Source organism: Anoxybacillus ayderensis, assembly GCF_000833605.1.
In the GTDB taxonomy this organism is placed as follows: domain Bacteria; phylum Bacillota; class Bacilli; order Bacillales; family Anoxybacillaceae; genus Anoxybacillus; species Anoxybacillus ayderensis.
On the sequence record NZ_JXTG01000001.1, the window covers coordinates 57,672 to 448,584 of the forward strand.

Consider the following 390,913-nt stretch of genomic DNA (forward strand, 5'->3'; position numbering starts at 1 on the left):
GCATCGAGTTCGAGCGGCTTGACACGATGAAAGTCGAACAAGTGATGCAGCGCAACATGCCGCGCCTACATATAAACGATTCATTTTTAAAGGCGTTGAAGTTGCTTATTGATCACCCATTTTTATGCGTAGAAAATGATGACGGTTATTTTGTAGGCATTGTGACGCGGCGTGAAATATTAAAGCGATTTAATCGCTCGATGTACGAAAAGCGACAATAGGCTTGTCACCGTTTATTTCATTTGTTAAAGTAAAAAAATAAAACGATAAGGAGGAAGTTGCGATGATGATGGACGCAAATGAAATTATTTCCTTTATTCAAAACAGCAAAAAGAAAACACCTGTGAAAGTATACATAAAAGGAGACGTCGCTGACATTGATTTTGGCCCGAGCGCGAAAACATTTATTACAGGTCAGACAGGCGTCGTATTTGGCGAATGGGCAGACATTGAAGCAGCGCTTGAAGCGAACAAACATAAAATCGAAGACTACGTCGTGGAAAACGACCGTCGCAATTCTGCGATTCCACTTCTTGATTTAAAACATATTAAAGCGCGCATCGAGCCGGGAGCGATTATCCGCGATCAAGTGCAAATTGGCGACAATGCCGTCATTATGATGGGGGCGGTCATTAATATCGGCGCCGTTGTTGGTGAAGGAACGATGATCGATATGAACGCTGTGCTTGGCGGACGTGCGACAGTCGGAAAAAACTGCCACGTTGGTGCGGGAGCAGTACTTGCTGGTGTCATTGAGCCACCGTCAGCTAAACCGGTCATTGTAGAAGATGATGTGATGATCGGAGCAAACGCGGTCATTTTAGAAGGAGTAACGGTCGGAAAAGGTGCGGTCGTTGCCGCAGGTGCGATCGTGACAGAAGATGTGCCTCCATATACCGTTGTTGCAGGCGTACCCGCGCGCGTCATTAAACAAATTGACGAAAAAACAAAAGCAAAAGTTGAAATTAAACAAGAACTTCGCCAACTATAAAGCGTGGAATGGATCCACGCTTTTTTCAAAAGGAGGATCGAAATGTTTATAAACATCCGCCGCGATTTGCATCAAATTCCTGAGCTCGGCTTTCAAGAGTGGAAAACACAACGATACATATTAGATTATTTAGCTCGTCTCCCACAAGAACGGTTGCAAATGAAAACGTGGCGCACAGGCATTTTCGTGCGAGTTCTCGGCATGGCACCGAAGAAAACGATCGGCTATCGCGCCGATATGGACGGGCTGCCGATTGACGAGCAGACGGACGTCCCGTTTCGTTCAACGCATGAAGGACGCATGCATGCATGTGGGCACGATATGCATATGGCGATTGCCCTCGGTGTGCTCACTCATGTTGTTCATCATCCCATTCGTGATGACATGCTGTTTATTTTTCAACCAGCCGAAGAAGGACCGGGCGGGGCGCTTCCGATGCTTGAAAGCGATGAAATGAAACAATGGATGCCCGATATGGTGATCGCTTTGCACATTGCTCCTGAATATCCGGTCGGAACGATTGCGACAAAAGAAGGGTTATTGTTTGCGAATACGTCCGAGCTTTTTATTGATTTAATCGGCAAAGGAGGACATGCGGCGTTTCCGCATGAAACGAAAGATATGGTCGTTGCCGCCAGCGCCCTCATTATGCAGCTGCAAACGATCGTCTCGCGCAACGTCAATCCGCTAGATAGCGCGGTCATTACGATTGGCAAACTGACGAGCGGCACCGTACAAAACGTTATCGCCGAGCGGGCAAGACTAGAAGGGACGATTCGCACGTTATCTCCGGAAGCGATGGAAAAAGTAAAAGGGCGCATTGAAGCGATCGTGCGCGGCATCGAAGTCGCTTACGACTGCGAAGCGCATATTGATTACGGTTCGATGTATTACCAAGTGTATAACGATGAAGCGTTAACGAATGAATTTATGCAATTTGTGGAACAAAAAACAGATGTTCATCTCGTTCGTTGTCAAGAAGCGATGACGGGCGAAGATTTCGGCTACATGCTCGCGCGCATTCCCGGCTTTATGTTTTGGCTCGGCGTGCAATCTCCGTTCGGTTTGCATCATGCCAAATTAAATCCGAACGAAGAAGCGATCGGTGTCGCTATTGAACTTTTGACTCGCTATATCGCTTGGAAAGGAAATCATAAAGTAGAGGAAGAAGAATGATGAAATTACGAGAACCTATGCCATCATTAGACGGAGCAACAGTCGTACTAAACGAAAATGTCACTCGCGAACAGCTCATCGGCAAACCGACGCTCATTCATTTTTGGGCGGTGAGCTGCCATCTTTGTAAAGACGGAATGAAACAAGTGAACGTCTTTCGCGATCGTTATAAAGAGGAGTTACACGTCATTTCGATTCATATGCCGCGACGCGACGGTGATGAAAACGTTGAAGTCGTCAAACAGCTTGCGGAACAATATGGGATTACACATCCGCTTCTCATTGACAACGATCACCGGTTAAAAGAGGCGTTTGATAACCGGTGCGTACCGACGTATTACGTATTTGATGCCAACGGTATATTTCGCCATTACCAAGCAGGAAGCGGTGGAATGAATATGTTAGAAAAACGAATCATCCGCGTCATTGATGAATATCGAACAAGAGGGGATATGTCGTGAAGAAAAAAGAATTTGCTGTCATCGGTCTCGGGCGTTTTGGAGGTAGCGTATGTCGCACGTTAAGCGAGCAAGGAATGGAAGTGCTTGCGATTGATGTAGACGAAGAGAAAGTGAACGAATATGCATCGATTGCCTCACAAGCCGTCGTTGCCGATTCAACGGACGAAAACGTTTTGAAAAGTTTAGGCATTCGCAACTTTGACCACGTTATCGTTGCCATCGGTGACAACATTCAAGCGAGCATTTTAACAACGCTTATTTTAAAAGAGCTCGGCGTCGAAAAAATTACGGTAAAAGCGACGAACGATTATCATGAAAAAGTGTTGAAAAAAATTGGTGCCGACCATATCGTCCATCCTGAGCGAGATATGGGCGAAAGAATTGCGAACAATATGATTTCAAACAACGTGCTTGACTATTTAGAACTGTCCGATCGCCATAGCATCGTCGAAATTGTCGCAAACGAACGGCTCCATGGTCATTCGCTTCTTGAGTTAGACATTCGTGCCAAATACGGCATTAACATCGTTGCAATCAAACGAAACAACGACATTATCGTTTCACCGCTTGCCTCAGAAGTCATTTACGCAGGTGATATTTTAATCGTCATCGGTGCCGATCAAGACATTGACCGTTTTGAAAGCGAAGTCGTTGGAGAATAAAAAGAAGGTGTCCAAACGGGCACCTTCTTTTCAACAATCTGAAAGACAGAATATATTTCCGTCTTTTTCATTAGGTATGGTTATTTATGATATTTGTCCTTTCAAGAATTCTTTTTTCTTCTAGATATTTCAATTGGATTTCAAACACTTTTTCTCTTGGTACGTAATGAATGATTCCTTGTTTCAAAAGTGCATCCACTTTTTTTACTTTTTTCATTATTTCTCCTCGGAGCTTTGTGTTTTTAATTTCAAAAGGAACATCATTTAAAGTATATGGTTGGCCAATGAATTGTTTATGAATCACATACATATTTTGTATCAATAAATAACTATCATAACGATTTATTTTAATGGGGTGTATAAAATCTGGTCTTTTCATCGATAATGCTTTAATCTTTCCGTTTTTATCATCATCTTTTGTGATTGGAATACAAAAAAGCCCATCAGGGAATTCTTCTTTTTCAATGACTAAAATTAACGCAGGTCTTCTCTCTTTTATAGGTACTTTGTATTGTGTCCAATCGGTGATTGAAAAAAATTCTTCCTTGATGAAATAAATTTTAAAATGTTCAGACATATCATAATACCCCAATCCAAAAAAAGAAGCGGATACCCCGCTTCTTTTTCTGACAAGTTTTCGAGTCCGCCACTTATTAGTCGCCTGCGGATGAGCGACAAGTTTTCGAGTCCGCCACTTATTAGTCGCCTGCGGATGAGCGACAAGTTTTCAAATCATTTGTCCGATCTTTTGCCACCGCAATTTCTAATGGTGGCGAAAAGACAATCGTAGGTAACTAAAACACCCTACATTTATATTTTCATTATATTCAACGGAATTTATTCTGTCAATGAACATACTTGTTAAATTCCTTATTATACTAAACGAAGAACTTGTCTTTTTTCTCCTACAAACATTTCACTCATCCCAATAAAATATTTGAAAGTAAAGGAGAAAATGAAAGAAGGTGTCCAACCGGGCACCTTCTTTCCTATACTTCCATAATAATTGGTAAAATCATTGGCTTGCGTTTCGTTTTTTCGTATAAAAACGGTGCGAGCGTATCGGTAATTTCTGTTTTAATGTCCGACCATTGATTTGTTCCTTGTTCAAGCAGCTGTTGTAAATGTTTGGCGATCAGTTGTTGCGCATCGCTAATTAAGTTGCCAGATTCACGCATATAGACGAATCCGCGCGAAATAATGTCTGGTCCGGAAGCGATTTTCATTTCTTTCATATTGATGCTTACAACGACGATCACTAATCCTTCTTCTGACAAAATGCGACGGTCGCGCAAGACGATGTTGCCGATATCGCCAATGCCGCTTCCGTCGATATATACGGAACCGGACGGAATTTTGCCAACGATGCTTGCCCCTTCTTCACTAATGCCGAGCACATCACCATTGTCCATAATAAAGCAGTTTTCTTCTGGCACACCGCAATCAACCGCAAGTTTCACATGCATTTTTTGCATGCGATATTCGCCATGAATCGGCATAAAATATTTTGGCTTCATTAAGCGAATCATTAATTTTTGTTCTTCTTGTCCGCCGTGACCAGACGTATGAATGTCGCTAAGCGGTCCGTGAATGACTTCCGCTCCTGCGCGCGCAAGCATATTAATAATGCGATTGACGCTTACGGTATTGCCCGGAATTGGCGAAGACGAAAAGACGACTGTATCGCCCGGCATAATTTGAATTTGACGATGCGACCCGTTAGCGATGCGCGACAACGCTGCCATCGGCTCGCCTTGACTTCCGGTACAAAGAATCGTGACGCGATGGGCAGGGAGGCGATTAATTTGCGCCGCATCGACAAACGTATCTTTCGGACATTTAATGTAGCCGAGCTGTTGGCCAATTTCAATAGCCGCTTCCATGCTTCGTCCGAATACGGCGATTTTTCGATTGTTTAATACAGCGGCTTCCGTCACTTGTTGTAAGCGGTGAATGTTCGAAGCGAATGTCGCAAAAATAATGCGTCCTTGCACTTTTCGGAAAATGTCGTGAATGCTTTCGCCGACGCGCCGTTCCGACATTGTAAAATGCGGGATTTCGCTATTTGTGCTATCAGACAATAAACAAAGGACGCCTTCTTTTCCGATTTCGGCCATTTTCGTTAAGTTCGCTGGCTCGCCAACAGGCGTAAAGTCGAATTTAAAGTCGCCCGTATGCACGATTTGTCCGACCGGCGTTTTGACGACGATGCCGTAGCTATCTGGAATGCTGTGCGTTGTACGGAAAAATGTCACCGCTGTTTTTCCGAACGAAATGACGTCGTCTTCTTTTATTTCAATGAGCTTCGTTTGACGCAACAATCCGTGCTCTTCTAGTTTATTGCGAATGAGTCCAAGCGCCAATTTGCCGCCGTAAATCGGAACGTTCACTTGGCGAAGCAAATACGGAATGCCGCCAATATGGTCTTCATGTCCGTGCGTAATAAATAACCCTTTAATGTTTTCCGCATTTTTCACTAAATAGCTGTAATCAGGGATGACGTAATCAATGCCGAGCAATTCGTCTTCCGGAAATTTAATGCCGGCATCAATGATGATGATTTCATCTTCATATTGCACCCCATATGTATTTTTCCCAATTTCGCCTAGACCGCCGAGAGCGAAAACACCGACTTGCTTATTTTTTAACATGTTCATTGTTTAATCTCCAATACGTGAAAATGAGCGTTTTGTTGTTCGTACGCTAAATGCGCTCCCTCAAGCGGTTGAATGTATTCAATATTGATATGACGGTCTTGTAATTTTCGGCGCACATCTCGCTCGCTATCCGCTTCAATGTATAGCGTCTTCGTTTTTTCTCTTACAGGTACTTCATCGATCGTATCTTGGTAAAACACTTTAAAAATCAACGTTCATCTCTCCTTTTTGTCATTTGTTTAAAAATAAAGCGATATTTAGCTCCGGACGCTTTCCGCTTTTCTTATTATATATAAAAAGTGTGGAATGGGAAACAAAATTGAAAAGAAGCCCTTCAATAGAAGGGCTCGTACAACTACGCAATCGATTTTCTGCGCAAAAGTTCTTTCCATTGTTTGAGCAGCTTGCGTTTCAACTTTTTCAACATGACGCATCACTCCTCACTTTTATTGTATCCGATTTTGCAGGAAAGTAAATGTCTTCTCTATGATTTATTATAAGAAGATCATCGACAAATTTTGCATAGGAAAATATGCCATTGTTTAACCGATTCGTTGACAATGTGACGCAATTCCGTTACGGTAGGTTTGTGAACTTTTACACGAGGAGCGAGAAACATGGAGAGAAAGATCGTTTTTTTCGATATTGATGGGACGTTGTTAGATCATGAGAAACAGTTGCCGGCATCGACATATGAAGCGATACACGAATTAAAAAAGCAAGGGGTATATGTGGCGATTGCGACGGGGAGAGCGCCATTTATGTTTGAATCGCTTCGAGAAAAGCTCGGTATCGAATCGTTTGTTAGCTTTAACGGACAATATGTCGTTTTTGAAAGAGAAGTGATTTACAATCAACCGCTTGATCGCGAACGGCTTCACGCATTAAAACAAATGGCGCACGACAATGAACATCCGCTTATTTTCATGGACGCTGACACGATGCGTGCGAGTGTAGCCGATCATCCGTACATTCACGAAAGCATGGGAAGTTTAAAATTTGCCCATCCACCACACGATGAAACGTATTACGAACGAAACGACATTTATCAAGCGCTTTTGTTTTGTAAGCCGGAAGAAGAACAGCCGTATGTCACAGCGTTTCCGACGTTTCATTTTGTGCGCTGGCATGCGGTATCTACAGATATTTTACCGTATGGCGGCTCTAAAGCAGAAGGAATTAAAAAAATGATCGCGCAGCTCGGCATTGCGCGCGAAAACGTATATGCGTTCGGCGACGGGTTAAACGATACGGAAATGTTGCGCTTTGTCGGCACAGGGGTAGCGATGGGGAACGGACATGAAGAAGCGAAAAAAGTAGCCGACTTCGTTACAAAACCGGTCGATGAAGATGGCATTTTATTCGGTTTACGTCAGCTAGGGCTGTTGAAATAAAAGGTGTCCGCGATGGACACCTTTTTTTTGCGCTTTTCTTAACGTTCAATCGGAATGGCTCCAGCTGGCACGTCGTACGGATGTTGTTTATTTATATGATCATAAAACATAATGCCGTTTAAATGGTCAATTTCATGTTGAAACACGATGGCAGGCAATCCTTTTAAACGTAGCTTCATGGTTTCGCCTTCAAGCGTCGTCCCGGTGACGGTAATGCGCATATAGCGAGGAACGTAGCCGGGGATCGGCTCGTCGACGGATAAACATCCTTCTCCGCTCGTTAAATAACACATTTCAACGGAATGGCTTACAATTTTCGGATTAAATAACGCATAGCTATGTAACGTTCCTTTTTCGTCCGTCACATGCACCGCAATCATGCGCTTTGAAACGTTAATTTGCGGCGCAGCTAATCCGATGCCCGGACGAAGTCCATACGTTTTCGCCAGCTCTGGATCTTGGCTCATTTTTACATATTCCAACAAGCTCGCTAAAATGCGGCGATCTTCTTCGGATGGGGGAAGCGGCACTTCTTCAGCTATTTTTCGTAACGTCGGATGACCGTCTTTAATAATATCTTTCATCGTAATCACGTTGTTTCACTCCCTACTCGCATTGTAAACCATTTTTATTATGAAGGATGGAATGAAAAAGTGCAATTGCGTGAGAAACATACATATCCACGTTGTAAAACAGAAATAATACAGATCGACAGAAAATAGTATAACAGATTCATAACACAGTTAAAATTTTCTAATTTTCATTTTTATATAGAACGTGGCAAGCAAACTGATTGACGAGCGTTGTCGAACGGTGTAAACTGAAAGATGTAAAAAAACAGTTGTATTAATCACACTTTCTTTTTTCATTAATACAGCTTTCAATACACAACGTGTGGTAAAAACAAACCGTTTTTGGGCAAATTAAAAGGTGCATCATTTTACGTTTTGAAAAGAAAGGATGAGGTGAACAAAATGGGTAAAAAACCCCTATTTGATGTGAAAAAGCAACTTGAAAAAGTCGCTGAGCAGTTCCCGACATTTCAAATTTTAAATGAAAAAGGCGAAGTCGTAAACGAAGCGGCGATGCCAAATTTAACAGATGAGCAATTGAAAGAATTAATGCGCCGCATGGTATACACGCGCGTGCTTGACCAACGTTGCATTTCATTAAACCGTCAAGGACGTCTCGGCTTCTATGCGCCAACAGCAGGACAAGAAGCGAGCCAATTAGCGAGCCATTTTGCGTTAGAAAAAGAAGATTTCATTTTACCGGGCTATCGTGACGTTCCACAAATGATTTGGCACGGTTTACCGCTTTACCAAGCATTTTTATTTTCACGCGGTCATTTCCATGGCAACCAAATTCCTGAAGGTGTCAACGTGTTGCCGCCACAAATTATTATCGGTGCCCAAATTATTCAAACAGCCGGCGTTGCGCTCGGTATGAAAAAACGTGGCAAAAAAGCGGTCGCAGTTACATATACAGGTGACGGCGGTGCATCGCAAGGGGACTTCTACGAAGGATTGAACTTTGCCGGGGCATTTAACGCGCCAGCGATCTTTATCGTTCAAAACAACCGTTTCGCGATTTCAACGCCAGTCGAAAAACAATCTGCCGCAAAAACAATCGCTCAAAAAGCGGTCGCTGCAGGTATTCCAGGCATTCAAGTTGACGGAATGGATCCGCTTGCGGTATATGTCGCGGTGCGTGACGCTCGCGAGCGCGCGATTAACGGCGAAGGTCCAACGTTAATTGAAACGCTTTGCTTCCGTTACGGTCCACATACGATGGCGGGAGACGACCCAACGCGCTATCGTTCAAAAGAGCTTGAAAACGAATGGGAGAAAAAAGATCCGCTCGTTCGCTTCCGCAAGTTTTTAGAAAATAAAGGATTATGGAGCGAAGAAGAAGAAAATCGCGTCATTGAACAAGCGAAAGAAGACATTAAAGAAGCGATTAAGAAAGCGGACGAAACACCAAAACAAAAAGTGACAGACTTAATGTCGATCATGTACGAAGAAATGCCAGCGTTCTTAAAAGAGCAATACGAAATTTATAAAGAAAAGGAGTCGAAGTAACCAATGGCGCAAATGACAATGATTCAAGCAATCACGGATGCGTTGCGCGTAGAAATGCGCAAAGACCCGAACGTTCTCGTGTTCGGTGAAGACGTCGGTGTAAACGGCGGGGTATTCCGCGCGACAGAAGGATTGCAAGCAGAGTTTGGCGAAGATCGCGTATTCGACACACCGCTTGCAGAATCAGGAATTGGCGGTTTAGCGATCGGTTTAGCATTACAAGGATTCCGTCCTGTGCCTGAAATTCAGTTTTTCGGATTCGTATACGAAGTGATGGACTCAATTTCTGGTCAAATGGCGCGCATGCGCTATCGTACTGGCGGGCGTTTCCATGCGCCAATTACTGTTCGTTCGCCATTCGGTGGTGGCGTACATACGCCAGAATTGCACGCAGATAGCTTAGAAGGGCTTGTCGCTCAACAACCGGGATTAAAAGTCGTCATCCCATCAACGCCATACGATGCGAAAGGATTATTAATTTCAGCGATTCGCGACAACGACCCTGTCATTTTCTTAGAGCATATGAAATTGTACCGCTCGTTCCGTCAAGAAGTGCCAGAAGGCGAATATACAATTCCGATCGGCAAGGCGGACATTAAACGTGAAGGAACAGACGTATCGGTCATCACATACGGTGCGATGGTACATGAATCGTTAAAAGCAGCATCGGAGCTTGAAAAAGAAGGCATCTCTGTTGAAGTCGTAGACTTGCGCACGGTTCAACCGTTAGATATTGAAACAATTATCGCATCGGTTGAAAAAACAGGCCGCGCAGTCGTTGTACAAGAAGCGCAAAAACAAGCAGGTATTGCGGCAAACGTTGTTGCAGAAATTAACGAACGTGCGATTCTTAGCCTTGAAGCGCCAGTATTGCGCGTAGCGGCACCTGATACAGTATATCCGTTCTCACAAGCAGAGCCAGTATGGTTACCGAACTTTAAAGATGTGATCGAAACAGTGAAAAAAGTCATGACGTTTTAATGGAGGGGAATGTCCCCTCCACATTTAAGAAATAGGAGGTTGAGATACATGGCATTTGAATTTAAATTACCGGACATCGGTGAAGGAATTCACGAAGGTGAAATTGTCAAATGGTTTGTAAAACCGGGCGATGAAGTAAACGAAGACGACGTACTTTGCGAAGTACAAAACGATAAAGCAGTTGTCGAAATTCCATCTCCAGTAAAAGGAAAAGTATTAGAAGTTTTAGTGAGCGAAGGAACAGTCGCAACCGTTGGTCAAACGTTAATTAAATTTGATGCGCCAGGATACGAAAACTTAAAGTTCAAAGGCGATCATGGCGATGAGCCAAAAGTAGAAGAAAAGAAAGAAGAAGTAAAACAAGAGCAAGCCGCGCCAGCACAGCCGAAAAAACGCGTCATCGCCATGCCATCTGTGCGCAAATATGCGCGTGAAAAAGGTGTCGACATTCGCCTCGTTCAAGGAACAGGAAAAAACGGTCGCGTGTTAAAACAAGATATTGATGCGTACTTAGCAGGCGGCACAGCGCCACAAACAGAAGCGAAAGCGCAAGCGGTAGAAGAAAAAGTTGAGCCAGCACAACAACAACAAAAAGCAGCACCAACAGCTCAACCAGTTGTATTAGAAGGCGAGTTCCCAGAAACACGCGAAAAAATGAGCGGCATTCGTCGCGCGATTGCAAAAGCGATGGTGAACTCGAAACATACAGCGCCGCACGTCACATTAATGGACGAAGTCGATGTGACAAAACTTGTTGCGCATCGTAAGAAATTTAAAGATGTGGCAGCGCAAAAAGGCATTAAGTTAACGTTCTTACCATATGTCGTTAAAGCGTTAACGTCTGCGCTTCGCGAATATCCAGCGCTTAACACATCCATTGACGATGCGACAGAAGAAATCGTTCATAAACATTACTACAACATCGGAATTGCGGCGGACACAGATAAAGGCTTGCTCGTTCCTGTTGTTAAACATGCGGACCGCAAATCAATTTTTGCGATCGCAAAAGAAATTAACGAACTCGCAACAAAAGCGCGTGAAGGTAAATTAATGCCAAACGAAATGAAAGGTGCCACATGCACAATTACAAACATCGGTTCCGCAGGCGGTCAATGGTTCACACCGGTCATTAACCATCCAGAAGTAGCGATTTTAGGCATCGGCCGCATTTCAGAAAAACCGATCGTGCGCGATGGTGAAATTGTCATCGCTCCAGTATTAGCGTTGTCGTTAAGCTTTGACCACCGTATGATCGACGGTGCAACAGCGCAAAACGCGTTAAATCACATGAAACGTTTATTAAACGATCCTGAATTATTATTAATGGAGGCGTAATGCGATGGTAGTAGGCGATTTCGCAATTGAAACAGAAACTCTCGTCGTCGGTGCAGGTCCTGGCGGTTACGTTGCAGCCATTCGTGCAGCGCAACTCGGTCAAAAAGTAACGATCGTTGAAAAAGGAAACCTCGGTGGAGTGTGCTTAAACGTCGGATGTATTCCATCCAAAGCGCTCATCTCTGCTGGTCACCGTTACGAAATTGCGACACATTCACAAGATATGGGTATTTTCGCAGAAAACGTAAAAGTTGACTTTGCGAAAGTGCAAGAGTGGAAAGCTGGTGTCGTGAAAAAATTAACGGGCGGTGTCGAAGGGTTATTGAAAGGAAATAAAGTTGAAATCGTGCGCGGAGAAGCGTATTTCGTGGACGAAAATACCGTTCGCGTCATGACAGAAAATAGCGCGCAAACGTACAAATTTAAAAACGCTATTATCGCAACAGGTTCTCGCCCAATCGAGTTGCCGACGTTTAAATTTTCGAAGCGCGTGCTTGATTCAACAGGTGCATTAAACTTATCTGACATTCCAAAATCGATGGTCGTCATCGGCGGCGGTTACATCGGTACAGAATTAGGAACAGCATACGCAAACTTTGGAACGAAAATTACGATTTTAGAAGGTGCGGATGAAATTTTATCTGGCTTTGAAAAGCAAATGAGCGCAGTCGTTCGTCGCCGCTTAAAGAAAAAAGGAGTAGACGTCTTTACAAACGCGCTTGCGAAAGGTGTCGAAGAGCGTGAAGACGGCGTAACGGTAACATTTGAAGTAAACGGCGAAACGAAAACGATTGACGCAGAATACGTGCTTGTCACAGTCGGTCGCCGTCCGAATACAGAAGAGATGGGACTTGAACAAATCGGCGTGAAAATGACAGAGCGCGGCTTAATTGAAATTGACAAACAATGCCGCACAAGCGTACCGAACATTTATGCGATCGGTGACGTCGTTGCAGGCCCACCGCTTGCGCATAAAGCATCATACGAAGGAAAAATTGCAGCTGAAGCGATCGCTGGTCATCCATCTGAAATTGACTACTTAGCCATTCCAGCTGTCGTCTTCTCTGACCCTGAATGCGCATCTGTCGGTTACTTTGAAAAACAAGCGATCGAAGAAGGAATTGACGTCATTACAGCGAAATTCCCGTTCGGCGCAAACGGCCGTGCCCTTGCGTTAAACGAAACAGACGGCTTCTTAAAGCTCGTCTTAACGAAAGACGATGGCGTCATTATCGGGGCGCAAATTGTCGGCCCGAACGCATCAGATATGATCGCCGAGCTCGGTTTAGCAATTGAAGCAGGCATGACAGCAGAAGACATTGCGATGACGATTCACGCGCATCCAACGCTTGGAGAAATTACAATGGAAGCAGCAGAAGTGGCGCTCGGCAGCCCAATTCATATTATTAACAAATAAAGAGGATGGCTTCGCCGTCCTCTTTTTCATGATTTTTTCAAGACGATCATATGATGTTCATAAGGGGTGTGTGAACATGTATATCGTCTTTTTACTTCAAATGATCATATGGAGTTTGTTTTCATTTATCGAATGGAGATCGGCGCACGATCATTTTATTTTCAAGGCGTTATTATTTGGCATATTCATATATATTGCTTTTTTGCTTGCGCTTCGGTTGCATTTAACGAAAAAGCGCGCATGTTGGACAACCTTATTGACGATTGCCGTCTATTTCGTTTGCCGCGAGCTTTTTTGGGTTTATCTTTTATAATAATACATGATGCGCCCGTTAAATAAATGCAGTTTTCCTGCCATTTGTTTGGCGAAAAATTTGCATAGTTCGTTCGCTTTTCCTTTATCGCCGTGCGTCGCTTGTTTTGGCAAGACGAACTGCACAGCACGGTCGTGCACGCAACATTCAATCATATGATAGCGATCATCTTTTCCGACTAACAAAATGCGGTCTTCTTTTGTGACGATATCATATGGAAAAGCGGATTGGGCATAGTCCCATGCGAGCTGTTCACCTGTTTTTTGCGCGATGTTTCGATATTGTTCAAGCAGTTGTTTGCATTGTTCTAACGTTACCGTCTCCCATGTTGATGCAGGGACAAGTTCAATGGTAGCTGTATGAGCCATTTTTTTCACCTCAAACGTTTTGAAATCACTTTCATTTTATCATGGATATATATGAAAAAACAAATAATTGCGAAAATATGAATAGTACGATATAATAAAGTTTAATACACAAGAAGGAGGGAACGATATGCACGTATTCGAAAAATTGTATGATGAGCATGAAAAAGTAAAAGTGAGGTTTGTCGGCTTTACGACAAAAGACGTCCGATACGACTTTGGCATCGTGTATACAAATATGTTTTTTGGTAAACCACTTGTCATCTGTATGCAAACAGGCCGCTCTGCTCTCCTCGACCCGAAAGACATCGAAGACCACGACTATTTACAACGAACGTTCCGCATTGACACGAAAGAACAAGCTGAAGATTTAGCGGAATTTTTCTCAGACATTTTACCATCGACACCTTATGCTGAACAATATGAGTAAGAGGCGTGAAATACGTCTCTTTTTTTGTTTAAATATGTCATACTAATTCCTATTGACAAAACAAATGTGACATATTATTATGAAATCAGTAAAACGTTTTCAAACATTCCAAAGGAAAAGGGGTTATCGGGGATGGGTACAATTGTATGCCAAACATGCAATGCGACAATCGATCATTTTGAGGACGAAAAAGTAACGGTATTGTACGGTCAATGTAGCGGTTGCGATTGTGAAGACGAGGAATAACATATAGAACGGAACAAACTTTGGGGGATGAGGAGATAATATAGAGAAGGGATCGGCATAGCCGGTCTCTTTTTGTTGACGAAAAAAGCGGAACTCGATGCGAGCCCCGCTTTTCTTATTTCTGATGCTCTTTAATAACGCGTAACGTTTGTAACGTGTCGTCTTCCGGACCTTGAACAGGCAAGCCGACTTCTATATTTTTGCGAATGTAGTTTAAATTTTCTTCCGTAATAATTTCACCCGGAATGAAAATGGGAATGCCAGGTGGATATACCATGACAAACTCAGCGATAATGCGCCCTGAAGATTCGTCAAACGGCACGACTTCCGTTTCCGAATAAAACGCATCGCGCGGCGTAAGCGCAAGGACAGGAATGTCTGGTAAAAGCACTTTCGGTTTTTTTCCGACTTCGGCTTGATGGCGAAATTCGTTTGATAAACGACGAAGCGCTTCGACTAATACGCCCGTCTCCCGTTCTGTATCGCCCGGTGTAATAATACATAAAATGTTGTATAAGTCGGACAACTCCACTTCAATGTTGTAATGTTCACGAAGCCATTTTTCCACTTCATAGCCCGTCAATCCGAGCTCTTTAACTGAAATGATAAGCTTCGTTGGGTCGTAGTCAAACGTCGCTTTTGTGCCGATAATTTCTTTTCCGACACAATATAAATAGTCGATGTCGTTAATTTGCTTGCGCGTTTCATTCGCGAGGCGAATCGCTTGTTCTGCTAGCTCATGTCCTTCTGTCGCAAGCCGTTTGCGCGCCACATCAAGCGAAGCAAGCAACAAGTAAGACGTCGATGTCGTCGTTAACATGCTTAAAATGGCCTGCACTCGTTTTGGCGACACAAGCCCTTCTTTCACGTTTAAAATCGAACTTTGCGTCATCGAACCGCCAAGTTTATGCACGCTCGTCGCCGACATATCTGCTCCTGCTTGCATCGCTGAAAGCGGCAAATCTTCATGAAAGTGAATGTGTACGCCATGCGCCTCATCGACAAGGACAGGGACGTTGTATGCGTGCGCAATGTCAACGATGCGTTTTAAATCGCCCGCAATGCCGAAATACGTCGGGTTAATGACGAGCACCCCTTTAGCGTCTGGATGTTGCTTTAACGCCGCTTCTACTGCTTCTGGTGTAATGCCGTGTGAAATACCAAGCTCTTTATCAATTTCAGGATGAACGAAAATCGGTGTCGCTCCCGAAAAGACAATCGCCGCCATGACCGATTTATGCACGTTTCGTGGGACGATAATTTTATCGCCAGGGCCTGCGACAGACATGACCATCGTCATAATGGCGCCGCTCGTTCCTTGCACGGAGAAAAACGTATAGTCCGCCCCGAACGCTTCCGCTGCTAACTGTTGGGCGCGTTTAATCATTCCTTTTGGCTGATGTAAATCATCAAGCGGACCGATATTAATTAAATCCATCGCTAACGCATTTTCTCCAATAAAGGAGCGAAACTGCTCGTCCATTCCTGCTCCTTTTTTATGACCAGGAATATGAAATTGAATCGGATTTTTCTTTATATGCTCTAACAGTCCGGTAAATAACGGTGTTTCATACTGTGACAATTTCGCTGTACACCTCTTTAACTTGGATTTACATAAAACAAAGTGAATTATAGCACTTCTTTATACGTTTGGAAAGATGATTTTTTTGCTTAAAAATCAAAACGATTGCATATTTCTTCATTTATTGTTTGTGAAGGACTTTTCTTTATGAGCGAAGAATGATAAAAAGTAAAGGGGGAATGATGTGTGAACTGGAACACGAGAGTAACCGAGCTGTTAGGCATTCGTTATCCGATCATTCAAGGTGGATTGGCGTATTTGGCGTATGCGGATTTAGCGGCGGCGGTATCGAATGCTGGGGGGCTAGGGCAAATTACGGCAATGTCGCTTGAGACGCCAGATGAGTTGCGAGAAGAAATTAAAAAAGTGCGCGAAAAAACGGACAAGCCGTTTGGAGTCAATTTTGCGATCGGACAACATGGACGCCCGTTTGCGCACATGCTCGATGTGGCAATTGAAGAAAACGTGCCGGTCATTTCGATGACGGGCGGAAATCCTGCGCCCATTTTTGAACAGTTAAAAGGAGTATCCGTGAAAAAGCTTGTGCTCGTGGCGGCAGTACGTCAAGCGGTGAAAGCGGAAGAGCTTGGGGCGGATGCGGTCATGGTTGTCGGTCAAGAAGGGGGCGGGCATCTCGGCAAACACGATATTGGGACGTTCGTATTAGTGCCGCGCGTCGTCGATTCCGTATCGATTCCTGTCATCGCTTCAGGGGGGATCGGAGATGGGCGCGGCTTGATGGCTGCGCTTGCGCTTGGAGCAGAAGGTATTGAAATGGGCACGCGCTTTATTGCGACAAAAGAATGCATTCATGCCCATCCCGTGTATAAACAAATGCTTGTGGAACGCACAGAAAGCGACACCGTCGTCATTAAACGTACGCTCGGTGCGCCTGCCCGCGCCTTGTTAAACGAATGGACGGAAAAAATTTTACAGTTTGAACAAGAAGGAAAAGGATACGAACAGTTAAAAGAGTACATTAGCGGAAAGGCGAACAAACGATTCATTTACGACGGTCGTACGGAAGAAGGATTTGCATGGGCGGGACAAGTGATCGGACTCATTCGTGACGTGCCGACAGTGAGTGAACTTTTTGCGCGCATGATTCAAGAGGCGGAACAAATTCGCGCACGTTGGGCAAACTAAAACAGACAGCGAAAAAGAAAGGTGAACATCATGAAATATGCATACCCGATTGATTACAGTTGGTCAACAGAAGAAATCATTGACGTCATTAAGTTTTACGAAGGCGTTGAACAAGCATACGAACGAGGCATTGAGCGAGAGCAGCTGATGAACTTATATCGTCGCTTTAAAGAAATTGTCCCAAGCAAAGCGGAAGAGCGAAAACTATGCGATGAATTTGAAAAAGTAAGCGGCTATTCACCGTACCAAACGATGAAAAAAGGAAAAGAGTTGTCCGCCGGAGATATTGTGAAAATGTAAAGTTGCATATCCCCTTTCCGTTACATAGTATGTAAAAAAGGAATTTTCAGAAAAAAGAATGTTTCAAACGGAAGGGGTGCACAATATGAAAAAAACAGCTGATGCATTTAAGAAAATGGACGGAGAACGACGAATAAAAGTATTAAAGCTTGAAGTCGATTACGAACTAGCCACCCTTTATGAAGCGATGTTAGAAAATAACGAAGCGAAAAAAAACGAATGCAAACGAAAATTAGAAAGACTACGCCAAGAACTTATTCGTCTGTCGAACTGAAAGGCGGCAAGCGCCGCCTTTTCTACATAAGTATATGCAGGAGGTCTTGTATGTGGAACGAAATTGATCAACATATGCAGCATTGGATTCGCGAAGCAGGGGAGCGCATACGCGATGCGTTTCAAACGAAACTAAAAATCGAAACGAAATCAAGCCCGTCCGACTTAGTGACAAACGTCGATCGGGAAATTGAGCAATTTTTTATTGAACGCATTCGCCAAACGTATCCGACGCATCGCATTTTAGGAGAAGAAGGATTTGGCGATACGCTTGAAGCGTTAGACGGCATCGTTTGGATCATTGACCCGATTGACGGAACGATGAATTTCGTTCATCAACAGCGTCATTTTGCGATTTCTGTCGGGGTGTTTCAAGACGGCGTCGGCATGCTTGGCTACATTTACGACGTCGCTTTTGATGAGCTATATTATGCCCAAAAAGGAAAAGGGGCGTTTGTAAACGGCACGCCGCTTCCCCCACTTGAAAAAACGTCGCTTGATTGTGCGATCATTTCACTAAACGCGACGTGGGTGACGGAAAATCGTCGCATCGACCCGAACGTTCTTGCCCCGCTTGTGAAAAAAGCGCGCGGCACTCGTTCATACGGCTCGGCTGCGTTAGAAATGGCATATATCGCTTCAGGCAAACTCGATGCGTATATCACGCTTCGTTTGTCGCCGTGGGATATTGCCGGCGGGATGGTTATCGTGCAAGAAGTAGGTGGGATGGTGACAAACTTGTACGGTGAGCCGCTCAATATGATTGAGAAAAGCTCCGTATTTGTCTCGAAGCCGGGGTTACATGAAGAAGTGCTTGCGATCATTCAGCGCTAACGAATCGTTAGCGCATTTTTTTCTTTCTTTTCAATGAAAATCCGACGCCCATGACGGCAAATAAAGCAACGACGGACGCGACGATCGCTGGAACATGTCGGTAAGCAATCGCAATGCCGATGCTAATCATCGCCGCCGTGGCAAGTAGTGCAATCATAAAAAAAAGCGGTTGAAATTTGTTCATTTTCTTCCTCCTCATCCTCTTTCCTTTTAGGTTACAACAAAACATTCCGCTTTTCTACTATGTTTATGCTATAATAGACGCGCAATGTTGAAAAATAGGAGTTGACATAAGTGAGAAACGATATTCGTAACATCGCGATTATTGCGCACGTTGACCACGGAAAAACGACGTTAGTCGACCAATTGCTTCGCCAATCTGGAACGTTTCGGGCGAACGAACAAGTGGAAGAACGCGCGCTTGATCGCAACGATTTAGAACGTGAACGAGGCATTACCATTTTAGCAAAAAATACAGCCATTCAATACAACGGCACGCGCATTAACATTTTAGATACGCCGGGCCACGCTGATTTTGGCGGGGAAGTGGAGCGCATTATGCGGCTTGTCGATGGCGTATTGCTCGTCGTCGATGCATATGAAGGATGCATGCCACAAACGCGCTTCGTCTTGAAAAAGGCGCTCGAGCAAAACTTAACGCCAATTGTCGTCGTCAATAAAATCGACCGTGAGTTTGCCCGTCCGCACGAAGTGGTCGATGAAGTGATCGATTTATTTATTGAGCTTGGCGCAACAGAAGATCAGCTTGAGTTTCCGGTCGTGTATGCTTCAGCGATTAACGGGACGGCAAGTTTAGATGCCGATAAACAAGATGATGATATGACAGCGCTATTTGAAACGATTATTGAACATATTCCTGCCCCGCCCGACAATAGCGATGAACCGCTGCAATTTCAAGTGGCGCTTCTCGATTATAACGACTACGTCGGTCGCATTGGGATTGGACGCATTTTCCGCGGGCGTATGCAAGTTGGACAACAAGTGGCGCTCATGAAGCTTGACGGCTCGGTGAAAACGTTTCGCGTGACAAAGCTGTTTGGCTTCCTCGGCTTAAAACGCATTGAAATTGAAGAAGCAAAAGCAGGCGATTTAGTTGCCGTTTCCGGTATGGAAGATATTAACGTTGGAGAAACGGTATGTCCGCTTGATGTGCAGGAACCGTTGCCGCCGCTTCGCATTGACGAACCGACGTTGCAAATGACGTTTCTCGTCAACAATAGCCCGTTTGCAGGACGGGAAGGAAAACATGTGACAGCGCGAAAAATTGAAGAGCGTCTTCGCTTACAGTTAGAAACAGACGTGTCGCTTCGCGTTGAGCCAACGGATTCGCCAGATGCATGGATCGTGTCAGGACGCGGAGAGCTTCATTTATCGATTTTAATTGAAAATATGCGCCGTGAAGGATTTGAGCTACAAGTATCCAAACCGGAAGTCATTATGAAAGAAATCGACGGCGTCATGTGCGAGCCTGTCGAGCGCGTGCAAATCGACATTCCTGAAGAATATACAGGAGCGATTATGGAGTCGCTTGGGGCGCGCAAAGGAGAAATGGTCGATATGATCAACAACGGAAACGGACAAGTCCGTCTTATTTTCCTCGTTCCTGCGCGCGGGTTAATTGGCTATCGGACAGAATTTATGTCGCTGACGCGCGGATACGGCATTTTAAACCATTCGTTCGACAGCTATCAACCAGCCATCCAAGGGCAAATTGGCGGCAGACATCAAGGTGTACTCATTTCGATGGAGACAGGAAAAGCGACTGCTTATGGCATTATGCAAGTCGAAGACCGCGGCGTCATTTTTATTGAACCGGGAACGGAAGTATATGAAGGGATGATCGTTGGCGAACATAGCCGCGACAACGATTTAGTCGTCAACGTATGCAAAATGAAACATGTGACAAATGTCCGCTCGTCAACGAAAGAACAAACGGTGACGATGAAAAAACCGCGCCTCATGACGTTAGAAGAAGCGCTCGAATATTTAAATGACGACGAATATTGCGAAGTGACGCCACAATCTATTCGCTTACGGAAAAAAATATTGGACAAAAACGAACGGGAAAAAATTGCGAAAAAGAAAAAACTTGCTGAGCAAAAGAAATAGGGGGAGTCGTCATGGATGTGATCGGTCGCCTGTCGTTTTTCGCTTCGCTATACAACGTGCATGAACAGCCGACGAAAGGGATGTGGCTGTTGTATGCGACGATTGTCGTCTTATCGATCATTGTGTATCGTCTTGGCTTTGCGCGCAAACTGCCGATGTTAAAAAACGTTATCATTTACTCGTTGCTTGTGCTCGGTTGTACTATTTTAACATTTTTCGCCGTCTTTTTACCTGTCGCAGAAGGATTGCTTGTTGCAGCGATCGTATTAATCATTTATAAATGGCGGCTTCGTCGTGAAGGAGAGAATACGGCATGAAACTACAAGATGCGGTGTACAATTGGTTGACGATTACGGTCGTTGCCCATGCGCGCCCAGATGATGCAGCAGCGCAAGAAACAGAACGATTTTTTGCCGATTTGTTGCGTGAAGATCATGCGGTTGAGCAAATCGCATATACAAAAGAAGACGACGTCTATACAGTTGCATTTACCGTAAACAACGAATCGCGCACGTTTCGCTTTCCAGCCGAGCTCGTCGAAACGATGCTCGATCAAATCAATCGCGAACCTGAAAAATATGTCAATTACGAATAAGCGCCCATGTTTTTTGCAGGGCGCTTTTTCATATGTTAACATTCTAACGTATGAAGGAAAAAAGATTTTTGTTGACGAATAAAGATGTCGAAAAAAGTATGCGAGGTGAATGTATGTCCATTGACCACGATCGTCTGTTTAAACAGTTGATTCAAACGTTTTTTGAGGAATTTATTGCTCTCTTTTTCCCGACAATGCACGAGCATATCGATTTTCGCCACGTCTCGTTTTTATCGGAGGAGCTGTTTACCGATGTGACGGCAGGGGAGAAGTACCGCGTCGATTTGCTTGTCGAAACGAAGCTGAAAGGGGAAGACGGGTTAGTGATTGTGCATATCGAAAATCAAAGCTATGTGCAACCATCATTTCCTGAACGAATGTTTATTTATTTTAGCCGCTTGTTAGAAAAGTACCGCAAACCCATCGTACCCATTGCTGTATTTAGCTACGATACGATCCGCAACGAACGATCTGCATTTACGCTCCAATTTCCGTTTGGCCACGTGCTTGACTTTCGCTTTTTCACTTTGGAACTTCGCAAACAAAACTGGCGAAATTACATTCGTCAAGACAATCCAATCGCTGCTGCACTGCTAAGCAAAATGGGATATACTGAAAGTGAACGGGTAGAACTGAAAAAACAATTTTTACGCATGCTTGTCCGAATGGAATTAGACGAAGCGAAACAACGATTACTGTTTGGCTTTTTTGAAACATATGTAAAACTATCAGACGAAGAAGAACAACAGTTGCGAAGAGAGGTGAGTGAGATGGAGACGAAAGAAAAAGAACAAGTGTTGGAACTCATTATTTCGTATGAACAAAGGGCGTTGGAGAGAGGGAGAGAGGAAGGAATGAAACAAGGGATGAAGCATATTGTACAAACGATGGCGCGAAAAGGGATGAGTATACAAAACATTGCGAGCATGACAGATCTTACGGAAGAAGAAGTGAAACAATTGCTGGAAAACAAATAAGTTGTTTGTTATGTCCCCTCCAATCGTGCAAGAGGGAGGGGACGATTACCATTCCGTTTCATGTTTGCTCGTGCGGAAAAAGCGAAACTTGCCGGTCGCTAGCCGCTCTTTCGTTTTTTGCGCAATGCGTTCATGGCACGTTTCACACATATATGTATGAATCGGGCGGTTGCGCAACCGTTTCGCAAGCAACGTTTCATCGTTTAACGTATCTATTTTTTCACAAAGAATGCATCGTACTCTCATCGTCTAACCTCGCATGTTTTTTTAAAAATTAGTATATCATATTGTTTGAAACTGTGTGAAAAAAAGGTATGATAAAAACAAGGAGGGATACATATGCCAAATGCGGTAGAACCGACATTAATTGAGCCGTTATTCCAAGCGCTACAAAAAGAACGATTTGTCGTCGTATGCACGATCGATCATGAAACAAGTGCACCAAATACAAGTGCGATTTCATGGGTGTACGCCCCGACGCCTGACCGATTGTATTTTGCCGTCGATCAACGTTCACGCATCGTCGCCAACGTGCAAGCTAATCCAGCGATTTCGATCGTCTTGATCGCCAACGAATCGACGTATTCCATTAGCGGAAAAGCGCATGTGAAAGTAGAAAAGCTAGAAAATGTTCCGCTAAAATTGGCTGCCATTCAAGTTGACATTGAAGAAGTGCGCGATGTCATGTTTTACGGTGCAAAAATTTCAGTCGAACCGAAATACGAAAAAACGTACGATGCGCAAGCTGCTGCCAAGCTCGATCAACAAGTGATGAGCGCATTAAAACAAGCATAAGCCGAGCGATACGCTCGGCTTATTTCATATGGTCGTTTGATTGCTTTTGTTGTTCGTTTTCTAACTGATTTTGCTCGTTTCGATTCAGCTGATCATCGTTTTGTCTTGTAGAGCGTGGATTTTTCGTTTGAATAAAATCGCTCGGAATTTCAGGCATAACCCGTCCGACAATGGCGGCGAGTTCATCCATAAATCCTTGAATCGGCTTTCCGTTTTCCACTTGTTTTTGAATCGCTTTCAGCCGCGCATTTAAATCCGCATCCGCAATGACAATTGCATTCGCCCCGTACGGATCTTTTTGCAAACTTTCTACAACGGAATATTTCACAGTCCCGACGCGCGACGGGTCAAGCTTGGCGTTCACATCGATGCCTACTAACGCATATTTCCCGACAACTAATACGGTCGCGTCGTTGACATTTGGGACGCTGCTAGCCAGATGCGCAAGATGGCGAGCAATTTGCTGACCGGATTTGTTCACGATTCGCTCATTTGTCGTATTTTTCACATGAACGAGCGAATCGCGATTATTCGGTTGCGCTTGTTGTCCGCAGGCGCTCATGAAAAGCAATATGAATACGATTATATATTTCAATTGTTCCACCCCTTTTCGTCTTTAACTTTATTTTGCAAAACTTCTTCTATCTTTATGCGTCCGTTCATATATATAAACAACAATCCCGTCCAACGACGGTCGTCAAGGGGGAAAAAGCGTGGGCAAAAAAATATACGTATTAGATACAAACGTGCTTTTACAAGATCCGTATTCTATTTTTTCCTTTCAAGATAACGAAGTCGTCATTCCGGCTGTCGTATTAGAAGAAGTCGACTCAAAAAAACGGTATATGGACGAAGTAGGAAGAAATGCGCGCCAAGTGTCTAAAATTATCGATAACTTAAGACAAAGCGGAAAACTGCATGAAAAAATTCCGCTCGAAAACGGCGGCGTGTTGCGCATTGAATTAAACCACCGCTCGTTTCAACAACTGCAAGAAATTTTCGTTGAAAAAACGAACGACAACCGCATTTTAGCTGTGGCGAAAAATTTATTGCTTGAAGAACAAACGAAAGAAGACGGTCGCCCCGTCATTTTAGTTAGCAAAGATGCGCTCGTGCGCGTGAAGGCAGATGCGATTGGGCTAGAGGCAGAAGATTTTTTAAGCGATCGCGTCGTTGAAATTGATCATATTTACACCGGCTTTTTAGATTTGTACATAAGTCCAGAGCATTTAGGGCGCTTTTATGAAAAAGGTGAATTAGTGCTTTCGGAAATTACGAACCATCCGTTTTATCCGAATCAATTTATCGTCATGAAAGATGCGCTTGGCGGCTCTTCATCGGCGCTTGGCATCGTCGATCATACAGGAAAAAAAGTGCGCAAACTCGTCTTTCATTACGATCATATTTGGGGCATTCGTCCGCGCAACGTTCAGCAAACGATGGCGTTTGAATTGTTGCTGCGCACAGATATCCCGCTTGTGACGCTCATCGGAAAAGCAGGGACAGGAAAGACGTTGCTTGCGTTAGCGGCAGGGTTAATGCAGACGGAAGATTTGCGGCTATATAAAAAATTGCTCGTCGCCCGTCCGATTGTGCCGGTCGGAAAAGATATCGGCTATTTGCCGGGCGAGAAGCAAGAAAAATTGCGGCCGTGGATGCAACCAATTTTTGATAATTTACACTTTTTATTTGATACGAAAAAGCCGGGTGAGCTCGATGCGATTTTATCAGGCATGAGTTCGATTGAAGTGGAGGCGCTCACGTACATACGTGGTCGAAGCATTCCAGAGCAGTTTATTATTATTGACGAGGCGCAAAACTTAACGAAACATGAAGTGAAAACGATTTTAACGCGCGTCGGGGAACGAAGCAAAATTGTGTTAATGGGTGACCCAGCCCAAATCGATCACCCATATTTAGACGAATATAATAACGGGCTCACATACGTCGTTGAAAAATTTAAAGAACAAAAAGTCGCTGGGCATGTCCGATTAATTAAAGGAGAGCGATCATCGCTTGCGCAACTTGCCGCCGACCTTTTATAAAGAAAAGAGGCGAAAAGCCTCTTTTCACTCGACGATAAATGCCCGCACGTGCGTGATCGGATTGTCGCGATTTGAGCCGTCTCCGAAATAAATATGGACAGGCCCGTCTTCTTTTAGCGGTTTGCCGTCTTTTGCAAAACATAATAACAGCTCATAAGCTTCGGCAAGCGAAATGGTCGTATCGCCGTTTTCTGTGACGATGATGAAACGCTTGGCATCGTCGTTCGGTTCCGCGTTGCACAAAAACGGGGCAAACGGCATACCGAACGTACCAGATAATATTTTTTCTTTTTCAAACTGTTTTTCTGTTTGCAATGTTGGAGGAGACACCGCTCCTTCTTGAATTTCGCGATCCCAATACGCTGAAATTTTTTGAATGTCGTCTATGTCTTCTCGTTGTTCTGTTTGCACATGACGTGTAAAATAAGTATGTACATCTACTTTGCGATCGTCAAAAATCCATACGCTCGGATCGAGTGTAATCGTAAATTTAACGTTCCCTTTGATGACGATGACCATGTTCATTCCCCCTATCTGCCTTTCATTATATGATGAAAGCGCTTGTTTGTAAAATTGTTCGTCAAGACACGATGCTTGCATTTTTTTCGTATTCACGATAAGATGAAGAAACAGGAACGTACGGAACGGAGGGGTCAACGTGACGCCTGAAGTGGCGATAAATTTTCGAGAAAGAGCCTATTCGTTGTTGCAAGCGGATGCGGAAAAAATTGTGAAGCTGATCCAAGTGCAAATGGATCATTTAACGATGCCGCAATGCCCGCTATATGAAGAAGTGTTAGATACGCAAATGTTCGGTTTATCCCGTGAAATTGATTTTGCCGTCCGTTTAGGGCTTGTCGATGAAAAAGACGGCAAGGCGATTTTAGACCGACTAGAACGCGAACTTTCGGCATTGCATGAAGCGTGCACGAAAAAGAAGAAAAAATGACAAAAACTCAAACGAATTTCGTTTGGGTTTTTTCTGTTTTATAGTAAAATGCAAATAAGAAAGTGAAAAGGATGATGGAGCCGATGCGCTTGAAGACGTTCGTCAAATATCATGATTATCCATTAATCATCGCTGTCCTTTTATTATCGTTGTTCGGGCTTGTGATGGTATATAGCGCGAGCATGATTACAGCCGTTACTCGTTTTCATACGACGAGCGATTATTTTTTCCAAAAACAAAAATGGGCATGGATGATCGGTACAGTTGTTTTTGCATTTACGGCATTTGTTCCGTATAAACATTATGCGCGCAAAAAGTTTTTACAATTCGTTTTTTTCGCCATGCCTATGCCGCTCATTTACGTCCTTTTGTTTGGACATACCGTAAACAATGCGACAAGCTGGATTAAAGTCGGTCCGATTAACATTCAGCCAGCGGAGTTTGCGAAAATCGGCTTAATCGTATATTTAAGCGGAGTATTAGCAAACAAGCAAAAAAAATTACAAACATCGCCGCAAGACGTGCTGTTCCCAATCTACTATATGTTGTTTATTTGCTTATTAATTTTTCTTCAACCAGACGTCGGGACGATGTTAATTATCGGATTGATTTGTGCGGTCATCATCCTTTCTTCTGCCGCAAGCAAACGGTTATTGATGAAACAGTTGTTTCTGTTTGCTTTGATTTTCGGAGTTGTCGCGGCGATTTCCGGTCCGTTTATATACGATCGAGTATTTACGAAAGAGCGTTTATCGCGCATTGACGGTTTTTTGCATCCGTTTGAGCATGCGAAAGATGAAGGATACCAGCTCATTAACTCGTACATTGCGATCGGAAACGGGGGATTAAAAGGGCTCGGACTTGGACAAAGCATTCAAAAATACGGTTATTTGCCAGAAGCGCATACCGACTTTATTATGGCGGTCATCGCTGAAGAGCTCGGGCTATTTGGCGTTTCGTTCGTTCTCCTTTTGTTGTCGTTTATCGTCTTGCGCGGCTTTTTGATCGCAAGAAGGTGCCAAGATGCGTTCGGCAGTTTATTAGCGATCGGCATTTCAACGATGATCGGCATTCAATCGTTCGTCAATCTCGGTGGAATATCAGGACTCATCCCGCTAACAGGGGTCACATTGCCGTTTGTCAGCTACGGTGGTTCATCGCTCGTTTTACTTATGATGTGTGCCGGAGTGCTGACAAACATCGCAGCGGTAACAAATTACGAACAAAAACATAAAACAGAAAAACAAAGTAATATTCAAAAAAATCATATTTCTTTTTCGTAGGACTATTTACAAATACAGAAAATTCGTTATAGTTTTTATATGAAGGATAGGGGGAGGATGCATATGAGGCGTATTCAAAAAGTACTTGTCGCAAACCGTGGAGAAATTGCGATTCGCGTGTTCCGCGCCTGCAACGAACTAGGGATTCGCACCGTTGCCATTTATTCGCGCGAAGATGCAGGATCGTATCATCGCTACAAAGCGGATGAAGCATATTTAGTTGGAGAAGGAAAAAAACCGATTGAAGCATATTTAGACATTGAAGGCATTATCGAGATTGCGAAAATGCATGATGTCGATGCGATTCATCCGGGCTACGGCTTTTTATCGGAAAACATCGAATTTGCGAAACGATGTGAAGAAGAAGGCATTATTTTCATCGGACCGAAACAAGCGCATTTAGATATGTTTGGCGATAAAGTGAAAGCGCGCCACCAAGCGAAACGAGCGGGCATTCCGGTCATTCCGGGAAGCGACGGGCCTGTGCAAAGCTTGGAGGACGTCGTGCGCTTCGGCGAGACATACGGTTATCCGATGATCATTAAAGCGGCATTAGGCGGCGGGGGACGCGGAATGCGCATCGTTCGCTCGCAAGCGGAAGTGAAAGAAGCGTATGAGCGCGCGAAATCGGAAGCGAAAGCGGCATTTGGCAGCGATGAAGTATATGTCGAAAAATTAATCGAAAAACCAAAACATATTGAAGTGCAAATTTTAGGTGACGAATACGGCAACATCGTCCATTTATATGACCGAGATTGCTCGGTGCAGCGCCGCCATCAAAAAGTTGTCGAAGTGGCGCCAAGCGTATCGCTTTCAAAAGCGCTCCGCGAAGACATTTGCCAAGCGGCAGTGAAATTGATGAAAAACGTGCAATACGTGAACGCAGGAACGGTTGAGTTTCTCGTTTCTGGCGATGCGTTTTACTTCATCGAAGTGAACCCGCGCATTCAAGTCGAACATACGATTACAGAAATGATTACTGGCATTGATATCGTCCAATCGCAAATTTTAATTGCGGAAGGACATGCGCTACATAGCGAAAAAGTCGGCATTCCGAAACAAGAAGACATTCGCGTTCACGGATATGCGATTCAATCGCGCGTGACGACAGAAGATCCGCTAAACAACTTTATGCCAGATACAGGGAAAATTATGGCGTATCGTTCAGGCGGTGGCTTCGGCGTTCGTTTAGATGCAGGCAATAGCTTTCAAGGCGCCGTCATTACGCCGTACTACGATTCGTTGTTAGTAAAAGTGACGACGTGGGCGTTAACGTTTGAACAAGCGGCAGCGAAAATGTTGCGCAACTTGCGCGAGTTTCGTATTCGCGGCATTAAAACGAACATTCCGTTTTTAGAAAACGTCGTGCAACATCCGAAGTTTTTAACAGGCGAATACGATACGTCGTTTATTGATACGACGCCAGAGCTATTTGTGTTTCCGAAACGGAAAGACCGCGGGACGAAAATGTTATCGTATATCGGAACGGTTACTGTGAACGGTTTTCCGGGCATCGGGAAAAAGAAAAAGCCGGTATTTGACCCGCCGCGCATTCCGAAAGTGAATCATATTGAACCGATGCCAAAAGGGACGAAACAAATTTTAGATGAACGGGGGGCAGACGGACTCGTTCAATGGATAAAACAACAAAACCGCGTGTTGTTGACAGATACGACGTTTCGTGACGCCCATCAATCGCTTTTAGCGACACGCGTGCGCACAAACGACTTATTGCGCATTGCTGAGCCGACCGCGCGTTTATGGCCGCAACTATTTTCGATGGAAATGTGGGGCGGAGCGACGTTTGACGTAGCCTATCGCTTCTTAAAAGAAGATCCGTGGGATCGTTTAATTCAATTGCGAAAAAAAATTCCGAACGTTTTGTTTCAAATGTTGCTTCGTGCGTCGAATGCGGTCGGATATAAAAACTATCCAGATAACGTCATTCGGGAGTTTGTTGCGCAATCGGCGGAAGCAGGCATTGACGTATTCCGCATTTTCGATAGTTTAAACTGGGTAAAAGGAATGACGGTCGCCATTGATGCGGTACGTCAAACAGGAAAAGTGGCGGAAGCAACGATTTGTTATACGGGCGATATTTTCGACCCAACGCGCACAAAATACAATCTCAATTACTATAAACAGTTAGCAAAAGAGCTCGAGCAAACCGGTGCACACATTTTAGCGATTAAAGATATGGCGGGACTATTAAAGCCACAAGCGGCTTATACGTTTATTTCCGCTTTAAAAGAAGTCGTCGACATTCCGATTCATTTGCATACGCACGATACGAGCGGAAACGGCATTTATACGTACGCCAAAGCGATTGAAGCAGGAGTCGATATTGTTGACGTAGCGGTAAGCTCGATGGCCGGTTTAACGTCGCAACCGAGCGCAAACACGCTTTATTATGCGCTTGAAGGAACGGAACGTGCACCGGAAGTCGATATCGCATCGCTTGAAAAATTGTCGCGTTATTGGGAAGATGTGCGCAAATATTACGCCGACTTTGAAAGCGGCATGAACGCCCCGCATACGGAAATATATATGCACGAAATGCCGGGCGGACAATATAGCAATCTTCAACAACAAGCGAAAGCGGTCGGCTTAGGAGATCGTTGGGATGAAGTAAAAGAAATGTATCGTCGCGTCAACGATTTATTTGGCGACATCGTCAAAGTGACGCCATCATCGAAAGTCGTTGGCGATATGGCGCTATATATGGTGCAAAACAACTTAACCGAACAAGACATTTACGAGCGCGGTGAAACGCTTGATTTCCCAGATTCCGTCGTTGAACTGTTTGAAGGCTACCTCGGTCAGCCGCATGGCGGATTCCCAGAAACGTTGCAGCGCATCATTTTAAAAGGGCGTGAACCAATTACCGTTCGTCCGGGCGAACTGTTAGAGCCAGTCGACTTTGAGAAGTTGCGCGAAGAGTTATATCATATCGTCCAGCGTGAAGTGACCGACTATGATGTGTTAGCTTATGCGCTATATCCGAAAGTGTTTGTCGAATATGCTCGTACGGTCGAACAGTTCGGTGATTTATCTGTACTTGATACACCAACGTTTTTATACGGCATGCGTCTCGGTGAAGAAATTGAAATTGAAATCGAAAAAGGAAAAACGTTAATCGTCAAGCTCGTCTCGATCGGTCAGCCACAAGCGGACGGAACGAGAGTCGTATACTTTGAACTAAACGGTCAACCGCGTGAAATCGTCGTGAAAGACGAAAGCATTAAAACAACTGTCGTGGCGCGTGTGAAAGCGGATCGCAACAATCCGAACCATATTGCTGCGACGATGCCAGGGACAGTTGTCAAAGTGCTCGTTGAAAAAGGGGAAAAAGTGAAAAAAGGTGACCATTTAATGATTACCGAAGCGATGAAAATGGAAACGACCGTGCAAGCACCGTTTTCTGGTATTGTGAAAGACATTTACGTCAAAGGCGGCGACGCTATCCAAACGGGCGATTTATTGCTTGAATTAGCCGAAAAATAAAAAGAACGAGGGATTTCCTCGTTCTTTTTATTTTAATACGGCAGATGGAACGGCTTGATGCCCGACCTCTTTTTCTTTTTTGCTACGTGTCGCCAACAACACGAAGTAACTTAATACACCAAATAAACATGAAATAAAAAACGCGTGAGCTAAAGCGACGTATAAGTTTAATCCCGTAAAGACGACGAGCGCCCCCGTTGCGACTTGGCAGCTGACGAGAATGAGCGCAATGAGCCAGCCCCAATACATAATCGGCTGATGTTTATATCGTTTCATTGCATATATCGTTGCCCATAAAATCCAAAGAAACAATAATCCCGCTGCAAAACGGTGTCCCATTTGCACCCATTCATGTAGTTGTGTCGGGAATAAGCGTGTTTGTGCGCAAAACGGCCAACTTGGGCACGCTAAACTCGCTTGTTTATGGCGAACGAGCGCTCCAGTATAGACGACGATATAGCAATACACAATAATGCCGTAAATATGAAATGTCATCGTACGATCGAGCACAACGGATGCGGCATCAAATTTTTTATCTACTTCAAAAATAAACAACGTTAATAAAAAGACAGCCGCAAACGAAATGAGCGAGATACCAAAATGAAGCGCAAGCACGACGTCCGATTGCCCCCATACGACCGCAGCCGCCCCAATGAGCCCTTGCAAAACGAGAAACACGAACGAAACAATGGATAAAAATTTCGTTTCACGAATATGTCCGATCGCTTTCCATGACCAAATCGATAAAATGAGCACCATCAATCCGACGACGCCTGAGACGACGCGATGGCTTAATTCAATGAGCAACTCAGTTGTAATGTGAGATGGAATAAGTTGCCCGTGGCAGAGTGGCCACGAACGACCGCAGCCCATTCCTGATCCTGTTTTTGTCACAAGCGCCCCACCAATTAAAACGAAAAGCATGCCGATTGTCGTCGCTACCGCAAACCATTTTAAAAGCCGTTGCAATGTATTCACTTCCTTAACGCAAAATTTTATCTAGCAAATGCCTAGTAAAAACTGTATAATAAATGTGAAATACGTGTGAAGAAATGCTACTCTCATATTAGCGGAAAATGTCGAAAAGCGCAAAGTTTTATTATTTTACAATATAGCAAACGTTGTAAATATGGTTGAATATTTGTATAGAGTTTGCTAGAAATATAAGTGCAGTTATTTTTCAACTTTTTCATTGTCACAACATTGTTTTGACACAAATTCGACACAATTAAGACAAAAAAAGTTCACAATTTGACGGAGAAATGTGCTTTAATATACAGAGACGACATATCGTTATCGTGTATAGATTGGAAACGCCTTCAAAGGCATAAGAGAGGAGTGGCGGCAGATGGCGGATGTAGTCGAAGAGGTAAAAACGACAAAAATCCAATCAGGTGTACTAAAAGATGTATTAGCTGTCGTGAAAATCGGCATTGTCAATTCAAATTTAATTACGACGTTTACGGGACTTTGGTTAGCCCTTCATTTTACAGGAAAAGGATTTTTAAGTAATTTGCATACGGTTTTTTTCGCGCTTATCGGATCTGCGCTCGTCATTGCAGGTTCTTGCGCGTTAAATAATTTTATTGATCGCGATATTGATCATCTTATGGAGCGGACGAAAAGTCGCCCAACGGTGAGCGGAAGCGTAGAGCCGAAGCGCGTGCTTTGGTTCGGTGTACTTCTTGTCGCCATCGGTACGTTCAGTTTGCTTATGACAACGGTCACCGCCGCTATCATCGGACTTATCGGCATGGTGACGTACGTCTTTTTATATACGATGTGGTCTAAGCGGAGCAACACGCTCAATACGGTGATCGGCAGCATTTCTGGTGCCGTTCCACCGGTCATCGGTTGGACAGCGGTCGATGACGGATTTCATATCGTTCCAGTCATTTTGTTTTTGCTTATGTTTTTATGGCAACCGCCGCACTTTTTAGCGCTGGCGATGAAGCGATGTGAGGAGTATCGCGCAGCAGGCATTCCGATGCTTCCTGTCGTTCACGGATTTGCGATGACAAAACGGCAAATCGTCATTTGGATTGTGGCGCTTTTACCACTTCCGTTTTACTTATTTTCATTAGGCGTGCCGTTTTTAGTGATCGCGACGTTGTTGAACGTCGGTTGGTTAGCGCTCGGACTGGCGGGCTTTAAAATGAAAGACGATATGAAATGGGCGAAATGGATGTTCATTTATTCGCTCAACTATTTAACGATTTTATTTGTGACGATGGTAATTGTCACGATTGACTAATGAAGCGCCTGCAACGGCGCTTCGGAAAATAAAAAGGTTTACAATTCTTTCTTTTTGTAAAGAAAGAATGTATATATTTCACTTTATTTCATAATCGAAAGAGGGGTTTGATTAGGCTATGAAGAAGTGGCTACGAAATTGGCGCTTGGTTTCTCTTGTATCCGCCATGGCGCTTTTGCTAGCTGGTTGCGGTAAGCCGTTTTTATCGACGCTTCAACCAGCAGGAGAAGTAGCTGACATGCAGTACAAGCTTATGCTGCTCAGCACGGCCATTATGGTCATCGTCATTGCGGTTGTAACGATCATCTTCCTTTACGTTGTGACTCGCTTCCGTCGTCGTAAAGGGGAAGAAAACAAAATTCCAAAACAAGTCGAAGGAAGCCATACGCTTGAAATTATTTGGACAGTTATTCCGATTATTTTACTAATCATCTTAGCTGTTCCGACGGTTTTATACACGTTTAAATTGGCGGATGTAAAACCGATGAACAAAAAAGAACGCGACGTTGTTGTCGTCAACGTGCGCGCGAATTTGTACTGGTGGGAGTTTGAGTACCCAGATTACGGCATTATTACAAGCCAAGATTTAGTCGTTCCAACAAATGAACGCGTGTATTTTAACTTAAAAGCATCTGACGTAAAACACTCTTTCTGGATTCCTGCTGTTGGAGGAAAAATGGATACAAATACAGATAACACAAACCAATTTTTCCTCACATTTGATGACAAACGTGCCGAAGAAGCAGGACGTCTATTTTACGGAAAATGTGCGGAGCTTTGCGGTCCGTCACACGCATTAATGGACTTTAAAGTGAAGGCGCTTCCTCGTGCTGAATTTGATCAATGGGTAGAAAAAATGAAAAATGCAAAACCGGTTGCGGCAACAGACCCTGTTGTGAAGCGAGGAGAAGAAATTTTTAACAAAAGCTGTATTGGCTGTCACGCGGTCACACCGGTTGATGGTCGTCCAGAGCAAGCTCGCCTTGCGCCAAACTTAGCAGATTTTGCTGATCGCTCACGCATTGCCGGCATTTTAGAACATAACGAAGAAAACTTAAAAGCTTGGCTCAAAGATCCAGAGAAAATTAAGCCAGGCAACAAAATGACAGGTACTTATCCAGCATTATCTGATGAAGAACTTGAAGCATTAACAAAATACTTAATGACATTATCTGTTGAGTAAGGGGATTATCGATAAAGGGAGGTTAAACTGTGAGTACGTTAGCTCGGAAAAAAGGTGTCGGCGCAGTCATTTGGGACTACTTAACGACAGTAGACCATAAGAAGATTGCGATTTTGTATTTGATCGCCGGCGGATTTTTCTTCTTGCTTGGCGGTTTAGAAGCGATGATTATTCGCATTCAGCTCGCCGTGCCAAACAACGACTTCATTAGCGCTGGCTTTTACAATGAAGTGTTGACGATGCACGGAACGACGATGATTTTCCTTGCGGCGATGCCGCTCGTGTTTGCGATGATGAACGCCGTTGTACCGATTCAAATCGGTGCGCGCGACGTAGCGTTCCCGTTTTTAAACGCGCTTGGATTTTGGTTATTTTTCTTCGGTGGTGTATTTTTAAACTTATCGTGGTTTTTAGGTGGAGCACCTGATGCGGGTTGGACATCTTATGCATCATTATCACTTGCATCACCAACGCACGGCATTGACTTTTACGTGTTAGGTTTACAAATTTCTGGTTTCGGAACGTTAATTGGTGGAATTAACTTCCTCGTGACGATCATTAATATGCGCGCACCAGGAATGACATATATGCGCATGCCGATGTTTACATGGGCAACGTTTGTCACATCTGCGCTCATTTTATTCGCGTTCCCGCCATTAACAGTCGGTTTAATTTTCATGATGATGGATCGTTTGTTTGGTGGAAACTTTTTTGACCCAGCGCTTGGTGGAAATACGATCATTTGGGAGCACTTGTTCTGGATTTTCGGTCACCCAGAAGTATATATTCTCGTCTTACCAGCGTTCGGTATTTTCTCAGAAATTTTCGCGACATTCTCGCGTAAACGTTTATTCGGTTATTCATCGATGGTATTTGCGACGGTGTTAATCGGATTTTTAGGATTCATGGTATGGGCGCACCATATGTTTACGGTTGGTATGGGACCAATTGCAAACGCCATCTTTGCGGTTGCGACAATGGCGATTGCCGTTCCAACAGGAATTAAAATTTTCAACTGGTTATTTACGATGTGGGGCGGAAGCATTCGCTTCACGACGCCAATGATATATGCGGTAGCGTTCATTCCATCGTTCGTTATCGGTGGGGTTACAGGGGTAATGAACGCAACAGCTGCGGCAGACTATCAATATCACGATAGCTATTTCGTCGTTGCGCACTTCCACTACGTTATCGTCGGTGGGGTTGTATTCGCGCTACTTGCAGGGGCACATTATTGGTGGCCAAAAATGTTCGGTAAAATGTTAGATGAGAAATTAGGAAAAGTAACATTCTGGTTGTTCTTTATCGGTTTCCATTTAACGTTCTTTATTCAACATTTCCTTGGCTTAATGGGTATGCCGCGCCGCGTATTCACGTTCTTGCCTGGCCAAGGATTTGAAACAGGAAACATGATTAGTACAGTCGGTGCGTTTTTCATGGCAGCAGGTACAGTCGTATTATTAGCAAACGTTGTTATTACAACAGTAAAAGGAAAGCGCGTTGGCAACGACCCTTGGGAAGATGGACGCACATTGGAATGGGCAGTATCTTCGCCAGCGCCGGAGTACAACTTTGCGCAAACGCCACTTGTACGTGGTTTAGACGCGTATTGGATTGAAAAAATGGAAGGCAAAAAAGGATTAACACCAGCGGAGCCGCTTGGTGACATCCATATGCCGAATCCATCCATTTTACCGTTTGTTATTTCACTTGGCTTATTTGTAGCCGCATTCGGTTTCTTGTTCCATCAAGATTATGCATGGGGAACACCAGTTGGCGTAGTCGGTTTACTCATTACGCTCGGTGCGATGTTCTTCCGTTCAATTATTGATGACCACGGCTTCCATATTCATAAAGAAGAAGTGATGGAAGCGGAGAAGAAGGGGGCTGGGGCATAATGCATGTGGAAGAAAAATTAACGGCAGAGACGTTTCCGGCAGAGCCTGAAAAAGCGACCCTTGAAGGGAAAAATAAATTTTTAGGTTTCTGGTTTTTCCTCGGCGGAGAGACGGTGTTGTTCGCCTCTCTCTTCGCCACATATTTGGCGTTAAAAGATTCCGTTGCGGGCGGTCCGTCTGCGAAAGAATTATTCCAAATGCCAATCGTCTTTTTAGCGACGATGCTGTTACTAACGAGCAGCTTAACGAGCGTATATGCGATGCATCATATGCGCAACTTTGACTTCAAAAAAATGCAGCTTTGGCTTGGTATTACCGTTTTTCTTGGCGCAGCTTTCTTAGCGCTTGAAATTTACGAGTTTACAGAGTACGTACATGAAGGATTTAAATTTTCAACAAGCGCGTTTTCTTCAGCGTTTTACACGCTAGTTGGTACGCACGGTGGCCACGTGGCGTTCGGTTTACTTTGGATTTTAACGTTAATGATTCGCAACGCAAAACGTGGGTTAAACTTATATAACGCACCGAAGTTTTACGTCGCTAGCTTATATTGGCACTTTATCGACGTCGTGTGGGTGTTCATTTTCACGGTCGTATACTTAATGGGAATGGTGGGGTGATTGTATGGCAAATCATACACATGTACAAAACCCAAAAGTAGATGTACAATATCGCCGGAAAAAAAATGCAGAAGAAATGAAACATCAAATTGTTTCATTTACGTTAATGATTTTCTTAACGCTCATCGCCTTTTTTGCGGTTGGATATGAAGGATTTTCTGCTTGGTTTTCCGTACCGTTCATTTTATTGTTAGCGGTTGTGCAAGTTATTTTCCAACTGTATTACTTTATGCATATGAGCCATAAAGGACACGAATTGCCAGCACTTTTCCTCTATGGCGGTGCACTTGTTGCGTTCGTTACGATTTGGGCGTTTTTAACGATCGTTTGGATTTAAGAAGCTAGCGTTGGCTAGCTTCTTTTCTTTTCACGTTTGTTACGTTTGTAGTATAATAAAGTCGGAAAAAAAGCGAGGTGAATATGATGCCGTTAAGTATATTTGGTTTTGAAGCGATGTGGAGTCCGTACTTTTTCATTTTTTTAGTCGCTGTGACGATCGCTTATTTTTGGCTTGTTAACCGTGCAAAAGAACAAACGACGACAAAACAAAAAACGTTGTTTGTCACCGCGATCGTTTTACTTTACATTTGTAAAGGATCTCCAGTCGACTTGTTAGGGCATTTAATGTTTAGCGTCCATATGACGCAAATGGCTGTCCTTTATTTAATGGTGCCGCCGCTCCTTATTAAAGGCATTCCGTCATGGATGTTTGAAGCGCCTTTTCGCGTTCGCATCATCCGTTCGATGTTTACGTTTTTCACAAAACCGTTAATTGCGTTATTTTTGTTTAATGGTATTTTTTCGTTATACCACGTGCCTTTGATTTTTGATGTCGTGAAAACAAACATGTGGTTGCATGCGTTCATGACGATTGCTATTTTTATTGCAGCGATGATGATGTGGTGGCCGCTCGTCAATGAAGTGCGTGGTTTTCCGACACTATCTGGTTTAAAAAAAATGGGCTACATTTTTGCCGATGGGGTATTGCTGACACCCGCATGTGCGCTCATTATTTTCGCGGATACCCCACTATATGCGACGTATTACGATCCAGCTGCTTGGATAAACGCTTTAGCGCTTTGCGTCCCACAAACGACATTAGCGTCGCTTGAATTAAGCGGACCAGAAATGTTTAGCTCGATGTCGCTATTGCATGATCAGCAGCTTGGTGGCGTATTAATGAAAATCATTCAAGAAATTGTATATGGAGTCATGTTGTTTTTCATTTTTATTGAATGGTATCGAAAAGAACGAAATGAAGAACATGTCGCAGTTCAAACAACGAAATAAAGAGAGGGAGAAACGATGGTACCGATTTTACCTACAATTAGTACAAGCTTTATCGTCATTAGCGCCATTCTCGTTGCGGTTGGCTGGTATTTCATTCGTCAAAGGGAAATTGAGAAGCATGAAAAGACGATGTGGCTTGCGGCTGCTTTTGCGCTCGCGTTTTTCATCATTTACGTGTCGCGTACGATTTTTATCGGCAATACAAGCTTCGGTGGTCCAGACGATATAAAAATATATTATACGATCTTTTTGTTTTTCCACATTTTTTTAGCGACGGCTGGCGCCGTTTTCGGCATTGTCACGTTGCTTTCTGCTGTGAAAAAAAATTGGTTGCGCCATAAAAAAATTGGTCCGATCACGAGTATCGTATGGTTTTTTACCGCAACAACAGGAGTCGCTGTTTATTTATTGTTATATGTATTTTACCGTGGCGGGGAAACGACATCGGTTATTAAAGCGATTTTAGGATTTTAAAAAGAGGGTGAACATTCACCCTCTTTACAGTTTAAAGTTAAATTTAATAATTCCTGCCTCTTTCGCTGATTTGATCGCAATGAGTAAGAGCGGGAATAAAATGAGACCGAGTCCGCCCATCACTTTCACGCCTAAGTACATCGAAATGAGCGTCGCGAGCGGAGATAAACCGATATGCGCGCCCATCACTTTCGGCTCAATCGTTCGACGTAAAATTAACAAAATGACGCCGAGAATCGATAGTTTTGTCGCTAATACTGTATCGCCTGTGACGAAGTGGAAAATGGCCCAAGGCGCCATAATAACAATCGATCCGATAATCGGGATAAAGTCGATTACCCAAATAATAAATGCGGTAAATAACGCCACTTTCGGTGTAATGAGCAACAGTCCGACGAGGGATACCGCAAAAATAATTAAACTAACGAGAAATTGCGCTTTCCAAAAGCCAAACACGACATACGATAGACGCGACATCATAAAATGTACTTTTTCTTTCGTTTCCTCTGTTAAATGCGAAAAAATCGCTTCGCGTATTTTCGGTAAATCGTGCATAAATAAAAATAAAGTAATTAAATAAACGAGAAAGTTAATTAAAAACTTTGGAACGTTTGCGATAAGCGCGCTTACTTTATTAAAGCTTAATGAAGCGGTTAGTTGTGTTTTTAATTTTGTTAAAAACAAATCGACTTGGTGGCTTAATTCCGCGACAACAAACGGCGGCAATTTTTCTGTCTGCTTGTACCAGCGAGCGACAAGTTCATTCCAGCCTGCGATCATTTCATTCAAATATAGCGGCGAGTTTCTAAAAAAGTGAAACGCTTCCGTCACAATTTTTGTAATAATAAAGTAACCGCTTAAACACATAAATAGCGTAAATAAACTGAACACAAGAAGGGTAGCGGACTGTCGCTTAAACCCGAGCCGTTGCTGTGCTACTTTCACTGCTGGCTCTAAAAAAATGGCAGTAATTAATGCGAATAAAATCGGAACGGCAATAGGGGCGACCCAATATGTCAATAAGACGATTGCAAGTAAAATAACAATCATGTATATGGACCGCTTTGGAATTTTCTCAAACAACGAAACGACACCTGCTTTCATTTCATAAATCGTATGGAGGATGTATATGCATAAACCCATTATAACGATTGTTGCGATGAGTGTACAACCGTTTGATGATGTCATATTAGAAGATGTGAAAGTATACGAGCAACAAAAGCGACTGACGATTCATGTGACAGTTTCGTTCAAAATGAAACAAAATATGCTCGCTTTCTGTGAACATATTCAAAAACAAGTCATTGACGACATATACGAAATGACAGGAAAAGAAGTTTTTGCTGTGCATCTGTACGTTCGTCGGCTCGTTGACGGAAAAAACGCATGAGCGTGCTCATGCGTTTATGCTAGCAAGGCCTTCTTTTACTTTCGCTAAAATTGCTTCACATTGGCTCACTAATGACGAAGGGAAGCTTTCGCCCTCTCCATATTCTACACCATGTGGATAATAATGTTTGCCAAGTAGCGGCTTCATTAACTTAATGACTGCATGGCGACCGCCAACATCCCCTTCAATCGCATAGCCTTGCACACGTAAATAAAACACATCGCTTTTAATCTCGAATTTGCGGTCATATGTGACACGGTCGTAATCCCATTGACCTGCACGCACGAAGCCGAGGCTTTCCATGAGTTCGTCTAAACGTGTTAATGGCGCTGTTTGATTTTCAATACCTGTATTTTCAAAGCGCATCGTTCATATCCCCCTTATGTAAAATAAAACATTCCTCCATTAATAATAGTACGAAAGCGCATAACTTTCAATGACGAGCTTCATAATTGTTCCGATTTTGGTGAAACTAATGTGCGAAAGGAGAGATGCATATGCCAAAAGTAAAAGAGATGATGACGACAGAAGTCGAATGTTGCACGCCGCTCGACAATATGTACGAAGCAGCGGTCAAAATGCGCGATTATAACGTCGGTGCCATTCCAATTACAGATGGAAATCGGCTCATTGGTATTGTGACGGACCGCGATTTAGTCGTGCGCGGCATTGCCGAGAAAAAGCCCGGTTCAACAGCTGTCACAGAAGTGATGAGTGAACAGCTTGTGACGATTTCACCGGACGCTTCTGTCACCGAGGCGGCTCGTTTAATGGCGAAACATCAAATTCGCCGCTTACCTGTTGTCGAAGGGGATACGCTTGTCGGAATGATGTCGCTTGGTGATTTAGCGATCCATGAAGCAAGCGACGAACAAGCCGGCGAAGCATTAACAGAAATATCACAATACCATTAATAAGAAAAGCGCAAAGCGCCCCCATTTCGCCTAAAGGCAGCCCGCGTCCTGCGGGCAACGGCGAAATGTCGCCATCCTTGGCTCCACGAAGAGCGCATAAGCCCCACCGAGGAGAGCTCGAACCAAGCGATCGATTGGTTCTGCGTGGGTAACATCACTGAAGTATCTCAGTGTGTTGCCGCCGAAAGAAGGGGCGGAGCGACTCGAGCCGATGGCGCTTGGAGCTAGACAGCTGTCTGAATCCGAAACTTTACACTTCCTTAAATTATGCAAAAAAGAGGCTATGTTTTCGCATAGCCTTATTTTTTAGTGTTGCGACATAGGCAAGCTGTATATAATGGAAGTATATACAACAACTGAGGGAGAATGATGCATGCGTTGGATAGTGGCTCTTATATTTATTTTTATGATCATTTTTTATTTTTCACCAACAAACGAACAAGCCCCATTAAACGATACGTCGATCATGAGTGAACAAGCGAGCGAAAAAATCGTTTCAGAAGGGCTCGGTACATGGATTGGAAAAACAGAAGAAGAAGTAAAACAAACGTTCGGACAACCTGCTCGTATCGATCCGTCCGCTTACGGCTACGTCTGGTGGGTGTATAACGACCCGAAAACGTATATGCAAGTCGGTATACTTGATGGACGAGTCGTCACCATTTATGCGTGCGGACCTGAAGTAAACGTCGCTCCATTTCAATTAAATCGCTCCATTAACGACTTATTGCAAACGATGCCGCTCCACGATACAATTCATGTGCAACTTGACGATGGGGTATATCGCTTCCAACTCACTGAAGAAGATTTAATGATTCAACCGCTTCTTTCGTTTGGCGATGCATATGTACAGTTATATATTGACCGTTTTACCGGCCATTTATCAAGCGTTCGCTGGATCGATGGGGAGACGTTAGTGAAGCTTCACCCGTACGAATTGGAATATCGTGGACCGCTGCCGGAAGTAGCACTTGATGAAATGATGGAAAAACAAGTGGAACAAGCGAATGCGAAACAAATTTTTGATATAACGAACGTAATGCGTGCACGTCATGGTGTCCCCCCATTGACATGGGATGAGCGCGTGGCGCAAGTGGCATATGAACATAGTAAAGATATGGCAGAAAACAATTTTTTTGCGCACGAATCCCCAACAACCGGCGATTTACAAAAACGGCTTACAAAAGCAAACATTCCATTTGAAGTCGCAGGAGAAAACATTGCGGCAGAATATATTGATGCACCTGCTGTTGTCGAAGCGTGGTTAAATAGTCGAAGCCATCGCCAAACGTTGTTAAATGAAGAATTGACGCATTTAGGAGTAGGCGTGTATAAGCGGCATTATACACAAAACTTTATTCGTCCTTTTTTCCAACCAAAATAGGCGCACCTATTGGTCATTCGGTCGTAATATATGGTAGGCAAACAAACTAGAAAGGAGCGACCGATATGTCCATTGAACAATTTAAACAGTTTGTGAAAAAACATCCGAAACTCATTGAAGAGGTGCGCCAAGGAAAAAAAACGTGGAAAGAGCTATATAACGATTGGTACGTATTTGGAGAGGACGATGATATGTGGGATGAGTATCGGTTCACAGCGGAGAAAGATGAACAAGGAGCTCTCGTCCAAAAGTTAGCGAGCTATTTAAAACATCTTGACGTGAATGAGCTTCAAACGTACATTACAAACGTTCAACAAGCGATCGCGTCCATTCAAGAAGTCGTCCGTCAAATGCAACATACAAAAAAAGACCCGTTTTCGTTTCGAAAAGATTAAGGAGATCACGAATGAGAAAAGATGTGTACGAATATATTGCCGCAAAGCCGAAGCTTCATCAATTTTTGCGTGAACAGCCGTCATGGTATCGACGGCTAGCGAGACGACCGATGGATATAAAAGAAATGGAAAAAGAGGCACGCCAATATTATAAACAAACGTTGCCACATAAAGTCGAACAAGTCGTCCAAACGATTGAAATGGCAAAAATGATGATGGCGATGATGAAACTGATGAAGGACACTCATAATTAAACGAGAAACGCAAACACTATCACTACGAAAGGATGGTGAACGTGTTGCGCTTCTTTTTTTTATGTATCGCGCTATTGTTTTCCACGTATATGAACGATCATGATACCGTTTTTGCTGAACAAAAGCAAACGTTATTTGTCAAACATCATGTCAAAGGGAATAACGTATTTGTTGAATGTATCGTTGATCAATTTACGTTTACAAAAGGAACGCATCCGAAAAAAAGCGGACAAGGACGCATTCACATTTATGTGAATGGCAAAAGGGTGAGCGAAACGACAACGGCCGCGTTCGTTATTCGCGGTTTGCCTGTCGGGAAACATACGATTCGACTAGAACTTGTGCATAACGATGCAAGTAAGTACCACGTTTCGCACGAATTTACGGTAACGATTCCATAAGTCTGGGGCGACCAGACTTATTTGTTTTGTGGAGAAAATCGTGTTATGATACGGTTGTGGAGGTGTTGCTCGTGCTTGTAGCAACGATCGAACGATTGCAGTTGTTAGATGTTGCTGAACAACTTGGCAAAATGATTGTCGAATCAGACGTGGCGGAGGAATATCGTCGCTGTTTTTATCATATGCAACAAGATGAGAAAGCGCAGCAGCTCATTCATCGTTTCGTTCAATTAAAAGAACGATACGAAGACGTGCAGCGCTTTGGGAAATATCATCCAGACTACAAAGAAGTAACAAAACAAGTGCGCGAGGCAAAGCGTGAATTAGATGTATACGGTCCGATTGCCGCGTTTAAACGGGCGGAGAAAGAGATGCAGTCGCTTTTAGATGAAATTAGCACGATGATCGGTCGGGCGGTATCTGAAAACATTAAAGTGCCGACCGGAAATCCGTATTTTGACTCTTTATCTTGCGGTGGAGGATGCGGATCTGGCGGAGCGTGCGGCTGTCGGACGAAATGATAAAAGGGGGGATGGGCGCATGTTTCCAATGCGTCAAGGCATTATCGTTTGGCTTTATTCGTTAAAACATAGCAAACAATTACGAAAATACGGAAACGTTCATTACGTATCGAAACGATTAAAATATGCTGTTTTATATTGCAATATGGAAGAAGCGGAAGGCGTGATGAAAAAACTCGCTTCTTTACCGTTTGTGAAACGAGTGGAGCCGTCTTACCGCCCGTATGTCAAAGTCGAATTCGAATCGAAAGCAGATAAAGAAAAAGAATATGAATACGGAATATAAAAGGATGTCCACGCGTGACATCCTTTCGCTTTTCTTATTGTAGAGGCGGAATGAACCGATTCATGCGCATAATGCCGATTAAATGTTGATAGTACAATTGTAAGTCAGCAAAAAAAGTTGATGGCTTTACATCTAAATGAATAATTTCTTGATTCAATTCTTTCGCTAAATCGAGGAACAATTCATATCGTTTTGTCACTTTGACAGACGGATGTGGAATGCCTTCGCGGCAAATGTATAACGGTTGAAAATCACCTGGATCGGTCGGATGAAGCACAACGACGAACGATGTGAGCGCTTTCCCGTCTTTCATCGTATGAAAGGCGAACAAACCAGATAAGCGGTGACGGTTTGATTTCGCGATTTCGATGAGCTCATAAATATCAGAATATCCTTCTCCTAGTTCAATAAAACGTTGAATCATCTGTTCATTCCCTCACTTTATATGTATTCCATCATTACTTTATCACGTTCAACTTTTTTCGACAATTAGTGAAAACGGTGTATGACAACGGAATGAAATTTTGCTATTGTTATAATATAAACTGCTAATGAAGGAGCCATTGTATGTGGAGAATAGCTTTCATTTCAACGCTCCTTTTCCTTGGAGTTAGCGCAGGAGCTTTATATTATCAATGGGACGAATATCATACGGAAGCGACAAAACAATCGGTGCTCCAGCATGACATTGAAGCAAAATTTACCGGAAAAACGATTGAAGTCGTTCATCATATACGCGGGGCTGTCACGAACACATACGAAGTAACTGTGCCAAAAGAAGTGAAAAATGTTTCGTGTGTAAAACAAAAACAATGCGTGAAACAAAAAAACGGAAAGACGATCATCCATGTGCCAAATACACATACGATTTCCCTCACTTATCGTGTGACGGTTGCGCAAAAAGAGCCGCTTTTCATAAAAGAATGGCTCATTCGTTTTCATACGACACAACCGCAACAAATGAATATATCGCTCACCGATGTCGTTCATCCGAAAGGGATATGGGCGGCGGACGGAAAGCTCGTTGGCTACGTATATAAACCGTCTTTTTCGTTTTTTATGTGGGAGAAAAAAGGGGGACAAACCGTTCCCCTCTATTTTCAAACGAAGCCGTTGCGCACATCGTTTGATGAAAATGTTAGCATCTACACAACAAAGCCATTAAACGATGCCGAGCGATCATTTTGGAGGCAAAACGGTGTGCAGACGCTCGTCGTCACCCCATTTCGTCTTCAGTACATGACGCCGACGTTCGTCATTATATCGGAGACGTCTTCTTTTTCCGACGTGCAGCGCGCTTACGTTCGCGTGCAGCTAGAGCAACGGTTTCCAAATAGCGCTGTCCCCGAATGGATATGGGATTTGCTCGTTTCGTATATGACGAAAACAGAACCGGTCACAAAACAGGCAAAACGTGCGTCGCAACAATTGAAACAAACGTTAACGAAAGAAGAACAACAAACGTTTTGGACGCTCGTTCAAACGAGCGATGGTCAATCGTTAACGATGAAAAAGTTAGATGAATGGCTAGGAAAGGCGTATGGGGGGAATACGACGTTTTTCCAAAATGAGGAGCCGTACATGACATTTACGGAACGAAAAATGCTCGTCGTCAATGAAGTAAAATTGCCGACAGCTCATGTGTTATTAAAAGATGGTCAACAGCTGTTTCCGTTCGTTCCGATTATGCGCACGCTTGGCTATACTGTTCAACGTTCGGGAGAAGCCGTATTTATTGAAAAAGATGGAGCACGTTGGCGCTTTTTTATCAACGGCACGAAGACGGTCGTTCAACAGTGGAACGGAACGTTATACATGGAGCGAACTGAATTTCCAAAATGGTTTTCCGTCTACATTAGTGAAACGAGCGAAGAAATACGTGTGATTGGTCAATAAGGCAAAAAAAAATGCCCTGTGGCATATGCCGCAGGGACCCTTCCATTCTTTTTCGGACGAGCCGAAAAAGAGAAGGAAAAAAGGGAGAGGAGAAACCGGAGGAAGAACTTATGGGGAACGTAAGTCTTCTCCGTGGTTGGCAACAACATCATCAACGATGTTGTTACTATGAGTATAACCATTGTTTTGCATTGTATACGTAATTATCATATTTTTTCCTTCTATCGTTCATCTTTTGGACGGTTATGTTATGATCATAAAAGCGAGGTGAAAGATGATGCGAGTCATATCAGGGAAATGTAAAGGCAAACCGCTCCAAGCTGTGCCGGGGATGACGACGCGCCCGACGACAGATAAAGTAAAAGAAGCAATCTTTAATATGATCGGTCCGTATTTTTCAGGAGGGCTTGGGCTCGATTTATTCGGTGGAAGCGGTGGACTCGGTATTGAAGCGCTCAGTCGCGGTTTAGATCGCGTCATTTTCGTTGACCATGACGCGAAAGCCGTTCAAACGATAAAAAAGAACGTCACCGCTTGTCGCCTAACAGATCAAGCGGAAATTTATCGCAACGATGCTGAACGAGCATTAAAAGCAATCATAAAACGGGGCTTGACGTTTCATCTCATTTTTCTTGATCCACCTTATAAAAATAAGCAGCTTGAAGCGCTCATTGCGATCATCGATAGTCATCAACTGTTACAGAAAGATGGCTTTGTCGTCGCTGAGCACGGAGCGGAAGGACAACTCGCCAAACAAATTGGACGCTTAACGCAAGTAAAACATGAAACGTATGGCATCACCGCTGTATCGATTTACGCCTATGTCGATGAGGAAGGAGAATAAATATGGCAAGCATCGCAGTATGCCCAGGGAGTTTTGATCCTGTCACATACGGGCATTTAGATATTATTCGCCGCGGGGCAAAAGTGTTTGACAAAGTATATGTTGTCGTATTAAACAATTCATCGAAAAAACCGTTATTTTCCGCAGAAGAGCGGGTGCAACTGCTCAAGGAAGTGACGAAAGATTTACATAACGTCGTAGTCGACTCTTATCAAGGACTGCTTGTCGACTATGCGAAAAGTAAACAGGCGAGCGCGATTTTGCGCGGGTTGCGTGCCGTCTCCGATTTTGAATACGAAATGCAAATCACATCGATGAACCGCATCTTAAACGAACAAATCGAAACGTTTTTTATGATGACGAACAACCAATACTCTTTTTTAAGTTCAAGCATCGTAAAAGAAGTGGCGAAATATAACGGCAACATTTCCGAGCTCGTACCAAAAGTTGTGGAAGAAGCGCTTCGGAAAAAGTTTTCTGATGCAAAAAACCACCTTTAAGCAGGTGGTTTTTCACGTCGAAAAGCGATGGCGACATATAACAAACATGCTGTTGCGGTAATCATAAAGCCGTATTGCTCGATCCAATGTATGTATAATACAGGCCAATCGATCGTCGCTTTCGGAAGCCATACCGGTAACGTTTCTGCCGATTCAAGCGGCTGAACGTATAGCGGCTTCCAAAGCATTGAAGCGAAAAAAGCAGCAAATAACCCGTGAAATATGCGGGCGATGAAAAACGGTTGAAAGCGAATATTTGCTTCCGCTAAAATGCTCGCTACTTGTGCTTGTACCGAAAAACCGCCAAAAGCGAGAATAAAGCTTGTAATAATCACTTTTTCCAACAATGTCGCATTTGTTGCTTCGCTCGCCATTTGGCTGCCGAGCGTAATTTCAAACACCCCTGCGATGAATGGAACACTTAATTCGCGCGGCAAATGAAAAATGGCTAGCACGTATTGCACAACATGGGCAAGCATGTCGGTCATATTTGTCACATAAAGCAATCGATTGAAAACAGAAAATAAAATAATAAACCCGCCGATCATAAAAAGCGTTTGAATGGAAGAGCGGACGGCATCTCCGAGCAGTTTTCCGATCGCTTGGTTATTTTTTAAGCGCGTTTCATGCATCGCGCGGAACGCTTGACGGAAAATGCCCTTTTTTTGTTTTTGGACAACATATTCTTCGTCTTTTCCGTGAAAGCGCATGATCAATCCGACGCAAATGTTGCCAAGATAATGAGATAAAGCAAGAACGATACCGATGTTCGGATTATGAAAAAAACCGACCGAAATCGCACCAAAAATAAAGAGCGGATTAGACGAGTTTGTAAACGAAACGAGCCGTTCTGCTTCAATGGCGGAAAGTTGTTGTTGCTGTCTTAAGCGCGCGGTCAGCTTTGCGCCAGCAGGGTAGCCGGAAGCCATCCCCATCGCCCAAACGAACCCGCCGATGCCCGGCACTTTAAAAAGCGGACGCATGAATGGTTCAAGCAATACACCGAGAAAATGAACGACACCAAATCCAATTAAAATTTCTGATACAATAAAAAAAGGGAGAAGGGAAGGGAAGACGACATCCCACCACATATGCAATCCGCGCACTGCTGCTTCAAACGACTGTTGTGGATAGCGGAGCAATGCAATACATAAACAAATAATTATAGACGATAGCATCAACGTTTTCCATTTTTCTTTCATCGTTCGTTGGCCTCCTCATTCGCCGATCGTGCTCGTTTTAATATACGAGTATATGTGGACATTTTAGACCATAGTATTGAACAGGGAAGGGGGAACATGAATGAAAATCGGGTTAGCCTTAGGCTCCGGCGGGGCGCGCGGCTTTGCGCATGCGGGGGTCATTAAAGTGTTAGAAGAAGAAAATATCCCGATTCATATGATCGCAGGAAGCAGCATGGGCGCCCTCGTTGGAGCGTTATATGCATCGGGGATGTCAACGGAACGATTATATCGGTTAGCGACGGCTTTTCGACGCAACGATTATATTGATTGGACAGTGCCGAAAATGGGGTTAATTTCAGGGGCACATATTAAGCAGTTCATCGCTGTCGTGACAAAACAAATGCGAATCGAACATACTCGTATTCCGTTAGCGATTGTCGCAACGGATTTACAAAAAGGGGAAAAAGTTGTGTTTCGCGAAGGAAAAATAGCAGATGCGGTGCGGGCAAGCATTTCGATTCCCGGCATTTTTGTACCGGAGCGATGGAACGGACGGTTGCTCGTCGATGGCGGAGTGATCGACCGCGTGCCAGCCACCGTCGTTCGTGAAATGGGTGCTGACGTTGTCATCGCTGTCGATGTCGCTTCCGTCAAAAAGAACGATACGATTTCATCAATTTTCGATGTCATTTTACAAAGTTTAGACATTATTCAAGCTGAACTTGCTTCTCACCGCATCGCCCAAGCGGATATCGTCATTCGTCCGCAACTAGAACGTTATAGTTCGTATGCATTTACCCATGCAAAAGAAATGATTCAAATCGGTGAAGAAGCGGCGCGGCAACAGCTTCCAGCTATCCGTCAACTGCTTGCAGAGAAGGGGTTTGAGCAATGAAGAAAAAACGCTATATTGCAACGACAATCATGATCGCACTACTATTCGTTTTTGCTACGTTTTTCCACTTGCCGTATTACGTCACGATGCCTGGAACGGCTGAACCGTTGCGTCCGCTCGTTGAAGTCGAAGGCGGCTATAAAGAAAAAGGAAAATTTATGTTAACGACCGTTCGAATGGGGCAGGCAAACGTTTTTTCATTTGCGTTTGCGCACATCAGTAAATATAACGAACTATATCGGATGGATGAAGTGCGTCAAGAAGGGGAAAACGACGAAGAATATGCGCATCGGCAATTAAAAATGATGGAAAATTCAAAAGAAACGGCGATTGCTGTTGCATATAAAAAAGCAAATCGATCGTTTTCGTATCGAAATAAAGGAGTATACGTGCTTTACGTCGTTGACGGCATGCCCGCGGCAAACGTCTTGAAAAGCGGCGATCAATTAGTGGCCATTGACGGACAACGAATTGAAGAAGCCGATGCGTTTATTCAATACGTAAGCGGAAAGAAAAAAGGGGATCGCGTTCGTGTCACATATAAGCGAGCGGGGAAAGAAAAAACGGCGACATTGACGCTCGCACCGTTTCCGAAAGAAAAAAATCGCGTCGGTCTCGGTGTTTCGGTCATGACTGATCGCGATATTGTGACCGATCCACCTGTTCGCATTGAATCGGATGAAATTGGTGGACCGTCAGCTGGTTTGATGTTTGCGCTCGAAGTGTACAACCAACTCATTCCTGAAGATTTGACAAAAGGTTATCGCATTGCTGGGACAGGAACGATTAACATCGACGGAGAAGTCGGACCGATCGGCGGCATTTCTCAAAAAGTGATCGCAGCCCATAAAGCAGGCGCGGACATTTTTTTCGCTCCGAACGAACGCGGAGCGAAACATTCAAATTATAAAGAAGCGGTGAAAACGGCAAAAGACATCGGAACGAAGATGAAAATTGTCCCTGTCGATACGTTCGATGATGCTGTTCAATTTTTACAAAAGTTATCGTAACGGAGGTGTGGCGTATTCACGTTGCAACGCTTCCGTTCGAAGCGGCTCAGGCAATATACACATATATGCTTGCGCCGCTTTTTTTTCGATATGATATACAGCATCATTTTGTATATGTTTTACGTTTGTGACGATCGGCAATGTTGTTTGTTTTTTCACTTTTCGTACATACGCTCTCCCTATTTCATTCATCGCTAGTAGTCGAATGTACGTCGCACGCTTATTTTTATGCGCTTTTGCCATTTCTTTTTTCGTGACGTTCGTCAATATGTGCGTACATATGCGTTGCAACCGCGTCCACGTATATCGTTTCGTTTTGATCGCCGAAAGAAAACCGTGAAACGATGTCGCATGTGCAATCGCCTTTTGCAACCGATGTTCAATTCCTTCTTCGACTTCAGCGATGTAACGAATGTCATCTGGCTCCATCGTCAATAAACGATATTTGAGAAGCGGAAAATATGTTTCCCAATCGTGCCATGTCGTATATGTATGACGGTACGCTTGTAACGTGTCGTATGTCGTTTTAGGAACGTAGCGTGCGACATCGTCATGACCGGATTGTAAAAAACGGCGAATGCTTGTGGCGCTCGCAATGCTTTCATTTACAGGTAGCGTCTCATCGTGATAATGGGCTACCGTTCGTTGAATCGTCTCCGGTGTCATTTTGCTTTGTTGTTCGATAATTGCTTTGACGTAATGAAATCCTAAAATGTTGTTTGGTTGCGACATATCAAGTATATCGTGACCGATATCATTCAGCGCTAAAGCGCATGCTTTCGCATAGCTCATCCCTTGTTTCATATAATGTTTCACTTTTTCGTCATGTTGCTCTTTTTCATTTGTCAGCAATTGAGCGGTTTTGATAAACGCATCGATGTTTCCGTGTTCGCTCCCGAAACATACTTGTTCGCAAAAAAGCGCATCGAGAATCGAAATGGCACCATGAGCGAACGATTCGGCCGTTTGTACCGCAAACGGATAAGGAAGTTCGACGACGAGATCGACACCGCCTGCAAGCGCCATGCGAGCCCGTTCCCATTTTGGCACGATGGCTGGTTCTCCTCGTTGTGTAAACGAGCTGCTCATGACGGCGATGACGCAATCCGCCTTCGTTTTTTTTCGCGTTTGTTGCACATGATATAAATGCCCGTTATGAAACGGATTGTATTCTACCACGATGCCGACCGCTTTCATTTGTCGTCCACCTTTCTTTTTTGTTTAAAACGTGATACAGTGAGTATAAATCGATTATAATGGAAGTAGTGTAAAGAAAAAATATTGACAAAACGGGTGTTCAAACGTATAATTTTCTTTGTTGTCTTGAGGTGATTATCATTGAGATGGTCTATTCATCAACTTCATCAGTTGCAGCATAAAGGGCTGACGATTGACGAAATGGCCGATGTGTCCGAGTTAAAACAAGTGGACGCTTCCATTCGCGACATTTCTCCTGTTCATATTTCTGGACGGGCAGATATAAGCGCGAAAAAATTTACGTTCCACTTAACGATCGAGGGAACGATGAAGCTTCCTTGTTCCCGTACGCTCGTGGACGTATCGTATCCATTCGCGATCGAAAGCACAGAAACGTTTTTTCTAAACGACTATGACGCAACGGATGAAGAGTCGCACATTGTTCAAGGAGAAGCGATCGACTTAATGCCGATCATTAAAGAACTTATTCTTCTTGAAATTCCGATGCAAGTGTTTAGCGAGCAGCCGGATCATCCCGATGCCGTTCCGCAATCAGGAAAAGATTGGGCGGTCATTTCGGAAGAAGAACATGAAAATAAAATCGATCCGCGCCTTGCGAAGCTAGCGAAGTTTTTCGAAAACAAACACGAATCTTAAGGGAAGATCCGGAACTACACCGGCCTCCATATTCGCCTAAATCTCTTTAAGGAGGTGGAAATGATGGCAGTACCTTTTAGAAGAACATCGAAAATGAAAAAGAGACTACGTCGTACGCACTTCAAATTGCGCGTACCTGGTATGGTAGAATGCCCAAACTGCGGTGAAATGAAACTTGCTCATCGCGTATGTAAAGTTTGTGGAACATACAAAGGAAAAGACGTTGTAAACAAATAAGAGAAGCGTAAGGGTCGTTCCCTTGCGCTTTTCTTTTTTAAAAGGAAAAAAGCATAAAAAAGCGAATAAACATGATGTACATACAATAAAGGGGAGAGGGAAGATGATTGAAAAACAACATGGGATCGTTTGGTTTACGATTTGTCGTCCGACAAGACGAAATGCGATTGATTATGCGGTCATGGATGAACTTGAACAGGCGCTTCAGCTCGTCGAATGCGATGATGAAGCGAAAGTGCTCGTCATTACTGGCGAAGGGGAAGAAGCGTTTTGCGCTGGTGGGGACTTACAAGTATTTCATCAGCTGACGACAAAAGAGGAAGCGCATGCGATGCTATGGAAAATGGGAAACATTTTATATCGATTATTGACGTTACCGAAGCCAACGGTTGCGCTTATAAACGGTAAAGCGATCGGCGGAGGTTGTGAATTGGCGACAGCGTGTGATTTTCGCTTCGCCCGTGCCGGTGCCCGCCTTGGATTTGTCCAAGCGAATTTAGCCATTACAACAGGCTGGGGCGGCGCAGCAATGTTATTTGAAAAAATGGCGTACGACAAAGCGCTCGATTTATTGTTACATGCGCAAACGATCACAGCCGAGGAGGCAGAACGCATCGGTTTCGTTCACCGCATTTTTGCTGACTCGTTGCGCGAACGATGCGAAAAACAATTACGTTGTTATACGAATAAACCGACTGCGGTATTGCGCGCCTATAAAGAAGCAGCGGTCGGACGTTGGAAAACAGAGGAGTTTCGCCAACGCTTTTTCGCTGAAATTGAACGATGTGCGTATTTATGGGAAAGCGAAGAGCACGATCGAGCGGTGCAATCATTTTTAGCAAAACGAAACAAATAATCTTCTATCTTCTCTATTAGCTGCATACGCATATAGTAAATGCAGCGAGGAGGGATAGAAATGATGCGTCAAGATGCGTGGACAGAAGAAGAAGATATGTTGCTTGCAGAAACGGTGTTAGCTTTTGTGAGAGAAGGTGGCACACAATTACGAGCGTTTGAAGAAGTAGGGAAAAAACTATCGCGAACGGCAGCGGCTTGCGGATTTCGTTGGAACGCATACGTGCGCAAGCGATATGAAGAGGAACTAGAGCTTGCCAAACAGCAGCGGAAAAAGAAAAAAGAGCCGCAAACGCCCGAGCGCGATATGACGTTACAAGATGTCATTTCTTTTTTACAAACGTTGCAACAGCGTGGAGAAGGGCAACAAGAAATTGAACGATTGCGAGAGCAAGTATGGACGCTTCAAAAAGAAAAAGAAGCGCTTGAAAAACAACTGCAAGCGGTGCAACAAGAATATCAAGCCGTCATGCACATTTTAGAGCGCGCCCGCCAATTGTCTGTGTAGTAGCTGATAGACGACAGCTACTTTTTTTTATACAATAAAACATAGTAAGAAAAGAGGAGGACGTGCGGTGCGCATTGGAATTGTAGGGGGCGGAGCAGTTGGGTTGTTGACCGCAGCTTATTTTTGTGGCGACCATGACGTCACGATTTATACACGTCGAAATGAGCAAGCAGAAAAGCTATGCACCCATGGGCTGACGGTTATATGCGGAAACGAACGGACGACGCATCGCGTACATGCCGAACCGTTTGTTCGTGAAATCGAAGAAGAGATGTTGTTTATCGCAGTGAAACAATACGATTTAGCAAACATATTGCAAACGCGCATACATATGCTCCAAGCAAACGCGATCATGTTTTTACAAAACGGCATGGGACATGTGTCGTATTTGCCGCATGTGCCGCATCATCATATTGCGCTCGCTGTCGTCGAACATGGTGCCTTAAAAATCGATGATACGACCGTTTCTCATACCGGTGTCGGTCAAACGAAATGGAGCGTATGGCGTGGGGAAAAAGAAGCGTTTTCGTTTTTATCATCGACAAACAATCGCTTTCCGTTTCAATATGTCGACGATTGGGAAGCGATGTTGCTTGAAAAATTAATGGTAAACGTAGCGATTAATCCGCTCACCGCTTTATTGCGCGTCCCAAACGGCATGTTAGTGACACATGAGCCGTATCGACAAGCGATGAAGCAGTTGTTTCAAGAAGTGGCGTCCGTTTTTCAACTCGAACAACGAGAACGTATATGGAAACATATTGAAACGGTCTGTCGTCAAACAGCTGCCAATCGTTCATCGATGTTGCGTGACATCGAGTCAGGGCGAAAGACGGAATTAGATGCGATTTTACGTTATGTAATCGAGCGGGCGAACGAGCGAGGCGTCCCAGCGCCAATTAGTACATTTTTATATGCGCTTGTGAAAGGGAAACAATTAGAGGGGGAGAAGGAGAGATGAAAGATATACTCGCCTCTTTCATTGCGATCATGATTGTCATGCCGTTTTTTTCGTTTTTTTTTATATTTACGCTCGCAAAAACCGTGTTTAAGCGGAAAGGAAAGCGTGCGTTTCATCTCGCGGTGAACGGCTCGACCATTTTTTTTATTTTCGCTGTTCACGTCTTATTGCAAGCGATTTTTCAACGATCGTATATCGTTGAACTGCTTATTTTTTTTATCGTTACATTTATGATTGGGATCGTTTTATATTGGAAAAAAACTGGCGATGTATCGTTACAACGAACGTTTAAATTGTATTGGAAAATGCAATTTTTATTATTTACAACCGCTTATATTGGATTGTTCATATATGGGATTATTCATCGTGTCATGATCGCATTTTCATCATGAATGGGAAAGGAAGTTTACAATGGAAGTCATCGAGCTGTCGTTACCAGCAACAAACCGTTTAGCAACGGAATATATCGAGGGGAAGTTTCCAGTCAGCGAAGCGTTTCACTCTTATTCGTTTGAACAACGTTTGCGTGAATTGCAAAAACGAACGTATGCTCGTGAAGCGCTTGCGGATCATTTATTAACGTATCATCAAAAGTTTCAAGCAAGTCGTGAAACGATCGCAAACATTGAAAAACTACGTCAGCGAGAAAGTGTCGTTGTCATCGGCGGACAACAAGCAGGGCTTTTAACCGGACCGTTATATACGATATATAAAATCATTTCGATTATCGTATTAGCAAAGCAACAAGAGAAACAGCTTGGCGTTCCTGTCGTGCCAATATTTTGGGTGGCTTCTGAAGACCATGATATTTCAGAAATAAATTATGTACATATCGCTGAACATGGAAAAGTAAAAAAATATGTATATCCGCCATTAGCGAAAGAAAAGCGAATGGCTGCTCATATTGATATCGATGCGGATGCGTTGAAGCATTGGATTGACGATGTGTTAAAAACGTATGGCGAGACGGACGTGACAAACGAGTTGCGCGCATACATACATGAATGTATCACGCGATCCGATACGGTGACGGACTTTTTTGTGGCAATCATTTTAACGTTGTTTGCGAAAGAAGGCATCGTCGTCGTTGATGCCGCTCATCCGCAGCTTCGGGCGATCGAGCGCGAATGGTTTATGACGCTTGCTTATGAACATAAAGCGATTACAAACGCCCTTCAAACCCAACAACGACACCTTGCACAACTAGGCTATGCACGAGCCATTGATGTCTCGCCATTGTGCGCTCATTTGTTTTACGATGACGGTCAACGTCGGTTATTATATTACGACGATGACAAGCAACATTTTTACACGAAAGATGGGGCATATCGTTTTACGCCAGATGAATTAAGACAACGAATTGAAAGCGAACCGCAATCATTTAGCAACAACGTCGTCACACGACCGCTTATGCAAGAGTGGCTATTTCCGACGCTTGCTTTTATTGCTGGTCCGGGCGAAATCGCTTATTGGGCAGAGTTAAAACGCGTGTTTGAGCATTTTCATTGGCATATGCCGCCCATTGTACCGCGCCTTTCTTTCACGCTTGTTGAGCGCCATATTGCTACCGATTTAGCGGATGTGCGCATGACGGTAGAAGAGGCGTTAACAAAAGGGACGAAGGAGGCGCTAGACACATGGGTGCGCACAAATCAACCTGCCCCATTCGATGAAACGTTTGATGAAGCGAAAAAACAAATGGCGCACATTCATAAACAACTGCGTCAACTCGGCATGCAAATTGATCCTCACCTTGAGGGAGTGATGTTGAAAAATGCCGAACGGATCGAGACACAAATCGATTATCTTCAACAATTGATTACACGACGCATGTTGCAAAAACATAATGTGCACGTGCGCAAATATGAGCGCATTGAACTGTCGCTTCGCCCGAACAATATGCCACAAGAACGCGTCTGGAACATCACTTACTATATGAATCGCTATGGATTAGACTTTGTTTCCCGCCTTCTTCATGTCGATTATCGTTGGAACGGGATGCATAAAATTGTATATCTTTAACTATTTTCGTCGATAAAAAAATCCTGTCGCGCACAGGATTTTTTTTATGTACAATAGAATAGTTCGGAAGTAAGTAGTGAATTTAGTGAAATGATGGTACAATACAATTGTACTCATTTTCTTATAAAGCAAGTGAAATCGAGGTAGGTGACATCTTTGTTTCATCACGTAACGGTATTATTAAAAGAAACGGTTGACGGATTAAATATTAAAAAAGATGGTACATATGTAGATTGTACGCTCGGTGGAGCTGGACATAGCGAATATTTATTATCGCAATTATCGCCAGAAGGAAGATTGTTCGCCTTCGATCAAGACGATGTGGCGATTCGTCATGCACAACAGAAACTGGAACGATATAGCGGTCAGTTTACGATTATTAAAAGTAACTTTCGCTATATGAAACAACAGCTAGCCCTTTACGGTGTGCATGAAGTAGACGGCATTTTGTTTGATCTTGGCGTATCATCTCCGCAGTTAGATATGCCTGAGCGGGGGTTTAGTTATCAACATGAAGCGCCGCTCGATATGCGCATGGATCGCGAACAAACGTTAACGGCGTATGACGTCGTGAACACATGGCCGTATGAACAGCTTGTAAAAATTTTCTTTCAATATGGCGAAGAAAAATTTTCAAAAGCGATCGCCCGTAAAATTGAGCAAACGCGCAAGCAAAAGTCGATTGAAACGACAACGGAGCTCGCAGAAGTCATTAAAGAAGCCATTCCGGCACCGGCGCGCCGAACAGGAGGACATCCGGCCAAACGGGTGTTTCAAGCGATTCGCATTGCGGTCAACGATGAGTTGCGCGCGTTTGAAGAAGCGATTGAACAAGCGATTGACTTATTAAAACCGGGCGGACGAATTAGCGTCATTACGTTCCATTCGCTTGAAGACCGCATTTGTAAGCTCGCGTTTAAACAAGCAAGTGAAACGCCGCACTTGCCGCCGGGATTGCCGATCATTCCTGATGAATACAAGCCGAAATTAAAAATCATTACAAAAAAACCGATCGTTCCGTCAGAAGAAGAATTGCAACATAATCATCGCGCACGATCTGCGAAGTTACGCATCGCTGAAAAACTGTAAAAAGGAGGAGAAAAAAGGATGGCTGCTGTTCGTATACAACAAAAAGTACAACAACGCGAACAACACGTCCAACGCGAGCCGAAGAAGAAGAAAAAGGCACAGCGGGGCATACGTTGGACGTTCGGGGAAAAAATGGTGTTTGTTTCGTTTCTCGCATTTGCGCTATATAGTAGCGTCACGATTATCTCTAACCAGTTCACGATTTATCATGTCAATAAAGAAGTGCAACAGTTGCAAGCGGACATTCAAGAGCAACAAAAACAAAACCGCGATTTATACGCACAAGTGCAAGAGTTAAGCACGTATGAGCGCATTTTAGCGAAAGCGAAAGAACTTGGTTTGACATTAAACGAAAACAACGTAAAAGTTGTGCAGGACTGATGCCAAATGAGAAAGCATAAACATACACATAGAGGAGCAGCTATATGTTTCATTTTTTTTAGCTTGCTCTTTTTTACATTGTTTGGGCGTTTCGTTTATTTACAAGCAACAGGGGAAGCGGATGGAAGAGCGTTAGCTGTTGAGGCGCAAAAGCGTTATTTAAAAAAACAAGTGCTTGAAGCGAAGCGAGGGACGATTTTTGATCGGCACGGTGAAGTCATCGCAGAAGACATTCCTTCTTACACGGTCGCTGCCATTCTCGATCCGAACATGCCGCAACACGTGACTGATCCGGAAGAAACAGCTCGTAAACTCGCACCGCTATTAAAGATGGATGTAGCGGATGTAGAGCGTATTTTGAAAAAAAAGGCGCATCAAGTCGAGTTCGGTCCGAACGGTCGCGGCATTAGCCAAACGCTTAAGCAAAAAATTGAGGCGTTACAGCTTCCAGGCATTACGTTTGTACGCGATTCAAAACGATTTTATCCGAACGGTACGTTCGCATCATACGTCGTCGGTTATGCCCAAAAAGATGAGGAAAAGGAAGAAGTTGTCGGAAAAATGGGCATTGAAAAACAGTTCAATGAACAGTTAAAAGAAAAAGATGGCGAGGTCTATTATAAAGGTGACCAACAAGGGTTTAAGCTGCCTCATTCGGATGAAACCATCGTTCCACCGCAAAACGGAAAAGACGTATATTTGACGATTGATAAAAAAATCCAAACGTTTTTAGAAGATGCGATGAATGCGGTGGAAAAACAATATGCTCCGAAAAAAATAATCGCCATCGTGGCAGATGCGAAAACAGGGGCGATTTTAGCGATGAGCACTCGCCCGAGCTTTAATCCGAACAAACGAAATATTGAAAACTACTTGAACGATGCGATTGCATATCCGTACGAACCGGGATCGACAATGAAAATTTTTACGCTTGCCGCTGCCGTGAATGAAGGGGTGTTTCACGCAAACGAGACGTATCAATCCGGCTCTTATCAAGTTGGAAACCATCGCATTCGCGACCATAATAAAGTCGGTTGGGGGAAAATTACGTTTCTTGAAGGGGTGCAACGTTCGTCAAACGTGGCATTCGCAAAAATCGTGCGCGAAAAACTAGGGGAAGATCGCTTTTTACAATATTTGCATCGCTTCCATTTTAACGAGCCGACAGGTATTGAATTGCCGGGCGAAAAGGCGGGAAACATTTTATATCGTTATCCGATCGAAAAAGTGACGACAGGTTTCGGGCAAGGAACATCCGTTACACCAATTCAACAAATTCAGGCGGCTACGGCGATCGCAAACGGCGGAAAAATGATGAAACCGTACGTTGTCGATCGCATCGTTGATCCAGACAGCGGGAAAACGGTCGTAAAACATGAACCGACCGTTGTCGATACACCGATTTCAAAAGAAACAGCAGAAAAAGTGTTAGACATTTTAGAAACGGTCGTTACATCTGAAAAAGGAACAGGGCGTCCGTACCAAATTGAAGGTTATCGCGTCGCAGGGAAAACAGGAACGGCGCAAATTCCAAATCCGAAAGGCGGATATTTAACAGGGCACCAAAACTATATTTTCTCGTTTTTAGGTATGGCACCGCGCGAAAATCCGCGCTTAATTATGTATGTCGCTGTGCAACAACCAAACATTTCATATACGGAAACGGGGGCGGCGCCCGTATCGATGATTTTTAATCCCGTCATGAAAAATAGTTTACAATATTTAAACATTCAACCGACTGTTGAGAAAAAGCGGGAGAAAAAAGACAAAAGCATCCCTCTTCCTTCGTATGTCGGTCAATCGGTTGAACAGGCGGCACAGTCGTTGAAAAAACAAGGGTTCAATGTCACGATCGTCGGCAAAGGAAAAGAAGTGCGTGCGCAGTTTCCGAAAGAAGGGGAACACGTCGTTGCACCCGATCGCATTTTGTTGCAAACGGACGGACAAGCGATCATGCCAGATGTGACCGGCTGGTCGTTGCGCGATGTTATGAAGCTAGCTGATTTGTTGCAGTTAAAACCGAGCTTTATCGGAAGTGGATATGTGTTCAGGCAAAATATCTCTCCGGGAGCGGTTGTAAAACAACACGACTATATTATTGTCGAGCTTGCAAAACCGTCACATATCGATGAAAAACAACAAGCAGACACCGAACAACAAGTAGACGGTCCAGTCGATTAGTTCTATATAGAGCGGTACAAGCATATAGTGGAACGAGCTGAAACATATAAGGAGGTTCTACTATATGCGCGCAGTGACCGTTCGCAAACGATTAACGGCCGTTTTGTTGATCGGATTTCTCATTTTTGCGATTATTAATATACGTCTCGGTTATGTGCAATTCGTTTTAGGAGATATGTTAACGGAGCGAGCGAAAGATTTATGGAGCCGAAATATTCCGTTTGAGCCAGAGCGCGGAGAAATCGTCGATCGCAACGGGGTGCCTTTAGCGACAAACGTGAGCGCCCCTTCTGTGCTCGTCGTTCCAAGACAAATTGAAAACCCATCCGAAGTCGCGAATGAACTGGCACGCATATTAAATATGCCCGTCGAAAAAGCATATAAACATGTGACGAAAAAAACGTCTATTGAACGCATTCATCCAGAAGGGCGAAAAATTTCAAATGAGCAAGCAAAACAAATTCGCGATTTAGGGATGAAAGGGGTATATATCGCGGAAGACTCGAAACGTTACTATCCGTTTGGAAGCTATTTATCGCACGTGCTCGGATTTGCAGGTATTGACAACCAAGGATTAATGGGTTTAGAACTTTATTACGATAAACAGTTAAGCGGCAAACCGGGGTCGGTTCAATTTTATTCCGATGCGAAAGGAAAGCGCATGCCGGGAATGGCAGATGCATACACACCGCCTGTGGACGGTCTTGACTTAAAATTGACGATTGACACGCGCGTCCAAACGATTTTAGAACGGGAACTAACGATCGCCGAAGCGACATATCGCCCAGATGGCATTATTGCGATTGCGATGAACCCGAACAACGGAGAAATTTTAGGGATGGCAAGCCGTCCGACGTTTGACCCTGCCGATTTTCAACACGTTCCTCCTGAAATTTTTAACCGTAACTTGCCGATTTGGAGCACGTATGAACCGGGATCGACGTTTAAAATTATTACGCTTGCGGCGGCATTAGAAGAAAAAAAAGTCGATTTATTGAAAGAACATTTTTACGATCCGGGATATGTGAAAGTAGCTGGGGCGACGCTCCATTGTTGGAAGCGTGGCGGTCATGGCGACCAAACGTTTCTTGAAGTTGTGCAAAACTCGTGCAACCCCGGATTCGTTGAACTCGGTGAACGGCTTGGCAAAGAAAAACTATTTCAATATATTCGCGCGTTCGGTTTTGGTGAAAAAACAGGCATCGATTTGCAAGGAGAAGGAAAAGGTATTTTATTTCCGCTCCATCGCGTCGGACCGGTCGAACAAGCGACGACTGCTTTCGGTCAAGGGGTAGCTGTTACACCGATTCAACAAGTCGCAGCGGTCGCAGCGGCGGTAAACGGTGGCATTTTATATCAACCGTACATCGCAAAAGAATGGCTCGATCCGGTCACAGGGGAAGTCGTACGCCGACAAACGCCGAAAGCAAAACGGAGAGTTATTTCCGAGGAAACGTCCAAGCAAATTCGCTATGCGCTTGAAAGCGTTGTGGCGCAAGGAACAGGTAAGGGAGCGTTTGTTGATGGTTACCGCGTTGGCGGTAAAACAGGTACGGCACAAAAAGCGAAAGACGGTCAATATTTAAAAGATAACCATATCGTTTCCTTTATCGGATTTGCTCCGGCGGACGATCCGCAAATTGTTGTATATGTCGCTGTCGATAATCCGAAAGGAACGGTGCAATTTGGGGGCGTCGTCGCTGCTCCGATTGTTGGAAATATTATGGAAGATAGTTTGCGTGCGCTTGGTGTAAAACCGCGTAAACAACAAATTGAAAAAGAAACGACGTGGCTCGATGTGCGCTATGTAGAAGTACCGAATTTAATCGGTTTAACAAAAAAAGATTTGCAACAACAGCTTTTTCACTTAAAATTAGATGGTAGTGGCGAAGGTGATACGGTCATTGAACAGGCGCCGAAGCCTGGAGTCAAAGTGAAAGAAGGAGCGACGATCCGGGTTTATTTTGGAACGAAACGGTAAAGCCTAGAGGAAGTATCCTCATGGCTTCTTTTTCTGTTTATATAAGAAAAAAAAGAAAGGAACGATCGGCATGAAGTTACAAACGTTGCTTCAACATTTACATAACTTTACCCCACGTGTAACAGAAAATCCAACGATTACATCGATTGAAATGGACTCAAGAGAAGTGAAACAAGGCTCGTTGTTTGTATGTATCAAAGGATTTACTGTAGACGGGCACGATTTTGCTGAACAAGCCGTAGCGCGCGGAGCGGTAGCGATCATTGCGGAACGACCGCTCACATTGCCTGTGCCGGTCATTTATGTGAACGATAGCCGCCGAGCATTAGCGGTGTTAGCGGATGCGTTTTACGGTCAGCCGACGCATCAGCTTCATTTAATCGGCGTGACGGGAACGAACGGAAAAACGTCGACGACGCATTTCATTGAACGCATATGCCGTCATGCCGGAAAAAAAACCGGTCTCATTGGCACGATTAACATGAAAATAGGCGATGAAACGTATGATGTAAACAATACAACACCTGAATCGCTCGTCTTGCAAAAAATGTTTCGTAAAATGGTCGATGCCGATGTGGACGTCGCTGCGATGGAAGTCTCTTCACATGCGCTACATATGGGAAGGGTGCATGGTTGCGATTTTGATGTCGCTGTGTTTACGAATTTAACGCAAGATCATTTAGATTACCATCAAACGATGGACCATTATCGTTGGTCGAAAGGGTTATTGTTTGCACAACTCGGCAACCGTTTTGACCATCAACGTCCAAAATTTGCGATATTGAATGCAGACGATGCGGCTTCCGAAGAATACAAAAAAAGTACAGCGGCTCACGTTGTTACGTACGGCATTCATCAAAAAAGCGACATCATGGCGAAAAATATTGAAATGACAACGAGCGGCACGACGTTTCAACTCGTCACACCGACCGAAACGGTACAAATAAAAACGAAACTGATCGGCATGTTTAACGTGTATAACACGTTAGCCGCTGTCGGTGCTTGTCTTGTCTCAAACATTCCGCTCGCGACGATTGTTGAAGCGATCGCTCATATGGAAGGCGTTCCGGGCCGCTTTGAAGTCGTTGATGCCGGTCAGCCGTTTACAGTTATCGTTGATTACGCCCATACACCAGATAGTTTAGAAAATGTGTTGCAAACGATTCGGCAGTTTGCGAAAAAGCGCGTATTTGTCGTCGTCGGTTGCGGTGGAGATCGCGATCGGACGAAGCGGCCATTGATGGCACAAATCGCTGTCCAATATAGCGATGTGCCGATTTTTACATCCGATAATCCGCGCTCAGAAGACCCGATGGCCATTTTAAATGATATGAAGCAAGGGGTAACAGAAGACGTCGTATGTATCGTCGATCGAAAAGAGGCGATTACATATGCGATTGAGCAAGCTGAAGAAGGCGATGTCGTTTTAATCGCAGGAAAAGGGCATGAAACGTATCAAATTATTGGCAAAGATGTGTTATATTTCGATGATCGTGTCGTCGCACGCGAAGCTATTCAACGAAGAAAAGATAAATAGGAGATGAGGAAGGGGCAACGATCATGAACGAGAAAGTCATTTTGTTTACGGCAGGGCTTGCTTTTATTATTACGGTTGTATTATCGCCCATTTTCATTCCATTTTTAAGGCGATTAAAATTTGGGCAAAGCATTCGTGAAGAAGGACCAAAATCACATCAAAAAAAATCAGGGACGCCAACGATGGGCGGATTAATGATTTTACTATCGCTTTCGATCACGACATTTGTCATGAGCGATCTATTTTTTGAACGGACAGCACAAACGTACTTATTGTTGTTTGTGACGATTAGCTACGGATTGCTCGGCTTTGTTGACGATTTCATTAAAGTCGTTATGAAGCGCAACCTTGGCTTAACGAGCAAACAAAAACTAGCAGGGCAATTACTCATTGCGCTCATCTTTTACTTTTTCTTTCAACACTATAGCATTTCAACGGTCGTTTCGATCCCAGGGACGAACGCTTCCATTGATTTAGGCGCTGCGTATATTTTGCTCATTATTTTTATGCTCGTTGGCGGCTCGAATGCCGTCAATTTAACAGACGGCTTAGACGGCTTGCTTGCGGGAACAGCAGCCATCGCGTTTGGTGCATATGCTGTATTGGCGTGGAATCAAGGGCAGTACGATATCGCCATTTTTAGCGTTGCTGTCGTCGGTGCAGTGCTTGGATTTCTCGTATTTAACGCGCACCCTGCAAAAGTGTTTATGGGGGATACCGGCTCACTTGCGCTTGGTGGGGCGATCGTCACCGTTGCGATTTTAACGAAGCTTGAAATATTATTAGTTATTATCGGCGGCGTATTTGTTATCGAAACGTTATCTGTTATCATTCAAGTCATTTCGTTTAAAACGACAGGCAAACGCGTATTTCGCATGAGCCCGCTTCATCATCATTACGAATTAATCGGCTGGTCTGAATGGCGCGTTGTTGTGACGTTTTGGACGGTAGGCTTACTATTTGCCATCTTAGGAATTTATATTGAGGTGTGGGTATGATGTATAACGGAAAAAAAGTGTTTGTATTAGGTTTAGCGAAAAGCGGATGGGCAGCGGCGAAACGGCTTCGTGAGCTCGGCGCCGATGTCGTCGTCAATGATCGAAATGAACCGAGTGAACAACAAAGACGGGAGCTAGAAGCGCTTGGCATTCGTCTCGTATGCGGCGGGCATCCGCTTGAATTGCTTGATGAGCCGTTTGATTTCGTTGTAAAAAATCCAGGCATTCCGTACACGAACGAGCTTGTACAAAAAGCGCTTGACAAACATATCCCGGTCATTACCGAAGTGGAAATTGCTTATGAAACGTCAGAAGCACCGATTATCGGCATTACAGGTTCAAACGGAAAAACGACGACGACAACGCTCATTTTTCACATATTGCAAGAAGCGAAACGGCGTCCGTTAATCGCCGGAAATATCGGAACGGTCGCGTGCGAAGTCGCAAAACAAGCGACAAAAGATGATGTTATCGTCATGGAATTATCTTCGTTTCAACTGCTTGGGACGATTCGCTTTCGCCCGCACATCGCGGTGTTGTTAAACATTTTTGATGCGCATTTAGACTACCATGGGACGAAAGAAGCGTATGCGGAAGCGAAAGGAAACATTTTTAAAAACCAAACAGAAACCGACTACGCCGTCGTCAATGCCGACGATCCGATTGTGATGCAATTGGCGGAGAAAAGCCGTGCGCAAAAAGTGCCGTTTTCCGCTAAAACGCCATTATCATACGGGGCGACAGTAAAAGAAGGAGCCATTTATTTTCACGACGAGCGAATTATCGATATTCAAGATGTGGTGTTACGAGGGGCGCATAACATCGAAAATATATTAGCAGCTGTTGCGGCAACAAAACTAGCAGGTGCAGACAACGATTCGATTTGCCGCGTATTAAAGACGTTTACAGGTGTACCACATCGATTGCAATTCGTTGCTGAAATCAACGGCCGAAAATTTTATAACGATTCGAAAGCGACAAACATATTAGCGACACAAAAAGCGTTAAGCGCTTTTCATGAGCCGGTCATTTTACTTGCGGGCGGCTTAGATCGCGGCAATGAATTTGATGAGCTATTGCCGTATTTAAACCATGTAAAAGCGGTCATTACGTTCGGACAGACAGCACCGAAAATTGAACGTGTTGCGCGCGAAGCAGGAATACAACAAGTGAAACGTGTCGATAATGTGGAACAAGCAGCTTTTGCCGCATATGAATGGTCGTCACCGGGCGATGTGATTTTACTCTCCCCAGCTTGTGCAAGTTGGGATCAATATAAAACTTTCGAACAGCGTGGGGACATGTTTGTACATGCGGTGCATAAGCTTAAATAAGACGAATTTTAAGTAAATTGAGGTGTTCCGCATTGCATGGAAAAAAGTCTGCACCTGATTTTTTGTTAATGATCATCACGTTTTCGCTGTTGGCGATCGGGCTCATTATGGTGTATAGCGCAAGCGCCATTTGGGCGGACTACAAGTTTCATGATTCGTTTTTCTTTGCCAAGCGCCAGCTGTTGTTTGCAGGGGTTGGCATTGTAGCGATGTTTTTTTTCATGAACATCGACTATTGGACGTGGCGCACGTGGGCGAAAGTGTTGCTTATCGTCTGTTTCATTCTTCTCGTCCTCGTCTTAATTCCAGGCATCGGCATGGTGCGCAACGGTTCGCGAAGCTGGATTGGCGTTGGCGCGTTTTCCATTCAGCCATCTGAATTTATGAAAATGGCGATGATCGCATTTTTAGCGAAATATTTATCTGAAAATCAAAAAAAAATCGCGTCGTTTAAACAAGGGTTACTCCCATCATTGACGCTCGTCTTTCTCGCGTTTGGCATGATTATGTTGCAGCCCGATTTAGGAACAGGAACGGTGATGGTCGGCACGTGCGTCGTCATGATTTTTGTCGCCGGCGCGCGCATGAGTCATTTTGTCGTTCTCGGTTTGCTCGGATTGGCAGGGTTTGCTGGGCTCGTGTTATCTGCTCCGTATCGCATGAAGCGCATTACGTCGTTTTTAAACCCGTGGGAAGATCCGTTAGGAAGCGGTTTTCAAATCATTCAATCGCTTTATGCGATCGGACCGGGCGGGCTATTTGGGCTCGGATTAGGGCAAAGCCGACAAAAGTTTTTTTACTTACCTGAGCCGCAAACGGACTTTATTTTTGCCATTTTAGCGGAAGAACTCGGATTTATCGGCGGTTCGCTCGTTTTGCTTTTGTTTAGTTTATTGCTTTGGCGCGGCATTCGCATCGCTTTAGGAGCACCGGACTTGTACGGCAGTTTTTTAGCTGTCGGCATTATTGCGATGGTTGCCATTCAAGTAATGATTAATATCGGAGTAGTGACCGGATTAATGCCGGTGACAGGCATTACGTTGCCGTTTTTAAGCTATGGTGGATCGTCTTTGACGCTTATGCTCATGGCGATTGGCGTCTTGTTAAACATTAGCCGTTACGCGCGATATTAAAGGCTGACTTCATGGAAGTCAGCTTCTTCTGTTACTTTCGATGAGGGGGAAAAACAATGAAAATTGTAGTTAGTGGTGGCGGAACAGGCGGACATATTTATCCTGCTCTTTCATTCATTCATGAAGTGAAAAAACAACACCCAAACGTTGATGTATTATATATCGGGACGAAAAAAGGATTAGAAAGTACGATCGTTCCAAGAGAAAACATTCCTTTTTATCCGATTGACATTAGCGGATTCAAGCGTAGTTTATCTTTTGAAAACGTCAAAACAATCGCTCGCTTTATTAAAAGTGTGCGCACGTGTAAAAAACTGTTAAAACAATATAAGCCAGACGTTGTGCTCGGAACGGGCGGATACGTGTGCGGACCTGTCGTGTATGCGGCAGCTAAACTAGGTATCCCAACGATCATCCATGAACAAAATAGCATTCCGGGATTGACGAACAAATTTTTAAGCCGTTATGTTCATAAAGTGGCTATTTGCTTTGAAGAAACAAAACAATATTTTCCATATGAAAAAGTCGTGTTAACTGGAAACCCGCGCGCTTCAGAAGTCGTAGGAAAAGATGGGCGAGAGGCGAAACGATCGCTCGGGTTAGATGAGAAAAAAAAGACGGTGCTCATTGTTGGCGGAAGCCGTGGGGCGCGCCCGATAAACGAGGCGTTTTTACAAGTGCTACAACAAGTCGAACAAAAACCGTACCAATTTTTATATGTTACAGGTGACGTTCATTATGATAAAGTAATAAAGGCGGTGAACGATGTCGGCAATCCTTCAAACGTCATCATTCGTCCGTTTATTCATAATATGCCAGAAGTATTGGCCGGAGTCGATGTCATCGTCGCGCGTGCGGGCGCAACGACGCTAGCAGAAATTACAGCGCTCGGCATCCCGAGCATTTTAATCCCAAGCCCATATGTGACGAATAATCATCAAGAAAAAAATGCTCGAGCGCTTGAAAAGAAAGGGGCAGCGATCGTCCGTTTAGAAGGCGAATTGACGGGCGTGCGCTTGCTTGAAGATATCGATCGCATATTGCTAGACGAACAAACGTTGACAAAAATGAAAGAAGCGGCATTTCAATTAGGCATTCGCGATGCGGCACAACGTTTATATCGCGTCATGGTGGAGATGATTTCATAAGTTGCATACGATATAGGAAAGAGGTAGAGGAGGTAGGCCATTGGAAAAGCTACGTGAAGAGCTGCTTGAAGCAAACGTTGGAACGGTGAAAGAGAACGAACGAATGGCAAATCATACAACGATGAAAATCGGCGGACCAGCTGACTTGTTTGTTGAGCCGAAAAATATAGATCGTTTAAAAAAGACGATGGAAATCGTGAAAAAATATAACGTCCGTTGGCGTGCGATCGGCCGCGGTTCGAACTTGCTCGTGCTAGACGAAGGCATTGAAGGCGTCGTCATTAAACTTGGCGAAGGATTAGACGACTTACAAATAAACGGGACAGAAGTGACGGTTGGCGGTGGCTATTCGCTTATTAAACTGGCGACAGTCATTAGTAAACAAGGATTGTCTGGACTTGAGTTTGCTGGCGGTATTCCGGGCTCGGTTGGCGGAGCGGTATATATGAATGCGGGCGCCCACGGTTCCGATATGTCGCGCATCGTCAAAAAAGCACAAATTTTATTTGAAGACGGGACGATCGAATGGTTGACGAATGAAGAAATGGAATTTTCGTATCGCACATCCGTTTTACAAACAAAGCGTAAAGGCATTTGTGTCGCAGCAACACTTGAAATGAAAAAAGGAAACCGCGACGAAATTGTCGCAGCGATGCAAAAAAATAAAGATTACCGCCGCGAAACACAACCGTGGAACTATCCGTGCGCCGGAAGCATTTTCCGCAATCCGCTCCCTCACTACGCCGGACAGTTAATTGAAAAAGCAGGATTAAAAGGCTATACGATCGGTGGAGCGAAAATTTCAGAACAACATGCGAATTTTATTGTAAATGCAGGCGGAGCGACGGCAAAAGATGTGCTCGAGCTCATCGATTACGTGAAAAAAACCATTTACGATTTATACGGTGTTTCGTTGCAAACAGAAGTTGAAATTGTTGGGCGGAAGTAATACATTTTCCCCATCCTAATTTTTTCTATATTATGCTATAATAAGTTTTGAAACAATGAACTAACGGTTGCTGACGTGCACCGTTAGTTTTCTTGTTATTTTGATTTGGTCCATCGACCGAGGTGGAGTGAATGGAAAAAGGAAAAGTTGTTGTTCTTGAAGAACGTGTACCGAAGTTGAAAGAGCAGCGAAGACAGCGCGCGAATCGCTTACTCATTGTATATATCGCTCTATTTTTTATGCTTTTGTTAGCTGTCATTTATGCCCAGTCGCCGCTTAGCAATGTCGCGGTCATCCACGTGGAAGGGAATCGGCATATCGCTTCTCAAGATGTCATTCAATTAAGCGGTGTGACGAAAAAAACAAGCTTTTGGAAAGTAAAAAAAGACGAAGTCGAACAGCGCATTCAACAACATCCAGAAGTGAAAGAAGTAAGCGTGAAAAAACGAATTCCGAATCGCATTGACATCGTGATCGTCGAACGAAAGCGCATCGCTTACATTTTGGACAAGCATTCGTTCCTGCCGATTTTAGAGAATGGAAAAGTGTTAACGGATGTCAAACGGGCGATTCCGAGCGATGCCCCCATCTTAATTGGATGGAAAGAAGGGGAGGCTATTCAAGACATGGCTGCCCAATTGGCACATACGCCAAGTTCGATTTTAAACCTCATTTCAGAAATTCATTACACCCCAAGCCCATCTGACCGAAGACATATTACCGTCTATATGAATGATGGCATAGAAGTGAGTGCGACGATTGATCGTTTTGCGGAAAAAATCGTTCACTATCCTTCGATTGTCAGCCAGTTGCAACCGGGGATAAAAGGTGTTCTTCATCTAGAGATGAGCACATATTTCAAGCCGTACGAAGCGGATGAAGGGAATGAAAAAGATGAAAATGAACGGTAACCACGTCGTTTTATCGTTCGTTTGCTTAGTTTTAGGCTTTATGTTAGTCCTCTCCTACCAAATGGCAAAAAAAGAAACAGCTAACCGTCAACTAGAACGCCAATGGAATAAAGAGTACGAATACCGCGAGCAGTTAATTGAGCAACAAGAACAAAATCGCAAACTGCAAGCGGAACTATTTAACAAACAACAACGCGTGCGTGAAATTGAAAAAGAGCTAGCAAACGAAGAACAATTGTATTTTAACCTCGTCGAAGATGCAGAACGATTGCGTATGTATCTCGGAAAAGTAAAGGTAAAAGGAAAAGGAGTGGAAGTGACGTTATCCGACGCGTCGTACATCCCTTCTGAAGCGAATGCGACAAACTATATTGTTCATGAGCAACACGTATTTCAAGTTGTAAACGAGCTATGGATTGCAGGGGCATCGGCGGTGGCGATTAACGGGCAGCGACTATCGCATCGTTCGTACATCGTTTGTAACGGTCCGGTCATTGAAATTGATGGGACACAGCATCCCGCTCCGTTTGTCATTCAAGCGATCGGCGATCCGAACGTGCTCATTCCAGCGTTAACGATTGCCGGTGGCGTCAAAGATCAATTGACGAGCGATCATATTGTTGTGGATATTGTAGAAAAGTCAGAAGTGACGATGGAACCGATGATGCAAAAATAAAAGGAGGGGCGCCGTTGACGCGAAAAACGATATGGCATTTTACGTTTGTTTCGCTTATTATCGGCTTTATGTTAGCGGTCCAATTTCAGACGAGCCAAGAGCCTGATGTGCGCGATACACGTGACATATGGGAAATACGACGAGATTTACAAAAAGAACAAGAGTTACATAAACAGCTGTTAAATGAAATTCGAAAATATGAAGAGACGTTAGAAAAATACGAACAGCAACGTTCAGAAAATAAAGGGGCTATTTTGCGCCAAACGGTAGAGGAGTTGAAAAAAGAAGCGGGACTGACAGAAGTTGTCGGTGAAGGGGTCGTGCTTTATATTGAGCAAATGTATGACGAATCATACGTCGGTCCGGTTAGCGATACGATATCCGCAGATTTACTGCGCCGGCTAATTAACGAATTAAATATGTACGGAGCTGAACATATATCGATTGCCGATCAACGCCTTGTTAACACAACGGTCATTCGCGACATTAACGGTGTGACGAAAGTTGATTCGTATCCGCTTCGTTCCTTTCCAATTGAAATAAAAGTGATTACCCCTGATGCTGAAAAAATGTACAACCGACTAAAAGCATCAACCATTGCCGATGACTTTGCGCTTGAAAATTTGCTCCTTACCGTTTCAGAGCCACAACAACGGGTCGTCATCTCTCCATACGATGGTGCGGTGCGTGTGAAACAAATGGAAGCGGTCGAAGAGGCTAGGAGGTGAAAAGGATGTGGCTTCCATTGCTCGGTTTACTGCTCGGCATACTGCTCGGATTGTTGACGGATTGGCGCATTCCGAGCGAATATTCGAGCTACTTATCTATCGCTGTGCTGGCGGCGTTCGATACGCTCATTGGCGGTATTCGTGCCCATTTACAAAATATTTACGATGAGCACGTATTTGTATCTGGATTTTTTTTTAATATTATTTTAGCAACAAGTTTAGCTTTTCTCGGTGTTCATCTTGGTGTAGACTTGTATTTAGCAGCTGTATTTGCGTTCGGTGTGCGCCTGTTTCAAAACATCGCTGTCATCCGCCGAATTTTGCTGACGAAATGGTTAGAAAACCGCCAAAAAAATCGCTTATAAAAAAGGGAATGCTGTTCGAATGTGGAATATAGTGTTGATATACATAGCAACGTTCATTTTGTAAAGGAGGTGCCACCAGAATGAACAGCAACGATTTTTATGTTAGTCTTGACATCGGTACATCTAGTGTAAAAGTGATCATTGGCGAAATGATCAATGATCAGTTAAACATTATCGGTGTCGGCAATGTGAAATCGCAAGGGCTGAAAAAAGGCTCTATTATTGATATAGATGAAACAGTACAATCAATTAAACGAGCGGTTGAACAAGCAGAACGGATGGTCGGCGTAACGATTAAAGGCGCGATTGTCGGAGTGAACGGCAATCATATTCAACTTCAGCCGTGCAACGGGATTGTTGCTGTATCAAGCGAAAATAAAGAAATTACAAATGAAGATGTGACGCGCGTCATTGAAGCGGCACAAGTCGTTTCCATTCCCCCAGAGCGCGAAATTATCGATGTCATTCCGAAACAGTTTATCGTCGATGGGCTTGACGGAATTAACGATCCGCGCGGCATGCTAGGCGTTCGCTTAGAAATGGAAGGCACGATGATTACCGCATCAAAAACGGCTTTACATAACGTGCTTCGTTGTGTAGAACGAGCGGGATTACAAGTGCTTGACGTATGTCTTCAACCGCTGGCGGCAGCGTCGATTGCGTTATCGAAAGATGAGAAAAATTTAGGTGTTGCGCTCGTTGATATCGGTGGCGGTTCGACGACAGTTGCCGTATTTGAACAAGGATTTTTACAGGCGACGACCGTGCTTCCGATCGGTGGCGAACATATTACAAAAGACTTATCGATCGGCATGCGCACGTCGACAGAAGATGCAGAACGCATTAAACTAAAACATGGACATGCGTTTTACGATCTCGCTTCTGATGAAGAAGTATTCAGCGTTCCGATTATCGGCACCGATCAACATCAACAATTTACTCAATTAGAAATTGCCGATATGATTGAGGCACGGGTAGAAGAAATTTTACAAATGGTACAAGCAGAAATTCGGAGACGCGGATTTCGCGACTTGCCTGGCGGATATGTGCTGACTGGTGGCACAGCAAATATGCCGGGCGTATTAGAACTTGCGGAAGCGATATTTAACCATACCGTTCGCGTGGCGATGCCAGATTATATTGGCGTGCGCGATCCGCAATATACAAACGGTGTCGGTTTAATTCAATTCTCTTATAAAAATGCGAAGTTGCAAGGAAGAGACGTCCCTGTTCTTTCTTCCGGAGCGGCAAACGATTTCCAAGCGGAAAAAAAGGTGCATAAAGCGCCAGCGAAACCGAAACAAAAAGAAGAACATTTAGGACAGAAAGTAAAGAAATTTTTCGGATACTTTTTTGAATGACAATTTGAATGGCTAGGAGGATTATGTCATGTTGGAGTTTGACACGACTGTTGATCAGTTAGCGACAATTAAAGTAATCGGTGTCGGCGGCGGCGGAAACAACGCTGTCAACCGCATGATTGAACATGGAGTACAAGGTGTTGAATTTATTGCGGTCAATACAGATGCCCAAGCGTTAAACTTATCCAAAGCGCCAATTAAACTGCAAATTGGAGCGAAATTGACGCGCGGATTAGGTGCGGGGGCAAATCCAGAAGTAGGAAAAAAAGCGGCGGAAGAAAGTAAAGAACAAATTGAAGAAGCGCTTAAAGGGGCCGATATGGTATTCGTTACAGCCGGCATGGGCGGAGGAACAGGAACAGGGGCGGCTCCAGTCATCGCTCAAATTGCGCGCGATTTAGGTGCGCTCACAGTCGGCGTCGTTACGCGGCCGTTTACGTTCGAAGGAAGAAAACGTGCGATGCAGGCGGCAAGCGGTATAGCAGCGATGAAAGAAGCGGTCGATACGCTCATCGTCATTCCGAACGATCGTTTATTAGAAATTGTTGATAAAAATACGCCGATGTTAGAAGCGTTCCGTGAAGCAGACAACGTGCTTCGTCAAGGCGTACAAGGCATCTCCGACTTAATTGCTGTGCCGGGATTAATTAACTTAGACTTCGCTGATGTGAAAACAATTATGTCAAATAAAGGTTCCGCTCTGATGGGAATCGGTGTCGCAACAGGGGAAAATCGCGCGGCAGAAGCTGCGAAAAAGGCGATTTCAAGCCCGCTATTAGAAACGTCGATCGACGGTGCGCAAGGGGTGTTAATGAACATTACGGGCGGCACGAATTTAAGCTTGTACGAAGTGCAAGAAGCAGCCGACATCGTCGCATCCGCTGCCGACCAAGATGTCAATATGATTTTCGGTTCTGTCATTAACGAAAACTTAAAAGACGAAATTATCGTTACTGTCATTGCGACAGGATTTAACGAAGAAGTTAACCAAGCAAAAGCAACGCGACAAGCCGTTGTCAAACCAACGGTTGGCGTCAAGCGCGAGAAAAAAGAAGAGCCAGTCGTCGACTATCCGCCAACGCGCGGTCAACAAGTAGAAGATCCGCTCGACATCCCGGCCTTTTTGCGCAACCGCAATCGTCGCCGTTAAAAAAACGCTCACGACTCGTGGGCGTTTTTTTTATTCATCATTTGACAAAATCTCTAAAGAAATGACGTCATCGTTTGACACACTTTTCTATTGGAAGTGCTATATACTAGTTTCAAGATGTTTCAAGATAAGGAGGGGATGCCGCTGATTTATGCCGATGTCGTATGGTTATTAAATTTTTGTTTCGATGCGATGTTGCTATGGCTTGCAGCGATCATGCTGAAGCGTCGCGTGCGCTTATGGCGACTTATGCTTTCTGCGTTGTTCGGTTCGCTGCTCGTCTTGCTCGTATTCACTCCTTTTGCTTATATGACATCTCATTTCGTAACGAAACTCGTCATCTCTTTTGTCATCGTTTGGATTTGTTTCGGTTTCCATCGCTTTCGTTTTTTTATCGAAAATGTGCTCGCTTTTTACTTTGCAACGTTTATGCTTGGCGGAGGGATGGTCGCCTTTCACTTTTTGCTAGAAAGTGAAATGACGCCTTATTCATCCGGATGGCTCACACATTCGACTTCTATTAGTTGGTTGTTTGTTATCATCATGTTTCCAATTTTATGGCTACTATCAAAAGTGCAAATGGGAACGATTCGGGAAAAAAAGTTGCGGTTTGAACATGTCATTCATGTGCGTGTGACATGTGTTGGACAAACGGTATCGTTAAAAGGATTAGTCGATAGCGGAAATCAATTGCGAGACCCGTTAACAAATACGCCGGTCATGATCGTTGAACTGCAACCGTTCGCACACATCTTCCCTCAAGCTGTTTTACAAATGATTCAACAACGGACGTACACAGATGACATCCCGAGCGAATGGGTGAGCCGAATACGTTTCGTCCCGTATCGTGCCGTTGGCGTCGAGCAACAGCTACTCGTAGCCATCAAGCCAGACGAAGTGCAATGGTCGGACGGAAAACAATGGACATCCGTCAAAAAAGCGCTCATTGGCTTTTCTCCGTCATCGCTGTCAGCGGACGGTGAGTACAACTGCATCGTTCATCCGCATATCGTGATGTCGCAAGCTTCGTAATTATTATGATTATACGGCCGATCGTGCTGAAATAGAAGGAGGTTTTTTATGAAGTTATTCAAATTACGTCTCACATATGTATGGTACAAACTATTAAAAAAATTAGGGCTGAAAGCGGACGAAATTTATTACATCGGTGGAAGTGAAGCGTTGCCGCCACCGCTTACAAAAGAGGAGGAAGAAATGTTGCTTCAAAAACTTCCTTCTGGAGATGAAACCGCGCGCTCGCTACTTATTGAACGAAACCTTCGTCTCGTCGTTTACATTGCACGAAAGTTTGAAAATACCGGCATTAACATTGAAGATTTAATTAGCATCGGTACGATCGGATTAATTAAAGCGGTCAATACGTTTAATCCGGAGAAAAAAATTAAACTCGCTACATATGCGTCGCGCTGTATTGAAAATGAAATTTTAATGTATTTACGGCGCAACAATAAAGTGCGCTCCGAAGTGTCATTTGACGAACCGTTAAACATTGACTGGGACGGCAACGAATTGTTGTTGTCGGACGTGTTAGGGACAGAAGATGACGTCATTACGAAAGATTTAGAAGCAAATATTGATCGTAACTTGTTATTTCGCGCACTCGATCAATTAAGTGACAGAGAAAAACAAATTATGGAACTTCGCTTCGGTTTAACTGGAGGAGAAGAAAAAACGCAAAAAGATGTCGCGGACTTATTAGGCATTTCCCAGTCATACATTTCCCGTTTAGAAAAGCGAATTATTAAACGATTGCGAAAAGAGTTTAACAAAATGATGTAATGCATATTTTTCCCTTCGAAGGAGATACTGAAAGCTGACAGCATCTCCTGCAAGGAGGGAAAGACATGGCAAGAAACAAAGTTGAAATTTGCGGCGTTGATACATCGAAACTTCCCGTGCTGAAAAATGAAGAAATGCGTGAATTATTCCGGCAAATGCAAGCCGGTGACATATCGGCACGCGAAAAATTAATTAATGGGAATTTGCGGCTCGTATTAAGCGTCATTCAGCGATTTAACAATCGTGGTGAATATGTCGACGATTTGTTTCAAGTAGGCTGTATCGGACTTATGAAATCAATTGATAACTTTGATTTAAGCCAAAACGTGAAATTTTCCACGTATGCCGTGCCGATGATTATCGGTGAAATACGCCGATATTTACGTGACAATAATCCGATTCGTGTGTCCCGCTCGCTGCGCGACATTGCGTATAAAGCGCTTCAAGTGCGCGAAAAAATCATGAGCGAAACAGCAAAAGAACCGACGGCAGAAGAAATTGCGAAAATACTAGACGTGCCTCATGAAGATGTTGTATTTGCGTTAGATGCGATTCAAGATCCTGTTTCGCTTTTTGAACCGATCTACAACGACGGCGGCGATCCGATTTATGTGATGGATCAGTTGAGCGACGAGAAAAATCGCGATACAAATTGGATTGAAGAAATTGCGTTGAAAGAAGGGCTTCGCCGTTTAAACGAGCGCGAAAAAATGATTATTCGCAAACGATTTTTTCAAGGAAAAACGCAAATGGAAGTGGCTGAAGAAATCGGCATTTCCCAAGCGCAAGTATCCCGTTTAGAAAAAGCCGCCATTAAACAAATGAATAAAAACATTCAATGGTAAACGACGCCTCCACCAAAAACGGTGGGGGCTTTTTATGTCCGTGACTACAACAACTCGCTCATGCATACATATAAGTACATAAAATGAAAAAGGAGCGGAGAAACATGGTGAAAATTTCTGAATTACAACAAAAAGATGTCGTCAATGTCGCAAACGGCAAGCGGCTTGGAAATATCGGAGACATCGATATTAACTTAACGACCGGTCAAATTGAAGCCATCATTATTATCGGGACGGGAAAAGTGCTCGGTTTATTTGGGCGGGCGGATGAAATGGTCATTCCGTGGCGCGATATTGTGAAAGTGGGCGCTGACGTCATTCTCGTTCGATTAGATAGCGATGAATAATTCACGTTTTCGGCAAGCTGTGATAAAATAGGAAAAAAAGTGATAAAATTGTACAAAGGATGTCGAATCATGAACGATATATTTCGCCAAGCGAGCGAATCGTTGCTTTTATTTGATCAATGGGAACATGTCGTCGTCGCCTTTACAACAAAACGAGGGGGAGTGAGCACCGGACCGTTTGCGACGTTAAACGTCGGCATGCACGTGCAAGATGATCCAACCGTCGTGTATCACAATCGACAAAAAGTAGCGGACGAACTGAACGTTTCGCTCGATCGCTGGGTATGTGCCGACCAAGTGCATGGCGTGCATATAGAAAAAGTGACAAAAGAGCATGCGGGAAAAGGCGTGCGCACGTACGACACCGCTTTGCCGCATACAGACGGGCTGTATACGAGCGAGCGAGACATCATGTTGGCGCTTTGTTTTGCGGATTGTGTTCCGCTTTACTTTTTTGCGCCAAGTAAAAAGCTAATTGGGGCAGCACACGCCGGCTGGAAAGGAACCGTTCACAACATCGCAGGAGAAATGGTGAAGCGATGGAACGAAGAAGGGGTAGATGCGCGCGATATTCACGTTGTCATCGGTCCGTCGATCGGCCGTTGTTGTTACGTCGTCGATGATCGCGTCATTGAATTCGTTCAAAAGGCGCTAGTCAACTCGCCTCAATCTCTTTATAATGAAACAAGTAAGGGACAATATGCGCTCGATTTAAAAGAAATGAATAAACAACTCCTGCAACAAGCAGGTGTTCCGAGCGAGCATATCGCGGTTTCATCGTATTGCACAAGCTGTGAGCAGTCATTATTTTTCTCTCACCGTCGCGACGGCGGAAAAACAGGAAGAATGATGGCGCTTATTGGCTGGAGGTGATCATATGACGGTTAAACAACGTTTACAAACGATTCAACAACATATTGCGGAAGCGTGTGAAAAAACAGGACGAAACGCATCAGACGTTCAAATTGTGGCAGTAACAAAATACGTAAGCATCGCACGGGCAAAAGAGGCGATCGAAGCGGGCATCGTTCATTTAGGGGAAAGCCGTGCCGACGGTTTTTTACACAAATACGAAGCGATCGGAAAAGAAGCAACGTGGCATTTCATCGGCACATTGCAATCGAGAAAAGTGAAACAAATCATTGATGACGTCGATTACATTCATTCGCTTGACCGTCTGTCGTTAGCGGAAGAAATCGACAAGCGAGCGAATCGGACGATCAAATGTTTCGTGCAAGTGAATGTTTCAGGCGAACAGTCAAAACACGGATTAGCGCCAGAAGACGTATTGCCGTTTATTGAAACATTATCTGCTTTTTCACGTATTCAAGTTGTCGGGTTGATGACGATGGCGCCGTATACGGATGATGAAGCGACGATTCGCCGTTGTTTTCGGACGCTACGTGAGCTAAAAGAACGCGTGCAAGAAAAACAACTACCGCACGCCCCTTGTACACAATTGTCAATGGGGATGTCGAACGATTATGTCATTGCGGTAGAAGAAGGAGCAACGTTTCTTCGACTCGGTACATGTCTTGTTGGTGAGGAGGAGGTGGAGTAAAATGGGATTTGTGAAAAAAATTCGCGACTTTTTTGATTTAGATGAAGAAAAATGGGAAGAAGATGAATATGAACAAGAAGAAGTCGCCCAGCAACCGAAAGTAGAACAAAAGCAAAACGTCGTCAGTTTACAAAGCGTGCAAAAATCGTCCAAGCTCGTTTTATTTGAACCGCGCGCTTATGCCGAAGTACAAGAAATTGCCGACCATTTAAAAAATCGGCGTGCCGTTGTTGTCAACGTTCATCGTGTCGATCGTGACCAAGCGCGGCGCATCGTTGACTTTTTAAGCGGAACGGTATATGCGATTGGCGGAGACATTCAACAAGTCGGATCTACGATTTTTTTATGCACGCCAGATAATGTCGATGTAAGCGGCTCGATTTCCGTTGTTTCTGACGATGAACCGACGATAAAGAGGTGGTAAATTTGTATACAATTGCAAACTTTTTAGCAACAGTCATTGAAGTATATTCGTATGCGATTATTATTTACATTTTAATGTCTTGGTTTCCGAATGCGCGCGAAACGAAAGTGGGACAATTTTTCGCCAATATTTGCGAGCCGTATTTAGAGCCGTTTCGCCGCTTTATTCCGCCGATTGGCATGATCGACATTTCTCCGATCGTCGCCTTGCTCGTTTTACGCTTTGCGACGGCAGGAGTTTATGGATTAGTAGATATGGTCAGTCGAGGGTTGTAATGGACATTTATCAACATTTTCGAAAGGAAGAGCATCATTTTATTGATCTCGTTTGCGAATGGAAGCGGCTCGTGACGGAACAATATGCTCCGAAACTCACAGATTTTTTAACTCCGCGTGAACAACAAATTGTCCGCTCGATTGTCGGCAATCACGATGAAGTGCACGTTGCTTTTTTTGGCGGTTCATCGTCTGTAGAGCGAAAGCGTGCACTACTATACCCGCCGTACTTGCAACCGAATGAAGATGATTTTCAATTATCGTTGTTTTCCGTTCGCTACCCGAAAAAGTTTGTGACGCTCGGGCATCGCGATGTGCTCGGTGCTCTGTTGTCGCTCGGTGTAAAGCGTGAAAAGTTTGGGGATATCGTCATCGTTGAAGGTGTCATTCAGTTTGTCATCGCCAAAGAAATTGCACCGTTTGTAAAAATGAACGTCACTTCGATCGGAAAAGCAAAAGTATCGTTAGAAGAACAACTGCTCTCTGAACTTCTTGATGTGAAAGAAGAATGGGAGGAAGAGACGTTGACCGTTTCGTCTTTGCGGCTGGACGCCATTTTAGCGCAATGTTTCCGCATATCGCGCCAAAAAGCACAAGCGCTTATTGAACAAAGCTTCGCGAAAGTCAATTGGAAAACGGTTGACCAAGCCCATATGGAATGCCGAGAAGGCGATTTATTGTCGCTGCGCGGGTACGGTCGTTGCCGACTACAAGCGATTGCTGGTCAAACAAAAAAAGAAAAATGGCGCATCGTTGTCGAAAAAGCAAAATAAAAGCAGGATTTTCGCAAAACATGTCGAATGACACATACGTACATAAGATGGAGGTGGGCCACATGCCGTTAACGCCGTTAGATATTCATAATAAAGAATTTAGCCGAGGCTTTCGCGGATATGATGAAGATGAAGTAAACGAGTTTTTAGATCAAGTCATTAAAGACTACGAAATGATTTTGCGTGAAAAAAAACAGCTTGAAGAAAAAGTGCGAGAGCTGACAGAAAGGCTCAACTATTTTACAAATATTGAAGAAACGTTAAATAAATCGATTTTAATCGCGCAAGAAACGGCGGAAGAAGTGAAGCGAAACGCCCAAAAAGAAGCGAAGCTCATCATTAAAGAAGCGGAGAAAAACGCGGATCGCATCATTAGCGAAGCGCTTGCAAAAACGCGAAAAATTGCGATGGAAGTGGAAGAATTAAAGCGTCAAGCGAAAGTGTTCCGCAATCGTTTTAAAATGTTAATTGAAGCACAGCTTGATATGCTAAACAACGGTGACTGGGATCATTTATTAGATTATAAGCTCGATGATGAAGAAATACAAGAAATAGCAGAGTCTTGACGAGCGGCGTTGTTATTGCCTATAATATCGATTACAGTTATATAAGAAAAACGATGAAGGGGACAGTAGTTCTTTCAACAGCTTATTTCAGCGAGTCGAGGGCGGTGGAAGCTCGGCATAAGCGAAGGAATGAAAATCACCCCGGAGTTCCGTGCCGAATGAGTAGTAGGACGCGGCGCGTCATTCCCGTTACGAATGTCGAGTGGACTATGGAAACATAGTCAATAAGGGTGGTACCGCGAGACCTTCTCGTCCCTTTTGGGCATGAGAAGGTTTTTTTATTTACATAAAAGGAGGTTTTCACATCATGGATTACAAAGATACGTTACTGATGCCAAAGACTGATTTCCCGATGCGTGGCAATCTTCCGCAACGCGAACCGCAAATACAAGCAAAATGGGAAGAGATGGACATTTACCGTAAAGTGCAAGAGCGCACGAAAGATCGTCCGTTGTTTGTGCTACATGACGGACCGCCGTATGCAAACGGTGACATTCATATGGGTCATGCGCTCAATAAAATTTTAAAAGATTTCATCGTTCGCTATAAATCGATGAGCGGCTATTGTGCACCGTACGTGCCGGGGTGGGATACGCACGGGCTGCCAATCGAAACGGCGCTTACGAAAAATAAAGGCGTCAATCGAAAAGAAATGAGCGTTGCTGAATTTCGGAAATTATGTGAGCAATATGCATATGAGCAAATTGACCGTCAGCGCGAGCAATTTAAACGACTTGGCGTGCGCGGCGACTGGGACAATCCTTACATTACGTTAACGCCAGAATACGAGGCACAACAAATTAAAGTGTTTGGCGAAATGGCGAAAAAAGGGTTAATTTACAAAGGGTTAAAACCGGTATATTGGTCTCCATCAAGCGAATCAGCGCTTGCGGAAGCAGAAATTGAGTATAAAGATAAACGGTCGCCGTCTATTTACGTCGCTTTTCCTGTGAAAGACGGAAAAGGTGTGCTTGATGGCGATGAACATATCGTCATTTGGACGACGACGCCATGGACGATTCCAGCGAACTTAGGCATCGCTGTTCATCCAGAGCTGCAATATAGCGTCGTTGAAGCAGACGGTCGTAAATATGTCGTTGCATCCGAGTTGCTTTCATCCGTACAAAAAGAAATTGGTTGGGAACATGTGACAGTATTAAAAACAGTCAAAGGAAGCGAGCTTGAATACGTCGTGGCGAAACATCCGTTTTACGACCGCGATTCGCTCGTCATTTGTGGCGAACACGTCACAACGGACGCTGGAACAGGTTGCGTTCATACGGCTCCAGGACACGGGGAAGACGACTTTATCGTCGGCCAAAAATACGGCTTAGGTGTGCTTTGTCCAGTTGACGAGCGCGGCTATATGACAGAAGAAGCGCCAGGATTTGCCGGCATGTTTTACGATGAGGCGAACAAAGCGATTACGGAAAAACTACAAGAAGTAGGCGCCTTGTTAAAACTATCGTTTATTACACACTCGTATCCGCACGATTGGCGGACGAAGCAACCGACCATTTTCCGTGCGACGGCGCAATGGTTTGCATCCATCGATAAAATTCGCGAGCAACTGTTGCAAGCGGTTGAAGAAACGAAATGGGTGCCAGCATGGGGTGAAATTCGCATCCACAACATGATTCGCGATCGCGGTGACTGGTGCATTTCGCGCCAACGCGCATGGGGTGTACCGATCCCTGTCTTTTATGCGGAAAATGGCGAGCCAATTATTACAGACGAAACGATTGAACATGTATCGAACTTATTCCGCCAATACGGTTCTAACGTTTGGTTTGAACGTGAAGCAAAAGACTTACTTCCAGAAGGGTTTACGCATCCAGGTAGCCCGAACGGACGCTTTACGAAAGAAACGGACATTATGGACGTATGGTTTGACTCCGGTTCTTCTCATCAAGCGGTGTTGGAAGAACGCGCGGATTTACAACGCCCAGCTGATCTTTATTTAGAAGGTTCCGACCAATATCGCGGTTGGTTTAACTCATCGCTTTCCACAGCGGTGGCGGTGACAGGAAAAGCGCCGTATAAAGGCGTTTTAAGTCACGGATTCGTATTAGATGGCGAAGGACGGAAAATGAGCAAATCGCTCGGCAACGTCGTCGTGCCGGCAAAAGTGATGGAGCAGCTCGGTGCGGACATTTTGCGCCTTTGGGTTGCTTCTGTCGATTATCAAGCAGACGTGCGTATTTCTGATAACATTTTAAAACAAGTTGCCGAAGTGTATCGAAAAATTCGCAATACGTTCCGCTTTATGCTCGGTAACTTATTCGATTTCAACCCGGCAGAGCGCGTGGCGATAAATGAATTGCGCGAAGTCGATCGCTATATGCTCATTAAACTGAATCGTTTAATTGAAAAAGTAAAACAAGCGTATGAAACGTATGAGTTTGCGACCATTTACCATGAAGTGAACAACTTCTGTACCGTTGATTTAAGCGCGTTTTACTTCGATTTCTCGAAAGACGTGTTGTACATTGAAGCGGCAAATAGCCATGAACGTCGCTCGATTCAAACGGTGCTATACGAAACGCTTGTGGCGTTAACGAAACTTGTTGCGCCAATTTTACCGCATACGGCAGATGAAGTATGGTCATACATTCCGCACGTGAAAGAAGAAAGTGTGCAGCTTGTCGATATGCCAGAAGCGGTGCATATGGATGATGAAGATCGCATCGTTAAAAAATGGGATGCGTTTATGGAGTTGCGCGACGAAGTGTTAAAAGCGTTAGAAGTGGCGCGCAATGAAAAACTCATCGGTAAGTCGCTCACTGCGCACGTCATTTTATATCCAACAGACGAAACGAAAGCGCTCATCGATTCGATTGAAGAAGATATGAAACAGCTATTAATCGTCTCCGCGTTTTCGATCGGTGGAACGTTTGCGGATGCCCCGAGCGAGGCGCAAACATTTACAAAAACAGCAATCGTCGTCAAACAAGCAGAAGGAAAAACGTGCGCGCGCTGCTGGGTCGTGACACCGACGGTCGGCGAAGATGCCAACCACCCAGAGCTATGTCCACGTTGTGCGGCAATTGTCAAGCAATAACCGACATCCCCCCTCTCTTTTAAGGGGGGATTGTTTATGATAAAATGAAAAAGAATTTCGCTTTGGAGGGGTATGATGTTATATTATTTGCTTGCTTTTGTCGTCATTGTCATCGATCAATGGACGAAATGGCTCGTCGTTCGCTATATGGAATTAGGGGAAAGCATTCCGGTCATCGAAAACGTGTTATATATGACGTCTCATCGTAATCGCGGGGCGGCATGGGGCATGTTGCAAGGACAATTTTGGTTATTTTACTTGATTACGATTGTCGTCGTCATAGGGATTATCGTATATATTCAGCGCTTGAAGCCAACAGAGCGGCTATTTGGCGTTGCTCTTGGGCTTATGCTTGGCGGAGCGATCGGCAACTTTATTGATCGCGTGTTTCGAAAAGAAGTCGTCGATTTTGTACATACGTATATTTTCGATTACAGCTTTCCGATTTTTAACGTCGCCGATGCCGCATTAACGGTTGGCGTGGCGCTTTTGTTTATCCAAACATGGATGGAAGAAAAAAAACGAAAGGGAATGAGCGATGGAGCAAATTCAACTAACGATTGAAGAACAACATGACGGGGAACGCATTGATAAAATTATCGCTGGCTTAAATGAACAATGGTCGCGTTCCCAAGTGCAACAATGGCTAAAAGAAGGACACGTGCTCGTCAACGGAAAAGCAGTAAAACCGAACTACAAATGCCATGTCGATGATGAAGTCGTCATTTCCATTCCAAATCCCGAGCCGTTAGATGTCGAGCCTGAGCCGATTCCGCTCGACATTTATTACGAAGATGCTGATGTATTAGTCGTCAATAAGCCGCGCGGCATGGTCGTTCATCCAGCGCCCGGTCATATGCGCGGAACGCTCGTCAATGCGTTGCTTGCTCATTGTCAAGATCTTTCAGGGATTAACGGCGTATTGCGCCCGGGCATCGTTCATCGCATCGATAAAGATACGTCGGGCTTATTAATGGTTGCAAAAAACGATCTCGCCCATGAGTCGCTCGTCAATCAGCTTGTCAATAAAACGGTGACGCGGAAATATCATGCGATCGTTCATGGCGTCATCCCTCACGATTACGGAACGATCGATGCGCCCATTGGACGCGACTCGCGCGACCGACAAAGCATGGCGGTCGTTGAAAACGGGAAAGAAGCGGTGACGCATTTTCGCGTCCTTGAACGATTTGAACATTATACGTACGTCGAATGTCAACTCGAAACAGGGCGAACGCATCAAATTCGCGTTCATATGAAATATATCGGCTACCCGCTTGCTGGAGATCCGAAATACGGTCCGCGCAAAACGTTGCCGATTGACGGACAAGCGCTTCATGCTGGCGTATTAGGGTTCCATCACCCGCGCACAGGCGAATATTTGCAGTTTGAAGCGCCGCTTCCTCATGAATTTGAGCGCTTGCTCGATATGTTGCGAAATAATCGTTGACAAAACAAAAAAAGAAACGTACAATGAGTTCAAGTGAACAAGACCTTTAAATTCAGTCCCGTGAGGCTGAGAAGGTGTCGGATTTAGGTGACGTATGCCTACATGTACCCTCTCGCCAAGCGGTGAGAGGGTTTTTGTGATCAAGAAAGTATAAAATTTTCAGTTTGCAGAGCTGTCTAGCTCCAAGCGCCATCGGCTCGAGTTGCTCCGCCCCACACTGTGGCGGCGACAGCCTCCTCGGTGGGGCTTGTGCACTCTTCGCCGATAGGCGGGCGCTTTGTGCTTTTCTGATATGGAGGTGAGACGATGCAAAAGGCAGTTGTCCTTGATGAACAAGCCATTCGGCGCGCGTTAACGCGCATTGCTCACGAAATTATTGAGCGCAATAAAGGCATTGATGGCTGCGTGCTCGTCGGCATTAAAACGCGCGGCATTTACTTAGCGAAACGATTAGCCGAACGCATTGAACAAATTGAAGGAACATCGATTCCGGTCGGTGAGTTAGATATTACATTATACCGGGACGATTTAACGGTCAAAACAGAAGACCGTGAACCGCTTGTGAAAGGAACGGACGTCCCGTTTTCCGTTACAAATCAAAAAGTCATTTTAGTCGATGATGTGTTATTTACAGGACGAACGGTGCGCGCAGCGATGGATGCCGTCATGGATCTCGGTCGCCCAGCGCAAATTCAACTAGCCGTTCTCGTTGACCGCGGTCATCGCGAACTACCGATTCGCGCCGATTTCGTCGGCAAAAACATTCCGACATCGAGCGCGGAAATGATCGTCGTCGAATTAAAAGAAGTCGATGACATCGATCAAGTGAGCATACATGAATAAAGCACCCTTTTTAAAGGCAGTCCAGCGAGGCTGACAAAGGGGATTCGTTTCCTATACCCTCTTTGTGCCTTCGTACGGACAAAGAGGGTTTTTTATTAAAATAGAAAGGGAGAGAGAAAATGAACAAACCGGTTTTAGATGTAAAAGATGTCCCTTCTTTTGGGCAGCTTATGACGCTTAGTTTACAACATTTATTTGCGATGTTTGGCGCCACGATTTTAGTGCCATACTTAGTCGGATTAAGTCCAGCGATGGCGCTTATTTCAAGCGGACTTGGCACAATCGCCTTTTTAATCGTTACAAAATGGCAAGTGCCTGCTTACCTCGGTTCATCGTTTGCGTTCATTACGCCAATTATTGCGGCGAAAGCAACAGGCGGATCGGGAGCAGCGATGATCGGAAGCTTTTTAGCAGGGCTTGTATACGGCATCGTCGCTTTAGCGATTAAAAAAGCAGGTTATCGTTGGATTATGAATTTACTTCCGCCGATCGTCGTCGGCCCGGTCATTATCGTCATCGGATTAGGATTAGCAAGCGTCGCTGTCAGCATGGCGATGAACGGTCCAGATGGAAAATATAGTTTGACGCACTTTTCTGTTGCAGTTGTCACGCTTGCCGCAACAATTATGTTTTCGATTTTATCAAGAGGAATGTTTAGCCTCGTCCCTGTACTCATGGGAATTATCGTCGGTTACGTGTACGCGTTAGCCATTGGCGTCGTTGATTTATCCGGGGTTGCGAAAGCAAAATGGATTGAAATGCCAGATTTCTTATTGCCGTTCGTTCATTACGATGTGCGCGTGACGCTCGATATTGTGCTTTTGATGGTCCCTGTCGCCATCGTCACGTTATCTGAACATATCGGTCATCAGCTTGTGTTAAGTAAAGTGGTCGGCCGCGACTACATTAAAGAGCCGGGGTTACACCGCTCGATTCTCGGTGACGGATTAGCGACGATGATTTCAGCTCTCATCGGCGGTCCACCGAAGACGACATACGGAGAAAACATCGGTGTATTAGCGATTACGCGCGTATATAGCGTATATGTGTTAGCTGGCGCAGCTGTGCTCGCCATCGCCTTCGGATTTTTAGGAAAAGTGACGGCGCTCATTAGTTCGATTCCGACACCAGTCATGGGTGGCGTGTCGATCTTATTGTTCGGCATTATCGCCTCTTCTGGTTTACGCATGCTTGTCGACAGCAACATCGACTTTGGCGACAAGCGAAACTTAGTGATCTCATCAGTCATTCTCGTCATTGGAATTGGCGATGCGGTCGTGAAAGTATCGGAACAATTTGAAGTGCACGGCATGGCGCTTGCCGCGATAACAGGCATCGTCTTAAACCTCATCTTGCCAGGCCGTCCGAAAGTTAGCGATAGCGTATTTGAACAAACACACGATGTTGCATAACACACCTTTTAAAAGAAGTCCAGCGAGGCTTACAAAGGTGTGAGCGAGGAAATCCGTTTACTAAAACGGTCTCTTTCCTCATGCTTTCAAACACCTTGCCTCGCTTGGCAAGGTGTTTTTTACTAAAAAGGAGGAATATTTCATGAACCATTTACTAACGTTAGCAGAGTTATCGGTTGATGATGTGCTTGCCATTTTGCATGAAGCGGAACGATTTGCGAACGGGGAAACGTGGAAAGTGAATAAACAAACGTTCGTTGCCAACTTATTTTTTGAGCCGAGCACGCGAACGCGTTGCAGCTTTGAAATGGCGGAACGAAAACTTGGACTTGAAGTCATTCCGTTTGATGCAGATATGTCGAGCGTCCAAAAAGGAGAAACGTTGTATGATACGATTCGGACGTTGCAAGCAATCGGTGTGGAAGCCGTTGTCATTCGCCACCCATCCGATCATTACTTTGAACCGCTCCGTCATGCGATTGACATTCCGATCATTAACGCAGGCGACGGGTGCGGCCATCATCCGACACAATCGTTGCTAGACTTAATGACGATTCGTCAACAATTTGGCACATTTATTGGGCTCGATGTAGCGATCGTTGGTGACATTCGTCATAGCCGAGTGGCGCGTTCGAATGCTGAAATATTAACAAGGCTAGGTGCAAACGTCTTATTTTGCAGCCCGCCGGAATGGCAAGATACAGAAAACCGTTATGGCACATACGTCGATCTTGATACGGCAGTGAAAGAGGCGGATGTCGTGATGCTTCTTCGCATTCAACACGAGCGCCACGACGAAAAAATGGGTTGGACGAAAGAGCAATATCACGAGCAATATGGCTTAACGATCGAACGAGAAAAACAAATGAAAAAAACGAGCATCATTTTACATCCTGCCCCTGTGAATCGCGATGTGGAAATCGCAAGCGAACTTGTGGAATGCGAACGGTCTCGCATTTTTAAACAAATGGAAAACGGCGTATACGTGCGCATGGCTGTATTGAAACGCGCATTACAAAAAGGAGGGACACAAAATGGCTACCATATTCAAACGTGCGCGCTTGCTTAATGAACAAGGCGAGTTCATCTCGGCCGATATAAAAATCGATGAAGGCCGTATTACTCATATCGCTTCTCATATGGATGAGGACGATCATGATGAAGTAATTCATGTAAACGGTCAATTTGTCGCCCCGGGGTTTATTGACGTCCACGTTCATTTGCGCGAACCGGGTGGAGAGCATAAAGAAACGATTGCGACCGGTACGCTCGCTGCGGCGAAAGGCGGATTTACAACGATTGCAGCGATGCCAAATACAAAACCCGTGCCAGATACGAAACAACAAATGGAATGGCTCGTCAATCGCATTCGCGAAACAGCGCACGTGCGCGTTTTGCCGTATGCGGCCATTACTGTACGCCAAGCAGGAAAACAGCTCGTCGATTTTGCCGCATTAAAAGAAGCAGGGGCGTTTGCGTTTACAGACGATGGCGTTGGCGTACAAAGCGCACGCATGATGTATGAAGCGATGCAACAAGCCGCCGCTCTTGAGATGCCGATCGTCGCGCATTGCGAAGATGAAACGTTGACGTATAAAGGGTGCGTGCACGATGGGGCGTTTGCGAAACGACACGGGCTTTCCGGCATTCCTTCCGTTTGCGAAGCGGTACATATTGCGCGCGATGTATTATTGGCGGAGGCAACCGGCTGTCATTATCACGTTTGCCATATTAGTACGAAACAGTCGGTACGCATCGTGCGCGAGGCGAAGCGGGCAGGCATTCGCGTCACCGCTGAAGTAACGCCGCACCATTTGTTGCTTTGTGAGGAAGACATTCCTTCGCTCGATGCAAACTTTAAAATGAATCCACCATTGCGAACGAAAGAAGATCAACAAGCGTTAATCGAAGGATTGCTTGATGGAACGATTGATTTTATTGCGACCGACCATGCACCGCATACGGAAGAAGAAAAAAGTGAAGGAATGGTGCTTGCCCCATTTGGAATTGTCGGATTAGAAACGGCCTTCCCGCTTTTATATACACATTTTGTTGAAAAAGGGGTATGTACGTTAAAACAGCTTGTCGATTGGTTGTCGAAAAAACCAGCGGAGACGTTTCGCCTTGACGGCGGGCAATTAAAAGTTGGCGCAAAAGCAGATTTCGTGGTCATCGATTTACATACAACACAAGTGGTTGATCCTACGACGTTTGTTTCGAAGGGAAAAAATACGCCATTTGCAGGCTGGACGTGTAAAGGATGGCCGACGATGACGGTCGTCGATGGAAACATTGTTTGGCAGAAGGGGAGAGAGTGATGAAACGACAACTCATTTTAGAAGATGGTACACGTTTTGTTGGAGAAGCGTTCGGAAGTAAAAGGCAAACAGTCGGTGAAGTCGTTTTTAATACAGGGATGACAGGATATCAAGAAATTTTAACCGATCCGTCGTATTGCGGACAAATTGTGACGATGACATATCCGTTGATCGGCAACTACGGTGTCAACCGAGACGATTTTGAATCGATCGAACCGCATGTGTTCGGGTTTGTTGTGAAAGAAGCGTGCCTATCTCCGTCCAATTGGCGAAGCGAAATGACGATTGACGAATATTTGCGCATAAAAAACATTCCGGGGTTAGCAGGGGTTGATACGCGCAAGTTGACGCGCATCATTCGTCAACACGGCACGTTAAAAGGGATGATTTGCGACATGGACGTTTCGGTGACAGAGGCGCTCGCACATTTAAAAGAAACGGAGCTTATACGCGATCAAGTGAAGCGCGTATCGACAAAAAGTGCGTACGCTAGTCCGGGGCGCGGTCATCGCGTCGTTTTAATTGACTTCGGCATGAAGCACGGCATTTTGCGCGAGTTAAATAAACGTCATTGCGACGTCATCGTGCTCCCATACAATGCGACGGCAGAAGAAGTGTTGCAGTTGCATCCTGATGGGGTCATGTTATCGAACGGGCCGGGGGATCCGAAAGATGTGCCAGAGGCGATTCATATGATTCAAGGCATACTCGGTCACGTTCCACTTTTCGGGATTTGTCTCGGCCATCAACTGTTTGCGCTCGCATGCGGGGCGAATACGGAAAAAATGAAGTTCGGTCATCGCGGCTCGAATCATCCAGTTAAACAGATCGAAACAGGAAAAGTCGCGATTACTTCACAAAACCATGGCTACACCGTCACGGAGCAGTCGCTTGCTCATACGAGATTAGAAGTGACGCACATCGCTTTAAACGACGGAACGATTGAAGGGCTTCGTCATCGCGACGTGCCGGCATTTACGGTGCAATACCATCCAGAAGCGTCACCGGGACCAGAAGATGCAAACGATTTATTCGATGATTTTATGGCGATGATTGAACAGTTTAAAAAAGAAAGAGGGGTCGTTCATGCCTAAACGCCAAGATATTGAAACGATTCTTGTCATCGGTTCAGGGCCGATCGTCATCGGTCAGGCGGCAGAGTTTGATTACGCAGGTACGCAAGCATGTTTAGCATTAAAAGAAGAAGGGTATAAAGTCATTCTCGTCAACTCCAATCCAGCAACGATTATGACCGATACAGAAATTGCTGACAAAGTGTATATGGAGCCGTTAACGCTTGAATTTGTCGCGCGCGTCATTCGGAAAGAGCGTCCGGATGCCATTTTGCCGACGCTTGGCGGGCAAACGGGGCTAAATTTAGCGGTCGAATTAGCGAAAGCAGGGGTGCTTGAGAAATGTGGCGTTGAAATTCTCGGCACGAAACTAGAAGCGATTGAAAAAGCAGAAGACCGCGAACAATTTCGCGCGCTCATGAACGAACTTGGCGAGCCGGTGCCGGAAAGCGCCATCGTTCATAGTTTGCAAGAAGCGTATGCGTTCGTTGAACAAATTGGTTATCCGGTCATCGTCCGCCCAGCATTTACGCTCGGTGGAACAGGCGGCGGCATTTGTACGAACGAAGAAGAGCTTGTCGACATCGTTTCTAGCGGCTTAAAAATGAGCCCAGTTCATCAATGTTTATTAGAAAAAAGTATCGCAGGCTATAAAGAAATTGAGTACGAAGTGATGCGCGATGCAAAAGACAACGCGATCGTCGTTTGCAATATGGAAAATATCGATCCTGTCGGCATTCATACGGGCGATTCGATCGTCGTCGCTCCGAGCCAAACGTTAGGCGATCGCGAATATCAACTGTTGCGAAACGCCTCGCTTCGCATTATTCGCGCGCTCGGCATCGAAGGAGGGTGCAATGTCCAACTCGCTCTTGATCCGCACAGTTTTCAATATTACGTCATTGAAGTAAACCCGCGCGTCAGCCGCTCATCGGCGCTTGCATCTAAAGCGACCGGATATCCGATTGCGAAACTAGCCGCAAAAATTGCGGTTGGCTTAACGCTTGATGAAATGATGAATCCGGTCACAGGAAAAACGTACGCTTGCTTTGAGCCAACGCTCGATTACGTCGTCACAAAAATTCCGCGCTTTCCGTTCGATAAATTCGAATCAGCGAACCGCCATCTCGGCACGCAAATGAAAGCGACTGGGGAAGTGATGGCGATCGGGCGCACGTTTGAAGAGTCGCTATTAAAAGCGGTACGCTCGCTCGAAACGAACGTCTATCATCTCGAGTTAAAAGAACAAGTCGATGACGCCTTGCTGCAAAAACGCATTCGAAAAGCGGGCGATGAGCGTCTATTTTACATCGCCGAAGCGTTTCGCCGCGGCATAACGGTCGAACAAGTGCATGTATGGAGCCAAATCGACCCGTTCTTTTTAACGAAAATCGCCCGTATCGTCGCCTTCGAAACGGTTTTACGCGACCATGTTGGCGATATGACTGTTCTTCAACAAGCAAAAGAAATGGGCTTTTCTGATGTGGCGATCGCTAAACTTTGGCATATGGCTGAACGCGACGTATATGAGATGCGGAAACGCGCCAAAATCACACCTGTATATAAAATGGTCGATACGTGTGCGGCGGAATTTGAATCCGAAACGCCGTATTATTACAGCACGTACGAAGAAGAAAACGAATCGATCGTGACCGCGAGGGAAAGTGTCGTCGTTCTCGGCTCTGGTCCGATTCGGATCGGGCAAGGAATTGAGTTTGACTACGCGACCGTTCATTGTGTATGGGCGATTAAAGAAGCGGGATATGAAGCCATCATCATTAACAACAATCCAGAAACGGTGTCAACCGACTTTAGCATTTCCGATAAGTTGTACTTTGAACCGTTAACGATTGAAGATGTGATGCACGTCATCGATTTAGAACAGCCGATTGGTGTCATCGTCCAATTTGGTGGACAAACAGCGATCAACTTGGCGGCGGAATTAGCTGCGCGCGGCGTGCGCATTCTCGGCACATCGCTTGAAGATTTAGATCGTGCGGAAAACCGCGACAAATTTGAACGAACGCTTGCGCAACTCGGCATTCCGCAACCGAAAGGAAAAACAGCATGTTCCGTACAAGAAGCAGTCCATATTGCGAACGAAATCGGTTACCCTGTTCTCGTTCGACCATCGTACGTTCTTGGCGGTCGGGCGATGGAAATCGTGTATAAGGAAGAAGAATTGCTTCATTATATGGAACATGCGGTCAAAGTAAATCCGCAACATCCAGTACTCATCGACCGTTATTTAATCGGAAAAGAAATCGAAGTCGACGCGATTTCGGACGGAGAAGACGTGTTTATTCCAGGCATTATGGAACATATTGAGCGCGCGGGCGTCCATTCAGGCGATTCGATTGCCGTATATCCGCCACAAACGTTATCAAAAGACATTCAACAAAAAATTGTCGACTATACGATTGCACTCGCGAAAGGGTTGCGCATCGTCGGACTGTTGAACATTCAGTTTGTATTGTATGAAGGCGAGGTGTACGTACTAGAAGTGAATCCGCGTTCGAGCCGAACCGTTCCGTTTTTAAGTAAAATTACGAACGTGCCGATGGCCAACATAGCAACAAAAGTCATTTTAGGAGAAACGTTGCAAGCGCTTGGCTACAACACCGGATTAAAAGAAGAAAGCGACGGTGTATATGTGAAAGCCCCTGTCTTTTCGTTTGCGAAATTGCGCAACGTCGATATTTCGCTCGGACCAGAAATGAAATCGACAGGTGAAGTGATCGGAAAAGATGAAACGTTTGCGAAGGCGCTTTACAAAGGACTTGTCGCTTCCGGCATTCATATTCGTCCATACGGTGCTGTGTTGTTGACGATCGCCGACAAAGATAAAGAAGAAGCGATCGCCATCGCCCGCCGGTTTTACCATATCGGTTACCAGCTGCTTGCGACAAACGGCACAGCACAAACGTTACGGGAAGCGAACATTCCGGTAACCGTCGTCAATAAAATTCATACCGGTTCACCAAACATTCTTGATGTGATTCGTCAAGGCAAAGCGCAAGTCGTCATTAACACATTAACAAAAGGAAAAGAAACGGAAAGCGACGGCTTCCGCATTCGTCGCGAGGCAGTCGAAAACGGCATTCCGTGTTTAACGTCGCTCGATACGGCGAAAGCGATGCTTCTCGTTTTAGAAGCGATGACGTTTTCGACAATGGCGATGACGGAAAAGAAGGTGAATGTATGAAGGAGAATATGACGATCATCGCTAACCGCCAAATCGCAAAAGACATTTATGAATTGACGCTCGCTGGCTCGCTCGTTCAGCGCATGCGTACACCGGGACAGTTTGTGCATATGAAAGTGGCAAACAGCGGACCGCTACTTAGACGTCCGCTCAGCCTTTGCGACATCAATCAAGAAGCGAATGAATGTACGATCATTTACCGCGCGGAAGGGGCAGGAACGATGCTCCTTTCGCAAAAATTGCCCGGAGACACGGTCGATGTGCTCGGTCCGCTCGGAAACGGTTTTTCGGTTTCTGCGCTGTCAAGCGGACAACGCGCGCTTCTTGTCGGTGGGGGAATCGGTGTGCCACCGTTATATGAATTGGCAAAACAACTAGTGAACAAAGGAGTATTTGTGACGATTGTGCTCGGCTTTCAAACGAAAGATGTCGTATTTTACGAGGAGCGATTCGCATCGTTTGGCGAGACGTACGTTGCGACCGTAGACGGCTCGTACGGCATGAAAGGATTTGTCACCGACGTCATTCATCACCATCGCCTTTCGTTTCATGTGTTATACGCATGCGGACCGAAGCCGATGCTACGGGCGCTCGCAAACGAGTTTCCGCATCAAGACGTATATTTGTCGCTTGAAGAACGAATGGGATGCGGTGTCGGTGCTTGTTTTGCCTGCGTATGCCGCGTGCCGCATAGCGAAACGGCATATAAAAAAGTATGTAGCGACGGTCCGGTATTTCGGGCGGGGGAGGTCGTGTTATGAATCGATTAGCAGTGGAGTTGCCAGGACTTTCATTAAAAAATCCGATTATGCCTGCCTCCGGCTGTTTCGGATTTGGACGAGAATACGCGAAATTTTATGATTTAAGCGTGCTTGGGGCGATCATGATTAAAGCGACGACGCTTGAAGCGCGCTTCGGCAATCCGACGCCGCGCGTAGCGGAAACGCCAAGCGGCATGTTAAATGCGATCGGATTGCAAAATCCAGGTGTCGATGTGGTGCTCACTGAAGAATTGCCGTGGTTAGCGCAATATGACGTGCCGATTATCGCCAACGTGGCCGGCTCGACCGTAGAAGAATATGTAGAAGTTGCTCGGCGCATTTCAAAAGCGCCAAACGTTCATGCGCTCGAGTTGAACATTTCATGTCCGAACGTGAAAAAGGGTGGCATCGCATTCGGAACCGTTCCAGAAATCGCTGCGGAGCTGACGAGGGCGGTAAAAGAAGTGTCGGACGTGCCTGTTTATGTGAAACTATCCCCGAATGTCACAAACATTGTCGCGATGGCGAAAGCGGTTGAACAAGCAGGGGCGGACGGGCTGACGATGATTAATACGTTATTAGGCATGCGCATCGATGTGAAAACAGCGAAGCCGATTTTAGCGAACCGAACAGGCGGGTTATCTGGCCCAGCGATTAAGCCGATTGCGATTCGAATGATTTATGAAGTGAGCCAAGCGGTATCGATTCCGATTATCGGCATGGGCGGCATTGAAAGCGCGGAAGACGTCATCGAATTTTTTTATGCCGGTGCGAGCGCGGTCGCGATCGGTACAGCCAATTTCATCGACCCGTACGTTTGTCCAAACATTATTCGCGACTTGCCAAATGTTTTAGATGAACTTCGTATCGATCATATTTCACAATGTACGGGAAGGGGATGGAACAATGGACAAACCGTTTATTGTGGCACTTGATTTTGCATCCAAAGAAGAAGTACGGACGTTTTTACAACTATTTTCCGATACGTCGCTCTTTTTAAAAGTCGGGATGGAGCTATATTTTCAAGAAGGTCCAGCGATGATTGACGAACTGAAACAGAAAGGTCATCATATTTTTTTAGATTTAAAGCTTCATGATATTCCACATACAGTAAAACAAGCGATGAAAGGGTTGGCAAAACTAGGCGTTGATTTAGTAAACGTTCATGCTTCAGGAGGAAGTGCGATGATGCGTGCGGCGATCGAAGGATTAGAAGAAGGAACACCACACGGGATGAGCCGTCCACGTTGCATTGCCGTTACGCAATTGACGAGCACAAGCGAACGAGTTCTCCGTGATGAACTGCTCATCGATCGCCCGATGAAAGAAACGGTCGTTCATTATGCCACGCTCGCATACCGTAGCGGGCTTGACGGCGTTGTTTGTTCCGCCCAAGAAGTGCCGCTTCTTCGCGCATCGTTTGGCACATCGTTTATTACCGTCACGCCAGGCATTCGCTTTGCGGGCGACAACGCAGACGACCAAGTGCGCATCGTCACGCCGTATGAGGCGAAACAGCTTGGAACAAATTATATCGTCATCGGACGAAGCATTACAAAAGCATATGATCCATATGCCGCATATGAGCGTCTAAAACGAGAATGGGATGGTGGACAATAATGAAAAAAGAAATCGCAAAACAACTTCTTTCGATCGGTGCTGTATCGTTGCGTCCAAACGAACCGTTTACGTGGGCCTCAGGCATACAATCGCCGATTTATTGCGACAATCGCTTGACGTTAGCGTACCCCGCCGTTAGACAGGCCATTGCCGAAGAACTGACATCACTCATTCGCACGCATTTTCCGAATGTAGAAGTCATCGCTGGCACAGCGACGGCAGGCATTCCCCATGCCGCATGGGTGAGCGAGCGGTTGAATATGCCGATGTGTTACGTTCGCAGTCAAGCGAAAGGACACGGAAAAGGAAAGCAAATTGAAGGGAAAGTAGAACAAGGGCAACACGTCGTCGTCGTCGAAGATTTAATTTCAACAGGCGGCAGCTCATTGCATGCGGTGCGCGCCTTGCGTGAAGCGGGATGCAACGTGCTCGGTGTCGTTGCAATTTTTACATACGGATTAGAAAAAGGAAAGCGAGCATTTCAACAAGAACAAGTCCCATACTATACCGTCACCGACTACGATACGCTCATGGAAACAGCGGCGGAACTTGGCATCATCACCAAAGAAGAGCAAACAACGCTGCACCATTGGCGTGAACAGCTAGAAGCATAACAATAAGGGTGTCCAACGAAAGCCGGACACCCTTTATCATTATTTCGTGGAAATCGCGTTTGTTTTTAAATAGTGGATATCGTTTGCTTGTTGAATCGAACGGAGTGAAAGTGCTTGCAGGACAGTTTCTTGATGATCTAACTTTTCAAACCCTTCTTGCATTTGTTGCGACAACTGTTCGATTTGTTGTTTCATCATTGGAATTTCTTGTACGTGCAACTCAACAACAGTCATTCGTTCCATTAATTGTCCAACCATTTCACGAATCGCTGGCACAAGCGCCACATCCTCTTTCGTCGCCATACGCTGTTCGATGCTAGCGATATCGTCTTTTGTGGCCATCGTCTGTTCGATCTGTTCGATGCGCTTGTCCATAGCAACGATATCGTCTTTCGTCGCCATGCGCTGCTCAATGCTAGCGATATCGTCTTTCGTGGCCATCGTTTGTTCGATCTGTTCGATGCGCTTGTCCATAGCAACGATATCGTCTTTCGTGGCCATACGCTGCTCAATGCTAGCGATATCGTCTTTTGTGGCCATCGTTTGTTCGATCTGTTCGATGCGCTTGTCCATAGCAACGATATCCTCTTTCGTCGCCATACGCTGTTCGATGCTGATGATGTCATCTTTTGTGGCCATGCGCTGTTCGATGCTGATGATATCATCTTTCGTCGCCATCGTCTGTTCGATCTGTTTGATGCGCTTGTCCATAGCAGCAATATCGTCTTTCGTCGCCATACGTTGCTCGATGCTAGCGATATCATCTTTTGTCGCCATCGTCTGTTCAATATGGCTGACGCGACTTTCTAACGCTCGAATATCATCTTTTAACGCGGCGACATCATCTTTTGTTGCCATGTTCGCGCGCAAAAATGCCAACTCGTCAAAAATGCGTTGCAACAGCTGCTCCATCACGTTCACCTCCTTTTTTCCGATTCTATTATACCACCATTCGACAGAAAGAAGAGAGACGAAACAGAAAATATGACAAAAAATTTTTGAATTTTTTTCTTTAGGTACATATATTGTCCATGTAAAATAGTAATATATTGTTATAAAAAGTTTTTCATAACTTAAGTGTTTATTAATTGATAAAAAATAAAATGCTTGATAATATTCGAGGTAGGAGGTGGAAAAATGAGAAAATATATTCTTTTTATTTTTTGTATGTTTTTTGGGTTGGTTATAAGTTCGCAACATACAAGTGCACAAACAATAGTTTCAGATGAGCAACTTGAACAAGTCAGAGAGAATTTTTTACAGATGGGAATTGATGAAGAGACCGCGAGTAAGCTTGTAGAAAAAGTGAGGAATGGTGAACTTTTAGATAGTCAAAAGCCAGACGAACTTGATAAAAAAAGAGAAGACCTAGTTGTTAGTTTAACTGATGGAAAGAAATATATTGAGTTTAGTGATGGTTCAAGAATAGAGATTAGTGTGTCGAATTCAAGTCCTGTTGTGACTGCTTTTGACTATGCAACTGGTACAGTATCTTATAATTCTTGTCAATCTGGTTCAGGTTATAAAAATTGTACTATTAAAGTAAGGTACTACGACGGGATTTGGGACATATATTTTAATGCTAAAATCTCCTTAGTTCAGGATGGATATGATATGATTTCCTCAATTTATAACCAAGGAGTAGACGCGGTGTTGTACACTGTTGTGGAGAAAAGATTTGAAATTGTGCAGAAAGTTGAAACGAGTTCAGTAGCAGCTAAAGCTGATTATACAAATCAATTCACTCATAAGTCGGGTTTGTATACATTATCTAGAACATTGACACTTTGTGTGGAAAACGATAATGCCTATGCTCGTTTGAACTATTATTGAGCTCTTTTGACTTTTTAACTAGTTGAGCACCATTATGCAATTAGAATTTTAGTAGCGATTGATCGATTGTATTATTTATTATTTTCGGTAAAGTAAAATAGGGGGGATTTAATGGACTGGATTGTCGGGATAGCTTTAATTATCATCATTTTTTTTTCAACTAGTACAATAGAAAAAACTCTTAAAACAATAAAAAGACAAAATGATACAATTATCGAGTTATTAAAGGAGATAAAAAATAAAAAGGAATCGTAAATGCTTAGTGGCAGGTGCAAGTACATCTTTTGGTGATGAACCAAATAACAAAATATGTTGACGAAAATGAAAAACCCGCCTACCTAGACGGGTTTTTTCATCCTCACCACCATCTCCTCATCCGGCGTGACGTAAATCGTCTGCTGGTTTTCATAAATCACAAAGCCGGGTTTGGCGCCGCTCGGTTTTTTGACATAGCGAACGCGCGTGTAGTCGACCGGAACGGAGCTTGAGTGGCGCGCTTTGCTGAAGTAAGCGGCCAAGTGGGCAGCTTCGATGATCGTCTGTTCTGATGGATTTTTGCTTTTAATGACGACGTGTGAGCCTGGGATGTCTTTCGTATGAAGCCAAATGTCGTCTTTGCTTGCGAATTTGTTTGTTAAATAGTCGTTTTGTTTGTTGTTTTTGCCGACGAAAATGTCGGTGCCGTCGCTTGATACGTAGCGTTCGAGTTCGATTGTGCGCACCTTTTGTTTTTTCTGTTTTGTCGCTTTGGCGCGCAAATAGCCTTGTTCGATTAACTCGTCGCGAATGTCGTCAATGTCTTTCGGTGATGCCGTTTCAAGCTGTTGCAAAAGCGTATCGAAATATATGATTTCTTCTTCCGTCCGCCCAATTTGTTCCTGCACGATGGAAAGCGAATTTTTCGCTTTTTGGTATTTTTGAAAATAGCTTTGTGCATTTTCTGACGGCGATTTTTGTTGATCAAGCGGAATGGTGATTGTGACACCGTTTTCGTCATAATAGTTGACGACTTCGATTTCGCTCATTCCTCGCTTCATAGCATAAAGATTTGCGGTCAACAATTCCCCATATAGCCGATATTGTTCCGCCTGTTTTGCTTCTTCAAGCGTTTGTTGAAGTTTCAACAGCTTCTTTTCATTTTTCGCTTTTTCATTCGCGACAAATCGTTCTAAATCGTGCGCTTGTTGTTTCACGCGATCGCGTTCTGCTTTGCCGAAATAAAAACGGTCAAGCATCTCGCTTAACGTAGCAAAATGTTTTCCTTCCCCTTCGATATGGGTAAGCGGCAACGCATAAAATACGTCTTTTGTCCCGTTTGTATATATACATGGAGCAAATTTCTCGTTTCGCACATCTTCCATAAGCGTGATAAAACTTTTCGGCAACGTCGCTCGGTTAGCGAGCCCTGCGCGATAGATGACTTCGCGCGCAAAAAGCGGCGAAATGCCCGTAAATGTGGCAACGAGTTGATCGGCTAGTTTTCCTGCGAGAAAATCGATCTTTTTTAACACCGTCTCTTCCGTCGCGTGAAGCGGATTGATTTTGTCGTGCGATGGGGGCAATATGTAAGGCGCCCCAGGGAGCACCGTTCGATATCGGTTCACCGCAGGGGAGAGATGTTTGACGCTATCGATGATCGTATTCGTCTGTTCATCGACGAGAACGATGTTGCTGTGGCGGCCCATCAATTCAACGATGAGCTGTTTTGTACATACATCGCCGAGCTCATTTCTTCCTTTGACATGAATGATGATGATGCGATCAAAATCGACTTGCGTAATCGCTTCAATGACGCCTCCTTCAATATGTTTGCGCAGAAGCATACAAAACATCGGCGGCTCATGAGGATTATCGTACGTCTCGTTCGTCAAATGGACGCGCGCATACGTCGGATGAGCAGATAATAACAATTTATAATTGCTTCCGTGCGAACGAATATGAAGCACTAATTCGGATGGAAATGGCTGATAAATTTTTGAAATGCGCCCCCCGACAAGCGTGCGCTGTAATTCTTTTGTCATTGCATATGTAAATACTCCGTCAAACGACATCGAAAACACCTTTCTCTTTTTTCTTTTCATTATACCATATCATTTTTTTGTACATGCCTGAATAAGCTGTCATAGATAAGACAAGCGGAAGGGGGAGAGAAATGAGCTGGCACGGACTGCGTATCGAGCAGGTGGAACAACAAGTAAATACAAAAATTGGCTTTGGATTAACGGAAAAAGAAGCGAAAAGACGGCTAAAACAATTTGGAAAAAATGAGCTATCGGAAGAAAAAAAACCGTCTGCGCTAAAACAATTTTTTAGTCAGTTTCAAGATTTTATGGTGCTCGTTCTATTGGCGGCAACCGCGATTTCCGCTGTATTAGGCGAATACATTGATGTGGTCGCGATCGTGGCGATTGTCATCATCAATGCTTTTTTAGGATTTATACAAGAGCGCCGAGCGGAAAAGTCGCTAGAAGCATTAAAAAAATTGTCGGCACCAGAATCGCTCGTTTTGCGGGACGGCGAATGGGGAAAAGTGCCGTCTGCTCAGTTAGTCGTTGGCGATATTGTCAAATTCGCAAGCGGCGATCGCATCGGGGCGGACGTGCGCATCATTGAAGCGAAAGGGTTATATATTGAGGAGTCGTCGTTGACGGGCGAGTCGCTTCCCGTCGAAAAACAAACAGCGCCACTAATAGAAGATGTTTCATTAGGTGATCGTACAAATATGGCGTTTATGGGAACGCTCGTGACGAAAGGAAGCGGTGTAGGGATTGTCGTAGCGACAGGCATGCATACAGCGATGGGACAAATTGCCCATTTAATTCAGTCAGCGCCAACGATGACGACACCGTTGCAGCGGAAGCTCGAACAGCTCGGAAAAATTTTAATCGTCATCGCTTTAGCGCTCACAGCGCTCGTTGTCGTGCTTGGCGTATGGCAAGGACATGCGGTATACGACATGTTTTTAGCTGGTGTGTCGCTTGCGGTCGCCGCCATTCCAGAAGGGTTGCCAGCGATCGTCACCGTCGTATTGGCGCTCGGTGTCCAACGCATGATGAAGCGAAACGCCATCGTGCGCAAACTGCCGGCCGTTGAAACGCTCGGTTGTGCCTCTGTCATTTGTTCTGATAAAACAGGAACGATGACGGAAAATCAAATGACCGTCACGCACGTATGGGTGAATAACCGGTTATGGACAGTAAGCGGGACGGGCTATGAACCGAAAGGAACGTTTTTATATAACGGCAAACAAGAAAAGGTAGATGCTGCCTTACAGCAAATATTATTATTTGGGGCGTTATGCAATCATGCCGACATAAAGAAAAAAGGAAAAACATATATGATTGACGGCGATCCGACCGAAGGCGCCCTCGTTGTTGCGGCGGCGAAAGCAGGATGGACGAAAGAAAAAATTGCCGCTGAATTTACGATTGAACATGAATTTCCGTTTGATTCGACGCGAAAAATGATGACGGTCATCGTGAAAGATCGCGCGAATCGGCGCTTTATTGTCACAAAAGGTGCGCCAGATATGTTGCTAGAGCGTTGTCGTTTCATATATATCGAAGGTCAGGCGAAACTTATGCGCGACCAAGAGCGGAAACTGGTGCAACAAACGGTCAATACGCTCGCCTCCCAAGCGTTGCGAACGATTGCGATCGCTTATCGACCGCTTTCTTTGACGGAAACAATGAACGATGAAACGAAAGCGGAAAGCGACTTGACGTTCATCGGTTTACAAGGAATGATCGATCCGCCGCGGAAAGAAGTAAAACAAGCCATTGCGGAATGTAAAAAAGCAGGCATTAAAACAGTGATGATTACAGGAGATCATGTGTTAACAGCGAAAGCGATCGCCCAACAGCTGCACATGATGCCGCCAAACGGCAAAGTGATGGACGGCAAAACGTTAGCGACGTTATCTGTCGATGAATTAGAAGACGTTGTTGAAGATGTGTACGTTTTTGCGCGCGTATCGCCCGAACATAAATTAAAAATTGTGCAAGCGTTACAAAAAAGAGGGCATATTGTCGCGATGACAGGCGATGGCGTGAACGATGCTCCGGCCATTAAAACAGCAAACATCGGGATCGCGATGGGAGTGACAGGAACAGACGTATCAAAAGAAGCCGCATCGCTCGTTTTGTTAGATGATAACTTTGCGACGATTAAAGCGGCGATCGAAGAAGGGCGAAACATTTATGAAAACATTCGTAAATTTATTCGCTACTTACTTGCATCAAACGTCGGGGAAATTTTAGTCATGTTATTTGCGATGATATTGGCGCTCCCTCTCCCGCTTGTACCGATTCAAATTTTATGGGTGAATCTCGTCACAGACGGACTACCTGCCATGGCGCTCGGATTAGACCCAGCCGAAGAAAACGTCATGAAGCGGCCGCCGCGTCATCCGAAAGAAGGGGTTTTCGCCAGAGGGCTCGGCTGGAAAATCATTAGTCGCGGCTTTCTCATCGGCATGGTGACGTTAATTGCTTTTCTCGTCGTGCATACGCGACATCCGGAAAACTTAACGTATGCCCAGACGGTTGCCTTTGCGACGCTCGTGCTCGCTCAACTCATTCACGTATTTGATTGCCGAAGCGAACGGTCGGTGTTTGACCGAAATCCGTTTGAAAATATGTATTTAGTGCTCGCTGTTTTGTCGTCGCTTGTATTGTTGCTTGTCGTCATTTACTATCCGCCGCTACAACCGATTTTCCATACCGTTTCGTTGCCGCTTACGGATTGGTTGCTTATTATTGGCTTATCGTCTATTCCGACGTTTTTACTTGCTGGCTCGTTATTTACACGTCGTCGTTCATGAAATGTTTTCGCTATATAGCGATATGTGCTATAATGAGAGAAGGTAATGGAGTGAATCTATTACCTTCTTTTATTGTCGATAACACATAATGGATGTGAGAGTATGATCGTAAGTATGACAGGATTTGGTCGAGGAAAAAAAGAAGATGAAAACGTGAGCGTTACGGTGGAAATGAAATCAGTCAATCACCGTTTTTGTGAAATTTCGATCCGCATGCCTAGACAGTGGGTGATGTTTGAAGATAAAATAAAAAAAGTAATTACAGAACATATTGCCCGTGGACGTGTCGAAGTGTTTATTACAATTGAAGGAGAACAGCTCGTTGAACGAACGCTTCACGTCGATTGGCAGCTTGTTGATGCGTATTACCGGATGCTTACCGATGTGCGTCGTCGCTTTCATTTTGCCGATGATGTATCGCTTCGAGATGTTATACATATGCTATCGGATGCGGTTGAAATGACGGAACAGCCGATCGAAAACGATGCGCTTCTTTCTCTCCTTTTAGAAGCGACAAAAGAAGCGGTCGAGCAATTGAAACATATGCGCGAACAGGAAGGAAACGCGTTATTAGCAGACATGCTGATGCAGCTGGAGACGATTGAGAAAAGCGCACATCGCGTTGAACAACTGGCGCCAACGGTCGTCGCTTCTTATCGCGAACGCATACATAAACGAGTGAGTGAATTTGTACAGGGCGTCGTTGACGAACAACGGCTATTGACGGAAGTCGCTCTATTTGCGGAAAAAGTCGATATTCATGAAGAATTAAAACGCATATATAGCCATATTGAACAATTTCGTCGCATCGTTTCTGAAGGGGGAGCGGTCGGACGAAAGCTCGATTTTCTCGTTCAAGAGCTCAATCGTGAAATGAATACGATCGGTTCAAAAGCAAACGATCGCCACATTGCTTCTGAAGTTGTCGAAATGAAAAGCGCCCTTGAAAAAATTAAAGAACAAGTGCAAAATGTAGAGTAGTTTGTTTATGATAGAAAGGCAGGGATGAGCGTGAAAGAACGAGGGTTATTAATCGTTTTATCAGGACCGTCTGGCGTCGGTAAAGGGACGGTACGAAAAGCATTATTTTCACAGCCAGATATTCAATTGCAATATTCGATTTCTGTGACGACGCGCAAACCACGTGAAGGAGAAGTCGATGGCGTCGATTACTTTTTTAAAACGCGCGAGCAGTTTGAACAAATGATTCGCCAAAATGAGCTATTAGAGTGGGCAGAATATGTCGGGAACTACTACGGCACGCCAATTGATTATGTAGAAAAAACATTGCAAGAAGGAAAAGACGTGTTTTTAGAAATTGAAGTGCAAGGAGCGATGCAAGTTCGCAAAGTGTTCCCAGAGGCGCTCTTTATTTTCCTCGCTCCGCCAAGCTTAAGCGAATTGCGCAAACGAATTGAAATGCGCGGAACGGAATCAGAAGACTTAATTCGCGATCGTTTACAAGCGGCGAAAGAAGAATTAGAAATGATGGATGCATACGATTACGTTGTCGAAAACGATCAAGTAGAACTGGCATGCGAGCGCATTAAAGCGATTGTCATGGCGGAACATTGCCGACGTGAACGCGTGGCACAACGATATAAAAAGATGTTGGAGGTGGAGTAATATGTTATATCCTTCCATTGACTTACTTATTACAAAACTCGATTCAAAATATACACTCGTCACAGTTGCGGCGAAGCGCGCCCGCCAATTGCAAGTAAAAAATGACTTAACGATCGAAAAACCTGTGTCGAAAAAATTTGTCGGCAAAGCGTTAGAGGAAATTGCAGCGGGTCATATTGAAGTCGTTAGCGAAGAAGAAGCAGCGCAATAAACTATTTACGACAACCTAGTTTTTAGGTTGTTATTTTTTTACAAATACCGAACGAAAGGGGCAACGTCGATGCTTCAGCAAAAAAACATTTTATTATGTGTTACAGGGGGCATTGCTGTATATAAAGCAGCGGCACTCACAAGCAAACTTGTGCAAGCAGGGGCGAATGTCAAAGTCGTCATGACGGAAGCTGCTTGTCAATTCGTTACACCGCTTACGTTTCAAGCGTTATCAAAAAACGAAGTGTACGTCGATACATTCGATGAAAAAAACCCGAACGTCATTGCACATATTGACTTAGCTGATTGGGCACATATCGTACTCGTTGCCCCTGCGACCGCAAACACGATCGCAAAGCTCGCCTATGGTTTAGCTGATAACATGGTGACAACGATTTTACTTGCGACGAAAGCACCGGTTTGGCTTGCGCCTGCGATGAACGTCCATATGTACGAACATCCAGCGGTACAACAAAATATGCGCACGTTGCAGTCATATGGCTATCGCTTTATTGAGCCAGCGGAAGGGATGCTTGCGTGCGGTTACGTTGGAAAAGGGCGATTAGAAGAACCAGAAACGATCGTCGCTTTGCTTGAACAACATGTTGCATCAAACGAACTGTTAAAAGGAAAAAAAGTGTTAGTGACAGCCGGTCCGACGCGTGAAAAATTAGACCCTGTCCGCTTTTTCAGCAATCATTCGACAGGAAAAATGGGATATGCCATCGCAGAGGTGGCGCGCGATTTTGGAGCTGACGTCACCCTCATTTCCGGTCCGACGTCGCTTGTTCGTCCGGAAGGAATACAGACGATTCAAGTAGAAAGTGCGCAAGACATGTATGAAGCGGTGATGGAGCATTTTCAACATAGCGATATCGTCATTAAAACAGCGGCAGTAGCAGACTATCGTCCGAAATATGTGGCCGACAATAAAATAAAAAAGCAGCAAGGAGACTACACCGTCGTTCTTGAGCGAACGATCGACATTTTACAAACGCTCGGCGAACAAAAAACGCACCAATTTTTAGTTGGCTTTGCGGCAGAAACGAACGATGTGGAACGATATGCGAAAGAAAAGCTCGCGCGCAAAAATGCCGATATGATTGTCGCAAATAACGTCGTCCAAGAAGGAGCAGGGTTCGGCACAGATACAAATATCGTGACGATATTTAAACGAGACGGAACGGCAAAGCAACTTCCACTCTTGCCAAAATCGGAAGTGGCAAAACAAATTTTACGTGAAATTCATGATGAAATTGAGGGACGCCTATGACGGTTGCTTCTGTCATCGTTGATATTCCTACGAGTCAAACGGATCGCCCGTTTGATTACGCGATCCCACCTGAACTTGTCGGCGTTGTACAACCAGGCATGCGCGTTGTCGTGCCATTTGGCACACGTTTTTTACAAGGATTTGTGATTGAACTGAAAGAAACGACGGATATGCCGCTCGAACAATTAAAGCCCATTCATTCTCTTTTTGACGTTGTTCCTGTATTTAATGAAGAATTGTTGCGACTTGGAAAATGGCTAGCTGAAACGACGCTTTGTTTCATGGTATCGGCGTTTCAAGCGATGTTACCTGCCGCAATGAAAGCGAAATATGAAAAAGATATTCGGCTCATCGAACAACATATGCCGTTCATACACGAAAAAGTACGCGCGTTGTTTCGCGACCGTCTCGTCATTCCGTGGAGGGAAGTGGCACAAACGCCATACGTGCCACTGTTGCAAAAAGAAATCGCAAGAGGCCATATGGAAGTCGTTTACCGAGTTGAAGAAAAAGGAAAAATAAAAACAGAAAAGTGGGTCGAACGGTGCGCGAGTGATGACGATGTCACACATGCGCTTGTATCGCTCTCGCAGCGCGCCATAAAACAAAAACAAATGCTTGAGCGCCTGCTTACAGCCCGCTCTCTTCCTTTGAAACAATTGTTAAGTGAAACAAATAGCACGTTTGCTACTGTTCAAGCGCTCATGAAAAAACAGCTCGTCACTGTGACAGAAAAAGAAATATATCGCGATCCGTATGCTAACCGCTCGTTTACAAAAACAAAACCGCTCCCTTTAACAGACGAACAACGCCAAGCGTTACAGGCGATCGGACAAACGATTGACGAAGATGTGCATGACGTTTTTTTAATGTACGGCGTCACAGGAAGCGGAAAAACAGAAGTGTATATGCAAGCGATTGATCTCGTCTTAAAAAAGGGAAAAGAGGCGATTGTGCTCGTGCCTGAAATTTCGCTGACGCCTCAAATGGTGAAGCGGTTTAAAGAACGATTCGGTTCGAAAGTAGCCGTTCTTCATAGCGGCTTATCGCTCGGAGAAAAGTATGACGAGTGGCGAAAAATTCAACGAAAAGAAGTACAGCTCGTCGTTGGAGCTCGTTCCGCCATTTTTGCACCGTTTGAAAACATCGGCATCATCATTATTGATGAAGAACATGAAACGAGCTACAAACAAGAAGAAGCGCCCCGCTATCATGCGCGCGATGTGGCGATTTTCCGAGGTCGTTACCATCGTTGTCCTGTTGTGCTTGGCAGCGCTACGCCATCGCTTGAGTCGTTTGCGCGCGCTCAAAAAGGGGTATATAAACAAGTCACGTTAACGAAACGAATGAACGATCACGCGATGCCGCCTGTAGACATTGTTGATATGCGCGAAGAACTGCGCGCAGGAAACCGCTCGATGTTTTCCCGCCTTTTATTTGAAAAATTAACGGGGCGTTTACAAAAAGGAGAACAATCTGTTTTATTTTTAAATCGTCGTGGTTATTCTTCTTTCGTCATGTGTCGCGATTGCGGTCACGTCATTCAATGTCCACATTGCGATATTTCGCTCACGTATCATCGCGTCCAACAACAATTGAAATGTCATTATTGTGGGTACGAACAGCGAATGTCGTCGCATTGTCCTGCTTGTCAAAGCGAACATATTCGCTTTTTCGGAACGGGAACGCAAAAAGTAGAAGAAGAATTAACAAAGCTGCTTCCAGAAGCGCGCGTCATTCGGATGGACGTCGATACAACGAGCCGAAAAGGAGCACATGAACGACTGCTTCGGGAATTCGGAGAAGGAAAGGCTGACATTTTACTCGGCACGCAAATGATTGCCAAAGGGCTCGATTTTCCAAACGTCACGTTAGTTGGCGTATTAGCAGCAGATACGATGCTTCACGTCCCTGATTTTCGCGCAGCAGAAAAAACGTTCCAATTGCTGACGCAAGTAAGCGGTCGAGCGGGGCGGCATCATTTGCCGGGTGAGGTCGTCATTCAAACGTATACACCTGAACATTACAGCATTCAATTCGCAAGCAAACATCATTATGAGGCGTTTTATGAACGTGAAATGATGAACCGAAAAAAACACGGGTATCCACCGTTTTACTATTTAACGCTCATTACGGTGTCGCATGTCGATGCGCTGAAAGGAATAAGCATCGCTGAAAAAATTGCTGCACATGTGAAAAAACATTTGTCAGCTGAAGCGGTTGTACTCGGGCCTGTTGCTTCTCCGATTGCACGCATGAACGATAGATATCGTTACCAATGCATGATAAAATACAAGCGGGAAGCGAACTTAACGACAGCGCTCCGCACCATTATGGAACATTATCAGCGCGAGATGACGCGCGGTGATGTGACGATTACGATTGATTTAAATCCATATATGATGATGTAAATAAGGGAGGAACCGTTTTGGCTATTTTACCGATTGTAACATATCCTGCCCCGATTTTAGAAACCGTTTGCCAGCCGGTCACTGTTTTTGACCGCAAGCTGACGAAAATATTAAACGATATGTACGATACGATGATTGCGGCCGATGGGGTCGGATTAGCCGCCCCACAAGTCGGCATTGACCAACAAATTGCGATTGTTGATATTGGCGACCGCCACAGGCGCATCGAGTTAGTGAATCCCGTCATCGTTGCCCAAAGCGGTGAACAAATTGGGCCAGAAGGATGCTTAAGTTTTCCGGGGTTATTTGGAGAAGTGAAACGTTCTCAATATGTGAAAGTACGCGCGCAAAATCGTCGCGGTCGCCCGTTTGAAATCGAAGCGACAGGCTTTTTAGCTCGTGCGTTACAACATGAAATTGACCATTTACACGGCATATTATTTACGTCAAAAGTGATTCGTTATTATGAAGAAGGGGAGTTCGAACAATGAACATTGTATTTATGGGAACACCTGACTTTGCTGTTCCGATTTTAGAACAGTTGATCAAAGACGGATACAACGTCGTCGGCGTCGTGACACAACCGGACAAACCGAAAGGACGGAAACAACAATTAACCCCACCGCCAGTCAAAGTGACAGCACAATCGTACAACATCCCGGTATTGCAACCGACAAAAATTCGTGAAAAAGATCAATATGAACAAGTGATCGCCTTGCAACCAGATTTGATTGTGACAGCTGCGTTTGGACAAATTTTACCGAAACCGCTTCTTGAAGCGCCAACGTATGGGTGCATTAACGTGCACGCCTCGCTTTTGCCAGAGTTGCGCGGAGGAGCTCCTATTCATTACGCCATTTTGCAAGGAAAAGAAAAAACAGGCATTACAATGATGTACATGGTTGAAAAACTAGATGCAGGCGACATATTAACGCAAGTGGAAGTGCCGATTGATGAACGCGATACAGTCGGGACGTTGCACGACAAACTTAGCGAAGCGGGGGCGAAACTACTTTCTGAAACGCTTCCGAAACTGCTTCGTGGCGACATTACACCGATAAAGCAAGATGATGAACAAGCAACGTTTGCATACAACATTAAACCAGAACAAGAACGAATCGATTGGACAAAAACGGGAGAAGACATTTATAACCATATTCGCGGCATGAATCCGTGGCCTGTCGCCTATACGACGTATGGCGATGAACGTTGGAAAATTTGGTGGGGAGAAAAAGTACGAGCATCTTTCCAAGCGAAGCCAGGCACCATTGTCGCCGTTGAACGCGACGGCATTGTCGTTGCAACCGGCAACGAAACAGCGATCAAAATTACTGAATTGCAGCCAGCAGGAAAGCGGAAAATGAGCGCTACTGACTTTTTACGCGGTGCAACGATTGAAATCGGGACAGTATTAGGAGGAAAGAATGAGTAAAAAAAACGTCCGAAACTTAGCGTTAGATGTGTTAATCGATATCGAAAAAAAACGAGCATATAGCAATTTATCATTACATCATGTGATCGAAACGAACGAATTATCCGCCCAAGACGTTGCGCTTTTAACAGAGATAGTGTACGGCACGATCCAACGACGCGATACGCTTGATTACTATTTACAGCCGTTTGTGAAAGGAAAAATTGAGCCGTGGGTGCGCCTGTTGCTCCGAATGTCGCTTTATCAAATGGTATTTTTAGACCGGATTCCTGATCGCGCGGTGTTATTTGAAGCGGTAGAAATAGCAAAACGTCGCGGTCATCGCGGCATCGCCTCGCTCGTAAATGGGGTATTGCGCTCCATTCAGCGCCAAGGGTTGCGCTCGTTTGATGAAATAAAAGACGACATCGAACGTCTAGCCGTTGCGACAAGCCACCCGCTTTGGCTCGTGCGTCGATGGGTGGCGCAGTTTGGCTTAGAAGAAACAAAACGAATGTGTGAAGCAAACAACTTGCCGCCAGAACAAACGGCACGGGTAAACGCGATGCGTGTAACGGTTGAAGAAGCGATCGCCCGCTTAAAAGAAGAAGGGATTGAAGCTGTTCCTTCTTCTGTCGTGCCGGTTGGGATAAAAATGGTCAAGGGAAATGCAGCGAAAACGAGCGTGTTTCAAGAAGGGCTTGTGACGATTCAAGACGAAAGCTCGATGCTTGTTGCTTACGCTCTTTCTCCAACCGACACAGACGTTGTTTTAGATTGTTGCGCGGCACCAGGTGGAAAGACGACGCATATGGCTGAACGAATGAACAACAAAGGTCGTGTCGTTGCGTTAGATATTCACGATCATAAAGTAAAGCTGATTGAGCAGCAGGCCAAACGCCTAGGCTTGTCGAATATTGAAGCGAAACAACTCGATAGCCGTCAAGCACATACGCAATTTGCTGCTGAAACGTTTGATCGCATATTAGTTGATGCCCCGTGCTCAGGACTTGGCGTCATTCGGCGGAAGCCGGAAATTAAATATGCGAAAAACGAAAACGATATCGCACAACTTGCCGATATTCAACGAAATATTTTGCGGACGGTCGCCCCGCTTGTAAAACGAGGCGGAACGCTCGTATATAGCACATGTACGGTCGATCGGGAAGAAAACGAACAAGTGATTGCGACGTTTTTAGACGAACATCCACAATATGAGCTCGATGAGACGCTTGCTTCGCGCCTGCCATCATCGGTGGCGCCATACGTGCGTCACGGCATGTTGCAACTGCTTCCACATCACGTATATAGCGACGGATTTTTTATCGCAACATTGAAAAAGAAAGGTGAAATGATATGAAACCATCCATTTACTCGCTGCGTTTAGAAGACTTGCAAAGTTGGGTGGAACAGCAAGGGGAAAAGCCGTTTCGCGCCACACAAATTTTTGAATGGTTATATAAAAAACGGGTGACGTCATTTGAAGAGATGACAAATATTCCAAAAGCGTTGCGCGAACAGTTAGATGAACATTTCGTCATTACGACATTAAAAACGCTCGTACAACAAACGTCAAAAGACGGAACGATGAAGTTTTTATTTGAGCTTCATGACGGCTATTCGATTGAAACGGTGCTTATGCGCCATGACTACGGTAATTCGATTTGTGTGACGACACAAGTCGGCTGCCGAATCGGCTGTACGTTTTGTGCTTCGACGTTAGGCGGTTTAAAGCGCAACTTACAAGCAGGTGAAATTGTTGCCCAAGTCGTCAAAGTACAAAAAGCGCTCGATGAAACGAACGAACGAGTAAGCAGCATCGTCGTCATGGGAATTGGGGAACCGTTTGATAACTACGATGAGCTCATCAAATTTTTGAAAATCGTGAACCATCCAAAAGGGCTGCATATTGGCGCGCGTCACATCACCGTATCAACGAGCGGCATCATCCCAAAAATTTATCAATTTGCCGATGAAAATATGCAAATTAACTTCGCGATTTCGCTTCATGCGCCAAATACGGAATTGCGCTCGAAGTTAATGCCGATTAACCGCGCTTATAAATTGCCAGAGCTGATGGAAGCGGTGCGCTACTACATTGAAAAAACAGGGCGGCGCGTGACATTTGAATACGGCTTATTTGGCGGTGTGAACGATCAAATTGAACATGCCGAAGAGCTTGCTGAGCTGATTAAAGGATTAAAATGTCACGTCAATTTAATCCCGGTCAACTATGTGCCTGAACGCAACTACGTGCGCACGCCGCGCGAGCAAATTTTTGCGTTTGAGAAAACGTTGAAAAAACACGGCATTAACGTAACGATTCGCCGTGAACAAGGGCACGATATTGATGCAGCATGCGGTCAACTACGCGCGAAGGAGCGGAAAGAAGAAACGAAAGCGTAACGATGTGGACACACATATCGAAGTAAGGAAGGGATACGTATATGAAGGCGGTATTTCAGACGGATGTCGGGAAAATAAGGTCACATAACGAAGATAACGGTGGCGTTTTTATCAATCAAACAGGCGATTATTTAGCGGTTGTCGCTGATGGGATGGGTGGTCATCTTGCTGGTGATGTGGCAAGTGAAATGACGATGACGCAGTTAAAACAGTTTTGGGAAGAGACGGAAGAAATGACGTCCCCACAGCAAGCGGAGACGTGGTTAAAAGAACATATTATGAAAGTGAACGAATCGCTTTTTCAACACTCTCAAACGAACGATCATTGTCAAGGGATGGGCACGACGATCGTTGCCGCCATTTGTACAAAACAGTTTGCGACGATCGGCCACATCGGTGATAGCCGTTGTTATTTACTAAACGCAAACGGATTTCAACAAATGACAGAAGACCATTCCCTTGTCAATGAATTAGTGAAAAGCGGACAACTATCAAAAGAAGATGCGGAATATCATCCGCGTAAACATGTGCTATTGCGCGCGCTCGGAACAGAGCAAGTAATTGAACTCGATGTAAAAACGGTCGCTGTCGATGAAGGAGATATGTTATTGCTTTGCTCTGACGGCCTTTCGAATAAAGTGCCTGAACAGACGATGGTAGACGTATTAACGTCTGATCGCTCGCTTGAAGAAAAAGCGCAAGCGTTAATTGATGTGGCAAACGAGCACGGTGGGGAAGATAACATTACGTTAGCGATCGTACAATTTTTAGATGTGAGTGAAAGTAGGTGATCGCTCGTGCTCATCGGCAAACGATTAAACGGTCGCTATAAAATATTACAGCTCATTGGCGGCGGCGGAATGGCAAACGTTTACTTAGCTAGGGATATGATTTTAGACCGCGACGTTGCTGTAAAAGTGTTGCGTTTAGATTTTGTAAACGATGAATTATTTATTAAACGGTTTCGACGTGAAGCACAAGCCGCGACAAGTTTAAACCATGAAAATATTGTCACGATTTACGATGTTGGAGAGGACGACGGCATTTACTACATGGTCATGGAATATGTGCGTGGCTGCACGTTAAAACAATACATTCAACAACGTGCCCCGCTTCCTGTTCAAGAAGCGTTGCGCATGATGGATGAATTAACAGGAGCGATTGCTCACGCTCATCAAAACGGAGTCATTCATCGCGACATTAAGCCACAAAACATTTTAGTCGCAGAAGACGGAACGATTAAAATTACAGATTTCGGTATAGCTGTCGCGTTAAGCTCGACAACGATTACGCAAACGAATTCTGTTTTAGGATCTGTTCATTATTTATCGCCTGAACAAGCAAAAGGCGGAATGGCGACAGAAAAATCGGATATTTATTCGCTCGGTATCGTCATGTTTGAGTTGTTAACGGGACAATTGCCGTTTTCTGGTGAATCTGCCGTAGCGATTGTGTTAAAACATTTGCAAACGGAGACGCCGTCTGTGCGACGATGGAACCCGAACATTCCTCAAAGCGTAGAAAATATTGTGTTAAAAGCGACAGCAAAAAATCCGTTGCATCGTTACAATAGCGCATTAGATATGCAAAAACATATTCGCACCGCTCTTTTGCCTGAGCGCATAAACGAACAAAAATTTACGTTGCCGACCGAAGATGACGACGAAGAAACGAAAATTATCCCGATTGTGAAGCCGACCGCTTCTGCACCGTCAGAAAAGAAAGAGGACGTGCCTCCTCCAAAAGAAAAGCGTTCAAAAAAATGGCTCATTTTATGGGCGACATTTCTTTTCTTGCTCGTCGGCGCTGGGGTGAGCGCAGTCACATGGATTCCTGATTTATTTTTCCCAAAAGATGTGACGGTACCTGATGTGACAAACAAAAATTATACAGATGCGGTGACGGAATTAACGTCGTTAGGATTAAAAATCGAAAAAACGGTCGAAGAAGAACATGATGACATCGCAGAAGGATTTGTCATTCGTACGAATCCGCAAGCCGGAAAAGTCGTCAAAGCGGGTACGGCAGTGACGATTTATAAAAGTATAGGGAAGAAAAAAGTGGAGTTTCAAAATTATGTTGGCGAGCCAATCGATGACGTCGAGCGACAATTGCGATCGGCAAACTATTTACTCATCGATAAAAAACAAGTGTATAGTGACGAACCAGCAGGTACGATTATCGAACAATTCCCGCTTCCAGGCGAAAAAGTTGTACCGGAAGAAACAGAAGTGCGTTTTACCGTCAGCCTTGGACCAGAAAAAATTGTTTTAAAAGATTTAACAGGATACACGGAAAAAAGTGTGCGCGATTATGCTTCAGACCAACAACTGTACGTCATCGTCAAACAGCAATATTCAGATACGGTCGAAAAAGGGCTCGTCATTTCTCAAACGCCACAAGCGAACGCAAAATTAGAAAAAGGAGCAACTGTGACGGTCGTCATTTCCCTTGGAAAAGAACCGGTATTAACAAAGAAAGTCATCCAAGAAATTAGCATTCCGTACGAACCGCCTGTTGATGTAAACGAACCAGTCATGGCAGAATTATATATAGAAGACGAAAACTATTCGTTTGCCCAACCGTACAAACGTTATCGTTTAACAAGTGATGTGAAAGAGCGTGTAGAATTTGTCATTCAACAAGGAAAACAAGGGCGTTATCGCGTCGTCGTCAACGGCACGACGGTGCGTGAAGGCATCGTGCCATATCCAACAACACCTTAAAGGAGGGAAGGCATGGCGGAAGGAAAAATTATTAAAGCGTTAAGCGGTTTTTATTACGTGTTAAGCGACGGTCGAGTGTATCAATGTCGTGGTCGCGGGGTGTTTCGCAAGCGGAAAGTGACGCCGCTTGTTGGCGACTACGTTTCCTTTCAAGCGGAAAATGAACGAGAAGGGTATATATTAGACGTATTTGAGCGGAAAAATGAACTTGTTCGCCCGCCGATTGCAAATATCGACCAAGCGATTTTAGTGTTTTCAGCGGTAGAGCCAGATTTTAACCCAGCATTGCTCGATCGATTTCTCGTCTTAATTGAAGCAAAGCACATTCGCCCAATTATTGTTGTGAGTAAAATGGATTTAGTAGACGATGAAACAAAACCACGCATCGAACAATATATTCGCGATTATCGTCAAATCGGATATGATGTGTTAGAAGTGTCGACGAAAACGCGGGCAGGGGTTGAATCATTACTCCCTTACTTCGAAGGAAACGTGTCCGTCTTTGCAGGGCAGTCAGGTGTCGGAAAGTCTTCTTTATTAAATGCGTTACGTCCGGACTTACAGTTAAAAACGGGCGATATTTCCCACCATCTTGGACGAGGAAAACATACGACAAGACATGTTGAATTAATTGAAATCGGAGGCGGTTTCGTCGCAGATACGCCGGGCTTTAGTGCGCTAGAATTTGATGAAATCGAACTCGAACAATTGCCGCTTTGTTTTCCTGAGTTTGTTGCTAGAAGCGGCGGTTGTAAATTCCGCGGTTGTACGCATACAGCGGAGCCGAAATGCGCGGTGAAAGAGGCGTTCGCATCGGGAGACATTCCTTCTTACCGTTATGAACATTACGTGAGCTTTATCGAGGAAATAAAAGAACGAAAGCCGAGGTATTGAACATGATTAAAATTGCGCCATCGATTTTATCTGCAAATTTCGCCAAACTTGGCGAAGAAATTGTAGACGTAGAACGGGGAGGAGCGGATTACATTCATGTCGATGTGATGGACGGTCATTTCGTTCCGAACATTACCATCGGCCCACTAATCGTGGAAGCGATTCGTCCGGTGACGACACTCCCGCTTGACGTTCACTTAATGATTGAACAACCAGATCGTTATATTCCGACGTTTGCGAAAGCGGGGGCAGATTATTTGACGGTGCATGTCGAAGCTTGCCCGCATTTACACCGCACGATTCATTTAATAAAAGAACACGGTGTGAAAGCGGGGGTGGCGCTAAACCCACATACGCCGATAGCGATGATTGAACACATCATAGAAGATATCGACTTAGTTTTATTTATGACGGTCAATCCAGGCTTTGGCGGACAATCGTTTATCCCAGCTGTGCTACCAAAAATTCGTGCGTTTTCGACACTCGTTCGCGAACGAGGACTTTCCGTTGAAATTGAAGTAGACGGTGGCATTCACGCTGAAACCGCAAAGCTTTGTGTACAAGCCGGAGCGAACGTTCTCGTGGCGGGATCAGCCATTTATAATCAAGCTGATCGCGCTCAAGCGATTCGCGCCATTCGTGAGGGTGTGTCATCTTGACACATCCTTCTTTTATAAAGGGGGGACATCCGTTGATTATTCATATTGTTGCAGGTGGTCCGACAAACTTTTTGCCACATTTACAGGCGTATGATGGGGAGGACGTATATTGGGTAGGGGTAGATCGAGGGGTGCTCGCGTTGCTTCATGCCGGCATTATGCCAAAACGGGCGTTCGGAGATTTTGATTCCATCAACGAACAAGAGTTACAACAATTAAAAATGAAATTACCGCATATCGATATATGGCCGGCGGAAAAAGATCAAACCGATACAGACATTGCACTTGAGTGGGCGCTTGAACAACAAGCGACAAAAATTCGTTTGTTTGGAGCGACAGGCGGCCGACTTGATCATTTATTCGGAAACGTTCAGCTTTTGTTTAAAGGAAAAGATGGGCAAATTGAGTTAATTGATCGTCAAAATGTTGTGACGCTATATCGCAACGGGGAGCATATCGTTGAAAAACGAGATGAATACACGTATATTTCATTTATTCCTTTGACTCCAATTCGCGCCTTAACGCTTCGTGGATTTAAGTATCCGCTCGATGCATGCGATGTGCCGCTCGGATCAACATTATGCGTAAGCAACGAACTCATCCATCATTTTGGTACTTTTTCATTCGCTGAAGGCATATTAATGATGATAAGAAGCAAGGATGAAAAATAAACGCTTCGAGGTACGATTTGTGCGGAGATGAATATATTAGTGGAAGAGTGTGCACAGTAGGGGAGGGAATGATCGTGAAATTTTATACGATTAAGTTGCCGAAGTTTTTAGGTGGAATTGTTCGGGCGATGTTGAATTCATTTAAAAAAGGATAAAAGCACCAAATGATTGGTGCTTTTTTCTATTACACACGTTCTACTTTTCCGGATTTTAATGCGCGAGCAGAAACCCAAACGCGCTTTGGTTTTCCGTCAACTAAAATGCGAACTTTTTGAAGGTTTGCTTTCCATGTGCGGCGGCTCGCATTCATTGCATGAGAACGAGCGTTTCCGAAAGACTTTTTCTTACCAGTCACAAAGCATTTTGCCATTTTGTTTCCCTCCTCACTTGCCAAACTACGTGCTCAAAACACTACTATAATTTATCATACATAAAAACGGATTGCAATACTTCTGACATACTCTTTCAAGAAAATAACCTTGACATCTGTTTTCTGTTTCAGGTAAATATACTATGGGGAGAAGCTTTCAAAAATAAGCCGAGTATAGTACAATGGCGTTAGCTACCTAATCAGAAAGGGGACTTGAGCGATGTCCATTGAATTACAAACGAAATACGGTCGTGTTGAAATTAGTAACGATGTCATTGCAGCGATTGCTGGAGGAGCGGCAGTCGATTGTTATGGGATTGTCGGCATGGCATCAAAAAATCAATTAAAAGACGGCATTGCTGAAATTTTACGTCGTGAAAATTTCGCCAAAGGAATTGTTGTCCGTCAAGAGAACGATGAAGTGCACATTGATTTATACGTCATCGTTAGCTACGGTACGAAAATTTCTGAAGTGGCCCATAACGTACAAACGAAAGTGAAGTATACGTTAGATCAAACGTTAGGTTTATCTGTTCAGTCAATCAACATCTATGTTCAAGGGGTTCGTGTGACGAATCCGTAGTGAGGAGGAACAAGTCTGTGGGAGTGACAACATTAGATGGAAAGCGCTTTGCACAAATGATATTGCAAGGCGCGACACATTTAGCGAACAATGCAAAAACAGTAGACGCATTAAACGTCTTTCCTGTGCCAGATGGGGATACAGGGACAAACATGAACTTGTCGATGACGTCTGGTGCGAAAGAAGTGAAAAATCACGTATCTGACCATATTGGAAAAGTGGCGAGCGCATTAGCGAAAGGACTACTAATGGGAGCACGCGGAAACTCAGGCGTTATTTTATCGCAACTATTCCGCGGATTTGCGAAAGCGATTGAACAAAAAAATGAAATTAATAGCAAAGAGTTTGCTGCCGCGCTTGAAGCGGGCGTACAAACGGCATATAAAGCCGTGATGAAGCCCGTTGAAGGAACGATTTTAACCGTCGCCAAAGATGCGGCGAAACGCGCTGTTACTGTTGCGAAAAAAGAAACAGACATTATCGTCGTCATGACGGAAGTATTAAAAGAAGCGAAAGCATCGCTAAAGCGGACGCCAGATTTACTTCCTGTATTAAAAGAAGTAGGTGTTGTGGATAGCGGTGGACAAGGTCTTGTGTTTGTATACGAAGGATTTTTAGCGGCATTAAAAGGGGAAACGATTGCGGAATCGGAAGTGTTGTCGATGGAACAACTCGTCCGTACTGAACATCATCGCAACGTGCAAAGTCATTTGAGCGCAGATGACATTGAGTTTGGATATTGTACAGAATTTATGGTGAAATTTGAGCAAGAAAAAGTAGCGAAACATCCGTTTCAAGAAGAAACGTTTCGCCAAGATTTAAGCCGCTTCGGTGATTCACTTCTTGTCATCGCAGACGATGAATTAGTAAAAGTGCACATTCATGCAGAACAGCCGGGAGAAGTGCTCACATATGCGCAACGTTACGGAAGTTTAATTAACATTAAAATCGAAAACATGCGCGAACAGCATGCGAATATTGTCCATGAAAACATGCCGCAACCGAAAAAGCAAGAACGTCTCCCATACGGCATCGTTACGGTAGCGATGGGGGATGGCATTGCTGAATTGTTTAAAAGCATCGGCGCTCATGCGGTCATTGAAGGTGGACAAACGATGAATCCGAGCACGGAAGACATCGTGAAGGCGATTGAAGAAGTGAATGCCCAAACGGTATTTGTTTTGCCAAATAATAAAAATATTATTTTAGCAGCTCAACAAGCCGCTTCTGTCGCTTCGTGTGATGTTGTCGTCATTCCGTCCAAAACGGTGCCACAAGGAATGACTGCGTTGCTTTCATTTAATCCTTCCGCAACAAAAGAAGAAAACGAACAAGCGATGACAGAGGCGCTTCATCGTGTAAAAACGGGTCAAGTGACGTTTGCTGTTCGCGATACAAATATTGACGGTGTCGAAATTGCGAAAGACGATTATATGGGCATTGCGGACGGGAAAATTGTTGTCTCTCACAAAGAGCTCATGCATGTCATTGAAACGTTACTTTCCCATATCATTAGCGAAGAAGATGAAATCGTCACCATTCTTTCTGGTGAAGATGCGACGGATGAACAAACCGCACATGTCGTTCAATGGATTGAAAAGCAATTCCCGGACGTTGAAGTAGAAACACATCACGGCGGACAACCGTTATATCCGTTTATTTTTGCGATTGAATAAAGCGTATTGTTGTAATTCACATACGATAAAGAAGGGGAACGTTCCCCTTCTTTTTCATGAAGATGACAAGGGGGAGAACAAAGCGTGAAATATCGGAGTGTATTTGACATCATTGGCCCGATTATGATTGGCCCGTCGAGTTCGCATACAGCTGGGGCGGTGCGCATTGGCAAAGTCGCGCGCAACTTATTCGGAAGAAAGCCAGCATGGGCGGACATTTTCTTTTACGGTTCATTCGCTGAGACGTACAAAGGACACGGAACAGATGTCGCCATCGTCGGCGGGTTATTAAACTTTGATACGTTTGATGAACGAATGAAAACATCGTTACACATCGCCAAACAAGAAGGGATCCGCATTACGTTTCATGAAGAAGAAGCGATTCCGCCTCATCCAAATACGGCAAAAATTCGCATCGGCGATGAAAAAGGGGAGCTCGAGCTTGTCGGCATTTCTATTGGCGGTGGAAAAATTGAAATCATCGAGCTGAACGGCTTTGAGCTTAAGCTTTCTGGCCATCACCCTGCACTTTTAATTATGCATAACGATCGTTACGGGGCGATTGCAGGCGTTGCGAACGTATTAGCGAAATACGCCATCAATATCGGCCATATGGAAGTATCGCGGAAAGAAAAAGGAAAACAAGCGCTTATGACAATTGAAGTAGATCAAAATATTGATGATGCGATTGTGGAGCAATTAAAAACGTTGCCACATATTATTGACGTAACAAAAATTGTGGAGTAAAGCGGCGCAAAGGGGAGACAACGATGTTTCGAAATGTAGCAGAACTTGTGGAACGAGCAGAACGCGAACAAATAAAAATTGCAGAAGTGATGATTCGTCAAGAAATGGAAGTGACCGAGCGTAGCCGAGAGGATATTGTGGCGCAAATGGAGAAAAACTTACAAGTGATGGAACAAGCCGTTATGCGCGGATTAGCGGGCGTTCGCTCTCATTCTGGGTTAACAGGTGGCGATGCGACACGCTTACAACAATATATTGCGCGTGGGCAATTTTTATCAGGGGAAACGATTTTAGATGCCGTCAGCAAGGCGATGGCAACGAACGAAGTGAACGCGGCGATGGGGATGATTTGCGCGACACCAACAGCAGGATCAGCTGGTGTCGTCCCAGGCACATTATTTGCGGTGAAAGAAAAACTGCAACCGACGCGCGAACAAATGGTTGAATTTTTATTTACAGCTGGCGCATTCGGGTTTGTAGTCGCAAACAATGCCTCCATTTCTGGTGCGGCAGGCGGTTGCCAAGCAGAAGTTGGATCAGCGGCAGGCATGGCAGCAGCAGCGCTCGTCGAGATGGCTGGTGGCACGCCGAGACAAGCGGCGGAGGCGATGGCTATCGCTTTAAAAAATATGCTCGGACTCGTCTGTGATCCGGTCGCAGGTTTAGTTGAGGTACCGTGTGTAAAACGAAACGCGATCGGAGCGGCCAATGCGATGATTGCTGCCGATATGGCGCTTGCTGGCATACAAAGCCGCATTCCGTGCGATGAGGTCATTGAAGCGATGTTTCGCATCGGTCAAACAATGCCGATTGCATTAAAAGAAACAGCACAAGGAGGGTTAGCGGCCACGCCGACTGCGCGCAAATTAGAAGCGCGCATTTTCGGTAAGCCGAATGAGAAACGTGAGTGACGTATTACCACAACCAGTCACAGCGATTAAAGGAATTGGAGAAGAAACAGCCATAGCGCTTCATGACATGGGAATTGATACGATTGAACAACTGTTGTATCACTTCCCTTTTCGTTATGAAGATTATCGCATATGTGCATTAGAAGAAGCAAAGCATGATGAAAAAATAACGATTGTCGGCAAAGTGTACAGCGAGCCTACCGTTACGTATTATCAACGCAAAAAGTCGCGATTAACGTTTCGTGTGCTTGTGGATCGTTTTTTAGTGACGGCTATTTGCTTTAACCAACCTTATTTAAAAAAGAAACTAGCTTTGCACGAAACGGTGACGATGACAGGAAAGTGGGATAAACATCGTCAAACAATTACGGTGCAACAGCTTCATATCGGTGAAATAAAACAAAAAAAGGAAATTGAACCGGTCTATTCGACGCGAGGAGACTTAACGGTGAAAGGGATGCGCCGTTTTATAGCGCTCGCGTTACAACAATACGGCGATGCGATTGTCGACCCGTTGCCTTGCGAATTGTTGCAAACATATCGGCTCGTATCGAAACGTGACGCGATACGAGCGATTCATATGCCGCTTTCGCATGAGCAGCTGAAACAAGCGCGACGGCGGCTCGTTTATGAAGAATTTTTACTTTTTCAATTAAAAATGCAAGCGTTAAAAAAATATCGCCGTGAACAGTCACCGGGCATTGCACATCGCTTTTCAGATGAACAGCTTCAAACGTTTATTCAGTCGCTTCCATTTCCGCTCACGAACGCACAACAGCGGGTTGTCCGTGAAATTGTTCAAGATTTAAAGTCGCCATATCGGATGAATCGGCTATTACAAGGTGATGTCGGGTCAGGAAAAACCGTCGTTGCGGCTATTGTATTGTATGCAGTATATGTTTCCGGATATCAAGGGGCATTAATGGTGCCGACCGAAATTTTAGCCGAACAGCACGCCGAATCGCTCCGTGCGCTCCTTGAACCGATGGGCATTCGCGTCGAGCTATTGACGAGTTCTGTGAAAGGAAAAAGGCGAAAACAGTTACTTGAACAATTGGCAGCGGGAGACGTTCATGTTGTTGTTGGGACACATGCGCTCATTCAAGATGACGTCAATTTTGCTCAGCTTGGAGTAGTCATTACAGACGAGCAACATCGTTTCGGTGTCGAACAACGGCGCATTTTACGTGAAAAAGGGCAATCGCCCGATGTGTTGTTTATGACGGCAACACCGATTCCGCGCACTCTTGCGATTACTGCGTTTGGAGAAATGGACGTTTCCGTCATTGATGAGATGCCGAAAGGAAGAAAAAAAATCGAAACGTATTGGGTCAAGCACGACATGCTTGAGCGCGTCTTTCAGTTTATCGCCAAACAAGTTGAGGCAGGACATCAAGCATACGTGATTTGTCCGCTCATTGAAGAGTCGGAAAAGCTTGATGTTCAAAACGCAATCGACGTTCATGCGATGTTAACGCACTATTATAAAGGGCGGTATCGCATCGGATTGATGCACGGCCGTTTATCTTCAGAAGAAAAAGAAGAAGTGATGCGTGCATTTAGTGTAAATGATATTCATATTTTAGTATCTACAACTGTTGTGGAAGTTGGGGTAAACGTCCCGAACGCGACGGTCATGGTCATTTACGATGCTGATCGATTCGGCCTTGCCCAGCTCCATCAGTTGCGCGGGCGAGTGGGGCGCGGACAAGCTCAATCGTATTGTATTTTAGTTGCCGATCCAAAGTCGGAAACGGGAAAAGAGCGCATGCGCATTATGACGGAAACGAACGACGGATTTGTGTTGTCTGAAAAAGATTTAGAACTGCGCGGGCCGGGCGACTTTTTTGGCACGAAACAAAGCGGCATGCCTGAGTTTCGTCTCGGCGATCTCGTCCACGACTATCGCATTTTAGAAGTGGCACGACAAGATGCAGCCCGCCTCATCGATTCCCCTGCCTTTTGGCGGGAAGAAAAATACGCTCTTCTTCGTGAACATTTACAGCAATCAGGCATTTTAAGCGGTGAAAAATTAGATTAAAAGTGGTTGAAATGTCATCTTGGGTGTTATATACTACTATTAGTACCTAGTAATAATTCGGATGGTGGATCGAAAATGAGAAGAAATAAACGAGAACGGCAACGATTACTGCAAGCAACGATCGAAGAAAATCCATTTATTACAGACGAACAGCTTGCCGAAAAATTTTCAGTCAGCATTCAAACGATCCGCCTCGATCGCCTAGAACTGTCGATTCCGGAGTTGCGCGAGCGCATTAAACATGTAGCTGAGCGCACATTTGCTGACGAAGTAAAGTCGTTGCCTATTGAAGAAGTGATCGGAGAAATCATTGATATACAGTTAGATGAAAGTGCCATTTCAATTTTTGATGTAAAAAAAGAACATGTATTTCAACGAAATCAAATTGCGCGAGGACATCATTTATTCGCACAAGCCAATTCGCTTGCGGTAGCGGTCATTAACGATGAATTAGCTTTAACGGCAAAAGCACACATTCGTTTTATGCGTCCCGTCAAAGAAGGAGAACGGGTCGTCGCGAAAGCGAAAGTAACAAACTTAAATGAAAATGGGCGCACAGTCGTTGAAGTGAATAGCTACGTTGGTCAAGAGCTTGTCTTTCAAGGAGAATTTCACATGTATCGTTCAAATGTTGTCAAAAAGGATGGAGAAGAAAAATGAAAATCGCAATCGATGCCATGGGAGGCGATCACGCACCAAAAGAAGTCGTGATCGGTGCACAAAAGGCGATTGAGCATTTTCACGATATTGAAATTACGCTTGTCGGGAATGAGACGCTCATTCGCCCATACATCACAAACGATGAACGACTATCGATCATTCATACGGAACAAGTAATTGAAGCAACAGATGAACCCGTTCGTGCCGTTCGCCGTAAAAAAGAGGCGTCCATGGTATTAATGGCCAATGAAGTGAGCGAAGGGCGCGCTCATGCGTGCATTTCGGCAGGCAATACAGGAGCTTTAATGGCAGCAGGGCTGTTTATCGTCGGCCGCATAGACGGCATTGATCGTCCTGCCTTAGCTCCGACGTTGCCAACGATTGATGGAAAAGGATTTGTGTTGTTAGACGTTGGCGCAAACGTTGATGCCCGCCCAGAACATATAATGCAATATGCGTTGATGGGTGCAGCATATGCAGAAAAAGTGCGCGGTGTTGCTCGCCCGCGCGTCGGCTTATTAAACGTAGGAACAGAAGATCAAAAAGGAAATGAATTAGCAAAAAAAGCGTTTCAACTGATCCAAGAGACCCCGCTAAACTTTATCGGCAACGTGGAAGCGCGCGATTTATTAGAAGGAGTAGCTGACGTCGTCGTCACTGACGGATTTACCGGCAACGTGGCGTTAAAAACAATCGAAGGAACGGCGATCGCTGTTTTTTCGATGTTAAAATCGGCGCTGACAAGCGGAGTAGTAAGTAAAATAGCGGCGCTTGCTTTAAAGCCGCAGCTCATGCAATTGAAGAAAAAGATGGATTACGCTGAATACGGTGGGGCAGCGCTGTTCGGTTTACGTGCACCTGTCATTAAAGCGCACGGTTCATCGGACGCCCACGCTATTTTTCATGCCGTACGCCAAGCGCGTGATATGGTCGCCAACGAAGTCGTACAAACGGTGAAACAATCGATCGCGGAAATTACAAAATAAGAGGTGCTGTGATGGGGAAAATCGCATTTATTTTTCCAGGACAAGGTTCACAAACAGTCGGGATGGGAAAAGAATGGGCGGAAAAAGATGAGAAGGTAGCATCGATTTTTCGCCAAGCAGATGAACGATTGCAAATGTCTTTGTCACAACTTATTTTTGAAGGACCACAAGACGTATTAACAAAAACAGAAAACGCTCAGCCAGCATTGCTCACGACAAGCATCGCATTTTTACAAAAAGTAAAAGAAGCGGGTATTCATCCGCATTATGTAGCAGGACATAGCCTCGGAGAATATAGCGCGCTCGTTGCAGCGTCTGTGCTGTCGTTTTCTGATGCGGTATATGCGGTGCGGAAGCGCGGGGAATTAATGGAAAAAGCCGTTCCAGCACGACAAGGAACGATGGCGGCGGTGCTTGGCATGGATGAGACGACGTTACAGCAAGTCGTTGATGAAGTGACGACACAATCATCGCCTGTTCAATTAGCCAACTTAAACTGCCCGGGACAAATTGTCATTTCCGGAGCAAAAGAAGCGGTTGAGCGAGCGTCACAACTTGCAAAAGAAAAAGGGGCAAAACGAGTCATTCCACTTGAAGTAAGCGGACCGTTTCACTCCATTTTAATGAAGCCAGCGGCAGAGCAGTTTTCATCTGTGCTCGATACGCTGTCGTTTCAAGAAAGTGCTGTGCCAGTCATTTCAAACGTGACAGCTGAGCCGATGACAAATGCAACGGAAATAAAACAACGTCTTGTTGAACAATTGTATTCGCCTGTTCGTTGGGAGCAATCGATTCAAACGATGATCGATCTTGGTGTACATACGTTCATCGAAATCGGTCCTGGAAAAGTATTAAGCGGTCTAGTGAAAAAAATAAACCGTCATGTCAACGTCTATTCGATTTTCGATGAAGCTTCGTTTGCAGCGACGGTGACTGCGTTGAAAGGAGAATGAAGATGGAAGGAAAAGTAGCGATTGTGACAGGGGCGTCACGTGGAATCGGACGTGAAATTGCTTTACATCTCGCTCGCCTCGGTGCAAAAGTAGCGGTCAATTATGCAGGGAGCGAAGCGAAAGCGAATGAAGTTGTTGCCCAAATTGTTGAACATGGTGGCGAAGCGTTTGCTGTGCAAGCCGATGTGGCAAATAGCGAAGCGGTCGAGCGCATGGTGAAAGAAGTGCTTGAACGCTGGGGGCGCGTTGACATTTTAGTAAACAACGCAGGCATTACGCGCGACAATTTGCTTATGCGCATGAAAGAAGAAGAATGGGATGCAGTCATTAACACAAACTTAAAAGGCGTCTTTTTATGTACGAAAGCTGTCACCCGTCCGATGATGAAACAACGGTACGGTCGCATTGTCAACGTCGCATCGATCGTTGGCGTGAGCGGCAACCCTGGTCAAGCAAACTACGTTGCAGCGAAAGCAGGCGTCATTGGACTGACGAAAACGGCAGCAAAAGAACTAGCGAGCCGAAACATTACGGTGAACGCTGTTGCGCCTGGATTTATTACGACAGATATGACAGACCAATTAAGCGAAGATGTGCGCCAAGCGATGTTGCAACAAATTCCGCTCGCGCGCTTCGGAAATCCAGAAGATATTGCCCATGTCGTCGCGTTTCTTGTTTCAGATGGGGCAAGCTATATGACAGGGCAAACGATTCACGTCGATGGCGGCATGGTCATGTAAAAATTCGTTTTATTTTCTGATATAATTCAGTATAATGGCTTGAGGGGAGGTGAATAAAATGGCAGACGTATTAGAGCGTGTAACGAAAATTATCGTAGATCGCCTTGGTGTCGAGGAGTCACAAGTGACGCTTGAATCTTCATTCAAAGAAGATTTAGGAGCAGATTCGCTTGATGTCGTTGAGCTTGTTATGGAGTTAGAAGACGAATTTGATATGGAAATTTCAGATGAAGAGGCGGAGAAAATTGTTACTGTCGGTGACGCAGTAAACTACATAAAAAGCCGTCTATCATAATAAGCAAAGTCCCGTTTTGTAAGCGGGGCTTTCTATGCTTTTTACGTTTATAGTTGGGGGTTCATATGCATGTCGAAGCAACGACCGTACATGAAGTTTAAACAGTTTCAAGAGCAAATCGGCATTTTTTTTCGCGATGAAAAATTGCTCATCCAAGCATTTACCCATTCATCATATGTGAATGAGCATCGAAAGCGGCTATACGAAGATAACGAGCGCCTTGAATTTTTAGGAGATGCCGTCCTTGAATTAACCGTTTCGCAATATTTATTTGAACAGTTTCCGCAAATGAGCGAAGGGGAATTAACAAAACTGCGGGCGGCGATCGTTTGCGAACCGTCGCTTGTTACGTTCGCTCATGCGCTATCGTTTGGCGATCTCGTTTTGCTTGGCAAAGGAGAAGAGCTAACGGGGGGACGAATGCGTCCATCGTTGTTAGCGGACGTGTTTGAAGCTTTTATTGGGGCGCTTTATTTAGATCAAGGGATCGAGGCAGTTGTACAATTTTTAGGGAAAACGATGTTCCCGAAAATTCGCGAAGGTGCTTTTTCTCATGTGATGGATTACAAAAGTCAACTACAAGAGCTCGTACAACGTGATGGCAATGGTGTTTTAGAATATAAAATTTTACAAGAACGAGGTCCTGCACATAATAAAGAGTTCGTATCGCGCGTATCGTTAAACGGGGAAGAGCTTGGCGTTGGCATTGGTCGCTCGAAAAAAGAGGCAGAACAACGCGCCGCACAAATGGCATTAGCTAAGCTAAAACAATCAAAACAAGGCTGATCCGGTGCGAGAGGACAGCCTTGCTTGTTGTTACATCTTTAAGATAAAGGGGGATACAAGTGTTCCTCAAACGATTAGAAGCTATCGGATTTAAATCTTTTGCAGATCGCATTTCAATCGATTTTGTTCCGGGGATGACGGCCATCGTCGGTCCGAACGGAAGCGGAAAAAGCAACATTACAGATGCGATTCGTTGGGTGCTTGGGGAGCAATCGGCGAAGTCGCTTCGCGGGGCAAAAATGGAAGACGTTATCTTTTCAGGGAGCGAATCGCGCAAGCCGTTAAACGTTGCGGAAGTGACATTAACGCTTGATAATAGCGATCAATTTTTGCCGCTTGAATACGAAGAAGTCAGTGTAACAAGACGTGTATATCGCTCTGGAGATAGCGAATTTTTTATTAATAAACAGCCGTGTCGCTTAAAAGATATCGTTGATTTATTTATGGATTCAGGCGTTGGTCGCGAAGCGTTTTCGATCATTAGCCAAGGAAAAGTCGAAGAAATTTTAAGCAGTAAACCGGAAGAGCGTCGCATGATTTTTGAAGATGCAGCCGGTGTGTTAAAATATAAAATGAGGAAAAAAAAGGCTGAACACAAGTTAAGCGAAACAGAAGATCATTTACAACGTGTGCAAGATATTTTACATGAGTTAAACCAACAACTAGAACCGTTGAAACAACAAGCGTCCATTGCGAAAGAATATATCGAGAAAAAAGAACAATTACAAACATACGAAGTCGGGCTAATCGTCTATGAAATTGAACAGCTACATGAAAAATGGGAAGCGTTAAAAGAACAGCTCGCTATACATGAACAAAACGAGATCGAATTAGCAACGACGCTACAAAAAGAAGAAGCGCACATCGCTGAATTGCGTCATGAACTGACGGCGCTCGATGAGTCGATTGACGGCTTACAACAAGTGTTATTGCTTGTGAGCGAAGAGCTAGAAAAAATGGAAGGAAAAAAACAAGTATTAAAAGAGCGAAAAAACAACGCCCATAAGCAACAACACCAAATGGAACAAACGGTGGCCCAATTGGCTGAGCGCGAACGTGTACTGGAAGCGACTATTGCAGAAAAAAAGAAGTTGCTTCAACAGCTTCAAACAAATGTGCAAGCGCTTCAAGCGGAATTAAAAGAAAAAAACAACGTGCTTTCTGCTTACGGTCCGAAAGCGGAGGCAGAAATTGAACGGCTCAAAAGTGAATATATCGATCTCGTCCATGAACAAGCGACGTTAAAAAACGAACGGACGCACACGGAAGCACAGTTGCAAAAAAACGAAGAGAAACAACGACAGCTGATCGCTGCAAACGACGAGCATATTCGGGCATACGAGCAAATCGTTCAACAATGGGAACAAAAGCAACAGCTTGTTCACAAATTACAACAGCGCATCGCCGAGCAAGAAGAAGCAATGAAAGCAAAAGAACAACAATTAACGGCGCAAAAAGAACAATATCGCAAAAAAGAAGCGACGTTATATGAAGCGTACCAATACGTGCAAAAAATGAAATCAAAAAAAGAAATGCTTGAAGCGATGCAACAAGAATACGCTGGATTTTTCCAAGGTGTAAAAGAAGTATTAAAAGCAAAAGATCGCCTTCCAGGCATTCATGGGGCTGTCGTTGAACTGATGACGGTGCCGTCTGAGCTAGAGACGGCGATCGAAGTGGCGCTTGGCGGAGCAGCGCAACATATCGTCGTAGAGAACGAACAAAGCGCACGCGAAGCGATTCAGTTTTTAAAGCGACATGCGTACGGACGAGCTACTTTTTTACCGCTCAACGTCATTCAAGGAAAATCGCTTCCTCCATCTGTTCGGGCGGATATGATGAAACATCCCGCTTACGTTGGCGTCGCTTCCGAATTAATTACGTATGAAGCAACGTACGCGCAAGTAATGACAAACATTCTTGGAACGGTCATTATTACGCGCGACTTAAAAGGAGCGAATGAGCTTGCGCGCCACCTGCAATATCGCTATCGTTTCGTCACGCTTGACGGAGATGTTGTGAATCCTGGTGGAGCGATGACGGGAGGAACGGTAAACAAACAGACGAGTTCATTATTAAGCCGCACACGTGAACTTGAAGAAGTGACAGCAAGTTTTCGCGAAATCGAACGAAAAACGATTGAACTCGAACAGCGCATCCAGCGTGAAAAAGAGACGATCGCCCAAGCAGAACAGCAACGAGAGCATCTTTATGCGGAACTAAAAGCAAACCGTATGGCGCTGCAAGAAGAAAAAAGCGCATGGACGGAACTAGATCTTCGGAAAAAACATATGGATGAGCGACTAGCTGTGTATCGCTATGAACGACAAACGCTCGAAGAAGAAAAACAACAGCTGACCGCTCGACTTCACGATGTCATACAACAGCTTGATGAGTTAGAGAAAAAAATCGCTCATATTGACGAGCAAGTACAGCAATGGACAGAAAAAAAACAGCTCGAACAACAATCAAAAGAACAAATGCAAGAACAGCTGACCGCTTTAAAAGTCGCGCTCGCAGAAAAGCAAGAACACGTAAGAAATGAAGAACAACATGTGCGTCGACTTGTCGAAGAATGGGAAGAAACGAAACGAACGCGCGCAAAAATGGAAGAGGAGCGGCATCAACTCATTCATCATATGAACGAGCAAACGGAAGATGAACAACAGCTCGAACGAATATGCCAAGAAAAAACGAAGCAAAAAGAAGAGACGATTCAACTGATCGCTAGCCGCCGTGAACAACGACTACAATACCAAACGAAGCTTGAACAGCTCGAAAAAGAAATAAAAGAGCTGAAACGTCAACATAAACAGTTAACAGATACGTTAAAAGACGAAGAAGTGAAGCTCGCTCGTTTTGATATGGAGTTAGATCACTTGTTAAATCGACTTCGTGAAGAATATAAACTATCGTTTGAAGCGGCGAAAGAAGCGTTTCCGCTTCACATCCCAGCGCAAGAAGCGTGGAAAAAAGTAAAGCTCATTCAATTGGCGATTGATGAGCTCGGGACGGTGAACCTTGGCGCGATTGAAGAATATGAACGCGTATTTGAGCGCCATCGCTTTTTAACGGAACAAAAAGAAGATTTACAACGCGCGAAAGATACACTTTATCAAGTGATTGACGAAATGGACGATGAAATGAAGCGAAGATTTGCGGTGACGTTTGAACAAATTCGTACGCAATTTGCGCGCGTGTTCGTCGAATTGTTTGGAGGAGGAAAAGCGGATTTAAAGTTGACCGATCCGAACGATTTACTTCATACAGGTGTCGATATCGTCGCACAGCCGCCGGGCAAAAAACTGCAACATTTAAGTTTATTATCAGGCGGTGAACGAGCCCTTACTGCGATTGCGCTTTTATTTGCTATTTTAAACGTTCGACCTGTTCCGTTTTGCGTGCTCGATGAAGTGGAAGCTGCACTAGATGAAGCAAACGTGCAACGATATGCGAAATATTTAAAGAAATTTAGCAACGAAACGCAATTTATCGTCATTACTCATCGAAAAGGAACGATGGAAGAAGCGGACGTATTGTACGGAGTAACGATGCAACAATCAGGCGTATCGAAACTTGTTTCTGTTCGATTGGAAGAAGCAGCTGGAAAGAAAGGATGAGAAACGGTGAGCTTTTTTAAAAAGTTAAAAGAAAAAATTGCAAAACAAGCGGATACAGTGACGGAAAAGTTTAAGCGCGGCTTAGAAAAAACGCGCGACTCTTTTGCAGGAAAAGTGAATGACTTAATTGCCCGCTATCGAAAAGTGGACGAAGAGTTTTTTGAAGAACTAGAAGAAATTTTAATTGCGTCAGACGTTGGTGTGGCAACGGTCATGGATTTTATTGATGAGTTGAAAATGGAAGTGAAGCGCCGCAACATTCAAGACCCGAAAGAAATGTATAGCGTCATTTCCGAAAAACTCATCGATATATATCAAGCGAGCGGCGATGAAACGACAGAATTAAACATTCAACCAAACGGTTTAACGGTCATTTTATTTGTCGGTGTCAACGGTGTCGGAAAAACGACGACGATCGGAAAGCTCGCGTATAAATTAAAAAACGAAGGAAAAAAAGTGATGCTTGCGGCAGGCGATACGTTCCGTGCTGGGGCGATTGAACAGTTAGAAGTATGGGGAGAGCGAGTAGGCGTCGAAGTGATTAAACAGTCAGCAGGCTCCGATCCGGCTGCGGTGATGTACGATGCGATTCAAGCGGCGAAATCGCGCAACGTCGATATTTTGCTGTGCGATACAGCTGGTCGCTTGCAAAATAAAGTAAACTTAATGAAAGAGCTTGAAAAAGTGAAACGCGTCATTGAACGAGAAGTACCAGGTGCACCGCATGAAGTGTTGCTCGTGTTAGATGCAACGACGGGACAAAATGCGATGAGCCAAGCGAAGACGTTTAAAGAAGCGACGAATGTGACCGGCATCGTGTTAACAAAGCTTGACGGAACAGCAAAAGGTGGCATCGTGTTAGCGATCCGCCACGAGCTAAACATCCCGGTGAAATTTGTCGGGTTAGGTGAGAAAATGGACGATTTAGAGCCGTTTCAAGCAGAACAATTCGTTTACGGACTATTTTCATCGTTTATGGAACGTGAAGAAGCGCAAGGAGAATAACTTGACAGCATCGGTTAAAACATATACACTAAAGTCATGTAAAGGCGTTTCACTTAACAGGGGGGAGTTTCATGCTAGAAAAAACAACGAGAATGAACTACTTATATGACTTTTACCAATCGTTGTTGACACCGAAGCAGCGGAACTATATGTCCCTTTATTACTTAGACGATTACTCCCTCGGTGAAATTGCCGAAGAGTACGAAGTGAGTCGTCAAGCTGTATACGATAACATTAAACGGACGGAAGCGATGCTAGAAGACTACGAGCAAAAACTATTGCTGTTTCAAAAGTTTCAACAGCGGCAAAAACTATTGCATTCGTTAAAAACGCATATTGCCGAACGCTATCCGAACGATGAAGAGCTGATAAAGCTCGTTGTGGAGTTGGAGAAATTAGAGTAGGGGGCGGTAACGATGGCATTTGAAGGATTGGCCGACCGTCTGCAACATGTCATGAATAAAATTCGTGGCAAAGGCAAAGTCACGGAAGCCGATGTAAAAGAAATGATGCGCGAAGTGCGGCTAGCGTTATTAGAAGCTGACGTCAATTTTAAAGTCGTCAAAGACTTTGTGAAAAAAGTAAGCGAGCGAGCTGTCGGACAAGAAGTGTTAAAAAGTTTGACCCCGGGGCAGCAAGTCATTAAAGTCGTCAAAGAAGAATTGACGGAATTAATGGGAGGAGAAAATAGCAAAATTGCTGTCGCAAGCCGTCCGCCAACCGTCGTTATGATGGTCGGTTTGCAAGGGGCAGGAAAAACGACGACGACGGGGAAATTAGCGAACTTACTGCGCAAAAAACATAATCGCAAACCGTTGCTCGTCGCCGCTGACATTTATCGTCCAGCGGCGATCAAACAGCTTGAAACGCTAGGTAAACAATTGAACATCCCTGTGTTTTCGCTCGGTGATCAAGTAAGCCCAGTTGAAATCGCTAAACAAGCGATCGCAAAAGCGAAAGAAGAACATCACGATTATGTGTTAATCGATACCGCAGGGCGACTGCACATCGACGAAGCGCTCATGGATGAATTAAAACAAATCAAAGAAATGACGAAACCGGATGAAATTTTCCTCGTCGTCGATGCGATGACAGGACAAGATGCGGTAAACGTCGCGCAAAGCTTTAACGAACAGCTTGGCTTAACAGGCGTCATTTTGACGAAGCTCGACGGCGATACGCGCGGCGGAGCGGCGTTGTCGATTAAAGCGGTCACAAACACGCCAATTAAATTCGTCGGTATGGGCGAAAAGCTCGATGCGCTTGAACCGTTTCATCCCGAGCGGATGGCATCGCGCATTTTAGGCATGGGCGACGTACTGACGCTCATTGAAAAAGCGCAAGCCGCCGTCGATGAAGAAAAAGCAAAAGAGCTCGAACAAAAAATGCGCACAGCCTCATTTACCCTTGACGACTTTTTAGAACAGCTTGGACAAGTGCGCAAACTTGGCCCGCTTGATGAAATTTTGAAAATGTTGCCGGGCGCGAACAAAGTGAAAGGGCTCAACAACTTACAAATTGATGAAAAACAAATTAGCCGCGTCGAAGCGATTATTCGCTCAATGACAAAAGAAGAAAAAATGAACCCAGACATCATTAACTCAAGCCGCAAAAAGCGAATCGCCAAAGGAAGCGGAACGACGGTTCAAGACGTCAACCGCTTGTTGAAACAGTTTGACGAAATGAAAAAAATGATGAAAATGATGACAACTATGCCAAAAGGGAAAAAGAAAGGGTTCCGTTTCCCGTTCATGTAAACAAAATGATAGTGTTAAGAAAAAACACTTTACAAACAAAACGTTTATTGCTAATATACTATCTTGTGTGAAATATTTTCGGAGGTGCTACAATTATGGCAGTAAAAATTCGTTTAAAACGTATGGGTGCAAAAAAATCACCATTTTATCGTATCGTTGTTGCAGACTCTCGTTCTCCACGTGACGGTCGTTTCATCGAAACAATCGGCACATACAACCCGTTAACAGAGCCTGCAGAAATTAAAATTAACGAAGAACTTGCATTAAAATGGTTGCAAAACGGTGCGAAACCATCTGATACGGTGCGCAACTTGCTTTCAAAACAGGGAATTTTAGAAAAATTCCACAACTTAAAGTACGGAAAGTAATGTATGAAAACGTTGCTTGAGACGATTGTTCGGTCACTTGTCGATCATCCGGAATGCGTCGTCATTCGCGAAACGGAACAGCAACAATCGATCACATATTCGATTGCCCTTCATCACGAAGACGTTGGAAAAGTGATCGGAAAAAACGGACGAATCATTCAAGCGATTCGCACCGTTGTTCAAGCAGCAAACGAGTCGAAGAAGCGAATAGACGTACGCATCGAAGAGTAAGGGAGAGGGAGATACCTCCCCTTTTTTCGTTCAGAAAGGCGGTGCGCCATGAAAATTATTCAAACGGTTGAAGTAAGACAACGATTGACGGAAAAAAGTAAGCAACAACTTATTCAACAATTGACGGCACAAAAACGACAGCTTGAACAACAATGTGAACAGCTTATTTTTGAACAAAAACGAATGGAAAAGCAAACATCGTTTCCACCGAAACAAATTAAAGAAAAATTTGAGCGAGAAATGCAAGTTCGACGTCAAAAAATAGCGGAACTTGACTTCCTTCTCGAACAATTGCACATATTACCGATAGGAAGCGAAATAAAAGAACGAGAGGTGGAAGCGATTATCGACGTTCACATCGGTGATCGTTGGTCGCCTCAAAAAACGATTATTATTGAAGATGGAATTGTTGTCGACATACGCGAGGGGTGATCGTTGTGAAATGGTTTAATGTCGGAAAAATTGTCAATACGCACGGCATTCGCGGTGAAGTGCGCGTTATTTCACGCACAGATTTTGCGCAAGAACGGTATAAAATCGGAAATGTACTATATATTTTTATGGAAAACGAGCCGCCAATTGAAGTGAAAGTGGCGAGCCATCGTGTTCATAAGTCGTTTGATTTACTGACGTTTGAAGGATATGACAACATCAATTTAGTTGAAAAATTTAAAGGCGCGATGATTAAAGTACCAGAAAGCCAACTTCAACCGCTTGATGAAGGAGAATATTATTTCCACGAAATTATCGGCTGCACAGTTGTGACCGAAGATGGTGAAACGATTGGGGAAGTAAAGGAAATTTTAACGCCAGGGGCAAACGATGTATGGGTCGTGAAACGGAAAAAAGGCGGAGATGTATTTATCCCTTACATTGCCGATGTCGTCAAACAAGTCGATGTCGAAAATAAAACGATTACCATTCATGTTATGGAAGGATTGCTTGACGAATGAAAATCGACGTGCTCACTTTATTTCCAACGATGTTTACTGGCGTGCTTCAAGAGTCGATTTTGAAACGGGCGCAAGAAAAAGGAGCGGTTACGTTTCAGCTCGTCAATTTCCGCGAGTTTGCCGATAATAAACACCAAACGGTAGATGACTATCCTTATGGCGGTGGCGCTGGGATGGTATTAAAACCACAACCGATTTTCGATGCGGTCGATCATTTAACGAAACAGAGCGAACATCGCCCGCGCATTATTTTACTTTGCCCACAAGGAGAACGCTACACACAAAAAAAGGCGGAGGAACTCGCCAAAGAACAACATTTAATTTTCATTTGCGGCCATTACGAAGGATACGATGAGCGCATTCGTGAGCATGTCGTAACGGATGAAATTTCAATTGGAGATTATGTGTTAACAGGCGGAGAGCTGGCGGCGATGGTCGTCATCGATAGCGTCGTTCGCTTGCTTCCGGGCGTGCTCGGCAACGAACATTCCTCTGTCCATGATTCATATAGCTCTGGCTTACTTGAACATCCGCATTATACGCGTCCTGCGGATTTTCGAGGCATGAAAGTACCGGACGTTCTTCTTTCTGGCAACCATCGTTTAATTGAAGAGTGGCGTCAAAAAGAATCGTTGCGTCGTACGTGGTTGCGACGACCGGATTTACTTGAGACGTATGAACTAACAGAACAGCAAAAAAAATGGATTGAACAATGGGAAAAAAATGAGCGGTAACTCTTGCATCCGATACATCTTTATGCTAGTATAAACGTTGTGACTTACGTCGCACGTAAAACGATGTTCCGCTGCTATGAACGATAAACATAAGCAAGAGCATCTGTTGGAAGGAGATGAATATGATGCATCATTTAATTCAAGAAATTACAAAAGAACAACTACGTAACGATCTTCCTGAATTCCGCCCTGGTGACACAGTGCGCGTTCACGTAAAAGTTGTCGAAGGAAACCGTGAGCGTATCCAAGTATTTGAGGGCGTTGTCATCAAGCGTCGTGGTGGTGGAATTAGCGAAACATTTACAGTACGTAAAGTATCTTACGGTGTAGGTGTTGAGCGTACATTCCCATTACACACGCCGAAGATTGCGAAATTAGAAGTTGTTCGTCGCGGTAAAGTTCGTCGCGCGAAATTGTACTACTTGCGTCAACTCCGCGGTAAAGCAGCACGCATCAAAGAAATCATCTAACAAAAGAAATGATTGCGAGGAGCTTGATCATCAAGCTCCTTTTTCAACATTTATCATATAGGTGGGAGACGGATGGAAAAACAAAAAAACGAATGGTTTGAATGGCTGAAAGCAATTGTTATTGCGGTGGCGTTAGCAGGAGGCATTCGCTATTTCATTTTTGCCCCGATTATCGTTGAAGGGGAATCGATGATGCCGACATTACATAACCAAGATCGTATGATTGTCAATAAAATAGCATACAAAATTGGCGAACCAGAACGATTTGATATTATTGTGTTCCATGCAGAAGAAGGAAAAGACTATATTAAGCGCGTCATTGGGCTGCCGGGCGATCGCATTGAATATAAAAATGATACGTTATATGTGAACGGAAAGCCGTATAAAGAGCCTTATTTAGACGAAGAGAAAAAGCAAGTATTTGACGGCCCGCTAACAGAGTCGTTTACACTTGAAGAACTATGGGGACAAAAAACAGTTCCAGAAGGTCATTTATTCGTGCTCGGAGATAATCGTCGATACAGCAAAGATAGCCGTCATATCGGCTTTATTCCAATGGATAAAGTTGTAGGCAAAACGTCGGTCGTCTATTGGCCCCTTTCTGATGCGCGAATTGTTGAATAACATCATACAAAGTAGGTGGCAGCAATGACGATTCAATGGTTTCCCGGCCATATGGCGAAGGCGAAACGAGAAGTAACAGAAAAATTAAAGCTCATTGATATCGTATTTGAACTTGTTGATGCGCGCATTCCGATGTCATCCCGCAATCCGTTAATTGATGAAATTGTCGCAAATAAGCCGCGCATCATGTTGTTAAATAAAGCGGATATGGCTGACCCAGACGTCACAAAGCAATGGATTGATTTTTTCGCCGCGCAACAAATCGAAGCGATTGCGATCGACTCGCAAAGCGGAACGGGCGTGAAGCAAATTGTGACGGTCGCAAAAGAGAAGTTGCGCCCAAAGTTTGAAAAAATGATGGCTAAAGGAATTAAACGTCCTCGCGCCATGCGCGCGTTAATTGTCGGTATTCCAAACGTCGGGAAATCGACGCTCATTAACCGACTGGCAGGAAAACATATTGCCAAAACGGGCGATACACCAGGAGTGACGAAAGCACAACAATGGATTAAAGTCGGCAAAGAACTTGAACTGCTTGATACGCCAGGGATTTTATGGCCGAAGTTTGAAGACGAAGAAGTCGGATTGAAGCTTGCGACAACAGGGGCAATTAAAGATACGATTTTAAATTTACAAGATGTTGCCGTATATGCGTTGCGCTTTTTAGCTGCCCATTATCCTGACCGTTTAAAAGAACGGTACGCGCTTTCAGATATTCCAGAAGACATTGTTGTATTGTTTGATGAAATCGGGAAAAGACGAGGCTGTTTAGCTGCTGGAGGCGTCGTGGATTACGATAAAGTATCTGAGCTTGTGTTGCGCGATATTCGCACAGAAAAATTAGGACGGCTCAGTTTTGATCGCCTGTAAGGTTCGCATAAGCGGGCCTTTATTTTTTTGCCAATTTGCCGATATAACATGTAAGGAGTGATCGAGCGTGAATATGCAAGAGATCAAACAACGACTACAAACGATTCATGATGAAACAGATGAATGGTTTCAACAACTATTACATGATGAGCGAAAAGGTGTCCAACGTCTCGTTCAACAATGGTATAAACAAAAAGAAGCAGAAAAACGCGAAAGGGAACGTTTTTCGCATATGTTGCAATATGAACAGGCGCTATATGAAAAAGGAGTGCGCTACATCGCTGGCGTAGATGAAGTTGGACGCGGTCCGCTCGCTGGCCCAGTCGTTGCCGCTGCGGTCATTTTGCCGAAAGACGTGTTTTTACCTCATTTGGACGATTCGAAAAAACTATCGGAAACGAAGCGAGAGCAATTGTTTTCTATTATTCAACAAACGGCGCTCGCGATCGGCATCGGCATAGTGAGCGCCCGTGAAATTGATGAGTTAAACATTTACGAAGCGACGAAAAAAGCGATGGTGCAAGCCGTTCAAGCGCTTCCGATCGCTCCTGAACATTTGCTTATTGATGCGATGCACATTCCGCTATCTATTCCGCAAACATCCATCATTAAAGGAGATGCGCACAGTGCATCCATTGCGGCAAGCTCCATTATAGCAAAAGTGACGCGCGATCGGATGATGAAACAGCTAGGAGAGGAATATCCACAATATGGATTTGAGAAACATATGGGATACGGAACGAAAGCGCATATCCAAGCGATTGAACGATATGGTGTCATGGAAGAACATCGTCGTTCTTTTGCGCCAATTCGTGAGCGAATGAAACGAGGGGAATGAAATGAACGTCCAATGGCTGCGTACGTTAGTTGACGATCGGCAAGCGGTTCGCCTGCCGAAAGGGCCGACGTTTCAAGTTGGCGATATGATTTACGGGAAAATCGAAAAAATCAATGAAGATCAAACAGCGCTCGTTCGCATCGGAAGTTATACGCTGACAGCAGAATTGCATTCACCTGTCAAAGAAGGTAGAACATATACGTTTCAAGTGCAAAAGACGATGCCGCTTGAGCTGAACATATTGCCTCGTCCAGCAAAACTGACAGATGAAGAAAGCGTCATTCGCCATTTTCGTCTACCAGAGAATGAACAAACGAAAGCGCTCGTTCGTTGGATGATGAATGAATCATTTTCGTTTAAAAAGAACGACATGGCACTCATTCGGCAATGGTTGCGAACAGGCGGTGAAAAAGAGGTGCAAGCAATCAAATGGCTATTGATGCACGATTTGCCGCTTCATGACGATGTGTTTCGTGCGCTCGTCACTTTACAACATGATCAGCCGTTATATGAACAACGGCTTATGCTTGCGTCGCTCATTGATCGCGCTCATCCGAAAGGAACGTTAGCGACACTTTCTGCTCATTTGCGTCATATACCAACGCTTTCCTCTTTTTCGCCTGAACATATGCAACGATTGCTCGAAGAAACGATGAAACAACAAGATGAATGGCTCGTTTTATTGCAAACAGCAGCAGAAGAAGCAACAGGTGAGTTGAAAGCGGAGATCACCGCATTACTTGATCGGATGAAAGCATATCAGTTGTTATCAACAAACAGCAATTCGCTCCAACATATATTTACGCAATTTCCGTTACTCATCGGGACGCATGCAACAGATGTGACGATTCAATGGCGCGGAAAACAACGAGAAAACGGAAAAATGGATACAGACTATTGTCGCATTTTATTTTATTTGACGATGGCGACGTTAAAAGAAACGATTGTAGACGTTCACATTCAACAACGCATCGTTCATATTTCGATCATCAACGACACGCCCCATGTAGAACTGTACGCATCCGCCCTTGAGCCGTCATTAAAGGAGAAGCTTGCTGAACATGGCTACACGCTTTCTACCGTTTCCGTTAAACTGCCGATAAACAAGCGAAGCGAACGGTTACTTGTTGAACCATTTTCTTATAAAGGAGTCGATTATCGCGTATGAAACGAAAACGTGCCGTTGCTTTGTCGTACAACGAACAACATATTGCCCCCGTCGTTGTGGCAAAAGGGGAAGGAATGGTTGCCGAGCGCATCATTGAACGCGCGAAACAATACGACGTCCCGATTTACGAAGATCAAACGCTCGCTATGATGCTTAGTCAATTACAATTGAACGAAACGATTCCAGAGGAGCTGTACAAAGTCGTTGCTGAAGTATTTGCATTTATTTATCAAATAGAAAAGAAGGTAGAGGAGCGCTCGTGACCGTCGCTTCTTTTTCTTTTGTTAAAGAATTTTCTGTCTAAATGGTAGACAACTGACAAAGTATCATTATACAATGAAAGCGCTAGTACTTTTATTTTTATACATAGGAGGATGGGGTATGAATATTCATGAGTATCAAGGAAAAGAGATCCTCAGAAGCTACGGAGTGAGCGTACCGAACGGCCGTGTGGCGTTTACGGTTGAAGAAGCGGTCGAGGCAGCGAAAGCGCTTGGCAGTAGCGTTTGTGTCGTCAAGGCGCAAATTCATGCCGGCGGTCGCGGAAAAGCAGGGGGTGTAAAAGTCGCAAAAAGTTTAGAAGAAGTTCGTACATATGCGAGTGAGCTATTAGGAAAAGTGCTCGTTACGCACCAAACAGGTCCAGAAGGAAAAGAAGTGAAACGTCTTTTGATCGAAGAAGGATGCGACATTAAAAAAGAATATTACATCGGACTTGTTGTTGACCGTGCGACATCCCGCGTTGTTTTAATGGGATCTGAAGAAGGCGGAACAGAAATTGAAGAAGTAGCAGCAAAAACGCCAGAGAAAATTTTTAAAGAGTACATTGACCCAGCTGTCGGCTTACAAGCGTTTCAAGCGCGCCGCATGGCGTTTAACATCAACATTCCGAAAGAGCTTGTCAACCAAGCGGTCAAATTTATGTTAGGCTTATATCAAGTATTCGTCGAAAAAGATTGCTCGATCGCTGAAATTAACCCGCTCGTTGTTACAGGAGACGGAAAAGTGATGGCGCTCGATGCGAAGTTAAACTTTGATTCTAACGCGTTATATCGCCATAAAGACATTTTAGAATATCGCGATTTAGACGAAGAAGATCCGAAAGAAATTGAAGCATCAAAATATGATTTAAACTACATTTCGCTTGACGGAAACATCGGCTGCATGGTAAACGGTGCGGGCTTAGCGATGGCGACAATGGACATTATTAAATATTATGGCGGCGAGCCAGCAAACTTTTTAGATGTTGGTGGCGGTGCGACGACAGAGAAAGTAACGGAAGCATTTAAAATCATTTTATCTGATCCGAAAGTAAAAGGCATTTTCGTGAACATTTTCGGGGGCATTATGAAATGCGACGTGATCGCAAACGGTATTGTTGAAGCGACAAAACAAGTCGGTTTAAACCTTCCGCTCGTCGTTCGTTTAGAAGGAACAAACGTCGAATTAGGGAAAAAGATTTTAGAACAGTCTGGACTAAACATTACAGCCGCTGAATCGATGGCAGACGGCGCGCAAAAAATCGTTTCGCTAGTAAGCTAATAGAAGGGATGGGAGAAACGTGAGCGTTTTTGTTAATAAAGATACGAAAGTAATCGTGCAAGGAATTACAGGTTCACAAGGATTGTTCCATACAAAACAAATGATCGAATACGGCACAAACATCGTTGGCGGTGTCACACCAGGAAAAGGTGGAACAGAAGTAGAAGGTGTGCCTGTATTTGATACGGTTTCCGAAGCGGTTGAAAAAACAGGAGCGAACGCTTCTGTCATCTATGTTCCGCCGGCATTTGCTGCGGATGCGATTATGGAAGCTGTCGATGCAGAAATCGACTTAGTTGTTTGTATTACAGAAGGCATTCCTGTATTAGATATGGTGAAAGTGAAGCGCTATATGGAAGGAAAGAAAACGCGTCTCATTGGTCCGAACTGCCCTGGCGTCATTACACCGGAAGAATGTAAAATTGGCATTATGCCAGGTTACATTCATAAAAAAGGTCACGTCGGTATTGTTTCGCGTTCTGGTACGTTGACGTATGAAGCTGTTCACCAATTAACACAAGCAGGCATCGGTCAATCGACAGCCGTTGGCATTGGTGGTGACCCAGTGAACGGTACAAACTTTATCGACGTATTAAAGGCGTTTAACGAAGATGAAGACACATATGCGGTCATTATGATCGGTGAAATTGGTGGAACAGCAGAAGAAGAAGCGGCAGAATGGGTCAAAGCGAACATGACAAAACCGGTTGTCGGCTTTATTGGTGGACAAACAGCTCCTCCAGGAAAGCGCATGGGACATGCGGGTGCGATTATTTCTGGTGGCAAAGGAACAGCCGCAGAAAAAATTCAAACGATGACAGCATGCGGCATTAAAGTGGCTGAAACGCCATCTGTGATCGGTGAAACGCTCATCTCTGTATTAAAAGAACGCGGTTTATACGAGAAGTGTAAAACACATTAATCGTCCAATCGTCCTAAGGAGCAGACCTTAGGACGATTTTTATCAAAGGAGGGGTATGATGTACGATACAGCTCGCGAAAGGCTTATTCATTTGCATCATTGTCGTGGGATCGGATGGAAAAGCATCGCGCGCTTGCTTGATGTTGATCCATCCCTTACCTCGATTTTTCATCTTTCTTCTCATCAACTTCAACGATTACTGGCCATCCCCGAAAAACATTTCGCTGTTTTTTTCCATGATTTGCATTGTCACAAATTGAAACGTATGATAAAAACATATGAGGAGCAAAACATTCATATTGTGACAATTAAGGACGATGAATACCCAGATTGGCTCAAACATATATACGATCCGCCTTGGGTACTATATGCGAAGGGAAACGTGCAATTGTTGAAGCGGAAAAAATTAATAAGCGTCGTCGGGACACGAACACCAACTCGTCAAGGAATGGCGGCGATGCACATCGTTCTTCCGCCGCTCATCCAACACGGGTGGGTCATTGTGAGCGGATTAGCGAAAGGTGTCGATGCGGAAGCGCATCGTTTATGTTTACGCCATAACGGTGAAACCATTGCGGTCATGGCAGGGGGATTGCGTTATATATATCCTCCTGAAAATGAATCATTATTTCGACAATTAGCGACAACACAACTCGTTATTTCTGAGTATCCGCCGTTTGTTCGCCCACAAACATGGCATTTTCCGATGCGCAACCGGATCATTAGCGGTTTGTCTGTTGGCACGGTTGTCGTGCAGGCGAAAGAGCGAAGCGGCTCGCTCATTACTGCCCATTTTGCGCTACAACAAGGAAGAGACGTGTTTGCGATCCCAGGTGACATCACGACAAAAGAAGCGCACGGGACGAACCGGTTAATCCAACAAGGAGCGAAATTAATCTTATCAAGCGATGATATCGAAGAGGAATTTCGACATCTTTTTACATGAGCGAAAGAAAAAATCGAAAAATGATGTTTGACAAATGAACGAATCATCATTAATAATAATGAAGATTTTATTTTACGAATTACCTCTTAAGGGAGGACAAAATGATGTCAGACTACTTAGTCATTGTAGAGTCGCCAGCAAAGGCGAAAACAATTGAAAGATACTTAGGAAAAAAGTATAAAGTAAAAGCATCGATGGGGCATGTGCGCGATTTGCCAAAAAGTCAAATGGGCGTTGATATACAAAACGATTATGAACCGAAGTATATTACGATTCGTGGCAAAGGTTCGGTCATTAAAGAGTTAAAAACAGCAGCGAAAAAGGCAAAAAAAGTATTTCTTGCCGCCGACCCGGATCGCGAAGGAGAAGCGATCGCTTGGCACTTAGCACATTTGCTTGATTTAAACACCGACTCCCCATGTCGCGTTGTATTTAACGAAATTACAAAAGATGCGATTAAACAGTCGTTTGAACAACCGCGCGCCATTAATATGCATTTAGTTCATGCACAACAAGCGCGGCGCGTGCTCGATCGCCTTGTCGGCTACAACATTAGCCCGTTGCTTTGGAAAAAAGTAAAAAAAGGGTTGAGCGCAGGGCGTGTGCAATCTGTTGCGCTTCGCTTAATTATTGATCGTGAAAAAGAAATTCAATCGTTTCAACCAGAAGAATATTGGACGATTCAAGGGACGTTTGTCAAAGGCAATGACACATTTGAAGCGCAATTTTATCGTCTAGACAACGAAACGTTCGATTTAAAAACAGAACAAGATGTACAACATGTGTTAAGCCATATGCAAGGCAATGAATTTGTCGTCACATCGGTAACGAAAAAAGAGCGAAAGCGCAATCCGGTTGCACCATTCATTACATCGTCATTGCAACAAGAGGCGGCACGGAAGTTGAATTTTCGCACGAAAAAGACGATGATGGTCGCACAACAGCTATACGAAGGAATTGATCTAGGAAGTGAAGGAACTGTCGGTTTAATTACATATATGCGTACAGACTCGACGCGCGTATCCGAGAGCGCTCAACAAGAGGCGATTCAGTATATTGAACAGACGTTCGGTACATCATATGTAGCAACAGAAAAAAGAAAAGAAAAACAAAAGGCGAACGCGCAAGATGCGCACGAAGCGATTCGCCCAACGTCCGTCTGGCGTCATCCGAGCGCCATTAAGCCGCATGTGACACGCGATCAATATCAGCTGTACAAACTCATTTGGGAGCGCTTTATCGCCAGTCAAATGGCTCCAGCTTTGCTCGATACGGTCGCGGTCGAACTTTCAAACGGTTCAGTCGTCTTTCGTGCGACTGGCTCGACAGTCAAATTTCCAGGCTTTATGAAAGTATATGTGGAAGGAACAGACGATCCGAAAGATGAACAGCAACGATTATTGCCAGACTTTGTTGAAGGGGAGCGCGTATTTAGTAAAGATATTGAAGGAAAGCAACATTTTACACAGCCGCCACCGCGTTATACGGAAGCGCGCCTTGTCAAGACGTTAGAAGAGCTCGGCATCGGTCGTCCATCGACATATGCCCCGACGCTCGATACGATTCAAAAGCGCAATTATGTGACGCTTGAGAACAAACGATTCGTCCCAACAGAGCTTGGGGAAATTGTCCTTGATTTAATGATGCAATTTTTCCCGGAAATTTTAGACGTCGAGTTTACAGCAAAAATGGAAAAAAACTTAGACGACATCGAAGAAGGGAAAGTCGAATGGGTACGCATCATTGATGAATTTTATCGCGAGTTTGAAAAACGGTTAAAAGTGGCTGAAGTTGAAATGGAAAAAGTCGAAATAGCAGATGAATCAGCCGGTGTCGATTGCGATGTATGCGGAAGCCCAATGGTATATAAAATGGGGCGTTTCGGAAAGTTTATCGCTTGTTCAAATTTCCCACAATGCCGCAATACAAAAGCGATCGTCAAACATATTGGTGTGACATGTCCGCGCTGTCATGAAGGAAACATCGTCGAACGAAAAAGCAAAAAGAAGCGCATGTTTTATGGTTGCGATCGTTTCCCAACGTGCGATTTCGTTTCATGGGATAAACCGATCAATCGACCGTGTCCAAAATGCGGGGGCATGCTCGTTGAGAAAAAAGGGAAAAAGACCGTGCACGTTCAATGTACACAATGTGAATATAACGAACAACAGTAAGGTGAGGCGAATACCCTCACCCATTTTATCGAGGAGGGAATATGAATGGAAGTAACAGTCATTGGAGCAGGATTAGCAGGAAGTGAGGCGGCATGGCAACTCGCGAAGCGCGGCATTCGCGTCAAATTATATGAAATGCGCCCGGTGAAACAAACACCTGCGCATCATACGGACAAATTCGCAGAACTCGTATGCAGCAACTCCCTTCGCGCAAATACGTTAACGAATGCAGTCGGTGTATTAAAAGAAGAAATGCGTCGGTTAGATTCCGTCATTATGAAAGCAGCGGACTCTTGTTCCGTGCCAGCTGGTGGAGCTTTAGCTGTCGACCGTCACGAATTTGCAGCGAAAGTCACAGACATGGTAGCGAATCATCCGAATGTGACGGTTGTGCGCGAAGAAGTAACAACAATTCCAACAGGCCCAACGATTATTGCAACAGGTCCGTTAACATCGCAGCCGCTTTCGGAACAGCTTCAAGCGTTGACAGGGGAAGAATATTTATATTTTTACGATGCGGCTGCACCGATTGTTGAGAAAGAAAGCATTGATATGGAAAAAGTGTATATCAAGTCTCGCTACGACAAAGGGGAAGCAGCATACATTAACTGCCCGATGACAGAAGAGGAGTTTGACCGATTTTATGATGCGCTCATTTCTGCTGAAACAGTGCCTTTAAAAGAGTTTGAAAAAGAAATTTATTTTGAAGGATGTATGCCAATTGAAGTGATGGCGCGGCGCGGCAAAAAGACGTTGTTGTTTGGACCAATGAAACCTGTCGGCTTAGAAGATCCGCGTACAGGGAAACGCCCTTTTGCTGTCGTCCAACTTCGCCAAGATGATGCGGCAGGAACGTTGTACAATATTGTCGGGTTTCAAACGCATTTAAAATGGGGGGCGCAAAAAGAAGTCATTCGCTTGATCCCAGGGCTTGAGCAAGCAGAAATTGTACGATATGGTGTCATGCACCGCAATACGTTTATTAATTCGCCAAAGTTATTAAAACCGACATATCAATATAAAGAAAGAGAAGATTTATTTTTTGCAGGACAAATGACCGGGGTCGAAGGGTATGTTGAGTCAGCAGCATCAGGACTTGTGGCGGGAATTAATGCTGCGCACTATATGCTTGGGAAAGAACTTGTCGTATTTCCGCAAGAAACGGCCATTGGCAGCATGGCGCATTATATTACATCGGCGAATCCGAAACATTTCCAACCGATGAATGCGAATTTTGGCTTATTCGCACCGCTCGATGAACCGATTAAAGATAAAAAGAAAAAAAATGAACGATATGCACAACGGGCATTAGAAACGATTCAGAATTTTTTAAAAAAATGGTGAAATTCGTTGCAAGAGCTACTAAATTATGCTACTATTTAGTAGCTCTTGTGAGGTGATCGAATGGAAAATGTGAATTTTACGTTAAATTTGTTCATTGAATATTTACAAATAGAAAAAAATTATTCAGAATATACAATTGCGTGTTATAAGCATGATATTGGCGAATTTTTTGAATTTATGGAGCGCGAACAAATGAAACAGTTGCAACAAGTGTCTTATAGCGACGTTCGCCTGTTTTTAACAGAGCTTCATAAGCGTCAGCAATCAAGCCGTTCGATTGCCAGAAAAATGTCGAGCTTGCGCAGCTTTTATAAATTTTTAGTTCGGGAGAAAATCGTTTCTGAAAATCCGTTCGCGCTTGCATCGTTGCCGAAAAAAGAACAGAAAATTCCACATTTTTTGTATCCTGATGAATTAGAACAGCTGTTTGTTGTCAATGATTTGAATACAGCGATCGGTCAACGAAACCAAGCGATCATTGAACTGTTGTACGCGACAGGCGTTCGTGTAAGTGAATGTTGTAACATTCGCTTATCGCACATTGATTTCTCTGTATGTACGATTTTAATTTACGGAAAGGGAAACAAGCAACGATATGTGCCGTTTGGCACGTATGCAAAAGAAGCGCTTGAACGATATATACAAGATGGACGTCAGCAACTTGTAAGTAAGGCGAAAGCGCCAACGGATGTGCTTTTTTTAAATGCGCGTGGTGGAGCATTAACGCCAAGAGGGGTACGGCACATTTTAAATGACATCGTTGAACAAGCGGCCCTTTCTTTGAAAGTCAGTCCCCATGTGTTTCGCCATACGTTTGCGACGCATTTATTAAATGAAGGTGCTGATTTACGTTCTGTGCAAGAATTGTTAGGTCATGCGCATCTTTCGTCGACACAAGTGTATACACATGTAACGAAAGATCATTTGCGCCACGTTTATTTACATTCTCACCCGCGTGCATAAAAAGGAGGATGGGTTATGAGTCAATTTCATGCGACGACGATTTTTGCGATTCGCCATCAAGGAAAAGGAGCGATGGCGGGCGACGGTCAAGTGACGTTCGGCAATGCCGTAGTGATGAAACATACAGCGCGGAAAATTCGTAAACTTTTTCATGGCAAAGTGTTAGCTGGTTTTGCAGGGGCGGTAGCTGATGCGTTTACGCTATTTGAAATGTTTGAAGGGAAGTTAGAAGAATATAACGGAAATTTGCAACGGGCAGCGGTTGAGCTAGCAAAAGAGTGGCGGAGCGACAAAGTGTTGCGCCGATTAGAAGCGATGTTAATTGTCATGGATGAAACACATCTTTTGCTCATTTCTGGAACAGGCGAAGTCATTGAACCGGACGATGGCATGTTAGCGATTGGCTCCGGTGGTAACTATGCGTTAGCAGCTGGTCGGGCATTAAAGACGTATGCAGGTGAACATTTCACAGCGAAGCAAATTGCGGAAGCGGCATTAAAAGTAGCGAGCGATATTTGCGTGTACACAAACGATTCCATTATTGTTGAAGAGCTGTAGAGGAGGGAGCGGCATGTTAACGCCAAAACAAATTGTTGAAAAGCTTGATCAGTTTATCGTCGGTCAGCATGAAGCGAAAAAAGCGGTTGCGATCGCATTAAGAAATCGTTATCGCCGCAGTTTATTAGATGAAAAGTTGCGCGATGAAGTCGTGCCGAAAAACATTTTAATGATTGGACCGACTGGTGTTGGAAAAACAGAAATTGCACGGCGATTAGCGAAACTTGTTGGCGCTCCATTCGTAAAAGTAGAGGCAACGAAATTTACGGAAGTCGGTTATGTCGGTCGCGACGTAGAGTCGATGGTGCGCGATCTCGTGGAAACGTCTGTGCGCATCGTGAAAGAGAAAAAAATGAACGAAGTAAAAGAACAAGCGGAACAATTAGCGAACAAACGGCTTGTTGAACTGCTTGTACCTGGGAAAACGAAACAACCGATGAAAAATCCGTTTGAACTTTTGTTTGGCGGTGCAGCGGAACAACAAACGACAAACGGAAGCGACGATCAACAGCTTGCCGAAAGACGAAGACAAGTCGCTTGGCAATTGGCAAATGGGCAGTTAGAAAACGAAGTAGTGACGGTTGAAATCGAAGAGCAACAACCGATGATGTTTGACTTATTTCAAGGCGCTGGTTTGGAGCAAATGGGCGTAAATATGCAAGATATGTTAAGTAGCTTTATGCCGAAAAAGCGGAAAAAACGAAAATTAAAAGTAAAAGAAGCGCGCCACGTCCTTGCCAACGAAGAAGCGCAAAAGTTGATCGATATGGACGAAGTCACGCAAGAAGCGATTCGACTCGCAGAGCAATCGGGCATTATTTTTATTGACGAAATTGATAAAATTGCTCGAAAAGGGCAGGTCGGTTCATCAGCTGACGTTTCGCGTGAAGGGGTGCAACGCGACATTTTACCGATTGTGGAAGGTTCAACTGTCATGACGAAATACGGACCGGTCAAAACGGACTATATTTTATTTATTGCTGCTGGGGCGTTTCATATGGCGAAACCGTCCGACTTAATCCCAGAATTGCAAGGGCGTTTTCCGATTCGCGTTGAATTGACGAAACTGACAGTAGATGATTTCGTAAAAATATTAGTTGAACCGAACAATGCACTTTTAAAACAGTATATCGCTTTACTTGCTACAGAAGGTATACAACTGGAATTTTCTGACGATGCTATTCGTAAAATCGCAGAAGTCGCTTTTGAAGTGAATCAACAAACGGATAACATTGGTGCACGCCGCCTTCATACGATTATGGAAAAATTGTTAGAAGATTTATTGTATGAAGCGCCAGACGTACATCTTGAAAAGGTAGTTATCACCCCACAATATGTGGAGCAAAAACTAGGGAACATTGTAAGAAATAAAGATTTAAGTCAGTTTATTTTATAAGGAGGATGCGATATGAATTTACTTGAAAAAACGAGAAAAATTAATGCGATGTTGCAAAACGCGGCTGGAAAGCCTGTGAACTTTAAAGAGATGGCAGAAACGCTTTGCGAAGTTATTGAAGCAAACATTTTCGTTGTAAGCCGTCGCGGAAAGTTGCTCGGCTTTGCGATTAAACAAACGATTGAAAATGAACGAATGAAAAAAATGTTAGCGGACCGTCAATTTCCAGAAGAGTATACGAAAAACTTATTTCATATTACAGAAACATCGCCAAATCTTGATATTAATAGCGAGTATACGGCATTTCCAATTGAAAATAAAGACTTATTTAAAAATGGCTTAACGACGATCGTGCCGATTATCGGTGGCGGGGAACGCCTTGGAACGCTCATTTTATCTCGATTAGATAAAGAGTTTCACGACGATGATTTAATTTTAGCTGAATACGGAGCGACAGTTGTTGGAATGGAAATTTTGCGTGAAAAAGCGGAAGAAATTGAAGAAGAAGCGCGCAGCAAGGCGGTCGTACAAATGGCGATCAGCTCTCTTTCATATAGTGAATTAGAAGCAATCGAGCATATTTTTGAAGAATTAGATGGGACAGAAGGCTTGCTCGTTGCGAGTAAAATTGCCGATCGTGTCGGCATTACGCGTTCCGTCATTGTCAACGCACTTCGTAAACTAGAAAGTGCCGGAGTCATCGAATCTCGCTCGCTCGGAATGAAAGGAACGTATATTAAAGTATTAAACGATAAGTTTTTAACGGAACTCGAGAAGTTAAAACATCATTAAAACAAAAAGGCATCTTTCTCGTGAAGATGCCTCTTTTGTTAAAGTATGTGAAAAATAGTCCAATGTTCCCTATATACATAACATAAATAATTTTTTACAATAGAGGTGTGTTGTCGAACGGTGTCTTTACAAGGAGGAATATGCCGTGAAATTGTTTTCAAATACATTCCAAATACTAGAACAAGGATTAAATTATTCATCATTGAAGCAAAAAGTGATCGCAAACAATATTGCGAATGTCGATACACCAAACTTTCAAGCGAAAGATGTTCAGTTTCGCACTGAATTTCAGCAAGCGTTGCAAGCGTATCGTACCGATCCGCGCCATTTTGAGTTTAAGGGAAGTACTAACAAATTTTTCGTGACAACTAAAAACGATCTCGTTTACAATCATAATAAGAATAATGTCGATCTAGATAAAGAAATGTCGGATTTAGCGCAAAACCAAATTTACTATAACGCGTTAGTTGAACGTTTAAACGGAAAGTTTAACTCCTTAAAAACGGTCATTAAGGGAGGAAAATAATACATGTTTCAAAGTTTCAATGTGTCTGCCTCTGCGTTAACTGCTCAACGGTTGCGTATGGATGTCATCTCAGCAAATATGGCGAACGTCGATACGACTCGCGCCAAAATGGTCGATGGAAAGTGGCAGCCATATCGTCGAAAAATGGTTGTCATGCAACCGAACGAATCGTTTTCTTCTTTTTTGAATCAAGCGATGAACGAGCGGTCAACAGGTGGGGTGAAAGTGACGAAAATTGTCGAAGATCAAACCCCATTTAAACTTGTGTACGATCCATCTCATCCCGATGCAGATGAAAACGGATATGTGCAGCTACCGAACGTCGATCCGTTAAAAGAAATGGTTGATTTAATGAGCGCTACGCGCTCGTATGAGGCGAATGTGACGGTGTTAAACGCGACGAAAGGAATGTTAATGAAGGCGCTAGAAATCGGGAAATAGGGGGATAAATGATGATTGATCGCATTCAACGTACATTACCATCAGCTGTACAGCAGCAAACGATAAAGCCTGTGGAAGCACAACGGGCATTTTCACAATTTTTAAAAGAAGCGATAAATGAAGTAAATAAACAGCAAATCGAGTCAGATTTGCTCACGACAAAGTTAGCGAAAGGAGAAAACGTTGACTTACACAACGTGATGATCGCTTCGCAAAAAGCGAGCGTGTCGCTTCAATTAGCGATTGAAGTGCGCAATAAAGTCATTGAAGCATATCAAGAAGTGATGAGAATGCAAGTATAATGGACCTCAAGAGATAGCGGAGGAAGCGTATGAACGAGCGATTAAAACAAGCGATAGAACGATTTCAATTGTTTTGGAGCGAGAGAACAAAACAGCAAAAAATGATGGCACTAGGACTTGTCGGGCTGTTAGTCGTCGCTGTTGCGCTTACTGCTTTTTTTGCGACGCGAACGAACTTTGTTCCTCTCTACAGCAATTTATCGCCGCAAGAAGCAGGACAAATTAAAGCGACGCTTGACCAGCGGGGAATTAAGTCGCAAATTACGGATAACGGCACGACGATTTTAGTGCCTGAACAGCTTGTGAATACATTAAAAGTGGAGCTAGCTGCAGAAGGCATTCCGGATAGCGGAAGTATTGATTATTCGTTTTTCGGAAAAAACTCTGGTTTCGGGATGACGGATAATGAATTTAACGTGTTGAAAATTGAGGCGATGCAAACAGAGCTCGCCAATCTAATAAAAAGTATCGACGGGGTAGAAGATGCAAAGGTGATGATTAATCTACCCCAGCCGACCATCTTTGTTGGTGACCAACAGGAAGAGGCATCTGCATCCATCGTTTTGAAAACGAAGGCAGGATATAAGTTTAATGAACAGCAAATTAAATCGCTATATCACCTTGTTTCCAAAAGCGTGCCGAACCTTCCTACTGAAAATATCGTCATTATGAATCAATATTTTGAGTACTTTGACTTAAAAAATGAAGAAAATTTTTCGTCAGGCAAAACGTTTGCTGAACAATACGAAGTGAAACAACAAATTGAGCGCGACATTCAACGTCGCGTCCAACAAATGTTAGGAACGATGATCGGACAAGATAAAGTTGTCGTTTCCGTTACAGCAGACGTTGATTTTACGCAAGAAAACCGTCAAGAAGAGCTTGTTGAGCCGGTCGATAAAGAAAATATGGAAGGCATCGCAGTAAGCGTTCAGCGCATTACTGAAACGTTTTCCGGCAAAGGGGCTCAACCGGGTGGTACAGTAGGAACGGGTGAGAACGCTATACCAGGATATGAAGGTGCCAACGGCGAGACAAACGGGGATTATGAACGAATTGAAGAAACAATTAATAACGAGGTTAATAGAATAAAAAGAGAAATTGTAGCAAGTCCTTATAAAATAAAAGATTTAGGCATTCAAGTGATGGTTGAACCACCGAAACGAAACGATCCAAATTCACTTCCTGCCCAAACGGTTGATGACATTACAAAAATTTTAGGTACGATTGTGCGGACGTCCGTTGATAAAGAGATCGCTGGACAATGGACAGATGCAGATTTGCAAAACCGCGTCGTCGTTTCAGTACAACCGTTTAACGGAAAAGTGCAGTTTGACGAACAAACATCAGTCATTCCGACGTGGGCATATATTGTTGGTGGCGGAGTCATCGTGTTGTTGCTTGCTTTGGTCGTCTTTTTATGGTTGCGCAAACGGAAGAAAGAAGAAATGGACGAACGACCATTGCAAGAAGAGCAAGTGGCAGTACAAATTCCAGATGTAAACGAAGAAGTAGAAACGGAGGCTACATTGCGACGGAAGCAGCTTGAAAAGCTCGCAAAAGAAAAGCCAGAAGAATTTGCGAAACTGTTAAGAACATGGCTTGCAGAGGAGTAAAGGAGGGGATTGTATGGCAAAACGCGATCCAAAAGAATTAACAGGAAAACAAAAAGCAGCCATTCTCCTCATTTCATTAGGACCAGACGTTTCAGCATCGGTATATAAACATTTATCGGAAGAAGAAATCGAAAAGCTCACACTTGAAATTTCTAACGTTCGTCAAGTTGATGGCGAGAAAAAAGAAATGATTTTAGAAGAGTTTCACCAAATCGCCTTAGCACAAGATTACATTTCACAAGGCGGTATTGCTTACGCGAAACAAGTGCTTGAAAAAGCGCTAGGGCCAGAGCAAGCGATGAACATTATTAATCGTCTAACGTCCGCGTTGCAAGTGCGCCCGTTTGATTTCGCACGCAAGGCGGATCCTGCGCAAATTTTAAACTTTTTGCAAAACGAACATCCACAAACGATTGCGCTCGTGCTGTCGTATTTAGACCCTGCGCAAGCGGGACAAATTTTGTCCGCGTTACCACAAGAAATGCAAGCGGATGTCGCGCGTCGCATCGCGTTAATGGATCGCACATCACCAGAAATGATTAATGAAGTTGAGCAAGTGCTCGAACGGAAACTATCGACGACAGTTGTGCAAGATTATACGCAAACGGGTGGTATTGAAGCGGTTGTCGAAGTGTTAAACGGTGTCGATCGCGCAACAGAACGAACAATTTTAGATGCGCTTGAAATTCAAGACCCAGAATTAGCAGAAGAAATTAAAAAGCGCATGTTTGTCTTTGAAGATATCGTTACGCTTGATAATCGCGCGATTCAACGTGTCATTCGCGAAGTGGACAATGCCGACTTGTTGCTTGCGTTGAAAGTGTCTAGCGATGAAGTGAAAGAAGTCGTGTTCCGCAACATGTCTTCACGCATGGCGGAAACGTTTAAAGAAGAAATGGAGTTTATGGGTCCTGTTCGCCTTCGCGACGTAGAGGAGGCGCAATCGCGTATTGTTGCGGTTATTCGTCGTCTCGAAGAAGCGGGTGAAATTGTCGTCGCTCGCGGTGGAGGAGATGATATTATTGTCTAAATTAATTAAAGCCCCATTTGCTAGAACGTGTACGGAACAACGAGCCGTCATTCAAGTAAAAAAAGTGTTGCCAGACGTGCAACAAGAAGAACACGAGCAACATGACGAAGCGATGACAGCACACGCACAAATGATCATTGAACAAGCAGAACAGGAAGCGGCAAACATTCGTCAAGAAGCGGATATGTATTACGCATCTGTTCAACAACAAATGGAAGAAGAGCGGAGACGATGGGAAGAAGAACGAGATCAATGGGTGAACGAAGCGCGTCAAGAAGGATATGCCATCGGCTTAGAACAAGGGCGCCAAGACGGATTTCAACAATACATGGAAACGATCCAAGAAGCGAAACAAATTGTGCAGTCAGCAAATGAACAATTTTATCACATGTTGCAGTCGGCTGATGAAACGATTTTGCTTATCGCGTGCAAAGTGGCGGAACGAATTATCGGTGAACGTCTCGCTGAAAATAAAGAACATTTTCTCGGTCTTGTGAAGCAAGTCATTAAAGAAGTTCGTGAACATGAAGAAGTGAAAATGTATGTTCACCCGACTTACTATGATGTCGTCATTCGCCAAAAAGATGAGCTGAAAGCGCTATTTAGTCAAGACGTTCATTTATTTATTTACCCAGATGACACATTGGCTGAAACAAGTTGTATTGTTGAATCGCCGTTTGGTCGTATTGATGCAAGCGTTGACACGCAACTTGAGCAATTGAAGTTACAATTGCTCGAGCGAATCGAGGGGGCAAGTGAATGAACTGGCAAGCACTTATTCATGAGATCGAACTGCTCGACCCGTATAAACGATTTGGTAAAGTGACGCGCGTCATCGGCTTAATGATTGAAGCGAAAGGACCGGAAAGTTCCATCGGAGATGTATGCTACATTCATATTGGTCATAAAAAAAAGAAAAAAATTCAAGCCGAAGTTGTCGGATTTCGTGACGAATATGTGCTTTTAATGCCGTACGCAACCGTGCAAGACATCGCCCCAGGGTGCATTGTTGAAGCAACGGGTGCCCCTCTTGAAATCAAAGTAGGTACTGCGCTTGTCGGACGTGTCATTGACGCGTTAGGTGCTCCGCTCGATGATCAGCCGCTTCCGAAAGGGCTGACGGCTGTTCCGATCGATCGTCAACCGCCAAATCCGATGACGCGTCCACCGATTGCGGAGCCTATTGAAGTCGGCGTGAAAATGATCGACAGTTTGCTTACGGTTGGAAAGGGGCAACGCGTTGGCATTTTTGCTGGGTCTGGCGTTGGAAAAAGTACGTTGATGGGAATGATTGCCCGCAACACAAACGCCGATTTAAACGTCATTGCTCTCATTGGAGAACGCGGACGAGAAGTGCGCGAGTTTATTGAACGTGACCTTGGCCCAGAAGGATTAAAACGTTCCATTGTCGTTGTTGCGACGTCCGATCAACCAGCCCTTATGCGCATTAAAGGGGCGTATACAGCGACAGCTATTGCCGAATATTTTCGGGATCAAGGGTTGAACGTCATGTTTATGATGGATTCCGTCACGCGCGTAGCAATGGCGCAACGTGAAGTCGGATTAGCCGTCGGAGAACCACCGACGACGAAAGGGTATACGCCGTCTGTTTTTGCTATGTTACCAAAATTGCTTGAGCGGACGGGAACGAATGAACACGGAACGATTACTGCTTTTTATACGGTGCTCGTTGACGGCGATGATATGAACGAACCGATTGCCGATACAGTTCGTGGTATTTTAGACGGTCATTTCGTATTAGAACGACAACTAGCAAACAAAGGTCAATATCCGGCAATTAACGTATTAAAAAGCGTAAGCCGCGTCATGAACTACATCGTAACGCCAGAACATCGCAAAATGGCGGAAAAGTTGCGTGAGTTGTTAGCGACATACGTTCAGTCTGAAGATTTAATTCAAATTGGTGCATACAAACGAGGATCGTCGCGAGAAATCGACGAAGCGATTCGTTATTATCCAAAAATTATTTCGTTTTTAAAGCAAGATGTTCATGAATCGTACACAATAAACGAAAGCGTTCAACAGTTGTTTCAACTTATTGAACAAGGGTGAATAAACGATGACACCATTTAAATTAACAAAAATTTTAAACTTAAAAGAACATGAAAAACAAAAAGCGTTGCACGAATATGAAGAAGCGCGCAACCGATTTGAAGAAGTGGCGGAAAAACTATATCACTTTTTAAAGCAAAAAGAAGATTATGAAGAACAACATAAACAACAACTACAATTAGGGGTAGCGATTCAACATATTCGTTCGTTTCAACAATTTATGAGCAATTTGCAACGCGTTATCGACCATTATCAACATCTTGTCATGCAAGCCCGACAACAAATGGAGTTGAAACAACTGAAGTTAGTTGAATTGAATGTAGAAGTGAAAAAATACGAAAAAATAAAAGAAAAATATGACGATATGATTGCAACACAAATGCGAATCGCAGAACAAAAGCAGATGGACGATATTTCAATACAGCAATATTGCTATCGAGAGACAAGGTGAGCGTCAATGGAACAGTTTGAAAAAGAAGAAGAAACGAAAAAAACAAGTAAGTTTCAATGGTTTCTCTTTGTCGTTTTTATTCCACTTTTATTTACAATCTCGGTTGTTTTACTTATTTTAACATTCTCCGGTATTAACGTATTTGAACAAGGGAAAAAATATGCGAGTCAATTGCCGTTCGTATCACAATGGATTGAAGGAACGGAAGCAAACGAAAAAAAGAAACTACAAGAACAAATCGTTGAGCTAAAAGCAACGATTGTCGAAAAAGAGAAACAACTAACAAAAGCGAACGATGCGCTCAAAGAAAAAGAAGGGGAAATTGATGCGCTGAAACAAGAAATTGCGCGTCTGAAAGCAGAAAAAGAACAAGCTCAGGGGCCGACAACGCCACCAACAGAACAAACAAACACTTCACGTGTGGACGTTGTGAAAATGTATGAAACGATGTCTCCAAAAAAAGCAGCAGAAATTATTCCGCAAATGTCGGACCGCGAAGCTGTCGATTTGCTTTCGCAACTAAAAACAGATAAAGTGGCGGCCATTTTAGAAAAAATGGATGCAGCAAACGCCGCAAAATATACGAGCTTGCTTGCGAAAAAAGCGAACAATTGAAAGGAGGTGAAAACATGAATATCGCACCGATTTCCTCGTTGACTTCGTTTCGAGGGCAACAGGCACAAACAACGGTCCAAACGAATGATGGCAACGCATTTGCTCATTTGCTTTTGTCGCTACGGCAACAGTCGGCACTACAACCATCGCCTGAGCAACATATGGTGCAATCAATCGATTGGGAAGCATTGCAACAATGGTTGACGCAACTACCGGACGATGTCACGTATGCAGATGCCGACATGTTGTCAAACGAAATGATACAGTCGTTCCTTTCTTTTTTACCAGAAGAAGTAAGAGAGAAAATGGTCGATCGTTTTTCAACAAGTCAACCGTTTGAAACGATGTTTGCGTCAGAAAATGATCGAAACGAAGAAGATGAACTTGCGCTTATGATGGTATTGTTTCAACTCGAACAAAAGCAGCAGACGATTCCAGAGCCGATCATCGAACAAGTACGCACAAAGATGCGCACGATGTTTAGCATGGGTGATGAGCAAAGTAGCACGATGACAGCGATGTTGCAAAATTTAATAAAAGAAATGAACGAGAGTGACAAACGAGCGATTGCTACGTCTCACACGCCAGACGATCGCACGCTCGAAAATCTGTTGAAAGATGCGCCATTCACATCACGTTTGCAAGAACAAAGATTTGATTTAAAAGGCGCTGCATTATTACAAGGGGAACGAGTGGATTCCAAAGGCGTTGCACTATTACAAGGGCAACAAGTGGATTCCAAAGGCGTTGCACTATTACAAGGGCAACAAGTGGATTCCAAAGATGTTGGCTCATTAACGCAAGAGAAACAAGCTGTCCAAAAACAATTTACATCGTTATCACAAGCACAGCTACTTGCCCAAAAAGAACCTACATCATTATTACAAGATCGTAAACAACCGATTGCTCCCAAGTATGAACATATGTTACATGTCGGGCAAACAAATGAACATGCACCGATGGAACTCAAAACGATCGATACAACAAAAGATACGCCTTTTGTTACACAGTTTGAACGCATTTTGCGAACAAGTAAACTGACGCAATGGAAAAATGGCAATACACAAATGCTTATTCGTTTGCATCCGGAACATTTAGGGTATGTCACAATTAAGCTCATTCAACAAAAAGGAAAATTGACGGCAAAAATGATTACATCAACCGATGCGGCGAAACAGTTAGTTGAACAACATATTCATCAGCTGTCACATATTGTTGATCATATTACCGTTGAGAAGTTTCATGTATTTGATGAAGCAAAATTTCGCGACCATTCATTCCAACAACAAAAACAGCAGCACCAAGAACAACAAAAAGAACAAAAGAAACAACATGACGAATCTTTTGATGAGTGGTTGAAAGAATGGTTTGACTTTGAAAAGAGGTGATGAACGTGACAGCCATTGATCCGAGCTTATTTTTATCACAGCGTCAAACACAACAAAGAGCAACAGGAAAAAGCTCATTAGGAAAAGATGATTTTTTAAAAATTTTAATTGCCCAATTGCAGCATCAAGATCCGTTAAATCCGATGGAAGACCGTGAATTTATTTCGCAAATGGCGAATTTTTCATCGCTTGAACAAATGGTAAATATGTCAAATATGATGAGCAAATTTATCGAGACACAAACAGGTACATCAGAAAAACTTGTGACGACGCTAGATTTGTTAAAAAAGTCAATTCAACAACAATCGACGCCATCGCTTGCTCAATATAGCGAATGGATTGGCAAAACGGTCACATGGGATGAACAAAGCGGCGTTGTGAAAGCGGTCGTTCAAAAAGGAACGGAAGTATGGTTAGAGCTTGAACAAGGGGAAACTGTTTTAGCCTCTCGCGTCACAAAAGTGTCGCAATAAAGGAGGTGAGTGAATGAATCGCATTCAATTTTTCCCGCACACTCCGCTTATTCCGACAAAAAAACAAGCGGTCGTTTCAACAGAGCGACAATCGTTTCGGGATGAGCTTGCCAAAGCTGAACAAACGTTAAAAATAAGCAAACATGCTCAACAACGATTGCAAGAACGAAATATTCATATTAACGATGAACAATGGGAAATGATCGGACAAAAAATTGTCGAAGCGAAACAAAAAGGGGTGCGCGATTCGCTCGTCATTACAGATGAAGCGGCACTCATTGTCAGCGCTGTGAATCAAACGGTCATTACAGCAATGCATCGTGAAGAAGCGCAAACGCAACTGTTCACAAACATCAATGGTGCGATTATTATATAAGGCTGGACCTTCATTTGGAAGCCTTCGAGCGTGCGGAATGACAGAAGCCGCTCAAATGATGAAAAGGAGAGGATTATATGTTACGTTCCATGTTTACAGGCATTGGTGGTATTCGCAACTTTCAATATAAATTAGACGTGATTGGTAACAATATTTCTAACGTCAATACGTATGGCTATAAAAAAGCGCGCGTCACATTTAAAGATCTCGTTTCCCAACAAATTTCCGCGGCGACATCATCAACAGGAACGCGTGGAGGAATTAACGGCAAACAAATCGGACTAGGAAGCGGCCTCGGTTCAATTGAAACGATTCATACGCAAGGATCGACGCAAACAACATCGCGCCCACTTGACTTAGCGCTCGGTGGCGACGGATTTTTCGTCGTCGGTTCGATTAACGATGTAACGTTAATTAGTATGGATGGACCGGCTGGGAAATTAGGAACAAATAAAGTAAATACAGGTGTACCGATCGACCGTGTCTTTAACTTAAGCTTTACACGTGCTGGAAACTTTTATTTAGATGAGTATGGATATGTCGTAAATGCAGATGGACAGTATTTAATTGGTGAAGCAGCGATTAAAACATTGCCTTCTGCCACGAACCTTACTCAAGTGAACACTTTAAGAACTCAGCTCGATAGCTTTGTTAATGGATCTAGTGGATTAGTTAATTTTGTTCAAAATTGGAAAAATAACTTTGACCCTCCTTCGTTTTCTAACTTTAATACTTTTATCAATAACTTTAATACGCAAATAAACAATATGAATACAAATGTGGGCAACTTTAATAACAATGTTTCTCCAAAAGCAAGTATTAACAACATGACAACGATTCCGACGAGCGGATGGCCAAGTACGCTAGATCAAGCAGAAAAAATGATGGGTCCATACTTGGAAGGAATTAGTGGGGCTATTGAGAGCATTCAACAAGTGTTGCAAGATTATAGCGAGCCAAAATACGGCAACGTGACAAGTTTTGAACCAGGGTTAATTCAAATTCCGAAAACAGCGAAAAGCTTTGGAATTACAGCGGACGGAAAAGTGACATTTATTGATAGCAACGGACAATTAAAAATTGCTGGACAAATTTTGTTGGCGCAATTTCCAAACCCAACCGGTTTAGAAAAAATGGGCGGCAATACGTTTAAAGAAACAAACAACTCCGGTAAGCTTGACCGAAATGCGAACGGTTTGACGATTAATGAGTTATCGCGCCCTGGTTTAAACGGCGCGGGCGAAATTATTTCCGGCGCTTTAGAAATGTCGAACGTAGACTTATCCGAAGAATTTACGGAAATGATCGTCGCACAACGCGGATTCCAGGCAAATACGCGCATTATTACAACGTCGGACGAAATTTTACAAGAGCTTGTTAACTTGAAGAAATAATAAATAAAGGGGGGACGGGGGCGTTTGCCCCCGATACATAATGATTCAATTAACGCGGTTAAACGGCAAACCTTTTACGTTAAACGCCATTTACATAGAGCAAGTGGAAGCATTCCCAGATACGACAATTACGTTAACGAATGGTAAAAAGTTTGTCGTGCGGGAGTCTGTTGAAGATGTTATGTTATTAGTAGAAACGTTTTATCGTAACATTTCTGTTCTCGGATTAAGGAGAGATGCGGAGGGATCCGACGTTGAAGGACAATAAAATGTTAAAAATGATGCTTATTGTGATGGGGGTTATTACGCTCGTTAGTGTTGTCGCACTTGTTGTAGTTATGAAGTTTATGGGGAACGATGAGCCGAAAGAACCGACGGTCGATGAAATTGTTGCAAGCTCATTTGATGTACCGGAAATGATGACGAATTTAATGGACGGTAGCTTTATTAAAATTGCGTTTAAAATTCAAACAGATAGCGAAAAAGCAAAAGAAGAAGCAGAAAAACGCGATTTTCAAATTAAAAATATCATTATTGAAGAATTGTCAGAAATGACAGCGGAACAGTTTAAAGGAAAACAAGGAAAACTACTTTTAGAGAAAAAATTGCGTGAACGCATCAATGAGGTCATGCAAGAAGGAAAAGTTGAGAAAATTTATATAACCTCCTTTATTCTCCAGTAAATAAAATGAATAGGAGTAGGAGGTGAGAACGGTGTCAGGAGAAGTTTTATCGCAAAGTGAAATAGATGCGTTGCTGGCGGCGCTATCTGCTGGAGAGATGAGTGCCGATGAATTGAAAAAGGAAGAAGCAGAGAAAAAAGTAAAAGTGTATGACTTTAAACGGGCATTGCGGTTTTCAAAAGACCAAATTCGCAGTTTAACGCGCATGCACGAAAACTTTGCCCGATTATTAACGACATTTTTTTCAGCGCAGTTGCGAACATATGTACAAATTTCTGTCGCATCGGCTGACCAATTGCCGTATGAGGAATTTATTCGTTCCATTCCGAAAATGACGATTTTAACAGTGTTTGAAGTCCCTCCACTTGATGGACGCGTGCTGTTAGAAGTGAACCCAAATATCGCTTATGCGATGCTTGATCGCGTATTAGGCGGCAGAGGGGTAAGTTTGAACAAAATTGAAAACTTAACAGAAATCGAAACAAAAATTATGTCAAATTTGTTTGAAAAAGCGTTTAGCAACTTGCGTGAAGCGTGGGAGTCGGTAGCGGATATCGATCCGATGTTAACAGATTTTGAAGTAAACCCGCAATTTTTACAAATGGTATCACCAAATGAGACGGTTGTTGTTATTTCGTTAAATACGCAAATTGGTGATACGAGTGGCATGATTAATATTTGTATTCCGCATGTTGTGTTAGAACCAATTATTCCGAAATTATCGGTTCATTATTGGATGCAAACGCAAAAAAAAGCGCGCGAACCAGAAGAAGTGGCGACGTTACAAAAGCGACTAAAACAAACGAAAGTGCCGATGATCGCAGAGCTTGGCACATCGACCATTTCTATCCAAGAATTTTTACAACTTTCCGTTGGCGATGTCATTCAACTAGATCAAACCGTGCGCGATCCGCTTGTGATCAAAGTAGGGGATGTGCCGAAATTTATTGGACAGCCCGGAAAAATGAATAAACGATTAGCCGTACAAATTTTAGATGTGATAAAGGGGGAAGACGGCGATGATGAGTGACGATATGTTATCTCAAGACGAGATTGATGCGTTGTTGCGAGGAATTGACGAAGACCCGATGCCGTCTAGCACAATGTCGATCGATGAAGTGTTAACACCGATCGAACAAGATGCACTTGGTGAAATTGGAAACATTTCGTTTGGTAGTTCAGCGACAGCGCTCTCGATGTTATTAAATCAAAAAGTGGAAATTACAACACCGAGCGTTTCGCTCATTGAGCGTGCACGCGTGGCAGAGGAGTTTCCACATCCGTATGTGGCGATTCAAGTGAGCTATACGGAAGGATTTTTAGGAACGAATTTGCTTGTGATTAAGCAGTCTGACGCGGCCATTATTGCTGATTTGATGATGGGTGGAGACGGAACAAATCCGCCAGCATTCATGGATGAAATTCAGCTAAGTGCCGTGCAAGAAGCGATGAACCAAATGATGGGTTCCGCTGCCACATCGATGTCGACGATTTTTAGTAAAAAAGTCGATATTTCTCCGCCAAGTTTACATTTGCTTGATTTATCAGAAGGAGAAGGATTTGAATATTTACCGCCAGACGATGTGCTTGTAAAAGTATCGTTTCGTTTAAAAGTAGGCAACTTAATTGATTCGAACATTATGCAACTGTTGCCGATTCATTTTGCGAAAGAATTAGTCGAAAATTTATTAAATCCGTCTAGTACAAAGGCACAAACATCAGCTACAATAAATACGAATGAGCCACGTCAAACCGCGCCATCCGCACAAACACAACAAGCGCCTTCACCGGCTCAACAAACGCAAAAAGAAGCTCCTCAACATGTAGGAACCGGAGCTGTGCAGCAGCCTGTCAACGTTCAGCCTGTTGCTTTTGCAAGTTTTGAACCAGCGCCGTTGCCAGAGACGGAATCGCGCAATCTCGACATGTTGCTTGATATTCCGTTGCAAGTGACGGTAGAGCTTGGGCGAACGAAGCGCTCTGTTCAAGATATTTTAAGTTTATCGTCAGGGTCCATTATCGAACTCGATAAGCTGGCTGGTGAACCGGTTGACATTTTAGTAAACAATAAATTGATCGCCAAAGGTGAAGTCGTTGTCATTGATGAAAATTTTGGCGTGCGCGTGACAAGCATTATTAGCCAGAGCGATCGATTAAACAAATTACGATAATTTGGGAGGTTTTTGGAGAATGGCGAGAATTTTAATTGTTGATGATGCAGCATTTATGCGAATGATGATTAAAGATATTTTAACGAAAAACGGACATGAAGTCGTTGCTGAGGCAGCTGATGGAGCGCAAGCGGTAGAAAAATATAAAGAGTTTCGTCCAGACTTAGTTACGATGGACATTACGATGCCAGAAATGGACGGCATTACAGCGTTGAAAGAAATTAAAAAAATTGATAGCAACGCAAAAGTCATTATGTGTTCGGCCATGGGACAACAAGCGATGGTCATTGATGCGATTCAAGCAGGAGCAAAAGACTTTATCGTCAAACCGTTCCAAGCAGATCGCGTTATTGAAGCCATTAATAAAACGCTCGGTTAGAGGTGGAATTCATTGCGCTATATTCGCATCATGATGTTGTGCGCGTTCGTTGTTCTGCAAGCAGTTTCCCCTGCTTTTGCAGAACAAACGAATAGCGTCAAAGAATGTGTAGAGCATCCAGAAAAGTGTAAAGAACAACAAGTGAACGGGGCAACGAAAGCGGAAACGGTTGCCCAACCAGATCCGATTACGTTTTGGGATTTTGCGAAACTAATCGCTGCAACGGCTTTTGTTGTGTTTTTGTTATATACCCTTTTAAAATGGCTAAATAAACAAAACCGATTTTATGAGCGAAAAGGGCTCATTCAACATTTAGGTGGGACAAGTTTAGGAACGAATCGAACGATTCAAATTGTGAAAGTTGGTCGACGTGTGTTTGTCGTCGGTGTGGGGGAATCGATCCATTTATTGAAAGAAATTACGGACGAACAAGAAATTGAAGAGCTGCTTAAGCAACATGAAGCGCGGCTTGATTCATTGCTTGATACGAGCGTATGGAAATCGCTCCAATCGCTTTGGCAGCGAAAAGCGAGCGAACCTCGTTTTCGTCAGTTGTTTGATCGCGAGTTACAACGGTTAGCTGAAGAGCGAAAAAAAGCGATGAGAGCGCTAGAAAAAGAAAGGGATCCACATGAATGAAGTGATGCAGTTTTTTAACAATAGCGCCCCTGACAATGTAGCGACATCTGTGAAGCTGTTATTGTTGTTAACCGTGTTGTCGATTGCACCTGGCATTTTAATTATGGTGACATCGTTTACGCGCATCGTCATCGTCTTATCGTTTGTCAGAACAGCGCTCGGCACGCAACAAATGCCGCCAAACCAAGTGATCATCGGGCTATCGCTATTTTTAACATTTTTTATTATGGCACCGACATTTCAACAAATTAACCGTGACGCTTTACAACCGTTATTTGATGAAAAAATTAACTTAGAGCAAGCATATGAACGAGCCGAAGTGCCGTTGAAAGAGTTTATGAGCAAACATACGCGGCAAAAAGATTTAGCTTTATTTTTAAGCTATGCAGGAGCTGAACAGCCAAAAACGGTGCAAGATATTCCGATGTCAGCACTCGTCCCTGCATTTGCGATTAGCGAATTAAAAACGGCTTTTCAAATCGGCTTTATGCTATTCATCCCGTTTTTAGTGATTGATATGATTGTTGCAAGCGTGTTAATGTCGATGGGGATGATGATGTTGCCGCCGGTCATGATTTCGTTGCCGTTTAAAATTTTATTATTTGTTCTCGTGGACGGTTGGTATTTAGTTGTGAAATCGTTATTAGAAAGCTTTTAAAGTAGGTGGGAAAAATGAGTCCCGATTTTGTCATTCAAGTGGCAGAACGCGGCGTATATATGGTGCTTATCGTATGTGGACCGCTCATGTTGCTTGCGCTTGCGGTCGGATTATTTGTCAGCATTTTGCAGGCAACGACACAAATTCAAGAACAGACGTTAGCGTTCGTTCCAAAAATTGTCGCTGTTCTCATCGGTCTCGTTTTTTTCGGACCGTGGATGCTTTCGCGCATGATTTCGTATGCATACAATATTTTTAGTAACTTAAGTAAATTTGTAGGATGAAGCGTATGGAGTTATACACGTATGTACCAACGTTTTTGCTTATTTTTGCGCGCGTCGCTTCCTTTTTTGCGACGATGCCGCTTTTCTCTTATCGGAATGTGCCAAACGTTCATAAAATCGGTTTTGCCTTTTTCATTAGTTGGATCATGTTTTTTTCCCTTGATCCGAAACCGATCGATGTTGACGGAACGTATATGATGTTGCTAATTAAAGAAGTGCTTGTCGGGCTGTTGATTGGGCTTGTTGCGTTTATTATCATGTCAGCGATTCAAATTGCGGGCGGACTCATTGATTTTCAAATGGGCTTTGCGATCGCAAACGTCATCGATCCACAAACAGGCGCACAAAGCCCATTAATGGGACAATATTTGTATACGATCGCTTTGTTTTTTTTACTTGCCGTCAATGGACATCATTTGTTGTTAGACGGTATTTTTTATAGTTATCAGTTCATTCCGCTCGAGCGCCTCATTTCTTTCGGAAATGGACAAATCGCAGAACAAGTCGTTCGTTTATTTCAAGCGATGTTTGTCATTGCGTTACAAATGGCCATTCCCATTGTCGGCTGTTTATTTTTAGTGGATGTAGCGCTTGGCATTGTCGCACGCACCGTTCCTCAAATGAACATTTTTGTTATTGGATTGCCTGTAAAAATTATCGTTAGTTTTGTTTTGTTTGTCATTGTATTTTCAAGCATGTTTGTCGTAACAAAACAACTGTTTGAATTCACTTTTACGTCGATGCGCGGCATGATGAAGCTGTTAGGGGGCGCGTAACGTGAGCTGGCTGTCGGTTGATTTGCAGTTTTTCGCCGGAGAAAAAACAGAAAAAGCAACGCCGAGAAAACGGCAAGAAGTGCGCAAAAAAGGGCAAGTAGCGAAAAGTGCTGATGCGACTGCAGCTTTTTTAATGCTCGTCGTTTTTCTTACTCTTTCGTTTTCTTCGGGCTTGTGGGGAGATGCGATTGTACGACTGTTTCGTCAATCTTTTCAACATTATTTTTTCATGGATGTGACGGTTGATTCTGTGCAGCTTATTTTTGTTGACCTTCTTCGCCAGCTTGCGATGCTTGTTGGACCGATTTTTTTAGCCTCGATTGCCGCAGCGCTATTTGTTAATTTTGTGCAAGTTGGCTTTTTGTTTACGACAGAACCGTTGCAAATGAAACTAAGTAAACTCGATCCGATTCAAGGATTCAAGCGCATCTTTTCCCTTCGTTCACTTGTAGAATTGTTAAAGTCGATTTTAAAAGTGCTGTTTGTTGGCGTTGTGACATTTTCAGTTTTATGGTTGCACATGGGTGATATTTTATCGCTATCCCATAAATCAATTGGTGCTAGTGCGATCACGCTTGGACGTTTAACGATTCAAATGGGGATCGTCGCTTCTGTCGCTTTACTGTTTCTTTCGATATTCGATTATTTGTATCAACGGTACGATTTTGAAAAAAATATTCGTATGTCAAAGCAAGATATTAAAGATGAATATAAAAAGACGGAAGGAGACCCGCTCATTAAATCGCGCATTAAGCAAAAGCAGCGAGAAATGGCGATGCGCCGTATGATGCAAGAAGTGCCGAAAGCAGATGTTGTTATTACAAACCCGACGCATTTTGCCGTTGCGTTAAAGTATGATGAACAACAAGCAGATGCCCCGATCGTTGTCGCCAAAGGGGCAGACTATATGGCACAAAAAATAAAAGATATTGCTAAAAAAAACGATGTGATGATCGTTGAAAATCGTCCGCTTGCGCGCGCACTATACGATCAAACAGATATCGGGATGGTTATTCCGGAAGCTTTTTTCAAAGCGGTAGCAGAAATTTTAGCGTACGTTTATAAAACGAAAAATAAACTTTAATTTTTATGTATGTGAACAGGAGAGAACGTTTATGTCGGCAAGGGACTTATCTGTATTACTTATGGTTGTATTAATTGTAGCGATGCTCATCATCCCTCTACCATCATGGTTGCTTAGCATCCTCATTATTATGAATATTTCTCTTGCGTTGCTCGTTCTCTTAACATCGATGAATATGCGCGAACCGCTCCAATTTTCGATCTTCCCTTCGCTTCTCCTTTTGCTTACATTATTTCGCCTCGGTTTGAACGTTTCAACGACTCGCTCGATTTTGAGCAGAGGAGAAGCAGGAGGAGTCGTTGAAACGTTTGGAACGTTCGTCATCGGTGGAAATGTTGTTGTTGGTTTTGTTGTCTTTTTAATTTTAATTATTATTCAATTTGTCGTCATTACAAAAGGGGCGGAGCGCGTATCAGAAGTTGCGGCTCGTTTTACGCTCGATGCGATGCCGGGAAAACAAATGAGCATTGATGCCGATTTAAATGCCGGCATTATCTCCGAACAACAAGCGAGAGAACGACGTGAAAAAATTGCGCAAGAAGCGGATTTTTACGGTGCGATGGACGGAGCGAGTAAGTTCGTAAAAGGTGACGCGATCGCAGGAATTATTATTGTATTAATTAACATGTTATTTGGAATCGTCATCGGCATGGTGCAACAAGGGATGGACATCGGGGAAGCAGCAAGAAGATATACGCTATTGACCGTTGGGGACGGAATTGTTAGCCAAATTCCAGCGTTATTAATTTCAACGGCCACTGGTATTGTCGTCACCCGTGCAGCCTCTGATGATAATTTAGGTGCCGACATTATGCGGCAGCTGTTTGCGTATCCGAAAATGTTATACGTCACAGCGGGAACCATTTTTTTACTCGGGTTGTTCACTCCAATTAATGATTTGTTAACGATTCCGATTGCTTCTTTGCTTGCTTTCGGCGCATATCAATTGACAAAACAAGCTCGTGTGGCAGAAACGACAACAGAAGAGACAGAAGAGGAAATCGAAACCGATCAAATGAAAAGTCCAGAAAGTGTTGTTAGTTTATTAAGTGTCGACCCAATTGAATTTGAGTTTGGGTACGGACTCATTCCGCTTGCTGACGCTAATCAAGGCGGAGATTTATTAGATCGTATCGTCATGATTCGTCGCCAACTTGCTTTAGAGCTTGGTATCGTCATTCCTGTTGTTCGCATTCGTGATAACATTCAACTGCAGCCGAATGAGTATCGACTAAAAATTAAAGGAAATGAAGTGGCGCGTGGCGAGTTGTTGCTTGATCATTATTTAGCGATGAGCCCTGGCGTTGATGATGATTCCATTGAAGGAATCGATACGATTGAGCCGGCTTTCGGTTTGCCAGCAAAATGGATTTCCGAAGAAATGAAAGAGCGAGCTGAAATGTTTGGATATACGGTCGTTGATCCGCCATCTGTCGTATCGACGCATATCACTGAGCTGTTAAAAGCGCATGCGCATGAGTTGCTCGGTCGACAAGAAACGAAGCAGTTAATCGATCATGTCAAAGAATCGTATCCAATTTTAGTTGAAGAAGTGACGCCGAATCCACTATCGGTTGGCGACATTCAAAAAGTGCTTGCGAATTTATTACGTGAAAAAGTATCGATCCGCAATTTGCCGGTTATTTTTGAAACGCTTGCAGATTTTGGACGAATGACAACAGATCCAGATCTTTTAACAGAATATGTGCGTCAAGCGCTCGCGCGTCAAATTACGAGCCAGTATGTTGTTGAAGGTCAGCCGTTGCGTGTTATTACATTATCAGGAAAAGTTGAAAAAATGATTGCCGAAGGCGTGCAACAAACGGAACACGGCAATTACTTGGCGCTTGATCCCGTTGTTTCACAAGCGATTATTGAAGCGATTGCTATGCAAATTGAGCAATTTCCGTTTCAAGATCAATCACCGATTTTACTTTGCTCGCCGGCTGTGCGCATGTATGTTAGACAATTAACCGAACGATATTTCCGTCACGTTCCGGTCTTGTCGTATAATGAACTTGAAGCCAATGTGGAAGTTCAAAGTGTTGGGGTGGTGAATGTGGAATGAAAGTAAAAAAGTTTGTTGCTTCGTCTATGCCAGAAGCGATGAAAATGATTCGTGCGGAACTTGGAAATGATGCTGTTATTTTAAACTCGAAAGTCGTACAAAAAAAGGGCTTTCTTGGTCTATTTTCCCGAAAAAATATTGAAGTGATTGCTGCCGTTGATCCAAAGCCAACCACTCCGCCTGTTCAAAAAATGAAAGAAAAACGAAAAGAGCGCACAGAACCGTTGCGTGATGAACAGCTATTAAAAGAAATTCATGAATTAAAAGCGACGATCCGTCAGTTGTCACAAGGAGGGGGAGTTGAGCATTACCCCGCTCCGTTAAAAGCGATAGATGCCCATTTAATTGATCAAGAAGTAAGCGATGATGTGCGAGCGATGTTCATGTCTACTTTGTTGCAACGATGGTACACGTCGGGAGCGAACGGATCGTATGACGAAGTAAAGAAATGGCTTTATGAGGAAATTGTAAACACATTATCTTCTCTTTCGTTCGGCGGTATTTCTTTTCAAAAAAAATTCGTTAACGTTGTTGGACCAACAGGGGTTGGAAAAACGACGACACTGGCGAAAATGGCAGCCGATTGCGTCATTAAACATAGAAAAAAAGTAGCATTTATTACGACCGATACGTATCGCATCGCAGCGATTGATCAGCTAAAAACATATGCAAAAATTTTAAATGTGCCAATTGAAGTATGTTACAATCTTGACGATTTTCGCCAAGCAAAAGAGAAGCTTACATCGTACGATATTGTTTTTATTGATACGGCCGGAAGAAATTTTCGCAACGTCCAATATGTGAACGATTTAAAAGAAATGATCGATTTTAATGAAGAAATGGAAACATTTCTCGTCTTATCGTTAACAGCGAAATGGCGAGATATGAAAGAAATTTATACACAGTTTTCCCTCATTCCGATTCATAAATTTATTTTCACGAAAATGGACGAAACGAGTCGGCATGGGGCGATGTTAAATATGATGGTTCAATGCGGTATCGGTACAGCGTATATGACGCACGGGCAAAACGTGCCAGACGATATCGTTGAAGCTACTCCACAACTTGTGGCAAATATGATTACCGGGGTCGAGCAACAATGATGAGAGATCAAGCGGAAAGCTTACGTTTACGTGTGAAAAAAATGCAACACGGTTCAGAAACGAAAGCGATTGCTGTGTTAAGTGGAAAAGGTGGCGTTGGAAAGTCGAACGTTTCGCTAAACTTTTCATTAGCGCTACGTCAGCGGGGGAAACATGTATTGTTGTTTGATATGGATATCGGAATGGGAAATATCGACATTTTACTTGGACAAACGTCATCCCATACGATCATCGATATTTTTCGTCCAAATGTCACCATTCATGATATTATAAAGACAGGACCGAATGAGTTGGCGTTTATTGCAGGGGGAACGGGATTTACCGAAATTTTTCATATGGACGAACAACAAGTGGAATATTTTATTGAACAGTTACAACACGTTTCTGTGCAATATGATTACATCATTTTTGATATGGGAGCGGGGATGTCCGAAGATCGTCTTCAATTGTTAAAGGCGGTTGATGATATTTTCATCGTAACAACCCCTGAACCAACCGCTTTAACTGATGCATACGCAACGATGAAATACATTCATTTAGCGGACCCACACCTTCCGATTTATGTGCTAGTGAATCGTGTGCGTTCGGATAAAGAAGGAATCGAAACGTTACAACGTTTAAAACAAGTGGCGAAACGTTTTTTAGGAAAAGAGTTACATGCCTTAGGATATGTGCCAGAAGATCGAACAGTAAGCACAGCTGTTATTCGTCAAACGCCTTTTCTTTTGTTTGATCCGAGTGCGAAGGCGAGCAAGGCGGTAGTACAAATGACAGATCGCTATTTAGCAGATGAAGAGCATGAGGGGAAAGAGAAACGCCCGTTTCACTTTTTTGCCAAGCTGCGTCAATACTTTTTAGAAAGGTAGGTTATCATCGCCGTGAAGAAAGCAAAAGTGCTTGTCGTTGATGACTCTGCTTTTATGCGAAAATTAATTAGCGACTTTTTGTCAGAACATCCCCGCTTGCACGTTGTCGGTACAGCACGTGATGGACAAGAAGCGCTACAAAAAATTGAGCAATTACAACCTGATGTTGTCACGTTAGATGTTGAGATGCCTGTCATGAACGGGCTTGAGACGCTAAAGCATATTATGCAGAAACGTCCGCTTCCTGTTGTGATGATTTCAAGCACGACGACAGAAGGAGCGGAAAATACAATTTTAGCGTTGCAATACGGTGCCGTTGATTTTATTGCTAAGCCCTCAGGTGCCATCTCGCTAGATTTATATAAAATTAAAGATAAAATGATCGAAAAGGTGCTTTTAGCGAGCGAAGCGAATTTGCGAACGGTAAAGACAAAGCAAAAAATGTCTATGTTGCCACAAAAGCAATATAGTAAAATAGAGGTAAGCGAACGACAACATGTGAGCGGAAACAAAAAAATCATCGCCATCGGTACATCGACGGGTGGACCGCGTGCGCTTCAGCACGTGTTAACGAAATTTCCAGCGACCATTGATGCACCTATTTTAGTTGTGCAACATATGCCAAAAGGATTTACAAAATCGTTAGCGAACCGCCTCGATTCGTTATGCGATATTCGGGTGAAAGAAGCAGAAGACGGTGAAGTTATTCAAAAAGGGACGGCATATATCGCACCGGGTGGAAAACATTTACATGTCAAACATGTCGGTACATCGCTTACCATTCATCTCGATGAAGCAGCACCGCGCAACGGACACCGCCCTTCGGTTGACGTCATGTTTGAGTCGTTAAGCGCCCTAACAGATTACGAAAAAATTGCCGTCGTTATGACGGGAATGGGTTCAGACGGCACAGCAGGATTAAAACAGTTAAAAATGTCTGGTAAAACGTTTGTTATTGCAGAATCTGCTGAATCTTCAGTCGTATTCGGTATGCCAAAATCGGCCATTGCTGCGAACGTCGTTGATGAAATTGTTCATGTTGATGATATTGCTGAAGCGGTAATGAAGCACGTACAAGTTTGAGGGGGATAGGAACAATGGACATGAATCAATACCTCGAAGTGTTTATTGATGAAAGTAAAGAACATTTACAAACGATTAACGAACAATTGTTAGAGCTTGAAAAAAATCCAGATGACGTGTCGATCGTCAATGAAATTTTCCGTTCTGCCCACACGTTAAAAGGGATGTCAGCGACGATGGGATTTGAGGACTTAGCGAATTTAACACACCAAATGGAAAATGTGCTTGATGGCATTCGCAATGGGAAAATTGCTGTGACACCTGAGTTGCTTGATGTCATTTTCCGTGCCGTTGACGATTTAGAAGCGATGGTTGTTTCCATTGCGGAAGGTGGGGATGGAAAGCGTGACGTTACAGCCGTTGTCGCGCAGTTAAAGCAAATCGAAAAAGGAGAAGTCGTTGTCGCTCCACAAAAAAGCAATGCAATCCAAGAGCAAACATACGATGAATTTGAATACACCATTTTAAAACAGTCAGCTGAGCAAGGATTTCATAGCTACGAAGTGAGCGTAAAATTGCGTTCCGACTGCTTATTAAAAGCGGCTCGTGTATTTATGATTTTTGAAGTCATTGAACAAATTGGTGAAGTAATCAAATCTGTTCCGTCAGTAGAAATGCTTGAAGCAGAACAATTTGACGATCAATTTGTCGTGACAGTTGTGACAAAAGTATCACAAGATGAGTTACAAAAACGCATTATGAAAGTGTCCGAGGTAGAAGAAGTAAACGTTCAGCCGGTTGATTTACATAGATCTGAAAACACGGTCGAACAAAAAGAAGAGCAGAAAGAGGAACAAAAAGAAGAAACAAAAACGGTTGAACAAACGGTTGAGAAAAAACAAGAAGCACAAGAAGAAAAGCAAACGGGAAAGCAAGTGAGCAATAAAACGATTCGCGTAAATATTGAGCGGCTCGACATATTAATGAATTTGTTCGAAGAGCTCGTCATTGATCGCGGCCGATTGGAACAAATTTCACGCGAGCTAAACAACCCAGAATTACACGAAACGGTTGAACGTATGTCACGCATTTCAGGCGATTTGCAAAACATCATTTTAAATATGCGCATGGTCCCTGTTGAAACGGTATTTAACCGCTTCCCGCGCATGGTTCGTCAATTAGCTCGCGATTTAGGAAAGAAAATTAACCTTGAAATTATCGGAGCAGAAACGGAGCTTGATCGCACGGTGATTGATGAGATCGGCGATCCGCTCGTTCACTTATTGCGCAATGCGATCGACCACGGTATTGAAACGCCAGATGTGCGCCGTGCGAAAGGAAAGCCGGAAGAGGGGACAGTCAAGTTAAAAGCGTATCATAGCGGCAACCATGTATTTATTGAAATTGAAGATGACGGTGCAGGCATTAGCCGTGAAAAAGTGTTGAGAAAAGCGATTAGTAAAGGGATTATCTCCGAGCAAAATGCGGCGAATTTAACGGATAAACAAGTATATGAGCTTATTTTTGCTTCAGGTTTTTCGACAGCAGATAAAGTATCTGATATTTCTGGACGTGGCGTCGGCTTAGATGTTGTAAAAAGCACGATCGAATCGCTTGGTGGTTCGGTATCAATTGATTCAGAGGAAGGAGTCGGCTCCGTCTTTTCGATTCAACTACCGCTTACACTATCTATTATTTCTGTCATGTTAGTTGAAATTCAAAAGGAAAAATATGCGATTCCACTGTCATCTATTATCGAAACGGCTATTGTCAAGAAAGAAGATATTTTACATGCTCATAACCAAAAAGTCATTGATTTCCGTGGAAAAGTTGTTCCGCTTTTATTCTTAAAAGATATTTTTGAAGTGCCTGTCGTCAAGGAAGAAGACGATTTCTTATCGGTCGTCATGGTGCGGAAGGGTGAAAAAATGGCTGGACTTGTCGTCGATTCGTTTATTGGTCAACAAGAAGTGGTGTTAAAATCGCTTGGCAACTACTTAACGTCCGTGTTTGCGATTTCTGGAGCGACCATTTTAGGTGACGGACAAGTGGCGCTCATTATTGACTGCAATGCGCTCATTAAGTAGGGACAAGCGAGAGGGGGAATATAATGTGGCTGAGCTGAAAGTGATTGTATTTCAATTAAAAGACGAAGAATATGCCATTCCAGTTCAACAAGTGCGTTCAATTGAAAAAATTCAACATATTACGCGCGTTCCTCGCGTTCCGAAGTATGTGAAAGGCGTCATCAATTTGCGCGGCGTTGTAACACCGATTATTGACTTGCGCATGCGTTTCGGTTTAGAGGAAGCCGAGTTTTCTGACCATACGCGCGTCATTATCGTTGCGCTCGATGATATGGAAGTCGGTTTAATTGTTGATGCGGCAAACGATGTCGTTGATATTTCAACAGAAGCGATTGAACCGCCACCAGAGGTAGTGGATACATCAACAGCGGAATATATTAACGGTGTTGTGAAAATTGGAAAACGACTATTCATTTTATTAAACTTAGAAAAAGTATTAAAAACAGAGAAAGGATAAATCGTCCATGTCATATTTTGAACGGATGGATGCCTTCCATATGGACATACTAAAAGAGATTGGAAATATTGGTGCGGGTCACGCAGCAACAGCGTTATCGAAGCTGTTAAATAAAAAAATTGAAATGACGATTCCGGATGTGCGTATCATTTCATTTGATGAAATGATGGATATTGTTGGAGGAGCTGACAATGTCGTCGCCGCTGTTTTCTTGCGCATTGAAGGAGATGCGCCGGGGAATATGTTTTTCGTATTATCTATTGAACAAGCGGAGCGGTTTATTCAGCAAATGATTGGCGATGAACAGTTTAAACTAGAGCAAGATTGTTCCGAATTGTCGCTATCTGCGTTGCAAGAGCTAGGCAACATTTTAGCCGGTTCGTATTTATCGTCTTTGTCAGATTTTACTCATTTAAATTTATATCCATCTGTTCCGGCGCTTAGCATTGATATGATTGGTGCGATTTTAAGCTATGGATTAATTGAAATGTCGCGCGTTGGCGATCATGTCATTGTCGTTGATACAGCCATTCATGAAGAACATCAGCCTGATGACCGTGTAAATGGACACTTTTTCCTACTCCCTGACCCTGAATCATTTCACATTATTTTTCGGGCTTTAGGTGTGGAACATGATGAGTGAAATTGTTCAAGTAGTAAAAGTAGGAATTGCTGACATGAATGTAGTAAAGGCACCACATGTCATTCGTACATGTGGACTTGGCTCTTGCGTCGGTGTCGTTGTGTATGATTTAGCAAAAGAAGTGGCAGGGATGGCGCATGTCATGCTCCCTGACTCATCGTTAGCAAAATCCGAAAACATGAATGTAGCAAAATATGCCGACACTGCGATTGAAGAGTTAGTGCGCCGAGTCATTGGGGCGGGGGGAAGAAATGGTCATTTGAAGGCAAAAATGGCTGGCGGTGCGCAAATGTTTCAGTTTCGTACAGGTACGACAGATATGATGCGCATCGGACCGCGCAACGTTGAGGCTGTTCGTGAGCAGCTTCAACGTTTTCGCATCCCAATCGTTGCTGAAGACGTCGGAGGGAGTAGTGGACGAACGATTGAATTTCATCCGAAAACAGGCATGTTGCTCATTCGAACAGTAAATCAAGGGGTACGGGAAATGTAATGGCTAGTACATGGAAATTTAACGTGATGTTTGCCTTATTTGGCTGTATCGTCGCTTTTTTTTCTTCATTATTGCAAAATAGTGTATCGACATCTATGATACGTGCGTTGATCGCATTTGTTATTTTCTTTGTTTTTGCATTTATCATTCGTTGGATGATGGCGTTTATTCAAAAAGATGTATCGACACAAAACATGTCGTTCACATCATCAGATGAAATCGAAGTGGAACAGATGATTGAAAATTTAAACGAAGAAGAGCAACAAAAAGTAGCAGAGTATATTCGGCAACTATTGAGGCAGGAAGAAAAGTAAATGAACGTTAACATTTAGGGGGGATGATATGATTGAGCAATGCTGGCAAAAGTGGATTGATGCTCGCGATCGCGAGGCTTGCGATCAACTGATTGAAAAATATATGCCACTTGTCGATTATCATGTGCAACGTATTGCTTCATCCCTTCCGAAAAGCGTGAAAAGAGAAGATTTAAAAAGTTTAGCGCTACTTGGCTTATATGATGCGCTAGAAAAGTTCGATCCTTCACGCGATTTAAAATTTGATACGTATGCTTCCTTTCGCATTCGTGGCGCGATTTTAGACGGATTGCGCAAAGAAGATTGGCTTCCGCGCAGCGTACGAGACAAGGCGAAAAAAATAGAAGCAACAATTGAGCAGTTGCAACAAACTTACATGCGTGATGTCAGCGCTAAAGAAGTGGCGGAAGCATTAAACATTTCAGAAGATGAAGTGTATGCGGTGATGAGCGAACAGTTTTTCGCCAATGTTTTATCTTTAGATGAGCGACCGTTTGATGATGACGACGATCAACCGTCATTTACGATTCGCGATGATCGATCTCTGTCGCCCGAAGAACATATGTTGCGTGAAGAACAAATTGCGCAATTAGCGAATATCATTCAACAGCTAAATGAAAAAGAACAGCTAGTCATTAGTTTATTTTACAAAGAAGAATTGACGTTTACAGAAATCGGACATATTATGGGACTGTCCACGTCACGAATTTCCCAAATTCACGCAAAAGCCTTATTTAAAATGCGCAAACTGATTGAGCAAGCGATATGACAGTCCTTCATCACTTTATGAAGGAAGTGAGAACATGAGTTTAAAATTAGTCGAGTTACAAGTGGCGTTGCCGAAAACGCATGAGCTCGGAAAATGGCAAGAACATATGCAACAATACGGACAGCTTGCTCAGCAACAGCTTGCAACAGAAATGAAAAAACAAGATGAGCGCATTCGGCAACAAGTGACGAGAGCGGAACAAAGCGAACGCGCGAAGTGGAAAAAACAGTCTGAGAAAAAAGAAAAAAGTAAACATCCTTACAAAGGAACACATATTGATTTTATCGGATAAGAGGGATGATATGACGACGTTTTTATGGTTGATCAGCTTCGTTCTGCATGGTGTCTCGCTTTTTCTCATTATTCTTTTATCATTAAAATGGGCAAAAATTAAAGAGACAGAAAGAGAGCAAGCGGAGCTAATTCGCGAAATGGAAACGATGATGACGACATATTTAATGCAGTTTAAAGAGGAAAACGAACGATTTGTTAAACAAATGACATCATCGGCCGTTCGTCAAAAGAAAAAAGAAGCCTCTCCCCTATTTCGAGACGAACAAGTGCGACTTCCAGTTGACGACGTTGTTGACCGAGTGGAATTATCAACAACTTCGCCGAAGGAAGAGCCGTCGCTCGAGTCGCTCATTTCAGAAGCGTTAAAACTTCAACAACAAGGAAAAACAATGGATGAAATCGCGAAAGCATTGAAGCGTGGGAAGACAGAAATAGAGCTTTTGCTTAAATTTCACCAAAAGTAGTTGAATGTGCTTTTTAATTATGATATAGTTCTATTTGGTGTGAATACACACGCTCATCGATTTAAGCAACGGTGCTGCTTTGCAGTCTTGCTTAAAAATGACGTGAGCGGAGGAAAAAAACCATCTAGGAGGATGAAAGATGTCTGTTATTTCAATGAAACAGTTGCTTGAAGCAGGGGTTCACTTCGGGCATCAAACACGTCGTTGGAACCCAAAAATGAAAAAATACATTTTCACTGAGCGCAATGGTATTTACATCATTGACTTGCAAAAAACAGTGAAAAAAGTAGAAGAAGCGTACAACTTCGTCAAAGAACTTGCGGCAAACGGCGGCAAAATTTTATTCGTTGGTACGAAAAAACAAGCGCAAGATTCTGTGAAAGAAGAAGCAGAACGTTCTGGCATGTTCTACGTAAACCAACGTTGGTTAGGTGGGACGTTAACAAACTTTGCAACGATCCAAAAACGTATTAAACGTTTAAAAGAGATCGAAAGAATGGCTGAAGACGGCACATTCGATGTATTGCCTAAAAAAGAAGTGGTAAAACTAAAGAAAGAATTAGAGCGTCTTGAAAAGTTTTTAGGCGGTATTAAAGAAATGAAAGAATTGCCAGATGCGTTATTTGTTATCGACCCACGCAAAGAGCGCATTGCCGTTGCAGAAGCTCGTAAATTAAACATTCCGATCATCGGAATCGTGGATACAAACTGCGATCCAGACGAAATCGACTACGTCATTCCTGCGAACGACGATGCGATTCGCGCTGTGAAGCTTCTTACAGCTAAAATTGCGGATGCGATTTTAGAAGCAAAACAAGGCGAAGAAGCGGTTGTCACAGCTGAGTAAACATGTGAAAGGTGATAAGAGGGGGAAGCCTTTTATCACCTTTTTTTAAGAAAATCGGGCATACTAAGCATACAAACCGTTTCGGTTTGTGTACATACGATTTCGCACATAAAAAAGGAGGATGTTTGACATGGCAATTACTGCTCAAATGGTAAAAGAATTGCGCGAAAAAACAGGTGCAGGAATGATGGACTGCAAAAAAGCATTAACAGAAACAAACGGTGATATGGAAAAAGCGATCGACTGGCTTCGTGAAAAAGGAATGGCGAAAGCAGCGAAGAAAGCAGATCGTATCGCAGCGGAAGGAACAACGTTAATCGAAGTAGATGAAAATACAGCAGTGATTTTAGAAGTAAACTCTGAAACAGACTTCGTTGCGAAAAACGAAGGGTTTAAAACATTAGTAAAAGAATTAGCTGACCATTTATTAAAACATAAACCTGCAACAGTCGAAGAAGCTTTACAACAAAAAATGGATAACGGTGCGACAGTAGAAGAACACATTAATGCAGCGATCGCTAAAATTGGTGAAAAAATTACATTACGTCGCTTTGCGGTTGTTGAAAAAGGAGACAACGCTGCATTCGGTGCGTACTTACACATGGGTGGTCGCATTGCTGTATTAACTGTATTAGAAGGTACAACAAATAGCGACGTTGCGAAAGATGTAGCGATGCACATCGCGGCAATTAATCCAAAATACGTTTCTCGCGATGAAGTATCTGCAGATGAAATCGCTCGCGAGCGCGAAGTGTTAAAACAACAAGCATTAAATGAAGGAAAGCCTGAAAATATCGTTGAAAAAATGGTTGAAGGCCGTTTAGGCAAATTCTTTGAAGACATTTGCTTACTTGAGCAAAGCTTCGTGAAAAATCCAGATGTGAAAGTGCGTCAATTTGTAGAGTCTAATGGTGCAACTGTGAAAAGCTTCATCCGTTACGAAGTAGGCGAAGGTATTGAAAAGCGCCAAGATAACTTTGCTGAAGAAGTTATGAGCCAAGTTCGTAAGTAATGAAGACAAATAGGGAACACATATGTGTTCCCTATTTTTAAAGAACGGTATGGAGGTTTACAATGGAAAGTCCAAAGTATAAACGTGTCGTTTTAAAACTAAGCGGTGAAGCGTTAGCGGGAGAGCAAGGATTTGGAATTAATCCGTCTGTCATTAAATCGATCGCTCAACAAGTAAAAGAAGTGGCAGAACTAGGAGTCGAAGTTGCCGTTGTCGTTGGGGGCGGAAACATTTGGCGTGGAAAAATTGGTAGCGAAATGGGGATGGACCGCGCCACAGCTGATTACATGGGAATGTTAGCAACGGTGATGAACTCGCTCGCGCTGCAAGATAGCTTAGAGCAGCTCGGTGTACAAACGCGTGTGCAAACGTCGATTGAAATGCGCCAAGTAGCCGAGCCGTACATTCGAAGAAGAGCGATTCGTCACTTAGAGAAAAAACGTGTCGTCATTTTTGCAGCAGGAACAGGAAACCCGTACTTTTCAACAGATACGACAGCCGCGCTTCGTGCTGCAGAAATTGAAGCGGATGTCATTTTAATGGCGAAAAACAACGTAGACGGTGTATATAGCGCCGATCCAAAAGTGGACAAAAACGCAGTCAAATATGATGAACTCTCTTATTTAGATGTCATTAAACAAGGATTAGGCGTCATGGACTCGACTGCTTCATCGCTATGTATGGATAACGATATTCCACTCATTGTTTTCTCCATTATGGAAGAAGGAAATATTAAACGTGCTGTATTAGGTGAAAATATCGGAACAATTGTAAGGGGGAAATAACATGCAAGTATTAACGAACGCGAAAGAAAAGATGGATAAAGCGGTTCAAGCTTTTTCACGTGAACTTGCAACGATTCGTGCAGGTCGTGCGAATCCTGCATTATTAGAAAAAATTACGGTCGATTACTACGGCATGCCAACGCCAATTATTCAATTAGCCGGCATTCAAGTGCCTGAAGCGCGCCTGCTTGTCATTCAACCGTATGACAAATCTGTATTGAAAGAAATCGAAAAGGCGATTTTAGCATCAGATTTAGGTTTAACACCTTCAAACGACGGTTCAGTCATTCGCATTGCGATTCCACCGCTTACTGAAGAGCGCCGCCGTGAACTCGTTAAGCTTGTGAAAAAATATGCTGAAGAAGCAAAAGTCGCTGTGCGCAACATTCGTCGCGATGCAAACGACGAGTTGAAAAAGCTAGAGAAAAACGGTGAAATTACTGAAGATGAATTGCGCGGTTATACAGAAGATATTCAAAAACTAACAGACGATCATATCGCAAAAATCGATGCGATTACGAAAGAAAAAGAGAAAGAAGTGATGGAAGTATAAGTCCCTCTATGTTTATAGAGGGTTTTTTGTTATAATTACGAAATAGGGCGCACAGCCTAATTACGATCGATCAAAGCTGGAGGACATGCGCTTATGTTTGAAAAGATGAAAAGATGGAAAAACAAAGAAGAAGCGTATTCAAAAGAAACCGTTTTACAAGGACCAATTCCTGCGCATGTGGCGATCATTATGGACGGAAACGGACGATGGGCGAAAAAACGTGCATTGCCACGGATGGCTGGACATTACGAAGGTATGCAAACGGTGCGAAAAATTACGCGCTTTGCCAACGAACTAGGTGTGAAAGTGTTAACGTTATATGCATTTTCAACAGAAAATTGGAAACGACCGAAAACAGAAGTCGATTATTTAATGCAGCTTCCTGAACAGTTTTTAACGACATTTTTGCCCGAGTTAATTGCAGAAAACGTACAAGTGCGCGTCATGGGACATAAAGACCAACTACCTTTACATACGTTACGTGCAGTCGATCAGGCGATCGAACAGACGAAACAAAATACCGGTTTAATTTTAAACTTTGCTTTAAACTACGGAAGCCGTGCAGAAATTGTACATGCGGTTCAAAAACTTGTTGACGATGTGCAAAACGGAGCGATTCAAGCAAACGATGTCGATGAACAGTTGTTTCATTCTTATTTAATGACAAACGATTTGCCTGATCCTGATTTGCTTATTCGCACAAGCGGGGAAATTCGTTTAAGTAACTTTATGCTTTGGCAATTAGCATATACAGAGTTTTGGTTTACAGATGTATTATGGCCAGACTTCACAGAACAACACTTTTTACAGGCGGTACATGAATTTCAGCAACGTAGCCGCCGATTTGGAGGCGTATAATTTCATATGAAACAAAGAATTGTGACAGCAATTATTGCAGCTTCAGTCTTTTTACCGATCGTCATATATGGCGGATGGCCATTTTTAGTCTTAACGTATATACTCGCTACGGTTGGTTTATTTGAACTTATTCGCATGAAAAAAATGTCGCTTTTTTCGTTTCCAAGCATCGTTAGTTTTCTTGTATTATGGCTCTTTTTATATCCGTATGAACATATGATAAACATATGGATCCTCATCATCGGACTCTTTTTGTTGCTCATTTATACGGTCATATCTAAAAATGCGTTTACGTTTGATGATGTTGGGTTTATGATTGCTTCTTTACTATATGTAGGCGTTGGGTTTTATTCGTTTTTTCACGTGCGCGAAGCAGGGTTGTCGTATATTTTTTATGCGCTCTTTTTAATTTGGGCAACGGATAGCGGAGCGTACTTTATTGGTCGAGCGCTTGGAAAACGAAAACTGTGGGAGCACATTAGCCCGAACAAAACAGTTGAAGGGGCTGTTGGAGGCATTTTATGTGCACTTTTTGTTGTCAGTGTTTATGAGTGGCTATCACCGTTTGCTCCATCTTTTCCGATGTTACTGATCGCGACAGTCGTTTTATCCGTTTTCGGCCAACTCGGTGACTTAGTGGAGTCGGCGTTTAAACGGCATTATGGAGTAAAAGATTCAGGTGCTATTTTGCCGGGGCATGGCGGCATTTTAGATCGCTTTGATAGTTTGTTGTTTATTTTACCAATTTTATATTTGTTTTACCTCATTGTTTAAAAAGGAGTGGACAGCTTGCGAGCAATTAGTTTATTAGGGGCGACGGGCTCGATTGGAATGCAAACGTTAGACGTCATTCGTGCTCATCGCGATGCGTTTCGTCTCGTTGCTTTTTCAGCTGGACGAAATATAGAACAGGCAAGAATGATCATTGAACAATTTTCACCAAAAGTTGTATGTGTTGCCCAAAAAGAAGATGCCGACATGTTGCAGAGCGAATATATTGGGCGAGTGCGCATCGTTTCAGGTGAAGATGGGCTCATTGAAGTGGCGACCGTTCAAGAAGCTGACATTGTCGTCAATGCGGTAGTAGGAAGCGTTGGACTAGTGCCTACGTTAAAAGCGATTGAGGCGAAAAAAACAATTGCGCTAGCTAATAAAGAAACGTTAGTTACCGCAGGCCATCTCGTTATGAAGCACGCGATCGATTACGGTGTGTCGATTTTGCCTGTGGACAGTGAACATTCCGCTATTTTCCAATGTTTACAAGGAGAACAACAAAAAAATATCGAATGTATTATTTTGACGGCATCCGGCGGCAGTTTTCGCGATCGTACGCGCGAGCAGCTAGAACATGTCACGGTGGAAGAAGCGCTAAAACATCCGAATTGGTCGATGGGAGCAAAAATTACGATCGACTCTGCAACGATGATGAATAAAGGGCTTGAAGTGATCGAAGCACATTGGTTGTTCCACCTACCGTACGAACAAATTGACGTTCTTTTACATAAAGAAAGCATCATTCATTCTATGGTGCAATTTCATGACGGAAGCGTAATTGCTCAGCTTGGAACGCCAGATATGCGCGTACCGATTCAATATGCGCTAACGTATCCGGATCGTTTTCCGCTACATATCGAACGACTGAACTTAGCACAAGTAGCCACGTTGCATTTTCAAAAAGTGGACATGAACCGGTTCCGTTGTTTACAATTTGCTTATGAGGCAGGAAACATAGGTGGAACGATGCCGACCGTATTAAATGCAGCGAATGAAGAAGCGGTGGCAGCCTTTTTAGCTGGACGAATATCGTTTTTAGCGATTGAACAATGCATTGAACAAGCGATGGAGCGGCACGTGCCGATTGCTCATCCAGATCTTGAGACGATTCGCGAAGTCGATCGTGAAACGAGACAATATGTAAAATCACTACACATGTAAAAGGTGGTTGAAACGTTGGAAACGGTTATTGCTTTTATTGTCATTTTTGGTGCGCTTGTGTTTTTTCATGAATTAGGGCACTTCATTTTCGCAAAGCGAGCAGGTATTTTATGTCGCGAATTTGCGATTGGATTCGGTCCGAAAGTGTTTTCGATGAAAAAAGGAGAAACGACATATACGATTCGTTTGCTCCCGCTTGGCGGTTTTGTGCGCATGGCCGGCGAAGATCCAGAAATGATTGACGTGAAGCGCGGTCAAGTTGTCGGCTTATTGTTTCATGAAGACGGGAAAGTGAAAAAAGTGATCGTCAATCATAAAGACGAATATCCCGATGCGAAAATCATTGAAGTAGAACGCGCTGATTTTGAACATGAGTTATATATTGAAGGATATGAAGGCGATGATGAGCGTTTACAACGCTTTGAATTAAGCGATCCTGCTTACATCGTCATCGATCGAGAAGAAGTGCAAATTGCGCCATACGATCGTCAATTTGGTTCTAAAACGCTCGGACAGCGCGCGATGGCCATTTTTGCTGGTCCGTTGATGAATTTTATTTTAGCGCTTGTCATTTTCATTCTTATCGGACTGTTGCAAGGTTATCCGGTTGATAAACCAGTGATTGGTGAATTGACAGAGGATGGTGCTGCACGTCAAGCTGGGCTACAACAAGGGGATGTCGTCATGTCGATTAATGGACAGCCGATGTCTTCTTGGACAGATGTTGTGACAATCATTCGAAAAAGCCCAGAAAAACCGCTTCAATTTCAAGTAAATCGCAACGGTCAAATCATTGATCTCACCGTCACACCAGAAAAGAAAACGATCGAAGGTGAAACGATCGGTCTCATCGGTGTGTATGGACCGATGGAAAAGTCGTTTGTCGGGGCGATAAAACAAGGAGCGTTAGAGACGTACTATTGGACAAAAGAAATCATCGTTGGATTAGGTCATTTGTTGACGGGGAAATTTTCTTTTGATATGTTGTCCGGACCTGTTGGCATTGCTGTTTCGACTCATAAAGTCGCTCAATCCGGTGTGTATTACTTAATGAAATGGGGAGCGATTTTAAGCATTAACTTAGGCATTATCAACTTGCTTCCACTTCCGGCGCTCGATGGAGGACGGTTAACGTTTTTTGCGATTGAAGCGTTGCGTGGAAAACCGATTGATCGTCAAAAAGAAGGCATTGTACACTTTATCGGTTTTGCCCTTCTTATGTTGCTTATGCTTGTTGTTACATGGAATGACATTCAAAAATTTTTCTTATAATTAAATGAAGTAAGAGGTGCTAAAAAAGATGAAACAAAGTATGTCGTTTATTCCTACATTACGTGAAGTGCCGGCAGATGCGGAAATTAAAAGCCATCAACTGCTGCTTCGTGCCGGCTTTATTCGCCAAAATGCAAGCGGAGTATATAGCTTTTTGCCACTTGGTAAGCGCGTGCTGCAAAAAATTGAAGCGATCATTCGCGAAGAAATGGAGCGTGCTGGTGCTATTGAACTGTTGATGCCAGCGCTTCAACAAGCGGAATTATGGCAAGAATCAGGTCGTTGGTATTCATACGGACCAGAATTAATGCGTTTAAAAGATCGTCACGATCGCGACTTTGCACTCGGTGCGACACATGAAGAAGTCATTACGGCGCTCGTTCGTGATGAAGTGAAATCGTATAAACGGTTACCGCTTACGCTTTATCAAATTCAAACGAAGTTTCGCGATGAAAAACGTCCGCGCTTCGGTTTGCTTCGCGGTCGCGAATTTATTATGAAAGATGCGTATTCATTCCACGCTTCACAAGAAAGTTTAGACGAAGTGTACAATAAAATGTACGAAGCATATGCGAACGTGTTCCGACGCTGCGGATTAAATTTCCGTGCCGTCATTGCGGACTCTGGTGCAATGGGTGGCAAAGATACGCATGAATTTATGGTTTTATCCGATGTTGGTGAAGACACGATCGCATATTCAGATTCGTCTGATTATGCGGCAAACATTGAAATGGCGCCGGTGATTACGACTTATGAGCGAAGTGATGAACCGCATGCACCGCTTGAGAAAGTGCATACACCAGAACAACGTTCGATTGAAGAAGTGAGCCAATTTCTTCAAGTACCAAAAGAAAAATGTATCAAGTCGCTATTATTTAAAGTAGACGATCGCTATGTCCTCGTTCTTGTGCGCGGTGATCATGAAGTCAATGATGTAAAAGTAAAAAATATATTAGAAGCAACTGTTGTAGAATTGGCAACGCCAGAAGAAACGAAGCAAGTGATGAACTGTGAGATTGGTTCACTTGGCCCGATTGGTGTTCGTGATGGTGTCCTCGTTTTAGCTGACCATGCGGTAAAAGCGGTTGTCAACGGTGTGTGTGGAGCGAATGAAGCGCACTACCATTATAAAGGGGTCAATCCAGATCGTGATTTTGCTGCGCAATATGCGGATGTGCGTTTCATTCAAGAAGGGGATCCGTCACCAGATGGAAAAGGGACGATTCGTTTTGCGCGCGGAATTGAAGTTGGACACGTATTTAAACTTGGGACTCGTTATAGCGAAGCGATGAATGCGACGTATTTAGATGAAAACGGACGTACGCAGCCGATGATTATGGGTTGTTATGGTATCGGTGTATCGCGTACGCTTGCGGCAATTGCTGAGCAATATAACGATGAGCATGGACTCATATGGCCAACTGCGGTGGCTCCTTTCCACATTCACTTAATTTCTGTAAATCCAAAAGTGGACGAGCAACGAGAGCTTGCTGATGAATGGTATGTACGTTTACAACAAGAAGGATTTGAAGTGCTGTATGACGATCGTGCCGAGCGTCCAGGAGTCAAATTTGCTGACAGCGATTTAATTGGGTTACCTGTGCGTGTGACGGTCGGAAAACGTGCAAATGAAGGAATCGTTGAAGTAAAAGTACGAAAAACAGGTGAAACAGAAGAAGTACACGTGTCGCAATTAGTCGAAACGTTGCGCCGTTACTTATAGGCAGAGAGGGGGGCCCCCCTCTTTCTGTCGTCTATCGCTCCCAAACGATGTATAAAAAAGAAAGGGAGGTGTACCGTTACATTTTTTGTAACGAACAACGATGAGAGAAGAACAAAAAGAACGATTTTCGATTTTACTACAACAGCTACAGCTTTCTTCACATATGGCAGATGACTTATTGCATGGACGGATTGAAAAAGTTGTTGTTGATAAACGAATGAAATGTTGGCACTTTTATTTTCGATTTCCTGCGATTTTACGAGCGCACGTATATGTCGAGTTTCGTAAACGACTAATCGAACAATTTCGCCATATTGCCGATGTGCAATGCACGATAGAAGTAGAAGATCAAACGTTTACTGCTGAAGATGTCGTGTCGTACTGGCCAATATTTGTTGACACGATTCAACAAACATCACCGCTTTTTTCACTACTTACACAGCAGCAACCGGAAGTAAAAGGGACGAAAGTCACTGTACAAGCGCGCAATGAAGCAGAAGCGATCGCGTTGAAAAAGCGATTTGCGGAAATGTTCGCTGCGACGTATGTTTCTTTCGGATTTCCGCACTTGCAGTTAGAAGCGAGTGTAAAACACGACGAGCAGCAGTTTGAACAATTTTTAGTGCAAAAACAAAAAGAAGATGAAGAACGAGCGTTAGCCGCGTTTATGGAAGCAATGCCGAAACAAGAAGATCCTACTGTAAGTGACACAAGCGGTCCGCTTGTGATCGGCTATCAAATTAAAGATGACGAACATATTCGTCCGCTCGATCAAATTGTAGAGGAAGAACGTCGCGTCGCTGTGCAAGGATACATTTTTGATGCTGAAGCAAAAGAACTAAAAAGCGGACGTACGTTATTGACGTTAAAAATAACGGACTATACAAATTCGATTCTTGTCAAAATGTTCTCGCGCGATAAAGAAGACGCCGAGCTTATGCAACGTGTAAAAAAAGGAATGTGGGTAAAAGTGCGCGGCAGCGTGCAAAATGACACATTCGTGCGAGATCTTGTGCTTATTGCGAACGATTTGAATGAAGTGAAACCGAATGAACGTCAAGATACAGCGGAAGAAAAACGGGTAGAATTGCACGTTCATACTCAAATGAGCCAAATGGATGCGGTCGCTTCCATTACAAAGCTTGTCGAACAAGCGAAAAAATGGGGGCATGAAGCAATTGCTGTCACGGATCATGCGGTCGTTCAATCGTTTCCGGAAGCATATAGTGCGGGAAAAAAATATGGTGTAAAAATTTTATATGGACTAGAAGCAAATATTGTCGATGACGGGGTACCAATCGCTTATAACGAGGCGCATCGACGGCTAATGGACGATACGTTTGTCGTATTTGACGTGGAAACGACAGGGCTTTCTGCTGTATATGATACAATTATTGAATTAGCAGCGGTCAAAGTAAAAAACGGGGAAATTATCGACCGTTTTGAGTCGTTTGCGAATCCGCATCACCCGCTTTCCGCAACGACAATCGAATTAACGAAAATTACAGATGACATGTTAAAAGATGCGCCAGATGTCGAAGAAGTGTTAGAAAAGTTTTATCATTGGATCGATGATTGTGTGCTCGTTGCTCATAATGCGACGTTTGACATCGGTTTTTTAAATGCAGGATTTAAAAAGATAAATCGAGGTAAAGTAACGAATCCGGTTATTGATACACTTGAACTTGCTCGCTATTTATATCCAGAGTTAAAAAACCATCGTTTAAATACGCTTTGTAAGAAATTTAATATTGAATTAACCCAGCACCATCGCGCGATTTATGACGCCGAGGCGACAGGATATTTACTTATTCATTTGGTGAAAGAACTTGATGAAAAAGGAATTCAATATCTCGACCAATTAAACGAAGCATCGAAAGAACAAGGGGCGTTCCAACGTTCCAGACCGTTTCATGCAACGTTGCTTGTACAAAATGAAGTCGGTTTAAAAAATTTATTTAAACTCGTATCGTTTTCACATGTGAACTATTTTTATCGCGTGCCACGCATCCCACGTTCCGTATTGCAACAACATCGCGAAGGCATTTTAGTTGGATCAGGTTGCGATAAAGGCGAGTTATTTGAAGCGATGATGCAAAAAGGAATTGAAGAAGCGGAGGCGATTGCACCGTTTTACGACTTTCTTGAAGTGCATCCGCCAGAAGTATATGCGCCGCTTATTGAGATGGAATACGTACGCGATGAAGCAGCACTCAAAGAAATTATTACAAACATTGTGCAACTTGGCGAACGGCTCGGCATTCCGGTTGTTGCGACTGGAAATGTGCATTACATCAATCGAGAAGATAAAATATATCGCAAAATTTTAATTCATTCACAATCTGGTGGAAATTCGTTAAATCGACACGAATTGCCAAACGTTCATTTTCGTACGACAAACGAAATGTTAGAAGCGTTTTCGTTTCTTGGTGAACAAAAAGCAAAAGAAATTGTTGTGACAAATACGAAAAAAATCGCTCATTTAATCGAAGAAGTGAAACCGATTAAAGATGAATTGTACACACCGAAAATTGAAGGAGCGGACGAAGAAATTCGTCGGATGAGCTATGAACGGGCGAAAAGTATTTATGGTGACCCGCTTCCAGACATCGTTGAAAAACGGCTAGAAAAAGAATTAAAAAGCATTATTGGTCACGGGTTTGCAGTCATTTATTTAATTTCTCATAAACTTGTAAAGAAATCGCTTGATGACGGATATCTTGTCGGTTCACGCGGCTCGGTTGGCTCATCGTTTGTCGCAACGATGACGGAGATTACGGAAGTGAACCCGCTTCCACCGCATTATGTTTGTCCGAACTGTAAACATTCCGAGTTTTTCGATGACGGTTCGGTCGGCTCAGGATTTGACCTACCGGATAAAAACTGCCCAAAATGTGGCGTGCGATACAATAAAGACGGTCACGATATTCCGTTCGAGACGTTTTTAGGGTTTAAAGGAGATAAAGTGCCAGATATCGATTTAAACTTTTCGGGTGAGTATCAACCGCAAGCGCATAACTATACGAAAGTGTTATTCGGTGAAGATAACGTATATCGTGCAGGAACGATCGGTACTGTCGCTGACAAAACGGCATACGGATTCGTCAAAGGGTATATAAACGATCACAACCTTCATGTGCGCGGGGCGGAAATTGATCGTTTAGCTGCAGGATGTACAGGAGTGAAACGAACGACAGGGCAACATCCAGGTGGGATTATTGTCGTGCCAGATTACATGGATATTTATGACTTTACACCAATTCAATATCCAGCCGACGATACGAGCGCGGAGTGGCGCACGACGCATTTTGACTTCCACTCTATTCATGATAACTTATTAAAACTTGATATTCTCGGACACGATGATCCAACGGTCATTCGGATGTTACAAGATTTAAGTGGCATTGATCCGAAGACGATACCGACAGACGATCCGGAAGTGATGAAAATTTTTAGTAGCACGGAATCGCTTGGTGTGACGCCGGAACAAATTATGTGTAACACCGGAACGCTTGGTATTCCAGAGTTCGGTACAAGATTTGTTCGTCAAATGTTAGAAGAAACAAAACCGAAAACATTTTCAGAACTTGTACAAATTTCCGGGTTATCGCACGGAACGGACGTTTGGCTCGGCAATGCACAAGAGCTCATTCAAAATGGGACATGTACGCTATCTGAAGTCATTGGATGTCGCGACGACATTATGGTGTATTTAATTTATCGTGGGTTAGAGCCGTCGTTAGCATTTAAAATTATGGAGTCCGTTCGAAAAGGAAAAGGATTAACGCCTGAGTTTGAAGAAGAAATGCGCAAACATGATGTGCCAGAATGGTACATTGAATCATGTAAAAAAATTAAATACATGTTCCCAAAAGCGCATGCTGCTGCTTACGTGCTCATGGCTGTTCGCATCGCGTACTTTAAAGTCCACCATCCGCTTCTTTATTACGCATCGTATTTTACTGTGCGTGCAGAAGATTTTGATTTAGATGCGATGATTCAAGGGTCTGCTGCGATTCGTAAACGAATTGAAGAAATTCAAGCAAAAGGGCTCGATGCGTCCCCGAAAGAAAAAAGCTTGTTGACTGTGCTTGAAATTGCCCTTGAAATGTGCGAACGAGGATTTTCGTTCAAAAATATTGATTTGTATCGTTCACAAGCAACAGAGTTTATTATTGACGGAAATTCGCTTATTCCGCCGTTTAATGCGATTCCTGGACTAGGGACAAACGTGGCTCAAAGCATTGTACGCGCACGTGAAGAAGGCGAGTTTTTATCGAAAGAAGATTTGCAACAACGCGGCAAAGTATCGAAAACGATTTTAGAATATCTCGAAAGCCGTGGGTGCTTACAGTCGCTACCGGATCACAATCAATTATCACTCTTTTGAATGAGTTGCAATTTTTTTGCCAATATGTTATAGTTCTAGTGGAAATGGTAAAGATAATGGACAAAAAGAGTGGGGAAACCCACTCTTTCGTATTGATTTGAGATTCCTTGCCAACCGCAAGGGATTTTCTTGCAGTTAGGAGGACCAACATGAAAAAAGTGACGCACATCGTTGAGGAGCTCGTTACCCCGATCGTGACAGATATGGGGTTAGAACTTGTCGACATTGAATATGCGAAAGAAGGAAAGAATTGGTTTTTGCGCGTCTTTATTGATTCACCAACTGGAATTGATATCGATCAATGCGGTGTCGTAAGCGAACGATTAAGTGAAAAGCTTGATGAAATCGATCCGATTCCGCACAATTATTTTTTAGAAGTATCGTCACCGGGAGCAGAACGTCCGCTTAAAAAGGCGAAAGATTTTGAACGCGCCGTTGGGAAAAACGTTTATGTGAAAACGTATGAGCCAATTGATGGTCAAAAAGAATTTGAAGGACTATTAACTGCATTTGATGGTCAAACGGTGACCGTAGAAGTAAAAGTCAAAACAAAGAAAAAAATGGTGACCATTCCATACGAAAAAGTAGCTAGTGCACGGCTAGCTGTCATTTTCTCTTAATTCACATTAAAGGGGGACGACCGGTTCATGAATACAGAGTTGTTGGATGCCCTAACGGCGCTCGAGCGCGATAAAGGCATTAGTAAAGAAGTGTTAATTGAAGCGATTGAGGCGGCTATTGTGTCCGCTTATAAACGCAATTTTAATCAGGCGCAAAACGTTCGCGTCGATTTTAATCAAGAGACAGGAACGATTCGCGTATTTGCTCGCAAAGAAGTAGTCGATGAAGTGTACGATTCACGCTTAGAAATTTCGCTTGATGAAGCGAAGCGAATCAATCCAAATTATCAAGTAGGCGATGTCGTTGAAATTGAAGTGACGCCGAAAAACTTCGGACGCATCGCTGCGCAAACAGCAAAGCAAGTCGTCACGCAACGCGTTCGCGAAGCAGAGCGCGGAGTCATTTATGCCGAATTTGTTGACCGAGAAGAAGATATTATGACAGGTATTGTTCAGCGGACGGATTCGAAATTTATTTACGTCAGCCTCGGCAAAATTGAGGCGTTGCTTCCGGTGAGCGAACAAATGCCGAATGAAACGTATAAGCCACATGATCGCATTAAAGTGTACATTACAAAAGTCGAAAAAACGACAAAAGGTCCACAAATTTACGTATCTCGCACGCATCCAGGTTTATTAAAGCGATTGTTTGAATTAGAAGTGCCAGAAATTTATGACGGTACGGTAGAAATTAAATCGGTCGCACGCGAAGCAGGAGATCGCTCGAAAATTTCTGTTCATTCCGATAACCCAGAAGTCGATCCGGTTGGTGCGTGTGTTGGACCTAAAGGACAACGGGTACAAGCGATCGTAAACGAGTTAAAAGGCGAAAAAATCGACATCGTTCGTTGGTCAGCGGATCCAGTTGAATTTGTCGCTAATGCGTTAAGTCCATCCAAAGTGCTTGACGTCATTGTCAACGAAGAAGAAAAGGCAACAACGGTCATCGTACCAGATTATCAACTTTCGCTTGCCATTGGGAAACGTGGGCAAAACGCTCGTTTAGCAGCGAAATTAACAAATTGGAAAATTGATATTAAAAGTCAGTCTGAAGCGGAGCAATTAGGTATTTACCCTCGTTCTTCATCATCGTTCCAAGTTGACGAAGAGGAGATTAGTGAGGTGGAATAATATGCCGAAAAAAATTCCGATGCGCAAATGTGTTGTCACAGGGGAAATGAAGCCGAAAAAAGAGCTTATTCGCATCGTTCGTTCAAAAGAAGGCGACGTATCAATTGACCCGACAGGAAAAAAGGCGGGACGCGGTGCATACATTACGCTAAGTAAAGAATGCATTTTGCTTGCGAAAAAGAAAAATACGCTTGCGCATCATTTGAAAGCGACTATTGATGATTCGATTTACGAACAGCTATTACAGCTCGCTGAGAAGGAGAATGGAGAAACAAATGAATCATAAACCGTGGGCTTCTTTTCTCGGATTAGCGAATCGGGCGCGCAAAGTTATTTCGGGAGAAGAGCTCGTTGTGAAAGAAATTCAGCGTCAGCGTGTGAAGCTTGTCATTTTATCGGAAGATGCGTCAGAAAATACGAGAAAAAAAATTTCCGATAAATGTACGTTTTATCGCGTTCCGCTTTGTTATGTAGACAATCGCTATGAATTAGGTGGAGCGATTGGCAAAGGAGCACGGGTCGTTGTAGCAATTACAGATGAAGGATTCGCACAAAAGCTAAAAACGATGCTCTAACATTTTGGGGGTGAATGTATGTCAAAAATGCGTGTATATGAATATGCCAAAAAACATAACGTGTCAAGTAAAGATGTCATCCATAAATTAAAAGAAATGAACATCGACGTATCGAACCATATGACGATGATTGAAGCGGATGTTGTCGAAAAGCTAGATCGTTCGTTCAAAAAAGAACAAAAACAAGAAACGAAAAAAGAAGAAAAGACGGTACCTGTGAAAAAACCTGTTTTAGAACAGTTTGAAGAAGATGAGGATGAAGTCATTCAAACGAAAGTGCCGATCAAAAAAGCAGTAGTAAAAAATCGCGAAGGGAAAAAACACGACTTGCAAATTCAACAAAAAGAAAAGAAAATTTTCAATAACAAAAAAAATAAAAAACAAAAACCTCAGCAAGCTCCACAACAAGAAGTGCAAAAGAAAAAAGAAAAAGAGCTTCCGAAAAAAATTACATTTGAAGGTTCTTTAACGGTCGCAGAGTTAGCAAAAAAATTAGGGAAGGAGCCTTCTGAAATTATTAAAAAGCTATTTATGCTCGGCATCATTGCAACAATTAACAAAGATTTGGACAAAGATGCGATCGAGCTCATTTGCTCTGACTACGGCGTAGAAGTAGAAGAAAAAGTGACGATTGACGAAACAGAATTTGAGACGATCGAAATTGTTGATCATCCAGAAGATTTAGTTGAACGTCCGCCTGTTGTGACGATTATGGGACACGTCGACCACGGAAAAACGACGTTGCTTGACTCAATTCGCCATACGAAAGTAACGGAACAAGAAGCTGGCGGTATTACACAGCATATCGGTGCGTATCAAGTTGTTGTAAACGGCAAAAAAATCACATTTTTAGATACACCTGGTCACGAAGCGTTTACAACGATGCGTGCACGCGGTGCGCAAGTGACAGATATCGTCATTCTCGTTGTCGCAGCAGATGACGGAGTGATGCCGCAAACGGTTGAAGCGATTAACCATGCGAAAGCGGCAAAGGTTCCAATTATTGTTGCGGTCAATAAAATCGATAAGCCAACAGCGAATCCAGATCGCGTCATGCAAGAGCTAATGGAATATGAGCTCGTTCCAGAAGAATGGGGCGGCGATACAATTTATTGTAAACTATCTGCGTTAACAGGCGAAGGGATTGACAATTTGCTTGAAATGATTTTGCTTGTGAGCGAAATGGAAGAGTTAAAAGCAAATCCAAACCGTCGTGCGACAGGAACGGTCATTGAAGCGAAGCTCGATAAAGGTCGCGGTCCGGTGGCAACTCTCCTTGTTCAATCAGGTACGTTGCGCGTTGGTGATCCGATCGTTGTCGGTTATACGTACGGACGCGTACGGGCGATGACGAATGACCTTGGGCGCCGTGTAAAAGAAGCGGGACCATCGACGCCAGTTGAAATTACTGGATTAAACGAAGTGCCGCAAGCAGGCGATCGTTTCATGGTGTTTGAAGACGAGAAAAAAGCACGTCAAATTGGCGAAGCTCGCGCACAAAAGCAAATCGTGCAACAACGAAGCGTAAAAGCGCGCGTTAGCCTAGACGACTTGTTTGAAAAAATTAAGCAAGGCGAAATGAAAGAATTAAATATTATTGTCAAAGCGGACGTACAAGGTTCCGTAGAAGCGCTCGTTGCGGCATTACAAAAAATCGAAGTCGAAGGAGTGCGCGTGAAAATTATTCACTCCGGTGTTGGTGCCGTGACGGAATACGACATTATGCTTGCATCCGCATCAAATGCGATTGTCATCGGCTTTAACGTTCGTCCAGATGCGAACGCAAAACGTGTCGCGGAAGCAGAAAAGGTCGATATTCGTCTCCATCGCATCATTTACAAAGTGATTGAAGAAATTGAAGCAGCGATGAAAGGGATGCTTGATCCAGAGTACGAAGAAAAAGTGATCGGTCAAGCGGAAGTGCGTCAAACATTTAAAGTATCAAAAGTCGGTACAATTGCAGGATGCTATGTGACAGATGGAAAAATTACGCGCGATAGTAGCGTCCGTCTCATTCGTCAAGGCATCGTCGTTTACGAAGGACAAATTGATACGTTAAAACGTTACAAAGACGATGTAAAAGAAGTCGCACAAGGGTACGAGTGTGGGATCACGATTAAAAACTTTAATGACATTAAAGAAGGCGACGTCATTGAAGCATATATGATGCAAGAAGTGGAGCGCAAATGATCGGATACGTCGAATGTGAATGCATCATTTACGACGTCCAATCATTGAAAGAAAAAAGAGCCGTGTTGCAACGCGTTGTCACACGGCTTAAACAAAAATATAATATATCAGTAGCCGAAGTAGATTATCAAAACGTATGGCAACGAACGAAGCTAGGGATTGTAGCGATTACAGCCGAGCGAACGGCGACGGAACAAGAGCTACATCGGGCGTTACAATTTATCGATTCGTTTCCAGAAATCGAACGAACGGTTACAACATTCGAGTGGTTTTAATCGAGGTGATGACAATGAGTTTGCGAGCCACACGTGTAGGCGAACAAATGAAAAAAGAATTAAGCGATATTATCGGACGCAAACTAAAAGACCCACGCATCGGTTTCGTTACCGTAACAGATGTTCGTGTAACGGGTGATTTACAACAAGCAAAAGTGTATATTTCTGTTCTTGGTGACGAAGAACAAAAGAAAAATACGCTAAAAGGGTTAGCGAAAGCAACGGGCTTTATCCGTTCAGAAATCGGTCAGCGTATTCGTTTGCGCAAGACGCCGGAAATTTACTTTGAAATTGATGAAACGATCGATTACGGTCAACGAATTGAAAGTTTAATTAAACAAATTTCCGAAGAAAAAGAACATAAAGAAGAATAATGGATAGACGTGCGTCTATCCATTTCCGCTATTTTAGAGGTGAAGCGATGGACGGAGTGTTATTGTTACATAAACCTGCAGGCATGACGTCACACGACTGCGTCATGCGCATTCGTAAGTTATTCCAAACGAAAAAAGTTGGTCATACAGGAACGCTTGATCCTGACGTAAGTGGTGTATTGCCCATTTGCATCGGCAAAGCAACAAAAATCGTTGAACTATTAACAGCGGAGAGAAAAACTTATGAAGGGGAAGTGACGTTAGGCATAGCGACGACAACAGAAGATGCATCAGGTGACATCGTTTCAGTAAAACCGATCGAACAGCCGATTTTCCGACATGACATTGAGCGAGTATTTGCTAATCTGACGGGGGACATTGAACAAGTTCCACCGATGTATTCCGCAGTAAAAGTAAATGGAAAAAAACTATATGAGTATGCACGCGCAGGTATTGACGTGGAACGGCCGAAACGAAACGTCCACATTTTTGAACTGCTCCTTCTTGATGATAGACAAGTATTTACAGGTGAAAGGATATCGTTTCGTTTTCGTGTGACATGTAGCAAAGGGACATACGTGCGTACACTCGCTGTTCAAATCGGCGAGCGACTTGGGTATCCGGCGCACATGTCATATCTTGTTCGCACAGCGTCAGGACCGTTTACACTCGATCAATGCGTGTCGTTTGCTGATATCGAACAGCATGTCGCATCTGGTACAGCGCATACGTTACTTTTACCGATTGAACGAGCGTTAGTTCATTTCCCGACGTATGTCATGAGTAAGGAAGAAGAGGAAAAAGTAAAACATGGAGCGCTTTTGCCTATTCTATCCTCTATGCCAGAGCGTCTGTTAATGGTTAATGAACAAGGTGAAGCGTTAGCGATTTATATGCCTCATCCGACAAAGCAAAGCTATATGAAACCTTTAAAAGTATTGTAGGTGAAAACGATGAAAACCATTTGGCTGTCCCATCCGTTCAACAAAAAAAATGATGAACCACTTGTTATGGCGCTCGGTTATTTTGACGGCGTTCATCTTGGACATCAAAAAGTCATTCAAACGGCAAAACAAATCGCTGATCAATATGGATACAAAAGCGCGGTCATGACGTTCCATCCGCATCCGTCGGTCGTGCTCGGACGCTCACAACAACATGTTCGATTTATTACACCATTAAAAGAAAAAGAAAAACAAATTGCAAAACTTGGCGTTGATTATTTATACGTTGTTGAATTTACGCCTGAATTTGCTTATTTGTTGCCGCAACAATTTGTTGACGAATACATCATTGGACTCGGTGTAAAGCATGTCGTGGCAGGCTTTGATTTTACGTACGGCCGCTTAGGAAAAGGGACGATGGAAACATTGCCGTTTCATTCTCGTGAACAATTTACGCAAACGGTCATTCCAAAACAGACGTTTGGGGAAGAAAAAATTAGCTCCACATATATTCGGAAGCGATTAGCTGAAGGGGACGTTGAACAGTTACCTCATTTACTCGGAAGATGGTATGAAGTAACAGGCACAGTCATTCATGGGGATAAACGGGGACGGACGATCGGATTTCCAACAGCAAACGTTGCGCTTGACGATGACTATATGATCCCGCGCATTGGTGTATATGCTGTCACGGTAACGATAGACGACAACACGTGGACGGGAGTATGCAACGTCGGGTATAAGCCGACATTCCACGCCCAACAACAAAAAGATCCGTCGATCGAAGTGCATTTGTTTGACTTTTCATCAGACATTTACGGTGCACATGTATGTATTCAATGGCATAAACGATTGCGTGATGAACGAGCATTTTCTTCCGTTGACGAGCTCGTTGAACAAATTCATCGTGATGCTCAAGCGGCGCGTGAATATTTTCAAAATCCCCTTGCATTTTATCGGAAAAACATGTATTCTATTTAATGTATGTTAACCATTGCTGGGCAAAACGAGTCACCGCCGTTTGCTTGGTAACTGGGGTTGAAAAAAGAGGAGGTGAACAAGGATGGCATTAACACAAGAGCGTAAAAACGAGATCATCAACCAGTTCAAAATTCACGAAACTGACACAGGTTCTCCAGAAGTACAAGTTGCTATCCTTACAGAGCAAATTAACAACTTGAACGAACATTTACGTGTTCATCGTAAAGACCATCATTCTCGTCGTGGTCTTTTGAAAATGGTTGGTCGTCGTCGTAACTTACTTACGTATTTACGTAACAAAGACATCAACCGTTATCGTGAATTGATTAACAAACTCGGATTACGCCGATAAGTAAAAAGCGGGAGCATTCCCGCTTTTTATTAGTATTTGCGCCGATATTTGCTTATACTAAAACAAATATGATTTTTTATTTGTACATAGAGAGGGGTACTCGGTTTATATGGAACAAGAAAAACATGTGTTTTCGATCGACTGGGCAGGTCGGCCGTTGACCGTTGAAATTGGCGAATTAGCCAAACAAGCAAACGGCGCTGTATTAGTGCGATACGGTGATACGGTCGTATTAAGTACAGCGACAGCATCGAAAGAACCAAAAAGCGTTGACTTTTTCCCACTAACAGTCAATTACGAAGAACGTTTATACGCTGTTGGTAAAATTCCAGGGGGATTCATTAAACGTGAAGGGCGTCCAAGTGAAAAAGCTATTTTAGCTAGTCGTCTCATCGACCGTCCGATTCGGCCATTATTTGCTGAAGGATTCCGAAACGAAGTGCAAGTTGTCAGCATGGTGATGAGCGTTGATCAAGACTGCTCACCAGAAATGGCGGCGATGTTTGGCTCTTCGCTTGCGTTAACGATTTCTGATATCCCATTTGAAGGGCCGATCGCAGGGGTAACAGTTGGCCGTGTGAACGGTGAATTTGTGATTAACCCGTCTGTCGCACAAATGGAACAAAGCGATATGCATCTTGTCGTTGCCGGAACGAAAGATGCGATTAATATGGTTGAAGCAGGGGCGAATGAAGTACCAGAAGAAGTTATGCTTGAAGCGATTATGTTTGGGCATGAAGAAATTAAGCGGCTTATCGCATTCCAAGAAGACATTGCCGCAAAAGTTGGTAAAGAGAAGATGGAAGTCGTTCTGTATGAACTCGATGCCCAGCTTGAAGCGGACATTCGTGCTCGCGTAGAAGGAGAAGTGAAACGTGCGGTTCAAGTCCCTGAAAAATTAGCGCGCGAAGCAGCCATTGAACAATTAAAAGCAGAAGTTGTAGCGGCGTACGAACAACAAGAAGCAGATGAAGAAACAATAAAGCAAGTAAAAGAAATTTTACATAAACTTGTTAAAGAAGAAGTGCGTCGCTTAATTACGGAAGAAAAAGTGCGTCCAGACGGACGAAAAGTAGATGAAATTCGTCCGCTTTCATCAGCGGTTGGACTTTTACCACGCACGCACGGATCAGGCTTGTTTACACGAGGACAAACACAAGCGCTTAGCGTATGCACACTCGGTGCACTTGGTGATGTACAAATTTTAGATGGACTTGGTATCGAAGAAACAAAACGGTTTATGCATCATTACAACTTCCCGCCATTTTCAGTCGGAGAAACGGGAGCGATGCGCGGACCAGGACGTCGCGAAATCGGTCACGGAGCGCTTGGCGAACGCGCGCTTGAACCGGTTATTCCATCTGAAAAAGAGTTTCCATATACGATTCGCCTCGTATCAGAAGTGTTAGAATCAAACGGTTCGACATCTCAAGCGAGCATTTGTGCGAGCACATTGGCGATGATGGATGCGGGTGTGCCGATTAAAGCGCCAGTGGCTGGTATTGCGATGGGGCTTGTGAAAAGCGGCGAAAACTATACAATTTTAACAGATATTCAAGGCATGGAAGATCATCTCGGTGATATGGACTTTAAAGTAGCGGGGACAGAAAAAGGAGTCACTGCTTTACAGATGGATATTAAAATTAAAGGTTTATCGCGTGAAATTTTAGAAGAAGCGTTGCAACAAGCGCGCAAAGGTCGCCTTGAAATTTTAAAACATATGATGCAAACGATTAGCGAACCGCGCAAAGAGCTATCTAAATATGCACCGAAAATTTTAACGATGCAAATTAATCCGGATAAAATTCGTGACGTCATCGGTCCGAGCGGAAAACAAATTAACAAAATTATTGAAGAAACTGGCGTAAAAATTGATATTGAACAAGACGGAACGATCTTCATTTCATCTGTAAACGAAGATATGAATCAAAAGGCGAAAAAGATCATTGAAGATATCGTTCGTGAAGTAGAAGTTGGACAAGTGTACTTAGGAAAAGTGAAACGAATTGAAAAATTTGGTGCATTTGTCGAATTGTTTAGCGGAAAAGACGGTCTCGTACACATTTCAGAATTGGCGGAGGAACGTGTCGGAAAAGTGGAAGATGTCGTTTCTATCGGCGATGAAATTTTAGTGAAAGTAACGGAAATCGATAAACAAGGCCGTGTAAATTTATCGCGAAAAGCGGTATTGCGCGATCAAAAAGAAGCCGAGCAATAAAAACGGAGCCTTGGGTTCACATCCCCTTGGCTTCTTTGCTGTGTGTAAATTTTTTTTGCGCCCGTTCTACCTTGTCCGTCTTGCACATACCCTCTTTATTAGAAAAGGAGGGGACGAAGCATGCGGCGAGCGCTCTTTTTAATTATCATCATATGTATGGCGGCGATCATCGTGCAAAATCCGTGGACGACGACGTATATCCACGAATTACGGCATATGACAGCAGCGAAACAAAGCGATCCGTTATACATTCAAATTATGGAACGGGCAAAACAATACAATATTCCTGCACAAAATGCAAAAGTCGATCGCGTTTGGAAGGCGATTCCTGGCTACAACGGATTAGAAGTAGACGTTGAGGCATCATATAAACAAATGAAACAGAACGGAACATTTTCCGAACAACAGCTTGTATACAAACAAGTATCACCGACCATTCACTTGCATGATTTGCCTCCGTCACCGATTTATCGGGGACATCCAGATAAACCGATAGTCTCTTTTTTAATTAATGTCGCATGGGGAAGCGAACATATCCCAAACATGTTACATATTCTTGAAAAATACAACGTTCGCGCGACATTTTTTTTAGAAGGTCGCTGGGTAAAACAACATCCCCAACTCGCGAAAATGATTGCAGACGCCGGTCATGAAATTGGCAATCATTCATACAATCACCCAGATTTAAAAATGATGAGTAAACAAGCGATTCGTGAACAAATTGTCAAAACAAACGATGCCATTGAAGCAGCGACAGGAGTGAAACCTCGCTTATTCGCTCCGCCAAGCGGTAGCTATCGCGACGATGTCGTATATATCGCTCATGAGCTCGGGATGTACACAATTTTATGGACGGTCGATACAATTGATTGGCAAAAACCGTCCCCGTCTGTTATAGTGGAACGAGTAACGTCTAAAGTTCATAATGGGGCGATGATTTTAATGCATCCAACCGTATCGACGGTACAGGCGTTAGAGCCGTTAATTCAATCATTACAAAAACGAGAATATGTCATTGACAATGTGTCCACATTATTAAGCGAGGAAAGAATTGTAAAAAGTAGGAGGAAGGGACTTGATTAAAACATATACATGTCAAAATGGGGTAAGAGTTGTACTTGAGCACATTCCAACTGTTCGATCTGTGGCGATCGGAATTTGGATCGGTACAGGATCACGCAATGAAAACGAACGAAATAACGGCATTTCACACTTCCTTGAGCATATGTTTTTCAAAGGAACAAAGACGCGTACAGCGCGGGAGATTGCAGAATCGTTTGATCGCATCGGCGGTCAAGTGAACGCGTTTACGTCGAAAGAGTATACGTGCTATTACGCAAAAGTATTAGATACGCATGCATCATTTGCGTTAGATATATTGGCGGACATGTTTTTCCATTCAACGTTTGTAGATGAGGAATTACAAAAAGAAAAAAATGTCGTATTTGAAGAAATTAAAATGTATGAAGATACACCCGATGATCTCGTTCATGACTTACTGAGCAAAGCAAGTTATGGCAATCATCCGCTCGGTTATCCGATTTTAGGAACGGAGGACACGTTAGCGACATTTACAGGTGAGACGTTGCGACAATATATGCATGAAACGTATACGCCAGATCGAGTTGTCATCTCAGTTGCGGGTAATGTTGACGATTCGTTTATTCAACAAGTAGAAGCTTATTTCGGATCATTTACAAGACAAAAAGGTGACGATGCGCATATCACACCAACGTTTTATTCAAATAAAATCGCGCGCAAAAAAGATACAGAGCAAGCGCACGTATGTATCGGATTTAACGGATTGCCAATTGGTCATGAAGATGTGTATAGCTTAATTATTTTAAACAACATTTTAGGCGGAAGCATGAGCAGTCGCCTTTTCCAAGAAGTACGTGAGCAACGTGGATTAGCTTATTCCATTTTCTCTTACCACTCTGCATATCGCGACGGAGGAATGGTAACGATTTACGGAGGCACAGGAAGCCAACAGCTCGATCTTCTATTCGATACGATTCAACAAACGATCGAACAATTAAAACAAGATGGCATTACTGAAAAAGAGCTAGAAAATAGCAAGGAACAAATGAAAGGGAACTTAATGTTAAGTTTAGAAAGCACAAATAGCCGCATGAGCCGAAACGGAAAAAATGAGTTGTTGTTAGGTCGTCATCGCTCGCTTGATGAAATCATTGAAAGCATCGATCGCGTGACGAAGGAAAGCGTTGATCGGATGGCGCAAACGATTTTTACAGACGACTTCTCCGTTGCCCTTATCAGTCCAGAAGGAATATTGCCAAAAAGCCTGCAGCAATAAACTTGCAGGCATTTTTTTATGCCTTGTTTTCTACAATGATAAAGAAAGGGGGGCAACATGTGCGACTAAGTGAACTGAGCGGAAAAGAAATTGTCGATATGAAAAGGGCAGAGCGGCTCGGCATTTTAGGACAGACCGATTTAGAAATTAATGAGCGAACAGGGCAAATTCAAGCGCTCCTTATTCCAACAACAAAATGGTTTGGCTTTCGGAAAGAAGGGACAGATATACGTGTACCGTGGAGCCGCGTAAAAAAAATTGGCTCTGATATGATTTTAATTGATATTGATGACTAGACACCTCAAGCGGGTGTCTTTTTTCATTTTACGCTCACCGTTTGATGACCGGCATCATAAGATGTGAAAGTAACGATGGGCAAAAAACTAGATGTATAAGAGGGTGAATGAACTCATGCTGACAGGAATGCACGTTGCGATCATCGGTGGGGACGCTCGGCAGCTTGAAGTCATTCGGAAATTGATGGAACTTGACGCGAAATTGTCACTCGTTGGCTTCGATCAATTAGACCATGGCTTTGCTGGAGTAACAAAAATGAAAATTCATGAAGTCGATTTCCATGATGTAGACGCCATTGTTTTACCTGTCCACGGAACGAACATGGACGGTGAAATTCAAACGGTGTTTTCAAATGAAAAAATGACATTTACAGAGGAGTTGCTTCGCCAAACACCAGCGCACTGCACCGTTTATTCAGGAATTACAAATGACTATTTAGATCGTGTCGTCAAGTCGGTTGGGCGAAAACATGTTCAACTATTTGAACGGGATGATGTGGCAATTTATAACTCGATTCCAACCGCAGAGGGAACGGTCATGATGGTGATTCAACATACAGATGTGACGATTCATGGATCGCGCATCGCTGTTTTAGGGTTAGGACGTGTAGGCATGACGGTAGCGCGGACGTTTGCAGCTTTAGGTGCCCGAGTAAAAGTAGGGGCTCGCCGCTCTGAACATTTAGCGCGTATTGCAGAGATGGCGCTAGAACCGTTTCATTTAAACGATTTAGAACAACACGTGAAAGATATTGATGTTTGCATTAATACGATTCCTCATCTCATTGTGACCGCCAGTGTCATTGCGAAAATGCCTGCCCACACGCTCATTATTGATTTAGCTTCAAAACCGGGTGGCACTGACTTTCGATATGCTGAAAAAAGAGGCATTCAAGCATTACTAGCGCCGGGGCTTCCTGGCATTGTCGCTCCAAAAACGGCGGGGCAAATTGTCGCGAACGTATTGTCGCAACTTCTTTCTGCAGATTTGAAAAAACGAAAGGAGAATAAAAAATGAACGTACAAGGAAAGCGCATTGGCTTCGGTTTAACAGGTTCACATTGCACATATGATGCGGTCATGCCGGAAATTGAAAAATTAATTGCCAAAGGGGCAGACGTCATACCGATCGTTTCGTATACGGTGCAATCGACAAATACGCGGTTTGGCAAAGGGGAAGAATGGGTAAAAAAGCTTGAAGAGATGACAGGCCATCAAGTCATTGATACAATTGTAAAGGCGGAGCCGTTAGGACCGAAATTGCCGCTTGATTGTATGGTTATTGCCCCGTTAACAGGAAATTCAATGAGCAAATTAGCGAATGCGATGACAGATTCCCCGGTATTAATGGCAGCGAAAGCGACGATGCGCAATCATCGTCCGGTTGTTGTCGGCATTTCGACAAACGACGCGCTCGGTTTAAATGGCGTGAATTTAATGCGATTAATGGCGGCAAAAAATATTTACTTTATTCCGTTCGGTCAAGACGACCCGTTTAAAAAGCCAAATTCGATGGTCGCTCATATGCCATTGTTGCTTGATACGGTAGAAGCCGCGCTAGAAGGTCGGCAAATTCAACCGGTCATCGTCGAATATCGCCGTTCATAAATAAACAGTTGAAAGAAAATTTATAAAAAACGTCTCTCCTTTATGAATGAATGTGCTAAAATAAATGATATTAAAATTGTCTATGAGTTGGAAGGAGAAGGAGAAATGGAGCAAAAAGGATTGCATGTCGCAGTTGTCGGTGCAACGGGAGCTGTCGGACAACAAATGATTCAAACGTTAGAAAAAAGAAATTTCCCAATTGCTAAACTATCTTTACTTTCATCGGAACGTTCAGCTGGGAAAAAAGTGATGTTTAAAGGTGAAGAAATTGAAGTGCAAGCAGCAAAGCCAGAAAGCTTTGAAGGGGTGCATATCGCGCTATTTAGCGCAGGGGGAGCAGTATCTAAACAGCTTGCTCCGGAAGCGGTGAAACGTGGAGCGATCGTTGTTGATAATACGAGCGCGTTTCGTATGGACGAAAACGTGCCGCTCGTTGTTCCTGAAGTGAATGAAGCCGATTTACATTGGCATAACGGAATTATCGCAAATCCAAACTGCTCAACGATTCAAATGGTCGTTGCGCTTGAACCGATTCGCCAAGCGTTCGGATTAAAGCGGGTCATCGTCTCAACATACCAAGCGGTGTCAGGAGCAGGAGCGCAAGCGGTAGAAGAGTTAAAAACACAAACAGCAAACATGTTGAATGGTGAGGAAGTCACACCGGAAATTTTACCGGTTAAATCGGATCGTAAACATTATCCGATCGCATTTAACGCCATTCCACAAATTGATAAGTTTCAAGATAACGGATTTACATTTGAAGAAATGAAAATGATTAATGAAACGAAAAAAATTATGCATATGCCTGAGTTAGAAGTAGCAGCAACGTGCGTGCGCATTCCAGTCATGACGGGACATTCCGAATCTGTGTATATTGAAATTGAACAAGAGGGCGTAACGGTTGATGAGTTGAAAGCATTATTAAAAGAAGCGCCTGGCGTTGTATTGCAAGACGACCCAAGTGAACAGTTGTATCCGATGCCGCTATATGCAACGGGACAAAACGACGTATTTGTCGGTCGTATTCGTAAAGATTTAAATTGCGACAAAGGGTTCCATTTATGGATCGTTTCTGATAACTTGTTAAAGGGCGCGGCGTGGAACTCTGTTCAAATCGCTGAAAGTCTTTTAAAATTAGGGCTTGTAAAAGCGTAAAATCATCATCGAGGTGTTGACGTTGAAAATAATCGTTCAAAAGTTTGGCGGCACGTCCGTTCGTGATGAACACGGCCGAAATTTAGCGCGCAAACATATTGAAAAAGCGCTGCAAGACGGTTATAAAGTGGTTGTCGTCGTTTCAGCCATGGGGCGAAAAGGAGATCCGTATGCAACGGATACGCTCCTTAGCCTCATTGATGGGGCGAATGCGCATGTGACAAACCGTGAAAAAGATTTATTGATGGCGTGTGGCGAAATCATTTCAAGTGTCGTGTTTACAAACATGTTAAATAAGTGTGGGGTAAAAGCGACAGCCTTTACCGGAGGGCAAGCAGGCTTTCGTACGAACAACGACCATACGAACGCGAAAATTATTGATATGCGTTGCGAGCGTTTGTTGCGTGCCTTAAAAGAGCACGATGTTGTCGTTGTCGCAGGTTTTCAAGGCGTTGCTGAAAACGGAGATGTGACAACAATTGGACGCGGAGGAAGCGACACGTCTGCGGCTGCACTTGGTGCCGCACTCGGTGCGGAATGGATCGACATTTTTACCGATGTGGAAGGCGTGATGACTGCAGACCCGCGCATTGTAGAAAACGCGCGACCGCTTGATGTCGTGACATATACAGAAATTTGCAATATGGCGTATCAAGGAGCGAAAGTGATCCATCCACGTGCAGTCGAGATTGCGATGCAAGCAAAAGTCCCACTCCGCATTCGCTCTACGTATTCCGATGCGCCAGGGACGCTTGTCACATCGATTGCGAAAAAAGGAAGCGATGTAAAAGAGCGGTTAGTGACAGGAATTGCCCATGTTTCAAATATTACACAAATTAAAGTGCCAGCAAAAGAGGGACATTACGATTTACAAGCGGAAGTATTTAAGGCGATGGCGAATGAAGGAATTAGTGTCGACTTCATTAACATTTCGCCAAATGGTGTCGTATATACCGTATCGAGCGACATGGCGGATCGAGCGATTGCTACGCTACAAAAGCTCGGTTATGAGCCAATCGTCACGCGCGGCTGCGCAAAAGTGTCGACTGTTGGTGCAGGGATCGCAGGTGTTCCGGGTGTGACAGCAAAAATTGTTACAGCATTATCGGAACGCGGCATTCAAATTTTGCAATCAGCTGATAGCCATACAACGATTTGGGTGCTAGTGAAGGAAGAACATTTAAAAGAAGCGGTCAATGCATTGCATGATGCGTTTCAACTTGCAGAACAGAAACAATACGACTTTAGTTAGGAGTGAAACATTGTGGTTCAATTTGGTCAAATTGCCACAGCAATGGTTACCCCATTTGACAATAAAGGGAACATCGATTTTGCGAAAACGACGCAATTAGTGAATTATTTAATTGAAAACGGCACGGATTCACTCGTTGTTGCTGGAACGACTGGAGAATCTCCAACGTTAACGACGGAGGAAAAATTGGCACTTTTTCGCCACGTGGTCGAAGTCGTTGACGGACGTGTGCCAGTCATTGCTGGAACGGGAAGCAATAACACACGCGCATCGATTGAATTGACGAAAAGGGCAGAAGAAATTGGTGTCGATGCGGTCATGATCGTTGCACCTTATTACAATAAGCCGAATCAAGAAGGAATTTATCAACATTATAAAGCCATTGCAGAGAGCACGTCATTGCCTGTGATGGTGTATAACATTCCGGGACGGGCGGTTGTGAATATTTCTGTTGAAACGATTGTCCGCCTCTCGCAAATTCCAAACGTTGTCGCTGTGAAAGACGCAAGCGGCAATTTAGACGCGATGACAGAAATTATCGCAAAAACGCGTGACGATTTTATGTTGTATAGCGGAGATGACGGATTGACACTTCCTGTATTAGCTATTGGAGGAAGCGGTGTCGTTTCCGTCGCCTCGCACATTATCGGAAACGAAATGAAAGAAATGATTCAAGCCTTTATGCGCGGAGACAATAAGGAAGCAGCAAAGTTGCATCAGCGTCTATTGCCGATCATGAAAGCATTATTTGCCGCCCCAAGCCCTGTCCCAGTAAAAACGGCTTTACAGATGAAAGGGTTAGATGTCGGTTCCGTCCGTCTTCCGCTTGTGCCACTAACTGAGCAAGAACGTTTGCAGCTCATGCATGTGTTACAAGGTTAAAAGAAAGGGAATTCATCCCTTTCTTTTTTATTGTTGAATCAGTTATAATGGATGTAAGTGACTTTGAGCGGGTGAGTTTGTTTGACTGTAGGAGGCTTTGAAGATGAAACAAGCAGAGAAAATTCGTGTATTTGCCCTCGGCGGCGTGGGAGAGGTAGGAAAAAATATGTATGTCGTCGAGGTGGACGAAGACATTTTTGTCTTAGATGCGGGACTCATGTTTCCAGAGGACGAAATGTTCGGCATTGATATGGTCATTCCTGATATTACGTATTTAGTGGAGCAACAAGAGCGCATTCGCGGCATTTTTTTAACGCACGGCCATGACGATCATATTGGAGCAATTGCGTATGTGTTACGAAAAATTACTGTACCTGTGTACGGAGCAAAATTGACGCTTGCGCTCGTGGAAGAAAAATTAAAAGAGCAAGGGATTACATCGAAAGCAAAGCGCATCGAAATAAACGCGAATAGTGAAATTGTATTTGATAAGGCGGTCGTATCGTTTTTTCAAACAAACCATAGCATTCCAGATTGTCTCGGTGTAAGCATTCATACGTCACAAGGTGCCATTGTATATACGAGTGATTTTAAATTTGATCAAACGCCTGTTGGCATATGTCGTACTGATTTTGGTAAAATGGCACAAATCGGAGCGCAAGGCGTGCTTTGCTTACTATCCGATAGCACGAATGCGGAAAAACCGGGATATACGGGTTCTGAAGCGGTTGTTGGACAAGAAATTTCCGATGTCATTTACAATGCAGATGGACGCATTATCGTTGCTTGCTTTGCATCAAACATTACGCGCATTCAACAAGTGTTAAATGCTGCACGCGATCATAGACGAAAAGTCGTTATTATGAGCCGTCATATGCATAAAGTGATTGATATTGCCGTGCGTCTAGGGTATTTGAAATTTGATGAAAATATGATCATTCCGATGAACGAAGTAGGTCGCTACAATGATCGCGATTTAGTCATTTTAACGACAGGCAACCAAGGAGAACCAATGGCGGCGCTTGCACGCATGGCGAAACAGGCGCACAAATACATCAATATTAAAGAAGGAGACACAGTGATTGTCGCTTCTTCTCCAATGCCGGGACATGAATTGTTTATTGCTCGAACGATTGATGCGTTATACCGTGCAGGAGCGAATGTCGTGTACGGTCAACGTCAAGTGCATGTGTCTGGACACGGATACCAAGAAGAATTAAAGTTAATGATTAATTTCATGAAGCCAAAATATTTTATTCCGGTACATGGAGAATTTCGCATGCAAAAGGCGCATGGGAAAATTGCCCAAGCGGTCGGCATTCGCCAAGATGCAATCTTCTTAATTGAAAAAGGAGAAGTGATTGAGTTCCGTAACGGTCACGCCCGTTTTGGTGGAAAAGTGCCGAGCGGTCAAATTTTAATTGACGGATTAGGTGTTGGCGATGTAGGAAATATCGTGTTGCGCGATCGCCGCTTACTTTCACAAGACGGAATTATGATTGTTGTTGTTACATTAAGTAAACAAGATAAGCGCGTTGTTGCCGGTCCGGAAATGATTTCTCGCGGTTTTGTATACGTGCGTGAATCAGAAACACTTTTTGAAGAATCTGTTAAAATTGTAAAAGAAATTGTTGAAAAAAGTATGGAAGATTATGTTGTTGAATGGTCTTCATTAAAAACAAACATTCGTGACGCATTGAGCCAATATTTATTTGAGAAAACAAAACGAAAACCAATGATTTTACCAATTATTATGGAAGTGTAAAACAACATGCTCAAAGTCAAGAAAACACCTGCATTTCGCAGGTGTTTTTTGTATGAACAAGACGATGTTCACGTATACTAACGACATCATGTAACAGAAAGGGGATTATGATGGAAGAACGAGATGTACCTCAAGAGGAAACAAAACCATCTCCGGCAGAAAACATTGTTCAGCTCGGTCAAACAAATGTCCCGCAGCTTTCTTCCGATTCAACGGTCCATTGTTTAACGATTGTCGGACAAATTGAAGGACATATTCAATTACCACCGCAAAACAAAACGACAAAATATGAACACATTATTCCGCAAATTGTAGCAATCGAACAAAATCCGAATATTGAAGGATTGCTTGTCGTATTGAATACAGTTGGAGGAGATGTTGAGGCGGGGCTAGCCATTGCAGAAATGTTAGCATCGATGTCCAAGCCGACTGTTTCTATTGTGCTTGGTGGAGGACATTCGATCGGAGTGCCAATTGCGGTATCGTGCGACTATTCGTTTATCGCAGAAACGGCGACGATGACGATTCACCCGATTCGTTTGACGGGTCTTGTCATCGGTGTCCCGCAAACGTTTGAGTATTTAGATAAAATGCAAGAGCGCGTTGTCAATTTTGTTGTGAAACATTCAAATATTAGTGAAGAAAAATTTAAAGAACTCATGTTTTCTAAAGGAAATTTAACACGCGATATCGGAACGAATGTGGTGGGAACAGATGCGGTAAAGTACGGTTTAATTGACGAGGTCGGAGGGCTATCGCAAGCGATGCGCAAATTGCGGGAATTCATTGATCATTCTAAGCAACAAGGGGCGATGTTACAATGATTTTACATACGATCGTTCCGGAATTTATCGTTTTTCAAACGAATGAGGCGGAGTATAAAAAACAACGCACGGTCCAATATAACGGGGTGTCTTTACTTGTGCAACAAACAGAAACGAATGAGTATGAAATTGTGCGGGTGCTAAGCAGCGATCCACAACATTATTTAACGTATGAACCAGGCACAAAACTTTATGCGACATCACTACAATTTATGGTATAATAAGAACAAGCAGCCACGCTTCACTGTTGGCTGCTTTTTCACCTTATATGTTGGAGTGGGCGAAATGGGAAAGAAAAATAAGCGTCGCACAAACAAACAAGATCAATGGAAAAAAACATTGCGTTTTGAATTCATCGGATTAACGATGCTAGCATGCACAGTCATTGCGATGGCGAACGTCGGAGCTGTCGGGCGTTCACTCGTTTTTGCCACCCGCTTTTTTATGGGAGAGTGGTATATCGTTGCATTATTAGGGGCGCTTGTTATATCGCTATACGTGATTTGGAAAAGGGCATGGCCTCCGTTTTTTCAACGCGTCCTCGTTGGATTGTACTTGATCGTTCTTTCGTTATTGTTGTTTAGTCACGAAGCGCTATTTCATATTTTATCAAGAAATGGAAAATTGGTGAATCCGAGCATTATTCAAACGACGTGGGAGTTATTTTGGAAAGATGTGCGTGGGGAAAACGGGTCTTTTTCTGATTTAGGCGGAGGTATGCTTGGCGCTTTATTGTACACAATTAGCTATTATTTATTTGATCAATTAGGAACAAAATGGATTGCTTCGCTGTTGATGATACTTGGCGTGTTGCTTTTGACAGGAAAAACGTTACGTGATACAGCAGGAAAAGGAATTGAATGGTTTGTTTCGTTTATGCGGAAGCAAACGAAAGCGGTTATCGCCGATGTTCGTTCATTTTTCAATCGTCCGAAAAAAGAAAAGCAACAGCAGCCACATATTGAAGTAGTGACAGCGCTGGAGGAAAAAGAGGAAGAGGAAGACGAAACGATCGTCGTGGAAGGTCCTGTCATTTCCAACTTCAATGAAGGAGCGGAAGAAGAAAAGCCGATCGTATTTACGCAAACACATGAAACAGATTACGCGTTGCCGCCCATTGATTTGCTTTCTCCTCCGAAGGCAGTTGATCAATCGCGGGAAAAAGAAAGTATTTATGAAAATGCCCGCAAGCTTGAAAAAACGTTTCAAAGCTTCGGTGTAAAGGCAAAGGTAACGAAAGTGCATATCGGTCCAGCTGTCACAAGATACGAAGTATATCCAGATGTCGGTGTGAAAGTAAGTAAAATCGTTAGTTTAAGTGACGATTTAGCGCTCGCTCTAGCGGCAAAAGACATTCGCATTGAAGCACCGATTCCCGGAAAATCAGCGATCGGCATTGAAGTGCCAAATGAAGAAATTGCGATGGTTTCTTTACGCGAAGTATTAGAAGCGAAAGAAGCCGATAAACGAGAGGCGAAACTGTTAATCGGACTTGGGCGCGATATATCGGGACAAGCGGTGCTTGCTGAACTAAATAAAATGCCTCATTTACTTGTTGCTGGTGCGACGGGAAGCGGGAAAAGTGTATGTATTAACGCCATTATCGTTAGCTTGCTTATGCGCACGAAACCGCATGAAGTGAAAATGATGATGATTGATCCGAAAATGGTGGAGTTAAGTGTATATAACGGCATTCCGCATTTGCTTTCTCCGGTCGTAACCGATCCGAAAAAAGCGTCTCAAGCGTTAAAAAAAGTAGTGAGCGAAATGGAGCGACGATATGAGCTCTTTTCGCATACGGGCACGCGCAATATTGAAGGATATAACGAATATATCGATCGTCATAATGAAACAGCAGAAATCAAGCAACCGCTTTTACCGTACATTGTCGTCATCGTTGACGAACTAGCCGACTTAATGATGGTTGCTTCAAGCGATGTAGAAGATTCCATCACTCGTCTTGCTCAAATGGCGCGCGCAGCAGGCATTCATTTAATTATCGCCACGCAGCGTCCATCTGTTGATGTTATTACAGGCGTCATTAAAGCAAACATTCCGTCTCGCATTGCATTTAGCGTATCATCACAGACGGACTCCCGAACGATTTTAGACATGGGTGGAGCTGAAAAATTGCTTGGGCGAGGTGACATGCTCTTCTTACCTGTCGGTGCGTCTAAACCTGTTCGGGTTCAAGGAGCTTTTGTGTCCGATCAAGAAGTAGAAAATGTCGTACAATATGTCATTTCACAACAAAAAGCACAATACGAAGAAACGATGATCGCGCAAGATGATGAACCGACAGAAGCGTTTGATGATGAGTTGTTTGATGAAGCGGTTCAGCTCGTCATTGATATGCAAAGTGCATCTGTTTCGATGTTGCAGCGACGATTTCGTATCGGTTATAACCGAGCAGCACGTCTAATTGATGCGATGGAAGCTCGCGGCATTGTTGGACCTTATGAAGGAAGTAAACCGCGCGCTGTGCTCGTATCGTCAAACGATCAAGCAAAAACGTCATGAAAGAGGCTGAAAAACAAGCCTCTTTTTTGTATAAATGGGGCATAATAATGATATATTATTAAAATCGCTTACATATGATTTCATACGACTTTTTTCGACATTTTTTTTATTCCCTATTTATTTATGAACGAAAAAATGTTATATTATTAATAAGAAATTTGTCTAACATCAGATGTCTGATATCTAAGGTGGGGGATGGTGAATGTCTGTTAAATCTGATCATCGACACTTATATTTACAAGTGATTGATCGTATTAAAAAAGATATTGAAAAAGGGGTATATAAGGAAAAAGAAAAACTCCCTTCTGAGTTTGAGCTAGCAAGACAGTTAGGAGTAAGTCGAGCGACATTGCGGGAAGCATTACGCGTATTAGAAGAAGAAAATGTCATCATCCGCCGCCACGGTGTCGGGACGTTCGTTAGTTCCCGCCCGATGTTCACCTCAGGTATTGAACAACTAAGTAGCGTGACGGAGATGATTCGCCAAGCCGGGCGTAAACCGGGGACGATTTTTTTATCTTCTTCTATTCAAAAACCGACTGAAGATGATATAAAGCGCTTTCAATGTCATAAAGAGGAAGATTTACTTGTTGTTGAGCGGGTACGAACAGCGAATAATGAGCCGGTCGTTTATTGTATTGATAAAGTTCCGTGTAAATATTTACCTAAAGGAATTGCTTATGAAAATGAGTCGTTATTAGAAATATTACATAATGAAGCGAATCGGTATATCGCGTATGCTGTTACACACATTGAACCGCTTGGCTATCACGAAAAAGTGTCACCGATTTTACAATGCGAGCCGGAAACAGCGCTTTTAGTTTTAAAGCAAATGCATTTTGACGAAAATGACGAGCCGATTTTATACTCAATCGACTACTTCAAATCAGATAAGTTTAGTTTCCACGTGTTAAGAAAACGCGTGTAGCTTATAAAAGCGCTTATCCTGTTAAGGAGGTGACGTTGGAGGGAGAAGGATATTTTGCATTTCACTTTTTACTAATCCATATTTAATTTGAGGGGGTAATGATTGATGAAGAAAAAGCGTTTTGGATTGTCGATGTCTTTATTATTGACTGCCGGTATGCTTCTTGGCGGCTGCGGGCAGGCGAAAGAAGAGCCGAAAAAAGAGGAAGGAAAAGCGTCTGAGTTTAGCGTAGCGATGGTTACAGACGTTGGTGGAATTGACGATAAGTCGTTCAACCAATCAGCATGGGAAGGATTACAAAAATTTGGTGAAGAAAACGGTTTGAAAAAAGGAAAAGGTGGCTATGACTACTTACAGTCAAAAGGCGATGCGGATTACGCAACAAACTTAAATAAACTTGTACGTAACGATTTTGACCTCATTTACGGTATCGGTTTCTTAATGACAGATGCCATTACAGAAATTGCAGACCAAAAACCGGACAATAAGTTTGCGATCGTCGACAGCGTTGTTGAAAAACCGAATGTCGCAAGCATTACATTTAAAGAGCATGAAGGTTCATTCCTTGTCGGTGTTGTCGCTGGTTTAATGACAAAAACGAATAAAATCGGTTTCGTTGGCGGTGTTGAAATGCCGCTAATTGAAAAATTCGAAAGCGGCTTCATTGCAGGGGTAAAAGCGGTAAACCCAAACGCGACAGTTGAAGTGCAATATGCGGGTGCGTTTGACAAAGCAGACAAAGGAAAAGCAATTGCTTCAAGCATGTATGCATCTGGTATCGATATTATTTACCACGCGGCCGGTGGAACAGGAAACGGTGTATTTTCTGAAGCAATTGACTTGAAAAAACAAGATCCGAACAAAGAAATTTGGGTCATTGGTGTTGACCGCGACCAATATGAAGAAGGAAAAGTGCCTGGAACAGATAAAAGCGTAACATTAACGTCAATGGTAAAACGTGTTGACGTTGCAGTATACGACTTAGCAACAAAAACGAAAAACGGCAACTTCCCTGGCGGTCAAGCTGTGGAGTACGGCTTAAAAGAAGATGGTGTAGGCATTGCGCCGACATCGAAAAACAACGTCCCTGAAGACGTATTGAAACAAGTGGATGAGTGGAAACAAAAAATTATTAACGGCGAAGTGAAAGTACCTACAACTCGTGCTGAATTGAAATAAGCAAATGGCTGTTCTCCGAAGAGCGCGTTTCTTCGGAGAACCACTAAATGAAGAGTTGCAACATGTTGCAGCTTTTCATTTAGTGATTTTAACAAGCTCACATAAGGAGTGGATCACGTTTGGAATACGTAATTGAAATGTTAAATATCCGCAAAGTTTTCGGGAATTTTGTGGCAAACGATAACATTACGTTGCAATTGAAAAAAGGGGAAATTCATGCGCTATTAGGTGAAAACGGCGCAGGAAAATCGACGTTAATGAACGTACTATTCGGTTTATATCAGCCGGACGGTGGGGAAATTCGTGTCAAAGGGAAAAAAGTAAATATCGCCAATCCGAACGTCGCCAACGACTTAGGGATCGGAATGGTGCATCAACACTTTATGCTCGTTGATACATTTACAGTAACGGAAAACATCATTTTAGGAAGCGAACCGAAAAAAGGTGGACAAATCGATATTGAGCGCGCAGAAAAAGAAGTGCGCGAGCTGTCCGAGCGTTACGGTTTGGCAGTTGATCCGAAAGCGAAAATTGCAGACATTTCTGTCGGGATGCAGCAACGTGTAGAAATTTTAAAAACGTTATATCGTGGGGCAGATATTTTAATTTTTGACGAACCAACAGCAGTGTTAACGCCACAAGAAATTCAAGAACTTATCCAAATTATGAAAGCGCTTGTACGTGAAGGAAAATCGATTATTTTAATTACGCACAAATTAAAAGAAATTATGGAAGTGTGTGATCGTGTTACTGTCATTCGACGAGGAAAAGGCATCGGCACATTAAACGTATCGGAAACAAACCCAAACGAACTCGCTGCACTCATGGTTGGACGTGAAGTGCATTTCAAAACAGAAAAACAACCTCCGAAAGTCGGAAAACCTGTCCTTGAAATTGAAGATTTAGTCGTGAAAGATTCACGTGGCATTACGGCAGTCGACCATTTACATTTAACTGTCCATGCAGGAGAAATTGTCGGAATCGCAGGGGTGGACGGAAACGGACAGACGGAGTTAATTGAAGCGATCACCGGTTTAATAAAGTCAGAATCGGGTTCTATTCGTTTAAATGGAAAAGAGATTCGCAATTTAACACCTAGACAAATTACGGAAACGGGTGTAGGCCATATCCCACAAGACCGCCATAAACATGGTCTTGTGCTAGACTTCCCAATCGGGGAAAACATGGTGCTCCAAACGTATTATAAAGAGCCGTACTCAAAACGCGGCATTTTAAACTTTAAAGCGATTTACGATAAAGCACGTCAGCTTATTCAAGAATTTGACGTTCGTACGCCAGACGAATATACGAAAGCGCGGGCTTTATCAGGAGGAAACCAACAAAAAGCGATCATCGGCCGCGAAGTAGACCGCGACCCAGATTTACTCATCGCCGCGCAACCGACACGCGGACTTGACGTTGGAGCGATCGAATTCATTCATAAACGTCTCATCGAACAGCGCGATAAAGGAAAAGCGGTATTGCTCGTTTCATTCGAATTAGATGAAATTATGAACGTCAGCGATCGCATTGCCGTTATTTATGAAGGAAAAATTGTAGCTATTGTCGATCCGAAAGAAACGACAGAACAAGAGCTTGGCTTGTTGATGGCAGGAAGCAAACGGAAGGAAGCAGGTGTATCATCATGAATGAAAATCGTTTAACGAACATTCTCGTCCCTGTTTTTGCAGTTATTCTTGGAATTATTGCGGGCGCCATTGTCATGCTTGTCAGTGGTTATGACCCAATTGCCGGATATTCTGCTTTATTGTATGGGGCTTTTGGTGATCGATATTATATTGGGGAAACGATTCGTCAAGTGACACCATATATTTTAGCGGGGTTAGCGGTTGCCTTTGCGTTTCGTACAGGGCTATTTAACATCGGTGTAGAAGGGCAACTCATCGTCGGTTGGCTTGCAGCTGTTTGGGTTGGCGTTTCCTTTGAGCTCCCAAAAGTCATTCATTTGCCGTTAGCAATTGTTGCGGCAGCACTTGCAGGTGCGCTTTGGGGATTTATTCCCGGCTTTTTAAAAGCGCGTTTCCGCGTCCATGAAGTCATCGTGACGATTATGATGAACTATATTGCGCTATACGTATCGAATGCGGTCATTCGTTCCGTTTTATCCGATCAAGGTTTTAAATCGGAAAAAATTCATCCGTCCGCATCGTTACGTTCAGAATTTTTACAGTCTTTAACTGATTACTCCACGCTTCATTACGGTATTATTATTTCGTTAATTGCGGCCGTTGTCATGTGGTTCTTGCTTGAAAAAACGACGACAGGATATGAACTTCGTGCCGTCGGTTTTAACCAACATGCCTCTCATTATGCAGGGATGAATGTCAACCGCAATATTATATTAGCGATGGTCATTTCAGGAGCATTTGCAGGGATTGCTGGTGCGATGGAAGGGCTAGGAACGTTTGAAAACGTCTCGGTCAAAGCTGGATTTACTGGAGTCGGATTCGATGGAATTGCGGTTGCCCTCCTTGGTGGAAATAACGCATTCGGAATTATTTTAGCAGCGATCTTATTTGGAGCGTTAAAAGTCGGAGCGCTTGAAATGCCATCAGCAGCCGACGTGCCGACAGAACTTGTTGACATCGTCATCGCGTTGATTATTTTCTTCGTTGCTTCAAGCTACTTAATTCGTCTTGTGCTTACGCGCTTCAAAAAGGAGGGAAAATAAATGTTACACATCCTTGAAATTATTATTCCTTCCGCGATTTTCTTTGCGGCACCTCTTATTTTCACGGCGCTCGGTGGCGTATTTAGCGAACGTTCCGGCGTTGTCAATATCGGATTAGAAGGATTGATGGTTACCGGTGCATTTACCGGTATAGTGTTTAACTTAACGTTTGCCGATCAATTTGGTGAATTCACACCATGGCTTGCAATGCTTGTGGCGATGGTTGTTGCTTCGATTTTCTCGCTTATGCATGCGGTTGCGGCGATTTCACTTCGCGCGGACCAAGTCGTTAGCGGGGTGGCGATCAACTTTTTAGCTTTAGGATTATCGTTGTTCCTTGTGAAAATGTGGTATGGAAAAGGTCAAACTGACCAAGTGCAAGTCGGTTTCGATAAAATCGATATTCCAATTTTAAGCAAAATTCCGATTCTCGGTCCGATTTTATTTTCAAACGGATATATTCCATCTTACTTAGCGATTGTATTAGCATTTGTCGTATGGTACGTCATTTATAAAACGCCGTTTGGCCTTCGTCTTCGTGCTGTTGGAGAACATCCGATGGCGGCGGATACGATGGGAATTAACGTCGCAAAAATGCGGTACATCGCAGTGATGTTAAGCGGTGCGCTTGCAGGGATTGGCGGTTCGATTTATGCAACGATTATTTCACGCGATTTTAGCCATGCGACAATTTCTGGACAAGGGTTTATGGCGCTTGCGGCGATGATTTTCGGAAAATGGCATCCGCTTGGTGCGATGGGAGCAGCGCTTTTCTTCGGATTTGCGCAAAGTTTAAGTATCGTTGGACAGGCGATTCCGTTTTTGAAAAACGTACCAACCGTTTACTTGCTCATTTTGCCGTATGCGTTAACCATTTTAGCGTTAACTGGGTTTATCGGACGTGCAGATGCGCCAAAAGCGCTCGGTACGCCGTACGTAAAAGGAAAACGTTAATAGGGAAAAGACTTCGGGACAGCCCGAAGTCTTTTTTTCACGCTTTTGATCACGCATAATAAAAGCAAGGAGGGGATTTCATTGCATAAATTAGTTGATCAATTATTTTTTGAACTGCAACGTCCCGTAACGATTGAATCGCGCGATTTTGAATTGCTTTCATATAGCGGTCATCACGATGAAACGGATGAGGTGCGCATGCGCACCATTTTAAGCAAACGAGCATCCGCTCACGTTTTTCATTATTTGCATGAACATGGATGGATGCAAAAAATTGAACAAGCAGACGGAGTCGTTAGCATTCCTCCACTTCCTGAGATTGATCTTGGCGCACGCGCTGTCGTTTGCTTAAAACATGCTGGGAAAGTATATGGCTATCTTTGGGTACAAGCTGCGTTTCACGATTTAACAGACGAGCAACGGAGACGGATCGAAGAAGTAGCAAAAGAGGCCGCTCAAATATTACACGAGCAAATGGGAAAAAGATACAAACGGCAAGAAGAAGTTCATGACCTTTTTCTGCGCTTTATTCAATACCGTGATATGAGCGAACGAGACGTTCAAATGGAACTACAGTTGCTTGGGGTAACGTTTCCTTCACGATTTGCTGTTGTTGTTTTTTATGTCGAAAATGACAGGAGAAAAGATGACATTCGGCAATATATGACATGGATGACAAAAGCAACACATGCCCCAATCTTTTTTATTCATCACAATCATCCGTTTTTGCTTATTGTTGGGAAAACACCGACGCAACGTCCGATCGATATAGTGAACATGATGATCACAAAATTACAACAAGATTTTCATTGTCGAATCGATCACGATGTTCTCGTTGGCATTGGCAATGAATATAACGGGCTGCAAAAACTGCGCGACAGTTATAAAGAGGCGATGGAAGTGATTCATTTGAAAAAGCATATGGATGAGCCGTTACCGCATGCTTATTGCGATTTAGGTATTTATCGCATCGTTCCATTCATATACGAACAATACAAACAACGTCGCTATAAAAACGAAGCGATTATGAAACTAAAAAAGCACGATGAACAACATGGAACCGATTTTTTACATACGCTTCGTACGTACATTCAACACGACTGCAATATGAAACAAACAGCCGAAAGTTTATACATTCATCCGAATACATTACATTATCGACTAAAGCGCATGCAGTCGATCACAACTCTTCCGCTGCACGATTTTGAACAACGAATGATGTTATATATCGATCTCCTTTTATACAAATATAAGGAAAGTGTTGTGGATGAGCAACAAAAATAAGCAGAAATGATTATATATTGACGACAAACAATTTTCAGAAAGTATAAATTATAATGAATCGTAGAATATGTGACAAAATCGTGAAAGGATCGATGCATGTGACTGTACCATACAAACATGAACCGTTTACAAACTTTGCAATTGAGCAAGAAGCAGATGCGTTTCGTCAAGCGCTTGCTTATGTTGAAACACAGCTTGGACAAGCGTATCCAATCATTATTGGAGGAAAACGAATCGTTACGGAAGAGAAAGTTGTGTCAGTGAATCCAGCGAATAAACAACAAGTGGTTGGGGTCGTCTCAAAAGCGACGAAAGCGCTCGCTGATAAAGCAATGCAAGCGGCACTTTCTGCATTTGAAACGTGGAAGCGCGTATCGCCAAAGGTGCGCGCCGATGTGTTGCTGCGCGCAGCAGCGATGTTAAGAAGAAGAAAACATGAATTTTCTGCATGGCTAGTGAAAGAAGTCGGTAAACCGTGGAAAGAAGCAGATGCTGATACAGCGGAAGCGATTGACTTTTTAGAATATTACGCGAGACAAATGATTTCTCTTGCGGAAGGTGTACCTGTGCTCAGCCGTTCCGGAGAGTCAAACCGATTTTTTTATGTGCCGCTTGGTGTCGGATTAATTATTTCACCGTTTAATTTCCCACTTGCGATTATGGCTGGAACGACGGTTGCTGCCATTGTGACAGGAAACACGGTCATTTTGCGACCATCCGATCGCGCCCCAATTGTTGCTGCAAAGTTTGTTGAGCTGATGGAAGAGGCCGGTCTCCCTCAAGGAGTATTAAACTATTTGCCGGGAGGAGAAGCAGAGGTCGGAGAATATATTGTCGAACATCCGCAAACACGCTTCATTTCTTTTACAGGATCGCGCGCCGTTGGATGTCGCATTTATGAACGGGCAGCGATCGTTCAACCAGGACAAAAATGGTTGAAGCGTGTCATCGCAGAAATGGGTGGAAAAGATGCGATTATCATTGATCGGGATGCGGATCTTGAATTAGCAGCGCAATCGATCGTTGCTTCCGCATTCGGTTTTTCCGGGCAAAAATGCTCGGCATGCTCGCGTGCTATCGTTCTTGAAGATGTATATGACGAAGTGCTTGCGCGCGTCGTTGCGTTAACAAAGCAATTAAAGGTCGGCAATCCACAAGAGCAAAGCACGTTTATGGGACCTGTCATTGATCAAGTATCGTACGATAAAATTATGGGCTATATCGAAATTGGCAAGCAAGAAGGGAAGCTCATGACGGGGGGCGAAGGAGACGATACGACGGGATTTTTTATTCAGCCAACCATTTTTGCAGACGTCGCACCAACTGCGCGAATCATGCAAGAAGAAATTTTTGGTCCGGTCGTTGCGTTTACGAAAGTGCGTACGTTTGATGAAGCGCTTGAAGTGGCGAACAATACAGATTACGGATTAACAGGGGCAGTCATTTCAAACAATCGTGCTCATTTAGAAAAAGCGCGCGAACAGTTTCATGTTGGGAATTTATATTTTAATCGCGGTTGTACTGGAGCGATTGTCGGCTATCATCCGTTTGGTGGGTTTAACATGTCAGGAACAGATTCTAAAGCAGGTGGTCCAGACTATTTATTGCTCCATATGCAAGCAAAAACAGTCAGTGAAATGTTTTAAAAGGGGGAATGGCCATGCTTGCGCAACTATCGAAAAACATTTTTTTATACGCTTCACAAAGTAAAATGTTAAATCAAGCAGCGAAAAAATGGGGGCTCCGTTTCGGAGCTTCCCAAGTTGTTGCAGGGGAAACGATTGAAAGCGCTATCAAAAAAGTACGTGAACTAAATGAAAAAGGGCTCGTTTGTACGCTCGATCATTTAGGAGAGTTCGTTTCAAGTCGCGAAGAAGCTATTGAAGCGACACAATATAACATCCGCACATTAGAAGCTATCCATCGTGCAGGTGTTCAAAGCAACTTGTCCGTCAAATTGACGCAGCTTGGGCTTGATATTGACTTTGATTTTTGCTTAAACAACATGCGTCAAATTGTTGAAACGGCGAAAAGATATAACAACTTCGTGCGCATCGATATGGAAGATTCAGCGCATTGCCAAGCGACGCTCGATTTATTACACGAACTACGCCGCACGTACGACAACGTTGGAACTGTCATTCAAGCATATTTATATCGCGCTGAACAAGATGTAAAAGATTTAAAAGGAGTATCGCTTCGTTTAGTGAAAGGAGCGTATAAAGAGTCGCCAGAAGTGGCGTTTCAAGAGAAACAACAAATTGATGAAAACTACATGAATATTATTCGTCTTCACTTATTAAGCGGAAGTTATACAGCGATTGCCACACATGATCATCATATTATTGAAAAAGTAAAAAAGTTTGCGAAAGAAAATAATATTCCGCGTAATCAATTTGAGTTTCAAATGTTATATGGCTTTCGAACAGATATGCAACAACAGCTTGCAAAAGAAGGCTATACAATGCGCGTATACGTTCCATTCGGAAACGATTGGTTTGGCTATTTCATGCGCCGATTAGCAGAACGTCCACAAAACGTCGCGTTCGCATTAAAAGGCTTTTTTGGAAAATAATTTTTTGTACAAATTGTGAACATATTTTAGTATAATGATACGTACAAAGGGGTTTTTATAGACAACAAAGGAAGGGGAGATTGTTTTGGTTATTACATCTGTCGTTTTGTATATGGTAGGGATGTTATTCATCGGGTATTGGGCGTATAAACGGACATCGAACTTGTCTGATTATATGTTAGGCGGACGAACGCTCGGTCCAGCAGTGACCGCGTTAAGCGCCGGAGCATCGGATATGAGCGGTTGGTTGTTGCTTGGGTTGCCGGGAGCGATGTATGCGCAAGGGTTGAGCGCTTCATGGATTGTGATCGGATTAGCTCTTGGAGCGTATGCGAACTGGTTATACGTTGCTCCACGTTTACGAGTATATACGGAAGTAGCGAACGATTCGATTACGATTCCGTCGTTTTTAGAAAACCGTTTCGGTGATACATCGAAGTTACTGCGTCTCGTTTCCGGATTCGTCATTATGATTTTCTTTACGTTTTACGTTTCTTCTGGTCTCGTTTCTGGTGGGGTCATGTTTAAAAATTCGTTTGGTACAGATTATCATACAGGATTATGGATTGTAGCTGGTGTTGTTGTCGCGTACACATTATTCGGGGGATTTTTAGCGGTCAGTTGGACGGACTTTGTGCAAGGACTCATTATGTTTATTGCGCTTATTCTCGTGCCGGTTGTGACGCTTATGCACATTGGGGGAATTACGGAGACAACGACAACGATTCGCGATATAGATCCGAACTTGCTTGATTTGTTTAAAGGGACGAGCGTTGTCGGTATCATCTCGCTATTTGCATGGGGACTTGGCTATTTCGGCCAGCCGCACATTATTGTTCGTTTTATGGCGATTTCCTCGGTGAAAGAAATGAAACAAGCGCGCCGCATTGGAATGGGCTGGATGATCTTTTCGTCTGTCGGTGCGATGTTAACAGGTCTTTTTGGAATCGCTTACTTTAAACGAGCAGGCATGACGTTAGAAGATCCAGAAACAGTATTTATTAAACTCGGGGAAATTTTATTCCATCCGCTTATTACAGGATTTTTACTTGCAGCGATTTTAGCGGCAATTATGAGTACGATTTCATCTCAATTGCTAGTGACATCTAGTTCACTAACGGAAGATTTATATAAAATTTTATTCCGTCGCTCAGCGTCTGATAAAGAGCTTGTATTTGTCGGTCGCTTATCTGTCCTACTTGTATCGATTGTTGCCTTGTTGCTCGCATACGAGCAAAATAATACCATTTTAAATCTTGTCGGTTATGCATGGGCAGGATTTGGGGCTTCATTCGGTCCTGTGATTATATTAAGTTTATACTGGCGCCGTATGACAAAATGGGGAGCGCTTGCGGGGATGATTGCAGGGGCAACGACAGTCATCATCTGGGCGAATTCTTCATATGCAAGCGTCATGTACGAAATGGTGCCGGGCTTTATCGCTAGTTTTATTGCCGTAATTATCGTCAGCTTATTGACAGTTACACCTGAAAAACGCGTGACAGAGCAATTTGATACGTTTAAACGTACGATTTCATCATAAGAAAAAGGTGTCCGAACAGGGCACCTTTTTACGTTGAAAACTGTCGGATCGCTCGTTTCATTGCAAAAGAAATGATTCCGTCTATTGTTTTTTTATAAAACTATGTTCTAAATCATCAACAAACAAAGTAAAAAAGGATTTTTCGTCTATTTGTAGAAAAGAAATACATGAAAGGGGAGTGGGGAAGTGAGAAACATATATATTTTTGTATGTGTCTGTCTGTTTTTATTTGCCCAACCAGCTTGGGCACAAGGAGAAACGAGCATTACATTAAGCGCCGCTGGCGATGTGACGCTTGGTCGCGATGAAAACTATGGCTATACATATTCGTTTGATCATGAAGCGAAAAAAAATGGCCTTGCTTTTTTTACAAAATATATTGAACCGATTTTTAAGCAAGATGATTTTACAACCGTCAATTTGGAAACAACGTTAACAAACGCAACGCAAAAAGCGGAGAAAAAGTTTCGTTTTCGAGGCGATCCGTCGTATGTCAACGTTTTAACGCGCGCGAGCATTGAAGGGGTCAATCTTGCGAATAATCATACGTTAGACTATGGACAAAAAGGATATATAGATACGATTGCTACGTTAAAACGAGCGAATGTCGGATATTTTGGGAACGGAGTACAGCTTGTGAAGACCGTTAAAGGAGTAAAAATTGGTGCGCTCGGCTATAAAGGATGGAGCGATACGAAGGCGGTACGAAAGCAAATTGCAAACGACATAAATTCCCTACGAAAACAAGGAGTCCAAATCATTCTCGTTCATTTCCATTGGGGTGACGAGCGAAGCTATATGCCAAATAACCCGCAAAAAGCGTTAGGGAGATTTGCGATCGATAGCGGAGCAGATCTTGTCGTTGGTCATCATCCGCACGTCATTCAAGGAATAGAGCAATATAAAGGGAAAATGATCGTTTATAGCTTAGGTAATTTTATGTTTGGAGGCAATAAAAATCCGAGCGATAAAGATACGTTCGTTTATCAACAAACATTTTATTTTGTTAACGGCCAAAAACAGCCGAAAACAACGATTCGCATCATTCCATTTTGCATCTCATCTGTCACGACGCGAAACAACTATCAACCGATTCCACTTCAAGGAAAAGAAGCAAGTCGCGTAAAAGAAAAAATCGTCAATTTATCAGCAAAAATTAATAAACCAACATGGCTCGTATATGAAAAATAAAGTATAATGGAAAGAAAAGGAGTTGATTTTATGTACATCGGGGACATTGTATTTCAACTCGTGATGCTCGGTACGTTGCTTGGGGTTTTTGCTGTATTCGTTTTTGGTGCTGTATGGTTGACAAGGTCTATAAAGGGAAAAAGAGGGTAAAATTTATTTTAGATGATTAAAACCGAGCGATATGCTCGGTTTTATAATGCCTTTCCGCAAGATGGACAAAAGCGAAAATCTGTTTGTACGTTTGTTCCGCAGTATGGACAAAACTTCCCTTCTTCATGATGGGCGAAGCGAGCATTTAGCGGATCTTTTTCTTCATTTTCTTCAACGATATCGACGATGGACATCCGTTCTTTCCCTGTGGCGTTTTTATAATGATATACCGCCTGAAAAATACCGATGCCAATAACGATCAGTCCGAAAAAAGGAAAGAGTTGTGTTCCTGCAATTGGAGATTCTTTTGTAATGGAAAAAGTCATAAACGTCCAAAATATGCCGAATAAAATGGTGGCGATACTGCCAATAAATCCTTGTATGGACGGTCCACGGCCAGGTTTTATACTTTTCATGTGTATTCCTCCAATTTGTTTGATACATCCATTATATACAAGAAATAGAGGAAGTTCATGTTGTTTTTAAATAAAAGGAGTAGAATGTATGCTAGAATGAGTGTGGATGCCATAAAATATATGGTAAGCATCATGGAACAGGAGGAGGGTTTTATGATATGTCATTATCATCATTAAGGCGTGAAGCGAGGAAAGCATTGAAAGGAAAATGGGGGAGTGCGGTGCTTCTCATACTTGTTTATGCCCTTGTAACGATGGTTGTTCCTTTCAGTGTTGAGGTTGTGTTTAGTGGAGGATGGGAAGCGTGGCTTTATCAAGAAACTGTACCGACATCAGCCTCGATTGTAAGCATGTTCGTTTCGTTTGCACTTATCCCGCTTAGTGTCGTCTTGTATTGGTTGTTTTTAGATGCGTATCGCAATGAGCCTATTCGTATCGCTCCGCTATTTACTGTTTATCAAAACGGAAAATTAACTTTAAAGCTGATTGGTACTTCGCTTTTATTCGGGCTTTTCGTCTTTTTATGGAGTTTATTGCTCATCATCCCGGGAATTATTAAATCGTTATCTTACTCACAAACGTTCTTTCTCTTAAAAGATCATCCAGAGTACAGTGCACTTCAAGCGATTAGCGAAAGTAAAAAACGAATGAAAGGGTATAAAGGAAAGCTATTTTTACTATATTTGAGCTTTATCGGTTGGGGACTTCTCTCGATCCTCACGTTTGGTATCGGATTTTTATGGCTCGTCCCATACATCTACACATCGCTTGCTGCGTTTTACGATCAATTTATTCGTACGCAAGAAGCACCGGCTGAATAAAACGAACAAGGGCCCCCTTGTTCGTTTTATTTTTTTGAAATAAAACTAGTAAAATATCAAATTGTTTTGTAAAATCATTAAAGAAAGAATATTGTTTCTTTTTGTCGAACAGATAAAAGTGCAGAGTCTTTTTGATTTAACGATATAGCCACGTTTGTAAAATAAACAATAATAGTGACATACTATAATTGAAATGTGTTATAATAAATACGGAGAAGTTTTTGATCGAATTGATGGGATTTAGGGGGTCCAATGATGAAAACAGATGTCATTTTAATTGGTGCGGGGATTATGAGTGCGACTTTAGGGACGTTGTTAAAAGAATTGGCACCAGAGTGGGATATTGCGGTATTTGAAAGGTTAGACCAACCAGCAGATGAAAGTTCGAACGAATGGAACAATGCCGGAACCGGTCATGCCGCACTTTGTGAACTAAACTACACAGTAGAAAAAGCGGACGGATCAATTGACATAAGCAAAGCGATTAAAATTAACGAACAATTTCAAGAGTCGCTACAATTTTGGTCTTATCTTGTTCAAAATAAGCGCATTCGCGACCCGAAGGACTTTATTATGCCTATTCCACATATGAGTTTCGTACAAGGGGAAGAAAACGTCGCGTTTTTGAGAAAGCGCTTTGAACAGATGGCTAATCATCCGTTATTTAAAGGGATGGAGTTTTCTGACGATCCGCAAAAATTAGAAGAGTGGATTCCGCTGATGATGGAAGATCGTATCGTTACTGAACCGATTGCAGCAACAAGAATTGAAGCGGGAACGGACGTGAATTTCGGGGCTTTAACACGCATGTTATTTGAGCATTTAGAACATAAGCATGTGAATTTGTATTATAAACATCATGTTGAAGATATGAAACGAACAAGTGATAACTTATGGGAAGTAAAAGTACGCAATTTAGCGACAGGGGAAGTTGACGTTCACACAGCGAAGTTCGTCTTTATCGGGGCAGGCGGCGGCAGCTTGCATTTACTACAAAAATCCGGCATCCCTGAAGGAAAAGGAATCGGTGGATTCCCGGTAAGTGGGCTGTTTATGGTGTGCAACAATCCAGACATTATCGAGCAACATCATGCGAAAGTGTACGGAAAAGCGAAAGTTGGTGCACCGCCGATGTCTGTCCCGCATTTAGATACGAGATTCATAGGCAATGAGAAAATGTTATTATTTGGACCGTTCGCTGGGTTTTCACCAAAGTTTTTAAAGAACGGTTCGATATTCGACTTAATTACGTCTGTCAAACCGCACAACGTGCTGACAATGCTTGCGGCAGGGGCGAAAAACATGGCACTTACAAAATATTTAATCGAACAAGTCATGTTATCAAAAGAACAACGCATGGAAGAATTGCGCGAATTTATCCCGAATGCGAAAAGCGAAGATTGGGATGTTATTATCGCTGGTCAGCGCGTGCAAGTCATTAAAGATACAGAAGCAGGTGGCAAAGGAACACTTCAATTCGGTACGGAAGTTGTTGCTGCACATGACGGCTCCGTTGCCGCTTTACTCGGTGCATCGCCAGGCGCTTCAACGGCTGTTCATGTCATGCTTGAAGTCATTGAAAAATGCTTCCCAAATGAGATGAAACAATGGGAACCAAAAATTAAAGAAATGATTCCTTCATACGGCGTGTCGCTGATGAAAAACGAAACACTTTTACGCGACGTACAAACGCTCGCTGCTCAAACGCTTGGCCTAAAAGAAAACATGCCGCTCCAAATTGCATAAATACGAAAGGCAGAAGTCGGTGGACTTCTGTCTTTTTTCGTAGCGATCATGCATTTGTTGTAACGAGAAAAAAGGGGTTCTGTTTTTAGGTTTATCATCAAAATATGTACTTCTTTTTTAACAATATAAAAAAAGAGTAATGTGGAAGTAAAGTAGAGTTTTTCGTTTCCTGACCATGGTCGTTTTTACTTATCAAGTACAACTTATGGTGGAAATCCAAAAAATGTTGAAATAACAAAAAGATTGTAATAATATATTTTTATATAAAAATACATAATTTTCAGTTTATTCAATAGGAGGTGACTGCTTGTTGAAACGATCAGTGTTACAAATAGAAAGTTTGCGAGTTTCTTTCAGGATTCAAGATGAGTATTATGCAGCGGTGGATGATGTTTCGCTAACTGTTCACGAAAACGAGGTGCTTGCCATTGTCGGAGAGTCCGGATGTGGAAAAAGCGCGCTCGCTCTTTCGATTATCGGATTACATCCGCCGGAACGGACGAAATTAGAAGGGGCTGTAGTATTTAAAGGAAAAAATCTTTTAACACAATCGGTACAAGCATTAAATCAAATTCGCGGAAAAGATATCGGCATGATTTTTCAAGATCCGCTGACGGCGTTAAATCCGCTTATGACTGTTGGCAAACAAATTGAAGAAAGCATGGACTATCACACCACACTATCTACCGCTGAGAAACGAAATCGGACGCTAGAGTTGCTTGAGCACGTTGGCATTCCAAATCCGTCACAAACGTATGACCGTTATCCTCATGAATTATCAGGAGGAATGCGACAACGTATAGTCATTGCGATTGCGATTACTTGTAATCCAGCGCTACTCATTGCCGATGAACCGACGACGGCGTTAGATGTCACGATTCAAGCACAAATTATTCGCCTATTAAAAAACTTACAGCAACAACTCAACACAGGCATTCTTTTAATTACTCATGACTTAGGGGTAGTTGCCGAAATGGCAGATCGGGTCGCCGTCATGTATGCAGGCGAAATTGTCGAGCTTGCGGATGTACATACGCTATTTACCCGCCCGTTGCACCCGTATACCCGTTCGTTACTGCAGTCCATCCCTTCCTTGCAAACTCCAAAAGAAACGCTTCATGTGATTCAGGGGATTGTTCCACCATTGACGAAACTTCCGAGAACTGGCTGCAGATTTCGATCCAGAATTAGTTGGATTCATGAATCAAAACATGAGCCACATCCTATATTGCGCGAAGTCGAACCAAACCATTGGGTTCGTTGCACGTGTTACCAACATTTTTACTTTCCCGATGGGGGGGAAAAGGCATGACATTTCTCCGAGTCAATCAACTAAAAGTGCATTATCCGGTGCGCGGTGGGTTTTTTCGTAAGGTCATCGGGCATGTAAAAGCGGTCGATGGGATTAGCTTTGAATTGAAAAAAGGGGAAACGTACGGACTAGTCGGGGAGTCGGGATGCGGGAAAACGACAACGGGGCGAACAATTATTGGCCTAGTGAAAGCGACAGCAGGAGAAATTTTGTTTGATGGGAAAGATTTGACGAAACTAAGTCGCCGTGAATTTGTCCAATATCGAAAAGACATACAAATGATTTTCCAAGACCCGTACTCTTCGCTTAACCCAAGAAAACGAGTATTAGATATTGTTGCGGAGCCGTTGCGTAATTTTGAAAAACTATCTCCGCAAGAAGAAAAACGAAAAGTACAAGGTCTCATTGAAAAAGTAGGGCTGCATTCGGACTCCGTCTATAAATATCCTCATGAATTTTCCGGCGGACAACGGCAGCGTATTGGCATTGCCCGTGCCCTCACGCTCAATCCAAAGCTAATCATTGCTGACGAACCGGTATCGGCGCTTGACGTGTCTGTTCAAGCGCAAGTATTGAATTTCATGAAAGATATTCAAAAAGAGTTTCAGCTGACGTATTTGTTCATCAGCCATGATTTAGGAATTATTCGCCATATGTGTGATCGCATTGGTATTATGTACCGCGGGCAATTTGTTGAAGAAGGGACGAAGGACGAAATATTTCACGATCCGAAACATATTTATACAAAAAGGTTATTGGCGTCTATTCCTAACGCCGACCCGTTAAGACGGCAAGAGCAGCAAAAACTACGACAACAAATCGAAAAAGACTATGAACAATTGTATTCTCGTTATTTTGATGCGGAAGGAAGAGTATATCCACTGAAACGCATTTCCGAAACTCATTCGGTTGCGATCCCGTAAGAGAGGAAGGAGAGAGGATGGTCAAATTTATATTGCGACGTATCATGATGATGATTCCACAACTATTTGTTTTAAGTGTGCTTATTTTTCTGCTTGCCAAAGCGATGCCTGGTGACGCTTTAACAGGCCAGCTAGCAAACAATCCAAAAATGGATGCGCAAACGTTAGCAGAGATGAGAGAAAAACTAGGGCTAAACGACCCTCTGTATGTTCAATATACGCGTTGGATAAAAAATTTACTCCATGGAGATTTAGGATTATCATATGTTCATCAACAGCCTGTGACAGACTTGTTAGCAGGGAGAATGTGGAATACGATTTTGCTTTCGTTGTGTATTTTAGTGCTAACATACGCCATTGCCGTCCCCCTAGGAGTAATTTCCGGTCGTTGGCAAGATTCGTGGGCGGATAAGTTGATTGTCGGATATAGCTATGTTAGCTTTGCCACCCCGTTATTTATTTTTGCGCTCATCATGCTTTTTTTGTTTGGGTTTAAGCTCGGATGGTTTCCAACGGGCGGTAGCGTTGATATTCAGCTAGAGGAAGGGACATTTGATTATTACATAAGTAAGCTTAATCATCTTTTATTGCCGTCTTTATCTGGTGCGTTAATTAGTACGGTCGGAATCATTCAATATTTGCGTAGTGAAATTATTGACACAAAAGTAAAAGATTTTGTCCGCACGGCACGGGCAAAAGGAGTGCCAGAAGCGAAAATTTATTCGCGTCATATTTTGCGTAACTCATTTTTACCGATTGCCGCTTTTTTAGGCTATGAAATTACCGGATTAATTGGCGGATCTGTTTTTTTAGAATCTATTTTTAGTTATCCAGGTATCGGTCAGCTTTTTCTTCAGTCGATTATGCAGCGGGATTATAGCGTCGTGACAGCACTTGTGATGATTTCAGGACTTGCAACATTAATCGGGACATTGTTATCGGACATCATTTTAAGTGTTGTTGATCCGCGGATAAGAATCGATTAGAGGAGGGGGAAAAATGAAAAAGACAGAATATTCACCCTTTTCTGTTCTGTGGCGGGAAGTAGTGAAAGATAAACTAGCGCTTAGCTCTCTTTTGCTTCTTTCACTCATTCTATTCATTGTATACGGGGCTTCCATTGTACTAGATCAAGAAGAAATCGTCAAAGTCGATCTTTTGTCCATCTACTCCCCGCCGTCTGCCGAGCATTGGCTAGGAACAGACTATGGTGGAAGGGATATTTTAGGACAACTCATTATTGGGGCGAGAAATTCTTTTACGATCGGTTTAGCCATTACGTTGCTGACAGGATTAATCGGATTAACAATCGGATTAATTGCAGGTTATTTTGGTGGAGTAATTGATAACATCATTATGCGTATTATTGATTTTATCCTTATTTTGCCTTTTTTAATGCTAGTTATTGTTTTCGTGGCAATCGTTCCGAAATATAACGTGTTTACGTTTATTTTGATTATGAGTGCCTTTCTATGGACAGGAAAAGCGCGGCTCATTCGGGCAAAGGTGTTGGCGGAACGAGAGTTGGACTATGTGAGCGCCTCAAAAACGCTCGGCACGCCCGATTGGAAAATTATCGTTCGGGAAATATTACCGAACTTAAGCTCGATCATTATCGTGAATTTAACATTGAATCTTGCAGGCAATATCGGAATTGAGTCAGGACTAAGCTATTTAGGATTTGGTCTCCCAGAAAGCACGCCAAGCTTAGGGACATTAGTCAGCTATGCGACAAATCCGGATGTATTGCAAAACAAATGGTGGGTTTGGTTACCAGCATCAGTACTTATTTTAGTAATGATGTTGTGTATAAATTTTATCGGCCAAGCGTTAAAACGTGCGGCTGATGCAAGACAACGATTAGGATAAAAGGGGGAGATGGAATTGAAAAAAAGGTATTGGAAGTTTTTTAGCGTGCTCGCTGGACTGGCACTCGTATTGTCCGCATGCACCGACTCGACAAGTAGCGATCCAAAAAAACCGACAGAGCAAACTGCACCAAAAGAAGACATCGGCAATTTTCCGATGACGGTCAAAAACGATGGGGAAATTGTCGACGGCGTACTTACTTATGGGTTAGTGTCAGATACACCATTTGAGGGAACGCTCAACTATGCATTTTACACAGGACATCCGGATGCGGAAATTTTGCAGTTTTTTGATGAAGCGCTATTTCGTACAAACGGAGACTATGAGATTACGAATGATGGGGCAGCCACGTACGAGCTTTCCGCAGACAAAAAAACGATGACAATTAAAATTAAAGACAACGTGAAGTGGCATGACGGGGAGCCAGTAAAGGCAGAAGATTTAGAGTATGCGTATTTAGTCATCGGACATAAAGATTATACAGGGGTGCGTTATGGCGATGCGCTTATACAAGGTATTGTCGGCATGGAGGAGTACCATAGCGGAAAAGCGTCAACGATTTCTGGCATTAAAGTAGTCGATGAAAAAACGCTTACGATTACGTGGAAACAGGCGAATCCATCCGTGTTAACCGGAATTTGGGCATATCCGCTGCCGAAACATTACTTGAAAGATATTCCAATTGACCAATTGGCTCAATCAGACAAAATTCGTAAAAATCCGATCGGTTTCGGACCGTTCAAAGTGAAGAAAATTGTCCCAGGAGAATCGGTGGAAATGGTGCGCAACGATGACTATTATGGCGGGAAGCCGAACTTAAAAGGGGTCATTGTAAAAGTCGTCAGCCCGAAAGTCGTTCTTCAGTCGTTGAAAAAAGGCGAAATTGACATTGCAGAATTTCCAACCGATCAGTATGTAGGTGCGAAAGGAACGAAAAATATTCAATTCGTTGGCAAAATCGACTTAGCTTACAACTATATCGGCTTCAAGCTCGGGCGTTGGGATGCGAAAAAGCAAGAAAACGTCATGGATAATCCAAAATTCCAAGACAAACGATTGCGCCAAGCGATGGCATATGCGATTGATAACAAGTCAGTCGGCGAGAAACTTTATCATGGGTTGCGCTTCCCTGCGACAACGCTCATTCCACCATCGTTCCCTGGCTACCATGATAAAGAGGCAAAAGGCTATTCGTATGACCCAGAGAAAGCGAAAAAGCTGTTAGATGAGGCAGGGTATAAAGATAAAGATGGCGATGGGCTTCGCGAAGATCCAAACGGAAAGAAATTTACGATTCATTTCCTTGCGATGAGCGGCTCCGATGTGGCCGAACCGTTAGCGAAATTTTATATGCAATGTTGGAAAGATGTCGGATTGGATGTACAATTAGTCGACGGACGCTTAGCGGAGTTTAACTCGTTCTATGATATGGTTGAAAAAGACGACCCGAAAGTCGATGTGTTTGCTGCTGCTTGGGGAACAGGAACAGATGTTGACCCATACGGACTGTATGGACGAAACGTCATGTTCAACTACTCGCGTTGGGTGAACGAGAAAAATGATGAGCTACTCGAAAAAGGGCATTCGGAACAAGCGTTTGATAAAGAATACCGGAAAAAGATTTACAACGAATGGCAAGCATTAATGAACGAGGAAGTCCCGGTAATTCCGACACTATACCGTTCAGCGCTTTATGCAGTAAACAATCGGGTGAAAAACTTCACGGTCGACCCAAGCTCGCAGTTGACGTGGAAAGATGTCGGTGTGACAGCAGAAAAACCAGAAGTAGAATAATAAATGAAGGGGCGGTTCGAGAAAAGAACCGCTCTGTTCATTTATCTAGCGTGTGACACTAGGTTATCAATTTTATTAAAATCATCAAATAACGATAAAGATTTTCATAAAATTGTTTATCAGTCCATGCCATTTATGCGACATGTCAAACGCCTTTGCGAATACTTTCTCATCATTTCGCAATATGATTAAGAACATATTGTCAAATCAAAAATAAAGGTGGTGTGTGTTGACATGTCGTGTTTTTGTTGTATAATTGTGCATAGAATAAACGCTGTCGTTCATATGGATGGCAGGTCAAGAAGGGAGCGGCATCGTGTCGCTCCTTTTGCTTTTTATGTGAGGAGGGATGTTTTTGTATTCACGAATCGCCTTATTTATCGATGGCGGGTATCTTGACAACGTATTGAAATGGCATGGAAAAGCAAAAATTGATTACGGTAAGCTTGCTACAGCTATGGCTAACGACCACTTGCTTCTGAGAACGTACTACTATCACTGTCTCCCTTATCAATCTCCAAATCCATCTTCAGAGGAAAAAGAGTATTTTTCCAATGCTCAAAGTTTTTTCAAAAGATTGAGTAGGCTAGAAAGCTTCACTGTTCGAGAAGGAAAACTTGCATTCCGCGGTATTGATGATCGCGGTTTCCCTGTGTTCGAGCAAAAGCGTGTTGATGTTATGCTAGCGACAGACTTAGTTATGCATAGTACGAAAAAACTGATTACGCATGCAGCCCTTTTAACAGGGGATAGCGACTTTTTACCAGCGTTGCAAATTGCACAATCAGAAGGAGTGCATATTACTCTGTATTATTCTGATGAAAGCGACGACATTCGCCCGCACGATGAACTGTTGGATATTGTAGATGATCGGAGGTTGATCAACAAGGACTTCATCCATAGTATTAAAAGAGGATCATGAGTAAGCCATTGCATACTGTCTGAATCAATGGGATAAGTTAGTGGCCTTTTTAGAGGATGGGCGACTGCAGATCGATAATAATCGCAGTGGGCGATCTATCAAACTTGTCGTGATAGGAAGGAAAAATTGGCTTTTCGCAAATACACCACAAGATGCTAGGGCGAGTGCCATCATTTACAGCGTGGTAGAGACAGCGATAGCGAATCGACTACATCCGTATTACTATCTTCGCTATCTTTTTGAGCAGCTTCCCAATATGGATGTATCAGACAGTCGTGCATTGGATCAAGTACTTCCTTGGTCTAAAACACTTCCTGCTTCATGTATTGCTTTTCATCAACTAACTCAATAATACCTTAAGCCTCGGCCTTTAAAAAGGTGGGGGCTATTTGACGTTTACGTTTTTTCTCGTATTTACGCACGTTTCCGACTAATTTCGACAGTTTTTGTCATCTTTATTTTGATACAATAAAACTATGTCGAAACGAATGGTAGTTATGACTAATAAAGGAGTTCGGATGTTACATGTCAAAAGGAATGATTGATAATAAACAGCGTGGTTTAGTGGGGGATGTGCTCAAAAAGCATATGCAAAAAGGGAGCAAACTTTCTGTTGCGGCAGCTCATTTTACGCTATATGCTTTTGTAGAGTTAAAAAGGGAGCTTTCACAAATTGAAGAATTTCGCTTTATTTTTACAGAACCGGCATTTGTAAAAGGAGACTATTTAGCGAAAGAGAAAATCGCAAAAAATGAAGCGTTATTGTATGGGGTGGAAGAAGAGCAAAAATATAAAGCCGAGCTGAACCAAGCATACATAGCAAAAGAATTTGCGAAATGGTTGAAGCAAAAAGCGAAAATAAAATCGGTTACTACGCGCAAAATTGAAGGCGGGCTATACCATGTCCAAAATAAAGATGGAAAGCAAATTGGATTGGTCGGTGGCGCTCCTTTTTCAAGCCCAGGACTAGGTTACAGCAACTCGTCCAACATGTATATTAACACGATTACAGATGATGAAAAAGAGAATATCGAATTATTACGTCAATTTGATGACATTTGGAAAAATGAGTATGCATTGCAAGATGTAAAGGAACAAATTTTGCGCCAATTAGAGGTACTGTATCGAGAGCATACGCCTGAATTTATTTATTTTGTTACACTTTACAATCTTTTTAAAGACTTTCTGCAAGAAACACGTGATTACAGCACGTTGCAAACGAAAACAGGGTTTGAAAATACGATTGTTTGGAACAAGCTCTACGATTTTCAACGCGACGGCGTGATCGGGGCAATCAATAAAATTGAAACGTACGGAGGGTGTATTATTGCCGATAGCGTCGGATTAGGAAAAACATTTGAAGCATTGGCGGTCATTAAATATTATGAATTACGGAATCATCGCGTTCTTGTGCTTGCGCCAAAAAAACTGCGGGAGAACTGGGAAATTTATCGCGCGAATGACAAACGAAATATTTTGCTAGAAGACCGCTTCTCTTATGATTTACTGAATCATACCGATTTATCGCGTAAAAGTGGATATAGCGGAAATATCAATTTAGAATACGTTAACTGGGGAAATTACGATTTAGTCGTCATTGACGAGTCGCACAATTTTCGTAACAATGACCCGCGGAAAAGCCATATTACCCGCTACTCACGTCTAATGAACGACATTATTAAATCGGGCGTGAAAACAAAAGTGCTCATGCTTTCCGCTACCCCTGTCAACAACAAACTTGACGATTTAAAAAACCAAATTGCTTTCATTACGGAAGGGAATGATAAAGCACTAGCAGAAAAAGCGAATATTAAAAGCATCAATCAAACGATTCGCCGTGCGCAGTCACAGTTCAAAAAATGGAGTAGCTTACCTGAAGAAGAACGGACGACAGAACGGTTATTAGATATGTTAAGCTGGGACTATTTTACGTTGCTTGATTCTTTAACGATTGCTCGCTCGCGCCGCCATATTGAAAAATATTATAATGTAAACGCGATCGGGAAATTCCCGCAACGCTTAAAACCGATCAATATAAAAGAAACGATTGATGCAAAACATGAATTTCCACCGCTTTCTGTCATCAATAATGACATTTTGCGTTTGCGGTTTGCGCTTTATTCGCCGATGAAATACATTTTGCCGCACAAGCAAGCGTTTTATCACGAAAAATACGACACAAAAGTCGCGAATGGACGTGTATTGAAACAAACAGACCGTGAAAACAATCTCGTCTATTTAATGAAAACAAACTTATTGAAGCGTTTAGAAAGTAGCGTCCACTCTTTCTCGCTAACATTACAAAGCATTATCGAACAAATCGATGCCTATTTGTCTAAAATTGAGAACGAGGCTACTAACATTGGCGATTTCGATAATATTGACATGGAAGATGATGAGATGGAAGAAGCATTTGTCGGGGCAAAAGTGAAAATTGCCCTGCGTGATATCGATCGTATCCGTTGGAAGCAAGATTTACTATATGATCGTACCATTCTACAAAAGTTATTGGATTATGCTAGCCAAGTTACACCGGAACGCGATCAAAAAATGTTGACGCTTAAAAAGATGATTCAACAGAAAATCGCACACCCAATCAATGGACAAAACAAAAAGATACTCATTTTTACGGCGTTTGCCGATACAGCAAAATACTTATATGAACATTTGCACCGCTGGATTCGGCAAGAGTTCCATCTTCACTGTGCAGTAGTGACAGGGAAAGATCGGCCGAAAACGACGTTTCCGATGCAAAAGACGGACTTTAATAACGTTTTAATGCATTTTTCTCCTATGTCGAAAGAGCGAGGGAAACTGATTCCTGATACGATCGGTGAAATTGACATTTTAATTGCCACAGATTGTATTTCGGAAGGGCAAAACTTGCAAGATTGCGATTATTTAATTAACTACGATATTCACTGGAATCCGGTGCGCATTATTCAACGGTTTGGCCGGATTGACCGAATTGGAAGTAAAAACGAGCAAATTCAGCTTGTGAACTTTTGGCCGCCAATGGAACTTGACGAGTACATCAACCTTGTTGGCAGAGTGAAAGACCGCATGGCAATTCTCGATATTTCATCGACCGGAGAAGAAGATGTCCTTTCTAGCAACAGCAATGAAATGAAAGACCTTGAGTATCGGAGAAAACAATTGGAAAAACTACAAAGCGAAGTGATCGATTTAGAAGATATTTCGGGAAACATTTCGTTAACTGACTTTACGATGGATGATTTTCGCATGGACTTATTGAATTTTATGAAACAAAACAAAGAAATGATCGAAACAGCACCTTTCGGACTGTTTAGTATTACAACCAATAAAAATGAAAAACTAAGAGAAGACATTCAACCAGGAGTTATTTTTTGTTTAAAGCAAATCAATCATTTTGCGACTACACATGAACAAAATGCACTTCATCCATACTACTTAGTGTATGTGAAAGAAGATGGAGAAGTATTATACAACCACGTCCATGTGAAAAAGATTTTGGACTTATATCGATCGTTATGTCACGGAAAAAGTGAAGTAGAAAGCGAATTATATGCGGCGTTTTACGAGGAAACGAAAAACGGAAAAGAGATGGGCGGGTATAAACTACTGCTTGAGCAAGCGGTGGAAGAGGTTGTCGGAAAAATCGATCAGCATGCAACGTTGAACATTTTCAGCTTAGGAAATTTAGATCAACTAATGACAACAGTTAATACAAATTTACAAGATTTTGAAATCGTTTCTTATCTTATTATCAAAGGGTGAGAATGATGGCTGGAGTTGCGTTTTATCAAGCGATTGGTTTGGATCCTCGCGTTCGTCCGCTCCGCAAAAAATTAGATAAAAAGATGTTTTATGATTTTGCGGATTTAAACAAAAAAGAAAAAGACTATATCACGAAATATGTGGAGCGGATCGAATTAACGTATGTATTAACGCCAAGCAATATGAATATCCAGCCGTTCATCAATGACGAGTACTATTATGAAGGGGTTATGTTTATTACCATTCGGTTAAGAGAAGAAACAAAAGATTTTCACGTTTCAACGATTGGTGAGATCATTCAAGAAGCGCTTCCGAATCCGGTTGTCATCGTGTTTGAAAAGCACGGGAACATCCGAATGGGTACGTGTATAAAGCGGCGAAACAAAGTGGAACGGTCACAAACGGTTTTAGAACAACAAGCTTACACCCCTTGGTTTCAGCTCGATGAAACAAACGAAACCGTTCGACAGTTTATCGCGTCCGTACATATGAAAAACGTATCATTTGCGCATTTCTTTCAGTTTTATCAAGATATTCATCGTGCCGTCCAAGCGTTTCAACATATAAACGCTGTCGGTACGTTTTATATCGCAACAAATGAACAATCACAACAATTGATCGAGCAAATCAAGCAACTAGAAACAGAAATCGCTGCGTGGAAAGCGAAGCTAAAAAAAGAAACGCAATTCAATCGCAAAGTGGAAATGAACATGAAAATTCACGAATTAACAATGCAAATCGAACAATTAAAACAACGATTAAAATGAAGGGGGAAAACCGATGGAAAAGTTAGACGGAAAATCGTTGGATTTAGTGCAAACAAACATCGAAGCATTAAAGAAGCTATTCCCAGAAGTCGTGACGGAAGGAAAAATCGATTTTGAGAAACTAAAACTTATACTTGGTGAAGAAATTGAAAAAAGAAATGAACGATACGAATTTACATGGCATGGCAAGACACAAGCCATGAAACTTGCGCAAACCCCGTCCACTGGAACGCTTAGACCAGACAAACAATCAAGCAAAAACTGGGACACGACGGAAAACCTTTATATTGAAGGGGATAACCTCGAAGTATTGAAGCTATTGCAAAAATCATACTTTGGCAAAATTAAAATGATTTACATCGACCCGCCATACAACACCGGAAAAGACTTTGTTTATAAAGACGACTTCCGCGATAACATTAAAAACTACAAAGAAATGACGCAGCAAACAACAAAAGCAAATACCGAAACAAACGGACGGTATCATACCGATTGGTTGAATATGATGTACCCGCGGCTAAAACTGGCGAGGAATTTGTTAAGGGAGGATGGGGTTATTTTTATTAGTATTGATGATCATGAAATGGCGAATTTGAAGAAAATTTGTGATGAGATATTTGGGGAGGATAATTTTATTGCGCAGTTTGTTTGGAAATCAAAACTAGGGAAAGTGGGGACAACTTCAACCATATCAACTACACATGAGTATATACTTTGTTATGCTCAAAATATTCAGATGGTTACTTTTAAAATGATTGAGAAAGAAGTCGAAGGGCGCAAAGAAAATTTACGTCAATGGGGACAAGCTGATAGACGGGAAGATAGACCATCTATGTATTATCCTATAACTATAGACGGAGTAACAGTATATCCGATTAAAGATGACGGCTCAGATGGAAGGTGGCGTGTGGGACAGGAAACGGCAAAGCAGTTGTTATCTCAAGGATTTTTAGAGTTAACTAATAAAGGTGGTAAATATGAGATTTACAGAAAGTTCCCTCCAGGATTTTCTATAACTCCACATGACACACTTTTATTGGATGATATTGGTACAACAGCGAAGGGATCAATAGCCTTAAAAAAAATAAATATGCATAACTACTTTGATTATCCAAAGTCTGTTGAATTAATTAGATTTTTCTGTAATTTATGTACATCAGACCCTTCGATTGTCCTAGACTTCTTCTCCGGTTCCGCGACTACCGCCCATGCGGTGATGCAGCTAAATGCCGAAGATGGCGGGAATCGGAAGTTTATTATGGTACAGTTACCAGAACCAACTGCTGAGAACTCAGAAGCGTATAAAGCTGGCTACAAAAACATTTGCGAAATCGGAAAAGAGCGTATTCGTCGTGCGGGGGAAAAAATTGTGCAGGAAACAGGAAAAACGGATTTGGATATAGGATTCAAAGTGTTTACGCTTGATTCGTCAAACGTGAAAACGTGGGATCCTGACTTTGAAAACTTAGAGCAAACCCTCCTCGACTTGCAAAATAATATGAAAGAAGACCGGACAAAAGAAGATTTATTGTACGAAATTTTATTAAAAATCGGTCTGCCGCTCACGACGGCGATTGAAGAAATCGACTACAACGGCAAAACGATTTACAACGTCGGGTTTGGTGCGGTGCTATTGTGCTTAGAAGATGACATTGATTTGGACATTGTCCACGAAATGATGAAACATAAGTCCGAACATTTATCGCCGAAAGTCATTTTTAAAGAATCGGGCTTTATAAACGACTCGGTGAAAATAAACGCCATTCAAACATTGAAAAAGAACGGAATCAACGATGTAAGGAGCGTGTAGGAGATGAAGCTAAAGTTTCAGGGGGATTTAACCTACCAAAAACAAGCGATTGATTCCGTTGTGCAAATTTTTAACGGGCAAGAACTGAGCCAATCGAATTTTACCGTTTCGTATGGACCAAATGCTGGAATGATTCAAACAGCGCTCGGGATAGGAAATCGTTTAGACCTTACGCCCGATGAAATGTTAAAAAACGTTCAAGACGTTCAATTGAAAAACGGCTTGCCGCGCAGCGAGAAGTTAGACGGTATGAATTTTACGATCGAGATGGAAACAGGAACAGGGAAAACGTACGTTTATTTGCGAACAATTTATGAATTAAATAAACATTACGGTTTTACAAAGTTTGTCATCGTTGTCCCGTCTGTTGCCATCCGCGAAGGAGTTTATAAATCGCTGCAAATCACAAGAGAGCACTTTAATGAACTATATGACAACAAGCCGCTAGAATATTTTATTTACGATTCACAAAAATTGGATCGCGTCCGCAATTTTGCGACCGCTACGACGATTCAAGTGATGATTATTAATATTGATGCTTTTCGTAAAAGCTTTGAAGATCCAGAAAAAGAAGACAAAGCAAACGTCATTCATCGCCCGAACGACCGTTTAAATGGCTATCGACCGATTGATTTTATTCGCCAAACGAACCCGATTGTTATTATTGACGAACCGCAAAGTGTCGATACGACGCCAAAATCAAAAGAGGCGATTGCGTCACTCAGCCCATTATGTACATTGCGTTATTCGGCAACGCATGTCGATAAATACAATATGATTTACCGACTGGATGCGGTCGATGCTTACAACCAAAAACTTGTTAAGCGAATTGAAGTCATGTCCGTTCGCTCTGAACCGTCGTTTAATGTGCCTTATATCAAGCTAGTAGATGTGAAGGAACGAAAAGCAACGATTGAACTGGATGTCGAGACGCGTGGGAAAGTAAAGCGAACGACGAAAACGGTGAAATATGGCGATGACTTATATGACGTTTCTGGAGAACGTGACGTATATCGCGGCTATATTGTTGAGCAAATTGACTGGACGCCGGGGAACGAATCGATCGAAATTAACGGTCATTATTTACGAATCGGTGACGCCATAGGTGATATTGACGATGATACAATTAAACGTTATCAAATTCGTAAAACAATCGAAGAGCATTTAGATAAAGAATTGCGCTTACGCCATCGAGGCATTAAAGTGCTTAGTTTATTTTTCATCGACAAAGTCGCAAACTATCGCGACTACGATAAAGATGGCAATCCGATAAAAGGAAAATATGCCGTGATGTTCGAAGAAGAGTATCAAAAATTAATTCAGAAGCCAAAATATCGCACGCTATTTAACGACATTGACGTCGATATCCCGATTGAAAAAGTGCATAACGGCTATTTTGCGCAAGATAAAAAAGGGAGATTAAAAGATACGAAAGGGAATACGGAAGCGGATACGGATGTATATAACCTTATTATGAAAGACAAAGAACGGTTGTTAAGTTTGGATGAGCCGCTTCGCTTTATTTTTTCGCACTCCGCTCTGCGCGAAGGTTGGGACAACCCAAACGTATTTCAAATTTGTACATTAAAAGATTCATCGGGAACGTACGTATCACGCCGTCAAGAAATTGGTCGCGGGCTGCGCTTGGCCGTAAATCAAAACGGTGAACGAGTGCAAGATGACAGTGTGAACATATTAACAGTGATGGCAAATGAATCGTATGAAGAGTTTGTTGCTTCTTTGCAAAAAGAAATGGAAGAAGAAACAGGCGTGACTTTCGGCAAGATCGAAAAACACGTATTTGCCAAATTAACGTATATCGATCCAAATACAGAAGAACCGATGCAAATGGGCTACGATTTATCGGCTAAATTGTACGAAGAGCTGAAGCGTAATGGCTACATTGATGATAAAGGAAAAGCAAAGCCAGAGCTAAAAGAAGCGATAGATAATCATACATTGAATGTTGGCGAAGATTTTCAACCGTGGAAGCAAGCGATTTTGCACGAAATTAACCATTACTTGCAGCACTTGCCGATTAAAGATGCGACGAAAAAGAAAAGAGTACAATTAAATAAGCAAGTGTTTTTTGGTGAAGAGTTTCGTCAGCTTTGGGATCGAATTAAATATAAGACGGTCTACTCCGTTCAAATCGACAGCGATCAACTCATTCAAAAAAGTATAAAAAGCATTCAACACATGCCGCGTATTGAAAAAATTCGTATTATCAGCAGAAAAGATCAAGTGGCGATCGACCGCGTCGAAGGAGTACACTTGGAAACCGTCAGTGAGCGAGTAGAAGATTATGTTACAGCGCATCATACGTTGCCAGACATTATTACTGAACTGCAAAACCGCACGAATTTAACGCGAAAAACAATCGTTGAAATTTTAACCGGCTGCGACCGTCTCGATGACTTTAAAAACAATCCGCAAAAGTTTATGGAAGAAGTCACAAAAGTCATTCAGCGCGAAATGAAACTGCTTTTAAAAGATGGGGTAAAATATTACAAAATCGGCGGAGATGCATATTATGCCGTCGAGCTGTTTGAAAATGAAGAGCTGCTTGCGTATTTAAACAACAATGCGATTCGTAGTGAAAAATCGTTGTTCGATCATATCGTATATGATTCTACAATTGAGGCAGACTTTGCGGAACGATTCGAAAGAGACGAACATGTCAAAGTGTATGTCAAACTGCCAAATTGGTTCAAAATCGACACGCCAATCGGAGCTTACAATCCAGACTGGGCGCTTGTGATCGACAAAGATGGCGAAGAAAAGCTATACTTCGTTCTCGAAACAAAAGGAACCGACTGGGAAGGTGCACTTCGCCCAGAAGAAGCGGCGAAAATCGACTTCGCCCGCAAACACTTCCAAGCGATTCATACAAACGTCGAATTCATCGGACCAGAGAGAGATGTGAATGAATTTATGCTTCGGGCAATGAGCCGATAGAACCGATTAGACAGGAGTTGATAAAACTTCTGTCTTTTTTTTATTTTGTGATGGGGTTTTATGGTACCTGTTATACCCAGAGATTCGATAGAGTCACAGACTTCTATCTTTTCGAGAATAGTTATGCCACAAATTGTGGACATATTTTTTCGAACGGTTCATATGTTCCTTATTAGGGGAGTCACTCGTGACAGAAAGGGGAATAGAGAGTTATGGCGAATTGGGAAGCCTTTAGGGTGTCAGATGTTGTGAAAAAAATTTCAAACGAAGAGTTTGTGTTACCTGTGATTCAAAGAAGGCTTGTTTGGAATGAAGAAAAAATGGAATTGCTATTCGATACTTTGCTTAAAGGGAATTCTTTCGGAGGGATTATTTGTATTGAAGAAGAAAAAGGATCTGAACCGCTTTTTGCGTTTCGACCTTTTTCTAAAGAAGGACATCCTCTTAGTTCGGTGCAGCGAGAATTTCTAAATAAAGGGCACATGCTTGTAATAGACGGTCAACAAAGGCTGCAAACTTTTTACATAGGTTTGCTTGGTAGTTACGAAGGAAAGCAAATGTACTTTGATTTGTTCAGTGATTTTGCTAATTTAGAATACTCCTTTAAATTTGAAAATGACGAATCTAAATTACCTAAATACGATCAAGAAAAAGAGGGTATTAAAGAACATATGTGGTATAGTGCAAAAGATCTCTTTAGAAGACTGAAAGAAACGCAAGATGAGGATCAAGTAGCAGACGAGATCATACGATTGAAGCATATAGTGAATGAGACGGAAAAGAACTATGTATTTCGAAATGTACGGGTATTTTATAAAAATATTTTTTCAGCTACAAATATCGGGGTGTCAAAAATCACGGTGAATAAATCTTTAAACTTGAACGAGAATCGGCAAAGAGTGGTTGAACTATTTAGAAGGCTCAATGATGGAGGAACGAAACTGTCTTCGTACGATTTAACGGCCTCTATTTTGAAAGGTTTCGATGGGAAAATTGAGTTGTTTTTAGATGTTATTTCAAAAGAAAACGACGACATCGGTTTATCACAAGATACGTTAATTAATTTACTTTTTGTTTTGCGTGATACGCCAATGAAGCAAATGACCGAAATTAATATAGAAGATGCTGAATTTGCGACAAAGCATTTTTCGAGAATACAAAAAACAATCAAGGTGTTAAAGAATTTTTTGAAGGCAGTGGGACTTTATAGTTATTACTTAAAAGAGAAAAACCGATCTTTTATTCCTTTGTATTTCATCGCTTATAATATTTTTTATAGAACACCACTCGAACAACCACTAGATGAAGAAATGTTCGATAATTTCGATACAAATAATAGTAATTTCCAAAAAATACGTGAGTGGTTATATAAGTCCTTATTAAATGGCGTATTTAGTAGAGGATGTGGGTGGATTCCTTATAAAACAGGAATTCGAAAAATATCTAGTATTGTTAAAGAGTATAAGCTGAAAGATTTTCCCACAGATGAGTTATTTAAGGTATACAGAAGCCATCCATTGCGTTTTTACGATATTCGTACTGCTTATTTAAACGAATTCGACAGAGAGATTGTATTTCAAATGATTTATGATGAAATACCGAGTATTCGTGAGAATGATATAGATCATATACATCCTGTAAATATTTTACGATCTCATGGATATGATGAATATGAGATCAATCGCATAGGAAATTATCAGTTGCTGGATAGTGTGACAAATAGATGGGTGAAAAATGGTAAATCTCTAGGTGAATGGATAAAAAGTAATGTGAGTGAAAAAGATACTTATTTGCGAAAACATTTAATACCTGCAGATGAAACTTTGTGGGAAGCATCTAGTTACAGGGATTTTCTAAAAGTTCGAGAAGAACTGATTGTATCTAAAATTAAGGAAAGGCTTTCCTTATAGGAGATGATTTTGCCTAACTTGTCACACTCAAAAAATTATCGAATTTTCACCAAAACAGAGAGCCACGCCTCTCTGTTTCCTCATTCCCAAAGCAGGAATCTCCTCGCTTTTATCGAAAATACACAACAAAACCGAAAGCGAGGTGCATATATGGCCATTGATCATGATCGGTTGTTTAAGGAGCTGATCACGACGTTTTTTGAAGAGTTTCTTCTTCTCTTTTTCCCTCATGTGCATGAGCATATCGACTTTCAGCACGTGTCGTTTTTGTCGGAGGAATTGTTCACCGATGTGACGGTGGGGGAGAAGTATCGCGTGGATTTGTTGGTTGAGACGAAGTTGAAAGGGGAGGATAGCCTTATTATCGTCCATATCGAAAATCAAAGCTACGTACAGCCATCGTTTCCAGAGCGGATGTTTATTTACTTTAGCCGTTTGTTTGAAAAATACCGAAAGCGCATGTTGCCGATTGCGGTATTTAGTTACGATTCTCTCCGACGTGAACCTTCATCGTTTACGCTCCAATTTCCTTTTTTCGATGTGCTTCATTTTCAATTTCTTACTGTTGAGTTACGCAAACAAAACTGGCGTGATTACATTCGCCACGACAACCCAATTGCCGCTGCGTTGTTAAGCAAAATGGGGTATACTGAAAGTGAACGGGTAGAACTAAAGAAGCAGTTTTTACGAATGATTGTGCGCATGGAATTAGACGAAGCAAAGCAGCGATTATTAATCGGTTTTTTTGAAACATATGTGAAGCTGTCGGATGAGGAAGAACAACAATTGCGAAACGAGGTGAACGAGATGGAAACGAAAGAAAAAGAACAAGTGTTAGAGTTAATTATTTCATATGAGAAAAAAGCGTTAGAAAAAGGCTTGAAAGAAGGGGTGGAACGAGGTCTACAGCAAGGTCTACAGCAAGAAAAACGCCAGATCGCGAAAAAGATGCTCGCGAAAGGCTACGACGTACAGACGATTCACGAACTGACGGAGTTGTCCGTGGAAGAAATTGAGAGGTTGAAATGATATGGTGCTGTTCCTCTTTTTTAAACATGATTTTATATAACTAAGGGAGCCATTCGGCTCCCGTTAATTATGTATGCATGTGTGTCAGTAAGAAGGAAAAGTACCATCTTAATTTAGCGAAAAATGTTCAAAATTTACTGTGGGTTTCTACAATATTCGACAACGTTTTCTTTGACGTTTCAGTACGATAGAATTGACGGATATTTTCAATTTATAAGGGGAGAAAAAACATCACGGGAGATGTTTTATCTCATTGTTGTTTTGTTTCGTTCTAGCAAATGCCGTTATTTTGCATCGATACGGAAGGGTGCCGAACAGAACCGGTGATCACGTCCAGTTACTGCCGGAAATCGAAAAGAGAGGGAGAAGAGGATATGGGAAGATGGCATACTGAGCGCAATTTGCAAAATGCTGATTGGAAACGAATGAAAGAAATATACGAATCCGTTGGTTGGGCGAAACATACGGAAGAAATCATTCAGCGCGTGTTTCAAGCGAGCAATATCGTGGCGCTTGCCTTTTCCGAAGGCCGCCTTGTCGGATTTGGTCGCGCCCTTTCTGACGGCGTGTTTAATGCGGCGATTTATGACGTCGTCGTTCATCGCGATGATCAAGGTCGAGGCATCGGAAAGGCGATTGTGGAAGATTTGCTTGCGCAGCTTGAGGCCGTGTCGTGTGTCCATCTTATTTCCACGACCGGAAACGAGCCGTTTTATATGCAAACAGGTTTTCGCAAAGCGAAGACGGCGCTCGCCCGCTATCAAAGCGCGGAGTTGGCAACGCAGTATTTGGAAGGGGGAAACAACATTGAACATTCGCCACGCAACGGTCGATGATGCCGAACGGCTCGCTGCGCTCATTTTGCAAGTCGAGTCGGAGTCGGACTATCTGCTGTTTGAAGCGGGGGAACGCAAGCTCACTCCCGAACAGCAGCGCAGTCACCTCGAAGCGATCACGAACGAAGACAACACGACTATATTGCTTGCCGAGACGGATGAAGGGGAGTTGGTCGGCTATTTATTGGCAAGGGGTGGATTTGCAAGACGAAATCGACATTCCGTTTACATTGTCATCGGACTGCTCGCCGCTTTTCGTGGAAAAGGAATGGGCACAATGCTGCTGACAGAGCTGGAGAGATGGGCGCGGGAAAAAGGCGTTCGTCGCCTTGAACTGACCGTCGTGGTCGACAATGCCCCTGCGATTTCTTTATACAAAAAGATGGGGTTTGAACAGGAAGGCGTCAAGCGCCATTCGTTGAATATCAACGGTCGATACGTCGATGAATATTACATGGCAAAATTGCTGTCATAGCTTGTACGAATGAGGAAAAAGAGGCGAAAGAGGTGGGTCATGTTTATTTTTTCACCGGATTTCCTGGGGTTATTTCCTCGATGTTGCTTGAGGAGCTGATCGCGAAATGGGCTCCATAAAAGATTCATATGCTTGTGCTACCTAATATGAAAGACAAGAAAAGTCCGACGCTGAATTTTTGGGAATGGTTTTTGTATGAGCTCGGTATTGAACCGGGCTCATACTGTGTTATTTAACTAATGAGGAAAATTTCAATCACTCTTTAAATTTCGTGCATCAAATTATTTGCTGGGACATAAACTTGTGGACGGCAATTCGATTGAGGACATTCAAAAGCATTCGTGTACTTTTCGTTCATATGCGACAAATGAGGAAGAGCCGTATAGAAGGTTTTTCCTTGACAGTGGTGGCAAGCTGAACAAAGTTGAGGGAATGCAAAATCAAACAAGCTTGCAATACGATAATATGGACACGTTAATGCCGCTACCCCTGCACTTTGCACCAAAGGCAAAAGAATATGCTAAGATGGTGTTGTAGAACGAACAGGCGGGAAACAGCGAAAGGAATGGTGCGCATGAATATACAAAAAATTGGTTGCGTGCCTGTCACACCCCGAAGCATGTCGAGATTTGTAGAAGCAGAGAGTGATAGTTTTTCTCTCTGCTTTTCCATTTCCAAAGCAGGAACATCACCGCTTTTGTCGAACATATGCAACAAAACAGAAAGCGAGGTGCATATATGGCGGTTGATCATGATCGGTTGTTTAAGGAGCTGATCACGACGTTTTTTGAAGAGTTTCTTCTTCTCTTTTTCCCGCATGTGCATGAGCATATCGACTTTCAGCACGTGTCGTTTTTATCGGAGGAGCTGTTTACGGATGTGACGGCGGGGGAGAAGTATCGCGTCGATTTGCTGGTTGAGACGAAGTTGAAAGGAGAGGATAGCCTCATTATCGTCCATATCGAAAATCAAAGCTACGTGCAGCCATCGTTTCCCGAACGAATGTTTATTTACTTTAGCCGCTTGTTTGAAAAATACCGAAAGCGAATGTTGCCGATTGCGGTATTTAGCTATGATTCTCTTCGACATGAACCTTCATCGTTTACGCTCCAATTTCCTTTTTTCGATGTGCTTCATTTTCAATTTCTTACTGTTGAGTTACGCAAACAAAACTGGCGTGATTACATTCGCCACGACAACCCAATTGCCGCTGCGTTGTTAAGCAAAATGGGGTATACTGAAAGTGAACGAATAGAGTTAAAGAAGCAGTTTTTACGAATGATTGTGCGCATGGAATTAGACGAAGCAAAGCAGCGATTATTAATCGGCTTTTTTGAAACATATGTGAAGCTGTCGGATGAGGAAGAACAACAATTGCGAAACGAGGTGAATGAAATGGAAACGAAAGAAAAAGAACAAGTGCTGGAGTTAATCATTTCGTACGAGAAAAAAGCGTTAGAAAAAGGCTTAAAAGAAGGGGTGGAACGAGGTCGACAGCAAGGGCTACAACAAGGGCTACAGCAAGGATTACAACAAGGTCTGCAGCAAGAAAAGCGCCAGATCGCGAAAAAGATGTTGGCGAAAGGCTATGATATACAGGCGATCCACGAACTAACGGAGTTGCCTGTAGAAGAGATTGAGAAGCTGAAGTGATATGGTTCTGTTCCTCTTTATTAAACACTTATATAACAAAGGGAGTCATCCGGCTCCCTTTCGTTGTGTGTGCCAGTAAGAAGGAAAAATCCCTCCTCACGTAGCAATAAATGTTCAAAATTTACCCATCAGTTTCTACAATATTCGACAGTATTTTCGGTTTTCTTTCCGTATAATGGGAGTGGGATATTTGATTTTAGGGGGGATCAGAGTGACGACAATTTGCAAAGCGGATTATTATTATGGTGCACTTCTTTCTGTATTAGTGAATGGAGGATTGGCACCAGCATTGTTTGAAAAAGAAAATGAAAGTAGACAAATTTATACGGTTACAACAAATAAAGACAGTTACATCATTTATGCAAAATATCATACTACCCCATCTGGCTCCGAAGATTTTACATGGTCTTTCACATTTAGTGACAACGAAATACAAGAAATTATAAATGTCCATCAAAATCATTCAGATAAAACGCTAATTTTTGCTTTTATTTGTGGTCAGAAGCAAGTAAGTGACAATAACCAAATTATCGCTATTGTTCGCTGGGACGAATTCGTTGCATGTGTGGATGTAAATAAACAGCAATCTCGTGGAACACCTCGGTTATCAGTGAAGGTCATAAAAGGCTCTCCACGTTTTCGTATTTACGGAAGCAAGCGTGCTGATCTACTTGATGGTAAAGACAATACGATTAGAATTGAACGAAACCGATTAAGAGAGTTATAAGCACAATGATTGTCAACGAATCAATGCACGGATGACTATTCATCATAAGGGGTGATTGGTTAGATGAATCAATACTATATAACCGAGTGTATCGCAAACGAAAACGCAAGTAACATTCCACTTCATATTTATACCGTGTCTTTATTAAACCTGAACCAAAAATACTCGTTTGTCCATCACATTGTTTATGAGTTAAGAAAGAGGAATGCTAATGTGACCATTGCTGCTCACGGCCAATATATTGCATCGTTTCAAGAGATCGTTCATTGGGGTGATCATAAATATATTAAACATGAGTACCGAGCAATCGAATGTTCCAATGCCGCAGAAAGAACGGTATTGGAAAGGTTATTGAAACAAGAGTTAATAGAACGATGCAAAAATGAATATAAAATTTACAAGGATTTGTTTTGTTTGAAAACCGAACAATCGATTGAAATGAACGAAATTATTGTTCACCCGGCTATTTACTTATCTTTTACAGTTGAAGAGAACGGAAATATATTGATCGGCTTTGAATATCAACATCGTTTTGAATATAAAAAAACATTAGAAGACTTACTTCGCGATCGATCTCCACTGATCAAAGAAGGGGTGGAAGTCGTTGATTCGTATAATAAAAAATCGTACTACTATACTTTTGTTGAGGTGGCCCCGTATACTGCTGGAGAAAAGAGCCCATATTTACAACAAAGTGTGATAGATTATTACATAACAAAAAATGAAACATGGAAATTAAAAGGTGTTCATAATAAGACACCTATTGTGCATGTTAGATCACAAAACGGTGATATTTTTCCATACTTACCTCATTTATTACGTCTTACTTGTTCGTATGAACAATTGATGCCATCAACCGCGCAGCAAGTAAATCGCATCATTAAGTTGCCACCGAATGAGAAAATGCCGAAACTTTATCAAGAGATATTTCGTTTGTTGCAATATCAGAACATGTTGACTTTCAGAAAAGAAAACGTTCGGGCGGCAAATCTTAATTATGATATTTTTAATCTCTCCCCACCGTTGATGGAATTTGGTCGAAATTATAAAACAACGAAAGTGTCTGATGGTTTAGGCCAAGCGGGTGTTTATGAGCCGAAGAGTATCACCGTTAGCTATTTTGTTGATCCAGAATTAAATTACGATCCAAGGAAGAAAGATGAAATATTGGATTTTACAAAGAAATTACAACATCTATCTGAAAAGCTAGGTGTAAAGTTAAATGTCTCGAAAAAACCGCGTCAGTTATTTGGGGTATTGCCCGTTGATTTTTTCAAAAGTGAGCGCCTTTCGTTCGAACTAAAGTCGATCGCAGATGCGTTCGATGGGACCGTTATTGTCATTGGAACGGAAGAAAATATCGATCGAGCATATATGGCAATTAAACGAGAATTTGGTGCGAAAGCAGATATAATGACACAGTTTGTCATATTTGATTCGTCAGTTGTAAAAAATTTGTACTATCAATATAATGTGCTACTAGGAATTTACGCAAAATCGGGAGTTCAGCCGTGGATTTTGTCAGATGAGATGAATTCAGATTGCTTTATCGGTTTAGATGTCAGTCATGAACATGGAAAACATGCTTCTGGGATTATTCAAGTGATCGGAAAAGATGGGCGAATGATTAAACAAAAATCAATCATGACTGCTGAAGCTGGTGAAACGATTGCCAATCGTACAATGGAAGAAATTATAGATGAGAGTATATTTAGCTACGAGAAAATGTATGGAATGAAGCCAGCCCATATTACATTTCATCGCGATGGCGTATGTCGAGAAGATTTAGATCATTTAACACGGTATATGCAGTCATTTCAAATCCCATTTGATTTCATTGAAATTATTAAAAGACCGCGAAGAAGAATGGCTGTATACACAAACGGACGTTGGTTTACTGTGCAAGGATTATGTTATGCGAAAGAAAGGATGGCTTATTTATGTGCAACTGATCCAAGAGAATCTGTAGGAATGGCGCAAGCTGTAAAGATTGTTCAAAAGACGAAATGTTTGTCTATTCGTGATGTCGTTTCAGATGCATATAAGCTATCATTTATGCACATCCATTCTATGCTGAAAACACGTTTACCAATCACTGTTCATTATGCTGATTTAAGTTCAACCTTTCATAATCGAGGGTTGATCCACCCACGTTCAGTCCATGAACAGGCGTTGCCGTTTGTGTGAGGGATTGGTTGCGTGCCTGTCACGCCCCGAAGGTTGTCGAAGATTGACAGAGACAGAGAGTTGTTGAGTGGCTCTCTGTTTTTCATTCCTAAAGCAGGAATCTCCTCGTTTTTATCGAAAATACACAACAAAACAGAAAGCGAGGTGTATATATGGCGGTTGATCATAATCGGTTGTTTAAAAAGCTGATTACGACGTTTTTTGAAGAGTTTCTTCTTCTCTTTTTCCCGCATGTGCATGAGCACATCGACTTTCAGCACGTGTCGTTTTTGTCGGAGGAGCTGTTTACGGATGTGACGGCGGGGGAGAAGTATCGCGTCGATTTGCTTGTTGAGACGAAGTTGAAAGGGGAGGATAGCCTCATTATCGTCCATATCGAAAATCAAAGCTACGTGCAGCCATCGTTTCCCGAACGGATGTTTGGTTGCGTGCCTGTCACGCCCCGAAGATTGTCGAAGTTTGATAGAGACAGGGAGTCGTTGGATGGCTCTCTGTTTTTTCATTTCCGAAGCAGGAATGTTGTTTTTACTGTCGAAAATACACAACAAAACAGAAAGCGAGGTGCATATATGGCAGTGGATCATGATCGGTTGTTTAAAGAGCTGATCACGACGTTTTTTGAAGAGTTTCTTCTTCTCTTTTTCCCGCATGTGCATGAGCACATCGACTTTCAGCACGTGTCGTTTTTGTCGGAGGAATTGTTCACCGATGTGACGGTGGGGGAGAAGTATCGCGTGGATTTGTTGGTTGAGACGAAGCTGAAAGGGGGGGATAGCCTTATTATCGTCCATATCGAAAATCAAAGCTACGTGCAGCCATCGTTTCCCGAACGAATGTTTATTTACTTTATCCGCTTGTTTGAAAAATACCGAAAGCGCATGTTGCCGATTGCGGTATTTAGCCATGATTACCTTCGAAATGAACCTTCATCGTTTACTCTCCAATTTCCTTTTTTCGATGTACTTCACTTTCGATTTCTTACTGTTGAATTACGCAAACAAAACTGGCGTGATTACATTCGCCACGACAACCCAATTGCCGCTGCGTTGTTAAGCAAAATGGGGTATACTGAAAGTGAACGGGTAGAACTAAAGAAGCAGTTTTTACGAATGATTGTGCGCATGGAATTAGACGAAGCAAAGCAGCGATTATTAATCGGCTTTTTTGAAACATATGTGAAGCTGTCGGATGAGGAAGAACAACAATTGCGAAACGAGGTGAATGAAATGGAAACGAAAGAAAAGGAAAAAGTGCTGGAATTGTTAATCTCGTATGAACAAAAGGGAATACAAAAAGGAATACAAAAGGGAAAAAAGGAAGGATTGGAAGAAGGATTTAAACAAGGAATGAAACATCTTGTTCGCAATATGTCGAAAAAAGGAATGACACCAAAAGAAATTGCAACCCTTGTGGATCTTACGGAAGAAGAAGTAAATCATTTGCTTGAAAGTTGAGAAAAATTTGATGTGGTGCCACACCTCGAAGCATGTGGAAACAACAATTGCGAAACGAGGTGAATGAAATGGAAACGAAAGAAAAGGAGAAAGTGCTGGAGTTAATCATTTCATATGAGAAAAAAGCGTTAGAAAAAGGCTTAAAAGAAGGTCTGCAGCAAGAAAAACGCCAGATTGCAAAAAAGATGCTAGCAAAAGGTTACGATGTACAGACAATCCACGAACTGACGGAGTTGTCTTTGGAAGAAATTGAGATGTTGAAATGATATGGTGCTGTTCCTCTTTCTTATCATGTGAAGGAATCAGAGTGGTAAAGCTTTGGTTCCTTTCCTTTTCTCGTCTTTTTCTCATTGTCCCAAAACCTCGTGAAACTGTCAAGAAAAGTACTTGACAGCCCCACAGGATAAGTGAAGATGAAAAGGGAGAAAAGCTAGGAATGAAGTGTTCTAAACTGGTTTTTATTAGTTAATCCACACGCTTGAGAGTGGCATCTTTCCCTAGTTCTCTCTTCAATATTTTGTTTCGTAATCTTGATTTTTCTTCCTTTTCTCGTTTTTCGATCGTTCCATAGCTTTTCTCTAAAGAATGAATTCTCGTGAAATACCTTTAAGCAGCTAGGTCGTCCGAGCTTTAAGTGTTATAATATTCTATATTGATTAAAAATTAAGATTTTATAGGAGGGTGGGCGATGGATACGTGGGTAAATGAAGGGTTTTTTATTTCTACTAACAAGCAATATTTAGACGTAGATACCATCCATCATTTTTTGAGCCAAGAAGCCTATTGGTCAAAAGGAACTCCGAAAGAAGTTGTCATAAAATCAATCGAAAACACACCTTTATGTTTTGGGGTGTATAAAGGTGACATAAGTAACAGAGTCGGGGAACAAGTTGGATTTGCAAGGGTGATTACGGATTTAGCGACGTATGCTTACCTTTCCGATGTGTTTATTTGCCAAGTTATCGTAAATTAGGCTTATCTAAATGGTTAGTGAGTATCATTACGAATCATCATGAGCTACAAGGTGTTCGACGGTTCATGTTAGCTACTAAAGATGCACATTCATTATATAGCAAATACGGCTTTGAACCACTTGATGATCCGAAGCGATTCATGCAAAAAGTTCGGCAATCACCTTATTAACTTTTTCGTAATACCTGTCAAGCCCTGAGTTAAGCATATGGAATCGATTCTCGTTCTCCTTCAAGATGGGCTCATTCCCGAAGATGTTAGAGATGAGATGATTCATGAATTAATGACACAATATGTTGAAGGAGCATTGGAATCAAGCATAGTTTCTAAGGTCATTGGTAACGTACTTCAGAAAGGCTACAGCAAGATTAGCTTTCGATTAGAACAATTCGTTTTAAAACAAAGCACGCAACGAAACAAATTTCAAAAGCACTTCGTTTTATCGGAGGAAAAAATGTTGAGCTATGAGCTGATACCGCTTAGTGAGAATGCGTTAGTAATCAAATTTGGCGAACAAATTACTCCCGACATTCATCAACGAGTTCACCAAGTTTCTACCTATTTTACAGATCATCATATAGAAGGAATTATTGAAGTTGTTCCTGCCTATACAACTGTTACCGTCTATTATGATCCGATCCAGTTTGTAAAGAATATAAACCGAAAATCGCATATCGAGGTTCTTCCTTTTGAAAGAGTTTGTACCGTATTAAAAAATGTTCTTTCGTCACTACAATCCACCCATATTCCTCAAGGAAATGAAGTCGTAATTCCTGTTTGTTATGGAGGAGAGTTTGGACCGGATTTAGAAGAAGTAGCTAGAAGAAATCAATTAACACCTGAAGAAGTAGTGAATATTCATACGAACGGTCATTACGTTGTGCATATGATTGGATTTGCGCCTGGATTTGCTTATTTAGGCGGTATGTCAGAAAGGATTGCTACGCCGCGAAAACACTCGCCACGTTTGCGTATTCCAGCAGGTTCTGTGGGCATCGCCGGTATGCAAACAGGAATATATCCGATTGAAAGCCCAGGGGGGTGGCAACTCATCGGGAGAACACCGATCCAATTATTCCGTCCACAGCATCCTCAACCGAGTTTATTACAAGTTGGGGATCGTGTTCGCTTTCAACCGATAACGCGGGAAGAATATAAGCAGCTTCAGGAGGAGAACAATGAGTATTCGTGTGATTCGTAGTGGTTTACTAACGATGGTTCAAGATTTAGGTCGATTCGGTTTTCAAAAGGATGGCGTCACTGTGGGCGGCGCTATGGATCAATTTGCGCATCGTATCGCTAACATTCTTGTCAGAAATGAGGAATCCGAAGGCACGCTCGAGATGACATTCATTGGTCCAACGCTTGCTTTTGAGGAAGATGCATTAGTTGCGATATGTGGCGGGGAGTTTGAAGCGAGCATCGATGGGCAAGAAGTGCCACTATGGCGCCCTGTTTTCGTTAAACAGGGGAGTATACTTACGATCGGTCATTGTCGTGCAGGATGTCGAGCATATTTAGCTGTGTCGGGGGGATTTCATATTCCTAAGATAATGAACAGTCAATCAACGTATTTACTTGCACGTATCGGTGGTTTTCAAGGAAGAGCGTTACAAAAAGACGATGTGCTTTTACTTCGAGAATCGAGGCGAAATTTTGAGCTGTTGCGATTACATAAGAAAAAAACATCTCTTCCTTTTATAACGATGAGTTGGGGAATTTCATTTCAGTTTCGTGCATATTTTTATAAATCTCCAAAAACGATTCGCGTCATTCAGGGGGCACAATTTGCTCATTTTACGACACAAAGCCAAAAACGTTTTTTCACCCAACCATATAAAGTCACTTCTCAATCGAATCGAATGGGCTATCGTTTAGAAGGACCTTTGCTTCAAAGAAAACATTCAGTAGAAATGGTTTCGGGAGCGGTTACGTTCGGCACAATTCAAGTGCCGAACGAAGGAAAGCCAATTATATTAATGGCAGATCGTCAAACGACAGGAGGGTATCCGAAAATCGCGCAAGTCATTGCCGTTGATTTACCCATTTTAGCACAAACCAAACCAGGAGAGCAGATTGTATTTCACGACATTTCATTTGAGGAAGCGCAACGATTATATATTCAACATGAGCTTAGCATGAAGCAATGCGAAAAAGTAATGATGTCGAAAATGGGAGGATAAAGATGTACCGCATCGATCTGAATTGTGATATGGGAGAAAGTTTTGGAATATATCAATTAGGGAACGATGAGGAGATTTTGAATTACGTGACATCAGCAAATATTGCTTGCGGGTTTCATGCGGGTGACCCATCTACGATGCGAAAGACGGTTCAGTTGGCGCTTGAAAAGGGGGTGAGTATTGGTGCACACCCGGGGTTGCCTGATTTAATTGGATTTGGAAGAAGAAATATGGCAATTACTCCGGAAGAAGTGTATGATCTCGTCGTTTATCAAGTGGGGGCGTTATATGGTTTTGTAAAGGCTGCTGGTGGAAAGATGCAACATGTGAAACCGCACGGAGCTTTGTACAACATGGCTGCAAAAGACTGTGCACTTTCAGAAGCGATTGCAAAAGCAGTGTATGACATTGATCCATCATTAGTATTGTTTGGATTAGCAGGAAGTGAACTAATTAAGGCGGGAGATCGTATAGGCTTAAAAACAGCAAATGAAGTGTTTGCTGATCGGACATATGAGCAGGATGGTTCGTTAACACCACGACATAAACCTAACGCCTTAATTCATGACGAACAAGAAGCTATACAGCAAGTGATTCGAATGGTAAAAGAGGGAAAAGTGCGGTCACAACAAGGAACTGATGTGGAAATCAAGGCAGATACGATTTGTATTCACGGTGATGGGGTACACGCGTTAACATTTGCTAAAAAAATTTTTGAAGCGTTAAAAAAAGAAGGCATTGTCATTAAATCTTTATTTTAAATCGAGGTAACGCGTTTTCCACTCCTTCCTTTGTTTCAAATCATTGTGTACACTGTTACGTCGATTATCTTGTCAACAGTGAAGATGGTAAGTTTTTTATGGTCATGTGCATGAAAAGAGGAAAGGTATATATTTATAATATCGTCGAATGTTAGGAGGAGAAAACGTGACGTTATTTCAAGTGTTCGTGTACGGGACATTGCTTCAAGGAGAGCAAAATCATCATGTTGTTGCTCCGTACGTCACACATATAGAAACAGGTGCTGTATGCGGTTGGCTTCATAGCGTTGCCGACTTGTATCCAGCTTTAGTGCTCGATTCATCTGCCCCTCCAGTAGAAGGCGAATGGTTGACGGTAAACGAAAAAGGACTACAGGCGATGGATCGGCTTGAAGGATATTATGGGGAGGGAAAACGTAATGATTATGAGCGAGTATTTGTGACAGATGTAGACGGAAAAAAGGCAGGATTTGTGTACGTATACTCAAGCGAACGGGCAAAACATTTACCACAAATAGGCACTTCGTGGAGAGCATACAAGCAGTCATATGAGCGTGGCTTCAAGTGATCATGTTTTAAGTCCAGTGTTTTTTATCGCGACGCAGCTCGATTGCGTTAACGGCGCGTGCAGTTTTTGTTCTAGAAGCTTATATGTTTCTTGTTCTCTAATTCGATTGTTCACTTGCGCAATTTGTTGTAAATGTTTTTTCAATGCTTTTACAAAATCATGAGCGAATTTCGTTTTATCATAAAAAAGAAAGAACTCTACACGATCATTTGTAACATTTACAGCTTCAATTTTGATTTCGCGTCCTTTCACAATGAAAAAGTAATCATAGGCAGAACCAAAGCCGGAGATACGGAATGTTTTATTCTCTTTATTAGCGATCATATCTATCACACTAGCAGCTATACTTAACAAAGCTGTGCCGTAAAGCGTTGCAATATTGATCGTCATTTGCTCAATACCGTTATGAACAATCATATACATTTCGCAACTAAAAAAGCTATTGAGGTTCTCACTTTTGAGCGTCTCTTTCCAGTCATCTTCCCAGTCTTCTAATAAAATTTTGATAGACATGTGTACCCTCCGTAACTCTTTTTACTTTTTCGCTACTACCCTATCTGTAGAGTTTAACTACCACTATATTTTCTATTATTGGAACAATTTTTTTACTTATGCGCTGATTATTCAGAGTTAAATCAGTAAAATAGAAAGAAGTTTTGTACACCTAAAGGTTATCGAATTTTCACCAAAACAGAGAGCCACGCCTCTCTGTTTTTTTCATTCCTAAAGCAGGAATCTCCTCGTTTTTATCGAAAATACACAACAAAACAGAAAGCGAGGTGTATATATGGCGGTTGATCATGATCGGTTGTTTAAAGAGCTGATTACGACATTTTTTGAAGAGTTTCTTCTTCTCTTTTTCCCGCATGTGCATGAGCATATCGACTTTCAGCACGTGTCGTTTTTGTCCGAGGAACTGTTCACCGATGTGACGGCAGGGGAAAAGTATCGCGTCGGTTTGCTGGTTGAGACGAAGTTGAAAGGGGAGGATAGCCTCATTATCGTCCATATCGAAAATCAAAGCTACGTGCAGCCATCGTTTCCCGAACGAATGTTTATTTACTTTAGCCGCTTGTTTGAAAAATACCGAAAGCGCATGTTGCCGATTGCGGTATTTAGCTATGATTACCTTCGAAATGAACCTTCATCGTTTACTCTCCAATTTCCTTTTTTCGATGTGCTTCAATTCCGCTTTCTTACTGTTGAATTACGCAAACAAAACTGGCGCGATTACATTCGCCACGACAACCCAATCGCCGCTGCGTTGTTAAGCAAAATGGGGTATACTGAAAGTGAACGAATAGAGTTAAAGAAGCAGTTTTTACGAATGATTGTGCGCATGGAATTAGACGAAGCAAAGCAACGATTATTAATCGGCTTTTTTGAAACATATGTGAAGCTGTCGGATGAGGAAGAACAACAATTGCGAAACGAGGTGAATGAAATGGAAACGAAAGAAAAGGAGAAAGTGCTGGAGTTAATTATTTCATATGAGAAAAAAGCGTTAGAAAAAGGCTTGAAAGAAGGCGTAGAACGAGGGTTGCAACAAGAAAAACGCCAGATTGCAAAAAAGATGCTAGCGAAAGGCTACGATGTACAGACGATTCATGAACTGACGGAGTTGTCTTTGGAGGAGATTGAGAAGCTGAAGTGATATGCTGTTTTAAATTTTTACCATTTCTCATCCACAGCGCATTTCTGTTTTTTTAGACGAGTGGAAAGAAGATTAGGAGAGATGAAAAAGCTTGAGGAATAGCTTAGGCGGTGCATGTTCGCACCGCCTATTTGTCAATTGTTGCGCGAGCATAAATTATAGTCTAATAATCGTTCATCCCTCGAGAAAGCAATGTCAATGTCGCGATCGTGGGGAGTGTGTTTTGTTGTTGGTGGTTCGAACAAATAAATGAACCGCATTTGTTAACCGTTTGCCTATGATTTGTTCTATGTCTCTATCCGTTTTTGTTTATGTCTGCCACATTTTTATTGAGCGAAATGTTTGCTTTTCTTTGTTTCTTCCTTTTCAATAAAGTTATATGATTTTTTGGCGTATGAATATATTGGAATGTTATCGTGAATAGGAGAGAAGCGGATGAAGATTCGATCAATTGAACCGACACCAAGTCCCAATACGATGAAAGTGTTGCTTGATGAAGAGCTTCCATTTGGAACAAGCTACAACTATAAGCCAGCGCAGGCTGAACAAGCTCCTGAAATCATTAAGCAGTTATTGAAAATCGAAGGTGTGAAAGGCATTTACCATGTCGCTGACTTTTTAGCTGTCGAACGGCATGCGAAATATGATTGGAAACCGATCTTAACAAAGGTGCGCGAAGTGTTTGGCGAACAGGTGGAGGATCTTAAAGAAAATGAATCGGTGCGCAATGAGCATTTTGGCGAAGTGAAAGTGTATGTGCAAATGCTTTATGGCTTACCAATGCAAGTGAAGTTAACGGACGGTCACGAAGAGAGACGAGTGGGGTTGCCGCAACCGTTTGTCGATGCGGTGCTAGAAGCGCAAAAACATGCGGGGAATATTGTCGTGGAGCGGAAATGGGTCGAAAAGGGGGTTCGGTACGGAACATTTGAAGAAATCGGCGCTGAAATTGTCGAGGAGTTGTCTGCTGCTTATCCTCCAGAACGGCTCGAGCGATTTGTACACATGTTTAAACAAGGCGAGCAGTCGAAAACGCAAAAACGAACAAGCGTTCAAGTGACCGAACAAATGCTAGATGATCCAGATTGGACGAAACGATATGCAGCGTTGGAACAGATGGCAGAGCCGACGGAAACCGATTTGCCCGTATTGGCAAAGGCGTTAAAAGATGAGAAAGTGGCGATTCGCCGTTTGGCGACAGCTTACTTAGGAATGATTGGTGGAAAAAGCGTACTTCCGTATTTGTATGAAGCACTAAAGGATCCAGCTGTTTCTGTGCGGCGTACCGCTGGTGACTGTTTATCTGATATTGGTGACGTTGAATCGATTCCTGTTATGGTCGAAGCGCTAAAAGATGCAAGCAAGTTAGTTCGCTGGCGTGCAGCGATGTTTTTATATGAAAATGGAGATGAAACCGTCCTGCCTGCTTTAAAAGCAGCCGAAAACGATCCGGAATTTGAAGTAAGCATGCAAGTAAAAATGGCCATCGAACGAATCGAAGGTGGCGAAGAGGCGAAAGGATCTGTTTGGAAGCAAATGACGGAGAGTAGAAAGAGAGAGGAAGGGAAATATTGAGCCACCCTTAGAATGTTGAAAAGAAGATAGAGAGGAGAAGCAGCATGAACATTGTTATCAAACGGCTCGATCATATACAAATTTGCATCCCAATCGGTGCAGAGGACGAAGCGCGGGATTTTTATTGAATTAGCCGAGAACACTCGTGACTTTAGTCATGAGGTGAGTCGGCTTGGTTTTTTGTTTGCATACTCGACATATGTCAATATATGATTTGATTTAAAATACTTGTATTTAAAATGAGTCCAAAAATCCTCTGACATATGTTATCCTATCATTGAGGTGAACAACATGTCGGAAGTGAAACGTGGCAGAGAATATGTGTAATCCATTCAATATCATATGGTATGGTGTGTGAAATACCGTCACAAGGTGTTGGTTGACGATATCGATACAAGGCTAAAAGAAATCTTAAATCAAATTGCGAAAGAACATGGTTTTACGATTTTACAAGTGGAAAGTGATGGCGACCATGTTCATTTGCTCATGGACTGCACTCCACAACACTCTATTCCGAATATCATCAAAGCATGAAAAGGTGTGAGTGCGAGGTTGCTGTTTAAAGAGTTCCCCCAACTAAAAGAGAAGTTGTGGGGAGGGAATCTGTGGAATCCTTCTTACTTTGTCGCAACCGAAAGCGAGCGCACAGAAGCGCAAATACGACAGTATATCCAAAATCAGAAAGCGAGGTGAGAGCGATGTTCGTCCATAAAGCATACAAATTCCGTATTTATCCAACCAAAGAACAGGAAATCCTCATTGCCAAAACATTCGGTTGCGCTCGTTTTGTGTTCAATCATTTCCTTGCCGAATGGGAACGTGCGTACCGAACAACAGGAAAAGGGTTGACATACAAGGCTTGTTCTTCTCAATTAACCAACCTAAAGAAACAATTTGTATGGCTAAAAGAAGTGGACAGCATTGCGCTCCAAACCTCGCTGAAACATTTATCTGATGCGTACACCCGATTTTTCCAAAAACAAAACAATAAACCACGCTTTAAGTCAAAAAAGAACAAGGTGCAATCGTACACAACAAAGTACACAAACGGAAACATTGCCATTGTCGGCCATCGAATCAAACTCCCGAAACTTGGGTTTGTTCGTTTTGCGAAAAGTCGAGAAGTCGAAGGGCGCATCTTGTCTGCGACGATTCGACGAAACGCAAGCGGAAAATACTTTGTGTCGATTGTTGTAGAAACAGAGGTGCAACCACTTCCTAAAACGAATCGTGCCGTAGGGATTGACTTAGGTGTAAAACATTTTGCCATCCTTTCAGACGGTACGACATATGCTAATCCAACATACCTTCGCAAACTTGAAAAAAAATTAGCCAAAGCCCAACGTATTCTTTCTAGGCGACAAATCGGGAGTTCAAATTGGCATAAACAGCGAATCAAGGTCGCACGCCTACACGAGAAAGTGACAAATTCCCGAAACGACTACTTGCACAAACTCTCCACCGAGATTGTCAAAAACCACGACATCATCGGGATCGAGGATTTGCAAGTGTCAAACATGATGAAAAACCACAACTTAGCCAAAGCCATTGCCGACGTATCGTGGTCAACATTTATAGACATGCTCATGTACAAAGCGACATGGTACGGAAAACAGGTGGTTGTGGTGGCGAAAAACTTTCCATCTAGCCAATTGTGTTCTCATTGTGGATACAAAAACAAAGATGTGAAACATCTTCACCTTCGTGAATGGGAATGCCCTTCATGTGGCACACATCACGATCGAGATGTGAACGCAAGTATGAATTTGAAAAACGAAGCTATTCGGCTTCTAACCGCAGGAACTGCGGGGCTAGCCTGCTCATTCTCCCTTCGTTAGAAGGGACAGCGCAGGAATCTCGTGGCTTCAGCCGTGAGAGGTTCAAACGGGCGTGCTCGGTTTTACCGAAATCGAAAAACCGAAAACGCTGAAAGCAAACGGCGGACTTTGGTATAAAATTGGCGATATTGAATTGCATATCGGTGTTGAAAACCGCGAAGGATATCGAAGCAAAAGCCATCCGGCGTTTGAAGTGGAAAATATCGAAGCAGTGCGGCGCCACTTGGAAGAAAGGGGAGTAGTGACACAAGACGAAAAAACCATTCCAGGTGTGACTCGCTTCTCCTTTCACGATCCGTTTCACAACCGAATAGAATTTCTTGAGAAACAGCAATAAAAGCGTGGGCAACAGTCTTTGTTTGACTTTGTTGACAATAAATTGAGACAGAAGTGGAGAAAACTTCTGTCTTTTTTTGCTTTTGTGACAAAATTCGACAGGATTTGTTGGGGTTTTTATGTAAGATAAGGGTAGTCATTTTAGTTGAGGATTGAGAGCAATGGATAAGTTTTTAAATTTTTTCGTTCCTGCTTTTATTATGACAATGAGTGCATTTGGGCTGATTTATGTTATACGGAGAGAACGGGACTATTGTCCAAAATGTGGTGGAAAGCTACTAGATTTTTATGTTGATCACAATCAAAGAGCGTTTGCCGACGGAGAGTTAGAGGCGTTTAAAGTTTTACATCCAGAAGATCGTTCAACATTTCAGAAAATGAAGTATTGCCGCCAATGTCGAAAAGCATATCGGCGTATACATTAATTATGGATTTACTGCGTAACAAAAATAAAAAGGAGAAACATGATGCGAATACGCAAATACGCTAGAGCAGTAATTGTTAATGAATGTCATGAAATTCTTCTTCAAAAATTTGAATTTTCGGATGTCGTAGGAAACGTCGTGTTATGGGTAACGCCTGGCGGTGGCGTCAAGGAAAATGAAGCTCCAATCGAAGCTTTAAAAAGAGAATTGCGTGAAGAACTTAACATTGCTGTTGACATTCATGGTGAGCCATTATTTGGAATTGATATACTCATTGAAGGAAAAAACGGTTCTTTTATAAGCCGTGAGATTTACTATAAGATAACGATTCAATCTAATACTGTATTTTCTATGGAGAAAATGACTGAAAAAGAGAAAAATACGTTTATGGATTTAAAGTGGTGGAGTAAAGAACAGTTGAAGAAACTCGAAAACTTTGCGCCACGTGAAATATTGAACTATTTTTAAGTTTATTATTAGTAGCTACCTCTTGTAAAAAAGTAACGAACTTTACCTTTCAATAATGTGGAGGAAAAATTGCATGTATCAGAATTATCGAATTTCTGTTGAAGTCATTGTATGGCACGATGAAAAAGTCCTTTTAACGAAACGCGCAGAGCATTGTAAGGTAGCTCCGAATGTATGGAACGTTCCGACAGGAAAAATTAAATATGAAGAAATTCCTTTGCAAGGTTTGTTTCGAGAAGCGAAAGAGGAAATTAATTTAGATGTAGAATTGTTAGAAGAGCTGTCTGTTCGGAACTTAAAAAGCAAAAGTGGGGATGAAGATATATATCGCGTTGTTTTTACGTATCTCGTCAAACCAAAAAATGATGATATTTCTTCTCTCGCATTAAACGATGAACATTCCGAGTTCGCTTGGGTCGCGAAAGAAGATTTGAACGATCCAAAGTATGAAACGCTTCATGATGACATACGATACATTCTTTTAGAAAAAGTGTTCAACGAAAACAAGCGCTAGCGTAGAAAGCATATCGTAATCATTGTTATTGCGATCGTTCGTGGAAGGCACATGTATTTTTGAACATGTATCGGCAAGGGGGATGGGGATGATTCGTAAATTGGGCGAAGCAGATCATGATGTTGTGTTTTCTTTTTTAAAGCAGGAGCCTTCATTGAATCTTTTTATTATTGGTGATATTGAAGCGTTCGGTTACGAGCAGGAATTTCAAGAGCTGTGGGGCGATTTTGATGAGAATGGTAGACTGAGAGCCGTATTGTTGCGATTTTATGATTCGTATATTCCTTATGCTCCGGGGGATTTTGATATTGACGGATTTGCGGAAGTGATGCGAAACGCTTCTCATCCTGTTCGTCTTTCGGGGAAAACGGAGCTTGTCGCAAAATTTGAACCTCTCTTACTGCTTAGAAAAAAGCGAGTCACGTATTTTTGTGAATGTAACGAAATCACATTTCCAGAAGAGCAAAGTCGCTATGAAATTAAGCAAGCAACGATCGATGATGTCGATCGCATACTTGAACTGCGTAGTCGCATCACGGAGTTTTCGGTACTGCCGTCATCGCGAGATATGCTTGTCAAATCGTTAGAAACGAATACAGGGCGTGTGTACTATATCGAGGAAGATGGTCGCATGGTGTCGTCTGTTGCAACAACTGCGGAAGATACGCTATCTGCGATGGTTGTCGGCGTGTGTACAGATCCGAATCGTCGCCACAAAGGATATGCAAGCGAAATCTTGAAGCGTGTCATTCAAGATTACGTTCGCGCTGGAAAAACGTTATGCTTGTTTTATGACAATCCGAATGCGGGCCGTATTTATAAAAAACTTGGTTTTTATGATATCGGGATGTGGACGATGTACGGATAATTTCTGGATAGATGTAGAAAACGTGAAGTTGACGGGCTTCACGTTTTTCTTTTGTTGCATAGGTGACCTATAATGAAGAGGTCAGATGAACCGAAGGAGAAGGATTGGTCGGTCATGCACATCATGATTAGAATCGCATTCCTCCCCCCGAATGTATTCGTGGGGAGGAATGCGATGTTTCTTTATTTTTCACTAAAAATAAGATAAAATAAAATTAGTGAAAGGTGGTGAATGTATGAAACTGACTTTGACAGCGAAAATAAAAATTATGCCAACAACAGAACAAGGGCAATTACTTCGAAAAACGATGCAAACGTACCGTGATGCGTGTAACGCTGTGTCGGAAGTAATATTCAAAGAAAACACCCTTGTGCAAGCCAAACTTCACAAGATGATGTATCGAGAACTCCGCTCTACATTTGGCTTAAAATCCCAAATGGCACAATCTGTTTTAAAAACCGTCATTGCAAAATATAAAACGAACCAAACAAATGGACATGAGCGGTGTCAGATTGCGTTTAAAAAACCGCAAATCGACCTCGTGTTTAACCGAGATTACAGCATCACCAAAGGCTTATTTTCTATCAACACATTAGAAGGTCGAATCAAAGTTCCTTTTCAAACGAAAGGAATTGAAACGTATTTCGACGGAACATGGACGTTTGGAACAGCCAAGTTAGTGAACAAGCACAATAAGTGGTTTCTCCATATTCCTGTATCCAGAGAAATGGAAGAAGCTAGCCTTCATCAGATTCGCCAAGTGGTTGGCGTAGATATGGGTGTGAATTTCATTGCGACCGTTTATGATTCAAACGGACAGACGCTATTTTTCAAAGGTAGACAAATCAAACACAAACGGGCAAAGTATAAACAACTCCGCAGACAACTACAAAAAAAGCAAACCCCCTCTGCCCGCAGAAGATTAAAGAAAATCGGTCAACGAGAAAACCGTTGGATGCAAGATGTCAACCATTGCATCAGTAAGGCACTCGTTGAGCGTTATGGCAAGAACACGCTGTTTGTGTTAGAGGATTTAACAGGCATTCGCCAAGCAACAGAAAAAGTGTCCGTCAACCATCGGTATGAAATGGTGTCTTGGGCGTTTTATGATTTAAGGCAAAAAATCGAGTACAAAGCACGAAAACACCAAGCCAAAGTGATTGCGGTAGACCCAACATATACTTCCCAAACTTGCCCAAAATGCGGGCATACAGAGAAAGCAAACCGCAACAAGAAAACGCACACATTCTGTTGCCAAACATGCCAATACACATCAAACGACGACCGAGTTGGTGCGATGAATCTTCAACGAAAAGGAATCGAGTACATCGTTGAAGAAACAACAAAAGCATGACTTTTGTTGTTGGGTAGTTGTCAACCTGCCCTGATGCAACCCCAAGTGAAGGAAGGAGGATAACATCCGCTTGCACTTCTGGGGAGTTGCAAGCCCACGACTTTAGTCGTTGGGTCGTTGACATCAGGTGAAAGGGTATGTTTTAATGTATTGATCATATTTGTTTGTGTATGTTTTGGTTGGTTTCCGTACTCTAGAATGAAATTGAGGACGATGCCGATGAGTTTTGTATCGCTATATTCTTTTGAACTCGATTGAAATCTTTCGTTTAATTCATCTACTTTATTTTTAATTGCTGAAATGCCATATGAAGAGAGACGATCAGGAATCGCGGGAATTAAATAGTAATTGCTTGCGTACAAGGCATTTTGCGTAATGTAATTTAAATTTGGTGGGCAATCGATAAAAATAAAATCGTACTCATCATTAGAAGTGACAGCGCAGGAATCTCGTGGCTTCAGCCATAGGAGGCTCAATTGTATGAGAAAGAGGGAAAGGTTATGACGGATTTTTTCTATAGCAATGTCATGATGATTGATAGGTTGGGATGGAAGTGCGTGCTGTTGATGGAAAATTTGTATATTGTCCAACTCGTTTGAACGATTGTTTTATGTTATAATTGTTATAACAATTATAACGAAGAGGTGAGCCATATGCTACATGCCGATCGGAAAGTGTTGAAAATAGGAAACTCACTAGGAGTTACTTTTCCTGTGGAATTCCTTCAAAAGCTTGATATCCATCAAGGTGACGAAGTACAGATGGAGTTTAAAGATAACCAAATTGTGATAAAGAAAAGTAACAAGGTGAACTTGCCAGAAGGCATTTCGAAAGACTTTTTTGACGTGTTAAATGAAACGCTCGAGGAGTATGACGAAACGATTAAGGGGCTTGTTGATCGGTGAGGTATTTAACAGTGGAGGAAATCATTGCGATGAACTTCTTCATTATTGAGAAATACTCGCCTCGTGAAATGAAAGGTGTAAAAGAACAATCATTATTGGAATCTGCCGTGTATCGTCCACAACAAAGTGTGTTTGGTGAAGATGCTTACCCCACTATTTTTGAAAAAGCAGCCGCATTGTTCGAGTCTTTGGCAAAAAACCATTGTTTCCATAACGCAAACAAACGAACAGCTTTTGTTGCTCTTATTCAATTTTTGAAATACAACGACTATCGACTTGTGATGCCACAAGATGGGGCAATTGAATTTGTTGTCGATGTAGTGAACCATCGATATTCCTTTAACGAAATTGTTGCTACAATTAAAGAATACACATTGAAGTGCTAGTTTTGGTATTCTGCGAAGTGAAATGAATGAGTTTTTATCTTCACAACATATAAGATTTTTAAAGTATTATTACCGCTAGCAGAAAATCATCACACATTTTAAAGCATTTAGGAGACACATAGGGCTATTTCGGAAGTTTTTTTGCTCGATTGAATAACGGAATCTTCTAACGACTAAAGTCGTGTCTTGCATACAAAAGGATTTCTCGTGCACCTTCGCGCCAAAGTAATGGAAATAAGCATTTCTCAAAAAGAGGAATGCTTTTTATGTTTTAAAACAAAAAAATAAACTAAAACAATAATTATTTATTGCAAAACGATAAACAATGTATTAAAATGGAATGGAAATGATCGAAGTGAGGTGCTTGTTGTGAAACGAGAGACACTTTTTTTAAAAAGCGCTATTTTTATTATCGGTGCTCCTGTTGTTATGTTATGTGTATTTGTTTTACCAAAGTTTCCTAACTTTTATGCCGAGTGGTTGCCGGAATTAGCGTATTTGCGCTATCCGATCACGATCTTTTTTTATGTTACCGCGATTCCGTTTTTCTTTGCGTTGTATCAAGCGTTCAACATTTTAACTTATATTGACAAAAACGAAGCGTTTTCCGATTTATCAGTAAGAGCGTTAAAGTATATAAAAAATTGTGCAACTGCCATTAGTTTGTTGTATATCGCAGGTATGCCGTTTTTTTATCTTACTGCTGATTTAGATGACGCCCCAGGGATGATCATCATCGGATTGATGGTTGTGTTTGGGGCGATGGTCGTCGCAGTGTTTGCCGCAGTGCTGCAGAAGCTTTTACAGAAGGCAATCGAGATCAAGTCGGAAAATGACTTAACCGTTTGAGGTGAATTACATGGCGATTATTGTGAATCTAGATGTCATGTTGGCGAAAAGGAAAATGAGCGTGACCGAGCTGTCAGAAAAAGTAGGAATAACAATGGCGAATTTATCAATCTTAAAAAACGGCAAAGCAAAAGCGATTCGGTTGTCGACGTTAGATGCCATTTGTAAAGCATTAGAATGCCAACCGGGAGATATTTTAGAATATCGAAGCGATGACGAAGCATAATGGGAGGCAAAAGAGATGAGAGCGTTCATTCAACTCGTTCATTTTGGTTGGGAACAAGCGTTATCTTGCTTGTTTCCCGTTGTCATTTTTGCCGCGTTAGCCGTAACGAAAATGGTGTCGCTTCCTTTCTTACCGCGATATGATTGGCTGCTCATTATTTGCCTTTTGATGCAATGGTGGATGGTGCGTACGGGGCTAGAAACGCGAGATGAACTAAAAGTGATTACGATGTTTCACCTTATTGGGCTTGCGCTTGAATTGTTTAAAGTGCACATGGGGTCTTGGGCTTACCCAGAAGAAGGGTATTCTAAAATTTTTGGTGTGCCTTTATATAGCGGTTTTATGTATGCAAGTGTCGCCAGCTATCTTTGTCAAGCGTGGCGGCGGTTAAAGGTGGAACTCGTGAAATGGCCGCCATTTTCAGTCGTTGTTCCATTGGCTGCGGCGATTTATTTCAATTTTTTTACCCATCATTATTGGTTTGATGTTCGTTGGTGGTTAATCGGGCTTGTCACGATCGTCTTTTGGTCGTCATCCGTCACATACGAGGTGAATGGAACGCGTTATCGCATGCCGCTTGTGCTTTCATTTTTTCTCATCGGGTTTTTTATTTGGATTGCGGAAAATATTGCTACGTTCTTTGGGGCTTGGCAATACCCGAACCAAGCCAAGGCTTGGAGTATCGTTCACTTAGGAAAAGTAAGTTCATGATTAGAATCGCAGGAAACCCCCGAATGTATTCGTGGGGAGGAATGCGATGTTTCTTTATTTTTCACTAAAAATAAGATAAAATAAAATTAGTGAAAGGTGGTGAATGTATGAAACTGACTTTGACAGCGAAAATAAAAATTATGCCAACAACAGAACAAGAGCAATTACTTCGAAAAACGATGCAAACGTACCGTGATGCGTGTAACGCTGTGTCGGAAGTAATATTCAAAGAAAAGGGCAAAGTATAAACAACTCCGCAGACAATTGCAGAAAAAACAAACTCCATCTGCCCGCAGAAGATTAAAGAAAATCGGTCAACGAGAAAACCGTTGGATGCAAGATGTCAACCATTGCATCAGTAAGGCACTCGTTGAGCGTTATGGCAAGAACACGCTGTTTGTGTTAGAGGATTTAACAGGCGTTCGCCAAGCAACAGAAAAAGTGTCCGTCAACCATCGGTATGAAATGGTGTCTTGGGCGTTTTATGATTTAAGGCAAAAAATCGAGTACAAAGCACGTAAACACCAAGCCAAAGTGATTGCGGTAGACCCAACATATACTTCCCAAACTTGCCCAAAATGCGGACATACAGAGAAGGCAAACCGCAACAAGAAAACGCACACATTCTGTTGCAAAACGTGCCAATACACAACAAACGATGACCGAGTAGGTGCGATGAATCTTCAACAAAAAGGAATCGAGTACATCGTTGAAGTAACCACGAACGCATGACGTTGGTGGTTGGGTAGCTGTCAACCTGCCCTGATGCAACCTCAAATGAAGGAAGGAGGACACCGTCCGCTTGCACTTCTGGGGAGTTGCAAGCCCACGACTTTAGTCGTTGGGTCGTTGACGGTTTTTATTAGTCATTGTCAGCTTTCTCATCGTTGCGACGTTAAAGCAGATGAAACAAAAAAACCCAAAGATGACGATTTCATCGGTTAGGGCGCAATAGAATATATGATTTTAGCGAACAGCAATCGTCACTGTTCGCTCACCTTTTTTATCCGATATTCTTCAATCACTGAACGGACGATATGAGAAGAGCTCCATTCACCGAAGGAAAGATAGGTGATTGGATATTTCTTTGGGAAAAGAATGGACTGGATTTGTTTTTGTTGTGCACCTTGTTCATACAAATCAATAATTTTTCCTTGAAGTTCTTGTAAATAGTTAAGCTTTCGTTGCAAAGCAGTGCGTCCGTCTTTTATATAGCCAGCGTGGGCACAAAACATTTCGTTAAAATCGTACGTTAACACTTTTCTTAATGATTCAATCAATGTAGGAACGCTTTCTTCGCGCAAAACGACTTTTGTTTTTTCTAGACAGTATAAATCCCCTGTAAAAAGTTGTCCTGTTTCGCGATTAAGAAATGCGAGATGATCAACCGCATGACCTGGTGTATGAATGACATCCCATGTCGCGTGATGAGAAGAAAATGTTTTTCCAATCGGTTTGGCTTCGAAAGGAGGGCGTTTTCCCCAAAAAAACTTGCGATATATCGGATAATCTGCTTGTTTCCGACAATAATCAATCATGAGCTCATTCATATAAATGGGTAGTTGTCGTTTGTTTTGTAAACATGCTGCACAACCTGTATGGTCTTCATGAAAATGAGTAATGACAACTTGGTCAATTTGTAATTGGTTGAAAAACTGTGTAAATTCTCGTGCTAACGATTGTGCTCCGGTGTCAATCAATACACCATCAATCGAGAAACAATGAACGGTTAAGCGAACTCCTTGAAATGTGAGAGTACCTTTGGCAACGTGGACATCGCCAACCGTTTCTTGTTCAAATTTTTTCTTTAGTAACATCCCCACTCCCCCTTAATCCCATTATACTATATCAAAATGAATAGTCATTCATTATTTTTGGTTTTATGAAAATCATCGTTTTTTTGTTTCATTCATAAAAAATGAGCTGCCCTAAAGCAACTCATCATATCATTTCAAAAAGGCAGCGCTTTCGAGACGCTGCCTTGACGATTAAAAAAATCCAAGTTTTTTTGGTGAGTAGCTAACAAGTAAGTTTTTCGTTTGTTGGTAATGTTCGAGCATCATTTTGTGCGTTTCACGTCCGATTCCTGACATTTTATATCCACCAAATGCCGCATGCGCAGGATATGCGTGATAACAATTTGTCCATACACGTCCAGCTTGAATGCCACGTCCAAAGCGATACGCTGTATTAATATCGCGCGTCCATACTCCAGCACCTAGTCCGTATAATGTGTCATTTGCGATCGCTAACGCTTCATCTTTATCTTTAAATGTGGTGACAGATACAACCGGACCGAAAATTTCTTCTTGGAAGATACGCATACGATTATGCCCTTTAAAGACGGTTGGTTTGACATAATAACCACCTTGTAAGTCTCCTTCTAACATATTGCGCTCGCCGCCGATTAGAAGTTCAGCCCCTTCTTGTTTACCGATGTCGATGTATGACAAAATTTTCTCTAGCTGTTCAGATGAGGCTTGAGCGCCAATCATCGTATTCGTATCGAGCGGATTTCCTTGTTTAATTTGCTTCACTCGTTCTAAAGCCCGTTCCATAAACACATCGTAAATCGATTCTTCGATTAACGCGCGTGAAGGGCATGTACAAACTTCCCCTTGATTTAATGCAAACATCGTAAAACCTTCCAATGCTTTATCGAAAAATTCGTCATCTTTCGCAACAACGTCAGCGAAGAAAATGTTTGGTGATTTTCCGCCGAGTTCAAGCGTAACCGGAATTAAATTTTGAGATGCATATTGCATAATTAAACGTCCGGTTGTTGTTTCGCCAGTAAAGGCAACTTTCGCAATTCGTGGGTTAGAAGCGAGCGGTTTGCCAGCTTCAAGACCAAATCCGTTGACGACGTTGATAACACCTTTTGGTAATAAGTCTTGAATTAACTCGATTAGCACAAGAATCGATGTTGGAGTTTGTTCTGCTGGCTTTAATACGACGCAGTTACCAGCAGCTAAAGCAGGTGCGAGTTTCCACGCTGCCATTAAAATTGGGAAGTTCCAAGGGATAATTTGTCCGACAACTCCAAGCGGCTCTTTGAAATGATAAGCGACGGTATCATCGTCAAGCTCTGCAAGCGTGCCTTCTTCCGCACGAATGCAACCAGCAAAATAGCGGAAATGATCAATTGCCAATGGAATGTCAGCGGCACGCGTTTCACGAATCGGTTTTCCGCTTTCCCATGTTTCTGCGACCGCCAGCATGTCTAAATTCTCTTCCATTCGGTCTGCGATTTTATTTAATAGGCGTGCACGTTCAGCGACAGATGTGCGTCCCCATGTTTCTTTCGCCGCATGAGCAGCATCGAGTGCTAATTCAATATCAGCTGCTTTCGAGCGAGGAACTTCGCAATATACTTGTCCAGTAACGGGCGAAATATTTTCAAAATATTCACCGTCAATGGGAGGTACCCATTCTCCGCCGATGAAATTTTCGTATCTCTTTTTGAATGTAATGAGTGAGCCAGGTTGCCCAGGCTGAGCATAAATCATGTAAACTCCTCCTTTTGTATCCGCTTTCAAATGGAAATAAATGACCAAGTCTGATACACATCATATGTGTCGATTTAGTGAAATATGATCTACTACATCATTTTTATTTCACCTATTTGATTCATTATCGGATTACAGGAAGTTCTTATAATTCGTTAGCTAAATAAAGAAGAGAGATTATCTAAAAAGGATTTGTAGAAAAACATAGTCTGAAGAAATGAATTGAAGTGAATGGACTTGTTAGTGATATTTTTAAATTTGTTTAATGATAAAATGGAGTAAGTAGGAAGCCAACTTTGTTTGTGTAAGAGCGAGAGAAGCTTCTCGCCCTTATTTACTTTTGCTTAAAATTATATATCTTCGTTTATTGAAAATATTTTATAGATTTCTGATATTTTTCCTTTTTCAATCAATATATAAACAACATCATTTTCAAGCAATCGCGCATTTCCTTTCGGGGTAATAATTTTTTCATTCCGAATAATAGCTGTGATTAAGCAATCTTTAGGTAAAGGAAGTTGACTAACTGTCATTTTCGATAAATGAGCTTGTTTACTTCCAATATGAATTTCAACAATTTCTTTATCCGCTTTTGTCGTTGACATTAATTCAAGGGAATGAGCGACCTCCTTTTTTTCTCCATGCAATAATCCTAGATGCTTAGCTAACAAAGAAATGGTTGATCCTTGAATAAGAGCAGAAATGAGAACAATAAAGAAAACAATATTAAAAATCAGTTGGCTATTTTCAATATTTGCAATGAGAGGGTAAGTTGCCAAAACGATCGGGACAGCACCTTTTAGACCTGCCCAGGAAAGAAACAATTTTTCCTTCATAGAAAAACGCATTTTTATTGTGCTTACCATTACGCTAATTGGTCTTGCTACAATGATAAGAAAGATCGCAAGAACAATGCCTTCCCACGCTACCTCTACTAACTCATTCGGAAAAACAAGTAATCCAAGTAAAATGAACATAAATATTTGCATCATCCATGCTAATCCTTCATTAAAACGAAAAACAGAATGACGATAAACGATTTGGGAATTACCGACAAAAACAGCCATGATATATACAGCAAGGAATCCACTACCTTTCATTAAAGCGGCAGTGCTATAGGAGAGTACTGCAAATGATAGAGATAGGATGGGATATAGTCCAGACGAATCCAGATGAATTTTGTTCATGCACCAAATGGTTAATCTCCCTATTCCAAGTCCAATTAAGATGCCTGAAATAATTTGCCAAAAAAACCCCAATAAAGTATGAAGTATAGATATTTCAGGATTTTGGACGAACGTAATTAAAGAAAGAGTTAAAATAACAGCCATAGGGTCATTCATTCCTGATTCTGCCTCTAGTGTTGCAGAGAGACGGCGGTTTACATATACGCTCCCTAATGTAGCGAAAATGGCTGCTGCATCAGTAGAAGACACGATGGCTCCCAATAGTAGCCCCTCTGCCCATGAAATATTTAAAATATATTTTGCAAAGGCACCGACACAAATAGCTGTAATAAGTACCCCGAATGTCGCAAGAGAGGAGGATGGAACGATCACCTTTTTTAATGTATTCCATTTTGTGTTCATGCCACCCTCAAACAAAATGACAATCAATGCAAAAATACCGAATATTTGAGTTAGGAAGGCGTTGTCGAAGTATATAAATTTCGATAAAATCATTCCAACCAGTATGTAGAAAACAAGGGACGGCACTCCTAACCACGAAGAAAACTTTGTCGTTAATACACCTATAATCAAAAGGAGTCCTAACAAAAAAATGATAAAATCGGTCAATATGTTTTTCTCTCCTCTCTAAATATCTATGAAATATACTGTTCGTAATAAAATTAAGATAAAAAAAGGAAACTGTCAAATAAGATGCAAGTTGAGCATTAGCGCTCAACTTGCATCTTGTTTATATATAATGCTTTTCCTTGTTCGACAAACTGTTTTGCCTTCTCCTTCATTCCTTCGTGTTGTAAAGTTTTTTGCAATTGATGTGAGATGTTCATTGAGCAAAATTTTGGCCCGCACATTGAACAAAAGTGGGCAAGTTTTGCTCCTTCAGCTGGTAACGTCTCATCATGATACTCACGCGCACGTTCAGGATCCAAAGACAAGTTGAATTGATCATGCCATCGGAATTCGAACCGTGCTTTTGACAAGGCGTCGTCTCTTTTTTGTGCACTAGGATGCCCTTTTGCTAAATCGGCAGCATGAGCAGCGATTTTATAAGCGATAACACCTTGACGGACATCGTCTCTATTTGGCAATCCGAGATGTTCTTTCGGAGTAACATAACAAAGCATCGCCGTGCCGTACCACCCAATGATTGCTGCACCGATAGCTGAGGTGATATGGTCATAACCTGGTGCAATGTCAGTAGTTATTGGACCTAATGTATAAAAAGGTGCCCCGTGACAAATTTCTATTTGTTTGTCGACATTTTCTTTAATTTTATGCATTGGAATATGTCCCGGACCTTCAATCATGACTTGAACATCATGCTCCCAAGCAATTTTTGTCAATTCTCCAAGTGTTTGCAGCTCGGCAAATTGAGCTTCGTCGTTTGCATCCGCAATCGAACCAGGGCGCAATCCGTCCCCAAGTGAAATAGCGATATCGTAAGTTTTTAAAATCTCACAAATCTCCTCAAAATGAGTGTATAAAAAGTTTTCTTCGTGATGTGCTAAGCACCATTGCGCCATAATGGAACCACCGCGAGAAACGATCCCCGTCGTGCGATTGACTGTTAAAGGAATGTAACGAAGTAATACGCCAGCATGAATAGTAAAATAGTCGACCCCTTGTTCTGCTTGTTCGATTAATGTTTCACGATAAACGTCCCATGATAAATGTTCGACAACTCCATTGACTTTTTCTAATGCTTGATAAATAGGGACAGTACCAATTGGAACAGGAGAATTGCGAATAATATATTCTCGAGTCTCGTGTATATGTTTTCCTGTTGATAAATCCATGACAGTATCAGCGCCCCAGCGGATCGCCCAAAGCATTTTTTCAACTTCTTCTTCTAAGGAAGAGGTGACAGCTGAATTTCCGATATTTGCGTTAATTTTCACGTGGAATTTACTTCCTATAATCATCGGTTCACTTTCAGGGTGGTTAATATTAGCTGGGATAATTGCTCTTCCTGCCGCCACCTCTTGACGAACAAATTCGGGATCCATTTGTTCGCGAATTGCGACAAACTCCATTTCAGGTGTAATGATCCCTCGTTTTGCATAGTGCATTTGTGTAACCGTTTTTCCTTTTTTCGCGCGCATCGGTTTGCGTTGAAAAGGTAAGTTCGCATTAGGAAACCTTCCTTCATACTTTTCGACATCGCCGCGTTCGACTATCCATTCTTCTCTTAACGTTGGCAATCCTTTATGAATATTCGGTTCAAAAAGTGGATCGGTGTACGGTCCGCTTGTATCATAAACGCGAATCGCCCCATTTTCTAATATTGTTGTTTCTGTTTTTGTTGGCGACAGTTGAATTTCACGCATCGGAACACAAACATCTTTTCGACTTCCTTGCACGTACACTTTTTTACTTGAGGGAAATAACATGTTGGAAAATAAATTGTTCATTCTTATTCGCTCCTTTTCATTTTTTAATAGGAGCAATGCCAACACGTAAAAAAATCAGGTTCCATAAAAAGAACCTGATTTTGTCCGCAAATAGTACAAGCGAATGACACTCGCACCATCTACTTCCCTACGCTGGCATCACCCAGATCAGGTTCAAAGGGTCAAAGAACTTTTGCGCGTCCTTCTCTCAGTCCAAGCTATTGGACACCCCTAGTAGATGTAAAATTATGAACTTTAAAAATAATCTAGCATATGATAAAAATATTGTAAAGTATATATATTCGAAAATATACTTGATGGTGTTTGTATTTTAGAAGTAGCGGTAATGGAGGCATTGAAGGGGAGGGGATAAGAAACATGGAAAACGTACTTTCTGAACGGGCCGTGTTGATGTGGCGAATGTATGAAGTTATTCGTTTATTTATTTTTCTTCTCTTATACGTGATTGCTCATTTTTTCGTTCCTATGTGGGTTGTTTTGGGGCTTGTCTGCTTATGGATTGCTGATGCGATTTTGTTTGTTTTTTTCGTTCCGCGCTGGAAATGGGAACGCTGGCGATATATCATTCGTGATCGAGAAATTGAACTCGAGCACGGGGTATGGATTCGAAAGCGTACGCTTATTCCCATCCATCGCGTTCAACATGTTGATGTAAAGCAAGGTCCGTTAGCACGAAGGCAAAAACTGGCTTCACTTTACATTTATACAGCGGCAACTGCGCACGAAATTCCATTTCTTGATGAACAAGAAGCAGAGAAGTTGCGTTACTACATTTCCTCTTTAGTGAAGGAAGATGAAAATGATGCATGAAAAGAAACGGTTGCATCCGATTGCGATTGTTATTTATATAGTTAAGCGGTTAAAGCAAGGACCGTTTTTGGCGCTTGCGTTACTTCTAGCAATAAAAAAGAAAACAGGTGATCCTTTCGTTGATTGGATGCCTTTGTTTTTATTTCTTTTTTATGCTATGCTCGCTGGGTATATGTCGTGGCGGCGATTTACATATCGTTTACAAGAAAATGACATGTATATTGAACAAGGGATATTTGTAAAAAAGAAACGGTATATTCCATTTGATCGTATTCAAGGTATTTCACATTCGTCAGGGGTGTTACAGCGGCTTGTAGGTGTTGTGCAAGTACATATTGAAACAGCTGGCAGGCAAATGGATGAACCAGAAGTAATACTTTCAGCGGTTTCCATAGAAGAAGCAAAGCAAATAGAGCGAGCGGTGCATCACAAAAAACGAGAAAACATATTTATAGAAATAGAAGATAAGACGGATGCCATATTTACACTTCGTTTTCGCGACGTATTGTTTTTATCTATCACAAGTGGTGGTGCTTTTGGAGTCATTGCAGCGATCGGTGCATTTCTTTCTGATTTTAATGATTTTGTCTCATTTGAACGGCTAAACATATTTTTTTGCGCTGACGATACAGCTTCTACACTCATCTTTTTGTTTGTCGTTCTTATGATCGCTTACGTGTTGTCTGTGATCGGCCATCTTTTTCGCTATATGAATTTTACCGTTGTCAAACAAGACAAAACGATAACGATAACAACAGGATTGCTGCAAAAAAAGAGCATTTCTACATCGATTGAGCGCGTTCAAGCCATTGCAGTGAAGGAAAGTCCGATTCGGCACTTGTTCGGTTATGTGTCTGTTCATCTCATTCATGCCGGAGGGGCACTTGATGATGGAAGACATGGAAGTCTCGTGTTGTTTCCGCTTGTTCGTAAAAATGAAGTTGCTTCTCTTGTTGCGACGTGCTTTCCTGAATATCGTTTGCACGATTCGTTCCGATCGCTATGTACACGTGTCCGTTGGCGCTATATGTTGAGGTCGCTCTATACGGTTGTGCTCATTCCGGTCATCACAATCGTATTTTTTCAGCGATTTGAAACGCTCCTTCTCCTTGTGCCCGCAGTATATGTCGGCTATCGAAGTTATAAGCGAGCGGGAGTAACGATTAAGAGTGAGCAGCTAGCATTGAGAAGTGGATGGCTGACGATAAAAACGGTATATATGTTAAAACATCGTATTCAGTCATTAACGATCTCGCAAAGTCGTATGCAACAACGACTCGGATTATGTACAGTACGTGCGACTGTCATGCCAGGCATACGCACAAAAGTCGTTGATGTGGACGAACATAAGGCACAAGCAATATACGAATGGTTTTTGGGAAATAAGGCATGAAAAAGAAATATTTCAAGTGTCCCAAAAGAGCACGCTTTTGGGACACACTTATTTTTTAAAGTAATTCGTCAATTTCCTGTAACACTTCTCCAATTTTACGACCATGTATAAGCAAATCCGCCCAATCATCTAATGGCGTCGGTTCCATGTTCACAATCACTAATTTGCCCCCGCTTCGTTTTGCGATGACAGGAAGTTCGTTAGCTGGTGACACTTGTAAAGAAGAGCCGAGCACAATCCATAAGTCTGCCCGTTCAGCTGCTGTCCATGCTTGTTCAAACGCATCATACGGTAACGACTCCCCGAATAAAACAACGGAAGGGCGCAAAAAGCCGCCGCATGTGCACGTAAACTGTTCGTCTACATACCGTTTTGCGTCGTATGTTCGCCTGCAACGCGAGCAATGCACTGTTCGCAACGTTCCGTGTAATTCAATGACATTTGTACTGCCTGCTTGTTGGTGAAAGCCGTCGACATTTTGCGTGATGATTTGATGAATAAGCCCCCGCTTTTGCCAATCGGCCAAAATCATATGCCCGACATGTGGCTTACATTTAAGCAACGTACGAATACGATATTGATAAAATGCAATAAACTCGTCTCGGTTATGTTGCATCGCATACGTACTTGCTAATTGTTGTGGATTTTTCGTGCGCCAAAGCCCTGATTTTGCCGAACGAAAATCGGGAAGCCCGCTTTCTGTAGACATTCCTGCTCCAGTAAATACAATTGTATACGAAGACTCTTTCAACCATTTTTCTAACATTCCGTACCCCTCCTTTTTATCTACCAATAACTACTTCTTTCTTCGCCCTTTTCTTCCTTTATTTTCACATATGTTTATAAGGAAAATAAGGACTTTTGATTCATGCCCATGAAAATAGGCAAAGTATAATAAGAAGTAAAGGCACAGCTAAGGAAACTTAGCGTCGCAAAGCTATAGGGGCTAACGGGATACCTATGCCAGCCAGCTGCCATTACCGAAAAACATACATATGAAATGGAGGAAAGGGTAATGTTTAAAAAAGGATTACCAATTTTACTAGCATCGATGCTCGTTGCTTCTCCAGCTTTTGCAGCGAAGCATGATGGAGCAAAACATGTACAGAAAAGCCAGCTTGTCGTGAAAAAGGAAGAAGCGAAGAAAAAACAAGAGTTAGCTAAGCAGAAAAAAGAAGAGGCAAAAAAGAAAAAAGAACAACAAATGTTAAAAAACAAATTGGCAGAACTAAATAAAAAGTTAAGCAAGATTGAAGAGCGTGTAAACGAGGTGACAATAGCGCTTGAAGCGTTTAGCACACCAAAAGAACAACCAACTGAACAACCAGCTGAACAACCAACACAACCACAAAGTGAACAAACAACAGAGGAAACGACACAAGTAGTCAATGAACAAGATAGCGCTACTGTGACTACGACTGAACAATCACCTGTCGTGCAATCGGATGAAGACGACGAAGCGGAAAAACAAGAAGAGTTAGATCAATGGTTTGGGAAGCTTATTGCTGCTTCTAATCAATTAAAAGCAGTAAAAAATGAAATTCGTGCGTTAGAAAAGAAAGTATCTAAGAATGATGTCAACGTACAAGCGTTGAAAGAAAAAGTAAAGGCGTTAGAAGAAAACGTACAACAAAATAAAAAGAAGTTGCTTGAACTGTTATAAGAGTGCCTGTTGGCGCTCTTTTTTGCATATTTTCGCGTGAAACACAAATGATAATAACCGTTCGAAAGGAGGGAAGCGAATGAACATCACACGTGCGCAACAAATTGCTCAGTCACCCGATATGAAACATGTAACGTATAACGGAAAAGCTGTATATATTGAACATATCGATGCGCAAACGGAAATGGCAACGATTCATTTTTTAAGCAACCCAGAAAAACAACAGTGCGTTCCGATTTCACAGTTAGAGGAACATTAAGCGATGGGGGTGTGACAAAGCAACTCGTTTGTCACATCCTTTTTTGTTGGAGTAAATCAATCAGCAAATGTACAAGTTTGTTGTTTTTCATTGTCGGTGAGTAAAGATAAGAGAATGTTCGATAAAAAGGAGAATGTTTGACGTAAACAATCGATAGGTTTTTATGTTTCAACTCCTGTTCAATGACATGACGTGAAAGGAGCGCTAAACCGTTTCCGCGTATTAACGTTTCTTTTATTCCTTGATTGCTGCTAATAATTATCAGTGATTTTACTTTTAGTCCATTTGAACGAATAAAATGGTTAAAATATTCACGTGTGCCAGATCCTAATTCGCGTGTAATCCATATTTGGTTTTGTAAATCGTTTATCGATACTTCCTGTTTGTGAGCGAGAGGATGATCATTAGACGCAACGATGACTAGCTCATCTTGCATAAATGGGTACACCACAAGCTCTTTTTCATTTGTTTGTCCTTCAATTAAACCGATATGTGTTTGATACGTACGAACGAGCTCTACAATTTCTTTCGTATTGCCGATGATCACTTCCAATTGTAATTCTGGATAATCGTTTTGTAAGGCGCATAAAAAGGTAGGTAGCACGTATTCCCCGATCGTAAAACTAGCCCCAATTTTTAATGTTCCTTTCACACAGTCGTGATGTTCCAAAATATCTTGTTTCGTTTGTTCGTATAACGCGATCATTTTTTTTGCTCGATCATAAAGCAATTCTCCCGTTGGCGTCATTTGTAGCTCTTTTGGTGAACGAATAAATAGTTTTGTTTGAAACTCTTTTTCTAAATTTTTAATGTGCAAGCTTACACTTGGTTGAGATAAATGAAGAATTTCTGCTGTTTTTGTGAAATTTTTCACCTCAGCTAATGTAATAAATGTTTTTAATTGTTCGTACATATCGCTCGCTCCTTAGTTATTAAAAAAATAAATAGTTCTGATAATTTATATTTATTTTACTAATTTTATTTTTTACGGTAAAGTCAAATAAAACATACTTGATTTATAGGAATAGTAGAAAAATGAGAGGTGAAACATGTTGCCATTTCAAGTGACAAACAGTCCATTTAATGAAGAACAAGTCGAGCTCCTCAATCGGCTTTGGCCAACGTTAAATTCCGCACAAAAACTTTGGCTAAGTGGGTATTTAGCTGCAACCGAGTCGGTCGGAGCGCTTCAACAAGAAGCATCTGCAACGAAGGAAGTGACCGTTCTTTACGGGTCGCAAACAGGAAACGCGCAAAAACTAGCGGAAAAAGTAGGAGAAACGCTTAAACATCGCGGGTTTCATGTCACCGTTTCCTCGATGCTTGATTTTAAGCCAAACGAGTTGAAAAAAATAAATACGTTGCTCCTTGTTGTTAGCACATACGGAGAAGGGGAACCACCAGATAACGCCTTGTCATTTTACGAATTTCTTCATAGCAAGCGCGCACCAAAACTCGATCATCTTCGTTTCTCTGTATTGGCGCTTGGCGATACGTCGTATGAACATTTTTGTAAAACGGGAAAAGATTTTGATAAACGGCTAGAAGAGCTAGGCGGAAAGCGGTTATACGAACGCGTCGATTGTGACGTCGATTATGAAGAAAAAGCAGCGAAATGGCTAGAGGGAGTGCTTGGCGAGTTAGATAAGCAAGGAGCCATTTCCGTAGCAACAACTTCATCTGCACAAGCGAAGCCAACGACCATTTATTCACGAAAACATCCGTTTCAAGCGGAAGTATTAGAAAATATCAATTTAAATGGACGCGGCTCAAACAAAGAAACACGTCATATTGAATTATCTCTCGAGGGTTCTGGGCTTGTGTTTGAACCAGGCGATGCGCTCGGTGTTTTTCCAAAAAACGATCCAGAACTTGTCGACGCCATGATTGAAAAAATGAAATGGAATCCAGACATACTCGTTTCTATTGAAGAAAAGGAAGAGCCGTTACGAGAAGCGTTGTTGTCGCGGTTAGAAATTACCGTATTAACCGAGCAATTATTGCAAGCATTCGCTACGTTTTCGGGTGACCCAGACTTCCATGCGCTCCTTTCTTCTGAGCAAGAAGCGAAAAGAAAAGAATATATGAAAGGACGCGATGTGCTCGATGTTCTCTGTGACTTCGGTTCGTGGGAGATGACACCACAGCAGTTCGTCTCTTCATTACGAAAGTTGCAACCGCGCTTTTATTCAATCGCAAGTAGCTTGCTAGCTTATCCAGATGAAGTGCATATCACCGTTGGCGCGGTTCGTTATGAAGCACATGGGCGCTTACGGAAAGGAGTGTGCTCAACGTTTTGTGCCGAACGTTTACACATTGGCGATAAACTTCCTGTGTTCGTTCATCAAAATCCGAATTTTAAACTCCCGAAAGACACACATACGCCAATTATTATGATTGGACCAGGTACGGGGGTTGCGCCGTTCCGAGCTTTTATGCAAGAGCGTGAGGCGATTGGCGCGAAAGGGAAATCGTGGCTGTTCTTTGGCGATCAACATTTCGTGACCGATTTCCTTTATCAAACGGAATGGCAAACGTGGCTAAAAAACGGTGTGTTGACGAAGATGGATGTTGCCTTTTCACGCGATACGAAAGAAAAAGTATACGTGCAACACCGAATGATTGAACAGAGCAAAGAACTGTTCCGATGGTTAGAAGAAGGAGCAGCTGTTTATGTTTGTGGCGACAAACAACGCATGGCACGCGACGTTCATGAAACGCTTATCCATATTATTGCGAAAGAAGGAAAGATGACGAGTGAACGAGCGGAAGCGTATGTTGCCGACATGCAAAAACAAAAACGTTACCAACGTGACGTATATTAGGGGGGATGATTGTGGAAAAGTTTGTATTAACACCGCCAGATGGACCACCAAGCGATGTTGAACGCATTAAACGAGAAAGCAACTATTTGCGCGGCACGTTGAAAGAAACGATGGAAGATCGCATCACTGCCGGCATTCCAGAAGATGATAACCGATTGATGAAATTTCATGGCAGCTATTTGCAAGATGATCGCGACTTGCGAGCCGAGCGACAAAAACAAAAATTAGAGCCAGCGTATCAATTTATGATTCGCGTTCGTACCCCAGGTGGCGTAGCAACACCAGAGCAGTGGCTGGCGATGGACGAATTGGCGAGGACGTATGCGAACGGGACGTTGAAACTTACGACACGACAAGCGTTTCAGTTTCACGGCGTATTGAAATGGAACATGAAAAAAACGCTCCAAGCCATTAACGAGGCACTGCTTACGACGTTAGCGGCATGCGGTGACGTCAACCGAAACGTCATGTGCAATCCGAATCCTTACCAATCGGAAGTGCATGCAGAAGTGTATGAATGGGCGAAAAAATTAAGCGATTATTTATTGCCACAAACAAGGGCGTATTACGAAATTTGGTTAGATGAAGAAAAAGTCGCTGGAACACCAGAAGTAGAACAGGAACCGATTTATGGGCCGCTTTACTTGCCACGAAAATTTAAAATTGGTATCGCTGTTCCACCGTCAAACGATGTCGATGTATTTTCGCAAGACCTTGGATTTATTGCGATTGTTGAACATGGAAAGCTTACGGGATTTAATGTAGCGATCGGTGGCGGCATGGGAATGACGCACGGCGATCGCACGACATATCCGCAGCTCGCAAAAGTGATCGGTTTTTGTAAACCAGAACAAGTGATTGATGTGGCAGAAAAAATCGTTACCATTCAGCGTGATTACGGCAATCGCTCGGTACGGAAACACGCCCGCTTTAAATATACAATTGATCGGCTTGGTTTGGATGCAGTAAAAACAGAACTAGAACGTCGGCTTGGATGGAATTTAGAAGAAGCGCGCCCTTACTATTTCGAGCATAATGGCGACCGCTACGGTTGGGTTGAAGGTGTGAACGGAACGTGGCATTTTACGTTATTTGTCGAGGGCGGACGGGTGAAAGATACCGATGATTATCCACTTATGACAGGCTTGCGAGAAATTGCAAAAGTGCATACGGGCGATTTCCGTCTCACCGCTAACCAAAACTTAGTCATCGCCAATGTGCCAAGTGAGAAAAAAGAAGAAATTGATACGCTTATTAAGCAATACAAATTAACAGATGGGAAACATTATAGTGCCCTTCGCCGCAATTCGTTAGCCTGTGTGGCTTTGCCAACGTGCGGATTAGCGATGGCAGAAGCGGAGAGATATTTGCCGACACTCATTGATAAAATTGAAGAAATTGTCGAGGAAAACGGGCTTCGTGACGAGGAAATAACGATTCGCATGACCGGCTGTCCGAACGGATGTGCTCGTCATGTGCTTGGAGAAATTGCATTTATCGGTAAATCCGTCGGCAAATATAATATGTATCTCGGGGCTGCATTTGATGGCAGCCGTCTCGGTAAATTGTATCGGGAAAATATCGGAGAAAAAGAAATTTTATCTGAACTTCGTACGCTCCTTTCTCGGTATGCGAAAGAACGACTTCGTGGCGAACGTTTTGGTGACTTCGTTATTCGTGCGGGCGTTGTGAAAGAGACGACAGATGGAATGAACTTTCATGACTAAACAAATCGGCTTCCTGTTTGGGAGCCGATTTGTTTGTAAAAAAGGATGATTTGAAACGATAGAGAATATAATAAAGGGGCAAATTTTATTTATAGAAAGGAGTCATTTACATGATCGTCACAACAACAAACAGCGTCGAAGGAAAACAAATTGAACAATATCTCGGGTTAGTGTCTGGTGAAGTTATTTTAGGGGCGAATGTCGTTCGTGATTTTTTAGCGAGCATTACCGATATTATCGGTGGCCGAAGTGGAACATACGAAAGCAAGTTAGCTGAAGGTCGAGACATGGCTGTAGAAGAAATGGTGAAAAAAGCACGCAATATGGGGGCAAACGCAGTAATTGGCGTCGATCTCGATTTTGAAACGTTGCGCGATGGAATGATGATGTGCATCGCGACAGGTACAGCAGTGAAGTTGAAGGAATAGGGAATATGAGAAGAAGCTGAATCGGCTTCTTCTTTTTGCTTTACACGAAAGATATTCAAACTTTTGCCGAAAAAACCGACATGTAATGTTCAACGATGATGAATAAAGGGATGTAACACATTTTTACAATAGAGGTTGTGATTCATGTAATAGAACAGAAGGGGGAATCAAGGTTTCTTTTGTTTTATTGACTTACGTATAAAAATGGGATATGATGTAATTAGAAATTTATCTAAATGTCTATTTTTTTGATTAATATTTAGAAATTTGTCTAAATATCTAAAAGAAAGCGGGTGAAAAAGATGTCGTTTAACGAGGCATTTAAAGCGATTGCTGATCCAAACCGCCGAAAAATTCTTTCTTTGTTAAAAAAAGGAGATTTAACAGCGGGGGAAATTGCTGAACATTTTGATATGCAAAAGCCGAGTGTGTCTCATCATTTAAAAATATTAAAACAAGCCGATTTAGTGGAAGATCGGCGCGTTGGACAACATATTTATTACTCATTAAACACAACGGTGTTCCAAGATTTAATGAGCTGGTTTTATGACATATTACAAAAAGAAGGTGACGAATCATGAAAAAGCACTTATTTATTATCATTCTCATTGCAAGTAGCTATGTATTGAGTTTATTAGCCATCCCTTTTTTGCCGGATGAAGTGGCGATTCATTGGAATGTGGCTGGGGAAGCTGACGGCTTTACGAGCAAATGGTGGGGCGCATTACTTTTTCCGATCTTTTTAACAGGAATTGTCTCCCTTATTCTTTTCTTGCCGAAGGTGGATCCACGCAAAGAAAACTACGAGAAATTTGAAAAAGTATATCGCATTTTTTTACATGTATTTGTTTTATTTTTATTTAGCATACATGTGGTGACGCTTGCGTATAATATCGGAATTCCTGTGCAAGTCGATGTCGTTGTGCCGATTGGAGTTGGAGTGTTGTTCATTGCCCTTGGAAATTATATGCCGAAAATTAAACCGAATTATTTTTTCGGTATTCGTACCCCTTGGACGCTAGAAAATGAAGAAGTTTGGCAAAAAACGCATCGTGTCGGAGGAAAAGTGTTTGTTATGATGGGTGTATTCATTATGCTTACGGTATTTGCAACAAGTGTATGGCGCTTTATTTTTCTGATGATCATTGTATTTGGTGGCACGATGTATTTGTTTATCCAGTCGTATTTATTTTCGCGTAAATGAAAGGAGAGATCGATTTGGTTGGGATGTTTGTTCAATTGTTTCTTTCTTTGATTGTTCCTTTCGCACTTATCATATATGGGCGAAAAAAAGGATGGCTCTCATGGAAAGCGTTCGGTGTTGGCTTGCTTGTTTTTGTTTTATTTTCACAAGTGTTAGAGAAAGTTATGCATATGCTTGTAATAGATCCGAGTGGCACATCGTTAAAAGGAATAAGTAGCGTTTGGGCGTTTGTCGCTTACGGCGCTTTAGCAGCTGGAGTGTTTGAAGAGATAGGAAGATATGTCGGGTTTCGTTTCATGTTAAAAAACAATCGGGCATACGGGGATGGATTATCATTCGGTTTAGGACATGGAGGAATGGAAGCTGTGCTTATTGGTGCTTTTAGCGCCGTGAATATGATGGTCATTTCTCATCTCGTGCAAACAGGTCAGTTTGAGCAAATTGCTTCCTCTCTCCCTGCTACACAAGTGGAGATGCTCAAAACCATGTTAAATCAGCCTGATTGGATGTATGTATTAGGTGGTATCGAGCGAACATTTGCGATAGCGATCCATGTTGCGCTTTCTCTTCTTGTTTTATATGGGGTTCGGAAAGGACAATTTCGTTACGTGGTGTATGCCATTTTGATTCATGCGTTAATTGATGTGGTCCCTGCGCTATATCAAGTGAAAGTCATTTCAAATGTTTGGATTGTAGAAACGATTCTTGCTTTCATTGCAATCGCTTCGCTCGTCTTCATTCGACGTATAGCAGAAAAGTTTTAAAAAACATATTGCATCGAAACGCGTTTCATACCTTATGCTCGTGTCAAAGGCATGAGGGAGGGAGAAACGATGGGAATCTTTTTTATTTTCATGTTGTGCGCTGTTGAGTTAATCGGGGCGCAGTTCGCCATAGAAGCAGCTTCAAAACGAAAGTATAATAGAGAGTAAAGAAGGGGTGATGTCGTGAGAGTTGTTAACCAACGTTGGATGTCATTAGAGGAGTATGATGAATTAAGAGAAACAACGGATAAGCCATTGGAATATATGAATGGGGTTGTATGTATGGTTCCTTCACCGTCTACAAAGCATCAGCGAATATCTGGACGCATGTATGTTGAACTTTTTCACTTTTTTGAGAAAACGGATTGTGAAGTGTTCCATGCCCCTTTTGATGTGGAGTTATATAGCAATGAGATTGATGAAAAATATATCGTCGTTCCTGATTTATGCGTCATTTGTGACAAAGAAGGGTTACAGGATCAAAAATACGTTGGTGTACCTACGTGGATTATAGAAATTTTAAGCCCATCGAACCAAGCGCATGATTTAGTTTTTAAATTGAACATTTATATGCGCTATCAAGTAAAAGAATATTGGATTGTCAATCCGATGCTAAATAGCATACAAGTGTATGCGCTGAACGAACGGAAGCAATACGACCAGGTGGAAGTGATTAAGGAAAAGGGAAGTGTACGTTCATCTATTTTTCCAGCGTTTTCGCTTGATGTAGCAAAGATTTTTAGTTAATTGAAACATACAAGGGCTTTGTCGAAAAGCCCTTGTATGTTTGATTTCTCTATTTAGAATAAAAGTGAGGGAAAATAGCTGTGTTTTTTGAATATTTTGGGCACATTCATCGGTTGCTTACTATAGTAGAACAAAAAGAAAAAGAAAAGGTTTTACTCGCAGCGGAAAAAGTTGCGGAATGTATGCGACAAAACGGACTCGTCCATATTTTCGGCTGTGGGCATTCCCATCTACTAGCGGAGGAAGTTTTTTATCGTGCCGGTGGGCTTGTGCCCGTGAAACCGATACTGATAGAACCGTTAATGCTTCATGAAGGGGCGATCCGATCCTCGCAATTAGAAAAGAAAGAGGGATACGTGCAAATGTTTTTAGCAAAAGAAACGTTTGCGCCAAACGATGTTGCTTTTGTTGTTTCCACTTCAGGATGCAATCCAGTGCCAATTGATGTTGCGCTATGGGCGAAAGAGAAAGGGGCTTACGTGATTGGCGTAACGTCATTGGCATATTCGCAGTCTCTTCCAGCGCTACACTCAAGCGGAAAGCGGCTAGCGGAATGTGTTGATCTTGTGATTGATAACCATTCGGTAGAAGGGGATGCGATTTTAACTCACCCCGCGATTCCTGTTTCGTTTGCCCCGACGTCCACGGTTATTGGTGCAGCTATTTTACACACTATTTTCGCAGAAGCAACGATCCGATTGGCTGAGGAAGGAGTTACCCCGCCTATTTTTCTTAGCAACCATCTCCCTGGTGGAAAAGAGCATAACGAAAAATGGATTCGACAATATCGGGACCGAATTTCATTTTAAAAATAAAATAAGTGGTATAGACAACTAGATAATATAATATTAATATATATAAAGAGAAGGATGGTGTAAAAGGTGAACCGATTTCTTTTAAAAAATGCAGCCGTTTATGCAGAAGAAGGATGGATAGAAAATGGGTGCGTATTGGTAGAAGAGGAGAAAATTGCTTATGTTGGTTCAAATACATTTTTTCCAGATGTGCCAACGATCGAATTGGCTCCTCGCGACTCCCTTGTTCCAGGGTTCATTGATCTTCATATTCACGGTGCTTTCGGTGCGGATGTGATGGATGCATCGATGGAGGCACTGCAAACGATTGTCTCCCGTTTGCCGGAGGAAGGGACGACTAGTTTTCTAGCAACAACGATGACGGCGCCCGCCGAACAGATTGAACAAGCAGTAGAAAACGTTGCACGTTACATGCGATATAACGTTCCCGGTCAGTCGGAAGTGCTAGGCATTCATTTAGAAGGACCGTTCCTTTCGCCTAAACGGGCAGGAGCGCAGCATCCGCGCGATATTATCGAACCAAACGTTGCGTTGTTTCAGCATTGGCAACAAAAAGCAAACGGAAACATTCGGCTCGTTACGCTTGCACCAGAAGAGAACAATGGCATAGCGCTTGTTTCGTATTTAAAAGAAAACGGTGTTATTGCATCCATTGGCCATTCTGATGCGGGGTATGAACAAGTAAAAAAAGCAATTCAGGCAGGGGTCACGCATGTCACACACTTGTTTAATGGCATGAGCGGTATTCATCATCGAACACCAGGGGTTGCTTTAGCTGCACTTATGCATGAGGAAGTAATGTGCGAGTTAATTGCGGATGGGATTCATGTTGCACCAGAAATGGTTTGGTTTGCTTATAAGAACAAAGGAAAAGAAGGATTGGTCATCATTACTGATTCAATGCGAGCGAAATGCCTTGGAGAAGGAGAGTATGAACTAGGAGGACAACGGGTCGTTGTTCGTAACGGAAAAGCAATGTTAGTAGACGGAACGTTAGCAGGGAGCGTGCTGACGTTGAAACAAGCGGTGCAAAATGTGATCGCATTTGCAAAGTGTTCGCTCGAAGATGCCATTCATATGGCGAGTTGGAACCCAGCAAAACAACTCGGTGTACTTGATCGCAAAGGGAGCATTCGTACAGGAAAAGATGCCGATCTTGTTGTACTAAACGAAACCTATGAGGTTGTCATGACATTTTGCCGTGGAAAATTGGCATATGACAGGAGGGGAAATAGATGCGAGTGATACAAGTGAACGATTATGCCGAAATGAGCCAAAAGGCGGCGGAGATGATTAGCGAACAAGTCAGAAAAAAGCCCGATTCTGTACTAGGATTGGCAACAGGAGAAACGATGCTTGGAACGTATGCTGCGCTTGTAAATGAGCATCAACAACACAACACGTCTTATCGAGATGTTCGGACGTTTAATTTAGACGAATATATTGGATTAGACGCTACTCATCCAAATAGTTATCGCTATTATATGAATGAGAGACTGTTTCGTTTTCTCGATATCCCTTTAGCACAAACCTATATTCCGAATGGATGTGCTCCCCTTCTAGAAGAGGAATGCGCCCGCTACGAGCGATTGATTGAGCAATGTGGAGGAATTGATCTGCAGCTGTTAGGAATCGGACAAAATGGGCACATCGGGTTTAACGAACCAAACACGTCTTTTGCTTCCACGACACATGTTGTTCAACTTTCAGAGTCGACAAGAAAAGCAAACGCCCGTTTTTTTCCTTCTGCAGATGCAGTACCAACGCATGCGATTACAATGGGAATTGCGACGATTATGAAAAGCAAGCAAATCATTTTATTAGTGTCAGGAAAAAGAAAAGCATGGGCGGTTTCTCACCTTCTTGAAGGGGAAGTCACGCCAGCTGTTCCTGCTTCTATTTTAAAAGCGCATCCAAACGTCATTGTGATTGCCGATACGGAAGCATTGTCGCATGTAAGCCAAGAGAAAAGAAAGGTGCATCGTCCATGATTAATAAACATTCACCGCTACCAATTTACTATCAACTGGAACAAGGAATTAAAGAAATGATTGAGAAAGGACAGCTTCAACCTGGGGAAATGATTCCGTCGGAAAGGGAATGGGCGGAAATGTATGAAATTAGCCGGATGACCGTTCGCCAAGCGATTAACAACTTAGTCAATGACGGCTATTTAGTAAGAAAACGAGGAAAAGGAACGTTTGTCGCAACGAAAAAAATTGAACAACCGTTAAAAGGGCTAACAAGTTTTTCAGAAGATATGCGAGCGCGAGGAATGGTACCGGGAACAACCCTATTAGCTTTTCACACCATTCCTGCCTCTCCATCTTTCGCTAGCCAACTTGGAATTGGTGAAGGAGAGGACGTTTATGAAATCCGCCGTATCCGCCTCGCTGACGGATTGCCGATGGCGCTTGAAACAGCGTATGTCCCTTGTTCGCTTGTTCCTGGGCTCACGGAGCAAAATGTAAGCGGTTCTATTTATGAATTTATTGAAAATAAACTAGGATTAACCATTCGCTCCGCAACACAAGTACTAGAAGCATCCGTCGCACGGAAGCTGGAGGCAGAGTTGCTGCAAATTAAAGAAGGAGCCCCAGTGCTGCTTATTCAACGCAACAGCTATTTACAAACTGGCCAGCCGCTTGAAATCGTTAAATCCGTGTATCGCGCGGATCGCTACAAATTTATGATTGAAATGGAACGTTAATGCGGGAGAAAGGCAACTCATTTGCTTTTCTATACATGAAAAAGGGGGAATTTGTATGTTAGGATTTTTACAACGAATTGGGAAAGCGCTCATGCTTCCGATTGCTGTATTGCCAGCAGCGGCGCTATTGCTCCGGTTAGGCCAACCAGATTTACTGAACATCCCGTTTATCGCTGCTGCAGGAGATGCTGTTTTCTCTAACTTAGCACTTTTATTTGCTATTGGTGTAGCGGTAGGATTAGCGAAAGACGGCAACGGTGCAGCAGCATTAGCAGGGGCAGTTGGGTATTTCGTGTTGACGAAAGGAACTGCTGCAATCAATGAAGAAGTGAATATGGCTGTATTAGGTGGAATTATTTCTGGTGCCGTCGCAGGGGTGCTGTATAATCGCTATCACGATAAAAAGCTCCCAGATTGGCTCGGATTTTTTGGCGGCAAGCGGTTTGTACCGATTGTTACGTCGTTTGCAATGCTTGTGCTCGCGCTAATATTTGGGTATATATGGCCACCAATTCAGCACGGTATTAATGCAGTAGGGGAGTGGATTGTTGGAGCAGGGGCGATTGGAGTCGGCATCTTTGGTTTCTTGAATCGCTTGTTAATTCCTGCTGGTCTGCATCATGTTCTTAATAGTTTAGTTTGGTTTGTCTTTGGTGAGTTCCATGGAAAAACAGGTGATTTAAACCGTTTCTTCGCAGGAGATCCTGATGCAGGGATTTTTATGGCGGGCTTTTTCCCAGTGATGATGTTTGGTCTTCCAGCCGCTGCGTTTGCGATGATTGCCGCAGCGAAAAAAGAACGGCGAAAAGCAGTAGCTGGCGCACTTCTCGGGGTTGCTTTTACATCGTTTTTAACAGGGATTACAGAACCGATTGAGTTTTTATTTATGTTTTTATCACCATTACTTTATTTCGTTCACGCTGCACTAACGGGGCTATCGCTATCAATTGCTACGCTATTAGGCATTCATCACGGGTTTGGGTTTTCCGCTGGTGCAATCGATTATTTCTTAAACTACGGAATCGCTCAAAAACCGCTACTATTATTTGTGCAAGGGATTGTTTATGGCGCCATTTATTTTGTCGTATTTTATTTCCTAATCAAAAAGCTAGATTTAAAGACACCGGGCCGAGAAGACGAAGTGGAGGGAGAATTTGCGGAAAGTGGGATTCCGTCGGGTACGAAGTACGAAGAATTGGCGCAACAATATATGAAGGCGTTAGGCGGAAAAGAGAACATTGCCCATCTTGATAATTGCGTCACACGTTTGCGGTTAAAAATAAATGATATGTCAAAAGTAAACGAGGCAGAGTTAAAGCGTTTAGGGGCAAAAGGCGTCGTTCGTCTCAACCAGTCAGATTTGCAAGTAGTCGTTGGAACAGACGTTGAATTTTTAGCAAATGAAATGCGAAAAATATGATTCTTATATTTTAAGGATATAGGAAACAGTTTATGATACCTTGGCATTTTAATATGGAGGATGGACAAATGAAACGAATAAACATTGGTAACTCTGGCCTAATCGCCTCAGAAATTGTGTTAGGATGCATGCGAATTTCGGAAATGTCTGTTTCCGAGCTATCAAGGTATATAGACGAAGCGCTTGGAGCAGGAATTACGATGTTTGACCATGCAGATATTTATGGGAAAGGGCGTTGTGAAGAGCTGTTTGGAGAAGTGCTTGCTTCTCGTCCGCATTTGCGCGAACGCATTCACATTCAAAGCAAATGTTCGATTCGTGATGGCTATTATGACTTATCAAAAGAGCATATTTTAACATCCGTCGACGGCATATTGAAGCGACTTCAAACTGATTATTTAGATATGTTGCTTTTACACCGACCGGATACGCTTATGGAACTAGAAGAAGTAGCAGAGGCGTTTGATTGTCTACATGCAAGCGGAAAAGTCCGTCATTTCGGGGTGAGCAACTTCAATAGTATGCAAATCGAGCTATTGCAAGCATACGTTAAACAGCCGATCATCGCGAATCAAATGCAGTTCAGTATTATGCATGCGAATTTAGTGACGAGCGGCATTCAAGCGAATACGCTATTTGACGGGGCGCCGAATCGCGACGGACATATTTTAGAATATTGCCGTCTTAAACATATTACGATACAGGCGTGGTCTCCGTTCCAATACGGCTTTTTTGAAGGAGTGTTCATTGACAACGAGCAATTTCCGGAAGTTAATGAAGTACTCGGACGGCTAGCGGAGGAAAAAGGAGTAAGCAAGTCAGCGATTGCTGTCGCTTGGATTTTGCGTCATCCAGCGAACATGCAAGTGATTGTTGGCACAACAAACTCTGCTCGTTTAAAAGACATTTGCCAAGCAAGCCATGTGCAACTCTCCCGGCAAGAATGGTACGAAATCTACCGTGCGGCAGGTCATCGGTTGCCGTAATTGACGAAAACACTTTTTTGGCGATTGCTGAAAAAGTGTTTTTTCATTGCTCAAGCTCTGTCGTATTTTCATGATTAATCACGCAGGAAACCCCTGCTTTCAAGCATGGGAGGAATGCGTTTTTTTGTTTACTTTTCACTAAAAAAATATAAAATAAAATTAGTGAAAGGTGGTGAGAACATGAAATTGACTTTAACAGCAAAAATTAAAATTTTACCGACATCTGAACAAGAACAACTTCTTCAAAAAACGATGCAAGCATATCGTGATGCGTGCAATGCGGTGTCGGAAGTGATATACAAAGAAAACACCCTTGTGCAAGCCAAACTTCACAAGATGACGTACCGCAAACTTCGCTCTACATTTGGCTTAAAATCTCAAATGGCACAGTCTGTGTTAAAAACGGTGATTGCAAAATATAAAACGAACCAAACCAATGGACACAAGTGGTGTCAGATTGCGTTTAAAAAACCGCAAATAGACCTCGTTTTTAATCGAGATTACAGCCTAACCAAAGGGTTGTTTTCCATCAACACATTAGAAGGTCGAATCAAAGTTCCTTTTCAAACGAAAGGACTTGAAACGTATTTCGACGGAACATGGACGTTTGGAACAGCCAAGTTAGTGAACAAACATCAAAAGTGGTTTCTCCATATTCCTGTATCCAAAGAAATGGAAGAAGCAAACCTTCATCATATTCGCCAAGTGGTTGGCGTAGATATGGGCGTAAATTTTCTTGCGACTGTTTATGATTCAAACGGACAGACGCTATTTTTCAAAGGTAGACACATCAAACACAAACGAGCAAAGTATAAACAACTCCGCAGACAACTACAAAAAAAGCAAACTCCGTCTGCTCGCAGAAGATTAAAGAAAATCGGTCAACGAGAAAACCGTTGGATGCAAGATGTCAACCATTGCATCAGTAAGGCACTCGTTGAGCGTTATGGCAAGAACACGCTGTTTGTGTTAGAGGATTTAACAGGCGTTCGCCAAAGAGCAGAAAAAGTATCCGTCAACCATCGGTATGAACTTGTGTCTTGGGCGTTTTGTGATTTAAGACAAAAAATCGAGTACAAAGCACGCAAACACCAAGCCAAAGTGATTGCGGTAGACCCAACATACACATCCCAAACATGTCCAAAATGCGGACATACAGCAAAGGCGAATCGAAATAAGAAAACGCACACGTTCTGTTGCCAAACATGCCAATATACATCAAACGACGACCGAGTTGGTGCGATGAATCTTCAACGAAAAGGAATCGAGTACATCGTTGAAGAAACAACAAAAGCATGACTTTTGTTGTTGGGTAGTTGTCAACCTGCCCTGATGCAACCCCAAGTGAAGGAAGGAGGATAACATCCGCTTGCACTTCTGGGGAGTTGCAAGCCCACGACTTTAGTCGTTGGGTAGTTGACGTCATCGTGCTAAAATAAGGGGGGATTATTTTTATACTGGGGGACTGAACAATGACAACGACGACGAAGATCAAAACGGACATTGAAATTGCCCAAGAAACAAAATTAAAGCGCATTCAAGACACTGCAAGTGAACTGGATTTGTTAGAAGAAGAGCTTGAACCGTATGGGCATTATAAAGCGAAAATTTCTCTTCATGCACTGAAGCGGTTAGCGACGAAACAAGACGGCCATGTCATTTTAGTGACGTCAATTAATCCAACGCCAGCGGGAGAAGGAAAATCGACAGTTACTGTTGGGCTTGGCCAAGCGTTACATAAACTCGGTAAAAAAGTGATGATTGCGATGCGGGAACCTTCCCTTGGCCCGACGATGGGCATAAAAGGCGGGGCGACAGGTGGAGGGTATTCACAAGTGTTGCCGATGGAAGACATTAATTTGCACTTTACTGGCAATTTGCATGCGATTACGACCGCGAATAACGCCTTAGCTGCGCTCATTGACAACCATATTCATCAAGGAAATGAATTACGAATCGATACGCGTCGCATCGTTTGGAAGCGAGCAGTGGACTTAAATGACCGTGCGCTACGTAAAGTCGTGGTCGGATTAGGTGGGCCGACGCAAGGCGTGCCACGCGAGGACGGATTCGATATTACCGTTGCCTCTGAAATCATGGCGGTGTTTTGCTTAGCAACCGATCTGCAAGATTTAAAGCGACGTTTAGCAAACATGGTGGTAGCATATAATGTGGATCGTCAACCTGTTACAGTAGCTGATCTTGGCGTCGAAGGAGCGCTCACGCTTTTACTAAAAGATGCGCTAAAGCCGAATTTAGTCCAAACGGTAGAACATGTACCTGCACTTGTGCACGGTGGCCCGTTTGCCAATATTGCTCACGGATGCAATAGCGTCATTGCCACAAAAATGGCACAAAAGCTCGGAGACTATGTTGTGACAGAGGCGGGATTTGGTGCGGATTTAGGTGCGGAGAAATTTTTACATATCAAAGCACGTATGGGAGGAATTGAACCGAAAGCTGTTGTCATCGTCGCAACGATTCGAGCGTTAAAAATGCACGGCGGGGTAGGGAAACAACAGTTAGCGAGCGAAAATGTCGAAGCATTAAAAAAAGGACTAGCCAATTTAGAGAAACATATTGAAACGATTCAAGCGTTTGGCTTGCCGTTTGTCGTTGCCATTAACCGTTTTATCACGGACACAGATAAAGAAATTCACGCATTAACGGCATTTTGTGAAGAAAAAGGATATCCTGTATCGTTAACGGAAGTGTGGGAAAAAGGCGGAGATGGCGGAATTGATTTAGCTCGTAAAGTATTGGAAGCAATCGAAAATACAAAAAGCACGTACACTCCGTTATACGAATTAGACGAACCGATTACGGATAAAATTCAAAAAATCGCGCGCATTGTTTATGGCGCAAGCGACGTTTCTTTTTCTGACAAGGCGAAAAAGCAAATCGAACAATTTACATCGTTTGGGTGGGACAAGTTCCCCATTTGCATGGCAAAGACGCAATATTCGCTTTCCGACGACCCAACAAAACTTGGCCGCCCGACCGATTTCACTATTACAGTGCGCGAATTAAAACCGTCGATTGGTGCTGGTTTTCTCGTTGCCTTAACAGGAGATGTAATGACGATGCCAGGGCTGCCGAAACAACCAGCAGCGCTTCAGATGGATGTCGACGAACATGGAAACGCGCGTGGACTTTTCTAAATGATTAATCAGGAGAACAGGCGCCTTATCAGTAAGATAGGGCGCTTTTTTTATAAACAGGCAAAAAAATTGAAAGATTGAAAAAAGGTATTATAATGTAAATATTCAATTTGTTTTCTAGGGAGAGAGGAAAATGCAAGCAAGTGTTGAACAACGTACAAATATGCAAACAGTCGTTTATCCGATTTTAATTGCCATTAGTATTGGTCATTTATTGAATGACGCGATGCAAGCTGTTGTACCGGCGTTGTTTCCGATTTTAGAATCATCAATGCACTTATCTTATACACAAATCGGTTGGATTGCGTTTACGCTTAATATGACTTCGTCTATCCTACAGCCGGTTGTCGGATTGTTTTCCGATCGGTATCCATCACCGAGCTTTTTGCCGTTGGGTATGGGAGCGAGCTTGTTAGGGATGGTTGGATTAGCGTTTGCACCTAATTTTTTCTTTGTGTTATTGTCCGTTTTATTCATTGGACTTGGTTCAGCTATCTTTCATCCAGAAGGTTCGCGTGTCGTTTATTTTGCTGCGCAGGCGAGAAGGGGATTCGCTCAATCCATTTACCAACTTGGTGGCAATACAGGTAACGCCCTTGCCCCATTGTTTACAGCGCTCATTTTTGTTCCGTTTGGTCAAAAGGGAGCAGGTTGGTTTGTCATTGTTGCGGCGTTAGGAATGGCTGTTTTATTTTGGGTGTCAAAATGGTACGCTCTTCAGTTACATCAACTGAAAAATCGTTCGAACAGAACAATAGAAGGAAAGACACATACAAGCAAACGAATTATATTTGCCCTCGTTCTTCTCGTGTTGCTCGTGTTTGCACGTTCGTGGTATTATGCAGGGATTTCGAATTACTATCAGTTTTATTTAATGAAATATTACGATGTTTCCATTCGTGAGGCGCAGCTTTATTTATTTGTTTTTATGATCGCAGGGGCGATTGGTACCGTTTTTGGCGGTCCGCTTGCTGATCGATTTGGGAGACGAAATTTAATTTTTGCATCCACGCTTGGTACGGCACCGTTTGCGCTCATTTTGCCATATGTGCCACTTCATTTCGTTTTGCCAATTGTTTTTGTCACAGGCTTTATTTTATCTTCTAGTTTTGCTACTTTTGTCGTTTATGCACAAGAATTGCTTCCAGGAAATGTCGGGATGGCTTCTGGATTAATTGTTGGTCTCGCATTTGGAATGGGGGCGCTTGGAGCGGTTGCACTTGGCAAAATCGCAGACGTGTATACGCTAAAAACACTTATGGTGATGTGTAGTTTTCTTCCTTTGTTCGGTATACTTACGTTTTGGTTGCCGAAAGATGTACGTGCTGCTCAGTAAAATTCAGCTTGCCCGTTTTCATGGGCAAGCTGGCCACTACGGTAAGTCAATGAGCATAAAACGGCTGTCTATGTTCGCTGTTATGTGCAATCGTGTGACATCTGTTATACGAGCGGCATCACGACGTTGTAAAACCGTATCATCATTTAACACAAGTTCTCCCTCAATAACAAACACATACATTCGACGTCCTTGTTGTTGGTGAAATGTAAGTTGTTTGTTATTTTCTAAATCGGATAAATACATGGTTATATCTTGGTGAATGTAGGCAACTTGCTCACCGGCTTGTTTTTTTGAAACAATGGGCAATAAGCGATTTTTCATGTTTTCAACATCGTATGAAACTTGTTCGTATGACGGAGTAAGACCGTACGTTTCAGGTAAAAACCAAAGCTGTAGAAGATTGACTTCTTCCGTAGTAGACGGATTCATTTCTGAATGTACAATACCTGTTCCAGCTGTCATTCGTTGTACTTCACCGAATGAGATGATGCGATGATTACCAAGGTTGTCGCGATGTTCGAGCTGCCCTTTCAAGACGACTGTAACGATTTCCATTTCTTGATGAGGATGTGCGCCAAATCCGTGTTGTGGAGCAATGATATCGTCATTAAATACGCGCAATGGACCAAAGTGCATATTTTTTCGATCAAAATATTCAGCAAATGAAAAACTAAAATAACTTTGCAACCAACCGTGGTTTGATTCAAATCGTTCATGTGCAGGATATACGTGAATCATGGTGTGCCTCCTTATTTTATAAGTGCATCAAGTGAATAGTCGCCTGCGCCAATAAGTGCAACGCCAATGACAACCACAATTAAAATAAGATTGTATTCAAATCCATTTTGTGTGATCCAAAATCCATTTGGTGCATGTACTTTTACAATGGCGATGAACATCGTTGCAGCAATTAACAAAGCTGCAAATGGGGTGAACAGCCCAAGCGCAAACAATAACCCTCCAACGAATTCAGCTAGGCCAGCAATGAGAGCCATTGTCATCCCCGGCTTTAGTCCAATAGATTCAAGCCATCCTCCCGTTCCTTTTAAGCCATATCCTCCAAACCATCCGAATAATTTTTGAGCACCGTGACCCATGAAAGTTAAACCGACAGCTAGACGAATGAGTAAAATACCGATGTGCATCATAATCATTTCTCCTTTCATATATCTTGATTTCAAGATAAAAGTTGTGCGATAGGCCTTTAAAAAGGCGCTAATGAAAGACCTATCTTTTTGAGCAAGTGAATCGCTATTTCTTTTTCATCTGTGGATAAAGATTGGAAAATTTCCGACATTTTTTGTGCATGCTGTGGGAAAATGTGATCCATTAGTGTCCTTCCTTCATCTGTAATGACAGCGTACGTAATGCGGCGGTCCTTTTCACAACGTTGCCGGACGATATATCCTTTTTCTTCGAGTTTGTCGATAACGTATGTCATGCTTCCACTTGTAAGCAAAATTTTATCACCGATTTGCTGAATCGGCTGTGCTCCTTTATGATACAACAAATCGAGAACACCAAACTCCGTTGGATTTAGTCCGTAACGCTGAATGTCATGTTTTACATGTTCCGACACCGCCTTATGTGCTCTAGAAAGGACAATGAATAGTTTTAATGATAATGTTTCATCGTTTTGGCTCATATGCATCAACCTTTATCTTGATTTCAAGATAATTATAAACTTACGAAAAGTAAGTTGTCAATATATATAATTTTTATTTGTTTGTTGTGATGATCGTCACATGATCATTGTGATTTTGAAAAAGCTGTGACAAACAGTAAGAGGATATTGAGTGTGAATGAATCATTTTCCATATATCTTTTGGAATGTTGAGCGTCATATCGTTTGAGAGATTTTCCAACAATTAGATAATGATAGATTAATAAATCTCTGCTAGTCTTGTAAGCGAGCAACAGACTAGGAGGGATAACATGAGGAAATTACTAGCACTTGCTTCTCTGTTTGTAGCTACCATCTTTGTCTCAACAACTGAAACTTTTGCGCAAACGACAGTTCATTATGTCAAGCAAGGGGAGACGTTTTGGACGATCGCAAAACATTACAATGTTCCATTGCTAGAGTTACAACGAATCAATCAAAAACAAACAGATGTTTTATTTGTTGGGGAAACGTTGCGCATCCCACAACCTATTTCTCAGGCTGATAAAGATTTATTAGCTCGTCTCGTTCATGCAGAAGCAAAAGGAGAGCCGTTTGCAGGAAAAGTAGCGGTAGCAACCGTGGCATTGAATCGTGTTGATCATCCGAATTTTCCAAACACTATTCGCCAAGTCATTTATGATCGTTCCGGAGGATATTACGCATTTACTCCTGTACAAAATGGTGAAATTAATAAGCCGGCAGATCGTGAAGCATATCGAGCGGTCGAAGAAGCCATTGCTTTTCGCGGTTTAGGAAGCGGGTCGCTGTATTTTTATAATCCAAAAACGGCGAAAAGCGAATGGATCCGCTCACGACAAGTAACTGTGATCATTGGAAACCATGTGTTTGCGAAATAAAAATGTGTTTTTGTATATATTTGCATATATGATTGTATGATAATAGAAAAAGGTGTCCAGAACAGTTAATGGGACACCTTTTTATTTTTATTCTCTTTCAAACGTCCTTCGCGTTTAGCCGCTTCACGCAGTAAAAACTCGATATGGGCATTTACGCTTCGAAATTCATCTTGCGCCCATCGTTCGATGATTTCGTACAATTTTGGATCAATTCGAAGTGGGAAATTTTTCTTCTTTGTCATTTTATGTTCACCGTTAGTATAGCGTTCCAGCATTGATGACAGGTTGTGCTCCGCGGTCAGAAATGATTGCTACCATCAAATTATTAACCATATTTGCCTTTCTTTCTTCATCTAATTGTAAATGAGCCTCTTTGTCAAGTTGTTCAATAGCCATTTTTGCCATTGAAACAGCACCTTCGACAATTTTTTTCCTTGCCGCTAAAATGGCGGTAGCTTGTTGGCGTTGTAACATAGCGCTTGCAATTTCAGTCGAGTACGCTAAATGTGTTAAACGCGCTTCAATGACTTCAACACCTGCAACATTCAATCGTTCTTGTAGCTCTTTTGCTAATACTTTTGAGACAATATCAGCGTTTCCGCGTAGTGAAATGTCTTCGTTTTCAAATGTGTCATATGGATATTTTGTTGCAACGTGACGAATGGCTGTTTCACTCTGAATTTCAACAAATTGCTCGTAGTTATCTACATCAAATATTGCTTTGGCTGAATCAATTACTTTGAAAACAACGACAGCTGCAATTTCGATTGGATTTCCTTCGACGTCATTCACCTTTAGTTTTGCGCTATTAAAGTTGCGAACACGTAATGAAACCGTTTTGCGAACGCTGAGGGGAACAGTTAGAAATAAACCGCTATCGCGAATAGTCCCGATATATTTCCCGAAAAAGACGACGACTTTTGCTTGATTAGGTTGAACCATTGTCATCCCTGTTGATAATAGGAAAGCGAGAAAAACAAACGAAATCGGAAGGACAAGTTCCATCTCCATAAAAAATCGCCAAACAGCTCCTGCAAGTAACGCGATAATGAAAAATAAAGCGAGAAAACCATTTACATACCATGCTTTTGTTTCTTTCACGTTTTTCCCTCCTAACATCATAAAGATATTTTTATGATATCATATTTTCTATTATATGTAAATTAATTTTAATTGACTAACCAGTCAAAATTCTATATAATGGAATTGACTTGTTAGTCAATAAATGAATGATGCCGGGGAGGCGGAATAATGGGCATTGTTGATGTTAAACAGTTAACGAAAATGTATAAAAACAATCGAGGAATTGAACATGTTACATTTTCGATTGAGGAAGGAGAAATTTTTGGGTTTATCGGGCCGAATGGGGCGGGAAAAAGCACAACGATTCGTACATTGCTGAATTTCATTTATCCAACGGGCGGTAGTGCTACAATTTTCGGAAAAGATATTGTGAAAGATGCAAAAGAAATTCGGAGGCATGTAGGCTACTTACCTTCTGAAGTGCATTACTATGATGATATGAAAGTAATTGACTTATTGACGTATTCGGCATCATTTTACAAAGTGTCGGATCGACGATTGAAACAGTTAGCTGAACGACTTGATTTAGATATCTATAAAAAAATTGAAGATTTATCATTTGGAAATCGAAAAAAAGTCGGTATCGTTCAGGCGCTTTTACATGAGCCGAAATTGTTAATTTTAGATGAACCAACCGGTGGATTAGATCCGCTCATGCAGCATACATTTTTTGAACTGATTTTGGAAGAACGGAAAAAAGGAGTGACGATTTTCTTCTCCTCGCACATTCTTTATGAGGTACAAAAACTTTGCGATCGTGTAGCGATTATTAAAGAAGGAAAATTAATTCAAGTGGAAACGATTGAACATTTAACGAAAAACCATTTGAAACATGTGACGGTCGTGTTTGAAGAAGGGCAATATACTTCATTTGATTTAGCAGGTGTTGTAAAAAAAGAAATGAACGGCAATGAAATGACGATGCTATATAAAGGAGATATGAATGAACTGATCGCCCTATTGCATAGCTTGCGCATAAAAGATGTGTCGATTAGCGAGCCATCTTTAGAAGATGTGTTTATGCACTATTACGAAAAGCGAGGGATGAACGATGTTTAAACGTGAATGGAAGAGAAATGCAAAGTCTTTAATGATTTGGAGTATCGTACTTGGCGGTCTTGTGTTTTTGACATTAAGCATTTTCCCACAGTTTGCGGAGCAGCAAAAAGAAGTAACAAAACTTCTTCAATCATTGCCGCCAGCGATGATTAAGGCGTTTGGGATGGATCAACTAAGCATTGGCGATTTAACAGGGTATTACGGTGTTCGTATATATATGATGACAACTTTACTTGGCAGCGTTTATGCAGCGATGTTAGCTGCAAACATCGTCGCAAAAGAGGAAAACGATAAAACGATTGAATTTTTACTTGCTAAACCAGTAACGAGGGGAGAAATTTTAACGAATAAATGGCTTGTTGTGGTGGTGAATATCCTTATTTTAAATGCGGTTTCTTTGCTTGTTAGTTTTATTGGTTTTCAAATGGCTAAAGAATACGATGTTTCATTTAAAGCCATTTATTTATTGACGTTGGCAACTGTATTCCTTCACTTTACGTTTGCGTCCATAGCATTTTTCTTATCAACGATGATGCGCAAAACGAGAAACGCATCATCATTTGCCCTTGGACTTGTCTTTGTTACTTATTTTATGAATATGATGTCAAGTATTTCTGAAGATTTATCGTTTTTAAAATATGTGAGTCCGTTTAAATATGTCGATGCGGCACCGATTATTTATGATTTACAAATAGATCCATTGTATACAAGTTTAATGATTGTGATCATTATTTCAAGTATTGTTGCAGCATACGTCGTTTATCAAAAGAAAGACATTGTCACATGAGGGTGGTTTGATTGTACGAAACGTTTGAAAGGCAACCAGAAGAAAAAAAGAAACTCATTATTCAAACCGTGATCGAAGAGTTTGTACAAAACGGATACGAAAACGCATCGACGGATGTGATGACGAGTCGCGCTGGCATTTCAAAGGGATTGTTGTTTCACTATTTTAAAAGCAAAAAAAATTTATATTTGTATGTCGTTCATTATGCAAAACGGTTATTGACTGAAAAAACGATGGAAGCAGTAAATGAACTGAGATGTAGTGACTTTTTTGAACGAATAAAACAAATTGTGCTTATCAAGCAACGAGTATTTATGAAATATCCGAATGAAACACAACTAGTCATCGATGCAGTCGCTAATCCACCAAAAGCGGTGAAAAAAGAAATAGAACAACTGCTTGCGAAACATTACGAAACATATGCTGAAGATTTTCAATTGCAACATATTTTTTTAAAAGATCTTCTCCAGAAAGAAACATTGCGTGATGATGTATGTGCTGAAACTGTCGTGCGCATGACGATGTTGATCGTTGAACAATTATCGAATAAGTACATGCAACTGTATAGAAATCAAAAATATAATCCGATTCAACAAGGGGATTTGCTTGTACAAGAGTTAGATGAATATGTGAATATTATAAAATATGGGATTTACAAGTAAGGCGGGACTTTTCCCGTCTTTATTCATTATAAGAAAATTGTTGAAATTTTCTGTTTTTATGTGGTATGATATTTTCGAGAAATTTGAAACGATGTTTCATAATACGCAACAAAAAGGGGAAGGGGAATGATGATGGGAGAATATGTACAAGTTGGACGTTTGCAAGTAGCCAGCATTTTTTATGATTTTATAACAAATGAAGTATTACCAAATAGCGGGGTAGATGCAAGCAAGTTTTGGAGCGATTTTGAGCAGCTGATTGAAGAACTCACACCGAAAAATAAAGCGTTGCTTGCGAAGCGTGATGAACTGCAAGAAAAGATTAATGAGTGGCATAAGCAACATCGTGGGCAGTTCGATTTTGAAAAATACCGATCGTTTTTGCAAGAAATTGGATATTTAGAGCCAGAAGTTGATGACTTTGAAATTACAACAGAAAATGTGGATGATGAAATTGCTAAGCAAGCAGGTCCGCAGCTCGTTGTTCCAATTACAAACGCACGTTATGCCCTTAATGCAGCCAATGCTCGTTGGGGAAGTTTGTACGATGCGCTATATGGGACAGATGTGATTAGTGAAGAAGATGGTGCACAGCGAGGAAAAGGATACAATCCGGTGCGCGGTGAGAAAGTCATTGCTTACGTCCGTGCCTTTTTAGATGAAGCGGTACCGCTTCGTGAATATTCGCATAAAGACGCTGTTCAATATGCTGTTGTAGACGGTACATTAACTGTCACAGTAAAAAATGGACAAACGACAACATTACAAGATGAAGAGAAGTTTGTCGGGTATCAAGGCTCACCAGAGCAACCGTCTGCTATTTTGTTAAAAAATAACGGCTTGCATATTGAAATACAAATTGATCGAACTCATCCGATCGGGCAGACAGATGCAGCTGGGATTAAAGATGTTTATTTAGAGTCAGCTTTAACAACGATTATGGATTGTGAAGATTCCGTTGCAGCGGTGGATGCGGAAGATAAAGTGCTTGTTTATCGTAATTTGCTCGGCTTAGTTCGGGGGGATTTAACAGCGAACTTTACAAAAGGGAATAAAATAGTGACTCGTGCCCTTCAACCGGATCGCGTGTATACGACACCAAATGGCGAAACGCTCACATTGCCAGGCCGTTCACTTATGTTTGTGCGAAACGTTGGGCATTTAATGACAAACAATACGATTTTGCTTGAAAATGGGGAAGAAGTGTATGAGGGCATTTTAGATGCTGTTGTGACAACTTTAATTATGAAACATTCGCTTCTCGGTAATGGAAAATATGTGAACTCAAGAAAAGGTTCCATTTACATCGTAAAGCCGAAAATGCACGGTTCAGAAGAAGTGGCATTTGCGAACGAATTGTTTGATCGGGTTGAAGACATGCTCGGTCTTGAGCGAAATACAATTAAAATTGGCGTGATGGATGAAGAGCGTCGGACAACGTTGAATTTAAAAAATTGCATTTATGAAGTAAGAGATCGAATTATTTTCATTAACACAGGCTTTTTAGATCGTACAGGCGATGAAATTCATACGTCAATGGAAGCCGGTCCGATGATTCGGAAAAACGAAATGAAGTCATCCACATGGTTACAAAGCTATGAAAAGTCGAACGTGGCGATTGGGTTAGCAACAGGTTTTCAAGGACGGGCTCAAATTGGCAAAGGGATGTGGGCGATGCCTGATATGATGGCGGAGATGATCAAGCAAAAAATTGCTCATCCGCAAGCAGGGGCAAACACAGCATGGGTGCCATCACCGACTGCAGCAACTTTACATGCGCTCCATTATCATAAAGTTGACGTATTTGCGGTGCAAGATGAGTTGAAGAAAAATGTGAAAAACTATCGTGATGACATATTACAAATTCCTGTCGCGATCCATCCAACATGGACGCCTGAGGAAATTCAACAAGAACTAGATAACAATGCCCAAGGTATTCTTGGCTACGTTGTTCGTTGGATTGACCAAGGTGTTGGTTGTTCAAAAGTTCCTGATATTCATAATGTTGGTTTGATGGAAGATCGAGCAACGTTGCGTATTTCAAGTCAACATATTGCGAACTGGTTGCATCATGGGATTTGTACGAAAGAACAAGTGCTTGAAACATTGAAGCGAATGGCCAAAGTGGTAGATGAACAAAATGCTGATGATCCGTTATATCGACCAATGTCAGCGGATTATGACAACTCAGTTGCTTTCCAAGCTGCGTGCGATCTCGTTTTCAAAGGATATGAACAGCCGAACGGCTACACAGAACCGATTTTGCATCGCCGCCGTTTAGAAGCAAAAGCAAAATTTGCGCATGTAAAACAATAATGTGATGAGGGCATTCCATGTGAATGCCCTCGTTATGTGCTAAAGGTGGGAAACAGCATGGAAAAAGATTCGTTTGTGAAATCAGTAGGTAGAGCATTGCAAATTATGGATATTTTAAGCGCTGAACGTCATGGAATGGGTGTAACTGAAATCGCAAAACAAATAGGTATTCATAAAAGCTCGGTGTACCGGTTATTGTCGACACTTGTTGAGTATGGGTATGTCGAACAAGACGAAGAAACAGAGCGCTATAAACTTGGCTACAAGCTACTAGAAATGAGCTCAAAGTTGTTAGAATCGATCGATTTGCGAAAAGAAGCGAAACCGTATTTGCGTGAGCTGGAAAAATTGACAAATGAAGTCGTGCATCTTGTCGTGTACGATCAAGGAGAAGTCATTTATATTGAAAAGTTAGATGGCAATGAAACGTTGCGCATGCATTCGAAAGTTGGAAAGCGAGCACCAATGCATTGTACAGCTGTTGGAAAAGCGATTTTAGCACATTTGCCTAAGCATGTTGTTGCAGATATTTTAGATCGAAAAGGATTGCCGCCACATACTGATTATACGATTACAGATCGTCAAATGTTGTTTCAAGAGCTAGAACGTGTTCGGCAACGCGGTTATGCGCTCGACTTAGAAGAAAATGAATACGGTATACGATGTGTCGCTGTTCCAATTTTTGATCATACGAAACAAGTTATTGCCGCAGTAAGTGTTTCCGGACCGACCATTCGTATGACAAATGAGCGGATTGAACAACTTCACGCACAAATGAAAAAGATAGGTGAACAAATTTCGGAGCGGCTTGGATATCGATGAATGATGTATACGTTTGGCCTCTAGTCATAGTATAATGATAAAAAGGATGTTTAAGGAGGCCACTTTATGGCACAACGTGTTGTGAAAACAACATATTTGTTAGGGCTTTTGTTTTTGGTCGCAGCGCTCGTTTATTTTTTTGCTTCTAATTGGCCTGAACTTGGGCGCTTGATGAAAGTCGGGATTAGTGCTGGGTTTATGATTTTGTTTTATGGCATGAGCGCCACTGTTTTTCGCCATCATTTTTTAAGTAAATGGTTGCTTATTTTTGGAGCGATAACATTTGGAATTTGTGTCGCATTAATTGGTCAAGTATATAACTCGCATGCGGATAGCTTTTTATTGTTTTTCATTTGGTTTATCCCTACGGCTATGTTTGCCATGTTTACTCGCATTCGATTTCTCGCTATATTCAGTTTCGGACTGCTACAGCTTACATTTTGGTTTTACTACTTTCCGTCTTCGTATCAAATTGAACGAGGGGAATGGCCATCGTTTTTTATTTTATTGCTTTTTGCCTTGATCAACGGGATCATTTCATTTCTTGGACGTCCATCAATTGTTTCTGTTCTGGCTTATATGGCGATGCACAGTTGGCTATTCGTCATATTTATACAAGGGATTTCCATAGACCAGTTTCATTTTTGGCCATACGTATATGCTTTTATCTTTGTGTTGTTTTTAATATATGTAAGAAAACAACCGTATTTTATATGTACGGTGTTGTTTACAGGTATGTTTTGGGTTGTGCAATATTTTCGTTTTGTTGAACGGCATTTTAGTGGTAATTGGTATATATTTGGGCTTGTATTGGCTGCCGTTATCGTTTATATAGGGATTTATGCGCTTCGTTGGATGAAAAAGCGAAGCAACGGAAAAGTAGAGAAAATATTTTTTGTTGCTTTTCAAGTGATTGTCACAGGGGTTGCTTCCATTATTGTAGTTGGAAGTATATTGCAATTATTATCGTTTTGGTTTGATGTGTTTTCTCCTTATTGGTTGTTTAGTATATCTGTTTTTTTATTTGTTGTTCCGGGATTGTTATGGAAAAGATGGAACGATGTTGTTCGTTACACATTGCTTGCGATTGGATATATCCTCGGTGCATTTAGCGTAACAGAGGTTTCCTTTATCATAATCAGTGTATATATCGCTGTATTATTTATTGTTTCATGGCGAATGTCGGCGGGTGTACGAACGATGACGAATATGGCTGTTTCTCTTTATTTCGTCATGATGATGCTCGATGAGTGGAGCGACATTCGTTTCACGTTATTTACCGTATTTGTTTTTTACGGCATCATTTATTGGATGACAAAACATACGTATGAGCGACTCGTTTTCCTCGTTTTTTCATTCGCTACGCTTCTTTTATTGACGAGTGCTGATTTAGTTGTGGTGGATTGGGCGTATGTTGTATGGAATATACTGTTTCTTAGCTTTGTTGCTTTTGTTCTCTTTTTCCGTACGAATGAAAAAGAACAAGCAATTGCTTGGTTATATATCTTTTTGTTTTTAGCGTTAAAGTATTATGAATGGGTATGGAATTTATTGCATAAATCCATGACATTAGCTATTGTTGGAGTATGTTTATTGATCGTTGCTTCGGTCGTACAAAAAAGAAAGTCGATTTCATTATCTTTCCATGAGAAAAAATGGTTACCGCTTTTCGTCATCATCATGCTGCAAGTTGCTTTTATCACCTATGTGACGTTTGATAAAGAACAACATCTTCAATATGGTCAACAAATGAAATTGCAACTTGAACCAGTCGATCCACGTTCGCTCATTCAAGGAGATTATGTCCGTCTTCAATACGAAATTTCAACAATTGAGGGAATGAATGAGTGGGGAAAAGCCCAAGTCATTTTACGGAAAGATGAAACAGGCGTTCATCGGTTCGTTGGTGTGTATTCGTTAAATGGAAAACAACGCGATTCGGATATGTATCGAGAAGGCGATGTATTAGTAAACGGAAATATATACGGAAATACAATCATTTATGGAATTGAAACGTATTTTGTTCCAGAAAAAACAGGAGGAGATATCCAACGCCATGCTCGTTTTGCGTATGTACGTGTAAGTAAGACAGGAGATGCGTTATTAGAAAAAGTGTCTGAACGGTAAGATAGGGAACCGCCGCCTCGTATGGAGACGGCGGCTTTTTATGATGTTGCTTAGCTTCAACTGCCATTTCCTTTGACAGTGGTGAAGGAGACTTTACTTTCCAATAAACATTTGTGTCCAATAGTTTCCGTTTCCGTCAAATCCAACACCAATATGCGTAAAGTTCCGATTTAAAATGTTGGCTCGGTGTCCGGCGCTATTCATCCACGCATTCACTACTTCTTGAGGTGTTCGCTGCCCTTTCGCGATGTTTTCCCCAGCTGTTCGATAAGAAACGCCGAAATCGCGCATCATATCAAAAGGAGAGCCGTATGTTGGGCTTGTATGCGAGAAATAATTATTTTTTCGCATATCTTCCGATTTTTTCTGAGCGACCGAGCTGAGCTGCGCATCAGCACGTAAAGCTGGAAGCCCTGCTCGAGCACGTTCTCTGTTTGTCAAATCGATGACTTGTTGTGCATATTGACTAATACTTGTCGTCGGTGTTGTTTGTCTTGGTTGCTGCTGAGTCGGTTGTTGTGTTTGTCTGTTCGGTTGTGTCGGCGTCACCTGATTTGGACGTTGATACGCATTTGGTGAAGGTGTGTAAGGTCTTGGTTGCACATACATTCTTTGTTGTTCCGTTAACGATCGTTCGATTTGTGTGCGTACATTTGCAGCGTCTTTCGGATCGATCGGAACAAATTTATAGCGCGCTTCTTGAATCAATATCGCTTTTGTATGAGGATATTGATCGCTTGATAGCGTCGTATGCAAAGCAGAAATGTTTGAACGGTTGTTCATATCCATTGCGTTGTTACAGCCAACAATGGCAAGTAAACTTAAGGCGACAATGGATTTCGTTAGTTTTGTTATCATTTGTGCATCCCTCCTTGGCAGTTTAATCGTTATGCATCATTAGTTTTTGCCGTTACGAAGCAAACTAATGATGGGAATGGTTGAGAAATGTTTTTTCCTCTTTTTGTTTTTAAAAAATGACAAGATTGTGACAGACAAAATGATATTTACTTTACATTGAATGTGACCTGTAAGCGCTTTAATATGAAGCTATAGCAAGACCAAATAAAAAAGAGGAGGAAAAAACATGGAAAATCAAACAGGTTTTCGTGTAAAAGTGCAACGATTTGGCAGTTATTTAAGCGGAATGATTATGCCAAACATCGGAGCATTTATTGCGTGGGGAATTATTACTGCATTATTTATCCCGACAGGTTGGTTGCCAAACGAAACATTCGCTAAATTAGTTGGCCCAATGATTACGTATTTATTGCCATTATTAATTGGTTATACAGGGGGAAAAATGATTTATGACGTTCGTGGTGGTGTCGTCGGTGCAACCGCAACCATGGGGGTTATTGTCGGTTCAGACATTCCGATGTTTTTAGGTGCCATGATCATGGGTCCGCTTGGCGGATATGCCATTAAACAGTTTGACAAACTTGTTCATGGAAAAGTCAAACAAGGTTTTGAAATGTTAGTAAACAACTTTTCGGCAGGTATTATTGGTGGGTTACTCACATTAGTCGCTTTCAAAGGAATTGGTCCAGTTGTTTTAGGATTGAACAAAACATTAGCAGCAGGCGTAGAAGCAATCGTTAACGCGAAATTGTTACCTTTAGCAAACATCTTTATTGAACCAGCAAAAGTATTATTTTTAAACAATGCCATTAACCATGGTATTTTAAGCCCGCTTGGTATTGAGCAAGCAGCAAAAACAGGAAAATCTATTTTATTCTTGCTTGAAACAAACCCAGGTCCAGGTCTTGGTATTTTACTTGCTTATTGGTTATTCGGAAAAGGGATGGCAAAACAATCAGCGCCAGGTGCGGTGATCATCCATTTCCTCGGAGGAATTCACGAAATTTACTTCCCTTACATTTTAATGCGCCCAGTACTCATCTTAGCTGCAATTGCCGGTGGTGTGAGCGGGGTGTTTACATTCACATTATTTAATGCAGGTCTTGTTGCAGTTCCATCGCCAGGAAGTATTTTTGCGCTACTTGCTATGACGCCGCGCGGTCATTACTTAGGAGTTCTTGCTGGTGTAATCGTTGCTGCTACCGTTTCTTTCTTAGTGGCATCATTCTTCTTAAAAACATCAAAACAAGAAGAAGGCAATTTAGAACAAGCGACAGAACAAATGCAGCAATTAAAAGGAAAGAAAAGCAGCGTGGCTTCAGCTTTAAGCACTGCGGCGCCAAAACAAGTGAGAAAAATTGTTTTTGCTTGTGATGCAGGAATGGGATCAAGTGCGATGGGTGCTTCCATTATGAGAAACAAAGTGCAAAAAGCTGGACTTGATATTGAAGTAACAAATACAGCGATTAATCAATTGCCAGCGGATGCAGATGTGGTTATTACTCATCAAAATTTAACAGATCGTGCGAAAGAAAAATTACCAAATGCATACCACATATCTGTGGAAAATTTCTTAAATAGTCCAAAATATGATGAATTAATCGAGATGTTAAAAAAAGGTGAATAACGAATAAACAAACAAAAAGGTAAGTGAACAGCTTACCTTTTTGCTTCTTCATTTAAAAAATGTCAACATGTAAAGTGACGAAAAAGCGCTTTCTATTTGTTGTTATTCGAGAAAAGTGACGGTAAAATTTTTCTTGAAAAGCAAACATGTTTTAAAAAAATGTCAACAATCGTTGCTAGATGGGAGGTGAGTGTGTGTATATATCAGCGAGAGAAAGAAAAATATTAGATCTTTTATTAGCGAACCCAAAAGGAATTACAGTAGGAGATGTCGCGAAGCAATTAGATGTAAGCGAACGAACGGTTCACCGTGATTTAAAAGGTGTTGAACAAGTTGTTGAATCGTATGATTTACAACTCATAAAAAAAGCAGGTGTTGGTATTCAAATCGTCGGAGAAGAAGAAAAAAAGCGACAGCTACAAATGCATGTATTTCGTTTATCACATACGGAATATACACCTGAAGAGCGGCAAACGATGATTTTAATTGCTTTATTAGAATCAGGGGAACCGGTGAAGTTAGTCTCTCTTGCGAATGATTTAAACGTAACAGTCGCCACGATCAGCAACGATTTAGACAAGATGGAAGAAAAGGTAGAAAAACATGGCCTTTCCCTCATTCGAAAAAGGGGATATGGGGTCGAAATATGTGGCTCCGAAGCAGCAAAACGTAAAATGATGAGCGAACTGTTATTTGATCATTTTGATGAATCACAATTTCTCTCTTTAATGAAAGAGTCTATTCAAAAAAAGTCAACAGATTTAGTAAATACGGTAACAGAGAAGTTGCTTGGGCTTGTTGATAAAGAAAAATTGTTTATGATCGAACAACAAATTGAAGCGATGAAAGAAAATCTTCCGTTTACGATTGCCGATAGTTCGTATATCGCTCTCGTTATTCATCTGGCGTTAGCCATTGAGCGCATTGTGCAAGGAGAGGCTATCCATTTTGATGCCCAACATTTACAAGCGATTCGTGCAACGAAAGAATATGAAACAGCAGAAAAAATCGCAAAAAAATTAGAAGAAGTTTTTCATGTTGTGATTCCCGAAGAAGAAATTGGTTACATCACGATGCATTTAATGGGTGCAAAGTTAAGAACTCGGCGTGGCTATATGTTAGAAGAGGCGAGTTTAGCAATCGCGATGAAAGCGCAAGAGCTCATTCGTTTTGTGAGCGATAAAATAGGGATTGATTTAACGGACGACTATCCGTTGTACGAAGATTTAATCGTCCATTTAAAACCGGCTTTATATCGTATACAACATCATATGGGCATTACTAATCCGTTGCTTCATAAAATTATGCAGGACTATAGCGAATTGTTTCATATTGTGCAACAAGGTGTACAGCATGTATTTTCAGATATAACGGTGCCGAAAGAAGAAGTTGGCTACTTAGTTCTTCATTTTGCTTCAGCGTTATTGCGCGAAAAGAAAGGGTTACGTGCACTCGTTATTTGTTCAAGCGGAATTGGGACGGCAAAAATATTAGCTACACGTCTCAAACAAGAAATTCCAGATATTTCCTATATTGAACAAAAGTCGTTTTTTGACGTTCGACATATGGATGTGCACGAATACGATTTGATCGTATCAACGATTCCACTTCATACGTCGCAACCATATTTTCTTGTGAATCCGATGTTGCCGGAAGAGGAAGTTGTTGCAATTCGACAATTTTTAAAAACGAAAACGTTTTCTATGCGTTTTCGAAAAACGAATCCATCGAAAAAAGGGATTGAAAAAATTCGTTCGATTCACTTGGTAAGTGAGACAATCGTTCAACTGTTAAACAGTTTTTCGTTGCTCGAATTATCGTCTCATTCCATGAATGATGCATTAATGTATGCTTGCACACATCTTGAACGACATGGAGCCATTCGAACGAAAGAAATCGTCGTGAAGGAGTTGTTGCGACGGGAGCAAATCGGTGGATTAGGAATCCCGAATACTACTTTAGCGTTGTACCACGCGCGAAGCGAGGCTGTTTTGCGACCATCTTTTACGATGTATACACTAACACAACCAAAAACGATCGTCGGTATGGATCAGCAACCGATGCAAGTGAATCGTCTTTTGTTGTTGCTTGCACCTCAAGATGCGCAAGACGATATGTTGCAAGTGCTTAGTCATGTCAGTTCGCTCATTATTAAAGATGAAGAAAGTATAGAGTTATTTTCAAAAGGTAATAAAGAACAAATTTATGCGTTTTTAAGCACACAATTAGAAAAGTTTTTTTACGAACAACTTCAACATCATAAGGAGTGAATCACAGTGGCAGTGTTAGCAAAAGAAAATATTGTACTAGATGCAGATGTAAAAACGAAAGAACAAGCGATTCAATTAGCAGGACGTATTTTAGTTGAACGAGGGTACGTAGAGGAGTCTTATATCGACAAAATGTTTGAGAGAGAAGCATTAACTTCAACATATATGGGGAATTTTGTAGCAATTCCGCACGGCACGGAAGAAGCAAAAAAACTTGTGAAACAAGCAGGTTTATCCATTGTTCAAGTGCCGAATGGCGTTGATTTTGGAGGAGGAAATATCGTCAAAGTTTTAATCGGTATTGCAGGTAAAGATAATGAGCATTTAGAAATTCTTTCAAAAGTTGCGATTGTATGTTCAGAAGAAGAAAACATTCAAAAAATGATTAAAGCAACGACTGAAGATGAGATTTTAGCACTATTAAATGAGGTGGAATAATATGTTAGCTGTCCATTTTGGAGCAGGAAATATAGGAAGAGGATTTATCGGAAGTTTATTATCTCAGTCAGGGTACGATGTTGTGTTTGTTGATGTAAACGATAAAGTTGTACAAGCGCTTCAACAAAGAGGGCAATATGAAGTGATCATCGCGGGAGAGACGACAGAAGCACAAGTTGTTCGCAATGTATCAGCATTGCATAGTCAACATCAAAGACATGAAATTATCGATCAAATTGCGCGTGCTGACTTAGTGACAACAGCTGTTGGACCAAATGTGTTATCGCTTATTTCACAGACAATTGCAGAAGGATTGCAAAAAAGAATAACGGTATGTTCTCAGCCTATACATGTTATTGCTTGCGAAAACATGATTGGTGGTAGTGAGCATTTAAAGAAATATGTATGGGAACATTTATCAGAACAAGAACAAACATCTTTAAAAGATAAATGTGCATTTTTAAACTGTGCAGTCGATCGTATCGTCCCAAATCAAAGTCACGACGATCCGTTAACCGTTGTCGTTGAGCCGTTTTTTGAATGGGTCATTGAAACGAAAGAAGTGATTGGAGATATTCCACACATAATTGGAGCCCATTTTGTTGATGATTTACAACCATACATCGAAAGAAAATTGTTTACTGTGAATACAGGTCATGCGATCGTTGCTTATTTAGGATATCGTAAAAAATATGAGACGATCCATCAAGCGATGGCAGACGGTGATATTTTATCGAATGTGACAAACGCTTTACGTGAATCAGGGCGAGTACTTGTTCATCAATACGGTTGGGATGAAGCTGAACATCAAGCGTATATTGAAAAAATTGTTCAACGATTTGTCAATCCTTCTATGACAGATGAAGTGACACGGGTAGCTCGTTCGCCAATTCGCAAACTCGGACCAAACGATCGGCTCATTCGTCCAGCGATGAAATATTATGAATGCTTTGGAGAAGTTCCTACATCTTTAGCCAAAGGAATCGCAGCATTGTTGTTATTTGATTATGAAGGGGATGCAGAAGCAGTACAACTTCAAAAAACGATAAAAGAAAGCGGAGTAGAAGGAGCACTTGAAACGTATGCGAAGCTCCCGTCTGATCATCCGCTTGCGGGCGAAATCAAAAAACAAATGCTTTATATGTAGGGGGCCATCTTTATAGATGGCTCTTTTTACTTGGGTTTCTTTTTCAAAAAAGTGCGAATGATTTCGGCAATAACTCCGATAACAACGCCAAACAATGAAATAGTGAGAAAAGAAATGATGCTTGTTATATCGCTCCAGCCATCGTGCAAATCGGTAACAGAAATAAACAACATATAAATCATTCCAATGATGAAAAAAGCAAAAGATATGATAACAAACGTCGTTTTACCAAAAAAACCACCTATTCCGATGATGCATGATAAAATGAGGGATATGATCGCAAAACCAACGAGTTGCTTAAAGTCCATATCCATGTTAAGCAATAAACGAGATGCGAGCAGCGCACAAAGAAAGAGAAAAAACAAAAAAATGCTAACCACATACCATTGTTTCGATCGACTTTTAGGAAGTTTGATCATCGCTGTCACCCCTTGATTATTTTCTTATATTATATCGCACCGTGAATTGGGCTGAACAGAACAATGAAGAAAATTGTCTTGTTGCTTATTTTTTTGTTTTAAAATAGAATGATAGAGTCAATTTTACATCATGGGTGAATGTAATGAAACGATTATTTGCGATATATGTGACGCTCATCTCGTTGCTTGGATGTGCATTATTTTTATATACATGGCCGTTTTCAGACGTGAACGTACAAAACGAATGGTTTTTGTTATTGTTGTTTGCTGGGGCTGTGGCATTGCTAGATCGGTATTTAATATGTTTGCCACCTAGCGGTAATTCATTTACATTAGAATCATCCATTTATTTGTCTTTACTTTTTGTTTTTGGATTGAACTATACACTAACCGTCTTAATACTAGGGGGCTTTATTGTATATTTTACTCATTTTCGCAAAATGGTTTGGTGGAAACATGTATTTAATTTTTCCGTCTATACGATTATGATATGTAGCGCTTATTATGTTTACATTGTATTTGGAGGGATAGTTGGAGATATATCTTCCAGTTATTTGTTTGCTTATGTATTTTGTTTCCTTACCTACTTTATTTTAAATGCCATACTTATGTCTATATATTTTTCCCTTCATTCATCTGCGAATTTTATTGTTGTATTAATTAATACGGTAAAAGAGGTTGTATATATTTATGCTGTTACAATGATAGTATCTCTCATATTATCTATTTTATTTTATTTTGATCCATTATTTGGTCTATTTTTATATACATTTATTATGTTGCTGCTTTCTTCAACTTTTCATCAGTATTCTCGACTATATGAGAAATTAGAAGACGATAAAGTATACATTGAACAATTACTCAATTCATTGCCTGTTGGTCTGATCACAATCGATAATTCAAAGTCGAACAGTTTTATTAATAACTCTGCAACTACATTACTTGGTTTAGATAAGAAAGAAATTAAACAATTAGTTGAACAAGAAAGGAAAAGTGAGAAAAATCCTTATTTTTGGGGTATTATGACTCGTTGTGATCCGTTTCAACAAGTCAAAGTATCATATGAAAGAGATGGAGAGGAAAAAATATTTCTAGTGTCGCAATCGAATTTGCATAATTTATATGGTGAAATAATAGGTAGAACGATTTTCTTCCTCGACATCACCGAAATGGAACAACTAACGAAGCGAATACATCAATCGGAAAAGTTGGCGTTAATGGGGGAAATGGCGGCGAAGGCAGCGCATGAAATTCGCAATCCGCTTGCGGTTATTCACGGTTTTTTAGCGTTTATGAACGAAAATTTACATGAACGCGATCGCGAACAATATCATATTCCACTTTTATTAAAAGAAATTGATCGCATCAACGCAATTGTCGAAGATATGCTTCTGATCGCAAAACCGAGCGCCCCAGTGATGAAAGAAACGTATATCGAAACGATCGTTCAAGACGTTCTTTCTCTTTTTCAACAAACATTAGAAGCAAAACGTATACGCGTGCACGTGCGCCTTGAGCGCGTGCCGTTACAGCTTGATTCGAAACAAATGATGCAAGTGTTATACAATTTGCTTCACAACAGCATCGAAGCGATGGAAGAAGGCGGAACGATTTGCATATATTCCGATGTCGATGAGACGTACAACATGTACATGTACGACTCTGGAAGCGGCATTCCGACACATATGCAGGAGACGATTTTTGAACCATTTATCACAACGAAGTCGTCAGGTACAGGATTAGGATTAACGATCGTCAAACGAATTATTGAAAACCATGGCGGAACGATTGCGCTTCACGACAGCTCGGAACAAGGAACGACGTTTGTCATTAAGCTACCCATTCGACGGTAAAAAGAGTAAAGAAAAAGAGGTGTCCGTTACGGGCACCTTTGCTATATATTTTTTATTTCCATATAGAAGGCAGTTAAAAATTTTTTTACGTTAATTCGGCATTTTGTTGCTTTTTCCCCAGCTTCTAACTCTTGCATGCGCAGGCGAATTTCTTCAAAATCAAACAAGCGTGGGGCAAAATGCTCAAATGTCGGATTTGTGTAATCGGCTAACCCGAGTGACGATAAGTGTGTAAACGCTTGTAGCACCATGCGGCGGATGCGTTGTTCCATCGCACGTATTTCTTTTTGCACAAGTTGCTCTTCTTTATACACACGTTGCACCATTTGGGCGTATAGCTCTTTCAATGGCGGCAAGTCGTGAATCGATCGCCCTTGTTGTTCTTGTTCCGAAAGCCAACGCATAATAGCTAATAAATCGGCTGCCCCCGCTTCGCCAGCGATGCCTAAGATGAGAAGAAGCTGTCGTGCCTTTTGTTCAGTCGTCGCTTCATGGGTGGCGAGTGGTTGTTTCGTTTTTTCTAGCGTTTGCAATAGGCGGCGGATGGAGTCAAGCGATGAAGCGACAGAAAGGTAGTCGGCGACTCGTTTTAAAACCGAGACGACTTCGTAACGGTTAATCGGTTTATGGATATATGTATCGATGCCGTGAAGATACGCTTGCCCAATCATTTCTTTATTTTCTACTTGGGAAATCATGATAAATGGGCCGGTAAACCCTTGCGCGCGCAGCTTTTTCATCGTTTGAATGCCATCAAGCCCCGGCATAAGCAAATCGATAAGCACGACATCGACAGCATATAGCTGGTCGATTGATACATCTAGCCCGTCCTCCGCTTGCCCCACGACTTCCCCAAGTCCGCTTTCATGAATCACTTTCTCTAACATTTTTCTTACAACCGCGTCATCTTCAATTAGAAAAAAGCGCATGGCATCCTCCCCTTATAGTTGTTTGCTAGGAATGTTTATTTGAAATTGCGTTTGCCCATTTTCGTCGGTTGTTAATCGTATATTTCCATTGAAACTATGAACAATTTCTTTCGCGTGCGTTAGCCCGATGCCAGTGGATGGGTTGCCGTGTTCATCATATTTGGTTGTAAACCCAAGCTCAAACACCCAATCGCGCTCGTCTTCTGGAATTCCAGGACCGGAATCAGTGACGGTAAAGACGAGGTCGCCGCCATCAAGTTCAGCGCGAAGCTGAATCCATCCGGATAAGGGGATTGCCTCTACCGCATTGGCGACTAAATTATTCAAGACAGAAAGAAGGGCGTAGACGTGCCTAGTCGATAAGTCGAGATCGCACGTGAATTGAAAAGCAATTTCTTTTTTTAACAATTCCGCATATTTTTGATTCGCACGAATGACCATGCCGCAAAGCTCAGCAATCGACAGGCGCAAATCGCGCTGTTCTTGGTTCATTAATTCTGACAGGCCAGCTAAAATGCGCTGCGAATCTTTTTTTACTTCGTGGACATGTTCTGCGATATAAAGCGCGGTGCGCGGTTCAATCCTTTTCCCATCCATTAACATTGTGTATAGCTCGTAGCTTTTGCGTGTAATGTCCTCCATATGGCTCATTGATTTGCGCAAATAAAACGCTTCTTCATAGAGGCTGGCGTTCATCATCACGAGCCGTTCGAGCTCTTGTCGTCTGGCTTCTCCTAACGTTTGCATTTGTTGAATCATCAAAATGTTATATAGTCCAACAACACAAAAACTTCGCAAAATTCCGAACAAAAGCAGCATAAAAATCGTTTCATGCGTGACAGCAATCGTTTCGCCCATTAGATGACGGACAAACAGTTCGATAATATTAGAGGCGAAATCAATGCTTGCCCCGAGCAACGCAACATGAATAGGAAGCTCCATATAATTACGAAGTCGAAGCACGTGAACAAATAGGGCAAAAGCGAGATAATAGCACGCAGCCGGAAGATGAGAAAGAAAATGATCGCTAAAAGATTTGTCGTTCATCAGTAGGTCGATGCTTGTCCGAAATAGAGAAATAAAAAGCCCTGTGAACAAACCAGTCCATACAACCGGCACGGTGCGAAACCAAATAAGCCCAAAAAAGAAAACGGCGCTTCCGAGCGAAAAGCGAAACGAACTTCCAAATGGATTCACTTTCATTTCTCCGAAAAAAGCGGTTGCTATGATGAGAAGCAAGATTGGTAGCATCCGTTCGCGCATACATATCTCCTTTATCTTGGAAATAATAATCTCCATTTCCTATTATACAGGAAACGGAGATTCATTGTTACGTATGTTTATGCTCAAGTCTTCGCGAAACGAGCGAAAGGGAGTAGTTGACGACAAAGTACATGACGGCAACTAATAGGAAAATAGGAATGACATAGTTGACGTTTTGGCCGTTAATAATTTGCGCATGGTTCATTAATTCTGGCAAGGCGATGACGACAGCAAGCGACGTATCTTTCAAAAGCGAAATAAACTGCCCGACAATTGGGGGAACCATGCGGCGCAATGCCTGCGGCAAAACGATATGCCATAACGTTTGCGTATAGGTGAGACCTGATGAGCGTGCCGCTTCTATTTGCCCTTTTTCAATTGAATTCAGCCCGCTCCGCACAATTTCTGATAGCATCGCCGATTCGAAAATGACAAGCGCTAAAATCGCAGCATAAAACTTATCAAGTTTGAATCCGACTTCAGGGAGCGCAAAATACGTAAAGAAAATAATTAATAACAGCGGCAAGTTCCGAATCGTCTCCACCCCGACGGCAAGCACTGGAGAAAGAAAAGGAATACGGCTATACCGTAGCACGCCAATAATAATCCCAATGAGAAAACTAAAAAAAATGGAGAGAAAGGCAACTTCAAGAGTAACAACAAATCCTTCCAATAAAAACTTCAAATGCGCAGGAGCATAGGCACCGACAAAATCCATCTCTCACTCCACCTTTACCGACTTTTTGCTAGGCGGCGTTCTAATGCGCCAACCCCTAAACTTAATGGAATTGTTAAAAGTAAATAAAATAATGCAACGAAAATATACACATCAAATGTTACAAACGTCTCTGACGAAATTAAGTCACCGAAATACATCAAATCAAGCCCGGCGATGACCCCGAGAACCGATGAGTTTTTTACAAGGTTAATAAATTGGTTGCCCATTGGCGGGATGACGATTTTTACTGCTTGTGGTAAAATCACATGCCACATCGCCTGCAAATACGTTAGTCCCGATGAGCGAGCAGCTTCCATTTGTCCTTTCGGAACGGCAAGAATGCCGGCGCGGATGACTTCGGCAATAAACGCTGCCGTGTAAACAGTTAAGCCTAACGTGCCGGCAGTGAATGAATCAAAGCGAATGCCGATGGCAGGCAACCCGACAAAAAAGACGAAAACGATTAAAATGAGCGGGATGTTGCGAATAAATTCGACATAGGCAGCGCCAATCCAGTTTAATGGACGAATGGGCGCGATGCGAAAAACGGCCATTACCGTTCCGATCGCTAAACTGCCAATTAACGCGAGGACACTTGCCTTTAATGTATTGGAAAACCCTTGCATATACATATCCCAATGTTCGATCAGAATCGAGTAGTCAAGCACCTTGTAGCCTCCTTTCCAAATGAACAAGAGATGAGCGGATATATTTCCGCTCATCGTCATGTCATTATTGTTTTGGCTTTTCGCCAATCCATTTTTCGTAAATTTTATCGTATTCGCCGTTTGCCTTGATTTCTTTTAAGTATTCGTTAATGACGTCTAATAATTCTTTATCGCCTTTGCGAACCGCAATTCCATACGGCTCTTCCGAGAACGTTTCATCGACGACGCGGAAGTTTGGATCTTGTTTTGCCATTCCAAACAACAACGCATTGTCTGTCGTGAGCGCATCGCCTTGTCCTGCTTTTAGTGCTGTAAATGCTTCGGCGTAGTTTTCAAATTCTAGCACAGTTGCTTCTGGTGCTTTTGCCCGAATGTTTTGCGCGGAAGTCGAGCCTTTTGCCGTTAATACCGTCACGCCTTTTTTGTTTACATCAGCAATCCCGTTAATGTTGCTGTCTTTTTTGACGAGCAACGATTGGCCTGCCATAAAATAAACGTCGGAGAAGTCAACTTCTTTTTTCCGCTCTTCGGTGATCGTCATTGTCGCGATAATTGCATCAATTTCGCCGTTGTTTAGCATCGGAATGCGCGTTTTGGATGTTACTTCTTTTAGCTCAATTTTGTTTTCATCGCCAAGAATTTTTTTCGCTAATCCTTTCGCGATGTCGATATCAAAGCCTTCTACTTCACCCGTTTGCGGATTTTTTAAGCCGAAAAGGTTCAGATCATATTTCACGCCGACGACCAATTTGCCGCGTTCTTTAATTTTGTCTAACGTCGTTTCTGCTGCTTGTTCTTTTTTGTTGTCCGTTTTGTTTTCTGTCGTTGTTTCGCTGCTGCAGCCGACTAAGGCAGTGGCGCTGAGCATGGCGACAAGCCCAAGCCCAATCATTTTTTTCCAAACCGTTTTGAACATGAAAAATTTCCCCCTTTAAAATTAATGATTTAAAATCCGGCTAAGAAACAGGCGCGCCCGTTCTTCACGCGGATTGGCAAAAAACTGTTCTGGTGGTGCTTCTTCTAAAATTCTCCCTTGATCCATAAAGACGATGCGGTCAGCGACTTCCCGCGCAAATCCCATTTCGTGGGTGACGACAACCATCGTCATCCCTTCTCTTGCAAGTGTTTTCATGACATCAAGCACCTCGCCAATCGTTTCTGGGTCAAGGGCGGAAGTCGGTTCGTCAAACAACATAATTTTCGGTTTCATCGCTAGTCCTCTAGCGATGGCGACGCGCTGCTGCTGGCCTCCGGAAAGTGCTGTCGGGTAGGCGTTCGCCTTATCGGGAATACCGACTTTTTCTAAATAATACATCGCTGTTTCTTTCGCTTCTTGTTCTGGCACGCCGAGCACTTTCATCGGTGCTAATGTAATATTTTGTAAGACGGTTTTATGTGGATATAAGTTAAAATGTTGAAAAACCATGCCGATATTGCGGCGCAGTTTGTTAATATCGGTGTTTTTATCGTTTACTTTCACGCCATCGACAATCAGTTCGCCGCTTGTAATTGTTTCTAGGCGGTTAATGCAGCGGACTAACGTACTTTTTCCAGAACCGGACGGCCCGATAATCACGACGACTTCACCTTGTTGGATAGTGAGATTAATATCTTTTAAGACGTGAAAGTCTCCGTAATGTTTATTCACTTGATGAAAATAGATCAATACGCCCCCTCCTTTCTATTTTTCTACTATTTTTTCTTTTCTGAATTAAATGTAAAATAAACCTACGGAAATCTACAAAAAACAACAAGAAAACAGCGAAAAAATTTTTCCGTGGGGGTAATTTTTTACGATAATATGAAAATGATAATTTTTATCATCACGAAGAGAGGTTTGCACCATAACAAAAGGAACGCAAAAAAATATTCAGCTCACTTTATGATGTGGGTGAATAGTTACATATACATTTTTGCAGCGGACGTATAAAAATAGTGAAACGAAAAGGTTGTTTAGGGAAATGCAAACCGTGTAAAAAAGGATCGTTTGTACTCATCGATGGAGAAATGGTGAAAGGCAATACAGTCGATGAGCTGTTTTGTGAAGCAACCCATCGCCTAATGAAAGACTGGTGGGAATTTCGTGGGAAGTAGGGGGCTTTGGTTCGATGATGGCAGTGGTGTTATTCATTTTAGCAGGGCTTGCGGAAATTGGCGGCGGCTATTTAATCTGGCTTTCGTTGCGTGAATCCAAGCCTGTTTGGTACGGATTAGTTGGGGGAGTGATTTTTTATCGTTTTATCATTATTGTGGGGATGGCGGGTAGATAAAAAACGCCAGATATAGATGATTGGCTCGAAGGAATGATTTGCTTAACAGGTGCCGGTGTCATGTTATTGAGATCGCGAAGTTAAACTTTAGTTTAGTAATAAGGCACTATATTAATTTGTTAAAAAGTGGTAAAAAATAATTGACAGTTCGTGAAAGGACCTTTACAATGATGATAGATCATTAGTTTTTTAGAAAATTTAAAAAATAGGTGTTGATATACGTTGCTAAAAAAGACAGGCGGAAGAATTGGCCGCAATGCGATATTGCTTGCTTTGATGGAAGAAGAAGAGGAGCAAGCGCTGCTTGAGCACTTAGCTACATTGCGGTGGCGTTGTTGCAAAGGAAAAGTTGGAGCCATGGAACTGCAAAAAATTGTAGCCGCCATCGAAACAGCAGCCAAACGAAACGGTGTCGTGAATGGAGAGTTGTACCGTGAAATGCATGCTTTATATCACGCCGTTGTCGAAGCGATGCAAGGGGTTACAAGAGGCCAAGTAGAATTAGGTGATTTCATGCGAACGGTCGGTCTTCGCTTTGCGGTTGTACGCGGAATGCCATATGAAAACGAAGCAGAAGGCGAATGGATTGCCGTGGCGTTATACGGAACAATCGGGGCGCCGATTCGTGGGTTAGAGCACGAAACAATCGGATTAGGAATTAATCATATGTAGCCTATAGATCTTTAGTTTAGAAGGAGGCTATTCCACCAAATGGTGGTGTAGCCTCCTTCTTTATTTCATTAAAGGAATGGGGTGTGAACGTGGTCATTTTAACTGGACACACGTTAACGTTAGAGCAGGTTAAACGGGTATTGTATCAAAATGAAGCAGTTATTGCATCGAAGGACAGTATAGATGCAGTCAAAAAAAGCCGGCAGGCGGTCGAAGAAATCGTTGCCAACAAACGAATTGTATACGGGATTACGACGGGGTTTGGAAAGTTTAGTGACGTTTTTATTGAAGCAGACGATGTAGAAGAGTTGCAGTGGAATTTAATTCATTCACACGCTTGTGGGGTAGGTGAGCCGTTTCCAGAAATCGTTTCGCGTGCGATGCTTTTATTGCGGACCAACGCGCTCTTAAAAGGTTATTCCGGCGTTCGCCCGGTCGTCATTCAACGGTTGCTTGATTTATTAAATGCGCATATTCATCCAGTCGTTCCGCAGCAAGGTTCTCTCGGAGCGAGCGGTGACTTAGCGCCGCTATCGCATTTAGCGCTTGCATTGCTTGGTGAAGGAGAAGTGTTTTACCGCGGGCGCCGTATGCCTGCGCTCGCTGCGTTGACACAAGCGGGCATTGCTCCTCTTTCATTAAAAGCAAAAGAAGGATTAGCGCTTATTAACGGCACACAAGCGATGACAGCAATGGGGGTCGTCGGTTATTTGGAAGCAGAGCAGCTCGCTTATGAAAGTGAGTTAATCGCGGCGTTAACGATGGAAGGATTGCGCGGCATTATCGATGCATTTGATGAGCGCGTGCATCGTGTGCGCGGTTACCGACAACAAACGGAAGTGGCCAAACGCATCCGTTCGTATTTAGCTGGAAGTAAACTGACGACGACACAAGGCGAATTGCGTGTCCAAGACGCCTACTCGCTTCGTTGCATCCCGCAAGTGCATGGCGCTTCTTGGCAAGCGCTCGACTATGTAAAGGAAAAACTAGAAATTGAGATCAACGCCGCCACTGATAACCCGCTTATTTTCGATCACGGTGCAACCGTTATTTCTGGCGGGAACTTCCACGGACAGCCGATTGCTTTAGCGATGGACTTTATGAAAATTGCTGTGGCAGAACTGGCCAACATTTCGGAACGACGCATCGAACGGCTTGTTAATCCGCAACTAAACGATTTGCCACCGTTTTTAAGTCCAGCACCTGGGCTACAATCGGGGGCAATGATTATGCAGTATGCGGCCGCGTCACTTGTATCGGAAAATAAAACGTTAGCACACCCTGCAAGTGTCGATTCGATTCCGTCATCAGCCAATCAAGAAGACCATGTCAGCATGGGAACGATCGCTTCCCGTCATGCCTATGCGATTATTCAAAATGCGCGGCGCGTCTTGGCGATTGAACTCATTTGTGCGTTGCAGGCCGTCGAATATCGTGGAGTGGAACAAATGGCACCAAAGACGCGCGCGTTTTATGAAGCGGCGAGGAAAGTCGTTCCGTCCATTACAAAAGACCGCGTCTTCGCAAAAGATATCGAGGCAGCGGCAAAATGGCTGAAGGATGTGGAAGGGGATTTTTTTCTACAAACGATAGAAACAGTAACTAATAGATGAAAGGGGATATGAGGATGAGACGTATTCAAGCAAAAAAAGGATTAGAACTCGAATGTAAAGGCTGGGAACAAGAAGCGGCGTTACGCATGTTATACAACAACTTAAATCCAGAAGTAGCGGAAAAACCAGAAGAGTTAATTGTCTATGGTGGCATTGGGAAAGCGTCGCGAAATTGGGAAGCGTTTGACGCCATCGTTCGGACATTGCGCACGCTCGAAAACGATGAAACGTTATTGATTCAATCTGGAAAGCCGGTCGGCGTGTTTAAAACGCATGAACGGGCGCCGCGCGTACTTTTGTCAAACTCTGTCCTTGTACCGAAATGGGCGACGTGGGAGCACTTTCATGAGCTCGACCGAAAAGGATTAATCATGTACGGTCAAATGACAGCGGGAAGCTGGATTTATATCGGCACTCAAGGCATTTTACAAGGAACGTACGAAACATTTGCTGCGGTAGCCAAACAGCATTTTGGCGGGACGTTAAAAGGAACGATTACGCTTACTGCTGGATTAGGCGGTATGGGCGGGGCACAGCCGCTGGCGGTAACGATGAATGAAGGGATCGTCATTGCAGTAGAAATCGATCCAAACCGAATTCAAAAGCGGATGGATACGAAATATTGCGACCGGATGACGTATTCGCTCGACGAAGCGCTTCGTTGGGCGCAGGAAGCGAAAGAAAAAGGGGAGGCGTTATCGATCGGGCTTGTTGGCAACGCCGCCGAAGTGCACCATGAGTTGTTAACACGCGGTGTGCATATAGACATCGTGACCGACCAAACGTCTGCCCACGATCCATTAAACGGCTATGTACCAGAAGGGCTATCGTTAGAAGAAGCGGCTGAATTGAGAAAAAACAATCCAGAACAATACGTCCGCCGTTCAAAACAAAGCATGGCAAAACATGTAGAAGCTATGTTAGAGTTCCAAAAACGCGGTGCGATCGTTTTTGACTACGGCAACAATATTCGCCAAGTCGCTAAAGACGAAGGAGTCGAAAACGCCTTTGCGTTTCCAGGGTTTGTTCCTGCGTATATCCGTCCGCTATTTTGTGAAGGAAAAGGACCGTTCCGTTGGGCAGCGCTATCCGGCGATCCAGAAGATATTTATCGCACAGATGAACTAATTAAAGAACTGTTCCCAGAAAACGAGGCGCTCTTGCGCTGGATTGATATGGCACAAAAGAAAGTGGCGTTTCAAGGGCTTCCTGCGCGCATTTGCTGGCTCGGTTATGGCGAGCGGGTGAAAATGGGGCTAGCGATTAACGAATTAGTACGCAAAGGCGAAGTAAAAGCGCCGATTGTCATCGGGCGCGACCATTTAGATTGCGGTTCGGTTGCTTCTCCAAACCGCGAAACAGAAGCGATGAGAGACGGAAGCGATGCTGTCGGAGACTGGGCGGTGCTCAATGCCCTCATTAACACTGCTGCCGGAGGCTCTTGGATTTCGTTCCATCACGGTGGTGGCGTTGGCATGGGCTATTCGCTGCATGCGGGAATGGTTGTCGTTGCCGATGGAACTGACTTAGCGAAGGAACGGCTCGAGCGGGTGTTAACGACCGACCCTGGCATGGGCATTATCCGCCATGCAGATGCGGGCTATGAACGAGCAATTGAAGTAGCGAAAGAAATGAACGTTCATATCCCAATGCTAAGGGGGGAAATATGATGGATACGCTGATTGTAAATATTGGGCAGCTGTTAACGATGGAAGGGGACGGACCGGTAAAGGGGGAGCAGATGAAGATGCTCCCTTTGATCGAACAGGCAGCCGTGGGAATAAAAAATGGACGCGTGGCGTGGATTGGTAGCAATGAAGAAGCAAAAACCATTTCTGCTAGTCATCTCATTGACGCAGAAGGAAAACTCGTCACGCCCGGTCTTGTTGATCCGCATACCCATCTTGTCTTCGCTGGTTCGCGCGAACATGAACTTTCGCTAAAGCAGCAAGGTGTTCCGTATTTAGACATTTTAAAGCGAGGTGGCGGCATTTTATCGACTGTACGCGCGACGCGAGCAGCAAGTGAAGAAGAGTTGTACGAAAAAGCACACGTTCATTTGGACCGCATGCTTTCTTACGGGGTAACAACGGTCGAAGCGAAAAGCGGATACGGGTTAGACGTGGAAACAGAACGGAAACAATTACGCGTCGCGAAGCGCTTACACCAAACGCATCATGTAGATGTCGTGTCAACGTTTTTAGGCGCCCACGCGATTCCTACAGAACATCAAAACAATCCTGATGGGTTTTTACGACAAATGGTGGATTTGCTAGATGTCATTAAACAAGAACAGCTTGCCGATTTTGTCGACATTTTTTGTGAAACGGGCGTATTTACTGTCGAACAGTCGCGCACCTTTTTACAAAAAGCAAAAGAAAAAGGATTTGCCGTCAAAATTCATGCCGATGAAATTGACCCGCTTGGTGGGACGGAGTTAGCGGTGGAAGTTGGAGCGGTAAGCGCCGATCATCTTGTTGGAGCATCGAAAGCAGGAATTCAGCAGCTTGCTCATGCAAATACGATAGCAGTGCTGCTTCCTGGGACGTCGTTCTACTTAGGAAAAGGAAAGTATGCAAAAGCGCGGCAAATGATCGACGAAGGAGCAGCGGTGGCGCTTGCGACAGATTTTAACCCAGGTAGCTCGCCGACAGAAAATTTACAATTCATTATGACGCTCGCTGCGCTCTATTTACGGATGACCCCGGAAGAAATTTGGCATGCGGTAACGGTCAATGCGGCATATGCGATCAATCGCGGGCAAGACGCTGGACGAATTATGATTGGAAGAAGAGCAGATATCGCCATTTGGGACGCACCGAATTATATGTACGTGCCATACCATTACGGAATTAACCATGTTCGAATGGTGCTAAAAGACGGGAAAGTTGTGAGCGAAAGGAGAAAAGGCGATGTTTCCGCATCTTAAAGAAGCAGGCAAAGCGAATTTTCAAGATCGTTATGTGACAAAAGCAAATGAATTGCTCATTTCGTGGGACGGAAAGCATGGTAGCAGCATCGGCTTGATTGGTGCACCGCTCTCGAAATCATCGATTAGCCATTCGGGAGCAGCGTTCGCCCCACAGGCCATTCGGCAAGCGCTATCGTTTTATAGCACATACTCTATCGAATCGGGAATGGATTTAGTGGATATTGCGGTTACTGATTATGGCGATATAGTAATGCACCCGACTGATATTGCTGCGTCACAAAGACGCATTGCGGAAACAATCGAGCGAGTTGTTGCGTTACAGCCCGAGTCGATGTGGATTGTCCTTGGAGGCGATCACTCCATCACATATCCAGTCGTTAGCGGCTGGCAAAAACAAAAAGGGACAATTGGCATTATCCAGTTTGATGCCCATCATGATTTGCGCAATTTAGAAGACGGGGGACCAACAAACGGTACGCCATTTCGTCGGTTAATCGAAGCGGGCGTCATCGATGGCAGCCGGCTTGTGCAAATTGGCTTGCGCGACTTTGCGAATAGCCGCGCGTATACGGAGTATGGAAAACAATGCGGGGTTACGATGTATACGATCGAAGAGGTGTACCGCCTCGGTATACAAACGATGATCGAAAAAAGTATGCAGATGTTATCGGGCGTGGACGCGGTGTATGTATCGGTCGATATGGATGTGCTCGACCAAGCGTTTGCCCCTGGGTGTCCAGCGATTGGTCCAGGCGGCATGGATAGCCGCACGTTGTTGCACGCTATTTCGCTACTTGCGCGCTATGAGAAGGTGCAGGCAATGGATATTGTCGAAATCGACCCGACGATTGATTTTCGGCAAATGACAAGCCGGTTAGCGGCATGGATAATTTTACAGTTTTTAAAAGGGAAAAAAGAAAGGGTGTAGAGGAACCCTTTCTTTTCATTTGCACGCAAAGTGCTATTATTTTCTCTGAAAAGAAAAAGGACGATTTTTGTTTTGGGCAAAATAGATCGACAAATAAATGCTACGTTTGTATGATTGAACTGAAAGGAAGCTGAAAGGAGAACAAAGATGGCTTTAACATATGAGCAAATTGTTCGGATTTGTAAGCAAATTAACGACAAGCATATGCCCGACGGACAAGCGTTCGTTGATGCGGTTGATAAATGGTTGGAACGATATGATGGGGAAAACGGAAAAGAATTCATGTTTCAAGCGTTTAAAAAATTGCTTTCGCTTGTTGATGAACATATTCATACAATTGAGCGCAAAGTGAATATTCGCCCAACTTGTACAAAAGGGTGTACACACTGTTGCTATTTTCCCATTATTACGACGCGTGCAGAAGCAAGATGGATGATGGCTCATATCGCTAAACTGCCAAATGACGAGCAAGAACGCATATATAAGCATATACAATGGTATACTCAACACTACGCGGAACAAATAAAGCGAGTAGAAACGTTAGATTTTACAGAAGAGAGAAATTTTAAGAAAATATATATGAAAGAGCAATTACCTTGTATATTTTTAAATCCCCAAACAAATACATGTTTCATTTATGATGTACGACCTATTCCATGTCGTACGTATGTAAACTACTGTTCACCGAGTGTATGTGCGGAATCACATATGCCTAATGAACCGTTTAGTTATGAATTTTTATATGAGTTTTATATCGAGTCGCTTCATGATTTGATTCAAACGCTCATTTATGAAGGGGAAGATGTAGGAATCGACTATCCAGACGATTTGTTTACGATGGACTATTTGTTTTGTTATTTTATTAACGAAAAGAAATAACAGTGTCTAGCGCTCATATAAGCGCTAGACATGGTTTGCTTAAATGAGTTGTTCATATATTTCATTTAAATGATGAACTCGAACAGCATCTTGTTCTTCTTTTGCATACTTCATTTCTTGACGAAGCATGCGATCTAAAAATGTCGCTTCTTTTTGCGATAAATCCCGAACGAATTGTTCCTCGTTTTTGTATGACTTACTCATCAGTTTTTTATATAAATGAACGGCTATCGTGTGATGCCGATCAGCATAGTTTGCTAATGCCTCACGCAAATAAGCTAACGTTTGGTTCAACCGCCCCACCTCCTCAACAGTAGGGTAAGCGGTTTCGTGGTTAATTATGTGCGTTATACGAAAATCTCCTGTAAAATAGGGTCTTCGTCAAGAAGTTGAATGGCACGCTTCCGGTATTGTTCATCATGAATATACGTATAACGGTTTGGTTTGATCGTTGGTGCGATGTTGATTGCTTCTCGATATTCTTTTTTATTTAAACGTAATGTTTTAACGTAGTCAAAAAATCCGGTACGTGTAAACACTTTTGTAATGCGTTCCGCCCGATGTTGTTGTACGTGTGCCATGATATACGTAGCGATCCCAACTTGAATGCCATGCATATGCGGTGATTCGCTAATTTGATCAAGCGCATGGGAGATTAAATGTTCAGAGCCGCTAATGGGTGCGCTATTCCCGCTAATAACTGTTGAAATGCCGCCCATTGTTAAAGAACTAATTAATTCTTTTAAAAAAATGGGATGCTTAATGTTTTGCATCGGCGTACGAATGAAGCTGTTGACCGCTTTTTTACTAATCATCGCCGCAAAAGCGTTTACCCGACTGACTCCGTGGTTTTGTTCAAATTCCCAGTCATACAAAGCTGTAATATTCGACATTAAATCCCCGACGCCCGCTAAAATAAAACGATCCGGCGCCTGTTGAACGATACGTAAATCAGCTAAAATGCCAAATGGTACTTTAGCGGGAACGGTTGTTTTTTTACCGTTGACAAGTAACGAGCAGTTTGTGCTTGCAAACCCGTCATTTGACGCAGATGTCGGTATGCTAAGAAACGGCACTTGTCGTAAAAACGCCATATATTTACCGCAGTCAATGACTGCTCCGCCACCCATAGCCATCATGACATCACAGTGAGGAAGTTCAAACGCCTTTTTCATAATGTCAACGATATCAAGCTGGGGTGGTAAGCAAACAGTGTGAACAGCAGCGGATGAAATCGCTCGCTTCATTTCTTTCTCGTACGTTTGATAAGTGAAATCATCAAATAATATAACAGCTTTAGAAAAACGATACGTTTTCATCAGCTCGTCGATGCGACAAATGACACCTTCTCCAATTTCAAGAATGGATGGAATAGGGATGTTCATTTCAATACTCCTTTTTCTTGTAAATAACGTTCAACATCCGCAAACGTGTCCACAGGAACAAAAGGAATATGTTGTTCGCGCAACAACGATCGTAAAGCACCTTTTGCGAATGTCACATCTGCGACTTTCGCTGCGTGAACATCTGGTTCACTGTCGCCGATAAAATAAACCGTTTTGTACGTTTGTTTTAATGTACGAACGACACTTGATTTATCGATGCCGTATCGTTCTGAATAATGAATATGATTCGGATCGATGCGCATATGAATATTTTTATCATGGTAATATCCTTCGTTAGAAAAAATATCTACGCCACGTATGTCGTACTTTTTTAAAATATGGCGAATATAGTAATCCGTCCCCGCACTTAGCACGTAAAAATCGCCCCCGTTTTGCTGGATGCGTGTAATAAAGGGTAAAACCGTTTCGTCAATCGGAATGTTATAAATATCTTCAATAATTTTTTCTTCATCTTGATGAATGGATGTAAAGACGGTGCTTAAAAAGTCAATATCTTTTATTTTTCCGTCACGCCATTGTTGAAACAATTGTTTACCTTCAGGAAAATATTTTTCAATAACGATCCAATAAAAGTCTTGATGAGAGATTGTTCCATCAAAGTCAGAAACAAATGCCCATTTGTTCATAAGAAAACCTCCACTTTTGATAGGATATGCAATTAAACAGCACGTTCATCAAAGAAATCGAATCGCTTGAGCGACATCGTAGTCGCTTCGCTGTAATGAGGTAGACTGTCCGAGAATCATTTTGGATAGTTCGAAGCCGACGTATGGTCCGGCGGTCAAACCGGATGCCCCAAGGCCATTTGCAACGTAAAGCCCTTCGATCTGTGGGACGGCACCGAATACAGGTAAAAAGTTTGGTGCGTGAGGTCGGAAGCCGACACGTGTTTCTAAGTGAGTCCAATCAGCAAGATGGGGGGCGACGGTTAACGCTTTATGTAACACTTCGTACACTCCACCAGCAGTCACGCGACAATCGATGCCAGCACCATCTTCATGTGTAGCCCCAACGACAATTTTTCCTTTTGGGAAGGCGAGTATATATTGGTTGTTTGGTGGCATGACGACAGGCCAATGATCAGTATGTTGCTCAAGGTTTTGTAGATGGACGATTTGTGCTCGCTGGGGGGTAATGAGAGAATCAATACCTAGCGGTAAAAGTAACGATTTCGCCCAAACACCTGCCGCAACAATGACAGCATCTCCTTCGTAACGTTCATTTGCCACTGTAGCCCCAATGACTCGGTTATTTTTATGCAAAAGTGTCGCACTTCCTTTTATATATGTTGCCCCTAATTGAATAGCAGCATGAATAAGAGAACGTCGCAATGCGCGTCCGTCCACTCGAGCAGCTCCGCTTACATATAGCGCTTCGTATTCGTCACTTAATACAGGAAATCGTGTTTTTACGTCTTGTGAAGATAGACGAATAATCTCCCCAATTTCAGGCGCTTCTTCACGCCGGGTGTACAAACGTTCTTCCATGCTTTGTAACTTATTATCATCATGATGTAAACAAATGGCTCCGACACGTTTGTATCCTGTTTCGTGACCGTATGTTTGTAATTGTTCAATGAGATGGGGATAAAATGCCGCACCGCCTTTGGCAAGCGCATACCACTTTTTATTTCGCCGTTGTGACGTCCACGGGCAAATGATTCCTGCTGCTGCATCTGTTGCTTGCCCTCGGTCTTCACGATCGATTAAAATCACCTGCACTTTTTCTTTTGCTAGATGAAAGGCGATAGAAGCACCAACAATTCCAGCCCCGATGACGATATAACGATTCATTGTTCACACCTTTTCTTTCGTTGTTTCGTACCATTACAATAACATAAGACGTCAAAAAAGCAAGGGACACCCCTTGCTTTTTCAATAAAACCACTTAGCCATTTCATAATATAGTGGCATGCCGATCGTTAAGTTAAACGGAAATGTAAGCCCGAGTGCCATGCCAAGATAAATCGCAGGATTCGCTTCAGGGACAGATGCGCGCATCGCTGCTGGAGCAGCAATATATGAAGCACTTGCAGCAAGCACGCTAAGTAAAATTGTTCCTCCCAACGATAGCCCTGAATAATAACCGATCACTACTCCTAAAAACCCGTATACAGGGGGTAAAAGAATACCTAATGCGAGCAGTTTGATCCCATATTTACGTACGGCTGCAAGCTGATTTCCTGCTGTTAATCCCATCCCTAGTAAAAAGAGAACGAGAACACTTGGGTATAAATCAATAAACAACGGTTTAACAATCGTAAGGGCGCGTTCGCCGCCGATTAATCCGACGAGAAGGCTACCGACCATTAAAAAGACGCTTTTTCCAAATAATCCTTCTTTAATGATCGGTCCGTACACAGATGTAGCTGAGAAACGATATACTACTTCTTCCTTATATGAGCGATTTTCTAACAATTTCAATATGATGAGCGATACGATAATCGCAGGGCTTTCTAACAAGACGACAAAGGCATTCATGTAGCTTTCGTACGTAATATTTGCTTGTTCAACAAAAGCAAGTGCGGCACCGAACGTAACGATGCTAACGGATCCGTAAGTTGCTGCAATGCCGGTTGCATTTTTACGATCAATGCCAAGACGACGGCAAATCGCAAACGTAATAATTGGAATAATGATACCAAGCGACAACGTTCCAACTAACGGGCGAACGAGTTCATGAAAAGAATGTTCCGCAAGTTCAATGCCACCCTTCATTCCGATTGCGATTAACAAATAGATGCTTAACGATTCATTTAAGCCCGCTGGTAATTTTAAATCTGATTTGACGAGAGCAGCAATAATGCCAAGAATAAAAAATAAAATGGCTGGTGATGTTAAATTGTTAATAATCATTTCCTGCACAGCAATCCTCTCCTTCTATTTCTTTATTTTACATTCAACAAAAAAGCCGGAAACATTTTTCGATTTGGTCGAAAAATATTTCCGGCCTATCTTTTACTGACCACAATCGGCCTTTAAAAGATCAACCTTGTATATCGATTGGTTCTTGTAATAAAAAGACGATTATCCGTTCCCCTGTTTTTGTGCTAATATCTGTATGCATGCTTGTTACTTGTTTACCTGTTAATGTATAAATCATTTGTTTTAGTTGCTCGCTACCTGATTCAATTAAATCTGCGCGAATGCGTTTGATTGACAACATGCCTTCTTTTGTTTCGCACAATACTTTTTCAGCAGGAGTTAAAATGCCGCGCAACTGTACGATGACCATATTTCGTAAAATATCTGTTTTCACAGAGAGCGGACCGCGACCTAAATATTCTTTTTCCCATTGGGTGAGCGCGCGACTAATTTGATCTTCTAGTTCTCCTTTTGTTTTCACGTTGATCCCCCTTTAGAAACAAAAAGCGGCATGCCTCACATATAGATTGAAGTGAAACATACCGATGTATTTTTAGCTCAACTCGTTTCGGCGTCCGTCCTTTCGTTTTCGCCATGTCGCCATGTCAAAAACGCTAAGACAAAACAAGGAAACGAGTTTGCTATCAATCGTTCGGTGCAACAATTTGTTTTTAATTGTATAAGGCTTCAAAAATTATGTCAAGGGAAAAGATTGATGTCATACATGTATATGCCATGGTAAAATAAAAGGAAAGGGTTAGAGAATGGGGGAGAAGGTTTGGTACTATATTTTATTGTAAATCCTTCAGCGAAAAATGAGAAATGTAAAGAAATATGGAAAAAAATCGAACGAGCACTTCAACATCATCATATTCGTTATCATGTTGTATTTACAAAAAAACAAGGAGACGGAATGAAGCTAGCACAACAGATTGCTGAGCAAACATATGAACCGTTGATATTAATTGCCGTTGGTGGAGACGGAACGATGCATGAAGTCATGAACGGTGTTGCGATGTATGATCATGTCACTGTCGGATACATCCCCGCTGGAACAGGAAATGATTTTGCCCGAGGGATAAACATCCCGATAACGTGGAGAAAAGCGCTTAGTCAAATGTTATTACGTGTGAAGGATATGCATGTCGAACTGTATGATATCGGGACGTTTAAAGGTGTGAAACAAGGTGTTTTTGTGAACAGTGTCGGTTGTGGATTCGATGCACATATTTCACGAAAGGTGAATCATTCGAGATGGAAACATCTTTTGAATAGATTATATTTAGGAAAGTTTGTTTATGTGTTTTATTTATTGAAAGAGTTGTTTATATATAAACCAACTGTTGTGCAATTGACAGTTGATGAAAAACAATATACGTTTTCAAATGCATGGCTTGTCACCGTTGCGAATCATCCGTATTATGGCGGTGGAATGAAGATTGCTCCATTTGCGCTGTCAAATGATCAGTGTTTTGATATTGTCGTGGTCGATAATATATCACGGTTAAAACTGCTCGCTTTATTTGTGACAGTTTTCTGGGGCGGTCATATAAGGATGAAAGAAGTACATACGTTTCAAGGGAAATATATTCATATTTGCGGCAACACGTCTCTTCCTCTCCATGCAGATGGCGAGCAAATTGGCGAAGGCGACATTACGATTTCAGTAAACAAACAAATACGTGTGCTGAAGTAGCCCGAATGGATTTTTATATAAAGAATAAAGGCTCTTGCCATCGCCAAGAGCCTTTAATATTTGTTTTGCATATGCCGCAATATTTCATAGGCGCGATCGCCAAGAAGTGCAAGGAGCTGCTCGAATATCGCGTCTCGCTGCAAATCAAGCTCAATAATTTGTTTCGCTAAATCTATGGCTCGTTTTTCCATTTTCAATCTCCTTTCGAAGTTGTTCATATTTTTTTCGCAGTTCCGCTAATGTCCAGTGATGTATTTCTCCTCCTTCATGCAGTTTGTCGATATAAAATTGCTTTTGTTTCAGCGTTATTTGTAAAAGGGTTCCCATTTTCTTTCCTCCTTCCGTTATTTATTTGATAATCATTATATCTATCCTCTGTATTATAAACAGCATTTTTGTTACTTTTTATAACATGAATAATGAATTTTGTTAATTTTTATAACAAAAGTCGTTTCAATATTGATAAAATACATTATATTAATGTTATGAAATATAACGCGGTATACACGAGAGGGGATAAGGATGGAATCGTATAAACATAAAAAAGTCATTTCGATTGGTATTGTTAGTGAATTAACCGGTTTGTCACCGAGACAAATTCGGTATTATGAGGAACGCCAACTTATTTTTCCTGATCGATCAAAAGGAACGAGAAAGTATTCCTTCGCTGATGTTGAATGGCTCGTTGAGATCGCAAACAAACGCGAGGAAGGAGTGCAAACACGAGAAATTCGTTATGAAATGATGAAAGAGATTCGTGAAACGATGAGAAAAGGACAAATCAACGCCCATTTTCGTTCTCGTATGTAATTTTCTCTTCTCCATGTTATAATTGATAGGGGAAGGAGAATGGTCATGTTTATGGAGTTTTCATTCGATATATTTACGTATGTATCGCTCTTCAGTATGTTCGTTGTGGCGATGACGTGCTATGTGACGCGACAAGTAAATTATCCGATCTCCATTCAACGATTCGTTTCATACGATGCGAATGTCTGTATAAAGACGAGCGATGCATATAGATATATGTCGTTACACGTGCGATTTGTTACATTTCAACAGCGGAAAATTCCGATCGATGAACGATCGTATGCGAGTGATGAAGAAGGAAGGACACTCCTTGTTTGCTTATGATAACAAACAAGGAGGAGTAAAATTGTGAAAAAATGGATTATTTTATTTTTCGTATTTTTATTAAGTGCATGTAATCGAAATGTACCGATTACAGAGCATAGTCAAGGTGTATGGGATCATTATTTTGTTTATCCGATGTCAAAGTTATTACTGATGCTTGGACACGCATTTCAAGAAAATTACGGGCTCGCTATTATCGCATTGACGATTGTTGTCCGCTTTGGGCTGCTCTCGCTTATCATCAAACAGTTTCGTGCCAATATTGCGATGCAGCGCATTCGCCCGGAAATACAAAAACTTCAACAAAAATATAAAGGCACAGATATGGAAACGCAAAGAAAGCTACAGCAAGAAATGATGCAACTATATCAAAAACACGGTGTCAACCCAATGAGCGGTTGCTTACCGATTTTTATTCAAATGCCTATTTTTATGGCGCTGTATTACGCAATTTCGCGAACGGAAGAAATTAAACTGCACTCGTTTTTATGGATGCAGCTCGGTCATCGCGATCCGTATTTCATTATGCCGATATTAGCAAGCTTAACGACATTTATTTCGATGCGGTTATCTCCGACTGCTACAACAGCGGAAGCGGCTACACAAATGAAAATGATGTCATATATTATGCCTGTTATGATTTTCATGGGAGCGAGTTCTGTCCCTTCGGCTTTGTCGCTATATTGGGTCGTTGGTGGATGTTTTTCAATTATTCAGTCGCTTATCATGCGTGCACAATGGAAAAGATACGATACAGAAGTTGCCAAATAACCTGCTCGCTAGCTGAGCAGGTTTCTTTTCGTGAAGGGGTGAAAAAATGAAAGTGATTATTGCTGAAAAACCGGATCAAGGAAAAACGCTTGCATCTATTTTTCAAACAAAAAAACGAGAAGGGTATATTGAAATTTTACCGAATGAGCTGTTTCCGACAGGCGCTTATATGACATGGGCAGTTGGACATTTATTTGAATTAGCTTCCCCAGAAACGTATGAAGCAAGCTGGAAGCGATGGACACTAGATACGTTACCGATCATTCCCGATCGTTTTCAATATGAAATGGATCGAAAAAAGGCGAAACAATTTTCCATCATTAAACAATTACTCCGTCAGCCAGAAGTGACAGAAATCATTCACGCAGGCGATGCAGGGAGAGAAGGGGAATTAATTATTCGCAATATCATTTATATGAGCGGCGTCAAAAAACCGATTAAACGGCTTTGGATTTCATCGTTAACACCGAAAGCAATCGAACAAGGCTTTCGCCAGTTGTTAGATGAAAACGAGACGCGTCCGCTATACGAAGAGGCGTATGCCCGAACGTGTGCCGATTGGCTTGTGGGTATGAACGCATCGAGAGTGTATACAATTTTATTAAAACAAAAAGGGATGAATGATGTTTTTTCCGTCGGGCGTGTACAAACGCCGACGCTTGCATTAATTGTGAGACGAGAAAAAGAAATTGAACAGTTTCGTCCCGAGCCGTTTTGGGAAGTTGTTGCTACGTTTGATGTGAATGGAAAACGATATGAAGGAAAGTGGTGGCATGAAAATGAAACAAGAACATATGATCAGCAACTCGCCGAAAAGGTGAGCGCATTTTGCAGAGGAAAACAAGTAGAGATAGAAGAAGTGACATGTGAGCGAAAAACGTTTTTACCACCGCTTTTGTTTAATTTATCAACATTACAAGCAACAGCCAACAAGCGATTTAGATATTCACCACAAAAAACGCTTGATATATTACAAAAGCTATATCAAAAAGGATATGTATCGTATCCGCGTTCGGATTCACAATATGTCACGAAAGGGGAAGCGGAAACGTTTCCGCATATTTTAAAGTTTCTTGCGCAAAAGAAAGAGTATGCTTCTTACTTTCCGCTTGCTCATTATTCAATTTTACATAATAAACGTTATGTAAATGAAAAGAAAGTAACGGATCACTACGCCATTATCCCGACTGAACAAGTTCCAGATTTGGAAAAACTGAGCCACGATGAGCGAAATATTTACGATCTTATCGTTCGACGCTTAATCGCTGCCCATTGTGAAGAGGCGGTATTTGACTATACGACGATGATTACTCTTGTCGATGGACGGGCACGTTTCATTTCAAAAGGAAAAAAACAAATACAAGCAGGATGGCGAGACGTCCTTATGTCACAAGATGATGATGTACAACTTTTACCGAATGTACAAAGGGGAGAAAAAGGAACGGTATATGATGTGCATGTGAAAGAGGGAAAAACACAGCCGCCAAAGCGATACACAGAAGGCGAACTGATCACGTTAATGAAGACAGCAGGGAAATTTTTAGACGATGAACAACTAGAAAAAGTATTAGCAAAAACAGAAGGACTCGGGACGGAAGCGACGCGCGCCTCCATTATTACAACATTAAAGGAGCGAAACTATATCGAAATAAAAAATAATCAAGTATATGCAACCGATAAAGGAAAAGTATTAATTGAAGCCATCGGTCCACATATTTTAGCGTCACCCGAGATGACAGCGAAATGGGAGCAACGATTAAGTGAAATTGGTGAACGGAAAGCGTCAGCGACACATTTTATGGAACAAGTCAAAAAATTAGCAGCGAAAATCGTAACAGATGCGGTGCAAATGGCAAGCAGCTGGTCGTTTGAAGGGCTTGATACGACTTCGATTCAGCGAAAGAAAAAAACAACGATCGGAAACCATGTTGGGACTTGTAAGCTTTGTGGGGGCTCGGTCATTGATAAAGGTTCGTTTTACGGCTGTGTCAACTATACAAAAACAAAGTGCTCATTTACGATTTCAAAAACGATGTTAGGAAAATCCATTTCACAAACGAATATTAAAAAATTGTTAACTGAAGGAAAAACGAATGTTATTAAAGGATTTAAAAAGGGAGAAAGGACGTTTAACGCTGCACTTATATGGGATGAAAAAGAAAAACGTATATCGTTTTCGTTTGAAAAATAGGAGGACTACCTCCTATTTTTCAACATCACCATTCCACTCGTTCATGCCGCCAGTCATATTATATACGTTTGTAAACCCTTCTTTTACTAGTAATTCGCTTGCTTGCGCTGAGCGATTACCTGAACGACAAACAACGATATATGTCTCGTCTTTTTTCAGTTCATTTATGCGCTCTTTCAGTTGTTGTACAGGAAGTAACATCGCGCCTGGAATATGACCAGAAGTGTATTCTTCTTCTGTTCGAACATCAAGAACAACAACGTCTCCTTTTTGGATCATTTGTGCTGCTTCATCAACAGAAATGTTTGTGTAGCCCCCTTGTGCACATCCGCTTATGATGAAAAGAAATACGAATAAAAGAGCTGCCCATTTTTTCATTTTGTCACCAACCTCCGTATATAATCGAATACCCACTCATGTATTCTAACTCATTTTTTTCATTTCTTCAAACGTTTCGACACCATTGTTATTTCGAGATATAGTACAATTAAAGGAAAGGTTTACATAGAAAGAAGGGAAAATGATGTATCAATCGATTATCGATCTGATCGGAAACACGCCGATTGTGAAGCTCAATCGGGTTGTTTTTCCTGAGGGAGCAAGTGTATATATAAAGCTTGAATCGTTTAATCCAGGGGGAAGTGTGAAAGATCGCGCGGCTAGACGAATGATTGAACGAGCAGAACAAGAAGGAAAAATCGTCCCTTATGAAAGCACAATTATTGAGCCGACATCAGGAAATACAGGAATTGGATTAGCAATGGTATGCGCTGCGAAGGGATATCGTTGCATCATTACGATGCCAGATAATGCAACGAAAGAACGGATCAATTTATTGAAAGCATATGGGGCGGAAGTGTACTTAACTCCCGCAGCTTTGCGCATGCAAGGGGCGATTGATGAAGCGTATCGGCTTGCGGAGAACATTCCAAACAGCTTTATTCCGATGCAATTTGAAAATGAAGCAAATCCAGATGCTCATCGGGCTAGCACAGCGCTTGAAATTATAGAAGCATTTCCAGATGGGATTGATGCGTTTGTACTTACGGCAGGAACTGGCGGGACAGTGACAGGGACGGGGGAAGAATTGAAGAAAAAATTTCCTCGTTTACGTATTTATGTGGTCGAACCATATGGGTCTCCCGTCCTTTCGGGTGGGCAACCGGGGCCGCATAAAATTCCTGGTACTGGGCCAGGTTTTATTCCCCGCATTTTAAATCGAACGGTGTATGATGATATTTTGCTCGTCAAAGATGAAGAAGCGCAAATGATGGCAAGAAGATTAGCGAAAGAAGAAGGAATTTTCGTTGGTGCCTCAGCTGGAGCGGCTGCTTATTGTGCTATGCAAGTGGCTCGCACTCTTCCTGAAGATGCACGTGTGCTTTGCATGGCACCAGATACAGGAGAGCGATACTTATCATCCGATTTATTTAGCGGATAAGAGCGATGAAAAATGTCGAGGCTATAAAATAAAAAGGAGTGATTGTATGTTTCAAGAAGAAGTAAAAACGATAGGCGGTTTTCGTCTTCATGTCATTCCGACAAAAAAATATAAAACAAATACGCTCGTATTAAAGATGAAAGCACCGTTATGTGAAAAAGATGTAACGATGCGAGCTCTTGTTCCATACGTACTACAAAACGCTACCGAGCGGCATCCGTCGATGAAAGCGTTACGTACATATTTAGACGAACTATATGGTGCCACATTACAAGTTGATTTAGCGAAAAAAGGAGAAAATCATATTATTACTATTCGAATGGATATTGCAAACGAAAAATTTTTAGGTGACACATCCCCATTATTACGTGAAGCGTTGACGTTATTTAGCGACATGCTATTTCGTCCGTTTACCGAGGGAGATGGATTTTCTGCTGCGATCGTTGAACAGGAGAAACGAGCATTGAAACAAAAAATTCAATCGTTGTTTGACGATAAAATGCGATATGCTCAACATCGACTCATGGAAGAAATGTATAAAGGTTCACCTTATGCGCTTGATGTTCACGGTAAACTAGAGGATGTCGATTCGATTGACGCTAAACGTTTATATGAACATTATGAGCACATGTTGAAACACGATGAAATAGATTTATACATCGTTGGGGATGTCATGTTAGCTGATGTAGAACATGATGTGGCTGAACGTTTTCCGTTAGAAGTGCGCCCGCCACGTTCAATAGCGACACCGACGATCACAATACGAACAGATGTGCAAGAAGTTGTAGAAAAACAAGATGTAAAACAAGGGAAGCTCCATCTCGGCTATCGAACGAACACGACATATAATGATCCAGATTATGATGCGTTACAAGTATGGAATGGGATATTTGGAGGATTTGCACATTCAAAATTGTTTATTAATGTGCGCGAAAAAGCGAGTTTAGCTTATTATGCAGCTTCACGTATTGAGAGTCACCAAGGAATGATGATGGTCATGGCAGGAATTGACCCAAGCAAATATGAACGTGCGCTCGAAATCATCCATGCCCAAGCAGAGGCGATGCGTAACGGACAATTTAGCGATGAAGAAATCGTTCAAACAAAAGCGGTCATTCGTAATCAACTATTAGAAACGATCGATACCGCAAGAGGAATGATCGAAATGTCTTATCATAATGTCATTGCAACAAATCAACGTCCGTTACAGCAATGGCTCGAAGGAATTGAAAAAGTGACGCGAGAAGATATCGTTCGTGTAGGCGAAAAAATTGAATTAGATACGATTTATTTTTTAACAGAGAAGGAAGGTGAGAAAAAATGAAAATCATTCACCACGATCAATTACAGGAACAATTATTTTATGAGCGTCTAAACAATGGATTAGATGTTTACATTTTGCCAAAAAAAGAATTTAACAAAACATATGCGACGTTTACAACGAAATACGGTTCGGTGGATAACTACTTTACCCCGTATGGAAAAACAACGATGAAAAAAGTACCGGATGGCATCGCTCATTTTTTAGAACATAAATTGTTTGAAAAAGAAGATGGCGATGTATTTCAAACGTTTAGCAAACAAGGGGCATCTGCGAATGCTTTTACGTCTTTCACACGCACCGCCTATTTATTTTCTAGTACAACAAATGTAGAAAAAAATTTAGAAACGTTACTTGATTTCGTGCAAGAGCCGTATTTTACAGAACAAACGGTTGAAAAGGAAAAAGGGATTATCGGTCAAGAAATTCGCATGTATGATGACAATCCAGATTGGCGTTTGTATTTTGGGACAATCGAAAGCATGTATCATCACCATCCCGTAAAAATTGATATTGCGGGAACGGTAGAGTCGATTTCACACATTACGAAAGACTTATTATATGAGTGTTATGAAACGTTTTATCATCCGAGCAACATGTTATTGTTTGTTACAGGTCCTATTGATCCATCGGCTATACTTGAACAAATTCGAACGAATCAAGCGAAAAAAACGTTCCGTCCGCCAGCAGAGATCGAGCGATTTCGTTATGAGGAGCCGACTCATGTTGCTCGTGAACGACATGTCATTGAAATGAACGTGCAAACACCAAAATGTTTCGTTGGTATAAAAGCAACCAACGTATATACAAAAGGAAAAGAAAAGTTAAAACATGAATGTGCCATCGGTTTATTGCTCGACTATTTATTTGGGAAAAGCTCCACACATTATGAGCGATTGTATCAACAAGGATTAATTGACGAAACATTTATGGTCGACTATACGGAAGAAAGTGATTTTGGGTTCGGCTTAGTTGGCGGTGACACATCACAGCCCGATCAATTAGCGGCAGAAATTCAGCGTATTCTTTTGGAGTTTGACGATATTGATGATGAGCAAGTCGAACGAATGAAAAGAAAAAAGATCGGCACATTTTTACGTTCGTTAAACTCTCTTGAATATATTGCAAATCAGTTTACTCGGTATGCGTTTGATCATATGAGTTTGTTCGATGTTGTAGAAACGTTACAATCATTAACATCTGACGATTTAAAAACGGTCGCTCGCGAATGTTTTGTTCGCGAACAGTTTACTGTGTGCCAAGTTGTCCCGAAAAGGTGAAATGAGATGAAATATGCTTTAATTACGGGAGCGAGCGGGGGAATTGGGCAAGAAATTGCTCGGCAGCTTGCTAAAGATGGGTATAGTTTATACTTACATTACTACAAAAATGAACAATCCGTTCGACATATAATGGAAGAACTATCCACAGACACATATGCGATTCAAGCTGATTTATCTCATCCTTCTGGGGTAGATGTGTTAATGTCTTCTATTTTCCATCCTATTGACGTGCTCATTCATAATAGTGGAATGAGTGCGTATGGATTGATGACGGACATGACTAATGAACAAGTAGAACAAATGGTGCAACTACATGTAACAAGTCCATTTTTACTGACAAAACGACTGTTGCCTTCTATGATTCAACAACGTCGTGGACAAATTGTAGTCATTTCATCCATTTGGGGACTAACAGGTGCATCTTGCGAAGTGTTATATTCGATGGTAAAAGGTGCGCAAAATACATTTGTTAAAGCGTTAGCAAAAGAAGTTGCTCCAAGTGGCATACGAGTCAATGCGATCGCTCCAGGGGCTATTGATACGCCGATGCTTCATGAGTTTACTGAGGAAGAAATTCAAGCGCTAATTGATGATATTCCACTCGGACGAGTAGGGAAGCCGGAAGATGTGGCAAAAGCTGTGTCATTTTTAATTTCTGATCATGCATCGTATATTACAGGACAAATTTTATCCGTAAATGGCGGTTGGTATTGTTAAGCAAGCATAATTTTTTATGTTGTGAGGCAAACTGTTCTTGAAACGAATTTCAAGGAGGTTTGCATATGTCTGTTCTTGATAATTTTGAACAATGGAAAAGCTTTTTAGCTGATCGTCTTCATCAAGCACAAGAGCAAGGGATGAACCAGCAAGTCATTTCGGATATTGCTTATCAAATTGGAGATTATTTGGCGAAACAAGTCGATCCGAAAAACCCAGAAGAGCGTGTACTTGCCGATTTGTGGCATGTCGCAAATGAGCAAGAGCAACATGCCATTGCAAACATGATGATTAAACTTGTCCAAAATAAATAAGTCATGTAGGCGCAAGCTGGTGATATCCACCAGCTTGTTTTACTATGTTTATCTGTTCACAAAAAACGGTCGTCCATTCTTTTCATTCTCGCATTCAAATGGTAAAATAAACATACATGCGTGTTTCGACAAAGCGTTGCTTAAATGATCGCATCGTGTAACGTAAAGGGGAGAAGGGGTATATGGAGAAAAAAGAATGGTATTTAGAGTATGAAATACATATGAATCGCCCGGGGTTGTTAGGAGATATCGCATCTCTCCTTGGCATGCTTTCCATTAATATCGTCACGATCAACGGAGTGGATGATTCGCGGCGAGGTATGCTTTTGCTATGTAAAAGTCATGAACAAATTGAGCGCTTACAATCCATTTTAGCGACGATGGAAGATATTACAGTAACGAAATTACGTGAACCGAAGCTTCGCGACCGTCTTGCTGTTCGGCATGGGCGCTATATTCAGCGTGATGCTGACGACAAAAAGACGTTTCGCTTTGTCAGAGACGAGTTAGGTTTGCTCGTTGATTTTATGGCAGAGCTATTTAAACAAGAGGGGCATAAGTTAATTGGAATTCGCGGCATGCCACGCGTGGGGAAAACGGAATCGATCGTAGCTGCGAGCGTGTGTGCAAACAAGCGTTGGTTGTTTGTTTCTTCTACATTAATTAAACAGACGATTCGTAGCCAATTAATCGAAGATGAATATAGCGAAAATAATGTTTTTATTATTGACGGGATTGTTTCGACGCGTCGGTCAAACGAGCGACATTGGCAACTCATTCGTGAGCTCATGCGTCTACCGGCGACGAAAGTGATTGAACATCCTGATATTTTTGTAAGGCATACAGAATATAAGCTCGACGACTTTGATTATATCATTGAATTGCGTCACGATGCAGATGAGGAAATTACGTATGATCTCGTTGATCAGTCCTCATTTTTTGGAAATGACGGATTTTCAAATATTGATTTTTAAAGATGGAAGGTGTTTCCGTTGACAGAGTTAGGGAAGCGTTTGAAAGAAGCGAGAGAACAACGTCATATGAGTTTAGATGATTTGCAAGAAATCACTAAAATTCAAAAACGATATTTAATCGCAATTGAACAAGGAAATTATGTCATTATGCCAGGGAAATTTTATGTTCGGGCATTTATTCGGCAATATGCCGAGGCAGTCGGCCTCGATGCTGACGAACTGTTTGAGCAATATGCAAACGAAATTCCAAATGCCCAACAAGAAGAGCTTCCTGGCGAACTATCGCGTGTAAAATCGCGACAATTATCAGAACAAGGCGCAAAAGTGCTCGATGTTCTTCCGAAAATTTTGATCGGTACATTAGTGATTGGAGTGGCTGTTGTTCTTTGGTTTTTTTTCCAAAATCGTACGGTAAACGAAAAACCACAAGAGCAAGTGATTAACGAAAAGACAGAATTTGAACAGTCCGAGCAAGCAAACGAGCAACAACCGGAAAAACAAAGTGAGCAACAGTCTGAAAACGAAGGAGAAAATGAACAGCAGGAACAACCATTAGAAGCGACGGTTAAAGTGATTGAAACGAACGGGAGAAGATCGACACTTGAAGTGACAGGAGAGCAATTGATCATTGACATTGCAACAAAAGGTGACGCTTGGATTGAAGTGAAAAACGGAAAAGGAAAGGCGTTTGCACGGAAAATGATGTATGCGAATCAATCTGAAACATTTGATTTAACAAATGAAACAGAGGTATTGTTAGTCATCGGACAAACATTGAATGCAGAAGTAAAAATAAACGGGCAGACGCTTGAATATCCTGTCAATCCAAACGATCACGTGCGCCAAGATATTACTATTCTGTATAAAAAACAATAATGTTGGATGAAGTGTTGGAGGTAAGTGTTGTGAATATACCGAACCAAATTACGATTGCGCGAATGCTTCTTATTCCTTTCTTCCTTATTTTTCTGTTGGCACCGATTGATTTCGGTGTGATTCAAATCGGAACAGAACAGCTGCCGGTAACACACGCCATAGCTGCGCTTATTTTTATTATCGCATCAACAACCGATTGGGTTGACGGATACTATGCACGAAAATATGGATTAGTAACGAATTTAGGGAAATTTCTTGACCCTCTCGCAGATAAATTACTTGTATCTGCTGCGCTCATTGCGCTTGTCCAATTAGGTTTAGCTCCTGCATGGATCGTGATTGTCATTATTAGCCGTGAATTTGCTGTAACCGGATTACGGCTTGTTTTAGCGGGAGAAGGTGAAGTGGTAGCAGCAAATATGCTTGGAAAAATTAAAACGTGGACGCAAATTGTAGCGATTGCAGCGCTTCTTTTGCATAATCTTCCTTTTTCACTTTTGTCGTTTCCGTTTGCGGACATTTCGTTGTGGGTTGCACTTGTTTTCACGATTTGGTCAGGATGGGATTACTTTGCGAAAAATAAACACGCATTTCGTCATTCAAAGTAAATAAAAAGGGATGGGAGAAAGATGAAAGCAGAACTCATTGCGGTCGGTTCAGAACTTTTACTTGGTCAAATTGCAAATACGAACGCTCAGTTTTTATCGCAACAATTAGCTGAAATAGGAATAGATGTGTATTACCATACGGTTGTTGGCGATAACCCTCAAAGGCTTACACATGCGATTGAAGTAGCGAAGCAACGCTCGAACTTAATCATTTTCACAGGGGGACTTGGTCCGACAAAAGACGATTTAACGAAAGAAACAATTGCAAACATGTTAAATAAATCGCTCGTTTTAGATGAAGAAGCATGGCGTTCTATTTGTGATTATTTTTCGAAAACGAAGCGCCCAATGTCTCCGAACAATCGAAAACAAGCGCTCGTATTGGAAGGAAGTTATGTATTAAAAAATGAACATGGGATGGCCCCGGGAATGGCAATAACTGTTGATCACATCACGTACATGCTCCTCCCGGGACCGCCAAAAGAAATGCAACCGATGTTCATCAAATATGGACGTCCTTTTTTATTGCAAAAACGTCATGTTCGCGAGAAAATTGTTTCACGTGTTCTTCGCTTTTTTCATATCGGTGAATCACAGTTAGAAGCAGAAATTGAGGATTTCATCGATGCTCAAACAAATCCGACGATTGCTCCACTTGCGTCCGATGGTGAAGTAACTCTTCGCTTAACAGCGAAACATGAGCGTGAAGAAGAAGCAAAGCGGCTCATTGATGAGTTGGAGCAAAACATTTTAGCCCGCGTTCGTCCTTACTTTTACGGTTATAATGATGACACGTTGTTTAGCAAATTGTTAGCTACATTGAAAGAAAACAATCAGACGCTCGCTGTTGCTGAAAGTTTAACGGGAGGTTTATTTTTAGAAGAAATGACAGCACTCCCAACAGCTTCTACAGTTATCGCGGGGGGAGTTGTTTGTTATACGAATGAAATAAAGGAAAATGTGCTCCATGTGCCGAAAGAAATATTACAAACGGAGGGGGCAGTTAGTGAACGATGTGCGCAGTTGATGGCAGAAAATGTTCGAAAACTTTGTGGAAGCGATATCGGTATTAGTTTTACAGGTGTTGCAGGACCGAACGAGTTGGAAGGAAAGCCAGTAGGAACGGTATGGATAGGGATTGCGATAGAACAAGGGACAAAGACATTTGGCCTCACATTATCAGGCGGACGCCGAGCCATTCGGATGCGTACAGCAAAATACGGTTGTTATTATTTGCTGCAATTGCTACATTAATTTACGAACACTCATTCGATTTTTCTTGGCAAATAAATAGAAAAGCTGTATAGTAATAAGTAGCAGTTACTGCTTTATTTTTCACAAGCAAAAGGAGGAGTTTCTTTGAACGATCGTCAAGCAGCATTAGAACAAGCGTTAAAGCAAATTGAGAAGCAGTTTGGAAAAGGTTCAATTATGAAGCTAGGGGAGCAAACAGATCGTCAAATTTCGACGGTATCGAGCGGCTCTCTTGCCCTTGATATTGCGCTAGGCGTAGGAGGATATCCGCGCGGACGGATTATTGAAATTTACGGTCCGGAGTCTTCGGGGAAAACAACGGTTGCCCTTCACGCGATTGCAGAAGTGCAAAAGCAAGGAGGTCAAGCTGCATTTATTGATGCGGAACATGCGTTAGACCCTATTTATGCTGAAAAATTAGGGGTTAATATCGATGAATTGTTGCTTTCACAGCCAGATACAGGAGAGCAAGCGTTAGAAATCGCCGAAGCACTTGTGCGAAGCGGGGCAGTTGACATTATCGTCATTGACTCAGTCGCAGCTCTTGTTCCGAAGGCAGAAATTGAAGGGGAAATGGGGGATGCTCACGTTGGATTGCAGGCGCGACTCATGTCCCAAGCGCTACGTAAACTATCAGGCGCCATCAACAAATCTAAAACGATTGCTATCTTCATTAACCAAATAAGGGAAAAAGTGGGAGTTATGTTTGGAAATCGATATATGGTTGCTTAATTTCGTTACATGTTCACAAATTGTAGTTCTTTCTATATCCTCTCTCTAGGAGGAGATATGATTTGGTTGTTAAAGTGGGAAATAGAACATTTAGAAATATAGAGCAGTGGCAAGTTGATTATATCGTTCAAAATTCGAACAAGAAATTAACCGAAATATCGCGTGAAACACGGTTAGATCCTCGAAGGATTGGGGAAATCATCAAACTTTTAGGAATACAGAGGCAGAGACATTGGAAGGTGTATTTACCCAAAACAGAAGAGGTTGAGAGGGAGTTAAGAAATCCTTATTTATCCCACGTAGAGATCGCTAAAAAGTATGGTGTAACTGATACTTGTGTGGCAAAGAGAAGAAAAGAACTTGGGGTGAAGGTTCGACGGAAAAACTTTGATACACAAATCGAGCAACAGGTTGAACAAATTCTTGAACAACTTGATCTAGCGTATATAAAACAAAAACGAATAGATAAATGGTCTATTGATTTTTATCTTGGAAGAAAACATTGTATCGATGTCCATGGTGAATGGGCTCACTCAACAAAAAAGGTACAAGATCGAGATGTTAGAAAGAGAGAATATTTATCAAAAAAAGGCTATCGTTATTTGGTTATATACGAAAAAGAACTACAAAATATTGAACATGTAACAGAAAAAATTAAGCAATTTACTCTGGGTTTCCCTTGCTAGTGATAGCAAGAAAAAAACCTTGTGAACCCGATTGCCTAGGGGTGTGCGAAGTTTGTATACTTCGTGCTAACGGTGGAGCCCTCCAAGATTTATGGGGTAATACCGTGCCAAGCCTTACTACTTTTATAGTAAGGAAGGTGTAGAGACTACCGAAAGGGGCATATGTTGCCACTGAGTAGGGTACAGCAGAGGATAGGCTACTGCTGGAAGCGCAAGGCTCTCCATGTTTGGAGATGAAGATATAGTCCACCCTATAGAGATGGTAAATCTATAGGATGTGCCAGAGACAACTCCTGGAGGCCGTGCATTAAAGTTTTATGCGTCTGTTCGTTTAGAAGTGCGTCGTGCAGAACAAATTAAACAAGGCAACGACATGGTTGGAAATAAGACGAAAATTAAAGTTGTGAAAAACAAAGTGGCGCCGCCGTTTAAAACAGCGGATGTAGATATTATGTATGGCGAAGGAATTTCAAAAGAAGGCGAAATTATTGATATGGGTGCTGAACTCGACATTATTCAAAAAAGTGGCGCTTGGTATTCATATAAAGATGAGCGACTAGGACAAGGGCGAGAAAATGCAAAACAATTTTTAAAGGAAAATCCACACATTATGGAAGAAATTGCGCGTGAAATTCGCCAACATTATGGCATTACAGCAGGGGCATCGACGACATCTGTGCGCGAAGATGATCTAGACTTTTTAGAATAATAAAAAGGTCGCCTTGCTTCAATAAAAAAGTGATTATGTGCATATATAGTTATGGAAAGGGTGCTCCGTTATTTCTGGAACACCCTCTTTTTTTGGAAAATAAAGCGATATGAAACGCTTTCCCACAATGACAAGCCTTGACAATATGGAAGGTCACCTTTAAAATGTACATGTATATTTGACAATTTTGAAGTGTATGTTGAATGGTTGCAATGTACATGCCGACATTGATGAAGTAACGAATTTATAGCAAGAGGAGGTGAGGACAATGGGTGAAACGATCATCTCCGCTTTGCTTGCCCTAGTCGTCGGTGCAGTTGTTGGCTTTTTTGTTCGTAAATCCATTGCCGAGGCAAAAATTGGTGGTGCACAAGCAGCTGCCAAACAAATGATCGAAGAAGCGAAACGAGAAGCAGACGCATTGAAAAAAGAGGCGCTTCTTGAAGCAAAGGATGAGATTCACAAACTTCGCGTTGAAGCAGAACGAGAAATTCGCGAACGAAGAAGTGAGTTACAAAAACAGGAAAACCGTTTGTTGCAAAAGGAAGAGAATCTCGATCGAAAGGATGAAGCGTTAAACAAGCGAGAAGCATTGCTTGAAAAGAAAGAGAATTCTCTGAATGAAAGACAACAGCATATTGAAGAGATGGAAAGCAAAGTGGAAGAACTCGTTCGAAAAGAACAAGCTGAACTAGAGCGCATTTCTAGTTTGACGCGTGATGATGCACGCCAAATCATTTTAGAACGTGTAGAAAAAGAACTTTCGCATGAAATTGCGCTCATGGTTAAAGAAGCAGAAACGAAAGCGAAAGAAGAAGCGGATAAAAAAGCAAAAGAAATTTTATCGCTTGCCATTCAACGTTGTGCTGCTGATCATGTAGCAGAAACAACTGTATCTGTTGTGAACTTGCCGAATGACGAAATGAAAGGCCGAATCATCGGACGTGAAGGGCGTAACATTCGTACATTAGAAACGTTAACAGGTATTGACCTTATCATTGATGATACGCCGGAAGCGGTCATTTTATCTGGTTTTGATCCGATCCGTCGTGAAACAGCGCGCATCGCGCTAGATAAACTCGTTCAAGACGGGCGTATCCATCCAGCACGAATTGAAGAGATGGTCGAGAAGGCGAGAAGAGAAGTGGATGAGCATATTCGTGAAGTGGGAGAACAAACGACGTTTGAAGTTGGTGTCCACGGATTGCATCCAGATTTAATTAAAATTTTAGGGCGTTTGAAGTTCCGTACAAGCTATGGACAAAATGTGCTTAAACATTCGATGGAAGTTGCATATTTAGCTGGTTTAATGGCAGCTGAGTTAGGGGAAGATGAAATGCTCGCAAGACGAGCAGGTCTCCTTCATGACATCGGAAAAGCTGTTGACCATGAAGTAGAAGGAAGCCATGTCGAAATCGGGGTAGAGCTCGCGACGAAATATAAAGAGCATCCGGTTGTCATTAACAGCATTGCGTCCCATCATGGCGATACGGAACCGACGTCGATTATCGCTGTTCTTGTCGCTGCTGCAGACGCTTTATCTGCTGCTCGACCAGGCGCTCGTAGCGAAACATTGGAAAACTACATTCGTCGACTTGAGAAGCTTGAAGAAATTGCTGAGTCGTATGAAGGTGTTGAAAAATCATATGCTATCCAAGCTGGACGTGAAATTCGTATCATGGTTAAGCCAGATCTAATTGATGACTTGGAAGCGCACCGTTTAGCGCGTGATATTCGCAAGCGTATCGAAGAAGAACTTGATTACCCAGGGCATATTAAAGTCACGGTGATTCGCGAAACACGAGCTGTTGAATACGCAAAGTAAAAGCTACTCCTTATTCGGGGTAGCTTTTTCGTATTGATAAATGCTTTATTTTGTGCGAAACTGAAAAATAGAGATCATGAGCATAGAAAGGGTAGTACGATGAAAATATTATTTATCGGTGATGTCGTGGGGCAACCGGGACGAAAAATGATTGATGAATATGTGCCGAAACTGAAAGCAAAATATAAGCCTCATGTCATTGTTGTGAACGGTGAAAATGCAGCGGGCGGAAAAGGGATTACCGAAAAAATATATCGTCGTTTTGTAGAGATAGGAGTGCATGTAGTAACGCTTGGCAATCACGCGTGGGATAATCGTGAAGTTTTCGAATTTATTGACCAAGCGAAAGTGCTCGTTCGTCCAGCCAATTTTCCAATAGGTACACCTGGAAAAGGGATCGTATTCGTTCATGTGGAAGGATATGAGGTAGCGATCATTAGCTTACAAGGAAGAACATTTTTACCAGCGATCGATTGCCCATTTAAAAAAGCGGATGAATTAGTCGAGATGGCGCTTGCGCGAACTCCTTTTATTCTCGTTGATTTTCATGCAGAAGCAACGAGTGAGAAACAAGCGATGGGATGGTATTTAGATGGCCGAGTAAGCGCAGTAGTTGGCACGCATACACACGTTCAAACAGCTGACTCGCGCATTTTGCCAAATGGAACAGGATATATTACTGATGTCGGGATGACGGGTCCCTATGACGGTATTTTAGGGGTTGATCGCGAAGCTGTATTGCGCAAATTTTTAACAGGACTTCCGGTTCGATTTGAAGTGACGACTGGTCGGGCACAATTGAATGCTGTGCTCATTGAAATAGACGAAAAAAGTGGAAAAACAAGGTCTATCCAACGAATTATCATCAATGACGATCATCCGTATTTTGACTAGTTCCTCTTTTAAGATTTTTCTGAAAAAATACATATCATAGCAGGAATACGAGCAAACAGGGACGAATATATAATGAACAGTACAACTTTTCATAAGCAATTGTTAGAAACGAGGAGGAGCTAGAAATGGAAATATTAAAAGTTTCAGCAAAATCTAATCCTAATTCCGTAGCTGGTGCACTTGCAGGCGTGTTAAGAGAACGCGGTGCAGCTGAAATTCAAGCCATTGGCGCAGGTGCATTAAATCAGGCCGTTAAGGCAGTAGCGATCGCGCGAGGATTCGTAGCACCGAGCGGAGTTGATCTCATTTGTATTCCTGCGTTTACGGACATTCAAATTGATGGGGAAGAGCGGACAGCAATTAAGCTTATTGTTGAGCCGCGTTAATACACATAAACCTGTTTGCTTACATAGCAAACAGGTTATTTTTATCATATGCTAAAAGACGAATGTTCGTATGGAGGGGTCGTTGTGCGTATATTTGACGCTCATTGTGACGTTTTATATCAACTATTTTGTGACCAAGATGTATCGTTTGAGCGGAGTTCATCGCTACATGTCACATACGATGGATTGAAGCAGGCCGGTGTAACTGTACAAGGATTTGCGATTTATATTCCGAAACATGTCAGACCAGAGTCACGCTTTTTTGTCGCGTTAGAGATGATTGATTATTTTTACGAGAAAATTGTGTCGCAACCGAATATGAAAGTTGTTCGCTCAAAAAAAGAAATCGATCAACTACAACCGAATGAAATTGGAGCGATGCTCACATTAGAAGGATGTGAAGCTATAGGAGAAAGTTTAACGCAGTTGCGCACACTTCTTCGCCTCGGTGTTCGTTCTGTTGGTTTAACGTGGAATGATGCGAATATGGTAGCAGACGGTGCTCTAGAGCAACGTGGGGGAGGGTTGACGAGATTCGGAAAAGAAGTCGTTCAATTATTAAATGAACAACAGTGTTGGACAGATGTATCTCATTTAAGTGAACGAGCGTTTTGGGATGTTATGGAATTAGCTCACTATCCGATCGCTTCACATTCGAATGCATATACGCTTTGTCCGCATCCTCGCAATTTGCGTGATGATCAAATTCAAGCGCTCATTAAGAAAAATGGAGTCATCGGTGTGACGTTTGTTCCGCAATTTTTGCGTCACGATGCCCATACGACAACGGTGACAGATGTATTACGGCATGTCGATCATATTTGTTCGTTAGGTGGAGAAAATCACATCGGTTTTGGATCTGATTTTGACGGTATGTTTGAAACGGTTGATCAATTGGAAAATGTTTCTCATTATCCGCATTTCATTGATGAATTGTTAAAGCATTTTAAAGAGGAGCAGGTAAAAAAATTTTTGTTTTGCAATTTTTATGAGCGAATCCCCCAATAAAATCGAAAGAAAAATTCACATTTTTGTAACAAATATGTTGCAATTTTTTTTCAATAGGGCTAGAATGAAAGCGTTTAGTATATGAAATTTTTCAAAAAATTTATTAAGCGAAATGGTAGAGCTTTTTTTGGAAAAGTGCTACACTTATAATCGTAAAACGTTACGTTACAATTGATGGAACTTTAAAGGGGTGTAAGACATGATTAGTCAACTTTCGTGGAAAGTTGGAGGACAACAAGGGGAAGGTATTGAAAGTACGGGAGAGATATTCTCCATTGCGCTCAACCGACTAGGCTACTATTTATACGGTTATCGCCACTTTTCATCTCGCATTAAAGGTGGCCACACGAACAATAAAATTCGTGTTAGCACGACACAAGTTCGTTCGATTGCCGATGATCTTGATATATTAGTAGCTTTTGACCAAGAGACAATTGATTTCAACTTTCATGAGTTACGTCAAGGTGGGATCGTCATCGCAGACGCGAAGTTTAATCCGACGATTCCGGACGAGTCAAGAGCTACGTTGTATGCGGTTCCATTTACAGATATTGCAACAGAATTAGGAACAGCATTAATGAAAAACATGGTTGCAGTCGGAGCTTCTAGCGCAGTACTCGGTCTCGATATTAGCGTATATGAAGGGGTCGTTCAGGAGATTTTCGGTCGCAAAGGCGAACAAGTTGTTGCAAAAAATATGGAAGCGATCAGAGCGGGCGCTCAGTTTATGCGTGAACAGCTTGGCGACAACATTCAATTAATGCAGCTTGAAAAAGCAGATGGCAAAAAGAGAATGTTTATGATTGGAAACGACGCGATTGCGCTTGGCGCACTTGCTGGCGGTTCACGTTTTATGGCTGCTTATCCAATTACACCTGCATCTGAGATTATGGAATATTTAATTAAAAAGCTTCCGCAGTTTGGTGGCACGGTCATTCAAACAGAGGATGAAATTGCTGCTTGTACAATGGCTATTGGTGCAAACTATGCGGGTGTGCGTACGTTAACAGCTTCGGCTGGGCCGGGTCTTTCGCTCATGATGGAAGCGATCGGATTAGCTGGAATTACAGAAACGCCGATTGTCATTGTTGATACGCAACGCGGTGGCCCAAGTACAGGTCTTCCGACGAAACAAGAGCAGTCAGATTTAATGGCTATGATTTACGGTACACATGGTGAGATTCCGAAAGTAGTCATCGCTCCGAGTACTGTACAAGAAGCGTTTTACGATATGGTCGAAGCGTTTAACATTGCAGAAGAATATCAATGCCCAGTCATCGTTTTAACAGACTTACAACTTTCGCTAGGAAAGCAAACTGTTGAGCCGCTAGAGTACGACAAAATTGAAATTCGTCGCGGCAAGCTTGTCACAGGAGAACTTCCTGAAATTCCGGACAAAGGTTGCTTCAAACGATATGAAGTGACTGAAGACGGTGTGTCACCACGCGTATTGCCGGGAATGAAAAACGGTATTCACCATGTGACAGGTGTTGAGCACGATGAAACAGGTCGTCCTTCTGAAGTAGCAGCGAACCGTATTGCACAAATGGATAAGCGTTTACGCAAGTTAAAACATATTCAATTCCCGACACCAGTTCATAAACATGTGAAGCATGAAGAAGCAGATATATTAATTGTCGGATTTAACTCGACGCGCGGGGCGATTGAAGAGGCGATGGAACGATTAGAACGCGATGGTATAAAAGTGAACCATGCTCACGTTCGTCTCATTCATCCATTCCCGACGGAAGAAATGTTGCCGCTTGTGCAATCAGCGAAAAAAGTTGTTGTCGTTGAAAATAACGCAACAGGACAACTTGCCAACATCTTAAAAATGAACGTTGGACATGCTGAGAAAGTATTTAACGTGTTGAAGTATGATGGCAACCCGTTCTTACCGCACGAAGTTTATACAAAATGCAAGGAGTTGTTTTAAACATGGCGACATTTAAAGATTTCCGTAATAACATTAAACCGAACTGGTGTCCAGGTTGCGGCGACTTTTCTGTGCAAGCAGCCATTCAGCGCGCAGCTGCCAACGTTGGACTTGAACCACATGAACTTGTTGTTGTCTCTGGAATTGGTTGTTCAGGTCGTATTTCTGGTTACATTAACTCATATGGCTTCCATGGTGTTCATGGCCGAGCGCTTCCAATTGCTCAAGGGGTAAAAATGGCAAATCGCGATTTGACTGTCATTGCTGCTGGTGGCGACGGTGACGGATTTGCGATCGGAATGGGGCATACAATTCATGCTATTCGACGTAACATCGACATTACGTACATCGTCATGGATAACCAAATTTACGGTTTAACAAAAGGTCAAACATCACCGCGTAGTGAAGTTGGATTTAAAACGAAGAGTACACCACAAGGGTCAGTTGAGCCAGCGTTGTCGATTATGGAAATGGCATTAACAGCAGGGGCAACATTCGTCGCTCAAAGCTTTTCTAGCGATTTAAAAGAGTTGACGCAATTAATTGAAGAGGGCATGAAGCATAAAGGGTTCTCACTCATTAACGTATTTAGCCCTTGCGTCACATACAATAAAGTGAACACGTACGATTGGTTTAAAGACAATTTAACAAGCTTAAGTTCAATTGAAGGATACGATCCGTCTAATCGCGAAATGGCGATGCAAACGTTAATGAAACATAAAGGGCTTGTGACAGGGCTTATTTATCAAAATAAAGAGCGCAAATCATATCAAGATCTTGTGCCGGGTTATAGCGAAAAACCACTAACTGAAGCGGATTTAACAATTAGTAAAGAAAAATTTGATCAACTCGTTGCAGAGTTTATGTAAGATAGGAAAGAGGGTGGTAGAGGCCATCCTCTTTTTCATGGAAAAAACATTGTTTAAAAGTCCGGAAAATAATATACTATGTTAGTGTGCATGTATGAACAAAAGAAAGGAGAATAACGATGAACGAAAAGCAACGTTTACAGTACACAGCACAAATTGAAACAGATCATCCAACGGACAAAAAATCCGCTTTGGATGACAATTTACAGCGTCTAAAGCAAAAAACGAGCCAAGACTATGAAAAATATTTTTCAACTGTATTTGTTCCCCCATCTTTGAAAGAAGCAAAAAAACGCGGAAAAGAGGAAGTAAAATATCATAAAGATTTTTCTATTCCTGAAGAATTTCGTGGTATGGGGAACGGTCGCAAATTTTACATTCGTACGTACGGCTGTCAAATGAACGAGCATGACACAGAAGTGATGGCCGGTATTTTTATGGCACTTGGTTATGAGCCGACGGATCGTCCAGAAGATGCAAACGTCATTTTGTTAAATACATGTGCGATTCGTGAAAACGCGGAAAACAAAGTATTCGGAGAAATTGGCCACTTAAAGCCATTGAAACAAAACAACCCTGATTTATTGCTTGGGGTATGTGGCTGTATGTCGCAAGAAGAGTCAGTTGTTAATAAAATTTTAAAACAATTCCAATACGTTGATATGATTTTTGGTACGCACAATATTCATCGTCTTCCGTATATTTTGAAAGAAGCGTACATGTCAAAAGAAATGGTTGTTGAAGTATGGTCAAAAGAAGGCGATGTCATTGAGAATTTACCGAAAGTGCGAAAAGGAAATATTAAAGCATGGGTTAATATTATGTACGGTTGCGATAAGTTTTGTACGTACTGTATTGTTCCATATACACGTGGCAAAGAGCGCAGCCGCCGTCCAGAAGATATTATCCAAGAAGTGCGTCACTTAGCTGCACAAGGATATAAAGAAATTACTCTTTTAGGACAAAACGTGAATGCGTATGGAAAAGACTTTACCGATATGAAATATGGCCTCGGGGATTTAATGGATGAATTACGCAAAATTGATATTCCACGCATTCGTTTCACTACAAGTCATCCGCGTGATTTTGATGACCGTTTAATCGAAGTGTTGGCGAAAGGCGGAAATTTAGTTGAGCACATTCACTTGCCTGTACAGTCTGGAAGTAGTGAAGTGTTAAAAATGATGGCGCGTAAATATACGCGTGAACAATATTTGGAGCTTGTTCGTAAAATTAAAGAAGCCATTCCAGGTGTCGCGCTTACAACGGATATCATTGTCGGATTCCCGAATGAAACGGATGAGCAATTTGAAGAAACGTTATCGCTCTATCGCGAAGTCGAATTTGATTCAGCATTTACGTTCATTTACTCGCCACGTGAAGGAACGCCAGCAGCGAAAATGGTTGACAACGTGCCGATGGAAGTGAAAAAAGAACGTTTACAACGATTAAATGCATTAGTAAACGAAATTTCCGCGAAGAAAATGAAGGAATATGAGGGACAAGTTGTCGAAGTATTAGTAGAAGGGGAAAGCAAAAACAATCCGGATGTCCTCGCGGGATATACGCGCAAAAACAAGCTTGTTAACTTCGTTGGACCAAAGTCCGCGATCGGTCAACTTGTGAACGTGCGAATTACAGAAGCGAAAACGTGGACGTTAAACGGAGAAATGGTAGAAGAAGCGATTGAGGTGAAATAAGGTGGCGAAATATACGAAGGATGACATCGTACAAAAAGCAAAAGAATTAGCTAAAATGATTGCTGAAACAGAAGAAGTGGAGATTTTTAAACAAGCAGAAGCAAAAATTCATGAAAATGAAAAAGTGCGCACGATGATTGCTAAAATTAAATCGTTACAAAAACAAGCTGTCAACTTACAACATTATGGAAAAATCGAAGCGCTAAAAAAAGTGGAAGCAGAAATTGACGACATTTACGAACAGCTATCAGACATTCCAATTGTAGAACAATTTAAACAATCGCAAGTAGAAATTAATGATTTATTGCAACTTGTTGCATCCACCATTTCAAAAACTGTGACAGACGAAATTATTACATCGACAGGTGGCGATGTGTTGCGTGGCGAAACAGGTGCTCAAGTGAAACATAGCCATTGCGGTCATTGTCATGAATGAGTCCATTTCATATGGGCTCTTTTTTTATTTTTCGCACATATTTCGAAGGAGTTGCATACAATGAACTATACGGAATGATTGTTTTTTTTATGTACACTTTTATGCTTCCTGTGCATAGGATAAAATGAACAATGCATTTTTGAGGAGGGTTTGTTTCATGTCCCAATACAGAGAAATTATTACAAAGGCAGTCGTGGGAAAAGGACGAAAGTTTACGCAATCGACACATACCGTTTCCGCGCAACATCGTCCGACGAGCGTGCTCGGTTGCTGGATTATTAATCATCGATACGAAGCGAAAAAAGTGGATCGTAGTGTTGAAATTCACGGGAAGTATGATGTGAACGTTTGGTATTCGTACAACGATAATACGAAAACGGAAGTGTTGACAGAAACGGTATCGTACACAGATGTCATTCCGTTAAAGTATCGTAATGAAGAGCTGATTAGTGAAGAACAAGAAGTGATTGCGCGCGTTGTTCAACAGCCAAATTGCTTAGAATGCACGATCGCCCCGAACGGAAATAAAGTCACTGTGGAAGTAGAGCGCGAGTTTGTTGCGGAAGTCATCGGGGAAACGAAAGTCCGCATCGCCGTCGTGGATACATCATCAGACGAGGTAGATGAAGATATTGATGCAGAATTAGAACAGCTAGATGAAGAGCTTCTTCAAGAAGAAAGCAATAAAAACTAGGAAGTTTATTCTTCCTAGTTTTTATTTTTTGTTATAATAATTGAAGTCAATATTTTGGGCGTTGGAGGAAAAATCATGGCTTATACACCAATGATTCAGCAATATTTAACAATTAAGTCACAATATAAAGATGCCTTTTTGTTTTTTCGTCTCGGTGATTTTTATGAAATGTTTTTTGAAGATGCCATTAAAGCGTCACAAGAGTTAGAAATTACTTTGACAAGCCGCGATGGCGGCGGGGAAGAACGAGTGCCGATGTGCGGTGTCCCTTATCATTCGGCTGCCATGTACATCGAGCGTTTAATTGAGAAAGGCTATAAAGTTGCGATTTGTGAACAAGTCGAAGATCCAAAAACGGCCAAAGGGGTTGTGCGTCGAGAAGTTGTGCAACTCATTACCCCTGGAACAGTGATGGAAGGAAAGCAACTAGAAGAGAAAGCAAACAACTATTTAGCTTCATTAACGTCATTTGAAGATGGGACGTACGGATTTGCATATACGGATTTAACAACCGGTGAAAGTCGTATGACGATGCTTCATTCATTTGAAGATGTATTCAATGAAATTTACTCGATTGGCACAAAAGAAATCGTTGTCGCGACCGAGTACAAAGAACAATGTCAACCTCTGAAGGAGCGATATGCTCTTACCATTTCATGTGAAGATGAAACAATGATTCCACCTTCTTGTGAATCGATTGTTTCTCATTTGAAACAAGAAAAATTACTTGTGACGTTTGGAAGGTTATTAAATTATTTAATTAAAACGCAAAGACGAAATTTAGCCCATTTACAGCCTGTAGAGTTGTATGAAGTTGATGCACATATGAAAATTGATGTGTATTCCAAACGAAATTTAGAGTTAACAGAAACGATTCGAACGAAAGGGAAAGCGGGCTCTCTTTTTTGGCTTCTTGATGAGACGATGACAGCCATGGGTGGTCGTTTGCTTAAACAATGGATTGACCGTCCATTATTAGATCGTGAAAAAATTGAGCAGCGATTACACATCGTTGAACAACTGCTCATGCATTATTTCGAGCGACAAGAATTACGCGAATATTTGCGCGGTGTATATGATTTAGAGAGACTCGCTGGGCGTGTGGCGTTTGGAAATGTGAATGCCCGCGATCTCATTCAATTGAAAAAATCGTTAAAGCAAGTACCGTTCATTTCTACCCTTCTGATGAACATGCGTGACGAGCATATTCAATCATTTGCCCAACATTTAGATGCATGCGAGGACCTTGTTCAATTGTTAGAAGAGGCGATTGAAGAAAATCCGCCGCTTTCTGTGAAAGAAGGTGGAATTATTAAAGATGGTTATAACGAAACGTTAGATCGATTTCGGGATGCTAGTCGAAACGGAAAAACATGGATTGCGCAGTTAGAAGCGAAAGAGCGGGAGTTAACAGGAATTAAGTCGTTAAAGATTGGTTACAACCGAGTGTTTGGATATTATATCGAAGTAACAAAAGCAAATTTGCATTTGTTGCCAGAAGGACGATATGAACGCAAACAAACGTTAGCTAATGCCGAACGATTTGTGACGAAAGAGTTGAAAGAAAAAGAAGCGCTCATTTTAGAAGCAGAAGAAAAAAGTATGGAACTAGAATACGAACTGTTTGTTTCTATCCGTGAACAAGTGAAGAAATATATTGTTCGTTTACAAAAATTATCCAAATATATAAGCCAACTAGACGTTTTACAATGTTTTGCTACTGTCAGTGAAAAATATAACTACTGTAAGCCGCAGTTTTCTTATGATCGCCGTCTTGTCATTCAACAAGGGCGACATCCTGTTGTGGAGAAAGTGCTAGGATCGAACGTCTACGTTCCAAACGACTGTTATATGGATGCCGAACGAGAAATGCTCCTCATTACAGGTCCAAATATGTCTGGGAAAAGCACATATATGCGTCAAATTGCCTTAACAGCTATTATGGCGCAAATTGGGTGCTTTGTTCCAGCACAAGAAGCGATATTACCGATTTTTGATCAAGTGTTTACGCGGATTGGTGCGGCTGACGATTTAGTGGCAGGTCAAAGCACATTTATGGTGGAAATGTTAGAAGCGCGTCATGCGATCGTCCATGCGACACAAAACAGCCTTATTTTATTTGATGAAATTGGTCGAGGAACATCCACATATGATGGGATGGCGCTTGCTCAAGCGATGATCGAATACATTCACGATCGCATTGGTGCCAAAACGTTATTTAGTACCCACTATCATGAATTAACAGCGCTTGAACGACGATTGCCGCGTTTAAAAAATGTTCATGTTAGCGCAATTGAAGAAAATGGCACCGTCATCTTTTTGCATAAAATTAAAGAAGGTCCAGCGGATAAAAGTTACGGTATTCATGTAGCCCAATTAGCGAAGTTACCGTTAGATTTAATTCAAAGAGCGGAACAAATTTTACGTGAATTTGAAATAAATTCAACAGGTGTGGTGAAAGAAAATAGAGAAACATTTGAGCAGTTAAGTATGTTTGAGGAGCAACACCAAGAAGAGCGTTTGAGCGTATCGAAAAAAGAGAAAGAAGTGATCAAGCGCATCCAGTCTCTTCAGTTGCTTGATATGACACCGCTTGAAGCGATGAATAAACTATATGAAATTCAAAAGCTATTAAAATGAAAGGAGGGAAATTGTGGGGAAAATTCGTAAGCTGGATGATGCGTTAGCAAATAAAATTGCGGCAGGAGAGGTCGTTGAGCGTCCAGCTTCTGTCGTGAAAGAACTTGTTGAAAATGCGATCGATGCCCATAGTACGATCATTGAAGTACAGTTAGAAGAAGCGGGATTAGCGAAAATTCGCGTTGTTGACAATGGTGATGGATTAGAAGAGGAAGACTGTTTTTTAGCGTTCGAACGGCACGCAACGAGCAAAATTAAAGATGAGGCGGATTTATTTCGTATTCGTACGCTCGGTTTTAGAGGGGAAGCGTTACCTAGTATTGCCTCTGTCTCACATTTGGAACTGAAGACGAGCACAGGGGAAGGTCCGGGAACGTTGCTCATCTTAAAAGGTGGAGAGCTTGTACAAAATGGTCGGACGAGCAGTCGAAAAGGAACGGATATTACCGTTTCGCACTTATTTTTCAATACGCCAGCTCGCTTAAAATACATGAAAACGATTCATACGGAACTTGGTCATATTGTTGATGTGATGAATCGTTTAGCACTTGCTCATCCACATATTTCGTTTCGATTAACACATAATGGGAAGCAGCTGTTTTATACGAACGGAAATGGGGATGTGCGGCAAGTATTAGCAGCTATTTACGGATTTGATGTTGCGAAAAAAATGGTTGCGATTTATGCAGAAACGCTTGATTTTACGATTGACGGCTATGTTGCTTTACCTGAAGTGACGCGCGCTTCCCGGAACTACATGACAACGATTGTAAATGGACGATATATTAAAAACTATCCGCTATATAAAGCGATTGAAGAAGGATATCACACGCTTCTTCCGATTGGCCGGCATCCGATTGCATTTTTAAATATCGTCATGGATCCGCTTCTTGTAGATGTGAACGTTCATCCAGCGAAGTTGGAAGTGCGTTTTAGTAAAGAAGGGGAATTAAATGAACTTGTTCAACAAACGATTCGTCAAGCATTTCAAAAAAAGACGTTAATTCCTGAGGTAACGGCACCGCGAGTAGAAAAGCCGAAAACAGAGCAACAAACGTTTTCGTTTGAACATATTGTGAAAGAATCGCATATTGTTCCTCCGCGTACAACGATTTCACATCATGAACAAGAAAAGAAAAAAGAAGAACGAATGGTGTTAGAGGAACGGGAAGAACGTGTTTACGAGAAGGATACGAAGCCGCTTGATGTCGAACCAATCGTTGAAAATAAACATGTAACAGCTGAAACAAATCAAGAGCGCATTCCGCCATTATATCCGATTGGACAAATGCATGGGACGTATATTTTAGCTCAAAATGAAAATGGTTTGTATATTATTGACCAACATGCGGCACAAGAGCGGATCAAATACGAATATTTCCGTGAAAAATTAGCAACCGTTACAAATGAATTACAGCCGTTGCTTATCCCATTGACGCTCACTTATTCATCAAGCGAGTATGTACTGATCGAAAGCTATCGCGAACAGTTAGCTGCTTGCGGTGTGTTTTTAGAGCCATTTGGTCATAACAGTTTTATTGTTCGTTCTCATCCTCAATGGTTTCCAAAAGGGGAGGAAGCTACAATTATTGAGGAAATGATTAAGCAAGTGTTAACGATGAAAAAAGTAGACATAAAGCAACTTCGCGAAAAAGCAGCAATCATGATGAGTTGTAAACAGTCGATTAAAGCGAACCAATTTTTGCGCAACGATGAAATATTTGCGTTGCTTGAATCGTTGCGTAAAACAAGCGATCCGTTCACATGTCCACACGGTCGTCCGATTATTATTCACTTTTCTACTTATGAATTAGAAAAAATGTTTAAACGAGTCATGTAAAAGCGGATGTTTTTCATCCGCTTTCAAATAAAAATTTTTTAAAATGAGATGATAAAATGTACATCGTTTGTCTATAATAAATAAATGTGAATTAGCGTGGAAAGTAGTGGTATTTTATGGGAGAGAAAGTCGTTGTGTTAATTGGTCCAACGGCTGTAGGGAAAACAAAAATGAGCATAGAGTTGGCCAAGCGTTTACATGGAGAAATTATTAATGGAGACTCGATGCAAGTATATAAAGGATTAGATATTGGAACCGCTAAAATTCGTCAAGAAGAAATGGAAGGCGTACCACATCATTTATTGGATATAAAGGAACCGCACGAATCTTTTTCTGTTGCAGAGTTTCAGACGCTTGCTCGTTCGCTCATTACAGATATAACAAAACGCGGAAAACTGCCGATCATCGTTGGTGGTACAGGGCTATACATTCAATCTGTGATTTACGATTATCAATTTTCAGATGCACCATCAAATGAAGCGTATCGCCAGTCGCTAGAACAATGCTCACCGCTTGAACTTTACGAGCGACTCAAACAAATTGATCCGCTAAGTGCGGAACGTATTCATCCGAATAACGTTCGTCGTGTCATTCGTGCATTAGAAATTTATCATTGCACAGGGAGAACAATGACAGAATGGCTAAAAGAACAAAAAAGGAGACTCGTGTATAACGCAGCGCTCATTGGATTGACGATGGAACGTGAGAAACTATATGAGCGCATTAATGAACGGGTAGATCAAATGATTGATCGAGGGTTGATTGAAGAAGTGAAACGATTGTATGAACAAGGTTTACGCGACTGTCAAGCGATTCAAGCGATCGGTTATAAAGAGCTATATGCATATTTAGATGGACAAATCACGCTTGAAGAGGCGATCGAACAGTTGAAACAAAACTCTCGTCGTTATGCGAAACGTCAGTTTACATGGTTTCGTAATCAAATGCCTGTTCAATGGTTTGACATGACTGATGATACAATGTTTGAAAGGCGAGTAAATGAAATTTCGCATTACATAGAAGGAAAGTTTCACTTTGAGGCGAATATATAGACGTAATGTAGAGAGAAAAGAGGAGGACGAAGTAATGAAAAACACAATAAACATTCAAGACCAGTTTTTAAACCAATTGCGCAAGGAAGAAACGACGGTTACTGTATTTTTACTCAATGGATTTCAATTGCGTGGTTTAGTAAAAGGATTTGACAATTTCACGGTGTTATTGGAAGTAGATGGAAGACAACAATTAATTTATAAACATGCGATTTCTACGTTTGCACCTCAAAAAAATGTGAAAATTGAAATGGAGTAAGCCAAATCGCTCACCATATCGGTGGGCGATTTTTTCGTTAGGCATTTGTCACGAAATGGGCGACAACAGCGTATATTGATAAAAGAAGCAACGATGAAGGAGAGGTGACGTCGCCTTGTCAGAGTTGACGATGAAGCAAACAAAAAGTCAAATTAATATTGTGCTTAATGCAAAAAACGTCAATTACTTATCGAAAGAAGAAACGACAAATCGAATTGATTATCATCAACATGCTGTGTTAAAAGAGATTCAAAAAGAACTAGATGAATTAGTCGGGTTAAATGAAGTGAAAAAATTAATTAAGGAAATTTACGCATGGTTATATATTAATAAAGCACGTCAAGCCAATGGATTAAAAGGGAATAAACAATCGCTTCATATGATTTTTAAAGGAAATCCTGGGACAGGGAAAACAACAGTGGCCCGTATTCTTGGAAAGTTATTTTTAGAAATGAACGTCTTATCTAAAGGACACTTTATTGAAGCAGAACGTGCAGACTTAGTTGGGGAATATATTGGACATACAGCGAATAAAACGCGCGATTTAATAAAAAAAGCGCGGGGTGGGATTTTATTTATTGACGAAGCGTATTCACTTGCACGCGGAGGAGAGAAAGATTTTGGAAAAGAAGCAATTGATACGTTAGTAAAAGGAATTGAAGATTTTTCGGATGATTTAGTCGTTATTTTAGCGGGATATCCAGCTGAAATGGATTATTTTTTGTCGTTAAATCCAGGATTACCTTCCCGCTTTCCGTTGATGCTCGAATTTCCTGATTACACAACGGAAGAACTTGTACAAATCGCAAAACAAATGCTCCATATAAGAGAATACGAGCTTACTTCTGAAGCCGAGCGAAAGTTGCGCGAACATATTGAACAACTACTAGCTGGGGGATATCAAAGAAAATTTAGTAACGGTCGCTACATTCGAAATTTGATTGAAAAAGCAATTCGGAAACAAGCGGTACGTTTGTTGCATGAAGGGCGCTATGACAAAAAAGAACTAATGATCATACGAGAGAGGGATTTAGTTGTTGAATAGAGAGGGAAAGGGGAATTTTGAAAGATAAAAAAGCAGGAGCCTCCTTTGAGGTCTCCTGTTTTAGTTGTTTGTTTTTAACGATTTATTCGGCAATTTCCAGTTGTATGTATACGATAAAATGCGCAATGTCGCAACGACAATAAACAATACATATAAGCTAATTGGAGAATGTGCGATGCCGGTTCCGACCGCAACGCCCGCTAAAATCGCCCAAACAGCATAAATTTCATCACGCAATACGAGAGGTTTTCTTCCCGCCAATACATCGCGAATCATTCCGCCTCCACTTCCAGTCAATACAGCAGCAACAATGACTGCACTTAACGGGTGATTCATTTGAACAGCATATAATGCTCCTTGAATGGCGAAGGCTGACAATCCGAGAGCATCAAAAAAGTTTCCCCAACGTTGCCAATGTGGTAGCATTTTGTGTGGAAACAAATAGACAATAGTCATCGCGATAAACGCGATGAAAAAAAGTGTTTGCTGTTGCCAAAGAACAGATACCGGTACGCCAATTAATACGTTGCGCACAGCACCGCCGCCGAATGCGGTTACAATTCCGAGAATGTATACACCTAAAATATCGTATTCCTCTTCCATAGCGACAATCGCTCCGCTAATCGCAAAAGCAACAGTGCCAATTATACTTAATACTTCCCAAGTCATCATCGCAATCCTTTCTGTTATGTAACATTACGTTAAAATTTTATGTATAAAATATAAAAAAATCAATGATCATTTTTCGGCCATAGCGCTTTTAAACTAGATTTGTTATGATGAGAACAGATGTTCAATAGGAAAGAGGGGAAATATGGAAAAGGAACGAGTCATTATTGTTGGATGTCAATTGCCACATGTTGATGATGAACGATTTTCGTATTCGCTAGAAGAGCTTGTTTCGCTCGTTCATACAGCAAATGGCGAGGTAGTCATCACCCTTACGCAAAAACGGGATACGATTCACTCGGCTACATATATCTGAAAAGGAAAAGTCGACGAGCTCGTGCGTCTTGTCGAACAATTTGAGCCAGATGTCGTTATTTTTAATGACGAACTGTCGCCAAGCCAAAACCGTAACTTAACAAAGTTGTTAAACGTACGCGTCATTGACCGAACGCAGCTTATTTTAGACATTTTCGCAAGCCGCGCGCGCTCCAAAGAAGGGAAATTACAAGTCGAACTTGCCCAATTGCAATACATTTTGCCGCGCTTAAGTGGGCAAGGCGCAGCACTTTCCCGATTAGGTGGTGGAATTGGAACGAGAGGACCGGGGGAAACGAAGCTTGAAACAGACCGCCGTCATATTCGCCGCCGCATCGATGAAATTAAAGCGCAACTAAAAGTCATTGTCGAACATCGCGAACGCTATCGCGAGCGGCGGAAGAAAAATGCGGTGTTTCAAATCGCGCTCGTCGGCTATACGAACGCTGGGAAATCAACGCTTTTTAACCGCCTAACGAATGCGGATGCGTTTGAAGAAAATTTATTGTTTGCTACACTAGATCCGCTCACGAGAAAACTTGTGCTGCCAAGCGGTTATACCGCGCTGTTGACGGACACGGTCGGCTTCATTCAAGACTTGCCGACAACGCTCGTCGCGGCGTTTCGTTCGACGCTAGAAGAAGTGAAAGAAGCCGATTTTATTTTACATATTGTCGATTCATCGAATCCGAATTATATTCAACATGAACAAACAGTTTATCGCTTGCTCGAAGAATTGGAGGCGACGACGATTCCAATTGCGACGATTTATAACAAACGAGACATTGTCCTTCCAAGCTTTGTTCCAAGCCCGAAAACCGATTATATGTTAGTGAGTGCGTTTCATGAACAAGACGTTCAAAACTTGCGCCAATTTATCGAAGAAAAAATAACTGAAGCAATGGAGCGTTACGACGTGACGATTCCAGCGTTTGAAGGAAAATTGCTGGCACAGCTAAAAGCAGAAACGATTGTGCGACACATGCACTACAACGAACAAAGCGGCATGTATGAATGCAGCGGCTACTTATTGCGAGAACATCCACTTTTGTTACAACTAAGAACATACCAAAAATAGAAAGGGTTTTTTTATGTTTCAACATTTAACACACGGAGAAATGATTTCTGCACTCGTTAAAGAAATTGAAGCACAAATTGCGCCGATTCATCGGGCGATTGACGAGCGCATTGACTACAATCAATATCGCGTATTACAAAGCTTTCGCCGTTATCAAGTAAGCGACGCACATTTTATTCCGTCGACAGGGTATGGCTATGATGACATGGGACGCGACACGCTTGAAAAAGTGTATGCGGACGTATTCGGTGGGGAAGCGGCGCTCGTTCGTCCACAAATTATTTCTGGTACGCACGCCATTACAATTGCCTTATTCGGTATTTTACGTCCGGGTGATGAACTTTTGTACATTACCGGCAAACCGTACGATACGCTAGAAGAAATCGTTGGCATTCGCGGCAAAGGAATTGGTTCATTAAAAGAGTTTCATATCGGCTACAACAGCGTACCGCTTACAAACGAAGGAAAAGTCGATTTTGCAGCGGTCAAACAAGCAATCAATGAACGAACGAAAATGATCGGCATTCAACGCTCTAAAGGGTATGACCCACGCCCGTCGTTTACTATTGCTGAAATTAAAGAAATGATTGATTTTGTAAAAGCCATCAAACAAGACGTTGTCGTTTTTGTCGATAACTGTTACGGGGAATTTGTCGAAGAACAAGAGCCGTGCCATGTCGGCGCTGATTTAATCGCTGGTTCGCTCATTAAAAATCCTGGGGGTGGATTAGCGAAAACAGGAGGATATCTCGTTGGTAAACGCGAATATATTGAAATGTGTGCATACCGAATGACATCACCGGGAATTGGGGCAGAAGCGGGCGCCTCGTTATACAGTTTACAAGAAATGTATCAAGGTTTTTTCTTAGCACCACATGTCGTCGGACAAGCGTTGAAAGGGGCGGTCTTTACGGCGGCGATGCTCGAACGCATCGGCATGAATACGTACCCGACATGGAACGCTACACGTACGGATTTAATTCAATCGGTACAATTTGACGATGCTGAGCAAATGATTGCGTTTTGTCAAGCCATTCAATTTGCCTCACCGGTCAATGCGCACTTTACTCCATATCCGAACTATATGCCAGGATATGAAGATGACGTCATTATGGCGGCAGGCACATTTATTCAAGGGGCAAGTATTGAGCTATCAGCCGATGGACCTATTCGCCCGCCATATGTTGCATACGTGCAAGGGGGATTGACGTACTCACACGTTAAAATTGCTGTTTGTATCGCGATTGATCGGTTGCTTGAGAAACAATTAATTAAATTATAAAATATTTTCAGAAAAAAACATGTGATAAAATGTAACATATTATTGACATATAAAATAACATAGAATAAAATAAAAATACGTATTACGTAAGGAGGGGTCGACATGAATAGTCACATTCGTCGCTCCATGCCGTTATTTCCTATCGGTATCGTTATGCAGTTAACGGATTTATCAGCGCGACAAATTCGCTATTATGAGGAACACGGTCTCGTTTCACCTGCGCGAACAGAAGGCAATCGTCGGTTATTTTCGTTTAACGACGTGGATCGGTTGCTCGAAATTAAAGATTTAATTGAACAAGGTGTGAATTTAGCAGGCATTAAACAAATTTTTGCCTCACGTCAACAACAGCACGTAGACACCGTACCACCTGTCGCGCCAAAAGTAGTGAAACAAGATTTATCCGAAGCGGAATTACGCAAACTGTTACGTGCCGAATTAATGGAAGCGGGTCGTTTGAATCGTGCCTCACTTCGTCAAGGGGATATCGCTCGCTTTTTCCATTAAAATTTATGTTTTTTACACAAATGATTTTTTATTTTGGGGGAGGAATATGTAATGGCTAAGTACACAAAAGAGGATATTTTTCGTATTGTAAAGGAAGAAAATGTAAAGTATATTCGTTTACAGTTTACAGACATTCTTGGCACGATTAAAAACGTCGAAATCCCTGTAAGCCAACTACAAAAAGCGCTCGATAATAAAATGATGTTTGACGGATCGTCAATTGAAGGATTTGTCCGTATTGAAGAATCAGATATGTATTTATATCCTGATTTAGATACATTTGTTATTTTCCCATGGACAGCTGAAAAGGGAAAAGTAGCTCGTTTCATTTGTGACATTTACAATCCAGATGGCACACCATTTGAAGGTTGCCCTCGTTATAATTTAAAACGTGTATTGAAACAAATGGAAGAGCTCGGATTTACAGAGTTTAACCTAGGCCCAGAGCCAGAGTTTTTCTTATTCAAGTTAGATGAAAAAGGAGAGCCGACGTTAGAGTTAAACGATAATGGCGGTTACTTCGATTTAGCACCAACGGATTTAGGTGAAAACTGCCGTCGTGATATCGTATTAGAGCTAGAAGAGATGGGTTTTGAAATTGAAGCCTCTCACCATGAAGTCGCACCGGGCCAACATGAAATTGACTTCAAGTATGCCAATGCGGTAAAAGCGTGCGATGACATTCAAACCTTTAAACTTGTTGTAAAAACAGTAGCACGCAAACACGGTTTACATGCGACATTTATGCCAAAACCTCTCTTTGGTGTAAACGGTTCGGGCATGCATTGCAACTTATCGCTCTTTAAAAATGGTGAAAATGCCTTTTTTGATCCGAATGGTCAATTGCAACTAAGCGAAACAGCATTGCAGTTTATTGCGGGTGTGTTAAAGCATGCTCCAAACTTTACAGCGGTAACAAACCCAACAGTGAACTCATATAAGCGTCTCGTTCCGGGTTATGAAGCCCCTTGTTACGTTGCATGGTCAGCACGCAATCGTAGCCCATTGATTCGTATCCCGGCATCACGTGGCATGAGCACGCGTATTGAAGTGCGTAGTGTAGACCCAGCGGCAAATCCATACTTAGCGATGGCTGTATTGTTGGCTGCTGGATTAGACGGCATTAAAAATAAATTGACACCGCCAGCACCGGTTGACAGAAACATTTATGTGATGACGAAAGAAGAGCGTTTAGAAGAAGGTATTGTTGATTTGCCTGCAACATTAGCGGAAGCGCTCGAAAACTTAAAATCCGATGAAGTAATCGTAAATGCACTTGGTAAACATTTATTTGAACATTTCGTTGAAGCAAAAGAAATTGAATGGGATATGTTCCGCACAGCGGTACATCCGTGGGAACGCGAACAATATATGAGCCTTTACTAAAAAAGCTAACGGTTTTTCCGTTAGCTTTTTTAATGAATTGAGCGGTATACGCCAATCACTTTTCCTAAAATCATTGCATTCGAAACAATGATCGGTTCCATGGATGAATTTTCAGGTTGCAGGCGAATATGGTCTTTCTCTTTAAAGAAGCGTTTGACGGTTGCTTCGTTTTCTTCTGTCATCGCTACAACGATATCTCCGTTATTAGCCGTTTGTTGTTGACGGACGATCACGTAGTCTCCGTCTAAAATACCAGCCTCAATCATACTTTCTCCGACAATTTGTAACATAAATACTTGGTCATCTGGTGAGACGAATCGTTCTGGAAGAGGGAAATATTCTTCAATGTTTTCGATTGCGGTAATCGGTTGTCCAGCTGTTACTTTTCCGACGATTGGAACGTTGACGACGTTTGTCTTTGGGATGGATTCGTACTCGTCCAAAATTTCAATGGCGCGTGGTTTTGTTGGATCGCGTCGAATGAAGCCTTTGCTTTCTAAACGAGCTAGATGACCGTGAACGGTTGAACTTGATGCTAAACCGACTGCTTCTCCAATTTCCCTCACTGATGGTGGATACCCTTTTGTGCGTACTTCTTGTTTAATGAAATCTAATATTTGTTGTTGTCGTTTTGATAATTTCGCCATTCTTATACACCTCTTCCTTTTCATCTTTGCCCATATTATAACATAATTTTTGTTTTGAATACAAACATAAGTTCGAAAATATAGTTGACACGAACAAAAGTTCTCGTTATTATAAAAACAAACAAACGTTCTGTTTTTAGGGGGTAGAAGGTATGGGGAAAATACATTATGTCGTGATGTTTTTATTTAGTGTATTGTTTGTTTGGGCGTTTTTGCACGTCACACAATCGGTTGATAAACAAAAATATGTTGAGATTACTGTGTCAGCTGGTGATACGTTATGGAAGCTTGCGGACAAATACAAACATGAACATCAATTGTCCCATGAACAATTCATTCAATGGGTGATGTCAGTAAACAACCGTTCAGACGAACGATTAATCATTGGTGAGAAAATTGTCATTCCTGTGTTAAAATCAAATAGCGAAAATCGGCTTGTTGCGAATAGACCGTAAAGAAAGGGATGACGAATGAACGCCATTATTTATTGTCGTGTAAGTACAACGAAAGAAACGCAAGAAACATCGTTACAAAGACAAAAAGAAGAGTTAGAACAGCTTGCGGCGGAATACGAAATGAATGTTGTCAAAATTATTCAAGAGCAAGCAAGTGGCTACGACATCGAACGGGAAGGGATTATGGAGTTGCTTGATACGATCAAGCAACATCGCATTGATGTCGTTCTCGTACAAGATGAGACAAGACTTGGACGTGGGAATGCAAAAATTGCTCTCCTTCGTTGTTTACAAAAAGAAGGTATTCGGGTGTATACGGTGAGCCATCGAGGGGAGCTTCAGCTATCAGAAGCGGATTCGATGGTGTTAGAAATCATTAGCATTGTAGAAGAGTATCAAAGGAAAATACATAATTTAAAAATTAAACGTGGGATGCAGCGAGCTGTTCAAAACGGCTATCGACCAGAAAACAATTTGCGCAACGTAGGTGAACACGCTGGACGTGATCGAAAAGATGTACCAATTGAAGACATTATTCGGTTGCGTCAAAATCGCTTAACGTTCGCTGAGATTGCTGCAACGCTTCGTTCGTTTGGTTATGATGTATCAAAAGCGACCGTGCATCGACGATACAAAGAATATGAGCAACTTGTCAACAATGAAAAATTTTTGTATGATGGTACGGACGAGAAGTAAATACAAAAGGATGAGGCTAAATGTTATCTTCTGAGAAAATAGCAAGAATTAATGCGTTAGCTAAAAAAGCAAAAATGGAAGGTCTTACGGCTGAAGAAAAACAAGAACAGCTTCAACTTCGCACAGAGTATATTGCTGCGTTTCGTGCGTCGATGATCGAAACATTGCATCACGTAAAAGTCATTGATCCAAACGGAAATGATGTCACTCCAAAAAAATTAAAAGATAGTAAGAAAAAACGAATGCATTAATATGCGCATGATGGAGAACATACTGATAGATGTTCTCTTTTTTTCGTCAGTTTGTCAAAAAAAATGTTGTGAAGCATTGTACATTTTACGAACTTTTCTATATCATAAAAGGTGAGAATGTTTGCAAATGAAAGGATGAAGATGATGACACACTCTATTGAACAATTATCGATTGCAGCGATTCGTACGTTGTCGATTGATGCAATTGAAAAAGCAAATTCAGGTCACCCAGGAATGCCGATGGGGGCTGCGCCAATGGCGTATACATTATGGACGAAGTTTATGAACCATAATCCGCGCAATCCAAAATGGTTCAATCGCGATCGTTTTGTATTATCAGCAGGACACGGTTCGATGCTACTGTATAGTTTGCTTCATTTAAGCGGTTATGACGTCACAATGGAAGACATTAAACAGTTTCGCCAATGGGGGAGTAAAACACCAGGCCATCCGGAATATGGTCATACACCAGGTGTAGAAGCAACAACAGGACCGCTTGGACAAGGAATTGCGATGGCTGTCGGAATGGCGATGGCGGAACGTCATTTAGCAGCTACATACAACAAAGACCAGTTCGAAATGATTAACCACTTTACATATGCGATTTGTGGTGACGGCGACTTAATGGAAGGAGTTTCTGCAGAAGCTGCTTCGTTAGCTGGTCATTTAAAACTTGGACGCCTCATCGTTCTTTATGATTCGAATGATATTTCACTTGATGGCGAATTGAATCTTTCTTTCTCAGAAAGTGTAGAACAACGGTTCAAAGCGTACGGATGGCAATACATTCGTGTAGAAGACGGCAATAACATTGAAGAAATTGCTCAAGCGATTGCTGAAGCTCAAAAAGATTTACAACGCCCGACATTAATTGAAGTGAAAACAACGATCGGTTATGGCTCACCAAACAAAGCAGGAACAGCCGATGTGCACGGTGCTCCGCTTGGGAAAGATGAAATTAAGTTAACGAAAGAAGCGTATAATTGGACGTTTGAAGAAGACTTTTACGTTCCAGATGAAGTGTATGCTCATTTTGAAAAAGTAGTAAAAGAAGCAGGAGAGAAAAAAGAAGCGGAATGGAACGCTTTATTTGCTGAATATGAGAAGGCGTATCCAGACTTAGCAAAACAATTACGCATGGCGATTGATGGTAAACTTCCTGAAGGCTGGGAAAAAGCATTGCCGGTATATGCAGAAGGAAAAAGTTTAGCAACACGCGCTTCTTCTGGGGAAGTATTGAATGCCATCGCCAAAGTTGTACCGCAATTTTTAGGTGGGTCTGCGGACTTAGCTGGTTCAAACAAAACGTTAATTAAAGGGGCAGGAGACTTCTTGCCAAGTAGCTATGAAGGTCGCAACATTTGGTTTGGTGTCCGTGAATTTGCGATGGGGGCTGCGCTAAATGGCATGGCGCTTCACGGTGGTGTGAAAGTGTACGGCGGTACGTTCTTTGTCTTTTCAGACTATTTACGTCCAGCCATTCGACTTGCTGCGCTGATGGGATTGCCTGTCACATATGTATTTACGCATGATAGCATCGCTGTCGGTGAAGATGGTCCAACGCATGAGCCAATTGAACAACTTGCCTCCTTACGAGCAATGCCAAATGTATGTGTTATTCGTCCGGCAGATGCAAATGAGACAGCTGCTGCATGGCGCTTGGCTGTGGAATCTACAGATCGTCCGACTGCTCTTGTGTTGACACGTCAAAACCTTCCTACGCTAGCGACGACAGCTGAGCGCGCTTATGAAGGGGTGAAAAAAGGAGCATATGTTGTTTCTGAAGCCAAAGGAGAAGTACAAGCATTATTGTTAGCATCCGGTTCAGAAGTTAGCTTAGCTGTAGAAGCACAGAAAGCGTTAGCAAATGAAGGGATCCATGTTTCAGTTGTAAGCATGCCTTCATGGGATCGTTTTGAAGCGCAAACAGCTGATTACAAAGAAAGTGTGATTCCGAAACATGTGAAAAAACGCCTTGCAATTGAAATGGGCGCATCTCTTGGTTGGGAGCGATATACAGGAGATGAAGGAGATATTTTAGCGATTGATCGCTTCGGGGCTTCTGCACCTGGAGAAAAAATTATGCAAGAATATGGATTTACAGTGGAAAATGTCGTTGCACGTGTCAAAGCATTACTAAATAAATAATAAAACGGGGAGCGCATCTCCCCGTTTTATTATCGAATAAAGATTTTTTACTGAACATATTGTACAAACCGTCATTGTTTAGTATAGTGTAATGTAGACAACATGAAGGAGGAAAAAATATGTGGGAAATGATTTTAGTAGGCATTGTAGCGCTTGCTGCCGGCGTTGCGCTCGGATTTTTTATTGCGCGTAAAACAATGATGAACTACTTGAAGAAAAATCCACCGATTAATGAACAAATGATTCGAATGATGATGATGCAAATGGGCATGACTCCATCGCAAAAGAAAATCAATCAAATGATGAAAGCAATGAACAACCAATTAAAATAAAAGGCAAGGCACTCAGCAACGAGTGTCTTTTTTAGCACAGAAAGAAGCTGTTGCTCATATTTGTATTTTTTTGATAAAATATAGGCAAATGAAGAAGAAATGGAGTGTCAATCATATGGACATTCAACTGTTTGTCGCGTTTGGGGCGGGTGTACTTTCGTTTATTTCCCCGTGCTGTTTGCCGCTTTATCCAGCTTTTTTATCATATATCACAGGAATGTCGGTTAGTGATTTAAAATCTGATTATGCGTTGTTGCAAAGAAGAAGTTTGTTACATACGTTATTTTTTTTGCTCGGATTTTCATTTATTTTTATTGCTATCGGTTTTGGTACGTCGATGCTCGGACAATTTTTCCATACATACCAAGATCTCATTCGTCAAATTGGTGCAATATTGATGGTGTTTTTTGGGTTTGTGATTATCGGAATTTTTAAACCGAAGTTTTTAATGACTGATCGTCGTTTATCCTTTCAACATCGTCCATCTGGTTACATCGGTTCTTTTCTTATTGGCATGGCATTTGCTGCTGGTTGGACGCCATGTACGGGTCCAATTTTAGTATCCGTTATCGCTTTAGCAGCGACAAATCCGAGTTTAGGTGTTGTTTATATGGCAGCCTATTCACTTGGCTTTGCTTTGCCATTTTTGCTTTTGTCTTTTTTTATCGGAAAAATGGGGTGGATTCGAAAACATCATGTTAAGTTAATGAAAATCGGTGGATATGTCATGGTAGGGATGGGTGTCGTATTATTTTTTGATTGGATGACGAAAATTACAATTTATATGACAAATATATTTGGTGGTTTTACAGGTTTTTAGTTTTTAAAGGTGTGGAGGGGAAGGAAATGGCGAGAATTTTAATTGTGGATGATGCGAAGTTTATGCGCATAACGTTAGCCAATATTTTAAAAAAAGCAAATCATGAAGTTGTTGGGGAAGCGGAAAATGGGAAAGAAGCTGTTGATTTTTACATGGAATTGAAGCCGGACGTTGTGACGCTTGATATTACGATGCCGGTGATGAGCGGACTTGAAGCAGTGAGGGAAATTAAGCAACGCGATCCGCATGCAAAAATTATTATGTGCTCAGCTATGGGACAACAAAAGATGGTCGTTGAAGCCATTGAAGCAGGGGCGCTTGATTTTATCGTAAAACCATTTGATGAAAGCCGTGTGATTGAAGCGATTCAACGTGTGTTGCAGTAAAAAAGAGAGGGAGATTCACTTTGGCCATTTTTAGTTCGGTATTCGCTGTATTGATGGCTGGATTTGCGTTTTTTATTCGAATGAAAGCAGCAGAAAAACCGACAAACGCAAAAAAAATTATATTACCGCCTATTTTTATGAGCACAGGTGCATTGATGTTTGTGCATCCGACGTTTCGGGTAACGGCGCTTGAATGTGGAGAGGCCATTTTCATCGGGGCACTTTTTTCTATTTTGTTAATTAAAACATCTTCGTTTGAAGTTCGAGGCAATGAAATTTATTTACAACGCTCAAAAGCGTTCGTTTTTATTTTTGTTGGTTTAATTGTATTACGCTTAGCTCTAAAAACATATTTAAGCCGTACCATTGAGTACGGAGAGCTTGCCGGAATGTTTTGGATCCTCGCTTTTTCGATGATTGTTCCTTGGCGAGTAGCGATGTATGCATCATATCGTCGTCTTCAACGCGAAATAACAGAAAAAAGCTAATCAACGAAGGGTGATTAGCTTTTTTTCGTTAGCAGATGTTCGTATTTTGCAAAATCAATTTGTTTTTCCCGAAGAGCTTTAATTAAAAATTTATGGTCGCGTTTTGGTGTGGCGAGAATATAGCCACGAACAACTAAATCTTCTGTAATCCGATTCGCTTTTTCTTGTAACGCCAACTCTCCGATTTTACCAGCGATTTTTTGACGGGCTACATCCCGAAACAGTTCAGGAACAGGACGAACTAAATCCTCGAGCAACGCTTTTTCTTTTTCAGACCATAAATGGCGTGTTTGTTCAATGTAATATTGCTGCCAATCTAATTCGGATTTCCCATCTTCTTTCGGCAGCCGTTTTAAAAATTTCCGGAACATAAAAAAGCCACCGATCGACATCGTAACAAGGAGAAAAACGACCCAAAATAAAATAAACCATAAAAACCAACCTGTTAGCATACATTCCACCTCAACGTTTATTATGTAAAAAAATAAGAGCGGAATCAAGAAAAAGAGCTGACGTTGCGTCAGCTCTTTCACATATCGTGACTGGAGTTATGCTTTTGACGGGTATGATTTTGATTTTTTACTTTTTTCGATCCGCTAAGTGGTTCTGGTTGTCCTGGGTTATCTCCTTTTGGAGCATTTTTTCGCATATCTTTGCTTGTATTTTTGTTCATACCATACACTCCTTTCCTTCATATGATGGCATGGTAGATGAGATTTATGCATATTTCGCTCATGAATAGGCACGATAAATATTAAAAAGAGAGGAAGTGAATGAGATGCCTTATCATAAAAATAAGCAACAAGCGTTTGAAGCTGCCCAACAAGGAACAATGGAGGCGAAAGAACGGTACGATCATCTTGTGAAAAGTGATGCAGATTATGGAAGTCAATTGCATCATTTAAAACAAGAAGTAAACGAAGCGTTTGAGCAAATTAATAATGCGCTTGAAGTAGCTTCTGAAAAACAGCGAAAACAGCTTGAACAATTTCGCGATGATTTGCAAGCGATTGTAGAGGAAGTAAATATGTATGAATAATCCCGCTTCAAGCGGGATTATTGATTTTTCTTACGTTTTTTATTATTTTGTTTTTGAGCTTCAGTAAGTGGTTCATTAGAGAGTTCTTCATTGTAACCTGCGCCTTTTCCTTGAGCGCTTGCATCATTCATGCCCGGAATGACATGATTTGCTTTTCTTTTTACCATCTTTTTTCACCTCCTACAACTATTGTTGGAAAGAGAGCAAAAAAATATGCATTTATCTGAAACTTATAAACAATTATTATTTACTTATGTAGAGCATTGTATTAAGATAAAAGCGTAGGAATTTTGTGGGTTTGGGAGAAGATGACTTGTTAGAAGGGGGTAATACATAATGGTGAAAAATGATGTATTTCAAGCGCGTTCTACATTTGAAGTAAACGGGAAAACATATCATTATTATCGCTTACAAGCGCTTGAAGAAGCGGGAATTGGAAACGTATCACGTCTTCCGTATTCGATTAAAGTACTTCTTGAATCAGTACTTCGTCAAGTTGATGGACGTGTCATTACAAGAGAGCATGTTGAAAATTTAGCGAAATGGGGAACGAGCGAACTAAAAGATGTAGATGTTCCATTTAAACCATCTCGCGTTATTTTGCAAGACTTTACAGGTGTTCCTGCTGTCGTTGATTTAGCTTCGATGCGCAAAGCGATGGCGGACATTGGTGGAGATCCGTATGAAATCAACCCCGAAATTCCTGTCGATCTTGTCATTGATCACTCTGTTCAAGTTGATAAAGCTGGAACAGAAGATGCGCTCGAGTACAATATGAATTTAGAGTTTGAGCGTAATGCAGAACGCTACAAGTTTTTGAAATGGGCACAAAAAGCGTTCAGCAATTATCGTGCTGTCCCACCAGCAACAGGTATTGTGCATCAAGTAAACTTAGAGTATTTAGCGAATGTGGTACATGTCGTTGAAGGAGAGAACGGTGAATATGAAGCGTTCCCGGACACGCTTGTAGGTACAGACTCTCACACGACAATGATTAACGGCATTGGCGTGCTCGGTTGGGGTGTTGGTGGTATTGAAGCGGAAGCAGGTATGCTTGGACAACCTTCTTACTTCCCAGTACCAGAAGTCATCGGTGTACGTTTAACAGGAAAGTTACCAAACGGTACAACAGCAACAGATCTTGCGTTAAAAGTGACACAAGTACTCCGGAAAAAAGGGGTCGTCGGCAAGTTTGTTGAATTTTTCGGTCCAGGTGTGGCAACATTACCTTTAGCTGACCGTGCCACAGTAGCAAACATGGCGCCTGAGTATGGTGCAACGTGCGGCTTCTTCCCAGTTGATGCAGAAGCGCTTGATTACTTGCGTTTAACAGGCCGTGATGAGCAGCATGTTCAAGTTGTTGAAGCATATTGCAAAGCTAACGGTTTGTTCTATACACCAGATGCGCAGGAGCCTGTATTTACAGATGTTGTTGAAATTAACTTATCAGAAATTGAACCGAATCTTTCTGGACCAAAACGTCCACAAGATTTAATTCCGCTTTCAAAAATGAAAGAATCGTTCCGTCAAGCGGTAGTTTCTCCACAAGGAAACCAAGGCTTTGGCTTGACAGAAGCGGATTTTGATAAAGAAATGACAGTAACGTTAAACGGCGAAGAAATGAAAATGAAAACAGGTGCGATCGCGATCGCTGCGATTACAAGCTGTACGAACACATCGAACCCATATGTGTTAATTGGAGCAGGTTTAGTCGCGAAAAAAGCAGTGGAAAAAGGATTAAAAGTTCCAAAATACGTAAAAACATCGCTTGCACCTGGTTCAAAAGTCGTCACAGGATACTTAAAAGATTCAGGACTCCTTCCTTATTTAGAGCAAATTGGATTTAATATCGTTGGTTACGGTTGTACGACATGTATCGGTAACTCTGGTCCACTTGCTCCAGAGCTTGAAAAAGCAATTGCAGAAAATGATTTGCTTGTGACGAGTGTATTATCGGGTAACCGAAACTTTGAAGGACGCATTCATCCGCTCGTCAAAGGTAACTATTTAGCATCACCGCCGCTCGTTGTGGCATATGCACTTGCTGGAACGGTTGATATCGATTTATTAAATGAGCCGATCGGTAAAGACCAAAACGGAAATGACGTGTACTTTAATGATATTTGGCCGTCTACAGAAGAAGTGAAAGAAGTCGTAAAACAAGCGGTGACACCGGAATTGTTCCGCAAAGAATACGAGCGAGTATTCGACGATAACGCTCGTTGGAATGCGATTGAAACGACGGACGAGCCACTTTATCAATGGGACGAACATTCAACGTATATCCAAAACCCACCATTCTTTGAAGGATTATCGCCAGAAGTGGAAGAAGTAAAACCACTTACTGGATTACGAGTGGTTGGTAAATTTGGTGATTCTGTCACAACAGACCATATTTCTCCAGCTGGATCGATCGGTGTAAATACACCAGCAGGACAATACTTAATTTCTAAAGGTGTTGATCCGAAAGATTTTAACTCGTATGGTTCTCGTCGTGGTAACCATGAAGTAATGATGCGAGGTACGTTTGCTAACATTCGTATTCGTAACCAAATTGCACCAGGTACAGAAGGTGGCTATACGACATATTGGCCAACAGGCGAAGTCATGTCGATTTACGATGCTTGCATGAAGTATAAACAAGATGGTACAGGTCTTGTTGTCATTGCAGGAAAAGATTACGGTATGGGAAGTTCACGCGACTGGGCAGCAAAAGGAACATATTTACTTGGCATTAAAACAGTCATCGCTGAAAGCTTTGAGCGTATTCATCGTTCAAACCTTGTGCTTATGGGTGTGTTACCACTTCAATTTAAAGAAGGGGAAAATGCGGAAACGCTTGGATTAACGGGTAAAGAAGTATTTGAAGTGCACATCGATGAACATGTAAAACCGCGCGATTATGTAAAAGTAACAGCGACAGACGAACAAGGAAACAAAAAGGAATTTGAAGTGCTTGTACGCTTTGATAGCGAAGTAGAAATTGACTACTATCGCCATGGCGGTATTTTACCGATGGTATTACGCGAAAAATTAAAACGATAAGAAGAGAGCAGACCGCTCTCTTCTTTATTTTTTGTTCGTTTTTTTCGCCGCATTTTCTAATGCACTTTTTGGCTCAGGTGTAAATGTAGCATCATATCCTTGTGGATTGACGCTTGGAGCGTTTTGGCCGCGATTTCTTCCATTATTTTTGCTCATTACGTCCACCTCCTGTGCATATTGTATCCGTCTTTTCGAAAAATATATACAAGGAGGCAAGGATATGAATCGAGCCATTCAAACAGCATTATGTACAATTGCGTTAGCCCAATTTTTAAAAATTCCATTGGCGAAAAGAAAAACGAAAAAATGGGATTGGTCACTCTTTTTTGAAACAGGTGGTATGCCAAGTTCCCATTCCGCAGGAGTTGCTTCACTTGCCACATATGTTGCTTTAAAAAGGGGAGTGCAGAGCATAGATTTTGCCCTTGCAGCTATTTTTGGCTTAATTGTTATGGCTCTTCACCACAAGTTGTACTTGATCATTTAAGATCGGTGTGCATATAGAAAATAGGGGTACAAAAAATGCGAATTTTCCTGTATGGTAAAGGTGACCAAACCAAACCATTGGAGGAAAATTCGCATGTACTCTCAGTTTATCAAAGAACTCATCGATTTACCAGATGTTTTGATTCAAAAGGTGCGAAAAGAAGGAGATCGTTGGATTTTCGAACTTTCTCTACCTGAACAATGCCCGTTATGTCCTGTCTGCTTGAAACGCACGATCAAAATGACAGGAAAAAAGAAGCAAT

Annotated in this window: 399 protein-coding genes, 12 pseudogenes, 2 riboswitches and 1 other annotated feature (1 of these 414 running past the window's edge); of the genes and pseudogenes, 356 read left to right on the plus strand and 55 right to left on the minus strand. The window is 42.4% G+C overall.

The annotated features are described in order from the left end of the window. From cbpB to JV16_RS00300, 5 genes are all read left to right on the plus strand, one after another. Nucleotides 1-221, plus strand: partial view of a cyclic-di-AMP-binding protein CbpB gene (gene cbpB, locus JV16_RS00280; RefSeq protein WP_042533725.1) — the final stretch only. 238 nt of this gene lie to the left of the window's left edge; 221 of the gene's 459 nt are visible here — the last part of the coding sequence; its start codon lies beyond the left edge, outside the window; the stop codon is at nt 219-221. Between the two features lie 62 nt (nt 222-283). Further along, nucleotides 284-991 (plus strand): 2,3,4,5-tetrahydropyridine-2,6-dicarboxylate N-acetyltransferase, encoded by a 708-nt coding sequence (gene dapD / locus JV16_RS00285; protein ID WP_009362595.1) that lies wholly within the window; start codon nt 284-286, stop codon nt 989-991. Nucleotides 992-1,033: 42 nt separating this feature from the next. Then, the gene (locus JV16_RS00290) at nt 1,034-2,167 is read left to right on the plus strand and encodes an N-acetyldiaminopimelate deacetylase (RefSeq protein ID WP_042533729.1); all 1,134 of its coding nucleotides are present in this window, start codon (nt 1,034-1,036) and stop codon (nt 2,165-2,167) included. After that, a complete protein-coding gene (locus JV16_RS00295; RefSeq protein WP_042533732.1) occupies nt 2,167-2,628 on the plus strand; it encodes a TlpA disulfide reductase family protein in 462 nt (153 codons plus the stop codon). The genes JV16_RS00290 and JV16_RS00295 overlap by 1 nt, the downstream gene beginning before the upstream one ends. Next, nucleotides 2,625-3,290, plus strand: coding sequence for a potassium channel family protein (locus JV16_RS00300; RefSeq protein ID WP_021094464.1), 666 nt, complete (start codon nt 2,625-2,627; stop codon nt 3,288-3,290). Before JV16_RS00295 ends, JV16_RS00300 begins: the two co-directional genes overlap by 4 nt. Nucleotides 3,291-3,360: 70 nt before the next feature. Here JV16_RS00300 and JV16_RS00305 read toward each other — a convergent pair whose 3' ends face one another. From JV16_RS00305 to JV16_RS00315, 3 genes are all read right to left on the minus strand, one after another. After that, complete coding sequence (locus JV16_RS00305) at nt 3,361-3,867, minus strand: hypothetical protein (protein WP_042533734.1); 507 nt, start codon at nt 3,865-3,867, stop codon at nt 3,361-3,363. 412 nt (nt 3,868-4,279) lie between these two features. Beyond that, nucleotides 4,280-5,947 (minus strand): ribonuclease J1, encoded by a 1,668-nt coding sequence (gene rnjA, locus JV16_RS00310; RefSeq protein ID WP_035064035.1) that lies wholly within the window; start codon nt 5,945-5,947, stop codon nt 4,280-4,282. Beyond that, nucleotides 5,944-6,159: a DNA-dependent RNA polymerase subunit epsilon gene (locus tag JV16_RS00315; protein WP_021094462.1), complete on the minus strand. Its 216-nt coding sequence runs from the start codon at nt 6,157-6,159 to the stop codon at nt 5,944-5,946. The genes rnjA and JV16_RS00315 overlap by 4 nt, the downstream gene beginning before the upstream one ends. Nucleotides 6,160-6,564: 405 nt before the next feature. On the opposite strand from JV16_RS00315, the gene JV16_RS00320 reads away from it, so the two are divergent. Next, nucleotides 6,565-7,341: a Cof-type HAD-IIB family hydrolase gene (locus JV16_RS00320; RefSeq protein WP_042533737.1), complete on the plus strand. Its 777-nt coding sequence runs from the start codon at nt 6,565-6,567 to the stop codon at nt 7,339-7,341. Nucleotides 7,342-7,379: 38 nt separating this feature from the next. Here the strand turns inward: JV16_RS00320 and def (JV16_RS00325) are convergent, their stop codons facing one another. Next, nucleotides 7,380-7,934 carry a peptide deformylase gene (gene def / locus JV16_RS00325; protein WP_042533739.1) on the minus strand — a complete coding sequence of 185 codons (555 nt, stop codon included), beginning with the start codon at nt 7,932-7,934 and terminating at the stop codon, nt 7,380-7,382. Between the two features lie 381 nt (nt 7,935-8,315). Between def (JV16_RS00325) and pdhA the strand changes: the two genes are divergently transcribed. The 5 genes from pdhA to JV16_RS00350 all read left to right on the plus strand — a co-directional run bounded on the left by pdhA (nt 8,316) and on the right by JV16_RS00350 (nt 13,468). Next, entirely contained in the window at nt 8,316-9,422 is a 1,107-nt protein-coding gene (gene pdhA, locus JV16_RS00330; protein WP_021094459.1) for a pyruvate dehydrogenase (acetyl-transferring) E1 component subunit alpha, read from the plus strand. A gap of 3 nt (nt 9,423-9,425) precedes the next feature. Beyond that, nucleotides 9,426-10,403 carry an alpha-ketoacid dehydrogenase subunit beta gene (locus tag JV16_RS00335; RefSeq protein WP_042533741.1) on the plus strand — a complete coding sequence of 326 codons (978 nt, stop codon included), beginning with the start codon at nt 9,426-9,428 and terminating at the stop codon, nt 10,401-10,403. Between the two features lie 48 nt (nt 10,404-10,451). Then, nucleotides 10,452-11,738 (plus strand): dihydrolipoamide acetyltransferase family protein, encoded by a 1,287-nt coding sequence (locus tag JV16_RS00340; protein WP_042533743.1) that lies wholly within the window; start codon nt 10,452-10,454, stop codon nt 11,736-11,738. 4 nt (nt 11,739-11,742) lie between these two features. Next, nucleotides 11,743-13,155: a dihydrolipoyl dehydrogenase gene (gene lpdA / locus JV16_RS00345; protein ID WP_042533745.1), complete on the plus strand. Its 1,413-nt coding sequence runs from the start codon at nt 11,743-11,745 to the stop codon at nt 13,153-13,155. Between the two features lie 76 nt (nt 13,156-13,231). Further along, the gene (locus JV16_RS00350) at nt 13,232-13,468 is read left to right on the plus strand and encodes a hypothetical protein (RefSeq protein ID WP_042533747.1); all 237 of its coding nucleotides are present in this window, start codon (nt 13,232-13,234) and stop codon (nt 13,466-13,468) included. Here JV16_RS00350 and JV16_RS00355 read toward each other — a convergent pair. Beyond that, nucleotides 13,456-13,836, minus strand: a complete 381-nt coding sequence (locus JV16_RS00355) for a DUF1885 family protein (protein WP_021094456.1) — start codon at nt 13,834-13,836, stop codon at nt 13,456-13,458. The genes JV16_RS00350 and JV16_RS00355 overlap by 13 nt on opposite strands. Before the next feature lie 127 nt (nt 13,837-13,963). On the opposite strand from JV16_RS00355, the gene JV16_RS00360 reads away from it, so the two are divergent. Continuing rightward, entirely contained in the window at nt 13,964-14,263 is a 300-nt protein-coding gene (locus tag JV16_RS00360) for a DUF3055 domain-containing protein (RefSeq protein WP_021094455.1), read from the plus strand. A 132-nt stretch (nt 14,264-14,395) separates the two neighbouring features. Next, the gene (locus JV16_RS00365; protein ID WP_019417972.1) at nt 14,396-14,509 is read left to right on the plus strand and encodes a GapA-binding peptide SR1P; all 114 of its coding nucleotides are present in this window, start codon (nt 14,396-14,398) and stop codon (nt 14,507-14,509) included. 115 nt (nt 14,510-14,624) lie between these two features. On the opposite strand, the gene JV16_RS00370 is transcribed toward JV16_RS00365, so the two are convergent. Then, nucleotides 14,625-16,091 carry an aminotransferase class I/II-fold pyridoxal phosphate-dependent enzyme gene (locus tag JV16_RS00370; protein ID WP_042533750.1) on the minus strand — a complete coding sequence of 489 codons (1,467 nt, stop codon included), beginning with the start codon at nt 16,089-16,091 and terminating at the stop codon, nt 14,625-14,627. A gap of 186 nt (nt 16,092-16,277) precedes the next feature. On the opposite strand from JV16_RS00370, the gene JV16_RS00375 reads away from it, so the two are divergent. From JV16_RS00375 to JV16_RS00390, 4 genes are all read left to right on the plus strand, one after another. Next, complete coding sequence (locus JV16_RS00375; RefSeq protein WP_042533754.1) at nt 16,278-17,237, plus strand: NAD(P)H-dependent flavin oxidoreductase; 960 nt, start codon at nt 16,278-16,280, stop codon at nt 17,235-17,237. Between the two features lie 30 nt (nt 17,238-17,267). Continuing rightward, complete coding sequence (locus JV16_RS00380) at nt 17,268-17,537, plus strand: UPF0223 family protein (protein ID WP_042533757.1); 270 nt, start codon at nt 17,268-17,270, stop codon at nt 17,535-17,537. A gap of 85 nt (nt 17,538-17,622) precedes the next feature. Further along, complete coding sequence (locus JV16_RS00385; RefSeq protein ID WP_042533759.1) at nt 17,623-17,811, plus strand: hypothetical protein; 189 nt, start codon at nt 17,623-17,625, stop codon at nt 17,809-17,811. Nucleotides 17,812-17,861: 50 nt separating this feature from the next. After that, nucleotides 17,862-18,644, plus strand: a complete 783-nt coding sequence (locus JV16_RS00390) for an inositol monophosphatase family protein (RefSeq protein WP_042533761.1) — start codon at nt 17,862-17,864, stop codon at nt 18,642-18,644. A gap of 7 nt (nt 18,645-18,651) precedes the next feature. On the opposite strand, the gene JV16_RS15655 is transcribed toward JV16_RS00390, so the two are convergent. Beyond that, entirely contained in the window at nt 18,652-18,828 is a 177-nt protein-coding gene (locus JV16_RS15655) for a DUF5325 family protein (protein WP_160289320.1), read from the minus strand. A gap of 110 nt (nt 18,829-18,938) precedes the next feature. Here JV16_RS15655 and typA point away from each other — a divergent pair, with 110 nt between their 5' ends. The 4 genes from typA (at nt 18,939) to JV16_RS00410 (ending at nt 22,346) form a co-directional block, all read left to right on the plus strand. Further along, the gene (typA, locus tag JV16_RS00395; RefSeq protein ID WP_042533763.1) at nt 18,939-20,774 is read left to right on the plus strand and encodes a translational GTPase TypA; all 1,836 of its coding nucleotides are present in this window, start codon (nt 18,939-18,941) and stop codon (nt 20,772-20,774) included. Nucleotides 20,775-20,785: 11 nt separating this feature from the next. Beyond that, the gene (locus tag JV16_RS00400; protein WP_042533765.1) at nt 20,786-21,091 is read left to right on the plus strand and encodes a YlaH-like family protein; all 306 of its coding nucleotides are present in this window, start codon (nt 20,786-20,788) and stop codon (nt 21,089-21,091) included. After that, a complete protein-coding gene (locus JV16_RS00405; protein ID WP_042533767.1) occupies nt 21,088-21,369 on the plus strand; it encodes a hypothetical protein in 282 nt (93 codons plus the stop codon). The genes JV16_RS00400 and JV16_RS00405 overlap by 4 nt, the downstream gene beginning before the upstream one ends. Before the next feature lie 113 nt (nt 21,370-21,482). Beyond that, nucleotides 21,483-22,346, plus strand: a complete 864-nt coding sequence (locus JV16_RS00410) for an Rpn family recombination-promoting nuclease/putative transposase (protein WP_042534012.1) — start codon at nt 21,483-21,485, stop codon at nt 22,344-22,346. 45 nt (nt 22,347-22,391) lie between these two features. Here the strand turns inward: JV16_RS00410 and JV16_RS00415 are convergent, their stop codons facing one another. Beyond that, a complete protein-coding gene (locus JV16_RS00415) occupies nt 22,392-22,592 on the minus strand; it encodes a YlaI family protein (protein WP_004891284.1) in 201 nt (66 codons plus the stop codon). Between the two features lie 93 nt (nt 22,593-22,685). Between JV16_RS00415 and JV16_RS00420 the strand changes: the two genes are divergently transcribed. Beyond that, complete coding sequence (locus tag JV16_RS00420; RefSeq protein ID WP_042533769.1) at nt 22,686-23,141, plus strand: pyridoxamine 5'-phosphate oxidase family protein; 456 nt, start codon at nt 22,686-22,688, stop codon at nt 23,139-23,141. 19 nt (nt 23,142-23,160) lie between these two features. On the opposite strand, the gene JV16_RS00425 is transcribed toward JV16_RS00420, so the two are convergent. Next, nucleotides 23,161-23,745, minus strand: a complete 585-nt coding sequence (locus JV16_RS00425; RefSeq protein WP_035063058.1) for a YhcN/YlaJ family sporulation lipoprotein — start codon at nt 23,743-23,745, stop codon at nt 23,161-23,163. Nucleotides 23,746-23,854: 109 nt separating this feature from the next. Here JV16_RS00425 and JV16_RS00430 point away from each other — a divergent pair, with 109 nt between their 5' ends. Next, nucleotides 23,855-25,186: a PhoH family protein gene (locus JV16_RS00430; protein ID WP_042533771.1), complete on the plus strand. Its 1,332-nt coding sequence runs from the start codon at nt 23,855-23,857 to the stop codon at nt 25,184-25,186. 24 nt (nt 25,187-25,210) lie between these two features. Here the strand turns inward: JV16_RS00430 and JV16_RS00435 are convergent, their stop codons facing one another. Further along, nucleotides 25,211-25,705 carry a hypothetical protein gene (locus JV16_RS00435; protein WP_021094439.1) on the minus strand — a complete coding sequence of 165 codons (495 nt, stop codon included), beginning with the start codon at nt 25,703-25,705 and terminating at the stop codon, nt 25,211-25,213. Between the two features lie 139 nt (nt 25,706-25,844). On the opposite strand from JV16_RS00435, the gene JV16_RS00440 reads away from it, so the two are divergent. From JV16_RS00440 to pyc, 3 genes are all read left to right on the plus strand, one after another. Further along, complete coding sequence (locus JV16_RS00440) at nt 25,845-26,135, plus strand: Fpa/YlaN family protein (protein WP_004891276.1); 291 nt, start codon at nt 25,845-25,847, stop codon at nt 26,133-26,135. A 74-nt stretch (nt 26,136-26,209) separates the two neighbouring features. Beyond that, complete coding sequence (ftsW, locus tag JV16_RS00445; RefSeq protein ID WP_042534014.1) at nt 26,210-27,418, plus strand: putative lipid II flippase FtsW; 1,209 nt, start codon at nt 26,210-26,212, stop codon at nt 27,416-27,418. A gap of 57 nt (nt 27,419-27,475) precedes the next feature. Beyond that, a complete protein-coding gene (gene pyc / locus JV16_RS00450) occupies nt 27,476-30,922 on the plus strand; it encodes a pyruvate carboxylase (RefSeq protein WP_035063053.1) in 3,447 nt (1,148 codons plus the stop codon). Between the two features lie 27 nt (nt 30,923-30,949). Here the strand turns inward: pyc and JV16_RS00455 are convergent, their stop codons facing one another. Continuing rightward, nucleotides 30,950-31,891, minus strand: coding sequence for a COX15/CtaA family protein (locus tag JV16_RS00455; RefSeq protein ID WP_167333723.1), 942 nt, complete (start codon nt 31,889-31,891; stop codon nt 30,950-30,952). Nucleotides 31,892-32,324: 433 nt separating this feature from the next. Here JV16_RS00455 and cyoE point away from each other — a divergent pair. The 7 genes and pseudogenes from cyoE to JV16_RS00490 form a co-directional block, all read left to right on the plus strand. After that, nucleotides 32,325-33,176: pseudogene (cyoE, locus tag JV16_RS00460) on the plus strand (heme o synthase); the annotation flags it as partial. 118 nt (nt 33,177-33,294) lie between these two features. Further along, nucleotides 33,295-34,359 carry a cytochrome c oxidase subunit II gene (gene coxB / locus JV16_RS00465; protein WP_042533775.1) on the plus strand — a complete coding sequence of 355 codons (1,065 nt, stop codon included), beginning with the start codon at nt 33,295-33,297 and terminating at the stop codon, nt 34,357-34,359. 29 nt (nt 34,360-34,388) lie between these two features. After that, entirely contained in the window at nt 34,389-36,257 is a 1,869-nt protein-coding gene (gene ctaD, locus JV16_RS00470) for a cytochrome c oxidase subunit I (RefSeq protein WP_021094432.1), read from the plus strand. Next, nucleotides 36,257-36,877: a cytochrome (ubi)quinol oxidase subunit III gene (locus JV16_RS00475; RefSeq protein ID WP_021094431.1), complete on the plus strand. Its 621-nt coding sequence runs from the start codon at nt 36,257-36,259 to the stop codon at nt 36,875-36,877. Before ctaD ends, JV16_RS00475 begins: the two co-directional genes overlap by 1 nt. Before the next feature lie 4 nt (nt 36,878-36,881). Next, nucleotides 36,882-37,214: a cytochrome c oxidase subunit IVB gene (gene ctaF / locus JV16_RS00480; RefSeq protein WP_021094430.1), complete on the plus strand. Its 333-nt coding sequence runs from the start codon at nt 36,882-36,884 to the stop codon at nt 37,212-37,214. An 83-nt stretch (nt 37,215-37,297) separates the two neighbouring features. Then, the gene (ctaG, locus tag JV16_RS00485) at nt 37,298-38,167 is read left to right on the plus strand and encodes a cytochrome c oxidase assembly factor CtaG (RefSeq protein ID WP_021094429.1); all 870 of its coding nucleotides are present in this window, start codon (nt 37,298-37,300) and stop codon (nt 38,165-38,167) included. Between the two features lie 15 nt (nt 38,168-38,182). Beyond that, on the plus strand, nt 38,183-38,641 hold the full coding sequence (locus tag JV16_RS00490) for a DUF420 domain-containing protein (RefSeq protein WP_042533778.1): 459 nt from the start codon (nt 38,183-38,185) through the stop codon (nt 38,639-38,641). A 24-nt stretch (nt 38,642-38,665) separates the two neighbouring features. On the opposite strand, the gene ytvI is transcribed toward JV16_RS00490, so the two are convergent. Then, nucleotides 38,666-39,784 (minus strand): sporulation integral membrane protein YtvI, encoded by a 1,119-nt coding sequence (ytvI, locus tag JV16_RS00495; RefSeq protein WP_171334620.1) that lies wholly within the window; start codon nt 39,782-39,784, stop codon nt 38,666-38,668. Between ytvI and JV16_RS00500 the strand changes: the two genes are divergently transcribed. Continuing rightward, complete coding sequence (locus JV16_RS00500; protein WP_021094426.1) at nt 39,771-40,031, plus strand: hypothetical protein; 261 nt, start codon at nt 39,771-39,773, stop codon at nt 40,029-40,031. The genes ytvI and JV16_RS00500 overlap by 14 nt on opposite strands. A gap of 6 nt (nt 40,032-40,037) precedes the next feature. Here JV16_RS00500 and JV16_RS00505 read toward each other — a convergent pair whose 3' ends face one another. Further along, nucleotides 40,038-40,397 (minus strand): YugN family protein, encoded by a 360-nt coding sequence (locus tag JV16_RS00505; protein WP_042533782.1) that lies wholly within the window; start codon nt 40,395-40,397, stop codon nt 40,038-40,040. A gap of 131 nt (nt 40,398-40,528) precedes the next feature. Here JV16_RS00505 and JV16_RS00510 point away from each other — a divergent pair, with 131 nt between their 5' ends. The 7 genes from JV16_RS00510 (at nt 40,529) to JV16_RS00540 (ending at nt 44,186) form a co-directional block, all read left to right on the plus strand. Continuing rightward, the gene (locus tag JV16_RS00510; RefSeq protein ID WP_009373488.1) at nt 40,529-40,945 is read left to right on the plus strand and encodes a CBS domain-containing protein; all 417 of its coding nucleotides are present in this window, start codon (nt 40,529-40,531) and stop codon (nt 40,943-40,945) included. A 373-nt stretch (nt 40,946-41,318) separates the two neighbouring features. Then, entirely contained in the window at nt 41,319-42,329 is a 1,011-nt protein-coding gene (locus tag JV16_RS00515; protein ID WP_021096018.1) for a CAP domain-containing protein, read from the plus strand. A gap of 65 nt (nt 42,330-42,394) precedes the next feature. Next, on the plus strand, nt 42,395-42,724 hold the full coding sequence (locus JV16_RS00520; protein WP_042533785.1) for a YlbD family protein: 330 nt from the start codon (nt 42,395-42,397) through the stop codon (nt 42,722-42,724). An 11-nt stretch (nt 42,725-42,735) separates the two neighbouring features. Beyond that, nucleotides 42,736-42,978, plus strand: coding sequence for a YlbE-like family protein (locus JV16_RS00525; protein WP_042533787.1), 243 nt, complete (start codon nt 42,736-42,738; stop codon nt 42,976-42,978). Nucleotides 42,979-43,010: 32 nt separating this feature from the next. Then, nucleotides 43,011-43,379, plus strand: a complete 369-nt coding sequence (locus JV16_RS00530) for a hypothetical protein (protein ID WP_216367379.1) — start codon at nt 43,011-43,013, stop codon at nt 43,377-43,379. 71 nt (nt 43,380-43,450) lie between these two features. Then, entirely contained in the window at nt 43,451-43,900 is a 450-nt protein-coding gene (locus JV16_RS00535) for a YlbF/YmcA family competence regulator (protein ID WP_042533790.1), read from the plus strand. 19 nt (nt 43,901-43,919) lie between these two features. After that, nucleotides 43,920-44,186, plus strand: coding sequence for a YlbG family protein (locus JV16_RS00540; RefSeq protein ID WP_042533792.1), 267 nt, complete (start codon nt 43,920-43,922; stop codon nt 44,184-44,186). Between the two features lie 34 nt (nt 44,187-44,220). Here the strand turns inward: JV16_RS00540 and JV16_RS00545 are convergent, their stop codons facing one another. Beyond that, the gene (locus JV16_RS00545) at nt 44,221-44,610 is read right to left on the minus strand and encodes a DUF7147 family protein (RefSeq protein ID WP_009373497.1); all 390 of its coding nucleotides are present in this window, start codon (nt 44,608-44,610) and stop codon (nt 44,221-44,223) included. Between the two features lie 143 nt (nt 44,611-44,753). Between JV16_RS00545 and JV16_RS00550 the strand changes: the two genes are divergently transcribed. From JV16_RS00550 to coaD, 3 genes are all read left to right on the plus strand, one after another. After that, nucleotides 44,754-46,082, plus strand: coding sequence for a hypothetical protein (locus tag JV16_RS00550; protein WP_042533794.1), 1,329 nt, complete (start codon nt 44,754-44,756; stop codon nt 46,080-46,082). Between the two features lie 277 nt (nt 46,083-46,359). Then, nucleotides 46,360-46,926, plus strand: coding sequence for a 16S rRNA (guanine(966)-N(2))-methyltransferase RsmD (gene rsmD, locus JV16_RS00555; protein WP_021094855.1), 567 nt, complete (start codon nt 46,360-46,362; stop codon nt 46,924-46,926). A 2-nt stretch (nt 46,927-46,928) separates the two neighbouring features. Continuing rightward, nucleotides 46,929-47,426, plus strand: a complete 498-nt coding sequence (gene coaD / locus JV16_RS00560) for a pantetheine-phosphate adenylyltransferase (protein WP_021094856.1) — start codon at nt 46,929-46,931, stop codon at nt 47,424-47,426. Here coaD and ylbJ read toward each other — a convergent pair. After that, entirely contained in the window at nt 47,423-48,628 is a 1,206-nt protein-coding gene (gene ylbJ / locus JV16_RS00565; protein WP_021094857.1) for a sporulation integral membrane protein YlbJ, read from the minus strand. The two genes, coaD and ylbJ, sit on opposite strands and share 4 nt — an antisense overlap. 100 nt (nt 48,629-48,728) lie before the next feature. On the opposite strand from ylbJ, the gene JV16_RS00570 reads away from it, so the two are divergent. Beyond that, nucleotides 48,729-49,505: a patatin-like phospholipase family protein gene (locus JV16_RS00570; protein ID WP_021094858.1), complete on the plus strand. Its 777-nt coding sequence runs from the start codon at nt 48,729-48,731 to the stop codon at nt 49,503-49,505. Then, a complete protein-coding gene (locus JV16_RS00575) occupies nt 49,502-50,515 on the plus strand; it encodes a SepM family pheromone-processing serine protease (RefSeq protein ID WP_021094859.1) in 1,014 nt (337 codons plus the stop codon). The genes JV16_RS00570 and JV16_RS00575 overlap by 4 nt, the downstream gene beginning before the upstream one ends. Here JV16_RS00575 and JV16_RS00580 read toward each other — a convergent pair. Next, complete coding sequence (locus tag JV16_RS00580; protein ID WP_021094860.1) at nt 50,507-51,712, minus strand: nucleotidyltransferase; 1,206 nt, start codon at nt 51,710-51,712, stop codon at nt 50,507-50,509. The genes JV16_RS00575 and JV16_RS00580 overlap by 9 nt on opposite strands. A 141-nt stretch (nt 51,713-51,853) precedes the next feature. Between JV16_RS00580 and JV16_RS00585 the strand changes: the two genes are divergently transcribed. The 46 genes from JV16_RS00585 to pyrE all read left to right on the plus strand — a co-directional run bounded on the left by JV16_RS00585 (nt 51,854) and on the right by pyrE (nt 97,822). Then, nucleotides 51,854-52,369, plus strand: coding sequence for a YceD family protein (locus JV16_RS00585; protein WP_021094861.1), 516 nt, complete (start codon nt 51,854-51,856; stop codon nt 52,367-52,369). Between the two features lie 63 nt (nt 52,370-52,432). Continuing rightward, the gene (rpmF, locus tag JV16_RS00590) at nt 52,433-52,606 is read left to right on the plus strand and encodes a 50S ribosomal protein L32 (protein ID WP_003395111.1); all 174 of its coding nucleotides are present in this window, start codon (nt 52,433-52,435) and stop codon (nt 52,604-52,606) included. A gap of 103 nt (nt 52,607-52,709) precedes the next feature. Further along, nucleotides 52,710-53,462: an enoyl-CoA hydratase/isomerase family protein gene (locus JV16_RS00595; protein ID WP_021094862.1), complete on the plus strand. Its 753-nt coding sequence runs from the start codon at nt 52,710-52,712 to the stop codon at nt 53,460-53,462. Nucleotides 53,463-53,522: 60 nt separating this feature from the next. Further along, complete coding sequence (locus JV16_RS00600) at nt 53,523-53,969, plus strand: RsfA family transcriptional regulator (RefSeq protein ID WP_021094863.1); 447 nt, start codon at nt 53,523-53,525, stop codon at nt 53,967-53,969. Nucleotides 53,970-54,036: 67 nt separating this feature from the next. After that, on the plus strand, nt 54,037-54,930 hold the full coding sequence (locus tag JV16_RS00605) for a 2-dehydropantoate 2-reductase (RefSeq protein ID WP_021094864.1): 894 nt from the start codon (nt 54,037-54,039) through the stop codon (nt 54,928-54,930). Further along, the gene (locus JV16_RS00610) at nt 54,927-55,322 is read left to right on the plus strand and encodes a DUF3397 domain-containing protein (RefSeq protein ID WP_021094865.1); all 396 of its coding nucleotides are present in this window, start codon (nt 54,927-54,929) and stop codon (nt 55,320-55,322) included. Before JV16_RS00605 ends, JV16_RS00610 begins: the two co-directional genes overlap by 4 nt. Before the next feature lie 19 nt (nt 55,323-55,341). After that, on the plus strand, nt 55,342-56,952 hold the full coding sequence (gene bshC / locus JV16_RS00615) for a bacillithiol biosynthesis cysteine-adding enzyme BshC (RefSeq protein ID WP_021094866.1): 1,611 nt from the start codon (nt 55,342-55,344) through the stop codon (nt 56,950-56,952). A gap of 156 nt (nt 56,953-57,108) precedes the next feature. Further along, nucleotides 57,109-58,041 carry a 16S rRNA (cytosine(1402)-N(4))-methyltransferase RsmH gene (rsmH, locus tag JV16_RS00620; RefSeq protein ID WP_021094867.1) on the plus strand — a complete coding sequence of 311 codons (933 nt, stop codon included), beginning with the start codon at nt 57,109-57,111 and terminating at the stop codon, nt 58,039-58,041. 18 nt (nt 58,042-58,059) lie between these two features. Further along, nucleotides 58,060-58,422 carry a cell division protein FtsL gene (gene ftsL, locus JV16_RS00625; protein ID WP_021094868.1) on the plus strand — a complete coding sequence of 121 codons (363 nt, stop codon included), beginning with the start codon at nt 58,060-58,062 and terminating at the stop codon, nt 58,420-58,422. A 6-nt stretch (nt 58,423-58,428) separates the two neighbouring features. Next, nucleotides 58,429-60,603 (plus strand): penicillin-binding protein, encoded by a 2,175-nt coding sequence (locus tag JV16_RS00630; protein ID WP_042533796.1) that lies wholly within the window; start codon nt 58,429-58,431, stop codon nt 60,601-60,603. Nucleotides 60,604-60,667: 64 nt separating this feature from the next. Further along, nucleotides 60,668-62,584: a stage V sporulation protein D gene (locus tag JV16_RS00635; RefSeq protein WP_021094870.1), complete on the plus strand. Its 1,917-nt coding sequence runs from the start codon at nt 60,668-60,670 to the stop codon at nt 62,582-62,584. 70 nt (nt 62,585-62,654) lie between these two features. Then, nucleotides 62,655-64,121, plus strand: a complete 1,467-nt coding sequence (locus JV16_RS00640; RefSeq protein ID WP_021094871.1) for a UDP-N-acetylmuramoyl-L-alanyl-D-glutamate--2,6-diaminopimelate ligase — start codon at nt 62,655-62,657, stop codon at nt 64,119-64,121. Nucleotides 64,122-64,144: 23 nt separating this feature from the next. Continuing rightward, entirely contained in the window at nt 64,145-65,119 is a 975-nt protein-coding gene (gene mraY, locus JV16_RS00645; protein WP_021094872.1) for a phospho-N-acetylmuramoyl-pentapeptide-transferase, read from the plus strand. After that, entirely contained in the window at nt 65,116-66,453 is a 1,338-nt protein-coding gene (gene murD, locus JV16_RS00650) for a UDP-N-acetylmuramoyl-L-alanine--D-glutamate ligase (protein ID WP_021094873.1), read from the plus strand. Before mraY ends, murD begins: the two co-directional genes overlap by 4 nt. A gap of 32 nt (nt 66,454-66,485) precedes the next feature. Continuing rightward, nucleotides 66,486-67,586: a stage V sporulation protein E gene (gene spoVE / locus JV16_RS00655; protein WP_143249209.1), complete on the plus strand. Its 1,101-nt coding sequence runs from the start codon at nt 66,486-66,488 to the stop codon at nt 67,584-67,586. Between the two features lie 56 nt (nt 67,587-67,642). Further along, a complete protein-coding gene (murG, locus tag JV16_RS00660) occupies nt 67,643-68,734 on the plus strand; it encodes an undecaprenyldiphospho-muramoylpentapeptide beta-N-acetylglucosaminyltransferase (RefSeq protein WP_042533798.1) in 1,092 nt (363 codons plus the stop codon). 40 nt (nt 68,735-68,774) lie between these two features. Further along, entirely contained in the window at nt 68,775-69,683 is a 909-nt protein-coding gene (gene murB, locus JV16_RS00665) for a UDP-N-acetylmuramate dehydrogenase (RefSeq protein WP_042533800.1), read from the plus strand. Between the two features lie 131 nt (nt 69,684-69,814). Beyond that, the gene (locus tag JV16_RS00670) at nt 69,815-70,594 is read left to right on the plus strand and encodes a cell division protein FtsQ/DivIB (protein ID WP_042533802.1); all 780 of its coding nucleotides are present in this window, start codon (nt 69,815-69,817) and stop codon (nt 70,592-70,594) included. Then, nucleotides 70,578-71,270, plus strand: a complete 693-nt coding sequence (locus tag JV16_RS00675) for a DUF881 domain-containing protein (protein WP_021094876.1) — start codon at nt 70,578-70,580, stop codon at nt 71,268-71,270. Before JV16_RS00670 ends, JV16_RS00675 begins: the two co-directional genes overlap by 17 nt. A gap of 68 nt (nt 71,271-71,338) precedes the next feature. After that, the gene (locus JV16_RS00680) at nt 71,339-71,998 is read left to right on the plus strand and encodes a DUF881 domain-containing protein (RefSeq protein WP_042534023.1); all 660 of its coding nucleotides are present in this window, start codon (nt 71,339-71,341) and stop codon (nt 71,996-71,998) included. 5 nt (nt 71,999-72,003) lie between these two features. Continuing rightward, nucleotides 72,004-72,363, plus strand: a complete 360-nt coding sequence (locus JV16_RS00685) for a small basic family protein (protein ID WP_021094878.1) — start codon at nt 72,004-72,006, stop codon at nt 72,361-72,363. Nucleotides 72,364-72,443: 80 nt separating this feature from the next. Beyond that, nucleotides 72,444-73,724, plus strand: coding sequence for a cell division protein FtsA (gene ftsA / locus JV16_RS00690; RefSeq protein ID WP_021094879.1), 1,281 nt, complete (start codon nt 72,444-72,446; stop codon nt 73,722-73,724). A gap of 28 nt (nt 73,725-73,752) precedes the next feature. After that, nucleotides 73,753-74,874, plus strand: coding sequence for a cell division protein FtsZ (gene ftsZ, locus JV16_RS00695; RefSeq protein WP_021094880.1), 1,122 nt, complete (start codon nt 73,753-73,755; stop codon nt 74,872-74,874). Nucleotides 74,875-75,012: 138 nt separating this feature from the next. Continuing rightward, nucleotides 75,013-75,906 (plus strand): sigma-E processing peptidase SpoIIGA, encoded by an 894-nt coding sequence (gene spoIIGA, locus JV16_RS00700; protein ID WP_042533805.1) that lies wholly within the window; start codon nt 75,013-75,015, stop codon nt 75,904-75,906. A 48-nt stretch (nt 75,907-75,954) separates the two neighbouring features. Further along, nucleotides 75,955-76,674: an RNA polymerase sporulation sigma factor SigE gene (gene sigE, locus JV16_RS00705; RefSeq protein WP_009373545.1), complete on the plus strand. Its 720-nt coding sequence runs from the start codon at nt 75,955-75,957 to the stop codon at nt 76,672-76,674. Between the two features lie 65 nt (nt 76,675-76,739). Further along, nucleotides 76,740-77,519, plus strand: coding sequence for an RNA polymerase sporulation sigma factor SigG (gene sigG / locus JV16_RS00710; protein WP_021094882.1), 780 nt, complete (start codon nt 76,740-76,742; stop codon nt 77,517-77,519). Between the two features lie 104 nt (nt 77,520-77,623). Then, nucleotides 77,624-77,866 (plus strand): YlmC/YmxH family sporulation protein, encoded by a 243-nt coding sequence (locus JV16_RS00715; RefSeq protein ID WP_021094883.1) that lies wholly within the window; start codon nt 77,624-77,626, stop codon nt 77,864-77,866. A 69-nt stretch (nt 77,867-77,935) separates the two neighbouring features. Then, nucleotides 77,936-78,739: a peptidoglycan editing factor PgeF gene (gene pgeF / locus JV16_RS00720; protein WP_021094884.1), complete on the plus strand. Its 804-nt coding sequence runs from the start codon at nt 77,936-77,938 to the stop codon at nt 78,737-78,739. 4 nt (nt 78,740-78,743) lie between these two features. Next, complete coding sequence (locus JV16_RS00725) at nt 78,744-79,427, plus strand: YggS family pyridoxal phosphate-dependent enzyme (protein ID WP_021094885.1); 684 nt, start codon at nt 78,744-78,746, stop codon at nt 79,425-79,427. 1 nt (nt 79,428) lies between these two features. Next, a complete protein-coding gene (locus tag JV16_RS00730) occupies nt 79,429-79,851 on the plus strand; it encodes a cell division protein SepF (protein WP_021094886.1) in 423 nt (140 codons plus the stop codon). A 2-nt stretch (nt 79,852-79,853) separates the two neighbouring features. Further along, nucleotides 79,854-80,126: a YggT family protein gene (locus JV16_RS00735; RefSeq protein ID WP_026011805.1), complete on the plus strand. Its 273-nt coding sequence runs from the start codon at nt 79,854-79,856 to the stop codon at nt 80,124-80,126. Continuing rightward, entirely contained in the window at nt 80,126-80,899 is a 774-nt protein-coding gene (locus JV16_RS00740) for a YlmH family RNA-binding protein (RefSeq protein ID WP_042533807.1), read from the plus strand. Before JV16_RS00735 ends, JV16_RS00740 begins: the two co-directional genes overlap by 1 nt. Before the next feature lie 62 nt (nt 80,900-80,961). After that, nucleotides 80,962-81,465 carry a DivIVA domain-containing protein gene (locus JV16_RS00745; RefSeq protein WP_009373553.1) on the plus strand — a complete coding sequence of 168 codons (504 nt, stop codon included), beginning with the start codon at nt 80,962-80,964 and terminating at the stop codon, nt 81,463-81,465. Between the two features lie 44 nt (nt 81,466-81,509). After that, nucleotides 81,510-81,725 (plus strand) — a binding site (T-box leader). A gap of 47 nt (nt 81,726-81,772) precedes the next feature. Beyond that, the gene (gene ileS, locus JV16_RS00750; protein WP_021094889.1) at nt 81,773-84,526 is read left to right on the plus strand and encodes an isoleucine--tRNA ligase; all 2,754 of its coding nucleotides are present in this window, start codon (nt 81,773-81,775) and stop codon (nt 84,524-84,526) included. A gap of 72 nt (nt 84,527-84,598) precedes the next feature. After that, nucleotides 84,599-85,090, plus strand: a complete 492-nt coding sequence (lspA, locus tag JV16_RS00755) for a signal peptidase II (RefSeq protein ID WP_075039019.1) — start codon at nt 84,599-84,601, stop codon at nt 85,088-85,090. Continuing rightward, nucleotides 85,065-85,976: an RluA family pseudouridine synthase gene (locus JV16_RS00760; protein ID WP_021094891.1), complete on the plus strand. Its 912-nt coding sequence runs from the start codon at nt 85,065-85,067 to the stop codon at nt 85,974-85,976. Before lspA ends, JV16_RS00760 begins: the two co-directional genes overlap by 26 nt. Before the next feature lie 306 nt (nt 85,977-86,282). After that, the gene (gene pyrR / locus JV16_RS00765) at nt 86,283-86,819 is read left to right on the plus strand and encodes a bifunctional pyr operon transcriptional regulator/uracil phosphoribosyltransferase PyrR (RefSeq protein WP_021094892.1); all 537 of its coding nucleotides are present in this window, start codon (nt 86,283-86,285) and stop codon (nt 86,817-86,819) included. A gap of 119 nt (nt 86,820-86,938) precedes the next feature. Continuing rightward, nucleotides 86,939-88,231 carry a solute carrier family 23 protein gene (locus JV16_RS00770; protein WP_042533811.1) on the plus strand — a complete coding sequence of 431 codons (1,293 nt, stop codon included), beginning with the start codon at nt 86,939-86,941 and terminating at the stop codon, nt 88,229-88,231. 142 nt (nt 88,232-88,373) lie between these two features. Then, a complete protein-coding gene (locus JV16_RS00775) occupies nt 88,374-89,300 on the plus strand; it encodes an aspartate carbamoyltransferase catalytic subunit (protein WP_042533813.1) in 927 nt (308 codons plus the stop codon). Then, complete coding sequence (locus tag JV16_RS00780) at nt 89,266-90,549, plus strand: dihydroorotase (protein ID WP_042533815.1); 1,284 nt, start codon at nt 89,266-89,268, stop codon at nt 90,547-90,549. The genes JV16_RS00775 and JV16_RS00780 overlap by 35 nt, the downstream gene beginning before the upstream one ends. Further along, the gene (locus tag JV16_RS00785) at nt 90,549-91,643 is read left to right on the plus strand and encodes a carbamoyl phosphate synthase small subunit (protein WP_042533817.1); all 1,095 of its coding nucleotides are present in this window, start codon (nt 90,549-90,551) and stop codon (nt 91,641-91,643) included. The genes JV16_RS00780 and JV16_RS00785 overlap by 1 nt, the downstream gene beginning before the upstream one ends. Further along, nucleotides 91,636-94,827, plus strand: a complete 3,192-nt coding sequence (carB, locus tag JV16_RS00790; RefSeq protein WP_042533819.1) for a carbamoyl-phosphate synthase large subunit — start codon at nt 91,636-91,638, stop codon at nt 94,825-94,827. Before JV16_RS00785 ends, carB begins: the two co-directional genes overlap by 8 nt. Continuing rightward, complete coding sequence (locus JV16_RS00795; protein ID WP_021094898.1) at nt 94,824-95,588, plus strand: dihydroorotate dehydrogenase electron transfer subunit; 765 nt, start codon at nt 94,824-94,826, stop codon at nt 95,586-95,588. The genes carB and JV16_RS00795 overlap by 4 nt, the downstream gene beginning before the upstream one ends. Further along, complete coding sequence (locus JV16_RS00800) at nt 95,585-96,523, plus strand: dihydroorotate dehydrogenase (protein ID WP_021094899.1); 939 nt, start codon at nt 95,585-95,587, stop codon at nt 96,521-96,523. The genes JV16_RS00795 and JV16_RS00800 overlap by 4 nt, the downstream gene beginning before the upstream one ends. Next, nucleotides 96,495-97,208 carry an orotidine-5'-phosphate decarboxylase gene (gene pyrF / locus JV16_RS00805; protein WP_021094900.1) on the plus strand — a complete coding sequence of 238 codons (714 nt, stop codon included), beginning with the start codon at nt 96,495-96,497 and terminating at the stop codon, nt 97,206-97,208. The genes JV16_RS00800 and pyrF overlap by 29 nt, the downstream gene beginning before the upstream one ends. Then, on the plus strand, nt 97,208-97,822 hold the full coding sequence (gene pyrE, locus JV16_RS00810) for an orotate phosphoribosyltransferase (RefSeq protein ID WP_021094901.1): 615 nt from the start codon (nt 97,208-97,210) through the stop codon (nt 97,820-97,822). Before pyrF ends, pyrE begins: the two co-directional genes overlap by 1 nt. Nucleotides 97,823-97,861: 39 nt before the next feature. On the opposite strand, the gene JV16_RS15470 is transcribed toward pyrE, so the two are convergent. Next, nucleotides 97,862-98,734 (minus strand): hypothetical protein, encoded by an 873-nt coding sequence (locus JV16_RS15470; RefSeq protein ID WP_021094902.1) that lies wholly within the window; start codon nt 98,732-98,734, stop codon nt 97,862-97,864. Between the two features lie 225 nt (nt 98,735-98,959). On the opposite strand from JV16_RS15470, the gene JV16_RS00820 reads away from it, so the two are divergent. Together JV16_RS00820 and JV16_RS15730 are read left to right on the plus strand one after the other, a co-directional pair. Continuing rightward, the gene (locus JV16_RS00820; RefSeq protein ID WP_042533821.1) at nt 98,960-99,655 is read left to right on the plus strand and encodes a hypothetical protein; all 696 of its coding nucleotides are present in this window, start codon (nt 98,960-98,962) and stop codon (nt 99,653-99,655) included. 111 nt (nt 99,656-99,766) lie between these two features. Further along, nucleotides 99,767-99,910 (plus strand): hypothetical protein, encoded by a 144-nt coding sequence (locus JV16_RS15730; protein WP_021094265.1) that lies wholly within the window; start codon nt 99,767-99,769, stop codon nt 99,908-99,910. Nucleotides 99,911-99,993: 83 nt separating this feature from the next. Here JV16_RS15730 and JV16_RS00825 read toward each other — a convergent pair whose 3' ends face one another. Next, nucleotides 99,994-101,706 carry an Rqc2 family fibronectin-binding protein gene (locus tag JV16_RS00825; protein WP_021094264.1) on the minus strand — a complete coding sequence of 571 codons (1,713 nt, stop codon included), beginning with the start codon at nt 101,704-101,706 and terminating at the stop codon, nt 99,994-99,996. 101 nt (nt 101,707-101,807) lie between these two features. Here JV16_RS00825 and JV16_RS00830 point away from each other — a divergent pair, with 101 nt between their 5' ends. The 16 genes from JV16_RS00830 to spoVM all read left to right on the plus strand — a co-directional run bounded on the left by JV16_RS00830 (nt 101,808) and on the right by spoVM (nt 118,919). Further along, nucleotides 101,808-104,477 carry a calcium-transporting P-type ATPase, PMR1-type gene (locus tag JV16_RS00830; protein ID WP_021094263.1) on the plus strand — a complete coding sequence of 890 codons (2,670 nt, stop codon included), beginning with the start codon at nt 101,808-101,810 and terminating at the stop codon, nt 104,475-104,477. 102 nt (nt 104,478-104,579) lie between these two features. Continuing rightward, on the plus strand, nt 104,580-105,458 hold the full coding sequence (locus JV16_RS00835; protein ID WP_021094262.1) for a YicC/YloC family endoribonuclease: 879 nt from the start codon (nt 104,580-104,582) through the stop codon (nt 105,456-105,458). Nucleotides 105,459-105,482: 24 nt separating this feature from the next. After that, nucleotides 105,483-106,103: a guanylate kinase gene (gene gmk / locus JV16_RS00840; RefSeq protein ID WP_171334606.1), complete on the plus strand. Its 621-nt coding sequence runs from the start codon at nt 105,483-105,485 to the stop codon at nt 106,101-106,103. A 1-nt stretch (nt 106,104) separates the two neighbouring features. Beyond that, nucleotides 106,105-106,314: a DNA-directed RNA polymerase subunit omega gene (rpoZ, locus tag JV16_RS00845; protein ID WP_021094260.1), complete on the plus strand. Its 210-nt coding sequence runs from the start codon at nt 106,105-106,107 to the stop codon at nt 106,312-106,314. Between the two features lie 69 nt (nt 106,315-106,383). Next, a complete protein-coding gene (gene coaBC, locus JV16_RS00850) occupies nt 106,384-107,586 on the plus strand; it encodes a bifunctional phosphopantothenoylcysteine decarboxylase/phosphopantothenate--cysteine ligase CoaBC (protein WP_021094259.1) in 1,203 nt (400 codons plus the stop codon). Continuing rightward, on the plus strand, nt 107,583-109,997 hold the full coding sequence (gene priA, locus JV16_RS00855) for a primosomal protein N' (RefSeq protein ID WP_042533824.1): 2,415 nt from the start codon (nt 107,583-107,585) through the stop codon (nt 109,995-109,997). The genes coaBC and priA overlap by 4 nt, the downstream gene beginning before the upstream one ends. Nucleotides 109,998-110,014: 17 nt before the next feature. After that, the gene (def, locus tag JV16_RS00860; protein WP_021094257.1) at nt 110,015-110,488 is read left to right on the plus strand and encodes a peptide deformylase; all 474 of its coding nucleotides are present in this window, start codon (nt 110,015-110,017) and stop codon (nt 110,486-110,488) included. Further along, complete coding sequence (gene fmt, locus JV16_RS00865; RefSeq protein ID WP_021094256.1) at nt 110,485-111,429, plus strand: methionyl-tRNA formyltransferase; 945 nt, start codon at nt 110,485-110,487, stop codon at nt 111,427-111,429. Before def (JV16_RS00860) ends, fmt begins: the two co-directional genes overlap by 4 nt. Then, nucleotides 111,422-112,768 carry a 16S rRNA (cytosine(967)-C(5))-methyltransferase RsmB gene (gene rsmB, locus JV16_RS00870; protein WP_021094255.1) on the plus strand — a complete coding sequence of 449 codons (1,347 nt, stop codon included), beginning with the start codon at nt 111,422-111,424 and terminating at the stop codon, nt 112,766-112,768. The genes fmt and rsmB overlap by 8 nt, the downstream gene beginning before the upstream one ends. Next, nucleotides 112,765-113,814 carry a dual-specificity RNA methyltransferase RlmN gene (gene rlmN / locus JV16_RS00875; RefSeq protein WP_021094254.1) on the plus strand — a complete coding sequence of 350 codons (1,050 nt, stop codon included), beginning with the start codon at nt 112,765-112,767 and terminating at the stop codon, nt 113,812-113,814. The genes rsmB and rlmN overlap by 4 nt, the downstream gene beginning before the upstream one ends. Before the next feature lie 41 nt (nt 113,815-113,855). Beyond that, the gene (locus JV16_RS00880) at nt 113,856-114,605 is read left to right on the plus strand and encodes a Stp1/IreP family PP2C-type Ser/Thr phosphatase (RefSeq protein ID WP_042533826.1); all 750 of its coding nucleotides are present in this window, start codon (nt 113,856-113,858) and stop codon (nt 114,603-114,605) included. Between the two features lie 6 nt (nt 114,606-114,611). After that, nucleotides 114,612-116,540 carry a Stk1 family PASTA domain-containing Ser/Thr kinase gene (pknB, locus tag JV16_RS00885; RefSeq protein ID WP_042533828.1) on the plus strand — a complete coding sequence of 643 codons (1,929 nt, stop codon included), beginning with the start codon at nt 114,612-114,614 and terminating at the stop codon, nt 116,538-116,540. 12 nt (nt 116,541-116,552) lie between these two features. After that, on the plus strand, nt 116,553-117,434 hold the full coding sequence (gene rsgA / locus JV16_RS00890; protein ID WP_021094251.1) for a ribosome small subunit-dependent GTPase A: 882 nt from the start codon (nt 116,553-116,555) through the stop codon (nt 117,432-117,434). 2 nt (nt 117,435-117,436) lie between these two features. Next, entirely contained in the window at nt 117,437-118,093 is a 657-nt protein-coding gene (gene rpe / locus JV16_RS00895) for a ribulose-phosphate 3-epimerase (RefSeq protein ID WP_042533830.1), read from the plus strand. A gap of 32 nt (nt 118,094-118,125) precedes the next feature. After that, entirely contained in the window at nt 118,126-118,764 is a 639-nt protein-coding gene (locus JV16_RS00900; protein ID WP_021094249.1) for a thiamine diphosphokinase, read from the plus strand. Nucleotides 118,765-118,838: 74 nt separating this feature from the next. After that, the gene (spoVM, locus tag JV16_RS00905; RefSeq protein ID WP_003394991.1) at nt 118,839-118,919 is read left to right on the plus strand and encodes a stage V sporulation protein SpoVM; all 81 of its coding nucleotides are present in this window, start codon (nt 118,839-118,841) and stop codon (nt 118,917-118,919) included. 29 nt (nt 118,920-118,948) lie between these two features. On the opposite strand, the gene rpmB is transcribed toward spoVM, so the two are convergent. Then, nucleotides 118,949-119,134, minus strand: a complete 186-nt coding sequence (gene rpmB / locus JV16_RS00910) for a 50S ribosomal protein L28 (protein WP_003394988.1) — start codon at nt 119,132-119,134, stop codon at nt 118,949-118,951. A 220-nt stretch (nt 119,135-119,354) separates the two neighbouring features. On the opposite strand from rpmB, the gene JV16_RS00915 reads away from it, so the two are divergent. From JV16_RS00915 to JV16_RS01475, 113 genes are all read left to right on the plus strand, one after another. Beyond that, nucleotides 119,355-119,717 carry an Asp23/Gls24 family envelope stress response protein gene (locus JV16_RS00915; RefSeq protein ID WP_006323120.1) on the plus strand — a complete coding sequence of 121 codons (363 nt, stop codon included), beginning with the start codon at nt 119,355-119,357 and terminating at the stop codon, nt 119,715-119,717. 17 nt (nt 119,718-119,734) lie between these two features. Next, a complete protein-coding gene (locus JV16_RS00920) occupies nt 119,735-121,393 on the plus strand; it encodes a DAK2 domain-containing protein (RefSeq protein WP_042533834.1) in 1,659 nt (552 codons plus the stop codon). A gap of 84 nt (nt 121,394-121,477) precedes the next feature. Continuing rightward, nucleotides 121,478-122,140, plus strand: coding sequence for an L-serine ammonia-lyase, iron-sulfur-dependent subunit beta (sdaAB, locus tag JV16_RS00925; protein WP_042533836.1), 663 nt, complete (start codon nt 121,478-121,480; stop codon nt 122,138-122,140). A gap of 23 nt (nt 122,141-122,163) precedes the next feature. Then, nucleotides 122,164-123,051 carry an L-serine ammonia-lyase, iron-sulfur-dependent, subunit alpha gene (sdaAA, locus tag JV16_RS00930; RefSeq protein ID WP_042533838.1) on the plus strand — a complete coding sequence of 296 codons (888 nt, stop codon included), beginning with the start codon at nt 122,164-122,166 and terminating at the stop codon, nt 123,049-123,051. Beyond that, nucleotides 123,035-125,092 carry an ATP-dependent DNA helicase RecG gene (gene recG, locus JV16_RS00935; protein ID WP_216367376.1) on the plus strand — a complete coding sequence of 686 codons (2,058 nt, stop codon included), beginning with the start codon at nt 123,035-123,037 and terminating at the stop codon, nt 125,090-125,092. Before sdaAA ends, recG begins: the two co-directional genes overlap by 17 nt. Nucleotides 125,093-125,167: 75 nt before the next feature. After that, nucleotides 125,168-125,752, plus strand: a complete 585-nt coding sequence (fapR, locus tag JV16_RS00940) for a transcription factor FapR (protein ID WP_042533842.1) — start codon at nt 125,168-125,170, stop codon at nt 125,750-125,752. Continuing rightward, a complete protein-coding gene (gene plsX, locus JV16_RS00945) occupies nt 125,749-126,738 on the plus strand; it encodes a phosphate acyltransferase PlsX (protein WP_042533844.1) in 990 nt (329 codons plus the stop codon). The genes fapR and plsX overlap by 4 nt, the downstream gene beginning before the upstream one ends. Before the next feature lie 11 nt (nt 126,739-126,749). Further along, on the plus strand, nt 126,750-127,691 hold the full coding sequence (gene fabD, locus JV16_RS00950) for an ACP S-malonyltransferase (RefSeq protein ID WP_042533847.1): 942 nt from the start codon (nt 126,750-126,752) through the stop codon (nt 127,689-127,691). After that, complete coding sequence (fabG, locus tag JV16_RS00955) at nt 127,688-128,431, plus strand: 3-oxoacyl-[acyl-carrier-protein] reductase (protein WP_042533849.1); 744 nt, start codon at nt 127,688-127,690, stop codon at nt 128,429-128,431. The genes fabD and fabG overlap by 4 nt, the downstream gene beginning before the upstream one ends. A gap of 58 nt (nt 128,432-128,489) precedes the next feature. Further along, nucleotides 128,490-128,726, plus strand: a complete 237-nt coding sequence (gene acpP / locus JV16_RS00960; RefSeq protein ID WP_003394967.1) for an acyl carrier protein — start codon at nt 128,490-128,492, stop codon at nt 128,724-128,726. A gap of 69 nt (nt 128,727-128,795) precedes the next feature. Further along, nucleotides 128,796-129,512, plus strand: a complete 717-nt coding sequence (rnc, locus tag JV16_RS00965) for a ribonuclease III (protein WP_042533851.1) — start codon at nt 128,796-128,798, stop codon at nt 129,510-129,512. A 59-nt stretch (nt 129,513-129,571) separates the two neighbouring features. Further along, a complete protein-coding gene (gene smc / locus JV16_RS00970) occupies nt 129,572-133,132 on the plus strand; it encodes a chromosome segregation protein SMC (RefSeq protein WP_042533852.1) in 3,561 nt (1,186 codons plus the stop codon). 6 nt (nt 133,133-133,138) lie between these two features. Next, nucleotides 133,139-134,137 carry a signal recognition particle-docking protein FtsY gene (gene ftsY, locus JV16_RS00975; protein ID WP_021094236.1) on the plus strand — a complete coding sequence of 333 codons (999 nt, stop codon included), beginning with the start codon at nt 133,139-133,141 and terminating at the stop codon, nt 134,135-134,137. Between the two features lie 71 nt (nt 134,138-134,208). After that, on the plus strand, nt 134,209-134,541 hold the full coding sequence (locus JV16_RS00980) for a putative DNA-binding protein (RefSeq protein ID WP_042533855.1): 333 nt from the start codon (nt 134,209-134,211) through the stop codon (nt 134,539-134,541). Nucleotides 134,542-134,553: 12 nt separating this feature from the next. Next, nucleotides 134,554-135,894 carry a signal recognition particle protein gene (gene ffh / locus JV16_RS00985; protein ID WP_042533857.1) on the plus strand — a complete coding sequence of 447 codons (1,341 nt, stop codon included), beginning with the start codon at nt 134,554-134,556 and terminating at the stop codon, nt 135,892-135,894. Between the two features lie 95 nt (nt 135,895-135,989). Continuing rightward, nucleotides 135,990-136,262, plus strand: coding sequence for a 30S ribosomal protein S16 (gene rpsP, locus JV16_RS00990; protein WP_004891099.1), 273 nt, complete (start codon nt 135,990-135,992; stop codon nt 136,260-136,262). Nucleotides 136,263-136,265: 3 nt separating this feature from the next. Then, complete coding sequence (locus JV16_RS00995; RefSeq protein WP_009732863.1) at nt 136,266-136,493, plus strand: KH domain-containing protein; 228 nt, start codon at nt 136,266-136,268, stop codon at nt 136,491-136,493. Nucleotides 136,494-136,541: 48 nt separating this feature from the next. Beyond that, the gene (locus JV16_RS01000; protein WP_021094232.1) at nt 136,542-136,925 is read left to right on the plus strand and encodes a YlqD family protein; all 384 of its coding nucleotides are present in this window, start codon (nt 136,542-136,544) and stop codon (nt 136,923-136,925) included. Continuing rightward, a complete protein-coding gene (gene rimM, locus JV16_RS01005) occupies nt 136,925-137,446 on the plus strand; it encodes a ribosome maturation factor RimM (protein ID WP_305956497.1) in 522 nt (173 codons plus the stop codon). The genes JV16_RS01000 and rimM overlap by 1 nt, the downstream gene beginning before the upstream one ends. Then, nucleotides 137,443-138,180 (plus strand): tRNA (guanosine(37)-N1)-methyltransferase TrmD, encoded by a 738-nt coding sequence (trmD, locus tag JV16_RS01010; RefSeq protein ID WP_042533860.1) that lies wholly within the window; start codon nt 137,443-137,445, stop codon nt 138,178-138,180. The genes rimM and trmD overlap by 4 nt, the downstream gene beginning before the upstream one ends. 125 nt (nt 138,181-138,305) lie before the next feature. Next, entirely contained in the window at nt 138,306-138,650 is a 345-nt protein-coding gene (gene rplS / locus JV16_RS01015; RefSeq protein ID WP_003394943.1) for a 50S ribosomal protein L19, read from the plus strand. 72 nt (nt 138,651-138,722) lie between these two features. Continuing rightward, complete coding sequence (gene lepB, locus JV16_RS01020) at nt 138,723-139,274, plus strand: signal peptidase I (protein WP_021094229.1); 552 nt, start codon at nt 138,723-138,725, stop codon at nt 139,272-139,274. Nucleotides 139,275-139,289: 15 nt separating this feature from the next. After that, a complete protein-coding gene (gene ylqF, locus JV16_RS01025) occupies nt 139,290-140,144 on the plus strand; it encodes a ribosome biogenesis GTPase YlqF (RefSeq protein WP_200861316.1) in 855 nt (284 codons plus the stop codon). Nucleotides 140,145-140,217: 73 nt separating this feature from the next. Then, nucleotides 140,218-140,982: a ribonuclease HII gene (locus JV16_RS01030; RefSeq protein WP_165551138.1), complete on the plus strand. Its 765-nt coding sequence runs from the start codon at nt 140,218-140,220 to the stop codon at nt 140,980-140,982. A gap of 1 nt (nt 140,983) precedes the next feature. After that, nucleotides 140,984-142,150: a hypothetical protein gene (locus JV16_RS01035; protein ID WP_021094226.1), complete on the plus strand. Its 1,167-nt coding sequence runs from the start codon at nt 140,984-140,986 to the stop codon at nt 142,148-142,150. Beyond that, nucleotides 142,147-142,413, plus strand: coding sequence for an EscU/YscU/HrcU family type III secretion system export apparatus switch protein (locus tag JV16_RS01040; protein ID WP_021094225.1), 267 nt, complete (start codon nt 142,147-142,149; stop codon nt 142,411-142,413). The genes JV16_RS01035 and JV16_RS01040 overlap by 4 nt, the downstream gene beginning before the upstream one ends. Nucleotides 142,414-142,531: 118 nt before the next feature. Further along, nucleotides 142,532-143,692, plus strand: coding sequence for an ADP-forming succinate--CoA ligase subunit beta (gene sucC, locus JV16_RS01045; RefSeq protein WP_021094224.1), 1,161 nt, complete (start codon nt 142,532-142,534; stop codon nt 143,690-143,692). Between the two features lie 19 nt (nt 143,693-143,711). Further along, the gene (gene sucD / locus JV16_RS01050; protein WP_009732873.1) at nt 143,712-144,614 is read left to right on the plus strand and encodes a succinate--CoA ligase subunit alpha; all 903 of its coding nucleotides are present in this window, start codon (nt 143,712-143,714) and stop codon (nt 144,612-144,614) included. A gap of 58 nt (nt 144,615-144,672) precedes the next feature. Next, nucleotides 144,673-145,560, plus strand: a complete 888-nt coding sequence (gene dprA / locus JV16_RS01055; RefSeq protein WP_021094223.1) for a DNA-processing protein DprA — start codon at nt 144,673-144,675, stop codon at nt 145,558-145,560. Between the two features lie 104 nt (nt 145,561-145,664). Further along, complete coding sequence (gene topA / locus JV16_RS01060) at nt 145,665-147,734, plus strand: type I DNA topoisomerase (protein WP_021094222.1); 2,070 nt, start codon at nt 145,665-145,667, stop codon at nt 147,732-147,734. A gap of 45 nt (nt 147,735-147,779) precedes the next feature. Then, nucleotides 147,780-149,078 (plus strand): FADH(2)-oxidizing methylenetetrahydrofolate--tRNA-(uracil(54)-C(5))-methyltransferase TrmFO, encoded by a 1,299-nt coding sequence (trmFO, locus tag JV16_RS01065; protein WP_021094221.1) that lies wholly within the window; start codon nt 147,780-147,782, stop codon nt 149,076-149,078. Nucleotides 149,079-149,138: 60 nt separating this feature from the next. Next, nucleotides 149,139-150,041, plus strand: a complete 903-nt coding sequence (gene xerC, locus JV16_RS01070; protein WP_042533862.1) for a tyrosine recombinase XerC — start codon at nt 149,139-149,141, stop codon at nt 150,039-150,041. A 15-nt stretch (nt 150,042-150,056) separates the two neighbouring features. Beyond that, nucleotides 150,057-150,599, plus strand: a complete 543-nt coding sequence (hslV, locus tag JV16_RS01075; RefSeq protein ID WP_021094219.1) for an ATP-dependent protease subunit HslV — start codon at nt 150,057-150,059, stop codon at nt 150,597-150,599. A 13-nt stretch (nt 150,600-150,612) separates the two neighbouring features. Then, a complete protein-coding gene (hslU, locus tag JV16_RS01080) occupies nt 150,613-151,995 on the plus strand; it encodes an HslU--HslV peptidase ATPase subunit (RefSeq protein WP_021094218.1) in 1,383 nt (460 codons plus the stop codon). A gap of 12 nt (nt 151,996-152,007) precedes the next feature. Beyond that, entirely contained in the window at nt 152,008-152,787 is a 780-nt protein-coding gene (gene codY, locus JV16_RS01085; protein WP_021094217.1) for a GTP-sensing pleiotropic transcriptional regulator CodY, read from the plus strand. 145 nt (nt 152,788-152,932) lie between these two features. Then, nucleotides 152,933-153,313 (plus strand): flagellar basal body rod protein FlgB, encoded by a 381-nt coding sequence (gene flgB, locus JV16_RS01090; RefSeq protein WP_009732881.1) that lies wholly within the window; start codon nt 152,933-152,935, stop codon nt 153,311-153,313. 3 nt (nt 153,314-153,316) lie between these two features. Next, nucleotides 153,317-153,754, plus strand: a complete 438-nt coding sequence (gene flgC / locus JV16_RS01095; protein ID WP_009732882.1) for a flagellar basal body rod protein FlgC — start codon at nt 153,317-153,319, stop codon at nt 153,752-153,754. An 11-nt stretch (nt 153,755-153,765) separates the two neighbouring features. Further along, a complete protein-coding gene (fliE, locus tag JV16_RS01100) occupies nt 153,766-154,056 on the plus strand; it encodes a flagellar hook-basal body complex protein FliE (RefSeq protein ID WP_021094216.1) in 291 nt (96 codons plus the stop codon). A 29-nt stretch (nt 154,057-154,085) separates the two neighbouring features. Then, nucleotides 154,086-155,672, plus strand: coding sequence for a flagellar basal-body MS-ring/collar protein FliF (gene fliF / locus JV16_RS01105; protein ID WP_042533864.1), 1,587 nt, complete (start codon nt 154,086-154,088; stop codon nt 155,670-155,672). Nucleotides 155,673-155,685: 13 nt separating this feature from the next. Then, entirely contained in the window at nt 155,686-156,702 is a 1,017-nt protein-coding gene (fliG, locus tag JV16_RS01110) for a flagellar motor switch protein FliG (protein WP_009732885.1), read from the plus strand. Further along, the gene (fliH, locus tag JV16_RS01115; protein WP_042533867.1) at nt 156,686-157,465 is read left to right on the plus strand and encodes a flagellar assembly protein FliH; all 780 of its coding nucleotides are present in this window, start codon (nt 156,686-156,688) and stop codon (nt 157,463-157,465) included. Before fliG ends, fliH begins: the two co-directional genes overlap by 17 nt. Next, nucleotides 157,462-158,775 carry a flagellar protein export ATPase FliI gene (gene fliI, locus JV16_RS01120; RefSeq protein WP_042533869.1) on the plus strand — a complete coding sequence of 438 codons (1,314 nt, stop codon included), beginning with the start codon at nt 157,462-157,464 and terminating at the stop codon, nt 158,773-158,775. The genes fliH and fliI overlap by 4 nt, the downstream gene beginning before the upstream one ends. A gap of 7 nt (nt 158,776-158,782) precedes the next feature. Continuing rightward, on the plus strand, nt 158,783-159,226 hold the full coding sequence (gene fliJ / locus JV16_RS01125) for a flagellar export protein FliJ (RefSeq protein WP_021094212.1): 444 nt from the start codon (nt 158,783-158,785) through the stop codon (nt 159,224-159,226). Between the two features lie 6 nt (nt 159,227-159,232). After that, entirely contained in the window at nt 159,233-159,841 is a 609-nt protein-coding gene (locus JV16_RS01130; RefSeq protein WP_021094211.1) for a MotE family protein, read from the plus strand. Nucleotides 159,842-159,855: 14 nt separating this feature from the next. Further along, a complete protein-coding gene (locus JV16_RS01135; protein WP_021094210.1) occupies nt 159,856-161,229 on the plus strand; it encodes a flagellar hook-length control protein FliK in 1,374 nt (457 codons plus the stop codon). 5 nt (nt 161,230-161,234) lie between these two features. After that, the gene (locus JV16_RS01140) at nt 161,235-161,702 is read left to right on the plus strand and encodes a FlgD family protein (protein ID WP_021094209.1); all 468 of its coding nucleotides are present in this window, start codon (nt 161,235-161,237) and stop codon (nt 161,700-161,702) included. A gap of 13 nt (nt 161,703-161,715) precedes the next feature. Continuing rightward, entirely contained in the window at nt 161,716-162,078 is a 363-nt protein-coding gene (locus tag JV16_RS01145; RefSeq protein ID WP_021094208.1) for a TIGR02530 family flagellar biosynthesis protein, read from the plus strand. Nucleotides 162,079-162,155: 77 nt separating this feature from the next. Next, nucleotides 162,156-163,472 (plus strand): flagellar hook-basal body complex protein, encoded by a 1,317-nt coding sequence (locus JV16_RS01150; RefSeq protein ID WP_021094207.1) that lies wholly within the window; start codon nt 162,156-162,158, stop codon nt 163,470-163,472. Nucleotides 163,473-163,512: 40 nt separating this feature from the next. Continuing rightward, complete coding sequence (locus JV16_RS01155; RefSeq protein ID WP_021094206.1) at nt 163,513-163,740, plus strand: flagellar FlbD family protein; 228 nt, start codon at nt 163,513-163,515, stop codon at nt 163,738-163,740. Between the two features lies 1 nt (nt 163,741). Continuing rightward, nucleotides 163,742-164,155 (plus strand): flagellar basal body-associated protein FliL, encoded by a 414-nt coding sequence (gene fliL, locus JV16_RS01160; RefSeq protein WP_084220248.1) that lies wholly within the window; start codon nt 163,742-163,744, stop codon nt 164,153-164,155. Nucleotides 164,156-164,186: 31 nt separating this feature from the next. Beyond that, nucleotides 164,187-165,185 (plus strand): flagellar motor switch protein FliM, encoded by a 999-nt coding sequence (gene fliM / locus JV16_RS01165; protein ID WP_021094204.1) that lies wholly within the window; start codon nt 164,187-164,189, stop codon nt 165,183-165,185. Next, complete coding sequence (gene fliY, locus JV16_RS01170) at nt 165,175-166,326, plus strand: flagellar motor switch phosphatase FliY (RefSeq protein WP_009732897.1); 1,152 nt, start codon at nt 165,175-165,177, stop codon at nt 166,324-166,326. The genes fliM and fliY overlap by 11 nt, the downstream gene beginning before the upstream one ends. 19 nt (nt 166,327-166,345) lie before the next feature. After that, a complete protein-coding gene (locus JV16_RS01175) occupies nt 166,346-166,705 on the plus strand; it encodes a response regulator (protein ID WP_003394872.1) in 360 nt (119 codons plus the stop codon). 12 nt (nt 166,706-166,717) lie between these two features. Continuing rightward, a complete protein-coding gene (gene fliZ, locus JV16_RS01180) occupies nt 166,718-167,344 on the plus strand; it encodes a flagella biosynthesis regulatory protein FliZ (protein WP_021094203.1) in 627 nt (208 codons plus the stop codon). Beyond that, nucleotides 167,337-168,002, plus strand: a complete 666-nt coding sequence (gene fliP / locus JV16_RS01185) for a flagellar type III secretion system pore protein FliP (RefSeq protein WP_021094202.1) — start codon at nt 167,337-167,339, stop codon at nt 168,000-168,002. The genes fliZ and fliP overlap by 8 nt, the downstream gene beginning before the upstream one ends. Before the next feature lie 14 nt (nt 168,003-168,016). Beyond that, nucleotides 168,017-168,286, plus strand: coding sequence for a flagellar biosynthesis protein FliQ (gene fliQ, locus JV16_RS01190; protein WP_021094201.1), 270 nt, complete (start codon nt 168,017-168,019; stop codon nt 168,284-168,286). Beyond that, entirely contained in the window at nt 168,283-169,062 is a 780-nt protein-coding gene (fliR, locus tag JV16_RS01195; RefSeq protein WP_081977232.1) for a flagellar biosynthetic protein FliR, read from the plus strand. Before fliQ ends, fliR begins: the two co-directional genes overlap by 4 nt. Nucleotide 169,063: 1 nt before the next feature. Then, entirely contained in the window at nt 169,064-170,146 is a 1,083-nt protein-coding gene (gene flhB / locus JV16_RS01200) for a flagellar biosynthesis protein FlhB (RefSeq protein ID WP_042533874.1), read from the plus strand. 31 nt (nt 170,147-170,177) lie between these two features. Next, the gene (flhA, locus tag JV16_RS01205) at nt 170,178-172,214 is read left to right on the plus strand and encodes a flagellar biosynthesis protein FlhA (protein WP_021094198.1); all 2,037 of its coding nucleotides are present in this window, start codon (nt 170,178-170,180) and stop codon (nt 172,212-172,214) included. After that, a complete protein-coding gene (gene flhF / locus JV16_RS01210) occupies nt 172,211-173,317 on the plus strand; it encodes a flagellar biosynthesis GTPase FlhF (RefSeq protein WP_021094197.1) in 1,107 nt (368 codons plus the stop codon). Before flhA ends, flhF begins: the two co-directional genes overlap by 4 nt. Next, nucleotides 173,314-174,183, plus strand: coding sequence for a MinD/ParA family protein (locus tag JV16_RS01215; RefSeq protein WP_021094196.1), 870 nt, complete (start codon nt 173,314-173,316; stop codon nt 174,181-174,183). Before flhF ends, JV16_RS01215 begins: the two co-directional genes overlap by 4 nt. A 12-nt stretch (nt 174,184-174,195) precedes the next feature. After that, a complete protein-coding gene (locus tag JV16_RS01220; RefSeq protein ID WP_042533876.1) occupies nt 174,196-175,266 on the plus strand; it encodes a protein-glutamate methylesterase/protein-glutamine glutaminase in 1,071 nt (356 codons plus the stop codon). 14 nt (nt 175,267-175,280) lie between these two features. Continuing rightward, nucleotides 175,281-177,293, plus strand: a complete 2,013-nt coding sequence (locus JV16_RS01225; RefSeq protein ID WP_021094194.1) for a chemotaxis protein CheA — start codon at nt 175,281-175,283, stop codon at nt 177,291-177,293. A gap of 25 nt (nt 177,294-177,318) precedes the next feature. Continuing rightward, entirely contained in the window at nt 177,319-177,750 is a 432-nt protein-coding gene (locus JV16_RS01230) for a chemotaxis protein CheW (RefSeq protein WP_021094193.1), read from the plus strand. Between the two features lie 7 nt (nt 177,751-177,757). Continuing rightward, on the plus strand, nt 177,758-178,393 hold the full coding sequence (locus JV16_RS01235; protein WP_021094192.1) for a chemotaxis protein CheC: 636 nt from the start codon (nt 177,758-177,760) through the stop codon (nt 178,391-178,393). Then, complete coding sequence (locus JV16_RS01240; RefSeq protein ID WP_035062979.1) at nt 178,386-178,886, plus strand: chemotaxis protein CheD; 501 nt, start codon at nt 178,386-178,388, stop codon at nt 178,884-178,886. Before JV16_RS01235 ends, JV16_RS01240 begins: the two co-directional genes overlap by 8 nt. Further along, nucleotides 178,886-179,200, plus strand: coding sequence for a hypothetical protein (locus tag JV16_RS01245; protein ID WP_021094190.1), 315 nt, complete (start codon nt 178,886-178,888; stop codon nt 179,198-179,200). The genes JV16_RS01240 and JV16_RS01245 overlap by 1 nt, the downstream gene beginning before the upstream one ends. Before the next feature lie 28 nt (nt 179,201-179,228). Then, complete coding sequence (locus JV16_RS01250; protein ID WP_042533880.1) at nt 179,229-179,969, plus strand: FliA/WhiG family RNA polymerase sigma factor; 741 nt, start codon at nt 179,229-179,231, stop codon at nt 179,967-179,969. A 34-nt stretch (nt 179,970-180,003) separates the two neighbouring features. After that, nucleotides 180,004-180,261, plus strand: a complete 258-nt coding sequence (locus JV16_RS01255; RefSeq protein ID WP_021094188.1) for a hypothetical protein — start codon at nt 180,004-180,006, stop codon at nt 180,259-180,261. Nucleotides 180,262-180,271: 10 nt separating this feature from the next. Then, complete coding sequence (locus JV16_RS01260) at nt 180,272-180,727, plus strand: hypothetical protein (RefSeq protein ID WP_021094187.1); 456 nt, start codon at nt 180,272-180,274, stop codon at nt 180,725-180,727. A gap of 139 nt (nt 180,728-180,866) precedes the next feature. Beyond that, a complete protein-coding gene (gene rpsB, locus JV16_RS01265; RefSeq protein WP_021094186.1) occupies nt 180,867-181,574 on the plus strand; it encodes a 30S ribosomal protein S2 in 708 nt (235 codons plus the stop codon). A 130-nt stretch (nt 181,575-181,704) separates the two neighbouring features. Continuing rightward, on the plus strand, nt 181,705-182,586 hold the full coding sequence (tsf, locus tag JV16_RS01270) for a translation elongation factor Ts (protein ID WP_021094185.1): 882 nt from the start codon (nt 181,705-181,707) through the stop codon (nt 182,584-182,586). A 62-nt stretch (nt 182,587-182,648) separates the two neighbouring features. After that, complete coding sequence (gene pyrH, locus JV16_RS01275) at nt 182,649-183,371, plus strand: UMP kinase (RefSeq protein ID WP_021094184.1); 723 nt, start codon at nt 182,649-182,651, stop codon at nt 183,369-183,371. A gap of 1 nt (nt 183,372) precedes the next feature. Further along, a complete protein-coding gene (frr, locus tag JV16_RS01280; protein ID WP_009732918.1) occupies nt 183,373-183,924 on the plus strand; it encodes a ribosome recycling factor in 552 nt (183 codons plus the stop codon). Between the two features lie 93 nt (nt 183,925-184,017). Beyond that, the gene (locus tag JV16_RS01285; protein WP_042533883.1) at nt 184,018-184,782 is read left to right on the plus strand and encodes an isoprenyl transferase; all 765 of its coding nucleotides are present in this window, start codon (nt 184,018-184,020) and stop codon (nt 184,780-184,782) included. Between the two features lie 6 nt (nt 184,783-184,788). Next, nucleotides 184,789-185,556, plus strand: coding sequence for a phosphatidate cytidylyltransferase (locus JV16_RS01290; RefSeq protein WP_042533885.1), 768 nt, complete (start codon nt 184,789-184,791; stop codon nt 185,554-185,556). A gap of 15 nt (nt 185,557-185,571) precedes the next feature. Continuing rightward, a complete protein-coding gene (dxr, locus tag JV16_RS01295; protein WP_171334596.1) occupies nt 185,572-186,717 on the plus strand; it encodes a 1-deoxy-D-xylulose-5-phosphate reductoisomerase in 1,146 nt (381 codons plus the stop codon). Between the two features lie 15 nt (nt 186,718-186,732). Next, nucleotides 186,733-187,989: an RIP metalloprotease RseP gene (gene rseP / locus JV16_RS01300; RefSeq protein ID WP_042533887.1), complete on the plus strand. Its 1,257-nt coding sequence runs from the start codon at nt 186,733-186,735 to the stop codon at nt 187,987-187,989. A gap of 28 nt (nt 187,990-188,017) precedes the next feature. Further along, nucleotides 188,018-189,712 (plus strand): proline--tRNA ligase, encoded by a 1,695-nt coding sequence (locus JV16_RS01305; RefSeq protein WP_042533889.1) that lies wholly within the window; start codon nt 188,018-188,020, stop codon nt 189,710-189,712. Nucleotides 189,713-189,812: 100 nt separating this feature from the next. Continuing rightward, nucleotides 189,813-194,102, plus strand: coding sequence for a PolC-type DNA polymerase III (locus JV16_RS01310; RefSeq protein ID WP_042533891.1), 4,290 nt, complete (start codon nt 189,813-189,815; stop codon nt 194,100-194,102). A 149-nt stretch (nt 194,103-194,251) separates the two neighbouring features. Beyond that, the gene (rimP, locus tag JV16_RS01315; protein WP_042533893.1) at nt 194,252-194,722 is read left to right on the plus strand and encodes a ribosome maturation factor RimP; all 471 of its coding nucleotides are present in this window, start codon (nt 194,252-194,254) and stop codon (nt 194,720-194,722) included. A gap of 27 nt (nt 194,723-194,749) precedes the next feature. Then, nucleotides 194,750-195,853: a transcription termination factor NusA gene (nusA, locus tag JV16_RS01320; RefSeq protein WP_006322329.1), complete on the plus strand. Its 1,104-nt coding sequence runs from the start codon at nt 194,750-194,752 to the stop codon at nt 195,851-195,853. Between the two features lies 1 nt (nt 195,854). Continuing rightward, a complete protein-coding gene (gene rnpM, locus JV16_RS01325; RefSeq protein WP_009732926.1) occupies nt 195,855-196,139 on the plus strand; it encodes an RNase P modulator RnpM in 285 nt (94 codons plus the stop codon). After that, a complete protein-coding gene (locus JV16_RS01330) occupies nt 196,129-196,428 on the plus strand; it encodes a YlxQ family RNA-binding protein (RefSeq protein ID WP_021094175.1) in 300 nt (99 codons plus the stop codon). The genes rnpM and JV16_RS01330 overlap by 11 nt, the downstream gene beginning before the upstream one ends. A gap of 18 nt (nt 196,429-196,446) precedes the next feature. Further along, nucleotides 196,447-198,618 (plus strand): translation initiation factor IF-2, encoded by a 2,172-nt coding sequence (gene infB / locus JV16_RS01335; RefSeq protein WP_021094174.1) that lies wholly within the window; start codon nt 196,447-196,449, stop codon nt 198,616-198,618. Further along, the gene (locus tag JV16_RS01340; RefSeq protein ID WP_003394815.1) at nt 198,615-198,893 is read left to right on the plus strand and encodes a DUF503 domain-containing protein; all 279 of its coding nucleotides are present in this window, start codon (nt 198,615-198,617) and stop codon (nt 198,891-198,893) included. Before infB ends, JV16_RS01340 begins: the two co-directional genes overlap by 4 nt. Before the next feature lie 14 nt (nt 198,894-198,907). Continuing rightward, nucleotides 198,908-199,267 (plus strand): 30S ribosome-binding factor RbfA, encoded by a 360-nt coding sequence (gene rbfA, locus JV16_RS01345; RefSeq protein ID WP_003394813.1) that lies wholly within the window; start codon nt 198,908-198,910, stop codon nt 199,265-199,267. A gap of 47 nt (nt 199,268-199,314) precedes the next feature. After that, nucleotides 199,315-200,211 (plus strand): tRNA pseudouridine(55) synthase TruB, encoded by an 897-nt coding sequence (truB, locus tag JV16_RS01350; RefSeq protein ID WP_042533896.1) that lies wholly within the window; start codon nt 199,315-199,317, stop codon nt 200,209-200,211. 9 nt (nt 200,212-200,220) lie between these two features. Then, nucleotides 200,221-201,192, plus strand: coding sequence for a bifunctional riboflavin kinase/FAD synthetase (ribF, locus tag JV16_RS01355; RefSeq protein ID WP_042533898.1), 972 nt, complete (start codon nt 200,221-200,223; stop codon nt 201,190-201,192). A gap of 82 nt (nt 201,193-201,274) precedes the next feature. Further along, the gene (gene rpsO / locus JV16_RS01360; protein WP_003394805.1) at nt 201,275-201,544 is read left to right on the plus strand and encodes a 30S ribosomal protein S15; all 270 of its coding nucleotides are present in this window, start codon (nt 201,275-201,277) and stop codon (nt 201,542-201,544) included. Nucleotides 201,545-201,653: 109 nt separating this feature from the next. Further along, nucleotides 201,654-203,762, plus strand: a complete 2,109-nt coding sequence (gene pnp, locus JV16_RS01365; protein ID WP_042533899.1) for a polyribonucleotide nucleotidyltransferase — start codon at nt 201,654-201,656, stop codon at nt 203,760-203,762. 120 nt (nt 203,763-203,882) lie between these two features. Continuing rightward, nucleotides 203,883-204,845 (plus strand): polysaccharide deacetylase family protein, encoded by a 963-nt coding sequence (locus JV16_RS01370; protein WP_052481212.1) that lies wholly within the window; start codon nt 203,883-203,885, stop codon nt 204,843-204,845. Then, nucleotides 204,838-206,079 (plus strand): M16 family metallopeptidase, encoded by a 1,242-nt coding sequence (locus JV16_RS01375; RefSeq protein ID WP_042533901.1) that lies wholly within the window; start codon nt 204,838-204,840, stop codon nt 206,077-206,079. The genes JV16_RS01370 and JV16_RS01375 overlap by 8 nt, the downstream gene beginning before the upstream one ends. Nucleotides 206,080-206,138: 59 nt before the next feature. Beyond that, the gene (locus tag JV16_RS01380) at nt 206,139-206,375 is read left to right on the plus strand and encodes a YlmC/YmxH family sporulation protein (protein WP_042533903.1); all 237 of its coding nucleotides are present in this window, start codon (nt 206,139-206,141) and stop codon (nt 206,373-206,375) included. Between the two features lie 115 nt (nt 206,376-206,490). Continuing rightward, the gene (dpaA, locus tag JV16_RS01385; RefSeq protein WP_223249792.1) at nt 206,491-207,393 is read left to right on the plus strand and encodes a dipicolinic acid synthetase subunit A; all 903 of its coding nucleotides are present in this window, start codon (nt 206,491-206,493) and stop codon (nt 207,391-207,393) included. After that, nucleotides 207,390-207,983 (plus strand): dipicolinate synthase subunit B, encoded by a 594-nt coding sequence (gene dpaB / locus JV16_RS01390; RefSeq protein WP_042533907.1) that lies wholly within the window; start codon nt 207,390-207,392, stop codon nt 207,981-207,983. The genes dpaA and dpaB overlap by 4 nt, the downstream gene beginning before the upstream one ends. Before the next feature lie 105 nt (nt 207,984-208,088). Beyond that, nucleotides 208,089-209,138, plus strand: a complete 1,050-nt coding sequence (gene asd, locus JV16_RS01395) for an aspartate-semialdehyde dehydrogenase (protein ID WP_042533909.1) — start codon at nt 208,089-208,091, stop codon at nt 209,136-209,138. A 22-nt stretch (nt 209,139-209,160) separates the two neighbouring features. Beyond that, nucleotides 209,161-210,390: an aspartate kinase gene (dapG, locus tag JV16_RS01400; protein ID WP_021095418.1), complete on the plus strand. Its 1,230-nt coding sequence runs from the start codon at nt 209,161-209,163 to the stop codon at nt 210,388-210,390. 12 nt (nt 210,391-210,402) lie between these two features. Beyond that, nucleotides 210,403-211,272, plus strand: a complete 870-nt coding sequence (gene dapA, locus JV16_RS01405; protein WP_021095417.1) for a 4-hydroxy-tetrahydrodipicolinate synthase — start codon at nt 210,403-210,405, stop codon at nt 211,270-211,272. A 97-nt stretch (nt 211,273-211,369) separates the two neighbouring features. Next, complete coding sequence (locus tag JV16_RS01410; protein WP_042533911.1) at nt 211,370-213,037, plus strand: ribonuclease J; 1,668 nt, start codon at nt 211,370-211,372, stop codon at nt 213,035-213,037. A 110-nt stretch (nt 213,038-213,147) separates the two neighbouring features. Beyond that, complete coding sequence (locus JV16_RS01415; RefSeq protein WP_035063372.1) at nt 213,148-213,861, plus strand: ClpP family protease; 714 nt, start codon at nt 213,148-213,150, stop codon at nt 213,859-213,861. Beyond that, nucleotides 213,858-214,082, plus strand: coding sequence for a YlzJ-like family protein (locus tag JV16_RS01420; RefSeq protein WP_021095414.1), 225 nt, complete (start codon nt 213,858-213,860; stop codon nt 214,080-214,082). The genes JV16_RS01415 and JV16_RS01420 overlap by 4 nt, the downstream gene beginning before the upstream one ends. 64 nt (nt 214,083-214,146) lie before the next feature. Further along, nucleotides 214,147-216,381, plus strand: a complete 2,235-nt coding sequence (locus JV16_RS01425; RefSeq protein ID WP_021095413.1) for a DNA translocase FtsK — start codon at nt 214,147-214,149, stop codon at nt 216,379-216,381. 202 nt (nt 216,382-216,583) lie between these two features. Beyond that, nucleotides 216,584-217,309 carry a GntR family transcriptional regulator gene (locus tag JV16_RS01430; protein WP_021095412.1) on the plus strand — a complete coding sequence of 242 codons (726 nt, stop codon included), beginning with the start codon at nt 216,584-216,586 and terminating at the stop codon, nt 217,307-217,309. A 105-nt stretch (nt 217,310-217,414) separates the two neighbouring features. Continuing rightward, the gene (locus tag JV16_RS01435; protein WP_021095411.1) at nt 217,415-218,488 is read left to right on the plus strand and encodes a BMP family lipoprotein; all 1,074 of its coding nucleotides are present in this window, start codon (nt 217,415-217,417) and stop codon (nt 218,486-218,488) included. Nucleotides 218,489-218,607: 119 nt separating this feature from the next. Next, the gene (locus JV16_RS01440) at nt 218,608-220,137 is read left to right on the plus strand and encodes an ABC transporter ATP-binding protein (protein ID WP_021095410.1); all 1,530 of its coding nucleotides are present in this window, start codon (nt 218,608-218,610) and stop codon (nt 220,135-220,137) included. Beyond that, nucleotides 220,134-221,180 carry an ABC transporter permease gene (locus tag JV16_RS01445; protein ID WP_021095409.1) on the plus strand — a complete coding sequence of 349 codons (1,047 nt, stop codon included), beginning with the start codon at nt 220,134-220,136 and terminating at the stop codon, nt 221,178-221,180. Before JV16_RS01440 ends, JV16_RS01445 begins: the two co-directional genes overlap by 4 nt. Continuing rightward, complete coding sequence (locus tag JV16_RS01450; protein WP_021095408.1) at nt 221,181-222,134, plus strand: ABC transporter permease; 954 nt, start codon at nt 221,181-221,183, stop codon at nt 222,132-222,134. 81 nt (nt 222,135-222,215) lie between these two features. After that, nucleotides 222,216-223,418 carry a PucR family transcriptional regulator gene (locus tag JV16_RS01455; RefSeq protein WP_021095407.1) on the plus strand — a complete coding sequence of 401 codons (1,203 nt, stop codon included), beginning with the start codon at nt 222,216-222,218 and terminating at the stop codon, nt 223,416-223,418. Between the two features lie 98 nt (nt 223,419-223,516). Then, nucleotides 223,517-225,064 carry an L-glutamate gamma-semialdehyde dehydrogenase gene (gene pruA / locus JV16_RS01460; RefSeq protein WP_021095406.1) on the plus strand — a complete coding sequence of 516 codons (1,548 nt, stop codon included), beginning with the start codon at nt 223,517-223,519 and terminating at the stop codon, nt 225,062-225,064. A gap of 14 nt (nt 225,065-225,078) precedes the next feature. Next, nucleotides 225,079-225,993, plus strand: a complete 915-nt coding sequence (locus tag JV16_RS01465) for a proline dehydrogenase family protein (RefSeq protein WP_021095405.1) — start codon at nt 225,079-225,081, stop codon at nt 225,991-225,993. Nucleotides 225,994-226,078: 85 nt separating this feature from the next. Beyond that, entirely contained in the window at nt 226,079-227,536 is a 1,458-nt protein-coding gene (gene putP / locus JV16_RS01470) for a sodium/proline symporter PutP (protein WP_021095404.1), read from the plus strand. A 195-nt stretch (nt 227,537-227,731) separates the two neighbouring features. Continuing rightward, nucleotides 227,732-228,727, plus strand: a complete 996-nt coding sequence (locus tag JV16_RS01475; protein ID WP_412093550.1) for a CapA family protein — start codon at nt 227,732-227,734, stop codon at nt 228,725-228,727. Between the two features lie 191 nt (nt 228,728-228,918). Here the strand turns inward: JV16_RS01475 and JV16_RS01480 are convergent, their stop codons facing one another. Beyond that, entirely contained in the window at nt 228,919-229,293 is a 375-nt protein-coding gene (locus JV16_RS01480; RefSeq protein WP_021095401.1) for a zinc ribbon domain-containing protein, read from the minus strand. Between the two features lie 158 nt (nt 229,294-229,451). On the opposite strand from JV16_RS01480, the gene JV16_RS01485 reads away from it, so the two are divergent. The 28 genes and pseudogenes from JV16_RS01485 (at nt 229,452) to JV16_RS01615 (ending at nt 262,729) form a co-directional block, all read left to right on the plus strand. Then, on the plus strand, nt 229,452-230,114 hold the full coding sequence (locus tag JV16_RS01485) for a DUF975 family protein (RefSeq protein ID WP_021095400.1): 663 nt from the start codon (nt 229,452-229,454) through the stop codon (nt 230,112-230,114). Between the two features lie 255 nt (nt 230,115-230,369). Continuing rightward, nucleotides 230,370-231,860: a malate:quinone oxidoreductase gene (locus JV16_RS01490; protein WP_042533913.1), complete on the plus strand. Its 1,491-nt coding sequence runs from the start codon at nt 230,370-230,372 to the stop codon at nt 231,858-231,860. Between the two features lie 307 nt (nt 231,861-232,167). After that, nucleotides 232,168-233,172: an ABC transporter ATP-binding protein gene (locus tag JV16_RS01495; RefSeq protein WP_035063370.1), complete on the plus strand. Its 1,005-nt coding sequence runs from the start codon at nt 232,168-232,170 to the stop codon at nt 233,170-233,172. Continuing rightward, nucleotides 233,169-234,095 carry an ABC transporter ATP-binding protein gene (locus JV16_RS01500; RefSeq protein ID WP_021095397.1) on the plus strand — a complete coding sequence of 309 codons (927 nt, stop codon included), beginning with the start codon at nt 233,169-233,171 and terminating at the stop codon, nt 234,093-234,095. The genes JV16_RS01495 and JV16_RS01500 overlap by 4 nt, the downstream gene beginning before the upstream one ends. Before the next feature lie 17 nt (nt 234,096-234,112). Continuing rightward, nucleotides 234,113-235,081, plus strand: a complete 969-nt coding sequence (opp4B, locus tag JV16_RS01505) for an oligopeptide ABC transporter permease (RefSeq protein ID WP_021095396.1) — start codon at nt 234,113-234,115, stop codon at nt 235,079-235,081. 13 nt (nt 235,082-235,094) lie between these two features. After that, nucleotides 235,095-235,964, plus strand: a complete 870-nt coding sequence (locus JV16_RS01510) for an ABC transporter permease (protein WP_021095395.1) — start codon at nt 235,095-235,097, stop codon at nt 235,962-235,964. 15 nt (nt 235,965-235,979) lie between these two features. Further along, nucleotides 235,980-237,758: an oligopeptide ABC transporter substrate-binding protein gene (gene opp4A, locus JV16_RS01515; RefSeq protein ID WP_021095394.1), complete on the plus strand. Its 1,779-nt coding sequence runs from the start codon at nt 235,980-235,982 to the stop codon at nt 237,756-237,758. A gap of 355 nt (nt 237,759-238,113) precedes the next feature. Next, the gene (locus JV16_RS01520; protein ID WP_244463782.1) at nt 238,114-238,680 is read left to right on the plus strand and encodes an NYN domain-containing protein; all 567 of its coding nucleotides are present in this window, start codon (nt 238,114-238,116) and stop codon (nt 238,678-238,680) included. 4 nt (nt 238,681-238,684) lie between these two features. Beyond that, nucleotides 238,685-239,032 (plus strand): annotated as a pseudogene (locus tag JV16_RS01525) (IS66 family transposase); the annotation flags it as partial. Nucleotides 239,033-239,205: 173 nt separating this feature from the next. Then, nucleotides 239,206-242,439 carry a helicase-related protein gene (locus JV16_RS01530; RefSeq protein ID WP_021095392.1) on the plus strand — a complete coding sequence of 1,078 codons (3,234 nt, stop codon included), beginning with the start codon at nt 239,206-239,208 and terminating at the stop codon, nt 242,437-242,439. Nucleotides 242,440-242,441: 2 nt separating this feature from the next. Next, complete coding sequence (locus JV16_RS01535) at nt 242,442-243,206, plus strand: DUF4391 domain-containing protein (protein WP_244463783.1); 765 nt, start codon at nt 242,442-242,444, stop codon at nt 243,204-243,206. Nucleotides 243,207-243,219: 13 nt separating this feature from the next. Next, on the plus strand, nt 243,220-245,016 hold the full coding sequence (locus JV16_RS01540; protein WP_042533917.1) for a site-specific DNA-methyltransferase: 1,797 nt from the start codon (nt 243,220-243,222) through the stop codon (nt 245,014-245,016). A 3-nt stretch (nt 245,017-245,019) separates the two neighbouring features. After that, complete coding sequence (locus JV16_RS01545) at nt 245,020-247,974, plus strand: type III restriction-modification system endonuclease (RefSeq protein ID WP_021095389.1); 2,955 nt, start codon at nt 245,020-245,022, stop codon at nt 247,972-247,974. A gap of 212 nt (nt 247,975-248,186) precedes the next feature. Next, nucleotides 248,187-249,884, plus strand: a complete 1,698-nt coding sequence (locus JV16_RS01550) for a DUF262 domain-containing protein (RefSeq protein ID WP_021095388.1) — start codon at nt 248,187-248,189, stop codon at nt 249,882-249,884. Between the two features lie 150 nt (nt 249,885-250,034). Then, on the plus strand, nt 250,035-250,913 hold the full coding sequence (locus JV16_RS01555; protein WP_042533919.1) for an Rpn family recombination-promoting nuclease/putative transposase: 879 nt from the start codon (nt 250,035-250,037) through the stop codon (nt 250,911-250,913). A 374-nt stretch (nt 250,914-251,287) separates the two neighbouring features. Further along, complete coding sequence (locus JV16_RS01560) at nt 251,288-251,749, plus strand: GNAT family N-acetyltransferase (RefSeq protein WP_021095386.1); 462 nt, start codon at nt 251,288-251,290, stop codon at nt 251,747-251,749. Continuing rightward, on the plus strand, nt 251,721-252,224 hold the full coding sequence (locus JV16_RS01565; protein WP_021095385.1) for a GNAT family N-acetyltransferase: 504 nt from the start codon (nt 251,721-251,723) through the stop codon (nt 252,222-252,224). Before JV16_RS01560 ends, JV16_RS01565 begins: the two co-directional genes overlap by 29 nt. Nucleotides 252,225-252,962: 738 nt before the next feature. Next, nucleotides 252,963-253,877: an RpnC/YadD family protein gene (locus JV16_RS01570; RefSeq protein ID WP_042533921.1), complete on the plus strand. Its 915-nt coding sequence runs from the start codon at nt 252,963-252,965 to the stop codon at nt 253,875-253,877. A gap of 211 nt (nt 253,878-254,088) precedes the next feature. Next, entirely contained in the window at nt 254,089-254,604 is a 516-nt protein-coding gene (locus tag JV16_RS01575) for a hypothetical protein (RefSeq protein WP_042533924.1), read from the plus strand. Between the two features lie 213 nt (nt 254,605-254,817). After that, entirely contained in the window at nt 254,818-256,791 is a 1,974-nt protein-coding gene (locus JV16_RS01580) for a Piwi domain-containing protein (RefSeq protein ID WP_021096116.1), read from the plus strand. 152 nt (nt 256,792-256,943) lie between these two features. Then, a pseudogene (locus JV16_RS15475) lies at nt 256,944-257,213 on the plus strand (DUF4351 domain-containing protein); the annotation flags it as partial. Nucleotides 257,214-257,360: 147 nt separating this feature from the next. Continuing rightward, entirely contained in the window at nt 257,361-258,245 is an 885-nt protein-coding gene (locus JV16_RS01585; protein WP_042534033.1) for an Rpn family recombination-promoting nuclease/putative transposase, read from the plus strand. A 68-nt stretch (nt 258,246-258,313) separates the two neighbouring features. Then, nucleotides 258,314-258,511: an RpnC/YadD family protein gene (locus tag JV16_RS01590; protein WP_042533926.1), complete on the plus strand. Its 198-nt coding sequence runs from the start codon at nt 258,314-258,316 to the stop codon at nt 258,509-258,511. 422 nt (nt 258,512-258,933) lie between these two features. After that, nucleotides 258,934-259,218, plus strand: coding sequence for a hypothetical protein (locus tag JV16_RS16145; RefSeq protein WP_021096109.1), 285 nt, complete (start codon nt 258,934-258,936; stop codon nt 259,216-259,218). 453 nt (nt 259,219-259,671) lie between these two features. Further along, nucleotides 259,672-260,418, plus strand: a complete 747-nt coding sequence (gene pxpB / locus JV16_RS01600; protein ID WP_035063659.1) for a 5-oxoprolinase subunit PxpB — start codon at nt 259,672-259,674, stop codon at nt 260,416-260,418. Then, nucleotides 260,396-261,400, plus strand: coding sequence for a 5-oxoprolinase subunit C family protein (locus tag JV16_RS01605; RefSeq protein ID WP_042533928.1), 1,005 nt, complete (start codon nt 260,396-260,398; stop codon nt 261,398-261,400). The genes pxpB and JV16_RS01605 overlap by 23 nt, the downstream gene beginning before the upstream one ends. Before the next feature lie 2 nt (nt 261,401-261,402). Next, nucleotides 261,403-262,161 carry a 5-oxoprolinase subunit PxpA gene (gene pxpA / locus JV16_RS01610; protein ID WP_021096106.1) on the plus strand — a complete coding sequence of 253 codons (759 nt, stop codon included), beginning with the start codon at nt 261,403-261,405 and terminating at the stop codon, nt 262,159-262,161. Between the two features lie 166 nt (nt 262,162-262,327). After that, nucleotides 262,328-262,729 (plus strand): gamma-glutamylcyclotransferase family protein, encoded by a 402-nt coding sequence (locus tag JV16_RS01615; RefSeq protein WP_084220255.1) that lies wholly within the window; start codon nt 262,328-262,330, stop codon nt 262,727-262,729. Here JV16_RS01615 and JV16_RS01620 read toward each other — a convergent pair whose 3' ends face one another. Then, nucleotides 262,730-263,242 (minus strand): hypothetical protein, encoded by a 513-nt coding sequence (locus JV16_RS01620; RefSeq protein ID WP_021096104.1) that lies wholly within the window; start codon nt 263,240-263,242, stop codon nt 262,730-262,732. Between the two features lie 274 nt (nt 263,243-263,516). Here JV16_RS01620 and JV16_RS01625 point away from each other — a divergent pair, with 274 nt between their 5' ends. From JV16_RS01625 to JV16_RS01670, 11 genes and pseudogenes are all read left to right on the plus strand, one after another. Next, nucleotides 263,517-264,383, plus strand: coding sequence for an Rpn family recombination-promoting nuclease/putative transposase (locus JV16_RS01625; protein ID WP_042533933.1), 867 nt, complete (start codon nt 263,517-263,519; stop codon nt 264,381-264,383). Nucleotides 264,384-264,818: 435 nt separating this feature from the next. Further along, nucleotides 264,819-265,958 carry a conserved virulence factor C family protein gene (locus JV16_RS01630; protein WP_021095367.1) on the plus strand — a complete coding sequence of 380 codons (1,140 nt, stop codon included), beginning with the start codon at nt 264,819-264,821 and terminating at the stop codon, nt 265,956-265,958. 44 nt (nt 265,959-266,002) lie between these two features. After that, nucleotides 266,003-266,083 (plus strand): annotated as a pseudogene (locus JV16_RS15885) (VOC family protein); the annotation flags it as partial. 217 nt (nt 266,084-266,300) lie between these two features. Then, nucleotides 266,301-266,651, plus strand: a pseudogene (gene tnpA, locus JV16_RS01635) (IS200/IS605 family transposase). Between the two features lie 5 nt (nt 266,652-266,656). After that, nucleotides 266,657-267,796 (plus strand): IS200/IS605 family element RNA-guided endonuclease TnpB, encoded by a 1,140-nt coding sequence (tnpB, locus tag JV16_RS01640; RefSeq protein ID WP_042533935.1) that lies wholly within the window; start codon nt 266,657-266,659, stop codon nt 267,794-267,796. Nucleotides 267,797-267,842: 46 nt separating this feature from the next. Further along, a pseudogene (locus JV16_RS01645) lies at nt 267,843-268,133 on the plus strand (VOC family protein); the annotation flags it as partial. Between the two features lie 160 nt (nt 268,134-268,293). Beyond that, nucleotides 268,294-268,557 carry a hypothetical protein gene (locus JV16_RS01650; RefSeq protein WP_042533937.1) on the plus strand — a complete coding sequence of 88 codons (264 nt, stop codon included), beginning with the start codon at nt 268,294-268,296 and terminating at the stop codon, nt 268,555-268,557. Between the two features lie 42 nt (nt 268,558-268,599). Then, entirely contained in the window at nt 268,600-269,025 is a 426-nt protein-coding gene (locus JV16_RS01655; RefSeq protein ID WP_042533938.1) for an NUDIX domain-containing protein, read from the plus strand. A gap of 73 nt (nt 269,026-269,098) precedes the next feature. Beyond that, nucleotides 269,099-269,539, plus strand: a complete 441-nt coding sequence (locus JV16_RS01660) for an NUDIX domain-containing protein (RefSeq protein ID WP_042533940.1) — start codon at nt 269,099-269,101, stop codon at nt 269,537-269,539. A gap of 88 nt (nt 269,540-269,627) precedes the next feature. Then, nucleotides 269,628-270,407: a GNAT family N-acetyltransferase gene (locus JV16_RS01665; protein WP_021095373.1), complete on the plus strand. Its 780-nt coding sequence runs from the start codon at nt 269,628-269,630 to the stop codon at nt 270,405-270,407. Nucleotides 270,408-270,642: 235 nt separating this feature from the next. Continuing rightward, nucleotides 270,643-271,761: an RNA-guided endonuclease InsQ/TnpB family protein gene (locus JV16_RS01670; RefSeq protein WP_042533942.1), complete on the plus strand. Its 1,119-nt coding sequence runs from the start codon at nt 270,643-270,645 to the stop codon at nt 271,759-271,761. A gap of 20 nt (nt 271,762-271,781) precedes the next feature. Here the strand turns inward: JV16_RS01670 and JV16_RS15890 are convergent, their stop codons facing one another. Next, nucleotides 271,782-272,351, minus strand: coding sequence for a ParA family protein (locus JV16_RS15890; RefSeq protein ID WP_244463784.1), 570 nt, complete (start codon nt 272,349-272,351; stop codon nt 271,782-271,784). A 63-nt stretch (nt 272,352-272,414) separates the two neighbouring features. Between JV16_RS15890 and JV16_RS01675 the strand changes: the two genes are divergently transcribed. The 7 genes and pseudogenes from JV16_RS01675 to JV16_RS01700 all read left to right on the plus strand — a co-directional run. Next, nucleotides 272,415-272,666 carry an AbrB/MazE/SpoVT family DNA-binding domain-containing protein gene (locus JV16_RS01675; RefSeq protein ID WP_021095375.1) on the plus strand — a complete coding sequence of 84 codons (252 nt, stop codon included), beginning with the start codon at nt 272,415-272,417 and terminating at the stop codon, nt 272,664-272,666. Beyond that, entirely contained in the window at nt 272,663-273,052 is a 390-nt protein-coding gene (locus tag JV16_RS01680; RefSeq protein WP_035063350.1) for a type II toxin-antitoxin system death-on-curing family toxin, read from the plus strand. The genes JV16_RS01675 and JV16_RS01680 overlap by 4 nt, the downstream gene beginning before the upstream one ends. 429 nt (nt 273,053-273,481) lie before the next feature. Further along, entirely contained in the window at nt 273,482-273,901 is a 420-nt protein-coding gene (locus JV16_RS01685) for a DUF2975 domain-containing protein (protein WP_216367512.1), read from the plus strand. A 10-nt stretch (nt 273,902-273,911) separates the two neighbouring features. Further along, entirely contained in the window at nt 273,912-274,127 is a 216-nt protein-coding gene (locus JV16_RS01690; protein ID WP_021095378.1) for a helix-turn-helix domain-containing protein, read from the plus strand. 15 nt (nt 274,128-274,142) lie between these two features. After that, nucleotides 274,143-274,838 carry a DUF817 domain-containing protein gene (locus tag JV16_RS01695; RefSeq protein ID WP_021095379.1) on the plus strand — a complete coding sequence of 232 codons (696 nt, stop codon included), beginning with the start codon at nt 274,143-274,145 and terminating at the stop codon, nt 274,836-274,838. Between the two features lie 107 nt (nt 274,839-274,945). Continuing rightward, nucleotides 274,946-275,086 carry a helix-turn-helix domain-containing protein gene (locus JV16_RS15895; protein ID WP_021095380.1) on the plus strand — a complete coding sequence of 47 codons (141 nt, stop codon included), beginning with the start codon at nt 274,946-274,948 and terminating at the stop codon, nt 275,084-275,086. After that, nucleotides 275,073-275,570 (plus strand): annotated as a pseudogene (locus tag JV16_RS01700) (RNA-guided endonuclease TnpB family protein); the annotation flags it as partial. The gene JV16_RS15895 and the pseudogene JV16_RS01700, both read left to right, overlap by 14 nt. A gap of 251 nt (nt 275,571-275,821) precedes the next feature. On the opposite strand, the gene JV16_RS01705 reads toward JV16_RS01700, so the two are convergent. From JV16_RS01705 to thiC, 4 genes are all read right to left on the minus strand, one after another. Beyond that, nucleotides 275,822-276,655 carry an MBL fold metallo-hydrolase gene (locus JV16_RS01705; protein WP_042533944.1) on the minus strand — a complete coding sequence of 278 codons (834 nt, stop codon included), beginning with the start codon at nt 276,653-276,655 and terminating at the stop codon, nt 275,822-275,824. A 171-nt stretch (nt 276,656-276,826) separates the two neighbouring features. Next, nucleotides 276,827-278,347, minus strand: coding sequence for an aldehyde dehydrogenase (gene adh / locus JV16_RS01710; protein ID WP_042533946.1), 1,521 nt, complete (start codon nt 278,345-278,347; stop codon nt 276,827-276,829). A 350-nt stretch (nt 278,348-278,697) separates the two neighbouring features. Next, on the minus strand, nt 278,698-280,143 hold the full coding sequence (locus tag JV16_RS01715; RefSeq protein WP_042533948.1) for a potassium/proton antiporter: 1,446 nt from the start codon (nt 280,141-280,143) through the stop codon (nt 278,698-278,700). Nucleotides 280,144-280,241: 98 nt separating this feature from the next. Next, on the minus strand, nt 280,242-281,945 hold the full coding sequence (gene thiC / locus JV16_RS01720; RefSeq protein ID WP_042533950.1) for a phosphomethylpyrimidine synthase ThiC: 1,704 nt from the start codon (nt 281,943-281,945) through the stop codon (nt 280,242-280,244). Nucleotides 281,946-282,052: 107 nt separating this feature from the next. Beyond that, a riboswitch (TPP riboswitch) is annotated at nt 282,053-282,167 on the minus strand. 135 nt (nt 282,168-282,302) lie between these two features. Here thiC and JV16_RS01725 point away from each other — a divergent pair. Then, nucleotides 282,303-282,755, plus strand: a complete 453-nt coding sequence (locus tag JV16_RS01725) for a PH domain-containing protein (RefSeq protein ID WP_021096097.1) — start codon at nt 282,303-282,305, stop codon at nt 282,753-282,755. Next, entirely contained in the window at nt 282,745-284,148 is a 1,404-nt protein-coding gene (locus JV16_RS01730; protein ID WP_021096098.1) for a PH domain-containing protein, read from the plus strand. Before JV16_RS01725 ends, JV16_RS01730 begins: the two co-directional genes overlap by 11 nt. 55 nt (nt 284,149-284,203) lie before the next feature. On the opposite strand, the gene JV16_RS01735 is transcribed toward JV16_RS01730, so the two are convergent. Continuing rightward, the gene (locus JV16_RS01735; protein ID WP_021096099.1) at nt 284,204-284,914 is read right to left on the minus strand and encodes an NAD-dependent deacylase; all 711 of its coding nucleotides are present in this window, start codon (nt 284,912-284,914) and stop codon (nt 284,204-284,206) included. 130 nt (nt 284,915-285,044) lie between these two features. Beyond that, a riboswitch (cyclic di-GMP riboswitch) is annotated at nt 285,045-285,127 on the plus strand. A gap of 36 nt (nt 285,128-285,163) precedes the next feature. Here JV16_RS01735 and JV16_RS01740 point away from each other — a divergent pair. Together JV16_RS01740 and JV16_RS01745 are read left to right on the plus strand one after the other, a co-directional pair. Further along, nucleotides 285,164-285,811, plus strand: a complete 648-nt coding sequence (locus JV16_RS01740) for a GumC domain-containing protein (protein WP_042533952.1) — start codon at nt 285,164-285,166, stop codon at nt 285,809-285,811. Between the two features lie 79 nt (nt 285,812-285,890). Further along, the gene (locus JV16_RS01745; RefSeq protein WP_042533954.1) at nt 285,891-286,070 is read left to right on the plus strand and encodes an H-type small acid-soluble spore protein; all 180 of its coding nucleotides are present in this window, start codon (nt 285,891-285,893) and stop codon (nt 286,068-286,070) included. A 31-nt stretch (nt 286,071-286,101) separates the two neighbouring features. On the opposite strand, the gene JV16_RS01750 is transcribed toward JV16_RS01745, so the two are convergent. Next, nucleotides 286,102-286,983, minus strand: coding sequence for a LysR family transcriptional regulator (locus tag JV16_RS01750; protein WP_042533957.1), 882 nt, complete (start codon nt 286,981-286,983; stop codon nt 286,102-286,104). Nucleotides 286,984-287,119: 136 nt separating this feature from the next. On the opposite strand from JV16_RS01750, the gene JV16_RS01755 reads away from it, so the two are divergent. The 16 genes from JV16_RS01755 (at nt 287,120) to JV16_RS01830 (ending at nt 304,193) form a co-directional block, all read left to right on the plus strand. Next, nucleotides 287,120-288,895: an assimilatory sulfite reductase (NADPH) flavoprotein subunit gene (locus tag JV16_RS01755; RefSeq protein WP_042533959.1), complete on the plus strand. Its 1,776-nt coding sequence runs from the start codon at nt 287,120-287,122 to the stop codon at nt 288,893-288,895. A gap of 5 nt (nt 288,896-288,900) precedes the next feature. After that, the gene (gene cysI, locus JV16_RS01760; protein ID WP_042533961.1) at nt 288,901-290,622 is read left to right on the plus strand and encodes an assimilatory sulfite reductase (NADPH) hemoprotein subunit; all 1,722 of its coding nucleotides are present in this window, start codon (nt 288,901-288,903) and stop codon (nt 290,620-290,622) included. 110 nt (nt 290,623-290,732) lie between these two features. Further along, a complete protein-coding gene (locus tag JV16_RS01765; RefSeq protein ID WP_042533963.1) occupies nt 290,733-291,050 on the plus strand; it encodes a YbjQ family protein in 318 nt (105 codons plus the stop codon). Between the two features lie 302 nt (nt 291,051-291,352). Beyond that, nucleotides 291,353-291,631, plus strand: a complete 279-nt coding sequence (locus JV16_RS01770) for an autorepressor SdpR family transcription factor (protein ID WP_003397448.1) — start codon at nt 291,353-291,355, stop codon at nt 291,629-291,631. After that, nucleotides 291,628-292,254, plus strand: a complete 627-nt coding sequence (locus tag JV16_RS01775; RefSeq protein ID WP_042533965.1) for an SdpI family protein — start codon at nt 291,628-291,630, stop codon at nt 292,252-292,254. Before JV16_RS01770 ends, JV16_RS01775 begins: the two co-directional genes overlap by 4 nt. Continuing rightward, on the plus strand, nt 292,251-293,018 hold the full coding sequence (locus JV16_RS01780; RefSeq protein ID WP_042533968.1) for a YhfC family intramembrane metalloprotease: 768 nt from the start codon (nt 292,251-292,253) through the stop codon (nt 293,016-293,018). The genes JV16_RS01775 and JV16_RS01780 overlap by 4 nt, the downstream gene beginning before the upstream one ends. Before the next feature lie 183 nt (nt 293,019-293,201). Further along, nucleotides 293,202-293,765 (plus strand): Uma2 family endonuclease, encoded by a 564-nt coding sequence (locus tag JV16_RS01785; protein ID WP_021094826.1) that lies wholly within the window; start codon nt 293,202-293,204, stop codon nt 293,763-293,765. A gap of 80 nt (nt 293,766-293,845) precedes the next feature. Continuing rightward, a complete protein-coding gene (locus JV16_RS01790) occupies nt 293,846-294,574 on the plus strand; it encodes an SIS domain-containing protein (RefSeq protein WP_021094827.1) in 729 nt (242 codons plus the stop codon). 72 nt (nt 294,575-294,646) lie between these two features. Then, nucleotides 294,647-295,825, plus strand: a complete 1,179-nt coding sequence (nagA, locus tag JV16_RS01795; RefSeq protein ID WP_042533970.1) for an N-acetylglucosamine-6-phosphate deacetylase — start codon at nt 294,647-294,649, stop codon at nt 295,823-295,825. Beyond that, complete coding sequence (gene nagB / locus JV16_RS01800; protein ID WP_019417210.1) at nt 295,816-296,571, plus strand: glucosamine-6-phosphate deaminase; 756 nt, start codon at nt 295,816-295,818, stop codon at nt 296,569-296,571. Before nagA ends, nagB begins: the two co-directional genes overlap by 10 nt. Then, a complete protein-coding gene (locus tag JV16_RS01805; protein ID WP_019417211.1) occupies nt 296,568-297,290 on the plus strand; it encodes a GntR family transcriptional regulator in 723 nt (240 codons plus the stop codon). Before nagB ends, JV16_RS01805 begins: the two co-directional genes overlap by 4 nt. A 55-nt stretch (nt 297,291-297,345) precedes the next feature. Then, nucleotides 297,346-298,710, plus strand: a complete 1,365-nt coding sequence (gene nagE, locus JV16_RS01810; protein ID WP_021094831.1) for an N-acetylglucosamine-specific PTS transporter subunit IIBC — start codon at nt 297,346-297,348, stop codon at nt 298,708-298,710. A 68-nt stretch (nt 298,711-298,778) separates the two neighbouring features. Further along, complete coding sequence (locus JV16_RS01815) at nt 298,779-299,696, plus strand: aldo/keto reductase (RefSeq protein WP_035063185.1); 918 nt, start codon at nt 298,779-298,781, stop codon at nt 299,694-299,696. A 180-nt stretch (nt 299,697-299,876) separates the two neighbouring features. After that, nucleotides 299,877-300,995: an RNA-guided endonuclease InsQ/TnpB family protein gene (locus tag JV16_RS01820; RefSeq protein ID WP_042534039.1), complete on the plus strand. Its 1,119-nt coding sequence runs from the start codon at nt 299,877-299,879 to the stop codon at nt 300,993-300,995. Between the two features lie 173 nt (nt 300,996-301,168). Further along, a complete protein-coding gene (locus tag JV16_RS01825) occupies nt 301,169-302,857 on the plus strand; it encodes a formate--tetrahydrofolate ligase (RefSeq protein ID WP_021094833.1) in 1,689 nt (562 codons plus the stop codon). A 133-nt stretch (nt 302,858-302,990) separates the two neighbouring features. Further along, nucleotides 302,991-304,193: an MFS transporter gene (locus JV16_RS01830; RefSeq protein WP_042533972.1), complete on the plus strand. Its 1,203-nt coding sequence runs from the start codon at nt 302,991-302,993 to the stop codon at nt 304,191-304,193. A 36-nt stretch (nt 304,194-304,229) separates the two neighbouring features. Here JV16_RS01830 and JV16_RS01835 read toward each other — a convergent pair whose 3' ends face one another. The 3 genes from JV16_RS01835 to JV16_RS01845 are packed head-to-tail and all read right to left on the minus strand — an operon-like array spanning nt 304,230 to nt 305,841. Beyond that, complete coding sequence (locus JV16_RS01835) at nt 304,230-304,934, minus strand: pirin family protein (protein WP_042533974.1); 705 nt, start codon at nt 304,932-304,934, stop codon at nt 304,230-304,232. Nucleotides 304,935-304,945: 11 nt separating this feature from the next. Continuing rightward, nucleotides 304,946-305,344, minus strand: coding sequence for a DoxX family protein (locus JV16_RS01840; protein ID WP_042533976.1), 399 nt, complete (start codon nt 305,342-305,344; stop codon nt 304,946-304,948). 56 nt (nt 305,345-305,400) lie between these two features. Next, nucleotides 305,401-305,841, minus strand: a complete 441-nt coding sequence (locus JV16_RS01845) for a MarR family winged helix-turn-helix transcriptional regulator (protein WP_042533978.1) — start codon at nt 305,839-305,841, stop codon at nt 305,401-305,403. 290 nt (nt 305,842-306,131) lie between these two features. On the opposite strand from JV16_RS01845, the gene JV16_RS01850 reads away from it, so the two are divergent. Then, nucleotides 306,132-306,719, plus strand: a complete 588-nt coding sequence (locus tag JV16_RS01850; RefSeq protein WP_021094838.1) for a cell wall hydrolase — start codon at nt 306,132-306,134, stop codon at nt 306,717-306,719. Between the two features lie 65 nt (nt 306,720-306,784). Here the strand turns inward: JV16_RS01850 and JV16_RS15065 are convergent, their stop codons facing one another. Both JV16_RS15065 and JV16_RS01860 read right to left on the minus strand, forming a co-directional pair. After that, entirely contained in the window at nt 306,785-306,961 is a 177-nt protein-coding gene (locus JV16_RS15065; RefSeq protein WP_042533980.1) for a type II toxin-antitoxin system antitoxin, read from the minus strand. A gap of 13 nt (nt 306,962-306,974) precedes the next feature. Continuing rightward, nucleotides 306,975-307,820 (minus strand): SPFH domain-containing protein, encoded by an 846-nt coding sequence (locus JV16_RS01860; RefSeq protein ID WP_021094839.1) that lies wholly within the window; start codon nt 307,818-307,820, stop codon nt 306,975-306,977. Between the two features lie 150 nt (nt 307,821-307,970). Between JV16_RS01860 and JV16_RS01865 the strand changes: the two genes are divergently transcribed. The 6 genes from JV16_RS01865 to JV16_RS01890 all read left to right on the plus strand — a co-directional run bounded on the left by JV16_RS01865 (nt 307,971) and on the right by JV16_RS01890 (nt 315,575). Continuing rightward, nucleotides 307,971-308,861, plus strand: coding sequence for an ABC transporter ATP-binding protein (locus JV16_RS01865; protein ID WP_021094840.1), 891 nt, complete (start codon nt 307,971-307,973; stop codon nt 308,859-308,861). After that, entirely contained in the window at nt 308,854-309,648 is a 795-nt protein-coding gene (locus JV16_RS01870; protein WP_021094841.1) for an ABC transporter permease, read from the plus strand. The genes JV16_RS01865 and JV16_RS01870 overlap by 8 nt, the downstream gene beginning before the upstream one ends. Nucleotides 309,649-309,659: 11 nt before the next feature. Continuing rightward, the gene (locus JV16_RS01875) at nt 309,660-310,310 is read left to right on the plus strand and encodes a TetR/AcrR family transcriptional regulator (RefSeq protein ID WP_021094842.1); all 651 of its coding nucleotides are present in this window, start codon (nt 309,660-309,662) and stop codon (nt 310,308-310,310) included. 132 nt (nt 310,311-310,442) lie between these two features. Next, the gene (locus tag JV16_RS01880) at nt 310,443-312,626 is read left to right on the plus strand and encodes a malate synthase G (protein ID WP_035063201.1); all 2,184 of its coding nucleotides are present in this window, start codon (nt 310,443-310,445) and stop codon (nt 312,624-312,626) included. 57 nt (nt 312,627-312,683) lie between these two features. Continuing rightward, the gene (locus JV16_RS01885; protein WP_021094844.1) at nt 312,684-313,448 is read left to right on the plus strand and encodes an IclR family transcriptional regulator; all 765 of its coding nucleotides are present in this window, start codon (nt 312,684-312,686) and stop codon (nt 313,446-313,448) included. A gap of 66 nt (nt 313,449-313,514) precedes the next feature. Then, on the plus strand, nt 313,515-315,575 hold the full coding sequence (locus JV16_RS01890) for a GDYXXLXY domain-containing protein (RefSeq protein WP_042533982.1): 2,061 nt from the start codon (nt 313,515-313,517) through the stop codon (nt 315,573-315,575). A gap of 93 nt (nt 315,576-315,668) precedes the next feature. Here the strand turns inward: JV16_RS01890 and JV16_RS01895 are convergent, their stop codons facing one another. Beyond that, nucleotides 315,669-316,433, minus strand: coding sequence for a CAP domain-containing protein (locus JV16_RS01895; protein WP_021094846.1), 765 nt, complete (start codon nt 316,431-316,433; stop codon nt 315,669-315,671). A gap of 226 nt (nt 316,434-316,659) precedes the next feature. Between JV16_RS01895 and JV16_RS01900 the strand changes: the two genes are divergently transcribed. From JV16_RS01900 to JV16_RS01915, 4 genes are all read left to right on the plus strand, one after another. Continuing rightward, a complete protein-coding gene (locus tag JV16_RS01900; protein ID WP_021094847.1) occupies nt 316,660-318,060 on the plus strand; it encodes a PTS mannitol transporter subunit IIBC in 1,401 nt (466 codons plus the stop codon). Nucleotides 318,061-318,254: 194 nt separating this feature from the next. Next, complete coding sequence (locus tag JV16_RS01905; RefSeq protein ID WP_042533984.1) at nt 318,255-320,330, plus strand: BglG family transcription antiterminator; 2,076 nt, start codon at nt 318,255-318,257, stop codon at nt 320,328-320,330. Next, on the plus strand, nt 320,331-320,768 hold the full coding sequence (locus JV16_RS01910) for a PTS mannitol transporter subunit IIA (RefSeq protein WP_035063189.1): 438 nt from the start codon (nt 320,331-320,333) through the stop codon (nt 320,766-320,768). Nucleotide 320,769: 1 nt separating this feature from the next. Continuing rightward, the gene (locus JV16_RS01915) at nt 320,770-321,915 is read left to right on the plus strand and encodes a mannitol-1-phosphate 5-dehydrogenase (protein WP_021094850.1); all 1,146 of its coding nucleotides are present in this window, start codon (nt 320,770-320,772) and stop codon (nt 321,913-321,915) included. A gap of 26 nt (nt 321,916-321,941) precedes the next feature. Here the strand turns inward: JV16_RS01915 and JV16_RS01920 are convergent, their stop codons facing one another. After that, on the minus strand, nt 321,942-322,334 hold the full coding sequence (locus JV16_RS01920; RefSeq protein WP_021094851.1) for a hypothetical protein: 393 nt from the start codon (nt 322,332-322,334) through the stop codon (nt 321,942-321,944). Nucleotides 322,335-322,477: 143 nt separating this feature from the next. Between JV16_RS01920 and JV16_RS01925 the strand changes: the two genes are divergently transcribed. Further along, a complete protein-coding gene (locus JV16_RS01925) occupies nt 322,478-324,187 on the plus strand; it encodes a two-component system sensor histidine kinase NtrB (RefSeq protein WP_042533986.1) in 1,710 nt (569 codons plus the stop codon). Nucleotides 324,188-324,228: 41 nt separating this feature from the next. Here JV16_RS01925 and JV16_RS01930 read toward each other — a convergent pair whose 3' ends face one another. The 6 genes from JV16_RS01930 to JV16_RS01955 form a co-directional block, all read right to left on the minus strand. Then, on the minus strand, nt 324,229-325,116 hold the full coding sequence (locus tag JV16_RS01930) for a response regulator (RefSeq protein WP_021095747.1): 888 nt from the start codon (nt 325,114-325,116) through the stop codon (nt 324,229-324,231). Nucleotides 325,117-325,128: 12 nt separating this feature from the next. After that, a complete protein-coding gene (locus JV16_RS01935) occupies nt 325,129-326,379 on the minus strand; it encodes a sensor histidine kinase (RefSeq protein ID WP_042533988.1) in 1,251 nt (416 codons plus the stop codon). 67 nt (nt 326,380-326,446) lie between these two features. Further along, complete coding sequence (locus JV16_RS01940) at nt 326,447-327,097, minus strand: amino acid ABC transporter permease (protein ID WP_021095745.1); 651 nt, start codon at nt 327,095-327,097, stop codon at nt 326,447-326,449. 14 nt (nt 327,098-327,111) lie between these two features. Then, on the minus strand, nt 327,112-327,765 hold the full coding sequence (locus JV16_RS01945) for an amino acid ABC transporter permease (protein WP_021095744.1): 654 nt from the start codon (nt 327,763-327,765) through the stop codon (nt 327,112-327,114). A gap of 64 nt (nt 327,766-327,829) precedes the next feature. After that, a complete protein-coding gene (locus tag JV16_RS01950) occupies nt 327,830-328,681 on the minus strand; it encodes a glutamate ABC transporter substrate-binding protein (RefSeq protein ID WP_021095743.1) in 852 nt (283 codons plus the stop codon). A gap of 21 nt (nt 328,682-328,702) precedes the next feature. After that, entirely contained in the window at nt 328,703-329,431 is a 729-nt protein-coding gene (locus JV16_RS01955) for an amino acid ABC transporter ATP-binding protein (protein WP_009362713.1), read from the minus strand. A gap of 269 nt (nt 329,432-329,700) precedes the next feature. Here JV16_RS01955 and JV16_RS15070 point away from each other — a divergent pair, with 269 nt between their 5' ends. From JV16_RS15070 to JV16_RS01990, 8 genes are all read left to right on the plus strand, one after another. Continuing rightward, nucleotides 329,701-329,859, plus strand: coding sequence for a DUF1450 domain-containing protein (locus JV16_RS15070; protein ID WP_235045456.1), 159 nt, complete (start codon nt 329,701-329,703; stop codon nt 329,857-329,859). 14 nt (nt 329,860-329,873) lie between these two features. Then, nucleotides 329,874-330,035, plus strand: coding sequence for a YnfA family protein (locus JV16_RS01960; RefSeq protein ID WP_021095742.1), 162 nt, complete (start codon nt 329,874-329,876; stop codon nt 330,033-330,035). Between the two features lie 222 nt (nt 330,036-330,257). Further along, on the plus strand, nt 330,258-330,707 hold the full coding sequence (hutP, locus tag JV16_RS01965; RefSeq protein WP_021095741.1) for a hut operon transcriptional regulator HutP: 450 nt from the start codon (nt 330,258-330,260) through the stop codon (nt 330,705-330,707). An 89-nt stretch (nt 330,708-330,796) separates the two neighbouring features. Further along, the gene (gene hutH, locus JV16_RS01970; RefSeq protein ID WP_035063551.1) at nt 330,797-332,320 is read left to right on the plus strand and encodes a histidine ammonia-lyase; all 1,524 of its coding nucleotides are present in this window, start codon (nt 330,797-330,799) and stop codon (nt 332,318-332,320) included. 14 nt (nt 332,321-332,334) lie between these two features. Beyond that, on the plus strand, nt 332,335-333,990 hold the full coding sequence (gene hutU / locus JV16_RS01975; RefSeq protein WP_235045455.1) for a urocanate hydratase: 1,656 nt from the start codon (nt 332,335-332,337) through the stop codon (nt 333,988-333,990). Continuing rightward, nucleotides 333,987-335,249, plus strand: coding sequence for an imidazolonepropionase (gene hutI / locus JV16_RS01980; RefSeq protein ID WP_021095738.1), 1,263 nt, complete (start codon nt 333,987-333,989; stop codon nt 335,247-335,249). The genes hutU and hutI overlap by 4 nt, the downstream gene beginning before the upstream one ends. Beyond that, nucleotides 335,233-336,180: a formimidoylglutamase gene (gene hutG, locus JV16_RS01985; RefSeq protein ID WP_021095737.1), complete on the plus strand. Its 948-nt coding sequence runs from the start codon at nt 335,233-335,235 to the stop codon at nt 336,178-336,180. Before hutI ends, hutG begins: the two co-directional genes overlap by 17 nt. A gap of 147 nt (nt 336,181-336,327) precedes the next feature. Continuing rightward, nucleotides 336,328-337,059 (plus strand): YkgJ family cysteine cluster protein, encoded by a 732-nt coding sequence (locus tag JV16_RS01990; RefSeq protein ID WP_021095736.1) that lies wholly within the window; start codon nt 336,328-336,330, stop codon nt 337,057-337,059. Nucleotides 337,060-337,098: 39 nt separating this feature from the next. Here the strand turns inward: JV16_RS01990 and JV16_RS01995 are convergent, their stop codons facing one another. From JV16_RS01995 to JV16_RS02020, 6 genes are all read right to left on the minus strand, one after another. Further along, nucleotides 337,099-337,362 (minus strand): sigma-G-dependent sporulation-specific acid-soluble spore protein CsgA, encoded by a 264-nt coding sequence (locus JV16_RS01995; RefSeq protein WP_412093551.1) that lies wholly within the window; start codon nt 337,360-337,362, stop codon nt 337,099-337,101. Between the two features lie 44 nt (nt 337,363-337,406). Continuing rightward, the gene (locus tag JV16_RS02000) at nt 337,407-338,444 is read right to left on the minus strand and encodes an iron-containing alcohol dehydrogenase family protein (protein ID WP_042533991.1); all 1,038 of its coding nucleotides are present in this window, start codon (nt 338,442-338,444) and stop codon (nt 337,407-337,409) included. Continuing rightward, entirely contained in the window at nt 338,441-339,091 is a 651-nt protein-coding gene (locus JV16_RS02005) for an MtnX-like HAD-IB family phosphatase (protein ID WP_021094585.1), read from the minus strand. The genes JV16_RS02000 and JV16_RS02005 overlap by 4 nt, the downstream gene beginning before the upstream one ends. Nucleotides 339,092-339,139: 48 nt before the next feature. Continuing rightward, a complete protein-coding gene (locus JV16_RS02010) occupies nt 339,140-340,258 on the minus strand; it encodes an NAD(P)/FAD-dependent oxidoreductase (RefSeq protein ID WP_021094586.1) in 1,119 nt (372 codons plus the stop codon). A gap of 81 nt (nt 340,259-340,339) precedes the next feature. After that, nucleotides 340,340-341,329: a sodium-dependent bicarbonate transport family permease gene (locus tag JV16_RS02015; RefSeq protein ID WP_021094587.1), complete on the minus strand. Its 990-nt coding sequence runs from the start codon at nt 341,327-341,329 to the stop codon at nt 340,340-340,342. Nucleotides 341,330-341,450: 121 nt separating this feature from the next. Next, nucleotides 341,451-341,810: a Na-translocating system protein MpsC family protein gene (locus JV16_RS02020; protein WP_021094588.1), complete on the minus strand. Its 360-nt coding sequence runs from the start codon at nt 341,808-341,810 to the stop codon at nt 341,451-341,453. A 297-nt stretch (nt 341,811-342,107) separates the two neighbouring features. Between JV16_RS02020 and JV16_RS02025 the strand changes: the two genes are divergently transcribed. Beyond that, entirely contained in the window at nt 342,108-343,025 is a 918-nt protein-coding gene (locus JV16_RS02025) for a diacylglycerol/lipid kinase family protein (RefSeq protein ID WP_021094589.1), read from the plus strand. Nucleotides 343,026-343,078: 53 nt separating this feature from the next. On the opposite strand, the gene JV16_RS15735 is transcribed toward JV16_RS02025, so the two are convergent. Then, nucleotides 343,079-343,216 carry a hypothetical protein gene (locus JV16_RS15735; RefSeq protein WP_021094590.1) on the minus strand — a complete coding sequence of 46 codons (138 nt, stop codon included), beginning with the start codon at nt 343,214-343,216 and terminating at the stop codon, nt 343,079-343,081. A gap of 331 nt (nt 343,217-343,547) precedes the next feature. Here JV16_RS15735 and JV16_RS02030 point away from each other — a divergent pair, with 331 nt between their 5' ends. The 4 genes from JV16_RS02030 to JV16_RS02045 are packed head-to-tail and all read left to right on the plus strand — an operon-like array spanning nt 343,548 to nt 347,121. Next, nucleotides 343,548-343,835 carry a MerR family transcriptional regulator gene (locus JV16_RS02030; RefSeq protein ID WP_006323413.1) on the plus strand — a complete coding sequence of 96 codons (288 nt, stop codon included), beginning with the start codon at nt 343,548-343,550 and terminating at the stop codon, nt 343,833-343,835. Nucleotides 343,836-343,880: 45 nt separating this feature from the next. Next, nucleotides 343,881-344,159 (plus strand): hypothetical protein, encoded by a 279-nt coding sequence (locus JV16_RS02035; RefSeq protein WP_021094592.1) that lies wholly within the window; start codon nt 343,881-343,883, stop codon nt 344,157-344,159. 21 nt (nt 344,160-344,180) lie between these two features. After that, nucleotides 344,181-344,930 (plus strand): membrane protein insertase YidC, encoded by a 750-nt coding sequence (yidC, locus tag JV16_RS02040; RefSeq protein ID WP_412093544.1) that lies wholly within the window; start codon nt 344,181-344,183, stop codon nt 344,928-344,930. Nucleotides 344,931-344,976: 46 nt separating this feature from the next. Continuing rightward, nucleotides 344,977-347,121: a DNA topoisomerase III gene (locus JV16_RS02045; protein ID WP_021094594.1), complete on the plus strand. Its 2,145-nt coding sequence runs from the start codon at nt 344,977-344,979 to the stop codon at nt 347,119-347,121. 12 nt (nt 347,122-347,133) lie between these two features. Here the strand turns inward: JV16_RS02045 and JV16_RS02050 are convergent, their stop codons facing one another. Next, nucleotides 347,134-347,499, minus strand: a complete 366-nt coding sequence (locus JV16_RS02050) for a rhodanese-like domain-containing protein (RefSeq protein WP_021094595.1) — start codon at nt 347,497-347,499, stop codon at nt 347,134-347,136. Nucleotides 347,500-347,641: 142 nt separating this feature from the next. Here JV16_RS02050 and cysK point away from each other — a divergent pair, with 142 nt between their 5' ends. The 26 genes and pseudogenes from cysK to spoVK all read left to right on the plus strand — a co-directional run bounded on the left by cysK (nt 347,642) and on the right by spoVK (nt 374,620). Next, on the plus strand, nt 347,642-348,562 hold the full coding sequence (gene cysK / locus JV16_RS02055) for a cysteine synthase A (RefSeq protein ID WP_035063108.1): 921 nt from the start codon (nt 347,642-347,644) through the stop codon (nt 348,560-348,562). Between the two features lie 46 nt (nt 348,563-348,608). Further along, nucleotides 348,609-349,886 (plus strand): EF-P 5-aminopentanol modification-associated protein YfmF, encoded by a 1,278-nt coding sequence (gene yfmF / locus JV16_RS02060; protein ID WP_021094597.1) that lies wholly within the window; start codon nt 348,609-348,611, stop codon nt 349,884-349,886. Next, a complete protein-coding gene (yfmH, locus tag JV16_RS02065) occupies nt 349,883-351,163 on the plus strand; it encodes an EF-P 5-aminopentanol modification-associated protein YfmH (RefSeq protein ID WP_021094598.1) in 1,281 nt (426 codons plus the stop codon). Before yfmF ends, yfmH begins: the two co-directional genes overlap by 4 nt. Nucleotides 351,164-351,169: 6 nt before the next feature. Then, nucleotides 351,170-351,883, plus strand: a complete 714-nt coding sequence (gene ymfI, locus JV16_RS02070) for an elongation factor P 5-aminopentanone reductase (protein WP_021094599.1) — start codon at nt 351,170-351,172, stop codon at nt 351,881-351,883. Nucleotides 351,884-351,948: 65 nt separating this feature from the next. Next, entirely contained in the window at nt 351,949-352,197 is a 249-nt protein-coding gene (locus JV16_RS02075; RefSeq protein ID WP_009362683.1) for a DUF3243 domain-containing protein, read from the plus strand. A 182-nt stretch (nt 352,198-352,379) separates the two neighbouring features. Beyond that, nucleotides 352,380-353,171 carry a DUF3388 domain-containing protein gene (locus tag JV16_RS02080; RefSeq protein ID WP_009362682.1) on the plus strand — a complete coding sequence of 264 codons (792 nt, stop codon included), beginning with the start codon at nt 352,380-352,382 and terminating at the stop codon, nt 353,169-353,171. Nucleotides 353,172-353,180: 9 nt separating this feature from the next. Next, nucleotides 353,181-354,047 (plus strand): helix-turn-helix domain-containing protein, encoded by an 867-nt coding sequence (locus tag JV16_RS02085; protein WP_084220253.1) that lies wholly within the window; start codon nt 353,181-353,183, stop codon nt 354,045-354,047. Nucleotides 354,048-354,076: 29 nt separating this feature from the next. Next, nucleotides 354,077-354,655, plus strand: coding sequence for a CDP-diacylglycerol--glycerol-3-phosphate 3-phosphatidyltransferase (gene pgsA, locus JV16_RS02090; RefSeq protein ID WP_026011787.1), 579 nt, complete (start codon nt 354,077-354,079; stop codon nt 354,653-354,655). 21 nt (nt 354,656-354,676) lie between these two features. Further along, on the plus strand, nt 354,677-355,909 hold the full coding sequence (locus tag JV16_RS02095; RefSeq protein ID WP_042533997.1) for a competence/damage-inducible protein A: 1,233 nt from the start codon (nt 354,677-354,679) through the stop codon (nt 355,907-355,909). A 105-nt stretch (nt 355,910-356,014) separates the two neighbouring features. Next, nucleotides 356,015-356,623 (plus strand): annotated as a pseudogene (recA, locus tag JV16_RS02100) (recombinase RecA); the annotation flags it as partial. 80 nt (nt 356,624-356,703) lie between these two features. Next, the gene (locus tag JV16_RS02105; protein ID WP_009362677.1) at nt 356,704-357,327 is read left to right on the plus strand and encodes a DUF559 domain-containing protein; all 624 of its coding nucleotides are present in this window, start codon (nt 356,704-356,706) and stop codon (nt 357,325-357,327) included. Nucleotides 357,328-357,607: 280 nt separating this feature from the next. Beyond that, a pseudogene (locus JV16_RS02110) lies at nt 357,608-358,036 on the plus strand (recombinase RecA family protein); the annotation flags it as partial. Between the two features lie 268 nt (nt 358,037-358,304). Then, on the plus strand, nt 358,305-359,861 hold the full coding sequence (rny, locus tag JV16_RS02115; RefSeq protein ID WP_021094603.1) for a ribonuclease Y: 1,557 nt from the start codon (nt 358,305-358,307) through the stop codon (nt 359,859-359,861). A gap of 99 nt (nt 359,862-359,960) precedes the next feature. Beyond that, nucleotides 359,961-360,755, plus strand: coding sequence for a TIGR00282 family metallophosphoesterase (locus JV16_RS02120; RefSeq protein WP_021094604.1), 795 nt, complete (start codon nt 359,961-359,963; stop codon nt 360,753-360,755). A gap of 125 nt (nt 360,756-360,880) precedes the next feature. Continuing rightward, complete coding sequence (gene spoVS / locus JV16_RS02125; protein WP_003181955.1) at nt 360,881-361,141, plus strand: stage V sporulation protein SpoVS; 261 nt, start codon at nt 360,881-360,883, stop codon at nt 361,139-361,141. A gap of 48 nt (nt 361,142-361,189) precedes the next feature. Then, a complete protein-coding gene (locus JV16_RS02130; RefSeq protein ID WP_042534000.1) occupies nt 361,190-362,149 on the plus strand; it encodes a dipeptidase in 960 nt (319 codons plus the stop codon). 199 nt (nt 362,150-362,348) lie between these two features. After that, nucleotides 362,349-364,085, plus strand: coding sequence for a 2-oxoacid:acceptor oxidoreductase subunit alpha (locus JV16_RS02135; protein ID WP_021094606.1), 1,737 nt, complete (start codon nt 362,349-362,351; stop codon nt 364,083-364,085). A gap of 2 nt (nt 364,086-364,087) precedes the next feature. Beyond that, nucleotides 364,088-364,954 (plus strand): 2-oxoacid:ferredoxin oxidoreductase subunit beta, encoded by an 867-nt coding sequence (locus JV16_RS02140; protein WP_021094607.1) that lies wholly within the window; start codon nt 364,088-364,090, stop codon nt 364,952-364,954. Nucleotides 364,955-365,073: 119 nt separating this feature from the next. Further along, nucleotides 365,074-366,654 carry a tRNA (N6-isopentenyl adenosine(37)-C2)-methylthiotransferase MiaB gene (miaB, locus tag JV16_RS02145; protein ID WP_021094608.1) on the plus strand — a complete coding sequence of 527 codons (1,581 nt, stop codon included), beginning with the start codon at nt 365,074-365,076 and terminating at the stop codon, nt 366,652-366,654. A 1-nt stretch (nt 366,655) separates the two neighbouring features. Then, nucleotides 366,656-367,090, plus strand: coding sequence for a YlbF/YmcA family competence regulator (locus JV16_RS02150; protein WP_021094609.1), 435 nt, complete (start codon nt 366,656-366,658; stop codon nt 367,088-367,090). Between the two features lie 157 nt (nt 367,091-367,247). Further along, nucleotides 367,248-367,784 (plus strand): outer spore coat protein CotE, encoded by a 537-nt coding sequence (locus JV16_RS02155; protein WP_021094610.1) that lies wholly within the window; start codon nt 367,248-367,250, stop codon nt 367,782-367,784. Nucleotides 367,785-367,859: 75 nt separating this feature from the next. Then, nucleotides 367,860-370,424, plus strand: coding sequence for a DNA mismatch repair protein MutS (gene mutS / locus JV16_RS02160; RefSeq protein WP_021094611.1), 2,565 nt, complete (start codon nt 367,860-367,862; stop codon nt 370,422-370,424). A gap of 13 nt (nt 370,425-370,437) precedes the next feature. Continuing rightward, entirely contained in the window at nt 370,438-372,264 is a 1,827-nt protein-coding gene (gene mutL, locus JV16_RS02165; RefSeq protein WP_021094612.1) for a DNA mismatch repair endonuclease MutL, read from the plus strand. Between the two features lie 116 nt (nt 372,265-372,380). After that, on the plus strand, nt 372,381-373,316 hold the full coding sequence (gene miaA, locus JV16_RS02170) for a tRNA (adenosine(37)-N6)-dimethylallyltransferase MiaA (RefSeq protein ID WP_021094613.1): 936 nt from the start codon (nt 372,381-372,383) through the stop codon (nt 373,314-373,316). A gap of 34 nt (nt 373,317-373,350) precedes the next feature. Continuing rightward, complete coding sequence (gene hfq, locus JV16_RS02175) at nt 373,351-373,575, plus strand: RNA chaperone Hfq (protein ID WP_009362664.1); 225 nt, start codon at nt 373,351-373,353, stop codon at nt 373,573-373,575. Nucleotides 373,576-373,690: 115 nt separating this feature from the next. Continuing rightward, complete coding sequence (spoVK, locus tag JV16_RS02180; protein WP_019418281.1) at nt 373,691-374,620, plus strand: stage V sporulation protein K; 930 nt, start codon at nt 373,691-373,693, stop codon at nt 374,618-374,620. 60 nt (nt 374,621-374,680) lie between these two features. Here the strand turns inward: spoVK and JV16_RS02185 are convergent, their stop codons facing one another. Then, on the minus strand, nt 374,681-375,289 hold the full coding sequence (locus tag JV16_RS02185) for a trimeric intracellular cation channel family protein (RefSeq protein WP_035063111.1): 609 nt from the start codon (nt 375,287-375,289) through the stop codon (nt 374,681-374,683). 145 nt (nt 375,290-375,434) lie between these two features. Here JV16_RS02185 and hflX point away from each other — a divergent pair. The 4 genes and pseudogenes from hflX (at nt 375,435) to glnA (ending at nt 379,857) form a co-directional block, all read left to right on the plus strand. Next, nucleotides 375,435-376,682, plus strand: a pseudogene (gene hflX, locus JV16_RS02190) (GTPase HflX). Nucleotides 376,683-376,695: 13 nt separating this feature from the next. Next, a complete protein-coding gene (locus tag JV16_RS02195) occupies nt 376,696-377,964 on the plus strand; it encodes a methionine gamma-lyase family protein (RefSeq protein WP_042534002.1) in 1,269 nt (422 codons plus the stop codon). Between the two features lie 102 nt (nt 377,965-378,066). Beyond that, nucleotides 378,067-378,471, plus strand: a complete 405-nt coding sequence (locus JV16_RS02200) for a MerR family transcriptional regulator (protein ID WP_021094619.1) — start codon at nt 378,067-378,069, stop codon at nt 378,469-378,471. A gap of 51 nt (nt 378,472-378,522) precedes the next feature. After that, nucleotides 378,523-379,857, plus strand: a complete 1,335-nt coding sequence (gene glnA, locus JV16_RS02205; protein ID WP_021094620.1) for a type I glutamate--ammonia ligase — start codon at nt 378,523-378,525, stop codon at nt 379,855-379,857. A gap of 29 nt (nt 379,858-379,886) precedes the next feature. Here the strand turns inward: glnA and lexA are convergent, their stop codons facing one another. Further along, nucleotides 379,887-380,504 (minus strand): transcriptional repressor LexA, encoded by a 618-nt coding sequence (gene lexA / locus JV16_RS02210; protein WP_021094621.1) that lies wholly within the window; start codon nt 380,502-380,504, stop codon nt 379,887-379,889. 152 nt (nt 380,505-380,656) lie between these two features. Here lexA and yneA point away from each other — a divergent pair, with 152 nt between their 5' ends. The 8 genes from yneA (at nt 380,657) to JV16_RS02250 (ending at nt 386,080) form a co-directional block, all read left to right on the plus strand. Beyond that, nucleotides 380,657-380,959 (plus strand): cell division suppressor protein YneA, encoded by a 303-nt coding sequence (yneA, locus tag JV16_RS02215; protein ID WP_021094622.1) that lies wholly within the window; start codon nt 380,657-380,659, stop codon nt 380,957-380,959. A gap of 15 nt (nt 380,960-380,974) precedes the next feature. Next, entirely contained in the window at nt 380,975-381,655 is a 681-nt protein-coding gene (locus tag JV16_RS02220; RefSeq protein ID WP_021094623.1) for a YneB family resolvase-like protein, read from the plus strand. 20 nt (nt 381,656-381,675) lie between these two features. After that, nucleotides 381,676-381,906 carry a DUF896 domain-containing protein gene (locus JV16_RS02225; protein WP_021094624.1) on the plus strand — a complete coding sequence of 77 codons (231 nt, stop codon included), beginning with the start codon at nt 381,676-381,678 and terminating at the stop codon, nt 381,904-381,906. A gap of 144 nt (nt 381,907-382,050) precedes the next feature. Then, on the plus strand, nt 382,051-384,054 hold the full coding sequence (tkt, locus tag JV16_RS02230; protein WP_035063123.1) for a transketolase: 2,004 nt from the start codon (nt 382,051-382,053) through the stop codon (nt 384,052-384,054). Between the two features lie 119 nt (nt 384,055-384,173). After that, entirely contained in the window at nt 384,174-384,386 is a 213-nt protein-coding gene (locus JV16_RS02235) for a YneF family protein (RefSeq protein ID WP_003398951.1), read from the plus strand. A 115-nt stretch (nt 384,387-384,501) separates the two neighbouring features. Beyond that, nucleotides 384,502-385,206, plus strand: a complete 705-nt coding sequence (locus tag JV16_RS02240) for a cytochrome c biogenesis CcdA family protein (RefSeq protein ID WP_021094626.1) — start codon at nt 384,502-384,504, stop codon at nt 385,204-385,206. Between the two features lie 26 nt (nt 385,207-385,232). Beyond that, a complete protein-coding gene (locus JV16_RS02245) occupies nt 385,233-385,592 on the plus strand; it encodes a response regulator (RefSeq protein WP_021094627.1) in 360 nt (119 codons plus the stop codon). Between the two features lie 20 nt (nt 385,593-385,612). Then, complete coding sequence (locus tag JV16_RS02250) at nt 385,613-386,080, plus strand: CcdC family protein (protein ID WP_021094628.1); 468 nt, start codon at nt 385,613-385,615, stop codon at nt 386,078-386,080. A 14-nt stretch (nt 386,081-386,094) separates the two neighbouring features. Here JV16_RS02250 and JV16_RS02255 read toward each other — a convergent pair whose 3' ends face one another. After that, entirely contained in the window at nt 386,095-386,532 is a 438-nt protein-coding gene (locus JV16_RS02255; protein ID WP_021094629.1) for a DUF2621 domain-containing protein, read from the minus strand. A gap of 77 nt (nt 386,533-386,609) precedes the next feature. Beyond that, entirely contained in the window at nt 386,610-386,753 is a 144-nt protein-coding gene (locus JV16_RS02260; RefSeq protein WP_006318326.1) for a small acid-soluble spore protein P, read from the minus strand. Nucleotides 386,754-386,858: 105 nt separating this feature from the next. On the opposite strand from JV16_RS02260, the gene JV16_RS02265 reads away from it, so the two are divergent. After that, nucleotides 386,859-387,119: a hypothetical protein gene (locus JV16_RS02265; protein WP_021094630.1), complete on the plus strand. Its 261-nt coding sequence runs from the start codon at nt 386,859-386,861 to the stop codon at nt 387,117-387,119. Nucleotides 387,120-387,136: 17 nt separating this feature from the next. On the opposite strand, the gene sspO is transcribed toward JV16_RS02265, so the two are convergent. Then, complete coding sequence (sspO, locus tag JV16_RS02270) at nt 387,137-387,286, minus strand: small acid-soluble spore protein O (protein ID WP_004890592.1); 150 nt, start codon at nt 387,284-387,286, stop codon at nt 387,137-387,139. A gap of 169 nt (nt 387,287-387,455) precedes the next feature. Here sspO and acnA point away from each other — a divergent pair, with 169 nt between their 5' ends. Beyond that, nucleotides 387,456-390,164, plus strand: a complete 2,709-nt coding sequence (gene acnA, locus JV16_RS02275) for an aconitate hydratase AcnA (protein ID WP_042534007.1) — start codon at nt 387,456-387,458, stop codon at nt 390,162-390,164. A gap of 24 nt (nt 390,165-390,188) precedes the next feature. On the opposite strand, the gene JV16_RS02280 is transcribed toward acnA, so the two are convergent. Next, nucleotides 390,189-390,320, minus strand: coding sequence for a Small acid-soluble spore protein (locus tag JV16_RS02280; RefSeq protein WP_021094632.1), 132 nt, complete (start codon nt 390,318-390,320; stop codon nt 390,189-390,191). A 64-nt stretch (nt 390,321-390,384) separates the two neighbouring features. On the opposite strand from JV16_RS02280, the pseudogene JV16_RS02285 reads away from it, so the two are divergent. Then, a pseudogene (locus JV16_RS02285) lies at nt 390,385-390,618 on the plus strand (divergent PAP2 family protein); the annotation flags it as partial. Between the two features lie 126 nt (nt 390,619-390,744). After that, nucleotides 390,745-390,913 (plus strand): annotated as a pseudogene (locus tag JV16_RS15900) (ISL3 family transposase); the annotation flags it as partial.

What these genes read in the sequence shown, in the direction of transcription:
- JV16_RS01500 (WP_021095397.1), top strand. Translation starts at nt 233,169, where the DNA reads ATGACATTTCTCCGAGTCAATCAACTAAAAGTGCATTATCCGGTGCGC.
- JV16_RS00515 (WP_021096018.1), top strand. Translation starts at nt 41,319, where the DNA reads ATGCGTTGGATAGTGGCTCTTATATTTATTTTTATGATCATTTTTTAT.
- dprA (WP_021094223.1), top strand. Translation starts at nt 144,673, where the DNA reads ATGTACGATACAGCTCGCGAAAGGCTTATTCATTTGCATCATTGTCGT.
- JV16_RS00635 (WP_021094870.1), top strand. Translation starts at nt 60,668, where the DNA reads ATGCGCGCAGTGACCGTTCGCAAACGATTAACGGCCGTTTTGTTGATC.
- JV16_RS00715 (WP_021094883.1), top strand. Translation starts at nt 77,624, where the DNA reads ATGGTGAAAATTTCTGAATTACAACAAAAAGATGTCGTCAATGTCGCA.
- JV16_RS01545 (WP_021095389.1), top strand. Translation starts at nt 245,020, where the DNA reads ATGAAGCTAAAGTTTCAGGGGGATTTAACCTACCAAAAACAAGCGATT.
- JV16_RS02245 (WP_021094627.1), top strand. Translation starts at nt 385,233, where the DNA reads ATGGCGAGAATTTTAATTGTGGATGATGCGAAGTTTATGCGCATAACG.
- JV16_RS01825 (WP_021094833.1), top strand. Translation starts at nt 301,169, where the DNA reads ATGACAACGACGACGAAGATCAAAACGGACATTGAAATTGCCCAAGAA.
- JV16_RS00550 (WP_042533794.1), top strand. Translation starts at nt 44,754, where the DNA reads ATGTGGAGAATAGCTTTCATTTCAACGCTCCTTTTCCTTGGAGTTAGC.
- rny (WP_021094603.1), top strand. Translation starts at nt 358,305, where the DNA reads ATGGGTGAAACGATCATCTCCGCTTTGCTTGCCCTAGTCGTCGGTGCA.
- rnjA (WP_035064035.1), bottom strand. Translation starts at nt 5,947, where the DNA reads ATGAACATGTTAAAAAATAAGCAAGTCGGTGTTTTCGCTCTCGGCGGT.
- ribF (WP_042533898.1), top strand. Translation starts at nt 200,221, where the DNA reads ATGAAAACCATTTGGCTGTCCCATCCGTTCAACAAAAAAAATGATGAA.
- rpe (WP_042533830.1), top strand. Translation starts at nt 117,437, where the DNA reads ATGATTAAAATTGCGCCATCGATTTTATCTGCAAATTTCGCCAAACTT.
- ftsA (WP_021094879.1), top strand. Translation starts at nt 72,444, where the DNA reads ATGAACAGCAACGATTTTTATGTTAGTCTTGACATCGGTACATCTAGT.
- hfq (WP_009362664.1), top strand. Translation starts at nt 373,351, where the DNA reads ATGAAAAACACAATAAACATTCAAGACCAGTTTTTAAACCAATTGCGC.
- JV16_RS01430 (WP_021095412.1), top strand. Translation starts at nt 216,584, where the DNA reads ATGTCTGTTAAATCTGATCATCGACACTTATATTTACAAGTGATTGAT.
- frr (WP_009732918.1), top strand. Translation starts at nt 183,373, where the DNA reads ATGCAAGTATTAACGAACGCGAAAGAAAAGATGGATAAAGCGGTTCAA.
- JV16_RS00725 (WP_021094885.1), top strand. Translation starts at nt 78,744, where the DNA reads ATGACGGTTAAACAACGTTTACAAACGATTCAACAACATATTGCGGAA.
- rsmD (WP_021094855.1), top strand. Translation starts at nt 46,360, where the DNA reads ATGCGAGTCATATCAGGGAAATGTAAAGGCAAACCGCTCCAAGCTGTG.
- miaB (WP_021094608.1), top strand. Translation starts at nt 365,074, where the DNA reads ATGAACGAAAAGCAACGTTTACAGTACACAGCACAAATTGAAACAGAT.
- JV16_RS00530 (WP_216367379.1), top strand. Translation starts at nt 43,011, where the DNA reads ATGGTGAACGTGTTGCGCTTCTTTTTTTTATGTATCGCGCTATTGTTT.
- lspA (WP_075039019.1), top strand. Translation starts at nt 84,599, where the DNA reads ATGATGTTATATTATTTGCTTGCTTTTGTCGTCATTGTCATCGATCAA.
- JV16_RS01770 (WP_003397448.1), top strand. Translation starts at nt 291,353, where the DNA reads ATGTCGTTTAACGAGGCATTTAAAGCGATTGCTGATCCAAACCGCCGA.
- JV16_RS01310 (WP_042533891.1), top strand. Translation starts at nt 189,813, where the DNA reads ATGAGAGAAGAACAAAAAGAACGATTTTCGATTTTACTACAACAGCTA.
- JV16_RS00385 (WP_042533759.1), top strand. Translation starts at nt 17,623, where the DNA reads ATGAAAAAAACAGCTGATGCATTTAAGAAAATGGACGGAGAACGACGA.
- pxpA (WP_021096106.1), top strand. Translation starts at nt 261,403, where the DNA reads ATGTACCGCATCGATCTGAATTGTGATATGGGAGAAAGTTTTGGAATA.
- JV16_RS00355 (WP_021094456.1), bottom strand. Translation starts at nt 13,836, where the DNA reads ATGGCTCATACAGCTACCATTGAACTTGTCCCTGCATCAACATGGGAG.
- pnp (WP_042533899.1), top strand. Translation starts at nt 201,654, where the DNA reads ATGGAACAAGAAAAACATGTGTTTTCGATCGACTGGGCAGGTCGGCCG.
- tnpB (WP_042533935.1), top strand. Translation starts at nt 266,657, where the DNA reads ATGTTCGTCCATAAAGCATACAAATTCCGTATTTATCCAACCAAAGAA.
- JV16_RS01465 (WP_021095405.1), top strand. Translation starts at nt 225,079, where the DNA reads ATGCTTGCGCAACTATCGAAAAACATTTTTTTATACGCTTCACAAAGT.
- pyrE (WP_021094901.1), top strand. Translation starts at nt 97,208, where the DNA reads ATGAAAAAAGAAATCGCAAAACAACTTCTTTCGATCGGTGCTGTATCG.
- JV16_RS00780 (WP_042533815.1), top strand. Translation starts at nt 89,266, where the DNA reads ATGGCTACCATATTCAAACGTGCGCGCTTGCTTAATGAACAAGGCGAG.
- spoVS (WP_003181955.1), top strand. Translation starts at nt 360,881, where the DNA reads ATGGAAATATTAAAAGTTTCAGCAAAATCTAATCCTAATTCCGTAGCT.
- coaD (WP_021094856.1), top strand. Translation starts at nt 46,929, where the DNA reads ATGGCAAGCATCGCAGTATGCCCAGGGAGTTTTGATCCTGTCACATAC.
- mutS (WP_021094611.1), top strand. Translation starts at nt 367,860, where the DNA reads ATGGCTTATACACCAATGATTCAGCAATATTTAACAATTAAGTCACAA.
- JV16_RS01590 (WP_042533926.1), top strand. Translation starts at nt 258,314, where the DNA reads ATGGAAACGAAAGAAAAGGAGAAAGTGCTGGAGTTAATCATTTCATAT.
- JV16_RS15895 (WP_021095380.1), top strand. Translation starts at nt 274,946, where the DNA reads ATGAAACTGACTTTGACAGCGAAAATAAAAATTATGCCAACAACAGAA.
- ytvI (WP_171334620.1), bottom strand. Translation starts at nt 39,784, where the DNA reads ATGGGTTTATGCATATACATCCTCCATACGATTTATGAAATGAAAGCA.
- JV16_RS01175 (WP_003394872.1), top strand. Translation starts at nt 166,346, where the DNA reads ATGGCGAGAATTTTAATTGTTGATGATGCAGCATTTATGCGAATGATG.
- JV16_RS15735 (WP_021094590.1), bottom strand. Translation starts at nt 343,216, where the DNA reads ATGGAAAAACGAGCCATAGATTTAGCGAAACAAATTATTGAGCTTGAT.
- JV16_RS00835 (WP_021094262.1), top strand. Translation starts at nt 104,580, where the DNA reads ATGATCGTAAGTATGACAGGATTTGGTCGAGGAAAAAAAGAAGATGAA.
- JV16_RS02195 (WP_042534002.1), top strand. Translation starts at nt 376,696, where the DNA reads ATGTTTCAACATTTAACACACGGAGAAATGATTTCTGCACTCGTTAAA.
- JV16_RS02235 (WP_003398951.1), top strand. Translation starts at nt 384,174, where the DNA reads ATGTGGGAAATGATTTTAGTAGGCATTGTAGCGCTTGCTGCCGGCGTT.
- sdaAA (WP_042533838.1), top strand. Translation starts at nt 122,164, where the DNA reads ATGTTTCGAAATGTAGCAGAACTTGTGGAACGAGCAGAACGCGAACAA.
- JV16_RS01705 (WP_042533944.1), bottom strand. Translation starts at nt 276,655, where the DNA reads ATGTTACTAAAGAAAAAATTTGAACAAGAAACGGTTGGCGATGTCCAC.
- ymfI (WP_021094599.1), top strand. Translation starts at nt 351,170, where the DNA reads ATGAAATATGCTTTAATTACGGGAGCGAGCGGGGGAATTGGGCAAGAA.
- JV16_RS01620 (WP_021096104.1), bottom strand. Translation starts at nt 263,242, where the DNA reads ATGTCTATCAAAATTTTATTAGAAGACTGGGAAGATGACTGGAAAGAG.
- hslU (WP_021094218.1), top strand. Translation starts at nt 150,613, where the DNA reads ATGTTAACGCCAAAACAAATTGTTGAAAAGCTTGATCAGTTTATCGTC.
- JV16_RS00685 (WP_021094878.1), top strand. Translation starts at nt 72,004, where the DNA reads ATGTGGCTTCCATTGCTCGGTTTACTGCTCGGCATACTGCTCGGATTG.
- pyc (WP_035063053.1), top strand. Translation starts at nt 27,476, where the DNA reads ATGCATATGAGGCGTATTCAAAAAGTACTTGTCGCAAACCGTGGAGAA.
- JV16_RS00320 (WP_042533737.1), top strand. Translation starts at nt 6,565, where the DNA reads ATGGAGAGAAAGATCGTTTTTTTCGATATTGATGGGACGTTGTTAGAT.
- JV16_RS02185 (WP_035063111.1), bottom strand. Translation starts at nt 375,289, where the DNA reads ATGACTTGGGAAGTATTAAGTATAATTGGCACTGTTGCTTTTGCGATT.
- JV16_RS01740 (WP_042533952.1), top strand. Translation starts at nt 285,164, where the DNA reads ATGTTTAAAAAAGGATTACCAATTTTACTAGCATCGATGCTCGTTGCT.
- JV16_RS01915 (WP_021094850.1), top strand. Translation starts at nt 320,770, where the DNA reads ATGTTAGCTGTCCATTTTGGAGCAGGAAATATAGGAAGAGGATTTATC.
- JV16_RS01630 (WP_021095367.1), top strand. Translation starts at nt 264,819, where the DNA reads ATGAAGATTCGATCAATTGAACCGACACCAAGTCCCAATACGATGAAA.
- rimP (WP_042533893.1), top strand. Translation starts at nt 194,252, where the DNA reads ATGAAAAAAGTGACGCACATCGTTGAGGAGCTCGTTACCCCGATCGTG.
- ylbJ (WP_021094857.1), bottom strand. Translation starts at nt 48,628, where the DNA reads ATGAAAGAAAAATGGAAAACGTTGATGCTATCGTCTATAATTATTTGT.
- murD (WP_021094873.1), top strand. Translation starts at nt 65,116, where the DNA reads ATGATGTATAACGGAAAAAAAGTGTTTGTATTAGGTTTAGCGAAAAGC.
- JV16_RS02050 (WP_021094595.1), bottom strand. Translation starts at nt 347,499, where the DNA reads ATGAAAAAATGGGCAGCTCTTTTATTCGTATTTCTTTTCATCATAAGC.
- JV16_RS00795 (WP_021094898.1), top strand. Translation starts at nt 94,824, where the DNA reads ATGAAGGAGAATATGACGATCATCGCTAACCGCCAAATCGCAAAAGAC.
- yfmF (WP_021094597.1), top strand. Translation starts at nt 348,609, where the DNA reads ATGTTTCAAGAAGAAGTAAAAACGATAGGCGGTTTTCGTCTTCATGTC.
- sspO (WP_004890592.1), bottom strand. Translation starts at nt 387,286, where the DNA reads ATGGTAAAAAGAAAAGCAAATCATGTCATTCCGGGCATGAATGATGCA.
- JV16_RS01480 (WP_021095401.1), bottom strand. Translation starts at nt 229,293, where the DNA reads ATGAAAAGTATAAAACCTGGCCGTGGACCGTCCATACAAGGATTTATT.
- JV16_RS01935 (WP_042533988.1), bottom strand. Translation starts at nt 326,379, where the DNA reads ATGCGCGAACGGATGCTACCAATCTTGCTTCTCATCATAGCAACCGCT.
- JV16_RS01490 (WP_042533913.1), top strand. Translation starts at nt 230,370, where the DNA reads ATGAAAACAGATGTCATTTTAATTGGTGCGGGGATTATGAGTGCGACT.
- acnA (WP_042534007.1), top strand. Translation starts at nt 387,456, where the DNA reads ATGGTGAAAAATGATGTATTTCAAGCGCGTTCTACATTTGAAGTAAAC.
- JV16_RS01670 (WP_042533942.1), top strand. Translation starts at nt 270,643, where the DNA reads ATGAAACTGACTTTGACAGCGAAAATAAAAATTATGCCAACAACAGAA.
- fliH (WP_042533867.1), top strand. Translation starts at nt 156,686, where the DNA reads ATGATATTATTGTCTAAATTAATTAAAGCCCCATTTGCTAGAACGTGT.
- JV16_RS00415 (WP_004891284.1), bottom strand. Translation starts at nt 22,592, where the DNA reads ATGAGAGTACGATGCATTCTTTGTGAAAAAATAGATACGTTAAACGAT.
- JV16_RS01840 (WP_042533976.1), bottom strand. Translation starts at nt 305,344, where the DNA reads ATGATGCACATCGGTATTTTACTCATTCGTCTAGCTGTCGGTTTAACT.
- JV16_RS01880 (WP_035063201.1), top strand. Translation starts at nt 310,443, where the DNA reads ATGGGAGAATATGTACAAGTTGGACGTTTGCAAGTAGCCAGCATTTTT.
- ffh (WP_042533857.1), top strand. Translation starts at nt 134,554, where the DNA reads ATGGCATTTGAAGGATTGGCCGACCGTCTGCAACATGTCATGAATAAA.
- dapD (WP_009362595.1), top strand. Translation starts at nt 284, where the DNA reads ATGATGATGGACGCAAATGAAATTATTTCCTTTATTCAAAACAGCAAA.
- JV16_RS01835 (WP_042533974.1), bottom strand. Translation starts at nt 304,934, where the DNA reads ATGATTCACGTATATCCTGCACATGAACGATTTGAATCAAACCACGGT.
- tsf (WP_021094185.1), top strand. Translation starts at nt 181,705, where the DNA reads ATGGCAATTACTGCTCAAATGGTAAAAGAATTGCGCGAAAAAACAGGT.
- JV16_RS01040 (WP_021094225.1), top strand. Translation starts at nt 142,147, where the DNA reads ATGAAACGAAAACGTGCCGTTGCTTTGTCGTACAACGAACAACATATT.
- JV16_RS00435 (WP_021094439.1), bottom strand. Translation starts at nt 25,705, where the DNA reads ATGGTCATCGTCATCAAAGGGAACGTTAAATTTACGATTACACTCGAT.
- JV16_RS00830 (WP_021094263.1), top strand. Translation starts at nt 101,808, where the DNA reads ATGAGCTGGCACGGACTGCGTATCGAGCAGGTGGAACAACAAGTAAAT.
- JV16_RS01235 (WP_021094192.1), top strand. Translation starts at nt 177,758, where the DNA reads ATGTCATATTTTGAACGGATGGATGCCTTCCATATGGACATACTAAAA.
- JV16_RS01750 (WP_042533957.1), bottom strand. Translation starts at nt 286,983, where the DNA reads ATGTACGAACAATTAAAAACATTTATTACATTAGCTGAGGTGAAAAAT.
- JV16_RS01940 (WP_021095745.1), bottom strand. Translation starts at nt 327,097, where the DNA reads ATGGATTTTGTCGGTGCCTATGCTCCTGCGCATTTGAAGTTTTTATTG.
- JV16_RS01425 (WP_021095413.1), top strand. Translation starts at nt 214,147, where the DNA reads ATGGGAAAGAAAAATAAGCGTCGCACAAACAAACAAGATCAATGGAAA.
- gmk (WP_171334606.1), top strand. Translation starts at nt 105,483, where the DNA reads ATGAGCGTGAAAGAACGAGGGTTATTAATCGTTTTATCAGGACCGTCT.
- JV16_RS01745 (WP_042533954.1), top strand. Translation starts at nt 285,891, where the DNA reads ATGAACATCACACGTGCGCAACAAATTGCTCAGTCACCCGATATGAAA.
- JV16_RS00510 (WP_009373488.1), top strand. Translation starts at nt 40,529, where the DNA reads ATGCCAAAAGTAAAAGAGATGATGACGACAGAAGTCGAATGTTGCACG.
- JV16_RS00335 (WP_042533741.1), top strand. Translation starts at nt 9,426, where the DNA reads ATGGCGCAAATGACAATGATTCAAGCAATCACGGATGCGTTGCGCGTA.
- JV16_RS00505 (WP_042533782.1), bottom strand. Translation starts at nt 40,397, where the DNA reads ATGCGCTTTGAAAATACAGGTATTGAAAATCAAACAGCGCCATTAACA.
- JV16_RS01550 (WP_021095388.1), top strand. Translation starts at nt 248,187, where the DNA reads ATGGCGAATTGGGAAGCCTTTAGGGTGTCAGATGTTGTGAAAAAAATT.
- coxB (WP_042533775.1), top strand. Translation starts at nt 33,295, where the DNA reads ATGAAGAAGTGGCTACGAAATTGGCGCTTGGTTTCTCTTGTATCCGCC.
- JV16_RS01730 (WP_021096098.1), top strand. Translation starts at nt 282,745, where the DNA reads ATGATGCATGAAAAGAAACGGTTGCATCCGATTGCGATTGTTATTTAT.
- JV16_RS00420 (WP_042533769.1), top strand. Translation starts at nt 22,686, where the DNA reads ATGCCAAATGCGGTAGAACCGACATTAATTGAGCCGTTATTCCAAGCG.
- JV16_RS01830 (WP_042533972.1), top strand. Translation starts at nt 302,991, where the DNA reads ATGCAAGCAAGTGTTGAACAACGTACAAATATGCAAACAGTCGTTTAT.
- JV16_RS00680 (WP_042534023.1), top strand. Translation starts at nt 71,339, where the DNA reads ATGTTAGCGGTCCAATTTCAGACGAGCCAAGAGCCTGATGTGCGCGAT.
- JV16_RS00785 (WP_042533817.1), top strand. Translation starts at nt 90,549, where the DNA reads ATGAAACGACAACTCATTTTAGAAGATGGTACACGTTTTGTTGGAGAA.
- nagE (WP_021094831.1), top strand. Translation starts at nt 297,346, where the DNA reads ATGTTAGGATTTTTACAACGAATTGGGAAAGCGCTCATGCTTCCGATT.
- JV16_RS00580 (WP_021094860.1), bottom strand. Translation starts at nt 51,712, where the DNA reads ATGAAAGCGGTCGGCATCGTGGTAGAATACAATCCGTTTCATAACGGG.
- nagB (WP_019417210.1), top strand. Translation starts at nt 295,816, where the DNA reads ATGCGAGTGATACAAGTGAACGATTATGCCGAAATGAGCCAAAAGGCG.
- JV16_RS01560 (WP_021095386.1), top strand. Translation starts at nt 251,288, where the DNA reads ATGGGAAGATGGCATACTGAGCGCAATTTGCAAAATGCTGATTGGAAA.
- JV16_RS00820 (WP_042533821.1), top strand. Translation starts at nt 98,960, where the DNA reads ATGAGAAAATATATTCTTTTTATTTTTTGTATGTTTTTTGGGTTGGTT.
- rpsO (WP_003394805.1), top strand. Translation starts at nt 201,275, where the DNA reads ATGGCATTAACACAAGAGCGTAAAAACGAGATCATCAACCAGTTCAAA.
- JV16_RS00670 (WP_042533802.1), top strand. Translation starts at nt 69,815, where the DNA reads ATGGAAAAAGGAAAAGTTGTTGTTCTTGAAGAACGTGTACCGAAGTTG.
- sigG (WP_021094882.1), top strand. Translation starts at nt 76,740, where the DNA reads ATGGCAAGAAACAAAGTTGAAATTTGCGGCGTTGATACATCGAAACTT.
- pdhA (WP_021094459.1), top strand. Translation starts at nt 8,316, where the DNA reads ATGGGTAAAAAACCCCTATTTGATGTGAAAAAGCAACTTGAAAAAGTC.
- JV16_RS01415 (WP_035063372.1), top strand. Translation starts at nt 213,148, where the DNA reads ATGGAAGAACGAGATGTACCTCAAGAGGAAACAAAACCATCTCCGGCA.
- lpdA (WP_042533745.1), top strand. Translation starts at nt 11,743, where the DNA reads ATGGTAGTAGGCGATTTCGCAATTGAAACAGAAACTCTCGTCGTCGGT.
- glnA (WP_021094620.1), top strand. Translation starts at nt 378,523, where the DNA reads ATGGCTAAGTACACAAAAGAGGATATTTTTCGTATTGTAAAGGAAGAA.
- JV16_RS01690 (WP_021095378.1), top strand. Translation starts at nt 273,912, where the DNA reads ATGGCGATTATTGTGAATCTAGATGTCATGTTGGCGAAAAGGAAAATG.
- JV16_RS00745 (WP_009373553.1), top strand. Translation starts at nt 80,962, where the DNA reads ATGCCGTTAACGCCGTTAGATATTCATAATAAAGAATTTAGCCGAGGC.
- JV16_RS00980 (WP_042533855.1), top strand. Translation starts at nt 134,209, where the DNA reads ATGCTAGAAAAAACAACGAGAATGAACTACTTATATGACTTTTACCAA.
- opp4B (WP_021095396.1), top strand. Translation starts at nt 234,113, where the DNA reads ATGGTCAAATTTATATTGCGACGTATCATGATGATGATTCCACAACTA.
- mraY (WP_021094872.1), top strand. Translation starts at nt 64,145, where the DNA reads ATGAACGAGAAAGTCATTTTGTTTACGGCAGGGCTTGCTTTTATTATT.
- JV16_RS00520 (WP_042533785.1), top strand. Translation starts at nt 42,395, where the DNA reads ATGTCCATTGAACAATTTAAACAGTTTGTGAAAAAACATCCGAAACTC.
- JV16_RS01420 (WP_021095414.1), top strand. Translation starts at nt 213,858, where the DNA reads ATGATTTTACATACGATCGTTCCGGAATTTATCGTTTTTCAAACGAAT.
- hutG (WP_021095737.1), top strand. Translation starts at nt 335,233, where the DNA reads ATGTTTCCGCATCTTAAAGAAGCAGGCAAAGCGAATTTTCAAGATCGT.
- JV16_RS01605 (WP_042533928.1), top strand. Translation starts at nt 260,396, where the DNA reads ATGAGTATTCGTGTGATTCGTAGTGGTTTACTAACGATGGTTCAAGAT.
- JV16_RS00350 (WP_042533747.1), top strand. Translation starts at nt 13,232, where the DNA reads ATGTATATCGTCTTTTTACTTCAAATGATCATATGGAGTTTGTTTTCA.
- JV16_RS00305 (WP_042533734.1), bottom strand. Translation starts at nt 3,867, where the DNA reads ATGTCTGAACATTTTAAAATTTATTTCATCAAGGAAGAATTTTTTTCA.
- JV16_RS01485 (WP_021095400.1), top strand. Translation starts at nt 229,452, where the DNA reads ATGTCATTATCATCATTAAGGCGTGAAGCGAGGAAAGCATTGAAAGGA.
- JV16_RS01450 (WP_021095408.1), top strand. Translation starts at nt 221,181, where the DNA reads ATGTTACACATCCTTGAAATTATTATTCCTTCCGCGATTTTCTTTGCG.
- nusA (WP_006322329.1), top strand. Translation starts at nt 194,750, where the DNA reads ATGAATACAGAGTTGTTGGATGCCCTAACGGCGCTCGAGCGCGATAAA.
- JV16_RS02120 (WP_021094604.1), top strand. Translation starts at nt 359,961, where the DNA reads ATGAAAATATTATTTATCGGTGATGTCGTGGGGCAACCGGGACGAAAA.
- rplS (WP_003394943.1), top strand. Translation starts at nt 138,306, where the DNA reads ATGCATCATTTAATTCAAGAAATTACAAAAGAACAACTACGTAACGAT.
- JV16_RS00995 (WP_009732863.1), top strand. Translation starts at nt 136,266, where the DNA reads ATGAAAACGTTGCTTGAGACGATTGTTCGGTCACTTGTCGATCATCCG.
- JV16_RS02260 (WP_006318326.1), bottom strand. Translation starts at nt 386,753, where the DNA reads ATGAACAAAAATACAAGCAAAGATATGCGAAAAAATGCTCCAAAAGGA.
- JV16_RS01890 (WP_042533982.1), top strand. Translation starts at nt 313,515, where the DNA reads ATGGCACAACGTGTTGTGAAAACAACATATTTGTTAGGGCTTTTGTTT.
- JV16_RS01805 (WP_019417211.1), top strand. Translation starts at nt 296,568, where the DNA reads ATGATTAATAAACATTCACCGCTACCAATTTACTATCAACTGGAACAA.
- murG (WP_042533798.1), top strand. Translation starts at nt 67,643, where the DNA reads ATGAAAATTGTAGTTAGTGGTGGCGGAACAGGCGGACATATTTATCCT.
- lepB (WP_021094229.1), top strand. Translation starts at nt 138,723, where the DNA reads ATGGAAAAACAAAAAAACGAATGGTTTGAATGGCTGAAAGCAATTGTT.
- rpoZ (WP_021094260.1), top strand. Translation starts at nt 106,105, where the DNA reads ATGTTATATCCTTCCATTGACTTACTTATTACAAAACTCGATTCAAAA.
- JV16_RS01650 (WP_042533937.1), top strand. Translation starts at nt 268,294, where the DNA reads ATGGATAAGTTTTTAAATTTTTTCGTTCCTGCTTTTATTATGACAATG.
- JV16_RS01950 (WP_021095743.1), bottom strand. Translation starts at nt 328,681, where the DNA reads ATGTTCAAAACGGTTTGGAAAAAAATGATTGGGCTTGGGCTTGTCGCC.
- JV16_RS00380 (WP_042533757.1), top strand. Translation starts at nt 17,268, where the DNA reads ATGAAATATGCATACCCGATTGATTACAGTTGGTCAACAGAAGAAATC.
- truB (WP_042533896.1), top strand. Translation starts at nt 199,315, where the DNA reads ATGGACGGAGTGTTATTGTTACATAAACCTGCAGGCATGACGTCACAC.
- JV16_RS02265 (WP_021094630.1), top strand. Translation starts at nt 386,859, where the DNA reads ATGCCTTATCATAAAAATAAGCAACAAGCGTTTGAAGCTGCCCAACAA.
- JV16_RS00525 (WP_042533787.1), top strand. Translation starts at nt 42,736, where the DNA reads ATGAGAAAAGATGTGTACGAATATATTGCCGCAAAGCCGAAGCTTCAT.
- JV16_RS00570 (WP_021094858.1), top strand. Translation starts at nt 48,729, where the DNA reads ATGAAAATCGGGTTAGCCTTAGGCTCCGGCGGGGCGCGCGGCTTTGCG.
- JV16_RS00475 (WP_021094431.1), top strand. Translation starts at nt 36,257, where the DNA reads ATGCATGTGGAAGAAAAATTAACGGCAGAGACGTTTCCGGCAGAGCCT.
- cysK (WP_035063108.1), top strand. Translation starts at nt 347,642, where the DNA reads ATGATGTATCAATCGATTATCGATCTGATCGGAAACACGCCGATTGTG.
- rnpM (WP_009732926.1), top strand. Translation starts at nt 195,855, where the DNA reads ATGCCGAAAAAAATTCCGATGCGCAAATGTGTTGTCACAGGGGAAATG.
- JV16_RS01150 (WP_021094207.1), top strand. Translation starts at nt 162,156, where the DNA reads ATGTTACGTTCCATGTTTACAGGCATTGGTGGTATTCGCAACTTTCAA.
- JV16_RS00675 (WP_021094876.1), top strand. Translation starts at nt 70,578, where the DNA reads ATGAAAATGAACGGTAACCACGTCGTTTTATCGTTCGTTTGCTTAGTT.
- miaA (WP_021094613.1), top strand. Translation starts at nt 372,381, where the DNA reads ATGGGAGAGAAAGTCGTTGTGTTAATTGGTCCAACGGCTGTAGGGAAA.
- rnc (WP_042533851.1), top strand. Translation starts at nt 128,796, where the DNA reads ATGTCGAAGCAACGACCGTACATGAAGTTTAAACAGTTTCAAGAGCAA.
- JV16_RS02075 (WP_009362683.1), top strand. Translation starts at nt 351,949, where the DNA reads ATGTCTGTTCTTGATAATTTTGAACAATGGAAAAGCTTTTTAGCTGAT.
- fliR (WP_081977232.1), top strand. Translation starts at nt 168,283, where the DNA reads ATGAAGCGTATGGAGTTATACACGTATGTACCAACGTTTTTGCTTATT.
- JV16_RS02255 (WP_021094629.1), bottom strand. Translation starts at nt 386,532, where the DNA reads ATGCTAACAGGTTGGTTTTTATGGTTTATTTTATTTTGGGTCGTTTTT.
- JV16_RS01215 (WP_021094196.1), top strand. Translation starts at nt 173,314, where the DNA reads ATGATGAGAGATCAAGCGGAAAGCTTACGTTTACGTGTGAAAAAAATG.
- ftsW (WP_042534014.1), top strand. Translation starts at nt 26,210, where the DNA reads ATGGAGCCGATGCGCTTGAAGACGTTCGTCAAATATCATGATTATCCA.
- JV16_RS02080 (WP_009362682.1), top strand. Translation starts at nt 352,380, where the DNA reads ATGGAGAAAAAAGAATGGTATTTAGAGTATGAAATACATATGAATCGC.
- JV16_RS02045 (WP_021094594.1), top strand. Translation starts at nt 344,977, where the DNA reads ATGAAAGTGATTATTGCTGAAAAACCGGATCAAGGAAAAACGCTTGCA.
- fabG (WP_042533849.1), top strand. Translation starts at nt 127,688, where the DNA reads ATGAAGATGGAAGGAAAAGTAGCGATTGTGACAGGGGCGTCACGTGGA.
- ctaG (WP_021094429.1), top strand. Translation starts at nt 37,298, where the DNA reads ATGATGCCGTTAAGTATATTTGGTTTTGAAGCGATGTGGAGTCCGTAC.
- JV16_RS02035 (WP_021094592.1), top strand. Translation starts at nt 343,881, where the DNA reads ATGTTTATGGAGTTTTCATTCGATATATTTACGTATGTATCGCTCTTC.
- JV16_RS02030 (WP_006323413.1), top strand. Translation starts at nt 343,548, where the DNA reads ATGGAATCGTATAAACATAAAAAAGTCATTTCGATTGGTATTGTTAGT.
- JV16_RS00800 (WP_021094899.1), top strand. Translation starts at nt 95,585, where the DNA reads ATGAATCGATTAGCAGTGGAGTTGCCAGGACTTTCATTAAAAAATCCG.
- JV16_RS01665 (WP_021095373.1), top strand. Translation starts at nt 269,628, where the DNA reads ATGATTCGTAAATTGGGCGAAGCAGATCATGATGTTGTGTTTTCTTTT.
- carB (WP_042533819.1), top strand. Translation starts at nt 91,636, where the DNA reads ATGCCTAAACGCCAAGATATTGAAACGATTCTTGTCATCGGTTCAGGG.
- JV16_RS01765 (WP_042533963.1), top strand. Translation starts at nt 290,733, where the DNA reads ATGATCGTCACAACAACAAACAGCGTCGAAGGAAAACAAATTGAACAA.
- JV16_RS00360 (WP_021094455.1), top strand. Translation starts at nt 13,964, where the DNA reads ATGCACGTATTCGAAAAATTGTATGATGAGCATGAAAAAGTAAAAGTG.
- JV16_RS01340 (WP_003394815.1), top strand. Translation starts at nt 198,615, where the DNA reads ATGATCGGATACGTCGAATGTGAATGCATCATTTACGACGTCCAATCA.
- JV16_RS01535 (WP_244463783.1), top strand. Translation starts at nt 242,442, where the DNA reads ATGATGGCTGGAGTTGCGTTTTATCAAGCGATTGGTTTGGATCCTCGC.
- rsmB (WP_021094255.1), top strand. Translation starts at nt 111,422, where the DNA reads ATGAGTAAAAAAAACGTCCGAAACTTAGCGTTAGATGTGTTAATCGAT.
- yneA (WP_021094622.1), top strand. Translation starts at nt 380,657, where the DNA reads ATGGGGAAAATACATTATGTCGTGATGTTTTTATTTAGTGTATTGTTT.
- JV16_RS00760 (WP_021094891.1), top strand. Translation starts at nt 85,065, where the DNA reads ATGGAGCAAATTCAACTAACGATTGAAGAACAACATGACGGGGAACGC.
- JV16_RS01145 (WP_021094208.1), top strand. Translation starts at nt 161,716, where the DNA reads ATGAATCGCATTCAATTTTTCCCGCACACTCCGCTTATTCCGACAAAA.
- tkt (WP_035063123.1), top strand. Translation starts at nt 382,051, where the DNA reads ATGACACACTCTATTGAACAATTATCGATTGCAGCGATTCGTACGTTG.
- flhF (WP_021094197.1), top strand. Translation starts at nt 172,211, where the DNA reads ATGAAAGTAAAAAAGTTTGTTGCTTCGTCTATGCCAGAAGCGATGAAA.
- JV16_RS02005 (WP_021094585.1), bottom strand. Translation starts at nt 339,091, where the DNA reads ATGAACAAATGGGCATTTGTTTCTGACTTTGATGGAACAATCTCTCAT.
- yfmH (WP_021094598.1), top strand. Translation starts at nt 349,883, where the DNA reads ATGAAAATCATTCACCACGATCAATTACAGGAACAATTATTTTATGAG.
- JV16_RS01250 (WP_042533880.1), top strand. Translation starts at nt 179,229, where the DNA reads ATGATTGAGCAATGCTGGCAAAAGTGGATTGATGCTCGCGATCGCGAG.
- JV16_RS01735 (WP_021096099.1), bottom strand. Translation starts at nt 284,914, where the DNA reads ATGTTAGAAAAATGGTTGAAAGAGTCTTCGTATACAATTGTATTTACT.
- hutU (WP_235045455.1), top strand. Translation starts at nt 332,335, where the DNA reads ATGAGACGTATTCAAGCAAAAAAAGGATTAGAACTCGAATGTAAAGGC.
- JV16_RS01925 (WP_042533986.1), top strand. Translation starts at nt 322,478, where the DNA reads ATGAAACGATTATTTGCGATATATGTGACGCTCATCTCGTTGCTTGGA.
- JV16_RS00365 (WP_019417972.1), top strand. Translation starts at nt 14,396, where the DNA reads ATGGGTACAATTGTATGCCAAACATGCAATGCGACAATCGATCATTTT.
- JV16_RS02010 (WP_021094586.1), bottom strand. Translation starts at nt 340,258, where the DNA reads ATGAATCGTTATATCGTCATCGGGGCTGGAATTGTTGGTGCTTCTATC.
- rsgA (WP_021094251.1), top strand. Translation starts at nt 116,553, where the DNA reads ATGGCGGAAGGAAAAATTATTAAAGCGTTAAGCGGTTTTTATTACGTG.
- ctaF (WP_021094430.1), top strand. Translation starts at nt 36,882, where the DNA reads ATGGCAAATCATACACATGTACAAAACCCAAAAGTAGATGTACAATAT.
- JV16_RS00825 (WP_021094264.1), bottom strand. Translation starts at nt 101,706, where the DNA reads ATGTCGTTTGACGGAGTATTTACATATGCAATGACAAAAGAATTACAG.
- fliL (WP_084220248.1), top strand. Translation starts at nt 163,742, where the DNA reads ATGTTAAAAATGATGCTTATTGTGATGGGGGTTATTACGCTCGTTAGT.
- JV16_RS16145 (WP_021096109.1), top strand. Translation starts at nt 258,934, where the DNA reads ATGGATACGTGGGTAAATGAAGGGTTTTTTATTTCTACTAACAAGCAA.
- xerC (WP_042533862.1), top strand. Translation starts at nt 149,139, where the DNA reads ATGGAAAATGTGAATTTTACGTTAAATTTGTTCATTGAATATTTACAA.
- dpaB (WP_042533907.1), top strand. Translation starts at nt 207,390, where the DNA reads ATGAACGTACAAGGAAAGCGCATTGGCTTCGGTTTAACAGGTTCACAT.
- JV16_RS00295 (WP_042533732.1), top strand. Translation starts at nt 2,167, where the DNA reads ATGAAATTACGAGAACCTATGCCATCATTAGACGGAGCAACAGTCGTA.
- flhA (WP_021094198.1), top strand. Translation starts at nt 170,178, where the DNA reads ATGTCGGCAAGGGACTTATCTGTATTACTTATGGTTGTATTAATTGTA.
- JV16_RS01895 (WP_021094846.1), bottom strand. Translation starts at nt 316,433, where the DNA reads ATGATAACAAAACTAACGAAATCCATTGTCGCCTTAAGTTTACTTGCC.
- JV16_RS02095 (WP_042533997.1), top strand. Translation starts at nt 354,677, where the DNA reads ATGAAAGCAGAACTCATTGCGGTCGGTTCAGAACTTTTACTTGGTCAA.
- cysI (WP_042533961.1), top strand. Translation starts at nt 288,901, where the DNA reads ATGATTGTGGAAAAGTTTGTATTAACACCGCCAGATGGACCACCAAGC.
- pxpB (WP_035063659.1), top strand. Translation starts at nt 259,672, where the DNA reads ATGTTGAGCTATGAGCTGATACCGCTTAGTGAGAATGCGTTAGTAATC.
- rpsB (WP_021094186.1), top strand. Translation starts at nt 180,867, where the DNA reads ATGTCTGTTATTTCAATGAAACAGTTGCTTGAAGCAGGGGTTCACTTC.
- JV16_RS00610 (WP_021094865.1), top strand. Translation starts at nt 54,927, where the DNA reads ATGAAAGATATACTCGCCTCTTTCATTGCGATCATGATTGTCATGCCG.
- JV16_RS00600 (WP_021094863.1), top strand. Translation starts at nt 53,523, where the DNA reads ATGATGCGTCAAGATGCGTGGACAGAAGAAGAAGATATGTTGCTTGCA.
- fliG (WP_009732885.1), top strand. Translation starts at nt 155,686, where the DNA reads ATGGCAAAACGCGATCCAAAAGAATTAACAGGAAAACAAAAAGCAGCC.
- JV16_RS01370 (WP_052481212.1), top strand. Translation starts at nt 203,883, where the DNA reads ATGCGGCGAGCGCTCTTTTTAATTATCATCATATGTATGGCGGCGATC.
- JV16_RS02220 (WP_021094623.1), top strand. Translation starts at nt 380,975, where the DNA reads ATGAACGCCATTATTTATTGTCGTGTAAGTACAACGAAAGAAACGCAA.
- JV16_RS01755 (WP_042533959.1), top strand. Translation starts at nt 287,120, where the DNA reads ATGTTGCCATTTCAAGTGACAAACAGTCCATTTAATGAAGAACAAGTC.
- infB (WP_021094174.1), top strand. Translation starts at nt 196,447, where the DNA reads ATGTCAAAAATGCGTGTATATGAATATGCCAAAAAACATAACGTGTCA.
- JV16_RS15730 (WP_021094265.1), top strand. Translation starts at nt 99,767, where the DNA reads ATGGACTGGATTGTCGGGATAGCTTTAATTATCATCATTTTTTTTTCA.
- adh (WP_042533946.1), bottom strand. Translation starts at nt 278,347, where the DNA reads ATGATTTATGCTCAGCCTGGGCAACCTGGCTCACTCATTACATTCAAA.
- JV16_RS00915 (WP_006323120.1), top strand. Translation starts at nt 119,355, where the DNA reads ATGTCCATTGAATTACAAACGAAATACGGTCGTGTTGAAATTAGTAAC.
- sigE (WP_009373545.1), top strand. Translation starts at nt 75,955, where the DNA reads ATGAAGTTATTCAAATTACGTCTCACATATGTATGGTACAAACTATTA.
- JV16_RS00630 (WP_042533796.1), top strand. Translation starts at nt 58,429, where the DNA reads ATGAGAAAGCATAAACATACACATAGAGGAGCAGCTATATGTTTCATT.
- fmt (WP_021094256.1), top strand. Translation starts at nt 110,485, where the DNA reads ATGAACATTGTATTTATGGGAACACCTGACTTTGCTGTTCCGATTTTA.
- ftsZ (WP_021094880.1), top strand. Translation starts at nt 73,753, where the DNA reads ATGTTGGAGTTTGACACGACTGTTGATCAGTTAGCGACAATTAAAGTA.
- pyrH (WP_021094184.1), top strand. Translation starts at nt 182,649, where the DNA reads ATGGAAAGTCCAAAGTATAAACGTGTCGTTTTAAAACTAAGCGGTGAA.
- JV16_RS01035 (WP_021094226.1), top strand. Translation starts at nt 140,984, where the DNA reads ATGAACGTCCAATGGCTGCGTACGTTAGTTGACGATCGGCAAGCGGTT.
- JV16_RS00640 (WP_021094871.1), top strand. Translation starts at nt 62,655, where the DNA reads ATGAAGTTACAAACGTTGCTTCAACATTTACATAACTTTACCCCACGT.
- JV16_RS01540 (WP_042533917.1), top strand. Translation starts at nt 243,220, where the DNA reads ATGGAAAAGTTAGACGGAAAATCGTTGGATTTAGTGCAAACAAACATC.
- JV16_RS00340 (WP_042533743.1), top strand. Translation starts at nt 10,452, where the DNA reads ATGGCATTTGAATTTAAATTACCGGACATCGGTGAAGGAATTCACGAA.
- flgC (WP_009732882.1), top strand. Translation starts at nt 153,317, where the DNA reads ATGTTTCAAAGTTTCAATGTGTCTGCCTCTGCGTTAACTGCTCAACGG.
- acpP (WP_003394967.1), top strand. Translation starts at nt 128,490, where the DNA reads ATGGCAGACGTATTAGAGCGTGTAACGAAAATTATCGTAGATCGCCTT.
- JV16_RS01030 (WP_165551138.1), top strand. Translation starts at nt 140,218, where the DNA reads ATGCAAGAGATCAAACAACGACTACAAACGATTCATGATGAAACAGAT.
- JV16_RS02155 (WP_021094610.1), top strand. Translation starts at nt 367,248, where the DNA reads ATGTCCCAATACAGAGAAATTATTACAAAGGCAGTCGTGGGAAAAGGA.
- sucC (WP_021094224.1), top strand. Translation starts at nt 142,532, where the DNA reads ATGAATATTCATGAGTATCAAGGAAAAGAGATCCTCAGAAGCTACGGA.
- hutI (WP_021095738.1), top strand. Translation starts at nt 333,987, where the DNA reads ATGATGGATACGCTGATTGTAAATATTGGGCAGCTGTTAACGATGGAA.
- JV16_RS15655 (WP_160289320.1), bottom strand. Translation starts at nt 18,828, where the DNA reads ATGAACAAATTTCAACCGCTTTTTTTTATGATTGCACTACTTGCCACG.
- rpmB (WP_003394988.1), bottom strand. Translation starts at nt 119,134, where the DNA reads ATGGCAAAATGCTTTGTGACTGGTAAGAAAAAGTCTTTCGGAAACGCT.
- JV16_RS01445 (WP_021095409.1), top strand. Translation starts at nt 220,134, where the DNA reads ATGAATGAAAATCGTTTAACGAACATTCTCGTCCCTGTTTTTGCAGTT.
- JV16_RS01865 (WP_021094840.1), top strand. Translation starts at nt 307,971, where the DNA reads ATGGGCATTGTTGATGTTAAACAGTTAACGAAAATGTATAAAAACAAT.
- JV16_RS01870 (WP_021094841.1), top strand. Translation starts at nt 308,854, where the DNA reads ATGTTTAAACGTGAATGGAAGAGAAATGCAAAGTCTTTAATGATTTGG.
- JV16_RS01225 (WP_021094194.1), top strand. Translation starts at nt 175,281, where the DNA reads ATGGACATGAATCAATACCTCGAAGTGTTTATTGATGAAAGTAAAGAA.
- plsX (WP_042533844.1), top strand. Translation starts at nt 125,749, where the DNA reads ATGAAAATCGCAATCGATGCCATGGGAGGCGATCACGCACCAAAAGAA.
- JV16_RS00400 (WP_042533765.1), top strand. Translation starts at nt 20,786, where the DNA reads ATGGATGTGATCGGTCGCCTGTCGTTTTTCGCTTCGCTATACAACGTG.
- JV16_RS01660 (WP_042533940.1), top strand. Translation starts at nt 269,099, where the DNA reads ATGTATCAGAATTATCGAATTTCTGTTGAAGTCATTGTATGGCACGAT.
- JV16_RS01255 (WP_021094188.1), top strand. Translation starts at nt 180,004, where the DNA reads ATGAGTTTAAAATTAGTCGAGTTACAAGTGGCGTTGCCGAAAACGCAT.
- JV16_RS01290 (WP_042533885.1), top strand. Translation starts at nt 184,789, where the DNA reads ATGAAACAAAGAATTGTGACAGCAATTATTGCAGCTTCAGTCTTTTTA.
- JV16_RS01285 (WP_042533883.1), top strand. Translation starts at nt 184,018, where the DNA reads ATGTTTGAAAAGATGAAAAGATGGAAAAACAAAGAAGAAGCGTATTCA.
- rbfA (WP_003394813.1), top strand. Translation starts at nt 198,908, where the DNA reads ATGAGTTTGCGAGCCACACGTGTAGGCGAACAAATGAAAAAAGAATTA.
- JV16_RS00500 (WP_021094426.1), top strand. Translation starts at nt 39,771, where the DNA reads ATGCATAAACCCATTATAACGATTGTTGCGATGAGTGTACAACCGTTT.
- JV16_RS01920 (WP_021094851.1), bottom strand. Translation starts at nt 322,334, where the DNA reads ATGATCAAACTTCCTAAAAGTCGATCGAAACAATGGTATGTGGTTAGC.
- JV16_RS01570 (WP_042533921.1), top strand. Translation starts at nt 252,963, where the DNA reads ATGGCGGTTGATCATGATCGGTTGTTTAAGGAGCTGATCACGACGTTT.
- bshC (WP_021094866.1), top strand. Translation starts at nt 55,342, where the DNA reads ATGGAAGTCATCGAGCTGTCGTTACCAGCAACAAACCGTTTAGCAACG.
- JV16_RS02135 (WP_021094606.1), top strand. Translation starts at nt 362,349, where the DNA reads ATGATTAGTCAACTTTCGTGGAAAGTTGGAGGACAACAAGGGGAAGGT.
- JV16_RS01625 (WP_042533933.1), top strand. Translation starts at nt 263,517, where the DNA reads ATGGCGGTTGATCATGATCGGTTGTTTAAAGAGCTGATTACGACATTT.
- JV16_RS01245 (WP_021094190.1), top strand. Translation starts at nt 178,886, where the DNA reads ATGGCTAGTACATGGAAATTTAACGTGATGTTTGCCTTATTTGGCTGT.
- codY (WP_021094217.1), top strand. Translation starts at nt 152,008, where the DNA reads ATGAATTTACTTGAAAAAACGAGAAAAATTAATGCGATGTTGCAAAAC.
- JV16_RS00775 (WP_042533813.1), top strand. Translation starts at nt 88,374, where the DNA reads ATGAACCATTTACTAACGTTAGCAGAGTTATCGGTTGATGATGTGCTT.
- JV16_RS01725 (WP_021096097.1), top strand. Translation starts at nt 282,303, where the DNA reads ATGGAAAACGTACTTTCTGAACGGGCCGTGTTGATGTGGCGAATGTAT.
- JV16_RS01775 (WP_042533965.1), top strand. Translation starts at nt 291,628, where the DNA reads ATGAAAAAGCACTTATTTATTATCATTCTCATTGCAAGTAGCTATGTA.
- topA (WP_021094222.1), top strand. Translation starts at nt 145,665, where the DNA reads ATGTCAGACTACTTAGTCATTGTAGAGTCGCCAGCAAAGGCGAAAACA.
- lexA (WP_021094621.1), bottom strand. Translation starts at nt 380,504, where the DNA reads ATGGCGAAATTATCAAAACGACAACAACAAATATTAGATTTCATTAAA.
- JV16_RS00405 (WP_042533767.1), top strand. Translation starts at nt 21,088, where the DNA reads ATGAAACTACAAGATGCGGTGTACAATTGGTTGACGATTACGGTCGTT.
- JV16_RS00880 (WP_042533826.1), top strand. Translation starts at nt 113,856, where the DNA reads ATGAAGGCGGTATTTCAGACGGATGTCGGGAAAATAAGGTCACATAAC.
- pyrF (WP_021094900.1), top strand. Translation starts at nt 96,495, where the DNA reads ATGGACAAACCGTTTATTGTGGCACTTGATTTTGCATCCAAAGAAGAA.
- JV16_RS00390 (WP_042533761.1), top strand. Translation starts at nt 17,862, where the DNA reads ATGTGGAACGAAATTGATCAACATATGCAGCATTGGATTCGCGAAGCA.
- JV16_RS01135 (WP_021094210.1), top strand. Translation starts at nt 159,856, where the DNA reads ATGAATATCGCACCGATTTCCTCGTTGACTTCGTTTCGAGGGCAACAG.
- JV16_RS01850 (WP_021094838.1), top strand. Translation starts at nt 306,132, where the DNA reads ATGAGGAAATTACTAGCACTTGCTTCTCTGTTTGTAGCTACCATCTTT.
- rpsP (WP_004891099.1), top strand. Translation starts at nt 135,990, where the DNA reads ATGGCAGTAAAAATTCGTTTAAAACGTATGGGTGCAAAAAAATCACCA.
- fliJ (WP_021094212.1), top strand. Translation starts at nt 158,783, where the DNA reads ATGACACCATTTAAATTAACAAAAATTTTAAACTTAAAAGAACATGAA.
- JV16_RS00595 (WP_021094862.1), top strand. Translation starts at nt 52,710, where the DNA reads ATGATTGAAAAACAACATGGGATCGTTTGGTTTACGATTTGTCGTCCG.
- JV16_RS02240 (WP_021094626.1), top strand. Translation starts at nt 384,502, where the DNA reads ATGGACATTCAACTGTTTGTCGCGTTTGGGGCGGGTGTACTTTCGTTT.
- JV16_RS01000 (WP_021094232.1), top strand. Translation starts at nt 136,542, where the DNA reads ATGAAAATTATTCAAACGGTTGAAGTAAGACAACGATTGACGGAAAAA.
- JV16_RS02130 (WP_042534000.1), top strand. Translation starts at nt 361,190, where the DNA reads ATGCTAAAAGACGAATGTTCGTATGGAGGGGTCGTTGTGCGTATATTT.
- pyrR (WP_021094892.1), top strand. Translation starts at nt 86,283, where the DNA reads ATGCAAAAGGCAGTTGTCCTTGATGAACAAGCCATTCGGCGCGCGTTA.
- fliP (WP_021094202.1), top strand. Translation starts at nt 167,337, where the DNA reads ATGAATGAAGTGATGCAGTTTTTTAACAATAGCGCCCCTGACAATGTA.
- thiC (WP_042533950.1), bottom strand. Translation starts at nt 281,945, where the DNA reads ATGAACAATTTATTTTCCAACATGTTATTTCCCTCAAGTAAAAAAGTG.
- fliF (WP_042533864.1), top strand. Translation starts at nt 154,086, where the DNA reads ATGAACGAGCGATTAAAACAAGCGATAGAACGATTTCAATTGTTTTGG.
- JV16_RS01510 (WP_021095395.1), top strand. Translation starts at nt 235,095, where the DNA reads ATGAAAAAGACAGAATATTCACCCTTTTCTGTTCTGTGGCGGGAAGTA.
- JV16_RS00545 (WP_009373497.1), bottom strand. Translation starts at nt 44,610, where the DNA reads ATGATTCAACGTTTTATTGAACTAGGAGAAGGATATTCTGATATTTAT.
- JV16_RS02225 (WP_021094624.1), top strand. Translation starts at nt 381,676, where the DNA reads ATGTTATCTTCTGAGAAAATAGCAAGAATTAATGCGTTAGCTAAAAAA.
- JV16_RS01675 (WP_021095375.1), top strand. Translation starts at nt 272,415, where the DNA reads ATGCTACATGCCGATCGGAAAGTGTTGAAAATAGGAAACTCACTAGGA.
- dpaA (WP_223249792.1), top strand. Translation starts at nt 206,491, where the DNA reads ATGCTGACAGGAATGCACGTTGCGATCATCGGTGGGGACGCTCGGCAG.
- fliE (WP_021094216.1), top strand. Translation starts at nt 153,766, where the DNA reads ATGATTGATCGCATTCAACGTACATTACCATCAGCTGTACAGCAGCAA.
- JV16_RS01845 (WP_042533978.1), bottom strand. Translation starts at nt 305,841, where the DNA reads ATGAGCCAAAACGATGAAACATTATCATTAAAACTATTCATTGTCCTT.
- trmD (WP_042533860.1), top strand. Translation starts at nt 137,443, where the DNA reads ATGAAAATCGACGTGCTCACTTTATTTCCAACGATGTTTACTGGCGTG.
- JV16_RS01330 (WP_021094175.1), top strand. Translation starts at nt 196,129, where the DNA reads ATGAATCATAAACCGTGGGCTTCTTTTCTCGGATTAGCGAATCGGGCG.
- priA (WP_042533824.1), top strand. Translation starts at nt 107,583, where the DNA reads ATGACGGTTGCTTCTGTCATCGTTGATATTCCTACGAGTCAAACGGAT.
- hslV (WP_021094219.1), top strand. Translation starts at nt 150,057, where the DNA reads ATGAGTCAATTTCATGCGACGACGATTTTTGCGATTCGCCATCAAGGA.
- JV16_RS01815 (WP_035063185.1), top strand. Translation starts at nt 298,779, where the DNA reads ATGAAACGAATAAACATTGGTAACTCTGGCCTAATCGCCTCAGAAATT.
- JV16_RS00770 (WP_042533811.1), top strand. Translation starts at nt 86,939, where the DNA reads ATGAACAAACCGGTTTTAGATGTAAAAGATGTCCCTTCTTTTGGGCAG.
- JV16_RS01155 (WP_021094206.1), top strand. Translation starts at nt 163,513, where the DNA reads ATGATTCAATTAACGCGGTTAAACGGCAAACCTTTTACGTTAAACGCC.
- JV16_RS00290 (WP_042533729.1), top strand. Translation starts at nt 1,034, where the DNA reads ATGTTTATAAACATCCGCCGCGATTTGCATCAAATTCCTGAGCTCGGC.
- JV16_RS02140 (WP_021094607.1), top strand. Translation starts at nt 364,088, where the DNA reads ATGGCGACATTTAAAGATTTCCGTAATAACATTAAACCGAACTGGTGT.
- recG (WP_216367376.1), top strand. Translation starts at nt 123,035, where the DNA reads ATGAGAAACGTGAGTGACGTATTACCACAACCAGTCACAGCGATTAAA.
- coaBC (WP_021094259.1), top strand. Translation starts at nt 106,384, where the DNA reads ATGCTTCAGCAAAAAAACATTTTATTATGTGTTACAGGGGGCATTGCT.
- JV16_RS01930 (WP_021095747.1), bottom strand. Translation starts at nt 325,116, where the DNA reads ATGCGCTTTTTTCTAATTGAAGATGACGCGGTTGTAAGAAAAATGTTA.
- JV16_RS00490 (WP_042533778.1), top strand. Translation starts at nt 38,183, where the DNA reads ATGGTACCGATTTTACCTACAATTAGTACAAGCTTTATCGTCATTAGC.
- JV16_RS02280 (WP_021094632.1), bottom strand. Translation starts at nt 390,320, where the DNA reads ATGAGCAAAAATAATGGAAGAAATCGCGGCCAAAACGCTCCAAGCGTC.
- JV16_RS01435 (WP_021095411.1), top strand. Translation starts at nt 217,415, where the DNA reads ATGAAGAAAAAGCGTTTTGGATTGTCGATGTCTTTATTATTGACTGCC.
- JV16_RS00540 (WP_042533792.1), top strand. Translation starts at nt 43,920, where the DNA reads ATGTTTCCAATGCGTCAAGGCATTATCGTTTGGCTTTATTCGTTAAAA.
- JV16_RS01130 (WP_021094211.1), top strand. Translation starts at nt 159,233, where the DNA reads ATGGAACAGTTTGAAAAAGAAGAAGAAACGAAAAAAACAAGTAAGTTT.
- JV16_RS00575 (WP_021094859.1), top strand. Translation starts at nt 49,502, where the DNA reads ATGAAGAAAAAACGCTATATTGCAACGACAATCATGATCGCACTACTA.
- fliI (WP_042533869.1), top strand. Translation starts at nt 157,462, where the DNA reads ATGAACTGGCAAGCACTTATTCATGAGATCGAACTGCTCGACCCGTAT.
- fliQ (WP_021094201.1), top strand. Translation starts at nt 168,017, where the DNA reads ATGAGTCCCGATTTTGTCATTCAAGTGGCAGAACGCGGCGTATATATG.
- fapR (WP_042533842.1), top strand. Translation starts at nt 125,168, where the DNA reads ATGAGAAGAAATAAACGAGAACGGCAACGATTACTGCAAGCAACGATC.
- JV16_RS01260 (WP_021094187.1), top strand. Translation starts at nt 180,272, where the DNA reads ATGACGACGTTTTTATGGTTGATCAGCTTCGTTCTGCATGGTGTCTCG.
- JV16_RS00730 (WP_021094886.1), top strand. Translation starts at nt 79,429, where the DNA reads ATGGGATTTGTGAAAAAAATTCGCGACTTTTTTGATTTAGATGAAGAA.
- asd (WP_042533909.1), top strand. Translation starts at nt 208,089, where the DNA reads ATGGAGCAAAAAGGATTGCATGTCGCAGTTGTCGGTGCAACGGGAGCT.
- JV16_RS00740 (WP_042533807.1), top strand. Translation starts at nt 80,126, where the DNA reads ATGGACATTTATCAACATTTTCGAAAGGAAGAGCATCATTTTATTGAT.
- spoIIGA (WP_042533805.1), top strand. Translation starts at nt 75,013, where the DNA reads ATGCCGCTGATTTATGCCGATGTCGTATGGTTATTAAATTTTTGTTTC.
- JV16_RS00410 (WP_042534012.1), top strand. Translation starts at nt 21,483, where the DNA reads ATGTCCATTGACCACGATCGTCTGTTTAAACAGTTGATTCAAACGTTT.
- JV16_RS01240 (WP_035062979.1), top strand. Translation starts at nt 178,386, where the DNA reads ATGAGTGAAATTGTTCAAGTAGTAAAAGTAGGAATTGCTGACATGAAT.
- JV16_RS15470 (WP_021094902.1), bottom strand. Translation starts at nt 98,734, where the DNA reads ATGGAGCAGCTGTTGCAACGCATTTTTGACGAGTTGGCATTTTTGCGC.
- JV16_RS01585 (WP_042534033.1), top strand. Translation starts at nt 257,361, where the DNA reads ATGGCAGTGGATCATGATCGGTTGTTTAAAGAGCTGATCACGACGTTT.
- JV16_RS01555 (WP_042533919.1), top strand. Translation starts at nt 250,035, where the DNA reads ATGGCCATTGATCATGATCGGTTGTTTAAGGAGCTGATCACGACGTTT.
- JV16_RS15065 (WP_042533980.1), bottom strand. Translation starts at nt 306,961, where the DNA reads ATGACAAAGAAGAAAAATTTCCCACTTCGAATTGATCCAAAATTGTAC.
- JV16_RS01695 (WP_021095379.1), top strand. Translation starts at nt 274,143, where the DNA reads ATGAGAGCGTTCATTCAACTCGTTCATTTTGGTTGGGAACAAGCGTTA.
- JV16_RS01655 (WP_042533938.1), top strand. Translation starts at nt 268,600, where the DNA reads ATGCGAATACGCAAATACGCTAGAGCAGTAATTGTTAATGAATGTCAT.
- JV16_RS01305 (WP_042533889.1), top strand. Translation starts at nt 188,018, where the DNA reads ATGAAACAAAGTATGTCGTTTATTCCTACATTACGTGAAGTGCCGGCA.
- fabD (WP_042533847.1), top strand. Translation starts at nt 126,750, where the DNA reads ATGGGGAAAATCGCATTTATTTTTCCAGGACAAGGTTCACAAACAGTC.
- JV16_RS02200 (WP_021094619.1), top strand. Translation starts at nt 378,067, where the DNA reads ATGAATAGTCACATTCGTCGCTCCATGCCGTTATTTCCTATCGGTATC.
- JV16_RS01960 (WP_021095742.1), top strand. Translation starts at nt 329,874, where the DNA reads ATGATGGCAGTGGTGTTATTCATTTTAGCAGGGCTTGCGGAAATTGGC.
- trmFO (WP_021094221.1), top strand. Translation starts at nt 147,780, where the DNA reads ATGGAAGTAACAGTCATTGGAGCAGGATTAGCAGGAAGTGAGGCGGCA.
- JV16_RS01900 (WP_021094847.1), top strand. Translation starts at nt 316,660, where the DNA reads ATGGAAAATCAAACAGGTTTTCGTGTAAAAGTGCAACGATTTGGCAGT.
- JV16_RS01685 (WP_216367512.1), top strand. Translation starts at nt 273,482, where the DNA reads ATGTTATGTGTATTTGTTTTACCAAAGTTTCCTAACTTTTATGCCGAG.
- pgeF (WP_021094884.1), top strand. Translation starts at nt 77,936, where the DNA reads ATGAACGATATATTTCGCCAAGCGAGCGAATCGTTGCTTTTATTTGAT.
- JV16_RS01780 (WP_042533968.1), top strand. Translation starts at nt 292,251, where the DNA reads ATGAAAGGAGAGATCGATTTGGTTGGGATGTTTGTTCAATTGTTTCTT.
- ileS (WP_021094889.1), top strand. Translation starts at nt 81,773, where the DNA reads ATGGATTACAAAGATACGTTACTGATGCCAAAGACTGATTTCCCGATG.
- ftsL (WP_021094868.1), top strand. Translation starts at nt 58,060, where the DNA reads ATGGCTGCTGTTCGTATACAACAAAAAGTACAACAACGCGAACAACAC.
- JV16_RS02000 (WP_042533991.1), bottom strand. Translation starts at nt 338,444, where the DNA reads ATGAACATCCCTATTCCATCCATTCTTGAAATTGGAGAAGGTGTCATT.
- JV16_RS01820 (WP_042534039.1), top strand. Translation starts at nt 299,877, where the DNA reads ATGAAATTGACTTTAACAGCAAAAATTAAAATTTTACCGACATCTGAA.
- rpmF (WP_003395111.1), top strand. Translation starts at nt 52,433, where the DNA reads ATGGCAGTACCTTTTAGAAGAACATCGAAAATGAAAAAGAGACTACGT.
- rlmN (WP_021094254.1), top strand. Translation starts at nt 112,765, where the DNA reads ATGAAACCATCCATTTACTCGCTGCGTTTAGAAGACTTGCAAAGTTGG.
- JV16_RS01990 (WP_021095736.1), top strand. Translation starts at nt 336,328, where the DNA reads ATGGCTTTAACATATGAGCAAATTGTTCGGATTTGTAAGCAAATTAAC.
- JV16_RS01530 (WP_021095392.1), top strand. Translation starts at nt 239,206, where the DNA reads ATGTCAAAAGGAATGATTGATAATAAACAGCGTGGTTTAGTGGGGGAT.
- JV16_RS01885 (WP_021094844.1), top strand. Translation starts at nt 312,684, where the DNA reads ATGGAAAAAGATTCGTTTGTGAAATCAGTAGGTAGAGCATTGCAAATT.
- fliY (WP_009732897.1), top strand. Translation starts at nt 165,175, where the DNA reads ATGATGAGTGACGATATGTTATCTCAAGACGAGATTGATGCGTTGTTG.